Origin of the sequence: Nonomuraea sp. NPDC049486, from assembly GCF_040676925.1 — a bacterium.
GTDB lineage: Bacteria > Actinomycetota > Actinomycetes > Streptosporangiales > Streptosporangiaceae > Nonomuraea > Nonomuraea ferruginea.
In genome coordinates, this window is record NZ_JBFAPV010000002.1 from 279,418 (window position 1) to 734,904 (window position 455,487).

General features: G+C 71.9%; 419 protein-coding genes, 2 tRNA genes, 1 pseudogene and 2 riboswitches (2 of these 424 cut by a window edge). Of the genes and pseudogenes, 217 read left to right on the top strand and 205 right to left on the bottom strand.

Annotation, left to right across the window (positions count from 1 at the left end):
• Both AB0K05_RS06225 and rpe read left to right on the top strand, forming a co-directional pair.
• Positions 1–730 carry the final stretch of a transcription antitermination factor NusB gene (locus tag AB0K05_RS06225; RefSeq protein ID WP_364227119.1) on the top strand. The gene continues 731 nt to the left of window position 1, outside the view, so only the last 730 of its 1,461 coding nucleotides appear in the window; its start codon lies beyond the left edge, outside the window; it ends in the stop codon at positions 728–730.
• An 82-nt stretch (positions 731–812) separates the two neighbouring features.
• Positions 813–1,472 carry a ribulose-phosphate 3-epimerase gene (gene rpe / locus AB0K05_RS06230; protein ID WP_148032711.1) on the top strand — a complete coding sequence of 220 codons (660 nt, stop codon included), beginning with the start codon at positions 813–815 and terminating at the stop codon, positions 1,470–1,472.
• Positions 1,473–1,503: 31 nt separating this feature from the next.
• On the opposite strand, the gene AB0K05_RS06235 is transcribed toward rpe, so the two are convergent.
• Genes AB0K05_RS06235 through AB0K05_RS06255 form a run of 5 tightly spaced genes read right to left on the bottom strand, consistent with a single transcriptional unit; the run spans position 1,504 to position 7,378 of the window.
• Complete coding sequence (locus tag AB0K05_RS06235) at positions 1,504–2,538, bottom strand: oligopeptide/dipeptide ABC transporter ATP-binding protein (protein WP_219543395.1); 1,035 nt, start codon at positions 2,536–2,538, stop codon at positions 1,504–1,506.
• Positions 2,535–3,551: an ABC transporter ATP-binding protein gene (locus AB0K05_RS06240; protein WP_364227123.1), complete on the bottom strand. Its 1,017-nt coding sequence runs from the start codon at positions 3,549–3,551 to the stop codon at positions 2,535–2,537. The genes AB0K05_RS06235 and AB0K05_RS06240 overlap by 4 nt, the downstream gene beginning before the upstream one ends.
• Complete coding sequence (locus AB0K05_RS06245; RefSeq protein WP_148032708.1) at positions 3,551–4,531, bottom strand: ABC transporter permease; 981 nt, start codon at positions 4,529–4,531, stop codon at positions 3,551–3,553. The genes AB0K05_RS06240 and AB0K05_RS06245 overlap by 1 nt, the downstream gene beginning before the upstream one ends.
• Positions 4,532–4,585: 54 nt before the next feature.
• Positions 4,586–6,367 (bottom strand): ABC transporter substrate-binding protein, encoded by a 1,782-nt coding sequence (locus tag AB0K05_RS06250; protein ID WP_271275321.1) that lies wholly within the window; start codon positions 6,365–6,367, stop codon positions 4,586–4,588.
• A 9-nt stretch (positions 6,368–6,376) separates the two neighbouring features.
• Positions 6,377–7,378: an ABC transporter permease gene (locus AB0K05_RS06255; protein WP_271275320.1), complete on the bottom strand. Its 1,002-nt coding sequence runs from the start codon at positions 7,376–7,378 to the stop codon at positions 6,377–6,379.
• A 270-nt stretch (positions 7,379–7,648) separates the two neighbouring features.
• Between AB0K05_RS06255 and AB0K05_RS06260 the strand changes: the two genes are divergently transcribed.
• The 11 genes from AB0K05_RS06260 to AB0K05_RS06310 all read left to right on the top strand — a co-directional run bounded on the left by AB0K05_RS06260 (position 7,649) and on the right by AB0K05_RS06310 (position 16,953).
• Complete coding sequence (locus tag AB0K05_RS06260) at positions 7,649–8,458, top strand: oxygenase MpaB family protein (protein WP_148032705.1); 810 nt, start codon at positions 7,649–7,651, stop codon at positions 8,456–8,458.
• Between the two features lie 65 nt (positions 8,459–8,523).
• Positions 8,524–8,654, top strand: a riboswitch (FMN riboswitch).
• A gap of 103 nt (positions 8,655–8,757) precedes the next feature.
• Positions 8,758–9,852 carry a bifunctional diaminohydroxyphosphoribosylaminopyrimidine deaminase/5-amino-6-(5-phosphoribosylamino)uracil reductase RibD gene (gene ribD, locus AB0K05_RS06265; protein WP_261808672.1) on the top strand — a complete coding sequence of 365 codons (1,095 nt, stop codon included), beginning with the start codon at positions 8,758–8,760 and terminating at the stop codon, positions 9,850–9,852.
• A complete protein-coding gene (locus tag AB0K05_RS06270; protein WP_364227130.1) occupies positions 9,853–10,443 on the top strand; it encodes a riboflavin synthase in 591 nt (196 codons plus the stop codon).
• Positions 10,440–11,084 (top strand): nicotinamide riboside transporter PnuC, encoded by a 645-nt coding sequence (gene pnuC, locus AB0K05_RS06275; RefSeq protein ID WP_148032703.1) that lies wholly within the window; start codon positions 10,440–10,442, stop codon positions 11,082–11,084. Before AB0K05_RS06270 ends, pnuC begins: the two co-directional genes overlap by 4 nt.
• Complete coding sequence (locus AB0K05_RS06280; protein ID WP_364227133.1) at positions 11,081–12,322, top strand: bifunctional 3,4-dihydroxy-2-butanone-4-phosphate synthase/GTP cyclohydrolase II; 1,242 nt, start codon at positions 11,081–11,083, stop codon at positions 12,320–12,322. The genes pnuC and AB0K05_RS06280 overlap by 4 nt, the downstream gene beginning before the upstream one ends.
• Positions 12,319–12,789: a 6,7-dimethyl-8-ribityllumazine synthase gene (gene ribH, locus AB0K05_RS06285; protein WP_219543398.1), complete on the top strand. Its 471-nt coding sequence runs from the start codon at positions 12,319–12,321 to the stop codon at positions 12,787–12,789. The genes AB0K05_RS06280 and ribH overlap by 4 nt, the downstream gene beginning before the upstream one ends.
• Before the next feature lie 20 nt (positions 12,790–12,809).
• Entirely contained in the window at positions 12,810–13,262 is a 453-nt protein-coding gene (locus tag AB0K05_RS06290) for a PH domain-containing protein (RefSeq protein WP_148032700.1), read from the top strand.
• Positions 13,263–13,357: 95 nt separating this feature from the next.
• The gene (locus AB0K05_RS06295) at positions 13,358–14,224 is read left to right on the top strand and encodes a MoxR family ATPase (protein WP_219543399.1); all 867 of its coding nucleotides are present in this window, start codon (positions 13,358–13,360) and stop codon (positions 14,222–14,224) included.
• Entirely contained in the window at positions 14,217–15,287 is a 1,071-nt protein-coding gene (locus AB0K05_RS06300; RefSeq protein WP_271275316.1) for a VWA domain-containing protein, read from the top strand. Before AB0K05_RS06295 ends, AB0K05_RS06300 begins: the two co-directional genes overlap by 8 nt.
• A complete protein-coding gene (locus AB0K05_RS06305; RefSeq protein WP_271275315.1) occupies positions 15,280–16,368 on the top strand; it encodes an XdhC/CoxI family protein in 1,089 nt (362 codons plus the stop codon). Before AB0K05_RS06300 ends, AB0K05_RS06305 begins: the two co-directional genes overlap by 8 nt.
• Before the next feature lie 9 nt (positions 16,369–16,377).
• Positions 16,378–16,953, top strand: a complete 576-nt coding sequence (locus AB0K05_RS06310; RefSeq protein ID WP_219543402.1) for a nucleotidyltransferase family protein — start codon at positions 16,378–16,380, stop codon at positions 16,951–16,953.
• Between the two features lie 21 nt (positions 16,954–16,974).
• On the opposite strand, the gene AB0K05_RS06315 is transcribed toward AB0K05_RS06310, so the two are convergent.
• A complete protein-coding gene (locus tag AB0K05_RS06315; protein WP_148032696.1) occupies positions 16,975–17,862 on the bottom strand; it encodes an endonuclease/exonuclease/phosphatase family protein in 888 nt (295 codons plus the stop codon).
• A gap of 90 nt (positions 17,863–17,952) precedes the next feature.
• Here AB0K05_RS06315 and AB0K05_RS06320 point away from each other — a divergent pair, with 90 nt between their 5' ends.
• The 10 genes from AB0K05_RS06320 (at position 17,953) to AB0K05_RS06365 (ending at position 27,133) form a co-directional block, all read left to right on the top strand.
• On the top strand, positions 17,953–18,993 hold the full coding sequence (locus tag AB0K05_RS06320; protein ID WP_148032695.1) for an LLM class F420-dependent oxidoreductase: 1,041 nt from the start codon (positions 17,953–17,955) through the stop codon (positions 18,991–18,993).
• A gap of 119 nt (positions 18,994–19,112) precedes the next feature.
• Entirely contained in the window at positions 19,113–20,504 is a 1,392-nt protein-coding gene (locus tag AB0K05_RS06325; RefSeq protein ID WP_345482785.1) for a serine/threonine-protein kinase, read from the top strand.
• Positions 20,505–20,544: 40 nt separating this feature from the next.
• Positions 20,545–21,582 carry a Xaa-Pro peptidase family protein gene (locus AB0K05_RS06330; protein WP_364227142.1) on the top strand — a complete coding sequence of 346 codons (1,038 nt, stop codon included), beginning with the start codon at positions 20,545–20,547 and terminating at the stop codon, positions 21,580–21,582.
• A gap of 25 nt (positions 21,583–21,607) precedes the next feature.
• Entirely contained in the window at positions 21,608–22,168 is a 561-nt protein-coding gene (gene efp, locus AB0K05_RS06335) for an elongation factor P (RefSeq protein WP_148032692.1), read from the top strand.
• 1 nt (position 22,169) lies between these two features.
• Positions 22,170–22,580 carry a transcription antitermination factor NusB gene (gene nusB / locus AB0K05_RS06340; protein WP_271279769.1) on the top strand — a complete coding sequence of 137 codons (411 nt, stop codon included), beginning with the start codon at positions 22,170–22,172 and terminating at the stop codon, positions 22,578–22,580.
• A gap of 242 nt (positions 22,581–22,822) precedes the next feature.
• On the top strand, positions 22,823–24,031 hold the full coding sequence (locus tag AB0K05_RS06345; protein ID WP_364227147.1) for an MFS transporter: 1,209 nt from the start codon (positions 22,823–22,825) through the stop codon (positions 24,029–24,031).
• A 40-nt stretch (positions 24,032–24,071) separates the two neighbouring features.
• On the top strand, positions 24,072–24,410 hold the full coding sequence (locus tag AB0K05_RS06350) for an MmcQ/YjbR family DNA-binding protein (protein ID WP_364227150.1): 339 nt from the start codon (positions 24,072–24,074) through the stop codon (positions 24,408–24,410).
• A 130-nt stretch (positions 24,411–24,540) separates the two neighbouring features.
• Entirely contained in the window at positions 24,541–25,266 is a 726-nt protein-coding gene (locus tag AB0K05_RS06355; RefSeq protein WP_364227153.1) for a methyltransferase domain-containing protein, read from the top strand.
• A 27-nt stretch (positions 25,267–25,293) separates the two neighbouring features.
• Entirely contained in the window at positions 25,294–26,535 is a 1,242-nt protein-coding gene (gene dinB / locus AB0K05_RS06360) for a DNA polymerase IV (RefSeq protein WP_364227156.1), read from the top strand.
• Positions 26,536–26,737: 202 nt separating this feature from the next.
• Positions 26,738–27,133 carry a DUF3040 domain-containing protein gene (locus AB0K05_RS06365; protein ID WP_148032686.1) on the top strand — a complete coding sequence of 132 codons (396 nt, stop codon included), beginning with the start codon at positions 26,738–26,740 and terminating at the stop codon, positions 27,131–27,133.
• Positions 27,134–27,217: 84 nt separating this feature from the next.
• Here AB0K05_RS06365 and AB0K05_RS06370 read toward each other — a convergent pair whose 3' ends face one another.
• Genes AB0K05_RS06370 through AB0K05_RS06380 form a run of 3 tightly spaced genes read right to left on the bottom strand, consistent with a single transcriptional unit; the run spans position 27,218 to position 31,880 of the window.
• A complete protein-coding gene (locus AB0K05_RS06370) occupies positions 27,218–29,656 on the bottom strand; it encodes a DUF3488 and transglutaminase-like domain-containing protein (protein WP_271279773.1) in 2,439 nt (812 codons plus the stop codon).
• Positions 29,653–30,906 (bottom strand): DUF58 domain-containing protein, encoded by a 1,254-nt coding sequence (locus AB0K05_RS06375; protein ID WP_148032684.1) that lies wholly within the window; start codon positions 30,904–30,906, stop codon positions 29,653–29,655. The genes AB0K05_RS06370 and AB0K05_RS06375 overlap by 4 nt, the downstream gene beginning before the upstream one ends.
• Positions 30,903–31,880, bottom strand: a complete 978-nt coding sequence (locus AB0K05_RS06380) for a MoxR family ATPase (RefSeq protein ID WP_148032683.1) — start codon at positions 31,878–31,880, stop codon at positions 30,903–30,905. Before AB0K05_RS06380 ends, AB0K05_RS06375 begins: the two co-directional genes overlap by 4 nt.
• A gap of 473 nt (positions 31,881–32,353) precedes the next feature.
• On the opposite strand from AB0K05_RS06380, the gene mraZ reads away from it, so the two are divergent.
• The 18 genes from mraZ (at position 32,354) to AB0K05_RS06470 (ending at position 54,012) form a co-directional block, all read left to right on the top strand.
• Positions 32,354–32,785 carry a division/cell wall cluster transcriptional repressor MraZ gene (mraZ, locus tag AB0K05_RS06385; RefSeq protein WP_148032682.1) on the top strand — a complete coding sequence of 144 codons (432 nt, stop codon included), beginning with the start codon at positions 32,354–32,356 and terminating at the stop codon, positions 32,783–32,785.
• A gap of 217 nt (positions 32,786–33,002) precedes the next feature.
• Positions 33,003–33,986: a 16S rRNA (cytosine(1402)-N(4))-methyltransferase RsmH gene (rsmH, locus tag AB0K05_RS06390; RefSeq protein ID WP_148032681.1), complete on the top strand. Its 984-nt coding sequence runs from the start codon at positions 33,003–33,005 to the stop codon at positions 33,984–33,986.
• A complete protein-coding gene (locus tag AB0K05_RS06395; RefSeq protein WP_364227163.1) occupies positions 33,970–34,686 on the top strand; it encodes a hypothetical protein in 717 nt (238 codons plus the stop codon). The genes rsmH and AB0K05_RS06395 overlap by 17 nt, the downstream gene beginning before the upstream one ends.
• The gene (locus tag AB0K05_RS06400) at positions 34,683–37,319 is read left to right on the top strand and encodes a penicillin-binding transpeptidase domain-containing protein (RefSeq protein ID WP_364227166.1); all 2,637 of its coding nucleotides are present in this window, start codon (positions 34,683–34,685) and stop codon (positions 37,317–37,319) included. Before AB0K05_RS06395 ends, AB0K05_RS06400 begins: the two co-directional genes overlap by 4 nt.
• A gap of 37 nt (positions 37,320–37,356) precedes the next feature.
• A complete protein-coding gene (locus tag AB0K05_RS06405) occupies positions 37,357–38,889 on the top strand; it encodes a UDP-N-acetylmuramoyl-L-alanyl-D-glutamate--2,6-diaminopimelate ligase (RefSeq protein WP_364228024.1) in 1,533 nt (510 codons plus the stop codon).
• On the top strand, positions 38,886–40,304 hold the full coding sequence (murF, locus tag AB0K05_RS06410; protein ID WP_364227169.1) for a UDP-N-acetylmuramoyl-tripeptide--D-alanyl-D-alanine ligase: 1,419 nt from the start codon (positions 38,886–38,888) through the stop codon (positions 40,302–40,304). The genes AB0K05_RS06405 and murF overlap by 4 nt, the downstream gene beginning before the upstream one ends.
• The gene (mraY, locus tag AB0K05_RS06415; protein WP_148032678.1) at positions 40,301–41,356 is read left to right on the top strand and encodes a phospho-N-acetylmuramoyl-pentapeptide-transferase; all 1,056 of its coding nucleotides are present in this window, start codon (positions 40,301–40,303) and stop codon (positions 41,354–41,356) included. Before murF ends, mraY begins: the two co-directional genes overlap by 4 nt.
• Complete coding sequence (murD, locus tag AB0K05_RS06420) at positions 41,356–42,720, top strand: UDP-N-acetylmuramoyl-L-alanine--D-glutamate ligase (protein WP_364227173.1); 1,365 nt, start codon at positions 41,356–41,358, stop codon at positions 42,718–42,720. The genes mraY and murD overlap by 1 nt, the downstream gene beginning before the upstream one ends.
• The gene (gene ftsW / locus AB0K05_RS06425; protein ID WP_219543413.1) at positions 42,717–44,009 is read left to right on the top strand and encodes a putative lipid II flippase FtsW; all 1,293 of its coding nucleotides are present in this window, start codon (positions 42,717–42,719) and stop codon (positions 44,007–44,009) included. Before murD ends, ftsW begins: the two co-directional genes overlap by 4 nt.
• Positions 44,010–44,021: 12 nt before the next feature.
• Positions 44,022–45,098 carry an undecaprenyldiphospho-muramoylpentapeptide beta-N-acetylglucosaminyltransferase gene (gene murG / locus AB0K05_RS06430; protein WP_148032675.1) on the top strand — a complete coding sequence of 359 codons (1,077 nt, stop codon included), beginning with the start codon at positions 44,022–44,024 and terminating at the stop codon, positions 45,096–45,098.
• Positions 45,095–46,504, top strand: a complete 1,410-nt coding sequence (gene murC / locus AB0K05_RS06435) for a UDP-N-acetylmuramate--L-alanine ligase (protein WP_271279031.1) — start codon at positions 45,095–45,097, stop codon at positions 46,502–46,504. Before murG ends, murC begins: the two co-directional genes overlap by 4 nt.
• Before the next feature lie 12 nt (positions 46,505–46,516).
• Complete coding sequence (locus AB0K05_RS06440; protein ID WP_148032673.1) at positions 46,517–47,179, top strand: FtsQ-type POTRA domain-containing protein; 663 nt, start codon at positions 46,517–46,519, stop codon at positions 47,177–47,179.
• A gap of 367 nt (positions 47,180–47,546) precedes the next feature.
• Positions 47,547–49,073, top strand: a complete 1,527-nt coding sequence (gene ftsZ, locus AB0K05_RS06445) for a cell division protein FtsZ (RefSeq protein ID WP_364227178.1) — start codon at positions 47,547–47,549, stop codon at positions 49,071–49,073.
• Positions 49,074–49,260: 187 nt separating this feature from the next.
• Positions 49,261–49,953, top strand: coding sequence for a YggS family pyridoxal phosphate-dependent enzyme (locus AB0K05_RS06450; protein ID WP_271279029.1), 693 nt, complete (start codon positions 49,261–49,263; stop codon positions 49,951–49,953).
• Between the two features lie 138 nt (positions 49,954–50,091).
• On the top strand, positions 50,092–50,592 hold the full coding sequence (gene sepF / locus AB0K05_RS06455; protein WP_148032670.1) for a cell division protein SepF: 501 nt from the start codon (positions 50,092–50,094) through the stop codon (positions 50,590–50,592).
• An 81-nt stretch (positions 50,593–50,673) separates the two neighbouring features.
• On the top strand, positions 50,674–50,964 hold the full coding sequence (locus AB0K05_RS06460; RefSeq protein ID WP_148032669.1) for a YggT family protein: 291 nt from the start codon (positions 50,674–50,676) through the stop codon (positions 50,962–50,964).
• A gap of 104 nt (positions 50,965–51,068) precedes the next feature.
• Positions 51,069–51,944 carry a DivIVA domain-containing protein gene (locus AB0K05_RS06465; RefSeq protein WP_148032668.1) on the top strand — a complete coding sequence of 292 codons (876 nt, stop codon included), beginning with the start codon at positions 51,069–51,071 and terminating at the stop codon, positions 51,942–51,944.
• Between the two features lie 82 nt (positions 51,945–52,026).
• Entirely contained in the window at positions 52,027–54,012 is a 1,986-nt protein-coding gene (locus AB0K05_RS06470; protein WP_364227182.1) for a hypothetical protein, read from the top strand.
• Between the two features lie 323 nt (positions 54,013–54,335).
• Here the strand turns inward: AB0K05_RS06470 and AB0K05_RS06475 are convergent, their stop codons facing one another.
• The gene (locus AB0K05_RS06475; RefSeq protein WP_364227184.1) at positions 54,336–55,397 is read right to left on the bottom strand and encodes an SDR family oxidoreductase; all 1,062 of its coding nucleotides are present in this window, start codon (positions 55,395–55,397) and stop codon (positions 54,336–54,338) included.
• 199 nt (positions 55,398–55,596) lie between these two features.
• Here AB0K05_RS06475 and AB0K05_RS06480 point away from each other — a divergent pair, with 199 nt between their 5' ends.
• The gene (locus tag AB0K05_RS06480) at positions 55,597–56,493 is read left to right on the top strand and encodes a LysR family transcriptional regulator (protein ID WP_364227186.1); all 897 of its coding nucleotides are present in this window, start codon (positions 55,597–55,599) and stop codon (positions 56,491–56,493) included.
• A 38-nt stretch (positions 56,494–56,531) separates the two neighbouring features.
• Positions 56,532–57,155, top strand: coding sequence for an MBL fold metallo-hydrolase (locus AB0K05_RS06485; RefSeq protein WP_364227189.1), 624 nt, complete (start codon positions 56,532–56,534; stop codon positions 57,153–57,155).
• Between the two features lie 50 nt (positions 57,156–57,205).
• Here AB0K05_RS06485 and ileS read toward each other — a convergent pair whose 3' ends face one another.
• Positions 57,206–60,355 (bottom strand): isoleucine--tRNA ligase, encoded by a 3,150-nt coding sequence (gene ileS, locus AB0K05_RS06490; RefSeq protein WP_364227192.1) that lies wholly within the window; start codon positions 60,353–60,355, stop codon positions 57,206–57,208.
• Positions 60,356–60,822: 467 nt separating this feature from the next.
• On the opposite strand from ileS, the gene AB0K05_RS06495 reads away from it, so the two are divergent.
• From AB0K05_RS06495 to AB0K05_RS06505, 3 genes are read left to right on the top strand one after another with little or no spacing between them, the layout of a single operon-like run.
• On the top strand, positions 60,823–61,224 hold the full coding sequence (locus tag AB0K05_RS06495; RefSeq protein ID WP_148032663.1) for a TraR/DksA C4-type zinc finger protein: 402 nt from the start codon (positions 60,823–60,825) through the stop codon (positions 61,222–61,224).
• 56 nt (positions 61,225–61,280) lie between these two features.
• Positions 61,281–61,781 (top strand): signal peptidase II, encoded by a 501-nt coding sequence (locus AB0K05_RS06500; RefSeq protein ID WP_261808873.1) that lies wholly within the window; start codon positions 61,281–61,283, stop codon positions 61,779–61,781.
• Positions 61,765–62,694: an RluA family pseudouridine synthase gene (locus tag AB0K05_RS06505; RefSeq protein WP_219543423.1), complete on the top strand. Its 930-nt coding sequence runs from the start codon at positions 61,765–61,767 to the stop codon at positions 62,692–62,694. Before AB0K05_RS06500 ends, AB0K05_RS06505 begins: the two co-directional genes overlap by 17 nt.
• 4 nt (positions 62,695–62,698) lie before the next feature.
• Here AB0K05_RS06505 and AB0K05_RS06510 read toward each other — a convergent pair whose 3' ends face one another.
• From AB0K05_RS06510 to AB0K05_RS06535, 6 genes are read right to left on the bottom strand one after another with little or no spacing between them, the layout of a single operon-like run.
• Positions 62,699–64,075 (bottom strand): serine/threonine-protein kinase, encoded by a 1,377-nt coding sequence (locus AB0K05_RS06510; protein WP_364227197.1) that lies wholly within the window; start codon positions 64,073–64,075, stop codon positions 62,699–62,701.
• A 9-nt stretch (positions 64,076–64,084) separates the two neighbouring features.
• Positions 64,085–64,399 carry an AzlD domain-containing protein gene (locus AB0K05_RS06515; protein WP_271279063.1) on the bottom strand — a complete coding sequence of 105 codons (315 nt, stop codon included), beginning with the start codon at positions 64,397–64,399 and terminating at the stop codon, positions 64,085–64,087.
• A complete protein-coding gene (locus AB0K05_RS06520) occupies positions 64,396–65,058 on the bottom strand; it encodes an AzlC family ABC transporter permease (protein ID WP_148032658.1) in 663 nt (220 codons plus the stop codon). Before AB0K05_RS06520 ends, AB0K05_RS06515 begins: the two co-directional genes overlap by 4 nt.
• A 25-nt stretch (positions 65,059–65,083) precedes the next feature.
• Positions 65,084–65,923 (bottom strand): AraC family transcriptional regulator, encoded by an 840-nt coding sequence (locus tag AB0K05_RS06525; RefSeq protein WP_271279064.1) that lies wholly within the window; start codon positions 65,921–65,923, stop codon positions 65,084–65,086.
• A complete protein-coding gene (locus tag AB0K05_RS06530; RefSeq protein WP_364227202.1) occupies positions 65,920–67,929 on the bottom strand; it encodes a protein kinase in 2,010 nt (669 codons plus the stop codon). The genes AB0K05_RS06525 and AB0K05_RS06530 overlap by 4 nt, the downstream gene beginning before the upstream one ends.
• A 10-nt stretch (positions 67,930–67,939) precedes the next feature.
• Complete coding sequence (locus tag AB0K05_RS06535) at positions 67,940–69,733, bottom strand: protein kinase (RefSeq protein WP_364227205.1); 1,794 nt, start codon at positions 69,731–69,733, stop codon at positions 67,940–67,942.
• A gap of 820 nt (positions 69,734–70,553) precedes the next feature.
• Here AB0K05_RS06535 and AB0K05_RS06540 point away from each other — a divergent pair.
• On the top strand, positions 70,554–70,841 hold the full coding sequence (locus AB0K05_RS06540) for a chorismate mutase (RefSeq protein ID WP_364228028.1): 288 nt from the start codon (positions 70,554–70,556) through the stop codon (positions 70,839–70,841).
• Between the two features lie 183 nt (positions 70,842–71,024).
• Here AB0K05_RS06540 and AB0K05_RS06545 read toward each other — a convergent pair whose 3' ends face one another.
• A complete protein-coding gene (locus AB0K05_RS06545) occupies positions 71,025–72,053 on the bottom strand; it encodes an SGNH/GDSL hydrolase family protein (RefSeq protein WP_364227208.1) in 1,029 nt (342 codons plus the stop codon).
• Between the two features lie 184 nt (positions 72,054–72,237).
• Between AB0K05_RS06545 and AB0K05_RS06550 the strand changes: the two genes are divergently transcribed.
• Positions 72,238–73,170 carry an oxidoreductase gene (locus AB0K05_RS06550; protein ID WP_364227211.1) on the top strand — a complete coding sequence of 311 codons (933 nt, stop codon included), beginning with the start codon at positions 72,238–72,240 and terminating at the stop codon, positions 73,168–73,170.
• Here the strand turns inward: AB0K05_RS06550 and AB0K05_RS06555 are convergent.
• Positions 73,154–74,542: an amino acid permease gene (locus AB0K05_RS06555; protein WP_364227214.1), complete on the bottom strand. Its 1,389-nt coding sequence runs from the start codon at positions 74,540–74,542 to the stop codon at positions 73,154–73,156. The genes AB0K05_RS06550 and AB0K05_RS06555 overlap by 17 nt on opposite strands.
• A 158-nt stretch (positions 74,543–74,700) precedes the next feature.
• Between AB0K05_RS06555 and dnaE the strand changes: the two genes are divergently transcribed.
• Both dnaE and AB0K05_RS06565 read left to right on the top strand, forming a co-directional pair.
• Entirely contained in the window at positions 74,701–78,228 is a 3,528-nt protein-coding gene (gene dnaE, locus AB0K05_RS06560) for a DNA polymerase III subunit alpha (protein WP_148032653.1), read from the top strand.
• Between the two features lie 95 nt (positions 78,229–78,323).
• Positions 78,324–79,694 (top strand): amidase, encoded by a 1,371-nt coding sequence (locus AB0K05_RS06565; RefSeq protein WP_364227217.1) that lies wholly within the window; start codon positions 78,324–78,326, stop codon positions 79,692–79,694.
• 5 nt (positions 79,695–79,699) lie between these two features.
• Here AB0K05_RS06565 and AB0K05_RS06570 read toward each other — a convergent pair whose 3' ends face one another.
• Positions 79,700–80,233, bottom strand: a complete 534-nt coding sequence (locus AB0K05_RS06570) for a hypothetical protein (protein ID WP_364227220.1) — start codon at positions 80,231–80,233, stop codon at positions 79,700–79,702.
• Positions 80,234–80,316: 83 nt separating this feature from the next.
• Here AB0K05_RS06570 and murA point away from each other — a divergent pair, with 83 nt between their 5' ends.
• Entirely contained in the window at positions 80,317–81,603 is a 1,287-nt protein-coding gene (gene murA / locus AB0K05_RS06575; protein ID WP_364227223.1) for a UDP-N-acetylglucosamine 1-carboxyvinyltransferase, read from the top strand.
• A gap of 55 nt (positions 81,604–81,658) precedes the next feature.
• Positions 81,659–83,869 carry a transglycosylase domain-containing protein gene (locus AB0K05_RS06580; RefSeq protein ID WP_364227225.1) on the top strand — a complete coding sequence of 737 codons (2,211 nt, stop codon included), beginning with the start codon at positions 81,659–81,661 and terminating at the stop codon, positions 83,867–83,869.
• A gap of 4 nt (positions 83,870–83,873) precedes the next feature.
• Here the strand turns inward: AB0K05_RS06580 and ybaK are convergent, their stop codons facing one another.
• Both ybaK and AB0K05_RS06590 read right to left on the bottom strand, forming a co-directional pair.
• Positions 83,874–84,368, bottom strand: a complete 495-nt coding sequence (gene ybaK, locus AB0K05_RS06585) for a Cys-tRNA(Pro) deacylase (RefSeq protein WP_364227228.1) — start codon at positions 84,366–84,368, stop codon at positions 83,874–83,876.
• An 18-nt stretch (positions 84,369–84,386) separates the two neighbouring features.
• Positions 84,387–85,130: a helix-turn-helix transcriptional regulator gene (locus AB0K05_RS06590; protein WP_364227231.1), complete on the bottom strand. Its 744-nt coding sequence runs from the start codon at positions 85,128–85,130 to the stop codon at positions 84,387–84,389.
• A 58-nt stretch (positions 85,131–85,188) separates the two neighbouring features.
• Here AB0K05_RS06590 and AB0K05_RS06595 point away from each other — a divergent pair, with 58 nt between their 5' ends.
• Positions 85,189–86,328 carry an MFS transporter gene (locus AB0K05_RS06595; RefSeq protein ID WP_364227234.1) on the top strand — a complete coding sequence of 380 codons (1,140 nt, stop codon included), beginning with the start codon at positions 85,189–85,191 and terminating at the stop codon, positions 86,326–86,328.
• Between the two features lie 12 nt (positions 86,329–86,340).
• Here AB0K05_RS06595 and ligD read toward each other — a convergent pair whose 3' ends face one another.
• The gene (gene ligD / locus AB0K05_RS06600) at positions 86,341–87,345 is read right to left on the bottom strand and encodes a non-homologous end-joining DNA ligase (protein ID WP_364227237.1); all 1,005 of its coding nucleotides are present in this window, start codon (positions 87,343–87,345) and stop codon (positions 86,341–86,343) included.
• Between the two features lie 59 nt (positions 87,346–87,404).
• Positions 87,405–87,596, bottom strand: a complete 192-nt coding sequence (locus AB0K05_RS06605) for a hypothetical protein (protein WP_148032647.1) — start codon at positions 87,594–87,596, stop codon at positions 87,405–87,407.
• A 226-nt stretch (positions 87,597–87,822) separates the two neighbouring features.
• On the opposite strand from AB0K05_RS06605, the gene hisD reads away from it, so the two are divergent.
• The 9 genes from hisD to hisF are packed head-to-tail and all read left to right on the top strand — an operon-like array spanning position 87,823 to position 93,800.
• On the top strand, positions 87,823–89,130 hold the full coding sequence (gene hisD / locus AB0K05_RS06610; protein ID WP_364227241.1) for a histidinol dehydrogenase: 1,308 nt from the start codon (positions 87,823–87,825) through the stop codon (positions 89,128–89,130).
• On the top strand, positions 89,127–90,197 hold the full coding sequence (locus tag AB0K05_RS06615; RefSeq protein ID WP_364227244.1) for a histidinol-phosphate transaminase: 1,071 nt from the start codon (positions 89,127–89,129) through the stop codon (positions 90,195–90,197). Before hisD ends, AB0K05_RS06615 begins: the two co-directional genes overlap by 4 nt.
• Positions 90,194–90,787, top strand: a complete 594-nt coding sequence (gene hisB, locus AB0K05_RS06620; RefSeq protein WP_148032644.1) for an imidazoleglycerol-phosphate dehydratase HisB — start codon at positions 90,194–90,196, stop codon at positions 90,785–90,787. Before AB0K05_RS06615 ends, hisB begins: the two co-directional genes overlap by 4 nt.
• The gene (locus AB0K05_RS06625) at positions 90,784–90,939 is read left to right on the top strand and encodes a hypothetical protein (RefSeq protein WP_187281249.1); all 156 of its coding nucleotides are present in this window, start codon (positions 90,784–90,786) and stop codon (positions 90,937–90,939) included. Before hisB ends, AB0K05_RS06625 begins: the two co-directional genes overlap by 4 nt.
• Positions 90,936–91,571, top strand: coding sequence for an imidazole glycerol phosphate synthase subunit HisH (hisH, locus tag AB0K05_RS06630; protein WP_187281248.1), 636 nt, complete (start codon positions 90,936–90,938; stop codon positions 91,569–91,571). Before AB0K05_RS06625 ends, hisH begins: the two co-directional genes overlap by 4 nt.
• The gene (locus tag AB0K05_RS06635; protein ID WP_148032642.1) at positions 91,564–91,893 is read left to right on the top strand and encodes a hypothetical protein; all 330 of its coding nucleotides are present in this window, start codon (positions 91,564–91,566) and stop codon (positions 91,891–91,893) included. Before hisH ends, AB0K05_RS06635 begins: the two co-directional genes overlap by 8 nt.
• Positions 91,893–92,615: a bifunctional 1-(5-phosphoribosyl)-5-((5-phosphoribosylamino)methylideneamino)imidazole-4-carboxamide isomerase/phosphoribosylanthranilate isomerase PriA gene (gene priA, locus AB0K05_RS06640; RefSeq protein WP_148032641.1), complete on the top strand. Its 723-nt coding sequence runs from the start codon at positions 91,893–91,895 to the stop codon at positions 92,613–92,615. The genes AB0K05_RS06635 and priA overlap by 1 nt, the downstream gene beginning before the upstream one ends.
• 22 nt (positions 92,616–92,637) lie before the next feature.
• On the top strand, positions 92,638–93,042 hold the full coding sequence (locus AB0K05_RS06645) for a Rid family hydrolase (protein WP_364227250.1): 405 nt from the start codon (positions 92,638–92,640) through the stop codon (positions 93,040–93,042).
• Positions 93,039–93,800: an imidazole glycerol phosphate synthase subunit HisF gene (gene hisF / locus AB0K05_RS06650; RefSeq protein ID WP_364227253.1), complete on the top strand. Its 762-nt coding sequence runs from the start codon at positions 93,039–93,041 to the stop codon at positions 93,798–93,800. The genes AB0K05_RS06645 and hisF overlap by 4 nt, the downstream gene beginning before the upstream one ends.
• Here hisF and AB0K05_RS06655 read toward each other — a convergent pair.
• From AB0K05_RS06655 to AB0K05_RS06665, 3 genes are all read right to left on the bottom strand, one after another.
• Positions 93,797–95,158, bottom strand: a complete 1,362-nt coding sequence (locus AB0K05_RS06655; RefSeq protein WP_148032639.1) for a glutamine synthetase family protein — start codon at positions 95,156–95,158, stop codon at positions 93,797–93,799. The genes hisF and AB0K05_RS06655 overlap by 4 nt on opposite strands.
• Positions 95,159–95,219: 61 nt before the next feature.
• Positions 95,220–95,381 carry a hypothetical protein gene (locus AB0K05_RS06660; RefSeq protein WP_187281247.1) on the bottom strand — a complete coding sequence of 54 codons (162 nt, stop codon included), beginning with the start codon at positions 95,379–95,381 and terminating at the stop codon, positions 95,220–95,222.
• 215 nt (positions 95,382–95,596) lie between these two features.
• Entirely contained in the window at positions 95,597–96,238 is a 642-nt protein-coding gene (locus AB0K05_RS06665; RefSeq protein ID WP_364227257.1) for a TIGR03085 family metal-binding protein, read from the bottom strand.
• A 115-nt stretch (positions 96,239–96,353) separates the two neighbouring features.
• Between AB0K05_RS06665 and AB0K05_RS06670 the strand changes: the two genes are divergently transcribed.
• Positions 96,354–98,168, top strand: coding sequence for an ABC transporter ATP-binding protein (locus AB0K05_RS06670; RefSeq protein WP_364228031.1), 1,815 nt, complete (start codon positions 96,354–96,356; stop codon positions 98,166–98,168).
• Positions 98,165–99,952: an ABC transporter ATP-binding protein gene (locus AB0K05_RS06675; protein WP_148032636.1), complete on the top strand. Its 1,788-nt coding sequence runs from the start codon at positions 98,165–98,167 to the stop codon at positions 99,950–99,952. Before AB0K05_RS06670 ends, AB0K05_RS06675 begins: the two co-directional genes overlap by 4 nt.
• Positions 99,953–99,957: 5 nt before the next feature.
• Here AB0K05_RS06675 and AB0K05_RS06680 read toward each other — a convergent pair whose 3' ends face one another.
• A complete protein-coding gene (locus tag AB0K05_RS06680; RefSeq protein WP_148032635.1) occupies positions 99,958–100,341 on the bottom strand; it encodes an ATP-binding protein in 384 nt (127 codons plus the stop codon).
• Complete coding sequence (locus AB0K05_RS06685; protein WP_364227262.1) at positions 100,334–101,161, bottom strand: MEDS domain-containing protein; 828 nt, start codon at positions 101,159–101,161, stop codon at positions 100,334–100,336. Before AB0K05_RS06685 ends, AB0K05_RS06680 begins: the two co-directional genes overlap by 8 nt.
• Before the next feature lie 140 nt (positions 101,162–101,301).
• Here AB0K05_RS06685 and AB0K05_RS06690 point away from each other — a divergent pair, with 140 nt between their 5' ends.
• The 14 genes from AB0K05_RS06690 (at position 101,302) to AB0K05_RS06755 (ending at position 111,631) form a co-directional block, all read left to right on the top strand.
• Positions 101,302–101,643: an STAS domain-containing protein gene (locus AB0K05_RS06690; RefSeq protein WP_148032633.1), complete on the top strand. Its 342-nt coding sequence runs from the start codon at positions 101,302–101,304 to the stop codon at positions 101,641–101,643.
• Between the two features lie 86 nt (positions 101,644–101,729).
• The gene (gene hisI / locus AB0K05_RS06695; protein WP_219543443.1) at positions 101,730–102,101 is read left to right on the top strand and encodes a phosphoribosyl-AMP cyclohydrolase; all 372 of its coding nucleotides are present in this window, start codon (positions 101,730–101,732) and stop codon (positions 102,099–102,101) included.
• Positions 102,102–102,680, top strand: a complete 579-nt coding sequence (locus tag AB0K05_RS06700; protein WP_364227266.1) for a Trp biosynthesis-associated membrane protein — start codon at positions 102,102–102,104, stop codon at positions 102,678–102,680.
• 227 nt (positions 102,681–102,907) lie between these two features.
• Positions 102,908–103,477 (top strand): CD225/dispanin family protein, encoded by a 570-nt coding sequence (locus AB0K05_RS06705; protein ID WP_148032630.1) that lies wholly within the window; start codon positions 102,908–102,910, stop codon positions 103,475–103,477.
• A 6-nt stretch (positions 103,478–103,483) separates the two neighbouring features.
• A complete protein-coding gene (locus AB0K05_RS06710) occupies positions 103,484–103,915 on the top strand; it encodes a DUF2752 domain-containing protein (RefSeq protein WP_364227270.1) in 432 nt (143 codons plus the stop codon).
• Between the two features lie 125 nt (positions 103,916–104,040).
• A complete protein-coding gene (gene trpC / locus AB0K05_RS06715; protein WP_364227273.1) occupies positions 104,041–104,880 on the top strand; it encodes an indole-3-glycerol phosphate synthase TrpC in 840 nt (279 codons plus the stop codon).
• A gap of 20 nt (positions 104,881–104,900) precedes the next feature.
• A complete protein-coding gene (trpB, locus tag AB0K05_RS06720) occupies positions 104,901–106,124 on the top strand; it encodes a tryptophan synthase subunit beta (RefSeq protein ID WP_148034733.1) in 1,224 nt (407 codons plus the stop codon).
• A 15-nt stretch (positions 106,125–106,139) separates the two neighbouring features.
• Entirely contained in the window at positions 106,140–106,940 is an 801-nt protein-coding gene (gene trpA, locus AB0K05_RS06725) for a tryptophan synthase subunit alpha (RefSeq protein WP_148032627.1), read from the top strand.
• Between the two features lie 168 nt (positions 106,941–107,108).
• On the top strand, positions 107,109–107,669 hold the full coding sequence (locus AB0K05_RS06730) for a MauE/DoxX family redox-associated membrane protein (protein ID WP_261808664.1): 561 nt from the start codon (positions 107,109–107,111) through the stop codon (positions 107,667–107,669).
• Positions 107,635–108,387 (top strand): thioredoxin domain-containing protein, encoded by a 753-nt coding sequence (locus AB0K05_RS06735; protein ID WP_271278720.1) that lies wholly within the window; start codon positions 107,635–107,637, stop codon positions 108,385–108,387. Before AB0K05_RS06730 ends, AB0K05_RS06735 begins: the two co-directional genes overlap by 35 nt.
• 26 nt (positions 108,388–108,413) lie before the next feature.
• Complete coding sequence (gene lgt / locus AB0K05_RS06740; protein ID WP_271278719.1) at positions 108,414–109,433, top strand: prolipoprotein diacylglyceryl transferase; 1,020 nt, start codon at positions 108,414–108,416, stop codon at positions 109,431–109,433.
• A complete protein-coding gene (locus AB0K05_RS06745) occupies positions 109,430–110,134 on the top strand; it encodes a VIT1/CCC1 transporter family protein (RefSeq protein WP_219543447.1) in 705 nt (234 codons plus the stop codon). Before lgt ends, AB0K05_RS06745 begins: the two co-directional genes overlap by 4 nt.
• Positions 110,131–110,952 carry a hypothetical protein gene (locus AB0K05_RS06750; RefSeq protein WP_364227278.1) on the top strand — a complete coding sequence of 274 codons (822 nt, stop codon included), beginning with the start codon at positions 110,131–110,133 and terminating at the stop codon, positions 110,950–110,952. Before AB0K05_RS06745 ends, AB0K05_RS06750 begins: the two co-directional genes overlap by 4 nt.
• 85 nt (positions 110,953–111,037) lie before the next feature.
• A complete protein-coding gene (locus AB0K05_RS06755) occupies positions 111,038–111,631 on the top strand; it encodes a hypothetical protein (protein ID WP_148032622.1) in 594 nt (197 codons plus the stop codon).
• Between the two features lie 97 nt (positions 111,632–111,728).
• Here the strand turns inward: AB0K05_RS06755 and AB0K05_RS06760 are convergent, their stop codons facing one another.
• On the bottom strand, positions 111,729–113,357 hold the full coding sequence (locus AB0K05_RS06760) for a bis-aminopropyl spermidine synthase family protein (protein ID WP_271278718.1): 1,629 nt from the start codon (positions 113,355–113,357) through the stop codon (positions 111,729–111,731).
• A gap of 195 nt (positions 113,358–113,552) precedes the next feature.
• Between AB0K05_RS06760 and gltB the strand changes: the two genes are divergently transcribed.
• The 4 genes from gltB (at position 113,553) to pyk (ending at position 122,893) form a co-directional block, all read left to right on the top strand.
• Positions 113,553–118,085 (top strand): glutamate synthase large subunit, encoded by a 4,533-nt coding sequence (gene gltB, locus AB0K05_RS06765; protein ID WP_364227282.1) that lies wholly within the window; start codon positions 113,553–113,555, stop codon positions 118,083–118,085.
• Positions 118,086–118,097: 12 nt separating this feature from the next.
• The gene (locus AB0K05_RS06770) at positions 118,098–119,576 is read left to right on the top strand and encodes a glutamate synthase subunit beta (RefSeq protein ID WP_345483074.1); all 1,479 of its coding nucleotides are present in this window, start codon (positions 118,098–118,100) and stop codon (positions 119,574–119,576) included.
• A 144-nt stretch (positions 119,577–119,720) separates the two neighbouring features.
• Positions 119,721–121,343, top strand: a complete 1,623-nt coding sequence (locus tag AB0K05_RS06775) for a S8 family serine peptidase (protein WP_364227285.1) — start codon at positions 119,721–119,723, stop codon at positions 121,341–121,343.
• 119 nt (positions 121,344–121,462) lie between these two features.
• Positions 121,463–122,893, top strand: coding sequence for a pyruvate kinase (pyk, locus tag AB0K05_RS06780; RefSeq protein ID WP_148032618.1), 1,431 nt, complete (start codon positions 121,463–121,465; stop codon positions 122,891–122,893).
• Positions 122,894–122,941: 48 nt separating this feature from the next.
• On the opposite strand, the gene dapD is transcribed toward pyk, so the two are convergent.
• The 3 genes from dapD to AB0K05_RS06795 form a co-directional block, all read right to left on the bottom strand.
• Positions 122,942–123,883, bottom strand: coding sequence for a 2,3,4,5-tetrahydropyridine-2,6-dicarboxylate N-succinyltransferase (gene dapD / locus AB0K05_RS06785; protein ID WP_271279613.1), 942 nt, complete (start codon positions 123,881–123,883; stop codon positions 122,942–122,944).
• 49 nt (positions 123,884–123,932) lie between these two features.
• Positions 123,933–124,352, bottom strand: a complete 420-nt coding sequence (locus tag AB0K05_RS06790; RefSeq protein WP_148032616.1) for a pyridoxamine 5'-phosphate oxidase family protein — start codon at positions 124,350–124,352, stop codon at positions 123,933–123,935.
• Positions 124,353–124,567: 215 nt separating this feature from the next.
• Positions 124,568–124,650, bottom strand: a tRNA-Leu gene (locus AB0K05_RS06795).
• A gap of 106 nt (positions 124,651–124,756) precedes the next feature.
• Here AB0K05_RS06795 and AB0K05_RS06800 point away from each other — a divergent pair.
• On the top strand, positions 124,757–125,341 hold the full coding sequence (locus tag AB0K05_RS06800; RefSeq protein ID WP_261808661.1) for a response regulator: 585 nt from the start codon (positions 124,757–124,759) through the stop codon (positions 125,339–125,341).
• Positions 125,342–125,357: 16 nt separating this feature from the next.
• On the opposite strand, the gene AB0K05_RS06805 is transcribed toward AB0K05_RS06800, so the two are convergent.
• Positions 125,358–126,209 carry a hypothetical protein gene (locus tag AB0K05_RS06805; RefSeq protein WP_364227290.1) on the bottom strand — a complete coding sequence of 284 codons (852 nt, stop codon included), beginning with the start codon at positions 126,207–126,209 and terminating at the stop codon, positions 125,358–125,360.
• A gap of 187 nt (positions 126,210–126,396) precedes the next feature.
• On the opposite strand from AB0K05_RS06805, the gene AB0K05_RS06810 reads away from it, so the two are divergent.
• On the top strand, positions 126,397–127,692 hold the full coding sequence (locus AB0K05_RS06810; RefSeq protein ID WP_148032614.1) for an ABC transporter substrate-binding protein: 1,296 nt from the start codon (positions 126,397–126,399) through the stop codon (positions 127,690–127,692).
• Between the two features lie 66 nt (positions 127,693–127,758).
• Here AB0K05_RS06810 and AB0K05_RS06815 read toward each other — a convergent pair whose 3' ends face one another.
• The 6 genes from AB0K05_RS06815 to AB0K05_RS06840 all read right to left on the bottom strand — a co-directional run bounded on the left by AB0K05_RS06815 (position 127,759) and on the right by AB0K05_RS06840 (position 133,009).
• Positions 127,759–128,154, bottom strand: coding sequence for a hypothetical protein (locus tag AB0K05_RS06815; RefSeq protein WP_219543455.1), 396 nt, complete (start codon positions 128,152–128,154; stop codon positions 127,759–127,761).
• A gap of 62 nt (positions 128,155–128,216) precedes the next feature.
• Positions 128,217–129,002 (bottom strand): ABC transporter ATP-binding protein, encoded by a 786-nt coding sequence (locus tag AB0K05_RS06820; protein ID WP_148032612.1) that lies wholly within the window; start codon positions 129,000–129,002, stop codon positions 128,217–128,219.
• Positions 128,999–129,931, bottom strand: coding sequence for an ABC transporter ATP-binding protein (locus tag AB0K05_RS06825; protein ID WP_148032611.1), 933 nt, complete (start codon positions 129,929–129,931; stop codon positions 128,999–129,001). Before AB0K05_RS06825 ends, AB0K05_RS06820 begins: the two co-directional genes overlap by 4 nt.
• Positions 129,921–130,907, bottom strand: a complete 987-nt coding sequence (locus tag AB0K05_RS06830) for a branched-chain amino acid ABC transporter permease (RefSeq protein ID WP_148032610.1) — start codon at positions 130,905–130,907, stop codon at positions 129,921–129,923. Before AB0K05_RS06830 ends, AB0K05_RS06825 begins: the two co-directional genes overlap by 11 nt.
• Positions 130,908–130,917: 10 nt before the next feature.
• A complete protein-coding gene (locus tag AB0K05_RS06835; protein ID WP_271279611.1) occupies positions 130,918–132,069 on the bottom strand; it encodes a branched-chain amino acid ABC transporter permease in 1,152 nt (383 codons plus the stop codon).
• Between the two features lie 535 nt (positions 132,070–132,604).
• Positions 132,605–133,009 carry a hotdog fold thioesterase gene (locus AB0K05_RS06840; RefSeq protein ID WP_364228034.1) on the bottom strand — a complete coding sequence of 135 codons (405 nt, stop codon included), beginning with the start codon at positions 133,007–133,009 and terminating at the stop codon, positions 132,605–132,607.
• Positions 133,010–133,080: 71 nt separating this feature from the next.
• On the opposite strand from AB0K05_RS06840, the gene polA reads away from it, so the two are divergent.
• From polA to coaE, 5 genes are all read left to right on the top strand, one after another.
• Positions 133,081–135,771 (top strand): DNA polymerase I, encoded by a 2,691-nt coding sequence (gene polA / locus AB0K05_RS06845; protein WP_271279610.1) that lies wholly within the window; start codon positions 133,081–133,083, stop codon positions 135,769–135,771.
• Between the two features lie 110 nt (positions 135,772–135,881).
• Complete coding sequence (locus tag AB0K05_RS06850) at positions 135,882–136,979, top strand: polysaccharide deacetylase family protein (RefSeq protein ID WP_364227298.1); 1,098 nt, start codon at positions 135,882–135,884, stop codon at positions 136,977–136,979.
• 203 nt (positions 136,980–137,182) lie between these two features.
• Positions 137,183–138,661, top strand: coding sequence for a 30S ribosomal protein S1 (rpsA, locus tag AB0K05_RS06855; RefSeq protein WP_148032607.1), 1,479 nt, complete (start codon positions 137,183–137,185; stop codon positions 138,659–138,661).
• A gap of 190 nt (positions 138,662–138,851) precedes the next feature.
• Positions 138,852–139,298, top strand: coding sequence for a GNAT family N-acetyltransferase (locus AB0K05_RS06860; protein ID WP_261808659.1), 447 nt, complete (start codon positions 138,852–138,854; stop codon positions 139,296–139,298).
• A 20-nt stretch (positions 139,299–139,318) separates the two neighbouring features.
• A complete protein-coding gene (gene coaE, locus AB0K05_RS06865; protein WP_148032605.1) occupies positions 139,319–139,921 on the top strand; it encodes a dephospho-CoA kinase in 603 nt (200 codons plus the stop codon).
• Here coaE and AB0K05_RS06870 read toward each other — a convergent pair.
• Positions 139,918–145,503, bottom strand: coding sequence for a TIR domain-containing protein (locus AB0K05_RS06870; RefSeq protein ID WP_364227303.1), 5,586 nt, complete (start codon positions 145,501–145,503; stop codon positions 139,918–139,920). The genes coaE and AB0K05_RS06870 overlap by 4 nt on opposite strands.
• Positions 145,504–145,561: 58 nt before the next feature.
• Between AB0K05_RS06870 and AB0K05_RS06875 the strand changes: the two genes are divergently transcribed.
• Both AB0K05_RS06875 and AB0K05_RS06880 read left to right on the top strand, forming a co-directional pair.
• Positions 145,562–146,734, top strand: coding sequence for an SLC13 family permease (locus AB0K05_RS06875; RefSeq protein ID WP_261808658.1), 1,173 nt, complete (start codon positions 145,562–145,564; stop codon positions 146,732–146,734).
• Positions 146,735–146,772: 38 nt separating this feature from the next.
• On the top strand, positions 146,773–147,216 hold the full coding sequence (locus tag AB0K05_RS06880) for a hypothetical protein (RefSeq protein ID WP_271278543.1): 444 nt from the start codon (positions 146,773–146,775) through the stop codon (positions 147,214–147,216).
• Here AB0K05_RS06880 and AB0K05_RS06885 read toward each other — a convergent pair.
• The 5 genes from AB0K05_RS06885 to AB0K05_RS06905 form a co-directional block, all read right to left on the bottom strand.
• Positions 147,209–147,355: a hypothetical protein gene (locus AB0K05_RS06885; RefSeq protein ID WP_187281245.1), complete on the bottom strand. Its 147-nt coding sequence runs from the start codon at positions 147,353–147,355 to the stop codon at positions 147,209–147,211. The genes AB0K05_RS06880 and AB0K05_RS06885 overlap by 8 nt on opposite strands.
• Entirely contained in the window at positions 147,352–147,489 is a 138-nt protein-coding gene (locus tag AB0K05_RS06890; protein ID WP_187281244.1) for a hypothetical protein, read from the bottom strand. The genes AB0K05_RS06885 and AB0K05_RS06890 overlap by 4 nt, the downstream gene beginning before the upstream one ends.
• Before the next feature lie 104 nt (positions 147,490–147,593).
• Positions 147,594–148,394 (bottom strand): inositol monophosphatase family protein, encoded by an 801-nt coding sequence (locus tag AB0K05_RS06895; protein WP_271278544.1) that lies wholly within the window; start codon positions 148,392–148,394, stop codon positions 147,594–147,596.
• A gap of 10 nt (positions 148,395–148,404) precedes the next feature.
• The gene (locus AB0K05_RS06900) at positions 148,405–149,022 is read right to left on the bottom strand and encodes a hypothetical protein (RefSeq protein ID WP_148032601.1); all 618 of its coding nucleotides are present in this window, start codon (positions 149,020–149,022) and stop codon (positions 148,405–148,407) included.
• On the bottom strand, positions 149,019–150,080 hold the full coding sequence (locus AB0K05_RS06905) for a hypothetical protein (RefSeq protein ID WP_246639253.1): 1,062 nt from the start codon (positions 150,078–150,080) through the stop codon (positions 149,019–149,021). The genes AB0K05_RS06900 and AB0K05_RS06905 overlap by 4 nt, the downstream gene beginning before the upstream one ends.
• A gap of 110 nt (positions 150,081–150,190) precedes the next feature.
• On the opposite strand from AB0K05_RS06905, the gene AB0K05_RS06910 reads away from it, so the two are divergent.
• Positions 150,191–150,979, top strand: coding sequence for a class I SAM-dependent methyltransferase (locus AB0K05_RS06910; RefSeq protein ID WP_271278545.1), 789 nt, complete (start codon positions 150,191–150,193; stop codon positions 150,977–150,979).
• On the opposite strand, the gene AB0K05_RS06915 is transcribed toward AB0K05_RS06910, so the two are convergent.
• Genes AB0K05_RS06915 through AB0K05_RS06925 form a run of 3 tightly spaced genes read right to left on the bottom strand, consistent with a single transcriptional unit; the run spans position 150,976 to position 154,560 of the window.
• Positions 150,976–151,749 (bottom strand): sporulation protein, encoded by a 774-nt coding sequence (locus AB0K05_RS06915; protein WP_271278546.1) that lies wholly within the window; start codon positions 151,747–151,749, stop codon positions 150,976–150,978. The two genes, AB0K05_RS06910 and AB0K05_RS06915, sit on opposite strands and share 4 nt — an antisense overlap.
• Positions 151,750–151,759: 10 nt before the next feature.
• Positions 151,760–152,998, bottom strand: coding sequence for an SPFH domain-containing protein (locus AB0K05_RS06920; protein ID WP_148032599.1), 1,239 nt, complete (start codon positions 152,996–152,998; stop codon positions 151,760–151,762).
• Positions 152,995–154,560, bottom strand: coding sequence for an SPFH domain-containing protein (locus tag AB0K05_RS06925; RefSeq protein WP_148032598.1), 1,566 nt, complete (start codon positions 154,558–154,560; stop codon positions 152,995–152,997). The genes AB0K05_RS06920 and AB0K05_RS06925 overlap by 4 nt, the downstream gene beginning before the upstream one ends.
• A 143-nt stretch (positions 154,561–154,703) precedes the next feature.
• Here AB0K05_RS06925 and AB0K05_RS06930 point away from each other — a divergent pair, with 143 nt between their 5' ends.
• The 4 genes from AB0K05_RS06930 to uvrB are packed head-to-tail and all read left to right on the top strand — an operon-like array spanning position 154,704 to position 158,859.
• The gene (locus AB0K05_RS06930) at positions 154,704–155,618 is read left to right on the top strand and encodes an ABC transporter ATP-binding protein (RefSeq protein ID WP_187281243.1); all 915 of its coding nucleotides are present in this window, start codon (positions 154,704–154,706) and stop codon (positions 155,616–155,618) included.
• The gene (locus tag AB0K05_RS06935) at positions 155,615–156,469 is read left to right on the top strand and encodes an ABC transporter permease (protein ID WP_271278547.1); all 855 of its coding nucleotides are present in this window, start codon (positions 155,615–155,617) and stop codon (positions 156,467–156,469) included. The genes AB0K05_RS06930 and AB0K05_RS06935 overlap by 4 nt, the downstream gene beginning before the upstream one ends.
• 14 nt (positions 156,470–156,483) lie before the next feature.
• Positions 156,484–156,717: a helix-turn-helix transcriptional regulator gene (locus tag AB0K05_RS06940; protein WP_148032597.1), complete on the top strand. Its 234-nt coding sequence runs from the start codon at positions 156,484–156,486 to the stop codon at positions 156,715–156,717.
• Between the two features lie 36 nt (positions 156,718–156,753).
• Positions 156,754–158,859, top strand: coding sequence for an excinuclease ABC subunit UvrB (gene uvrB / locus AB0K05_RS06945; protein ID WP_148032596.1), 2,106 nt, complete (start codon positions 156,754–156,756; stop codon positions 158,857–158,859).
• A gap of 465 nt (positions 158,860–159,324) precedes the next feature.
• Here the strand turns inward: uvrB and AB0K05_RS06950 are convergent, their stop codons facing one another.
• Positions 159,325–159,594, bottom strand: a complete 270-nt coding sequence (locus AB0K05_RS06950) for a hypothetical protein (protein WP_271278548.1) — start codon at positions 159,592–159,594, stop codon at positions 159,325–159,327.
• Positions 159,595–159,931: 337 nt separating this feature from the next.
• On the bottom strand, positions 159,932–160,444 hold the full coding sequence (locus tag AB0K05_RS06955) for a GPP34 family phosphoprotein (protein ID WP_364227314.1): 513 nt from the start codon (positions 160,442–160,444) through the stop codon (positions 159,932–159,934).
• A gap of 315 nt (positions 160,445–160,759) precedes the next feature.
• On the opposite strand from AB0K05_RS06955, the gene AB0K05_RS06960 reads away from it, so the two are divergent.
• Positions 160,760–161,242: a hypothetical protein gene (locus AB0K05_RS06960; RefSeq protein ID WP_271278550.1), complete on the top strand. Its 483-nt coding sequence runs from the start codon at positions 160,760–160,762 to the stop codon at positions 161,240–161,242.
• 10 nt (positions 161,243–161,252) lie between these two features.
• Here the strand turns inward: AB0K05_RS06960 and AB0K05_RS06965 are convergent, their stop codons facing one another.
• The 4 genes from AB0K05_RS06965 to AB0K05_RS06980 form a co-directional block, all read right to left on the bottom strand.
• Entirely contained in the window at positions 161,253–161,831 is a 579-nt protein-coding gene (locus AB0K05_RS06965) for a Uma2 family endonuclease (protein ID WP_364227317.1), read from the bottom strand.
• Positions 161,832–161,888: 57 nt separating this feature from the next.
• Positions 161,889–162,494 carry a hypothetical protein gene (locus tag AB0K05_RS06970; protein WP_271278552.1) on the bottom strand — a complete coding sequence of 202 codons (606 nt, stop codon included), beginning with the start codon at positions 162,492–162,494 and terminating at the stop codon, positions 161,889–161,891.
• Between the two features lie 238 nt (positions 162,495–162,732).
• On the bottom strand, positions 162,733–163,320 hold the full coding sequence (locus AB0K05_RS06975) for a DUF4126 domain-containing protein (RefSeq protein ID WP_148032591.1): 588 nt from the start codon (positions 163,318–163,320) through the stop codon (positions 162,733–162,735).
• Between the two features lie 4 nt (positions 163,321–163,324).
• On the bottom strand, positions 163,325–164,227 hold the full coding sequence (locus AB0K05_RS06980; protein WP_148032590.1) for a choline/ethanolamine kinase family protein: 903 nt from the start codon (positions 164,225–164,227) through the stop codon (positions 163,325–163,327).
• Positions 164,228–164,296: 69 nt separating this feature from the next.
• On the opposite strand from AB0K05_RS06980, the gene AB0K05_RS06985 reads away from it, so the two are divergent.
• Entirely contained in the window at positions 164,297–166,681 is a 2,385-nt protein-coding gene (locus AB0K05_RS06985; protein WP_364227320.1) for an FAD-dependent oxidoreductase, read from the top strand.
• Here AB0K05_RS06985 and AB0K05_RS06990 read toward each other — a convergent pair.
• Genes AB0K05_RS06990 through AB0K05_RS07000 form a run of 3 tightly spaced genes read right to left on the bottom strand, consistent with a single transcriptional unit; the run spans position 166,638 to position 169,280 of the window.
• A complete protein-coding gene (locus AB0K05_RS06990; protein ID WP_345483078.1) occupies positions 166,638–167,417 on the bottom strand; it encodes a GntR family transcriptional regulator in 780 nt (259 codons plus the stop codon). The genes AB0K05_RS06985 and AB0K05_RS06990 overlap by 44 nt on opposite strands.
• Before the next feature lie 49 nt (positions 167,418–167,466).
• Positions 167,467–168,591: a nitronate monooxygenase family protein gene (locus AB0K05_RS06995; protein WP_271278135.1), complete on the bottom strand. Its 1,125-nt coding sequence runs from the start codon at positions 168,589–168,591 to the stop codon at positions 167,467–167,469.
• 41 nt (positions 168,592–168,632) lie between these two features.
• The gene (locus AB0K05_RS07000; RefSeq protein WP_219550934.1) at positions 168,633–169,280 is read right to left on the bottom strand and encodes an acyltransferase; all 648 of its coding nucleotides are present in this window, start codon (positions 169,278–169,280) and stop codon (positions 168,633–168,635) included.
• Positions 169,281–169,386: 106 nt separating this feature from the next.
• Here AB0K05_RS07000 and AB0K05_RS07005 point away from each other — a divergent pair, with 106 nt between their 5' ends.
• The 9 genes and pseudogenes from AB0K05_RS07005 to AB0K05_RS07045 all read left to right on the top strand — a co-directional run bounded on the left by AB0K05_RS07005 (position 169,387) and on the right by AB0K05_RS07045 (position 179,007).
• On the top strand, positions 169,387–171,048 hold the full coding sequence (locus AB0K05_RS07005; RefSeq protein ID WP_148032585.1) for a CTP synthase: 1,662 nt from the start codon (positions 169,387–169,389) through the stop codon (positions 171,046–171,048).
• 44 nt (positions 171,049–171,092) lie between these two features.
• Positions 171,093–171,701: an NUDIX hydrolase gene (locus AB0K05_RS07010; RefSeq protein ID WP_148032584.1), complete on the top strand. Its 609-nt coding sequence runs from the start codon at positions 171,093–171,095 to the stop codon at positions 171,699–171,701.
• Positions 171,698–172,624: a site-specific tyrosine recombinase XerD gene (locus AB0K05_RS07015; protein WP_148032583.1), complete on the top strand. Its 927-nt coding sequence runs from the start codon at positions 171,698–171,700 to the stop codon at positions 172,622–172,624. The genes AB0K05_RS07010 and AB0K05_RS07015 overlap by 4 nt, the downstream gene beginning before the upstream one ends.
• 206 nt (positions 172,625–172,830) lie before the next feature.
• The gene (locus AB0K05_RS07020; protein WP_246641192.1) at positions 172,831–173,682 is read left to right on the top strand and encodes a ParA family protein; all 852 of its coding nucleotides are present in this window, start codon (positions 172,831–172,833) and stop codon (positions 173,680–173,682) included.
• Positions 173,679–174,497 (top strand): segregation/condensation protein A, encoded by an 819-nt coding sequence (locus AB0K05_RS07025; protein WP_219550938.1) that lies wholly within the window; start codon positions 173,679–173,681, stop codon positions 174,495–174,497. The genes AB0K05_RS07020 and AB0K05_RS07025 overlap by 4 nt, the downstream gene beginning before the upstream one ends.
• A gap of 274 nt (positions 174,498–174,771) precedes the next feature.
• Positions 174,772–175,311, top strand: a pseudogene (gene scpB / locus AB0K05_RS07030) (SMC-Scp complex subunit ScpB); the annotation flags it as partial.
• A 1,118-nt stretch (positions 175,312–176,429) separates the two neighbouring features.
• Positions 176,430–177,443 (top strand): pseudouridine synthase, encoded by a 1,014-nt coding sequence (locus tag AB0K05_RS07035; protein ID WP_364227327.1) that lies wholly within the window; start codon positions 176,430–176,432, stop codon positions 177,441–177,443.
• Positions 177,444–177,512: 69 nt separating this feature from the next.
• Positions 177,513–177,872, top strand: coding sequence for a chorismate mutase (aroH, locus tag AB0K05_RS07040; protein ID WP_148032581.1), 360 nt, complete (start codon positions 177,513–177,515; stop codon positions 177,870–177,872).
• 52 nt (positions 177,873–177,924) lie between these two features.
• On the top strand, positions 177,925–179,007 hold the full coding sequence (locus AB0K05_RS07045; RefSeq protein WP_219550940.1) for a prephenate dehydrogenase: 1,083 nt from the start codon (positions 177,925–177,927) through the stop codon (positions 179,005–179,007).
• 45 nt (positions 179,008–179,052) lie between these two features.
• Here AB0K05_RS07045 and AB0K05_RS07050 read toward each other — a convergent pair whose 3' ends face one another.
• Both AB0K05_RS07050 and AB0K05_RS07055 read right to left on the bottom strand, forming a co-directional pair.
• Positions 179,053–179,247, bottom strand: coding sequence for a DUF2795 domain-containing protein (locus AB0K05_RS07050; protein WP_148032579.1), 195 nt, complete (start codon positions 179,245–179,247; stop codon positions 179,053–179,055).
• A gap of 20 nt (positions 179,248–179,267) precedes the next feature.
• Positions 179,268–180,116 (bottom strand): glycosyltransferase, encoded by an 849-nt coding sequence (locus AB0K05_RS07055; protein ID WP_364227332.1) that lies wholly within the window; start codon positions 180,114–180,116, stop codon positions 179,268–179,270.
• A 105-nt stretch (positions 180,117–180,221) separates the two neighbouring features.
• Here AB0K05_RS07055 and AB0K05_RS07060 point away from each other — a divergent pair, with 105 nt between their 5' ends.
• The 5 genes from AB0K05_RS07060 to aspS all read left to right on the top strand — a co-directional run bounded on the left by AB0K05_RS07060 (position 180,222) and on the right by aspS (position 185,882).
• Positions 180,222–180,848 carry a TetR/AcrR family transcriptional regulator gene (locus AB0K05_RS07060; RefSeq protein ID WP_148032578.1) on the top strand — a complete coding sequence of 209 codons (627 nt, stop codon included), beginning with the start codon at positions 180,222–180,224 and terminating at the stop codon, positions 180,846–180,848.
• Complete coding sequence (locus AB0K05_RS07065) at positions 180,845–182,206, top strand: carotenoid oxygenase family protein (protein WP_148032577.1); 1,362 nt, start codon at positions 180,845–180,847, stop codon at positions 182,204–182,206. The genes AB0K05_RS07060 and AB0K05_RS07065 overlap by 4 nt, the downstream gene beginning before the upstream one ends.
• 70 nt (positions 182,207–182,276) lie before the next feature.
• A complete protein-coding gene (cmk, locus tag AB0K05_RS07070) occupies positions 182,277–182,933 on the top strand; it encodes a (d)CMP kinase (protein WP_364227335.1) in 657 nt (218 codons plus the stop codon).
• A gap of 30 nt (positions 182,934–182,963) precedes the next feature.
• The gene (gene der / locus AB0K05_RS07075) at positions 182,964–184,358 is read left to right on the top strand and encodes a ribosome biogenesis GTPase Der (protein ID WP_148032576.1); all 1,395 of its coding nucleotides are present in this window, start codon (positions 182,964–182,966) and stop codon (positions 184,356–184,358) included.
• A gap of 261 nt (positions 184,359–184,619) precedes the next feature.
• Positions 184,620–185,882, top strand: a complete 1,263-nt coding sequence (gene aspS / locus AB0K05_RS07080; protein ID WP_364227339.1) for an aspartate--tRNA(Asn) ligase — start codon at positions 184,620–184,622, stop codon at positions 185,880–185,882.
• Between the two features lie 37 nt (positions 185,883–185,919).
• Here the strand turns inward: aspS and AB0K05_RS07085 are convergent, their stop codons facing one another.
• The 7 genes from AB0K05_RS07085 to AB0K05_RS07115 form a co-directional block, all read right to left on the bottom strand.
• On the bottom strand, positions 185,920–187,245 hold the full coding sequence (locus AB0K05_RS07085) for a teichoic acid transporter (protein WP_148032574.1): 1,326 nt from the start codon (positions 187,243–187,245) through the stop codon (positions 185,920–185,922).
• Complete coding sequence (locus tag AB0K05_RS07090) at positions 187,235–188,503, bottom strand: DegT/DnrJ/EryC1/StrS family aminotransferase (protein WP_364227342.1); 1,269 nt, start codon at positions 188,501–188,503, stop codon at positions 187,235–187,237. Before AB0K05_RS07090 ends, AB0K05_RS07085 begins: the two co-directional genes overlap by 11 nt.
• Positions 188,504–188,582: 79 nt before the next feature.
• Positions 188,583–189,671, bottom strand: coding sequence for a GNAT family N-acetyltransferase (locus AB0K05_RS07095; protein WP_271278143.1), 1,089 nt, complete (start codon positions 189,669–189,671; stop codon positions 188,583–188,585).
• A 67-nt stretch (positions 189,672–189,738) separates the two neighbouring features.
• Entirely contained in the window at positions 189,739–191,268 is a 1,530-nt protein-coding gene (locus tag AB0K05_RS07100; RefSeq protein WP_271278144.1) for an MFS transporter, read from the bottom strand.
• On the bottom strand, positions 191,265–191,915 hold the full coding sequence (locus tag AB0K05_RS07105) for an LppX_LprAFG lipoprotein (RefSeq protein WP_271278145.1): 651 nt from the start codon (positions 191,913–191,915) through the stop codon (positions 191,265–191,267). Before AB0K05_RS07105 ends, AB0K05_RS07100 begins: the two co-directional genes overlap by 4 nt.
• Positions 191,916–191,974: 59 nt before the next feature.
• Complete coding sequence (locus AB0K05_RS07110) at positions 191,975–192,433, bottom strand: MarR family transcriptional regulator (protein WP_148032570.1); 459 nt, start codon at positions 192,431–192,433, stop codon at positions 191,975–191,977.
• A 70-nt stretch (positions 192,434–192,503) separates the two neighbouring features.
• The gene (locus tag AB0K05_RS07115) at positions 192,504–193,103 is read right to left on the bottom strand and encodes a 4'-phosphopantetheinyl transferase superfamily protein (protein WP_271278146.1); all 600 of its coding nucleotides are present in this window, start codon (positions 193,101–193,103) and stop codon (positions 192,504–192,506) included.
• A gap of 110 nt (positions 193,104–193,213) precedes the next feature.
• Here AB0K05_RS07115 and AB0K05_RS07120 point away from each other — a divergent pair, with 110 nt between their 5' ends.
• Complete coding sequence (locus AB0K05_RS07120) at positions 193,214–194,617, top strand: FAD-binding oxidoreductase (protein ID WP_271278147.1); 1,404 nt, start codon at positions 193,214–193,216, stop codon at positions 194,615–194,617.
• On the opposite strand, the gene AB0K05_RS07125 is transcribed toward AB0K05_RS07120, so the two are convergent.
• Both AB0K05_RS07125 and AB0K05_RS07130 read right to left on the bottom strand, forming a co-directional pair.
• Entirely contained in the window at positions 194,598–196,127 is a 1,530-nt protein-coding gene (locus AB0K05_RS07125) for an alpha/beta fold hydrolase (RefSeq protein ID WP_271278148.1), read from the bottom strand. The genes AB0K05_RS07120 and AB0K05_RS07125 overlap by 20 nt on opposite strands.
• 93 nt (positions 196,128–196,220) lie before the next feature.
• Positions 196,221–197,615, bottom strand: coding sequence for an aminopeptidase P family protein (locus tag AB0K05_RS07130; RefSeq protein ID WP_148032567.1), 1,395 nt, complete (start codon positions 197,613–197,615; stop codon positions 196,221–196,223).
• Between the two features lie 123 nt (positions 197,616–197,738).
• On the opposite strand from AB0K05_RS07130, the gene AB0K05_RS07135 reads away from it, so the two are divergent.
• The 4 genes from AB0K05_RS07135 (at position 197,739) to AB0K05_RS07150 (ending at position 201,282) form a co-directional block, all read left to right on the top strand.
• Positions 197,739–198,167, top strand: a complete 429-nt coding sequence (locus tag AB0K05_RS07135) for a CBS domain-containing protein (RefSeq protein ID WP_148032566.1) — start codon at positions 197,739–197,741, stop codon at positions 198,165–198,167.
• A 21-nt stretch (positions 198,168–198,188) separates the two neighbouring features.
• On the top strand, positions 198,189–198,779 hold the full coding sequence (locus tag AB0K05_RS07140) for a hypothetical protein (RefSeq protein WP_271278149.1): 591 nt from the start codon (positions 198,189–198,191) through the stop codon (positions 198,777–198,779).
• 80 nt (positions 198,780–198,859) lie between these two features.
• Positions 198,860–199,642 carry a cyclase family protein gene (locus AB0K05_RS07145; RefSeq protein ID WP_271278150.1) on the top strand — a complete coding sequence of 261 codons (783 nt, stop codon included), beginning with the start codon at positions 198,860–198,862 and terminating at the stop codon, positions 199,640–199,642.
• A complete protein-coding gene (locus AB0K05_RS07150) occupies positions 199,639–201,282 on the top strand; it encodes a thiamine pyrophosphate-binding protein (protein ID WP_364227352.1) in 1,644 nt (547 codons plus the stop codon). The genes AB0K05_RS07145 and AB0K05_RS07150 overlap by 4 nt, the downstream gene beginning before the upstream one ends.
• Here the strand turns inward: AB0K05_RS07150 and AB0K05_RS07155 are convergent.
• From AB0K05_RS07155 to dhaK, 3 genes are read right to left on the bottom strand one after another with little or no spacing between them, the layout of a single operon-like run.
• Positions 201,279–201,653 carry a phosphoenolpyruvate--protein phosphotransferase gene (locus tag AB0K05_RS07155; RefSeq protein ID WP_148032562.1) on the bottom strand — a complete coding sequence of 125 codons (375 nt, stop codon included), beginning with the start codon at positions 201,651–201,653 and terminating at the stop codon, positions 201,279–201,281. The genes AB0K05_RS07150 and AB0K05_RS07155 overlap by 4 nt on opposite strands.
• A complete protein-coding gene (gene dhaL / locus AB0K05_RS07160) occupies positions 201,653–202,273 on the bottom strand; it encodes a dihydroxyacetone kinase subunit DhaL (RefSeq protein ID WP_148034715.1) in 621 nt (206 codons plus the stop codon). The genes AB0K05_RS07155 and dhaL overlap by 1 nt, the downstream gene beginning before the upstream one ends.
• Before the next feature lie 8 nt (positions 202,274–202,281).
• Positions 202,282–203,262, bottom strand: coding sequence for a dihydroxyacetone kinase subunit DhaK (gene dhaK, locus AB0K05_RS07165; protein WP_148032561.1), 981 nt, complete (start codon positions 203,260–203,262; stop codon positions 202,282–202,284).
• Between the two features lie 65 nt (positions 203,263–203,327).
• Between dhaK and AB0K05_RS07170 the strand changes: the two genes are divergently transcribed.
• Positions 203,328–204,113 (top strand): lysophospholipid acyltransferase family protein, encoded by a 786-nt coding sequence (locus AB0K05_RS07170; protein WP_148032560.1) that lies wholly within the window; start codon positions 203,328–203,330, stop codon positions 204,111–204,113.
• 6 nt (positions 204,114–204,119) lie between these two features.
• Here the strand turns inward: AB0K05_RS07170 and AB0K05_RS07175 are convergent, their stop codons facing one another.
• Complete coding sequence (locus AB0K05_RS07175) at positions 204,120–204,929, bottom strand: serine/threonine-protein kinase (RefSeq protein WP_148032559.1); 810 nt, start codon at positions 204,927–204,929, stop codon at positions 204,120–204,122.
• A gap of 56 nt (positions 204,930–204,985) precedes the next feature.
• On the bottom strand, positions 204,986–206,230 hold the full coding sequence (locus AB0K05_RS07180) for an MFS transporter (protein ID WP_364227358.1): 1,245 nt from the start codon (positions 206,228–206,230) through the stop codon (positions 204,986–204,988).
• Between the two features lie 68 nt (positions 206,231–206,298).
• Between AB0K05_RS07180 and AB0K05_RS07185 the strand changes: the two genes are divergently transcribed.
• The 5 genes from AB0K05_RS07185 (at position 206,299) to AB0K05_RS07205 (ending at position 213,375) form a co-directional block, all read left to right on the top strand.
• Entirely contained in the window at positions 206,299–206,904 is a 606-nt protein-coding gene (locus AB0K05_RS07185; protein ID WP_364227361.1) for a helix-turn-helix domain-containing protein, read from the top strand.
• Positions 206,905–206,971: 67 nt separating this feature from the next.
• On the top strand, positions 206,972–207,697 hold the full coding sequence (locus AB0K05_RS07190; protein WP_364227364.1) for a DUF4142 domain-containing protein: 726 nt from the start codon (positions 206,972–206,974) through the stop codon (positions 207,695–207,697).
• Between the two features lie 84 nt (positions 207,698–207,781).
• Complete coding sequence (locus tag AB0K05_RS07195) at positions 207,782–208,672, top strand: siderophore-interacting protein (RefSeq protein WP_364227367.1); 891 nt, start codon at positions 207,782–207,784, stop codon at positions 208,670–208,672.
• Positions 208,673–208,774: 102 nt separating this feature from the next.
• Complete coding sequence (locus AB0K05_RS07200) at positions 208,775–211,990, top strand: HAD-IA family hydrolase (protein WP_364227370.1); 3,216 nt, start codon at positions 208,775–208,777, stop codon at positions 211,988–211,990.
• A 38-nt stretch (positions 211,991–212,028) separates the two neighbouring features.
• Positions 212,029–213,375 (top strand): mannitol dehydrogenase family protein, encoded by a 1,347-nt coding sequence (locus AB0K05_RS07205; RefSeq protein ID WP_364227373.1) that lies wholly within the window; start codon positions 212,029–212,031, stop codon positions 213,373–213,375.
• A 15-nt stretch (positions 213,376–213,390) separates the two neighbouring features.
• On the opposite strand, the gene pruA is transcribed toward AB0K05_RS07205, so the two are convergent.
• Together pruA and AB0K05_RS07215 are read right to left on the bottom strand one after the other, a co-directional pair.
• The gene (pruA, locus tag AB0K05_RS07210) at positions 213,391–215,016 is read right to left on the bottom strand and encodes an L-glutamate gamma-semialdehyde dehydrogenase (protein WP_364227376.1); all 1,626 of its coding nucleotides are present in this window, start codon (positions 215,014–215,016) and stop codon (positions 213,391–213,393) included.
• Between the two features lie 2 nt (positions 215,017–215,018).
• Positions 215,019–215,936, bottom strand: coding sequence for a proline dehydrogenase family protein (locus AB0K05_RS07215; protein WP_364227379.1), 918 nt, complete (start codon positions 215,934–215,936; stop codon positions 215,019–215,021).
• Positions 215,937–216,011: 75 nt separating this feature from the next.
• Here AB0K05_RS07215 and AB0K05_RS07220 point away from each other — a divergent pair, with 75 nt between their 5' ends.
• On the top strand, positions 216,012–217,064 hold the full coding sequence (locus AB0K05_RS07220; RefSeq protein WP_364227382.1) for a helix-turn-helix domain-containing protein: 1,053 nt from the start codon (positions 216,012–216,014) through the stop codon (positions 217,062–217,064).
• Between the two features lie 30 nt (positions 217,065–217,094).
• Here the strand turns inward: AB0K05_RS07220 and AB0K05_RS07225 are convergent, their stop codons facing one another.
• The 3 genes from AB0K05_RS07225 to AB0K05_RS07235 form a co-directional block, all read right to left on the bottom strand.
• Entirely contained in the window at positions 217,095–217,688 is a 594-nt protein-coding gene (locus AB0K05_RS07225; protein ID WP_364227385.1) for an FMN-binding negative transcriptional regulator, read from the bottom strand.
• Between the two features lie 28 nt (positions 217,689–217,716).
• Positions 217,717–218,820, bottom strand: coding sequence for a glycosyltransferase (locus tag AB0K05_RS07230; RefSeq protein ID WP_148032548.1), 1,104 nt, complete (start codon positions 218,818–218,820; stop codon positions 217,717–217,719).
• A 107-nt stretch (positions 218,821–218,927) separates the two neighbouring features.
• Positions 218,928–220,754, bottom strand: a complete 1,827-nt coding sequence (locus AB0K05_RS07235) for a SpoIIE family protein phosphatase (RefSeq protein WP_364228038.1) — start codon at positions 220,752–220,754, stop codon at positions 218,928–218,930.
• Positions 220,755–220,818: 64 nt separating this feature from the next.
• Here AB0K05_RS07235 and AB0K05_RS07240 point away from each other — a divergent pair, with 64 nt between their 5' ends.
• Complete coding sequence (locus AB0K05_RS07240; RefSeq protein ID WP_148032547.1) at positions 220,819–221,538, top strand: GAF and ANTAR domain-containing protein; 720 nt, start codon at positions 220,819–220,821, stop codon at positions 221,536–221,538.
• On the opposite strand, the gene AB0K05_RS07245 is transcribed toward AB0K05_RS07240, so the two are convergent.
• On the bottom strand, positions 221,535–221,897 hold the full coding sequence (locus AB0K05_RS07245) for an STAS domain-containing protein (RefSeq protein ID WP_261808650.1): 363 nt from the start codon (positions 221,895–221,897) through the stop codon (positions 221,535–221,537). The genes AB0K05_RS07240 and AB0K05_RS07245 overlap by 4 nt on opposite strands.
• A 169-nt stretch (positions 221,898–222,066) precedes the next feature.
• On the opposite strand from AB0K05_RS07245, the gene AB0K05_RS07250 reads away from it, so the two are divergent.
• Positions 222,067–222,840, top strand: a complete 774-nt coding sequence (locus AB0K05_RS07250; RefSeq protein WP_148032546.1) for a SigB/SigF/SigG family RNA polymerase sigma factor — start codon at positions 222,067–222,069, stop codon at positions 222,838–222,840.
• A 73-nt stretch (positions 222,841–222,913) separates the two neighbouring features.
• The gene (locus AB0K05_RS07255; protein ID WP_364227390.1) at positions 222,914–223,267 is read left to right on the top strand and encodes an ATP-binding protein; all 354 of its coding nucleotides are present in this window, start codon (positions 222,914–222,916) and stop codon (positions 223,265–223,267) included.
• An 82-nt stretch (positions 223,268–223,349) separates the two neighbouring features.
• Here AB0K05_RS07255 and AB0K05_RS07260 read toward each other — a convergent pair whose 3' ends face one another.
• From AB0K05_RS07260 to AB0K05_RS07280, 5 genes are all read right to left on the bottom strand, one after another.
• A complete protein-coding gene (locus tag AB0K05_RS07260; RefSeq protein ID WP_148032544.1) occupies positions 223,350–223,544 on the bottom strand; it encodes a hypothetical protein in 195 nt (64 codons plus the stop codon).
• Positions 223,545–223,556: 12 nt separating this feature from the next.
• Complete coding sequence (locus tag AB0K05_RS07265) at positions 223,557–224,303, bottom strand: hypothetical protein (RefSeq protein ID WP_364227394.1); 747 nt, start codon at positions 224,301–224,303, stop codon at positions 223,557–223,559.
• A 5-nt stretch (positions 224,304–224,308) separates the two neighbouring features.
• Entirely contained in the window at positions 224,309–224,854 is a 546-nt protein-coding gene (locus tag AB0K05_RS07270; protein ID WP_271279266.1) for a hypothetical protein, read from the bottom strand.
• 69 nt (positions 224,855–224,923) lie between these two features.
• Positions 224,924–225,349: a hypothetical protein gene (locus AB0K05_RS07275; protein ID WP_148032541.1), complete on the bottom strand. Its 426-nt coding sequence runs from the start codon at positions 225,347–225,349 to the stop codon at positions 224,924–224,926.
• A gap of 135 nt (positions 225,350–225,484) precedes the next feature.
• A tRNA-Pro gene (locus AB0K05_RS07280) sits at positions 225,485–225,558 on the bottom strand.
• Between the two features lie 125 nt (positions 225,559–225,683).
• Here AB0K05_RS07280 and AB0K05_RS07285 point away from each other — a divergent pair.
• Positions 225,684–226,541 (top strand): NAD(+)/NADH kinase, encoded by an 858-nt coding sequence (locus tag AB0K05_RS07285; protein ID WP_271279265.1) that lies wholly within the window; start codon positions 225,684–225,686, stop codon positions 226,539–226,541.
• 10 nt (positions 226,542–226,551) lie between these two features.
• Here AB0K05_RS07285 and AB0K05_RS07290 read toward each other — a convergent pair whose 3' ends face one another.
• Complete coding sequence (locus AB0K05_RS07290; protein WP_364227398.1) at positions 226,552–227,904, bottom strand: YibE/F family protein; 1,353 nt, start codon at positions 227,902–227,904, stop codon at positions 226,552–226,554.
• Positions 227,905–227,978: 74 nt separating this feature from the next.
• On the opposite strand from AB0K05_RS07290, the gene AB0K05_RS07295 reads away from it, so the two are divergent.
• Both AB0K05_RS07295 and AB0K05_RS07300 read left to right on the top strand, forming a co-directional pair.
• Positions 227,979–228,692, top strand: coding sequence for a DUF72 domain-containing protein (locus AB0K05_RS07295; RefSeq protein ID WP_364227400.1), 714 nt, complete (start codon positions 227,979–227,981; stop codon positions 228,690–228,692).
• Positions 228,693–229,661, top strand: coding sequence for a magnesium transporter CorA family protein (locus AB0K05_RS07300; RefSeq protein WP_219544483.1), 969 nt, complete (start codon positions 228,693–228,695; stop codon positions 229,659–229,661).
• Between the two features lie 448 nt (positions 229,662–230,109).
• Here the strand turns inward: AB0K05_RS07300 and AB0K05_RS07305 are convergent, their stop codons facing one another.
• The 3 genes from AB0K05_RS07305 to thrS all read right to left on the bottom strand — a co-directional run bounded on the left by AB0K05_RS07305 (position 230,110) and on the right by thrS (position 235,037).
• Entirely contained in the window at positions 230,110–231,051 is a 942-nt protein-coding gene (locus tag AB0K05_RS07305) for a TAXI family TRAP transporter solute-binding subunit (RefSeq protein WP_271279261.1), read from the bottom strand.
• Entirely contained in the window at positions 231,048–233,594 is a 2,547-nt protein-coding gene (locus AB0K05_RS07310; RefSeq protein ID WP_364227405.1) for a TRAP transporter fused permease subunit, read from the bottom strand. Before AB0K05_RS07310 ends, AB0K05_RS07305 begins: the two co-directional genes overlap by 4 nt.
• An 81-nt stretch (positions 233,595–233,675) precedes the next feature.
• A complete protein-coding gene (gene thrS, locus AB0K05_RS07315) occupies positions 233,676–235,037 on the bottom strand; it encodes a threonine--tRNA ligase (protein ID WP_308248891.1) in 1,362 nt (453 codons plus the stop codon).
• Between the two features lie 8 nt (positions 235,038–235,045).
• Between thrS and AB0K05_RS07320 the strand changes: the two genes are divergently transcribed.
• The gene (locus AB0K05_RS07320; protein WP_364227407.1) at positions 235,046–236,017 is read left to right on the top strand and encodes a LuxR C-terminal-related transcriptional regulator; all 972 of its coding nucleotides are present in this window, start codon (positions 235,046–235,048) and stop codon (positions 236,015–236,017) included.
• 25 nt (positions 236,018–236,042) lie between these two features.
• On the opposite strand, the gene AB0K05_RS07325 is transcribed toward AB0K05_RS07320, so the two are convergent.
• Entirely contained in the window at positions 236,043–236,483 is a 441-nt protein-coding gene (locus AB0K05_RS07325) for an ATP-binding protein (protein WP_308248880.1), read from the bottom strand.
• Positions 236,484–236,640: 157 nt separating this feature from the next.
• Here AB0K05_RS07325 and AB0K05_RS07330 point away from each other — a divergent pair, with 157 nt between their 5' ends.
• The 6 genes from AB0K05_RS07330 to AB0K05_RS07355 all read left to right on the top strand — a co-directional run bounded on the left by AB0K05_RS07330 (position 236,641) and on the right by AB0K05_RS07355 (position 240,801).
• The gene (locus tag AB0K05_RS07330) at positions 236,641–237,108 is read left to right on the top strand and encodes an adenylyltransferase/cytidyltransferase family protein (protein WP_148032533.1); all 468 of its coding nucleotides are present in this window, start codon (positions 236,641–236,643) and stop codon (positions 237,106–237,108) included.
• A gap of 88 nt (positions 237,109–237,196) precedes the next feature.
• Entirely contained in the window at positions 237,197–237,784 is a 588-nt protein-coding gene (locus AB0K05_RS07335; protein ID WP_148032532.1) for a hypothetical protein, read from the top strand.
• A 28-nt stretch (positions 237,785–237,812) separates the two neighbouring features.
• Entirely contained in the window at positions 237,813–238,553 is a 741-nt protein-coding gene (locus tag AB0K05_RS07340) for a DUF427 domain-containing protein (protein WP_364227411.1), read from the top strand.
• A 54-nt stretch (positions 238,554–238,607) separates the two neighbouring features.
• The gene (locus AB0K05_RS07345) at positions 238,608–239,000 is read left to right on the top strand and encodes a GntR family transcriptional regulator (protein WP_148032530.1); all 393 of its coding nucleotides are present in this window, start codon (positions 238,608–238,610) and stop codon (positions 238,998–239,000) included.
• Positions 238,997–239,842, top strand: a complete 846-nt coding sequence (locus AB0K05_RS07350) for an ABC transporter ATP-binding protein (protein ID WP_364227415.1) — start codon at positions 238,997–238,999, stop codon at positions 239,840–239,842. Before AB0K05_RS07345 ends, AB0K05_RS07350 begins: the two co-directional genes overlap by 4 nt.
• A complete protein-coding gene (locus AB0K05_RS07355; protein ID WP_271279255.1) occupies positions 239,839–240,801 on the top strand; it encodes a hypothetical protein in 963 nt (320 codons plus the stop codon). The genes AB0K05_RS07350 and AB0K05_RS07355 overlap by 4 nt, the downstream gene beginning before the upstream one ends.
• A gap of 5 nt (positions 240,802–240,806) precedes the next feature.
• Here the strand turns inward: AB0K05_RS07355 and AB0K05_RS07360 are convergent, their stop codons facing one another.
• From AB0K05_RS07360 to AB0K05_RS07370, 3 genes are read right to left on the bottom strand one after another with little or no spacing between them, the layout of a single operon-like run.
• Positions 240,807–242,069 carry a M20/M25/M40 family metallo-hydrolase gene (locus AB0K05_RS07360; RefSeq protein WP_364227418.1) on the bottom strand — a complete coding sequence of 421 codons (1,263 nt, stop codon included), beginning with the start codon at positions 242,067–242,069 and terminating at the stop codon, positions 240,807–240,809.
• Complete coding sequence (locus AB0K05_RS07365) at positions 242,066–243,931, bottom strand: prolyl oligopeptidase family serine peptidase (protein ID WP_364227421.1); 1,866 nt, start codon at positions 243,929–243,931, stop codon at positions 242,066–242,068. Before AB0K05_RS07365 ends, AB0K05_RS07360 begins: the two co-directional genes overlap by 4 nt.
• A gap of 3 nt (positions 243,932–243,934) precedes the next feature.
• Entirely contained in the window at positions 243,935–244,984 is a 1,050-nt protein-coding gene (locus AB0K05_RS07370) for a peptidase C39 family protein (protein WP_271276492.1), read from the bottom strand.
• Positions 244,985–245,065: 81 nt separating this feature from the next.
• Here AB0K05_RS07370 and AB0K05_RS07375 point away from each other — a divergent pair, with 81 nt between their 5' ends.
• Complete coding sequence (locus tag AB0K05_RS07375; RefSeq protein WP_364227424.1) at positions 245,066–246,397, top strand: SWIM zinc finger family protein; 1,332 nt, start codon at positions 245,066–245,068, stop codon at positions 246,395–246,397.
• Between the two features lie 51 nt (positions 246,398–246,448).
• On the opposite strand, the gene AB0K05_RS07380 is transcribed toward AB0K05_RS07375, so the two are convergent.
• Both AB0K05_RS07380 and AB0K05_RS07385 read right to left on the bottom strand, forming a co-directional pair.
• On the bottom strand, positions 246,449–247,561 hold the full coding sequence (locus tag AB0K05_RS07380) for a DUF5925 domain-containing protein (RefSeq protein ID WP_148032526.1): 1,113 nt from the start codon (positions 247,559–247,561) through the stop codon (positions 246,449–246,451).
• A 41-nt stretch (positions 247,562–247,602) separates the two neighbouring features.
• Positions 247,603–249,120 (bottom strand): serine/threonine-protein kinase, encoded by a 1,518-nt coding sequence (locus AB0K05_RS07385; RefSeq protein ID WP_364227427.1) that lies wholly within the window; start codon positions 249,118–249,120, stop codon positions 247,603–247,605.
• A 119-nt stretch (positions 249,121–249,239) separates the two neighbouring features.
• Here AB0K05_RS07385 and mtnA point away from each other — a divergent pair, with 119 nt between their 5' ends.
• The 5 genes from mtnA to meaB all read left to right on the top strand — a co-directional run bounded on the left by mtnA (position 249,240) and on the right by meaB (position 256,028).
• Entirely contained in the window at positions 249,240–250,178 is a 939-nt protein-coding gene (gene mtnA, locus AB0K05_RS07390) for an S-methyl-5-thioribose-1-phosphate isomerase (protein WP_148032524.1), read from the top strand.
• Positions 250,179–250,260: 82 nt separating this feature from the next.
• On the top strand, positions 250,261–251,037 hold the full coding sequence (locus AB0K05_RS07395) for an N-acetylmuramoyl-L-alanine amidase (protein ID WP_364227430.1): 777 nt from the start codon (positions 250,261–250,263) through the stop codon (positions 251,035–251,037).
• Between the two features lie 55 nt (positions 251,038–251,092).
• Positions 251,093–252,826: a methylmalonyl-CoA mutase family protein gene (locus AB0K05_RS07400; RefSeq protein ID WP_364227433.1), complete on the top strand. Its 1,734-nt coding sequence runs from the start codon at positions 251,093–251,095 to the stop codon at positions 252,824–252,826.
• A complete protein-coding gene (scpA, locus tag AB0K05_RS07405; RefSeq protein ID WP_148032521.1) occupies positions 252,823–254,961 on the top strand; it encodes a methylmalonyl-CoA mutase in 2,139 nt (712 codons plus the stop codon). The genes AB0K05_RS07400 and scpA overlap by 4 nt, the downstream gene beginning before the upstream one ends.
• A gap of 107 nt (positions 254,962–255,068) precedes the next feature.
• Positions 255,069–256,028: a methylmalonyl Co-A mutase-associated GTPase MeaB gene (gene meaB, locus AB0K05_RS07410; RefSeq protein WP_148032520.1), complete on the top strand. Its 960-nt coding sequence runs from the start codon at positions 255,069–255,071 to the stop codon at positions 256,026–256,028.
• Between the two features lies 1 nt (position 256,029).
• Here meaB and AB0K05_RS07415 read toward each other — a convergent pair whose 3' ends face one another.
• Positions 256,030–257,802, bottom strand: a complete 1,773-nt coding sequence (locus tag AB0K05_RS07415; protein WP_148032519.1) for a long-chain fatty acid--CoA ligase — start codon at positions 257,800–257,802, stop codon at positions 256,030–256,032.
• A 34-nt stretch (positions 257,803–257,836) separates the two neighbouring features.
• The gene (locus tag AB0K05_RS07420) at positions 257,837–258,025 is read right to left on the bottom strand and encodes a hypothetical protein (protein WP_148032518.1); all 189 of its coding nucleotides are present in this window, start codon (positions 258,023–258,025) and stop codon (positions 257,837–257,839) included.
• A 25-nt stretch (positions 258,026–258,050) separates the two neighbouring features.
• Here AB0K05_RS07420 and AB0K05_RS07425 point away from each other — a divergent pair, with 25 nt between their 5' ends.
• Both AB0K05_RS07425 and AB0K05_RS07430 read left to right on the top strand, forming a co-directional pair.
• A complete protein-coding gene (locus AB0K05_RS07425) occupies positions 258,051–258,581 on the top strand; it encodes a CGNR zinc finger domain-containing protein (RefSeq protein ID WP_364227437.1) in 531 nt (176 codons plus the stop codon).
• Between the two features lie 38 nt (positions 258,582–258,619).
• Positions 258,620–259,597, top strand: a complete 978-nt coding sequence (locus AB0K05_RS07430; protein WP_364227439.1) for a hypothetical protein — start codon at positions 258,620–258,622, stop codon at positions 259,595–259,597.
• Positions 259,598–259,642: 45 nt separating this feature from the next.
• On the opposite strand, the gene AB0K05_RS07435 is transcribed toward AB0K05_RS07430, so the two are convergent.
• Positions 259,643–259,906 (bottom strand): zf-TFIIB domain-containing protein, encoded by a 264-nt coding sequence (locus AB0K05_RS07435; RefSeq protein WP_148032515.1) that lies wholly within the window; start codon positions 259,904–259,906, stop codon positions 259,643–259,645.
• Positions 259,907–259,962: 56 nt separating this feature from the next.
• Positions 259,963–260,814: a phosphotransferase gene (locus AB0K05_RS07440; RefSeq protein WP_148032514.1), complete on the bottom strand. Its 852-nt coding sequence runs from the start codon at positions 260,812–260,814 to the stop codon at positions 259,963–259,965.
• A 397-nt stretch (positions 260,815–261,211) separates the two neighbouring features.
• On the opposite strand from AB0K05_RS07440, the gene AB0K05_RS07445 reads away from it, so the two are divergent.
• The gene (locus AB0K05_RS07445) at positions 261,212–261,388 is read left to right on the top strand and encodes a hypothetical protein (protein WP_364227444.1); all 177 of its coding nucleotides are present in this window, start codon (positions 261,212–261,214) and stop codon (positions 261,386–261,388) included.
• 170 nt (positions 261,389–261,558) lie between these two features.
• Here AB0K05_RS07445 and AB0K05_RS07450 read toward each other — a convergent pair whose 3' ends face one another.
• Positions 261,559–262,122, bottom strand: a complete 564-nt coding sequence (locus tag AB0K05_RS07450; RefSeq protein WP_364227447.1) for a hypothetical protein — start codon at positions 262,120–262,122, stop codon at positions 261,559–261,561.
• Positions 262,123–262,756: 634 nt separating this feature from the next.
• Here AB0K05_RS07450 and AB0K05_RS07455 point away from each other — a divergent pair.
• A complete protein-coding gene (locus tag AB0K05_RS07455; protein WP_364227450.1) occupies positions 262,757–263,650 on the top strand; it encodes a TIGR03619 family F420-dependent LLM class oxidoreductase in 894 nt (297 codons plus the stop codon).
• A 45-nt stretch (positions 263,651–263,695) separates the two neighbouring features.
• Here the strand turns inward: AB0K05_RS07455 and AB0K05_RS07460 are convergent, their stop codons facing one another.
• The 5 genes from AB0K05_RS07460 to murQ form a co-directional block, all read right to left on the bottom strand.
• Complete coding sequence (locus tag AB0K05_RS07460; RefSeq protein ID WP_364227453.1) at positions 263,696–264,361, bottom strand: response regulator transcription factor; 666 nt, start codon at positions 264,359–264,361, stop codon at positions 263,696–263,698.
• Positions 264,358–265,506 (bottom strand): histidine kinase, encoded by a 1,149-nt coding sequence (locus AB0K05_RS07465; RefSeq protein ID WP_364227456.1) that lies wholly within the window; start codon positions 265,504–265,506, stop codon positions 264,358–264,360. Before AB0K05_RS07465 ends, AB0K05_RS07460 begins: the two co-directional genes overlap by 4 nt.
• A 181-nt stretch (positions 265,507–265,687) precedes the next feature.
• The gene (locus AB0K05_RS07470) at positions 265,688–266,098 is read right to left on the bottom strand and encodes a hypothetical protein (RefSeq protein WP_364227459.1); all 411 of its coding nucleotides are present in this window, start codon (positions 266,096–266,098) and stop codon (positions 265,688–265,690) included.
• A 547-nt stretch (positions 266,099–266,645) separates the two neighbouring features.
• Positions 266,646–267,866 carry a serine hydrolase domain-containing protein gene (locus AB0K05_RS07475; RefSeq protein WP_364227462.1) on the bottom strand — a complete coding sequence of 407 codons (1,221 nt, stop codon included), beginning with the start codon at positions 267,864–267,866 and terminating at the stop codon, positions 266,646–266,648.
• Positions 267,867–267,928: 62 nt separating this feature from the next.
• Positions 267,929–268,828 carry an N-acetylmuramic acid 6-phosphate etherase gene (gene murQ / locus AB0K05_RS07480; protein ID WP_364227465.1) on the bottom strand — a complete coding sequence of 300 codons (900 nt, stop codon included), beginning with the start codon at positions 268,826–268,828 and terminating at the stop codon, positions 267,929–267,931.
• 57 nt (positions 268,829–268,885) lie between these two features.
• Between murQ and AB0K05_RS07485 the strand changes: the two genes are divergently transcribed.
• Complete coding sequence (locus AB0K05_RS07485; RefSeq protein ID WP_364227468.1) at positions 268,886–269,998, top strand: DUF1343 domain-containing protein; 1,113 nt, start codon at positions 268,886–268,888, stop codon at positions 269,996–269,998.
• Between the two features lie 2 nt (positions 269,999–270,000).
• On the opposite strand, the gene AB0K05_RS07490 is transcribed toward AB0K05_RS07485, so the two are convergent.
• The 8 genes from AB0K05_RS07490 to AB0K05_RS07525 all read right to left on the bottom strand — a co-directional run bounded on the left by AB0K05_RS07490 (position 270,001) and on the right by AB0K05_RS07525 (position 279,002).
• The gene (locus AB0K05_RS07490) at positions 270,001–270,936 is read right to left on the bottom strand and encodes a GNAT family N-acetyltransferase (RefSeq protein ID WP_364227471.1); all 936 of its coding nucleotides are present in this window, start codon (positions 270,934–270,936) and stop codon (positions 270,001–270,003) included.
• Between the two features lies 1 nt (position 270,937).
• Positions 270,938–271,948, bottom strand: a complete 1,011-nt coding sequence (locus tag AB0K05_RS07495) for an ABC transporter ATP-binding protein (protein ID WP_219544506.1) — start codon at positions 271,946–271,948, stop codon at positions 270,938–270,940.
• Positions 271,945–272,931, bottom strand: a complete 987-nt coding sequence (locus AB0K05_RS07500) for an ABC transporter ATP-binding protein (protein ID WP_261808645.1) — start codon at positions 272,929–272,931, stop codon at positions 271,945–271,947. The genes AB0K05_RS07495 and AB0K05_RS07500 overlap by 4 nt, the downstream gene beginning before the upstream one ends.
• A gap of 2 nt (positions 272,932–272,933) precedes the next feature.
• Entirely contained in the window at positions 272,934–273,836 is a 903-nt protein-coding gene (locus AB0K05_RS07505) for an ABC transporter permease (RefSeq protein ID WP_261808644.1), read from the bottom strand.
• The gene (locus AB0K05_RS07510; protein WP_148032504.1) at positions 273,833–274,843 is read right to left on the bottom strand and encodes an ABC transporter permease; all 1,011 of its coding nucleotides are present in this window, start codon (positions 274,841–274,843) and stop codon (positions 273,833–273,835) included. The genes AB0K05_RS07505 and AB0K05_RS07510 overlap by 4 nt, the downstream gene beginning before the upstream one ends.
• 2 nt (positions 274,844–274,845) lie before the next feature.
• The gene (locus AB0K05_RS07515) at positions 274,846–276,669 is read right to left on the bottom strand and encodes an ABC transporter substrate-binding protein (protein ID WP_271276482.1); all 1,824 of its coding nucleotides are present in this window, start codon (positions 276,667–276,669) and stop codon (positions 274,846–274,848) included.
• A gap of 163 nt (positions 276,670–276,832) precedes the next feature.
• Positions 276,833–277,810: a zinc-dependent alcohol dehydrogenase family protein gene (locus tag AB0K05_RS07520; RefSeq protein WP_271276481.1), complete on the bottom strand. Its 978-nt coding sequence runs from the start codon at positions 277,808–277,810 to the stop codon at positions 276,833–276,835.
• Positions 277,791–279,002, bottom strand: coding sequence for a M20 family metallopeptidase (locus AB0K05_RS07525; protein ID WP_364227479.1), 1,212 nt, complete (start codon positions 279,000–279,002; stop codon positions 277,791–277,793). Before AB0K05_RS07525 ends, AB0K05_RS07520 begins: the two co-directional genes overlap by 20 nt.
• Before the next feature lie 61 nt (positions 279,003–279,063).
• Between AB0K05_RS07525 and AB0K05_RS07530 the strand changes: the two genes are divergently transcribed.
• Complete coding sequence (locus tag AB0K05_RS07530) at positions 279,064–279,858, top strand: HAD-IIA family hydrolase (protein WP_148032500.1); 795 nt, start codon at positions 279,064–279,066, stop codon at positions 279,856–279,858.
• 26 nt (positions 279,859–279,884) lie between these two features.
• A complete protein-coding gene (locus tag AB0K05_RS07535) occupies positions 279,885–280,508 on the top strand; it encodes a hypothetical protein (RefSeq protein WP_364227482.1) in 624 nt (207 codons plus the stop codon).
• On the opposite strand, the gene AB0K05_RS07540 is transcribed toward AB0K05_RS07535, so the two are convergent.
• Positions 280,471–280,971, bottom strand: coding sequence for an NUDIX hydrolase (locus AB0K05_RS07540; protein ID WP_148032499.1), 501 nt, complete (start codon positions 280,969–280,971; stop codon positions 280,471–280,473). The genes AB0K05_RS07535 and AB0K05_RS07540 overlap by 38 nt on opposite strands.
• A gap of 81 nt (positions 280,972–281,052) precedes the next feature.
• Here AB0K05_RS07540 and AB0K05_RS07545 point away from each other — a divergent pair, with 81 nt between their 5' ends.
• The 3 genes from AB0K05_RS07545 (at position 281,053) to AB0K05_RS07555 (ending at position 284,597) form a co-directional block, all read left to right on the top strand.
• The gene (locus AB0K05_RS07545) at positions 281,053–281,976 is read left to right on the top strand and encodes an acyl-ACP desaturase (protein ID WP_148032498.1); all 924 of its coding nucleotides are present in this window, start codon (positions 281,053–281,055) and stop codon (positions 281,974–281,976) included.
• A 24-nt stretch (positions 281,977–282,000) separates the two neighbouring features.
• Complete coding sequence (locus tag AB0K05_RS07550) at positions 282,001–283,980, top strand: AarF/UbiB family protein (protein WP_364227487.1); 1,980 nt, start codon at positions 282,001–282,003, stop codon at positions 283,978–283,980.
• 83 nt (positions 283,981–284,063) lie between these two features.
• Positions 284,064–284,597 carry an NAD(P)H-dependent oxidoreductase gene (locus tag AB0K05_RS07555; protein WP_364227490.1) on the top strand — a complete coding sequence of 178 codons (534 nt, stop codon included), beginning with the start codon at positions 284,064–284,066 and terminating at the stop codon, positions 284,595–284,597.
• Here AB0K05_RS07555 and arfB read toward each other — a convergent pair whose 3' ends face one another.
• The gene (gene arfB, locus AB0K05_RS07560) at positions 284,598–285,005 is read right to left on the bottom strand and encodes an alternative ribosome rescue aminoacyl-tRNA hydrolase ArfB (protein WP_148032495.1); all 408 of its coding nucleotides are present in this window, start codon (positions 285,003–285,005) and stop codon (positions 284,598–284,600) included. It abuts the gene before it with no gap.
• A gap of 168 nt (positions 285,006–285,173) precedes the next feature.
• Between arfB and AB0K05_RS07565 the strand changes: the two genes are divergently transcribed.
• The 3 genes from AB0K05_RS07565 to AB0K05_RS07575 all read left to right on the top strand — a co-directional run bounded on the left by AB0K05_RS07565 (position 285,174) and on the right by AB0K05_RS07575 (position 288,155).
• Positions 285,174–285,980, top strand: coding sequence for a hypothetical protein (locus AB0K05_RS07565; RefSeq protein WP_364227494.1), 807 nt, complete (start codon positions 285,174–285,176; stop codon positions 285,978–285,980).
• Positions 285,977–286,555: an HAD family phosphatase gene (locus AB0K05_RS07570; protein WP_364227497.1), complete on the top strand. Its 579-nt coding sequence runs from the start codon at positions 285,977–285,979 to the stop codon at positions 286,553–286,555. The genes AB0K05_RS07565 and AB0K05_RS07570 overlap by 4 nt, the downstream gene beginning before the upstream one ends.
• A gap of 91 nt (positions 286,556–286,646) precedes the next feature.
• Positions 286,647–288,155, top strand: a complete 1,509-nt coding sequence (locus AB0K05_RS07575) for an alkaline phosphatase D family protein (RefSeq protein WP_364227500.1) — start codon at positions 286,647–286,649, stop codon at positions 288,153–288,155.
• Between the two features lie 16 nt (positions 288,156–288,171).
• On the opposite strand, the gene AB0K05_RS07580 is transcribed toward AB0K05_RS07575, so the two are convergent.
• Positions 288,172–289,521, bottom strand: a complete 1,350-nt coding sequence (locus AB0K05_RS07580; RefSeq protein WP_364227503.1) for an FG-GAP-like repeat-containing protein — start codon at positions 289,519–289,521, stop codon at positions 288,172–288,174.
• 67 nt (positions 289,522–289,588) lie between these two features.
• Here AB0K05_RS07580 and AB0K05_RS07585 point away from each other — a divergent pair, with 67 nt between their 5' ends.
• Complete coding sequence (locus tag AB0K05_RS07585) at positions 289,589–290,818, top strand: cytochrome P450 (RefSeq protein WP_261808643.1); 1,230 nt, start codon at positions 289,589–289,591, stop codon at positions 290,816–290,818.
• Here AB0K05_RS07585 and AB0K05_RS07590 read toward each other — a convergent pair.
• Entirely contained in the window at positions 290,800–292,197 is a 1,398-nt protein-coding gene (locus tag AB0K05_RS07590) for an MFS transporter (protein ID WP_364227508.1), read from the bottom strand. The two genes, AB0K05_RS07585 and AB0K05_RS07590, sit on opposite strands and share 19 nt — an antisense overlap.
• A 236-nt stretch (positions 292,198–292,433) precedes the next feature.
• A complete protein-coding gene (locus AB0K05_RS07595; RefSeq protein ID WP_364227510.1) occupies positions 292,434–293,126 on the bottom strand; it encodes an MBL fold metallo-hydrolase in 693 nt (230 codons plus the stop codon).
• 99 nt (positions 293,127–293,225) lie between these two features.
• Here AB0K05_RS07595 and AB0K05_RS07600 point away from each other — a divergent pair, with 99 nt between their 5' ends.
• Both AB0K05_RS07600 and AB0K05_RS07605 read left to right on the top strand, forming a co-directional pair.
• Positions 293,226–293,627, top strand: coding sequence for a helix-turn-helix domain-containing protein (locus AB0K05_RS07600; RefSeq protein ID WP_364227512.1), 402 nt, complete (start codon positions 293,226–293,228; stop codon positions 293,625–293,627).
• Positions 293,628–293,990: 363 nt separating this feature from the next.
• Positions 293,991–294,380, top strand: coding sequence for a DUF4180 domain-containing protein (locus AB0K05_RS07605; protein ID WP_364227514.1), 390 nt, complete (start codon positions 293,991–293,993; stop codon positions 294,378–294,380).
• Positions 294,381–294,576: 196 nt separating this feature from the next.
• Here the strand turns inward: AB0K05_RS07605 and AB0K05_RS07610 are convergent, their stop codons facing one another.
• From AB0K05_RS07610 to AB0K05_RS07630, 5 genes are all read right to left on the bottom strand, one after another.
• Positions 294,577–295,239, bottom strand: coding sequence for a hypothetical protein (locus AB0K05_RS07610; protein WP_364227516.1), 663 nt, complete (start codon positions 295,237–295,239; stop codon positions 294,577–294,579).
• Between the two features lie 296 nt (positions 295,240–295,535).
• Positions 295,536–296,297, bottom strand: coding sequence for an alpha/beta hydrolase (locus tag AB0K05_RS07615; protein WP_364227519.1), 762 nt, complete (start codon positions 296,295–296,297; stop codon positions 295,536–295,538).
• A gap of 213 nt (positions 296,298–296,510) precedes the next feature.
• Complete coding sequence (locus tag AB0K05_RS07620) at positions 296,511–297,869, bottom strand: phenylacetate--CoA ligase family protein (protein WP_364227522.1); 1,359 nt, start codon at positions 297,867–297,869, stop codon at positions 296,511–296,513.
• A 31-nt stretch (positions 297,870–297,900) separates the two neighbouring features.
• On the bottom strand, positions 297,901–298,557 hold the full coding sequence (locus tag AB0K05_RS07625; RefSeq protein WP_364227525.1) for a response regulator transcription factor: 657 nt from the start codon (positions 298,555–298,557) through the stop codon (positions 297,901–297,903).
• Positions 298,554–299,804 (bottom strand): histidine kinase, encoded by a 1,251-nt coding sequence (locus tag AB0K05_RS07630; protein WP_364227527.1) that lies wholly within the window; start codon positions 299,802–299,804, stop codon positions 298,554–298,556. Before AB0K05_RS07630 ends, AB0K05_RS07625 begins: the two co-directional genes overlap by 4 nt.
• A gap of 174 nt (positions 299,805–299,978) precedes the next feature.
• Between AB0K05_RS07630 and lon the strand changes: the two genes are divergently transcribed.
• Positions 299,979–302,339 carry an endopeptidase La gene (gene lon / locus AB0K05_RS07635; protein ID WP_364227529.1) on the top strand — a complete coding sequence of 787 codons (2,361 nt, stop codon included), beginning with the start codon at positions 299,979–299,981 and terminating at the stop codon, positions 302,337–302,339.
• Positions 302,340–302,391: 52 nt separating this feature from the next.
• Here lon and AB0K05_RS07640 read toward each other — a convergent pair whose 3' ends face one another.
• Entirely contained in the window at positions 302,392–303,273 is an 882-nt protein-coding gene (locus tag AB0K05_RS07640; protein WP_364227532.1) for an alpha/beta fold hydrolase, read from the bottom strand.
• Positions 303,274–303,350: 77 nt separating this feature from the next.
• Here AB0K05_RS07640 and AB0K05_RS07645 point away from each other — a divergent pair, with 77 nt between their 5' ends.
• The 8 genes from AB0K05_RS07645 (at position 303,351) to AB0K05_RS07680 (ending at position 311,493) form a co-directional block, all read left to right on the top strand.
• Positions 303,351–303,941, top strand: a complete 591-nt coding sequence (locus tag AB0K05_RS07645; protein WP_364227535.1) for a helix-turn-helix domain-containing protein — start codon at positions 303,351–303,353, stop codon at positions 303,939–303,941.
• A 23-nt stretch (positions 303,942–303,964) separates the two neighbouring features.
• The gene (locus AB0K05_RS07650; protein ID WP_364227537.1) at positions 303,965–305,110 is read left to right on the top strand and encodes a Fic family protein; all 1,146 of its coding nucleotides are present in this window, start codon (positions 303,965–303,967) and stop codon (positions 305,108–305,110) included.
• Positions 305,111–305,401: 291 nt separating this feature from the next.
• Positions 305,402–306,352: an ATP-binding cassette domain-containing protein gene (locus AB0K05_RS07655; RefSeq protein ID WP_271276459.1), complete on the top strand. Its 951-nt coding sequence runs from the start codon at positions 305,402–305,404 to the stop codon at positions 306,350–306,352.
• Positions 306,349–307,005 (top strand): methionine ABC transporter permease, encoded by a 657-nt coding sequence (locus AB0K05_RS07660; protein WP_219544527.1) that lies wholly within the window; start codon positions 306,349–306,351, stop codon positions 307,003–307,005. The genes AB0K05_RS07655 and AB0K05_RS07660 overlap by 4 nt, the downstream gene beginning before the upstream one ends.
• 10 nt (positions 307,006–307,015) lie before the next feature.
• Positions 307,016–307,828, top strand: a complete 813-nt coding sequence (locus tag AB0K05_RS07665; RefSeq protein ID WP_364227542.1) for a MetQ/NlpA family ABC transporter substrate-binding protein — start codon at positions 307,016–307,018, stop codon at positions 307,826–307,828.
• Positions 307,829–307,921: 93 nt separating this feature from the next.
• Positions 307,922–308,491 (top strand): hypothetical protein, encoded by a 570-nt coding sequence (locus AB0K05_RS07670; protein WP_271276457.1) that lies wholly within the window; start codon positions 307,922–307,924, stop codon positions 308,489–308,491.
• A 95-nt stretch (positions 308,492–308,586) separates the two neighbouring features.
• On the top strand, positions 308,587–310,113 hold the full coding sequence (locus AB0K05_RS07675; RefSeq protein WP_364227546.1) for an AMP-binding protein: 1,527 nt from the start codon (positions 308,587–308,589) through the stop codon (positions 310,111–310,113).
• Positions 310,114–310,254: 141 nt separating this feature from the next.
• A complete protein-coding gene (locus AB0K05_RS07680) occupies positions 310,255–311,493 on the top strand; it encodes a trypsin-like peptidase domain-containing protein (protein ID WP_271276456.1) in 1,239 nt (412 codons plus the stop codon).
• Positions 311,494–311,581: 88 nt separating this feature from the next.
• Here the strand turns inward: AB0K05_RS07680 and AB0K05_RS07685 are convergent, their stop codons facing one another.
• From AB0K05_RS07685 to AB0K05_RS07720, 8 genes are all read right to left on the bottom strand, one after another.
• Positions 311,582–312,322 (bottom strand): ABC transporter permease, encoded by a 741-nt coding sequence (locus AB0K05_RS07685; RefSeq protein WP_148032471.1) that lies wholly within the window; start codon positions 312,320–312,322, stop codon positions 311,582–311,584.
• The gene (locus AB0K05_RS07690) at positions 312,315–313,199 is read right to left on the bottom strand and encodes an ABC transporter ATP-binding protein (protein ID WP_364227551.1); all 885 of its coding nucleotides are present in this window, start codon (positions 313,197–313,199) and stop codon (positions 312,315–312,317) included. The genes AB0K05_RS07685 and AB0K05_RS07690 overlap by 8 nt, the downstream gene beginning before the upstream one ends.
• Positions 313,196–313,519 (bottom strand): transcriptional regulator, encoded by a 324-nt coding sequence (locus tag AB0K05_RS07695; protein ID WP_148032469.1) that lies wholly within the window; start codon positions 313,517–313,519, stop codon positions 313,196–313,198. Before AB0K05_RS07695 ends, AB0K05_RS07690 begins: the two co-directional genes overlap by 4 nt.
• Positions 313,516–314,139: a hypothetical protein gene (locus AB0K05_RS07700; RefSeq protein ID WP_148032468.1), complete on the bottom strand. Its 624-nt coding sequence runs from the start codon at positions 314,137–314,139 to the stop codon at positions 313,516–313,518. The genes AB0K05_RS07695 and AB0K05_RS07700 overlap by 4 nt, the downstream gene beginning before the upstream one ends.
• 86 nt (positions 314,140–314,225) lie before the next feature.
• Positions 314,226–315,905: a thiol reductant ABC exporter subunit CydC gene (gene cydC / locus AB0K05_RS07705; protein WP_364227556.1), complete on the bottom strand. Its 1,680-nt coding sequence runs from the start codon at positions 315,903–315,905 to the stop codon at positions 314,226–314,228.
• Entirely contained in the window at positions 315,902–317,650 is a 1,749-nt protein-coding gene (gene cydD, locus AB0K05_RS07710; protein ID WP_364227559.1) for a thiol reductant ABC exporter subunit CydD, read from the bottom strand. The genes cydC and cydD overlap by 4 nt, the downstream gene beginning before the upstream one ends.
• Before the next feature lie 7 nt (positions 317,651–317,657).
• Positions 317,658–318,422 carry a cytochrome d ubiquinol oxidase subunit II gene (locus AB0K05_RS07715; protein WP_364227562.1) on the bottom strand — a complete coding sequence of 255 codons (765 nt, stop codon included), beginning with the start codon at positions 318,420–318,422 and terminating at the stop codon, positions 317,658–317,660.
• Between the two features lie 10 nt (positions 318,423–318,432).
• Positions 318,433–319,599, bottom strand: a complete 1,167-nt coding sequence (locus tag AB0K05_RS07720) for a cytochrome ubiquinol oxidase subunit I (RefSeq protein WP_364227565.1) — start codon at positions 319,597–319,599, stop codon at positions 318,433–318,435.
• Positions 319,600–319,686: 87 nt separating this feature from the next.
• On the opposite strand from AB0K05_RS07720, the gene AB0K05_RS07725 reads away from it, so the two are divergent.
• Positions 319,687–320,031 (top strand): PadR family transcriptional regulator, encoded by a 345-nt coding sequence (locus tag AB0K05_RS07725; protein ID WP_364227568.1) that lies wholly within the window; start codon positions 319,687–319,689, stop codon positions 320,029–320,031.
• Here AB0K05_RS07725 and AB0K05_RS07730 read toward each other — a convergent pair.
• Positions 320,009–320,668 carry a permease prefix domain 1-containing protein gene (locus AB0K05_RS07730; RefSeq protein ID WP_271280022.1) on the bottom strand — a complete coding sequence of 220 codons (660 nt, stop codon included), beginning with the start codon at positions 320,666–320,668 and terminating at the stop codon, positions 320,009–320,011. The genes AB0K05_RS07725 and AB0K05_RS07730 overlap by 23 nt on opposite strands.
• Positions 320,669–320,732: 64 nt before the next feature.
• A complete protein-coding gene (locus AB0K05_RS07735; RefSeq protein WP_219544538.1) occupies positions 320,733–321,782 on the bottom strand; it encodes a pentapeptide repeat-containing protein in 1,050 nt (349 codons plus the stop codon).
• A gap of 106 nt (positions 321,783–321,888) precedes the next feature.
• Between AB0K05_RS07735 and AB0K05_RS07740 the strand changes: the two genes are divergently transcribed.
• Positions 321,889–323,580 carry an ExeM/NucH family extracellular endonuclease gene (locus AB0K05_RS07740; protein ID WP_364227572.1) on the top strand — a complete coding sequence of 564 codons (1,692 nt, stop codon included), beginning with the start codon at positions 321,889–321,891 and terminating at the stop codon, positions 323,578–323,580.
• Between the two features lie 138 nt (positions 323,581–323,718).
• Positions 323,719–324,093 carry a thioredoxin gene (gene trxA / locus AB0K05_RS07745; RefSeq protein WP_148032460.1) on the top strand — a complete coding sequence of 125 codons (375 nt, stop codon included), beginning with the start codon at positions 323,719–323,721 and terminating at the stop codon, positions 324,091–324,093.
• Positions 324,094–324,138: 45 nt separating this feature from the next.
• On the opposite strand, the gene AB0K05_RS07750 is transcribed toward trxA, so the two are convergent.
• Together AB0K05_RS07750 and AB0K05_RS07755 are read right to left on the bottom strand one after the other, a co-directional pair.
• A complete protein-coding gene (locus AB0K05_RS07750; protein WP_148032459.1) occupies positions 324,139–324,906 on the bottom strand; it encodes an SAM-dependent methyltransferase in 768 nt (255 codons plus the stop codon).
• Between the two features lie 91 nt (positions 324,907–324,997).
• Positions 324,998–326,332 (bottom strand): class II 3-deoxy-7-phosphoheptulonate synthase, encoded by a 1,335-nt coding sequence (locus AB0K05_RS07755; protein WP_271280020.1) that lies wholly within the window; start codon positions 326,330–326,332, stop codon positions 324,998–325,000.
• 154 nt (positions 326,333–326,486) lie between these two features.
• Here AB0K05_RS07755 and AB0K05_RS07760 point away from each other — a divergent pair, with 154 nt between their 5' ends.
• Together AB0K05_RS07760 and AB0K05_RS07765 are read left to right on the top strand one after the other, a co-directional pair.
• Positions 326,487–327,242, top strand: coding sequence for an anti-sigma factor (locus AB0K05_RS07760; RefSeq protein WP_345483163.1), 756 nt, complete (start codon positions 326,487–326,489; stop codon positions 327,240–327,242).
• Between the two features lie 94 nt (positions 327,243–327,336).
• Positions 327,337–329,592 (top strand): M64 family metallopeptidase, encoded by a 2,256-nt coding sequence (locus AB0K05_RS07765; RefSeq protein WP_271280265.1) that lies wholly within the window; start codon positions 327,337–327,339, stop codon positions 329,590–329,592.
• Here AB0K05_RS07765 and AB0K05_RS07770 read toward each other — a convergent pair.
• The 11 genes from AB0K05_RS07770 to AB0K05_RS07820 form a co-directional block, all read right to left on the bottom strand.
• Positions 329,536–330,573 carry a phosphotransferase gene (locus tag AB0K05_RS07770; protein WP_271280264.1) on the bottom strand — a complete coding sequence of 346 codons (1,038 nt, stop codon included), beginning with the start codon at positions 330,571–330,573 and terminating at the stop codon, positions 329,536–329,538. The genes AB0K05_RS07765 and AB0K05_RS07770 overlap by 57 nt on opposite strands.
• Before the next feature lie 63 nt (positions 330,574–330,636).
• Positions 330,637–331,635, bottom strand: a complete 999-nt coding sequence (locus AB0K05_RS07775) for a LacI family DNA-binding transcriptional regulator (RefSeq protein WP_148032452.1) — start codon at positions 331,633–331,635, stop codon at positions 330,637–330,639.
• On the bottom strand, positions 331,616–333,025 hold the full coding sequence (locus AB0K05_RS07780) for a GH1 family beta-glucosidase (RefSeq protein WP_148032451.1): 1,410 nt from the start codon (positions 333,023–333,025) through the stop codon (positions 331,616–331,618). The genes AB0K05_RS07775 and AB0K05_RS07780 overlap by 20 nt, the downstream gene beginning before the upstream one ends.
• The gene (locus AB0K05_RS07785) at positions 333,022–333,873 is read right to left on the bottom strand and encodes a carbohydrate ABC transporter permease (RefSeq protein WP_148032450.1); all 852 of its coding nucleotides are present in this window, start codon (positions 333,871–333,873) and stop codon (positions 333,022–333,024) included. Before AB0K05_RS07785 ends, AB0K05_RS07780 begins: the two co-directional genes overlap by 4 nt.
• A complete protein-coding gene (locus tag AB0K05_RS07790) occupies positions 333,870–334,826 on the bottom strand; it encodes a sugar ABC transporter permease (protein WP_148032449.1) in 957 nt (318 codons plus the stop codon). Before AB0K05_RS07790 ends, AB0K05_RS07785 begins: the two co-directional genes overlap by 4 nt.
• A gap of 69 nt (positions 334,827–334,895) precedes the next feature.
• A complete protein-coding gene (locus AB0K05_RS07795) occupies positions 334,896–336,224 on the bottom strand; it encodes an ABC transporter substrate-binding protein (RefSeq protein ID WP_148032448.1) in 1,329 nt (442 codons plus the stop codon).
• 270 nt (positions 336,225–336,494) lie between these two features.
• The gene (locus AB0K05_RS07800) at positions 336,495–337,739 is read right to left on the bottom strand and encodes an RNA polymerase sigma factor (RefSeq protein WP_364227582.1); all 1,245 of its coding nucleotides are present in this window, start codon (positions 337,737–337,739) and stop codon (positions 336,495–336,497) included.
• Positions 337,740–338,126: 387 nt separating this feature from the next.
• On the bottom strand, positions 338,127–338,558 hold the full coding sequence (locus AB0K05_RS07805) for a YciI family protein (protein WP_261808869.1): 432 nt from the start codon (positions 338,556–338,558) through the stop codon (positions 338,127–338,129).
• Between the two features lie 93 nt (positions 338,559–338,651).
• Positions 338,652–339,350 carry a CHAP domain-containing protein gene (locus tag AB0K05_RS07810; protein ID WP_271280208.1) on the bottom strand — a complete coding sequence of 233 codons (699 nt, stop codon included), beginning with the start codon at positions 339,348–339,350 and terminating at the stop codon, positions 338,652–338,654.
• A gap of 13 nt (positions 339,351–339,363) precedes the next feature.
• Positions 339,364–339,501, bottom strand: a riboswitch (cyclic di-AMP (ydaO/yuaA leader).
• 114 nt (positions 339,502–339,615) lie between these two features.
• A complete protein-coding gene (locus AB0K05_RS07815; protein ID WP_271280209.1) occupies positions 339,616–340,572 on the bottom strand; it encodes a Gfo/Idh/MocA family oxidoreductase in 957 nt (318 codons plus the stop codon).
• A gap of 48 nt (positions 340,573–340,620) precedes the next feature.
• Positions 340,621–341,436 carry an aldo/keto reductase gene (locus AB0K05_RS07820; protein WP_364227587.1) on the bottom strand — a complete coding sequence of 272 codons (816 nt, stop codon included), beginning with the start codon at positions 341,434–341,436 and terminating at the stop codon, positions 340,621–340,623.
• Between the two features lie 97 nt (positions 341,437–341,533).
• On the opposite strand from AB0K05_RS07820, the gene AB0K05_RS07825 reads away from it, so the two are divergent.
• Positions 341,534–342,487: a hypothetical protein gene (locus AB0K05_RS07825; protein ID WP_364227590.1), complete on the top strand. Its 954-nt coding sequence runs from the start codon at positions 341,534–341,536 to the stop codon at positions 342,485–342,487.
• A gap of 2 nt (positions 342,488–342,489) precedes the next feature.
• Positions 342,490–343,650 carry a DUF6716 putative glycosyltransferase gene (locus AB0K05_RS07830; RefSeq protein WP_364228043.1) on the top strand — a complete coding sequence of 387 codons (1,161 nt, stop codon included), beginning with the start codon at positions 342,490–342,492 and terminating at the stop codon, positions 343,648–343,650.
• A 37-nt stretch (positions 343,651–343,687) separates the two neighbouring features.
• On the opposite strand, the gene AB0K05_RS07835 is transcribed toward AB0K05_RS07830, so the two are convergent.
• The 4 genes from AB0K05_RS07835 to AB0K05_RS07850 all read right to left on the bottom strand — a co-directional run bounded on the left by AB0K05_RS07835 (position 343,688) and on the right by AB0K05_RS07850 (position 349,432).
• Complete coding sequence (locus tag AB0K05_RS07835) at positions 343,688–344,962, bottom strand: polysialyltransferase family glycosyltransferase (protein WP_364227593.1); 1,275 nt, start codon at positions 344,960–344,962, stop codon at positions 343,688–343,690.
• Positions 344,959–345,936, bottom strand: coding sequence for a glycosyltransferase family 2 protein (locus AB0K05_RS07840; RefSeq protein WP_364227596.1), 978 nt, complete (start codon positions 345,934–345,936; stop codon positions 344,959–344,961). The genes AB0K05_RS07835 and AB0K05_RS07840 overlap by 4 nt, the downstream gene beginning before the upstream one ends.
• A 5-nt stretch (positions 345,937–345,941) precedes the next feature.
• The gene (locus AB0K05_RS07845; RefSeq protein ID WP_364227599.1) at positions 345,942–347,984 is read right to left on the bottom strand and encodes an N-acetylneuraminate synthase family protein; all 2,043 of its coding nucleotides are present in this window, start codon (positions 347,982–347,984) and stop codon (positions 345,942–345,944) included.
• A gap of 98 nt (positions 347,985–348,082) precedes the next feature.
• A complete protein-coding gene (locus tag AB0K05_RS07850; protein ID WP_271280182.1) occupies positions 348,083–349,432 on the bottom strand; it encodes an ATP-binding protein in 1,350 nt (449 codons plus the stop codon).
• 329 nt (positions 349,433–349,761) lie between these two features.
• Here AB0K05_RS07850 and AB0K05_RS07855 point away from each other — a divergent pair, with 329 nt between their 5' ends.
• Genes AB0K05_RS07855 through AB0K05_RS07875 form a run of 5 tightly spaced genes read left to right on the top strand, consistent with a single transcriptional unit; the run spans position 349,762 to position 356,535 of the window.
• Positions 349,762–351,021: a maltose ABC transporter substrate-binding protein gene (locus tag AB0K05_RS07855; RefSeq protein ID WP_271280181.1), complete on the top strand. Its 1,260-nt coding sequence runs from the start codon at positions 349,762–349,764 to the stop codon at positions 351,019–351,021.
• A gap of 6 nt (positions 351,022–351,027) precedes the next feature.
• A complete protein-coding gene (locus AB0K05_RS07860) occupies positions 351,028–352,596 on the top strand; it encodes an ABC transporter permease subunit (protein ID WP_271280180.1) in 1,569 nt (522 codons plus the stop codon).
• On the top strand, positions 352,593–353,432 hold the full coding sequence (locus tag AB0K05_RS07865) for a sugar ABC transporter permease (protein WP_222709008.1): 840 nt from the start codon (positions 352,593–352,595) through the stop codon (positions 353,430–353,432). The genes AB0K05_RS07860 and AB0K05_RS07865 overlap by 4 nt, the downstream gene beginning before the upstream one ends.
• A 3-nt stretch (positions 353,433–353,435) precedes the next feature.
• On the top strand, positions 353,436–355,226 hold the full coding sequence (locus tag AB0K05_RS07870) for a glycoside hydrolase family 13 protein (RefSeq protein ID WP_364227604.1): 1,791 nt from the start codon (positions 353,436–353,438) through the stop codon (positions 355,224–355,226).
• A 52-nt stretch (positions 355,227–355,278) separates the two neighbouring features.
• Positions 355,279–356,535 carry a right-handed parallel beta-helix repeat-containing protein gene (locus AB0K05_RS07875; protein ID WP_364227607.1) on the top strand — a complete coding sequence of 419 codons (1,257 nt, stop codon included), beginning with the start codon at positions 355,279–355,281 and terminating at the stop codon, positions 356,533–356,535.
• A gap of 2 nt (positions 356,536–356,537) precedes the next feature.
• Here AB0K05_RS07875 and AB0K05_RS07880 read toward each other — a convergent pair whose 3' ends face one another.
• Positions 356,538–357,095, bottom strand: a complete 558-nt coding sequence (locus AB0K05_RS07880; RefSeq protein WP_148032436.1) for a hypothetical protein — start codon at positions 357,093–357,095, stop codon at positions 356,538–356,540.
• 177 nt (positions 357,096–357,272) lie between these two features.
• Between AB0K05_RS07880 and AB0K05_RS07885 the strand changes: the two genes are divergently transcribed.
• The 4 genes from AB0K05_RS07885 (at position 357,273) to AB0K05_RS07900 (ending at position 361,556) form a co-directional block, all read left to right on the top strand.
• On the top strand, positions 357,273–357,653 hold the full coding sequence (locus AB0K05_RS07885) for a VOC family protein (RefSeq protein ID WP_364227610.1): 381 nt from the start codon (positions 357,273–357,275) through the stop codon (positions 357,651–357,653).
• Positions 357,654–357,817: 164 nt separating this feature from the next.
• Positions 357,818–358,420, top strand: coding sequence for an amino acid-binding protein (locus tag AB0K05_RS07890; RefSeq protein WP_187281236.1), 603 nt, complete (start codon positions 357,818–357,820; stop codon positions 358,418–358,420).
• A 246-nt stretch (positions 358,421–358,666) separates the two neighbouring features.
• Positions 358,667–359,884: an acyltransferase gene (locus tag AB0K05_RS07895; protein ID WP_364227613.1), complete on the top strand. Its 1,218-nt coding sequence runs from the start codon at positions 358,667–358,669 to the stop codon at positions 359,882–359,884.
• 487 nt (positions 359,885–360,371) lie between these two features.
• Positions 360,372–361,556: a hypothetical protein gene (locus AB0K05_RS07900; RefSeq protein ID WP_271279750.1), complete on the top strand. Its 1,185-nt coding sequence runs from the start codon at positions 360,372–360,374 to the stop codon at positions 361,554–361,556.
• Between the two features lie 96 nt (positions 361,557–361,652).
• Here the strand turns inward: AB0K05_RS07900 and AB0K05_RS07905 are convergent, their stop codons facing one another.
• Positions 361,653–362,936, bottom strand: coding sequence for an ABC transporter ATP-binding protein (locus tag AB0K05_RS07905; protein WP_271279751.1), 1,284 nt, complete (start codon positions 362,934–362,936; stop codon positions 361,653–361,655).
• A gap of 229 nt (positions 362,937–363,165) precedes the next feature.
• Here AB0K05_RS07905 and AB0K05_RS07910 point away from each other — a divergent pair, with 229 nt between their 5' ends.
• From AB0K05_RS07910 to AB0K05_RS07920, 3 genes are all read left to right on the top strand, one after another.
• Positions 363,166–364,635 (top strand): glycoside hydrolase family 13 protein, encoded by a 1,470-nt coding sequence (locus AB0K05_RS07910; protein WP_364227618.1) that lies wholly within the window; start codon positions 363,166–363,168, stop codon positions 364,633–364,635.
• Positions 364,636–364,892: 257 nt separating this feature from the next.
• Positions 364,893–365,918, top strand: a complete 1,026-nt coding sequence (locus AB0K05_RS07915; RefSeq protein WP_219544562.1) for a LacI family DNA-binding transcriptional regulator — start codon at positions 364,893–364,895, stop codon at positions 365,916–365,918.
• A gap of 361 nt (positions 365,919–366,279) precedes the next feature.
• Positions 366,280–367,158 carry a PfkB family carbohydrate kinase gene (locus AB0K05_RS07920; protein WP_364227622.1) on the top strand — a complete coding sequence of 293 codons (879 nt, stop codon included), beginning with the start codon at positions 366,280–366,282 and terminating at the stop codon, positions 367,156–367,158.
• Positions 367,159–367,205: 47 nt separating this feature from the next.
• On the opposite strand, the gene AB0K05_RS07925 is transcribed toward AB0K05_RS07920, so the two are convergent.
• The 5 genes from AB0K05_RS07925 to AB0K05_RS07945 form a co-directional block, all read right to left on the bottom strand.
• A complete protein-coding gene (locus AB0K05_RS07925; RefSeq protein WP_364227625.1) occupies positions 367,206–369,185 on the bottom strand; it encodes a protein kinase in 1,980 nt (659 codons plus the stop codon).
• A 78-nt stretch (positions 369,186–369,263) separates the two neighbouring features.
• Positions 369,264–370,040, bottom strand: a complete 777-nt coding sequence (locus tag AB0K05_RS07930) for an XdhC family protein (RefSeq protein WP_219544565.1) — start codon at positions 370,038–370,040, stop codon at positions 369,264–369,266.
• Positions 370,037–372,385 carry an aerobic carbon-monoxide dehydrogenase large subunit gene (locus AB0K05_RS07935; RefSeq protein WP_364227628.1) on the bottom strand — a complete coding sequence of 783 codons (2,349 nt, stop codon included), beginning with the start codon at positions 372,383–372,385 and terminating at the stop codon, positions 370,037–370,039. Before AB0K05_RS07935 ends, AB0K05_RS07930 begins: the two co-directional genes overlap by 4 nt.
• Positions 372,382–372,849, bottom strand: a complete 468-nt coding sequence (locus AB0K05_RS07940) for a (2Fe-2S)-binding protein (RefSeq protein ID WP_148032426.1) — start codon at positions 372,847–372,849, stop codon at positions 372,382–372,384. Before AB0K05_RS07940 ends, AB0K05_RS07935 begins: the two co-directional genes overlap by 4 nt.
• A 1-nt stretch (position 372,850) precedes the next feature.
• Positions 372,851–373,711, bottom strand: a complete 861-nt coding sequence (locus AB0K05_RS07945) for a xanthine dehydrogenase family protein subunit M (protein WP_364227630.1) — start codon at positions 373,709–373,711, stop codon at positions 372,851–372,853.
• A gap of 85 nt (positions 373,712–373,796) precedes the next feature.
• On the opposite strand from AB0K05_RS07945, the gene AB0K05_RS07950 reads away from it, so the two are divergent.
• The 4 genes from AB0K05_RS07950 to AB0K05_RS07965 all read left to right on the top strand — a co-directional run bounded on the left by AB0K05_RS07950 (position 373,797) and on the right by AB0K05_RS07965 (position 377,464).
• Entirely contained in the window at positions 373,797–374,705 is a 909-nt protein-coding gene (locus AB0K05_RS07950; RefSeq protein WP_364227633.1) for a LysR family transcriptional regulator, read from the top strand.
• A 77-nt stretch (positions 374,706–374,782) separates the two neighbouring features.
• Positions 374,783–375,316, top strand: a complete 534-nt coding sequence (locus AB0K05_RS07955) for a SigE family RNA polymerase sigma factor (RefSeq protein WP_364227636.1) — start codon at positions 374,783–374,785, stop codon at positions 375,314–375,316.
• A complete protein-coding gene (locus AB0K05_RS07960; protein WP_364227639.1) occupies positions 375,313–376,380 on the top strand; it encodes an ABC transporter substrate-binding protein in 1,068 nt (355 codons plus the stop codon). The genes AB0K05_RS07955 and AB0K05_RS07960 overlap by 4 nt, the downstream gene beginning before the upstream one ends.
• 514 nt (positions 376,381–376,894) lie before the next feature.
• The gene (locus AB0K05_RS07965; protein ID WP_364227642.1) at positions 376,895–377,464 is read left to right on the top strand and encodes a helix-turn-helix domain-containing protein; all 570 of its coding nucleotides are present in this window, start codon (positions 376,895–376,897) and stop codon (positions 377,462–377,464) included.
• Here AB0K05_RS07965 and AB0K05_RS07970 read toward each other — a convergent pair.
• The 5 genes from AB0K05_RS07970 to AB0K05_RS07990 all read right to left on the bottom strand — a co-directional run bounded on the left by AB0K05_RS07970 (position 377,461) and on the right by AB0K05_RS07990 (position 381,319).
• Entirely contained in the window at positions 377,461–377,856 is a 396-nt protein-coding gene (locus AB0K05_RS07970; RefSeq protein ID WP_364227645.1) for a RidA family protein, read from the bottom strand. The genes AB0K05_RS07965 and AB0K05_RS07970 overlap by 4 nt on opposite strands.
• Before the next feature lie 69 nt (positions 377,857–377,925).
• Positions 377,926–378,846: a LysR family transcriptional regulator gene (locus AB0K05_RS07975; protein WP_364227648.1), complete on the bottom strand. Its 921-nt coding sequence runs from the start codon at positions 378,844–378,846 to the stop codon at positions 377,926–377,928.
• A 12-nt stretch (positions 378,847–378,858) separates the two neighbouring features.
• The gene (locus AB0K05_RS07980; protein ID WP_364227651.1) at positions 378,859–379,959 is read right to left on the bottom strand and encodes an FAD-dependent oxidoreductase; all 1,101 of its coding nucleotides are present in this window, start codon (positions 379,957–379,959) and stop codon (positions 378,859–378,861) included.
• Complete coding sequence (locus AB0K05_RS07985; protein WP_219544573.1) at positions 379,956–380,144, bottom strand: ferredoxin; 189 nt, start codon at positions 380,142–380,144, stop codon at positions 379,956–379,958. Before AB0K05_RS07985 ends, AB0K05_RS07980 begins: the two co-directional genes overlap by 4 nt.
• Entirely contained in the window at positions 380,141–381,319 is a 1,179-nt protein-coding gene (locus AB0K05_RS07990; RefSeq protein ID WP_364227656.1) for a cytochrome P450, read from the bottom strand. The genes AB0K05_RS07985 and AB0K05_RS07990 overlap by 4 nt, the downstream gene beginning before the upstream one ends.
• Before the next feature lie 188 nt (positions 381,320–381,507).
• Between AB0K05_RS07990 and AB0K05_RS07995 the strand changes: the two genes are divergently transcribed.
• The gene (locus AB0K05_RS07995) at positions 381,508–382,671 is read left to right on the top strand and encodes a VLRF1 family aeRF1-type release factor (RefSeq protein WP_364227659.1); all 1,164 of its coding nucleotides are present in this window, start codon (positions 381,508–381,510) and stop codon (positions 382,669–382,671) included.
• 121 nt (positions 382,672–382,792) lie between these two features.
• Entirely contained in the window at positions 382,793–383,749 is a 957-nt protein-coding gene (locus tag AB0K05_RS08000) for a cyclase family protein (RefSeq protein ID WP_364227662.1), read from the top strand.
• 60 nt (positions 383,750–383,809) lie between these two features.
• Here AB0K05_RS08000 and AB0K05_RS08005 read toward each other — a convergent pair whose 3' ends face one another.
• From AB0K05_RS08005 to AB0K05_RS08040, 8 genes are all read right to left on the bottom strand, one after another.
• A complete protein-coding gene (locus tag AB0K05_RS08005; RefSeq protein WP_364227665.1) occupies positions 383,810–385,087 on the bottom strand; it encodes an ROK family transcriptional regulator in 1,278 nt (425 codons plus the stop codon).
• Positions 385,088–385,109: 22 nt separating this feature from the next.
• Positions 385,110–386,936 carry a glycoside hydrolase family 9 protein gene (locus AB0K05_RS08010; RefSeq protein ID WP_271280162.1) on the bottom strand — a complete coding sequence of 609 codons (1,827 nt, stop codon included), beginning with the start codon at positions 386,934–386,936 and terminating at the stop codon, positions 385,110–385,112.
• Positions 386,933–387,901: a BadF/BadG/BcrA/BcrD ATPase family protein gene (locus AB0K05_RS08015; protein WP_345482617.1), complete on the bottom strand. Its 969-nt coding sequence runs from the start codon at positions 387,899–387,901 to the stop codon at positions 386,933–386,935. The genes AB0K05_RS08010 and AB0K05_RS08015 overlap by 4 nt, the downstream gene beginning before the upstream one ends.
• A complete protein-coding gene (locus AB0K05_RS08020) occupies positions 387,898–389,160 on the bottom strand; it encodes a 6-phospho-beta-glucosidase (RefSeq protein ID WP_271277652.1) in 1,263 nt (420 codons plus the stop codon). The genes AB0K05_RS08015 and AB0K05_RS08020 overlap by 4 nt, the downstream gene beginning before the upstream one ends.
• Entirely contained in the window at positions 389,157–389,978 is an 822-nt protein-coding gene (locus AB0K05_RS08025; protein WP_271277653.1) for a carbohydrate ABC transporter permease, read from the bottom strand. Before AB0K05_RS08025 ends, AB0K05_RS08020 begins: the two co-directional genes overlap by 4 nt.
• The gene (locus tag AB0K05_RS08030; protein ID WP_271277654.1) at positions 389,975–390,940 is read right to left on the bottom strand and encodes a sugar ABC transporter permease; all 966 of its coding nucleotides are present in this window, start codon (positions 390,938–390,940) and stop codon (positions 389,975–389,977) included. The genes AB0K05_RS08025 and AB0K05_RS08030 overlap by 4 nt, the downstream gene beginning before the upstream one ends.
• The gene (locus AB0K05_RS08035) at positions 390,940–392,289 is read right to left on the bottom strand and encodes an extracellular solute-binding protein (protein ID WP_364227672.1); all 1,350 of its coding nucleotides are present in this window, start codon (positions 392,287–392,289) and stop codon (positions 390,940–390,942) included. Before AB0K05_RS08035 ends, AB0K05_RS08030 begins: the two co-directional genes overlap by 1 nt.
• 186 nt (positions 392,290–392,475) lie before the next feature.
• A complete protein-coding gene (locus AB0K05_RS08040) occupies positions 392,476–393,864 on the bottom strand; it encodes a hypothetical protein (protein WP_364227675.1) in 1,389 nt (462 codons plus the stop codon).
• A gap of 215 nt (positions 393,865–394,079) precedes the next feature.
• Here AB0K05_RS08040 and AB0K05_RS08045 point away from each other — a divergent pair, with 215 nt between their 5' ends.
• Positions 394,080–394,649 carry a hypothetical protein gene (locus tag AB0K05_RS08045; protein ID WP_364227678.1) on the top strand — a complete coding sequence of 190 codons (570 nt, stop codon included), beginning with the start codon at positions 394,080–394,082 and terminating at the stop codon, positions 394,647–394,649.
• 84 nt (positions 394,650–394,733) lie between these two features.
• Here the strand turns inward: AB0K05_RS08045 and AB0K05_RS08050 are convergent, their stop codons facing one another.
• The 4 genes from AB0K05_RS08050 to AB0K05_RS08065 all read right to left on the bottom strand — a co-directional run bounded on the left by AB0K05_RS08050 (position 394,734) and on the right by AB0K05_RS08065 (position 397,645).
• The gene (locus tag AB0K05_RS08050; protein ID WP_364227681.1) at positions 394,734–394,955 is read right to left on the bottom strand and encodes a hypothetical protein; all 222 of its coding nucleotides are present in this window, start codon (positions 394,953–394,955) and stop codon (positions 394,734–394,736) included.
• Between the two features lie 197 nt (positions 394,956–395,152).
• Positions 395,153–395,371 (bottom strand): hypothetical protein, encoded by a 219-nt coding sequence (locus AB0K05_RS08055; RefSeq protein WP_364227684.1) that lies wholly within the window; start codon positions 395,369–395,371, stop codon positions 395,153–395,155.
• 125 nt (positions 395,372–395,496) lie between these two features.
• Positions 395,497–396,492: an alpha/beta hydrolase gene (locus AB0K05_RS08060; protein ID WP_219544583.1), complete on the bottom strand. Its 996-nt coding sequence runs from the start codon at positions 396,490–396,492 to the stop codon at positions 395,497–395,499.
• Between the two features lie 94 nt (positions 396,493–396,586).
• Complete coding sequence (locus AB0K05_RS08065; protein WP_364227688.1) at positions 396,587–397,645, bottom strand: helix-turn-helix domain-containing protein; 1,059 nt, start codon at positions 397,643–397,645, stop codon at positions 396,587–396,589.
• A 134-nt stretch (positions 397,646–397,779) separates the two neighbouring features.
• On the opposite strand from AB0K05_RS08065, the gene AB0K05_RS08070 reads away from it, so the two are divergent.
• Entirely contained in the window at positions 397,780–398,361 is a 582-nt protein-coding gene (locus AB0K05_RS08070) for a hypothetical protein (RefSeq protein ID WP_219544585.1), read from the top strand.
• On the opposite strand, the gene eda is transcribed toward AB0K05_RS08070, so the two are convergent.
• The 4 genes from eda to zwf all read right to left on the bottom strand — a co-directional run bounded on the left by eda (position 398,362) and on the right by zwf (position 403,723).
• On the bottom strand, positions 398,362–398,973 hold the full coding sequence (eda, locus tag AB0K05_RS08075; protein WP_364227691.1) for a bifunctional 4-hydroxy-2-oxoglutarate aldolase/2-dehydro-3-deoxy-phosphogluconate aldolase: 612 nt from the start codon (positions 398,971–398,973) through the stop codon (positions 398,362–398,364).
• Positions 398,974–399,100: 127 nt separating this feature from the next.
• Positions 399,101–400,060, bottom strand: a complete 960-nt coding sequence (glk, locus tag AB0K05_RS08080; RefSeq protein WP_364227694.1) for a glucokinase — start codon at positions 400,058–400,060, stop codon at positions 399,101–399,103.
• A gap of 235 nt (positions 400,061–400,295) precedes the next feature.
• On the bottom strand, positions 400,296–402,233 hold the full coding sequence (gene edd, locus AB0K05_RS08085; protein ID WP_364228046.1) for a phosphogluconate dehydratase: 1,938 nt from the start codon (positions 402,231–402,233) through the stop codon (positions 400,296–400,298).
• A gap of 14 nt (positions 402,234–402,247) precedes the next feature.
• Complete coding sequence (zwf, locus tag AB0K05_RS08090; RefSeq protein ID WP_364227697.1) at positions 402,248–403,723, bottom strand: glucose-6-phosphate dehydrogenase; 1,476 nt, start codon at positions 403,721–403,723, stop codon at positions 402,248–402,250.
• 136 nt (positions 403,724–403,859) lie between these two features.
• On the opposite strand from zwf, the gene AB0K05_RS08095 reads away from it, so the two are divergent.
• Positions 403,860–405,062 carry an ROK family transcriptional regulator gene (locus tag AB0K05_RS08095; RefSeq protein WP_219544588.1) on the top strand — a complete coding sequence of 401 codons (1,203 nt, stop codon included), beginning with the start codon at positions 403,860–403,862 and terminating at the stop codon, positions 405,060–405,062.
• Between the two features lie 467 nt (positions 405,063–405,529).
• On the opposite strand, the gene AB0K05_RS08100 is transcribed toward AB0K05_RS08095, so the two are convergent.
• Complete coding sequence (locus AB0K05_RS08100) at positions 405,530–406,048, bottom strand: hypothetical protein (RefSeq protein ID WP_364227700.1); 519 nt, start codon at positions 406,046–406,048, stop codon at positions 405,530–405,532.
• Positions 406,049–406,124: 76 nt separating this feature from the next.
• Entirely contained in the window at positions 406,125–406,853 is a 729-nt protein-coding gene (locus AB0K05_RS08105; protein WP_271277666.1) for a DUF2470 domain-containing protein, read from the bottom strand.
• A gap of 66 nt (positions 406,854–406,919) precedes the next feature.
• Here AB0K05_RS08105 and rpsD point away from each other — a divergent pair, with 66 nt between their 5' ends.
• A complete protein-coding gene (gene rpsD, locus AB0K05_RS08110; protein WP_148032396.1) occupies positions 406,920–407,534 on the top strand; it encodes a 30S ribosomal protein S4 in 615 nt (204 codons plus the stop codon).
• Between the two features lie 31 nt (positions 407,535–407,565).
• Here the strand turns inward: rpsD and AB0K05_RS08115 are convergent, their stop codons facing one another.
• Positions 407,566–408,378 (bottom strand): ion transporter, encoded by an 813-nt coding sequence (locus AB0K05_RS08115; RefSeq protein WP_271277667.1) that lies wholly within the window; start codon positions 408,376–408,378, stop codon positions 407,566–407,568.
• Between the two features lie 57 nt (positions 408,379–408,435).
• Positions 408,436–408,894, bottom strand: a complete 459-nt coding sequence (locus tag AB0K05_RS08120) for a nitroreductase family deazaflavin-dependent oxidoreductase (RefSeq protein WP_271277668.1) — start codon at positions 408,892–408,894, stop codon at positions 408,436–408,438.
• 86 nt (positions 408,895–408,980) lie between these two features.
• Here AB0K05_RS08120 and AB0K05_RS08125 point away from each other — a divergent pair, with 86 nt between their 5' ends.
• The gene (locus AB0K05_RS08125) at positions 408,981–409,286 is read left to right on the top strand and encodes a DUF4190 domain-containing protein (RefSeq protein ID WP_148032393.1); all 306 of its coding nucleotides are present in this window, start codon (positions 408,981–408,983) and stop codon (positions 409,284–409,286) included.
• Here AB0K05_RS08125 and AB0K05_RS08130 read toward each other — a convergent pair.
• A complete protein-coding gene (locus AB0K05_RS08130; protein ID WP_364227706.1) occupies positions 409,283–409,918 on the bottom strand; it encodes a TetR/AcrR family transcriptional regulator in 636 nt (211 codons plus the stop codon). The genes AB0K05_RS08125 and AB0K05_RS08130 overlap by 4 nt on opposite strands.
• A 66-nt stretch (positions 409,919–409,984) precedes the next feature.
• Between AB0K05_RS08130 and AB0K05_RS08135 the strand changes: the two genes are divergently transcribed.
• Together AB0K05_RS08135 and AB0K05_RS08140 are read left to right on the top strand one after the other, a co-directional pair.
• Complete coding sequence (locus AB0K05_RS08135) at positions 409,985–410,725, top strand: ATP-binding cassette domain-containing protein (RefSeq protein WP_364227709.1); 741 nt, start codon at positions 409,985–409,987, stop codon at positions 410,723–410,725.
• Complete coding sequence (locus AB0K05_RS08140; protein WP_148032391.1) at positions 410,722–411,447, top strand: ABC transporter permease; 726 nt, start codon at positions 410,722–410,724, stop codon at positions 411,445–411,447. Before AB0K05_RS08135 ends, AB0K05_RS08140 begins: the two co-directional genes overlap by 4 nt.
• A gap of 7 nt (positions 411,448–411,454) precedes the next feature.
• On the opposite strand, the gene AB0K05_RS08145 is transcribed toward AB0K05_RS08140, so the two are convergent.
• On the bottom strand, positions 411,455–412,810 hold the full coding sequence (locus AB0K05_RS08145; protein WP_364227713.1) for a S8 family serine peptidase: 1,356 nt from the start codon (positions 412,808–412,810) through the stop codon (positions 411,455–411,457).
• 183 nt (positions 412,811–412,993) lie between these two features.
• On the opposite strand from AB0K05_RS08145, the gene AB0K05_RS08150 reads away from it, so the two are divergent.
• Both AB0K05_RS08150 and AB0K05_RS08155 read left to right on the top strand, forming a co-directional pair.
• Positions 412,994–415,030, top strand: coding sequence for a spermidine synthase (locus AB0K05_RS08150; protein ID WP_364227716.1), 2,037 nt, complete (start codon positions 412,994–412,996; stop codon positions 415,028–415,030).
• A gap of 213 nt (positions 415,031–415,243) precedes the next feature.
• Positions 415,244–415,924: a GH25 family lysozyme gene (locus AB0K05_RS08155; protein ID WP_187281232.1), complete on the top strand. Its 681-nt coding sequence runs from the start codon at positions 415,244–415,246 to the stop codon at positions 415,922–415,924.
• A gap of 64 nt (positions 415,925–415,988) precedes the next feature.
• Here the strand turns inward: AB0K05_RS08155 and AB0K05_RS08160 are convergent, their stop codons facing one another.
• The gene (locus tag AB0K05_RS08160; protein ID WP_364227721.1) at positions 415,989–417,311 is read right to left on the bottom strand and encodes an LCP family protein; all 1,323 of its coding nucleotides are present in this window, start codon (positions 417,309–417,311) and stop codon (positions 415,989–415,991) included.
• 1,587 nt (positions 417,312–418,898) lie between these two features.
• On the bottom strand, positions 418,899–419,906 hold the full coding sequence (locus AB0K05_RS08165) for a neutral zinc metallopeptidase (protein WP_364227724.1): 1,008 nt from the start codon (positions 419,904–419,906) through the stop codon (positions 418,899–418,901).
• An 801-nt stretch (positions 419,907–420,707) separates the two neighbouring features.
• Between AB0K05_RS08165 and AB0K05_RS08170 the strand changes: the two genes are divergently transcribed.
• Complete coding sequence (locus AB0K05_RS08170) at positions 420,708–421,577, top strand: LysR family transcriptional regulator (protein ID WP_148032386.1); 870 nt, start codon at positions 420,708–420,710, stop codon at positions 421,575–421,577.
• A gap of 149 nt (positions 421,578–421,726) precedes the next feature.
• Here AB0K05_RS08170 and AB0K05_RS08175 read toward each other — a convergent pair whose 3' ends face one another.
• Both AB0K05_RS08175 and AB0K05_RS08180 read right to left on the bottom strand, forming a co-directional pair.
• On the bottom strand, positions 421,727–423,085 hold the full coding sequence (locus AB0K05_RS08175) for an ATP-binding protein (RefSeq protein WP_364227728.1): 1,359 nt from the start codon (positions 423,083–423,085) through the stop codon (positions 421,727–421,729).
• Positions 423,078–423,752: a response regulator transcription factor gene (locus tag AB0K05_RS08180; RefSeq protein WP_148032384.1), complete on the bottom strand. Its 675-nt coding sequence runs from the start codon at positions 423,750–423,752 to the stop codon at positions 423,078–423,080. Before AB0K05_RS08180 ends, AB0K05_RS08175 begins: the two co-directional genes overlap by 8 nt.
• A gap of 127 nt (positions 423,753–423,879) precedes the next feature.
• Between AB0K05_RS08180 and AB0K05_RS08185 the strand changes: the two genes are divergently transcribed.
• The 3 genes from AB0K05_RS08185 to AB0K05_RS08195 are packed head-to-tail and all read left to right on the top strand — an operon-like array spanning position 423,880 to position 426,942.
• The gene (locus AB0K05_RS08185; protein ID WP_364227732.1) at positions 423,880–425,028 is read left to right on the top strand and encodes an outer membrane lipoprotein carrier protein LolA; all 1,149 of its coding nucleotides are present in this window, start codon (positions 423,880–423,882) and stop codon (positions 425,026–425,028) included.
• Complete coding sequence (locus tag AB0K05_RS08190; RefSeq protein ID WP_364227735.1) at positions 425,025–426,002, top strand: ABC transporter ATP-binding protein; 978 nt, start codon at positions 425,025–425,027, stop codon at positions 426,000–426,002. The genes AB0K05_RS08185 and AB0K05_RS08190 overlap by 4 nt, the downstream gene beginning before the upstream one ends.
• Positions 425,989–426,942: an ABC transporter permease gene (locus AB0K05_RS08195; protein ID WP_364227738.1), complete on the top strand. Its 954-nt coding sequence runs from the start codon at positions 425,989–425,991 to the stop codon at positions 426,940–426,942. The genes AB0K05_RS08190 and AB0K05_RS08195 overlap by 14 nt, the downstream gene beginning before the upstream one ends.
• Positions 426,943–427,059: 117 nt before the next feature.
• On the opposite strand, the gene AB0K05_RS08200 is transcribed toward AB0K05_RS08195, so the two are convergent.
• Positions 427,060–427,776 carry a YcnI family protein gene (locus AB0K05_RS08200; protein WP_364227741.1) on the bottom strand — a complete coding sequence of 239 codons (717 nt, stop codon included), beginning with the start codon at positions 427,774–427,776 and terminating at the stop codon, positions 427,060–427,062.
• 48 nt (positions 427,777–427,824) lie between these two features.
• Positions 427,825–428,361 carry an MFS transporter gene (locus AB0K05_RS08205; protein ID WP_364227744.1) on the bottom strand — a complete coding sequence of 179 codons (537 nt, stop codon included), beginning with the start codon at positions 428,359–428,361 and terminating at the stop codon, positions 427,825–427,827.
• Positions 428,362–428,507: 146 nt separating this feature from the next.
• On the opposite strand from AB0K05_RS08205, the gene AB0K05_RS08210 reads away from it, so the two are divergent.
• Positions 428,508–428,966 (top strand): hypothetical protein, encoded by a 459-nt coding sequence (locus AB0K05_RS08210; protein WP_271279999.1) that lies wholly within the window; start codon positions 428,508–428,510, stop codon positions 428,964–428,966.
• Here AB0K05_RS08210 and AB0K05_RS08215 read toward each other — a convergent pair.
• From AB0K05_RS08215 to AB0K05_RS08225, 3 genes are read right to left on the bottom strand one after another with little or no spacing between them, the layout of a single operon-like run.
• The gene (locus AB0K05_RS08215; protein ID WP_364227747.1) at positions 428,963–429,712 is read right to left on the bottom strand and encodes an ATP-binding cassette domain-containing protein; all 750 of its coding nucleotides are present in this window, start codon (positions 429,710–429,712) and stop codon (positions 428,963–428,965) included. The two genes, AB0K05_RS08210 and AB0K05_RS08215, sit on opposite strands and share 4 nt — an antisense overlap.
• Positions 429,713–429,714: 2 nt before the next feature.
• A complete protein-coding gene (locus tag AB0K05_RS08220; RefSeq protein WP_148032378.1) occupies positions 429,715–430,503 on the bottom strand; it encodes an ABC-2 family transporter protein in 789 nt (262 codons plus the stop codon).
• Entirely contained in the window at positions 430,496–431,191 is a 696-nt protein-coding gene (locus AB0K05_RS08225) for an ABC-2 family transporter protein (protein ID WP_271280001.1), read from the bottom strand. The genes AB0K05_RS08220 and AB0K05_RS08225 overlap by 8 nt, the downstream gene beginning before the upstream one ends.
• Before the next feature lie 349 nt (positions 431,192–431,540).
• On the opposite strand from AB0K05_RS08225, the gene AB0K05_RS08230 reads away from it, so the two are divergent.
• The gene (locus tag AB0K05_RS08230) at positions 431,541–432,521 is read left to right on the top strand and encodes an alpha/beta hydrolase (protein WP_219544604.1); all 981 of its coding nucleotides are present in this window, start codon (positions 431,541–431,543) and stop codon (positions 432,519–432,521) included.
• Positions 432,522–432,650: 129 nt separating this feature from the next.
• Positions 432,651–433,484: a siderophore-interacting protein gene (locus tag AB0K05_RS08235; protein ID WP_364227752.1), complete on the top strand. Its 834-nt coding sequence runs from the start codon at positions 432,651–432,653 to the stop codon at positions 433,482–433,484.
• On the opposite strand, the gene AB0K05_RS08240 is transcribed toward AB0K05_RS08235, so the two are convergent.
• From AB0K05_RS08240 to aceA, 3 genes are all read right to left on the bottom strand, one after another.
• Positions 433,477–434,766, bottom strand: a complete 1,290-nt coding sequence (locus tag AB0K05_RS08240; protein ID WP_364227755.1) for a hypothetical protein — start codon at positions 434,764–434,766, stop codon at positions 433,477–433,479. The two genes, AB0K05_RS08235 and AB0K05_RS08240, sit on opposite strands and share 8 nt — an antisense overlap.
• Positions 434,763–435,296 carry a SigE family RNA polymerase sigma factor gene (locus tag AB0K05_RS08245; RefSeq protein WP_364227758.1) on the bottom strand — a complete coding sequence of 178 codons (534 nt, stop codon included), beginning with the start codon at positions 435,294–435,296 and terminating at the stop codon, positions 434,763–434,765. Before AB0K05_RS08245 ends, AB0K05_RS08240 begins: the two co-directional genes overlap by 4 nt.
• A 140-nt stretch (positions 435,297–435,436) precedes the next feature.
• Entirely contained in the window at positions 435,437–436,723 is a 1,287-nt protein-coding gene (gene aceA, locus AB0K05_RS08250; protein ID WP_148032372.1) for an isocitrate lyase, read from the bottom strand.
• Between the two features lie 291 nt (positions 436,724–437,014).
• On the opposite strand from aceA, the gene AB0K05_RS08255 reads away from it, so the two are divergent.
• Positions 437,015–438,454 (top strand): helix-turn-helix transcriptional regulator, encoded by a 1,440-nt coding sequence (locus AB0K05_RS08255; protein ID WP_219544642.1) that lies wholly within the window; start codon positions 437,015–437,017, stop codon positions 438,452–438,454.
• Between the two features lie 42 nt (positions 438,455–438,496).
• Positions 438,497–439,420: a glucosyl-3-phosphoglycerate synthase gene (locus AB0K05_RS08260; RefSeq protein WP_271280003.1), complete on the top strand. Its 924-nt coding sequence runs from the start codon at positions 438,497–438,499 to the stop codon at positions 439,418–439,420.
• Positions 439,421–439,439: 19 nt separating this feature from the next.
• Here AB0K05_RS08260 and AB0K05_RS08265 read toward each other — a convergent pair whose 3' ends face one another.
• The 3 genes from AB0K05_RS08265 to AB0K05_RS08275 all read right to left on the bottom strand — a co-directional run bounded on the left by AB0K05_RS08265 (position 439,440) and on the right by AB0K05_RS08275 (position 444,749).
• Complete coding sequence (locus AB0K05_RS08265) at positions 439,440–442,688, bottom strand: discoidin domain-containing protein (RefSeq protein WP_345482609.1); 3,249 nt, start codon at positions 442,686–442,688, stop codon at positions 439,440–439,442.
• The gene (locus AB0K05_RS08270) at positions 442,685–444,073 is read right to left on the bottom strand and encodes a glycoside hydrolase family 43 protein (protein ID WP_271280350.1); all 1,389 of its coding nucleotides are present in this window, start codon (positions 444,071–444,073) and stop codon (positions 442,685–442,687) included. Before AB0K05_RS08270 ends, AB0K05_RS08265 begins: the two co-directional genes overlap by 4 nt.
• 277 nt (positions 444,074–444,350) lie before the next feature.
• A complete protein-coding gene (locus AB0K05_RS08275; RefSeq protein WP_364227762.1) occupies positions 444,351–444,749 on the bottom strand; it encodes a hypothetical protein in 399 nt (132 codons plus the stop codon).
• Between AB0K05_RS08275 and AB0K05_RS08280 the strand changes: the two genes are divergently transcribed.
• The 3 genes from AB0K05_RS08280 (at position 444,710) to AB0K05_RS08290 (ending at position 447,713) form a co-directional block, all read left to right on the top strand.
• Complete coding sequence (locus AB0K05_RS08280) at positions 444,710–445,546, top strand: carbohydrate ABC transporter permease (RefSeq protein ID WP_364227765.1); 837 nt, start codon at positions 444,710–444,712, stop codon at positions 445,544–445,546. The two genes, AB0K05_RS08275 and AB0K05_RS08280, sit on opposite strands and share 40 nt — an antisense overlap.
• Before the next feature lie 103 nt (positions 445,547–445,649).
• Complete coding sequence (locus AB0K05_RS08285; protein ID WP_219544615.1) at positions 445,650–446,858, top strand: acyl-CoA dehydrogenase family protein; 1,209 nt, start codon at positions 445,650–445,652, stop codon at positions 446,856–446,858.
• Between the two features lie 678 nt (positions 446,859–447,536).
• Positions 447,537–447,713, top strand: coding sequence for a hypothetical protein (locus AB0K05_RS08290; protein WP_364227768.1), 177 nt, complete (start codon positions 447,537–447,539; stop codon positions 447,711–447,713).
• 1,026 nt (positions 447,714–448,739) lie between these two features.
• Here the strand turns inward: AB0K05_RS08290 and AB0K05_RS08295 are convergent.
• From AB0K05_RS08295 to AB0K05_RS08315, 5 genes are all read right to left on the bottom strand, one after another.
• Positions 448,740–449,498 carry an SDR family oxidoreductase gene (locus tag AB0K05_RS08295; RefSeq protein ID WP_364227770.1) on the bottom strand — a complete coding sequence of 253 codons (759 nt, stop codon included), beginning with the start codon at positions 449,496–449,498 and terminating at the stop codon, positions 448,740–448,742.
• Positions 449,495–450,265, bottom strand: coding sequence for an aldolase/citrate lyase family protein (locus tag AB0K05_RS08300; protein ID WP_364227773.1), 771 nt, complete (start codon positions 450,263–450,265; stop codon positions 449,495–449,497). Before AB0K05_RS08300 ends, AB0K05_RS08295 begins: the two co-directional genes overlap by 4 nt.
• A gap of 3 nt (positions 450,266–450,268) precedes the next feature.
• Positions 450,269–451,162: an ABC transporter permease gene (locus AB0K05_RS08305; RefSeq protein ID WP_364227776.1), complete on the bottom strand. Its 894-nt coding sequence runs from the start codon at positions 451,160–451,162 to the stop codon at positions 450,269–450,271.
• Between the two features lie 8 nt (positions 451,163–451,170).
• Positions 451,171–451,959, bottom strand: coding sequence for an ABC transporter ATP-binding protein (locus AB0K05_RS08310; RefSeq protein ID WP_364227779.1), 789 nt, complete (start codon positions 451,957–451,959; stop codon positions 451,171–451,173).
• A 65-nt stretch (positions 451,960–452,024) separates the two neighbouring features.
• Entirely contained in the window at positions 452,025–452,804 is a 780-nt protein-coding gene (locus tag AB0K05_RS08315) for a helix-turn-helix domain-containing protein (RefSeq protein ID WP_364227782.1), read from the bottom strand.
• Between the two features lie 194 nt (positions 452,805–452,998).
• Between AB0K05_RS08315 and AB0K05_RS08320 the strand changes: the two genes are divergently transcribed.
• The 3 genes in view from AB0K05_RS08320 to AB0K05_RS08330 are tightly spaced (at most 33 nt apart) and all read left to right on the top strand, a layout consistent with a single transcriptional unit that may run on beyond the window.
• A complete protein-coding gene (locus AB0K05_RS08320; RefSeq protein ID WP_364227785.1) occupies positions 452,999–453,889 on the top strand; it encodes a DUF6282 family protein in 891 nt (296 codons plus the stop codon).
• A 33-nt stretch (positions 453,890–453,922) separates the two neighbouring features.
• Positions 453,923–454,789, top strand: coding sequence for a hypothetical protein (locus AB0K05_RS08325; RefSeq protein ID WP_364227788.1), 867 nt, complete (start codon positions 453,923–453,925; stop codon positions 454,787–454,789).
• A gap of 15 nt (positions 454,790–454,804) precedes the next feature.
• Positions 454,805–455,487, top strand: the 5' portion of a protein-coding gene (locus AB0K05_RS08330; RefSeq protein ID WP_364227791.1) for an ABC transporter substrate-binding protein. The gene runs 409 nt beyond the window's last position; the window shows 683 of its 1,092 coding nt (coding positions 1–683); its start codon is at positions 454,805–454,807; its stop codon lies off the right edge, out of view.

Below are 455,487 nucleotides of genomic sequence, written 5' to 3' on the forward strand. Positions count from 1 at the left end.
GGCCGAGACCCGGGCCGCGGTGCAGGACGAGGCCAGCCAGCTCGTGGCGCTCGCCCTCACCCGCGTCCCGCTCGACGGCCGCGACGAGCGCTGGCTCGACCTGTGCGCGGGCCCGGGCGGCAAGGCTGGCCTTCTCGACGCCATCGCGACCCACGGCGACCTCGAAGGACTCGCGGCCCCGTCGGCCCAGCGAGGCGAGGAGGGGCCGGGTGGCGGAGCGCCCCGCGCGTTCCCCGGTGGGGCGTGGGTGATGGCCAGTGACGTGCAGCATCATCGGGCGCGGCTGGTGTTGCAGACCACGGACGACGCGCTGGTGATCACCGCTGACGGCACCGCGCCGGCGTGGCGGCCGGGGGCGTTCGACCGGGTCATGCTCGACGCTCCCTGCACCGGGCTGGGGGCGCTGCGGCGCCGGCCGGAGGCGCGGTGGCGGCGCGAGCCTTCGAGCGTCGCCGAGCTGAGCCGGCTCCAGCGGGAGCTGCTCGGCACCGCGCTGGACTCGGTCAGGCCCGGCGGGGTCGTCGCCTACGTCACCTGCTCGCCGCACCTGGCCGAGACCCGGGTGGTGGTGGGCGACGTGCTGGCCCGCAGGGACGACGTGGAGCAGCTCGACGCACGCGACTACCTGCCCGGGATCGACGGGCTCGGCGAGGGGCCGCACGCGCAGTTCTGGCCGCACCGGCACGGCACCGACGCGATGTTCCTGGCCCTGCTCCGCAAGCGCCCGTGACCGGCGAGATCCTCTCGACGAGGAAGTGAGACGGCCCGCTGGGCGGGGCAGGGACACCGGCACCCAATAGACTCGGGGCATCATGGCCGTACAGATCTCTCCCAGCATCCTCTCCGCCGACTTCGCGCGGCTCGCCGACGAGGCCGCCGCGGTGCCGAACGCCGACTGGCTGCACGTGGATGTCATGGACTACCACTTCGTCCCCAACCTGACCCTCGGGCTGCCCGTGGTCGAGGCGCTGCGCAAGGCGACCTCGCTGCCGCTCGACTGCCACCTCATGATCGACGACCCCGACCGGTGGGCGCCCTCGTACGCGGAAGCGGGGGCGGGGAGCGTGACCATCCACGCGGAGGCGTCCTCGGCCCCCGTGCGCACCCTGCGGGAGATCCGGTCGCTGGGCGCCAGGGCGGGGCTCGCGCTCAACCCGGCCACCGCCGTGGAGCCGTACGAGGATCTCCTCCGCGAGATCGACATGCTGCTGCTGATGACGGTGGAGCCCGGGTTCGGCGGGCAGTCGTTCCTCGACATGGTGCTGCCGAAGATCCGGCGGGCCCGGGACCTCATCGAGCGGCACGGCGGCCAGGTGTGGCTCCAGGTCGACGGCGGCATCGCCGGCGACACCATCGAGCGGTGCGCGGTGGCGGGAGCCGACGTGTTCGTGGCGGGCAACGCCGTCTACGGCGCCGACGACCCGGCCGCGGCGATCGACTCGCTGCGCGCCCTGGCCGACGGGGCGTCCTGACCGGCCCCCGCCACGAGGCGGGGGCTTCGGGTCAGTCCTGGAGCGCGGGGTCGAGGACGATGTCCTCGCCCTCCGTCGTCGGCTCCTCGGGGAAGTGACAGGCGGTCAGGTGGCCGTCGCGGTTGCCCGACAGCCGCAGCAGCGGCGGCTCCTCGGTCGCGCACTTGTCCTGCGCCTTCCAGCAGCGGGTGCGGAAGCGGCAGCCGGACGGCGGGTCGACCGGGGAGGGCACGTCGCCCGCCAGGCGGATGCGCTCGCGGGGCGGGGCGTCCAGGTCGGCGTCGGGCACGGCCGACAGCAGGGCGTGCGTGTAGGGGTGCCGGGGCCGCTCGTACAACGACTCCCGGTCGGCGATCTCCACCACCTTGCCGAGATACATCACCGCGACCCGCTGCGAGAAGTGCCGCACCACGGCCAGGTCGTGCGCGATGAACAGGAACGCGATGCCCAGCTCCCGCTGCACCCGCTGGAGCAGGTTGATCACCTGGGCCTGGATCGACACGTCCAGCGCCGACACCGGCTCGTCCGCGATGATCAGCCTGGGGTTCACCGACAGCGCGCGGGCGACGCCGATGCGCTGGCGCTGGCCGCCGGAGAACTCGTGGGGGAAGCGGTTGTAGTGCTCCGGGTTGAGCCCGACGATCTCCAGCAGCTCACGGACCCTGGCCTCCCGGCCGCCCGGCGGGTCGATGCCGTTGACCTCCATCGGCCCCTTGATGATCGACCCGACCGTGTGGCGCGGGTTGAGCGACGAGTACGGGTCCTGGAAGATCATCTGGATCTGGGAGCGGATCGGCTTCAGGTCGCGCCGGGAGGCGTGGCTGATGTCGCGGCCCTGGTAGCTGACCGTGCCCTTGGTCGGTTCCAGCAGCCGGGCGGCCAGCCGGCCGGTGGTGGACTTGCCGCAACCCGACTCGCCGACCAGGCCGAGCGTCTCGCCGCTGTGCACGGTCAGGTCGATGCCGTCCACCGCGTGCACGGCGCCGACCTGGCGCTTGATGAACGCGCCGCCTCTGACGGGGAAGTGCTTCTCCAGGCCGGACAGCTCCAGCAGCTTCTCCGTCACGTCGTCTCCTTACCGGCCGCTCGTTCGCGGATCTCCGTCTTCTGCTTCAGCGGCAGGTAGCAGGCGTCGCCGTGGCCGCGGTGCGGCGACAGCTCCGGCCGCTCACCCGTGCACACCTCGCGCCCCAGCAGTTCCATGAAGTCGCAGCGGGGGTGGAACGGGCAGCCGCGCGGGACGTTGATCAGGCTGGGCGGCGTGCCGCGCACCGGGCGCAGCGGCTCGTCCACCGCCTGGCGCAGGCTCGGCATGGACCCGAGCAGCCCCCACGTGTACGGGTGGCGGGGCTCGCGCAGCACCTCGCGCATCGTGCCCCGTTCCACGGCACGGCCCGCGTACATGACCAGCACCTCGTGCGCCGTGCTGGCCACCACGCCCAGGTCGTGCGTAACCAGGATGATCGCGGTGCCGGTCTGCTCCTGCAGCTCGCGCAGCAGGTCGAGGATCTGCGCCTGTACGGTGACGTCCAGCGCGGTCGTCGGCTCGTCGGCGATGAGCAGGCCGGGGTCGCAGACCAGGGCCATCGCGATCATCGCCCGCTGCCGCATGCCGCCGGAGAACTGGTGGGGGTACTCGTCGACGCGGAGCTTCGGCTGCGGGATGCCGACCCGGTCGAGCATCTCGATGGCCCGGTCCCGCGCCACCGACTTGGAGACGCCCTCGTGCTTGCGGTACACCTCGGCGATCTGCGCGCCGACCGTGTGGAACGGGGACAGCGAGGTCAGCGGATCCTGGAAGATCATCGCGATCTTGTTGCCGCGCAGCCGCTCCATCGTGGACCGGGACGCCGTCAGCAGCTCCTGGCCGTCGAGCGTGATGCTGCCGGAGATCTGCGCGGTCTCCGGGTTGTGCAGGCCGAGCACGGCCAGGTTGGTCACCGACTTGCCGGAGCCGGACTCGCCCACGATGCCCAGCGTGCTGCCCCGTTCGACCTCGAAGGAGAGCCCGCCCACGGCGTGCACGACGCCGTCCTCGGTGTGGAAGTCGACGGTGAGGTCGTTGACTTCGAGATACATCAGCTCAGCCTCACGCGGGGGTCGATGACGGCGTACAGGGAGTCGACGACCACGTTCATCAGCACGATCGCGCCGGCCGCGAGCACCACCGTGGCCATCAGCGTCGGCAGGTCGGAGTAGTCGACCGCGCGCACCGCCAGCCGGCCGATGCCCTGCAGGCCGAACGTGGTCTCGGTGATGATCGCGCCGCCGATGAGCGTGCCCAGGTCGACACCGAAGATCGTGATGACCGGGGTGAGCGTTCCGCGCAGCGCGAACCGCAGCACCACGCTCCGCCCCGACATGCCCTTGGCCCTGGCCGTGCGGACGTAGTCCTCGTTGAGGTTCTCCACCATGGTGGAGCGGGTGATGCGGGTGTAGTTCGCGGTGAAGATGAGCGCCAGCACCAGCCAGGGCAGCAGCAGCCCGTTGAACCAGCCGAGCGGATCCTCGGTGATGGGCACGTACTTGGGCTGGGAGAAGACCTGTGTCTGGTAGACGAACAGGTACATGGCCAGGGTGCCGACGAAGTAGATCTGCACCGACGCGCCGATCAGCGACGCCACGCTGGCGACCTTGTCGAGCGGCTTGCCCTGACGCAGCGCGGCGACGATGCCGGTGGCCACGCCGAAGATCAGGAAGATCACCGCGGCGCCGAGCGTGAGCGCGATCGTGACCGGCATCCGGTCCATGATCGTCTCGAACACCGGGGCCTTGTTGACGAACGAGAAGCCGAGACAGGGCGCCGGGCAGTGGCCGAGGCCCTCGTAGTCACGGCCGACGAAGATCCCGGACAGCCATGACACGAACTGCACCAGGAGCGGCTGGTCGATGCCCAGGTTGCGGCGGGCCTGCTCCAGCGTCTCCGGCGGGCACACCTTGCCGCAGGCCAGCCGGGCCGGGTCCGCGGGAATCGCGTAGAACAGGAAGAAGGTCACCGCCGAGATGACCAGCAGGATGACCGCCGCTCCCAGCACGCGGCGGATGAGGAATCGAAGCACGAGATCTCCAAGAGGGTGCCCCGGGCGCCCGCACGGACGCCCGGGGCGGTGGCACTACGGCTTCACGAAGATGGTGTTCGGGGAGACGATCCACATCTGCGGGTCGATCTCCGCACCACCGACCTTGGAACCGTGCAGCCAGGTCCCGATCCGGTTCTCGGCCACGACCAGCGGCGCGTGCTTCTCCTGGATCTCCTTGTCCAGCGCCATCCAGGCGGCGTTGGCCGCGTCGATGTCCGGGTTCTCGGAGATCTCCTTCATCTTCGCGTCCAGCTCCGGGTCGCGCAGGTGCGTCATGTTCTGGCCGCCGTCGCTGACCGGGCCGAAGATGATCGGCATGACCGTCGAGCCGGACGGCCAGTCGGAGCCCCAGCCGCCCCAGTACAGGTCGAACTCGTTCTTGGTCTGGCTGATCGAGTCGTAGTACGTCTTGCGGTCCAGCGGCTTGGTCACGACCTTGATGCCGGCCTTCTCCAGGGCGTTCTTGATCACGACCGTGATCTGCTCCTGGACCGGCGTCTGGTTGTGCGCGTAGACGATGGTCGGGTTCGGGTCGCTCGACTCGGCCAGCAGTTGCTTGGCCTTCTCGATGTCGCCCTCGGGCTTGGCCGCCTTGCCGTACAGGTCGTAGGACTCGTACCCGACCGTGGTGTTCTCGTTCAGGATCGTCGTCGGCAGCGCCGCGGCGGCCGGGCCGCCCATCGTCTGCTGGATCTGCTTCGACGGCCACGCGTAGTTGATCGCCTGGCGGATCTTGATGTCCTTCACCCGGTCGAGGTTGAAGTAGTAGTAGTTGCCGTAGGGCGAGGGGCTGACCATGCGACGGTCGGCCAGGCTCTCGTCGGCGAGCACCTGCTGCAGCCGCTCAGGCGGCACCGCCGCGTAGAAGGTGAACGCCTGCTGGTCAGGGCCGTTGTCCGCGACGAGCCGGTCCGTGATCTGCAGGTTCTCCTGGCCGAACTCCAGCTTCCAGACGTCCGGGTACGCGCCGCGGACCGGGTCGGTGCTCGCGTCCCAGTGCGGGTTGCGCTCCAGCTCCATCGACTTGTCGACGGTGTGGGACTTGATGATGTACGGGCCGGAGGAGAAGGGCTCCTTGTCGTACTTCTCCTTGGTGTCCTTGGCCTTGGGCACGATGGCGTAGCCGCCCATGGCGAAGGCGTAGTTGGCGTCGGCGTGCGGCGCCTTGAAGGTGAAGACGATCGTCTTCTCGTCCGGCGTCTCGATCGCGTCGAGCCGCTTGCCGTCGTACGGACCCTCGTACGCCTTCTTGTAGTCCTCCTCGGTCAGCCACTGCTGGATGTACGCGGGACCCTGGGTGATGAACGGGGCGAACATCCGCTCGATCGTCCACTTCACGTCCTCGGACGTGATCGGCGTGCCGTCCTGCCACTTCACCCCGTCCTTGAGGGTGAAGGTCCAGGTCTTGCCGCCGTCGGACACCTGGCCGGCGTCGGTGGCCAGGTCGCCCACGAGCTTGTACTCGCCCTTGGCGACCCGCTTGTAGCCGGTCAGGCCGCGGTGGATGAGCAGCTGGAAGTTCGTCGCTGTGTTGACGTAGCTCTGCGCCGGGTCCAGGTGGGCGAAGTCGTCACGGTCGATCATGGTGACCGTGCCGCCCTTGACCACGCCCTCAGGCTCGATGGCCGGGCCCTTCGAGTCCTCGGCCGTGCCCAGGGTGATCACGGCCGGCTTGTACTCCGCCTGCGGCGGCGCCGACTCTCCGGAGCTGGGGGCGGCCGACGGCGCGCCCTGGTTGCCCGGCGCGCAGGCGCCGACCAGGGTCAGCGACGCCGCGGCGAGCACCGCGAGCACCGACCTCGTACGGTGGTTCATCTCTCTCCTCTAGCGCTTGATCTTGGGGTCGAAGGCGTCACGCACGGAATCGCCGAGCAGGTTGAAGGCGATCACGAAGATCAACAACGCGACGCCGGGGAAGATGAGGTACGTGATGTCGTTCTGGTAGACCTGGGTCGCCCGCAGGAACATGCGCCCCCAGTCGGGCACCAGCTCACCCATCCCGACGCCGAGGAACGACAGCCCCGCCTCGGCCGTCACCATGGCGGGCAGCAGCAGCGTCGACTGGATGAGGATCGGCGTCCACAGGTTGGGCAGCAGCTCCTTGAACACGATCCGGGCCGGCGAGGCGCCGGTGACCTTGGCGGCCTCGACGAACTCGCGCTCGCGCAGCGACAGCACGTAACCGCGCAGCAGCCGGGCCAGCCCCGCCCAGCCGAAGGCGCTGAGCATGATCGTGAGCGAGACGGCGCGCAGCCAGATCGGCGTCTCCTCGTCCGGCGGCACCAGCAGGCTTTCCACCACCGGGGTGAACGCGATGATGAAGATCGTCGACGGGAAGGACAGCGTCAGGTCGATGATCCGGCCGATGAAGTAGTCGGTCCTGCCGCCGAGGTAGCCGGCCACGATGCCGATCACGATGCCGAGCGCGGTGATGATCAGGGTCGCGGCCAGGGCGATGCCGAGCGACGTCCTGATGCCGTACACCAGTTGCATGAACACGTCCCGGCCGAGGCTCGGCTCCAGCCCGAACCAGTACTCGGAGCTGATGCCGCCGTTGGGCAGGATCGGGTAGCCGTAGTCGTTCAGCAGTCCTGGGATGTCCTGCCCGTACAGGGTGTACGGGTCCTTGCCGTACAGCCATGAGATCACGGGCGCGAAGATCGCCACCAGGAAGAAGAAGATGACGATCACCGCGGAGGTGACGCCGACGCGGTCGCGGCGGAAGCGCGTCCACATCAGCCGGCCGGGTGACCGGCCGGCGGTGTCCTGGGTTTCGGTCACGGACGTCGCGTCGGTGGTGATCGCGGTGGACGTCGGTGTCGTCATGTGGTCGGGGTCCCTCAGCACGTACGAAATCCGGAAATTCCGGGCCACAGGCGACGTTCTCAGGTCATCTCACTCTGTGACAATGCCTCCACGGTTTTTCGTAAGTTTGTTGTAAAAAATAGACTTTGTCGTATTCGCAAAGTCATTGACCTGCCATATCACCGGATGCAAGAATCAGAACCGTTTATACGCTCAGTAATCACGGAATCGCGGCACAACCACGACAGTCCTGTGACATAGCCCCCGGCCCTGGCGGGTAGGCCCTTACTCATGGAAGACCACGGGCTGTTCGGGCCGGAGTCCGTGACGTGGCGGGTGATGGGTGAGCCGATTCTGCTGGTCGGCGGGTTCCGCGCGCTTCTCATGCAGAGCCTTCACCCGCGCGCGATGCGCGGCGTCATACAGAACTCCGCCTTCATGAATCCCGACGAGGCGTGGTCGCGTTTCGTCCGGACCACAGAATTCGTCCGCGTGCGCACGTACGGGACACGAGCCGAAGTCGAGCAGGCCGGCCGCCGCGTACGCAAGATCCACGCCACGCTCACAGGCTGTGACCCCGACACCGGCGAGCGGTTCCGGCTCGACGAGCCCGCGTCGCTGCGCTGGGTGCACGTCGGTGAGGTCGACTCCTACCTGACGGTGGCCCGCCGGGCGGGCGTGCGGCTCAGCGACGCCGACGCCGACGCGTTCGTCGCCGAGTGGCGGCGCGCCGCCGAGGTCGTCGGCCTGGACCCGCTGAGCGTGCCCGGCTCGGTCGGCGGGCTGCGCGCCTACATCGAGGCCGCCCGCCCGGGGCTGCGGCTCGTCCCCGAGGCCGCGAACCCGCTCCTGGCGTCCCTGCACACGCCGCTGCCCGGCCTGCTCGCCACGCTGCGGCCGGTGGTGCCGGCCCTGACCGTGCTCGCCTTCGCCACGCTGCCGCGCTGGGCCAGGCGGATGTACGGGCTGCCCGCCACGCCGGTCGGCGACCTGTGGGCGACCGCCACGCTGCGGGCCCTGCACGCCGGCATCGGCCTGGTGCCCGCGAACGTCCGCTACAGCCCCGACGCCCGCCGCGCCCGCAAGCTCATGGCCGCCTGAGCCGATCACGGGGAGCCCCGGTCGCGCGCATGAATTCGGACATGGCACACTGGGATGGACAGAGCTAGCGTGCTCCGGGGTCGGTGAAAGTCCGAACCGGCGGTGACAGTCCGCGACCCGGCCGATGCCATCGGCCGGTTGACCCGGTGAAATTCCGGGACCGACGGTGAAAGTCCGGATGGGAGGCAGCACGCGGGTGCCCGGCATTGCGCCGGGTGCCCCACGGTGCGTTCGCGTACCGTGTTCGACCCCCCGGGGCCCGCCACGGCTTGGAGCTACTGGCGAGTAGGAGGCCCCCGGTGGCGGGATCCCCGCAGGACGCGGTCCACATGGCGCGCGCCGTCGAGCTGGCCGCCCGCGGTCACGGTCACACCAGCCCCAATCCCGTCGTGGGCTGCGTCGTGCTCGACGCCGCCGGCCGGGTCGCGGGGGAGGGGTTCCACGCGTACGCGGGAGGGCCGCACGCCGAGGTCGCCGCCCTGCGCGAGGCGGGGGAGCGGGCCAGGGGCGGCACCGCGTACGTCACCCTCGAACCCTGCGACCACACCGGCCGGACGGGCCCGTGCAGCGGCGCGCTGCTGGAGGCGGGCGTGGCCCGCGTCGTCCACGCGGTCGCCGACCCCAACCCGAAGGCCGCCGGCGGCGCCGGGCGGCTGCGCGCGGCCGGGGTCGCCGTGACGGCCGGGGTGCTGGCCGAGGAGGCGGAGCGGGTCAACGCCGAGTGGCTGACCTGGGCCAGGCTCGGCCGCCCGCACGTGACGTGGAAGTTCGCCGCCACCCTCGACGGCCGCTCGGCCGCCGCCGACGGCACCAGCCAGTGGATCACCTCTCCCGAGGCCAGGGCCGACGTGCACCGGCTGCGCGCCCGCAGCGACGCGATCGTGGCCGGCATCGGCACCGTGCTGGCCGACGACTCCCGGCTCACCGCCAGGCCGGCCCTGGCCGAGGGCCGCCCGCTGCGCGTGGTCGTCGACCCGGACGCCAGGACGCCGGCCACCGCGCGGGTGCTCGACGGCGCGGCCCCCACGCTCGTCGCCGTGGCCGCCGACACCGTCACGACCCTCGGCGCCGACCTGCTGCGCGTGCCCCGCGACGGCCGCGGCCTCGACCTGCATGCCCTGCTCAAGGAGCTCGCCGCCCGCGAGGTGGTCAGCGTGTTCCTGGAGGGCGGCCCCACGCTGGCCGGGGCGTTCCTGGCCCGCGGGCTGGTCGACCGGGTCGTCGCCTACGTCGCGCCCGCCCTCCTCGGCGCCGGCGCCGCCGCGCTGGGCGAGGCCGGAGTGCGCACCATCGGCGAGGCGCACCGCCTGATCTTCGACGAGGTTTCCCCCATCGGGCCGGACGTGCGCCTCGTCGCACGCCCCGCGCCCCCGCACCCCCGCAGGGAGAAGTGAATGTTCACCGGAATCATCGAGGAGAAGGGCGAGGTCGTCGCCGTCGAGGCGGCCGGCGGCGGCGCCAGGATGTCCGTACGCGGCCCCGTGGTCACCTCCGACGCCCGCCACGGCGACTCGATCGCCGTCAACGGCGTCTGCCTCACGGTCGTGGACGTGCGCGGCGACGTCTTCACCGTGGACGTGATGAAGGAGTCGCTCGACCGCAGCTCGCTCGGCGCGCTGTCGGAGGGCGGGGCGGTCAACCTGGAGCGCGCGGTCCGGGCCGACCAGCGGCTCGGCGGCCACATCGTGCAGGGCCACGTCGACGGCACCGCCGCACTGCTGTCCAGGGAGCCCGGCGACAACTGGGACGACCTGCGCTTCGGTCTGCCCGCGTCCCTGAGCAGGTACGTCGCGGAGAAGGGTTCGATCGCCGTCGACGGAATCAGCTTGACGGTGACGACTGTTGACGACGGAAGCTTCGGCGTGAGCCTCATCCCGACCACGCTCAAGCTGACCACCCTGGGCGAGCGCCGGGTGGGCGACCTGGTGAACCTCGAGGTCGACGTGATCGCGAAGTACGTGGAGAGGCTGGTGGGCGCCCGATGAGCTGGGCGGACGCATCGATCGACATCTTCGGCCTGCCCGTGAGGTGGACCGACCTGATCGGCAACATCTGCGCGCTGGCGACCGTGGTGTTCGCCATGCGCAAGTCCATCTGGACCTGGCCGGTGCAGTTCACCGGCGCCGTTCTGCTCTTCGCCGCCTCCATCAGCGCGCACGTCACCGGCAACGCGCTCAAGCAGGCCCTGTTCGGCCTGCTGGCGATCTACGGCTGGTGGAAGTGGCGCCAGGGCACCCAGCAGCACGAGCTGGCCGTGCGGCCCGCGACCGGGCGCGAGCGGCTCGTGCTGATCACCGCGGCCGTGCTCGGCACGATCGTGGTGGCGGCGCTGTTCAAGACGTTCAACCTGTCGTGGTACCCGGACGCCCCGCTGGCCGTGGTGGCCGCGGACGCCTACATCTTCGTGGGCGGCGCGGTCGCGACCTGGGCGCAGGGCCGGGCGCTGGTCGACTTCTGGATCGTCTGGGTGGCCGTCGACCTCGTGGGCGTGCCGGTCGCGTTCAACTCCGGGCTGTACGTCTCGGGCGCGGTGTACGCGATCTTCTTCGTGATGGTGCTGGTCGGGTTCGTCAAGTGGCTGCGCGAGTACCGCGCCTCCGCCCCGGCCGTGGCGGTGGCGTCATGACCGGGGGCATCCTCGACCCGGTCGAGCGGGCGATCGAGGACATCAGGGCGGGCCGGCCCGTCGTGGTCGTCGACGACGAGAACCGCGAGAACGAGGGCGACATCATCTTCGCCGCGGCCAGGGCCACGCCCGAGCTGCTCACCTTCACCATCAGGCACACCAGCGGCGTCATCTGCGTGCCGATGGAGGGCCGCGAGCTCGACCGGCTCGGCCTGCCGCTCATGGTCCACCAGAACCGCGAGCGGCTGCGCACCGCGTACACGATCAGCGTGGACGCCCGCGACGGCGTCACGACCGGCATCTCGGCCGCCGACCGGGCCAGGACGATCCGGGCGCTCGCCGACTCCGCGACCGAGCCGTACGAGCTGGTACGTCCCGGCCACGTCTTCCCGCTGCGCTACCACGAGGGCGGCGTGCTGGTCAGGCGCGGCCACACCGAGGCGGCCGTCGACCTGGCCAGGCTCGCCGGGCTCAGCCCCGCGGGCGTGCTGGCCGAGGTGGTCAACGACGACGGCACCATGGCCAGGCTGCCCGAGCTGCGCGTCTTCGCCGACGAGCACGACCTCGCGCTCATCTCCATCGAGCAGCTCGCCGACTACCGGCGGCGCACCGAGAGCATGGTCACCCGGGTCGCCGAGACCAACCTGCCCAACGCGTACGGGATGTGGCGGGCGTACGGCTACTCCAGCTCCATCGACGGCGGCGAGCACGTCGCGCTGGTCTTCGGCGACCTCGGCGACGGCGAGAACGTCCTGGTCCGCGCCCACTCCGAGTGCCTGACCGGCGACGTGTTCGGCTCGCTGCGCTGCGACTGCGGGGTGCAGCTCGACCACGCCATGGCGGCCATCGCGGCCGAGGGCCGCGGCGTGGTCGTCTACCTGCGCGGCCACGAGGGCCGCGGCATCGGGCTGCTGGCCAAGCTGCGCGCCTACAGCCTCCAGGACGCCGGGGTCGACACCGTCGACGCCAACGTCGAGCTGGGGCTGCCGATCGACGCCCGCGAGTTCTCCAACGCCGCCCAGATCCTCGCCGACCTGGGGGTCAAGGGGGTGCGGCTGCTCACCAACAACCCGGTCAAGGTCACGGGCATGGACGGCTACGGCATCAAGGTGCTCGGCCGCGAGCCGATGCCGGTCGCGGTGAACCCGTACAACGCCCGCTACCTGCAGGCCAAGCGCGACCGGCTGGGCCATTCCATCGAACACACGGACATCGACGGCACCCAGGAGGCCTCATGAGCGGCGAAGGACGTCCCGCGATCACCACGGCGCCCGACGCGTCCGGGCTGACCGTCGGGGTGGTGGCCGCCAGCTGGCACGCCGACATCACCGACCGGCTGGTGGACCGCGCGGTGCGGGCCTGTGAGGACGCCGGCGCCACCGCCACCGTGGTGCGGGTGCCCGGCTCGCTCGAACTCCCGGTGGTCGCCCAGGCGCTGGCCCGCCGCTGCGACGCGGTGGTGGCGCTGGGCGCGGTCATCCGCGGCGAGACGGCCCACTTCGATTACGTGTGCGACTCGGTCACGGCCGGGCTGACCAGGGTCTCGCTCGACGAGCGCACCCCGGTCGGCAACGGCGTGCTCACCTGCGAGAACCTCGGCCAGGCGCTGGACCGATCGGGGCTGCCGGACAGCAAGGAGGACAAAGGCTACGAGTCCGCGATCGCCGCGCTGGAGACCGCACTCCTCCTGCGGACCCTCGGCTGACCTGCGGTACATTCTCGACCGTGCCTGAGCTCGTGCCACCTCCCCCGCTGCCCGTCGTCTGGCGCCCGCGCCGGGGGAGGATCGTCGCCTACACCTTCGCCACCCTGATCGTGCTCGGCGCGGTGGTGATGGCGATCCTCATCGCCCCGCCGTTCCAGCTGGCCGACCGCATCGCGATCGTCGCGTTCGGCTGCGCGGTGGCGTTCGTGCTCCATCTGCTCGGCCGGGTGCGGGTGGAGGCCGACGACGAGGGCGTCACCCTGGTCAACGCGGCCCGCACCCACCGCTACACCTGGCCCGAGGTCCTCGACGTGACCTTCGTGCAGGGCGACCCGTGGCCCCGCGTCGACTTCTCCGACGGGCGGACGATCGGCGCGATGGGCATCCAGGGCTCGGAGAAGCCCGCGGCCCGCCGCGCCATCGCCGAGCTCACCGCCCTCATCCACGACCGCGGCGAGGCCCGCGAAGACTGACGTGAGACCTCACTTCACGTCATAGAGGGCGTCGATTATCAGGAAAACGGTGTGACCCGTAGCCTGAAAGCGTGCGTCGGCGGACAATGAGGGCGATGGACATCGAGTCGCCGGAAAAGCTCATCGAGCTGCTCGACCGGCATGCGTATCTGGCCGACGAAGGTCTGGCCACGGCCGCGTTCCTGGCGCTGCGGATGCGGCGGCCGCTGTTCCTGGAAGGGGAGGCGGGCGTCGGGAAGACCGAGCTGGCCAAGACCCTGGCCGGACTGCTCGGGGCGCCGCTGATCCGGCTGCAGTGCTACGAAGGGCTGGACGCCGCGCAGGCCCTGTACGACTGGGACTTCGCCCGGCAGCTGCTGCACCTGAAGGCGGCAGAGGTCGCCGGCGTGACCGACGTGCGGCGGCTCGAAGGGGAGATCTACGAGCGGCGCTTCCTCATCGCGCGGCCGCTGCTCAAGGCGCTGGAGACGCAGCCGAGCGTGCTGCTGGTCGACGAGATCGACCGGGCCGACGACGAGTTCGAGGCGTTCCTGCTGGAGGTGCTCTCCGACTTCACCATCTCCGTCCCGGAGCTCGGCACGATCAGGGCCGAGTCGCCGCCGGTCGTGGTGGTGACCTCCAACCGGACGCGGGAGGTGCACGACGCGCTCAAGCGGCGCTGCCTCTACCACTGGCTTGAGCATCCGAGCTTCGAGCGGGAGGTGGCGATCCTGCTGCGCCGTCTGCCCGCCTGCACCGAGACGCTGGCCCGGCAGGTCGCCGGGGCCGCCGAGCGGCTGCGCGGGGCCGACCTGGTCAAGCCGCCGGGCATCGCCGAGACCCTCGACTGGACCGAGGCGCTGCTGACGCTCGGCGCCGACGAGCTCGACCCTGGCCGGGCGGCCGCCACGCTGGGCGCCGCGCTCAAGTACCGGGAGGACGTCGAACGCGTCCTGGGCAACGGGCTGCTCCGCCATGACTGATTTGGCCGCCACGATGACCGGGTTCGCCCGTACCCTCAGGGCGGCCGGGGTCGCGGCCGACCACGAGCGCACCCAGGGCTTCCTGCGCGCGCTGGAGCAGCTGGACGTCGCCGTCCCCGGCGACGTCTACTGGGCGGGCCGCCTCACGCTCTGCGCCGGCCCCGACGACCTGCCCCGCTACGACCGCTGCTTCCACGCGTACTTCGGCGGCGCCAAGGCCACCACCGCCCCGGCCGCCGTCACCTCCGTCACCCGCTACACCGCGGCGGGCGAGAGCGCGGAGGGCGGGCGCGAGGGCGAGGCCGCGCCCGCCACCGCCAGCAGCACCGAGGTCCTGCGCCACCGGGACGTCGCCAGGCTCACCGAGGCCGAGCGCGCCGAGGTGCACCGGATGCTGACCATGCTCAGGGCCAGGCGGGCCACACGCCGCTCGCGCCGGTACGAGAGCGCCCACCGGGGCGTGCTCGACCAGCGCCGCACCATCCGCGACGCGCTCAGGAAGGGCGAGGTGGCCAGGCTGCGGCGCCGGCGGCACACCACCAGGCCGCGCCGCGTCGTGCTCTTCGTCGACGTGAGCGGCTCCATGTCGCCGTACGCCGAGACGCTGCTGCGGTTCGCGCACGCGCTGGTGCGCAGCGAGCCGCGGGCCACCCGCGTGTTCTCGGTCGGCACCCGGCTCACCGCCGTCACCGCCGAGCTGCGCCACCGCGACCCCGGCACCGCGCTCGACGCGGTGTCGCGGGCCATCCCCGACTGGAGCGGCGGCACCCGGCTGGGGGAGGAGCTGAAGCAGTTCCTGTCCCAGCACAGCGCGCGCGGCGCGACCGTGGTCATCGCCTCCGACGGCTGGGAACGGGGCGACCCCGAACTGCTGCGCGCCCAGATGGCCCGGCTGGCCCGGCAGGCGCACCGGGTGATCTGGGTCAACCCGCACAAGGGGTACGAGGACTACCAGCCGCTCACCGGCGGCATGCGGGCCGCCCTGCCCTACCTCGACGCCCTGGTGGCCGGGCACAGCCTGGCCGCCTACGAGGAACTCACCGAAAGGCTCGCCCATGCGTGACGTGCTCCCGGAGATCATGCGCTGGTGGAGGTCGGGGCTCGAGTTCGGGCTCGCGACGGTGGTCGGCACGTTCAACAGCGCGCCCAGGCCACCGGGCGCCGCCATGGCCGTGCGCGGCGACGAGGTGGTCGGCAGCGTGTCCGGCGGATGCGTCGAGGGCGCCGTGTTCGAGCTCGCCACCGAGACCCGCCGCCCGGTGCTGCAGCGGTACGGGGTCAGCGACGACGACGCGTTCGCCGTCGGGCTCACCTGCGGCGGCATCATCGACATCTTCGTCGAGCCGATCTCCCGCGACACCTTCCCCGAGCTGGGCGACGTGGCCGCCTCGATCGAGGAGCACGAGCCGGTCGCCGTCGCCACCGTCCTCTCCGGCCCCGGCGAGGTCGGCGCCCGCCGGATCATCTGGCCCGGCCGCTCCTCCGGCTCGCTCGGCCCCGGCCGCCTCGACGACGCGGTGGACGACGACGCCCGCGGCATGCTCGCCCAGGGGCTGACCGGCATCCGCCACTACGGCGGCGAGGGCGAGCGGCGGCTGGACGACCTGGCCGTGTTCGTGCACTCGTTCGCGCCGCCGCCGCGCATGCTGGTGTTCGGCGCGATCGACTTCGCCGCGGCCGTCGCCCGGGTCGGCAAGTTCCTCGGCTACCACGTCACCGTGTGCGACGCCCGGCCCGTCTTCGCCACCCCCAAGCGCTTCCCCGACGCCGACGAGGTCGTGGTCAAGTGGCCGCACGACTATCTGGCCTCCGTCTCGGTGGACGAGCGCACCGTGATCTGCGTGCTCACCCACGATCCCAAGTTCGACGTGCCGCTGCTGGAGGTGGCGCTGCGCACCCCCGCCGGGTACGTGGGCGCCATGGGTTCGCGGCGCACCCACGAGGACCGGATGGACCGGCTGCGCGAGGCCGGGCTGACCGAGGAGGAGCTGGCCCGGCTGCGCTCGCCCATCGGGCTGGACCTGGGGGCGCGCACTCCGGAGGAGACGGCCGTGTCCATCGCCGCCGAGCTGATCCAGCTCCGCTGGGGCGGGTCCGGCCGGCCGCTGTCGACCACCCGGGGCCGCATCCACCACGACGGGTAGGGGACGGCCATGAAGGGGAGCGGGGTGGCGGGGCTGCTGCTCGCGGCCGGCGAGGGCTCCCGGCTGGGCAGGCCGAAGGCGCTGCTGGAGCTGGCCGGGGAGCGGCTGGTCGACCGGGGGGTGCGGCTGCTGGAGGAGGGCGGCTGCCACCCGGTCGTGGTGGTGCTCGGGGCGGCGACCGTGCAGGTGCGGGGGGCGGTGGCCGTGCGCAACCCGGACTGGCGGTCCGGCATGGGGTCCTCCCTGCGGGCCGGGCTGGCGGCGCTGCCCGCCGAGTCGCGGGCCGTGGTGATCGCGCTGGTGGACCAGCCGCTGGTGCGGGCCGAGGCGGTGCGCGCGCTGATCGCCTCCGGCGCCGGGGTGGCCGTCGCCACGTACGGCGGCCGGCGCAGGAACCCGGTGCTGATCGAGCGCCGCCACTTCGCCGAGGTCGCCGCCCTGGCCCGCGGCGACGTGGGCGCCCGCCCCTTCCTGGCCGCCCATCCGGAGCTGGTGACCGAGGTGCCGTGCGCCGGCGACCCCGCCGACATCGACACCCCCGGCGATCTGGCCAGGCTGGAGCCTCGGCTGCTGGAACCTGAGTGAGCGGCCGCGGTCGCGTCGTCGTCAGAGACGGAACGAGGCGACGGCGGCCCGGTGGTCGCTGCCGGTGGCCGGGGCCACCTCGGCCCGCGTGGCGGTCATCCCGCGGAACAGGATGTGGTCCGGCCGCGTCACGGGGAACCCGGCCGGCCAGGTGAACCCGAACCCGTCGCCCGCGACCTCCTGCGCGTCGGTCAGCGGCGGCGTCAGCCCGCGCATGCCCCGGTCGGTGGTGGCCGTGTTGAGGTCGCCCAGCAGCAGGATCCGCTTGCTGCCGTCGCGGTCGATCAGCTTGCGCGCCTGCGCCAGCGAGGCGTCCCTGGAGGTGGTCTCGCCCGGCCGCGCCGAGGCGAGGTGCATCACGTACACGGTCACGTCGCCCTTGGGGGTCCGCACGGTCGCACGCAGGGCGCGCACCCAGCCCATGCCGACGTCCAGCGGGCGCTCGCGGCTGATCGGGTAGCGGCTCCACAGGCCGACGGTGCTCACCGCGTAACGGTGCTCGAACATCCGGTTGAGCTGCTTGGCCGCCGGGCCGCCCGGGGTGAGCTCCTGCGCCGCCAGCAGGTCGAGGTCCTCGGCGACGGCGCGTACGGCCTCGCCCGAGGCGTCGTTGCGCACGCCCACGTTCACCGTGCCGACCGCCAGGTCACTCGGCCCGCCTGGCGGGGTGCGCAGCAGCGCGGGACCGAACATGACGCCCCACACGGCCGCCGGAGCCAGCACGGCGCCGACGGCCGCGGTGGAGCGGGCCAGGGCCGCGCCCAGCAGCAGGACCGGCACGGCCAGGCCCAGCCACGGCAGCAGGCTCTCCATGACCGTCGTGAAACCGCCCAGGGCCGGCACGTAGCGGTGTCCGGCCAGGACCACGGCGAGGACGGCGGACACGACGACGACGACGCGCTTCAGCACTCTGACCAAGGTAGCCCCTCGCTGGCTCCAGCGCGGACACGCTAACCTGACGGCATCGGAACGGAACATCATTCTGTGGTGGGAGCGGGCATGCGGATCGGAATGACACTGGGCTACTCCGGGGGATTCAAGGAGACGGTGGGAGAGCTCGCCGACTACGAGAAGGCCGGGCTCGACATCGTCTTCGTCGCGGAGGCCTACAGCTTCGACGCGGTCAGCCAGATGGGATACATCGCGGCCGTCACCGAGCGGCTGCAGATCGCCTCAGGCATCCTGCCGATCTACTCGCGCACGCCCGCCCTGATGGCCATGACGGCCGCGGGCCTCGACTACATCTCCGACGGCCGCTTCACCCTCGGCCTCGGCTCCTCCGGCCCGCAGGTCATCGAGGGCTTCCACGGCGTGCCCTACACCGCCCCGATCGGCCGCACCCGCGAGGTCATCGAGATCTGCCGCAAGGTGTGGCGGCGCGAGCGCCTGCAGTACGACGGCCGCCACTACACCCTGCCGCTGCCGCCCGACCAGGGCACCGGCCTGGGCAAGCCCCTCAAGATCATCAACCACCCGGTACGTTCCCGCATCCCGATCGTGCTCGCCGCCATCGGCCCCAAGAACGTCGAGCTGGCCGCCGAGCTGGCCGAAGGCTGGGAGCCGATCTTCTACGTGCCGGAGAAGGCCGCCGACGTGTGGGGCGCCGCCCTGGCCGCCGGCAAGGCCAAACGCGACCCCGAGCTGGGCGAGCTGGACGTGGTCGCCCAGGCGTCCCTCTACATCGGCGACGACGCAGACGGCCTGCTGGACCTCGGCCGGCCGATGGCCGCCCTCTACATCGGCGGCATGGGCGCCAAGGGCAAGAACTTCTACAACAACCTCGCCAGGCGCTACGGCTACGAGAAGGAGGCCGAGCAGATCCAGGAGCTCTACCTCGACGGCAAGAAGGACGAGGCGGCGGCGCTGGTGCCGCGCGAGCTGCTGGAGAAGATGTCGCTGATCGGCGACGAGGCCTACGTCCGCGACCGGATGCGGGCGATGAAGGAGTCCGGCGTCACCACGCTGAACGTCACCCCGCTCGGCCGCACCCACGAGGAGCGCGTCCGCCTGATCGAGACCATCAAGGACATCGCCTCCTGATCACCGCCGCACCGGTACACACCCGTCGAAACGCCCGCCTTCCCCGTGCTGGAGGAGGCGGGCGTTTCCGTTGGGGCCTAAGGTTGGTCGAAAACTGAAGTTTGAGCATTGGCGGAGATATGTCCGACGCGACGCCGTCCCTGGTCGCCGGGCGGTACCGGCTTGATGAGCGCATCGGCAGCGGTTCGATGGGCGAGGTGTGGCGGGGGTACGACACCCGCGCCGACTGGACCGTGGCCGTGAAGATGCTGGGAGCCAAGGCGGTGGGGGCGGCCACCAGGGAGGTGCTGCGCCAGCACGCCCAGGCCGTGGCCCGGGTGATCCATCCCAACGTCGCCATGGTGCTGGACGTGGGGGAGCACGAAGGGTCCCCGTTCCTGGTGACGGAGTTCCTCACCGGGCCGAGCCTCGGCGAGGAGCTCGCCGGGCGCGGGCCGCTCAAGGTGGTGGAGGTGTGCGACCTGGCCGGGCAGGCCGCGGCCGGCCTGGACGCGGCGCACCGCGCGGGCCTGGTGCACGGCAAGGTCGGGCCCGACAGCTTCCGGATGGCCGGCAGCGGCGTGCTCAAGGTCGTCGGGTTCGGCCTGACGGGCCGGCCCGGCGGCGACCCCCGCTACCAGGCGCCCGAGCGGCTCGCCGGAGGCGACGGGCAGGCGTCGGCCGACCTGTACGGGCTCGGCGCGGTCTGCTACGAGCTGCTCACCGGCCAGGCGCCCGCCAGGGAGGGCGCGATCGCGCCGCCCAGTACCCTGCGCCAGGGCGTGCCCGCCGAGCTGGACCGGTTACTGCTCGCCATGCTCGACCCCGAGCCCGCCAAGCGGCCCGCCAGCGGCGAGGCGGTGCGCCGCGCGCTGGCCGCCATCGCCAGGCCACGGGCCGCCGCGCCCGCGCAGCCTGCCCCCGCCGCGACCCCGGCCGCGCGGGCCGGGGACACCGCGATCTACGACGCGTCCGAGCTGGCGCCGCCTCCGCCGTCCGGCCGCGAGAACCGCCGCCTGTTCGTCCAGGCCGGCGTGGCCCTCGCGGCCATCGTGGCGGTCACCGTAGTCATGATCTTCCTGGCGAGCGGTGACGAGGACCCGCCCGAGGCCGCCCCCACCACGCAGGTCACCGGCGAGGCGCCGCCCTCACCGACCCCCACGCCGACCCCGACCCCCACGCCCACTTTCACGGCCGAGCCGGAGCCCACCGAGCTCCGCGGCACCGACGCCCTGCCCATCCCCAAGGGCACCGTCGGCCAGTCGGTCCCGCCGGGCGGCTGGGAGACCTGGGTGAGGAGGTTCGACGAGGCGGTCACCAGCCAGATGGCCGTGAACGGGATGCACCCGAAGGTGGCCGAGAAGGCCCAGGACAAGCTCAGGAAGGCCGGGCGGAAGTTCGCCGAGGGCGACGAGCGGGCCGGCGTCAGGGAGGTCTCCCACGTCATCCGCGATCTGCGCAAGGCCAGGGACAAGGGCGAGATCGCCCCGGCCGGCCCGCTGTCCGACTGGCTCAACGACTGGCAGATCTAGCGGATAGTGGACCAACCGGAGATCCGCGTACATTAAGCGCGTGACCGTCAACTACGCACAGCGGCGAGCTCGGCTCGCGGCCCTGCTGCCCGCCCACGAGGTCGACGCCATGCTGGTCACCTCGACCGTCAACGTCCGCTATCTCACGGGGCTCGTCAGTTCCAACGCCGCCGCCCTGATCAAGGCCGACGGCTCGGCGCTGCTGGTGACGGACAACCGCTACATCGAGAAGACGCACGGCCTCGACGTGCAGGCGGTCGAGGCCGCCGACGTGGCCGGGGAGCTCGCCGCCCCCGGCGTCGGCATCGAGGCCGCCCACATGAGCGTGGCCACCTACGAGCGGCTCGGGCCCGGGCTCGTGCCGCTCGGGCCCCTCGTCGAAGGGCTGCGCGCGGTCAAGGACGACGACGAGCTGGAGCTCCTCCGTACCGCCTGCGCCATCACCGACCAGGCCTTCGCCGACGTGCTGCACACCATCCGCCCCGGCGTCACCGAGCGCGACGTGGCCCGGCTCCTCGAAGCCCGCATGATCGAGCTCGGCGCCGCCAAGCCCGCCTTCGACACCATCGTCGCCGCGGGCCCGAACGGCGCCATCCCGCACCACGCCCCCACCGACCGCGAGCTGCGCTCCGGCGAGCTGGTCACCATCGACTTCGGCGCCGCCTACCAGGGGTACCACGCCGACATGACCCGCACCGTCTGCCTGGGCCCGCCCGCCGACTGGCAGAGCGAGGTCTACGACCTGGTCGCCGAGGCCCAGCGGGCCGGCCGGCACGCCGTCACCCCCGGCGCCACCGCCAAGGAGGTCGACGCCGCCGCCCGCTCCCTCATCGCCGCCGCCGACCACGGCGACCATTTCCGGCACGGCCTCGGCCACGGCGTCGGGCTCGAGATCCATGAGGAGCCGTTCCTGGGCCCCGCACGTACCGGTAGACTTGAGGATCGAGTTCCGATCACCGTGGAGCCGGGGATCTACCTCCCGGGCCGGGGCGGTGTTCGCATCGAGGACACCCTCGTCACACGACAGGGCGAGCCGGAACTTTTCACCAAGACGACCAAGGAGCTGCTCGTCCTTTAGAGCGGCCACACGCGGGAGAGAACGAGTGGCGACAACCAACGACCTCAAGAACGGCATGGTGCTGAAGCTCGACGGTGGCGAGCTGTGGTCCGTTGTCGAGTTCCAGCACGTCAAGCCGGGCAAGGGCGGCGCGTTCGTGCGCACCAAGCTCAAGAACGTGCTCTCCGGCAAGGTCCTCGACAAGACCTTCAACGCCGGCGTCAAGGTCGAGGTGGCCAACGTCGACAAGCGCGAGATGCAATACTCCTACCGCGACGGCGACGACTTCGTGTTCATGGACACCGAGACCTACGACATGGTCAACGTGCCCTCCTCCACCGTCGGCGACGCCGCCAACTACATGCTGGAGAACACCCTGGCCACCGTGGCCTTCCACGAGGGCTCCGCGCTCTACGTCGACCTGCCCGCCGCGGTCGAGCTCACCATCGCCAGCACCGAGCCCGGCCTGCAGGGCGACCGCTCCACCGGCGGCACCAAGCCCGCCACGCTGGAGACCGACGCCGAGATCAAGGTGCCGCTCTTCATCACCACCGGCGAGCGGGTCAAGGTCGACACCCGCACCGGCGAATACCTCGGCCGGGCCTGAGGTGTCGGCACGGGGCAAAGCACGCCGGCGTGCGCTCGACATCCTCTTCGAGGCCGAACTCCGCAGTGAGGATCCGCTGAAGATCCTGGCCGAGCGGGTCGAGCGCCAGGAGCCCCCGGTCAACGAGTACACCTCCACCCTCGTCGAGGGGGTCACCCGCCATCTCGCCCGCATCGACGAGCTGATCACCACCTACTCCGAGGGCTGGACCCTCGAACGCATGCCCGCCGTCGACCGCAACCTCCTGCGCGGCGGCACCTACGAGCTGCTGTGGATGCCCGACGTCCCCGAGGGCGTGGTCATCAGCGAGTGGGTCCACCTGGCCGGCGAGCTGTCCACGGACGAGTCCCCCCAGTTCGTCAACGGGCTGCTGGCGCGTTTCAAGCAGCTCAAGCCCAGCCTGACGCTCTAGCTCCCGTACGGGCCGGTCACGGCGTCTCCCTGACCGGCTCCTCCGCACGGCGAGCCCGCCGCCACATCCACGTTTCACACCGGGCGTAACCCGCACCGCGGCGTCCGCGCCGTGTTAGCGCCGTGCTCGCGCTGGGTGTGAGCCGACCGCCGCGCCGGTCACGCGCTGGGCGTAACCCGCCCGGCCCCGCGCGGGCCCCGCCGGTGCCAGCATGGGCGGCGTGCCTCCCGTGCCAGAGCCACGTGGCTGATCGGGTGTTCCGTCCAGCCGCGCTCGGCAACCCCCGGTTCCGCCTGCTGCTGCCCGGCCAGGTGGCCGCGGTCGCGGGCGAGCAGATGTTCGCCGTCGCGATCACCGTCTCCGTCCTCCAGGCGGGTGGTGACGCGGTCGCGCTCGGCCTGGTCCTCGCCGCGCGCGGGGTCACGCTCGTGGTGTTCCTGCCGGTCGGCGGCGTGTGGGCCGACCGGCTGCCGCGGCAGCGGGTCCTGATGGCCGCCTACGGACTCCAGGCCCTCCTCGCGGCGGCTCTCGCCGTGACCGGCACGTTCCCGATCTGGGCGGCGGCCGGGGCCGTGCTGCTGTCGGGGCTGGCCGAGGCGTTCGTCCGGCCCGCCTTCAACGCTCTGCTGCAGGGCGTGCTCGGCGACCACGAGCGCGTCTCCGGCAGGTCGCTGGTCAGCGTCGCGATCCGTACCGGCGTCATGGCCGGGCCCGCCGCGGGCGCAGGGGTGATCACCCTGTCCGGCACCGGGGCCGCGTACGGGATCACCGCGATGACCTTCGCCGTCGCGGTCCTGGCCCTCTGGCGGGCCGGGGAACCCCGGCGGGAGCCCGCCCGCAGGGCCTCGTTCGTCCAGGACGTCCGCGCCGGCGTCGCCGAGGCGCGGCGGCTCCCGTGGGTGCGCGCCATTCTGATCTTCTCCGCGGTCAACCTCATGTTCGTCATCGCGCCGACGCAGGTCCTGCTGCCGGTCGTGACCACCGCCGCGTTCGGCTCGCCCGCCGTGTACGGCCTGGCGCTCACCTGCTACGGAGCCGGCGGCCTGGCAGGCGGCCTGATCACGATGGCGTGGCGGCCGCGCGCCCCCGGGGCCGTGGCGCTGACCGCGATCGCCCTCTACGCCGCGGCGCCCCTCTCGCTGGTCCTCGCTCCCTCGCCGGCCGCGATCTTCCTGGCGTTCGCGATCGCCGGGGCGGGGGTGGAGACGTACGCGATCCACTGGGAGGTCGCCCTGCAGCGCGAGATCCCCGAGCACCTGATCGGGCGGATCAGCTCGTTCGCCTGGCTGTGCGGCTTCGGCCTGATGCCGTTCGGGCAGGCGCTGACCGGGCCGCTGGCCGCCCTCGCCGGGCCGGCGGCGGTGCTCGCGTCGGCGGCGGCCGTCATCCTCCTCGTGCCGCCGGCGCTGCTCCTGGTCAGGGGCATGCCGCGATTCCGGGACCCGCCGTGACCGGTTGCCCCGGCGGGACGGGCGGGGCGAGGATCGGGACATGGCCACCGAAGACGACGTCCGCAGGCTGGCGCTCGCGCTGCCCGAGACCGGCGAGAAGACCATGTACGGCACGCCCGCGTTCTACGTCCGCGGCAAGTGGTTCGCCAGGATGCGTGAGGAACCGGACGTGCTCGCGGTGCCGGTGCCCAGCGAGGAGGAGAAGCTGGAGCTCACCGCCGCCCGGCCCGGGGCGTTCTTCACCACGCCGCACTTCGACGGGTACGCCGTTGTGCTGGTCCGGCTGCCGGAGGTGGACGAGGAGGAGCTGGGCGAACTGCTCACCGACGCGTGGCGGCTGCGCGCCCCCAAGCGGCTGGTGGCCGCCTTCGACGCCTGACGACCCGTACGGGAGCGGTCCAGATCGCAGGGGAGCGGGCGGCACCCGTACGGCGTAGGCTGGGGCGGACCCACGAGAAGAGGGAGGCGAGCCGACGTTGCGAGCTGAAGGCGTCACGAGGACCCCGGCGGTGCGGACCGCCGTCGTCTGGGACGCGCTGCGCGAGGTGCTGGCGGAGCTGGCCGGCGCCACCGGGCGCGACGCGCTCGACATCGTCGACGCGGGCGGCGGCACCGGAGGGTTCGCCGTGCCGCTCGCGGCGCTGGGCCACACCGTGACCGTGGTCGATCCCAGCCCCGACTCGCTGGCCGCGCTCGAACGCCGGGCCAAGGAGGCGGGCGTGGAGGTGCGCGGCCTCCAGGGCGACACCGCCGACCTGGGCGAGCTGCTCAGCCCCGGCTGCGCCGACCTGGTGCTCTGCCACAGCGTGCTGGAGTACGTGGAGGATCCCGTCGGCGCCCTGACCGAGATGGCCGGGCTGCTGCGTCCCCGCGGTGCGGTCAGCGTGCTGGCCGCCAACCCGGTGGCCGCCGCCATCCACCGCGCGCTGGCCGGGCAGTTCGACGAGTCCAGGGCCGCGCTGGCCGACCCGCTCGGCAGCTGGGGCGACCGCGACCCCACGCCCCGCCGCTTCACCGGCGAGACCCTCACCGGCCTGCTGTCGGCGGCCGGGCTCGGGGCCGGGCCGGTCCACGGCGTGCGGGTCTTCGCCGACCTGGTGCCCAGCCGGCTCGTCGACGGGGAGCCGGGCGCGGCGGAGGCGCTGGTGGCCCTGGAGAAGGCCGCCTCGGCCCATCCGGTGCTGCGCGACATCGCGACCCAGCTGCACGTCGTCGGCCGCAGGCCATCGGCCTAGAACGCCTGTTCGGATAGAATCGGCGGCGTGGCACGCAAGCAGATCACGGGCATCGGCCCCGCTCCGCGGACCGGGGCCGACGACACCGGCTGCCCGATCCTCCACGTCGACATGGATGCCTTCTTCGCCAGCGTCGAGCTGCTGGAGCGGCCCGAGCTGCGCGGCCGACCGGTGATCGTGGGCTCGCCCGCCGGGCGCGGCGTCGTGCTCAGCGCCACCTACGAGGCCAGGGCGTTCGGCGTCCACTCCGCCATGCCGATGAGCCGGGCCCGCCGGCTCTGCCCTCAGGCGACGGTCATCCCGCCCGGCCACGGAAAATACTCCGAGGTCTCCAGAGGCGTCATGGAGATCTTCCATTCGATCACCCCGATGGTCGAGCCCATCGCGTCCGACGAGGCGTTCCTCGACGTCGGCGGCGCGCTGCGCCGGCTGGGGCCGCCCGCCGCGATCGCCGCCGCGATCAGGGCGGAGGTGCTGGAACGCTTCGGCATCACGTGCTCGGTGGGCGTGGCCGGCAGCAAGTTCGTCGCCAAGCTCGCCTCCAAGCAGTGCAAGCCCGACGGCCTGCTGGTGGTGCCGCAGGAGGAGGTGGTGGCGTTCCTCCACCCGCTGCCCGTCTCCGCCCTGTGGGGCGTCGGCGAGCGCACCGAGCAGGCCCTCGTGCGCCTCGGCATCCGCACCGTCGGCGACCTGGCCCGGGTGCCCGTCGCCACGCTCCAGCGCGAGCTCGGCCCGTCCGCGGGCGGCCACCTGGCGGCGCTGGCGTGGGGCCGCGACGAGCGGCAGGTGAGCCCGCACGTCCCCGACAAGAGCATCGGCAACGAGGAGACGTTCGCCGCCGACGTCGACGATCCCGAGATCATCAAGCGCGAGCTGCTCCGCCTGTCCGAACGGGTCGCCGCGAGGATGCGTAAGGGCGGTCATGTGGGCAGGACTGTAAGTGTGAAGCTGCGCCGCGCTGACTTCTCCACCATCACCCGGTCCCGGACCCTTCCGGAGCCCACCGATGTCGCGCAGGAGATTTTCGCCACAGCCTGCGAGCTCTACCACGCCGCCGGGCTCGAACGGGTGCGCCTGCGCCTGGTCGGCGTCAGGATGGAGAACCTCCGGCCCGCCGATTCCGCCTCCCGTCAGCTCACTCTCGGTGAGCGCGAGACCGGCTGGCGTGAGGCCGAGCAGGCGATGGACCGGGCGATCCGGAGATTCGGTCCCGATGCCGTGCTCCCGGCTTCGCTAGTTCGGGGCAAACTTGATGAAATGGAGGCGTGAGGCGATGTCACGACTTCGGGGGAGGAGACCAAGATGGCCCAGAATGAAGCCATGACGTCACCTCCGGTTTGGTCTGCCTTGGACGTTTGCTTTCGCCTACGTCTACAGCCTCGTATTCTGGGGATAACCGACCGCGAGGTCCGGACACCCCGTGTCGTCCGTTGCCGTCTTCCCCGTCCTGGGGCCGTCCTTGGGAGGCGCCGTGCCGCTCTCTGAGCACGAGCAGCGCTTGCTCGACCAGATCGAGCAGGCCCTCTACGCCGAGGACCCGAAGTGGGCCAACACCGTAAGGATCAGTGACCCACGCAGCCATTACAAGCGGCGCCTGGTCAAAGCCACGATCGGCTTTGTCCTCGGCGTCGTCCTGTTGATGGTCGGCGTGGTGATCAACTTGATCCCGCTCGGCGTCGGCGGTTTCGTGGTCATGCTCGCTGCGTGTCTGTGGGGCCTGTCCAGCTGGAAACGAATGAATGGGTTCGGTGGTGACTCCTCGGCTCAGGGGGCTCCACCGCAGGGCAAGCAGGTCCGCCGGGGCAACCGGGGCACCTTCATGGAGCGCATGGAGGAACGCTGGCGTCGTCGTCACGACGAGCGCTGACACGCATCCCCCGATCAAGGCGTCCCCTAGACGAAGGTGCGGCCGTCCCCCTCGCGGGAGACGACCGCACCTTCGGTCAGATTCTCACGTCCCCTTCTGCGTCGCAGTCCTCCGCAGCCTGATGTTCTCCAGGCGGTCGAAGCCGTCCAGCAGCCGCTCGCCCACGAGCCGCAGCCGCCGCACCGTCGACGGCGGCAGCAGCACCGCCCGCACCCTCCTGGCACGTGACACGGTCGCCGCCAGGGCCTTGCGCACCCGGCGCAGGTCCCCGCCCATCGGCGGGATCTCGCCGGGCTCCCGCGAGTAGAGCACCCGCTCCACCGCCGAGGCGATCGCCGTGACGGCCGCCGCCGGTTCGGCCCCGAACTCGTACTGCTCGGTCAGCCGCCGCGCCAGCTGGCGCGGCGTCTCGCTGGGCTCGCGGGCCATCCCGTAGTCGTAGAGCGCGTCGTCCAGCTCCGCCCAGGCCGCCGCCACCGCCGGATGGCGGCCCGCCACGACCCTGGCCGTCATCTCGTCCGACGGCTCCGACACCTTCCAGCCCAGCGCCCGGACCCGCCTGCTCCTGGTGATCAGCCTGGCCGCGGCCGGGATCAGCAGCACCAGCAGCAGCACCGCGGCGCCGATGCCGATCTGCGCGGCGAGCGGCGTCGACTCCTCCGGCGGCAGCCCGCCGTTGGCCAGCAGCGCCTCCCGGTCCAGCTCGCGCACGTTGCCCCGGTTCTGCGGGCCCAGCTCCTCCTCCGCGCTGCCGCTGGAGGTCCGGTCCGGCGTCGGGGAGGAGGGGTCGGCCGTGGCCTCGGGCCGCGGCTGGGTGTACTCCGGCACCCGGGCGCTGCCCTGGCCCAGCGTGCCCGAGGGCGTCGGCTCGAACGGCAGCCAGCCCACGCCCTCGAAGTACAGCTCCGGCCACGAGTGGGAGTCGTTCGTGGCCACCGTCCACTGGCCGCCGAGCTGCGTGCCGCCCGTGTAGCCGATCGCCACCCGCGACGGGATGCCGACGACCCTGGCCAGGATCGCCATCGAGGCGGCGAACTGCTCGCAGTAGCCGGCCCGGCTGTGCAGCAGGAAGTCGGCCAGCGCCGAGTTGCCGTGCCCCTGGGTGCGCAGGCTGTAGGCGAAGCCGCCGGTGTCGGTGAAGAACCTCTGCAGCCGCACGGCCGCCTGGTAGGCGGTCTTGGCGTCGCCCGCCTGCTCCCGCGCGAGCTCCCTGATCTCCTCCGGCAGGTCGTCGGGGAGTTCCAGGTAGCGCTCGTCGATGCTCTGCCGGGACGACGGCGCCGACTCCAGCACCTCGGCCGTGGGTTCCGGGTCGCTGGTCGCGACCTGGTACTCCAGGCCCGCCGCCTCGTCGCGGGTGGAGAAGACCATCAGCGTGCGGACGTCAGCCCGCCAGTCGCCCTCGACGCGGATCTCCCGCGGCGGGTACGGCAGCGGCAGGAACGACAGCTTGGCGATCTCGTCGCTGATGGTGATCGTGGACGTGACGTTCTTCAGCTTCACGCCCCCGCCCAGGCCGGGCGGCGGCGGGAGCGGGCCGTTGTCCGTCCTGTTCTCCGGCGCGCCCTCCGGCTGCGTCATGCCGAACTGGTCGCCGTCGAAGGTGTCGAGGGAGTAGATGCGCAGGTACCGGGGCTGGTTGTCGGAGTTGGAGTAGGTCAGCACGGTCCGCTGCTCCGGCAGCTCCAGCTGGCCCTTCAGGTTCGCGATCGGGTTCGGGATGCTGATCGAGTTGCCCCGGCCGGGCCCGCCGCCCCCCACGCCGAAGGTGAAGAACGAGACCGGCTCCATGGCCGGCAGCATGGCCGGCACCAGCACGGCCAGCGCGATGGCGGCGAACCCGATGCGCTTGCCCGACAGGCGCAGCCCGCTCGTGTCGGCGGACGCGCCGGGGCCCCGCCTGTCCGGCCGCAGCTCCGCCGCCGTCGTCCGGGTCCGGCGCACCAGCACCGCCCGGCCCCACTGGCCGACCCGCTCGCGGCCGTCCGCGAGGAGCAGGCCGGTGAACCCGAACGCGGCCACGATGAACGCCGGCCAGCTGATCGGGTCGGACAGGATCGTGGCCGGCACCGTGGCCAGCGCCAGCAGCGGCAGCCCGGCCAGCGCCGCCTTGCGCAGCCTGGTCGCGAACAGGTCGACGACGATCGCGATCAGGCCCACGCCGCCCGTGGTCAGCAGCGTGATGGCCTCGTTGGCCGGGACCGGCGCCGCGTACCGCTGGATGTCGGCCCAGCCGGTGGCCAGCAGGCGCGCCACCTCCACCACGGAGTCCTCGGTCGGCACGAACAGCGCCCAGGCCTCCTCCGCCGCGAACGACACGGTCAGATAGACGAACAGCACGCCCACGCCGAGCAGCGGCGCCGCCCACGACGGCAGCGACAGCCGCCCGCTGACCAGGCTCGCCAGCATGACCGAGAGGACCGCGCCGAGCGAGCCCCAGAACCAGGCCCCGCCCTCGAACAGCGGATAGAGCAGGATCGCGGCCGTGAACGTCGCCACCGCGGCGGCGATCGAGAGCCTCATGAAGCCGTACCTCCGCTCACGGCGAACCGGCCGCGGCTGCCCGCGTCCTGCCACACCGACGCGATCGACACCCCGGCGGGCAGCCGGACGATCCGCCATCCGTATCCGGCCAGCACGGTCTGCACCGCCTGGTAGTCCTCGTCGGCCTCGCGGCCGTTCCACGTCTCCACGTCCAGCAGCACCGCCACGCCGGTGATGCCGCTGTGTCTCAGCCTGGCCAGGTCTCTGGCCTCCTCCGGGTCGAGCGAGCCGAGCACGGCCACGATCAGCCCGTCGCCGCCGCCCGCGCGCAGCGCGGAGACGCCCATCTCCAGCGAGCGCGCCGACGAGCCGCGCACCATCGCGAGCGTGTCCAGCAGCGACCAGCTCAGCCCGGTGTCGGTCAGGTGCTCGGGTCCCTGGTCGGTCACCAGCCGCAGGCCCAGCCCCTCACGGGCGAGGTGGACGCCGATCGAGGCCGCGGCCGAGACCGCCACCTCGAACGACGAGCGCGGGCCCTCGCCGCGGTGCGCGTACTTACGGGTGTCGAGCAGGAGGGCGCCGCGGCTCTGCCACTGCTGCTCCTCGCGCCGTACCATCAGCTCGCCGCGCCGGGCCGTCGAGCGCCAGTGCACCCGGCGCAGGTCGTCGCCCTGCCGGTACTCGCGCGGGGCCACGTCGTCGTCGCCGGCCGCCGCCACGCTCCTGGTGCGGCTGTCGCCGCCGCCCGTCCACTCGCCCGACAGCCGCACGTGCGGCAGCGCCACCACCTGCGGCGTCACCACGAGCGTGTCGGTGATCGTGAACGCACGGGTCAGCTCCACCAGCCCGAACGGGTCCGCGATGCGCACCGACAGCGGCCCGATGGGGTACCGGCCGCGCAGATCCGAGCGCACCTTGTAGTCGATCTCCCGGATGCCCCGCGCCTCCACCCGGTCCAGCACGAACCTCGGCCGCACGCCCAGCGCGTACGGGACCGTGTCCTCGATCAGCAGCAGGCCGGTGGGCAGCCTGGTCACGTTCTCCAGCCGCAGCGTCACCGTGGCCTCGCCGCCCGCCTCGGCCCTGGCCGGGTCCAGCCGCCTGGCGCAGCTCAGCCGGTAGCGGGTGCGCGCCACCACCATCGCGGCCAGCAGCGGCAGCGCCGCCACCAGCACCCCGATCCTGAACAGGTCGTTCTCGCCGAGCAGGAACGCCATCAGCAGCGCCGCGACGCCCGACGCCAGGAAGGACCGTCCCCTGGAGGTGAGCGCTCGCAGTCCCGCTCTCACGACGCCCGGGTCTCCGGCACCGGGACGCGCCTGACGAGCTCCATCACCACCTGCTCGGGCAGCCGCCGCTGCCCCTGCGCCTCCACGCTGGGCAGCAGCCGGTGCGCCAGCACGGGGACGGCGAGGTCCTGCAGGTCGTCGGGGATGACGTAGTCGCGGCCCGACAGCGCCGCGTGCGCCCGCGCCGCCCGCACCAGTTGCAGCGTGGACCGGGGAGAGGCGCCCAGACGCAGGTCGGGCGAGTGGCGGGTGGCCACCGCCAGGTCGATGGCGTACTTCTTGACCGGCTGCGACACGTACACGCCGCGCACCGCCTCGATCAGCGCGCGCACCTCCGACGTGGTGGCCACCGGCTCCAGCTTGTCCAGCGGCGAGGTGCCGCCGTGCACGTCCAGCATCTCCAGCTCGGCCGTCGGCTCCGGGTAGCCCATCGCCACCCTGGCCGTGAACCGGTCGCGCTGCGCCTCGGGCAGCGGGTAGGTGCCTTCCATCTCGATCGGGTTCTGCGTCGCGATCACCATGAACGGCGCGTCCAGCTGATAGGTGTGCCCGTCGACGGTGACCTGCCGCTCCTCCATGCACTCCAGCAACGCCGACTGGGTCTTGGGGGAGGCGCGGTTGATCTCGTCGCCCACCACGATGTTGGCGAACACCGGCCCCGGCTTGAACTCGAACTCGCGCGTCTGCTGGTTGTAGGCGCTCACTCCGGTGATGTCACTGGGCAGCAGGTCGGGGGTGAACTGCACGCGGCGCACCGGGCAGTCGATCGACCGCGCCAGCGCCTTGGCCAGCATCGTCTTGCCGACCCCTGGAACGTCCTCGATCAGCAGATGGCCCTCGGCGAGCAACACGGTCAGTGTGAGGCGGACGGCGTCGCCCTTTCCCTCGATCACCGATTCGATGGCCTCGCGGATGCGGTGAGCGGTGGTGACCAGCTCCCCGAGCTGGTGAGGGACGTCATGGGTTACTGCCACCAGGCCTCCATGCGAAGTGCGACGGCCACCTCGCGCGAGGCTGCGCATTGCGGGAGGCATGCCATTGTTTTCCATTATCTGTACGACCCTACGACTCTGTGCGTTCTTGGGCGACTTTTGTGGATATTCCAGAGAAGCCTGCTCCTGTTCGCGTTCTTGTCGCATAGCGGTGCGAATGCCGTAACACACTGGGCCGCGCGCCGCGCCACTTTCCCCCACCTCCGCCCCGCCCGTCACAGGGCCTCCTTATTGGCCCGGCTTTCGCGCGCCCCGACACGCCCGCCACCGGTCCGCGGGCGCTTCCCCGGCCCCACTCCGCACCACCCGCTATGACCTGCGACAACGCCTCCCAGTTGAGCGGCGGACAAGGTTCGAATCAGTTGACGGTGGGGAGAAGTGGAGTATGGTGGTGCGCAGTGGAGAGCGCGGTGCACCAGCGCCGAGCGCTTCACGAGGCACGGGAGGTGGCGCCGATGTTCCTCGGCACCCATCACCCGCGTCTGGACGACAAGGGACGGCTGTTCCTGCCGGCTAAGTACCGTGAGGAGCTGGCGGAGGGTCTTGTGATCACCAAAGGCCAGGAGCGATGCCTCTACGTCTTTCCTGTGGAGGAGTTCCAGCGCATCACCGAGGCTCTCAGGACCGCCCCGGTTACCGCCAAAGCGGTGCGTGACTACAGCCGCGTCTTCTTCGCCAGCGCGTCCGACGAGAAGCCAGACAAACAGGGGCGCGTCACCATTCCGCAGGGCCTGCGCCAGTACGCCGGCCTGGAGCGTGACTGCGTCGTCATCGGGGCCAACACCCGTCTGGAGATCTGGGACGCACAGGCCTGGGACACCTATCTCAACGAGCAGGAACAGGCGTTCGCCGACCTCTCCGAGGAGGTGTTGCCAGGGATCTTGTAAACAAACGGTCGAGCCGTCGGAGATGTCGTTCGGCGAGGTCTCCACCCGCAACCACTGCCGGCCAGCTGATGCACCTTCCCCGGTGTCAGATGGCAGGCGTCCACGAAGAGGGTGCGGATGGGGACCTGGCCGGGCGGCGCCGGGGTGGGGACCCAGGACAACCGACACATCGACCGGCCGCGTCATCCGCGAGCCAGGACGCGAAAGGGGGGTGGAGATGCACGACGACGCCGACACGACCGGTCACGTTCCGGTCATGCTCGAACGCGTTCTGGAGCTGCTGGAGCCCGCGATCACCGCGTCCGCCTCCGGCCCCGCCCCCGTCGTCGTCGACGCCAATCTGGGGCTCGGCGGCCACACCGAGGCCCTGCTCGCCGCACACCCCTCACTCCACGTGATCGGCATCGACCGCGACCCTTTCGCGATCGAGTACGCCACGCGCAGGCTCGCGCCGTACGCCGGGCGCACCACGCTGGTCCACGCCTCGTCCGACGAGCTGGACGCCGTGCTGGCCGGGGCGGGGCGCACCACCATCGACGGGGCGCTGTTCGACCTCGGCGTCTCCTCGCCGCAGCTCGACGAGGCGGCGCGCGGGTTCGCCTACTCCTATGACGCCCCGCTGGACATGCGGATGGACACCGAGCAGGAGCTCACGGCGGAGACGGTGGTCAACACCTACTCCGCGGCCGAGCTGATCCGGATCCTGCGCGACTACGGCGAGGAGCGGTTCGCGGCACGGGTCGCGCACCTCATCGTCAAGGAACGCGCCAAGGACCCCATCACGTCGACGAAGCGGCTCGCGGACCTCGTGAGGGACGCGATCCCCGCCGCTACCCGGCGCACCGGGGGAAACCCCGCCAAAAGGACTTTCCAGGCGCTGCGCATCGAGGTCAACGCGGAGCTCGCCGCCCTGGAGGTGGCGCTGCCCGCCGCGCTCGACGCGCTGGCACTGGGCGGGAGGGTCGTCGTGCTCTCCTACCACTCGCTGGAGGACCGGCTCACCAAGCAGGTCCTCACCGCGCGGACCAGGGACACCAGCCCGCCAGGGCTGCCCGTCCCGCTGCCGGCCCACCAGCCGCGGTTCCGCACCCTGACGAGGGGAGCCGAGCTCCCGAGCGAAGAAGAGCTGGCCCGCAACCCGCGGGCGGCTTCGGCCCGGCTCAGGGCCGCAGAGAGGATCCGTGTTGACGACCAGGACTGAGCAGGAGACCAGGCGGGGCGCGCCCGTCCGCGGCGCTGTGCCCACGACTGGGGCCAAGACCGGCCAGCGCAGGCCCGAGCCGCCGCACCCGGCCAAGCCCGTCCCGCAGCCGCGGCCCGACGCGGCCAGGCGCCGCCCGCGCGCCGACGACGAGCCGGCGCCCCGCGCGGCCCGCCCGGCGCCCTCGCGCGGCGAGACGGGCGCGCGCGCGAGCCGCGGCGCGGCCGGCGTGCGCGACCGCGCCACCCGCGTGGAGACCGACGAGCGCGCGGCCGGGACCGGCGTGCGCGGGTCGCGCACCGTCACAGAGCCGCGCAGGGCGCGTCCCGGCGTGCGCAAGCCGCGTCCCGAGGCCGCTCGGCCCGAGCAGGCGCGCCCGCGGCGCCCCGCCGCCGGGCGGCCCGCGCGGCGCCAGCGCGCCCCGTTCGTGCTGCTCGTCGTCGGGCTGCTGTGCGGTGGCCTGGTCACCCTGCTGCTCCTCAACACCGTCCTGGCGCAGGACTCGATGACCGCCTCCAACCTGGTCGACGAGATCTCCACCGCCCGCCAGCAGAACGAGGACCTCCAGCGCAAGATCGAGGAGGAGAAGCTCCCCGGCAGGGTCGCCGAGCGGGCCGAGGACCTCGACATGCGCCGTGACTGGGACTCGGTCAACAACTACGACGGCTCCGCCTCCAGTCAGGCGGGCCCGGCACGGTGAGAGACTCCGGCGGCAGGGGGCAGGGCCCCGGTCGCGGCGGGGGCGGCGCCGGCTCTCAGGGAGGGCCCGGCGCCGCTCGTCGTACGCCGGGCGGTCCCGGACGGGCGGGGCGCCCCGGCACGGGCCGTGCCGCGTCCCCGGACGATCCCTTCCACCTCCCCTTCGGCGACACTCCCCGCTCCCGGGGCGGTTCACCGGCCGACGACGACGTCCCCGACGACGACCCCGCTCCCGGCAGCCCACGCCGGCCCCGCCCCGGGCAGGGGAGACCACGCCGCGGTGATGACGACCTCCCCGCTGGAGGCCCGCACGCCGACGAACGGTCGCGCGGCCGTACCTCCCAGCGGGGCGGTTCCCGCCGGGGCGAGGACGACCTCCCAGCGGGTGGCCCGCACGCGGAGGAACGGTCGCGCGGCCGGGCCGGGCAGCGTGATGGCGAGGCGTCTCCCGGAGGCGCGCGCGGGGGGTCCGCCCGGGGAGAGCGGTTCCGCCGCGACGAGAGCGACCACCGGCGCGACGCCGGCCCCTCGCGCGGCCGGGCCGGGCAGCGCGACACGGAGGCGCGGCAGGACGACGCGTTCCGCCGCAGGCCCTCCGACACCGCCCGGCGTCCCCCGCACGACCGATCACGCGGCGACGGCGACGCGCGCGGCCGAGACGACGGCTCGGCGCGCCGCACCCAGGCCGACAACCCCGTCCGGCGTCCCCGGGACGAGGACGCCGGACGCGCGCGCCCCGGGGAAGGGCCACGCGCGGCGACACGTGCCGGCACGGACGCGGGCGGCCGTGGGGGCACCCGCGTCCGCGCCGGCGAAGGCGCGCGGCGCGACCCCCAGGACGGGGCGCGGCCGCGCGCGGGCGGCGGAGGCCGCAAGCCGCCCCCGCCGCCGAAACCGCCGCTCGTGCTCCGCCTCGGCAGCCCGAAGCGGCGCATCAGCATCGGCCTCATCGCCATGACCTTCATCCTGTCGATCTTCGCCGGCCGCCTCATCCAGATGCAGGGCCTCGACTCCAAGGTCTACGAGGCCGCGGCCACCAAGCAGCGCCTGCACGTCGAGAAGATCCCGGCCAAGCGCGGCTCCATCACCGACGTCAACGGGCACAACCTGGCGCTCACGGTCGAGGCGCGCGACATCTCCATCGACCCGTCCAAGATCCCCGCCGAGGTCAGGCAGGGCGTGGCCTCGCTGCTCGCCCGCACCCTCGGCAGGCCCGTGGAGGAGATGGCCGCCAAGCTGGCCAGGACCGACACCCGCTACCAACTGCTGGCCAGGGGCGTCGCCCCGCCCGTGGCCGACCGGCTGCTCAAGGAGCCGGTGCCGTCGCTCAACGCGACCAGCACCTTCCGCCGCGTCTACCCGGGCGGCGACCTGGCGGGCAGCCTGATCGGCTTCGTCGGCGACGACAAGGACGGCCTGACCGGCATCGAGCAGGTGAAGAACACCGCGCTGGCCGGGACCGACGGCGAGCTGCAGATCGAGACCGGCCGCGACCTGCAGCGCATCCCGATGACCGGCAGCCAGCGCACACCCCCCGTCGACGGCCGCGACGTGCGCCTGACGATCGACCGCGACATCCAGTGGGCCGCCCAGAAGGCGATCGGCGAGCAGGTCGAATCCGCCGGCGCGAGCAGCGGCACCGTCATCGTCATGGACGTGCGCACCGCCGACGTCATCGCCATGGCCAACGCCCCCGAGCTCGACCTGGCCAACTGGCGCGAGGCCCCCGAGTCTCACTACCTCAACCGCGCCGCCGCCGACGTGTTCGAGCCCGGCAGCACCAACAAGGTGATCACCGCCGCGGCCGCGCTGGAGGCCGGCGTGGTCGACTCCGACACGGTCTTCCACGTCAAGGACAACATCCAGTGCTACGACCGGGTGCTGCGTGACGCCCACGCCCACCCGCCGGAGGACATGACCTTCGCCCAGGCCATGGCGCAGTCCAGCAACGTCGCCACGGTCATGGCGGCGCGCAGGGTCGGCAGCGAGGGCCTGTACGACATGCTCAAGGCGTTCGGGTTCGGCACCAAACCCGGCGGCGACATGCCGGGCGCCGGGGCCGGTCTGCTGCCGCACCACGACAAGTGGTCGGGCAGCCAGAGCTGCACGATCGCCTACGGGCAGGGCGTGTCGGTGACCGCGCTGCAGATGGCCAGCGTCTACCAGACGATCGCCAACGGCGGCGTGAAGGTCGAGCCCAGGATCGTCGCCGGCACCACCGCCCCCGACGGCACGTTCACGCCGGCCAAGCCCGGAAAGAAGACCAGGGTCATCAGCACGGCCACCGCCAAGGAGATCACCGCCATGCTCGAGGACGCGGTCGGCGCGCAGGGCACCGGCGAGCTGGCCGCCATCCCGGGATATCGGGTGGCGGGCAAAACCGGCACCGCGAACCGCTACGATGCCGACCTCGGCCGCTACGACGGCTACACCGCCTCGTTCGCCGGTTTCACGCCCGCCGACGCGCCCCGCCTGGTGGTGCTGTCGGTGCTGCAGAACCCGAAGAACGGCCACTACGGCGGTCAGATCGCGGCCCCGGTGTTCAAGGATGTGATGACGTTCGCTCTCAAGAGCAGGAAGATCCCGCCTACAGGCTCTGCCGCGTCTCCGGCGCGCGCGGGCGCGGAGCAGTGAGAGGGGAGGGTACGCTGCCGCCGTGCGTCCCCCGTCCATGCGTCCCACCGACAGCCCGCCGCGCCCGCTGACCGCGCTGGCGACCATGCTCGATGCCGAGACCGGCACCGCGCGGTCGCCGCACGCCGCGCTCACCGGCGTCACCCACGACTCCCGCCAGGCGCGGCGCGGAGACCTCTACGTCGCGCTGCGCGGTGCGCGCGCGCACGGCGCCGACTTCTCCGCCGAGGCGATGGCGCGCGGCGCCGTGGCCGTCCTGACCGACGCCGCGGGCCGCGACGCGGCCGTCGCCACCGGCCTGCCGGTGCTCGTCGTGCCCGATCCGCGCGCCCTGCTCGGCCAGGTCGCCGCCTGGGTCTACGGTCACCCGGCCCGCGACATCACGGTCCTCGGCGTCACCGGCACCAGCGGCAAGTCCACCACCACGTTCCTGCTGGAGGCGGGGCTGCGCGCGGCGGGCCTGCGCACCGGCCTGGTGGGCGGCGTCGAGATCCACGCCGGCGACCTGTGCTTCGAGGCCGGGCTCACCACCCCGGAGGCGTCGGATCTGCACGGCCTGTTCGCGCTCATGCGCGAGCAGGGCGTCACCGCGGCCGCCATGGAGGTCTCCAGCCACGCGCTCGCGCTCAACCGCGTCGACGGCGTCTTCTACGACGTGGCGCTGTTCACCAACCTGTCGCAGGACCACCTCGACTTCCACAAGGACCTCGACGACTACTTCGCCACCAAGGCCAAGCTCTTCCAGCCCGAGCTGAGCCGGATCGGCGTGACCAACGTCGACGACCCCTACGGCCGCGAGCTGCTGCGCCTGGCCAAGGTGCCGATGACCACGTTCTCAGCCCAGGGCGACCCAGGCGCCGAGTGGCGGGCGCTCGACGCCCGCCTGGGCGCCGACGGCAGCGCCTTCAGGATCGTCGGCCCCGGCGGCGTCGAGGCCGACGCGCAGATCGCGCTGCCCGGCCCGTTCAACGTCGCCAACGCCCTCGGCGCCGTCGTCACCCTGGTCGAGGCCGGCGTGCCGCTGCAGACCGCGGTCCACGGCGTCGGCACCCTCACCGGGGTGCCCGGCCGGATGGAGCGGGTCACCGGCGCCGGCGACGAGTTCCAGGCCGTCGTCGACTACTCGCACAAACCCGGCGCCGTGGAGTCGGTGCTCCGCTCGCTCCGCGAGGTCACCGCGGGCCGGCTCACCGTCGTGCTCGGCTGCGGCGGCGACCGCGACAGGGGCAAGCGGCCGCTCATGGGCGAGGCCGCCGCGCGGCTGGCCGATGTGGCGGTTCTCACCAGCGACAACCCCCGCTCCGAGGATCCGCTGGCCATCCTGGCCGAGATGATGGAAGGGGCGCTGAGCGTGCCCCGCGAGGAGCGCGCTCATGTGATCATTGAGCCCGACCGCGCGGCCGCCATCGACCTCGCGGTGAACCGCGCCACGCGCGGTGACGTCATAGTCGTGGCAGGCAAGGGCCACGAGCAGGGCCAGTACGTTTCAGGCGAGGTGATCCCCTTCGACGACAGGGAGGTGGTCGCCGCAGCGATCGACGCACGCAAGGAAAGCAGGAAGTACGAATGATCCCGTTGCCTCTGGCCAGGATCGCCGAGATAACCTCGGGCGCGCTGTCGGGCATGGCCGACCCCCGCGCCGTGGTGCGCGGCCCCGTCGTGATCGACTCGCGGGCCGTCGAGCCGGGATCCCTCTTCGTCGCGTTCAGAGGCGCCCGCGTCGACGGGCACGACTACGCGGCGCAGGCCGTGCGGGCCGGCGCCGTCGCGGTGCTGGCCGGCCGCCCGGTCGAGGCGCCCGCCGTCATCGTGCCCGACACCACGGCCGCGCTGGCCGAGCTGGCGACCGCGCAGGCCGCGTCGCTGCCGAACGCGACCGTGATCGGGGTGACCGGCTCGGCGGGCAAGACCACCACCAAGGACCTCCTCGCGCGGCTGACCGCCAGGATCGGCCCGACGATCGCCCCGGCCGGAAACCACAACAACGAGATCGGCCACCCGCTCACCGTGCTCAAGGCCGGCCTCGACACCCGCTACCTGGTGCTGGAGCTGAGCGCCCGCCACATCGGCAACATCGCCGACCTGGCCCGCATCGCCCCGCCCACGATCGGCGTGGTCCTCAACGTCGGCACCGCCCACATCGGCGAGTTCGGCGGCAAGGAGGCCATCGCCAAGGCCAAGGGTGAGCTGGTCGAGGCGCTGCCGCGCACCGGCGTCGCGGTGCTCAACGCCGACGACCCGCTGGTCCACGCCATGGCCACGCGCACCGACGCGCGCGTCACCCTGTTCGGGCGCGGCGAGCACGCGGCCATCCGCGCCGAGGACGTCGTCGCCGACGAGCGCGGGCGCGCCTCGTTCACGCTCCGCACCCCCTCCGGCGCCGCCCCCGTCAGGCTCAGGCTGTACGGAGCACACGCGGTCGACAACGCGCTGGCCGCCGCCGCCGCGGGCTACGAGCTGGGCCTGCCCGTCGCCGCCATCGCCGAGGAGCTGTCGGCGGCCGAGCCGCGCAGCCGGTGGCGGATGGAGGTCACCGACCGCCCCGACGGCGTGACGATCGTCAACGACGCCTACAACGCCAACCCCGACTCGATGCGGGCCGCGTTCGAGACGCTCGCCGTGCTCGGGCGCGACCGGCGGCGGTTCGCGGTCATCGCCGCCCTGCGCGAGCTGGGCGAAGACAGCGAGGCGCTGAACACCGAGGTCGGCCGCCTGGCCGGCGCGGGCGGCCTGACCGGGCTCATCGTGGCGGGCCCCGACGCGGGCCCGGTGCTCCAAGGCGCCCACGCCGGCGCCGAGCAGGCGCAGCGGGGCGGGCCCCCGGGCACCCCGCTGCCCCGCATCGTGCACGTGCCCGACGCCCAGGCCGCCGCCGCCGAGCTCGGCCCGTGGCTGCGCCCCGGCGACGTCGTGCTCGTCAAGGGCCCGCGCGCCATGGGCCTGGAGCGCACCGCCGAGCTCCTGCTGGGAGGTGCAGGCCGGTGACCAACATCATCATCGCCGGCGCCGTCGGGCTCGTCCTGTCGATGCTCGGCACCCCCCTGGCCATCCGGGTGTTCTCCAGGCGCGGCTACGGCCAGGAGATCCGCGAGGAGGGTCCGTCCGGCCACCACGGCAAGCGCGGCACCCCCACCATGGGCGGCACCGTCATCGTGCTCGGCTCGCTGCTCGCCTACGGCGCCTCCCACCTGGCCACGCTGGAGCCGGTCACCGCCTCCGGCCTGCTCGTGCTGTTCCTGATGACCGGGCTCGGCGCCGTCGGCTTCCTCGACGACTTCATCAAGATCTACAAGCAGCGCAGCCTCGGCCTGCGCAGCGGCGCCAAGGCGTTCGGCCAGCTCATCGTGGGCGCGATCTTCGCCGTGCTGGTCACCCAGCAGCCGAACATCTACCAGATCACCCCCGCCGACACCCGGCTCTCCTTCCTGCGCGACTTCGGCCCGTCGATCGGCATCGTGGGGTTCACCATCTGGGTGCTCATCATGATCGTCGGGTTCTCCAACGCGGTGAACCTCACCGACGGCCTCGACGGCCTGGCCAGCGGCGCCACCGGCGTGGTGCTCGGCGCGTACGTGCTCATCGGCAACTGGCAGCTCCGCAACAACTGCATCGACCAGCTCGGCCCCAACTGCTACTGGGTGCGCGACCCGCTCGACCTGGCCGTGGTCGCCGCCTCGGTGCTCGGCGCGCTCGTCGGCTTCCTGTGGTGGAACGCCCCGCCCGCCAAGATCTTCATGGGCGACACCGGCTCGCTGGCCCTCGGCGGCGTGCTGGCCGGCCTGGCCATCGCCACCCGCACCCAACTGCTGCTCATCCTCCTCGCCGGGCTCTGCGTGGTCATCACCCTGTCGGTGATCATCCAGGTCGGCTTCTTCAAGATGACCGGCAAACGGGTGTTCCGGATGGCGCCGCTGCAGCACCACTTCGAGCTCAAGGGCTGGGCCGAGACCACGATCGTGGTCCGCTTCTGGCTGATCGCCGGCCTGTGCGCGGCGCTCGGGCTCGGGCTGTTCTACGTCGAATGGATGCCCCGCTGATGAGTCTCACCTGCGTCGCCGGGCTGGGCGTGTCCGGCACCGCCGTCGCCAGGGCCCTCGCCGGGCGGGGCGAGCGCGTGGTGGTCGTGGAGTCCGGCGGGGGAGAGCGGCAGCTGGCCGCGGCGGCGGAGCTGTCCGGCCGCGGCGTGGAGGTCCGGCTCGGCCCGCTGTCGCTGCCCGAGGGCACCACCCGGCTGGTCACCACCGGCTGGGCGCCGCACCACCCGCTGATCGCCGCCGCCCTGTCGGCGGGCGTCGAGGTGATCGGCGAGGTGGAGCTCGCCTGGCGGCTGCGGCCCGCCCAGCCCGCCCCCTGGCTGGCGCTCACCGGCACCAACGGCAAGACCACCGCCGTGCGCATGCTCACCGCCATGCTGACCGCCGCCGGTCACAAGGCCGCCGCCGTCGGCAACGTGGGCGTGCCCGTCGTCGAAGCCGTGCGCGAGCCGTACGACGTGCTCGCGGTCGAGTTGTCCAGCTTCCAGCTCCACTGGTCGGCCACGCTCGCCCCGCACGCCGCGGCCGTGCTCAACGTGGCGCCCGACCACCTCGACTGGCACGGCTCGATGGACGCCTACGCGGCCGCCAAGGGACGCGTCTTCGAACGGGCCGGCACCGTGATCTACAACGCCGACGACCCGGAGTGCGCCAGGCTGGCCGGGCCGTACCCCGGCGCGGTCGGGTTCACGCTGCGCGTCCCCAGGCCGGGCCAGGTCGGCCTGGTCGAGGACCTGCTGGTCGACCGGGCCTTCGTCGGCGACCCCGTGGAGGCGGCCGAGGAGCTCGCCACACTCGCCGACGTGCGCCCGCTCGCGCCCCACAACGTCGCCAACGCCCTGGCCGCCGCCGCGCTGGCCCGCGCGTTCGGCGTGCCGGCGGAAGCGGTGCGGCAGGGCCTGCGGGACTTCACGCCCGACCCGCACCGGCTGGCGCACGTCGCCAGGGTCGCCGAGGTCGACTACGTGGACGACTCCAAGGCCACCAACCCGCACGCCGCCGCGGCCGCGCTGGCGTCCTACCCGTCGATCGTGTGGGTGGCCGGCGGGCAGCTCAAGGGCGCCGACGTGGCCGACCTGGTCAGCCAGGCCGCGCCGCGGCTGCGCGGAGCCGTCCTGCTCGGCGCCGACCGGGCCAGGATCGCCGAAGCTCTCGCGCGACACGCGCCGAATGTCCCCGTCGTGGACATCGAAGGTCAGGACACTGGTGTGATGGACCGTGTCGTGACCGAAGCCTCCCGCCTCGCCTCCCCCGGGGACACCGTGCTGCTCGCCCCGGCGGGCGCCTCGCTGGACATGTTCCCCGGCTACCCGGCCCGAGGGGAGGCCTTCGCGCGAGCCGTACGCGCCTTGGAGGCGGACACGTGAGCACGGCCACCGGCGAACGCGCCGAGCCCGCCCGCCCGGCCGCCACGCAGCAGCCGTCCACCTGGGCCCGCGAGCGGCTCGGCACGCTCAAGGAGCTCCTCGACAAGCCGCTGGCGACCTACTACCTGATCCTCGGGTGCAGCCTGCTGCTGCTCGCGCTCGGGCTGATGATGGTGCTCTCCGCCTCCAGCATCGAGGCGATGCAGGAGACCGGCAACCCGTTCTACTGGTTCATCAAGCAGTCGCTGTCGGCGGCCGTCGGGCTGCCCATCATGTGGTTCTTCACGCAGCTGCCCTACCGGTTCTTCCGGTGGATGGGCTACCCGCTGATGGCGTTGTCGATCATCGCGCTGGTCCTGGTGCTGTTCATCGGCTCGTCCGAGCTGGGCGCGCAGCGGTGGATCTACTTCGGCCCGTTCACCGTCCAGCCGTCCGAGCCGGCCAAGCTCGGGCTGGCGCTGTGGGGGGCCGACCTGCTGGCGCGGCGGGTGCGCAAGGGCCGCATCGAGTGGCGGCAGATGCTCATCCCGCTGCTGCCCGGCACCGCCATCCTGGCCATCCTGGTCATGCTCGGCAGCGACCTCGGCACCACGCTCGTGCTGTTCCTGATCTTCCTGGCGCTGCTGTGGGTGGTGGGGGCGCCGGTCAAGCTGTTCGGCGGCATCCTCTCGCTCGCCGTGCTGGCCGCCGTCATCATGATCACCGTGGAGCCCTACCGGCTGGCCCGCGTCGGCGCCTTCCTCGACCCGTGGGCCGACGCGCAGGGCGCGGGCTACCAGGCCGTGCAGGGGCAGATCGCGATGGGCTCGGGCGGCTGGTTCGGGCTCGGGCTCGGCAGCAGCAGGCAGAAGTGGGACTGGCTGCCGCACGGCGAGAGCGACTTCATCTTCGCCATCCTCGGCGAGGAGCTCGGGCTGATGGGCACGCTGCTGGTGGTCGCGCTGTTCGGCCTGCTCGGGTACGCCGGGCTGCGGGTGGCCTCCCGGGTCAACGACGCGTTCGTCCGGCTGGTCTCCGTCGCGGTCGTGGCCTGGGTCGTCGGGCAGGCCATCGTCAACATGGGCGCGGTGCTCGGGGTCCTGCCGATCACCGGCATCCCGCTGCCGCTGGTCTCCTACGGCGGGTCCGCGCTGCTGCCCACGCTGGCGGCGCTGGGCATGCTGCTGTCGTTCGCCAAGCGGGAGCCGGGGGCGCGTGAGGCTCTGGCCGCGCGTGGCCCCGGACCGGCCGTGCGGGCCCTAAGCTGGCTTGGCCTGGGGGGCATGACCAGAGGCCGAGGAAGACGTTAGGGAGTGACCGACATGAGGGTGGTCCTCGCCGGTGGCGGGACGGCCGGGCACATCGAGCCGGCGCTCGCCCTGGCCGACGCGCTGCGCCGCCTCGACGCGAGCATCGGCGTGACCTGCGTGGGCACCGAGCGGGGGCTGGAGACCCGTCTCGTCCCGGCCAGGGGCTACGAGCTGGAGCTGGTGCCCGCCGTGCCGCTGCCCAGGGCGCTCACGCCGCAGCTGCTGACCGTCCCCGGCCGCCTCGCCGGGGCGGTCAACGCGGTCGCCGCCGTCCTCGACCGGACGCGGGCCGACATCCTGGTCGGTTTCGGCGGCTACGTCGCCACCCCCGCCTACCTCGCCGCCAAGCGGCGCGGCCTGCCGATCGTGGTCCACGAGGCCAACCCGAAGCCCGGCCTGGCCAACCGCCTCGGCGCCAAGCTCACCGACCACGTCTTCACCGGCTTCCCCGACGCCTCGATCGCCAAGGCCGAATACATCGGCACCCCGCTGCGCCGCCAGATCGTCGAGCTCGACCGGCTGTCCATGGGCGACAGGGCCCGCTCCTGGTTCGGGCTGCAGACCGACCGGCCGACGCTGCTGGTGTTCGGCGGCTCCCAGGGCGCCAGGTCGATCAACGACGCCGCGCTGGCGGCCGCGCCCGCCCTGCGCGCCGCGGGGGTGCAGGTGCTGCACGTGGTCGGCGCCAAGAACACCGTCGAGCACGAGCCGCCGCCCGGCGACCCTCAGTACGTCCTGCTGCCTTACCTCGACCGGATGGACCTCGCCTACGCGGCCGCCGACGTGGCGCTGTGCCGCAGCGGCGCGCTCACCTGCGCCGAGCTCACCGCCGTCGGCCTGCCCGCCGCGTACGTGCCGCTGCCGCACGGCAACGGCGAGCAGCGGATGAACGCCGAGCGCGTCACGGCGGGCGCGGGCGGCATGCTGGTGGACGACGCCGAACTGTCATCTGATTGGATCATTGATCACGTGCTGCCCCTTCTCCACGACCCCGAACGGGTCGCCGTCATGTCAGAGGCGGCCTCGGCGCTGGGCATGAAGGACGCGGACGTCACGCTCGCCAGGAAAGTGTTGGAGATAGTCCGATGAGTCTCGTCAAGCTGGTCGATCCCGTCGCCGCGGAAGAACTGGGCAGGGTCCACTTCATCGGCATCGGCGGTGCGGGCATGTCCGGCATCGCGCGCATCCTTCTCAAGCGCGGCGTGCGCGTGTCCGGGAGCGACGCCCGCAGCGGCGAGCTGGTCACCGAGCTGCGCGAGCTGGGCGCCACCGTGCACATCGGCCACGCCGCCTCGCACATCAAGGACGTCGACACGGTGGTCGTGTCCACCGCCATCCGCGACTCCAACCCCGAGCTGGGCGAGGCGCTCAAGCAGCGGCTGCGGGTCATCCCGCGGGCCGCCGCGCTCGCCGCCGTGATGTCCGGCCGCACCGGCGTGGCGATCGCCGGCACCCACGGCAAGACCACCACCACCTCGATGCTCACCGTCGCCCTGCAGAAGTGCGGCGCCGACCCGTCCTACTGCGTGGGCGGCCAGCTCGTCACGACCGGCCTGGGCGCCGACGAGGGCTCGGGCACGGTGTTCGTGGCCGAGGCCGACGAGAGCGACGGCTCGTTCCTCATGCTGGCCCCGGAGATCGCCGTGGTCACCAACGTGGAGGCCGACCATCTCGACAACTACGGCGACCCGCGCGCCGTGCACGACAGCTTCGCGCGGTTCGTCGACCGGGTCGGCGAGCTCCTCGTGGTCTGCGCCGACGACCCGGGCGCGGCCGAGGTGGCCGAGGTGGCCCGCCGCCGCGGCAAGCGCGTGGTGACGTACGGGACCGCCGCCGACTACCGGATCTCCGGGGTCAGGCCCGACGGGTTCGGCACCGTCTTCACCGTCGAGGGGCCGGGCGCGAGCAAGGGCGAGGTGCGGCTGGCCGTCCCCGGGGCGCACAACGCGCTCAACGCCACCGCGGTGATCGCCGTGGCCGACGAGCTGGGCCTGCCGTTCGAGGAGATCAGAGACGGGCTGGCGGCCTTCACCGGGGCCAAGCGGCGCTTCGAGGCCAAGGGCGAGGCCGGCGGAGTCGTGGTGTTCGACAGCTACGCCCATCACCCGACCGAGCTGGCCGCCGACCTCAGAGCGGCGCGCGACGTGGTCGCCTCCTACTCCGGCAACGGCCGGGTCATCGCGATCTTCCAGCCGCACCTCTACTCGCGCACCCGGTTCTTCGCCGACGAGTTCGGCACCGCGCTCGGGCTGGCCGACGAGGCGATCGTGCTGGACGTGTACGGCGCCCGCGAGGATCCCGAGCCGGGCGTGTCCGGGGCCCTGGTGGCCGGTCTGGTCCCGCTGCCCGCCGAGCGGGTGGCGTACGTGCCGGACCGGTCGGCGGTGGCCGACTTCGTCGCGGGCCGCGCCAGACCGGGCGACCTCGTGCTCACCATGGGCGCCGGAGACGTCACCGAGCTGGGGCCGCGGATCGTCGCGGCCCTGTCGCGCTGAGCCGGGGGCGCGGTGACCGCTCGCAAGGTCTTCCTGGTGCTGCTCACCGCCGGCGTGGTGGGCACGGCGGCGTGGCTGGTGTTCTTCTCGCCGGTGCTCGGAGTCCGGACGGTGGAGATCGTGGGAAATGTCACACTAGCGCCCGATGTGGTGAGGAAAGCCGCGGCGGTGCCCGATCTGCACCCGCTCGCCACCGTCGATCTGGCACAGGTCGAGGACCGGGTCCGCGGCATCCGTCAGGTCGCCTCCGCGAAGGTCGACCGCGTCTGGCCCGCCACGCTCCGCATAGAGGTGGTCGAGCGGGAGCCGGTCGCGCAGATCCCGGCCGGCGACAAGATCGCCGTCATCGACAAGACCGGGGCGGTCATCGAGTTGCGCGACGTGGCGCCGCCCATGCTGCCGGTGCTGAAGGTGGCCAGTCCGGCCGTCGGCGACCCCGCCACCATGGCGGCGCTGGACGTGGTGCGCGGCCTGCCGGCGAGCATCTCGGGGCGGGTTCGCCAGGTCAGCGCCACGACGGGGGAGGACGTCACCCTGGGCCTGTCCGACGGGCGCACCGTCGTCTGGGGCGGCACCGACCGGCCCGAGGCCAAGGCGCGCATCCTGCGGAGCCTGTTGAAGCGCAAGGCCGAGGTGTACGACGTGAGCTCTCCGGACGTGGTGACCCTCAAGTGATCCAATTCCGGATAAGACGCCGCGAAGCATCGCGCGTACCCGGGAAACACGGCGACTTCCCGCCAGGCGTGTCGCCGAGCCTGTGCCGGGCAGCAGGCGCGACGTGAGAGCCTGTAGATCGGGTAGAGCGGCAGGGAGTACCCGACCAGGCAAGACGTCAGAGCGAAACGGACAGCCCGCGACACGCCGGACGTGCTTGCGGCGCGGTTAGTTGACCCGCCCGGAGCGTAACTCCTACTGTCCGTATCAATCCTCAGGTTGACATAAATCTAAATCTCAACTTGAGGTTGAGAGTTACCCGAACTGACAAGACGCGGAGACAATCCGCACCGAAATGGCAAGTCAACGAGCGGAAAGGCCCCTCGTCGTGGCAGCACCGCAGAACTACCTCGCGGTCATCAAGGTCGTCGGCATCGGCGGCGGCGGAGTCAACGCCGTCAACCGGATGATCGAAGAGGGACTCAAGGGCGTCGAGTTCATCGCGATAAACACCGACGCCCAGGCGCTGCTGATGAGTGACGCCGACGTCAAACTGGACGTGGGCCGCGAGCTCACGCGCGGCCTCGGCGCGGGGGCCAACCCCGACGTGGGGCGCAAGGCGGCCGAAGACCACCGCGAGGAGATCGAGGAGGTCCTCAAGGGGGCCGACATGGTCTTCGTCACGGCGGGTGAGGGCGGCGGCACCGGCACGGGCGGCGCCCCCGTCGTGGCCAACATCGCGCGCTCCCTGGGCGCCCTGACCATAGGCGTGGTCACCCGGCCGTTCAGCTTCGAGGGCCGCCGCCGGGCCATGCAGGCCGAGGCCGGCATCGAGACGCTGCGCGACGAGGTCGACACCCTCATCGTGATCCCCAACGACCGGCTGCTGTCGATCTCCGACCGGCAGGTCAGCGTCCTCGACGCGTTCAAGGCCGCCGACCAGGTGCTGCTCTCCGGTGTGCAGGGCATCACCGACCTGATCACCACGCCCGGTCTGATCAACCTCGACTTCGCCGACGTGAAGTCCGTCATGTCCGGCGCCGGCTCGGCGCTCATGGGCATCGGCCACGCGCGCGGCGACGACCGCTCGGTGGCCGCCGCCGAGATGGCCGTCTCCAGCCCGCTGCTGGAGGCCAGCATCGACGGCGCCCACGGCGTGCTGCTGTCGATCGCGGGTGGCTCCGACCTCGGCCTGTTCGAGATCAACGAGGCGGCGCAGCTCGTGTCCATGGCGGCCGCGCCCGACGCCAACATCATCTTCGGCACGGTCATCGACGACGCGCTGGGCGACGAGGTGCGGGTCACCGTGATCGCCGCCGGGTTCGACGACGTGCCGCAGAACGACAAGCAGGCGCCGCGCCCGCAGACCCGCCCCGCCGCCGCGAGCGGCACCGGCGCCGCCTCCAGCGTGCCGCCGTCCGGGCTGCGCTCCAGCGCGCCGACGCCGCCCAAGCCGGAGCCCGCGCGCCCCGAGGCGCGTTCCGACTTCAGGCCGGAGCCCCGTACGGACTTCCGCCAGGAGCCGCGCTCCGACTTCCGCCAGGAGCCGCGCTCCGACTTCCGCCAGGAGCCGCGTCCCGAGCCCCGTCCCGAGCCGCGCTCCGACTTCAGGCCGGAGCCCCGCACGGACTTCCGCCAGGAGCCCCGTACGGAACCACGCCCCGAGCCGCGCCCGGAGCCCCGCCCCGAGCCGGTGCGTCCGGCGGAGAGCGTCCAGGACCCCGCCCCGGCCTCCTCCGCCGACGAGACGCCGGCTGACGGGCCTTCCGGCCCGGTGTCGATCCCGCGCCCCGCTCCGGAGCCTGCCAATCCGCCCACGCCCATCACCTCCCGCATGTCGGAGCCCGGCAAACGTCGTCCGGTGGTCTTCGAGGAGCAGGAGGAGGAACTCGACGTCCCCGACTTCCTCAAGTAACCGTTCCACCCGGCCGCCGCTCCCTCCGCCTGCGCACCCCGTGACGCGGTACGGGAGCGGCGCCGCCATGTCAGGCCCCGTTCGCGGGGCTGCCGGTGGAGGGCGGGGCGACAGGGCGTCCCGGGGGTCCTCCCCTCAGGCGGGTGCGTGGTGTGCGGGGGAGAATGGGCTGACAGGAAGGAGAGGCGTGCGGAAGGAAGAGATCGCCTCGCGCGTGGCCGAGGTGGACGAGCGGATCGCCGAGGCGTGCCGGGCGGCGGGGCGGGACCGGGACGAGGTGACGCTGATCGCCGTGACCAAGACGTACCCGGCCGACGACGTGCGGATCCTGGCCGGGCTGGGCCTGCGCGACGTGGGCGAGAACCGCGACCAGGAGGCCGCGCCGAAAGCGCGCGAGTGCGCCGACCTGACGCTGACCTGGCACTTCGTCGGTCAGTTGCAGACGAACAAGGTCCGCTCCGTGGTGGGGTACGCCGACGTGATCCACTCGGTGGACCGGCCCCGGCTGGCGAGGGCGATCAGCGGGGAGGCCGTCAAGCGGGGCAGGGAGGTCTGCTGCCTGGTGCAGGTGGCGCTCGACGACGACCCGGGGCGCGGCGGCGCCGTCCTGGCCGACGTGCCGGCGCTGGCCGACCTGATCGCCGGCGCTCCCGGTCTGCGGCTCGGCGGGGTCATGGCGGTGGCGCCGCTGGGCGAGGATCCGGCCAAGGCGTTCGCGAGGCTGCGTGATGTCGCGGTGGCCGTACAGGAGAGGCACCCACGTGCCACGATGATTTCCGCGGGGATGAGCGACGATCTGACGGAGGCCATCGCCCACGGCGCGACACACGTGCGGGTCGGTACGGCGTTGCTCGGCCGTCGGAAGCTCTTCGTCAGGTAATGTCCCCTCAAGTGGGTCTTCAGGCCCATGATCCGGTAGAGGTCGATCAGCGGTGAGCTCCAAGGGGGTACGGCTACCGCCTCGGACCCGGCGACAGGCCCGAGCGAGTGCGACCATGAGCAGGAGGACGACTTAGCGATGGCCGGCGCGATGCGCAAGATGGCGGTCTACCTCGGTCTCGTGGAGGACGACCGCTACGAGAGGTACGAGACCTACCCCGACGACTACCCGTACGAGGACGACGTCCAGCGCGCGGGCGAGGACCGGCCTGTCACGGTCCAGGACCGGGAGGAGGACACCGATCCGTCCGTCCCCGCCCCCAGGCCGGCCACCACTGTCCTTGAGCGCCGTACCACCGACCTGGCCCGGATCACCACCCTGCATCCCCGCACGTACAATGAAGCCCGAACCATCGGCGAGCACTTCCGTGACGGCACCCCCGTCATCATGAACCTGACTGAGATGGTCGACAGCGACGCAAAACGGCTCGTCGATTTCGCGGCAGGTCTGGTCTTTGGCCTACATGGAAGCATTGAACGTGTTACCAACAAGGTGTTCCTGTTGTCCCCTGCCAATGTCGAGGTGACCGCCGAGGACAAGGCTCGAATCGCGGAACGCGGGTTCTTCAACCAGAGTTAGAGTGCTCTGTATGTCAATCGGACTCAACCGGGTCTCGCCGAGACCGGGGGAGTGCATCAGAAGTGGAGGCGCGGCCGGACCGTGGGGATAGTCAGCCAGATCTTGGTCGTAGTCCTGTCTCTCTACCTGGTGCTTCTCATCGGCAGGATGATCTTCGAGACGGTGCAGGCGTTCGCCCGCTCGTGGCGGCCCACCGGGGTCGTGCTCGTGCTGGCGGAGGTCACGTACACCGCGACCGACCCGCCTCTCAAGTTCCTCCGCCGTTTCATTCCCCCACTGCGGTTGGGTACGGTGGCCTTTGACCTAAGCTTCACAGTCCTCTTCATCGTCGTGTTGATCTTGATCAACGTCGTAGGATCGTTCGGTCCGTGACGAGGTCTGCAGGGCACCCGGTCATGATCCAACTCGTGTCCGCGCTGAAGTGATTCGGGTGACCGTCCCTCCGGACAGACTCCAAGCGCGCCAAGGAGACCAAAATGCCGCTTACGCCCGCTGATGTGCGGAACAAGCAGTTCAGTACCACCCGGCTCCGACCGGGCTACGACGAGGAAGAGGTCGACGCCTTCCTCGACGAAGTCGAGGCTGAGCTTGACCGCTTGATCCAAGAGAACGAAGAGCTGCGTGCCAAGCTTTCCGAGTGCATGCGCGGCAAAGTGCCTGGTGGCATGAACATGCCCATGGCCTCCGCGCCCGTGCAGGAGCAGCCCAAGCCTGAGATGATGGCGCCGCCCCAGCCGGAGCCCATGCGCGCGCCGGAGCCGCCGCAGCATCAGCAGCCGCAGCCGGTGCCGGTGGGCATGAACATGCCGCCCGCCGAAGACAACATGGACACCGCCGCCCGCGTGCTCGCCCTCGCCCAGCAGACGGCCGACCAGGCGATCGCCGACGCCCGCCGGGAGGCGGACGAGACCGTGACCCGCGCCCGCCGCGAGGCCGACGAGATCCTCACCAAGGCCCGCCGCCAGGCCGAGCAGGTCATCGGCGACGCCCGCGCCCGCGCCGAGACGCTCGAGCGCGACGCCCAGGAGCGGCACCGTCAGGCGATGGGCTCCCTCGTCCAGACCCGCGACGAGCTCGAGCGCAAGGTCGAGGAACTGCGCAGCTTCGAGCGCGAGTACCGCAGCCGCCTCAAGCTCTACCTGGAGAACCAGCTCGCCGAGCTGAACGTCTCAGCGGAGGGCAGCGGCGGGTTCCCGGTCATGTCGGGCGGTCCCTCCGGCGCGCCGGCCATGTCGCACGCCGTGCCCCAGGGCGGTCAGCAGCCTCTGCCCGGCAACCCCAACCCGTTCGGCGGCGAGGCCCCGCAGGGCGCCTTCCCCGGCAGCGACGGTCCCCACAACGAGCGCCGGTAAGGTGTAGCGGGTCACACCAAGGACCCGTCACTCGAAAGAGCCCCTAGTGATCCTTATCAGTGCTGGTTTGGTGCTCGCGGCAGTGATTCTGCTGATCGCGGGCTTCGTACTGGCAAAGCCGTTCCTGATCATGTGGTCCATCGTGGTCAGCGTGCTGTCCGCGCTGTTCCTCGTGATCGGAGCGCTGCTGCGGCGTCACGAGCTGTTTCCCGGTGGTGGGCAGGCCGCGATGCCGGCCACCCCTCCTCCGCCGGCAGGGCTCGTGCCTCCCGGCGTCCCGCCGTACGCCCAGACCGGCCCCATGGGCGCGCCGCCGTCCCGTCCGCAGCCCTACCCGCGGACGGCGACCGTGCCGTCGCCCGCGCCCGGCGTCCCCACGCCGCACCGGCCCGCGGCCGGGGGGATCTCCCCCGACGCGATCGTGCTGGTGATCCCCGGGCGCAAGCGATACCACGTCCGAGGCTGCCGCCAGTTGGCCGGACGGGATCACGAGGAGCTCACCTACGAGGAGGCTCGCGAAGAGGGCTTCACGCCCTGCACCGCCTGCCTGCCCGACGCCGCGCTCGGCGGGCGGCAACTGCCCCCCGCCGACGACTCGGCGCCCGCGGTCCCCGCTGAGAGCCTCGCCGACCCCTCCGAGCCGACCCGCGACCTTCGGCCGCCGGTGCTTCCGCCGGAGCCCGCCACCCCCGCTCAGGAGTCCGCCGCCTCGCCCGCCGAAGCGGGCTGGTTCGGCCGCACCACCGAGGACGCGCCGCCGCCCGCGGGCAAGGGCGAGCCGTCCGCCGCCGCGCCGGAGCCTGAGGGTTCCCGTCCCGGCGCCCCCACCGCCGAGCAGACCCGCCCGGTCCAGCAGCGCGGCCGCCCGTCCGGAGATCGTCCTTCCGGTCCGTCTGCGGAGAGCCGCTCGTCCGGAGGTCGTCCTTCTGGTCCGTCCGCGGAGAGCCGCTCGTCCGAGGGTCGTCCTTCTGGTCCGTCTGCGGAGAGCCGCTCGTCCAGGCAGGACCGTCCGGAGCGCGACGACCCGGAGCCCGGGCGCGGTTCCCGGTCCCCGCACGAGCCGGGTCGTCCGGCGTCGGGATCCGGCTCATCGCCGCAAGGGCCCGGTCGTGGTGCCCAGGGCGCGGGCCGGCCGTCTCAGGAGCAGGGCAAGCGTCCGTACGCGGCTTCCGCACGGGCGGACGAGCCGGACTCCGGGCCTGACACCCGCCCGCAACCCCGCGTGACCGCCGCCGGCACGCCAGTGCCTCCCGCGCCCGCGTCGGGTACCCGTGAGGGCTCGGGTGATCGGCCCGCACAGGGGAAGCCCTCCGGTACGGGGGATCCCGCCACGGGCGGCACCCCGTCGGCGAGAGGGGACCAGGCCACACCCCGTGAGGAGAAGTCCGGGAGCGGTGGCTCTGTGAAGGGTGATCGGGCTGCGTCTCCTAAGTCAGGGAGCGGTGCCTCGTCTGTGACCGGTGCCGGCCGGGATGATCGGGCCGCGTCTCGGGAGGAGAAGCCTGGTGCCTCGGCTGTGGGTAGTTCCGCCAAGGGTGATCGGGGGGCGTCTCGGGACGACGCGGGTGAGAAGGGCGTGTCACGTGAGAAGGGCGGAGGCGACTCGTCCGTAGCGGGTTCCTCCGAGGGGGAGTCGGCTTCCGCGACGGAGAAGACTGTCAGGACGCGTTCCCTGTTCGAGCCCGCGTCCCCGGCTGGGGCGCAGCGGCCGCCGTCGTCGGCCGAGTCCGCCAAGGCCCAGGGGCCGTTGCCCAAGGGCGCCGCTTCTCGTGACACCCGTCCGTCCGAAGACAAGGCGGAGAACGGCAGGACCGCGCCAGGTGACAGTTCGGACGTCGACGATGCGCGCGACCAAGAGCCTGCCGAGGCGGCGAACGGTGACAGCGGGGCCAAGGGGTCCGGCACGGTCAAGGTCATCGTCGGCACCCGCCGCTACCACAGCACCGCCTGCCCGCTGATCAAGGGGGCGGGTGACTCGGGTGTGGAGACCATGACCCGCAACCAGGCGGAGGCCGCGGGTCTGACCCCCTGCTCCGTCTGCCAGCACGCTCACGAGACCGTCAGCTGACCGTAGGTCATCCCCGCGACAACGGTCCGGACCGCTCCGACGGGGTGCCCCAGAGTGAGTCGGGGCGTTGTCCGCGCAGTGCCCGTGTCGGGGGAGTCCGGACGGCGCGGCGCTGTGCGGGCCTTGAACTGGCAGAGCCGATCCGGCGGGACCGGCTGGCAGAGCCGATCCGGCGGGACCGGCTGGCTGGGGGTGATCCGGCGGGACCGGTCGGCCGGGGACGATCTGCGGGACAGGTTGGCTCGGGGGAGATCCTGCGCGACCCGTCGGGGGTGATCTGTGGAACCGACTGGCTCAGGGCTGATTCTGCGGGACCTGTCGGGTCAGGGGATGATCTTGCGGGTGCGGAGGTCGGTGAGGATGTCGAGGAACATCTTCTCCGTGTCGACGAACTCGTGGAAGCCGAAGCGGCGGGCCTTGGAGCCGTCGGCGATCACGTCGTAGTCCCAGGAGAAGACGGCGTCGCCGAACGCCCATGAGGACACCTCCTCGTAGGAGTGCGGTTCGAGCCCGTACTTCCCGGTCATCTCACGCCAGAGCGGCTCCTTGTCCGCCATGACCACCTGGAGTGACATGGGCAGCGGATCGGCCACCTCCAGGTCGAAGAAGCGGGCGATCTTCGGCCATATCTCGTTCCAGCGGAAGAGGTCGCCGTTGTTGATGTTGAACGCCTGGTTGGCGCAGCGCGGGTCCGTCGCCGCCCAGACGGTGGCCTTGGCCAGCAGGCCGGCGTCGGTCATCTCCAGCAGCTTGTCGTAGGCGCCCGGGCGGCCGGGGAAGCGCAGGGGCAGGCCGAGTTCCTTGGAGACGGCCGCGTAGACGGCGATCACCATGGCCAGGTTCATCGGGTTGCCCAGGGCGAATCCGCACACGACCGACGGGCGGAGCGCGCTCCACGTCCAGCCCGCCCCTCGCTGCCGCCTCTCCAGGAACGCCTGCTGGTCGACGTTGAACTCCGGCGGCATGTGGCCCGGGTCGGACTCGCGGGCCGGGGTCTTGAAGGGACCCAGGTGCGCCCCGTACACCTTGTAGCCCTGCATGAGGCTGACATGGGTCAGACCGGGCGCCACCGGCTCGATCGCGTCGACCACGTTGACCAGCATCGCCAGGTTGGGCGGCACGAGTTCGGCCCACGTCGGGCGGTCCTGGTAGGCGGCGTAGAAGACGTGGGTCACCTCGGTGATCCCGCTGAGCTTCTTGGCGGTGTCGTCCCGGTCGAGCAGGTCGACGGAGACCTGGCGGACCCGGCCGGTGGTCTCGCCACCGCGACGCGAGAGCCCGATCACCTCCCAGTCGCCGAGGGCGTCGAGGTGCTCGACCAGGTTGCGGCCGATCACCCCTTGGGCGCCGACGACGAGGGCGACCTTCCGCTGGACGCTGTTCATCTTTTCTCCTCTTCATGATGGTGTCGCCGCCCTTGGCGGCCTTTCGGAGCAGCGGCCCCAGGCCGTGCTCGCGCTGGGTGTGAGCCGGCCGCCGCGTCGGTGCCGTCATGGGCCCATTCCGCCTGTCCGGTACAAGTCTGGGGCGAGTGTCCTCTATAGGGCCAACTCATAGTTTCTATCGTCCTGATAAGTTCTGTGCATGATCAGCTTGCGGCAGCTCGAATACCTGGTCACGGTCGTGGACGAAGGGTCCTTCACCCGCGCCGCCGAACTCCTGCACGTCACGCAGCCCGCCCTGTCCCACCAGGTGCAGGCGCTGGAGCGGGCGATCGGGGCCGCGCTGCTCGAAAGGTCGCCGCGCGGCGTCACCCTCACCCCGGCCGGGCGTGCCATGCTGCCCCACGCGCGGGCCGCGCTGGCCGACGCGGCCGGTGCGGTGTCCGCGGTGCGCCGGGCCGCGGGGCTCAGCGCGGGTGAGCTGCGGCTGGCGGCCGTCTACTCGGTCAGCCTGGGCGTGCTGCCCGCCGCGCTGCGGGTCTGGAGCCGCCGCCATCCGGGCGTCGACGTGCGGCTGTTCGAGCACCGGCACGCCGACGAGCTCGCCCAGGCGATGGCCGGCGGGCAGGCCGACCTGGCCATCGGCCCCCGCCCGCACGGCTGGGCCGGGCCGGTGCACACCCTCGGCGAGGAGGAGTTCGTCATCGCCGTCTCACGGGACGACCCGCTGGCCGGCCGGCAGGCGGCCGAGGCCCGCCTGGAGGAGTTGCGGGAGCGGCGCTGGGTCCACTACGCGCCCGGCAACGGCCTCGCCGACATCCTCGACCGCGCCTGCGCCGCGGCGGGTTTCCAGCCGAAGATCGCCGTCAGGGCCGAGCAGACGGCGTCCGCGCCGATCCTGGCCGCCGCGGGGCTCGGGCCCGCGCTGATCCCCGCCGATGTGGTGCCGGCCGGCTACGACGGCCACACGCTCAAGCCGGTGCCCCGGGTTACTCGCGAGCTCACCGCCTACACCCGCGCCGCTCCCGACGCCCTCTGCGCCGCCTTCCTCGACCTGCTGCTCGACACCACGCGCGAGCGGCTGGCCCGCCCCTGGTAGCGGACGCGACCAGGGTGAAAGGGCGGCAGGATGGGTCGATGAGGATCACCAAGTACGGTCACGCCTGCGTACGGCTGGAGAAGGGCTCCCGGGCCCTGGTCATCGACCCGGGGGTGATGACGCCCGAGCCCGAGGCGCTGGAGGGCGCCGAGGCGGTGCTGATCACGCACGAGCACTTCGACCATTTCGCCCCCGAGCGGCTGCGTGAGCGTCCCGACCTGCCCGTGTACACCTGTCCGGGGGTGGCGCGGCACCTGACGGAGCTCGGGGACCGGGTGCGGGTGGTCAAGGACGGCGACGTGCTGGACGTGGCCGGGTTCCGGGTGGCGGTCCTGGGGGAGAAGCACCACGTCAGCCATCCCGACGTGCCGCCGGTCGACAACGTGGGGTTCCTGGTGGACGGGGAGGTGTTCCACCCGGGCGACGCGCTGACCGTCGTGGAGGTGCCGACGCTGCTGGTGCCGGGCCAGGCGCCGTGGATGACGGTGCCCGACCTGATCCGCTACCTGCGGGCGGTCAAGCCGCGGCGCGCGTACGCGATCCACGACGGGCTGCTCAACGAGTGGGGCCTCAAGGTCCTCGACGGCGTGCTCGCCGGCGAGGGGGAGCGGGCCGCCGCCGAGTTCCGGCGGCTGCCCGTCGGCGGCTCCGCCGAGATTTGACGCGCCCGGCGGGGAAGGACACCTTCCCCGCCGGACTGGGTCCTGCACCGTCAGGCGCGGCGGAGCTGGAAGGTGAGGCCGAGATCGGCGTCGGTGTGCTCCGGAAGGCCCGGCTCGTCGCCTTCCGTCACCGACGTGGCCAGCACCTCGTCGGCGACGACCTGGGAGCCCGCGCGCAGCGCCTCGGCCAGGTCGGGGTCGGACGAGCGCCACCAGAGGGAGATCCGGTCGGTGATCGACAGGCCCGTCGCCTTGCGGGCCTCCTGCACCAGGCGGATCACCTCGCGCAGCAGCCCGGCCCGGCGCAGCTCGTCGGTCAGCTCCAGGTCGAGCGCCACCGTCTCGCCGGTGCCGGTGTCGAACGCGCCGGTCTCCACCGCCCACCCGGAGCGCGGCTGCTCGGTGACGATCACCTCGTCCGGGCCGAGCGTCACCTCGCCCAGCTCGCCCGCCGCCAGCGTCACGGTCGCGCCGGAGCGGAGCGTGCGCGCCACCGACGCGGCGTCGGCGGCGCCGACCGCGGCGGCCACCAGCTTGGTCCGCGACCCGAACCGCTTGCCCAGCGCCCGGAAATTCGGCTTGACCGTGTAGGAGACCAGGTCGGCGCTGAAGCCCGACATGTCCTCCAGCGCCTGGACGTTCAGCTCGTCCGCGACCAGGCCGCGCAGCTCACCCGGCAGCGCCGGCCAGCCGTGCGCCCCCACCAGGGCGCGGCGCAGCGGCTGGCGGGTCTTCACGCCGGAGGAGGCGCGGGCCGAGCGGCCCAGCTCCACCAGCCGCCGCACCAGCGCCATCTGCTCCGACAGCGCCGGGTTCAGCAGTTCCTCGCGCACCGCCGGCCAGGAGGTCAGGTGGACCGAGGACGGCTGGTCCTCGGCGCGCAGGACGTCCCACAGGTAGTCGGTGACGAACGGCGTGAGCGGCGACATCAGCCGGGTCACCGTCTCCAGGCACTCGTACAGGGTGGCGAAGGCCTCCCGCGACCCCTGCCAGAACCGGCGGCGCGAGCGGCGCACGTACCAGTTGGACAGGTCGTCGAGGAAGTCGGCCAGCCTGCGCCCGGCCCGCTGCGTGTCGTACACGTCGAGCGCGGCCGTCACCTCGGCGACCGTGCGGTGCAACTCGGCCAGCGCCCACCGGTCGAGCAGCGGCCGCTCGGCCGCGGGCGGCGCCGAGGCCAGATCGGCCGGCGACCACTCCTCGGCGTTGGCGTAGAGCGTGAAGAAGGAGGCGGTGTTCCAGTAGGTCAGCAGGACCTTGCGGACGATCTCCTCCAGCGCGCCGTGCCCCACCCGGCGGGCCGACCAGGGCGAGCCCGCGCAGGCCATGAACCAGCGCAGCGCGTCGGCGCCGTGCTGGTCCATCAGCGGCATCGGCTCCAGCACGTTGCCGAGGTGCTTGCTCATCTTGCGGCCGTCCTCGGCCAGGATGAGCCCGAGGCAGAGCACGTTCTCGTACGAGGACTGCCCGAACACGAGCGTGCCCACGGCCATCAGCGAGTAGAACCAGCCGCGCGTCTGGTCGGTCGCCTCGCAGATGAACTGCGCCGGGTAGACGCCCTCGGGCTTGCCCGCCTCGCCCCACTGGGCGAACGGCATCGAGCCCGAGTCGTACCAGGCGTCGATCACGTCGGGCACCCGGCGCGCCTCGGCCGAGCAGGACGGGCAGGGGAAGGTCACGTCGTCGACGAACGGCCGGTGCGGGTCGAGCGACGAGAGGTTCCGGCCCGCCAGCTCGCCCAGCTCCGCCAGCGAGCCGACGCAGGTCACGTGGGACTCGTCGGCCGAGCAGACCCAGAGCGGCAGCGGCGTGCCCCAGTAGCGGGAGCGCGACAGCGACCAGTCGACGTTGTTGCGCAGCCACTCGCCGTAGCGGCCCCACTTGATCGTGTCGGGGAACCAGTTGGTCTTGGAGTTCTCCTCCAGCATCTGGTCCTTGACCGCGGTGGTGCGGATGTACCACGACGGCAGCGCGTAGTAGAGCAGCGGCGTGTGGCAGCGCCAGCAGTGGGGGTAGCTGTGGTCGAAGTGGCCGCCGCGGAACAGCAGCCCGCGCTCGCGCAGGTCGTCGGTGAGCCGCTCGTCGGCGTCCTTGAAGAACACCCCGCCCACCATGGGCACGTCGTCCAGGAAGCGCCCGTCGGGGCCGATCGGGTTGACCACCGGCATCGCGTACTTCTTGGTCACCGCCAGGTCGTCGGCGCCGAACGCGGGCGCCTGGTGGACCAGGCCGGTGCCGTCCTCGACGGTCACGTAGTCGCCGAGCACCACGTAGTGGGCGCCGGGGATGTCGACCAGCTCGAACGGGCGCTCGTACGGGGTGCGCTCCAGCTCGCGGCCGGTGAAGCGGGCCACCTCGGTGACGTCGTCGCCCAGCACCGCGGCCAGCAGCGGCTCGGCCACCACCAGCACCTCGCCGTCGCCGGTGCGGGCGGCGACGTAGGTCACGTCGGGGTGGACCGCCACGGCCGTGTTGGACACCAGCGTCCACGGCGTGGTCGTCCAGATGAGCAGCTTGGCGCCCAGCTCGGCCAGCGGCCCTGAGGTGACCGGCATCCGCACGAACACCGACGGGCTGGTCACGGTCTCGTAGCCGCCCGGCTGGCCCAGCTCGTGGTCGGACAGGCCGGTGCCGCAGCGCGGGCAGTAGGGGGTGATCCGGAAGTCGCGGAACAGCAGCCCCTTGTCGAAGATGACCTTGAGCGACCACCAGACGGCCTCGACGTAGTCGGGGTCCATCGTCCGGTAGGCGGTCGACAGGTCGATCCAGTAGCCCATCCGCTCGGTGAGCTGCTCGAACGCGTCGACGTGCCGCAGCACGGACTCGCGGCAGCGGGCGTTGAACTCGGCGATGCCGTAGGACTCGATGTCACGCTTGCCGGAGAGGCCGAGCTCCTTCTCCACGCCGACCTCGACCGGCAGGCCGTGGCAGTCCCAGCCGGCCTTGCGCGGCACGCTGAAGCCGCGCATCGACTTGTAGCGGGGGAAGATGTCCTTGAAGACGCGGGCCTCGACGTGGTGGACACCGGGCAGGCCGTTGGCGGTGGGCGGGCCCTCGTAGAACACCCACGCGGGGTTGCCCTCGTTCTGCTGGACGGAGCGCTCGAAGATCTTCCCATCGCGCCAGCGGTCCAGGACCTCACGCTCAAGCGCGGGCAGGTCGACCTGCGCGGGAAGGGAGCGGAACGGTGGCGAAGACATGTCGGGCGGGACCTCCACGCGTCTCTGATCTGCAGACAGGTTGCGTGAAGGGACGAGGCCGACACGGCCCCGCGGTACCACCCTTCTTGGCCTCACACTCGGTGAGACCCTCTTCTTTCTGGCTGCTGCCGGGTCTAGTGAGCTCGATCGAGCCGTTCTTCCGGCGGCTCCGGGGTGATGCCCCTCGCGAGAGGGCCCCATCAACGCCTTGCAGGTTCACACCATAACGCAGAGCGGAGACGGAAGCTTCCGGGTTTCGAGGCTGCGCACCAGGCAAGGGGGAGAAGTCCTGGAAGTGACAAATTTGTGGGAATGGAGTCGCCTGGGCAGGAGTTAGAAGGGCGAGGCGGGATAGTACGGGAGGGGTAATCCGTCCGGCGGGTCGTTTGCCGTTCCGTTATGAGGAACCTAGGCTGCCCGCACCAATCACGGCCTTGACCAGCCCGAGATCGGCATCGCCCAACAGCATGGAGGCAACCATGGCGGCAGTCACGCAGACCGCGACCCCGTCGATGTGGTCGGACGAGGAGCTGGCCGAGGTACGCGGCAGCCTGCGAACCGAGATAGACGAGCTGAACGCGGACATCCTGCGCCACGAGAGCGAGATCGCGTCCGGAGACGTCACCCAGGGCGCCGGCGACGATACGGCGGACGCCGGCGCCAAGACGTATGAGCGGGAACGCGAGATCGCCCTTACCCTGAATGCACGCGACCTGGTCGCGCAGAACGAACGTGCGATCGCCAGGATCGACGCAGGGACCTATGGAGTGTGCGAATCGTGCCACAAGCCGATCGGCAAGGAACGCCTTCAGGCGTTCCCGAGGGCGACGCTGTGCGTGACGTGCAAGCAGAGGGAGGAACGCCGGTAGCGGCGGGCGGACGGCGGGGCCGGGTCCTCGCCGTCCTCACCTCCCTCGCGGTCGTCATCTACGTGGCCGACCTCGTCACCAAGACCGTGGTGCTGGAGGCGCTGGAGGGGGAGCCGCCGCTGGTGGTGATCCCCGGCGTCCTCCAGTTCAGGGTGATCTTCAACTCCGGAGCCGCCTTCAGCATCGGCACCGGGATGACGTTCATCTTCACCCTGATCGCCGCCGGTGTGGTCGCCGCCATCATCCGCACCGCGCGCAAGCTGGTGAGCATGCCGTGGGCGATCACGCTGGGGCTGCTGCTCGGCGGGGCGCTCGGCAACCTCACCGACCGGCTGCTGCGCTACCCGTCCGGCTTCGGCCGGCCGACCCAGCTGCAGGGGCACGTGGTCGACTTCGTCGAGGTGCTGCCGGGCAACTTCCCGGTCATCGACTACTTCCCGGTGTTCAACGTGGCCGACTCGGCCATCGTGTGCGGCGGCATCCTGGCGGTGATCCTGGCCTGGCGCGGCTACCAGATCGACGGAACGAGGGAGGGCAAGAGTGGCCGAGCAGCGTAGCCTGCCCGTGCCCGACGGGCTGGAGGGAGAGCGGCTCGACGCCGCGCTCTCCCGGCTGTTCGGATTCTCGCGCACCCGCGCGGCCGAGCTGATCGCCGCCGGGGAGGTGATGGTCGACGGCAGGCAACCGGCCAAGTCCGACCGCGTGCGCGGCGGATCCTGGCTGGACGTGACGCTCCCGCCGCCGGTCGTCACGCCGATGCCGGTCGCCGAGCCGGTGCCCGGCATGCGGGTGGTCTACGAGGACGACGACATCATCGTGGTCAACAAGCCCATCGGGGTGGCCGCCCACCCGACCGTCGGCTGGACCGGCCCCACTGTGATCGGCGGGCTGCTCGGCGCCGGCCACACGATCGCCACCAGCGGCGCCGCCGAGCGGCAGGGCATCGTGCACCGGCTCGACGCCAACACCACGGGCGCGATGGCCGTCGCCAAGAGCGAGCACGCCTACTCCCACCTCAAGCGCGCCTTCAAGGAGCGCACCGTCGACAAGCGCTACCACGCGCTGGTGCAGGGCCACCCCGACCCGTTCAGGGGCACGGTCGACGCCCCCATCGACCGCCACCCGTCGGGCGACGGCAGGTTCGCGGTGGTCGCGGGCGGCAAGCCGTCCGTCACCCACTACGACACCATCGAGGCGTTCCGGGCGGCGTCGCTGCTCGACATCAACCTGGAGACCGGCCGGACCCACCAGATCCGGGTCCACATGTCCGCGCTGCGTCACCCGTGCGTGGGCGACATGCTGTACGGCGCCGACCCGACGCTCGCCGCCCGGCTGGGCGTCACCCGCCAGTGGCTGCACGCGGTCTCGCTCGCCTTCGAGCACCCGTCGACGGGGGAGTGGATGTCGTTCGGCACCGACTATCCCGAGGACCTGCAGAAGGCGCTGGACCTCGTACGCGCCGAGTCCTGACCGGCTACTCCCAGGCGTGCCAGTGCTCGGCCTGCGCGCCGCCGCCGCGCGACGGCTCCACCTCGCCGGGCCCGTCCTCGTCCGGCTCGGGTTCCGGCTCCGGCTCCGCGGATCGGGTGGGCGCGGCCGACCTGGTGGGCCTCTCCTCGGGCGTGGGGTCGGCCCGCCTCTGGGCGCGGCGGTCGGGGCCGGGGTCCCGGTCGGGGCGCGACGTCTCGTACGTGGCGGGCGGTGAATCGTCACGGCGGGCGTCGGAGCGGCCGGGCGGGTCCCCGGCCTCGCGCCCGTCGCCGTCCTTGGACCCGGTGCTGGGCGGCGGGCCGGAGACGGTCGCGGTCTGCTGCGGCGTGTGCACCACGGCCGGCGGGCCCGACGTCTCGGGCGGCCGGTGCGACCACCACGCCGCGCCGCCTGTGACCAGGGCCGTGACCAGCGCGCCGAGGCCCAGGGCGAGCAGCGGCTGCCTGCGCCTGCCGGGCAGCGTCCGCGCCGCCGGCGCGATCGCCGCCGCGTCGCCGCCGGTCACCTCCGCGATCGGCACCGGCCCGGTCGGCTCCGGCCCGATGCCCCTGATGATCGCGGTCAGCCGTTGCTCCGCCTCGTCCACCGTCATCCGGTCGGCCGGGTTCTTCCGCAACAGCCCCAGCAGCACCGGCCCCAGCACGCCCGCCCGCGACAGCGGGGCGGGCTCGGCGTGCATGACCGCGCCCAGCGTGGCCAGCGCGTTCGACCGGTGGAAAGGCGAATGGCCCTCGACCGCCACGTACAGGGTCACGCCCAGCGACCACAGGTCCGAGGCCGTCTCGGCGGGGCCGCCCGCCGCCCGCTCGGGAGCCATGAAGGCGGGGGTGCCGATCAGGATCCCGGTCCTGGTGACCGGCGCCTCGTCCTCGGTGGTGGCGATGCCGAAATCGGTCAGGACGGCCCTGCCGTCGTCCGTCAGCAGCACGTTGTCCGGCTTGACGTCCCGGTGCAGCACCCCGGCCGCGTGCGCCGCGCGCAGCGCCTCCAGCAGCTGCAGACCGACGTTCGCGGCCTCGGCCGGCCGCATCGGCCCGTTCTCGCGCACCAGCTCGCCCAGCGTCCGCGACCGGACGAGCTGCATGACGATCCACGGGTGCCCGTGCTCCTCCAGCACGTCGTACACGGCGGCCACGCACGGGTGCGCGACCCGGCCGGCCGCGCGCGCCTCCCTGAAGGTGCGCACGGTGAACAGGTCGCGTTCCGGTCCTGTCAGATCGGGGGGCGGGAGGACCTCCTTGACGGCCACGTCCCTGCCGAGCACCTCGTCGTGGGCCTGCCAGACGGTACCCATGCCGCCACGCCCGATCGTCCTGACCAGCCGGTAACGGCCCCCAACAATCCCCACAGAATCGGACATGCGGGGCGACTACCCCAGAAAGACCCGGGCAACCGCTGTCACGGCGGCGGCCGCCGCCAGAACCACCAGGAACGGAGCACGCAGCAGCAACGCGACGACCGCCGCCCCCAGACCGGCCGTGCGGGCCAGGTCGAACGCCAGCGCGCCGTCCTGCGTGAACATCTGCACCCCGATGAGCGCCGCGAGCAGCGCCACCGGCACCAGCTCGGCGAAGCGGCTCACCACCGGGTGGTCGAGCACCTGGCGCGGCGCGGCCAGCCCGGCCAGCTTGAGCGCGTAACACCCCAGGCACACCCCGGCGATCGCCCACCACAGCGCGGTCATCGCAGCATCACCACCAGCACCGCCACGGCCGCCAGCAGCACCGGCACGCCCGGCGGGAAGAACGGAGTCGCCGCCAGCGCGATGGCCATGCCGCCGGCCGCCAGCGCGCGCAGCTCGGCGCGCTCCTTCAGCCGCGGCCACAGGATCGCCAGGAACGTGGCGGGCCCCACCACGTCCAGCCCGAGCATCCCCGGGTCGCCGAGCGAGCTCGTGCCGATCGCCCCGAGCAGCGTTGTCACGTTCCAGCCCACGTAGACCGCGGCGAAGGTGGTGAAGAAGCCCGCCCTGGCCGCCTCGGGGGTCGGCTGGGCCAGGGCGACGGCGGTCGTCTCGTCGATGACCCCCTGCGCGGTGCCCAGCTTGCGTGCTCCGCGCACCCGCAGCACGTCGGCCATGCGCAGCCCGTACAGCGTGTTCCTGGCGCCGAGCAGCAGCGCGCCCGACGCGGCCGAGACCAGGTCGCCGCCCGCCCCCACCGCGCCCGCGAACGCGAACTGCGAGGCGCCCGTGAACGCCAGCAGGCTCAGCACGCACGCCTGCGGCACGGTGAGCCCGGCCGTGACCGCCGCGGCGCCGAAGGCGACCCCGGACAGCCCGACGGCCAGACCCACACCCAGACCGTCCCGGATGGCGGCGGAACGGAGTGTCGTCTGTTCCATGGGATATGAGGATATGCGCAGGTCACTACCGTTTCTTGTACGTTCCTGCGGTGCGTTGATAGGCAGCCGGTGGTACCCCTACCACGCGTTTGAAGTGACGGTTCAGGTGTGCCTGGTCGGTGAAGCCCACCTCGGCGGCCACGTCCGCGGGCCGCACGCCGGCGCGCAGCAGGTGCCGGGCCTGCCGCACCCGCAGCGAGTTCAGGTAGGCGTGCGGCGGCAGCCCGGTCGCCGCCTTGAACGCCCGCAGCAGCGGGAACGGCCGCGCGCCGACCATCCGCGCCAGGTCGTCCAGCGCCGGCGGGTCGGTCAGCCGCTCGTGCAGCACCTCCATCGCCTGCCGCACCGCCCGCCGCCCCTCGGGCGACAGCGTCACCGCCGGGCGCGGCACCGCGTACCGGGCGAGCAGCCGCCCGAACAGCGTGCGGGTCAGCGTGGACGCCGCCAGGTCGTCGCCGCGCTCGGTCGCCTGGTGCGCGCGCGCCATCAGCGCCGCCACCTCGGGGTCGCGCACCACCTGCTCGGGGAAGTACGGAGTGCCCTTCGGCAGGCCCAGCTCGGCCGCCACCTCGCCGACCGCCGCGACCGACGGATAGAGCATCCGGTACGCCCACCCGCCGTCCACACCGGCCTGGCCCGTGTGCACCGAGTCCGGGTTCACCAGGACCACCTCGCCCGCCGCGGCCCGGTGCAGGTCGCCCCGGTACTCGAACTCCTCCACGCCGTCGAGGATGATCCCGATCGCGTACCCCTCGTGCACATGGCGGGAGAAGCGGTGGGTGACGTAGCGGGCCTTGAGCAGGTCCACCTCGGGCACCGTCGGATGACGCCAGAAGCGGGCCCGCTCCTGTGGCCGGCCGCTCATCGCGCCGGCCGGAACGTGGCGGTGAACGTCTCGAAGAAGCGCCTGTCGCGCTCCCAGCGGGCGCCGGTGGTCTCCCAGTAGAGCGCGAACGGGCGGCCGCCGGCGGTGGTGAAACCGCGGTTGATCACGTGGATCGCGGTGCCGTCGCGGGAGCGGGTGAACTCCCAGTCGGCGGCGGGGCGGCCCTGGTACTCGATCGCGCGGATGGCGACGCGTTCGTAGCCGGGGAACTCGCCCTTGCGGAGGATCTCCCGCTCCAGCGCCCGCCAGTGGTCGGCCGGGGTCGCGTGGTCGCCCTCGGGGACGGTCCATTCGACGATCATCACGCCGGGGGTGCCGGGGCCGCTGAAGGTGACGCTGTCGCGCTGCGGGTTCTTGACGGCGCGCCAGCCGCGCGGCACGGCGACCGAGAACCCGCCGGCCGCGTTCCGATACGCCCGCCAACCGGCGGGGACCGGGTTCCCGGTGGGCTCGCCGGTCGCGTTCCCGGTGGGCTCTCCGGTCGCGTTCCCGGTGGGCTCTCCGGTCGTGTTCCCGGTCGGCTCGCCGCTCGCATTCCCGGTGGGCTCGCCCGTCGGCTCCCCTGTACCGCCCGCTGTCGGGTCCCCACCAGGTTCCCGGGTCGGCTGGCGCGGAGGCTCTCCGGACGGCCCGTGGGTGCTCTCCGTCGGCCCGACGGCACCGATGCCCGGTTCGCTCCCCAGCAGATTGACGAGCACCACGCCTCCGCCGCCGACCACCACGAGCGCGGCCACGGCCGCCGCCACCACGACCCACCGCTTCCCGCCCGACCGCCCACCGCCGGTCACCGTCCCATGCGGGGACCTCTGCGGGCCCGTCCCCTGCGGTGGCGTCCCGTACGAGCCAGAGCCTCCGTGAGAGTCGAGCAGGGCGGGACCCCCTCCGCCCGGACCCGAATGCCCGTGCGGGACGCCGGCGTGATGAGGCGCTGGGCCCGCGCCGTGGGGCCCCGAGGCGCCGGCGTGGTGGGGTCCCGAGCCCACGTCGTGAGGGCCCGAGGTTCCGTACGGGGTGCTGGCGTGGTGGGGCGCTGGGCCCGCGCCATGTTGGGCTGCGGGGGCGTGGGGTGCGGGGTCTGCCGGTGGGCTTGCGTATCGGTTGTCGGGGGTGAGGGGTGCCGGTTGCTGGTGGAATGCGCCGTACGGGCTGGGCGGCTGGTGTCCGTGGCCGGGGAAGGGCCGGTCCATGGACGCGGCGTTGAGGAGCTGGGCGGCCTGGCCGGCGGGCAGGCGGGTGCCCGGGTCCCGCTGGAGCCAGCCCATGATCACCGGTGTCAGCGCCCCGGCCCGGCGGGGCGGCTCGACCGCGTCGCGGAGCACCGCCGCCACCGTCGCCGCCCACGAGTCGCGCCGGAACGGCGGCCCGCCCTCCACCGCCGCGTACAGGGTCGCACCCAGCGACCACAGGTCGGACTCGGGCCTGGCGGGCTCGCCGTTCAGCCGCTCGGGAGGCATGTACGCGGGCGTGCCCACGAGGCTGCCGGTCGCCGTCAGCCCCGCCTCGGACTCCATGGTGGCGATGCCGAAGTCCGTCAGCACCACCCGCCCGTCGTCGGCCAGCAGCACGTTCTCCGGCTTGACGTCGCGGTGCAGCACCCCGGTCGCGTGCGCGGCGCGGAGCGCGTCGAGCACCCGCGCGCCGATCGCCGCAGCCCGCGCCACCGGCAGCGGCCCGTCCGCGCGGATCGCCTCCGCCAGGGAGCGGGAACGGACGAGCTGCATGACGATCCACGGCCGCCCGTCCTCCTCGACGACGTCGTGGATGACCACCACCGACGGGTGGTCCAGACGGCCCGCGGCCCTGGCCTCGCGGATGGTCCTGCGGTTGAGCTCGGCCCGCTGCCGCTCGCCGACCCCGCTGTAGCGGACCTCCTTGATCGCGACCGTACGGTCGAGCAGCTCGTCGTAGGCACGCCACACCACGCCCATGCCGCCCTCACCGAGCGGCTCGACGAGGCGGTAGCGATTGCCGACCTGCCTGTCCACGCGGGGCAGCCTACTGGTCGGGTTTGAAGGTCGCGCAGAACGTCTCGAAGAAGTGGTAGTCCTTCTTCCAGCGACTTGCGAGGTTGTGCCAGTAGATGGCGTAACCACGGCCGTTGTCGGTGATGAATCCCCGGTTGCGCACCCTCGTCTTGCCGGTGTTGGTGTTCCAGGTGAAGTCCCAGTCGGCGGCGGCCTTCTGGTAGTCGACCGCCTTGATGTCGATCAGCTGGTAGCCGCCGAACCCGTACTTGGCCGTCTTCTCCTGCTTCCGCCAGTCCTTGACCGGGTCGCTGCCGGGCTTAGAGGCCCGGTCGACCGACACGAACGCGTTGGAGCCCGCGCCGGGCCCGCGGAAGAACACCTGGGAACCCTCACGCTTGTAGACGTCCCAGCCCTTGGGCAGCCCTATGGTGAAGTCGAGCTGCTTGTCCTTGTACCACTTCCAGCCCGAGGGCAGGGTGGCGGCCTGTGCCGTCTCCTCCTCGGTGGGCGTGGGGGAGGGCGTGGCCGACGGGGACTCGCTGACCGTGGGGGAAGGGCTCGACGACGGCTCGGCCGCGTCCGTGGTCGCCGCGCCGGTCGGCTCGGAGGTGGCGGCGGTGCTGGCCGCCGTCGTAGGTCCGGGGCCGCCGGACGGGTCCTCCGGGGTGGCCCGCAGGCCGAGGTAGCCGCCGACGCCCGCGACCAGGAGCACGGCCGTCACGGCCGCGATCACCGGCAGCGCCTGGCGCCTGCCGGCCGAGTCGGCGTTCATCGTGGACTCGGCGTCGTGAGGCGGCGTCGGTGGGTGCTCGGTCGCCGGCGTGATCCGCGCGCCGGTCTCGGGCGGCGGCGCCACGGAGGGCCGGGGCGCGGGCTTGGACACCGGCTGAGGAGCGGGACGGGGCGGGGGCACCGGCATCAGGTTGGGGTCGGTCGGCATGTCGTCCTCGACCGGCGGCACCTTCGGCATCTTCGCCGTCCGCACGGCCGGTGGCTCGCTCGACGCGGCGATCGTCTGCCGCAGCAGCCGCTCCGTCTCCTCGTACATGAGCCGCTGCACCGGCTCCTTGGCCAGCAGCCCGTCGATCACCGGCGCCAGCGGCCCGGCGTGCGTGGCCGGGTCGGGCTCGTCGGTGAGCACGGCGTGCATGGTGGCCAGGGCGTTGCCGCGTTCGTGCGGCGAGCGGCCCTCGACGGCGGTGTAGAGCGTCGCGCCCAGCGCCCACAGGTCGGACTCGCGCCGCGCGGGCAGCCCTTTCAGCCGCTCGGGGGCGATGAACGCCGGCGTGCCGGCCAGGCCGGTCACCGTCAGCTGCGTCTCGGTCTCCAGCGTGGCGATGCCGAAGTCGGTCAGCACCACGCGGCCGTCGTCGGCCAGCAGGACGTTCTCCGGTTTGACGTCGCGGTGGAGCACCCCCGCCTCGTGGGCGCGGTGCAGCGCGTCGAGCACCGCCAGGCCGATCTCGGCCACCCGCTTGGGAGGGAGCGGCCCGTCGTTCTTGATCACGGCGCCGAGCGACCGTGACTGCACGAGCTGCATGACGATCCAGGGCCGGCCGTCCTCCTCGATCACGTCGTGCACGACGATCACGTTGGGATGCTCGAACCTGGCCGCGGCCCGCGCCTCACGCATCGTGCGCCGGTTCAGCAGTTGCACCTCGTCGCCCAGAGCGGCCGCGTATCTGACCTCCTTGACCGCGACGGTGCGGTCGAGCAGTTCGTCATGGGCTCGCCACACGATGCCCATGCCACCCTTGCCAATGGGTTCTTGCAGGTGGTAACGACCGGCGATGCGGCGTCCGCCCGGCTTGTGATCCGACATCAACGGCCTCAAACCCTCCCTCTAGGCCAAGAAATACTCCCATAGCCGGGGATCAACGGCGACTCGCCGCGAGGACAGTCCGCTATTCGAGAAGCCCGTCCCACTAGGTGGAGTGAGCCGTGTAAAGTGCGAACATGACTCGTCGCTACGTGTTTACCGAGCCGGCTCCGGGAGGGCCGGTCGTCAGCTAGCGACCACCTGGAGCCGGCAACAAAGGCAGAGACGCCTCGTCTCTGCCTTTTCACGTTCTTTGCCGGCTCCCGGTGAGCCGGCCGAGTGGGGAGCCGAGATGTCATCGACCTTGGAACGCCACGTGGTCCCGCTGGGCGGCCATCCCGTGGGCGAAGGGCCCGCCGTGGTGATCAGTGACCGGGTGAGCCTGCGCGAGCCTGACGCGGTGCTGCCCGCCGCCGTCACGCTCGCCGAGCCCGCGAGCGCCGCCGACCTGCCCGCCATCGCGGCCAGCGCGCAGGGCGTGGTCATCGGCGGCGCGTGGACCAGGGACATCCCGCTGGTGCGCGCGGTGGCGGGGCTGGGGCTGCCGGTGGTGGTGGAACGCCGCCGCACGGCCACCCTGGAGGAGTGGCTGGGCGTGGCCGACTACTGCGAGGCGGAGGGCGGCGTCCAGGTGATCCTGTGCGAGCACGCCGACCTGGGGCTGCTGCGCGAGGCGCGCGCCGTGTCGGGCCGCCCGGTGCTGGCGGACGTCACCGCCGACCCCGGCCTGTCGACGGCCGCCGTCGCTGCGGGCGCCGACGGCCTGATCGTGTCCGCCGACGGGCGGCACGAGGCGGAGGAGGCGGCCGCCCTCGTCGGCGCCCTGCTCCGCCCGGAGGACCCGGCCACGCTGGCCGAGTGCCGTCAGGCGATCGACCGCGTGGACGCCGCCCTGGCCACCCTCCTGGAGCGCCGCGCCGCCCTCGCGGGCCGCGTCCAGCGGCTCAAGCCGGTCGGCGGCTTCGCGGGCCGCGACCCCGGCCGCGAGCGCGCCCTGGTGGCCCGGATGGCCGAACGCGCCCCCAGCCTGGGCGAGGCCAGGCTGGCTCCCGTCATGAACGCGGTCATCGAGGCCGGCCTGCAGCTCGCGGAGGAACGCGCGACCGGATGAGCAGCCGCCCTGCCCGCTCAGACGGCCCGCGACGCTCCCGGGGGAGACCCTCGGCAGCCGAATGCCAGGAGGGGAGGACCTCCGATGGGTGATGCCGGAGGACCTCCCGTGGCGGCGACGCTGGGGGCCTCCGGGTCCGGAGGCGCTGTGAGAAGGGGGTTCCGCGGCGCGGGTGGTGCTTCCTCAGGGCGTGCTGAGGTGGAAGTTGTTCAGCGGGCGGCCGGGGCCCGTCGTGATCTGGGCGTTGATCAGTTCGGCGAAGCGGCGGTAGCCGTCGGCCGTCGGGTGGAAGCTGCGCGGATCCACGGTGAGTTGCTCCATGTCCACGATCACCCCGTTGAGGTACGGGCGCGGCCGGCCCACCTCGTGGCCGTCGAACGCCTCGTACGCGTCCACGTACTCGACGCTGCCGGGCCCGCCGAAGGCGACGATCGCCCGGTCGAACTCGTCGGCCACCTCGCGCACGACGCCGTTCAGCCGCTCGGTCATCGAGTTGAGCCAGCGCTGGTCGGCGACGCCGAGGTTGTCGATCCGCCCCGGCGGCGAGGCGGGGAACGGCCGCGGGTAGCCCAGCAGCACCACCCTCGCCTCGGGCGCGCGCGTCCTGATCTCGGCCAGCACGGCCCGCATGCTGCCGCGAAGCTCCCCGATCCGGTGCCGCACCTCGGCGTCCTGGTCGACGCAGGCCGACGACCACGGGAACTTGACGATGCACTCGGTGAGCACCGGCGCGAACCCCGCGTCGTTGCCGCCGATGCTCAGCGTCACCAGGCTCGTGCCGGCGCCGACGCGCTCGATCTGCGGCTGCTGGCCGTGCTGGCCGCGCAGCAGGTTGCCGGTGGTCGCGCCGCTGCACGCCCAGAACCCCGTCTCGCCGCCGAACGCGTGGGCGCCCGCCACGAGCGGCACGTACGAGCCGCCGGCGCGGTGGCAACGGTCGGCGCCGCCGTCCAACGGCGCCTCCCCGCGCCGGTAGACGCCCTCGCCGGACGAGTAGGAGTCGCCCAGCGCCACGTAGGCCCCGCCGAGCGCGACCTCGGCTGCGGTCAGCCTGGTCACCTGCGGGAGCCGGCCCGCCGGCTCCCCGGTCGCCGGACAGCCGGCGTCCAGCAGCGCGCACGCGAACCCCGTGTAGACACCCGCCGGCAGCCCCGCGACGGCCAGCGCCACGCCGAGCAGCACCGCCGCGACGACGCCCGCCGCCTTCCTCACCCCAGTCAGTGCGACCTCCCCCGAGACTCCGCCTTCGAGGGTAGATCAGGGGACTGCTTACGGTCACGGTCGTTTTGCGTACGTTCCGGCCCCGCGGTGATCTTCAGCCGCCCGGACTGCTAAGATTCCGGTGATCGCCTGAGCCTTCCCGGCGCGGACCACGTCCGCCGGGGAGGCTTTTTTCATGTCCGGATCCCCCTTCGACGACGTGAGGCCCCGCATGACCACGCAGACCCCCGCCGCCGGCACCTGGAAGCTCGGCGACCTGACCGTCAACCGCATCGGCTTCGGCGCGATGCGGCTCACGGGCGGCGCCGCCTTCGGCCTCGGCACGCCGAGCGACCGCGACCGCCCGATCGCCGTGCTGCGCCGCGCGATCGACCTCGGGGTCGACCACATCGACACCGCCGCGTTCTACTTCTCCTCGACGCGGTCCGCCAACGAGCTGATCAACCGGGCGCTGTCGCCTTACCCGGAGGGCCTGGTCATCGCCACCAAGGTCTGGGCGGGCAGGGACCCGTCGGGCGAGTGGATCTGGGCCACGCCAGGACAGCTGCGCGGCCAGGTGGAGGAGAACCTGCGCCAGCTCGGCCGGGACCACATGGACGTGGTGAACCTGCGCATCCCGCGGAGCCGCGCGACCGGCTCGATCGCCGAGCACTTCGGCGCGCTGGCCGAGCTCCGCGACGCCGGGCTCGTCCGCCATCTGGGCCTGTCCAACGCCACACCGGCCCAGCTGGCGGAGGCCGTGGCCATCGCGCCGGTGGTCTGCGTGCAGAACGCCTACACCGTGGGGGCGCCGGCCGCCGAGCAGGAGTTCCTGCGGGCCTGCGGCGAACAGGGCATCGCGTACGTGCCGTTCTTCGCGATCGCCGGCGCGGGGCGCGAGCGGGGAGCGGTCGCCGGGGAGCAGGAGTCCGTGCGGGCCGTCGCGCGCGCCCACGGCGCGACGCCCGCGCAGGTCCGGCTGGCCTGGACGCTGGCGCAGGGGCCGCACGTGCTGGCCATCCCCGGCACCGGGAACCCGGACCACCTCGCCGAGAACGTGGCCGCGGGGGCGCTGCGGCTGACCGGCGAGGACCTGGCACGCCTGGCCGGTGTCACTCGGCTGGACTGACCGCGGGGGAGGCCGGATCGGCCGCGGCCGCGAGGCGCTTCCTGCGGAGGCGGAGCAGGAACCACCCGGCGGCGATGCCGGCGGCGACGACCGGGAGCAGGTAGAAGGCGACCCGCTGGTCCCGGTCGGCGAACGGCATCAGGAAGACCACCAGGGCGAGGAAGGCCAGGGTGAGCCAGTTGGTGTAGGGGGTGCCGGGCATCGGGAAGGCGGAGCGGTGCCCGGTGCGCCGCAGGCGGAGCTGGCAGTAGACCAGCGTGCCCCAGGTGGTGACCACGCCCAGCGAGGCGCACGCGGTGGCGATGTTGAAGGCGCGCTCCGGCACGAAGGAGAACAGGGCGATGCCCGCCAGGAACATCGACGCGGTGAACAGCACCCCGCCGATCGGGATGCGGCGCCGGCTGAGCGCGGCGGTGAAGCCGGGCGCCTCGCCCTTGAGTCCCATCGACCGGACGATGCGGCCCGTCGCGTACAGGCCGGAGTTGCACGACGAGAGCGCGGCGGTGATCACGATGAGGTTCATGGCGTCGGCCGCCCACGGCACGCCCAGACCGGCGAACACCGTGACGAACGGGGACGTGCCGGCCTCGTAGGCGGTCCACGGCAGGACCATCGACAGCAGCAGCACCGAGCCCACGTAGAAGAGCGCGATCCGCCACACCACGCCGTTGACCGCCTTCGGCATCACCTTCTCGGGCCGGGCCGTCTCGCCCGCGGCGATGCCGACCAGCTCGATCGACGCGTACGCGAACACCACCGACTGCAGGCTCATCAGCACCAGCGGGAACCCGGTCGGGAAGAACCCGCCGTGGGCCACCGCGTTCGCCGGCGTCGCCTGGCCGACGGTGAACACCACCAGCACCAGCCCGACCACCAGGAACGTGACGATGGCCAGCACCTTCAGCAGCGCGAACCAGAACTCCAGCTCACCGAAGAGCTTCACCGACAGGAGGTTCACCACGAGCACGAAGGCCAGCGCGAGCAGCGCCGTCAGCCACTGCGGGAACGCCGGCGCCCAGTAGTGGACGTAGGTGGCGATCGCGACCAGCTCGGCGACGCCGGTGAACGCCCAGTTGAACCAGTACATCCACCCGCTGGCGAAGGCGGCCCACGGCCCGATGAACTCGTGCGCGTACACCACGAAGGAGCCCGAGGCGGGCCGGTAGAGCGCCAGCTCCCCGAGCGCCCGCATGACGAAGAACGCCGCCAGCCCCGCGGCCGCGAACGACAGCACCAGGGCCGGCCCCGCGGCGGCCAGCCGCCCGCCGGCGCCCAGGAACAGCCCCACGCCGATCGCGCCGCCGATGGCGATCATCTGCACCTGGCGGTTGCCCAGGGCGGGCCGGTATCCTTCGTCGGACTCCGTGTGCACTGAGTGTCTCCTTCGTGACTTTCCGTCACGGAGAGGGTATAGGCGCTGATCGAAGGAGAGGGGTCCGGCACGCCGTCCCCAGGCCACGCCCGGAGTGTCGGTGCGGACCACTAGAGTCGGAGCGCACACCACACGTTCAGACCGGGAGGCGCCGCTCCATGTCGTCCAGCGACTCGTTCGTCCATCTGCACGTGCACACCGAATACTCCATGCTCGACGGGGCCGCGCGGCTCAAGCAGATGTTCAAGCAGGTCGGCGAGCTGGGCATGCCGGCGATCGCGATCACCGACCACGGCAACATGCACGGCGCCTACGACTTCTACCGGCAGGCGACCGGCGCGGGCGTCAAGCCGATCATCGGCATCGAGGCCTACGTCGCCCCCGCCTCGCGCTTCAACAAGAAGCCGGTGCTGTGGGGTGAGCCGCACCAGAAGAAGGACGACGTCTCCGCGGGCGGCTACTACACCCACATGACGATCTGGGCGCGCAACAAGACCGGCCTGCACAACCTGATGCGGCTGTCCTCGCGCGCCTACACCGAGGGCTTCGTCCGCAAGTGGGCGCGGATGGACGCCGAGATCCTCGCCGAGCACGCCGACGGGCTGATGGCCACCACCGGCTGCCCCTCCGGCGAGGTGCAGACCAGGCTCAGGCTCGGCCAGTACGACGAGGCGGTCAAGGCCGCCGCCAAGTTCCAGGACATCTTCGGCAAGGACAACTTCTTCCTGGAGGTCATGGACCACGGCCTCGACATCGAGCGCCGCGTCCGCGACGGGCTGACCCGCATCAGCAAGGAGCTGGGCATCCCGCCGCTGGTCACCAACGACTCCCACTACACCTACGAGTCCGACGCCTCCTCCCACGACGCCCTGCTCTGCATCCAGACCGGCAAGCAGCTGTCCGACCCCGACCGGTTCCGGTTCGACGGCAGCGGCTACTACATCAAGACCGCCGACGAGATGCGCGCCGTCGACTCCTCCGACCTGTGGGCCGAGGGCTGCCGCAACACGCTGCTGGTGGCCGAGAAGGTCGACCCCGCCGGGTTCTTCGAGCACAAGAACCTCATGCCGACCTTCCCCGTGCCCGACGGCCTGACCGAGGAGGAGTTCTTCCGCCAGGAGGTCTGGAGAGGGCTTGAGCGCCGCTTCCCCGAGGGCGTCGACGAGGAGCACCGCGCCTGGGTCGAGAACGAGCTGCGGGTCATCGTCCAGATGGGCTTCCCGAGCTACTTCCTCGTGGTCGCCGACTTCATCATGTGGGCGAAGAACAACGGCATCCGCGTCGGCCCCGGCCGTGGCTCAGCGGCCGGCTCCCTGGTGGCGTACGCGCTCGGCATCACCGACCTCGACCCGATCCCGCACGGCCTGATCTTCGAGCGGTTCCTCAACCCCGAGCGCGTCTCCATGCCCGACGTCGACATCGACTTCGACGAGCGCAGGCGCGGCGACGTGATCCGCTACGTCACGGAGAAGTGGGGCGCCGACAAGGTCGCGATGATCGCCACGTTCGGCACCATCAAGGCCAAGGCCGCCATCAAGGACGCCGGCCGCGTCCTGGGCTACCCGTACGCCCTCGGCGACAAGGTCTCCAAGGCGTTCCCGCCCGCCGTGATGGGCAAGGACATCCCGCTGTCGGGCATCTTCGACAGCGACCACCCCCGCTACGCCGAGGCGGGCGAGCTGCGCAGGCTCTACGAGGAGGACGTCGACGTCAAGGCGACGATCGACCTCGGCAAGGGCCTGGAGGGCCTGATCAGGCAGACCGGCGTGCACGCCGCCGGCGTGATCATGTCCGCCGAGGTGCTGACCGACCACATCCCGATCATGCGCCGCGACTCCGACGGTGTGATCATCACGCAGTTCGACTACCCGACCTGCGAGACGCTCGGCCTGCTGAAGATGGACTTCCTGGGCCTGCGCAACCTCACGATCATCGACGACTGCCTGAAGATGATCGAGGCCACCACCGGCGAGCAGATCGACCTGCTGGCGCTGCCGCTCGACGACCGCAAGGCCTACGAGCTGCTGGCCCGCGGCGACACGCTGGGCATCTTCCAGCTCGACGGCGGCGGCATGCGCTCGCTGCTGCGGCTCATGCGCCCCGACAACTTCGAAGACATCTCCGCCGCCCTCGCGCTCTACCGCCCCGGCCCGATGGGCGCCAACTCCCACACCAACTACGCCCTGCGCAAGAACGGCCAGCAGGAGATCACCCCGATCCACCCTGAGCTCGAAGAGCCGCTCAAGGAGATCCTGTCCACGACCCACGGCCTGATCGTCTATCAGGAGCAGGTCATGGCCATCGCGCAGAAGGTCGCCAACTACTCGCTGGGCGGCGCCGACCTGCTGCGGCGCGCGATGGGCAAGAAGAAGAAGTCCGAGCTCGACAAGCAGTTCGTGACCTTCGAGCAGGGCATGAAGGACAACGGCTTCTCCGCCGCCGCCATCAAGGCGCTGTGGGACATCCTGCTGCCGTTCTCCGACTACGCCTTCAACAAGGCCCACACCGCCGGCTACGGCCTGGTGTCCTACTGGACGGCCTACCTCAAGGCCAACCACCCCGCCGCCTACATGGCCGCGCTGCTGTCGTCGGTCAAGGACGACAAGGACAAGTCGGCCCTCTACCTCAACGAGTGCCGCCGGATGGGCATCAAGGTGTTCCCGCCGGACGTCAACGACTCCGACTTCGACTTCACCCCGCGCGGCACCGACATCCGCTTCGGCCTGTCGGCCATCCGCAACGTGGGCGCCAACGTCGTCGACGGCATCATCAACGCGCGCAAGGAGAAGGGCCGCTTCGCCGACTTCAAGGACTTCCTGCGCAAGGTGCCGGCGCTCGTCTGCAACAAGCGCGTCATCGAGTCGCTGATCAAGGCCGGCGCGTTCGACTCGCTCGGCCATGTCCGCAAGGGCCTGGTCATGGTGCACGAACAGGCCGTCGACGCGATCATCGACATCAAGAAGAACGAGGCCATCGGCCAGGACTCGCTGTTCGGCGCGATCGAGGGCGGCGAGGACCAGACCTTCGACGTGCAGATCCCGGTGGGCGAGTGGGACAAGACCACGCTGCTGCAGTTCGAGCGGGAGATGCTCGGCCTGTACGTGTCCGACCACCCGCTGTTCGGCGTCGAGCACATCCTGGCCGCCGGGGCCGACTGCTCGATCGCGGCGCTGCAGGACGACAGCCGTCCCGACGGCCAGGTGGTCACCGTCGGCGGCATCCTGTCGGGCGTGCAGCGCAAGGTCACCAAGAAGGGCGACACGTGGGTGCTCACCCAGCTTGAGGACCTGGAGGGCGCCATCGAGGTGATGATCTTCCCGTCGGCCTACCAGCTCTGCTCGACGATCCTGGCCGAGGACGCGATCGTGTTCGTCAAGGGCCGCATCGACAAGCGTGAGGACATCGGCAAGATCATCGCGATGGAGGTGACGGCGCCCGACCTCACCCAGGAGGCCGGCGGGCCGCTGCTGGTGAGCCTGCCGCTCAACCGCTGCACCGCCCCCGTGGTGAGCAGGCTCAAGGAGATCCTGACCACCCACCCCGGCACCTCCGAGGTCCACCTCCAGGTCCACAACGGCCCCAAGACGACCGTCCTGCGGGTCGACGACCGGCTGCGGGTGGCGCCGTCACCGGCGCTGATGGGCGATCTGAAGCAGCTGCTCGGCCCGGCCTGCCTGGGGGCCTGACCCGTCCGCCGGTGGCGGAGTTCGACCAGGCCGGGGCCGCTGCCTGGGCAGACCTCGCCATCGTGGGCCGCCCCCGGGTGGGGGAGGATCACGGGGTGAGCGAACTGCACTACCTGAGCGCCACCGAGCTCAGCCATCTGATCCGTACCCGCCAGGTGAGCGCGGTCGAGGTGCTCCAGGCCCACCTCGACCGCATCGAGCAGGTCAACCCCCGGGTCAACGCCGTCGTCACCCTCGTCGCCGAACAGGCCATGGACGCCGCCAAGGCCGCCGACGCCGTCGAGCCGGTCGGCCCGCTGCACGGCGTCCCGGTCGCGCATAAGGACCTCACCGACACCGCGGGGATCCGGACCACCTACGGCTCGCCGCTGTTCGCCGGCCACGTGCCGGAGCGCGACGACCTGGTGGTGCGGCGGCTGAAGGCGGCGGGCGCGATCACCGTGGGCAAGACCAACACGCCCGAGTTCGGCACCGGCTCCCACACCGTCAACGACGTGTTCGGCCTCACCCGCAACCCGTACGACCTGACCAGGTCCGCCGGCGGCAGCAGCGGCGGCGCGGCGGCGGCGCTGGCCACCGGGATGGTGCCGCTGGCCGACGGCTCCGACATGGGCGGGTCGCTGCGCAACCCCGCGTCGTTCTGCAACGTGGCCGGGCTGCGACCCACGCCGGGGCGGGTGCCGGCGGTCTCCGAGATCGCGGCCTGGTACACGCTGTCGGTGCAGGGGCCGATGGCCAGGAACGTCGACGACCTGAGCCTGATGCTGTCGGTCATCTCCGGGTTCGACCCGCGCTCGCCGTACGCGATCAAGGAGGCGTACGCGCCCGAGCCGGAGGAGGGGGTGGCCGGGCTGCGCGTGGCGTGGAGCCCCGACCTCGGCGGGCTGCCGGTCGACGCCGCGACGGCGGCGGTCACCGCGACCGCGCCCGCGGTGTTCGAGCGGCTCGGCGCCCGCGTGGAGGAGGTCGAGCTGGACCTGGAGGACGCCGAGGTGGCCTTCCGCACCTACCGCGCGTGGTTCTACGCGCTGGCCTACGGCGAACTCGACGGGCTCGGGGCCAACACCGCGTGGAACGTCGAGCGGGGGCGCGAGGTCACCGGCGCCGACCTGGCCCGCGCCGAGCGCGCCCGCAGCCGTCTCTACCAGCGGATGGCGGACTTCTTCGACTCCTACGACGTGCTCATCGCCCCGGTCAGCCAGGTGCCGCCGTTCCCTGCGGAGGAGCCGTACGTGCGCGCGATCGACGGCGTGGAGCTGCCCGACTACCTGGCGTGGATGCGGTCCGCCTACTGGGTCAGCGTGATGCACGCCCCGGCCGCGTCCGTCCCCGCCGGGTTCACGCCGTCGGGGCTGCCGGTGGGGGTCCAGATCATCGGCCGTCCCTTCGCCGACGCCCGCGTCCTGCGGGTGGCCCGCGCCTTCGAACAGGCCACCGGCCACGCCTCGCACCACCCGCCCCTCTGACGGCCTCAGCCGGGCGGGGGAGGGCCGTCCCCGGTGGGCGGGTGGGGCTTGCGGAGGGGGGACTCGCGGTAGCCGTGCATGCCCTCCAGGAACCCGAAGAGCCCCACCGCGAGCATCGGCCACGACACCAGGACGCCCTTGGCCGTCAGATCCAGCGGGCCGGGGACGAACGTGACGCCGGGGAAGGCCGAGGCCTCGACGGTGACGACGCCCACGGTGACGGTCGTGCCGATCCACCAGGCGGCCAGGGCGCCCGCGGCCCCGCCCAGGCAGAGCCCCAGGAGGACCGGGAGCTGGACGCGGCGGCTGAGGAACCAGGCCAGCGCCCCGCACGCCAGCCCCAGCCCGCCGGTGATCGTGGCGAACCAGCCGTCCGCCGCGATGAGCGCCTGCGTGGACGGGTCCGCCAGCGTCGGCGCCTGGTCGAAGACCCGGTACGGAGGCCGCGGCGACAGGGCGGACCACAGAAGGCCGGCGGGAAGCCCGAGGGCGGCGAGTGCGAGGACAGTGATCGCGAACGCGCGTACTTCCCTCGTCACGCCACGCCCCTTCAATCGCCGGCAGGACCAGATCGATGGTATCTCCCGGTTAGGCTCACTTCGTGATTGAAGAGAAGGTCTGGGTGATAGAACCCTCTGGCCCGCTTCGCGGCGATGTCGTGGTGCGCGGGTCGAAGAACGGGGTCTCCAAGCACATGGTCGCCGCCATGCTCGGCGGCGGCGAGAGCACCATCCACAACGCCCCCGAGGTGGGCGAGGTCGGCATCACCGCCGCCATGCTGGAGGCGCTCGGCATCCACGTCGAGATCAGCAAGACGGAGATCCGCATCGGCCGGGGCCAGGAGATCAGGCCGCGGGTGCCCGACGCGTTCACCGGGCTGAACCGCATCCCGATCCTCATGCTGGGCCCGCTGCTGCACCTGGCGGGGGAGGCGTTCGTGCCGCTGGTCGGCGGTGACCCGATCGGGCGGCGGCCGATCAACTTCCACGTGGAGGCGCTGCGCGCGATGGGCGCCGAGGTGGAGGTCGGTGACACCGGCGTGTTCGCCAAGGCGGGACGGCTCCACGGCACCCGCCTGGAGCTGCCGTACCCGAGCGTGGGCGCGACCGAGACGATCCTCATGTCCGCGGTCCTGGCCGAGGGCAAGACCGTGCTGAAGAACGCGGCCACCGAGCCCGAGGTGGTGGAGCTGGCGCTGTTCCTGCAGCGGATGGGCGCCATGATCGAGCTGTCGCCGGACCGCCGGATCGTCATCGAGGGCGTGGAGCGGCTGCGCGGCGCCTCGACCTGGCTGGCCGGCGACCGCATCGAGGCGTTCTCGTACCTCGCGGCGGGGCTGATCACCGGCGGCGAGGTGCGCGTGCACGGCTGCCCGCAGGACCGGCTGGTCACCGCGATCACCACGCTGGCCAGGATGGGCGCCCGGTTCGACATCAACGACGAGTACCTGTGCGCCACCGCGCCGCCGGAAGGGCTGCGGGCGGCGGCCGTGCAGACCGACACCCATCCGGGGTTCATGACCGACTGGCAGACGCCGCTCATGGTGCTGTTCACGCAGAGCCAGGGGATGTCGGTGCTGCACGAGACGGTGTTCGAGAACCGTCTGGTGTACGTGCCGGCGCTGAAGAGCATGGGCTGCGAGATCGAGGTGTTCGACCAGTGCCTCGGCGGCCCCGCCTGCCGCTACCACGACACCAACGCGCGCCACTCGGCCGTCGTGCGCGGGGTGTCCCAGCTGCGGGGCGCCGACGTGACGCTGCCCGACATCCGGGCCGGGTTCTCCGCGGTGCTGGCAGCAGCCGTGGCCGACGGGCGCTCGACGCTGCGCGGCGTGCACCACATCGAGCGCGGCTACCACCACCCGTTCGAGCAGTTCCAGTCACTTGGTCTGAACATCAGCAGAGGTTAGTAAAGAGACAGGAATCGGGCGTTTGCCGGGGATCGGGCGGTCGCACATCAATGTCGTGACTGTCCGCACATCCATCGCCACGCTCGGCATGGTGGGCGCCCTCGGCGGGGTGCTGGTCGCGGCGTTCGCCGCGCCCGTCGTCGCCGGGGCGGGCCTGGCCGCGAAGGGCACCGCCGACACCTTCACGCACCTGCCGCCGGCGCCGCGCGAGGAGCCGCTCAGCGAGGTGACGCGGCTGGTGGACGTGAGCGGGCACACCTTCGCCCAGTTCTACCAGGCCAACCGGACCACGGTACGGCTGGACCAGGTGGCGCCGGTGATGCGGCAGGCCATCGTGGCGATCGAGGACGCCCGCTTCTACGAGCACGGCGGCATGGACGTCATCGGCACGCTCCGGGCGCTCATCGCCAACACCCGGGCGGGCTCCATCAAGCAGGGCGGTTCCTCGCTCACCCAGCAGCTGGTGAAGAACATCCTGGTGGAGAGCGCCAAGACCGAGGAGGAACGGGACCGGGCCCGCGCCCCCAGCGTCTCCCGCAAGATCCACGAGCTGCGGCTGGCGCTGGCGATGGAACGCAAGTACCGCAAGGGCGAAATCCTGGAGAAGTACCTGAACATCGCCTACTTCGGCGCCGGCGCGCACGGCGTCGAGGCGGCGGCCAGGCGCTTCTTCTCCACCTCGGCCGCCGAGCTGACCCTCACCGAGGCGGCCACCCTGGCCGGGGCAGTGCGCACCCCGTACTCGACCGACCCGTCCATCGGCCGCGCACAGCGCGCGCGCCTCAAGGAACGCCGCGACCTGGTCCTCGACCGCATGGCGGGACTCAAGCTGATCACCCGCGAACAGGCGTCCGAGGCCAAGGCGAGCCCGCTCGGGCTGAAGCTCAAGCCCGAGCCCGGCGGCTGCTCGCAGAGCGAGCACCCGTACTTCTGCATGTACGTGCACCGCGAGCTGCTGACGAACGAGGTCTTCGGCAGCACGGCGGCGGTACGGCGGGCCCGCATGGAACGCGGCGGGCTGGTGATCAGGACCAGCCTGAACCCGAAGGCGCAGAAGGCCGCGGAGCGGGCCATCAGGGAACGGGTGAACCCCGACGACACCGAGGTGGCCGCCGAGGCGATGGTGGAGCCCGGCACCGGCTGGATCCGGGCGATGGCCGCCAGCAAGAAGGTCGGGCCGGGCAAGAAGGGCGGCGCGCGCACCACCTACAACCTGGTCGCCGACGTCCGGCACGGCGGCGGGCAGGGGCTGCAGGCGGGCTCCACGTTCAAGGTGTTCACGCTGGCCACCGCGCTCAAGGAGGGCTGGCGGTTCGGCGACGGGTTCGACACCCCGGGGTCGCTGGTGCCCTCGAAGGGTTACCGGGACTGCGCGGGCAAGCCGGTCAACGACCCGTCGGCGCAGGTGTTCAACGCCGGCGGCGAGGGCAGCGACGGCGGCCCGCACAGCCTGGAGACCGGCACCTGGAAGTCGGTCAACATCTTCTACATGATGCTGGAGCGCAAGGTCGGCCTGTGCGACGTGGTCAAGACCGCCAGGGAGCTCGGCGTCGTCAGGGCCGACGGGCGGCCGCTGCGCGAGGTGCCGACGTTCACGCTGGGCGTCAACGAGATGGACCCGCTCACGGTCGCCGCCTCGTTCGCCGCGCTCGGGGCCCGCGGCCGGTACTGCCGCCCGCTGGCCATCGTGGAGATCGCCGACAGGAACGACCGGCGCACCCGCGTGCGGCCCGACTGCCACCAGGCGATCGAGCGGCCCGTCGCCGACGCGGTCAGCCACGTGCTGACCGGCGTGTTCGACAAGGGCACGATGCGCGGCCAGGACCCCGGCATGCCCGCCGCCGGCAAGACCGGCACCAACAACGGCTACACCTCGGCCTGGTTCGCCGGCTACACGCCCCGGCTCGCCGCCGCGGTCAGCGTCGGCGACATCCGCGGCTCCTACCGCCACCCGCTGAGGAACGTGGAGATCGGCGGCCAGTACTACGGCTCGGTGCAGGGCGCCTCGCTGCCGGGGCCGATCTGGGTGGACTCGATGCGGCGGGCGCTGCGGGGCGAGGAGAACCGGGGCTTCCACGGCCCCGACATGTCGCGCTTCGGCGGCGGTCACACGCCGGGCCTGGAAGAGGCGCTGGCGGAGGAGCGGGGGGAGACGCGCGAGAGGGGCGACCGCCGCGGCCGCGACCACCCGATCTCCAAGCGGCACCGCAAGATCATCGAATGGCTGCTCGGCGAGCGGCGGCACCCGCCGCGCAACCGGTGGTGAGGCGTCAGGCGGGCTTGCCGATGGGCGCCGTCACGGCCCCGGTCAGCTCGATCAGGCGGGCCGGCGCGGTCTCGATCTGCAGCCCGCGCTTGCCGGCCGAGAAGTAGACCGTCTCGAACTCCAGCGCCGAGGAGTCGACCACGGTCGGCAGCCGCTTGCGCTGCCCGAGCGGGCTGATGCCGCCCACCACGTAGCCCGTCACCCGCTCCACCTTGGCCGCGTCGGCCATCGCCGCGCGCTTGCCGCCGAGCGCCGAGGCCAGCGCCTTGAGGTCGAGCTTGCCCGCCACCGGCACCACCGCGACGGCCAGGCCGCCCTCTGTCTCGGCCACCAGGGTCTTGAAGATCCGCTCGTAGGGGACGCCGAGCGCGTCGGCGGCCTCCTCGCCATAGGCCTGCGCGGCGGGGTCGTGATCGTACGGGTGGAGCGTGAACTCCGCCTTGGCCCGCTCCAGCGCGACGGTGGCGGGGGTGCCGCCCTTGGTCTTCGACTTGCCCACAGGACGAGTGTAGCGAATCTACAATGTAAAGGCGCGGCCGGGGGTGTACCCGAGCGCCCGCCGGAACGCGTCGATGAAGGCGCTCGCCGACGACCAGCCGCACCGGTGCGCCACCTGGGTGACGGTGCCGCCCTCGGCCAGGAGCAGCAGCGCGTGGTGCAGCCTGAGCTGGGTGCGCCACTGCGGGAACGTCATGCCGAGCTCGGCCCGGCAGAGCCTGGCCAGGGTCCGGTCGCTGGTGCCCGCGTCGGCGGCGTGCCGGGCGAGCGTCCGCGGGTCCGCCGGGTCGGCGTGCAGCGCGGCGCAGACGGCCGCCAGGCGCGGGTCGCGCGGCGTGGGCAGGTGCAGCGGCTGCTCGGGGGAGCGGCGCAACCGGTCGAGCAGCACGGCGAGCAGCCGCCCGCGCTCCCCGCCGTCCGGGCCCGCCTGTGCCGCCTCGCCGGTGTAGGCGATGATCAGCTCGCGGAGCAGCGGGCCGACGGCGAGGACGGCGGGGCGGCCCAGGCCCAGCGGGTTGGCGGTGAGGCCGACCAGCCGCACCTCGGTGGCGCCGTGGGCGCGGTGCTCGTGCACGGTGCCCGCCGGGATCCAGATGGCGCGGTTGGCCGGGGCGACCCAGGTGCCGGCGCCGGTGGTGACGGAGAGGACGCCGTGGCGGGCGTAGACGATCTGGTGGGTGTCGTGGCGGTGGGCGTCGATGCCGCTGCCCGGCTCCAGGGGGCGGAGGCCGGTGGGCGCCTGCGGCAGATGGCGGATTTCCATGACAAGTTGGCACTTTATCGGAAGCGCGCCATCCCAGGCCCCGGCGATGATCGGGGGCGTGCGGGCGAACAAGGTGGGGATGCTGGCGGCCGGCCACGCCGGGGTGGACGTCTACCAGGGGGCGGTGCCCGCGCTGGTGCCGTTCCTGGTGGCCGAGCGCGGTTACGGGTACGTGGCGGTGTCGGGCGTGGTGCTGGCCGCGACGTTGCTGTCGTCGGTGGTGCAGCCGGTGTTCGGGGCGCTGGCGGACCGGTGGCGGATGCCGTGGCTGATCCCGGCCAGCATGGTGACGGCGGGGCTCGGGGTGGCGCTGAGCGGGGTGACGGACTCGTACGCGCTGACCTGGCTGGCGGTGGCGCTGTCGGGGCTGGGCGTGGCCGCGTACCACCCGGAGTCGGCGCGGCTGGCGAGGATCGCCAGCGCGGGCAGCCACGTGCGGATGAGCTGGTTCTCGCTGGGCGGGACGCTGGGGTTCGCGTCGGCGCCGGTGCTGGTGACGCCGCTGCTGGCGGTGGGCGGACTGGGCGCCTCGCCGTGGCTGGTGGTGCCGGGGGTGGTGGGCGCGCTGGTGACGCTGCCGGTGATCCGGGCGCTGTCGGGGCGCGGTGCGGCGCGCGGCGCGGCGGCGGAGGCGTCGGGGCGCGACGACTGGGCGTCGTTCGCCCGGCTGACGCTGGTGATCGTCTTCCGGTCGGTGGTGTACGTGGGGCTGAGCGCCTTCGTGGCCCTGTACGCCGGGGGCGGGGCGGCGGGGGCGGTGGCGCTGTTCGTGCTGTTCGGGGGCGGGGCCGTGGGCACGGTGCTGGGCGGCAGGCTGGCCGCGCGGTGGGGCCGGGTGCGGGCGATGCGGGCGGCGTACGCGGCGAGCGTCCCGGCGGTGGCCGGGGTGGTGCTGGCGCCGGGGCCGCTGATGTACGTGTTCGTCGCGGCGGCGGCGATCACCCTGTACGCGCCGTTCTCGCTGCACGTGACGCTGGGCCAGGACTATCTGCCGCGGCGGGTGGGCACGGCGGGCGGGGTGACGCTGGGGCTGGCGGTGAGCGCGGGCGGGCTGGCCAGCCCGCTGGTCGGCTGGGTGGCGGAGACGGCGTCGCTGCGGGTGGCGCTGGGCTGCCTGGCGCTGGTCGCGATACCGGCCTGGCTGCTGTCGCGCACGCTGGCGGAGCCGTCCAGGCCCGCCGTCACGAGCGAGACCTGACGGCCGCCGCGGTCAGCCGACGGCGGAGGCGCCGCCCGGCGAGCCGGGGCCGATCAGGCGGACCTCGCCCGGCCGCCGGTCGGGGCGCAGGCCGCGCCAGGAAGGGTGGCGCAGCCGGTGGTCGCCGGTCACCTCGGCGTACTGGACCTCGCCGACCATGACGGGCCGCACCCAGTGGGCGCCGCGGGCGTGCTCGCGCGGGACCGGTTCGGCGAAGGGCGGGTCGTCCTGCTCCAGCGGGGCCAGGCGCCGGCGCAGGTCGCCCAGCATGGCCTCGGTGAAGCCGGTGCCGACGTGCCCGATGAACAGCAGGCGCCCGGCGTCGTCGTACGAGCCGAGCAGCAGGGAGCCGATGGTGCCTGAGCGCCGCCCGGAGCCGGGCTTCCAGCCGCCGATGACGACCTCGACGGCGCTGACGTTCTTGACCTTGGTCCACTCTCCGGTCCGCCTGCCGGGCCGGTAGGGGGAGGCGAGCCGCTTGCAGACGACGCCTTCGAGGCCGAGGCGGCGGGAGGAGGCGAAGGCGTCCTCGGCGTGGTCGTGGAAGCGGACGGGCACCTGCCAGCGGTAGCCGGGGGTGAAGACGGTCTCCAGCAGCTCGCGGCGTTCGGTGTAGGGCAGCTGGATGACGGGGTCGTCGTCGAGGTGCAGCAGGTCGAAGGCCATGAAGGTCACGGGCACGGTGCGGGCGAGCTCGGCGACGCTGACCGGGTTGCGCTGGTGCATGCGCGGCTGGAGCGCGCCGAAGCTGGGGCGGCCGGCCTCGTCGAAGGCGACGATCTCGCCGTCGACGACGGCCTGGCGGCGTCCGGTGGCGCCGGCCATGAGCTGGAGCTCGGGGTAGGCGGAGGTGATGTCCTTGGCGTTGCGCGACATCAGCCGGACGGTGCCGCCGGCGATGTAGGCGATCGCGCGGACGCCGTCCCATTTCATCTCGACGGCCCATTCGTCCTGGTCGGCGGAGGGCAGCGCGCCGGCCTGGGCCAGCATCGGCGCATAGGTGGGCAGCGGCGCCATGACCGGTGCCATACCCCGGCTGGGTCGTGGACGTAACCCGAAATAACCTGACAGTTCGGTCAAGCCGGGGCGTGGCCGTCCTCGACGAGCTGGCCCAGGTCGACCCCGTGCAGGGCGAGCTCGGTCACGCTGGCGCAGTATCCCTGCAGGTAGAGGCGGCCGCCGATGTCGTGTGAGATGCGGAGGAGCGGCCGGTCGTCGAGCACGATGGCCTCCACCACGATGCCGCCCGGGGCACGCCAGATCGCCATGCCAGGATCGTACAAAGGTGTAGGTAAAGCACAAGTAATGACAAAGTAGACATAAAGTCCGATGGCCGGAGGGAAAGGCTCGTCAAAGGGCGGGTGTGTCAGTTCCCTCGGATCATGGGGAGGCGTCAGCGCCGAGTTTCACCCGGCCGTCCCTCTTGGGCTCGCCCGGAGTGTCCGCATGCTGGACGGAAGCGGATTCAGGGGTTGGACTCCGTAGACTGTGGGGGTGATTTCCCGTATCGACATGCGCGGGTCCCTTCCTGCGGACCTGCGCGACGTGCTGCCCCGCGCCGAGCTCGACGTCGAGGCCGCCCTGGAGAAGGTGCGGCCCATCTGCGAGGACGTGCGCCATCGCGGGGCGGCAGCCGTACGGGAGCTGACCGCCAGGTTCGACGGTGTCGAGATCTCCACCACCCGGGTGCCCGCCGAGGCGATCGCCGGGGCACTCGCCGGGCTCGACCCGAAGGTCAGGGCCGCGCTGGAGGAGTCCATCCGCCGCGCCAGGCTGGTCCACCGCGACCAGCGCCGCACCGAGGTCACCACCCAGGTGGTGCCCGGCGGCACCGTCACCGAGCGGTGGGTGCCGGTCGACCGCGTGGGCCTCTACGTGCCCGGCGGGCGCGCCGTCTACCCGTCGTCGGTGGTGATGAACGTCGTCCCGGCGCAGGAGGCCGGGGTGCCCTCGCTGGCGGTGACCAGTCCCGCCCAGCGGGAGTTCGGCGGCCTGCCGCACCCGTCGATCCTGGCCGCCTGCGCGCTGCTCGGCGTCGACGAGGTCTACGCCGCCGGCGGCGCCCAGGCCGTGGCCATGTTCGCCTACGGCACCGAGGAGTGCCCGCCCGCCACCATGGTCACGGGCCCCGGCAACATCTGGGTGGCCGCGGCCAAGCGGCTGCTCAAGGGCCGCATCGGCATCGACAGCGAGGCCGGCCCCACCGAGATCGCGATCCTGGCCGACGCCACCGCCGACCCGGTGCACGTCGCCGCCGACCTGATCAGCCAGGCCGAGCACGACGTCATCGCCGCCGCGGTCCTCGTCACCGACAGCGAGGAGCTGGCCGAGGGCGTGGAGAAGGAGCTGCCCGCCCAGGTGGCCGCCACCCGCCACAGCGAGCGCATCGCCGAGGCGCTGCGCGGCCGCCAGTCCGCGATCGTGCTGGTCGACGACCTCGACGCCGGTCTGAAGGTGGTCGACGCCTACGCGGCCGAGCACCTGGAGATCCAGACCGCAGACGCCGCCGCCGTGGCCGCCCGGGTACGCAACGCCGGCGCGGTCTTCGTCGGCCCGTACGCCCCGGTCTCGCTGGGCGACTACCTCGCGGGGTCCAACCACGTGCTGCCCACCGGCGGCTGCGCCTGCCACTCCGGCGGGCTGTCGGTGCAGACGTTCCTGCGCGGCATCCACGTCGTCGACTACACCCGTGAGGCCCTGGCCGAGGCGGCCGCCCACGTGTCGGTGCTGGCCGACGCCGAGGACCTGCCCGCCCACGGCGCCGCGATCCGCGCCCGCTTCGACTGGCAGGTGCCGTCATGAACCTGGACGACCTGCCCATCCGCGACGACCTGCGCGGCAAGAGCCCCTACGGGGCGCCGCAGATCGACGTCCCCGTGCGGCTCAACACCAACGAGAACCCGCATCCTCCGTCCGCCGAGCTGGTCGCCGACCTGGCCGAGGCGGTCGGCAGGGTCTCGGGCGAGCTCAACCGCTACCCCGACAGAGACGCCGTCGAGCTGCGCGCCGCGCTGGCCGACTACCTGGGCCACGGCCTGACCACCGAGCAGGTGTGGGCGGCCAACGGCTCCAACGAGATCATCCAGCAGATCCTGCAGGCGTTCGGCGGCCACGGCCGCAGCGCGCTGGGGTTCGAGCCTTCCTACTCGATGCACCCGATCATCACGACCGGCACCAGCACCGAGTGGATCCACGCCGCCCGCGAGGAGGACTTCTCGCTCGACCCGGGCAAGGTCGTGGCGGCGATCGGCGAGCACCGGCCCGACGTCGTGTTCGTGGCCTCGCCCAACAACCCGACCGGCACCGCCCAGCCGCTGGAGACGATCGAGGCGATCCTGGACGCGGCGCCCGGCATGGTCGTGGTCGACGAGGCCTACGCCGAGTTCGCCCGCGAGGGCACGCCGTCGGCGCTCACCCTGCTGCCGCGCCACCCCAGGCTGATCGTCACCCGCACCATGTCCAAGGCGTTCGCCATGGCCGGCACCCGGCTGGGCTACCTGGCCGCCCACCCCGCCGTGGTGGAGGCGCTGCTGCTGGTGCGGCTGCCGTACCATCTGTCGACGCTCACCCAGACGGCGGCGCTGGTGGCGCTGCGCCACCGCGCGGAGCTGCTGGGCACCGTCGACGCGCTGCGGCGGGAGCGTGACGCTACGGTTGACTGGCTGCGGTCCAAGGGGCTGGCGGTCGCCGACTCCGACGCCAACTTCGTGCTGTTCGGGCGCTTCCCCGACCGGCGCGCGGTGTGGGAGGGGCTGCTGGCGAGGGGCGTGCTCATCCGCGAGGTGGGCCCGCCCGAATGGCTGAGGGTGTCGATCGGCACCGGTGAGGAGATGGCGGCGTTCCGCGCCGCCATGGAGGGAGTTCTGTGAGTCGCGTAGGCCGCGTCGAGCGCACGACGAAGGAGACGTCCGTCCTGGTCGAGGTCAACCTCGACGGCACGGGCGCCGTGGACGTGTCCACCGGGGTCGGCTTCTTCGACCACATGCTGGCGCAGATCGGCAAGCACGGGCTGATCGACCTGACCGTCAAGACCGAGGGCGACCTGCACATCGACTCCCACCACACGATCGAGGACACCGCGCTCGCGCTGGGCGCCGCGCTCCGCGAGGCGCTGGGCGACAAGTCGGGCATCAGGCGGTTCGGTAGCGCGTCGTGCCCGCTCGACGAGGCGCTCGCCGAGGTCACCGTCGACCTGTCCGGCCGCCCCTACCTGGTCCACTCCGAGCCCGAGGGCATGGCCCCGATGATCGGCCCCGACTACGACACCACGATGACGCGCCACATCCTGGAGTCGATCGTCGCCCAGGCCGCCATCTGCCTGCACGTCCGCGTCCCGTACGGCCGCAACGCCCACCACATCGTGGAGGCGCAGTTCAAGGCGCTGGCCAGGGCGCTGCGCGCGGCGTCGGAGCGTGACCCGCGGTCGACCGGGGTGCCGAGCACCAAGGGCGTGCTATGACCGAAAACGCGATCGCCGTCATCATGGTGTTCCTGGGCCTGTTCCTCATCGGCGGCGTGGTCTCGCTGATCAAGCAGGGCATGAAGGTCGGGGCCGCCGTGTGCGGGCTGGGCGCGGCGATGGCACTGTTCGCGGGGGTGATGTGGTGGTGAGCAAGAACGTCGTGGTGCTCGACTACGGGTCCGGCAACCTCCGCTCGGCCGAGCGGGCGCTGGCCAGGGTCGGCGCCGATGTGACCGTCACCTCCGACTTCGACGCCGCGCTGGAGTGCGACGGCCTGGTGGTGCCGGGCGTCGGCGCGTTCGCCGCCTGCATGGCCGGTCTCAAAGGCGTGCGCGGCGACCAGATCGTCGGCAGGAGGCTGGCCGGCGGCCGGCCGGTGCTGGGCATCTGCGTCGGCATGCAGATCCTGTTCGCCCGCGGCGTCGAGCACGGCGTGCAGACCGCCGGCTGCGACGAGTGGCCCGGCACGGTCGAGCGGCTCGACGCGCCGGTGCTGCCGCACATGGGCTGGAACACCGTCAAGGCGCCGGCGGGCAGCGTGCTGTTCGCCGGGATCGACCCCGCCACCCGCTTCTACTTCGTGCACTCCTACGGGGTGCGCGAGTGGGAGCTGCGCACCGGCGACGGCTTCGCCGAGCCGGTGGTCACCTGGGCCGAGCACGGCGTGCCGTTCGTGGCCGCGGTCGAGAACGGCCCGCTGATGGCCACCCAGTTCCACCCGGAGAAGTCCGGCGACGCCGGCGCCGCGCTGCTGAGCAACTGGCTCGGCACCCTTGAGTAAGGAGCGGGCGCGCCGCCGCGCCGAGCGCGAGGCCGCGCGGGCGCGGGCCATCCGCCTCAACGAGGAGCGTCAGGCCCGCCGCGCCCGTCGCAGGGCGGCACTGGCCCGCCTGGTGCCGCGCCCGGTCCGGGTCGCGCGGCAGGGCGGGCTGCTGGCCCGCCGCCACCGCGCCCAGAACGCCGCGGTCGCGCTGGGCTTCCTCCTCGTGCAGGTGCTGGCCTGGCTGATGTGGGGCTCGCCGCTGGTGACCTTCGGCGTGTTCGTCTGCTCCCTGCTCCTGCTCCCCGTACTCGTCACACTCGCTTTCGACCGGAGGACCTGATGTCGCTCGTTTTGCTCCCCGCCGTGGACGTCGCGTACGGCGAGGCCGTACGCCTCGTCCAGGGTGAGGCCGGGACCGAGACCGGCTACGGCGAGCCGCTGGCCGCCGCGCTGGCCTGGCAGGAGGCGGGCGCGGAGTGGATCCATCTGGTCGACCTGGACGCGGCCTTCGGCCGCGGCTCCAACCGCGAGCTGATCACCGACCTGATCGGCCGGCTGGACGTGAACGTGGAGCTGTCGGGCGGCATCCGCGACGACGAGTCGCTGGCGGCGGCGCTGGCCACCGGCTGCCGCCGGGTCAACATCGGCACGGCCGCGCTGGAGAACCCCGAGTGGTGCCGCAAGATCATCGCCGAGCACGGCGACAAGATCGCGGTCGGCCTGGACGTGCGCGGCACCACGCTCGCCGCCCGCGGCTGGACCGAGGACGCCGGCGACCTGTGGGAGGTGTTCGACCGGCTGGAGGCCGACGGCTGCCCCCGCTACGTGGTCACCGACGTGACCAAGGACGGCACGCTCAAGGGCCCCAACCTCGACCTGCTGAAGCAGGTCTGCGCACGCACCGACAGGCCCGTCGTGGCCAGCGGCGGCATCTCCTCGCTCGACGACCTGTCCGCACTGGCTTCTCTCGTCCCCGACGGCGTGGAAGGTGCCATCGTGGGAAGGGCCCTGTACGCCCAGGCGTTCACGCTGGAGAGCGCACTGGCCACTGTCCGCAGTTAGATCCCTGTCGGGAGGGGGCGTGATGGGCACCATGAGTATGGACAGCATCGGCACGCGGGTGTTTTCGGGCGGCGTCTGGGAGGAGAAGTACGGATACGCGCGAGCGGTCATCGCCGGAGACCGGGTCATCGTGTCAGGCTGCACCGCCACCGTCGAGGGGGAGGTCCGCCACGTCGGCGACCCCTACCATCAGGCGCTCACCGCGATGGAGATCGCGCTGGAGGCCGTGGTGAAGGGCGGGCTGTCCCGTGAGGACGTCGTCATGGTGCGCTACTACGTGGTGGATCAGCGCCACTTCGACCAGGTGGGCAAGGCCATCGCGGAGGTGTTCGGCAAGGTCCGTCCGGCCTGCACCGGAGTGCGGGTGGCCGGCCTGGTCGACCCGAGGATGCTGGTAGAGATCGAGATAGAGGCACAACGAGCATGACCGTAGCCGTCAGAGTGATCCCCTGCCTGGACGTCGACGCCGGGCGGGTGGTCAAGGGCGTCAACTTCGAGAACCTGCGCGACGCGGGCGACCCGGTGGAGCTGGCCAGGCGCTATGACGAGGAGGGCGCCGACGAGCTGACCTTCCTCGACATCACCGCCTCGTCAGGTGAGCGCGACACCATGCTGGACGTCGTGCGCCGCACGGCCGAGCAGGTGTTCATCCCGCTCACCGTGGGCGGCGGGGTCCGGTCCGCCGACGACGTCGACCGGCTGCTGCGCGCGGGCGCCGACAAGGTGTCGCTCAACACCGCGGCGATCGCCAGGCCGGAGCTGCTCACCGAGGCGTCGCGCCGGTTCGGCGCGCAGTGCGTGGTGCTGTCGGTCGACGCCCGGCGGGCGCCGGGCACGCCGAGCGGCTTCGAGGTCACCACCCACGGCGGCCGCCGCGGCACCGGCATCGACGCGATGGAGTGGGCGGCCAGGGGCGAGGAGCTGGGCGTGGGCGAGATCCTGCTCAACTCGATGGACGGCGACGGCACCCTCGACGGCTACGACCTGGAGATGATCCGCGCGGTCCGGGCCGTCGTGCGGGTGCCGGTGATCGCCAGCGGCGGGGCCGGGCGCCTGGAGGACTTCCCGCCCGCCGTGGCGGCCGGCGCCGACGCGGTGCTGGCCGCCAGCGTGTTCCACTTCGGTACGCTGAAGATCGCCGAGGTGAAGGACACCCTCCGGGCGGCCGGCCACCCGGTCCGCTAGAACACCCGCATGTGCTGGAAGCACTCGTAGGAGGCGTCCCGTCCGGCGAACGCGGCCGCCTCCGAGCGCTTGACCGCGAGGAAGGCGTCGCGCCGCAGCGGGCCCAGCGCCTCCGTCAGCGTCTCGTCCGCCTCCAGCGCGTCGAGCGCCTCGTCCAGGGAGGTGGGCAGGCGCGGGTAGAGGCCGGGGCGGGTGTCGGGGTCGACCGTGACCGGCTCGCCCGGGTCGAGCTTGCGGCGGATGCCGTCCATCCCCGCGTGGATGACCGCGCCGAGCGACAGGTAGGGGTTGGCGGAGGAGTCGGACGGCTTCAGCTCCAGGTTGGGCTCGCCGAGCTCGCCCAGCGGCGAGCAGACGCGGACCGCCGCCTCCCTGTTGTCGGGGCCGTATACGGCGTACGCGCTCGACCACCTGCGCGGCGCCAGGCGGCGGAAGCTGTTGACGCTGCCGCAGGTGAGCGCGGTCAGCGCGGGCAGGTGGGCGAGCAGCCCGCCGATGAACCAGGCGCGCACGTCGCCGTCCTCGCCGAACACGTTCGTGCCGTCGCGCCACAGCGACAGGTGCAGATGGGCGCCGTTGCCCGCCTGGTCGGCCAGCGGTTTGGGGGCGAGTGACGCCCACATCGCCATGCGCATGGCGACCCCGCGCACGGTCTCGCGGTAGAGCACGTGGTTGTCGGCGGCGCGCAGGGCGGGCGCGTGGCGTACGGACAGCTCCTGCTGGCCGGGGCCGAGCTCGGGATGGCAGTGCTCGACCCGCAGCCCCTGGGTCTCCAGGGCGCGGATCAGCTTGATCGTGTAGTCGTGCGCGGTGTCGAAGCCGGTGCCCGCGTAGCAGAGGGAGTCGTCGATCGGCACCAGGCGGTCGGGCCCGCCGGACGGATCGGGGAGCCGGCGGCCGAGCGTGAACTCCGGCTCGAAGGCCGCCAGCAGCAGGTAGCCCTCGGCCGCGAGTGAGGCCACCGCGTCCTTGAGGAAGGAGCGCGAGCAGGCCTCCCAGGGGGAGCCGTCGGGCAGGCGCAGGTCTGACAGCATCGCGGCCGCGCCGGGCGCGTGGGGGAGGGTGACGTAGGTGGAGGGGTCGGGAACGATGCGCACCTCGCCCACCGGACCCATGTGCTCGACGTCCTGCAACTGGTCGAGCATGTTCATCGCCATCATGGCCACCGTGTGCCCGATGCCGGACGTGAGCCGCTCCGCGAGACGCGACCGGGAGGCGGCCTTGCCGCGGACGACGCCGCCGTGGTCGACGTACAGAAAGCGGATCAGCTCCACGCCTTCGAGCTCCGCTCGCTCGAGGATGCGCCTGACCCCGGGGTCGGGCTGGTGGAGCGTGTTGGCGCCTGGACGATCTGTCATCCTGCCTGCGTAACACGTCTGGGCGGCGCGGGGAAGCATCTCCCGCAGACAGGACCGACTATCAGGTCAAGACATTGGTAAAGAAGACAGCCAACTGGTTGGCTCCGTTGATGATTCCGTCAAATACTCCGTTGACCGCGGCGGCGGCTTCGGCCGGCCGGGTGAACAGGTAGAAGACCACGAACGCCACCAACACGTACGTGAGCACCTTCTTGACCTGCATGGGGGGCCTCCTGCAGTCCGTTCCCAGCCGTATATACCCGGATCTGGGCGATCACCTTGCATCTTCTGTGAAGATGTTCATGATCCTAACCGGGGGGCTTGTCTCTGGCCCATGGTACGGCCTGCCGGCGCCGCGGGAGCGCCTTCCGCGCAAGGGTTTTCAGGCGTCGCAGGTGAGGGTGTGGCGTGACCCTCGTCACCATGCCCCGCCCCTGGTCAGACGCCCAGCCGGGCGCTCCTCAGCCGCTCGATCGCGTCGGCGTCGCCGCTCAGCTCGGCCCGGGAATGCGCCTGGCGGCCGAAGCAGAAAAGCAACAGTTCGCTCGCCGTTCCGCTCACCTCGACCTTGGGACCCTGCTGGGCGCCGCCCAGGACCACGGACCTGGCCCCGCCGCCACCCCGGCGGTGGAGCACCACGCCGACGGGGGCGCGGCGCAGCATCATCTTCGCCATGGCCGACAGCCGCTTCCAGATCAGGTCCTCGAAGTCGGCGGGCAGCTCGCGCGGCTCCCAGCCCGGCTGGGCGCGCCGCACGTCCTCGTGGTGGACGAAGAACTCCATGGTGTTGACCGCCGTGTCGAGGAACGGCAGCAGCCCGTACACGCCGCCGGGCCTGCGCACCAGGGCGACCAGCGCGGGGAACGGGTGCTTGGCCTTCAGCCCGCGCTGCACCGAAGCCGTGTGGCCGGCCAGCGCGCGCACCGCGATGCCCGGCATCGCGTCGGGCCGGCGCTCGCGCAACGCCAGGTGCGCGGCCAGGTCGTAGGTGTCCCAGCCCTCGCAGAGGGTCGGCTCTCCGGGGCCGAGCTGGTCGAGCAGGTCGCAGAGTGCGGCGCGTTCGCTACGGGCGTGAGTCACATCGTCAACCCTACCTGTGGGAATAACGGGGCGATCAGACGTGATAGTGACTTACGTAGAAACGTCGGGTGTGAAAGGAATTTTCCGAGTGGCGAACAAGGTCACCTCGGCCGTCATGCGTCAAGGGCTTCGCGTCCTTGGGGTGGCCATTCGCACCGAGAAGGTGGTGTTCACCTTCGCCGTGCTGGCGAGCGCCGTCTACGGCGGGATGACCGTCGCCTCGGCCTGGGCGCTCGGCTGGGCGACCCAGAACGTCGTGCTCGCCGCGTTCGACCGGGGGGAGGTCACCACCGGCGCGCTCTGGACCGGCGTGCTGCTCATCATGGGGACCGCCCTGCTCAAGGCCCTGGGCGTGGCCGGGCGGCGCATCCTGGCCGGGCTGATGCAGTATCGCATGCAGGCCCGCTCCCGCCGCGACGTCACCAAGCAGTATCTGCGCCTGCCGTTGTCCTGGCACCACCGCCACCCGACCGGCCAGCTGCTGTCGAACGCCAGCTCCGACGCCGAGGCCGCGTGGGCGCCGCTGGCGCCGCTGCCGATGGCCGTCGGCGTGGTCGTCATGCTGTTCACCGCGGCGATCGGCATCCTGTTCACCGACCTCATGCTCGCCCTGGTCGGCTTCTTCATCTTCCCGGCCATCGCGCTGCTGAACCTCGTCTACCAGCGCCGGCTCAGCCCTCTCGTGACCCGCGCCCAGCAGCTCCGGGCCGAGGTGAGCGAGATCGCCCACGAGAGCTTCGACGGCGCGCTCGTCGTCAAGACCCTCGGCAGGGAGGAGCTGGAGACCGACCGGTTCCGCCGTCGCGCCCACGAGCTGCGCGACGCCAACATCGCCGTCGGCAAGGTGCGCGGCCTGTTCGACCCCTTGCTGGAGGCGCTGCCGACGCTCGGCGTGCTCGCCGTCCTGGCCGTCGGCGCGCTGCGGCTGTCCACCGGCTCGATCGACTCCGGGCAGCTCGTCCAGGTCGCCTACCTGTTCACGCTGCTGTCGTTCCCGATCAGGGCGCTCGGCTGGGTGCTGGCCGAGCTGCCGCGCAGCGTCGTCGGCTGGGGCCGGGTGCAGGCCGTGCTGGACGCCGAGGGCTCCATGACCTACGGCGAGACCGCGTCCCGGCCCGACGGCCCCGCGTCCCTGGAGGTCAAGGACGTCTCCTACGCCTACGGCGACACCGAGGTGCTGCACGAGGTCAGCTTCGACGTGCCCGCCGGGCGCACCGTCGCCCTGGTCGGGCCCACCGGCTCCGGCAAGTCCACGCTGGTGCAGCTCCTGGTCAGGCTCGTGGACCCCGCCTCGGGCCAGGTCCGGCTCGACGGCGTGGACCTGCGCGACCTGCCCTATGGTGGCATCGCCGAGTCGGTGGCGCTGGTGCCGCAGCAGACGTTCCTCTTCGACGACACCGTACGCGGCAACATCGCGCTCGGCCTGCCCGTCGACGACGAGCGGGTGTGGCGGGCGCTGCGCCTGGCGCAGGCCGACGGCTTCGTCGCCGGGCTCGGCGACGGCCTCGGCACCCACGTCGGCGAGCGCGGCACCACCCTGTCCGGCGGCCAGCGCCAGCGCCTCGCGCTGGCCAGGGCGGTCGTCCGCGAGCCCCGCCTGCTCATACTCGACGACGCCACGTCCAGCGTCGACCCGCAGGTCGAAGCCAGGATCCTGTACGGGCTGCGAGACCGGTCGCAGGCGTCGACCGTCGTGGTCGTCGCCTACCGGATGGCCACGATCGCGCTCGCCGACGAGGTCGTTTTCCTCGACCGGGGCCGGGTCGCCGACCGCGGCACCCACGCGGAACTGCTGGACCGCTGCCCCGGCTACCGCGACCTGGTGACCGCCTACGAGCGCGAGGAGCTGGAACGGGCCACGCTCGACACGGACACAGACACGGACACCGACCGGCGGCCCGGTCTCGAAGAGGAAGAGATCAGCGCATGACCGTCGAAAGCGGGCGCATCGGCGCCGGTGCCGAGAGATCCGCCTGGGGCGTGGTCCGGCAAGGACTGTCGCTGACCCCAGAGTTCCGCAAGGGCCTGGGGGTCACGCTGGTGCTGGCCGTGATCGCCACCAGCGGCAAGATCATCGTTCCGCTGGCCGTGCAGCAGACCATCGACACCGGGATCGCCACCGGCCATCCGGATCTGCCGTACATCACCCGGATGGTCGCGGTGTGCGCCATGGCGGTGCTGCTGACCGCGGCGGCCGCGTACCTGATGAACGTCCGCCTCTACAAGGCGACCGAGTCGTCGCTGGCCACGCTGCGGGTGCGCGGCTTCCGGCACGTGCACGACCTGTCCGTGCTCACCCAGAACACCGAGCGGCGCGGCGCCCTGGTCTCGCGCGTCACCAACGACATCGACCAGATCAGCACGTTCATGCAGTGGGGCGGGCTGATGATCATCATGGCCTTCGGGCAGCTGATCATCGCCTCCGTGCTGATGTTCGTCTACTCCTGGCAGCTCACGCTGCTGGTGTGGGCCTGCTTCGTGCCGTTGATGATCGCGTTGCCGCGCTTCCAGCGCTGGCTGTCGGCCGCCTACACCCGGGTACGCGAGCGCACCGGCGACATGCTGGCCGCGGTCAGCGAGTCCGTCGTGGGCGCCGCCGTGATCCGCGCCTACGCCACCGAGCGGCGCACCGCCGAGCGCATCGACCAGGCCGTGGACGCCAACAAGGCCGCCCAGGTCAAGGCGCAGACCATCGTCGGGTTCGTGTTCCCGCTGACGGAGATCGTGGCGGCCCTGGCCATCGCCGGGATCGTGCTGCTCGGCGTGCGGCTCGGCCTGTCGGGCGACATCACCGCCGGCCAGCTGGTCGCCTTCCTGTTCCTCATCACGCTGTTCGTGGCGCCGATGCAGACCGCCACCGAAGTGCTCAACGAGGCGCAGAACGCCATCGCGGGCTGGCGGCGGGTGCTCGGCGTCATCGACACGCCCGCCGACGTGGCCGACCCCGGCGACGACGGCACCGCGCCGCCGCGCGGCCCCATCTCCGTCGCCTTCGAGGACGTCACCTTCGCCTACCCCGGCGGCCCGCCCGTGCTGCGCGAGGTCACCGTGGACATCCCGCCCCGCTCACGCCTCGCCGTCGTCGGCGAGACCGGCTCGGGCAAGACCACCTTCGCCAAGCTGCTCACCCGCCTCATGGACCCGGTCTCGGGCCGCGTCCTCGTCGACGGGCACGACCTGCGCGGCGTCCGCTTCTCCTCGCTGCGCGAGCGCATCGTCATGGTGCCGCAGGACGGCTTCCTGTTCGACGGCACGCTCCAGGAGAACATCCTGTACGGCAAGCCGTCGGCCACCCGTGAGGAGATCACGCTCGCCCTCACCGAGCTGGGCCTGGCCGACTGGCTGGAAGGCCTGCCCGCCGGCCTCGACACCCCGGTCGGCCAGCGCGGCGAGTCGCTGTCGGCGGGCGAGCGCCAGCTCGTCGCGCTGGCCCGCGCCTACCTGGCCGACCCGGACCTGCTGCTGCTCGACGAGGCGACCTCGGCCGTCGACCCGGCCACCGAGGTGCGGCTGGCCCGGGCCCTGGAAGGCGTCACCCGCGGCCGCACCGCCGTCACCATCGCGCACCGCCTGTCCACCGCCGAGAACGCCGACGAGGTCCTCGTCTTCGACGGCGGCCGGCTCGTCCAGCGGGGCCCGCACGCGGAGCTGGTGGGCGAGCCCGGCGTGTACGCCGACCTGCACGCCTCCTGGATCTCCGCCGCCCGCTCCTGACCGGCTCACGACGCCGCGAAGGTCACCGTCGTCCCGCCGGGACCCGAGACGATCGTGAGCTGCTCGCACAGGAGCCGCGTGAGCCACAGGCCCCGCCCGCCCGCCTCGAACGCGGCGGGCGGGGGCGAGGCGGTGGACCAGCCCGGCGGCAGGCCGGGGCCGTCGTCGGCGACCTCGCACCACAGCCGCCCGTGCTGCCACCACAGGCGCAGCCGCCCGCCGCCCCCGCCGTGCAGGACCGCGTTCGTGGTCACCTCGTTGACCGCCACCACGAAGTCCTCCAGCCGCCGGCCCGCCAGCCCCTCCTGGGCGGCGCGGGCCGTGACCATCTTGCGCAGCAGCGTGATCCGGCCGCGCGCGAAAGTCTGCGAGAGTATCTGCCTACACATCACCGGCCGGGCGCACGCCGAGGGCGTCGCCCGCCTTCAGCAGGCGCAGCAGCCGCGCCAGCGGGCTGCCGCACGCCACCACCGTCCGCCCCGGCCGCCTGGCCAGGGCCATCGCCACCAGCAGCTGCGCCGAGCCCGCGTCGATGAAGTCCAGCTCCGTGGCGTCGATCACGACCTCGTCCCGCTCCGCCCGCAGCGGCGCCAGGATCGAGGCGAACGCCTGGCGGTTCGTCAGGTCGACGTCGCCCCGCAGCCGCAGCCCCGGCGGCGACGACGTGGCGGCGTACCGCAGCAGCGCTTGGTCCGGCGAGATCGGGTGCACGCCCGTCACCCTGTCGAGCGCCTCACACGGAAACAGCGCCCGGTCGTACTGGCAGACGGCCGCCAGCCCGCACTGCCCGAACAGCGCGTTCACCGCCGACTCGGACGCCACCTGCCCCGGCGGGTCGTGCACCCCCCACGAGGCGTCGACCAGCGCGTACAGCCCCCGGTAGCCCTGGGCGAGAGCCCGCTCCCCGGCGGCCTCCAGCCGGTCGAGCGCCCGGCAGGGATCCGGCCGGCCGCCGGTCAGACGCGTGCCGGCGATCTCGATCCGCCCGGCCGACTCCGCCTCGCGGAACCCCGGCACCAGCGGCGTCAGCCACGCCCGCGTGCGGTCGGGGGAGTCGGCGTGCGTGATGATCAGCACCTTGGTGCGGCGGCGCAGCCCGTTGAGCGTGAACAGCCGGGTCGCGGCCCGCCGCTCCCGGTCGCCGAGGAACGGCAGGCATACGTGATCGCCCAGGTCTGGGTCGAGGGCGGAGCCGGTGACACGGACCACGATGCGCTCCCTATCGGCGTGGTCTCGAAGATACCGGTCGGAGCGATATCACGCAGTGCGTTCTCCGTAAAACAGTCAGTGACGGACCAAGGAAAGGTGTAGCTTCGACGCGGGCCGCCTTGTCACAGGGCGTGAGGAGCATGGCGTTGGAACTGCTGCAGATGACTCGCCGGAAACACGGCGAGCGGACCGTGGTCAGCCTGGCCGGCGAGGTCGACGCGGACAACGTGTCGGAGGTGCGCACGTGCCTCGCCGAGGCGGTGCGGGCGCACGGCCCGCGCCTGGTCGTCGACCTCAGCAGGCTGACCTTCATCGACACCACGGGCCTGGGCGTGCTGGTGCGCCAGCTCGCCGCCCTGCGCGAACGCGACGGCACCATGGCGCTGGTCGCACCGGACGGCCAGGTCCTGCGCCGGCTCCGCCGCACCAACCTGGCCCCGCTCTTCCCCATCTACGACACCCTTTCCCAGGCCCTCGACTGACCTTCGCGCGCGTCCTGGAGATCACGGGGAGGGCGCACGGCACGGGGGAGTGCGGGAGCGCGCCGCGGGGCTGGTTGAATGGCGGCATGCCGCTTGATCCCGAGATCGCCGCGAGACTGAAGCGCGACGGCGACGGGCTGGTGCCCGCGATCGTCCAGCAGCACGACACCGGTGAGGTGCTCATGCTCGCCTGGATGGACGACGAGGCGCTGCATCGCACGCTCACCACCGGCAGGGCCACGTACTGGTCCCGCAGCCGCCAGGAATACTGGGTCAAGGGCGACACGTCCGGTCACGTCCAGTACGTGCGAGAGGTCGCGCTCGACTGCGACGGCGACACCTTGCTGGTCCGGGTCGACCAGGTCGGCGCGGCATGCCACACCGGCGACCGCACCTGCTTCGACGCCGACCGGCTGCAGGCCGTCCAGGGCGCCGCCGCCGCGCCCGCGGAGCGGTAGATGGGCTCCGGGCAGGGCGCGGGCCGGCGGGAGCTGTGGCTGTGGGTGGCGCTCACGGCCGCGGGCTGCCTCCTGGTGCTGCTCGCCGCGGGCCGCCCTTGGGTGGACGGCGTACGGGCGAGCGGCGAGCTGACGGTCCCCACCGGCGGCGACCTGAGCCCGGTGCTGACCCCGCTCGCCCTGGCGGGGCTGGCCGGGGTCGTCGCCGTGCTGGCCACCAAGGGCGCCGGACGGCGCGTCGTCGGCGCCCTGCTGGCGCTGTGCGGCATCGGGGCGGCGGCCGCGGCGTGGGGCGCCACCGGCCGGGCCGGGATCGAGACCTGGCTGCGCGAGCACAACGTGCTCAGCGCGGCGGGCCCGCTGGAGTGGGACGTCGTGACAGCGTGGCTCGCCGCCGCCGGGCTGGGCGCGCTGCTGATGCTCGCCGGCGGGGTCCTCGCCGTCATCCGCGGCGGCAGGTGGGCCGGCATGTCCGACCGGTACGAGCGAGCGGCCGACCGCCCCCGGCCCCAGGCCGACGGTGACAGGGCCCTGTGGGACGCGCTCGACCGCGGGGACGACCCCACCGAATCGCGCTGAGTTCGTTCACGTACGGATGTCTCTCCGGGCCTGTCCGCCCAGGCCGCCGGCGGCATGATGGTGACGCTGCCCGGTCCCGCCGCGACCGCGTCGGCCGGTTACTGAAGTTTTGCAGGCGGATTACAAGTTGTCCGCAAGCTGAACGTTATTGCATGTCGCCCATGGTTTGTCGCTAGGCTGCCGCGCGCACCTCACCACGAACTAACGATATGAGGAGTTAAAGGGACATGAGTTACGGAAACCAGGGCGACGGCGGATATGGCGCCCAGCCGCCCGGTGGCGGTTACGGTCAGCAGCCCCCGAGCGGTGGCGGCTACGGTCAGCAGCCGCCCAGCGGCGGTGGTTACGGTCAGCAGCCGCCCAGCGGTGGCGGCTACGGCCAGCAGCCCCCGAGCGGCGGTGGCTATGGTCAGCAGCCCCCGAGCGGTGGCGGTTACGGCGGTTACGGCGAGCAGCCGCCGAGCGGCGGCGGCTACGGCGGCCCGCCTCCCGGCTACGGCCAGCAGCCCGGCGGATACGGCACCCCGCCGGACAACCACCTGGTCGCCGCCATCCTGACGACCCTGTTCTGCTGCCTGCCCCTGGGCATCGTCTCGATCGTCAAGTCGACGCAGGTCAACCAGAAGTGGCAGATCGGCGACATGCAGGGTGCCATGGCCGCGTCCGAGGAGGCCAAGACCTGGTGGAAGCGGTCGCTGATCGCGGGCATCGCGATGTACGCCCTCATCATCGTGGGCTACATCGTCTTCTTCATGATCATCGCCGCGAGCGTCACGACCACCTATGGCACGTACTAAATAACCATGACCGACGCGAACCTCGATCGGCGCGGCGCTGACCGGCTCAAGGCAGTGCTCGCGCCGCTCGGTGTGGCCGCGGCCGCCGGCGCCGTCTTCGCGGTCGTCGGCACGATCGACCCCAACCAGCCGGGCAACTACCCGACCTGCCCCTTCCTGTGGGCGACGGGCCTCTACTGCCCCGGATGCGGCACGCTGCGCACCATCCACGCACTCGCCCATCTCGACCCGGTGACGGCGCTCGGCCTGAACCCGCTGGCCCTGGCGATGGTCCCCTTCCTGCTGTTCTGGTGGGGACGGTGGATGGTGAACGCGTGGCGCGGCAGACCGCGGCGCACCACGCTCGCCCACCCCGCTTACCTGTGGACGTTCCTGGCAATAGTGATTCTTTATTGGGTCGTCCGCAATCTCCCATTCGGGGTGTTCCTGGCTCCCTAGTCAACCCCCCTGTGGCGAGCCGACCTCGCCGGGGCCGATACCATCGCAGAGTACGGGGCCGGGAGCGGACGCCTTGCGAACTACCGGTCTCCACCCCCACTGCCGACCGGAGGGACCCTAAGCGCGTGAGTGAGCGGACGGAAGGACCTAGTGTCCTCGACGACATCCTCGACGGGGTGCGTGCCGATCTCGCCGCACGCCAGCAGACCGTGTCACTCGGCGAGCTCAAGCAGCGCGCCGAGCGGGCGCCGGCCCCCCGCGACGCGCTCGCCGCGCTGGGCGGCGACCGGGTCTCGGTGATCGCCGAGGTGAAGCGTTCCAGCCCGTCCAAGGGGGCGCTGGCCGCGATCGCCGACCCGGCGGCGCTGGCGGCCGACTACGAGGCGGGCGGCGCCCACGTGATCAGCGTGCTGACCGAGCGGCACAAGTTCAGCGGCAGCCTCGACGACCTGGCCGCCGTGCGCGCCCGGGTCGACATCCCCATCCTGCGCAAGGACTTCATCCTCACCTCCTACCAGCTCTGGGAGGCCCGGGCCCACGGCGCCGACCTGGCGCTGCTCATGGTCGTCTGCCTGGAGCAGGAGGCGCTGGTGTCGCTGATCGAGCGCGCCGAGTCCATCGGGCTCACCCCGCTCGTCGAGGTCCACACCGAGGAGGAGCTCGACCGGGCCGTCTCGGCCGGCGCCCGCGTCATCGGGGTCAACGCCCGCAATCTCAAAACTCTCGAAGTCGACCGCGACGTCTTCAGCAAGTTGGGGCCGAAGATCCCCGATAATGTCATCAAGATCGCAGAGTCGGGTGTGCGGGGCCCGCACGACCTGCTCGCCTACGCCAGATGGGGCGCCGACGCGGTGCTGGTGGGAGAGAGCCTGGTCACCGGCAAGGACCCGCGCAAGGCCGTGGAGGCGCTGGTGACCGCAGGCGCCCACCCGGCGACACGCCCGGATCACGGAGCAGAGGGATAGCAGTGGCAAACGAAGGCACGATCCTTACCGCCGCCGATCTCGCCGGCAACGGCGTCCACGGCGACGATCCCGATGTGCACGGCAAGTTCGGCATCTTCGGCGGCCGGTTCGTGCCCGAGGCGCTCATCCCGGCGCTCGACGAGGTCGCCCGCACCTACGCCGAGGCGCGCGCCGACGCGCGGTTCCTGCGCGAGTTCGACCACCTGCTGCGCACGTACGCGGGCCGGCCCACCACGCTCACCGACGTGCGGCGCTTCAGCGAGCAGGCCGGCGGCGCGCGGGTCATACTCAAGCGCGAGGACCTCACCCACACCGGCGCCCACAAGATCAACAACGTTCTGGGCCAGGCCCTGCTCACCAAGCGCCTCGGCAAGAAGCGCGTGATCGCCGAGACCGGAGCGGGCCAGCACGGCGTGGCCACCGCCACCGCCGCCGCGCTCCTCGGCCTCGAGTGCGTGATCTACATGGGCGCGGTCGACTGCGAGCGCCAGGCGCTCAACGTCGCCAGGATGAAGCTGCTCGGCGCCACCGTCGTCCCGGTCCACAACGGCTCCAAGACGCTCAAGGACGCCATCAACGAGGCGTTCCGCGACTGGGTCACCAACGTCGACACCACCCACTACCTGTTCGGCACCGTCGCGGGCCCGCACCCGTTCCCGGAGATCGTGCGCGACTTCGCCCGCATCATCGGCGTCGAGGCCCGCCGCCAGATGCTGGAGCTGACCGGCGCGCTGCCGACCGCGGTGTGCGCCGCCGTCGGCGGCGGCAGCAACGCCATCGGCATCTTCCACGCCTTCGTCGGCGACGAGGGCGTCCAGCTCCACGGCTACGAGGCCGCGGGCCGGGGTCTCGACAGCGGCGAGCACGCCCTGACCCTCACCGCCGGCACGGTCGGCGTGCTCCACGGCTCGCGCACCTACGTGCTGCAGGACGAGGAGGGGCAGACGATCGAGTCCCACTCGATCTCGGCCGGCCTCGACTATCCGGGCGTGGGCCCCGAGCACGCCTGGCTCAAGGACAGCGGCCGGGCCACCTACCACGGCGTCACCGACGACGCGGCCATGGCGGCGTTCTCGCTGCTGGCCAGGACCGAGGGCATCATCCCGGCCATCGAGTCCTCCCACGCCCTCGCGGGCGCGCTGGAGCTCGGCCGGGAGCTGGGCCCCGAGGCGACCATCCTGGTCAACCTCTCGGGGCGCGGCGACAAGGACATGGGCACGGCCATGAAGTACTTCAACCTCTGACGACCAGGACCACCAATGACGACTCTTCAGACGGTGTTCGCCAAGGCCAAGGCGGACAACAGGGCCGCCCTCGTCGCCTACCTGCCCGCGGGCTTCCCGACCAAGGACGGCGCCGTCGCCGCCGCCGCGGCCCTGGTCGAGGCCGGCTGCGACGTCATCGAGATCGGCCTGCCCTACTCCGACCCGCTGATGGACGGTCCGACCATCCAGGACGCGGTGCACCGCGCCCTGGTCAACGGCACCCGCATCGCCGACGTCCTGCGCACCGTCGAGGGCGTGGCGGCCACCGGCGCGGCCACGCTCGTGATGACGTACTGGAACCCGATCGACCGCTACGGCGCCGACCGGTTCGCCCGCGACCTGGCCAACGCCGGCGGCGTCGGCACCATCACGCCCGACCTGACCCCCGAGGAGTCTGGGCCGTGGCGCGAGGCGTCCGCCGACGCAGGCATCGACACCGTGTTCCTGGTCGCGCCCAGCTCGACCGACGAGCGCATCGCGGCGGTCGCCGCCTGCTGCACCGGGTTCGTCTACGCCGCCTCGCTCATGGGCGTCACGGGCGCCAGGGAGTCGGTCAACGTCGCCGCCGAGGGTCTGGTGGAGCGCACCCGCGCCCACACCGACCTGCCCGTGTGCGTCGGCCTCGGCGTCGGCACCGGCGCGCAGGCGGCCGAGGTCGCCCGCTACGCCGACGGCGTCATCGTCGGCTCCGCCTTCATCCGCCGCCTCCTGGACGCGCCCGACGAGGCCGCGGGCCGCGCCTCGATCCAGAAGCTGGCCCGTGACATGGCCGAGGGAGTCCGCGCCCGCGGCTGACCCGGCCCGCGAGCCCCCCGGGAGCTCCCGGGGGCTTCGCCTTGTCACGCGCCTTGTCCCGTGCGACCTGCGGCAATCGGCGCTTAGCCGAGTCTTATCGGCAGCGTGATCAGATAGATCCAAGGTACTGTGCGCTTTCCCGGTACACAGCGGAAGAGGAGATGGCCCGTGAACGCGTCGGAGGCGTCACGCAACGCCAGATCAGCGATACCCTGGGTGACGACCGCCGCCCGGCTGGTCCTCGGCGGGGTGCTGATCGTGGCCGGTGGGCTCAAGATAGGCAACCCGTCCGAGTCGGTCGTGGCGGTCAGAGCGTACGAGCTGCTGCCCGACGCGGTGGCCACGACGGTCGGCTACGGCCTGCCGATCGTGGAGATCGTGGTCGGCGTGTTGCTGATCATCGGGCTCATGACCAGGGTGGCCGCCGTGGTCGCCGCGCTGCTCATGCTGGCCTTCGTCTTCGGCATAGCCTGGGCGTGGGCCCACGGGCTGCGCATCGACTGCGGCTGCTTCGGCGGCGGCGGTCAGCTCGGGGCCGGGCAGGAGCCGACGTACCTCATCGACATCCTGCGCGACTTCGGCTTCGTGCTGCTGGGCGTCTGGATCGTGCGATTCCCGCCCGGGCGCGTCGCGCTCGACCGGCCGCTGGGCCTGGCGGGGCTGGAGCATCCGATCGGAGAAGAGGAGAACGGCGATGGGCAAGGGCGACCGGGCGAAGTCGGCGCGTGAGAAGATCGAGCAGCAGCGCGCAGCCGACCGCGTGCGGGAGCGGCGCAAGAAGCTCGTCACCTACGTGACGGCCGGCGTGGTCGCGCTGGCCGCCGTCGGCGCCGGGTGGTGGTACGCGGCCAGCACGTCGCAGTCCGAGCAGGCCGGCGAGGCGCTGGCGCCGATCACCGTGAACGCCGAGGGCGCCGTGGTGATGGCCAAGGAGGGCGTGACCCAGCCGGTGATCGACATCTACGAGGACTTCCAGTGTCCCGCCTGCCGCGAGCTGGAGCGGGTCAGCGGCGCCACGTTCAAGAACCTCGCCGCCGAGGGCCTGGCCAAGGTCGTCTACCACCCGATCACGATCTTCTCCCAGGAGCCGACCAAGTCCAACTCGGTGCGGGCCGGGGCCGCCTCCCGCTGCGTGCCCGACGGCCCGCAGTGGATGGCCTTCCACGACACGCTCTTCGAGCACCAGCCCAGCGAGGTCGGTGAGGGCTTCAAACTCGACGAGATGGTCGGGTGGGGCAAGGACGCCGGCATCACCGACCCCGCCTTCGAGACCTGCGTCACGTCCCAGACCTACGCCAAGGCCCAGCTCGACTACAGCAAGAAGATCGGCGACGAGCAGAAGATCCAGGGCACCCCGACGGTGAAGCTCAACGGCACCGAGCTCGACAGCAGTGTCGCGTTCTCGCCTCAGGAGCTGCGCGAAACCGTCACCGAGGCCGCCAAGTAGCGCGGCGTCCGCTACCCTCACCTGACATGCTCCTAGCCTCGATTCCCAGCCCCTCCCAGGGGGTCTGGTATCTCGGAATCATCCCGATCAGGGCCTACGCGCTCTGCATCGTGCTCGGCGTGGTCGTCGCCGTCTGGCTGGGCGAGCGCCGCTGGCGCGCTCGCGGCGGCGAGAAGGGCACGATCATCGACATCGCCGTGCCGGCGGTGATCTTCGGCCTGATCGGCGGCCGCCTCTACCACGTCATCACCGACTGGCAGACCTACTTCGGCAGCCGCGCGATCAAGGAGCCCATCCAGGCCCTGTTCATCTGGGAGGGCGGGCTCGGCATCTGGGGCGCGGTCGCGCTGGGCGCCGTCGGCGTCTGGCTGGCGTGCCGCCGGCGCGGCCTGTCGCTGAGCGCCGTCGCCGACACGGTCGCGCCCGGCATCGCCTTCGCCCAGGCGATCGGCCGCTGGGGCAACTGGTTCAACCAGGAGCTGTACGGCTCGCCGACGACGCTGCCGTGGGGCCTGGAGATCGACATGCAGCACGGCGGCGAGCCCGGCGTGCTCTACCACCCGACGTTCCTGTACGAGTCGCTGTGGAACGTCGCGCTCGGCTTCGCCCTGATCTACGCGGGCAAGCGGTTCTCGCTGCGCCACGGGCGGCTGTTCGCCCTCTACGTGGCCGGTTACACGCTGGGCAGGTTCTGGATCGAAGGGCTGCGCATCGACCCCGTCGGCGGCGTCGACCACGCCGTCGAGTTCCTCGGCCTGCGCATCAACCAGTTCACCGCCATCGCGCTGTTCGTCGGCGCCCTCGTCTACTTCTGGGTCACCAGGAACAAGACCTCCGAGGAGGTCGTCGTCGCGCGGCCGGACGCCGCTGCCGACTCCACTGCCGACTCCACTGCCGACTCCACTGCGGACGACGACGCCGATCCGGCGCACCGGCCCGATCAGGCCGACCCCGACGACGACCCCGCCACCGAGGAGGCCTCCGGCGCGGACCGGGTTCCCGGGCAGGACTCCGAAGCCGTACCCGAGGAGAAGAACAGCCGATGAGCGAGCGCGCGGAGGCTCACCACCAGCACCGCGACGTCGCCGGCGGCTGGCTGCGGCCGTCCGTGTTCGGCGCCATGGACGGCCTGGTGTCCAACTTCGCGCTCATCGCCGGGGTCGCGGGCGGCACCGGCGATCCCGGGATCATCGCGCTCGCGGGCGTCGCCGGGCTGGCGGCGGGCGCGTTCTCCATGGCGGGCGGCGAGTACGTCTCGGTCGCCAGCCAGCGGGAGCTGGCCCTGCGGGAGATCAAGGTGGAGGCGCGCGAGCTCGCCCACCACCCCGACGAGGAGCTGGAGGAGCTGGCCCGGTCCTTCACCGACCGGGGCGTCGATCCCGCGCTCGCCGCCGAGGTGGCCAGGCAGCTCTCCCGCGACCCCGAGCAGGCGCTGGAGCTCCACACCCGCAACGAGCTGGGCATGACTCCCCGTGACCTGCCCAAGCCCAAGGTGGCGGCCGTCTCGTCGTTCCTGTCGTTCGGGCTGGGAGCAGCCCTGCCGCTGCTGCCCTACCTGTTCGGCGCCGTGGAGCTGTGGGTGTCGGCGGTGGTGTCGTGCCTGGCCCTGTTCGGCGCGGGCGCGATCGTGTCCGCTGTGACGGCCCGCAGCTGGTGGTACTCCGGGTTGCGGCAGCTCGTCGTCGGCAGCGTCGCCGCCGCGCTGACGTTCGCCCTCGGCCACGCGATCGAAGGCGCGACGCTGTGACCGGCCCGCAGCGCAGCCGCAGGCGCCGCCGGACCCGGCCGCCCCGGTCCGACTGGCAGTTCCCGTTCCTCACCGACTGGGGGGTCCGGCCCGAGCGGCAGAAGCTCCTCGTCATCGTCACCTCGTCGATCGCCGTCCTCGCCGCGGCGGTCGCGCTCGTCGTCGTGGTGGCCTCACTCGGCTCCTACACGCCCGAGAGCCGGACCGGCGCCGCCATCGCGCAGACGAGCTCCGCGCTGCCGCAGACCTTCCACGGGTGGGCCTCGCCCAAGCTGTTCGAGCCGATCTCCGACCGCGCCGAGGACGCCAAGCCGCTCACCGCGAAGGAGGTCTTCGCCCAGAAGACGCTCACCGGGGAGAAGAAGCTCAGGCTCCGGCTGGTCGCCAGCAAGATCGAGGCCGACTGCTCGGCCGCCCTGTGGGGGGAGGCGCTGATCGAGCAGGTGTCCGCCGCCGAGTGCAGCCAGGCCGCCCGCGGCCTCTACACCAGCGCCGACGGCCGCTACGTCGGCCAGTACACCCTGCTCAACCTGCGCGACGGGCAGGCGGCGGCCGAGCTGGTCGAGTCGCTCAAGACCCTCTACCGGGGAGGCTGGACGCTCCCCCTGGAGAGCGCCAAGGCCGCCTTCCCCGGCAGCGGCTACACCGAGGCGGGCGGCTACGCCCTCGGCCACTACGTCGGGCTGGTGTGGATCGGCCGGGCCGACGGCGCCGAGCCCACGGCCAAGGACGACTACGTGTCGCTGGCCCTGACCCTGCGCGGCGCCGAGAAGCCCGTCTACCAGCGCGTCGTGGCGATCACCGGGCCGGGGTCCTGATGGTGTACGCTCCCACGCGCTCGTCCGGTTACCGAGGAGGCCGCTCGTCCGCAGCGGCAGGTTGTTGGCGTCACAGGGGGACTAGATGCCGGTCCGACTCGTCATCGCGCTGGTGTCGGCCGCGCTCGCCGTCGTCGCGGCGGGCGCGTGGCTGTGGCTGGGACGGGACGCGCCCCGGCCCGCCGCGCTGCGCACCCAGCCCACGTCCGCCCTGTACGCGCTCGTCGACACCCGCCAGGCCGACACCCGTCCGCTGACGGCGGCCGAGGTCTTCACCGGCGCCACGCAGACCCTCGGAGCGCTGCGGCGCGAGGCCGTCGAGGAGCTCGACGACTGCGCGGACGCGCTGTGGGGGGTCGAGGCCGACGGGTGCACGCAGGCGCTGCGTGCCACGTACCGGGGGGAGGGGATGGCGGGGCAGTTCGTCATCTTCAACCTCCCGGACGGGCGGGCCGCCGACGCGCTGGTGTCCGCCCTGCGCACGGACGGGTTCGTCCGGCAGGCGCTCCCGTTCGACCCGGCCCGCAGCCGTGCCGAGGTCCGCGCGCTGGGGCACTACGTGACGGTCAGCTGGGCGGGTGTCCTGGAGGGCGCCGCGGAGGGCGATCTCGTGCAGCCTCTGATCGCCCTCGACGGGCTGAGCGCCGTCGTCCAGTCGCGCGTCCTCGACGCCACGTGAGCGGGGTTTCTCTCGGGCTGTGCGTGACCGGCCGTAGTGCGTGAAAAGCTTCAAACCCTTTGGGGAACCCCCCGGGTGAGGCGCCGTCATGCGTGCCTTACGGCCCGCTGTTCCCACCGTAGGGATTCGAAACGCCGCTGTTCCCGTCGTCGGGGAGGGAGTGGAGGGTGGCGGCGATGGCTGAGGGGAGGGCCGTCAGGCGGTGGAGTGGGGCGTCCAGGGGGGTGAGGTCGCCGGCCCAGGGGGCCGCCTCGCGGATCAGGGCGCGGGCCTCGTTCTTGGTGAGGGTGACGTCGTGGGTGGCGGCTACCGCGATGAGGGCCTCGCGCCAGGTGTTGGCCAGTTTGGCGTGGCCGCTGTCGAGGATGCGGCGCAGGATCTGGGCCTGCGGGGCCTCGGGGCGGGGGCGGCGGGTCGCGGTGAGCATGGCGCCGGACTCGGTGAAGCTGTAGACGGGGTCCAGCGCTGAGGGGATGTCGAAGGGGCCCGCCAGGTGGACCTCGACGTGCGGGGCGCGGGTGGCCAGCAGGAGGCGGGGGAGGGCAGCCTCCAGGCCCGGGGGGACGGCTATCGCGACCCTTTCCACCGAGGCCGCGTACGGTTTGCCCAGCCAGGTCGCCAGCTTGACCCGGGGCTGGGGGAGGGTGGCGGGCCAGTCGCCGACCAGCAGGTCGGCCTCGACGGCGGACGAGAGGCGGGTGGCGGACTCGGCCATGCTCGCGGGGGTCGGGCGGGGCTCCGCTTGGCCGGGAGCGGGCGCCGGGGCGGACTCGACCGACTGGGGGCCGTGGGTGTAGATGGCGGTGGTGAGCTGGGAGAGGCGGGAGCGCACGGCGGGGGCGGTCTTGGTGGTGGGGCGCAGGATGTAGAGGTCGGCGGCGGAGCCGATCGCCTCTGCCCCAAAATATCTGTTGAAATCTGGGTAAATCGCTTCAAACGCCACGTTCAACGCCGACAGGGCGTTCTGCACCTTCAGCGCCAGCGCCGGGGTCCGCTCGCTCGCTCCGTACGCCAGCAGGACGCGCCCGTTCTCCGTCAGCCCTTCCAGCGCGCGGGCCACGAACAGGCCGACGCCCTCCGGGGTGTACGGGGGGTCGGTGACGGCCAGGTCGTGGTCGCGGGCCGACGCGGGCAGGCCCAGCCGCAGGTCGGCCCAGCGGGTGTGGATCCCCAGCCGCTGCTCGTCGATGTAGGCCAGGATGCGGTCGTCGACGTCCACCACGGTCACGTCGGTCTCCGGATGCACCAGCTTGACCGCGACCGAGGTCAGGTCGTGGTCGCCGACACACAGCAGTCGCCCGCCCGGGAGCCAGAAACGGGCCCCGAGCAGCAGCGCCCGGCGCAGGACCGTCTCGGGCGTGGCCGGCACGTGGTCGAGCGCGTGGCGGGGCCGCGGCGCCTTGGCCACCAGCTCGCGCAGCCGCTCCAGCGCGGGCTCGTAGTGCGCGACCAGGTGCTGGACCGGGTCCTCCGGAGGCGGCGCGAGCGCCAGCAGGTCCTGGAAGTCCTGCCAGTGCGCCGGCGGCAGCCGGAACCGGTCTCCCTCCCGCTCCGTCCGCAGCTCGCGTAGCAGCTCCTCGATGGTGCGCCGGGACGTCGCGGTCTCCCTGACCAGGTCGGCCAGGGACCACCAGCGGCCGTCGCAGAGCAGGGTCAGCGCGTGCCTGAGCCGCCTGCTGTCCACCCCTGCCGCGCCGAGCAGGCGCTCCACCCCGTCACGCTCCATACGGCCACCCTATCGATCCGCCGCGCCAAGATCCGAGCCGCTGACCTCGGATAAGTGCGACATGTTTCGTAAAACGGACGCGATGGGCACCATTCCGGCAGCGTGCGGTAACCTCTACACACGATATGCAGCAGGGCCAACGTCGTCCCCGCCTGTAAGCAGTTCAAGACAGACGATGACGACGGGAGGGATGCAATGCCTGCTGCCCACCTCGGGTTCCCCGAGCCCCAGGGCCTCTACCACCCCGCCAACGAGCATGACGCCTGTGGTGTCGCCATGGTCGCCGACGTCGCAGGACGCCGGGGGCACGGGATCGTGGTCAAGGCGCTGACGGCGCTGTGCAATCTGGATCATCGGGGGGCCAAGGGTAGCGAGCCGGACACCGGCGACGGAGCCGGGATCCTCACCCAGATCCCCGACGCTTTCTACCGCGCGACCACCGGCTTCCCGCTGCCCCCCGCCGGGCAGTACGCCACCGGCATCGCGTTCCTGCCCATCGACGAGCAGGCGCGGGCCATCGCCACCGGCATGATCGAGGAGATCGCCGCCGAGGAGGGCCTCACCGTCCTCGGGTGGCGCGACGTGCCGGTCGACCGCGCGCTGCCCGGGCCGAGCGCCCGCGCGGTCATGCCGTACTTCAAGCAGATCTTCGTGTCCTCGCCGGGCGGCGAGGCCGGGCTCGGCCTCGACAGGCTCGCGTTCTGCCTGCGCAAGCGGGCCGAGCACGAGGTGGACGTCTACTTCCCGTCCCTGTCGGCGCGTACGGTCGTCTACAAGGGCATGCTCACCCCCGAGCAGGTCGAGCCGTTCTTCCCCGACCTGTCCGACGAGCGTTACGAGAGCGCGATCGCGCTGGTCCACTCGCGGTTCTCCACCAACACGTTCCCGAGCTGGCCGCTCGCGCATCCGTACCGCTACATCGCGCACAACGGCGAGATCAACACCGTCAAGGGCAACCGCAACTGGATGCGCGCCCGCGAGGCCATGCTCCAGTCGGACCTGATCCCGGGCGACCTGGCACGGCTCTTCCCGATCTGCGACCCCGACGCGAGCGACACCGCCTCCTTCGACGAGGTGCTGGAGCTGCTCCACATCGGCGGCCGGAGCCTGCCGCACGCGGTGCTCATGATGATCCCTGAGGCGTGGGAGAACCACACCGAGATGGATCCCGCGCGCCGCGCCTTCTACGAGTTCCACTCCTCCCTGATGGAGGCGTGGGACGGCCCGGCGTCGATCACGTTCACCGACGGCACGCTCGCCGGCGCCGTGCTCGACCGCAACGGCCTGCGCCCCGGCCGCTTCTGGGTGACGGCCGACGGGCTCGTCGTGCTCGCCTCCGAGGCGGGGGTGCTCGACTTCGAGCCCGGGGACGTGGTCCGCAAGGGCCGCCTGCAGCCCGGCCGGATGTTCCTCATCGACACCGCCCGCGGCAAGATCATCGAGGACGACGAGATCAAGGCCGAGCTCGCCGCCGCGCTCCCGTACGAGGACTGGCTGCACGCCGGGCTGGTCAGGTTCGAGGAGCTGCCCGCGCGCGAGCGCTGGGTCGTGTCGGAGACGCGCGAGGTCGACAGCCCCAGCCACGAGGCGCTCGTCAAGCGGCAGCAGACCTTCGGCTACACCGAGGAGGAGCTGCGCGTCATCCTCACCCCGATGGCCCGCACCGGCATCGAGCCGATCGGCTCCATGGGCACCGACACCCCGGTCGCGGTGCTCAGCGAGAAGCCCAGGCTGCTGTTCGACTACTTCAGCCAGTTGTTCGCGCAGGTGACGAACCCGCCGCTGGACGCCATCCGCGAGGAGCTGGTGACCAGCCTGGCCAGCACGCTCGGTCCCGAGGGCAACCTGCTCGACCCCGGGCCGACGTCGTGCCGCCAGCTCGTGCTGCCGTACCCGGTGATCGACAACGACGAGCTCGCCAAGATCATCCACATCAACGACGAGCACGACCTGCCGGGCTTCCACCCGCACGTCGTCTCCGGCCTCTACGAGGTCGCGGGCGGCGGCGAGGCCCTGCTGCACCGCCTCGACGAGATCCGGGCCGAGGTCTCTCAGGCCATCGCCGACGGCGCCCGGATCATCGTGCTGTCCGACCGCGGCTCCGGCGAGGCGCTCGCGCCCATCCCGTCGCTGCTGCTCACCGGCGCGGTGCACCACCACCTGATCCAGGAGAAGACCCGCACCAAGATCGGCCTGGTGATCGAGACAGGCGAGGCCCGCGAGTGCCACCACATGGCGCTGCTCATCGGCTACGGCGCCGGCGCGGTCAACCCCTACCTCGCCATCGAGACCGTCGAGGACCTGGTCGACAGCGGAACGCTCAAGGTCGACAAGCGCAAGGCCGTACGCAACCTGATCAAGGCGTACGGCAAGGGCGTCATCAAGGTCATGTCCAAGATGGGCGTGTCGACCGTGGCCTCCTACACCGGCGCGCAGATCTTCGAGGCGCTCGGCCTGAGCCAGGAGGTCATCGACTCCTGCTTCACCGGCACCACCTCGCGGCTCGGCGGCGTCGGCTTCGACGTGCTGGCCAGAGAGGCCGCCGAGCGTCACGCGCACGCGTACCCGAGGGCGGCGAACGCGCACCGCCGGCTCCAGGTCGGCGGCGAGTACCAGTGGCGGCGCGAGGGCGAGCCCCACCTGTTCAACCCCGAGACCGTCTTCAAGCTGCAGCACGCCACCCGCACCCGCCGCTACGAGATCTTCAAGGAGTACACCGGCATGGTGGACTCCCAGGCGGAGCGGCTGATGACCCTGCGCGGCCTGTTCAAGCTGCGCGCGGGCACCCCGATCCCGATCGAGGAGGTCGAGCCCGTCTCGGAGATCGTCAAGCGGTTCTCCACGGGCGCGATGTCGTACGGCTCGATCTCGATGGAGGCGCACGAGACGCTCGCCATCGCGATGAACCGGCTGGGCGGCAAGTCCAACACCGGCGAGGGCGGCGAGGACCCCGAGCGGCTCTACGACCCGGCCCGCCGGTCGGCGATCAAGCAGGTGGCCTCCGGCCGGTTCGGCGTCACCTCCGAATACCTGGTGAACGCCGACGACCTGCAGATCAAGATGGCCCAGGGCGCCAAGCCCGGCGAGGGCGGCCAGCTGCCCGGCCACAAGGTCTACCCGTGGATCGCCAAGACGCGCCACTCCACACCCGGCGTCGGCCTCATCTCGCCGCCGCCGCACCACGACATCTACTCGATCGAGGACCTCGCCCAGCTCATCCACGACCTGAAGAACGCCAACCCGGCGTCCAGGGTCCACGTGAAGCTGGTGGCCGAGGTCGGCGTCGGCACGGTCGCGGCCGGGGTGTCGAAGGCGCACGCCGACGTGGTGCTGATCTCCGGCCACGACGGCGGCACCGGCGCGTCCCCGCTGACCAGCCTCAAGCACGCGGGCGCGCCGTGGGAGCTGGGCCTGGCAGAGACGCAGCAGACGCTGCTGCTCAACAACCTGCGCGACCGCATCGTGGTGCAGGTCGACGGCCAGCTCAAGACCGGCCGCGACGTGGTCATCGCCGCCCTGCTGGGCGCCGAGGAGTACGGTTTCGCCACCGCGCCCCTCGTGGTCAGCGGCTGCGTGATGATGCGGGTCTGCCACCTCGACACCTGCCCGGTGGGCGTCGCCACGCAGAACCCCGAGCTGCGCAGGCGGTTCAGCGGCAAGCCCGAGTTCGTGGTCAACTTCTTCGAGTTCATCGCCGAGGAGATCCGCGAGTACCTCGCCGAGCTGGGCTTCCGCTCGCTCGACGAGGCCATCGGGCACGTGGAGATGCTCGACACCACGGCGGCCGAGGACCACTGGAAGGCGAGCGGGCTCGACCTGTCGCCGATCCTGCACCGGCCCGACCTGCCCGCGAGCACCGCGCTGCGCCGGGTCACCGGCCAGGACCACGGCCTCGACCACGCGCTGGACAACACGCTGATCCAGCTCGCCGAGGGCGCGCTCCGCGACGGCACCCCGGTCACGCTCGACCTGCCCATCCGCAACGTGAACCGCACGGTCGGCACCATGCTGGGCTATGAGGTCACCAAGCGTCACGGCGGCGAGGGCCTGCCCGACAACACGATCGACATCTCCTTCACCGGCTCGGCGGGCAACTCGTTCGGCGCGTTCGTGCCCCGCGGCATCACGCTGCGGCTCACCGGCGACGCCAACGACTACCTCGGCAAGGGCCTGTCCGGCGGTCGCGTCACGCTGCGCCCGCACGAGGAGGCGCCGCTCGACGGTCACATCATTTCCGGAAATGTCGCCTTGTATGGTGCTACGTCCGGAGAAGTGTTCATCCGTGGCGTCGTCGGTGAGCGGTTCTGCGTGCGCAACTCCGGCGCGACCGCCGTCGTCGAAGGCGTCGGCGACCACGGCTGCGAGTACATGACCGGCGGCAGGGTGGTCGTGCTCGGCCCCACCGGGCGCAACTTCGCGGCCGGCATGTCCGGCGGCGTCGCCTACCTGCTCGACCTCAAGGCCGAGCGGGTCAACCGCGAGATGGTCGCCATCGAGGCGCTCACCGGCGAGGACGCCGAGTTCCTCAAGGAGACCGTCGAGAAGCACTTCGCCGAGACCGGCTCCCCGGCGGCCAAGCAGCTGCTGGCCGACTGGGACTCCGCGCTCACCCGGTTCGGCAAGATCATGCCGACCGACTACCGGCGGGTCCTGGAGGCCGCGGAGGCCGCCCGCATCGAAGGCAGGGACATCGACGAGGCCGTCATGGCGGCTGCGGTTCAGGGATAGGGAGGCGTACCGATGGCTGACCCCAAGGGGTTCCTCACGCACGAGCGGGAGCTGCCGGCGCGCCGCCCCGTCGACGTCCGCATCGGCGACTGGCAGGAGGTCTATCAGGACTTCCCGTCCGGCAAGCTGACCAAGCAGGCGGCCCGCTGCATGGACTGCGGCATCCCGTTCTGCCACAACGGCTGCCCGCTGGGCAACCTCATCCCGGAGTGGAACGACCTCGTCCACCGCACCGACTGGCGCGAGGCGATCGAGCGGCTGCACGCCACCAACAACTTCCCGGAGTTCACCGGCAGGCTCTGCCCGGCTCCGTGCGAGGCGGCGTGCGTGCTCGGCATCAACGCCGACCCGGTGGCGATCAAGCGGGTCGAGGTCGAGATCATCGACCGGGCGTTCGCCGAGGGCTGGGTGACCCCGCAGCCGCCGCAGCGCAAGACCGGCAAGCGGGTGGCCGTGGTCGGCTCCGGCCCGGCCGGGCTGGCCGCCGCCCAGCAGCTCACCCGCGCCGGTCACGACGTGGTGGTGTACGAGCGGGCCGACCGCGTCGGCGGGCTGCTGCGCTACGGCATCCCCGAGTTCAAGATGGAGAAGCGCCACATCGACCGCCGCCTGGCGCAGATGCGGGCCGAGGGCACCGAGTTCCGCACCGGCGTCAACGTCGGCCTCGACGTCACCGCCGCCGAGCTGCGCGAGCAGTACGACGCGGTGGTGCTGTCCGGCGGCGCGACCGCGTGGCGCGACCTGCCGGTGGCGGGCCGCGAGCTCAAGGGCGTCCATCAGGCGATGGAGTATCTGCCGCTGTCCAACAAGGTGCAGGAGGGCGACTTCGCGGTCTCCCCGATCTCCGCCGAGGGCAAGCACGTCGTGGTCATCGGCGGCGGCGACACCGGCGCCGACTGCATCGGCACCGCCATCCGGCAGGGCGCCGCGTCCGTCACGCAGCTGGAGATCATGCCGCGGCCGCCCGAGACCCGGGCCGCCGGGCAGCCGTGGCCGACCTTCCCGATCCTGTTCAAGATGGAGAGCGCCCACGAGGAGCTCGCCGAGCAGGGCGGGCAGCGGGTGTACGCGGTCTCCACCACGGAGTTCGTCGGCGACGCCGACGGCAACGTGAAGGCGCTGCGCCTGGTGGAGGTCGAGGGCCCGCAGTCGGGCTTCAAGCCGATTTCCGGCACCGAGCGGGAGATCCCGGCCGAGCTGGTCACGCTCTCCATGGGCTTCGTCGGCCCGGAGCGGGGCCCGCTGCTGCGGGACCTGGCCGAGCTGGGCGGCGACGGCTTCTACGACGCCCGCGGCAATGTCGCGCGCGACAAGACCTACATGTCCAAGGTCGACGGCGTGTTCGTGGCCGGCGACATGGGCCGCGGCCAGTCGCTCATCGTCTGGGCCATCGCCGAGGGCCGCGCCGCCGCCAGCGGCGTCGACCGGTTCCTGACCGGTGACACGGCGCTGCCCTACCCGATCCTGCCGACGGCCCGTCCGCTGGTCTGACCTGCGCTGGCACGAAACGCCCGCCCGGCCCCTTCCCGGGCGGGCGTTTCGCGTCCCGGCTCGTCCCCGTATCCGGCGGGTTGCATCAGTTGCCGCAGGTCGGGAAGATGCACATTCTGGAGAAGTACGGATGATAGGGGAGAAATGAGGCGTGTTGCCCCGGTCCTCGCGGCGCTGTCGGCGACAGCCGCGCTGACCGCCTGCTCCCCGGTCACCCCCGCGGCCGCGGCCGCCGCCGACTACCTCGTCTTCTACGCCGACGGCCGCCGGGCCGACGCGCTCACCGCCGTGCGGAAGGCCGACGGCACCGTCACCCACACCGAGACCAAGCTCGGCTACCTGATCGCCCAGGGCTCCGGCGAGCGCTTCGCCGAGACCGTCGGCGCCGACCCCGCCGTCGTCGGCGTCTCCGGCGACAGGGCCATCGGCCGCACCTCCGCGACCGCCGCCAGGGCGTTCCCCGACGGGTCGGCCTTCGGCGAGAAGGGCTCCGCCGAGAAGAGCGACCCGCTCAGCGGCCTTCAGTGGGACATGCGGATGATCGGCGCCGACCGCGCCAACGAGAAGGCGCCCGGCACGAAGAAGGTCCTCGTCGGCGTCATCGACACCGGCATCGACGGCAACCACCCCGACATCGCGCCCAACTTCAACCGCGGGCTCAGCCGCAACTTCGTCACCGACCGGCCCAAGGACGAGAACGGCGAGAACCTCGACGGCCCCTGCGAGGCCGCGGACTGCAAGGACCCCGTCGACCAGGACGACGAAGGCCACGGGACGCACGTCGCCAGCACCATCGCCGCGCCCATCAACGGCATCGGCATCGCCGGAGTGGCCCCCGGGGTGCAGCTCGTCAACATCCGGGCCGGCCAGGACTCCGGCTTCTTCTTCCTCAAGGCCAGCCTCGACGCCCTCACCTACGCCGGCGACATCGGCGTCGACGTGGTCAACATGAGCTACTACGTCGACCCGTGGCTGTTCAACTGCCGGGCGAACCCGTCCGACAGCAAGAAGGAGCAGCTCGAACAGCGCGCCATCATCACCGGCATGCAGCGCGCCCTCGACTACGCCAGGAAGAAGGGCGTCACCCTCGTCTCCGCGCTCGGCAACGGCGCCACCGACCTCGGCCGGCCGAAGGCCGACAACGACAGCCCCGGCTACCCGCGCGGCGATGAGAAGATCCGCAGGATCGACAACGGCTGCCTCAACGTCCCCGCCGAGTCGGAAGGCGTCATCTCGGTCGCCTCGGTCGGCCCGTCCGGCCGCAAGGCCATCTACAGCGACTACGGGACGGAACAGGCGGACGTCGCCGCGCCCGGCGGCGACGCGCTCGACGGCAAGGGCGCCTCCCCGACCCGCTCCATCCTCGCCGCCGCCCCCGAGAAGGCGCTGCGCGCCAAGGGCCGCATCGGCGCCGACGGCAAGCCCAAGGGCCAGGACGTCGTGCGCGACTGCGCCCGCGGCACCTGCGCGTACTACCAGTACCTCGACGGCACCTCCATGGCCGCCCCGCATGCCACCGGCGTGGCCGCCATCATCATCAGCCGCTTCGGCAAGCCGGGGCCGGGCGGCGTCACCCTCGCGCCTGACACCGTCGAGGAGTACCTGTACAAGACCGCGACGCCGGCGGCGTGCCCCGTCCCGCGCGCGTACGTCTACGACGTGTACGGGGAGAAGACCACGCACGTGTGCGAGGGCGGCCCGGACAAGAACGGCTTCTACGGCCACGGCATCGTCAACGCCCTGGAGGCGGCCACCTTCAAACCATGACGGCGACACGTGCACGTGGCGCGCTCGCCGGTCGCCGTTGCCGTGCTGTTCTCCCGCGCGCGGTACGTTCTGCGTCGTCCTTGACTGCCAAGTGGTCTGTACCAATTAAGGTAGGACTCGTGACACGTCGCGCGAAAATCGTCTGCACTCTAGGCCCAGCCACGTCCTCACCCGAACGCCTGCGCGATCTCATCGCCGCGGGCATGGACGTCGCACGGTTCAACCTCAGCCATGGCGACCATGACATGCACAGAGAGGTCTTCGATCGCGTCAGGGAGGTGGCGGCCGACCTCGGCCGCGGTGTAGGCGTTCTCGCCGACCTGCAGGGCCCCAAGATCCGCGTCGGCCGCTTCGAGGAGGGGCCGGTCCGGCTCGGCTTCGGCGACGTCTTCTCCATCACCGCCGAAGACGTCCCCGGCGACCGCGAGCAGGTCTCCACCACCTACAAGGGTCTCGCCAAGGACGTGCGCCCCGGCGACACCATCCTCGTCGACGACGGCCGGCTCGTGCTCGAGGTCACCCGCGTCGACGGCGACCGGGTCGTCACCCGCGTCGTCATCGGCGGCATGATCTCCGACAACAAGGGTCTCAACCTGCCCGGCGTCAACGTCAGCGCCCCCGCGCTCACCGACAAGGACGAGACCGACCTGCGCTGGGCGCTGCGCACCGGGTTCGACATGATCGCCCTGTCGTTCGTCCGCCGTCCCTCCGACGCCGACGTCGTACGCAACATCATGGAGCAGGAGGCCGTCCGCCTCCCCCTCCTCGCCAAGATCGAGAAGCCGCAGGCGGTCGAGCGCCTCCCCGAGATCGTCGAGGCCTTCGACGGCATCATGGTCGCCCGCGGCGACCTCGGCGTCGAGCTGCCGCTGGAGCAGGTGCCGATCGTGCAGCGGCGCATCATCGAGCTGTGCCGCGAGAAGGCCCGCCCGGTCATCGTCGCCACGCAGATGCTCGACTCGATGATGAGCGCCCCCCGCCCCACCCGCGCCGAGGCCTCCGACGTCGCCTACGCCGTCATGGACGGCGCCGACGCGGTCATGCTGTCGGGCGAGACCTCCGTCGGCAACTACCCGATCGAGTCCGTCTCCACGATGGACCGCATCGCCTGCGCCGCCGAGGCCTCCTCGCTGCACGCCACCCACACCCTGGAGCGCATGCCGGAGACCACCGGCGGCGCCATCGCCCGCGCCGCCGCCGAGGTCGGCGCCATCGTGGGGGCCAAGGCCCTGGTGGCCTTCACCATGTCCGGCGAGACGGCCCGCCGGCTGGCCCGCTACCGCTCGCCGATCCCGCTGCTGGCCTTCACCTCCGCGCCCCACGTCCGCGGCCAGCTCTCGCTCACCTGGGGGGTGGAGACGTTCCAGGTGCCGTTCGTGCACCACACCGACGACATGGTGCGGCAGGTGGAGGCGTCGCTGCTGTCTCTGGGCCGGCTGGAGAAGGGCGACAAGGTGGTCATCGTCGCCGGCTCCCCGCCCGGCACCCCCGGCTCCACCAACGCGCTGCGCGTGCACACGATCGGCTCCGCCGTCTCCCACGCCAGCTGAGGGACCGTCCGTCGGCCGGCTGCCCCCGGGAGGGAAGCCGGCCGGACGCTAGTTGGCGTGCAGCGCCTCGTTCAGCTCGATGCCGGTGCCCTGGCGGGTCACCACCTCCACGGCGCCGGTCTCGGAGTTGCGGCGGAACAACAGCCCGTCGCGCCCCGACAGCTCCCTGGCCTTCACCACGCCGCCGTCCGGCAGGCGCACCTTCGTGCCCGCCGTCACGTACAGCCCGGCCTCGACGACGCAGTCGTCGCCCAGTGAGATGCCGATGCCCGCGTTCGCGCCGATCAGGCAGCGCTTGCCGACCGAGACGACCTCCTTGCCGCCGCCCGAGAGCGTGCCCATGATGGACGCGCCGCCGCCCAGGTCGGAGCCCTCGCCGAGCACCACGCCCGCTGAGATCCGGCCCTCGACCATGGACGCGCCCAGCGTGCCGGCGTTGAAGTTGACGAACCCCTCGTGCATCACGGTCGTGCCGCTCGCCAGGTGGGCGCCCAGGCGCACCCGGTCGGCGTCGGCGATCCGCACCCCGGACGGCATCACGTAGTCGACCATGCGCGGGAACTTGTCGACCCCGTAGACCGCCACCGGCCCGCTGGCCCGCAGCCGCGCCCGCGTGATCTCGAAGCCGTCCACGGCGCACGGCCCGTGACTGGTCCACACGACGTTCGCCAGCTTGCCGAACACCCCGTCGAGGCTCAGGCCGTGCGGCCGGACCAGCCGCGCCGAGAGCAGGTGGAGCCGCAGGTAGGCGTCGTGGGCGTCGGCCGGCGGCTCGGAGAGCTTGGCGATGCCGGTGCGGACCGCCACCACCTCCACGCCGCGCGCCTGGTCGGGCCCCACCAGCCCGCCCAGCTCGCCGGCCTCCTCGGCGGAGAGCCGCTCGGTGCCCGTCACGGGCGGCTCGCCCAGCTGAGGCTCGGGGAACCAGGTGTCGAGTACGGTGCCGTCAGCGGCTATGGTCGCGAGGCCGATGCCGAAAGCGCCGGTCACGGCAGGATCGATAGCAGTCACATGCCTCAAAATACCGTGACGGTGCTCCTCAGATGGCGCCCAGGTCGGCCGACAGCCAGTGTTCGGGCCGCATCCGGAACGTCACCAGCGCGCCCAGGTCGGACCCCTCCACGTAGCCGGGAACCGCCTCGACCGGCAGGTAGCGCGAGGCGATCCTGGTGAGCTGCTCCAACGTCGTCGGCCCCGACCACACGACCGGCCCCTCGACGGACACGTACCGATAGGTCGGGCTGGTCCGCTGCACCAGCAGCGTGAACCGGCCCGTCTTCCCGATCAGCGCCGCCTTCCGGGAGTCACGCCCGGTCAGGAACTCCACGTCGCCGCCCGGTTCGTAGTCGTACCAGACCGGCACGCTCAGCGGCCCCCGGTCCGCTCCCGCGTCGACCGCCACACCGGCCACATGCGGCTCCGCCAGGAACTTGGCCCGCTCCGCCACGTTCAACCCCACGGCATCCACCTCCGAAAAGCCACCGTGATCCGTTCATTACCGATCTTCGGTCACCCTATGCCTGCTTTGGAGGCGTACCTTCGAGGCGAAAGGTCACGTGGAGCAGGGGGAGGGCGTCTCGACGGGGCGTTCGGTGCTCGACCTGGCCGCCGCAACCGGCCGATCGGAGAGCACGATCAAGGGTCACACGAGGGTGCGTGCGACGGTTTCCGGGGTGCCGGAAGCGGGATTCGAACCCGCACGCCCTTGCGGGCAGACGCTTTTGAGGCGTCAGTGTCTGCCATTCCACCATTCCGGCATATTTCCAGACGTGTCCGGAAACTTGTGGGGGTTCACCTCTTCAGGGAGACTGTCGAGGATGCCGCCGTGGATCTAATGTACCGGACATCGGTACTCTTCTGCTCGTGAGTACGCAGCGGCGAGTGGTGATCGCGGAAGACGAGGCGCTCATCCGCCTCGATCTCAAGGAGATGCTCCAGGAGGACGGCTACGTCGTCGTGGGGGAGGCCGGCGACGGGGAGCAGGCGATCCGGCTGGCCACCGATCTGCGGCCCGATCTCGTCATCCTGGACGTCAAGATGCCGGTGCTCGACGGCATCTCCGCGGCGGAGCGGATCGTGGCCGAGCGGATCGCGCCATGCCTGATCCTCACCGCGTTCTCCCAGCGTGACCTGGTGGAGCGGGCCAGGGAGGCGGGGGCGATGGCCTATCTGGTCAAGCCGTTCACCAAGGCCGACCTGGTGCCGGCGATCGAGATGGCGGTGAGCCGTCACGAGGAGATGGTGGCGCTGGCCGCCGAGGTGTCGAGCCTGACGGAGCGGCTGGAGACGCGCAAGCTGGTCGAGCGGGCCAAGGGCAGCCTGATGACGCAGCACGGCTGGAGCGAGCCGCAGGCGTTCCGCTGGATCCAGAAGGCGTCCATGGACCGCCGGCTGAGCATGCGCGAGGTCGCCCAGATCGTCATCGAGGACGCGGCCGACCGGGGCTGAGCGCCCCGGCGCGGGTTCACGACGTGGGCAGGCCGCACACGTCGAGCGCGTAGTGGATGAGACGGTCCTGGACGTCCTTCGGCGGGCTGACGATCACGACGCGCTGCTCGCCGCCGTCGACGCTGGCGCGTACGGGGAACAGGAACGCCTTCTTGGCCTCGGCGAAGGCGTGCGGGTCGCACCGCCCGGGGGTGAGCCGGATCTCGGCCGCGATGCTCGGGGCCGCGGCGTCCAGCTCGGCGATCGGGTCGCCCTCGGTGACCGGGGCGGCGATGTAGTGCGTGGTGCCGTCGATGCGGTGCACGGTGACGGCGCCTTCGCCGCGGCGGGTCAGCACGAGGGTGCCGTGCATGGCGTCGCCGACCCGCTTCCACTCGGGGCCGAAGGCGATGTCGGCCGCCAGCTTGATCAGATGCTCCGAACACTCGTCGCGCAGCAGCCGGGTCAGCAGCGGATCGGGGTGGGGGATCTCGAAGACCACCTTGCGCGGCTCCTGCTCCGCGCCGACGCGGACGTGGGCGACGACGGTGGCCGGCTGGACCCCGGGAAGACGGCCGGGCGTGCAGTTGGCTTTCCCGAAGGGGATGGGTAAGTCGGTTCTCTCCGTCTTCTTGACCGTGATTTCCACGTTTTGTGGGGCCAATGTGGTGAATGATGGCGTCACCAGTTGAACGTCGGTGAAGTGCACCGGAGTCTCGGAGGTGTTGCGCACGGCCACCTGCATCCTGTGCGCGGGCTCGTCCGAGCGCCACTGCGCGAGCGAGACCGATACGCCCGGCGGCGGTGCGGCGTCGGGCGGTGGCACGCTGTCACCGCCGCAACCTGCGAGGAGGGCCATCAGGGGGAGGAGTGCCGTTATCCGCTTCACCGAGGCAGATTAAGCACCTGCCGATCACGCGCGTAAGTTGAGGACTGATTACGACTCCGCATCCAAGTGCCGACAGTTACCCCGCTGCCCTGGCATCACCATGCAGGCATTTTGTACGTTTCCGTCATTCGATCGGGAACGCTCGGCGTGCTGACGGATCCCGGCCTGGAATGAAGGAGATTACTTCATGGTCCGCATTGCTCCCGTGGGACGGGTGCTGGCTGTCGTGGCTGCCACCAGCCTCGCCCTGACAGCTTGCGGTGGTGGCAGCGACACCGCCTCGCAATCCACACCTTCGTCGGCTGCGCCATCCTCCGCGGCCCCCGCGGCAGAGGGCGACGGCACGCTTACCCTGGGCACGCTGCTGCCGCAGACGGGGTCGCTCGCGTTCCTCGGCCCGCCCGAGTTCGCGGGCGTCGACCTGGCCGTCAAGGAGATCAACGAGGCCGGCGGCGTGCTCGGCAAGGACGTCGTCAAGATCCACACCGACTCCGGCGACACGACCACCAACATCGCCTCCCAGTCGGTCGACAACCTGCTGGCGCAGAAGGCCGACGCCATCATCGGCGCCGCCTCCTCGTCGGTCTCGGAGACGGTGATCGACAAGATCACCGGCGCGGGCGTCATCCAGTTCTCCCCGGCCAACACCTCCGACACGTTCACCACCATCGCCGACAAGGGCCTCTACTTCCGCACCTCGCCGCCGGACAAGCTGCAGGGCCGCGTCCTCGGTGACCTGATCGTCGCCGACGGCAACGCCACGGTCGCCATCATGGCGATGCAGGACTCCTACGGCACCGGCCTGGCCGACCAGGTCGTCAAGACCGTCCAGGACGGTGGCGCCGAGGTGGTCGAGCGGGTCGACTACGACCCGAAGGCCGCCGACTTCGCCGCCGACATCGCCAAGATCAAGGCGAAGAACCCCGCGGGCATCGTGCTCATCGGCTTCGAGGAGACCGCCAAGGTCATCAACGAGCTGGTCAAGCAGGGTCTGCCGGCCGACAAGCACAAGTGGTACATGGTCGACGGCAACACCTCCAACACCAACTACGTCGACATGCCCAAGGGCACCCTGAAGGGTGTCAAGGGCACGATCCCCGGCGCCGCGTCTCCTGAGGACTTCCAGAAGAAGCTCCTCGAGGTGGACGGTGACCTTGAGGACTTCAGCTACGCGCCGGAGTCGTACGACGCCGCCAACCTGATCGCGCTGGCCGCTGAGGCCGCCAAGAGCGACTCGGGCACGGCCATCGCGGCCAAGCTGGCCGAGGTCAGCAAGGGCGGCGAGAAGTGCGACAGCTTCCCGACCTGCGTCGAGCTGCTCAAGGCCGGCAAGGACATCGACTACGACGGCGTGAGCGGTCCGGTCGAGTTCAACGACGCCGGTGACCCGGCCGTCGCCACCATCGGCATCTACGAGTACGGCGACGACAACAAGTACGGCACCAAGGCCGTCGAGTACCGCACGGGCAACATCGAGGGCTGATCGCTCCTCCGGTGAGCCACCGGGCCCCGGTCCCTCCCCCCTGAGGACCGGGGCCCTTTCACGTGCTCAGGAGCAGCCCTCCTCGATCCGCCCCGCGGCGGCCCGGTACTCCTTGAGCAGTGCCACCTGCCGCGCGCGCGGCAGGCTCGCCACGGACAGGTCCTGGGTGGTGGCCTCGACCGTACGGACGGCGCCGCCGAGCGAGGCGGGCAGGCGGGGGCCGAACTGGAGGGTGATGCCGCGCACCTCGGCCAGGCGGCCGAGCACGGCGTCCTCGAAGCGCTGCGCGTCCTCCTCGCCCGCGGGCTCCAGCAGGAGGCCGGCGTAGCCGATGGCGGAGACCACGCGCGCGCACGGATCGTCGCCGGGGTCGCCGCCGGTGCTGTAGGCGCCGGCGGCGGGGGCCTGCCCGCAGGCCGCCAGGACGGGGAGCATGAGCACGAACGCCACGAAACGGTTCACATGGACATTGAAAACGGAGAAGGGGCCCCGGGTGGAGCCCCTTCTCCGTTTCGTGCCGTGATCTACGCCCTGGCGAGGGTCCCGAGGTACAGCTCGATGACCTTGGGGTCGTCGGCGAGCTGGCGTCCGGTGCCGGTGTAGGCGTTACGCCCCTGGTCGAGCACGTAGCCGCGGTGACAGATCTGCAGGCAGCGCCGGGCGTTCTGCTCCACCATGATGATGGTGACGCCGGCCTTGTTGATCTGCTGGGCCTGGAGGAACACCAGGTCCTGCAGCTTGGGCGACAGGCCCGCCGACGGCTCGTCCAGCAGCAGCACCGACGGCTCGGTCATGAGCGCCCTGGCCATGGCCACCATCTGCCGCTCACCGCCCGACAGGGAGCCGGCGCGCTGCTTGCGCCGCTCCTTGAGCGCCGGGAACAGCTCGCAGACGAATTCGAAGCGCTCCTTGAACTTGGCGGGCGCCTGGAAGGCCCCCATCTCGAGGTTCTCCTCGATGGTCAGGCTGGGGAAGACGTTGTTGGTCTGCGGGACGTAGCCGACGCCGCGCGAGACCAGCTGGTGCGCCTTCATGTTGGTGATGTCCTCACCCTTCAGCGTGACCGTGCCGCTGCGGATGTCGACCAGCCCGAACATGGCCTTGAGCAGCGTCGACTTGCCGGCCCCGTTGGGGCCGATGATGCCGATCAGCTCGCCGTCGCCCACGTACAGGTCGGAGCCGTTGAGGATGTTGACACCCGGCAGGTAGCCGGCGATCAGCTCGTCGCAGCGGAGCACGGCGTTCTCGGCGCCGCTGAGATGGTCGCTGCGGTCGGTGACGGCGGCCTTGGACTCGGGGACGGCGTTCACTTGCTCTCCTCCTGGATCTCGGCCTCGAGCGCCTCCTCGGCCTCGTGAAGCTGCTCCTCCAGCTCGCTCTCCGAGAGCGGCGCGTCATGGTGGGCGCCCAGGTAGGCGTCGATGACCCGCTGGTCGGACATGATGGTGTCCGGCGGGCCCTCGGCGATGACGGCGCCCTGTGCCATGACGATGACCCAGTCGCTGATGTCGCGCACCATGTCCATGTCGTGCTCGACGAACAGCACGCTCATGCCCTGCTCGCGCAGGTCCTTGACGTGGCCGAGCAGCGACTGGGTGAGCGCCGGGTTGACGCCCGCCATGGGCTCGTCGAGCATGACCAGCTCGGGCTCGACCATGAGGGCGCGGGCCATCTCCAGCAGCTTGCGCTGGCCGCCGGAGAGCGAGCCGGCGAAGTCCTCGCGCTTGGCGTCGAGCTTGAACCTGGCCAGCAGTTCGTCGGCCCGGGCGGTGATCTGGTCCTCCTGGCCGCGCCAGGACCCGGGGATCAGCGCGCGCCAGAAGTTCTCGCCCTTCTGACCCTGCGCGCCGAGCCTCATGTTCTCCAGCACGGTGAGCCGCGACAGCGCCTTGGTGAGCTGGAAGGTACGGACCATGCCGGCGCGCGCGACCTTGTGGGCCGGCACGCCGTTCATCTTGCGCCCGTTGAACGTCCACTCGCCCGAGTCGGCGGTGTCGAAGCCGGTGAGCTGGTTGAAGAACGTGGTCTTGCCCGCGCCGTTGGGGCCGATGAGGGCGGTGATGGAGCCGCGCTGGACCTCCACGTGCCCGACGTCGACGGCCGTCAGGCCGCCGAAGCGGCGCACGACGTTGTCGACCACGAGGATCGGGTCGGGCTTGGCCACGCCCGGCTCGTGGGGGAGGTCCTTGAACGCGGCCAGCGCGGCGGCCTTGCGGTCGGTGGCGGTCTCAGCGTGCATTGATGGCCAGCTCCCTCTTGTCGCCGAAGATGCCTTGCGGGCGGTAGACGAGCAGGAGGATCAGCCCCAGTCCGACCAGCAGGAAGCGGAACGGGCCGACCTGCGTGATGTCCATGAAGGTGATGACTCCGGACTGCACCGCGCCGCTGAGGAGACCGTTGACGAGCACCAGCAGCACCCAGAAGATCGACGCGCCGACCACCGGGCCGAACACGCGGGCGGCGCCGCCGAGGATGACGATCGTGTAGGCGAAGAACGTGGTCTCGGTGCCGAAGATGTCGGGCTGCACGGACCCGGTGGCGAGTCCGTAGACGAAGCCGCCCAGGCAGCCGAGCACGCCGCCGAGGATCAGCGACTGCATCTTGTAGGAGAACACGTTCTTGCCGAGGCTGCGCACGGCGTCCTCGTCCTCGCGGATGGCCTTGAGCACGCGTCCCCACGGGCTCTTCATCAGCAGGAAGACGATGAGGCAGGCGATGGCGATCAGGACCCAGCCGACGGTGAGCACCCACATCTCGCGCTCGTTGAAGCTCAACGGCCAGAACCCGTAGGTCCCCTCCGCGTAGGGGTTGATCTCGTAGAAGCCCTGTGAGAAGCCGCGCCGGCCGTCGGAGCCGCCGAAGACGCTCTTGAACTCCACGGAACGGAAGATGAGTCTGACGATCTCCGCCGCGGCGATGGTCACGATGGCCAGATAGTCGGCGCGCAGCCGCAGCGTGGGGATGCCCAGGAGGAAGGCCAGCAGGACCGCGGCGACCAGGCCGACGCCGATGCCGATCCAGAAGGGCAGCCCGATCACGGTGACGGTGACGGCCAGGCCGTAGCCGGCGACGGCCAGGAACGCCGACTGGCCGAAGTTGAGCAGGCCGGTGTAGCCGAAGTGGATGTTGATGCCGATGGCGGCGAGCGCGTACCACACCGTCTCGACGCCGATGGCGGCCTTGAGGGTGGTGGAGAGGATGATGTCCCAGTTCATGATTCCCCCGTCAGCCGATCCGCTCTCGGCGGCCGAGGATGCCCTGCGGCCGGAAGAGGAGCACGAGGATGAGCACGGCCAGCGCGCCGACGTTCTTGAGCTCCGGTGGTATCCACAGCGTCGAGACCTGGATGAACAAGCCGACGATGATCGAGCCGATGAGCGCGCCGAAGGCGGTGCCGAGGCCGCCGAGCGTGACGCCGGCGAAGATGAGGAGCAGGAGCTCCTGGCCCATCGTGAACTTCAGGTTCTGCGACAGGCCGAGCATGACGCCCGCGAGCGCGGCGATGGCGCCGCCGCCGGTCCAGATGATGCGGATGATCCGGTCGACGTTGATGCCCGAGGAGGCGGCCAGCGCCGGGTTGTCGGCGACCGCGCGGGCGGCCTTGCCGGTACGGGTGCGCAGCAGGGCGAACCCGACGGCGATGAGCACGATCAGCTCGATGCCCATCGAGATGAGGTTCTTCGGCGTGGCCGAGATGGGGCCGAGCTGGAGGCCGGCCTGGGCGTTGTACTGGGCGTACGCCTGGGTCTCGCCGCCGAACAGGATGAGGAACAGGTATCTCATGAACAGCGCCACGCCGATCGAGACGATCATCGCGGCGATGATGCCGGTGCCGCGCCTGCGCAGCTGGCCCCAGAAGAACCGGTCCTGCGCGTACCCGATCCCGCCGGCCAGCATGACCGCGATGACCGCGGCCGGGACGATGTGCAGGCCGAAGGGAACGTTCACAAGATAGGCGAGCAAGGCCCCCAGGGTGACCAGCTCGCCGTGGGCGAAGTTGGTCAGGCCGGTGGTGCCGTAGATGAGCGACAGGCCGAGCGCCGCCAGGGCGATGATCAGCCCCAGGTTGAAGCCTTCGAAAGTCAGCTGCGCCGCGCGCTGCCAGAACGCGCTGCCGCCGCCCTCGTCGGGCGCCGCGGCGCCGTCCGCGGCCTTGGCCTGCAGGGCGAACAAGACGGTGGTCGGGTTGCCTTCGTACACGGTCGGGGCGCGTTGGTTGTTGCCCCCCCGGATCGCCATGTTCTGCGGGAGCGTGGCGGCGTCCAGTGTGACCTTGTACTGGCCGGGTTCCTCGATCGGCACTTCCCACGTGCCCTGGGCGTTGCTGGTGACCTCCTGAACGGGTTGCCCGCTCTCGGTGGTAACCACGATCTTCACGCCGTTCACTGGCTGGCCTTGGAATGTGAGTGTTCCCCTGAGGCTCTGTTCCGGTGCGGCCGCATGGGCCGGGACGGTGAGCAGCAGGATGAGTCCACCCAGGAAGGCCGTGAACGCGATCACGGCTCTGCGCAATGGTGCTCCCTCAATTAGGTCAAGGCGGGGTTGTGCCCCTCCATCTCGACACGCGGGCATCGCAGGCACAACTGGGATGCTGTGGCGGGAGCTTATTTCGCGTACGCCCGGTTCAGTATCCTTCGTCACCATTTAGTGACATGTGTGTGTCACTCATGTGAGCAAACGAAGGTGGCAGGTCAGGGGCTAAATCGAGGGTTGCACCTGGCAGGTGACAGTCACAGATTGCTAACGATCGAGGGGGGAATGAAAGAGCCCGAGGGGCGGCCTTTGGGGCCATGCAAGGCTTTCCCCGGCCTCACCTGTTATCTACTCGGCCTCCCCGCGGGCTCTAGTGCACACAACCGTAGCGACCTGTGGGGGGCATACGCAAAGGGCGGACAAAAGTCACGCAAAGGACTCAGGCGTCACGCAGCATGCATGTGAGGCGCGAGGTGCACACCCGCCGCCCGGCTTCGTCCGAGATCTCGATCTCGTAGGTGGCGAGCGTACGCCCGGCGTGCAGGGGAGTGGCGACGGCTGTGATGAACCCCGACGTCGCCGAGCGGTGATGGGTCGCGTTGATCTCGACGCCGACCGCGATCCTGCCGGGCCCGGCGTGCAGCGCCGCGCCGGTCGAGCCCACCGTCTCGGCCAGCACCACCGAGGCGCCGCCGTGCAGCAGCCCGTACGGCTGCGTGTTGCCCTCCACCGGCATGCGGGCGACCACCCGCTCCGGCGTGGCCTCCAGGAACTCGATGCCCATGCGCTCGGCGAGCACGCCGGTCTTGTCACGGACGAAGGCGAGGCCGACCGCGGGATCGATCTGCGTCAAGGGGACGCCTCCAGTCTTTCCAGCTCGGGTTTTCTGTCGTAGTCGCAGACTAGGCTGCCTGTGTGCCGAAGAGTGAAGTGACCCCCAGCCGCCCGTGCCTGCTGCTGCTCGACGGGCATTCCCTGGCTTACCGCGCCTTTTACGCGCTCAAGGACGCCAACCTCATGACCACCGACGGTCAGCACACCGAGGCGGTCTACGGGTTCACGTCGATGTTGACCAACATCCTGCGCGACGAGCAGCCGACGCACATCGCGGTGGCCTTCGACCGCTCGGAGCCGACCTTCCGGCACGAGGAGTACGCCGCCTACAAGGCCAACAGGGCGGAGACCCCCGAAGACTTCCGCGGCCAGATGCAGCTCATCTACGAGCTGCTCGACATCCTGCGCATCCCGCGGCTGTCCAAGCCCGGCTTCGAGGCCGACGACCTCATCGCCACCCTCGCCACCCGCGCCTCCGCCGAGGGCATGAGCGTGCTCATCGTCACCGGCGACCGCGACGCGCTGCAGCTCGTCGACGACGACGTCACCGTGCTCATGACCCGGCGCGGCATCAGCGACATGACCCGCTTCACCCCCGAGGCGGTGCAGGAGAAGTACGGCCTCACCCCGCGGCAGTACCCCGACTTCGCCGCGCTGCGCGGCGACCCCAGCGACAACCTGGCCAGCATCCCCGGCGTCGGAGAGAAGACCGCCGCCAAGTGGGTGCGCGAGTACGGCTCGCTCACCGCGCTCGTCGACCGCGTCGACGAGGTCAAGGGCAAGGTCGGCGACAAGCTGCGCGAGCACGTCGCCCAGGTGCTGATGAACCGCCGGCTCACCGAGCTGCTGCGCGACGTCGTGGTCGAGGCCGAGCCCGCCGAGCTCAGGCAGGGCGCGTGGGACCGCGAGGAGCTCAACAAGCTGTTCGACACCCTCCAGATCCGCGGCGAGCTGCGCGAGCGCGTCTTCAAGACGCTCGGCACCGGCGAGCAGGAGCCTGACCAGGGCTTCGAGGTCGAGACCGTGATCCTCGGTCCCGACCGGGTGCCGGGCTGGCTGTCGTTCATGCCCGAGGGCCGCGCCGGCCTGGCCTTCAAGGGCTCCTACGGCAGCGGCACCGGCCGCGTCGACGCCATCGCCGTCGCCTCGCCCGACGGCACCGCCGCCCATCTCGACCCGGCCAAGCTCACCGAGGCCGACGAGGCGGCGCTGCGCGCCTGGCTGGCCGACGAGTCCAGGCCCAAGGCCGTCCACGACGCCAAGGGCCCGATCCTGGCCCTGTGGGCGCAGGGCCTCGACCTGCGCGGCCTCACCTGCGACACCGCGCTGGCGGCCTACCTCGCGATGCCGGGCCAGCGCACCTTCGCCCTCGAAGACCTGGCCAGGCGCTATCTCCACCGCGACCTGCGCGCCGAGGAGGAGCCCAGCGGCCAGGCCGCGCTGTTCGGCGACGACGAGGACGCCCCCGCCAAGGACCTCGCGCTGCGCGCCCACGCGGTGCGCGAGCTGGCCGACGCGCTGGAGGCATTCCTGACCGGCCGTGGCGGCACCCAGCTGCTCACCGACGTCGAGCTGCCGCTGCTGACCGTGCTGGCCGAGCTGGAGCGGGCGGGCGTGGCCGTCGACCGCGACTACTTCACCGGCCTGGAGGCCGAGTTCGGCGCCGCGGTCAAGCACGCCGTCGAGGAGGCCCACCGGGTCGTCGGCGAGCAGTTCAACCTGGGCTCGCCCAAGCAGCTGCAGGAGATCCTTTTCACCAGGCTCGGCCTGCCCAAGACGAAGAAGATCAAGACCGGCTACAGCACCGACGCCGACCAGCTCGCCTGGCTGGCCACCCAGACCGACCACGAGCTGCCGGTCATCATGCTGCGTCACCGCGACCAGACCAAGCTCCGCACCACGGTCGAGGGCCTGATCAAGGAGATCGCCGACGACGGCCGCATCCACACCACGTTCAACCAGATCATCGCCGCGACCGGCCGCCTGTCGTCCGAGAAGCCCAACCTGCAGAACATCCCGATCCGCACCGCCGAGGGCCGCCGCATCCGGCAGGGCTTCGTCGTCGGCGAGGGCTACGAGACGCTGCTGACCGCCGACTACAGCCAGATCGAGCTGCGGATCATGGCCCACCTGTCGGGCGACGAGTCGCTGATCGCCGCCTTCGAGTCGGGCCACGACTTCCACCAGGCGACCGCCGCCCGGGTGTTCGACCTGCCGCCCGAGCAGATCGACGGCGAGCTGCGGGCGCGCATCAAGGCGATGAACTACGGCCTGGCCTACGGGCTGTCCGACTTCGGCCTGTCGGGGCAGCTCAACATCCCGGTGGCCGAGGCCCGGGCGCTCAAGGAGGAATACTTCCAGGAGTTCGGCGGCGTGCGCGACTTCCTGCAGGAGATCGTCCGCCAGGCCCGCACCAACGGCTACACCGAGACCATGATGGGCCGCCGCCGCTATCTGCCCGACCTGACCAGCGACAACCGCCAGCGCCGCGAGATGGCCGAGCGGATGGCGCTCAACGCCCCCATCCAGGGCTCGGCGGCCGACATCATCAAGGTCGCCATGCTCCACGTGCGCCAGGCGCTGCGGGAGGAGGGGCTGTCCTCGCGGATGCTGCTCCAGGTCCACGACGAGCTGGTGTTCGAGGTGGCGCCCGGCGAGCTGGAGACGCTCAGGCAGCTCGTCACCGACCAGATGAACGCCGCCTACCACCTCCGGGTGCCGCTGGAGGTGTCGATCGGCGTGGGCCGCACCTGGGAGGACGCCGGCCACTGACTCCTGCCGGGTTTGCCCTCTTTTGACCGGGTAACCCGTAGGGCTCAGAGGTCCGCGGTGGTTCTGGACTACTCTGTGGGTTCGATTTCCCCGAGCGGTACGGGAGTTCTGTGCGGTCCACATCGTTCCAGGCGCGCATCATCGGCTTGGCGAACGTCGTGGTCGTGGTGACGGCGATCATCGGGCTCCTGCTGATCTCCGGAGAGCCCGCCCCGCCACCCTCGGCGTTACCCCAACGCGCCACGCCCGCGCCCACCGCGCCCACCACAGCGGCCACCGAGGCGACGCCGCCGCCGGGAATCGTCGCCACGCCCGAGCTCGCCCGCGAGGTCAAGGCCAACGAGCTCGGCAAGATCCCGGTGATCATGTACCACCGGATCGTCAAGAAGCGGCAGGCGTCCATCGACCGCACCCCCGCCCAGTTCAGGAAGGAGCTGGACAAGCTCGCCCGGCAGGGGTACGTGCCGATCAGCGCCAGGGAGTTCGCCGCCGGCGACATCCGGGTGCCGGCCGGGAAGTTCCCCGTCGTGCTCACCTTCGACGACGGGCACCCCAGCCACTTCGGGCTCGACGTCCACGGCAACGTCAAACCCGACACGGCCGTGGCGATCATCCTGGAGACGGCGGCCAGATATCCCGACTTCCGGCCCGTGGCCACGTTCTGGATCAACCACACGCCGTTCGGCCTGCGGACCGAGCAGGAGCAGGCCGCGGCCGTGCGCTGGCTGGCCGGCAACGGGTTCGAGGTGGCCAACCACACCTGGGGCCACCCCAACCTCCGGGCCGTGCCCACGCGGACCGTCCGCAAGCAGCTCGCCAAGCTGGAGCGCCTGCTCGTCCGCCTGGGCGCCGGTCCGGCCAAGACCATGGCGCTGCCGTACGGGTCCATGCCGCGCAAGAAGAAGGCCGCGCGCTCCGGCGCGTGGGAGGGCACCCGATACGCCTTCGACGGGGTCTTCCTGGCCGGGGCGGAGCCGTCGCTTTCGCCGTACGCGAAAAAATTCGATCGTGGCGCGATCCAGCGGATCCAGAGCAACGGCAAGAAGGGAGAATGCCGCAAGTGGTGCTCGCAGCACTGGCTGGAGTGGCTGGACAAGCATCCCCGTGAGCGGTACGTCTCCGACGGCGACCCCGGGCGGATCTCCGTCCCGGCCCGACTTAGGGGTAATATCGGGGCCAAGCGCGGTCTCCTGATCAACAGCTACTAGATGTGGCGAATGTCCTGGCCGGATTGACCCCGCCGCTCTGGTCTCATATGCTGATCGCTGCGCTGTGGGCTCGCGCGCGCCTCAGACGGAGCGGGCTCGCGCTCGGTCTCGTCGATGTCGTAATTCCTCGGCTTGATGCGGAAGAGGGCCTGCCGCGCGTCCGCCACATCGACATCCTGTCCGCGTTCGGAGCAATTCCACACATGACGTCCAGCACTGAGGCCACCTCGAGCACCCCGCAGGTAGCGGTCAACGACATCGGGTCCGAGGAAGCCTTCCTCGCCGCGATCGACGAGACCATCAAGTACTTCAACGACGGCGACATCGTCGAGGGCACCGTCGTCAAGGTCGATCGAGACGAGGTCCTTCTCGATATCGGCTACAAGACCGAGGGAGTCATCCCCTCGCGTGAGCTTTCGATCAAGCACGATGTCGATCCGGCTGACGTCGTGGAGGTCGGCGAACACGTCGAAGCCCTCGTTCTCCAGAAGGAGGACAAGGAGGGCCGCCTGATCCTGTCCAAGAAGCGTGCTCAGTACGAGCGCGCCTGGGGCACGATCGAGAAGATCAAGGACGAGGACGGCATCGTCACCGGCACCGTCATCGAGGTCGTCAAGGGTGGTCTCATCCTCGACATCGGCCTCCGCGGCTTCCTCCCGGCGTCCCTCGTCGAGATGCGCCGTGTCCGCGATCTGCAGCCGTACGTCGGCCGCGAACTCGAAGCCAAGATCATCGAGCTCGACAAGAACCGCAACAACGTGGTCCTGTCGCGCCGTGCCTGGCTGGAGCAGACGCAGTCCGAGGTTCGCCAGACGTTCCTCAACACCCTCCAGAAGGGCCAGGTCCGCAAGGGCGTCGTGTCCTCGATCGTCAACTTCGGCGCCTTCGTCGATCTCGGCGGCGTCGACGGTCTGGTCCACGTGTCCGAGCTGTCCTGGAAGCACATCGACCACCCGTCCGAGGTCGTCGAGGTCGGCCAGGAGGTCACGGTCGAGGTCCTGGACGTCGACATGGAGCGCGAGCGCGTCTCCCTGTCGCTCAAGGCGACCCAGGAAGACCCGTGGCAGCAGTTCGCCCGCACCCACCAGATCGGCCAGGTCGTGCCGGGCCGCGTCACCAAGCTGGTGCCGTTCGGCGCGTTCGTCCGGGTCGAGGAGGGCATCGAGGGCCTGGTCCACATCTCCGAGCTGGCCGAGCGCCACGTGGAGATCCCGGAGCAGGTCGTCCAGGTCGGCGACGAGATCTTCGTGAAGATCATCGACATCGACCTCGACCGTCGCCGCATCAGCCTGTCGCTGAAGCAGGCCAACGAGGGCGTCGGCGCCGAGGTCGAGTTCGACCCGACCCTCTACGGCATGGCGGCCACCTACGACGACCAGGGCAACTACATCTACCCCGAGGGCTTCGACCCGGAGACCGGGGAGTGGCTGGAGGGCTTCGACAAGCAGCGTGAGGAGTGGGAGCGGCAGTACGCCGAGGCCCAGACGCGCTACGAGGCCCACCGCAAGCAGATCGAGGAGGCTCGCAAGGCCGAGGCCGAGGCGGGCGAAGCGGCTCCCACGTCCTACGGCGAGCCGCAGGGTCAGCAGGGCGGCGGCCAGTCGGCCCCGGCCGGCGGCGCCCTCGCCTCCGACGAGGCGCTGGCGGCCCTCCGCGAGAAGCTCGCGGGCGGCCAGAGCTGATCTCCTGGCAGCACGTCACCGAGAAGGCCCCGCACGGCATCGTGCGGGGCCTTCTCGCGTGCGGACGCCGAGATCGCCCTGACGGCGGCGAGGAGGCTCCCCGGGCCTTCGCTCGGAGGACGTGCCGTCCGGGCGTCACGGGAGCTTTCAGGGGCGTGGGGAGGGCGGCGACGCGTGTAGGGTGCTCGGCGTGGAGATCCAGCGGGCCAGGGCGGAGGACGCCGGCGAGATCCTGACCCTCCAGCGCGCGGCCTACGTGAGCGAGGCCCAGCTCTACGGTGACCCGTACATCCCGCCGCTGGTGGAGTCCGTCCAGCAGGTCCGCAAGGCCATCGAGACCGGCCTCGCGCTCAAGGCCGTCGAGGCCGGGCGGATCGTCGGCGCGGTGCGCGGCGCCCTGTCGGGCACCACCTGCCTGGTGGGCCGGCTCGTCGTGGCGCCCGACCGGCAGGGGGAAGGGCTGGGGACGGCCCTGCTGCGGGCGCTGCACGACGAGGTCCCGGAGGCGACGGCGTTCGACCTCTACACCGGCCACCTGTCGGAGGGCAACCTGCGCCTCTACCGCCGCCTGGGCTACCGCGAGACCCGCCGCGAGCGCATGGACGATCACCTCACCCTCGTCCACCTGAGGCGCTGACCCACCGGTAGGCTGCCGCTGTGCTGAAGATTGGGCTCACCGGCGGCATCGGTTCGGGCAAGAGCGAGGTGTCCAAGAGGCTGTCCGCCAGGGGCGCCGTGGTCATCGACGCCGACAAGATCGCCCGCGAGGTGGTCGAGCCGGGCACCCCCGGCCTGGCCCGGGTGGTGGCGACGTTCGGCGAGGAGGTGCTCCGCCCCGACGGCTCGCTCGACAGGGAGAAGCTCGGCTCGATCGTCTTCGCCGACCAGGAGAAGCTGGCCGCGCTCAACGCGATCGTGCATCCCCTGGTGGGGGAGCGGGTCGCCCGGCTGCAGAGCGAGGCGCCCGACGACGCGATCGTGGTCTACGACGTGCCGCTGCTGGCCGAGAACGGCCTGGCGGGCATGTATGACGTGGTCATCGTGGTCGACGCGGCCGACGAGGTGCGCATCGCCCGCCTGGCCGACCACCGCGGCATGGCCGAGCACGACGCTAAGGCCCGCATCGCCGCCCAGGCGAGCCGCGAGGACCGGCTGGCCGTGGCCGACGTCGTGATCCCCAACGAGGGATCGCTCGACGACCTGGACGCCCGGGCCGACGAGGTCTGGGCCGAGCTGCTGGAGCGCGCCGCCCGGGGTTAGAACGGCGAGTCCAGCGGCACCTGGCGCACCCCCGGCAGGTAGGCGTCCAGCTCTCCCAGCTCGAACCTCGACATGCCGACGACGTGCCAGAACTGCCCCGCCGTCTCGCCGTGCACCTTGTAGCGCCCGTCGGGGGCGAGCGCCGCCCAGCCCTCCGGCAGCCCGAGCAGCGTCACCAGCCGCTCCGCGCCCTGCCACAGGATGACCGCCCCGTCGTCGCCCGCCGTGGCCAGCAGGTCGGAGACCGGGCTGAAGGCCACCGACCAGACCCGCCGCGCGTGCCCTTCCAACCGGTGCAGCAGCCGCCCCGACTCCGCGTCCCACACCCGCACGGTCAGGTCGTCGCCGCCGGTCGCCAGCCGCTCTCCGGACGCGTCGAAGGCGACGCTCCACAGCCGGCCCCGGCCGCCGTCGAGGGTGTGCCGCAGCAGCGGATGCCACGGCTGGCCCGGCCGCAGCTCCCACACCAGGGCCCGGCCGTCGTTGCCGGCGCTCGCCAGCAGGCGGCCCGACGACGAGAACGCCACCGCGTACACCCGGTCGGTGTGCCCGTCGAGGGTGGCCACCCGGCCGCCGGACTCCACGTGCCAGATCCGTACGCGACGGTCGTCGCACCCGGTGGCGACGTAGCGGCCGTCGGGGCTGAAGGCGATCGAGCGGACCCGGCCGCGGTGGTCGGCCAGGTTGGTGACCAGCCGGCCCGTGGAGCGCCACCAGACGCGCACGCTGTCGTCGTCGTTGGCGGTCGCCAGCATGGTGCCGTCGGGGCTGAACGCCTCGGCCCACACGTGGTCGGTCTCGGTGTTCAGCTCGCGCTCGTACTCGTGGGTCGTCACGTTCCAGAAGTGCACGCCGCCGTCGTTGCTGGAGGCGGCGAGCAGCGGGCCCGCGGGGGAGAACAGCGCGGAGATGAGCCGGTCGGAGGTGCCGGTGAACTCGGTCAGCTTCCGCCCGGTGCGCGGCTCCCAGATGCGGACCACGCCGTCGTTGCCGCTGGTGGCCAGCATCGTGCCGTCGGCGCTGAACCGTACGGAGGTGATGCGCCTGCCGTGGCCGCGCAGCACTCGCTGGCACTTGCCGGACACCGGGTCCCACAGCCGCACGGTGCCGTCGTTGCTGCTGGTGGCGAGCTGCCCGCCGTCGGGCCGCCACGCGAACGGCCACACCGAGCTGCGGTGGCCGGTCAGCTCGGTGCGGTGCGGGCCGCCCACGGTCTGCAGCCGGACCACGCCGCCGGAGTCGCCGGTGGCGAGCGTGTGCCCGTCGGGTGAGAACGCCACCTGGTAGACGGCCGCCGCGTGGGTGGTGTGCAGGCCGCGGAACTCGCCGGACGTCTCCCACAGCCGCACGTCGCCCGAGGTGTCGCCGGTGGCCACCAGCGAACCGTCGGGGGAGAACGTGACGCAGTAGATGCTGCCCCGGTGGCCGGTGAGCGCGTGCCGCCGCTCCCACGTGCGGGTGTCCCACAGCCGCAGCGTGCCCGCCTCGTCGCCGGTGGCCAGCAGCGCGCCGCCGGGGGCGTGCACGGCCCGGTAGACGCCGCCGCGGTGCCCGTCGAGCGTCGTGACGAGCTCTCCGGACGTGAGGTCCCACACCCGGACCACGCCGGCCGAGTCGCCCGTCACCAGCGCCGACCCGCCGAACGAGGCCGTGTAGACCGGGGCCTGGTGGCCGGCCAGCAGGTGGACGGACTCGCCCGTCGCGGTGTCCCACACCCGGACCACGCCGTCGCCGCCGCCCACCGCCAGCAGTTCGCCTGTCGGGCTGAGCCGCACCGGCCAGGCGCCGTCGGAGTGACCGGTCAGCGTGCGCAGCCGCTCACCGGTCAGCGCGTCCCACAGCACCACGGTGCCGTCGCTCGCGCCGCTCGCCAGCAGGCCGCCGGCGAACGAGACCGCGTACACCCGCCCGGAGTGCCCCTGCAGCGTGCGCACCGGCAGCCCGCCGACGCACAGCAGCACCCCGCCGTCGTCGTGGCCGATCGCGATCGTCGCGCCGTCGGGGCTGTAGGCGATCGGCTCGGGCAGCCGGCTGGTCTGGAAGTGATAGCCGTACGGGACCCCGATCTCGGCAGGCGCCAGCTGGGTCTCCACCGGCTGGCCGGGCACCACGGCGGCGCCCGGCAGGCGCGGGAGCGTGCCGCGCACGTCGATCAGCGCGGCCCGGTGCCAGCGGGCGCCGGACACGGCCGCGTCGCTCAGGTCGGTCCTGGCCAGCCGCGCCCCCGACAGGTCGGCGCCCGTCAGATCGGCGCCGGCGAGCACCGCGCCGTCCAGCCTGGCCCCGACCAGGCGGGCGTCGCGCAGCACCGCCCTGGACAGGTTGGTGCCGGCCAGCGTCGCCTCGGTCAGGTCGGCGCCGGTCAGATCGACCTCCCGCAGGTCTCTGGCCGACAGGTCCTCACCCTTGAGGTTCGCGCCGCGCAGGTCGGCCCTGGCGGGGGTGCGCAGCCGGGCGGCGATCTTGACGGCGTTCGCCCTGGCCACGTCGTCGGCGGGCGGGTCGGCGACCCACGCGCGCAGCGCCCGCACGTCGGCCAGGTCGCACAGGAACTCCACGGTCAGCGCCGACAGCGGCCGCCGCGACAGCACCGCCGGCGCCTCCAGCGTCGCCGCGACGTGGCGGGCGATCAGCCATTCCATCACCGAGGCGTGGATGAACCCGAACATGCCCTCCTCGGTGCGGACCATCAGGCTGCCCGACCCCATCGCGTACGCGGTGTGCGCGGGGGTGAGCTGGCCGCCCGCCAGGTCGGCCAGCGTTTCGGCGATCTCGGTCAGCTCCTCGACGCCGAGCAGCGACTCGCCGGTCTCCCACAGCCGCAGCGCCAGCGCCGTCACCGCCTGCCACAGCTCGTCCTTGGTCAGCGCCGCCGCCGAGCCGGGCATCCTGGCCCGGTGCTCCTCGAAGGCCAGCCAGGCCTCCAGGATCTGCTCGTACAGCAGCGCCGGGCTGATCGTGTGGCGGGCCTCGGCGACCGTGCGCAGCCGCTCGGCGTCCAGGTCGGCGATGAAGGTGAGCATGCGCGGGTTCCTGGCCAGCGCCAGCAGGTCCTCGATGCCCTCCATCAGCGACATGCGGGCGGCCGCCTCGTCCTCGCGGGCGAACCGGTTGTGCAGGTAGGAGCGGATCTGGTCGCGGGTGAAGTTCTCCAGCCCGAGCACCCGCCGCTGCGGCAGCACGCCCACCATCTCGCCGAGCGAGGTCAGCACCTGGCTGTGCGACTTGAAGTGTTGCGTGCGGCTGGCGACCACGATCTTCGCCTTGTCCTCCGCCGCGGCCAGCAGCGTCGCCAGGTGGTCGGCCGCCCGGTCGTAGGTGAGCCGGGTGACCAGCTCGTCGAACCCGTCGAACAGCAGCACGATCCGCCCCTGGCGCAGCAGGTAGCGGAACGCCTTCAGGTCGATGACCTCCTCGCCGTGGTTGGCCAGGTGGGCCGCCACCAGCCCGTCGACCGAGTGGGACTTGTCCAGGGCGCGCAGCTCGATGAGGATCGGCGTCAGGTGGGGCAGCTCGGCCGGGATGCGCCGGGCCAGCTCGCGCAGCGCGAACGTCTTGCCGTGGCCGAAGTCGCCGAGCAGCAGCAGGAACCGGCCGTGGTCGGCCGACAGCAGCCGCATCAGCTCGTCGGTCAGGCCCGGCCTGACCTGGCCGCCCGGCCGGTCGAGCTCGCGGTAGCGCTGCGGCACGTACAGATCGGGCGGGTAGCGGCGGTCGGTGGTCAGCCTGGCCGTCTGCTCGGCCACGTAACCGGACAGGTCGAGCAGGCCCTGGAACTCGGTGAAGCTGCGCAGCCGCACCCCGCGCCGCATCAGGTCCTCACGCAGCGCGCGTGGCGGGGGCGGCCCCTGGTAGACCAGCTCCGCCGCCAGCTCCGTGGCGTGCGCCTGCCGCACGAAGGCCGTCGCGTCCTCGGCCGTCAGGTCGCCGACGTGGGCGCCGATCATCGTCTGCCGGACGAACCCGTCCTCAGGATGGGTGACCACCAGGTGCTCGCGCAGCCGGCGGATCCTGGCCCGCTCGTGCCTGGCCTCGCACACCTCGGTGATCCGGTCGAGCAGCAGGTCGACCGGGCTCGGCTGGCGCCCGTCGGGCTGTCCGGGCCCGGCCGGCGGGGCGGGCAGCCGCGCGGGGGGCGTCTCGCCCGCGAACGTGGCGCGGGCGGCCCGCCAGGCCCTCGGGGACCGTTCCGGCTCGCCGCCGTCGGGCAGCCACATCCTGACGCCGCCGGAGGTGATCTCCACGACGTGGTGGCGGCCGGAGCGCGGCGCGGCGACCGCGAGCTCGCCGCCCTGCCCGCCGCTCTGGAAGAGCAGGTTGAGCCGGTGCGCCAGCAGCCGGTCGTACGCGGGCGCGTCGTGCAGCGCGTCGGGCGGATGGCCCAGCACGCCGAGCCGCAGCCACGCCCGCTCCTCGTAAGGGCGCAGCCGCTCGGCGAACCAGGCCGCCTGCGCCTCGCCCAGCATCGCGTACGCGTGGCGCTCGAGATGACTCATGGCCATGGTCGAGTTGAGCCCGGCCACCACCACCTTCAGATCGGGCACCTCGAACAGGGTCCACGGCTGCCCGCCGTCGAACACCCGGTCGTCCAGCCCCTGGTAGACCTCCTCGAACAGGCCGGCGAAGTGGCGCCACTTCGGCCAGTAGGGCGGCTGCGGGCGCACGTCGTCGGCCTCGCACGTCATGAAGTAGGCGCTGGCCGCGGCCTTCGTCACGTCGCGCGGCCCCGGCACGATGACCAGCCGGTGCGGCTCCAGCCCGATCAGCATCCGCAGGTCGGTGACGAACCGGGTGGCCTGCCCGAACTGGCCGAGGGTGCCCGACTCCGTCAGGTCGCCGCTGACCACCATCAGGTCGGGCCGCGGCATCCCCCGGTCGTACATGGAGGTCAGGTCGGCCCAGATGCGCGCCTGCATGTCTTCCGGCGTGAACGGCTCACCGGGGTCGGGCAGCGCCCGGCCGAAGCGCGGACCGCCGATGTGGAGCACGCTGACGGACTCGCGCGCCGGATGCGGGCCCGTGGCGGGCGGGAACTTCGGCGCCGACACCGGCGTGCGGCGCGCCCTGGACCGCTCGCCGGGCGGCGGCAGCGAGGGCGCGGGACCGGCGACCGTCCTCGTGCCGGTGGGGAACGCCGGCGCGGCCTCCGGCTTGGCCCGGCCCGCCAGCGCCTCGCGCACCCGGCCCAGCAGCAGCGCCCTGGCCTGCCCCGCGTCGGTGACGCCCAGCAGGTCGACCCAGGTGATCGTGGACAGCAGCCCTTCGAGCCGCACGTCCTCCAGCCGGATCGTGACCAGCTTGTTGGACGGGTTGTCGGGATCGGCGCGGAGCGCCGCCTGCCACTCCATCCGCCCGTAGCGCGAGCTCAGGTAGTTGCGCGAGAGCACGGCCACGACCAGTCCGGCCTCGCTGACCCCGCGGTCCATGAAGTCGATGAAGTTGGTGCCGGGCACGAAGTCCCATGCCTGGATCATCGTCCGGTAGCCGGCCGCCTCCAGCTCCCAGGCGATCCAGGTGGCCCACGCCGTGTCGGCGGGGGAGTAGCTGACGAAGATCTGGGTCGGCCTGCCGTCACGCGCCATCCGTCCAGTATCACGCGTGGGATCGGCCTTTCGCAGCCCGTGTGCGATCATCGTCCTCGTGTTGCGTCGTCTTGGCGTGCTCGACTGGATCAGGATCGGGCTGCTCGCGCTCGGCCTGCTCTTCGTGGCGACCGGCCTGCTCCCGCTGCCCGACGCCGCCGAGAGCCTGGCGGAGATCGGGCCGCTGCTGGTCTTCCTGGTCGGCATCATCGTGCTCGCCGAGCTGACCAAGGAGGCCCAGGTCTTCGACGCCATCGCGGCCAGGGTGGCGGTGCTCGGCCGCGGGAACTACGTCGCGCTTTTCCTGCTCTGCACTGCCTTCGCGTCATTTATCACGATATTTCTGAATCTCGATACGACTGCCGTCCTCCTCACCCCCGTCATGCTCGCCCTGGCGTCCCGGGCCCGCATCGCCGCCCTGCCGCTGGCCATGACGACCATCTGGTTCGCCAACACCGCGAGCCTGCTGCTGCCGGTGTCCAACCTGACCAACCTGCTCGCCATGGACGAGATCGGGCTGTCGCCGCTGGAGTTCGCCGCCCGCATGTGGGCGCCCCAGCTCGTCTCGATCGTGGTGACGATGGCGTTCCTGTGGGCGTTCTTCTGGCGCCGCGGCGAACGCCGTGAGCTGCGCTACACCCCGCCCGTGCTGCAGCCGGTCGGCGACCGCGTGCTGTTCGGCGCCGCCTCGGCCGCGTGCCTGCTGTTCATCGTGGCCCTGCTGGCCCGGGTGGAGGTCGGCGTCGCCGCGGTCGCCGCGGCGCTCGTCGTGGTGGTCGCCTTCGCCGTGCGCGACCGCGCCCGGCTCACCTGGGGGCTGGTGCCCTGGCAACTGCTCGTCTTCGTGACCGGGCTGTTCCTGGTGGTGCCCACGCTGAGCCGCTACGGGCTGGCCGACCTGATGAACTGGCTGCTCGGCACGGACCGCGACCCGTACAGGACCGCAGCCGTCGGCGCCGGTCTGTCCAACGTCATCAACAACCTGCCCGCGTACAAGGCCGTGGAGGAGGTCATCCCGCCCGGCGACCGCGGCCAGCTGTTCGCCCTGCTCGTCGGCACCAACGTGGGGCCGGTGATCACGCCGTGGGCGTCGCTGGCCACGCTGCTCTGGTTCGAGTCGTGCCGCCGCCACGGCCTGCGGGTGCCGATGCGCCGCTTCCTGCTCACCGGGGCCGGTCTGGCCGTCGTCGGGCTGGTCACCACCACGTGGGCGCTGGTGACTTTCGGATAGTCCCGAACGAGCCGTCAAGGTCCGCGACAATGGGCGCCATGCCCGAATCGCGAAAGATGACCATCGCAGCGCTCGCCATGATCATGGCGCTGGCGGGTTGCGGCGGCGCCACCGACGCCTCCGCCCCCTCGGAAGCGGTGCCCTCCACGGCGTCCGCCGACACCCTCCCGGCCACGGACGACGCCTCCGCCCTGGCGGTGCGCCAGGTCAAGCTGGAAGTGCTCGGCAAGGGCACCTCCGCCCAGCCGATCGTCTACCACCTCGACACGAACGGCACCGAGAACGACGCGGACCTGCCCTGGTCGAGGACCGCCGAGATCGAGCTGACCGCCGCCGAGCAGAAGGCCGGCCGGCTGATCACCCTCGTGTCAGGGTCCGTACGGGACGCGAACGGCCAGTTCCAGCCCGCCGCCTGCCGGATCACCGTGGACGGCGAGAAGGTCGCCTCCGGCAAGGGCACGTGCGAGCACCTGCTCAAGTAGTGCGCCGGAGCTTCACCGGCCGGGGAGGGCGGCGGCGCCTGCGGCGCTCGTCCTCCTCCGGAACCTGCTCCGACGGGCGCGGCCCCACCACGACCGCGAACCACGGATGGGCCCAGTCCTTCCCCCGCTCATTGGTCATGCCGTCACCAGCCGATTCCGGAAGGCGGCCGCACGGATCCGCTCGGGGGTAAAGGCGTCGGACGGTTGCGCAGCGGAGGCGAAGAGCACCCGCGCCGGCTCGCTTACGGTCACATCGGTCAGCATGGTCGCCATGGTGATCTCTCCTTTCCCTGCGGTGCCGCTTCCAAGCACCCTCTTCATCGACATCGACATCGACGGCAGACGGAAGTCATCGACCTTCCCACCTCGCCGGATCGTCAGCTGACAAGGGCCAGCAGGCCCGGCAGGGCCTTGGGGTGCGCGGCCACGAAACTGCGATCTCCGGCGCCGCCGTCGATGCTCTCCTCGAACGGCCCGCCGTCGAGCGCCCGGATCTCGATGCCCGCCTCCTGGGCGATCAGCGCCCCGGCCGGCAGATCGATCGCCTCCGCGCGGTAGCCGACGATGCCGTCGATGTCGCCACGGGCGAGCATCACCCACTGCAGCAACGGGGCCCACAGCTGCAGCACTCGTCTGGCGCTCAGCTCCAGGGCCGACTTCAGCAGGCACGCTCTGGCGTCTTGCCTGCTCACAGCATACCCCTGGGTCCAAGCCAGGAGCGGCCCGTGCGGAGAGGGCCGGTAGGACGCCGACAGCCGCGACCCCGACGGGGCCAGCGCGCCGCGGCCCTGGATCGCCGACCACGTCCGCGCCGTCACCGGGTCGTGCACCACGCCGAGCACCGGCCGGCCGACCCGGCACAGCGCCAGCCCGACCACGTAGGCGGGCAGGCCGATGGCCACGTTGTTGGTGCCGTCGAGCGGGTCGACCAGCCACGTCCACTCGCCGCCCGAGGCGCCCAGCAGGCCCGACTCCTCGGTGATCACCGAGTGTGACGGGAACGCCGTCAGGATCCGGCCGGCCAGGAGCTCCTCCGACGCCAGGTCGAGATCGGTGACCACGTCGCCGGCGTCGCCCTTCTGGCGCACTCCGACCTCGCCTCGGGTGCCGTCCAGGAGCAGCGCCCCCGCGGCCTCGGCGGCCTCGACGGCGACCGCGCGGGCGTGATCCAGATCCATCGGGAACCCCTCAGCTCAGGTGGGCGGCTATCAGTCGGACGGCCAGCGCCGTCTCCGCGGTGTCGAGCGCCTGCCTCGGCACGTGGTGGCCGCCCGTGCGGAGCGGGCCGAGCGACAGGTCGCGGCTGCCCGGACGGCTCCGGCCGAGCGCGATCGTGGCGGTCTCCCCGCCCTCGGGGACGACGCTGCTGTGGAAGCGTCCTGACGGCAGCGTGTAGGTGTCGCCGGGCCCGAACACCTCCACCAGGCCCGTCTCGTGACGGACGGTGCGCGGGGTGGGGGAGATGCGGTCGCCGCCCGGCCCGCTGACGACCTCGAACACCCGGTGCGTGGCGTCGTGACCGGCGTCGGTCACCACGGCGTGCACATTGCGCACCTGGCCGTAGAGGACGTGGCTGACCAGGTCCCAGCTGTGGCAGTGGATCTGCGAGGTGGTGCTGCGCGCGGGCGCCAGCGAGTCGGACCACAGATGGATACATACCCCCTCGCCGCCGTCGCGCTCCAGCGGCAGGCAGACGAATCCGAGCGGGTGGCGCACGCCGCGCAGACCGTCACCGGAGATCGCCGCCAGAGCCCAGGCCCTGGCCTCGCCGCGCGCGAGCCGCTGGAAGACGCCGCCGTAGCTCATGGGACCGCCGTCTCCCGCAGCGGCTCGCCATAGGGGTCGACCGCGCGCAGCGCCTTGCGGGCGATGTCGACGACGTCGCGGCCGTTGTAGGTCTTGGGCAACGGCACGCCGATCCGCTCGAACAGGTCCTGCACCTCCTCGATCGTGGGCTCGTCGCCGAGCTGCACGCTCCGGTACTTGTCCAGCGGGACCCGGCGCGCCTGCTCGAAGCTGAGCCGCAGCTCGGTGTCGCAGTTCTCGTAGTAGAAGGTGCCGGCCAGCGCCGTCATCGCGCGGTTCGGGTCCTCGACCGTCATGATCAGGCGGCTGCTGGACAGGTCCCAGCGGAACGTGGTCATCGTCGACGACAGGCCCACCCCGATGTCGAGCAGCCCGTAACGCTGCCGGTGCCAGAACGCCGCCAGGATGGTCGCGTACGACTCCTTCCTGACCCGGTCGGTGGTCCACCGCTCGCCGGTGCCGTCGGGCAGGTCGGACAGCGACCGCCGGTAGTGCGCGTACGTCTCGCAGACCTCGACGTCGGCCGGGTCGATCACCTCGATGCGCACGGTCAGGTGGCGCTTGTCGCGGCGGGCGGCCGCCACGCACGCGGGCAGGGTGACGGCGCGCAGGTAGGTGCCGGTGCCGCCCTTGAAGCTCCACCGCGTGGTGTCCTCGCGCGCCTCGGCGTGCGCCTGCGCGATCTCCTGCGAGCTGCCCAGCACCCGGACGAGCTGCAGCGCGTCCAGCGCCTTGCGGGTACGGTCGACCAGCGACTCGATCTGCTCCAGCCGGTCGAGCCTGGTCGGCAGCCGGCCGAGCACGTCGGAGGTGATGGCCTCCATCGGCGCCTGGCGGGCCCGGTCGCGCAGCAGCGCGGTGGCCACCAGCGCCAGGATCACCAGCGTCGCGGCGCTGACGAGCTGTGTCTGCACGGTGGCGCCGTTGTCGCCGAAGATCTCGTCGGGCATGATGCCGAGCACGCCCACCACGACGGCCAGTAGCAACGCGATGGCGACGTCGGCGTTCTGGACCGCCCACGGCGCGATCCGTTTCAACGCCCCCACGAACCGTGCCATCGCTGCCCCGTCCGACGAACAGTCAGTCCCGCCGTCATGGTAACGACGCTGCCAGGCCAGGGGCTAGCACAGGGAAAGCGCGTCCCCCGTACCGTTTAAGATCGACGGCCATGACCATCGACCCGGAGACCCTGGGCTACTACGAGCAGGGCGGCGAAGTGACCCGGCTCCGTGAGGGCGTCGGGCGGCTGGAGTTCTGGCGTACGCAGGACGTGCTGCGCCGGGTGCTGCCGCCGGCTCCCGCCAGGGTTCTCGACGTGGGGGGCGGTACGGGCGTGCACGCGGAGTGGCTGGCCGCCGACGGCTACGACGTCGAGCTGATCGACCCGGTGCCGCTGCACGTGGCGCGGGCCGAGCGGCTGCCGGGGGTCACCGCGCGGCTGGGCGACGCCCGCTCGCTGCCCGCGCCGGACGGCGGGGCCGACGCGGTGATGCTGCTGGGGCCGCTCTACCACCTGACCGAGCGCTACGACCGGGTGCGGGCGCTGGCCGAGGCGCGCCGGGCGGTGCGGCCCGGCGGGGTGGTGGTGGCGGCGTTCATCAGCCGTTTCGCCGGGTTGCACGACGGGTTCGCCCGCGGCTTCGCGCTGCGGCCGGAGCATCTGGCGGCCGAGTACCACGCCGCGGAGACCGGGCTCATGGTGTCCCCTAGGGAGGGAGGGTTCCGGGGCTTCTTCCACGACCCCGACGAGATCATCGGGGAGTTCGCCGACGCCGGGCTCGCCGAGCCCGTCCGGTACGGGCTGGAGGGCGCGTTCTGGCTGTACGGCGACATCGACGTGTGGCTGGACGACGAAGGGCGGCGCGAGCTGCTGCTCGACGCCGCCCGTCGGCTCGAATCGGTGCCGTCACTGCTGGGCGTGAGCGGCCACCTGCTGGCGGTGGCCAGGAAGGGCTAGAACCAGCCGCGCCTGCGCGCCATCGACTCCAGGCCGCGCTGGAGGGCCTGGTCGACGCCCGCAGGGTGCTCGTCGTGGCGGACGGTGAAGCGGTTGTAGGTGTCCTGGCCGGCACGCAGGAAGCCGTCGCGCTGGTCGGCCTCCAGGATGACGTCCATCTGCCGCGGGCCGGCGATGAACGTCAGCTCCAGCTCGTTGAAGTGGCGCCGCCACGAGCCGCCCGCGTAGTACTCGATCTCCTGGAAGAACGGCATCGTCGACCCGTGCAGCGTGCCCCGCTCCAGGTCGGCCTTCTTGAACCGGAAGCCGAGCCGGTCCAGCGCGGCGAGCACGTGGTCCTGGGCCGGGAGCGGGTTGACGAACAGCGGGTCCAGGTCGCCCTTGTCGAGTGCGCCGGCGAGCGCGAGCTCGGTGTGCACGCCGAGCCGCATGCCGTGCAGCGGGTGGCCGCCGATCGCGCTGATCGGCGTCTCCCACGGCACCAGGATCTCGAACGGCTGCCGGTGCTCGGCCTTGGCCGCCAGTTGCAGCGGGCCCGACACCTGCTGGCGCAGGAAACTGTAGGTCGTCTTGTACTCGCTGTCGCCGGACTCGACCTCCACCACGGCCGTCAGGTCGACGGTGATGGCCTCCACCTTGTAGTCGGAGCCGCCGCCGCGGAAGTGGACCACCCCGCGCAGCGGTTCGCCGGGGCGGACGCTGGCGTTCGACAGGACCGTGTCTACCTCGACGCCCGCGCCGAACGCGGCCATCAGCTTGCGGAACACCATGGGGGTTCTCCTATGTGGTGGGTGGTTGTGCCCCGAGGCTCCTGCCGTTGGCCGAGATCCGGGGGAGCAACTGGGCCAGCAGAAGCGTGGACAACGCGGAGTCGCCGCCGCCCTGCTGGGTGCGGACCACCAGCGGCTGCGGGGCCTTCTCCGCGAGGGTGGCGCCCACGTCGAGGCGCCTGCGGGCGAGCTCGTACTGGAGCACGGCCCGGTTGTCGCGGTAGGAGTCGGCCAGCCGGCGCAGCGCCTTGGCCTCGTTCTCGGCGGCGGTCAGCTCGGCGCGGCCGCGTGCCTCGATCTCCCAGCGCACCCGCTGCGCCTCGGTCTCCTGCTCCTCCAGCATCCGGGCCACGTCCTTGCGCGCCGTGTTGTGCGCGGCCTTGACCTCGACCACGCGGGCGTCGCGGGTCTTCTTGGCCCGCTCGATCTCCATGAGCAGGGTGTCGATGCGGCGCTTGCGGGTCAGCTCCCACTCGCGCTCGTACGCCTGCAGCTCCTTGGCCACCTTCTCGCGGGTGGACAGGTGCTGCTGGTACTGGTCGGGCAGTTGCACGTCGGGGATGTTGGCGCCGGTGACGCGCACCCCGTAGCGGCCGAGCTGGCGGTTGAGCGCGTCCTGCATGTCGCCCACGTCCGAGCCGCGCAGGTCGTAGGCCCGCTCGGTGTTCACCCTGCGGCTGCGCTGCCGGATCGCGTCCTGCACGGCGCTGGACAGCACCAGGTCGAAGTTGCCGGCGCCGATCGTGCGGACGAACGCCACCGGGTCCACGATGCGGAACTTCAGGAAGAACTCGATCGACTTCAGCGGCACGTTCTCCGCCGTCGGGCAGGCCACGATCGGCGCCGAGTACGGGATCTCGGTCGAGGTGTCGACGACCGCGTCCACCCGGTCCCAGGGCAGCCAGAGGTAATGCCGGCCGGGAGGCAGCGTGGAGACGATCGCGCCCCAGCGGCTGCGCACCCCGGTGGTGCCCTCCTCGATCTCGATGATCGCCCGCCGCCACATCGTGAGCAGCGCGACGACCAGGAAGAACAGCGCGGCCAGCGCGGCGAGGACGGTCCAGTCCGTCAGCACCGCCATGCCGGCGAAGTAGACGGCCAGGAAGATCAGGATCATCCAGCTGAAGCCGCGCCGGTCCTTGGGGATGACGACGGGCACGAGCTGGCCCTGCTCGCCGCCACGCAGCAGCTGGCGGATCTCCGACCAGGACGCCAGCGACTCCTTGATCTTCGAGAACTCGCGGCTCATCGCTCGACCTCCGTGGTGATCTCCAGGTCCGGGGCTTCCGTGACCTCGTCGGCGACCCGCTTCAGCAGCGCGTTGATCTCCGCCTCACGACCGGACACGCGGGTGCCGATCTGCTGCAGCCTGACGCGGATGGCGGCCATGTCCTCGGGCGTGAACAGCACCGCCTCCTTGCCGCCGACCAGGCTCTGGGCCAGCTGGAGGAAGTCGATGTCGCTCTGCTCGCCGACGTGCACCACCTGCGGCAGCCGGTTCGCGACCGACTCCAGCTTGTCCAGCAGGTCCTGCTGGAAGCGGTAGTCGAGGATCTCCGGCGCCTCGGCCGCGCTCAGCGCCCGGATGTCCAGCGCCTGCGCCTCCAGCAGCGCCGAGTTGGCCTTGGCCTCGGACTCGGCCTCGACCAGGCGCTGCCTGGCCTGAGCGGTGGCCTGGTGGGTGGCCCGCTCCAGCGCGGTGTCCATCCGCGCCTGGTAGCCGGCGATCTCAGCCTGGATGGCGCTCAGCGTCTCCTGCAGCCCGGCCAGCTCCTTGACCAGGTCGCCCTCGTTCTGCTCCTTGCGCAGGTTGAGCTCGTACTCGTAGGTGTAGGCCTCCTTGGCCACCCGGACCATCTCGGGGGCGGCCAGGTCCATGCGGTACTCCTGGCTGGAGGGCTCGGCGTGGGTGATGTTCACGTCCGTGAGCCGCACCGCGGGCAGGAACTGCTGGTTCAGGCTGTCGAGCATGCCGTGCGTGCTCTCGCCGACCAGGTCGTAGATCTCCTCGGCGCGCTGGGCGTAGATGAGGGAACGGGTGACCTCGCTGATGGCGTTCTGGAGCTTGGACTGGAAGCCGCTCACCGAGCCGAGCACGAAGATGAACTCGGCCGGGTTCTCGATCCTGAACTGCAGGAACAGGTCGACGCTGGCCTTGACGCCCTGCTGGGTCGGCGCCTCGCTGATGGGCGCGTTGAAGGGGTACTCGCGGGTGGTGTTGACGATGTAGCTGACCCGCTTCCACGGGTTGAACAGCGTCACCCGGCCCGGGTCGGCGATGTGCACCAGCTTGCCGAACTGGGTGATCAGCGCCTTGCAGCCCTCCGGCACCATCACCACGCTGCGCCGCCACCACAGGAACGCCGCGGCCAGGACCAGGACCACCCAGTAGTGGGGGCCGAAGAACAGGTCGGTGTTCGGGATGACGTTGCCGAGCGCGCCGATCAGGCCGAGCGCCACCAGGATGACCAGGGGGACGACGACCTTGGCGGTGCCGCTCTTGGGGATCACCACGGGCGAGATGACGTGCATGCCGTTCTCGGCGAAGCTGCGGTTGACGATCTCGCCGGCCTCGTTGAGCGAGGCGGTGCGCGCCTCGATCAGCGTGCCGACCGACACGCCGCCGTCACGGGCGGCGGCGAAGTCGTGCGGGTTGAGCGCGAACCCCTGGACCTGGTTGGTGTATTGCCCGGACTGCTGGACGACCTGGCCCATGGCCTGTCCGACAGCCTGACGTACGTTTCCTCCTTGGGCGACCGCTTGGGCTACGCCCTGGCCCGCCTGCCTCAGGGCCTCTCTGGGTCGTGACATGAAACCTTCCTCTTCCGCTACAAGCGAATTCAGACCGTATCGGGTGAGGCTTGCCATCTGCTTGCAAAGCGGTGTCGTACGTCTATTGCCATAAGTAGTAGTCGTGCTATGAATGTAGTAGTCCTACTACATCGGAGGGGGTCATGAGCACCACCAGAGAACTGGACGGTGACCTCAATGTGACGAACGAGGGCACCGCGATCGAGGTCAGTGGCCTGCGCATGGCGTACGGCGACAAGGAGGTGCTGCGGGGCGTCGACTTCGCCGTCGCGCCCGGCGAGGTGATCGCCCTGCTCGGGCCGAACGGCGCGGGCAAGACCACCACGATCGAGATACTCGAAGGCTTCCGGATCCCCTCCGGCGGCCGGGTGCGGGTGCTCGGCACCGAACCGGCGCGCGGCGGCGAGGCGTGGCGGGCCAGGATCGGCGTGGTCCTGCAGTCCTGGCGCGACCACGGCCGCTGGCGGGTGCACCAGCTCCTGCACCATCTGAGCCGCTACTACGTGCCGTACGCGAAGCCCGGGCGGCTGCCGCTCGACACGGCCGACCTGATCGAGGCGGTCGGCCTCGGCAAACACGCCGGTCAGCGCGTCAGCCGGCTCTCCGGCGGCCAGCGGCGCCGCCTCGACGTCGCCATCGGCATCGTCGGCCGCCCCGAGGTGCTCTTCCTCGACGAGCCGACCGCCGGCTTCGACCCGCAGGCCAGGCGCGACTTCCACGACCTCGTGCACCGCCTGTCGGACCTGGACGACACCACGATCCTGCTCACCACGCACGACCTCGACGAGGCCGAGAAGCTCGCCGACCGCATCCTCATCCTGGCCGGCGGCAAGATCGTCGCCGACGGCAGCCCCGACAGCCTGACCCGCCAGGTCTCCCGTGATGCCCAGGTGCGCTGGAGCCGCGACGGCGAGCACTTCGTGCACGCCACCGACGACGCCACCGCCTTCGTCCGTGGCCTGTTCGAGCAGCACGGCAGCGGGATCACCGACCTGGAGGTGCGCCGGGCCACCCTGGAGGACACCTACATGGCCATCGTCAAGAGGGAGGAAGCGTGAACCCCACGCTGCACGCCGCCCGGCTGGGGCTCACCCGCGGGTGGATGGAGTTCAAGCATCAGGTGACCAGCGCGCAGGACATGGGCTTCACCGTGGTCACCACCGCGGCCTTCGTCGTCGTGCTCTACTTCCAGCGCGACGCCACCCTGCCCGGCACCGGCCTCTCCCTGGCGGCGGCCACGCTGCCCGGCCTGCTCGGCCTGATGATCCCGATCAACGCGCTCATGGGCGCGGTGGGCACGCTCTCCGTCGAGCGTGAGGACGGCACCCTGCTCAGGGCCAAGGCGCTGCCCCAGGGCATGGTCGGCTACCTCGCCGGCAAGGTCGTCGTGCTCTCGATCTCCACCCTGGCCTCCCTGGTGGTGCTGCTCGTCGCCGGGCTGTTCCTCGTACCGGAGCTGGCCGGCACAGGGGTGGGCGGCTGGCTCACCATCGCCTGGATCACGGTGCTCGGCCTCCTGTCGGCGCTCCCGCTCGGGGCGGTCATCGGCGCCGTGGCCGGCAGCCCGCAGGCCGCCGGCGGGCTGGTGATGCTGACCGTCGGCGGGCTCACCGCGATCTCCGGGATCTTCTACCCGATCACCGCGCTGGCCGGCTGGCTGCAGGGCTTGGCCCACGTCTTCCCGCTCTACTGGCTCGGCCTCGGCATGCGCTCGGCGCTGCTGCCCGACGCGGCCGCCGCCGCGGAGATCGGCGGTTCGTGGCGCCCGGTCGAGACCACGCTCGTGCTCGTCGCCTGGGCCGTGGCCGGGCTGGTGCTGGCCCCGCCGATCCTGCGCAGGATGGCCAGGCGCGAGTCCGGCTCGCTGATGGAGCAGCGCCGTCACCGCGCCATGCAGCGGATCGGCTGAGAAGATGGGCGACGATGAGCGAGAACGTCTACAACCGCATCGCCCTGCTGCGGGCCGAGCGTGGTGTCACCCGAAGGCAGCTCGCCGACGCCCTGGGGGTGCACTACCAGACGATCGGCTACCTGGAGCGCGGCGAATACAGTCCCAGCCTCTACCTGGCGCTGCGCATCGCCGGATACTTCGAGGTGCCCGTGGAGGTCGTCTTCTCCACCACGCCGTTCCCGCGCATCGGTGAGCGATCGGCCTGACGGTTTATGTCAGTGGCTGCGCCTACAGTGGGCAGTATGCGTCCGGTCACAGATTTGCAGCGGAAGGTGGCGCCGTTCGAGGTCGTCACCGAGATGACTCCCTCGGGCGACCAGCCGACGGCCATCGCCGAGCTGGAGCGCCGCGTCAAGGCCGGGGCCAAGGACAGCGTGCTGCTCGGCGCCACCGGCACCGGCAAGACCGCCACCATCGCGTGGCTCATCGAGCGCCTGCAGCGGCCCACCCTGGTCATGCAGCCCAACAAGACGCTCGCCGCCCAGTTCGCCAACGAGCTGCGCGAGATGCTGCCCAACAACGCGGTCGAATACTTCGTCTCCTACTACGACTACTACCAGCCCGAGGCCTACGTCCCGCAGAGCGACACCTACATCGAGAAGGACTCCTCGATCAACGACGAGGTCGAGCGGCTGCGCCACTCGGCCACCAACTCGCTGCTGACCCGCCGCGACACCGTCGTGGTCGCCTCCGTGTCCTGCATCTACGGCCTCGGCACGCCGCAGGAGTACGTCGACCGCATGACCCGGCTGCGCGTCGGCATGGACATCGACCGCGACCGGCTGCTGCGCCGCCTCGTCGACATGCAGTACACCCGCAACGACCTCGCCTTCACCCGCGGCACGTTCCGGGTCCGCGGTGACACCATCGAGATCATCCCCAAGTACGAAGAGCTCGCCGTCCGCATCGAGATGTTCGGCGACGAGATCGAGAAGCTGTCCACCATGCACCCGCTCACCGGCGAGGTCATCACCGAGGACGACGAGCTCTACATCTTCCCCGCCTCCCACTACGTGGCGGGCGAGGAGCGGATGTCCGCCGCCGTCGCCGGCATCGAGGCCGAGCTGGCCGACCGGCTCGCCGAGCTGGAGCGGCAGGGCAAGCTGCTGGAGGCGCAGCGGCTGCGCATGCGCACCACCTACGACATCGAGATGATGCGCCAGATCGGCACCTGCTCCGGCATCGAGAACTACTCGCGCCACATGGACGCCCGCGAGGCCGGCAGCGCGCCCAACACGCTGCTCGACTACTTCCCCGAAGACTTCCTGCTGGTGCTCGACGAGTCCCACCAGACCGTGCCGCAGATCGGCGCCATGTACGAAGGCGACGCCTCCCGCAAGCGCACCCTCGTCGACCACGGCTTCCGGCTGCCGTCCGCGCTCGACAACCGGCCGCTGAAGTGGGAGGAGTTCCTGGAGCGCATCGGGCAGACCGTCTACCTGTCCGCCACCCCCGGGCCCTACGAGCTGGGCCGGGTCAAGGGCGACGTCGTCGAGCAGGTCATCCGGCCCACCGGGCTGGTCGACCCCGAGGTCGTGGTCAAGCCGACCAAGGGGCAGATCGACGACCTGGTGCACGAGATCCGCGAGCGGGCCGAGCGTGACGAGCGGGTGCTCGTGACCACGCTGACCAAGAAGATGGCCGAGGACCTCACGGACTACCTTCTGGAGCTCGGCATCCGGGTCCGCTATCTCCACAGCGAGGTCGACACGCTGCGCCGCATCGAGCTGCTGCGGGAGCTGCGCAGCGGCGAGTTCGACGTGCTCGTGGGCATCAACCTCCTGCGTGAGGGGCTCGACCTGCCCGAGGTGTCGCTGGTCGCCATCCTCGACGCCGACAAGGAGGGCTTCCTGCGGTCCGAGACGTCCCTCATCCAGACGATCGGGCGGGCGGCGCGTAACGTGTCCGGGCAGGTTCACATGTACGCCGACAAGGTCACGCCGTCGATGGAGCGGGCCATCGACGAGACCAACCGGCGGCGGGCCAAGCAGGTCGCCTACAACAAGGCCAACGGCATCGACCCGCAGCCGTTGCGTAAGAAGATCGCCGACATCCTCGACTCGTTGCAGCGGGAGGACGCCGACACCCGGCAGCTCATGGGGGGTGGGCGGTCCCAGTCGCGGGGCAAGGCCCCGGTGCCGGGGTTCGCCGCCAAGGCGGGGCAGCATGCCAAGGCGATCGCGGGGGAGATGCCTCGGGCGCAGATGGAGTCGTTGATCGACTCGTTGACCGAGCAGATGCATCAGGCGGCTGCCGACCTGCAGTTCGAGGTGGCGGCTCGGCTTCGTGACGAGATCAAGGAGCTCAAGCGGGAGCTTCGGGACATGCGTGAGGCTGGGGTTCGCTGACTCTCGGCCTTTGTGTCGCTGTGGTGAGCGTTTCCGCTTTTGTGTCGCTTCTGTGAGCTTTTCGGCCTATGTGTCGCCGTCGTGGGCGTTTCGGCTTTTGTGTCGCCTCTGTAGGCTTTTCGGTCCTTGTGCTGCGGGGGTGTCCTGGTCTTTGTGCCGCTGCGGTGGGCGGGCGACCCGGCCTCGCGCGATTGCCCGGGGTCTGGTGGTCTTCGCCTTCGGCGTGGGCCGGGCGCGGGGGTACCTGGCACGGTCTTAACTCGGCCGGGTCGCCCGCCCACCTCCGCTTGCCCCTCTCCGTCCGTCCGGACTCGCGCCGTAGTGGTGGTTGCCGTTTTTGCGGCTGCTTTGCCGCCGATGCTGAAGCTTTGGCTCACCTCGTGCTCGGGTGCCCGCCGTAGCTGAAGCTTCGCTTTCCGGGCCATGTGAGCGCTGGTCGTCGTAGCTTTCCGGGCTCCGGTACGGTCAGCCGCGGCGTTTTTTGCGGCGGTCGGCGCGTTGCTTCTTGGCGGTGCGGGGAGGAGCGCCTGCCGGTTCGCCGAATTTCAGGGAGTCGAGTCGGCGGCGGGCCGCCGCCCAGGCCACGCCGAGGAGCGCCAGCGGGAGGAGCCAGAGCCAGGCCGTGTGCCTGAAGGACACGATCGCCGCCACCGTCGGCTCGCGGAGGCTGGTGGCCAGGACGTCCACGGTGACGGCGCCGGCGTGGTAGGTGTCTGGGTCGCTTACGTCGATCACGCGTTGTTCGCGTCCTCCGGTGATGGCGCGGGGCTGCGAGGCCGGGGTCGTGGTCTCGACTCCCAGCCGGGGGAAGCGCAGGGTGATGGACGGGCCGGGGCGGGGGCGCAGGGTTACCGTCAGCTTGTCCGCCGGCGGCTTCGTTCCGCCGGTCAGGTGGGCTATGGCGGATTGGTCCTCGGGGAGTCCGCGGGTCGGCTCGATGAGTGGTTCCTCACCCTTGACCTCGGCGGGGATGGGGATGCGGTGGGTGACCGACGGTGGCCAGCCGCTCGGGGTCGGTTGCTGGGGCCCCGCCGTTCGCTGCGACGTGGGCCCGTTCCCGATCTCCGTCTGGTCAGGTGGCCGTGCCGCCTGTGATCCTGCCGATGCTCTCCTTGGCGGCCTGGTCGAAGGATTGCGCGACCAGGGTGCCCAGGGGGTTCTGGGCTGCCATCTCCTGGGCGCGTCGGCGTTCCGGTTTCGGCAGGTTCTTGGGGAGGAGCTTGCCCGCGTGGGCCAGGGAGACGAGTGCCGAGACGCGGGCGTCGGGCTCGGCTCCGGTCAGCACGGCTCTCAAGCGGTCGTGGAGTGCCGCTCTTGGCGCCGGGCTGGTCTCAGGGTAGACCTCCTCTTTGAAGATGCGCAGGTAGCGGCGGGTTTCTGCAGTGATCAGGCCTTGGCGTACGAGCGCGGCCAGTAATCGGGTGCGGCGCTCCGGTGTGTACATCGAGACCCACCAGTCGGTGAAGGCCGGGGGTGGGCCGCTGTGGGCTGTCAGGTGGTGGAGTGTCTCGTCCAGTTCGGGGTTGCCGGTGGGCTCGGGGTCGCGTACGTGTTGGTGGCCGTTCTCCAGGGCGAGTCTGTCCATTGACGACGAGTTCGGCGAGCACGGCGGCGCTCAGCGTGTGGTCCAGCATCTCCTGGTTGACCGAGACCACGCCGTCGGGGCGGAGGGCCAGCAGGAGGAGCTCTTCGGCGATGAGCGGCTTCATGGATCCAATCTGGCGCATCGCGAGCCGGCATGGGCACCCGAAGCCTCTGGAGGATCGCCCGGCGAGTGGCCCGGGAAACTGCGAGGAGGCGGCTGCCGAGGAACGGCTAGGGTGCGGGGATGCGGCGGTGTGCGGGGTGCGGGTTGTGGGAGCCGGCCGGGGCGCCGGGGTGTGTGAAGTGCGCTCGGGTGGTGGACGGACTCGTCGAGGAGGGGTGGCGGGAGTTTCTGCGGGGGGAGTTCGGAGGGCTCTCCGCTGAGGAGGAGAGGGGGGTCGCCGAGATGGTGATCGACGAGCTCGACCGGCATCTCTGGCGGGTGGTCGACGCCGCCTATGACCGGCTGGTCTGCGGGGAGTGCGGGGGAGCGCTCAGCCGGGGGGTCGCCGGGTGCGCCACGTGTGATCGGGCGCATGGTTACCGGTACGCGGCGGTCGAGGTGGATCGGCCGGGGGTGGTGCCGGGGAACGAGCATGCGCTGCGGGTGAACGTGTCGGTGGTGCGGCGGCCGTACGGGATCTCCGAGAAGGAGTTGCTGGCGCGGCGGCTGTCGCTGCCGATCCTGCTGGAAGGACATCTGCCGACCATCGAGCAGGCGCAGGCGGCCCGGGCCGTTCTCAACAAGGGCGGATCGGCCGAGGAGTACGCGGCCTTCATCTATCAGGAGTGGAGTTAGCGGGGCCGCCTCAGCGCCTGACCTTGTCCACGTCGAGATCGACGTCGACGGGGAAGCCGATGTCGGTGCGCAGCCGGCCGCGATGGATGCCGGTGGGCAGATAGGCCTTGACGGCGGGCTCCAGCTCGAAGGTGTAGGCGACGGGGCGGTCGTCCTCCAGCTCGACGCGCCAGAAGTGTTTGATGCCCGCGCTCGCGTATTTGCTCGGCTTGGTGGTGCGGTCTCTGTCGCGGGACTCCTCGGAGACCACCTCGACGACCAGATGAACGTCTGCCGGCTTGAAAGTGGTGAGGCCGATCTGCTGGGCGGCAGCGGTCTTCACCAGCATGATGTCCGGCTCGGGGCGCTGGCGCAGGCCCAGGGTCACGGTCATCTCCCGGATGACGACGAGGTGGTCGGGCGGGCGGAGCTCCCTTTCCAGCAGCCTGAGAACAAGCATGTGGAACATTGTCTGGGGCGACATCATGATGAGCCCACCATCGATCAGTTCGACGTGCGGGGGCGCGTCGGGGGGGAGGTGATCGAGCATGTCGGCGGTCCAGCCGCCCGGAGGGCCGGGGTAGAACCATTCCGGAAAGGCTGTGGTCATGACGACGCCTCCTCGGAGATGTGACCCTTCGGAATCATGATGCCACAGTGGGTGGTGTCAGGGCTGCTCTTTGCGGTCCTGCATGGTCCTGCGGTAGAGCTCGTCGATCTCCTGGAGGGGGTCGGGGGCTGGGCGGCGGGCCTCGATCTCCAGGTCGGTGCGGGTGCGCAGGTCCTCCAGGCCGGTGGCCGAGTGTTGCACCTGGTCGCTGAGGAGATCGGCGCGGATGCGGGCGCACATGGCCGTCAGCTTCGCCTGGTGCTCGCGCAGCGTGCCCAGCGTGGCGTGGTCGACGTAGCGCGAGACGCGGGCCTGCTGCGCGTACATGCCGAGCTGGCCGTCGTGCACGTCGGCCTGGGCCGTCAGGTCGGACAGCAGGCGGGGCAGGTCGCCCAGGCCCCAGCCCTGGCGCTGGGCCTGCTCGACCGCCTGGCGGGTCAGCGAGACCTCGCGGCGCAGGTCGAGGCGGAGGCGCTCGACCTCGGCGGCGTCGCCGGCGCCCATGGCGTTGACGTGCGTGGTCAGCCGGGTGGTGGCCTCCCGGGCCTTGACCGCGGCCTTCTTGCCGACCTTGACCAGCACGTAGACGCCGACCCCGGCGATCAGCAGCAGGAACGCCAGGATGACCAGCACGATCATGAGGAGCTCGCCGATCGGGGACACCTCCTGTGTGGGGCTCTTGGTTTCGAGGATAGTGCCCCCGCGGCGATGGGAAAGGCCCGGCAGCGGGGTGAACGCTGCCGGGCCTCTCGTCATGCGGGCGCGGGGCGGGGGCCACTGAGCGCCCGCACGGCCGGCGGGCCGCCGTGGGGCGGACGCGGAACCCGACGGTACGGAACGAAGCGGGCGCGCCACATCCGCCTGGCAGGTGTTGACGCGGTGACCGGTGCCGCGCTACCGGTCAGATCCGGTTCCGGCGGGCGCGCCGGCGGCGGACCTTCCTGATCACCCACCAGGCGATCAGCGCCAGCAGGATCAGGGCGAGGATCACCAGGACCGGCGCGAACACCGCCACCAGGCTCAGGCCCAGGGCGCCGCTGTCTTCGGCGACGCTGGCCACCGGGGCGCCGGCGCCCGCCGTGGTGGCGTTGACCACCGGCCGGGCAGCGGTCTTCAGCAGGTGCACGGCCAGCGCCATGACGATGCCCAGCACCCAGCCGAGCCAGGGGTTCTCCGCCATCCAGGCCGAGCTGTCCAGCTCGGCCGCCGCGGTGGTGGCGCTGAACACCACGCCGCCGGACGCCGGCCGGACCGCCGTCTGGATCACGTCGTTCACCGTGTCGACGGCCGGCACCTTGTCCAGCACGAACTCGGCGGCCAGCAGCACCGCGATCACCCCGAGCACGCCCCAGTTCGACAGCCAGGCGTACCCGTCGGGCAGCTTCACCGCGTCGGTGACGTTGGCGAGCACGCCCACGACCAGCAGGGGGATGTAGGCGTTCAGCCCGGCGGCGGTCGACAGGCCGAGTCCGGTCAGAGTGGCGAACATGGTTCTAGTCTGCCCGCGCCGCCTCGTCCATGAGGGACGGAAGCTCCGCGCCGGTGAACTCGGCCACCGCCCGCTCGTACTTCTCCATCCCCCACGACCAGAAGTCGAAGTCGATCGGCTGGTCCGCGCCGTCCTGGATCGACGCCCACAGGGTCCAGCCGTACTTCGCCATCAGCCCCAGCAGCCGGGCGCGCGCGATCTTGTGGCGCAGGCGGCGGCCGTAGTAGGCGGTCACCAGCTCCTCCAGCTGGCCGGGCGAGAGGTCCGACTCGCTCCACAGGTTGCCCAGCTCGAAGCAGGGGTCGTTGTTGCCCGCGTACTCGTAGTCGATCAGCCAGAGGCGCTGCCCGTCGTCGATGATGTTGCCGGCCAGCAGGTCGTTGTTACACGGAACCGTCGCTTCCCGCCGCACTTCCAGACATTTCTGGATTTGAGCGACCTGGGGCATGAACTCCAGATACCGCGCCGGCAGCCGGAACCCGCGCTCCCGCACGATCCCGAGATACCGCCGCTGCACGTCGAACATGTCGAACTCGCGGGGAAAGCGCGGCCCCGCGTGCAGCCGCCGGCACGTCTCGGCCAGCCGGGGCAGGTTCGCCGGGTCGCGCACGTCGGCCTCGGTGAACGTACGCCCGGGGATGTAGCCCACGACCAGCCCCTCACCCGGCAGATAGGCGTGCACCGGAGCGCCCACCCCCGCCTCGGCGGCGGCCAGCGTCGCCAGGTGCTCGGCGTCCCTGTCGATGAAGAGCAGCGAGCCGTCGCCGCCGAACACCCGCACCACGAACGTCCCGCCGTCGGTCGTCACCTTGAAGTTGCGGTTCGTCAGCCCGCCGGGCAGCTCCTCCACGGAGCGCGGCACGCCGGACAGGAGGGGGATGCGGTCGAGGATCTCGAGCACGGCCATGGTCGATGCTAAGCCGACGCGCGTTAAACGGTCTAGACCTTTAGAGTCACCGAAGGTTAGCCTCGCCGCATGAGCGACTCCGCGCGCATCGTGATCATCGGGGGTGGCGTCGGCGGCGCCTCCGTCGCCTACCATCTGACCCTGCTCGGCGAGCGGGACGTGATCCTGCTGGACCGGGACGAGCTCACCAGCGGCTCGACCTTCCACTCGGCGGGGCTGGTCGGCCAGCTCCGCGCCGACCCCACGCTGACCAGGATGAACCAGTACTCCGTGGAGCTCTACCGGACACTGGACGCGGGCTGGACCGAGTGCGGCGGCATCAAGCTGGCCTCCACCCCCGAGCGGATGGCCGAGATCCGCCGCCAGATCGGCTGGGCGCGCACCTTCGGCCTGCCGCTGGAGGAGATCTCCGTCGCCGAGGCGGCCGAGCTGTTCCCGCTGATGAGCACCGAGGGCGTGGTCGGCGCCGCCTACCTGCCCACCGACGGCCAGATCGACCCCTCCCGGCTGTGCTACGCGCTGGCGGCCAGGGCCAGGGAGGGCGGGGCGCGCGTCCGTACCCGCACCAGGGTGCTCGGCCTGGACGTCACGGACGGCCGCGTGACCGGGGTGCGCACCGACCAGGGCGACATCGCCTGCGAGGTCGTCGTCAACTGCGGCGGCATGTTCGCCGCCGAGATCGGCCGCATGGCCGGCGTGCGCGTGCCGATCGTGCCGATGTCGCACCAGTACGTGGTCACCGAAGGCTTCCACGAGCACCGCGACCTCCCCACGCTGCGCGACCCCAACCTGCTCGTCTACTACCGGCAGGAGGTCAGCGGGCTGGTCATGGGCGGGTACGAGCGCGAGTGCGCCCCCTGGACGGCCACGGCCGCCTCCCACGACGCGATACCCGCGGACTTCAACGGCCGGCTGCTGCCCGAGGACTGGCCGCGGCTGGAGGAGATCTTCGACAACTCCCGGCTCCGCGTGCCCGCCATGGCCGACGTCGGCATCCGCAAGCTGATCAACGGGCCGGAGGCGTTCACCCCGGACAACGAGTTCATCCTGGGCGAGACCGAGGTCGGCGGGTTCTACGTGGCGGCCGGGCTCTGCGCGCACGGCATCGCGGGGGCGGGCGGCATCGGCAAGGTGATGGCCGAGTGGATCGTCGAGGGCGAGCCGTCCATGGACCTGTGGCACATGGACGTCCGCCGGTTCGGCGCCCAGTACCGCTCGCCGTCCTACACGCTCGCCCGCGCGGTGGAGAACTACGAGACCTACTACGACATCCGCTACCCGGGCGACGAGCGGCGGGCCGGCCGGCCGCTGCGGGTCTCTCCCGCGTACTCCTGGCACCGCGGCCACGGTGCCGTGTTCGGCGAGAAGTCCGGCTGGGAGCGGGTCAACCACTACGGGAGCGACGCAGGCGCCGGCGACGGCGACGAGCGGCCGCGCGGCTGGGCGGGGCGCAACTGGTCGCCCGCCATCGGCGCCGAGCACCGCGCCACGCGCGAGGCCGCCGGCCTGTTCGACGAGAGCTCGTTCGCCAAGATCGAGGTGACCGGCCCGGACGCCGCCGCCCTGCTGGAGTGGGTCTGCGACAACCGGGTGGCCCGCGCGATCGGCGCGGTCACGTACACGCAGGCGCTCAACCGGCGCGGCGGGATCGAGTGCGACTTCACCGTCACCCGGCGCGGCGAGCGGGAGTTCCTCATCGTCACCGGCACCGCGTTCGGCTCGCACGACCTCGGCTGGCTGCGCAAGCAGGCCCGGCTGCGCGGCGCCGACGTCCGGATCGCCGACGTGACCGGCCAGTACGCCTGCTTCGCGCTGTGGGGGCCGCGCGCCCGCGACATCCTCGGCGCGCTCACCCCCGACCCGCTCGGCTTCCCGTTCATGACCTCGCGCGAGCTGACCGTGGGCGACGTGCCCGTGCTGGCGCTGCGGGTGACGTTCGTCGGCGAGCTGGGCTGGGAGCTCTACTGCTCCAGCGAGTACGGGCTCGCCCTGTGGGAGACGCTGTGGCGGGCGGGCGAGCCGCACGGCATGGTCGCCGGCGGCTACAAGGCCATCGACAGCCTGCGCCTGGAGAAGGGCTACCGGGTGTGGGGGGCCGACATCGGCCCCGAGACCACCCCGTACGAGGCCGGGCTCGGTTTCTGCGTCAAGATGGACAAGGAGTTCCTCGGCCGGGAGGCCCTCGACCCGCGGCCGAAGCGCAGACTGCGCTGCGTCACGCTCGGCGACCCCCGTGCCGTCGCGCTCGGCAACGAGCCGGTGCGCGTCGACGGCGAGGTGGCCGCCCGCGTCACCTCCGGCGGCTACGGCTACACCGTCGGGTCCTCCATCGCCTACGCCTACCTGGAGGCCGAACCGGGCACCAAGGTCGAGATCGAGGTGGAGGGCACGTGGGTGCCAGGCACCGTCGTCAAGGAGCCGCTGTGGGACCCGGCGGGGGAGCGGGTCCGCTGACCCCGGACCGCACCGAGATCCGCACCCGGTCCGGCCGGAACAGGTCGCGGGCGTGCTCGACAGGCGTGCCGTCGCCGGCGTAGGCGGTGCGCTCGATCCGCATGAGCGGCGCGCCCGGCTCGATGCCGAGCTCCGCCGCCTCCGCCGGGCCCGCGACCACCGGGTCGAGGTGCTCCAGCGCGGTGCGCGGCGCCAGGTCGTAGCGCTCGGCCAGCAGCGCGTACAGCGACCTCGTCAGGTCCTCCTCCAGGAAGCCGGGCAGCGCGGGGAAGAACGAGCGCTCCAGCGCCACCGGCGAGCGGCCCGCCGAGCGCACCCGCGCCACCTCGTGCACCGGCTCGCCCGCCGCGAGCTCCAGCGCGGCGGCCACCGGGGCCGGCGCGGGCACCGTGCGCGCCACCAGGACGCGCGCCTCGGCCCGCAGGTGAGCGCGGCGCATCTGCTCGGTGAACCCGGCCAGCCCTGTCAGGTCGCACTCGACGCGCGGCTCGGCCACGAACGCCCCGCCCGCCCGGCCGGGCACCCTGATCAGCACCCCGTCGGACTCCAGCCGCGCCAGGGCCTGCCGGAGCGTCATCCGGCTCACTCCGAGCCGCCCGGCCAGCTCCCGCTCCCCGGGCAGCCGGTCACCCGGCGCCAGCTCGCCCCGGTCTATCGAGTCGAGCAGCCACCGTTCGATCTGCACGTGCGCGGGCACGCCGGTGCCCCGCTCCAGCTCAGGCGGTGTCCCGACCACACCGCATACTGACACGCTTCGGGGGCTGAGCGCCAAAGCGGGTGAAGCGTCACTCCGCCAGCCGGTTGAGCCGATCCAGCGCCTCGCCGAACTCGCTGATCATCTCGTACACCACCTCGCGGGCCGGCTTGACCTGGTTGAGCTGCCCCACCACCTGGCCGACGAAGTAGCCGGCCAGCTCCAGCGCGCCCGGCTCGCCCCGCTCGGCCGCCGCCGTGATGCGGGCCATCGCGTGCTCGGCCACCAGCATCTGCAGCGGCATGCCCAGCGGGCCGGGGCTCTCCTGGCCGTGGTCCCACTCCTCGGTCCACGCGGTGGCGAGCTGGCGGGCCGGCTTGCCGGTACGCGAGCGGGACCGGACCGTGTCCAGCGACGAGGCCGCCAGGAACTTGCGCTTGACCGCCTGGGGCGTCTCCGCCTCCTCCGTGGTCAGCCAGACCGAGCCGCACCAGACGCCCTGCGCGCCGAGCGCCATCGCCGCCGCCATCTGACGGCCCGAGGCGATGCCGCCGGCGGCCAGCACCGGCACCGGCGCGACCGCGTCCACCACCTGCGGCGTCAGCACCAGGGTGGAGATCTCGCCGGTGTGGCCGCCCGCCTCGGTGCCCTGCGCGACGATGACGTCCGCGCCCGCGGCCACCTGCCGGCGCGCGTGCTCCACGGTGCCGACCAGCGCCGCCACCGGCACCCCCGCCGCGCGCGCCCGCGCCACCATCTCCGGCGGCGGCGGGCCCAGCGCGGAGGCGATCAGCCCGATCGGGTGCTTGAGCGCCACGTCGATCAGCCCGGTCGCGCCCGCCGCCGACACCCGCCGGGCGAACTCGTCGGCCGCCGCGCCCACCGGCTGCTGCCCGGGCCCGCCCACGCCGTACTTGGCCATCAGGTGCGTGACGAAGTCGCGGTGCCGCTCGGGGATCAGCCCGGCGACCCGCACGCCGCCGAGGGCGGCGGCGTCCACCTTGCCGGGGACGAGCACGTCCACGCCGTACGGCCTGCCGCCCACCTGCTCGTCGATCCAGGTGAGCTCCACGTCGAGCTGTTCGGGGGTGTACGCGATCGCGCCCAGCACACCGAACCCGCCCGCGTTCGTCACCGCCGCCACCACGTCACGGCAGTGGCTGAAGGCGAACAGCGGGAACTCGATGCCTAGACGCTCGCTGATGGCGGTCCGCATGCACCGACGCTAACCGCCAGAAGCATGTTCGGTCCAGATGGTCAGGAAGCGGCCAGCGGCGAGACGCCCGGCGCGTGCCAGCCTAAGTCCGCGTCGTACGCCCGCACGAGCTTGGCCGGCACCCCCGCCACCACGCTGTGGTCGGGGAACTCGCCGCGCACCACCGCGCCGCCCGCCACCACGCACTGCCGCCCCAGCCGGGTGCCGGGCAGCACGATCGCGCCCGCGCCCAGCCATGAGCCCGACCCGATCGAGACCGGGTTGTTGCGCGGCCACTGCCGGCCGATCGGCACGTCGGGGTCGTCGTAGACGTGGTTCTGGTCGGTGATGTAGACGTACGGGCCGGTGAAGACGTCGTCACCGATGTCGATCGACTGGTGCGCGACCACGTGCGTGCCGCGGCCGATCGAGCAGCTCTCGCCGATCCGCAGGATCGAGTCCGGGCCCAGGTCGGCGCCCGGCCACATGCCGCACGACAGCGACACGCGCTCGCCGATCAGCGTGTGGTCGCCGATCTCGATCCATTCCTCGCCGAAGATCGCCCCCGGGGGGAAGGCGATCTTCGCTCCCTCGCCCAGATGGCGGAACCGGTAGCCGGCGGGAGTGCGCGGGGTGATCGCGCCGGCCTCCCGGACCGCCGCGTAGGCACGGTGGATCAGCGTGCCGATCGCCCGCCGTACAAGTGACATAAAGACCAAAGTTACCGCTTGGTCATACCGTTCGGGCATGTGAGGGGCGTTGTTTGATATCCTGAGAGCCCGTGGACACTAGCCACACCTAGCCACGGGAGCCTCCTTGCGCAGCGCCACGCAAACCAAGCATCTGTTCGTCACCGGCGGCGTCGCCTCCAGTCTCGGCAAGGGGCTCACCGCCTCCAGCCTCGGCCGCCTGCTCAAGGGCCGCGGACTCCGGGTCACGATGCAGAAGCTCGACCCCTACCTCAACGTCGACCCCGGGACGATGAACCCGTTCCAGCACGGCGAGGTCTTCGTCACCGACGACGGCGCCGAGACCGACCTCGACGTCGGCCACTACGAGCGCTTCCTCGACACCGACCTGCACGGCTCGGCCAACGTGACCACCGGCCAGGTCTACTCCAACGTCATCGCCAAGGAGCGGCGCGGCGAGTACCTCGGCGACACCGTCCAGGTCATCCCGCACATCACCAACGAGATCAAGGACCGCATCCGGGGCATGGCCGGCCCCGACGTCGACGTGGTCATCACCGAGGTGGGCGGCACCGTCGGCGACATCGAGTCGCTGCCGTTCCTGGAGGCCGTGCGGCAGATCCGCCACGAGGTGGGCCGCGACAACGTGTTCTTCCTGCACGTCTCCCTGCTGCCCTACATCGGCCCGTCGGGCGAGCTCAAGACCAAGCCCACCCAGCACAGCGTGGCCGCGCTGCGCAGCATAGGCATCCAGCCCGACGCCATCGTGCTCCGCTCCGACCGGCCCGTCCAGGTCGCGATCAAGCGCAAGATCAGCCTGATGTGCGACGTGGACGAGGACGCCGTGGTCAGCTGCGTCGACGCCGCCTCCATCTACGACATCCCGCGCGTCCTGCACTCCGAGGGGCTCGACGCGTACGTGGTGCGCCGCCTCGGCCTGCCCTTCCGCGACGTCGACTGGAAGGAGTGGGACCAGCTCCTGCGCCGCGTGCACCGGCCGGCCAAGGAGGTCACGATCGCGCTGGTCGGCAAGTACATCGACCTGCCCGACGCCTACCTGTCGGTCACCGAGGCGCTGCGCGCGGGCGGGTTCGCCAACGACGCCAGGGTCAACATCCGCTGGGTCAAGAGCGACGACTGCGAGACCCCCGAAGGCGCCGAGCGCGAGCTCGACGGCGTCGACGGCGTGCTCATCCCCGGCGGCTTCGGCGTGCGCGGCATCGAAGGCAAGATCGGCGCCATCCGCCACGCCCGGGAGAACAAGATCCCGCTGCTCGGCATCTGCCTCGGCATGCAGGGCATGGTCATCGAGGCCGCCCGCGACATGGCCGGCCTGGAGGACGCGAACTCCGCCGAGTTCGACCCCGACACCAAGCACCCCGTCATCTCCACCATGGCCGACCAGGAGGACGTCGTCGCCGGCGAGCGCGACATGGGCGGCACCATGCGGCTCGGCAGCTACACCGCCAAGCTCGGCGAGGGCACCCTCGCCCGCCAGCTCTACGGCAAGGCCAAGGCCGCCGAGCGCCACCGCCACCGCTACGAGGTCAACAACGCCTACCGCGAGCGGCTGGAGAAGGTCGGCCTGGTGTTCTCCGGCGTGTCGCCCGACGGCCGCCTGGTCGAGTACACCGAGCTGCCCGCCGACGTGCACCCGTTCTTCATCGGCACCCAGGCCCACCCCGAGTTCCGCTCCCGGCCCACCCGCGCCAACCCGATGTTCAAGGGGCTCATCGGCGCCTCGCTCGCCTACGCCGACAGCAGGGTGGCGGCTAAGGTGGCCAAGTGAAGATCGGCTCGGGTGACCGGCAGGGGGCGGAAGCGGGTGCGGACATGATCCAAGACACGCCCGAGTCCTGGGAGGTCGTCGAGACCAGGAAGCGGTTCGAGGGCTACGTGATCGACGTGGTCACCGACACCGTGCGGATGCCGCGCGACGAGACCGCCGACCGCGACTACGTCCGCCACCCCGGCTCGGTCGGGGTGCTCGCGCTCGACGACGACCGGCGGGTGCTGCTCATCAGGCAGTACCGCCACCCCGCCCGGCGGCTGCTGTGGGAGCTGCCCGCCGGGATCCGCGACGTCGAGGGCGAGCCGCTGGTCGAGGGCGCCGCCCGCGAGCTGGCCGAGGAGGCCGGCTACCGCGCCGCCACCTGGCACACCCTCGTCGACATCCTCACCTCGCCCGGCTGCTCCGACGAGCGCATCCGCGTCTTCCTGGCCCGCGGCCTGGAGAAGATCCCCGACGAGGAGAACCACTTCGAGCACCGCCACGAGGAGATCGGCATGCCGGTCGAATGGGTGCCGCTCGACGACGCCGTGCGCCGCGTGCTCGCGGGGATGATCCACAATTCTGCGGCCGTGGCCGGTATTCTCGCCGCATATGCGGCCGCGGCCGACGGGTTCGCCGGCCTGCGCCCGGCGGACGCTCCGGAGGCATGAAGGAAAGGACCATTCCCGTGGAGGCGGTGCTGTCCAGCTACCTCGCCCACCTCGCGGTGGAGCGCGGCCTGGCCGCCAACACGCTCGCCTCCTACCGGCGCGACCTGCGCCGTTACGCCGAGCACCTGCGCTCACGCGGCCGGGCCGAGCTCGACCAGGTGGCCGAGTCCGACGTACGCGCCTTCCTCGCCGCGCTGCGCGAGGGCGACGGCGAGCACCCGGCGCTCGTGGCCAGCTCGGCCGCACGCGCCGTGTCCGCCGTGCGCGGCCTGCACCGCTTCGCGCTGCGCGAGGGCGTCACCGTGCACGACCCCGCCCACCAGGTGCGCCCGCCACGCCAGCTCCGCAGGCTTCCCAAGGCCGTCTCCGTCGACCAGGTCGAGCGGCTCATCGCCGCCTCGGGCCCCGACGGCGCGCCGCTCACCCTGCGCAACCGCGCCCTGCTGGAGGTCCTCTACGGCACCGGCGCCCGCATCTCCGAGGCCGTCGGCCTGGCCGTCGACGACCTGGAGGACGACCAGGTGCGGCTCTGCGGCAAGGGCGGCCGCACCCGCGTGGTCCCGCTCGGCCGCTACGCCCGCGCCGCGCTCGACGCCTACCTCGTACGGGCCAGGCCGGGTCTGCTGGCCCACGGCCGCGGCACTCCCGCCGTGTTCCTCAACGCCCGGGGCGGGCGGCTCACCCGCCAGGGCGCGTGGGAGGTCCTGCAGGCCGCCGCCGAACGGGCCGGACTGGCCGGGATATCTCCCCATGTTCTCCGCCATTCGTTCGCAACACACCTCCTCGACGGCGGCGCCGACGTTAGGGTGGTGCAGGAGTTGCTCGGCCACGCCTCCGTGACGACCACCCAGGTCTACACGCTGGTCACGGTCGACAAACTCAGAGAGGTGTACGCGGCGGCGCATCCCCGCGCCCGTCAGTGATCTATAGTCTTTTGGGTCGTGCGGCACTCCGGCGTGCCGCCTTGCCGCGTTAAGTGGTGACGCCATAGTGTCCGTCCGGACGGTCCGGTTCGGGATCGTCAGGGAGGTTCGAGCTGGTGACTGTGAAGACCAACGGTTCGACCCCGGGGACCCCCGACAACCCCTGGGGTGACACCAAGACCAACGCGCCTTCCAAGGGCGTCAACCTGGGCCCCACGCAGCGGCCCCGCCCGGTGTTCCCGGAGCCGGTGCCGCGCGACGTCCACGGCCCGGCCCGCGTGGTCGCCATGGTCAACCAGAAGGGCGGGGTCGGCAAGACCACCACCACCATCAACCTCGGCGCCGCCCTCGTCGAATGCGGTCTCAAAGTGCTGCTCGTCGACTTCGACCCGCAGGGCGCGCTCTCCGTCGGCCTCGGCATCAACCCGCTGCAGCTCGACCTCACGGTCTACAACCTGCTGATGGAGCGCAACGTCAGCGCCGAGGACGTGCTGCTGGAGACCGGCGTCGAGGGCCTCGACCTGCTGCCCAGCAACATCGACCTGTCCGCCGCCGAGGTCCAGCTCGTCACCGAGGTGGCCCGCGAGCAGGTGCTCGGCCGCGTCATCAAGCCGCTGCTGCCGCACTACGACGTCTGCCTCATCGACTGCCAGCCGTCGCTGGGCCTGCTCACCATCAACGCCCTCACCTGCGCGCACGGCGTCATGGTGCCGCTGGAGTGCGAGTTCTTCGCGCTGCGCGGCGTCGCCCTGCTCATGGACACCATCACCAAGGTGCAGGAGCGGCTCAACGAGGACCTCGAGATCGAGGGCCTGCTCGCCACCATGTACGACGCGCGCACGCTCCACGGCCGCGAGGTGCTCGCCCGCGTCGTGGAGGCCTTCGGCGACAAGGTGTTCCACACCGTGATCAACCGTACGGTGCGCTTCCCCGACGCCACGGTGGCCGGCGAGCCGATCACCACCTTCGACCCGTCCTCGCTCGGCGCCAACGCCTACCGCGAGCTGGCCCGGGAAGTGCTCTCGCGCTGGCCGCAGCCTGCCACAATGGCGAGGTGACAGAGCAGCAGGCCGAGCCCCAGGGCTTCCAGGTCCACCTGGACGTCTTCGAAGGGCCCTTCGACCTGCTGCTCGGGTTGATCTCCAAGCACAAGCTCGACATCACCGAGGTCTCCCTCTCGCAGGTGACCGACGAGTTCATCTCCTACATCCGCTCCCGCGGCCCCGAGTGGGACCTCGACCAGACCAGCCACTTCCTGCTGGTCGCGGCCACCCTGCTCGACCTCAAGGCGGCCCGGCTGCTGCCGTCCGGCGAGGTCGAGGACGAGGAGGACCTCGCCCTGCTGGAGGCCCGCGACCTGCTGTTCGCCCGCCTCCTGCAGTACAAGGCCTACAAGGAGGTCGCCAAGATCTTCGCCGGGCGGATGGCCGACGAGGCGCTCCGCTTCCCGCGCAGCGTCCCCATGGAGCCGCAGTTCGCCGGCCTGCTGCCGGAGCTGGTGCTCGGCATCGGCCCCGAGGAGCTGGCCCGCATCGCCGCCCGCGCCTTCACCCCCAAGCTCCCGCCGACCGTCGGCGTCGGCCACATCTACCAACCGCTCGCCAATGTGCGCGAGCAGGCCGCTATTCTGGTGGAGCGCCTGCGCCGCATGCGCAGAGCCACTTTCAGGGCCCTGGTCGCCGACTGCGAGGGCACCTACGAGGTCATCGCCCGCTTCCTGGCCGTCCTGGAGCTGTTCCGGGAGTCCGCGGTCAGCTTCGAGCAGGTCGAGCCACTCGGCGACCTGCACGTCACGTGGACGGGCACCGACGACGGCGACGTCTCGGTGGGAGACGACTACGAGGAGAGCCCGGAGAAACCCGCAGATGGCTGACGACTCCCGCCCGCGCAAGGACCTGCCCGCCTGGATGACCCTCCCCGGCTCCCTGATCCCGTCCTCTCCCGAGGACCTCCAGGACGCCGCGGAGGCCCCCGAACGTGTCGATCCACAGGAAGAGCCTGAGGACGCCCGTTTCGAGGAGCCCGTCACTGAGACACCTCCGCACGAGGCGCCGGGTCCCGAGCTCAAGCCGGCTCCGCAGGAAGAGCCTGAGGACGCCCGTTTCGAGGAGCCCGTCACTGAGACACCTCCGCACGAGGCGCCGGGTCCCGAGCTCAAGCCGGCGCTGGAGGCCATCCTCATGGTCGTCGACGAGCCCGTACGAGAGGTCACCCTGGCCCAGGTGCTGGAGCGGCCCACCCACGAGGTGGCGGCGGCGCTGCGTGAGCTCTCAGCGGAATACGAAGCCTCCGCGCGGGGTTTCGATCTGAGGCAGGTCGCGGGAGGGTGGCGATACTATTCGCGCCCCGCGTACGCGCCGCTCGTGGAGCGGTTCGTCCGTGACGGCCAGCAGGCGAGGCTGACCCAGGCCGCGCTTGAGACGCTCGCGGTCGTGGCCTACCGGCAGCCGGTGAGCCGGGCGCGGGTGGCCGCCGTGCGCGGCGTCAGCAGCGACGGCGTCATGCGGACGCTGGTCGCGAGGGGGCTGGTCGAGGAGGCCGGCACCGACCCGGAGAGCCAAGCCGTGCTCTACCGGACAAGCTCATACTTCCTTGAGCGTCTGGGACTGAACGACGTCAGTGAGCTTCCCGAGCTCGCGCCGTTCCTCCCCGACGACGTGGAGAACATCGAGGAGACGACGAAGTGATCAACAGGCGAAGCACCCCGTCCGGTGATGGACGCGGTCGAGGACGCGCCGGCGGCTCCGGCCGCGGCGGGCGTCCCGCCTTCCGCTCGGACGATTCGCGCGGCCGTACGCGCCGCGACGACTCCCGTGACGGTTCCCAGCGAGACGAGCGCCGGGGTTCCGGCAGAGACGACTTCAGCGGCGGCTCCCGCCGCGACGACGCGCGCGGTTCCTCGGGCGGGTCCTACCGTGGGGACGACGCGCGCGGGGGTTCCCGCGGTGGCGGTTTCCGCGGGGACGACCGCCGGGGTTCCGGCGGGGGTATCCGCAGCGACCGTCGGGGTTCGCGGGACGACCGCGGCGGATTCCGCCGTGACGACGCGCGTGGGTCTTCGGGCGGTTCGTTCCGTCGCGATGACGCGCGTGGGTCTTCGGGCGGGTCCTTCCGCCGTGATGACGCGCGCGGGTCTTCGAGTGGTTCGTTCCGTCGTGATGACGCGGGCGGTTCCTTCCGGCGTGATGACGCGCGCGGGGGTTCCCGCGGTGGCGGTTTCCGCGGCGACGACCGTCGGAGTTCCGGCGGGGAGTTCCGTGGTGACCGTCGGGGTTCGCGGGATGACCGTGGCGGATTCCGGCGTGATGACGCGCGCGGGTCTTCCGGCGGGTCCTTCCGTCGCGATGACGCGCGTGAGGGTTCCCGTCGTGAGGGGTTCCGTGGCGATGACCGCCGGGGTTCCGGCGGGGAGTTCCGTGGTGACCGTCGGGGTTCGCGGGATGACCGTGGTGGGTTCCGGCGTGATGACGCGCGTGGGTCTTCAGGCGGTTCGTTCCGGAGTGATGACGCGCGTGGGTCTTCAGGCGGTTCGTTCCGGCGTGATGACGCGCGTGGGTCCTCCGGCGGGTCCTTCCGTCGTGATGACGCGCGCGGAAGCTCGCGTGGGGAGGACCGGTACGGCCGGGACCGGGGCGACGGACGTGACTCGCCGCGCGCCGGCAGGGACGGCGGTACGCGGGCCAGGTACGGGCATGACGGCGGCCGTTCCGAGCGGCCCGCGCGGGACGACCTCGGCTTCTCCGGCGACGACATCGAGTACGAGTCCTCCGGCGGCGGGCGCGCGGAGGAGCGCGGCGGGTTCCGGGTGGACCGGAGCGGGCGCAGGGAAGGCCCCCAGGGTTCGTCGCGGGCCCGTTACGGCAGGCGCGACGAAGGAGACCGCGGCGGCTCGGGCCGCACGCCCCGGCGGGACGAAGGCGCCCGCAGCGGGCGGGTAACCAAGCGCGACGGCGTCCACACGCTGGGCGACTCGCGGCGCGGCGCCGGCGAGCGGACCACGCCCAAGGACCGGTTCAAGACCGCACGCCAGCCCGTCCGCGACCGCGACTTCTACCCCGAGGGCTACACCGACGAGCGTGACACCACCGAGGTCCCGGGCGGGGTGCGCCTGCAGAAGGTGCTCGCCCAGGCCGGGGTCGCCAGCCGCAGGGCCTGCGAGGAGATGATCGGCGACGGCCGCGTCACCGTGGACGGCCAGGTGGTGCGCAGGTTCGGTGCCAAGGTCGACCCGGCCAAGCAGGTCATCCACGTCGACGGCAGGCGTATCCCGACCGCGCCCGACCTGGTCTACTACGCGCTGAACAAGCCGATCGGCGTGGTGTCGACCATGGAGGACCCGCAGGGCCGGCCGTGCCTGGCCGACTTCGTGGAGGAACTGGCTCCGCGGCTGTTTCACGTCGGCAGGCTCGACACCGAGACCGAGGGCCTGCTGCTGCTCACCAACGACGGCGAGCTGGCCAACCGGCTCACCCACCCGAGCTACGGGGTGCCGAAGAAGTACTGGGCCAAGGTGCCCGGCCCGATCCCGCGCGACCTGGGCCGCCGGCTCAAGCAGGGCATCGAGCTGGAGGACGGCATCGCCAAGGCCGACGACTTCCAGATCGTGCAGGAGCACGGCCAGCAGGCGCTGGTCGAGGTGGTGCTGCACGAGGGACGCAAGCACGTCGTACGACGCATGCTGGAGGAGTCCGGCCACCGGGTCATCGACCTGGCCCGCATCGAGTTCGGCCCGGTGAAGCTGGGCCGCACCAAGCCCGGCACGCTCAGGGCGCTGACGCTGCGTGAGGTCGGCGAATTGTACGCCGCGGTGAAGCTGTAACCTGGCCACGACGCTGGAGCCCGTGCGAATCTCCGCACGGGCTCTCCCGCTATAGAAGGAGCGAAGCGCATGGTGCGGGCGATCCGCGGCGCGATCCAGGTGGACGCCGACGACCGTAACTCGATCATCGAGGGGACGACCGAGCTGGTCGCCCAGGTCATGGAGCGCAACGAGCTCACCACGGACGACGTGATCAGTGTGCTGTTCACCGCCACTCCCGACCTGACGGCAGAGTTCCCGGCGCTGGCGGCGCGCAAGCTGGGGTTCCACGAGGTGCCGCTGATCTGCTGCACCGAGATCGGCGTGCCGGGTGCGCTGCCCAGGGTGGTGCGGCTCATGGCGCACGTCGAGACCGACCGGCCCCGCTCGGCGATCCAGCATGTGTATCTGCGCGGCGCCGTCGCGCTCCGTCAGGACATCGCCCAATAAATCGCCCAATAATCTGCCCGTACGACTCCCGTACCGAAATCAGGACAACGACATGGCCTCCGAACTCCGCACCGTGCTGGTTGTGGGCACCGGTCTCATCGGCACCTCGCTGGCGCTCGCGCTGCGCAAGCACGAGGTGCGCGTGCTGCTCGCCGACCGAGACCAGGGGGCCGTGCGGCTCGCGCGCGAGCTCGGCGCCGGTGAGGAGTGGCGGCCCGGCGAGAGCGCCGACCTGGCGGTGATCGCGGTGCCGCCCGGTTACGTCGCCACCGAGCTGCGGCGGCTGCAGGAGGGCGGCGCGGCGCGGTTCTTCACCGACGTGGCCAGCGTCAAGGCGGAGCCGATCGACCGGGCGCGCGAGCTGGGGTGCGACCTGTCCGCGTACGTGGCCTCGCACCCGCTGGCGGGCCGTGAGCGGTCCGGGCCGGGCGCGGCCAGGGCCGACCTGTTCCTGGGGCGGCCGTGGGCGTTCTGTCCCACGCCCGAGGCGTCCGCGGAGGCGACGGCGGCGGTGCTGCGGCTGATCGAGCTGTGCGGCGCGAACGCGGTCGAGGTCGACGCGGCCGAGCACGACCGGGCGGTCGCGGTGGTCTCGCACGCCCCGCACGTCGCGGCCTCGGCGGTGGCGGCTCGCTTGGCCGACGCCTCCGATGTGGCGCTCGGCCTGGCCGGTCAGGGGGTGCGCGACGTGACCAGGATCGCCGGCGGTGATCCCGGCCTGTGGCTGGGCATCCTGTCCGGCAACTCGGCCCCGGTCGCCGAGGTGCTGGAGGCGGTCTCCCGCGACCTGGCGGAGGCGGCGTCGGCGCTGCGGGCGCTGTCCGGGGGCGACGGCACCGCGTCCGGCGAGCTGACCCAGTTGCTCAAGCGCGGGGTCGTGGGCCACGGGCGGATCCCGGGCAAGCACGGCGGCCCGGCTTCGGCGTACGCGGTCGTCCAGGTCGTCATCGGTGACAGTCCGGGCCAGCTGGCGCGCCTGTTCCAGGTGTGCGACGAGGTCGGGGTCAACGTCGAGGACGTCCGCCTGGAGCACGCCCCCGGCCTGCCCCTGGGCGTGGCCGAGCTGTCGGTGCAGCCCGACGCGGCCGGCTCGCTGAGCCAGGCCCTGCGCGAGCGCGGCTGGCAGGTGCCGTAGCGGCATGGTGAAGGGTCCCGGCGTGGTGCCGGGACCCTTGGTGGTTCAGCGCCGGGTGATCGCTTGGCTGACGGCGTTGGGGCCGTCGTACTCGCGGTCGGGCATGGCTTCCAGGGCGCGCATCGTGTCCTGGTCGGCGCCGTGTTTGCGGGCGGCCTCCAGCAGGTCGGCCTTGGAGGCCGGGTAGTCGACACCCTTGAGGTGCTTCTGCAGCTGGATCGGGTTCGGTGCTGTAGTCATAACCCATTGCTACCCAAAAGTCACAGATTGTAACGATCAAGCGCTTTTCGTGCTCGTTCGACCTCCGGCGGCAGTGCCTCGCGCCGGGCCAGGGCGCGGCGCAGCCGGGGGAGGGCGTCGAGCAGGCCGCGCCGGCCCGCCCTGCCTTGACGCAGGGCGTCCAGCGACCGCCGGGCCACCACCGGCCACGGACGGCGCAGCAAGGCTGTCAGCAGCGCGTTGCGCGCCGCCAGGGCCTGCCGGGCCGCAGGGTCGCGAGGAGGCGTCGGGTGGTGGTGCGCCACCACGTCGTCGGCGTAGGCGAGACCCCAGCCGTGCGCGGCCAGGTCCAGCGCCAGCCGCTCCTCCTCGCCGAAGAAGAACACCACGTCGTCGAAGCCGCCGGCCTCCAGGAAGGCGTCCCTGCGCACCATCGCGCCGCACGCCAGGAAACCGAGCACGCTCGGGCCGGGCAGGTCGGCGGCGACCCCCAGCGGCGAGCGGCGCATCTCCTCGCTGACCGGGTCGAGCCGCTCCTCGGGCCCCACCAGCACGCGCGCGCCGAGCACGGCCAGGCGCGGGTGGGCGTCGAAGAGCCCGGCCGCGCGCTCCAGCGCCCCGGGCGCCCACCACGAGTCGTCGTCGGCGAAGGCCACGTACGGGGTCCGCGCCAGCCGCACGCCCACGTTGCGGGCGGGCGCGCCGAGGTTGCGGCCGTTCTCCACGACCTGGACGTGCGGGTGGTGACGGCGGACGAACCCGGCGGTGCCGTCGGTGGAACCGTTGTCCACCAGGATCACCGGGCCGCGGTGGCGGGGGAGCGAGCGCTGCAGCGTGCGCAGGCGGTCGCGGGTCACCACCACCACCGTCACCTTGCTGTCAGCTCTCACGCACGGCTTCTCTCCCGAGGGAGTCCGCTCATGCCTTGACGGGCCGGGGAAGCCGGGATAGAAAGACGGTAACAGCGTTACCGAGAAGAAACGGCGTTACCGAACATGAGCGTGACCGCGTACCAGCAGGCCCAGCAGGAGGGGCAGGGCGTCGTGCGGGCAGTGATCCTCGACGCCGCCAAGAGCCTGCTGATCGGCGAGGGGCCCGCGGCGCTGACCGTGCGGCGCATCGCCGGCGAGGCCGGCTGCTCCACCAAGGTCATCTACACGCTGTTCGGCGGCAAGGACGGGCTCTGCCGGGCGCTCTGGCTGGAGGGTTTCGCCCGGTTCGAGCGGCGGCTGCTGGAGGTGCCCCACGACGACGACCCGCTGGAGCGGCTGCGGGCCGGCGTCGCCGCCTACCGGGAGTACGCGCTGGAGGAGCCGGAGTACTACCGGCTGATGTTTCAGGGCGCCCTGTCCGGCTACATCCCCGACGAGGCGGCCAGGGATGCCGCCCGGCGGACGTTCCGCCTGCTCGTGGGCGGCGTGCGGCGCTGCCTCGACGAGGGGCGGCTGCGCGGCGGCGGCGCCGCGGAGATCGCCGACGTGCTCTGGATGGCCATGCACGGCGCGGTGAGCCTGGAGCTCTCCGGCTTCTTCGACCGGGCCGAGGCCGGGCACCGCTACCGGCTGCTGTGGACCTCGGTGCTGCATCCCTTCCTCGTTCCAGACGAGAGGACCACCCCATGACGTCCCACCCGTACCGCGACGGCTTCGCCCCCGTCACCGAGGAGATCACCGCCTACGACCTGGAGGTGACCGGCCGGATCCCGGCCGAGCTGAACGGCCGCTACCTGCGCAACGGCCCCAACCCGCTGAGCCTGGACGACCCGTCCGCCTCCCACCTGTTCCTCGGCGAAGGCATGATCCACGGCGTGCGGCTGCGCGACGGCCGCGCCGAGTGGTACCGCAACCGGTGGGTGCGCAACGCCGCCGTGGCCCGGCGGCTCGGCGAGGAGCCGCGCTCCACGCTCACCCACGAGGGCATGGACTTCGCCCCCAACACCCACGTGCTCGGCATCGCCGGGCGCACCCTGGCCACCGTCGAGGCCGGGGCGCTCCCGTACGAGATGAGCTACGAACTCGACACCATCGGCCCGTGCGACTTCGACGGCGGCCTGCCCGGCGGGTTCGCCGCGCACACCCACCTCGACCCCGCCACCGGCGAGCTGCACGCCATGGCGTACTTCTTCGGCTGGGACCACCACCAGCACATCGTGCTCGACGACAAGGGCACGGTCGTGCGGACCAGGGACATCCCGATCGCCGACGCGCCCATGCTGCACGACTTCGCGCTCACCGAGAAGTACGTGGTCATCTACGACCTGCCGGTCACCTTCAGCATGGCCCACGCCGAGCAGGGCGCCTCGCTGCCGTACGCGTGGAACCCCGGCCACGCCTCCAGGGTCGGCCTGCTGTCACGGGCGACCGGCGAGGTGAGCTGGGTGGAGGTGCCGCCGTGCTGGGTCTTCCACACGCTCAACGCCTACGACGACGGCGACCAGGTGGTGGTCGACCTGGTGCGTTACCCGCAGCGGTTCGTCGACGCCCGGCTCGACCTGGGCGGCACGCCGACGCTCGACCGCTGGCGTGTCGACCCGGTCGCCGGCACCTTCACCGAGACGCGGCTGGACGACAGGGCGCAGGAGTTCCCGCGCATGGACGAGCGGCTGACCGGCAGGCCCTACCGCTACGGCTACACCGCGGCGGCCCGCGACCTGATCGACGTGGTCTATCCCGACGACACCGAGCTGGAGGACCTGCCCGACGAGGCGTTCGACAACACGCTGATCAAGCACGACCTGGCGGCGGGCACGCAGCAGGCCCGCCAGTTCGGGCGCGGCGCGTACGTGGGCGAGCCGGTGTTCGTGCCGTCGGGCGACGCGGAGGACGACGGGTACGTGCTCACCTTCGTCAACAACCCGGACAGAGGCGCGGCCGACCTGGTGATCCTGCCGGCGCAGGATTTCACCGGCGACCCGGTGGCCACCGTCCACCTGCCGGTCAGGGTTCCGCTGGGCTTCCACGGGAGCTGGGTCGCCGACTGACCGGCTCGTCGCGGTGGCGCGAGACGGTAACCTCGTGAGGTTGGGTCAGCACACGTGAAGAGGGAGAGCCGTGGCCGATTTGGTCGTCGCCATGGACGGCCCTTCGGGGTCGGGCAAGTCGAGCGCGTCGCGCGGGGTGGCCCGCGCGCTGGGTCTGCGCTACCTGGACACCGGAGCGCAATACCGGGCGATGACCTGGTGGATCCTCCGGCAGGGCGTCGACCTCGCCGACTCCGCCACGATCGCGGCCCGCTGCGGCGAGCCTGAGATCGTCTCCGGCACCGACCCCGACAGCCCCGCCATCCACGTCGGCGCCGTCGACGTGGCGGGGCCGATCCGGGAGGACGAGGTCACCTCGGCGGTCTCCGCCGTGGCGGCGGTGCCCGAGGTGCGGGCCAGGCTCGTCGCCCTCCAGCGGGAGATCATCGGCGCCGGCGACATCGTGGTCGAGGGCCGCGACATCGGCACCGTCGTCGCCCCCGACGCCCCCGTCAAGATCTACCTGACGGCCAGCCCCGAGGCCCGCGCCCAGCGCCGGTCGGCGGAGCTGACCGGCACCACGGCGGAGGCGCAGCAGGCGGCCCTGGCCAGGCGCGACACCCTCGACTCGACACGCAAGACGGATCCACTCTCGATGGCGGATGGCGCCGTCGAGCTCGACACCACCGCGCTCAACCTCGACGAGGTGATCGCGGAGGTGTTGAGACTGGTCAAGGAGCGCACCTGAGCGGTGCGGGACTCTTAAGGATGAGACACCATGTCTACGGGGGATTGGGTCGAGGCTGAGCTCGACGATCTCGAGGTTTCCGGCGACGTCGGCGATAGCACGCCGCTGCCGGTCGTGGCCATCGTCGGGCGGCCGAACGTCGGCAAGTCCACGCTGGTCAACCGCATCATCGGCCGCCGGGAGGCGGTCGTGGAGGACGTGCCGGGGGTGACCCGCGACCGGGTGACCTACGAGGCCAACTGGCGCGGCCGCCGCTTCACCGTGGTCGACACCGGCGGGTGGGACCCTGACGCCACCGGCATGGGCCTGCGCATCGCCGAGCAGGCGCAGGTCGCGACCGAGCTGGCCGACGTGATCGTGTTCGTGGTCGACGCGACCGTGGGCGCCACCGACGCCGACGAGATCGTCGGCTCCGTGCTGCGCCAGTCGGGCAAGCCGGTGATCCTGGCCGCCAACAAGGTCGACAACCAGCAGGTCGAGCTGGAGGCCGCCGCGCTGTGGTCGCTCGGCCTCGGCGAGCCCTACCCCGTCTCCGCGCTGCACGGCCGCGCCAGCGGCGACCTGCTCGACGTGGTGCTCGACGCGCTGCCCGAGACCCCCCGCGAGCGCTTCGCCGACGAGCGCGGCCCCTACCGGGTGGCGCTGCTCGGCAAGCCCAACGTCGGCAAGTCCTCCCTGCTCAACAAGCTGGCGGGGGAGGAGCGGGTGCTGGTCGACCCGATGGCCGGCACCACCCGCGACCCCGTCGACGAGCTGATCGAGCTGGGCGGCCGCACCTGGCGGTTCGTCGACACGGCCGGCATCCGGCGGCGCGACCGCGAGCTGCAGGGCGCCGACTTCTACGCCGCCATGCGCACCCGCTCCGCGCTGGAGCGCTCGGAGGTGGCGGTCGTGCTCATCGACGCCAGCGAGCCCCTCACCGAGCAGGACCTGCGCATCATCGGCCTGGTGATCGAGTCCGGCCGGGCCATGGTGGTCGCGTTCAACAAGTGGGACCTCGTCGACGAGGACCGCCGCTACTACCTGGAGAAGGAGATCGACCGGCAGCTCGTCCGCACCCCGTGGGCGCTGCGGGTCAACATCTCCGCCAAGACCGGCCGCCACGTCGACCGGCTGGTGCCGGCCCTGGAGCGGGCGCTGGAGTCCTGGGCGACCCGGGTGCCGACGTCCCGGCTGAACGCGTTCCTGACCGAGCTGGTGCAGCAGACGCCGCCCCCGGTGCGCGGCGGCAAGCAGCCGAAGATCCTGTTCGCCACCCAGGCGTCGATCGAGCCGCCCAAGTTCGTGCTGTTCACCTCCGGCTGGCTGGAAGACACCTACCGGCGCTTCATCGAGCGGCGGCTGCGCGAGGAGTTCGGCTTCGCCGGCTCGCCGATCGAGGTCACGATGAAGATCAGGGAGAAGCGCCAGAAAAGGGATCGCTGATACCATCGTCGGCAACGCGTCGACGGAGACGAGTAGCCGGGGTCCACGCGGGCCGAGAGAGCCGCCGGTGCTGTGAAGGCGGTCCCGCGCCCCCGGTGAAGACACTCCTGAGTGCGGGGAGGAAATGCCCCGCCGGCCTGACCCCCGTCACAGGGTCCGAGAGGCCGCCCGTTCCCGGGCGGCGAAAGTGCGGTGGCACCGGGAGCTCCCTTCTCCCCCGCACTCCCAAGGGGTCATACACCTTCTTCACCAGGAGCTGTCATGATCTCTCGTGTCCTGTCCGCCGAGCTCGCCGAGCACGCCGGGCAACGAGTGACGATCGCCGGTTGGGTCCATCGCCGCCGGCTGCTGAAATCCGTGTCCTTCCTCGTCGTCAGGGACCGCTCAGGGCTGGCCCAGGCGGTCACCGCGGGCGACCTGCCCGCCGAGGAGAGCGTCGTCCAGGTCACCGGCAGGGTGACCGTCAACCCGCAGGCGCCGGGCGGCGCCGAGCTGACCGAGCCGGAGATCGAGCTGCTGTCATGGCCGGTCGAGCCTCCGCCGTTCGACCTGTTCAGGCCCGTGGTGGCGGCGACGCTGCCGACGGTGCTCGACCACGCGCCCGCCGCCCTGCGCCATCCGGCGCTGCGGGCGCCGCTGGAGATCTCGGCCGCGAGCGTGGCGGGGTTCCGCGCCGCGCTGGACCGGCTCGGGTTCACCGAGGTGCACACCCCGAAGATCGTCGCGTCGGCCACCGAGTCCGGCGCGAACGTCTTCGGCATCGACTACTTCGGCCGGCCCGCCTACCTCGCCCAGTCGCCGCAGTTCTACAAGCAGGCGATGGTGGGCGTGTTCGAGCGGGTGTACGAGGTGGGGCCGGTCTTCCGGGCCGAGCCGCACGACACCGTACGCCACCTGGCCCAGTACACCAGCCTCGACGCCGAGCTGGGCTTCGTCCGCGACCACCGGGACGTGATGGCGGTGCTGCGCGAGGCCGTGGCGGGCATGCTGGAGTCGGTACGCGAGCGCGCCGCCCCGGCCGTGGACCTGCTCGGCGCCGAGCTGCCGGGGGTGCCCGACGAGATCCCGGCGATCCACTTCACCGAGGCGCAGCGGATGACGGGCGAGGACGAGCCCGACCTCTCACCCGCCCAGGAGCGGTGGCTGTCGGAGTGGGCGCTGAAGGAGCACGGCTCGGAGTTCCTGTTTGTCACCGGCTACCCGATGGCCAAACGGCCCTTCTACACCCATCCCGACCCCGGCAGGCCCGGCTACTCCAACGGCTTCGACCTGCTCTTCCGCGGGCTGGAGCTGGTGACCGGCGGGCAGCGGCTGCACCGCCATCAGGACTACCTGGACGCGCTGGCCGCCCGCGGTGAGAGCGCGGAGCCGTACGAGGGATATCTGCGGACGTTCGCGTACGGGATGCCCCCGCACGGCGGGTTCGCCATCGGGCTGGAGCGGTGGACGGCGCGCCTGACGGGCGCGGCGAACATCCGCCAGGTCACCGCGTTCCCGCGCGACCTGCACCGCCTCACGCCGTAGCAGCCCGGCCCGCCGTCCGGGCTCCCCGGACGGCGGGTCAGCCGGTACGGGGGAGCGCCAGCACCTTGCGCAGGCCGGGCAGCACGCACAGCCCGGTCACCGTCTGGCTGATCAGCAGGGCGTAGCCGACGCCGGTGACGCCCGCCACCGGGAACAGCGCGATCACGGTGGCGAACACCAGCAGCGTCATGCCGATCTGCACGGTGGCCAGCTTCCTGGCCTCGCTGCGGGCCCGCAGCGTGCCGAGCCGGATCTCCACCAGCGCCATCGGCAGCACCCCGACGGCCATCAGCCGCAGCAGCGGCGTGCCGGCCTCGGCCAGCTCGGGCCCGAACACCCGCAGGATCAGCGGCGCCCCGGCCACCACGACGGCCACCACCGGCCCGACGATCAGGAAGGTGCGGCGCAGCGCGTCGCGGGTGCTCCGCGCCAGCCGCCCGGCGTCGAGAGAGCCCTCGACGGTCAGCGAGACCGCCATGTTGGCCGCCAGCAGCCCCATCATGCAGCCGAGCGTGTGGGCGATGGAGAAGTAGCCGAACAGCTCGGCGTCGTTGAGCCAGGCGCCCACCATGACCGGCACCAGGTAGAGCACGAGCAGCGTGGACAGGGTGCCGGAGAAGTCGCCGGCCACGAACCGGCCGATCTCCCGCAGCCGCGGCGGGGTGGCGTTCGCGCCCGTGCGGGCCACGTGCCGGGGCACCGCCACCTTGAAGATCAGCAAGGTGACAGGGATGAGGGCGAGCGCCGTGGGCACCATCCACGAGACGAAGATCCCGCCGTACAGCCCGCCCACCGGCAGGGCCCCGGCCAGCACGACCAGCAGCACCATCTTGGCCAGCCCGAACACCGTGCTGTTGACCGGCACCCAGACGGCCTGCCGAAGCCCGGCGAGCACCACGTCCTGCAAGGTGAAGATCGTCCACACCAGCACCGACGCCAGGAACACCACCGCGGGCACGAACCCGGCCAGCTCCCCGTAGGCGGGCCCCCACAACGGCAGCGTCAGCAGGAACCCGAGCGCCGCCAGCACCGCCGTGATGCCGGCCACCCCGTAGCCGCGCAGCACCAGCCCGCCCGTGCCGCGCCCCGACACCGGGATGAACCGGGCCATCACCCCCACGAACGCCAGCCCGACGAGCGAGGAGAACAGCCGCATCGCTGTGATCATGAGCTGGCCCTGGCCGAACGCGGCCGGGTCGTACAGCCGCACGGCCAGGAACCAGTAGCCCAGCCCGAGCAGCGCCGTGACCGCGGTGTTGACCATGAGGGCGTAGCCCTGAAGGAAGAGCGGGTCGCGCAGGTCGGTGCGGAGCCGGGCGACCAGCCCGGTCCGGCGCGGGACCGCCCCTGTGTCACTCGTCATCAGGAGGCGGTCCTTCCAGCGGCGGCTGGACACCCAGCCGCTCCAGCAACGGGATCAGGCGACCGGCGTCGAGCGGGTCGGCGGGCAGCACGTGCCCCGTCCACCAGCGCGCGACACCGGGCGTGGGACCGGTGGGGAACAGCCGGTCGGCATCGAGCCGGTCGGCGGTGGGGATCGGGCGGTCGCCGTCGAGCGGGCCGGCGGGGGGAATCGAGGGGTGGGCATCGAGCGGGTCGGCGGGCAGGATCGTGGTCAGGTAGTCGTCGAGGGGCGGGTCGTACACGAAGCCCGGCACCACGCCGTGCGACTCCAGCGCGGCCACCACCCGGTCGCGGTCGGCCACGAGCAGCGGGACCCGCAGCAGCGGCCGCACCGGCGCGTCCGTCACCCCCGGCGCGGCCCACGGGGTGGCGCGCAGCGCCGCGACCCCGGCCAGCCTGCGCTCCCGCTCGCGCCCGATGGCGCGGATCCGGGAACGGTGCAGGCGCAGCAGGGCGCGGCCGGGGCGCATCCGCCAGTCGTCCAGGTCGATGCGGAGCCACGGGTCCATCGCGTCCAGGTCGCCCGCCGCCTTGGCCACCTCGCCGGCGGTGGTCGGGTAGCGATGGCCGGTCCACGTCATGAGGCCGAGCCGCTTGAGCGTGTGCCACACCGGCCGCACCAGCCCGGTCCGGTAGACCGCCTCCCGCAGCAGCGGCCGCAGCACGGCCGACACCTGGGCCCGCGCCGGGCCGGGCAGCAGCAGCTCCTCGCGGGCCGCGGCCAGCTCCCGCAGCGCGGCCGGATCGGCGGCCGTCAGGAAACCGCCGGACATCGCCCGCCCGTGCTTGGCCAGGCTGAACACCCCGGCCTCGCCCCACAGCCCGGCCGGCCGGCCGTCGGCCTCCGTCTGGAAGGCGTGCGCGGCGTCGTCCACCAGCACCAGCCCGTGCCGGTCGCACGCGGCGCGCAGCCGGGCCACCCGGTCCGGCACCCCGTAAAGATGCGTGGTGAGCACGCCCGCCAGCCCGGACCAGTCGACCCGGTCGACGTCGATGTTGCCGTCACGGGCCGAGACCGGCGCCATCACCGGCGTCAGCCCCGCGGCCAGCGCGACGAAGAGCACGGTCTCGCAGTTCGTCGGCGCGATCAGCACCCGGTCGCCGGGCCGGAACCAGTGGCGCAGCGCCAGCAGCAGCCCGAACCGGGCCGACGGCACGTGCAGGCAGCCCTGCCCGAGCCGCTCGCCCATCCGGGCCTCCAGCTCGGTCGTCCTCATGACGCCGTCCGGCGCGGGTCGCGGGTCCGGCCGGCCTCCACGACGCGACCCCGCGCTCGCCGGAGCCGGCCGGGGGACCTCACGAGGTCACCCGGCGCTTGCCGTAGCTCTTCAGCACCCGGTCGGCCAGCCGGTACAGCGCGGGCGTGCCGAGGACGGCCCGGCGGGCCAGCCGCACCGGCTCGGTGCGCGCCCAGTGGAGGCCCGCCCGCGCCGTCCGCCGCCGCACCACGCCCTCGGCCACCGGAACGGTCCTGCTGGCGAGCGCGTCCTTGTACTCGTAGCCGGCGCCCACGCTCAGGTCGATCGCGTCCAGCCCGGCCTCCGCCGCCGCCTCGGCCATCCGCAGATGCTGGATCAGCCCGGGGGAGTATTTGGCGAACTCCGGATCGTACGCGGGGAACCAGCCGACCAGCGTCGAGCGGCTGCGCAGCCCGAAGTGGCCGGCGACCGGCGTGCCGTCCGCGTACAGCATCGACAGCACGCCGCCGAAGTCCTTGGAGTCGATGGCGTGCAGCCGCTCCACCAGCTCCACCACCCACGGCCGGGCGAACCGGTCGGCGCGGCCGCTGCGCGCGTACTGCCCCGACTTCCACGTGCGCAGCAGCCGGAACTGCTCGACCTCGCCGGGGCTCACCGCGAACGTGGACGTCACCTCGCCCGCGTCGCGGCCGAGCTTGCGCTCCTTGTACTGGGTCGTCTTGAGGAACTTCGGCGACCGTTCGCGCAGCCCTTTCAAATAGGCCTGGTAGCCCTCGGTCAGATCGAGCACGACCGCGTCCTGCGTCAGAGTCACGTACGGGGCGAACCACGGCTGGTCCCGCACCAGGCAGCCGAACTCCCACACGTGCAGCCCGCACGCCCGCAGCAGCCTGCCCGCCTCGAACACGGCGCCAGGCCGGTGCACCACCCCCTGGCACAGCGACACCCACGCGCCGACGGCAGCCCCGACGCCGGAACGTTCCTCGTACGGGAGGAATCCGGCGATGCCGTCACCGTCGCGGATCACCGCGACCCGGACCCGGTCGCTGACCTCGCCCATCACCAGGGCGAAATCAGGGCTCAGGAACGGGTTGTCCAGATGCGGCTGCTCCCGTTGCATCTCCCGCCAGGCGTCGATCTCCGACGTCCCCAGTTCGCGCGGACGCAGAACACCGATCTCATACACGCTCGCCCCCTGCTTCTCGATGTGAGGAGGAACAGCGTAGTCCCGGTCGATGCTCCAGGAGTGGGAGTTATACGAGCGTTGAGCGTGTTGTGGAGCGACGCGGCATGAACCACGCCAGCGCCGCGCCGAGCAGGCAGATGAACGCCGTCACGAGGAACATCTCGGTGTACTCGACGTGCAGCGCGCCCCGCACCTGGGCCGTGTACTCGGCGAGCCGCCGGGCGTACTCGGCGGGTTCGACGCCGAACGGCACCGGCGTGTCGAGGTGCGCGGTCAGCGACTGGAAGCGGTAGAAACCCCAGGCCGAGACGGCGGCGATGCCGATCAGCATGCCCATCATCCTGGCCACCACGACCGCCGCCGACGCCACGCCGTGCTGCGCCGGCCGGGTCACCCGCAGCGCCGCCGCCGACACCGGCGCGATCACCAGGCCCACGCCCAGGCCCGCCACCACCAGCGTGGCGTCCATCATCAGCCGGGCGTCCGCCAGCTCCAGCGGCCATCGGCTCATCAGCCCGTAGCCGGCGGCGGCCACCAGCAGGCCCGCCGCGGTGACCACGCGGCCGCCGGACCGCCGCGTCAGCAGCCCGCCCAGCAGCGCCCCCACCGGCAGCGCGATCAGGAACCGGCCCAGCACCAGCGCCGCCTCCAGCGCCTCCAGGCCGAGCAGCGTCTGGGCGGTGAACTGCACGAACACCATCGTCACCAGCAGCGCCGCCCCGGTCAGGAAGCTCACGCCCAGGGTGGACAGCAGCGGGCCCTTGGGCACGCCCGTGAGATCGAGCAACCGTACGGGCGAGCGGATCTCCCACCAGACGAACGCCGCCCCCACCAGCGTGCCCGCCCCGATCAACGGCGGGCCCCAGGCGGGCAGCACGGCCGCGGCCGGGTCCGGGTTGTACAACCCCACCACCAGCAGCCCCAGCGCCAGCGCGAGTAACCCGCCCCCGACCCAGTCCACCCGCACCTTCACGGGAGCCTCCGGCGGCACGCCCGCGCCGCTCCCGGCGGGGATGCCCCACTGGACGGCGAGGGCGGCGGCGAGCGCCAGGGGGAGGTTGATCCAGAAGATGGCGTGCCAGTCGCCCAGCTCCACCCCGAGCACCGCGAAGCTCGGGATCAGCGCCAGCACCCCGCCGTACACGGGCCCGAGCGCGCTGCCGAGCTCCTGGGCCGCGCCGACCGCTCCCAGCGCCACCGGCCGCTCGCGCTCGCCCCACAGGTCGCCGATGAGCGCCATGGTGATGGGCAGCAGCGCCCCTCCGGCGATCCCCTGGACGGTCCGGCCCGACACCACCATGATCTCGGACGACGCCAGCGCCGTCAGCACCGAGCCGGCCGCGAACGCCGCCAGGCAGGCGTGGATCAGCGGCCGTCTGCCGTAGCGGTCGGACAGCTGCCCGAGCAGCGGCATCGCCGCCACGTAGCCGAGCAGGAAGCCCGTCACCACGGGTGTGGCCCGCTCCAGCCGGTTCAGCGGGATGCCGAGGTCGGTGGCGATGTCGATGAGGACGGTCACCACGACGTACGCGTCGAGCGCGGCCAGCAGCACCACCGCGCCGCCGACGCCGAGCGCGACCCGGCGCGCGCGCCTCATCCGGCCGACGGGGGCGGCGTGATCGTCACCGGCGCGTCGTAGTCGGCCAGCGTCACGCTCACGCTGCCGCCCTGCAGCGGCAGCTCGACCTTGGTGAGCCTGCTGGTGGCCTTGTCGACCCAGACCGTGCCGTTGACGGGCTGGGTGACCCCCGGCACGAGCGTGCCGAGCGTCTGCTCGGAGAACCCGGTCGCCACCCGGTAGGCGCCGCCCTCCTCCGCCTGGACCAGCGGGTCGGAGGCGGATTCGAGCAGCTGGGCGATGCCCTTGGCGGGGTCGAGGATCAGCGAGGGATCGTACAGCTGGGCCAGCTCCCGCCGGGTGAGCTTCTGGAAGCCGCCGGTCGGGCCCTTGAAGTGGACGGTGTCGCCGATCAGCGCGAACGTGATCTCCTGGAGGCTGCCGAACACCTCCAGGGTGATGGTGCCGTCGGCGTCGCCCTGCGCCGTCAGCCGGCCGTCGGCCTTCTTGACCGGGACGTTCGGCTTGCCGTCCGTGGCGATCGAGAACGCCGCCGACTTCACCGACCGCATGGCCGCCGCGGCCTTCTTCATCAGGTCGGGCCCCGCGGGCAGCTCCTCGCCACCGCCGGACGAGCAGGCCGTGAGGCCCGCGACGAGGAGGACGAGGAGCAGCTTTCTCAGCATGAAGCGGATCGTAGCGAGCGGTGGCGCGCGCCGCGCGCGCCGCCGGTATCGGTTGGGTGTCAGCGCAGCTTCTTCAGATGCTCCACGATCGGCGCGAAGGCCCCCTCCAGCTCGCCGAGCTGGTCGTCGGTCAGCCGGTCGACGAAGTGTTCGCGGACGCCGGAGACGTGGACGGGCGCCACCCGCTGGATGGTGTCCCAGCCCTCGTCGGTCAGCACCGCGAAGGTGCCGCGCCGGTCGTCGCGGCAGTCCTCGCGGACGACCAGCCCCTTGGCCTCCATCCGGGAGATCTGGTGGGAGAGGCGGCTGCGGGACTGGATCGTCGCGTCGGCCAGATCGCTCATGCGCATCCGCCGGCCAGGGCTCTCCGAGAGGTTGACCAGGATCTCGTAGTCGTTCAGCGACAGCGCGTGTTCCTGCAGCTCCCGGTCCAGGCGGTGCATGAGGAGCTTGTGCAGCGCCAGGTGGGTTCGCCAGGCACGCTGCTCAGCGGGGGAAAGCCAGCGAGGCGCGCTCATGATCTCCTATCCGGGACACGTCCGGCGGCCGGCCACGACGGTGGCGCCGCCTGTGGGACTCGTATCAAGGTTAACCGGGGATGGCGGCTCTCCTGGCAGGGGTGTCGGTGATGGCGGCCACCAGGATGTCCGGCTCCGCCCGCCACTCCAGCAGATGCCGGCCCGCCCAGTCGCCGTCGCGGGCGGACAGCTCGTCGAGGGTCAGCTCGCCCCGCTTGATCAGCGCTTCCTTGCGCGCCCACACCCGGATCAGGTCCTCGTTGCCGCCGGCATCCTTCCGCTCGCGGGGCGTGAGCGCCATCCCGGCGAGCATGCGGTCGAGCGGGCCGGGCGGCACCCGCTCGGCGTCGACGCCGACGCGGCCGTGACCGGCGGCCGCGCACACGTAACCGCGCGTGTGGCTCAGGCTGACGCCCACCGCCGGGGCCTCCTCCAGGTACGGCCTGCCGTGGCCAGGGCCGTGCACGTGGCAGACCTGGGCCAGCGTGAGCCGGTGCGGGGCGACGCCGAGGAGCTCGGCCGCGCAGAGGCGGACCAGCAGGTGGGCGGCGACGAAGGCGTGGCGGTCGGCCTCGTGCCGGAACCGCGCGGCCCGCTCCCGTTCGGCGGAGGTCAGCAACGTCACCGGGGCGTCCACCTCGTCAGGCCGACCGCCCATCACCAGCGCCATGTCCGCAACGTACACCGTGACCCGGATTTGCCCATCCGCCAACCAACCACAAATCCGGCGAAACCTACGATTAATTGAGGTTCGCCTATAGCGCGCCCTGGGAGTGCGACATGGTTCAGCTCATCAGAAGCGGGCTCGAAGGACTGCGCGAGAGATGCGCCGGGCGTGTGGTCTCCCCGAAGGACGACGGCTACGAGAGCATGCGGAAGATCTGGAACGGCGCCGTCGACCGCCACCCCGGCGTGATCGTCCGGTGCGGCGGGCCCGACGACGCTGAGGCGGCTATCGCCTACGCCCGGCAGGAGGACCTGGAGATCTCCGTGCGCGGCGGCGGCCACGGCTTCGGCGGCCTGGCCGTGACCGACGGCGGAGTCATGCTCGACCTCAGCGCGCTGCGGCAGATCGAGGTCGACGCCGCCAGCCGGTGGGCGTCCTGCGGCGGCGGCGCGACCTGGGCCGATCTCGACGCGGCCACCCACGTGTACGGGCTGGCCACGCCCGGCGGCACGATCAGCCACACCGGCGTCGGCGGGCTGACGCTCGGCGGCGGCTTCGGCTGGCTGAGCCACGACCACGGACTGACCGTGGACAACCTGGAGTCGGCCGACGTCGTGCTCGCCGACGGGCAGCAGGTGCACGCCTCCGCCCGCGAGCACCCCGACCTGTTCTGGGCGCTGCGAGGCGGCGGCGGCAACTTCGGCGTCGTCACCTCCTTCGCCTTCCGGCTGCACCCGGTCGGGCCCGAGGTGCAGGTGGGGATCCTGTTCTGGGAGGCGGAGCGGGGCCCCGAGGCGATCGAGACGATCGACCAGGCCGTGCGGAGCCTGCCGGAACACGTCGGCGTGCTGATCGCCTTCGGGATGAGCGCGCCGCCCGCCCCGTTCGTCCCCGAGGAGCACCGCCTGCGGCAGGGGCACGCGCTCATCGTGGCCGGGTTCGGCTCGCCCCGGCATCATGCCTCGGTGCTGGAGCCGATCACGCGGGCGCTGCCGCCGCTGTTCTCGTTCGCCGCGCCGATGTCGTACCCGCAGCTCCAGTCGCTGCTGGACGACACCGTGCCCTGGGGAACGCCCGCCTACGAGAAGGCGCTCGACCTGCCGTCGCTCGGGACGGGCGCGATCGCCACGCTCTGCGAGCAGGCGGCGCTCAAGGGGTCGCCGATGTCGTTCGTACCGGCGTTCCGCCTCGACGGCGCCTTCAGCGCGATCCCGGACGACGCCACCGCCTTCGGCGGCAGCCGCGAGCCGCACTACACGCTGTCCGTCATGGCGCTCACACCCACGGCGGACGCCTTGGAACAGGAGAGGACGTGGGCCCGCGACGCCTGGTCGGCGCTGCTCCCGTACTCCCGGGGCACCGGCGCGTACGTGAACTTCCTCACCGACCAGGACGAGGACCGCGTGCGGGCTTCCTACGGCGAGGAGAAGTACGCCCGGCTGGCCGCGATCAAGGCCGAGTACGACCCCGACAACGTCTTCCGACTCAACCAGAACATCAGGCCCGCCACCGGCTGAGGAGATAGCCCGGGGTGCCGGGGAACGGAGTGTCCGGCGGCGCGTCGCGCAGGGTGGCCGTGCCCTCCGACGGCGGCACCGCCGGGCAGCGGGCGCCCTCGGCCGGGATCTCCAGATCGACCAGGTAGCGGTCGAAGACCGCCGTCGCGCAGTCGCCCATGCCGTACACGCCGTGCCCCCAGCCCTCGTAGGTGAGCAGCCGGGCCTCGCGCCCGATCTGCCGCGCGGCGGCGGTGGCCCACGCGTAGGCGGTGGCCGGGTCGTGCAGGGCGTTGGCGAGCAGCAGCGGCGGCGTGCCGTCGACGCGCAGCCGGTGCTGCGGGTTCGGGATCGGCGCCCGCGTGCCGGCGCAGGCCGCCAGCATGCCGTACGCGAGCGGGCTGACCAGCATGTCCGGCGCGATCTCCGCCGACCGGCGCAGGTGGGCGGTGTACTCGCGATGGTCGCGCACCGGCAGCAGATAGTCGAGACAGAAGACCCGCGACGCGTCGTTGACCGTCTCCTCCTGCGGGGCCGCGGCCAGGAGCCGCTCGGCGGGCCCGCCGGTCTCCAGCGCCACCAGGAACCGGGCCAGCCCGGAGTAGTCCGGCCCGTAGAACGCGCCGAACGCCTGCCTGATCAGCGTCGTCCTGGAGAGCGGCACGCCCGGCTCGCCGGGGAAGGTCAGCTCGCCCCGCCCGGCGCGCTCCAGCAGCTCCGCCCAGACGGCCCGCACGTCCCTGCCGTGCAGCGCGCAGGACTCCGTCCGGCCGCACCAGGAGACGAACTCGTCGAAGGAGTCCTGCGCCGCCCGCGACTCGGTGTCGAGGAAGGCGCGGGTGCGCAGGCTGTGGTCCATGTTGCTGTCCAGCGCCAGCGCCCGCACCCGGCGCGGGTAGCGCTCGGCGTAGAGCTGGGTGATCAGCGTCCCGTACGAGAGGCCGTAGGCGGTGAGCTTCCGGTCGCCGAGCGCGGCGCGCAGCGCGTCGAGGTCCCGCACGACGCTGCCGGTGTCGACGTGGTCGAAGAGCGGCCCGGTGCGGGCCCGGCAGTCCTGCCGGTAGCGCTCGTTGTGGGCCAGGAGCGCCTCGAAGCCCGCCCGGCTGCCGGCGGTGAGCGGGTCGGGCGCCCGCAGGGCCAGTTCCAGCGAGCACCGGACGGGGTGGCTGCGGCGCACCCCGCGCGGGTCGTAGCTGACCACGTCGAACCTGCTGGTCAGCTCGGCGGTGAAGGCGATCCGGTTCGTGATCACGGCGTCCACCCCTGAGCCGCCGGGACCGCCCGGGTTGATCACCAGCGAGCCGATGCGGGCACCCGGATCGCTGGCCTTGCGGCGGGCCAGCGCCAGGTCCAGCGTCGGCCCGCCGGGGTCGTCCCAGTCGACGGGCACGGCGAGCGTGCCGCACTCGACCTCCGGCGCTTCGGGACAGGGGGTCCACGCGATCCCGCCCGAGGCGCCGGCCGGTAAGACGGGCACGAGGGGGAGGACCGCGGCGATGACGAGGCTGAGGATCAGGACAGATCTTCGCATGACGCGTCCAATCGTCGGTGGGACCCGATCGTCGGACGGGCCCGCCGGCGGCGCCATCGATCCTGAGTACGGTCTTCGCGTCGTCCTCAGGTATCAGCCGAGCAGGACCGACATCCAGCTCTCCACCTCGTCAGGGTGGCGGGGGAGCGCCGCCGACATCAGCCGCGCCCCGTCGGCCGTGATGACCAGGTCGTCCTCGATGCGGACGCCCAGCCCGCGGAACTCCTCCGGCAGGGTGAGGTCGTCCGGCTGGAGGTAGAGGCCGGGCTCCACGGTCAGCACCTGGCCCTCCTCCAGCACGCCGTCCAGATACGTCTCCGCCCGCGCCCTGGCGCAGTCGTGCACGTCCAGGCCCAGCATGTGGCCGCTGCTGCAGAGCGTGTAACGGCGGTAGAGCCCGGTCTCCATGAGCGCGTCGGGGGAGTCCTTCAGCAGGCCCCACTCGTGCAGGCCCTCGCAGATGACGCGCATGGCCGTCAGGTGGAACTCGCGGAACCGGACGCCCGGCCGCAGCGCCGCGATCGCGGCCGACTGCGCCTCGTAGACCAGCTCGTACACCTGCCGCTGCACCGGCCCGAACCGGCCCGAGAGCGGCAGCGTGCGGGTGACGTCGGCGGTGTAGAGGGTGTCGGTCTCCACGCCGGCGTCCAGCAGCAGCATGTCGCCCGGGTCGAGACGGCCGTCGTTGCGGATCCAGTGGAGCACGCACGCGTGCGCGCCGGAGGCCACGATGCTCTCGTAGCCGACCGCGTTGCCCTCCAGCCGCGAGCGCAGCCCGAACACGCCCTCCAGGTAGCGTTCGCCGCGCGGGTGGCCGAGCGCCTGCGGGAGTGCCCGCACCACGTCCTCGAAGCCGCGCACGGTCGCGTCCACCGCGGCCTGCAGCTCGCCGATCTCCCACTCGTCCTTGACCAGCCGCGCCTCCGCCAGGAAGCTCTCCAGCTCGGCGTCGCCGCCGCCGGGCTCCACCGCCTCGTCCACCGCCGGGTCCACGCCGCGCAGCACCCGCGCGGGTCCCTTCAGATCCAGCTCGCGAGGGTGCGCGCAGTCGATCTGATAGAGCTCCGCCGCCTCCGCCAGGTCGGGCCTGCGGCCCACCCAGAACTCGCCGTAACGGCGGTCCCGGTAGAACTCCTGGCCCTCCTCGCGAGGGGAGCGCGGCCGGGTGTAGAGGGTCGCCTCACCGGACGGCTCGATCACGAGCACGTCACCGGGCTCGCCCGCGCCCGTCAGGTACGAGAAGGCGCTGTGCGGGCGGAACCGGTAGTCGCTGTCGTTGCTGCGCACCTTGAGCGTGCCCGACGGCACGACCAGCCGTTCCCCGGGGAACCGGCTCGCCAGGGCCGCCCGCCGCTTGGCCGCCCACGGGGCGACGGGCAGCGCGCGCACGCCGGTCCGCCGCGTGTCCGCCCAGCCCGTCCGCATGAACGCGGCCAGCTCCTCGGAGATCGGCAGGTCGTGGCTCCCGGTGTTGAGAGGCTCGGTCACAGCGGCTCCAACAGTGGTATTTCATATGGCAAGTACGGTCAGCTTACGGGAGTCCTTGACGGCCTCCCACCCCCTTGCTTGCCTGTAACCACGACGGGGTAACTCCTAGCCGAGGTGGTACGGATGCTGATCAGCACGATCTTGCACGGCAAGGGAAGCGACGTGACGACGGTGGCGCCCGACGCGACCGTCCGTGAGTTGCTGGCCCGGCTGGCCGAGCACAACATCGGCGCCGTCGTCGTGTCCGCCGACGGCGTCACCATCGACGGGATCGTCTCCGAGCGCGACGTGGTGCGCCGGCTGCACGATCGCGGCGCGGGCATCCTCGGCGAGCCGGTCTCGTCGATCATGACCGCCGAGGTGCGCACCGTCGCCCCGGGCGACCGGGTCGACGAGCTGCGCAAGACCATGACCACCCACCGGGTGCGGCACATGCCGGTGGTCGAGGACGGCCGCCTGGCCGGCATCGTCAGCATCGGCGACGTGGTCAAGAACACCATCGAGGAGCTGGAGACGGAGAAGGCCTCACTGGTGGACTACCTCCACCGCTGACGCGGGTGGGACGCTGTCCAGGTGATGTACCGCCCCCCGCCTGACTACCCGCGCGCGTCGAGCAGCCCGACGATCATCCTGCTCGTCGCCGGGCTGACCGGGGTGCTGGGCTTCCTGATCGGCTTCCTCACCGGGCTCGGGTCAGGAGAGCTGGCGGCAGCCCCCGCTCCCCGGGTCACCGTGACGGTCGAGGGAGAGCTCGACCCCGACACGCAGCCCACCGACCCAGTCCCGTCCGACGCCGCCCCGTCCGATCCTGCCGCGTCCGATCCTGCCGCGTCGCCTCCGGCCGCCGACCCGTCCGCGTCGGCACCCGTCACCCCGGACCCGTCCGCCGGCGCCCCGGACGACCCCGTCGCGTCGAACCCCGGCGATCCGCTCGCGTCGATGCGCACCCTCGTCGTCGGCGTCGACATCCAGCCCGGCACCTACCGCACCACCGGCCCCGCGGGCGGCACGGGCCCGTGCTACTGGGCCCGCATGAACAGCACCACCGGCGACATCGGGGACGTCATCGACGCCGGCATGCCCTCAGGCCCGGCCACCGTCACCATCGCCGCCACCGACAAGAGCTTCCAGACGGCCGGCTGCGCCGAATGGACCAGGGCCTGACGGACCGCCGCAGCGGTGCCTGTTTGCGGAGGTGACACCCGCGTAGGAGGATGCGCTCAGCCCCACGCGAGGAGGAAGCCATGTCGGTGTTGCGGAGCTTCGTAGACAGTGTGCGCAACGGCGCGATCGAGGTCATCGACCTCACCGCGCCCCTGTCGGAGGAGACGCCGATCCTCCAGTTGCCCGAGCCGTTCGGCAACACCATCCGGTTCCGGCTGGAGGAGATCAGCCGCTACGACGACCGCGGCCCGGGGTGGTACTGGAACGACATCCACACCGGCGAGCACACCGGCACGCACTTCGACGCGCCCATCCACTGGGCGACCGGCCGTGACGGCCAGGACGTCTCCCAGGTGCCGGTGGCCAGCCTGATCGCGCCGGCCGTGGTGCTCGACTTCACCGCCGAGGCGGGCAAGGACCCCGACTTCCTCCTCCAGATCGACCACGTCAAGGAGTGGGAGCGCGCCAACGGCCCGCTGCCCGAAGGCGGCTGGCTGCTCTACCGCACCGGCTGGGACTCCCGCTCCGGTGACCAGGACACGTTCCTCAACGCCGACGAGACCGGCTCGCACACCCCCGGCGTCTCCGCCGAATGCGCCAGGTGGCTCGCCGAGCAGACGCCGATCATCGGGCTGGGCGTCGAGACCGTCGGCACCGACGCGGGCGCCGCCCACTCCTTCGACCCCGCCTTCCCCTGCCACGCCTTCTTCCTCGGCGCCGGCAAGTACGGCCTCACCCAGCTGCGCAACCTCGACCGGCTCCCGGTCACCGGCGCGGTCGTGGTGGCGCCGCCGCTGCCCATCCTCGGCGGCTCGGGCAGCCCGGTGCGGGTGCTCGCGCTGGTGGAGCGGGGCGAAGGGTGATCGTCGCCGAGGCCGTCGGCGGGCTGCTCGCCGCGGCGGGCGTACGAGCCGCGTTCGGGGTCGTCGGCAGCGGCAACTTCCACCTCACCAACGCCCTCGTGAGCCACGGCGTGCGCTTCGTCGCGGCCCGTCACGAGGGCGGTGCGGCCACCATGGCCGACGCCTACGCCCGGATGACGGGCGAGGTGGCGGTCGTCTCCGTGCACCAGGGGCCCGGCCTCACCAACGCGATCACCGGCCTCGCCGAGGCCGCGAAGAGCCGCACCCCGCTCGTCGTGCTGGCGGGCGAGGCCACCGACGCCCGCTCCAACTTCCACATCGACCAGGACGCCGCCGTGCGCGCGGTGGGCGCCGTCCCGATGCGGGTCAGCGACCCCGCCGAGGCGGCCCGGCACACCCTGGAGGCGTTCCGCGTCGCCCGCGACGAACGCCGCACGGTCGTACTCAACCTGCCCCTCGACGTGCAGGCCGCCGAGACGGAACTCGGCGGGGAGCGACCGGACCGGGCCGCGGCGGCTGTTCGTGAGAGCCGTCCCGGCGCGCCCGCCGCCTCCGCCGAGCAGCTCGACGGGTTGCGCCGGTTGCTCGACGGGGCGGAACGGCCGGTGTTCGTCGCCGGGCGCGGAGCACGGCACGCGCGGGCCGAGCTGGTGGAGCTGGCCGAGCGGACCGGCGCCCTGCTGGCCACCTCGGCCGTGGCCAAGGGCCTGTTCCGCGGCAGCCCGTGGGACCTCGACGTGAGCGGCGGTTTCGCCACGCCGCTCACGGCCGAGCTGGTCCGGGGCGCGGACCTGGTGGTCGGCTGGGGGTGCGCGCTCAACATGTGGACCACCCGCCACGGCTCGCTGATCGGCCCCGGCGCCAAGGTCGCGCAGGTCGATCTCGACCTGGCCGCCGTCGGCCTGCACGTGCCCGCCGACCACGGCGTGGTGGGCGACGTGGCCGAGGTCGCCCGCGCCCTCACGGCCGGCGGCGAGCGGGCCGGCTACCGCTCGCCCGAGCTGGCCCGGCGCATCCGCGAGGAGGGCCGCTGGCGCGCGGTCCCGTACCACGACGAGAGCGGCGGCGGCCGCGTCGACCCGAGGACTCTCACCATCGGCCTGGACGACCTGCTGCCCGCCGAGCGGATCGTGGCGACCGACTCGGGCAACTTCATGGGCTACCCGGCGATGTTCCTGGACGTGCCCGACGAGCGAGGGTTCTGCTTCACGCAGGCGTTCCAGGCGGTCGGGCTCGGGCTCGCCACCGCCATCGGCGCCGCCGTGGCCCGCCCCGACCGGCTGCCGGTGGCGGCGCTCGGCGACGGCGGCGCGTTCATGGGCATCGCCGAGCTGGAGACCGTCGTCCGGCTCGGGCTGCCCATGGTGGTCGTGGTCTACGACGACGAGGCCTACGGCGCCGAGGTGCACCACTTCGGCCCGCACGGCCACCCGCTCGGCACCGTCCGGTTCCCGCCCGCCGACCTGGCCGCGATCGCGCGCGGGTACGGGTTCGCGGCCGTGACCGTCACCGGGCCGGCCGACCTGGCGGGCGTGGCCGAGTGGCTCAAGGGCCCGCGCGAGCGGCCCCTGCTGGTGCACGCCAAGGTCACCGGCGACCGCCCCTCCTGGTGGCTGGAGGAGGCGTTCAAGGGCCACTAGAGCTTGCGGTGGGTGCGGGCCTCCTCGGCGGCGGCCAGCACCACCGCCAGCGCCGCCCCGCCGCCGGCCGCGACCGCCGCGGCGATCGCGCCCTCCACGAACGGCACGTCCGCTAGCACCACCCGGCCGGGCTCCTCCAGCAGGCGGGCGGTGAGCACCGAGCTGCCCAGGTCGGGGATGAGCAGCACGCCGTCGCCCCGGTCGACCTCGCGCACCGCCGCCTCGATGCGGTCGATGCTGACCCCGAGCCCGCCGTCGCCGGTGCCGCCGGCCGCCGCCACGGGCGCCTCCCGGCCCGCGATGCCGCGCGCCAGCTCCGCCGTCTCCGCGGCCAGCCCGGCGCTGTGGGCGACGAGGACCACGCCCACCATCAGGCCGCCGCCTCGGCCAGCGCCGCCATGATCAGCGCAGCCGACGCCGCGCCCGGATCCTCGTGGCCGATGCTGCGCTCACCCAGGTAGCTGGCGCGGCCCTTGCGGGCGCGCAGCGGGATCGTCGCCTTCGCCCCCTCCTCGGCCGCGCGCGCCGCCCGCTCGAACGCCTTGTGCTCGTCGGCGCCCTCCTGTACGGCCTGCGTCAGGGCACGGGCGGCCGGAGCGAGCGCGTCGATCATGGTCTTGTCACCCTGGGCGGCCTTGCCCAGGCGCTCCACCGCCTGGACACCGGACTCGAACGCCGCCGCGAACCCGGCGAGCGTCACCGGCGTGTCCAGCGACTTGCCGAGCTGCCGGAACAGCGACCCGTACAGCGGGCCCGAGGCGCCGCCCACCCGGCGGATCAGTGTCGTGCCCGCGGACACCAGCACCTGCGCGGGGGAGGTCGGCGGCCACTCGGTCAGCGCCTTGCCCACCTCGGTGAAGCCGCGGTCGAGGTTGGTGCCGTGGTCGGCGTCGCCGATCGCGGCGTCCAGGCCGGTGAGCCGGTCGCGGTGCAGCCTGACCGCCCTGGCCGCGCCCTCGGTCCAGGCGAGGAAGAGATCGGTGTCGAGCATCCCGGCCATCATCGCCCCCACCGCAGGCCGGGCGTCTCCACCGGGGCGTCCCACAGCCGGGTCAGCTCGCCGTTGAGGCGGCAGACCGTGATCGAGAAGCCCTGCATGTCGAGGCTCGTCACGTAGTTGCCGACCAGCGAGCGCACCACCCGCGCGCCCTTGCCCCGGACGAACGCCTCCACCTCGGCGAACACCACGTACAGCTCGATCAAGGGGGTGCCGCCCATGCCGTTGACCATGACGAGCAGGTCGTCGCGGAGCGGGAGGTCGCCGTGGATCGCCTCCATGGCGAGCGCGGCCAGCTCGCGGGCGGGGGCCATCGGCGCGCGCGACCTGCCAGGCTCGCCGTGGATGCCGATGCCCAGCTCCACCTGGTCCTCGGGCAGGTCGAAGGTGGGCTTGCCGGCCGCGGGCGTCACGCACGAGGTGAGCGCCACGCCGAACGAGCGGCTGTGGTCGTCCACCTCGCGGGCCACCCGCGCCACCTCCTCCAGCGGCGCGCCCTCCTCGGCCAGGGCCCCGGCGATCTTCTCCACGAACAGCGTCGCGCCGGTGCCGCGCCGGCCCGCCGTGTAGAGGGAGTCCTGCACGGCCACGTCGTCGTCGACCAGCACGCTCGCCACCGGGACGTCGTCGCACAGCTCGGCGGCCATCTCGAAGTTCAGCACGTCGCCCGTGTAGTTCTTGACGATGTGGAGCACGCCCGCGCCGCCGTCGGCCGCCCTGGTGGCGTCGATGATCTGGTCGGGCACCGGGGAGGTGAAGATCTCACCAGGGCAGGCGGCGTCGAGCATGCCGTGGCCCACGAAGGCGGCGTGCAGCGGCTCGTGCCCCGACCCGCCGCCGGAGACCAGGCCCACCTTGCCGGGGCGCGGACCCTCCGCCCGGTAGACCACCCGGTCGCGTACCCGCAGCGAGGGGTGCGCCGCGGCGAGGCCGTTGAGGGCGTCCTCGACCACGGATTCGGCCGTGTTGATGAGCTTCTTCATGGTCTGAACATCTGCCCGTTTTCCGCTGGAGGCAAGCACCGGGCGGAGTAGGCTACCGTCTGCACATGGCCGAGATCGTGTACCCGCCGGTGATCGCAGCCGCGCGGACCTTGTTTCGCGTGCTTGACTACCGCTTCCACCTGGAGGGCACCGAGCACGTGCCGTCGACGGGCGGCGCCGTCCTGGTGAGCAACCACATCAGCTACCTCGACTTCATCTTCGCCGGCTACGCCGCGCTGCCGGCCAGGCGGCTGGTGCGGTTCATGGCCAAGCAGGACGTGTTCGACCACAAGATCTCCGGCCCGCTCATGCGCGGCATGAAGCACATCCCGGTCGACCGCGGCGCGGGCGCCGGCTCGTACGCGACCGCGCTGCGCATGCTGAAGGCGGGCGAGATGGTCGGGGTGTTCGCCGAGGCCACCATCAGCCGTTCGTTCACCGTCAAGGAGATCAAGAACGGCGCGATCCGGATGGCGCAGGCCACCAAGGTGCCGGTCATCCCGGTGGCGCTCTGGGGCACGCAGCGGCTGTGGACCAAGGGCAGGGAGCGGCGCATCTTCCAGCGCCACGTGCCGATCACGATCCTGGTGGGCGAGCCCATCCACCCCAAGCGCGGCGAGGACGTCGCCGAGCACACCACGGCCCTCCACGCGCGGCTCTCGGAGCTGGTCGACCGGGCGCAGCGCACCTACCCGGAGATCCCGCAGGGCGTGTGGTGGCAGCCGGCCCACCTGGGCGGCACCGCGCCCACCCCCGAGGAGGCGGCGGCGCTGGACGCCGCGGAGGCCGAGGCCCGCGCCGCGAAGAAGGCGGCGGGCGGCGGCGCCCACGAGGAGCCGGCCGGAACCTAGACGGCCTTAGATGGCCGTCTGGTAGGCGCTCGCCCGCATGCCCGCCAGCAGGGTCTCCGTCTGCGACAGCGAGTAGCGGTGGCGCGGGTCGTGGTGGAGCAGCCCCTCGATGAGCGGGCGCATCACCCCGGCCCGGCGCGGCGGCGGGAACGGCCCGCTGCGCGCCATGCCGAGCACGGTCGCGGCGTCCTGGCCCGGGTAGGGCGGCTGGCCCTCGATGGCGCTGTAGAGCGTGGCGCCGAACGACCACATGTCGGCCTCCTTGCTGGCCGGGCCGCCGTAGAGCCGCTCGGGGGCCATGAACGCGGGCGTGCCGCGCAGCCGCCTGGAGGTCGTGGTCTTGCGGATGTCGCCCTCCGCGGTGGCGATGCCGAAGTCGGTCAGCACCACCCGGTCGCCGGTCAGCATCACGTTGGCCGGCTTCACGTCACGGTGGAGCACCCCTGCCTGGTGGGCGGTGCGCAGCGCGGCCAGCAGATGACGGCCGATCGCCGCCACCGACTGGGCGGGCAGCGTGCCCACCTGGGAGAGCAACTGGTGCATGGAGAGCCCGTCGAGATACTCCATCACGATCCAGAGCTTGCCGCCTTCTTCGATGAGGTCGTGGACCGTGACGATGTTCGGGTGCGACAGCCTGGCCGCCATCCGGGCCTCGCGCAGCACGCGCCGACGCACCATCTCGGCCTCGCCGGTGAGCGTCAGCTCCTTGAGCGCCACCTCCCGGTGGAGAAGCCGATCGAACGCGCGCCATACGACGCCCATGCCCCCACGACCGGCCTCCTCGTTAAGGAGGTACCGTCCGCCGATCTCCCGCATACCATCCCCTCATTGACAGGGGTAATCATGTCATCTCAGCGCACTGTTGTGGGTGCCTAACGTGATCCGGTTATGTCGGGAATGGTAACGCCGCTGGTCACCCGCTTGGAAGTCGGAAAGAATACCACCCGTCCGATCCAGCAGACCGCGAGCAACTGGACCACCGTCGCCCCGGCGAAGACCGCCGGCAGCCCGGCCATCTCTCCCGCGAGCCCGCCCAGCGCCGCGCCGAGGGGCATGCCGCCCATCCCGAGCAGCCGGTAGGCGGCGTTCACCCGGCCGAGCAGCTCGCCGGGGATGATCCGCTGCCGGGTGCTGATCACGAGCACGTTCGCCGCGGCCCCGGACACCCCCCACACGACCGCCGTCGCGTACAGCAGCCAGGGGACCGGCAGCAGGACCGGCACCAGGTGCGCCAGGGCGCAGACCGCCCAGAGCATGACGAAGGCGGGCGCGTCCCCGGCCAGGCGACCGGCCCGGCCGGCCACCAGCGATCCGGCCAGGGCCCCGACGGCGAACACGGTGAGCATGAGGCCGTAGCCGCTCGGCGCCAGGCCCATCGGCGAGCCGTCGCCCACCACCCAGAGCACGAGCACCCCGAAGTACGCGGCGCCGGCCGTGTTGATCAGCCCGGCCGACAGGGCCAGCGTGCGCAGGAACCGGTGCGACCACAGGTAGCGGAGCGACTCGGTGATCTCCCCGGCGACCGGCCGCGGCGCCGCGCGCGGGGCCAGGAACCGGCCGCGCATGCCCAGCAGGAGCAGCCCCGCGACCCCGTACAGGAGTCCCGGCGCGCCCAGCACGGCGGCGGGCAGGACCGTGACGAGCAGGCCCGCCAGCGGCGCCCCGGCGAAGTCGTTGCCCAGGATCTGGACGCCGACGACGCGCCCGTTGGCCCGGGTCAGCTCGGTCTCCGGCACGGCCATGGGCAGCGCCGCCTGGGCGGAGGTGTCGGCGAACACCTCCGACACGCACGCGAGGAACACGGCGGCCAGCAGCACCCACAGGTTCATCAGCCCGAGCGCGGCCAGCGCCGTCGCCACGGCCAGCACCGCGGCGCGCGCGGCGTTCGCCGCCACCATGATCCGCCGGCGGTCCAGCCGGTCGACGAGCGCGCCCGCGGGCAGCGCGAGCAGCAGCCACGGCAGCGTCGCCGCCGCCCCCGCCAGCGCCACCAGGGCGGGGGAGCGGGTGAACGAGACCGCCATCAGTGGCGCGCCGACCTTCAGCACGCCGTCGGCCAGGTTGGACAGCGCGGTGGACGACAGCAGGAAGCCGAAGGATCGGCCGAGGCGTGTCAAGACGGGGCTCCGTTAGTGTGTAAGGAGAACTGTGCATGGATTTCTTTGCAAAGATAGGTTTGCACACTGTGGAGCGCAAGAGCTATTCCGCCAGGACCCTCGACACGGGCGCGCTCAAGTCGTTCGCCCACCCCCTGCGCCTGCGCCTGTACGAGCTGCTGGAGGAGCGCGGCCCCGCCACCGCCACCCAGCTCGCCGGCCAGGTTGGGGAGAACACCGGCGCCACCAGCTACCACCTGCGCGAGCTGGCCAGGCACGAGATGATCGAGATCGTGCCGGGGATGGGGCGCGGCAAGGAGAAGTACTGGCGGGTGACGCCGGGCGGCTACTCCTACGGGGAGACCCCGCCGGAGCCGGAGGCGGCCGAGGCGCTGGAGTTCCTCATGGACGACCTGATCCGGCAGCGCGGCGCGGAGCTGGCCCGCTGGCGCGAGGAGGAGCGGGACGCGCCGGAGGAGTGGGTCCAGGCCAGCGGCTTCGGCCGCCGCGCGCTGCGCCTGACGCCCGCCGAGACGGCCGCGATGCGGGACGCGATCTTCGCGGTGCTGGAGCGCTACCGGGCCCTGTCGGACGCGCGCATCGAGGAGCCGGCGGCGGACCCGGCGCTCGGCCGCGTCGTCGTCCACTTCGACGTCTTCCCGGTGGGCGCGCGCCGGGATCCCGAGACGGAGTGAACACCTGCGGGGTCCGCCGCGTACCTCAAGGTGACCAGTCCGAGGATCCGGAAGGGGATGACGGCACGTGCGATCTCGACAGGGACACCGCCGTCTCGCTCTCGCCGCGGCCTGCCTCGTCACCGTCGCCGCCGGCACGGCCTGCACCGCCCCGGCCGTGCCGCAGGCGCCCGACACGGCGCAGGTGGCCGACGCGGTGCCGACGGAGATTCCGGAAGAGCTGATGGCGCCGCCCGCGACGAGCCTGACCCAGGAAGGGGAAGCCGAGCCCACCGCGCAGGCTGCGGAGAGCGGCGACGACAGCGAGACCCGGCCGACGAAGTGGGGGCCGTTGTCCGCGGCCGACCGGGATCTGATCAAGAAGGTTCGTCTCGCCACGCTGTGGGAGATGACGATCGCTCAGGAGGCGATACAGCGGGGAAACAGCTCACGCGTACGGGAGATCAGCCGGGAGATCTCCGAACAGCACCACGCCCTCGACAACGAGGCCCGCGACCTGGCGCAGAAGCTGGACGTGCGGTTGCCCGTGCGGCCGACCGAGGACCAGCAGAAGTGGATGGCCGACATCTCCGGCAGGTCGGGCCGCGACTACGACGTCACCTACGTGAAGTGGCTGCGGCTGGCGCACGGGCAGATCTTCGCCTTCATCGGGCAGGTGCGCGGCAGCACCCAGAACACGCTGGTGCGCACGTTCGCGGAGTCCTGCAACAAGGCCGTGCTGAACCACCAGCGGCTGCTGGAGAGCACCGGCCTGGCCGGGCCGGAGGCGTTCCCGGATCCGCCGGAGGTGTGATCCGACGAGGGTCGGGGTTTCCGAATCGGGATATGTCAGGTTAGGTTTGCCTAACCTGACATATTTTGAGGAGAGAGACCCGCCATGACCGAGCCCTTCCGCATGTTCGGCGTCCGCGTCGGCAGGCTGGACCGCCTGAGCCCGACGTTCCTGCGCGTCACGTTCACCGGCGACGACCTGCGGCATTTCGCCGACAACGGCTATGACCAGCGGATCAAGCTCATCCTGCCGGTGCCCTCCCACGGACTGAGCCGGTTGCCCGAGGGCTCCGACTGGTACGGGCAGTGGCGCGCCATGTCCGACGAGGACCGCAACCCGATGCGCACCTACACCGTCCGCCGGGCCCGCCCCGAGGCCTGTGAGCTGGACGTGGACATCGTGCTGCACGGCGACACCGGCCCGATGTCCCGCTGGGCGACGGCGGCCGAGGTGGGGGACGAGCTCGTCGTGCTCGGGCCCGACGGCCGCTACCAGGGGCCGCCCTCCGGCCTGGAGTTCCGCCCCCCGGAGGGCACCGGCGCGGTGCTGATCGCCGGTGACGAGACAGCCGCGCCCGCCATCTGCTCCATCCTGGAACGCCTGCCCGCCGGCGTCGAGGGCGAGGCGCTCCTGGAGGTCGCCACCCGGGGAGACTTCCTGCCCGTGGAGACCGGCAGCGCGGTCAAGGTCACCTGGCTGGCCAGGGACGGCGCGCCGCACGGCGCCCACCTCGTCCCGGCGGTGCGCGAGGCGGCCCACCGGCTGCTGCCCGCGCTGCCGGCGTCCGAGGACTTCCAGGACGTGGACGTCGACGCGGGCGAGCTCTGGGAGGTGCCCGAGGCGCCTTCCGGCCCGCTGTACGCGTGGCTGGCCGGCGAGGCCGCGATGATCAGGACCCTGCGGCGGCACCTGGTCGCCGAACGCGGCATGGACCGCCGCGCGGTGGCCTTCATGGGCTACTGGCGGCTGGGCCGCTCGGAGGACTGGGCGGCCTGACCGCCGCCCGCGCCGGATCTCCCCTGGTCATGCCGCCGCCGTGAGGGTTTCCTGCCCGGTGGCAGGGTAGCCGGACCGGGACAGGCTGTCGCGGGGGGCACCATGGACGGCTTCGTACTCACGTACGACCACTACGATCCCGAGGCGGAGAAGCTGCGCGAGGCGATCACCTCGACCGGGAACGGCTACTTCTGCACCAGGGGCACGGCCGAGTGGGAGGACATCGGCGAGTTCCACTACCCGGGCACCTACACCCACGGCGGTTACAACCGGGAGACCTCGATCTTCGACGGTCACCCGGTGCTCAACGAGGACCTGGTCAACCTGCCGAACTGGCTGCCGCTGAAGCTGCGCGTCGAAGGCGAGGGGGCGGTCCGGTTCGGCGACGTGGAGGTGCTCGGCTACCGGCACACCTACGACATCAGGCTCGCCCTGGTCCAGCGGGACCTGCGCTTCCGCGACGCCGCCGGCCGCGTGACGAGCCTGCGCAGCCGCCGGTTCGTCAGCATGGCGCACAGCCACCAGGCCGCGATCGAGTGGACGCTGACGCCGGAGAACTGGTCGGGCCGGGTCGAGGTGGTCTCCGCGCTGGACGGCCGCATGAGCAACCACATCGTGGTCCGCTACCGCGACCTGGAGGGCCGCCACCTGGATCCGGTGTCGCCGCGCACGTTCGGCCCCGACGTGATCGCGCTGGAGGTGAAGACCCGCCAGTCCAACCTCTACATCGCCCAGGCCGCCCGCACCCGTGCCTTCCACGGCGACCGGCCCGCCGCGACCGAGCGGCGGCTGCACCAGATGGCCGACTACATCCAGGAGGTGCTCAGCTTCGACGTCGAGGAGGGCCGGCCCAGCCGGGTGGAGAAGCTCGTCTCCATGTTCACCTCGCACGACAACGCCATCACCGAGCCGCTGGCCGCCGCCGGCCGGCACGTGCTGCGCTACCCCGACTTCGCCGGGGCGCTGGACAAGCACGAGTCGGCCTGGACCGAGCTGTGGGAGAGCTGCGACGTGCGCCTGCCCGCCGAGCCGCGCGCCCAGCTGCTGCTGCGCCTGCACATCGCGCACGTCCTGCAGGTCTGCTCCCGGCACACCGCCCGGCACGACGCCGGCGTGCCCGCCCGCGGCCTCAACGGCGAGGCGTACCGGGGACACGTCTTCTGGGACGAGATGTACGTCTACCCGTACCTCAACCTGCGCCTGCCCGAGATCACCCGGGCCCTGCTGCTGTACCGGCACCGGCGGCTGACCGAGGCGCGCGCCGCCGCGGCCGAGGCCGGTTACCGGGGTGCCATGTTCCCCTGGCAGAGCGGCAGCGACGGCACCGAGGAGACCCAGCAGCTGCACCTCAACCCGATGTCCGGCGAGTGGGACCCGGACCTCAGCCACCACCAGCGGCACGTCAACGCGGCGATCTTCTACAACGTGTGGCGCTACTTCCAGGCCACCGACGACCTGGAGTTCCTGCGCGACTACGGGGCCGAGCTGATGCTGGAGATCGCCCGCTTCTGGGCGTCGATCGCGCACTTCGACCCCGCCAGGCAGCGGTACGAGATCCACGGCGTGATGGGGCCCGACGAGTTCCACGAACGCTACCCCGACACCGAGGAGCCGGGGCTGCGCGACAACGCCTACACCAACGCCATGGCGGCCTGGATCGCCGCCACCGCCCCCAAGGTGCTCGACCTGCTGCCCAGCAGCCGCTCGGCGAGCATCCGGCGCAGCCTCCAGGTCACCGACGAGGAGCTGGCGACCTGGGAGGACATGAGCCGGCGCATGTACATCCCGTTCCACGACGGCGTCATCAGCCAGTTCGAGGGCTACGGCGACCTGGAGGAGCTCGACTGGGACCACTACCGCGCCCGCTACCACAACGTCCAGCGCATGGACCGGATCCTCAGGGCCGAGGGCAAGGACCCCAACCGCTACAAGCTGTCCAAGCAGGCCGACACGGTCATGCTGTTCTTCCTCTTCGACGAGCAGGAACAGCGCGAGCTGTTCGGGCGGCTCGGCTACGACTACGACGCCGACCTGGTCAAGCGCACGATCGAGTACTACGACGCGCGCACCACGCACGGCTCGACGCTCAGCTTCGTCACCTACGCGGGGGTGCTGGCCGCCATCGACCCGGAGAGCTCGTGGGAACGCTACCTGGCGGCTCTGGAGAGCGACGTCAACGACGTGCAGGGCGGCACCACCCAGGAGGGCATCCACATGGGCGTCATGTCCGGGACCCTCGACCTGCTCCAGCGCTGCTACGTCGGCACCAGCATCACCGGTGACGTGCTCAGGCTGTCGCCCCGCCTGGTCGACCGGCTCGACGGCGTCTCGTTCTCCATGCGTTTCCGCGGCACCACGCTCAGGCTGAGCATCGAGGGCGACCAGCTCATCCTGTTCACCCAGGCGGAGGGGTTCCGGGGCCCGCTGCACGCGGGCGTGGGCGACGACGTCCGCGAGCTCGTCCCCGGAGGGACCTGCGTCTTCACCATCCCGGGAGGGGCACCCGCCCGAGAGAGGGGCCGCACCATGCCCGCCGCCGGATTCCAGGGCGCGATCTTCGACGTCGACGGCGTGCTCGTCGACTCGCCGCACCAGCGCGCGTGGAAGGACGCGCTGCGCGAGCTGATGGAGGGGGAGTGGGCGGACGTCCGCGACCGGACCACCTGGTCGGACGACCGGTTCACGCCGGAGGTCTACCAGCGGGTCATCTCCGGCAAGCCGCGGATGAGCGGCGCGCTGGCCGCCCTGCAGTACTTCGAGGTCCCGGACGCCGAGCGGCGGGTCGAGCAGTACGCCGCGCACAAGCAGCGGATCGTGGTGCGGCTCATCGACGCGGGGGAGTTCACCGCCTATCCGGACGCCCTCCGCTTCGCGCTGGCCGTCCGCGCGGCCGGCATCCCGTCGGCGGTGGCGTCCTCGTCCAAGAACGCCGACCTGTTCCTGCGGAGGATCCGGCTCGACACGTTCGCGGCCGAGCAGGGACTGTCCTACGACTTCATCCGGCGGGGCCAGACCCTCGCCGACTTCTTCGACGCCGACCTGTCGGGCCGTGACTTCGAGCACGGCAAGCCCGACCCGGAGATCTTCGTCACCGCGGCCGCCGAGCTGCACGTGCCTCCGGAGGACTGCTTCGTGGTCGAGGACGCCGTCAGCGGCGTCCAGGCCGCCAAGGCCGGCGGCATGGCGGGGCTCGGGGTGGCCCGCGCGGACGACGCGCGGATACTCGCCGGCGCGCACGCCGACCTCGTCGTCACCAGCCTCGACGAGGTGGACCTGGGCGCCCTGGCCGCGCACCGGCTCGACCGGAGGCCCGCCTGACACATCACCACGTACCACCGGCCGAGAAAGGTCTGATCATGAGCAGCGAACTGTCCCGCCGCGCCGGCGCGGCCCGCCCCGCGGCGCCCGTCCGGCTGATCCACCTCGGGCTCGGTGACTTCTTCCGCGCCCATCAGGCCTGGTACACCGAGCACGCGCCCGACGGCGAGGAGTGGGGTTTCGCCGCCTTCGGCGGGCACGAGGCGTCGGACCTGCTCGCCGCCCAGCAGGGCCTCTACACGCTCATCACCAGGAGCGCCCACGGCGACCGGTTCGAGGTGATCGCGACCGTGTCCGAGGCGTGGCCCGCGACCGACCACGACGCCCTGCTGCGCCTGTTCCGCGCGCCCGAGGTGGCCGCCGTCACCGTCACCGAGCTCGGCGCCCGCGACCACCCGGACGTCCGGGAGGACGTGGCCGCCCTGCGCGCCGACCCGGCCGCGCCGGTGCGCACGACCCGCGGCCGGCTGCTCGCCGGCCTCGCCGCCCGCCGACGCGCCGACGCGGGCCCGGTCACGCTGGTGGCGTGCGACCACACGGCCGGCAACGGCGCCATCCTGTCCCGCCTGCTGTACGAGATGGCCGACGAGGTCAACCAGGAGCTGACCGGCTGGCTGGACGAGAACGTGTCCGTCGTCGCCACCGTCGCCGACCGGGTCACCCCGCACACCGGCCCGTCCGGGCTGCGCGCCGTCGCCGAGGCCACCGGCCGCGACGACCGCGTCCCGGTCACCGCCGAGCCGTACGCCGAGTGGGTGCTGGCAGGCCGGTTCCCGGCCGGCCGCCCGCGCTGGGAGGACGCCGGCGCCCTGCTGACCACCGACGTCACCCCGTACGAGCATCGCAAGCAGTGGCTGGTCAACGGCTCCTGCTCGCTGCTCGCCTACGCCGGCTCGATCCGCGAGCACGCCACGCTGGCGGAGGCGATCGGCGACGACGCCTGCCGCGGCTGGCTGGAACGGTGGTGGTCGGAGGCCGGCCGGCATCTCGGCCGGGCCGCCGCCGGCCTGGACGCGTACCGCCAGGCGCTGCTGGAACGGATCGCCAACCCGCGCATCCGCCACAGCCTCGCCAGGATCGCCGCGGACGGCTCCCGCAAGCTGCCGGAACGCGTCCTGCCCGTGCTGCGCGCCGAACGCGCCGCCGGTCGCGTGCCGGAAGGGGCGGCCCTCATCCTGGCCGCCTGGATCAGCCATCTGCGCGGCCACGGCGCCCCGGTCAGCGACCCGCGCGCGGCCGAGCTGACCGTGCTCGCCGCCGGCCCGCTGGCCGAGGGCGCCCACCGCGTCCTGGACGCGCTCGACCCGGAGCTCGGCGCCGACGACACGCTGGTGGCGGCGGTCCGCGACGCCGCCACCCGCTTCGACCGCGTCAGAGTGTCCTGACCGGGATCACCGCTCTCAGCCCATGTGCGGGTAGCGGTGGTCGGTCGGCGGGGTGAACAGCTCCTTGACCGCGCGGGCGCTGACCCACCTGACCAGGTTGTACATCGAGCCCGCCTTGTCGTTGGTGCCCGACGCGCGGGCGCCGCCGAACGGCTGCTGGCCCACGACCGCCCCGGTCGGCTTGTCGTTGACGTAGAAGTTGCCCGCCGCGAAGCGGAGCTTCTCCGACGCCGCCGCGATGGCGTAGCGGTCCTGGGCGATGAACGCGCCGGTCAGCGCGTACGGCGAGACGCTCTCCATCTGGGTGAGCACCGCGTCGAAGTCGGCGTCGTCGTAGACGTGCACGCCCAGGATCGGCCCGAAGTACTCCTTGACGAAGATCTCGTCGGTCGGGTCCGCCGACTCCAGGATGGTCGGCTTCACGAAATAGCCGGTCGAGTCGTCGTACGAGCCCGTCAGCACGTCGATGTGCGAGGCCGAACGCGCCCGGTCGATGGCGGCCTTGTGCTTGGCGAAGGCCCGCTCGTCGATCACCGCGCCCATGAACGCCGACAGGTCCGACGCCACGTCGCCCACGGTCAGCGACTCGGCCACGGCCACGAAGTCGTCGCGCATCCGGTCCCACACCGAGCGCGGCACGTACGCCCGCGAGGCCGCCGAGCACTTCTGGCCCTGGTACTCGAAGGCGCCCCTGATCAGCGCCGTCGACAGCACCGCCGGGTCGGCCGACGGGTGGGCCAGCACGAAGTCCTTGCCGCCCGTCTCGCCGACCAGGCGCGGGTAGCCGCGGTAGGAGGCGATGTTCTCGCCCACCGTGCGCCACAGGTGCTGGAAGGTGGCGGTCGAGCCGGTGAAGTGGATGCCGGCCAGGTCGGGGTGGGTGAGCGCCACCTCGGAGACCGCCTCGCCGTAGCCGGTCACCAGGTTGATGACGCCCGGCGGCAGCCCGGCCTCCTCCAGCAGCCGCATCGTGAAGTGCGCGGCGAATTGCTGCGTCGGCGACGGCTTCCACACCACCACGTTGCCCATCAGCGCGGCCGAGGTCGGCAGGTTGCCGGCGATGGCGGTGAAGTTGAACGGCGTGATCGCCAGCACGAAGCCTTCGAGCGGGCGGTACTCCATCCGGTTCCACACGCCGGGCGAGGAGATCGGCTGGTCGGCGTAGATCTGCCGGGCGTAGGCCACGTTGAAGCGCAGGAAGTCGATCAGCTCGCAGGCCGCGTCGATCTCCGCCTGCTGGACGGACTTCGACTGGCCGAGCACCGTGGCCGCGTTGAGCGTGGCCCGCCACGGCCCGGACAGCAGGTCGGCGGCCTTCAGGAAGATCGCCGCCCGCTCGTCGAACGGCAGCGCGCGCCAGGCCGGGGCGGCGGCCAGCGCCGAGTCGATCGCGGCCCGCACGTCCTGCGCGCCCGCCTCGCGGGTGCGGCCGAGCACCGCGGCCTTGTTGTGCGGCTGCACCACGTCGATGGGCGTGCCGCCGCCGAGCCGCTGCTCACCGCCGATGGTCATGGTCAGGTCGAGCGAGGCGCCGGACAGCTCCTTGATCCGGGACTCCAGGGCCGCGCGCTCCGCGCTGCCGGGCGCGTACCCGAGAACCCGCTCGTTGGCCGGGGCCGGCACGTTGCTGATGGCATCCATAATCACTTGCCTCCAAGGGCACGAAGGAAGAAGGCGACGTTCGCGGGGCGCTCGGCCAGCCGGCGCATGAAGTAGCCGTACCAGTCGGCGCCGTAGGGCACGTAGACGCGGACCGTGTGACCGGCTCCGGCCAGGGCCTCCTGCCGGTCCGTGCGGATCCCGTACAGCATCTGATACTCGTAGTCGCCACGGGAGCGGCCGTGGCGGTCGGCGAGCAGTTCGGTGATGGAGATCAGCCGGTCGTCGTGCGTCGCCACCATGGGATACCCCTTCCCCGCCATGAGGATCCGCAGGCATCGCACGTACGCCTTGTCCACGTCCGCCTTGCTCTGGTAGGCGACCGTGGCGGGCTCCCGGTAGGCGCCCTTGACCAGCCGCACGCGCGACCCCTCGTGGGCGAGGGCGTGGCAGTCGTCCTCGCTGCGGTGCAGGTAGGCCTGGACGGCCACGCCCGTCGAGGGGTGCTCGCGGCGCAGCTCGCGCAGGATCCGCAGCGTGGAGTCGACCGTGGTGTGGTCCTCCATGTCGAGCGTGACGGTGGAGCCGCCCGCCGCGGCGGCGGCGCAGACGGCCCGCGCGTGCTCCAGCGCCAGGTCCTCGTCGAGCGCCTGCCCGACGGCCGACAGCTTCACCGACACCTCGGCGGCGCGGCCCAGCTCCAGCGGGCGCAGCTCCTCCAGCAGCGTGAGGTACGCCTTGGCGATGGCGGCGGCGTCACCCGCGTCGCGGGTCTCCTCGCCGAGATGGTCGACGGTCACGGACAGGCCGGTCCCGAGCAGCCGGAGGATCGCCTCACGGGCCTCCGGCACGCTCTCACCGGCGACGAAGCGGTCGACGACCCTGCGCGTGAGCGGGAAGCCCGACACGGACCGGCGCACCAACCGGCTCCCCGAAGCGGCGAGCAGCACTTGTCCCAACATGCGTCCAGGCTAAAACCGCAGGTCAGAGAGGTCTATGGACGCGAGTAACGCCAGGTGTGGCAGGCTGTCATACACATGCACAACACCGCTGATCTGCAGGAGATCGTCGACGAGATCGCGGGCCTGCTCGGCGCTTCCGCGACGCTGGAGGACCGCTCGTTCCGCCTGCTCGCGTACGGGGCGCAGCACGGCGACATCGACACCGTCCGCCAGGAGTCGATCCTGCGCCGGCGCGCCTCGCAGGAGGTGCGCGACTACTTCGAACGCTACGGCATCGCCCGGGCCGACGGCCCCGTCCGGATCCCGGCCGACGACCGGCTCAAGGTGCTGGCCAGGATCTGCTGGCCGTTGCGCCACGGCGACGTCACCTACGGCTACCTGTGGCTGCTCGACTCCGGCAGCCTCGCCGACGCCCGGCTGCACCGCGTCGCCCCGCTGGTGACCAGGGCCGCCGCCGCGCTCGCCCACGAGGCCAGGAGCCGCCAGGACCTGGGCCGCCGGCTCGACGCGCTGCTGTCGCCCGACCCCCAGGAACGGGCCGCCGCCTTCCCGGAGATGTCCGGCCCGGTGGCCGCCGTCGCGGTGCGCGAGTCCGAGGAGCGCGCCGCCGCGCTGTGGACGCTCCCGCGCGGGGTGCTCGCCCGCGCCGGCTCCCCGGTCGCGCTGCTCGCCCCCGCGCACCTCGCCGCCGAGGTCGCGCGGACGGTCCAGGGCGCGTACGGGACGGCCGCGGGCATCGGCGCGGCCCGGGCCGACCCGGCGGACGCCTGGCTGAGCTGGCGGGAGGCGCGGCAGGCGCTGCGCGTGGCGGAGAACTTCCCCCGGCACGCGCCGGTCGCCCGCTGGGAGGAGCTGGGCGCGTACCGGCTGCTGGCCCGGCTCGGCGTGGGCGACCTGCGCGAGCTGGCCGAGGCGGTGGCGCCGTTCGACCCGGAGCTGGCCCGCACCGTCGAGGTCTACCTCGACCTCGGCGGCCACGCCCAGAAGGCCGCCGCCGAGCTCGGCATCCACCGGCAGACGCTCTACTACCGGCTGGGCAAGGCCGAACGGCTCACCGGCCGCGACCTGTCCGACGGCGACGACCGGCTCACCGTCCACCTGGGACTCAAAGCGTCCCACCTGCGCTGACCGCCCTGCTCAGGCGGCTGTGGCAGGGGGTCAGGTCAGGTGGCGCAGTGCGGCCTCGTCGCCGGGGCCGCCGCGGGCGGCCAGTTCGGCGGCCACCCGCTCGCGCAGTCCGGCGTCCTTGTGCCCGTCGTACTTGAACTTGCCGCGGATCTCCTCCACCGCCAGCCGCAGCCCCAGCAGCCCCGCGAGCAGCCGCGGCATCCGCGCGGGGTCGCCGTGCCCCGGCTCCTGGTCGGCGAGCTGGGCGCGCAGGATCTCCAGCTTGCCCTCGGGGTCGGTGACGATCTCGGCGTGGCAGACGAGCTGGACCGAGGAGTAGTACGTGGTGGGCACGCCGAGCGACGGGTCGATGCCGCTCTCGGCACGCCACTTGCCGGGGACGTACGTCCAAGGGCCCGCCACCGACAGGAGGACCTTGGGGTTCTCCTCGATGGCGGGCCAGATGGGGTTGGGCCGCGCGAGATGCAGCCAGATCGTCCGCTCGTCCCGCAGCAGGAACTGGGTGGGCACCACCACCGGCAGGTCCCTGCCCCTGCCGGCGGCGATCAGGTGCCCGAACTGGTTGTCCTTCAGGTAAGCGATGGACCGCTCGTCGTCGCCCGCGTCCCAGGGGTGGATCAGCATGGCACGACGATAGGCGACGGGTGACGGGTCAGGCGCAGGCGGCCTCGTACACCCGGACCAGCTCCTGGCTGACGCGCTCCCACGAGTAGCGGGAGCGGGCGCGGTCGGCGCCGGCGTAGCCGAGCGCGGTGCGCAGCGTGGGGTCGGTGAGCAGCTCGCGGGCCAGCCTGGCGGTGCGCGACGGGCGGTCCGGCGGCACCAGCAGCCCGGTGACGCCGTCGATGACGGAGTCGAGGTGGGCGCCGACGGACGAGGCGATCACCGGCACGCCGCAGGCCATCGCCTCCAGCGCCACGATGCCGGTCGGCGCCTCGCGCGGCACCGTCACGACCGCGTCGGCGCTGCGCATGAGCTTGGGCACCGCCGCCCGCTTGACCTGGCCGAGCAGGGTCACCTGGGACGCCACGCCGAGCTGCTCGGCCAGCGCGCGCAGCCGGCGCACGTCCGCGTCCTCGTCGAGCAGTTCGGGCGCGGGCCCGCCGGCCAGCACGAGCTCGACGTCGGGAAGGCCCTGCAGGGCCCGCACGATGGTCTGCGCGCCGCGGTCGCTGGTGAGCGGGCCCACGTGCAGGAGCCGCTTGCTGGTGCCGCGCGAGGCGGTGACGCCCCGGCGGTGGAAGCGCTCGGTGTCGACGCCGTACGGCACCACGGCGATGTGGTTGCGCGGCACGCCGATGCGGATCAACGCCGACTCCTCGTCCCCCGAGCCGGCGATGACGGCCCTGGCGCGGCGGCCGAGTGCCCGTTCCAGGGGCAGACGCGCGGGATCCACGGTGTGGAAGGTGTGCGTCACCGGAACGTCCAGGTCCTTGGAGCCTGTGACGGCGGCCAGGCCGCTGGTCCAGGAGTGCGCGTGGATCACGTCGGGGCGGTCCTGCCGCCACCGCTTGCTCAGATACTCGCCGACGTCGTTCAGATAGGGCACCACATCGGCCGGGCTGAGGTCACGAGCCGGGCCCACGTCGATGTGTTCCACCGTGACACCCGGGGCCACCCGCGTCTTGGGCTTGCCCTCATCACTGTTACGGCGGGAATAGATGGTGACGTGGTGATCGCGCCCGAGCTCGCGGGCTACGGAGAGAATGTGGTGGCGCTTGTTGCCGGAACCAGAAGCGACGATCGCGATATTCATGGCACACCTCAGCGTGAAAAAAGCTTTCAAGGTGTGCCTGCGTCTTAGGCACGTCTGTGTCTAAGCCGACAATACCCGTATTCCCGGTGTTCGCAAACCCATGCCAATCAGACGCCTCGAAGAGCGAGGACCACGATCTCGTCCCACACCTGCCCGCCGGAGAACGTGTTGCGGTCGGCCTCGATGGCCTTGACCACGGCCGACGGCGCCTGACCTGCGCATCTGCTCAGCACGTCGGCCAGCCGCTCCTCGCCGTACGGCTCGCCCTTGTCGTTCCTGGACGAGATGAGCCCCTCGGAGTAGAGCACCATCGTCTCGCCCACGCCGAGCGTGATCTCCTCGGTGCAGGTCTCCGCCTCGGCCGCGATGCCCAGCGGCACCCCGCCGCCCGCCGTGAAGCGCACGTAGCCGTCGGGCTGCACCAGCGCGGCCGGATGATGGCCGGCCGACGACATGCGGATCCTCCGGCCCTTCACGAACCCGGCCACCGCCATCACGAACAGGCCGGTGCTCTGCTCCACCAGCGCCTCGTTCACCTTGCGCACCACCGGGTCCGGGTCCTGCTCCCAGACGCTCAGCACCCGCAGCCCGCCGCGCACCATCGCGCTGACCGAGGCGGCCTCTTCGCCCTTGCCGGCCGCGCCGCCCAGGGCGAACCCCCAGCCGCCGGGGAGCGGGAACACGTCGTAGAACTCCGCGCCCACCGACGAGCCGGGGTGGTAGACGGCCGCCGCCTCGTAGCCGGGCACGTTGGGCAGGCTGCGCGGGACCACGCTGGCCGTCAGCGCGTCGGCCGCCCGCGAGCGGCTCTGGAAGCTGTTCTGGGCGCGTACCGCCATGCCGAGCTGCAGCCCCACCTCCTGCATGACGCTCAGGTCGGCCAGGGTGAACGGCTGGCGGTCGTGCGTGCGCACCAGCGTCAGCACCCCGTCGCCGCCGCCGATCGGCACGCACAGCAGCGAGCCCGCGCCCATCGCCGTCAGCACCGGCCCGTCGGCGCAGAAGCCGAGCAGCGACTCGTCGTCGACCATCTCGAACACCACGCCGGAGCCGCGCTCCAGCACCTGGGCGACCACCTGGGCACCGGCCGGGTCGCTCGACTCCACCTGCCGGATCACCTCGTTCACCGGCAGGTTCTTCGGCCCCATCACGATCGAGCGCCGCGGCAGCCCGTCGCGCACGACGTCGGCCACCACCCAGTCGGCCCACTCGGTCGCCAGCAGCCGGGTGGCGCGCGGCAGCGCCACCGGCCGGCGCAGCGCCTCCTCGTCCAGGAGCAGGGCGGCCATCCTGGACAGCAGATCCTGCCGCCTGGCCGCCGCCAGCAGCGCCGTGCCGTCGGCCTCCTCCGGCCGCCTGTCGCCCGGCTCGGGCAGCTGCACCTCGATCGGCAGCGCCACCACCGCCACCATCTGCTGCGGCTCGCCCGGCATGGTGAGCCGCGCCATGGCCAGTTGCACGAGATGCGTGCGCCCCTGGTGGGCGAGCCTGGTCTCGAACGCGGCCGGCTGGCCGGTGCTCAGCACCGCCGTCAGATGGGACCGGAACGCCGCCCGCCTCGACACGTCCACCAGCAGCGGGAAGGACCGGCCCACGAGATAGCCGTCAGGGCTGCCCAGCAGCCGCGAGGTCTCGGGATTGATCCGCCGGACCGTGCCGCCGCCGTCGAGCACGATGACCGGCACGGGGAAGGCCCGGAACACCTGCCGCAGCAGCTTCAGCTCCCGCTGGGAGCCGTCCTTCTTGCCGGACTGCCTCCTGGGCCCCCTGCTGAGCTGCTCGCGCGCCTCGGCCAGCAGCTCCACGGCGGTGTCGAGCTCCGCCAGGGCGGCGTCCAGAGTGGGCGCGAGGTCCGAGGGGTAGGCCGCCCTCGCCTCACGCAACGACGAGACCCGCCCGGTCAGTGCGTCCAAGGCGTGTTCGAGGTCCGGCATGCTCACCCTCCGACGCTACGCCACCCGGGATAATGGTAGCCATAAGGGGTAGATGCTTGCTGCTATGGAATCCACCGCGATGATCACTCCCGGGCTGGCCCGCGACCTGGCGACGCTGGGCAGACTGGGAGAGGACACCTCCACCGAGACCGTGCTGCGCGGCCTGACCACCGCGCTCGCGGCGGGTGTCCCCGGATGCTCGGGCGGGTCGGCCGAACACTGGCGCGACCGGCGCGTCCTGACCTCCGGCTCGCACAGCGAACTGATCACCCTCGTCGAGGGCGAGCGTGAGATCGGCGAGGGCCCCTCCACCGAGGCCCGCCAGACCGGCGCCCGGGTGGCCGTCGCCGACGTGCTCACCGACACCCGCTGGCCGCGCTACGCCGCCCTGGCCACCCGCTGCGGGGTCCGCTCGGTGCTCGCCGTGCCCATCAAGGTGCCGCCCGCGCTGCTGGTCGTCGGCCTCTACTCGGTGCGGCGCGACGCGTTCTCGCCGCAGGGGGCGCAGTCGCTGGCGGAGATGCTGACCGAGCAGGTCGGCGTCGCCATGGCCAACATGTCGGACTTCGACGAGGTCCGTACGGACGCCGCCCAGCTCCAGGAGGCACTGGCCGGGCGCGCCCTCATCGACCAGGCCAAGGGCATCATCATGCAGACCAGCGGATGCACCGCCGAGGCCGCCTTCGACGAACTGCGCAGGATCTCCCAGCACCACCAGGTCAAGGTGGCCGACCTGGCCAGGCTCCTGGTCGAGGAGCATCAGCGCAAGAACCGCCGCCGCTAGCCGATCGCCGCCAGGGCGTCGTCGAGGGTGTCGTAGATCGGCAGCCGCTGTGCCAGGCCGGTGATCCACATCACCTTGGACTTGGCGTACTCGACGCCGATGAGCGCGAACTTCGCGCCCGAGCTGAGGCTGGTCTGCCAGTGATGGACGATCAGCCCCAGCGCTCGCGAGTCCATGAACGTCACCCCGGCCAGGTCGAGTATCAGGTCCGGCCCCGCCAGGGAGAGATAGTCCGCGAACTGCTCGCGCGTCGTGGCGTCGAGCACACCGTCGACCCTGATCACGGCAATCTCGTCAACGGTGGACGACGTCAGGCTCAGGGCGGCCGTGGACCCCTCGCCATTCTCGGGCACTGTCACGGGGCAACCTTACTGTCACTGAAGTAGAGAGGAATACTCCTTCGGGAGTAGGGCATACTGGTGTCCGAAGTCCAGCAGAGGGCTTTCGTCTCGAACGTTGAGCGAGGCGTGCCTCTGTATGGGCTTTTCCTGTTACAGAGGCCGCCTGCCACCCCATAGAGGAGCAGCGATGGCTGTGCAGGAACTCGTCCTCGAAGAGATGACCGCCGAAGAGCTCCTGGCCGAGATGGTCGGGGAAGGAACCCCCGACAGTCTCAGAGAACGGCTTCGCGAGCGCATCGTGGAGATGCACCGGCCGCTGGCGATGGAGATCGCCCGGCGCTACCGCTACCGCGGCGAGCCGCTGGAGGACCTCCTCCAGGCGGCGTACGTCGGGCTCATGAAGGCCATCAACGGCTTCGACCCCTCGCTCGGCCACGCCTTCAGGGGCTACGCCGTCGTCACCATGACCGGGGAGGTCAAGCGTCACTTCCGTGACCGCACCTGGGCGATCCGGGTGCCCCGCCTCTACCAGGAACGCCGCTCCGAGCTGAACCGGCTCGTCGCCGACCTCAGCCAGGACCTCGGCCGCTCGCCGACCGTCGCCGAGCTGGCCGCGAAGATGAAGATCTCCGAGGAGGACGTCCTGCTCACGCTCGACGCCTCCGCCGCCTACAGCACGCTCTCGCTGGACGCGCCGCTCGGCACCGATGACGACGCCGCCTCCCTCGGCGACGTCATCCCCGAGGACGACGACACGCTCAGCACCATGGTCGACCGCGAAGCCGTCAAGCCGCTCATCGACGCGCTCCCCTCGCGCGAGAAGCACATCCTGCTGCTGCGGTTCTTCGGCAACATGACCCAGGCAGAGATCGCCGCGGAGTTCGGCATCTCGCAGATGCACGTCTCCAGGATTCTCCGCAAGGTCCTCGACCAGCTGCGCGCAGAGCTGACCGTCGGTTAAGGGGGAACGCCGGGTGATGACAGAGGACATCCATCCTCAGGCGGGCTCACCGGGCCCGCCACCCGGCGCGCGCGTGCGCAGGCTTCATTTCCGGCTCCCGGACCTGCCGCAGGTCCGGGAGTTCGCCGCGTCCGGGGCACGAGAGCTCGGCATGCACCATGAGGCCGTCGACGACTTCGTCATCGCCGTCAACGAGGTGGCCACCAACGCGGTCACCCACGGGGACGACGCGGCGCGGGTGCGCCTCTGGTCCGACTCCGGGGACATCGTGATCGAGGTGCACGACGACGGCACCTGGAAGCCGGGCCCGCTGCCCGGCTCGGTGGGCGGCATGGGGCTGTGGGTGGCCCGGTTGCTGTCGTCCGACCTGACCCTTCACATCGGCGGCGGAAGCACAGTGACCATGAGGTTCCCGGGCAAGAGCTGATATCAGCCGCCGACTGGCCCACGTGCAAAGAGCCGCGCCCGGCGTATCGAGTACGCCGGGCGCGGCCGCTTGTCCTGATCGGCTAGCGCCGGCTACGGCCGCGCCAGCCTCCGTAGCTCTTCACGCTCGCCGTGCCGATGCCGGCCTGGTGCAGCGCCAGCAGCGTCAGGCCCAGCAGCATGAACGTGGTGCCGGAGATGCTTCCGGCGATCTGCGTGTCCAGCAGGTCCAGGAGGAAACCTAAACCGAAGACGATCGCGGCGACTATCGCGAGCATGTGATCCTCCTCCTACACCGTGGTCTTGCTGGACGACGCCGGGTTGTCCCGGCCTGAGATGGCGAGCAGTCCCTCCAGTACGCCCCGGTACTCGCGGAGTGCCTGCCGGAGCCGCTCGGTGTCGTCGCCGCCGTCGGCCTTCCAGCGCTCGCGCAGCTCTCCCGTACGGGACCGCAACGCGTTCGTCAGCGAGTCGACGACCTCGCCCACGAGCCCGTCGGCGCGGTGGACCGCTTCCGCCGGGTCGTCGACGAAGGAGGCCTGCACGTCGCGCCAGCGTGACTGCACCTCGTCGGGGTCCTGCTCGAACAGGGGGAACGCCTGGGGAGCGGCGTGCGAGGGGGGATCCTCGGCGGGCTGGGCGGGCCCGGGGCCGGCCGCGGTCACCTGCTCGGTCGCCGTCACCGTGTCGTGCGGTCCGTCATACGGGGAGTCGGGGTCGGGATCCCGGGCCGCGTCATGAAGGGGGTCGGCGTCCGCCGTGCCGTCATGGAGGGGATCGGCGTGCGCCGTGCCGTCATGGAGCGGGTCGGCGTGCGCCGTGCTGTCCTGGAGCGGGTCCGGGTCACCGGGGGCCGGGTGGGGGCCGGTGTCATTGGTGGTGTGCCTGTCCGACACGACCAGCACGTCCTCGTCATTCCTGCCGTACGGCTCCCGGTGGGTGCCGCCGGTCTTGTCGTCCGTGGTGTACTCGTCGTCGCGGTCGTTCCGTACCTGCTGGTCGGAGCGCTGCGACGGCACGTTCAGCTCGTCGTTCATACCCGTCACCGTCCTCGGGTCGTCTCGTGCAGTAATTCCTCGAAGAGCGCGCGATAGTGGACCATCGCCTGGCGCAGGTCCTCGGTCGAGGCCTCCTTGCGGGTCGCGCGCTCGCTGATGTCGTGCGCCTTCCGGTAGTGGGTCAGCGTCTCGGCGTGCCCCACCGACAGGTCGGCGATCCGCTGGCGGAAGTCCTCCGTCGGGTAGCCGCGCTCGGCCATGACCGCCGTCACCAGCTGATCGGCCTCCGCCACGGCGGATTCGGGGGCGTCCACGAAGCGCTCCTGCACCTCGGCCCACCGGTGGGCGTAGTCGTCACGTGACTGTTCGGGAAGCGGCTTGATGTCCAGCTCGGCGTGGCGCTGCTCGCGGGCGATCAGCTCCTGCTCGGCCTCGCGCTTGGTGTCGTGCTCGGCCATCGTGCGCTCGTACTCGGGGCCGAAACGGTCGCGCAACCGGCTGCGGCGCTGTTGCTGCACGACCACGTAGGCCACCGCGGCGACCGCCGCGATCGCGACCACGACGAGGGCCACCCAGATCAAGGTGTCCATATTGTTCGCCTCCGGTCTCTTCTGTTGAGACCGCGAACTGCCCAGGGAAGCGCCGGTGAAACGCCGCCTTCAGCCCTCTTCCAGGGCCTTTCTGGCGGCTTCCAGCACGGCTGCGACGTGGGAGCCGTCAGGGGCCGCAGGGATCTCGACGAAGCCGGTCGCCGGGTCGTAGCCGACGTCGAGCCCGGCGTCGACCAGCCGCTTGGCCCACCGCAGCGCGGTGTTGAGCCGCTCGGGCGCGGGCGGCCTGCCCTGCGCCGCCGCCGACAGGTTGCGCAGGTTGGTGGCGGGGCCGGACTGGGAGTGGGCGCGCTCCAGCTTCCACGGCAGCGCCCGGCTGTGGTCGAGCATCGGCTTGGCCAGCCCCGCGGCCCGCTTGGCCTGCAGCACCCCGGACTCGCTCACCCCGAAATGGGCGGCCAGCTCCTGCACGCTCAGCCCGCGGGCGACCAGCCTGGCCAGCTCGTCGCGGTCGATCGTCGGCCTGCGCCCCATGGGCCACCTCCGGGCATGACGTGCGGACGCGCAACAGGATCACAGGCGCCGGCGGGTGCGGACGGTCTCGCCGACGTCGTGGCGCCAGAGACGACGAAGCCCTGATGAGAATCGCTCCCCATCAGGGCTTTAACGTCGGGATGACAGGATTTGAACCTGCGACCCCTTGACCCCCAGTCAAGTGCGCTACCAAGCTGCGCTACATCCCGTGGTGCTGTCGCGTGGCCGAGCTTCTCGCTCTGCTCCGCGGGGAAAACATTACCATGCGCCACGGACCTCTCGGCGCCACCTTTCCGCCGGTCCGCCTGTTGCGGGCGGACCCTAGAGTGTCCCCATGGGCATGGTCGGGACGGTCGGGCTGGTGCTGCATCCTCAGCGCGACTCCAAGGAGGCGATCGACATCATCCTCGGCTGGGCCGCCGGTCGTGACGTCACGGTGCTCGGGCTGCCCGAGGAGGTGGGGCGGATCGACTGCAGCGCGGTGGCGGTGGACGGCGAGACGCTGGTGGAGCGGGCCGACCTGGTGGTGAGCCTGGGCGGCGACGGCACGATGCTGCGCACGATGCGGCTGATCGCCGGTCGCGGCACTCCGGTGCTCGGCGTCAACCTGGGGCGGCTGGGCTTCCTCGCCGAGATCGACGTGGCCGAGCTGTCGGAGACGCTCTCGGCGATCGACCACAACCGCCACACCGTGGAGCCGCGGATGGCGGTCCGCACCAGGCTCGGAAATCAGGAGCTGATGGCGTTCAACGACATCGCCCTGGTGCGCTTCCCCGGCGACGGGCTGGCGGCGGTGACCGTCACCGCGGCCGGCAACCCGTTCGTCAACTACGCAGCCGACGCGGTGATCGTGGCCACCTCCACCGGGTCCACCGCCTACAGCTTCTCCGCGGGCGGGCCGGTGGTGTCGCCGCGGGTGGAGGCGGTGCTGGTGGTGCCCGCGGCGGCGCACTCGGCGTTCAACCGGGCGCTGGTGCTGCCGGCGGACGAGGAGGTCAGGCTGGAGCTCCTGCCGTCCAGCGGGCAGCTCGCCGTCGAGCTGGACGGCAGGGTGGTGGGCCGTCTCGGGCCCGGCGACCGGATCACGGTGACGGCCTGCCCGGGAGCCGCCAAGGTGGTGCGCCTGGGCACCACCTTCTACGAGCGCGCCCGCCGCAAGCTCCGGGTCGACGGCAGCGCCGAGATCGCCTGAGCCCGCCCTTCTACGGCGGGGAGCCGGCGCGGCGGTGCCGGGCGCGGCGGGGGAGCGGCCGGTCGCCGTACGGGCCGTCCGGCCCGGGAAGGGGAGCCCGCGGGGTGTCGTCGGCGAAGAAGGACTCTCCGGAGGGCCGGGGCGCGGGCTCCGGTTCGCCGGAGGCGGCGCCGGACGGGTTCGCGTGGCGGGAGGTGACGAGGGCGGCCAGCGCGGTGGTGATCGGCACGGCGGAGATGAGCCCCAGCGTGCCCACCACGCTGCGGGCCACCTCCTGGGCGATGACCGGCGTCGTCAGCACCTCGCCCAGCGGCTGCTCGCCGATGCTGAACAGCAGCAGCAGCGGCAGCGATGCCCCCGCGTACGCCAGGATGATCGTGTTGATGACCGACGCGATGTGTGCCCGGCCGATCCGGCTGCCCGCCCGGTAGAGGCGGCGGAACCCGTAGGACGGGTTGGCCGCGGCCAGTTCGGAGACGGTCACCGACTGGGTGACCGTCACGTCGTCCAAGACCCCCAGCGCGCCGATCATGATACTCGCCAGCAGCAGCCCCTGCGTGTCGATGGACATGCTCATGTCGAGGGTGAACGAGCTGTCGTCGGTGATGCCGCTCAGCTTGGCGACCCCGATCACCGCGTACGAGAGCACGCCGGTCACGGCGAGGCTGGCCAGCGTGCCGAGCACCGCCATCGAGGTCGCCAGCGTGAACCCGTGCGTCAGGAACAGCACCGACAGCATGATCGCCGAGGCGCCCACGATCGCGACCAGCATCGGCGGCTCGCCGCCCAGGATGCCGGGGATCACGAACGTGAGCAGCAGCACGAACGTGATCGCCAGGCCCAGCAGCGCCGTCAGCCCCCGCCAGCGCCCGAACGCGATCACCGCCAGCGCGAACGCCGCCCCGAGCAGCAGCAGCGGCGCCGACCGGTCGTGGTCGGACAGCTGGTAGGCCGGCATGCCCTCCTCGGCCTGCGGGTTGTGCAGCAGCACCACGTCGTCGCCCGCGGTGAAGCGCTGGGAGCCGGGCCCGCTGGGCAGCGACAGGGTGACCTGGCGGCCCTCGTCGCGCCCCTCGCCGACGGTGACGGTCGCCTTGCCGCAGGTCGCCGGGTGCGGCTCGGGCGCGCCGGGCTGTGTCTCACCGCACGGCTCCAGCGCCACCGCGGTGATCGTGCCGGCCACCCGCTGGAACCCGGTCTGCTCCTGGGCCGCCTCCGGACGCCCGTCCGGCCACAGCAGCACCAGCGCCGCCAGCGTGACGGCCGCCAGCGGCACAAGAACGGCCAGCGTGGCCACGACGGCCCGCCGTGAGGCGGGCACCGGGGTGCCGTGCGCATGGTCGTGCGCGTGGTTGGCGCCCATCCCTGATCAGACCTCCTCGTCCGGTCGGCGAGTGCGACAGTACTGCACGTGGACGGGGTGGGTAGGCCATCGGAATGGCGACGCTCGTGGGCACCTCGGGGTGGCAGTACGCGGACTGGCGCGGCGTCCTCTATCCCGAGGGGGTGCCGCAGCGGCTCTGGCTGGAGACGTACGCGGAGACCTTCCCCACGGTCGAGAACAACAACGCGTTCTACCGGCTGCCGAAGACGGAGACGTTCGCCGGCTGGCGCGAGCGCACCCCCGACGGCTTCGTCATGGCGGTCAAGGCCAGCCGCTACCTCACCCACATCAAGCGGCTGGACGAGCCGGAGGAGCCCGTCGCCAGGCTGATGGCGGCCGCGTCGGGGCTCGGCGGCACGCTCGGCCCGATCCTGCTGCAGCTCCCGCCCACGCTGCGGGCCGACCCCGGCCGGCTGGAACGCTGCCTGAGCTGCTTCCCCGGGCACGTCAGGCTGGCCGTGGAGTTCCGGCACGAGTCGTGGTGGACCGGCGAGACCCGGGCGATCCTGGAGTCCCGCCAGGCCGCCCTGTGCTGGGCCGACCGGCTCAACCAGCCGCAGAACCCGTTCTGGCGGACCGCGCCGTGGGGGTACGTGCGGCTTCATCAGGGCCGCTCCGCCGACGGGTTCTCGTACGGGGACGCGGCGTTGAAGACCTGGGCCGGGCGGGTCCGCGAGGCGGGCTGGCGCGACGCGTACGTGTACTTCAACAACGACCCCGGCGGCGCGGCGGTGCGGAACGCCGCGCGCTTTGCCAGACTGCTTTAGGTGCGTACCCGCCTGTATCGGGACGGCCGGCTGGAGAAGGAGAACTTCCCCCTGGCCGAGGTCTCCGACCACGTGTCCGACCACCGCAACGCGATCTGGATCGACCTGTGCCGGCCGACGCCTGAGGAGCTGACCGCGCTCGGCGACGAGCTGGGCCTGCACGAGCTGGCCGTCGAGGACGTGCTCGCCGACCACCAGCGCCCCAAGGCCGACGTCTACGCCAACCACCTGTTCATCACCGTGTACGCGATGCGCTTCGACGGCGACCGGTTCGCCCCGGCCGAGATCGACGTCTTCGTCACCGAGACCGCCCTCGTCACGGTCAGGCTGGACCCGGCGGTCGACCTGGACGAGGTGGTCCGGCGCTGGGACGCCGCGCCCGCGCTGGCCGGGAACGGGGTGCTGTTCCTGCTGCACGGCCTGCTCGACTGGGTGGTCGACGGGCAGCTGGAGCTGGTGCTCGACCTGGACGGACGGGCCGAGGACCTGGAGGAGGAGCTGTTCGAGGAGCGGCCCGCCGACGCCAGGGAGGTGCAGCGGAAGATGTACGAGCTGCGCAAGACCTCCGCGCATTTCCGCAAGGTCGTGATGCCGATGCGGGAGCTCTTCGGCACCCTGCTCCACCGCGACCAGGGCGTCCTGCGCGGCTCCCAGATGATGCCCTACTACCAGGACGTCTACGACCACGTGCAGCGCACGGCCGAGCTGCTGGAGTCGCTGCGCGACCTGCTGGCCAACATGCGCGAGACGCGCCTGGCCCAGCAGGGCTTCCGGCTCAACCAGATCATGAAACGGCTCACCGGCTGGGCGGCCATCATCGCGGTGCCCACCGCCATCACCGGCTTCTACGGCCAGAACGTGCCGTTCCCCGGTTCCGGCCAGGCGGTGGGCTTCTGGATGTCGCTGGCGCTGGTGTCCGTCGTGTCGGTGGCGCTGTACGTGGTGTTCAAGAAGAACGACTGGTTGTAGGGCGGCGGGCAGGGCACGCCCCGGTCCTCCAGCGTCAGGCCGACCCGCACCGTCACCTCGCGCGCGCCGCCGGCCGGGTGCAGCGGCAGGCAGCGCCCGCCGGCGACGAGCGTCCTGCGCCCGATCGGGGTGGCGAGCAGCGACAGCTCGCCGTACGCGGCCGGCGCCGCCAGCCGCAGCAGCCACGCCCCCTCGGGCGTACGCGACCGGGTCCCGTCGAGCGCGTAGTAGTCGAGCACGCCGCCGCCGGTGGACACCACGGCGCGCATCGTGAAGCCGCGGCCCTCGGCGGTGAACAGCTCCGCCGAGGGCGCACGGTAGACCGAATGGACGTACGCGAGAGCGAACGCCCCGGAGGGCGGCAGCACCAGCCCGTTGACGGCCGGACGGCCCGGCCCGCCGCCGGAGCCGAGGGCCAGCACCGCGGCGAGCGAGAGGGCCAGCCGGATCAGCCCTTCTCCTTGAAGTAGCGGGCCGCGCCGGGGTGCAGGGCGACCGGCCGCACCTGCTGGGCCAGCGCCGGGTCGAGCTTGTCGGCCTCCGGGTGGACCGCGACCAGCTCCTGCTTCTTCTCGAACAGCGTCCGGGTGATGTCGTAGGCCAGCTGCTCGTCCATGGTGTCGGGCACCAGCAGCACGTTGGCGATGCCGACCGTCTCCACGGAGCCTTCGAGCTTGTAGACGTCCAGGCCGATGTCGAGCCCGACGTACTGCTCGCCGTACTCGCGCTGCATCTCCGCCAGCACGTCGGCGGTGTCGATGATCTTGATGTCGGGCTTGCTGGTGGCCAGGTCCACCACGCCGGCCGTGGGCAGGCCGCCGACCCAGAAGAACGCGTCGACGGTGCCGTCCTTGACGGCCTGCACCGACTCGTTGATCGACAGCTGCTGCTTGCTGATGTCGGTGTCGGGGTCGAGCCCGGCCGCCTCCAGCATCCGCCTGGCCACGACCTGCGTGCCGGAGTTCGGCGGGCCGAGCGAGACCGTCTTGCCCTTCAGGTCGGCCACCTTCCCGGCCTGCACGCCCGGGGCGACCACCACGTGCGCGTAGTTGTCGTAGATCCGCGCCAGCGCCTTGATCGGCTGCTTCTCGGTGAACGAGCCGGTGCCGTTGACCGCGTCGGCGGCCGTGTCGGCCTGGGAGAAGCCGATGTCGGCCTTGCCGGTGGCCAGCAGCTTGATGTTCTCGACGGAGGCGGAGGTGACCGAGGCGGTGGCCTGGGTGTCGGCGATGTTGGCCGACAGCTGCTTGGCCAGGCCGCCGCCGTAGACGTAGTAGACGCCGGTGGTGCCGCCGGTGGCGATCGACAGCCGGTTGCCCGAGCCTCCGCCGGCGCCTCCGCAGCCCGCGATCAGGCCGGCCACGGCGAGCACCGCAAATATCCGCTTCACGCTGGGACGCTCCTTCTTCTGATGAGGTGGACGGCTGCCGCGACGGCCAGCACGGCCAGGCCCGCGACGATCGGGACGGGTTCGAGGAACAGCAGCAGCACGGCGGCCACCGCGGCCAGCAGCCGCTCGGGCGCGCCGGCCAGGCCGCCGGTGGCCATCGCCAGGGCCGCCACCGCGACGGCCGACACCGCCGTCATGGCCAGCACGGTGCCGAACGGCCCCTGGCCGAGCAGCGCCTGGCCGTGCGGGGTGAGCACGAACGCGAACGGCACGAGGAAGGCCGGCAGCGTGTAGCGCCAGGTCATCATCATGGTCCGGTACGTGTTGCCGCCGGTGATGGCGGAGGCCGCGACCGCCGACAGCGCGGTCGGCGGGCTCACCTCGGACAGCACCGCGTAGTAGAAGATGAACATGTACGCCTCGGCCTGCCCCACGCCGAGAGCCGTCAGCGCGGGGGCGATGATCACCGCGGCGATGATGAAGCTGGCCGTCACCGGCACCGCCAGGCCGAGCAGCATGACCGCCACGGCCGCCATCACCGTGGTCAAGATCAGGTTGCCCGCGGCGAAGTCCACGATGATCGAGCTCAGGTTCAGGCCGAGCCCGGTCTGGGTGATGACGCCGACGATGATGCCCGCCGCCGCGCACACCGCGGTCACCGGGAGCACCTCCAGCGTGCCCTTGGCCAGCGCCCGGCCGATCCGCCTCGGGCCCATCCGGTGGGCGGGGTCCAGGAACGACAGGGCGAACGCGACCGCGGTGGCGATCACCACCGACTGGAACGCCGACCGGTCCATCGCCATCAGGACCACGATCAGGATCAGCGAGCTGAAGTGGTAGCCGAAGCGCAGCAGCAGCCTGCCGACGCCGGGCGTGTCCACCCGCACGGCGTGCGTGCCGAACCGGCGGGAGTCGATCTCGATCGCCAGCAGGATGCCCAGGTAGTAGAGGATCGTCGGGATCGTCGCGTAGATCAGCACCTGCAGGTAGCTGACCCGCATGACCTCCGCGATGATGAACGCCGCCGCGCCGAGCGTCGGCGGCGACAGGATGGCGCCTATGCCGGCGGCCGCGAGGATGCCGCCGGCGGGCTCTCTCGGGTAGCCGGCCCGCCGCAGCACCGGCCAGGCCACGCTGCCCAGGCTCACGGTGGTCGCCACGCCCGAGCCGGACACCGTGCCGAGCAGGAATCCGGCGGTGGTCACGGTGCGGCCGGGGGCGGCGCGTGACCTGCGGAAGGCGGAGAAGCTCAGGTCGATGAAGAACCTGCTGGCGCCGGAGTAGTCGAGGACCGCGCCGTAGACGGTGAAAAGGATGATGTAACTCGCCGCCACCTGGAGAGGGACGCCGAAAAAGCCTTCCGTGCCCGTATAGAGCTGCGACACGATCTGGTCGAGGTCGAGACCTCGGTGGCCGATCGTCCAATCGACGGGCAGCATCGCGCCGTAATAGGCATATGCCAGAAAAATGGCGCAAATGATGGAGAGAACCGCGCCGACCGTGCGGCGCACCGCCTCCAGCAGGAGCAGGGTCAGCCCTATCCCGGCGATCACGTCCAGCTCCGACAGCGCCGCGCCCGACCCTCGATCGCGGAACGACTCGATGTCCGCCAGCGGGTACACGAGCACCGCCAGCGAGGCCAGCGCCAGCAGCCAGTCACCGACGGTCGGCCACTCGCCTTTCCGGCGCACCGGACCCTCCGCCCCGACCTCCACCGGAAGCGTGTCCGCGACCGGCGCCGGCCCGGGCTCGTCCGCCGCCCCGGTCGTCCGGTCGAGGACCAGCGTGTCGTCAGGTGTGTCCGGGCGGGCGGTGTCCAGAAGACCGGTGCCCGGGCGGGAGAGAGTGTCCGGGGGGTCGGTGTCCGGACGGGTGGCGGTGTCCGGGGGGTCGGTGTCCGGACGGGTGGCGGTGTCCGGGGGGTCGGTGTCCGGACGGGTGGCGGTGTCCGGGGGGTCGGTGTCCGGACGGGGGTCAGTGTCCGGGCGGGGGTCAGTGTCCGGGCGGGAGGGGGTGTCCGGCGCGACGCCGATGACCACCGTGTCCGCCGACGGGCTCGCGCCCTTCGGCGGGTCGGCGGCCGGGACGTCGCGCAGCGTCGGCGCGTCCGGGAGGACCCCCGTAGCGCGGACCTCCGGCAGCGTCGGGGCCTCGCCCAACGTGAGCGCCCTGGCGTCCGGGTGCGTCGCCGCCCCGGCGGGCGGCCCGGACCGGGAGAAGCGGGCGCGCAGGCGGCGCGCGAACGGCCCGTCCAGCCGCCGGCCGAGGCGTCGCAACTCGCCGGGGAGGCGACGGAGGCGGCTCAGCGACTGCGCCGCCCCCGACCGGTAGCAGAGGAACACCAGCGGCAGCGCCGCCGCCAGGAACGTCATCCGGTGCTGCAACGCCTCGACCGGCCAGAACACGACCGCGATCGAGTAGGCCGAGAGCAGCCCGCCGACGACCCATACGCCGAGCCGTAAGGGGCCTGCGAGCTGCCGGGCCGGGCGTTCCTGTTCGCGGGCCTGTACGGGCCCGGCCTGTCGGTCGCTCGACTCGGTCAAAACAACTCCCTCTGACACGGCGTTGGGGGCAATGTATGAGCCCTTTACCGGCTGTGGGAAGAGTCGTGACGTTTATTTGATCTATTGCCCGGGTTGGAAGCGCGGCGCGCACATCGCCGCCAATTCGGCGACCGGCACCACCCCTGCCTGGCTGCCGTCGCGCAGCCGCACCGCCGCCCCGCCACCGGCGGCCTCGCGCGGTCCCACGACGAGCTGGAAGGGAACCAGCCGGTTGGCCCTGATCCGGGCGCCGAGGGTGCCCCGGCCCGGCTCGACGAGCTCGGCCCGCATCCCCGCCGCCACGCAGCGCCGTACCACGTCGCCCGCGGCGGGCAGCTCGGCGTCGGACAGCGGCAGCACGACCGCCTGCACCGGCGCCATCCAGGCGGGGAACGCGCCGCCGTGCACCTCGATCAGATGGGCCACCAGCCGCTCCAGCCCGCCCACCACGCTGCGGTGCACCATCACCGGCCGGTCGCCGCCCGCGTACTCCAGGTCGAAGCGCTCCGGCTGGAAGGAGTCGACCTGCACGGTCGACAGGGTCGACTCGCGCCCCGCCGGGTCCGCGATCTGGATGTCGATCTTGGGGCCGTAGAAGGCGCCCTCGCCGCGCTCCTCGTCGAAGGCGCGCCCGCGCCGGTGGAGCACCTCGCGCAGGATCGACTCCGAGCGGTCCCACATCTCCGGGTCGTCGACGAACTTGGCGCCCTCGCCGCGCAGCGACAGCCGGTAGCGGGCGGCCTCGATGCCGAGCTGGGCGTGCGCGGCCTCGATCAGGTCGAGCGCGGCCGACACCTCGCCGGCCGCCTGCTCGGGCCGGCAGAACACGTGCCCGTCGTTGAGCTGGATGGCCCGTACCCTGGTCAGCCCGCCGAGCACGCCGGACAGCTCCGAGCGGTACATGCCGCCCAGCTCGGCGATCCGCAGCGGCAGGTCGCGGTGGGTGCGCGGGCGGGAGCGGTAGACGAGCGCGTGGTGCGGGCAGAGGCTGGGCCGCAGCACGAACTCCTCCCCGCCCACCCGCATCGGCGGGAACATGTCCTCGGCGTAGTGCGCCCAGTGCCCGGATCGCTCGTACAGCTCGCGCTTGCCCAGCACGGGCGAGTTGACGTGCTGGTAGCCGTTGCGGCGCTCCAGCTCGTACACGTAGTCCTCGACGGCCTTGCGGACGGCGGCGCCCGCGGGCAGCCAGAAGGGGAGCCCGGAGCCGATCAGCGGGTCGGTGTCGAAGAGGCCGAGCTCGCGGCCGAGTCTGCGGTGGTCGTTCATGATCGTCCTTCGCGTGGAAAGGGCGAACGACCGACTCTCCCGGGCATTCGCCCGGGAGCAGGAATCAGCGCGCCGGGACGGGGTCCGGCGTCGTCGTGACGAGAGCGCGCTGCATGGGTCCGACGATAGCAGCCTGACTCTCGCGTCCGCCCCCGGAAAATTCGGCAGTGGTATAAAGAACCGTGGCCGAGATCACCCTGAACGTCCGCCAGCTGCAGGCGTTCGCCGAGGTCGGCTACCAGGTGGCCGCGGGAGCCGGGGCCCACGGCGCGATGACCGCGCTGCGCGAGGTGGTGCCGGTCGACGCCTACGAGTTCGTCGCCTTCGACCCCGCCACCGGCCGCCACCAGAGCGTCGTGTCCGACGGGCACCGGCGCGTCGACGGCGACGCCGCCGAGGAGTACACCGGGCTGGAGGCCTACCGCACGGCGATGGCCACCCGCCGGCCGGTCGTCATGCCGGAGCCGGGCACCGAGCTCTACTTCCGCCGCCATCTGGCGCCCTACGGGTGGCGGGCGGGGCTGACGGCGCCGCTGTTCCTGGCCGAGGGCCGCTACACGGGCCTGCTCCACCTGGCCACCCGCGACGCGTTCCCCGCGCTGACCGGCCCGCTGGTGACGGCCGTGAGCCCGATGCTGGCGCACGTCACCGACCTCACCCGGTGCGTGATCGACCCGGTGGGGCTGCCGCAGGGGTTCCGCGCGGTCGCCTTCGACCGGGCCGGCATCCTGCGCGAGGTCCCCGGGCGGCCGGTCTCCGAGGCGCTGCGCGACGATCCGGCGATGCCCGCCTACGCGCGCGCGTTCATCGACTCGCGCGAGCTCGGCCGGCACGGCCTCTGGCTCGACCGGCTCGGGCAGTGGCACGAGACCCGGCTGCTGCGCGCCGGCGTCGGCTACCAGGGCTCGCTGCAGGGCGCGGTGGTGGCCGAGCGGCCCTGCTCCCTGCCGTACGACCTGACGGGGCGCGAGGTGGACGTGCTCACCCGGGTCGCGGCCGGCGACTCCAACCCGCAGATCGCCGCCGCGCTCGTGCTCAGCGTCCGCACCGTCACCACCCATCTCGAACACATCTTCGCCAAACTGGCCTGCGACAGCCGCACCCGGCTGACCACGAAAGCGCTGGCCGAGGGCCTGTGCCGGCTCGACGTCTAGACCGGCTCGTCTAGAACCGGCTCTGTTAGACCGGCTCGGCCGCCCAGCCGGCCGGCACCGTCACCAGCAGCAGCTCGAACCAGACCGTCGTCGTCCCGTCGCCCCGGGTATAGCCCCAGCGGTGGCTGAGCGCCTCCAGCATCGGCAGCCCGCGCCCGCTCGTCGCCCGCGGGTCGGCGCCGCACACGCACGGCGGGCCGTCCGAGCCCGCGTCCTCGACGCACACCAGCACCGTCGCTCCCGTCGCGCGCAGCCGCACCGTGAACGAGCCGCCCCCGCCCGAGCGGGTGTGCAGCACCGCGTTCGTGGCCAGTTCGCTGATCAGCAGCGCGCAGTCGTCGTGCAGCGGGTGGTCGCGGCCGAGGGTGCCGGTGACCAGCCCCCTCGCCCTGGCGACCGCCGCCGGGTCCCCGGGGAAGCGCATCTCGAGGTCGTGCTCGGGCTGATGGACGTCCGGTCGTGTCACGCTGACCCCCCGTTTCGGCGACGTTGTTCGACGCGCGAACCCACCCCCGCGGATTATCGCGAAAAGGTAGGAATCGCCTTTCCGGCGATCGGCTGTCGGGGTGCCGCGCCGGACCTTGTACGCTGCGATCGACGAGTCGACTAGGAGGGGTGCCTGGGTGAGCAGCCTGGAGGCCGTCTGGGTGCAGCGGTACGACCACCCGGGGGCGGCGGTCGTGACCGGAGTTTTCGACATCCTGCACGTTGGCCACGTGCGCTATCTCGGAGAGGTGGCCGCCCGGGGGCTGCCCCTGGTCGTCGGCGTCGAGGACGATCCTCGCGTACGGGCGTGGAAGGGCCCCTCGCGGCCGTTCAACCCGGCGGTGGAGCGGGCCGAGGTGCTCGCCGCGCTGCGCGCGGTGACCGGCGTGTTCATCGTCACCGGACCGCCGGAGGCGCACGCGCCGGAGCACTACATCGATCTGCTGGCGCCGATGCGGCCGGGCGCGCTCGCCCACACCGCCGGCGACCCGCACGCCGGGGGCCGCCGCGCCGCCGCGGCGCTGCTGGGGGCCGAGTGCTGGGAGATGGAGGCCATCCCCGACCGCTCCACCACCCGCATCGTCAACGCCGCGGGCAAGGGGTAGCCCGGCCTCTCCCGTACGGCGGCCGGGATGGGAAGACACCTGGCCCGGGGTCACCGGGGTGCGGAGCATGATCGCGTACCCTCCTGACATGATGTCCGATCGGCTCGCGCGCGGGGTCACCGACCTGCTCGCCCCGCAGGTCCTGGTGATCTCCATGCCGCCGGCCATCGGCCTGGTCGCCCAGGGCTGGACGGGGGCCGCGTGGGGGCTGGTGGCGTCGGTGCTGTGCGGGGGAGTGCCCGCTGCGGTGATCGCCGCCGGGGTGCGGTCGGGCCGTCTCGACTCCCACCACATCGTGGATCGGGCGAGCCGCCCGGGGCCGCTGCTGGCCGCCGTCGCGGGCGTGCTGGGCGCGCTGGTGCTGCTGGCCTGGCTGGGCGCGCCACGGCTGCTGCTGGCCGCCGTGACCGCGATGCTCGCCGCGCTGGCCGTGACGATCCCGGTCACGTTCCGCTGGAAGATCTCCTTCCACGCCGCCGTGTGCGCGGGCACGGTCGTGGTGCTCGCGTACGTGCTGCCCGCCGTGCCGGTCCTGCTGGCCGGGGCGGCGGTGGTGGCGCTGGTCTGCTGGGCCAGGGTCCGGCTGGCGCACCACACCCCCGCCCAGGTGGCCGCGGGCACGGCCGTGGGCGCGCTCGTCACGTGGGCGACGCTGGCGGCGTTCGGGGTGGAATAGCCCCGCGGGAGCCGGGGTTTGCGTGGGTATGGATGCCGTGAGCCGTGGCCGGGTCCGCGTCGAGCCCTCGGCCAAGCGTGTCAGGATCTTTCTCGGTGGACGCCCGGTCGCCGACACCACCCGTGCCCTGCTGGTGTGGGAGGTGCCCTACTACCCGGCCTACTACGTCCCGCTGGACGACGTCCAGGCCGAGCTCAAGCCGACCGGAGCGGTCGAGCGCTCGCCGAGCCGGGGCGACGGGGTCGTCCACACGGTGACGGCGGGCGGGAAGGAGGCGGCCGACGCCGCCGTCACGTACCCGGACTCGCCGCTGGAGGCGATCAGGGGCCATGTCCGCTTCACCTGGGACGCCATGGACGCCTGGTTCGAGGAGGACGAACAGGTGTACGTGCACGCCCGCAGCCCCTACACCCGCGTCGACATCCTCCCCAGCTCCCGCCACGTCCGCGTCGAGGTCGGAGGCGTGACGGTGGCCGACTCGCGGCACGCCCGCATCCTGTTCGAGACGGGCCTGCCGCCCCGCTACTACCTGCCGAAGACGGACGTGCGGCTGGACCTCCTGGAACACACCGGCACCGTGACGCACTGCCCCTACAAGGGCACCGCCGAATACTGGTCGGTCAACGGCGAGAAGGACCTGGCGTGGTCGTACCCGACCCCGCTGCCGGAGAGCGAGCGCGTCGCCGGCCTGATCGCCTTCTATGACGAGAAGGTCGACGTCTACGTCGACGGCGAGCTTCAGGAACGCCCCAAGACCGTCTTCGGTTGACAGGTCGGGGCCGAGTCCATCACCCTTTCACTACTTCATTAGTGAAAGGGTGTTATGATCGAGTTCCAGCTCGACCGCGGGTCGGGCGTCGCCACGTACCTCCAGCTCGTCCACCAGGTCAAGCACGCGCTGCGGCTCGGCACGCTGCGCCCCGGTGACCAGTTGCCCACCGCGCGGGAGGTCGTCGAGAAGCTGGCGATCAACCCCAACACCGTGCTCAAGGCCTACCGGGAGCTGGAGCGTGAAGGGCTCGTGACGGGCCGGCCGGGGCTCGGCACGTTCGTGGAGCGCGGCTTCGGCGGGGCCGGGCTGGCCGAGCACACGCGGCTGCGGCGGGGGCTGGCCGCGTGGGTGCGGGAGGCCAGGGACGCCGGGCTGGACGAGGAGGACCTGCGGGCGCTGTTCGCCGCCGTCCTCTCCGACGCCTCCCGGGAGGGCGTGGCGTGAGCGCGCCGATCCTGGAGGTGACAGGGCTGGGCGTGCGGCGCCGGCGCGCGTGGGCGCTGCGCGACTGCTCGCTGTCCGTGCCCGCCGGGCGGGTCGCCGCGCTGGTCGGCCCCAACGGGGCCGGGAAGACCACGCTCATGCTCGCCGCCGTCGGCCTGCTCGCGCCCGACCGGGGACACGTCTCGGTACGGGGGACCGCCGCGTTCGTGGCCCAGGACAAGCCGCTGTACGAGTCGTTCACCGTCGGCGAGCTGCTGGAGTTCGGGCGGCGGACGAACACCCGCTGGGACGGCGAGGGCGCGCGGGCCCGGCTGGACGCGCTGGGCGTCCCCCTCGGCCGCAGGGCGGGCCGGCTGTCCGGCGGGCAGCAGGCGCAGGTCGCGATCACGCTCGCCCTGGCCAGGACGCCCGACCTCCTGGTCCTGGACGAGCCGCTGGCCAACCTCGACCCGCTGGCCCGGCACGACGTGATGCGCACCCTCATGGGTGAGGTGGCCGGGCGCGGCCTCACCGTGCTGCTGTCCTCGCACGTGATCGCCGACCTGGAGGACACCTGCGACTGGCTGGTCGTGCTCAACGGCGGCCGGCTCCAGGTCAGCGGCGACATCGACGACCTGCTCGCCGGCCATCTGCTGCTGTCCGGCCCGGCGGAGGCGGCCGAAGGGCTGGAGGCCGTCTCCGCGACCGGCACCGGCAGGCACGCCACCCTGCTGGTCCGCGGCGACCGCGCGCTCGACCCGCGCTGGAGCACCCGCCGCCCCAACCTGGACGAGCTGGTCATGGGCTACCTGCGCAGCCCTCAGGCGGCGGCGCTGCCGGGTCCTGCGGGGGTGGCGCGATGATCTGGGTCACCTGGCGCCAGCACCGGGCGCAGCTCCTGACCACCGCCGGCTTCCTGGTCGTGCTCGGGCTGCTGCTGCTCGGCTCCGCGACCGAGGCCCGGAGCTATGTGTCCGGCTACTTCCCTGACGGCTGCCCCGCCGGTTTCGCCCACTGCGGGTCGGTCGAGGTGGCGGTGGGCCTGGGGGAGCGGTACGACGCCGTCTACACACTGTTCGGCTGGATGCCGCTGGTGCTGCCCGCGCTGATCGGCGCGTTCTGGGGGGCGCCGCTGCTCGGCAGGGAGTACGAGCGCGGCACCCACCGGCTGGCCTGGACCCAGTCGGTGCCGGTGCGGCGGTGGCTGGCGGTCAAGCTCGGCGTGCTGGGCGGCGCGGTGGTGGCCGGCGGGCTGCTGCTGTCGCTCATGGTCAGCCTGTGGCGTCCGGTCTTCAGGGAGGGGATCGACTCCGGGTTCGGCAACATCGGGGTGTTCAACATGACGGGGGTGGCGCCGGCCGCGTGGTGGCTGTACGCGTTCGCGGCCGGAGTGTTCGCCGGGACGCTGTTCAGGCGCACGCTCCCGGCGATGGCGCTGGTCGTGGCCGGGGTCGCGGCCACCATGTTCACGCTGTTCGCGCTCAGCGACCACTACGCCCCGCCGGACCGGGCCGTGCTGTCGGGCACGGTCGTGCTCGACGACCCCGACGCCCGGCTGGTCGGCGCCACCTGGGTGGACCCGTCGGGGCGGGCGGTGGATGACCCCGCCGCCTGCGAGCGGGGCCTCGACACCGGGCGGAGCAGCGCGAAAGCCGAGGCGTGGCAGGACTGCCTGTTCGCCGAGGGCTACGCCTACGCCGTCACCTACCACCCGCCGGAGCGGTTCTGGCGCTTCCAGTGGACGGAGGCGGGCATCCTGGTGGCCGCCTCCGCCCTGCTGTGCGCCCTCACCGCGCGCCGCGTGCTGCGCCGCCGGGGGTGAGACCGTCAGGTGAGCAGTCTGGCCAGCACCCTCGTGCCGAACTCCAGCCCCGCCACCGGCACCCGCTCGTCCTTGCCGTGGAACATGCCGAAGTAGTCGAGATCCGGCCGCAGCATGAGCGGCGCGAACCCGTACCCCTGGATCCCGAGCCCGGCGAACGACTTGGCGTCCGTGCCGCCGCTCATCACGTACGGCACGGGCCTGGCCAGCGGGTCCTCGGCCACCAGAGAGCCGGCCAGCTCGTCGAAGAACGACGACGGGTACGGCGCCGCCGGGGCGTCCTCCAGGTTGACGAACTCGCGGGTGATCTTCGGGCCGAGCAGCTCGTCGAGCGTCTCCAGGAACTCCTCCCGCAGCCCCGGCAGGTAGCGGCCGTCGACGTGCGCCTCGGCCGAGGAGGGCACCACGTTCACCTTGTAGCCGGCGGCCAGCATCGTCGGGTTGGCGGAGTTGCGGATCTGGGCCTTGAACAGCTCGCCCAGCGGGCCGAGCCGGGCCGCCTCGGCGTCCAGCCGGTCCAGGTCCACCGGCTGTCCGGTGATCGCCGACAGCTCGCGGATCAGCGCCGCGACCGGCGGCGTGAGCCGTACCGGCCACTGGTGTGCGGCCAGGCGCGACAGCGCGTGCGCCAGCGTGGCCACCGGGTTGTCGACCGGGGGCTTGGAGCCGTGACCGGCCACGCCGTGCGCGGTCAGCTTCATCCAGGCGGTGCCGCGCTCGCCCACCGCCACCGGGTAGACCCGGTGGCCGCCGGACGTGACGCTGAACCCGCCCGACTCGCTGATCGCCTCCGTCACCCCGTCGAACAGCTCACGGTGCTCGGTCACCGCGTGGCGGGAGCCGTAGTCGCCGGTCGCCTCCTCGTCCGCCAGGAACGCCAGCACCAGGTCGCGCTTCGGCCGCTGCCCGCGCGCCCGCATGCCGAGCACGGTGGACAGGGTCATCGCGCACGAGCCCTTCATGTCGACCGCGCCCCTGCCGTACACGCAGCCGTCGACGATCTCGCCGGAGAACGGGTGCATCCGCCACTCGGCCGGGTCGGCGGGCACCACGTCCAGGTGGCCGTGGATCAGGAGCGCGTCGGAGGATTCGCCGGCCATCCTGGCCACCACGGTCGTGCGCCGGGGCGCGGACTCGAACACCTCAGGCTCCAGCCCGGCGTCGGCCAGCAGCGTGGCGACGTACTCGGCCGCCGGGCGCTCGCCGGAGCCCGGGTTGGTGGTGTCGAACCTGATCAGGTCCGAGCAGATCTCGGCGACGCTCTTCACTTCCCGCCCTCCAGCTTCAGCGGCGCGACCTCGGGCGTCTCGAACCCGAACAGCTGACCGTAGAAGGCCAGCTCGGCCTCCAGCGCCGCGACGATGGTCTCCTCCCTGCGCCAGCCGTGCTGCTCGCCGGGGAAGGTGAGCAGCGCCCACCGCTTGCCGTGCCGGTCCAGCTCGGCGACGAACCGCTCGGCCTGGCTCACGTCCACGATCGCGTCCTCCAGCCCGTGCAGCATCAGGCACGGGCCGGACGCCCGGTGCGCGTGCAGCAGCGGCGAACGGTCGGTGTAGCGCTGCCGCGTCTCCGGCAGCGGCCCGATCAGCCCGTCCAGGTAGCGCGACTCGAAGTCGTGCGTCTCGGCCGCCCAGCTCTCCGGGTCGGTGATCGCGTACTGCGCGACGCCGCCCGCGAACACGTCGCTGTGCACCAGCGCCGCCACCGTCGTCCAGCCGCCGGCGCTGCCGCCCCTGATCGCGATCCTGGCCGCGTCGGCGCGGCCCAGCTCCACCAGCCCGCGCGCCACCTTCGCGCAGTCCTGCACGTCGACCACGCCCCACTGGTGGCGCAGCCGCTCCCGGTAGGCCCGCCCGTATCCGGCGGAGCCGCCGTAGTTGACCTCGGCCACGCCCAGCCCGCGGCTGGTGAAGTAGGCGATCTCCAGGTCGAGCATGACGGGGCTGCTGCCGGTCGGCCCGCCGTGCACGAAGATCACGTACGGGGCCGGACCCTGGACGCCGAGCGGCGGGTACACGTGCGCGTGCACCCCCTCGATCGTCATCGATTCCGGCTCGGGCAGCAGCGCGCGGTCCGGCAGCGGCCGGGGGGCCGACACGGTCTCCAGCCCGCCGCCGTCGAGGTCGGCCAGCACCACCTCCAGGGGCGAGAACGGGGTCGCGGGCACCGCCGCGGCCTTACCGCCCGCCGCCGAGACGGTCGAGGCCCAGTGGGTGGCCTCGCCGCCGATCTCCCGCAGCTCGCCGGTGGCCGGGTCGAGCACGCCCAGCCGCCGCCGGTCGGCCGTGCCGTACACCAGCACCAGGCGGTCGCCGGCGAGCGCCAGCCAGGTCATGCCCGGCTTCCACGGCGCGTTGCCGAACTCCAGCTCCATCGGCGTGAGGTTGCGCCCGCGGACGCCGTCGCGGCCGATCTCGTGCACGTTCCACCAGCCGGTCGGGTCGGTGACCGCGTACAGCGTGTCGTCGTCGCGCCACTCGGCCTGCACGACCGACTCCTCCCGGCCGCCCGCCACCACCGTGTACGGGCCCGCGACGCCGTCGTCGCCGAGCGGGGCCACGCACAGCTCGGTGCCGTCCCACGGCATGTCCGGGTGGTCCCAGCCGATCCAGGCGACGTGGCCGCCGCCGGGGGAGAGACGCGGGTTCATCAGGAAGTGCTGCGCCTTCGCGACCACCCGCACCTCGCCGCCGGAAAGGGGGCCGGAAAGAGGGATCGCCACCAGGTCGCGCACGTCGTCGGTCTCCCGCACCGCCCACACCTCGGCCCGGCCCGGCGGCAGGTAGAGGTCCCCGTAGCGGGCCGGGCCCTCCGGCGTCAGCGGCACCGGGTCGCCGCCGTCGACGCGGTAGACCCGCTGGTCGGCCCAGTTCGTGAACACCAGGCCGCCGCCGGGCAACGGCCGCCACGAGCGGCCCCCGTACTCGACCAGCCGGTTGCGCGCGTTCCAGCCGCCGGGCAGCGCGTCCGCGCGCCCGCCGCCGGGCAGCCCGCGCACCACGCACCGCCGGCCGCCCTCGTGCGGGCGCGGCTCGTCCCACCACACCTCCACGCCCGCGGGCGTGGCGACGGCCTCGACCCACTGGGGGCCGCCGTCGGTGCGGGCCACATCAATCGCTTCAATACTCATGTCTCACCAATTGCCATCGGACTCGGGCAGGGACATCTCGGGTGGGTGCAGGACGTACGTGATGCCGCCGCTGCCGGAACTCCTGAGCCACACGCGCTCGAACGCCGCCCGCGGATACACCCGCCGCACCCGGCCGTCGGGCACGGCCGGGTCGTTGACCCGCACGTCGCCGCCGGCCGTGAAGCCGGTCACCACCATGAGGTTGCCGCTCGTGGAGTAGCCGGACCCGGGCAGCTCGCGCTCCTTGAAGGACAGCGACACCACCACCGGGATCCCGGCGCGGGCGAACCGCTCCAGCTCGGCCGCCGACCTCAGCCGGGTCACGAACCCGCGCAGCCCGTACGAGCCCGCGTACGCCACGTTGAACGGCCAGTTGCCGGTGCCCAGGTAGCTGCGGTCGTAGGTGCCGCGCGCGGCGTGGTCGACGGCCGGGTGGGGGCAGCCGCCGCCCACCCATCCCAGGTCGTCCGGCCCGCGGCCCCAGTAGGCCAGCACCATGGACGTCGCGGCGGGGCCGCACCAGTTGGCGCCGCCGCCGTCGTACTCCGGGTGGTGGCCCGCGTGCGCGTGCTGCCAAAACGCCGGCACGTCCAGCTCCACCGGCTCGCGGCCGGACGGCGGCGAGCCGGACGGGTGCGGCGGCAGCGCCGACGCCATCACCGCGAGCCCGTCGACCCGCGCGCCCGCCCCGCACGCCCGCACCCGGACCCGGTAGGCGGTGACGGGCCGCCGGGCCACGAACGTGTCGACCGCCACGTCGCCGTCGTCGTCGCCCTGGCCGGCCACCGACGTGCGCGGCTCGCCGTGCTCGGACCAGCGGCCCATCACGTACCACTTGGTGCGGCGGCCCTCGGCGGTGACCGCCTGCAGCTCGACCTCGATCCAGGAGCCCGGCGGGGTGCGCGCGGTCCACGACGGCACCAGCTGCGTCGCGGGGAAGCCGATCCGCTGGTCGTCACCGGTCCAGCCGTCCCCGGTGTCCGGGAGCACGGGGGGCACGGCGAAGCGGGTGAGGGCGACGCGGGGCCGGTCGACAGTGAGCACCAGCCCCATTGTGGGGTCGCGCCGCAGGTCACGCATCGGATGTTTTACGTACTGGCCTGATTGTCAGTCGTGATCACTATCGTCCGGGCCATGACTCAAGCAGTGCAGGCGTACTCCTACGCCGGGGCCTCCACGCTCGCCGACGGCAGGCTCGGCCTGTCGACCTCCGGCGGCACGGCGCTGTCCGGGCCCCACACGCACCCGAGGTTCTTCAGCGGCCTGCTCACCCAGGCCGCCCCGGCCGCGGCCGGGCTGCTGGCGGTGGCCGACGTGGCGCTGGCCCGCTACCACCAGCCGCGCCCCGGCTGGACCCGCGACCCGGTGGTGACCTGCGACGGCGACCGGCTCAGGTTCGAGTCGTTCTCCGCCTGCGGCGGCGTCTACGCCCGGCTCGACGTGACCGCCCTCGACGGCGAGGTGCTCGACCGCGGCACCACCAACGTCGACGTCAACGGCCCGCTGCGCGAGTCGCTGCGCCGGGTCGGCGGCCGTGACCCGCTCCACCTGGGCGTCGGCCCCGACGAGCTGACCGTCACCACGCTCGACGGCGCCGTGGTGGAGAAGAAGGTGCCGCTGCCCACCCGGTGGCTGCGCGGCTTCGCCGAGGTGCAGGTGATCGCGGCCGGGTTCGACCTGCGGGCCGAGCTGAACGGGCCGCAGGCGGTGCGCTTCCTGCGCTCGCTGCCGCGCCGCGCGCGCGGCGCCGTCTGGGCCGCGCCCGCCGGACGCGACCTGCGCCTGGCCGCCGGCCCCGGCCGCGGCGCCGTCTGCCTGTCGGGCACCGGGCGGATCGTCACGCTCATGCCGCTGCTCAGATTCGCCAAGGCGCTGCGCGTGTACGGCCCCGCGGGCGACGCCGAGCACCAGGCGAGCGCCTGGGAGCTGGAGCTGCCCGGGATGCGCTACACGCTGGCGGTCTCACCGCAGCCGTGGCGCGGTTTCTCCGGCGAGGGCCAGGTGCTGGAGGACCTGGCCACCGACGAGGCCGCCGGCGACGCCGACCTGATCGGCATGCTGCTCAACTTCGAGCCCGCCGTGGAGATCGGGCTGCTCGCCGACCGCTCCGGCCTCCCGCCCGCGCGGGTGCGCGCCGCGCTCACCCAGCTCGGCACCGCCGGCCGCGTCGGGTACGACCTGCATGACGCGTCCCACTTCCACCGCGAGCTCCCGTACGACCGCGACCAGGTCGCGGAGCTCAACCCGCGGCTCACCGCGGCCCGCGCCCTGGTGGAGTCGGGCGCGGTGCGGCTGGAGGGCGACCACGCGGAGGTCACCACGCCGGGCGGCGTCCGCCGGGTCGCGGTCGGGCCGGGTTCGTGCACCTGCGAGTGGTGGTTCGACCACCGTGGCTCCCGCGGCCCGTGCAAGCACGTGCTCGCCGCCAGGATCGCCGCCCGCGCCACCGTGGAGACCCCCGTCTGACACGGCCCCGGGTTCAGGCGTCCGTGTCGCCGTGTCGTAGGGCCGGCCGGGCTACAGGTAGAGGCCGGTGTTGTCGTCGGACGCGGCCGGGGTGAAGGTGCGGCCGGTGCGGAGCGCGTACAGCTCGGCGAGGGTCGCGCCCGACGGGCCGATGCCGTCGGAGGAGCCTAGCCAGGCGACCGCCTCCTCGCGCGACAGCGGGCCGACCTCCAGCTGCGCCAGGCAGCGGCCGGGACGCACGACGGCGGGATGCAGGCGGGTCAGGTCCTCGTTCGTGGTGATCGCCACCAGCACGTCGCGGCCCTGGCCGAGCAGGCCGTCGGTCAGGTTGAGCAGCCGCGACAGGCCCTGGCCCGCCTGCGACTTGGCCGACGCGCTGATCAGCTCGTCACAGTCTTCGAGCACGAGCAGCCGCCAGCGCTGCTTCTCGTCCTCGTCGTTGTCGTAGCCGACGGCCACCTCCATCAGGTAGCCGGGGTCGTCGAACAGCCGCTCGGGGTCGAGCACGCAGTCGACCTGACACCAGTCGTGCCACTGCTTGGCCAGCGTGCGCAGCAGCGTCGTCTTGCCGGTGCCCGGCGGGCCGTGCAGCAGGAGGAGGCGGCCGTTCACGTCGCCGGGGGTGATCGTCATCAGGTCGGCCAGGCCGCCGCGCACCCGCTCGGCGTAGTTGCCGCTGATCTGGTCCCACGGCTGGGCGGTGATCGGCTTCTCCGACCGGTTGCCGCCGTGGGAGCCGCGCCACCAGAAGCCCATCTCCACGTGGTCGGTCTCCGGTGCGGCCTCCTCGGCGCCGGCGACGCTCTCCTTGAGCACGGTGCGGGCCAGGTCCTCGCTGATCGCGCTCACGCTCAGGGTGGCCGAGCGGTTGCGGTGCCTGATCACCCGCAGGGTCCAGCCCTCGCCGCAGATCAGCCGCGACTCCATGCCGTCCTCGACCATGGCGGTGCGCACCACGCGGCCCTCGGCGGGGCGCAGCGGCGCGTCGGCGCGGACCCGCTCCAGGCTGGCGACCCGCGACCACGGCTGCAGGCCCGTCGCGAACGGCGACAGGGCCAGCGCGTCGATCACGTCGACGGCCGAGTCGGAGTCGTCGAGCCAGATGTTCATGGGAAGCTCGGCGTCTTCCGGGCTGGGGAACGGCACCTCCCTGATGACAGACATGGGGTCTATGATCACATCCTCGGGTGTGCGTGTCGAAAACTTTAACCTGCTCGCTTCAGCTCACCGTCACTTTTTCCGCCCATCGGCATGGTCAGCCGGTAATCCGCCTCGTTGTCGTCGGTGCGCTCCAGCGTCACCCGCATGCCGCCGGCGCTGTCGTACACCGCGCACAGACCGCCCAGCCCGCCGAGCCGGAACGACAGCGTCTTCTCCGACACCTCCGTCACCTGGAGTGTGCCGGTCTCGCAGCCCGCGTCCTCGCCGGGGGCGTGCCAGGTGCCGGTGCTCTCGCCCTCCTTGAGGGTGATGGCGACGGGTTCGTCCTCGAACTTCCTGTCCAGCATCTCGCTGTCGGCGGTGCCCTCCCACGTGCCGGCGAACGCGGCCGGGATCCGCAGGTCGCCCCGGCCGCTCTGAGCCGGTGAGCGGGTGGGCACCTGGCGCACGGGCTCCTCGGCCTGGGGGGACTCCCCGGCTCGGGTCGGCTCCCCGGCCGGGGTCGGCTCCCCGCTCGGGGACGGCGGGACCGTCGTGGAGACGGTGTTCTGTGTGGGAAGGGCGGCGGAGTCCCTCGCGCCGGGGTACGTCCACAGCAGCGCCGCGCCGCCGGCCGCCAGCGCCACCACCACTGCCAGCGCGCCGACCAGCACCGCCCTGGAGCGCCCGCGCCCCGGCCCGGTGCTGAGAGCGGAGGCCCCCGGCCCCGTCCGATCCACCCTCCGCCCTTCACCCGTGCCCGTCCCGGTGGGGCCGTCGACCGGGCCGGGGGAGCCGGGGTTGACCAGTTGGACCATCAGGGAGGGGGCGGTGGGGCGCAGGGACGGGTCCTTGGCGAGGGCCGAGGCGATGGGGCCGCGCAGACGCGGGGGGAGCGGTCGCAGGTCCGGTTCGGTGTGCAGGACGCGGTGGAGCACGGCGGGGACCGTGTCGGCGCCGAACGGGCTCACCCCGGTCGCCGCGAACAGCACGGTCGCCGCCCACGCGAACACGTCGGAGGCCGGGGACGCCGGGGCGCCGCCGATCTGCTCGGGCGACAGGTAGGCGGGGGTGCCGATCAGCCCCGACGTCATGGTCGCCGCCCCCTCGGCCCTGGCGATGCCGAAGTCGACCACCCGCGGCCCGTCCGGCCCCAGCAGCACGTTGGCCGGTTTGAGGTCGCGGTGCACGATGCCGGCCGCGTGGATCGCCGCCAGGGCCGTGGCCGTGCCGATCGCCACCCGCTCCAGGTCTCCGCCCGCCAGCGGCCCCCGGTCGCGCACCCGCTCGAACAGCGAGGGGCCGTCGATGAACTCGCTGATCACGTACGGGCGTGGCCCGTCGGTCGAGGCGGCCAGCACCCGCGCCGTGCAGAACGAGGCGATGCCCTCCAGGGCCGCCAGCTCGCGCGCCAGCCGCGCCCGCGTCTCGCGGTCGCCCGTGCTCAGCAGCTTGATCGCGACCGGCTCGCCGGCCTCGGAATGCGCCAGGTAGACGACGCCCTGCCCGCCCTCGCCGAGCCGCCCGGCCAGCCGGTAGCCGCCGAGCTCGGCCGGATCGCCGGGCGTCAGGGGAGTCGCCATGGTTCGTTACGTTACAGGTCGCCCCGGTTCGCCGGTATGGTGATCGATCTCTCCGCCGGGGCATCGGGGTGATCGCCGGGCGCTGATCCGTACCTGGAAGCTGCGCTAGCGTTCGGCGGGTGAGGACCATCGACTGGGTGGACGGCGCCGTCGAGCTCGTCGACCAGACCCGGCTGCCCGACGAGTGCGTGACCCTGCGCGTCGAGACCGTGGACGAGCTGGTCGGCGCCATCCGCAGGCTCTCCGTGCGGGGCGCGCCCGCGCTCGGCGTGGCGGGGGCGCTCGGCGTGGTGCTGGCCCGCGGCGACCAGGACGCCGTCGCCCGGCTGCGCGCGGCCCGGCCCACCGCCGTCAACCTCGCCTGGGGCGTCGACCGGGCCGCCGCCCGCATCCCGGAGGGGCCCGAGGCGGTGCTGGAGACGGCGCTGCGCATCAGGGACGACGACATCGCGGCCTGCCACGCCATGGGCGAGCGGGGCGCCGAGCTGCTCGAAGGCGACCGGCTGCGCATCATGACCGTGTGCAACACCGGCGGCCTGGCCTGCGTCGAGCGGGGCACCGCGCTCGGCGTCGCGCAGACCCTGCACGAGCGCGGCAGGCTCGCCGAGGTCCTCGCCCTGGAGACCCGCCCCCTGCTGCAGGGCGCCCGGCTCACCGCCTGGGAGCTGGCCAGGATGGGCGCGCCGCACCGCCTCGTCACCGACGGCGCCGGACCGTACCTGCTGGCCAGGGGAGGCGTCGACGCGGTGCTGATCGGCGCCGACCGGATCGCCGCCAACGGCGACACCGCCAACAAGATCGGTTCGTACGCGCTCGCGCTCGGCGCGGAGCGGGCCGGGGTGCCGTTCATCGTCGTCGCCCCCGAGAGCACGATCGACCCGGCCACGCCGTCGGGCGAGCACATCGAGATCGAGGACCGCGGAGCTGACGAGATCGTGGCCTTCCGCGGCACGCGCGTGGCTCCCGAAGGCACGGACGCGCTCAATCCCGCCTTCGATGTGACACCACATGACCTGATCACGGCGATCGTGACGGAAGAGCGGGTCATCCGGCCATAGGTAAAATAAACCGAATATCCTCACCTGAATGAGGGAGGACGTTACGCTGAGTGTTCAAGGTGACGTCTTCCGGGAGTAAGTCATGGCCATTGACTTGATCAGCAGGAAAGCGTGGGGTGCCCGATCGCCGCGCGGGAGCCATACCCGGCTCGACTCGACCAAGGGCGTGAAGGTCCACTACACCGGCGGGCGGGTCGACCCTCGCATCGTCGACGAGCACGACCGTTGCACGGCGCTGGTCCGCTCGATCCAGAACTCGCACATGGACGGCAACGGGTGGATCGACATCGGCTACTCGTTCGTGGCATGTCCGCACAAGAAGGTCTTCGAAGGACGGGGGCTCAACCGGTTGCCCGCCGCCAACGGATCGGGGCTCAACCGGGGCCACTACGCGGTGCTCGGCCTGGTGGGCAACGCGGGGCTGTTGGAACCGCCTGACGGGATGTTGCACGCGATTCTGGACGCCATTGACCATACCCGGCAGAACGGGCGGGCTGGCGATGAGATCAAGGGGCACCGCGACGGGTACGCCACCGACTGCCCGGGCGGGCCGCTGTACGCGTGGGTCCGCCGGGGCGCGCCCCGGCCCGACGGCGGGGGCAACGGCGCCCCTGAGCCGCCGGGCGCGCCGCCGTTCCCCGGCCGGCTGCTCAAGTACCCGCCGGTGACGCGCGGCGACGACGTGCGCACGTGGCAGGCCAAGATGGCCGAGCGCGAGTGGGAGATCGACGTGGACGGCGCGTACGGGCCCCAGTCGCGCGACGTGTGCCGCCGCTTCCAGCGCCAGCAGGAGATCGACGACGACGGTGTAGTGGGCCCCGTCACATGGCGGCGCACGTGGGAGGCACCTCAGGGGTAGGACTGGGGCCGACCCCCGGTTACCTCGTAAATCAGCCTATGCGTACTATCCGACCATGGATCTGGCTGCGGGGTTTCCTTCCACCTCGCGCGACGACTGGCGGGCGTTGGCCATAGCGGTGCTGCGCAAGTCCGGCGTCGACGCGGAGACGCCCGAAGAGGCGCTGTCCCACTCCACCTATGACGGGCTGGCTGTCGCACCGCTGTACGACGCCGCCGACCTGCCCGCGTCCGCGCCGTTCGAGCGCGGCTCGCGACCTGCCGGCGGCTGGGACGTCAGGCAGCGGCACGCGCTGCCCGACCCCGAGGCGGTGATGGCCGACCTGGAGAACGGGGTGACCTCGCTCTGGCTCGTCGTCGGCGACGGCGCGATCCCGGTGGCCGAGCTGCCCCGGGTGCTGAAGGGCGTCTTCCTCGACCTCGCGCCGGTCGTCCTGGAAGCGGGCGAGCTGACGGCCGAGGCCGCCGAGGCCCTGCTCACCCTGGCCGGTGACACCCCGCTCCAGGGCAACCTGGGCGCCTCGCCGCTGAGCCCCGAGGCCGCGGAGCTGGCGGCCCGGTGCGCCGCCGGGCATCCCGGGCTGCGGGCCGTCACGGTCGACGCCACCCCCTACCACGACGCGGGCGGCGGCGACGCCGAGGAGCTCGGCTGCTCGCTCGCGCTCGCCGTGGCCGGCCTGCGCGCGCTCACCGCCGCCGGGCTCACCGTCCAGCAGGCATGCGACCAGCTCGAGTTCCGGTACGCCGCCACCGACGATCAGTTCGCCACCATCGCCAAGCTGCGGGCGGCCAGGCGGCTGTGGGACCGGGTCACCGAGGTGACCGGCGCCTCCGGGTCGCAGCGCCAGCACGCGGTGACCAGCTCGGCCATGATGACCGGCCGCGACCCCTGGGTGAACATGCTGCGCGCCACCGTCGCCTGCTTCGCGGCCGGGGTCGGCGGCGCCGACGCGGTGACCGTGCAGCCGTTCGACGCGGTGGTCCGGCCGCCGGACGCGTTCTCCCGCCGGATCGCCCGCAACACGCAGTCGCTGCTGCTGGAGGAGGCCGGCGTCGGGCGCGTGGTCGACCCGTCGGGCGGCTCCTGGTACGTCGAGCGCCGCACCGAGGAGCTCGCCGGGCAGGCCTGGGCCTGGTTCCAGGAGATCGAGGCGGCCGGCGGCATCGAGGCCGCCGCCGAGCTGGTCGCCGGCCGCGTCGCCGCCACCCGGGAGCGCCGCGCCGCCGACCTCGCGCACCGCCGCCTCCCGCTCACCGGCGTCAGCGAGTTCCCCGATCTGGAGGAGAAGCCTCTCAACGGAGCCTCCTCCTCTGGACCGTTCCTGGCGTCCCACTCGCCCGCCGCCCTCGCCACCGGGCTGCCGAAGATCCGGTACGCGCAGGAGTTCGAGGAGCTGCGTGACCTGGCCGACGCGCAGGCCGAGCGGCCCAAGGTGTTCCTGGCCACGATCGGGCCGGTCGCCGTGCACACGCCGCGGGCCGCGTTCGCCGCCAACCTCTTCCGGGCCGGCGGGCTCGACACCGAGACCGCGGGCCCCGGCGCCGACCCCGAGCAGATCGCCACCGCCTTCGCCGTCAGCGGGGCCACCGTGGCCTGCCTGTGCTCCAGCGACAAGCTCTACGGCCAGCACGCCGAGGCGGTCGCCGCCGCGTTGAGACGGGCCGGCGCGCGCACGGTCTGGCTGGCGGGGAAGGGTGACTATGACGGCGTCGACGGCTATGTCCACGCCGGCTGCGACGCGCTCGGCGTCCTGCGCACGACCTTCCGCGACCTGGAGGTGACCCGATGATCCCCGACTTCTCGACCGTCCCGCTCACGGCCCGCTCGTCCGGGGGCGACGGCCCGGGGCCTGACGCCCCCGCCTGGGAGACGCCGGAAGGGATCGCGGTCAAGCCGCTCTACACCGGCCGTGACCTCGACGGGCTCGACTTCCTGGGCACCTACCCGGGTGCCGCGCCCTACCTGCGCGGGCCGTACCCGACCATGTACGTCAACCAGCCGTGGACCATCCGCCAGTACGCGGGCTTCTCCACGGCCGCCGACTCCAACGCCTTCTACCGCCGCAACCTGGCCGCCGGGCAGAAGGGCCTGTCGGTGGCCTTCGACCTGGCCACCCACCGGGGCTACGACTCCGACCACCCGCGCGTGGCCGGCGACGTCGGCATGGCGGGGGTGGCGATCGACTCGATCTACGACATGCGCCAGCTCTTCGACGGCATCCCGCTGGACCGCATGTCGGTGTCCATGACCATGAACGGGGCCGTGCTGCCCATCCTGGCGCTCTACATCGTGGCGGCCGAGGAACAGGGGGTGACGCCGGAGCAGCTGGCCGGCACCATCCAGAACGACATCCTCAAGGAGTTCATGGTACGGAACACGTACATCTATCCGCCTGCGCCGTCGATGCGGATAATTTCGGATATTTTCGCGTACACCAGCGAAAAGATGCCGAAATTCAACTCCATCAGCATTTCCGGCTACCACATCCAGGAAGCCGGGGCCACCTGCGACCTGGAGCTCGCCTACACCCTGGCCGACGGGGTCGAGTACCTGCGGGCCGGGATCGCCGCCGGGATGGACGTCGACCGGTTCGCGCCGCGCCTGTCGTTCTTCTGGTGCATCGGCATGAACTTCTTCATGGAGGTCGCCAAGCTGCGGGCCGCCCGGCTGCTCTGGGCCAAGCTGGTCGACGGGTTCGGCGCGAAGAACCCCAAGTCGCTGAGCCTGCGCACGCACTCGCAGACGTCGGGCTGGTCGCTGACCGCGCAGGACGTGTTCAACAACGTCGCGCGCACCTGCGTCGAGGCCATGGCCGCCACCCAGGGCCACACCCAGTCGCTGCACACCAACGCGCTGGACGAGGCGCTCGCGCTGCCCACCGACTTCTCCGCCAGGATCGCCCGCAACACCCAGATCCTGCTCCAGCAGGAGTCGGGCACCACGCAGGTGATCGACCCGTGGGGCGGCTCCTACTATGTCGAGCGGCTCACCCACGACCTGGCCGAGCGCGCCTGGGAGCACATCCAGGAGGTGGAGGCGGCGGGCGGCATGGCCAAGGCCATCGAGGCGGGGCTGCCCAAGCTCCGCATCGAGGAGGCCGCGGCCCGCACCCAGGCCCGCATCGACTCCGGCCGCCAGCCCGTCATCGGTGTCAACAAGTACCGTCCGGACGCCGACGAGCCCATCGAGGTGCTCAAGGTCGACAACAGCGCGGTCCGCGCCCAGCAGCTGGAGAAGCTGCGCGCGCTGCGGGCCGAGCGGGACGAGGCCGCGGTCGGCCGGGCGCTCGACGCGCTCACCCACGCCGCCGCCAACCCCGGCCCCGACGCCAACCTGCTCAAGCTGTCGGTGGACGCCGCCCGCGCGAAGGCCACCGTGGGCGAGATCTCCTCCGCGCTGGAGAAGGTGTTCGGCCGGCATGCCGAGCAGGTCCGTACCATCTCAGGTGTGTACCGCGACGAGGCGGGCCCGGCCGCCGACATCGAGCGCGCCCGCGAGGCGTGCGCCGAGTTCGAGCGCGCCGAGGGCCGCAGGCCGCGCATCCTGGTCGCCAAGATGGGCCAGGACGGCCACGACCGGGGCCAGAAGGTGATCGCCACCGCCTTCGCCGACCTGGGCTTCGACGTCGACGTCGGCCCGCTGTTCCAGACGCCGGAGGAGGTGGCCAGGCAGGCGGTCGAGGCCGACGTGCACGTCGTCGGCGTCTCCACGCTCGCCGCCGGGCACCTCACCCTGGTGCCCGCGCTGAAGAAGGCGCTCGCCGACCTCGGCGCCGAGGACGTCATGATCGTGGCGGGCGGGGTCATCCCGCCGGGCGACTTCGACGAGCTGCGCGCCGCCGGGGCCGCCGCGATCTTCCCGCCGGGCACCGTGATCGCCACCGCCGCACTGGAACTGCTGGAGGATCTGCGCGGGCGGGCGTAGCGCTTTCCGCGTGACACCGCCCCGGCATCCGAAGTGCCGGGGCGGTGTCATTGCGGCGTGGGCGAAGATGTCAGGCTGTAGCCGGATCTGCGAGGAAGGGGCGTGGCGTGCGCTCGCTGGAGGACTACGTTCGGGGCGTCAAGGCGGGGGCGCGGGCCTGGGTCGCCCGTGCCATCACGCTCGTGGAGTCCACCAGGCCCGACCACCGGGCGATGGCCCAGGAGCTGCTGGTCGAGCTGACCCCGCTCACCGGTAAGGCGCGGCGGGTGGGCATCTCGGGAGTGCCCGGGGTGGGCAAGTCGACGTTCATCGACGGGTTCGGCACCATGCTCACCGGGGAGGGCCACCAGGTCGCGGTGCTGGCCGTCGACCCGTCCTCCACCAGGACCGGCGGCAGCATCCTCGGCGACAAGACCCGGATGTCGAGGCTGGCCGTCGACCCGGCCGCGTTCATCAGGCCCTCGCCCACGTCCGGCACCCTCGGCGGCGTGGCCAAGGCCACCAGGGAGGCGATCGTCGTGGTGGAGGCGGCCGGGTTCGACGTGGTGCTGGTCGAGACCGTCGGCGTCGGCCAGTCGGAGACCGCGGTCGCGGACATGGTCGACACGTTCCTGCTGCTCACGCTCGCCCGTACCGGAGACCAGCTGCAGGGCATCAAGAAGGGCGTGCTGGAGCTGGCGGACGTGATCGCGGTGAACAAGGCCGACGGCGAGCACGCGCTCGCGGCGCGCAAGGCCGCGCGCGAGCTGGCCGGGGCGCTGCGCATGCTGCGCTCCGACAGCGCGCCGCCGCCCGTGCTCACCTGCAGCGGCCTGACCGGCGACGGGCTGGAGGAGCTGTGGCGCCAGGTCCTGGCCCATCAGGAGGGCCTGGACCTGGCGGACAAGCGCCGCCGCCAGCAGGTGCGGTGGACCTGGACGATGGTGCACGACCGGCTGCTGGCCGAGCTGCGCGACGACCCGCGGGTGTCGGAGATCCGCGACGGGATCGAGCGCGAGGTGCTCGCCGGCACCCTGACCCCGTCGCTCGCCGCCGACCGCCTGCTGGCCGCCTTCAAGCGCTCCTGAGCTACGCCTGGCCGTCGTAGAAGGAGTCGAGGGTCTCGCCGTAGCGCTCCTCGACCGCCTTGCGCTTGACCTTCAGGCTGGGCGTCAGCTCGCCGGTCTCGACCGCGAAGTCCTGCGAGAGGATCGAGAACTTCTTGATCGTCGCGTAGCTGGCCTGGTCGGCGTTCACCTGGTCGACCGCCTTCTGGACCTCCTCGCGCATCCGGGGGTGCGCGCGCAGCTCCTCCGGGTCGGTCGGCAGGCCCTGGGCCTCGGCCCACGGCCTGGTCACGTCCATGTCGAGGGTCATCAGCGCGGTGCAGAAGTTGCGGCGGTCGCCGTGCACGAACACATGCGAAAGGTACGGGCACGCGGCCTTGATGCGGCCTTCCAGGTGGGTCGGGGCGACGTACTTGCCGCCGGAGGTCTTGATCAGCTCCTTCTTGCGGTCGGTGATGGTCAGCCGGCCCTGGTCGTCGAGCTCGCCGATGTCGCCGGTGTGGAGCCAGCCGTCCTCGAGCGCCTCGGCGGTCTCCTCCGGCAGGCCGTGGTAGCCGCGCATGATGCCGCGACCGCCGATGAGGATCTCCCCGTCGTCGGCGATGCGCACCTCCGTGCCGGGCAAGGGCTGGCCCACCGAGCCGAACTTCACGTTCGCCGGGCGGTTGAGGAAGCTGCCCGCCGAGGACTCGGTCAGCCCGTAGCCTTCGAGGATCGTCAGCCCGGCCGCGTCGAAGAACTCGGCGATGTCCTGCGAGAGCGGCGCCGCCCCGGAGATGAAGTAGCGGATCCGGCCGCCGAATCGGGCGCGCAGCTTGCTGAACACCAGCCGGTCGGCGATCGCGTACTCGATCTTGGTCGTCAGCGGGATCGGGGCGCCGTGCTGGCGCGCCCGGACCACCCGGACGCCGGTCTTGCGCGCCCAGTTGAAGATCTTCAGCTTGGCGCCGCCCTCGCGCTGCTGGGTGGCCGCCACCGTGTTGTGGATCTTCTCGAAGATGCGCGGGGCGGCGGCCATGAACGACGGCTGCAGCGCGCCCAGGTTGTCGGCGATGCGGTCGAGCCGCCCGTCGATCGCGGTCGGCGTGCCGATGTCGATCATCACGACCTCCAGCAGCTTGCCGAACGAGTGGGACAGCGGCAGCCACAGGAAGTGGAGGTCGTCGGAGGTGATCAGGTTGAGCTCGCGGACCGCGCTCGCCGCGTACAGCCAGTTGTCGTGGGTGAGCTCCACGCCCTTGGGGCGGCCCGTGGTGCCGGAGGTGTAGATGAGCGTGGCCAGGTCGGCCTCGCCGATGGCGTCGACCATGGCGTCGTAGTCGGCCTCGGCCGCGGCCTTGCCCGGCACGTCGTCGAGCTTGATCACCCAGCCGTCGTCGCTCGCGGTGCCGTCGATCACGATCACCTGCGTGACGTCAGGCAGCTCCTTCTGCACCGAGCGCAGCTTGGCCACCTGGTCGTCGTTCTCCGCGATGACGATCGAGGTGCCGGAGTCGTTGACGACGAAGGCGCACTCGGCCGCGGTGTTGGACGGGTAGATCGTGGTCGTCGCCGCGCCGGTCGACAGCACCGCCAGGTCGCACAGGATCCACTCCAGGCGGGTGGAGCACAGGATGGAGACCCGGCGGTCGGGGCCCGCGCCGAGGGCGGCCAGGCCGAGCGCCAGCTCCCGGACCCGCTCCCCGGTGGCGCGCCAGGACAACGACGTCCATCCGTCGCCCGACGGCGTCCGGTACGCCTCGGCTTCGGGGGTGGCCGCGATCCGGTCGCGGAGAAGAGAGGGGATGCTGGACATAGCCTGACCTCCTGTGGGGGTGTTGCAGCAGACTCTAGGACGAGTGCGCGCCTCCAGTCGACGGGCTGCGCCCCCGGCCCCCCGAGGTCCTGCCCACGAGGCACGACGTGCGTACCTCCCAGGCGCCGCAGGCGCACCGCAGATACGACACCACGCCGTCGGAGGTGGCGTGGGTGGAGACGAGGGTCAGGGCGAGCGGGTCATGGAGGTGTCTGGAGTCCATGTCCCCAAGGTGATGTAATGGTCTTGTGCATTTCAACACTTACGGGGGCAACGGGGCCGCGCTCTCGGCGGCCCTGGTCAACGCCACCGACTTCCGCCCGGGGCCGCTCGCCGGTCTGCTGACCGAGCACGAGATGCTGCGCACCGCGATGACGCCCGCCCAGGCGGGGGAGATGGAGGCCTGGGCTCTCCGCCTCGACCCGGTCTTCGGCGAGCCCGAGGTCGCCAAGCAGATCACCCTGGTCAACGACCTGCTGGAGATCACCGCGGCCAGGCCGTTCGTGAGCACCCACGACGGGCTGACGCCCCACCTGCACTTCTCCTCGACCGAAGGAGACATCGTGGCCAGGGCCAAGGACACCACCGCCGGCGGCCTGGCGATGGCCATCTGCTTCTCCGACGGGCGCAGGCTCGGCCGCTGCGACCGTGAGGGGTGCCGCACCGTGTACGTGGACACCTCGCGCAACGGGCGCAGGCGCTTCTGCTCGCTCTCCTGCGCCAACCGGGTCAACGTGGCGGCGCACCGTACCCGGCAGAAGGGACTCACGGGAACGTGAATTGACGTCGGGGGATGAAGCGGGCGATAGTGTGGCAGGTGACTGCCCCTCGGATCTTCACCTGCACGCTCGCCCTGGCGGCTCTCACAATCGGAGCGTGCAGCGCCGCGCCCACCGTCACCGGTGGCGAGACCAGCGCGAGCGGCGTGGCGGGCGGAAACGGCGCGGCGGTAGCGGGAGACCCGTCGACCTCGGCGACCCCCGTGCCCACAGCGCTGACCGCCGACGCCTACAAAGGCGAGCTCGACGGCCGGCGCGACGACATGAGCAAGGCCATCAAGTCCCTGGCCGGCGCCCGCTCGCTGAAGTCGCTCGACCAGCGCGTCGTCAAGGCCCAGGAGACCCTCCAGAGCGCCGCCGACGAACTGGCCCGGCTCAGCCCGCCGCCCGAGGTCCAGGCCCAGCACACGGCGTACGTCGAGAGCCTGCGCGAGGTCGCGCTCCAGCTCGGCACGTCGGCGACCAAGGTGGGCAGCAGGGACCTGTGCACCCCGTCCGCCGTCTTCACCGACCTGGACGACCCGCTGACCGCGCTCGGCCGGGCCGGCAAGGCGCTGGAGGACGCCGGCGACTACGAGGCCGACATCGTGTCGGTGAAGGCCGCGGGCAAGAAGAACAGGCGGCTCGGCAACGGCCACTTCCTGCGCAAGGGCGGCTCCGGCGGCCGCAGCTCACTGCAGATCCACAACGGCGGCACCCGCGACGCGGTGATCAGCCTGGTGCGCGGCAAGTCCAAGGTCTACAGCGTGTACGTGCGCAAGAAGGCCAAGTTCAAGATCAACAATGTGGGTGACGGGAACTACCGCATCTACTTCACCCACGGCGTCGACTGGGACGGCAAGAGCCGTTCGTTCACCCGGGAGTGCAGCTTCGAGCGCTTCCAGAAGTCGGTGCGGTTCAAGACCACCTACACCGCCACGCAGATCCGCTGGCACGACTGGCGGATCACGCTGCACGCGATCTCCGGCGGCAACGCCCGCACCGCGAAGGTCGACCCGGACGACTTCCCGGCCTGATCGCGCGAACGGGGCCTCGCGGTCGCGCGGCCCCGTTCTGACGGATCAGCTGGAGAAGAGCATGCCCACCCAGCTGCGCTGGCGGTGATGCTTGCTGTGGCCGTAGTGGCCGCCGGGCCGGGGCGCGCCCCAGGCCGGGCCGCCCGGCGCGGGCGGCGGAGGAGCGGCGTGGTAGGCCGCCTCCATCTGCGTCAGCGTCTCGAGCTCGCCGTAGTCCAGGAAGATCCCACGGCAGTTGTCGCACTGCTCGATGTGGATACCGTTGCGCTCATACGTCCGCATGTTGCCGCGGCACTTCGGGCACTGCATCTACACGCACTCCTTGGCCTCGATGTCCTGGGTGAAACCTATCGCGCGCGTCGCCGTCACGCTCTGACGATTCTGCTGCACGATTCGACCAACGAATGCTCGACCTCGTCCAGTTCCCTGCCTTCCCGGTGGGCATGGCACACGGCCACGGCCGCGAGTTGCGCCGTCACCGCCCTGGCGGGCAGGTCGAGGCGGCGCCACGGGTCGTCGCCGCCCAGCGCCGGGCCGCCCGCCGCCAGGTAGGCCCCCAGGAAGCGGTCCCAGACCTCCGGCTCCAGCAGGCCTGCCGCGTACCACGCGGCCGGCCTGGCCAGGTCCCACGCCGGGTCGCCCACGCCGAGGTCGTCGGCGTCGATCAGCAGCCACCGGTCGCGGAACACGAGCTGGCCCAGGTGCCAGTCGCCGTGCGCGAGCAGCCCCGGCCCCGGCTCCGGCTCGGGCAGCTCCGCGAACGCGCGCCGGATCAGCCGCTCCACCGGCCCGTCGCCCTCCATCCGCCGCACCGCCCTGGCCGCCCTGCCAGGGCCGCCGGCCGCGGGCAGCCGCGGCAGCAGCGTGAGAGGCACCGCGTGCAGCCGGGCCAGGAGCCTGGCGCCCTCCTCCCAGGGGGCGTCATCCGCCTCCTCCCGCCTGATCGGGCGGCCCGCCGGCCACACCGTCACCGCTCGCCCCGACACCGTGAGCACGTCGGGCACCAGCGGCGCCAGCATCACCCCGGCCAGCGCGGCGGACGCGCAGGCGCGTAATCGCGCGCGCAGGCCGGGCACGTCCTCGCGGACGGCGTGCGCCTTCACCACCACCTCGCCGCGCCGCACCACCACCGAGTCCGAGCGCGTCTGGTGACGCACCGGATCGCCGCTGCCCCCGTACGTGCCGGCGACCCCGGCCAGCTCCCCCTCAAGACCCACGCGTACAGAGTATTCGCCGGTGCGGGGGCGAGTGCGTTCGGACGCCACCGCCGGATGGGGCCAAACCCCCGGCAGGACCTGCGGTTGGGGCGGCCCGCCCACGTTCGGTGTGTGCCAGTCGAAGCCTGCGGATGCCGCTGGTTGCGGAAGGTGCGTGGAATGACCTTGCGGCTCGTGGCCACGGCTTCCCTGGCGATTGCACCATGACGCGAGCCGCCCACGACAGCACCAACACGGCGCGCCACCATGCGCCGTGCCTGCGGGAGCGCACCTCACGCTGTCCGTCCGGCAGGCACCCGCCGATCAACCAGCCCCGCAGCCGCACCGTGGATCATCCGGCGGCGAGTCACGGGCGTGTCGGAGCTGGTCGACCTCGCAGGCGCGCCATCGTGTGCGCTTGACGCCGCCGCGGTGCCGCCTGGCAGGCGCCGTGCCTCCCACCAGCAGACGGCCCTGCGTGCTCTGCGCGAAGACCCCGATGTACTGGAACTCCGCGCTGGTGGATCACCTGGACGCGGTGCTCGCCGCGGCAGCGGCCGGCCCCGGGGAGCTGGTGAAGGGGGCGCTCGGGTAGGAGGACGGTGGAGGACGAGCCGCCGAGCTTGACGCTGGCGCGGTGCGCGTGCGGTGATCGGAATCTGTGGGGACGCGAAGGCGGGGTTCTTCGTGTGCGGGTCGTGTGGGAATCACGTGAGCGGGGTCGAGGGGTGGGCCTGGTCGCGGAGGAGGTGGGGTGACGTGCTGTCAGGTGCAGGGCAGGATGTCTTTCCGGACGTTCGTCGGGTCCCCAAGTATGAGTGGCAGCTCGCCTCCGGCCCATTGAGAAAGGCTGATCGGCTTGTTCCCATCACTCAGATCCCAGACGCCCACCGAGCTCTTCAGATCCCGGACGTCCACCGAGCGCCCTTCCGCCACGGCCAATCTGACCTTTTGTCTGGGGTCGTACGAGTTGCTTCTTGAAGGGCCGGGGCTGAAGGGAATAGGGACGGTGACTGATGCCTCGCTGCAAGCATCGATCATGACCGAGTAGATGTACGTCCCCTCAGCCAGGTCTGATGATGTGGCCCTAACCCACAGCTGGGCTCGGCGAGGGTTGGCGTTGCGGATGTTGTAGTGAGCTCCCCCGACAGATGGGCCGCCCGAAACATCGAAGTTTCGGATGAACGCCGTTCTCGCGTTGGCTTCTTCCTCGGCCTTGGCTCTCTCCTTCTCGCGCTTGTCCTCAGCGCGTTGCGCGAGTGCGTCGGTCCGCTGTTGTTCGCTGATCTCTAAGGCGTTCATGGAGATGAGGAGCGCGGGGATGGACATGAGGCCAGCTAGGACGGTGGCGACGGCGGCCCATGCTTGGACGTTCCAGCGGACGTCTCGGACACGCCGCCGCGGACGCGGCCGGGGGCGAGCGGCGAGTCGTGTGGTGGTTCGCGCGAAGGGGCGTGGTGCGGTGCGCAGGATTGATGTTCGCCGTGGCGGCTTCCGTCCCATACCCCATTGTGTTGCTGGGGGCATCTGATCGCGTGGCGTAGCGGGAGGAGGTGGTGATCAGTGATGAAGGTCAGCGGCTGGTGCACATGTCGCCTGGCCCGTCCGCGCTGCGCCGCGTGGTGGAACGCTGACCCGCTTGATCGCGATTACGTGACATGGGGACGGAAGCGTTCTTGCCACGGCCGCGCAGATTCTGCCGACGATCCTGATCGCGTTGCTGCTGGAGTCTTGGTTCGTCATGCAGTTCATGCGTGGCCTCGTGGCGGAGGCCCGGAACGAGGGTGACGTCCAAGGGACTAGCCTGCGGCTTTCACGGCGAAGGTCACGTCCGTGGACGTGACCCAGGACGCCGCTACGGAGTATGCGCGCAATGGCCGCACCGGTGGACCGTGAGTGTCGATCCTCCTCCCAGGTCATGAGCCCCTCTGGGGGAGGAGTTCGGGTCGGTCAGACTAGGGGCATGAGAATCGGATTCGCCGTGCCCCAGTCAGGGGCGTGGGCCACGCCGCAGGCCATGCGCACGATCGCCACCCGGGCGGAGCGGCTCGGATACCACGAGCTGTGGACCTTCCAGCGGATGCTCTATCCGGTGGGGCACGAGATGGGGCCCACCTATCGCAGCGTGCACGACCCGCTGATCACGCTGTCCTACCTGGCCGGCGTGACCGAGCGGATCCGGCTCGGGGTGGCGGTGGTGAACGCGTTCGTGCAGCCGGTGCCGCTGGCCAAGCAACTCGCCACCCTGCAGACCCTCTCGGGCGGCAGGCTGACGGCCGGGCTGGGGCTCGGGTGGGTGGAGGAGGAGTTCGAGGCGGCCGGGGTCGGCTTCGCGCGGCGCGGGCGCAGGGGCGAGGAGTTCGTCGAGGTGCTGCGCAAGATGTGGGGCGACGAGGTGGTGGAGCACCAGGGCGAGTTCTACCGGATCTCGCCGTCGTACGCCGACCCTAAGCCGTCCCCGGCGCCGCCGATCCTGCTGGGCGGCACGGCCGAGGTGGCGCTGCGCAGAGCCGGACGGCTGGCCGACGGGTGGGTGAGCTCCAGCCGCGAGGACCTGTCGGGCATCGCCGGGCGCATCGCGCTGGTGAAGGCGGCGGCCTCGGAGGCCGGGCGGGACGCCGGGGCCCTGCGGTTCGTCTGCCGGGGCGTCACCCGGGTGCGGCCCGAGCCGGGGGAGCGGCGGCGGCTGACGGGCACCGTGGAGGAGATCAGGGGCGATGTCGCCTGGCTGGCGGAGCAGGGCGTGACCGACCTCTTCCACGACCTCAACTTCGACCCGCACGTCGTCACCGCCTCCCCTGACGAGGCACTGCGCCACGCCGAGGACCTCCTGGAGGCCCTCGCCCCGTCCGCCTAGCCTTCCCGAACATGCCCACTTCGTATTCTGTGTCGCACGGCGATGTCAGGCGCCGGGCCGTATCAGGCCGCTCTCGTAGGCCAGGATGACCAACTGGACCCTGTCGCGCACGTTCAGCTTGGCGATGGCCCTGGTGATGTGAGTCTTGGCAGTGAGCGGACTGATGACGAGGCGCTCGGCGATCTCTTTGTTGGAGAGTCCGAGCGCCACGAGCTTGACCGTCTCCAGTTCCCGGGAGGTGAGGGCGGCCAGCCGCTGCCCCGCACCGGGCATGAGGTCCTGCCGGTGGGCGAACTGCTCGATGACGCGCCGCGTCACGCCTGGAGACAGGAGCGCGTCTCCGCCGGCGACGGCGGCGACCGCCCGGCGAAGTTCGGCGGGTTCGACCTCTTTGGTGAGGAAGCCGCTGGCTCCGGCGCGTAGGGCGGCGAAGACGTGTTCGTCGGTGTCGAACGTGGTGAGGATGATGACGCGACAGCCCAGAGTGGCCGGGTCGGTGACGATGCGGCGGGTGGCGGTGATCCCATCGGTGCCCGGCATGCGGATGTCCATGAGGATCACGTCGGGGTGGGTGCTCGCGGCCAGCCGTACGGCTTCGTCGCCGTCCAGGGCTTCGCCGACGACCGTGATGTCCCGGGAGCGGGCCAGCAGGCTGCGGAAGCCGGCCCGTACGAGTGCCTGGTCGTCGGCGATGAGCACCTTGATCGTCATGCCGTCGAGCCTGCCACAGGGATGTCGGCCCGCACGGCGAAGCCGCCGCCGGGGACAGGTCCTGCGGTGAGTGCGCCCCCGAGTGCGCTCACCCGCTCGCGCATGCCGGCCAGGCCATGGCCTTCAATGACATCGGTGCCGCCCGGGACGCTGCGGCCGTTGTCGGCGATCTCGACGATGATCGAGCGAGGCTGGTAGCCGATCGTCACCTTGGCTTCGCTCGCCCCGGCGTGCTTGAGCGTGTTGGCGAGGGACTCCTGTACGACACGGTGAACGGCGATGGCGGTAATGGCGGGGACGGCCGCGCGGTCGCCGTGCTCGTCGAGGGTCACCTCGAGTCCGGCGGTGCGGGCGTCGGCGATGAGGGTGTCCAAGGAGGCCAGATCCGCCTGGGGCGCGGTGTCGCCGGGATTGTCACGCAAGATCGTGATGAGGGAGCGGAGGTCGGTCATCGCCCGGTTCCTGACATCCTTTGCCAGGCGTAGCGCGGCGGCGGCCGCTGCCGGGTCCTCCTCCAGCGCGTCGGCGGCGACATTGAGCTGCACGCCGACGACGGCCAGCGTGTGGGCGATGACGTCGTGAACCTCGTGCGAGACGCGCAGCCGTTCCTCGGCGGCGTGCGCACGGCTGTCGGTTTCGCGCAGCCGTTCGCGCCAGCGCATCGCGGCGGCGTAGGTGAGGCCCGCGGCGATGAGGATCGCCAGGAGCAGTCCTTCCCCCGCGACGTGGAGCACGTAGTGGGTCGGGTTGCGGTCCAGGACCGAGCGGAATTCGACCGCGGAGTAGACCAGTTGGGCCAGGCCGATGGCGGCCACCCAGCGCACGCGCGGTGTGGTGGCGGCGGTGAAGTAGGCGACCGCGGCCGGCCAGATCCAACCGGCGGGAGACCAATGTCCGGTGAGGTGATAGACGAAGATCCCGCTGATCGACAGCAGCAGCACGGTCATCGGCCAGCGGTGTCTGACCAGCAGGAGTGCTCCGAGAAGCAGCCCGAGGGGGATCGGGCCCTGCCAGGGGTTGTGCACCCCGGTGGCGAGGGCTACGGCGACGAAGAAGACCAAGGTGAGGGCAGCGAGCGTGATGTCGGTGATCCGGGCAAGGTGCCGGACAGGAGCGGGTTCGCGCCGTGGGGGCGGCTCGGCCATGCGGAGGCTCTTTCTCGAGGGGCGACAGGTGTAACACGAGGCTGGGGCGTACCGGACGGCGTCGCCCAGGTGGTGACATGGGCGACGCCGTCGTGGTGTTCGGCTTCCGTAGTCGCGTGGACCGGCGGGCTCAAGGACTGGGGAAGTTCTGGATCCCCAGCCTGGGTCGGGCAGGTTCGGATCAGACGTGGGTGACCAAGAGGGTCACGCCTGCCTCGCCGCCACAGTCGACGAACACGGGGCCGACGCCGTTACCGATCTTGGGGTTGAGGGTCGCCTTGGCCACGAATCCCTTCGGGTCATCCTTGACGACGCGGATGTTCTGCAACACCGGGTGCTTCCTGTCGAGCCCGGCGAGCACGGCCTTGAGCCCCTTGCCGCCGCCGCAGTGGCCGGTGATCGTCACCTCCTGGCTGCGCTTGGTGGTGGGGTTGGGGCTGACCTGAACCACCGCCCTGGCGCCCTTCGGCGGCTTCGGCGCGGCCATCGCGGCGGTGGCAGCCTCGCCGGCCGTGCCGGCCTGGGCACCAGCCGGCGCGCCGGCCAGTCCCAGCAAACCGGCTGTCAAGCTCAGCCCGGCGATCGCAGTCATCACTCTCTTGCTCATGGCGATTCCTCCAGCTCTCATCCGGCTATCTCGAGGAGAAACGCTAGGCCGGGCCGCAGCGGGAGCGCGTCGTCCGTTGATCGTCACTTGACCTTGCACCGTTCGCTGTACGCGTTACCCCGAAGGGAGTAGGCATCAGGCCTCGACCGACCGCACGAGGCCGAGACTGTCAGGGCTTCTGGATCGTGGCTCTGAGCGGCCAGGCCGACTTGGAGATGGCGCCCTGCTGGGCGCAGCGCGTGCAGGCTCTCGCCCTTGTTCAGCCGGCGGGCGATCTTGCGGGCGGTAGGCCGGGTCCGACAGTACCTTCGCCGCGTGCGGCGCACGGCGCGGCATGCCCCGGCGACCTGCCCATGCGCAGCAGGTCGGGCCGGCACCCGAAGGCGACCGCTGTCATAGTCGCGGTCGCGACCGTCGTGCACGGTTCGCGGGGGGCGTGGTGTTGGTGTGGGGGCGGTTGTCCGCATGGGCGCGACACTCGTACGTGGCTTGCGGGTGGCTGCGTAGCGCGTGTGGGCTTGGTGAGTGGGGTCTAGGAGGACAGGCGCAGGGCTTCGGTCGCGACTGCGGTGCGTAGGTCGCGGATGCCCGGGCGGCCGCGTAGCGGGTGTACGGCGTTCGTCAGGAGGACCGCCGTCAGGCGGTGGGACGGGGAGACGATCAGGGAGGTGCCCGTGAAGCCGGAGTGGCCGAACGCGTCGTCCAGCGGGCCGACGATGCCCGGGTCGCCGATGCGGACGCCGAGCCCGTGCCGGAACGGCGCGCCGGTCACGCCCTGGTCGCGCAGCATCTCGGCCACGGTGTCCGGGCGCAGTGCCGCCCCGCCGCCCAGCCTGAGCGCCTCGCCGAGCGCCAGCACGTCGTCCGCGGTGCCGAAGACGCCGGCGTGTCCCGCCACCCCGCCGAGCGCGTACGAGGTCTCGTCGTGCACCTCACCCCGCACGCAGCCCGGCCCCGGTCGCTCGGGCTTCCACTCGGTGGCGGCGACCCGTGAAAGGTCGGCGGCCCCCTGAGACGGCCCGCCCGTGGGCGCAGGCGGGGTGGGGGAGCCGATCTCGTGGAGCGGCCCACCGCGAGTGCGGGAGCCTTTCTCGTACGGTGGCTCGCCGTGAGTGGGGGAGCCGATCTCGTACGGGGGCCCGCTGTCGGTCGTGGGCTGGGTGGGAGTGCTGGAGACCGGGCGGTAACCCGTGGCCGTCAGGTTCAGGGGGCCGGTCACGCGGGCGCGGACCAGCTGGTCGAGGGGGGTGCCGGAGGCCAGTTCCGCCACCCGGCCCGCCATCACCAGGCCCACGTCCGAGTACAGGTACGGCCCGCCCACCGGAGAGGTCACCGGTGTCGAGACCATGGCCGCCATGCGCGCGGCCGGAGAGGCGTCCGGGAGCTCCAGGTCGATGCGGCGGGTGGGCTGGAACCCCGCCGTGTGCGTCAGCAGGCGGCGCAGGGTGATCCGCGGGTCGCGGCCCGGCAGCCAGGCCGCCACCGGCTCGTCCAGGCCCAGCACGCCCTCCTCGGCCAGCGACAAGACGGCGGCCGTGGTGAACAGCTTGCTGATCGAGGCCAGGTCGAAGACGGCCTCGCGGCTCGCGGGCGGCCTGTACTCGGCGAGCGTGAACGCGGCGTCCCGGTAGCGCACCAGCTCGCCGGCGGCCGAGGCCGCCACGACCGCGCCGTCCACGGCGATCAGCGCGACAGCCGCCGGGCACACCCCCGGCACGGCCTCCGCCAAGATCGCGTCCAGCCGATCGGACATCCTCTAGCCCCCCGTACGTCGAATGAACCCAAACCCAGGACCCCCGAGTCGACAGATCCCCGTCAGCCGCTCAGCGCGTCGCTGAGCCGCTCCCCGTGGGAACGCAGCAGCGCGCGGGCGCCCTCCGCGTCCAGCTTGTGCCTGATCATCAGCACCGCCACCTTGGCCTGCCCGCCCGCCTCGGCCAGCGCCCGGCCGGCCGCCTCGTGGCCCGCCCCGGTGATGTCGCTGACCATGCGCACCGCGCGCGAGGCCAGCTTGCTGTTCATCGCCGACATCTCGATCATCTGGTTGCCGTACGTGCGGCCGAGCCGGACCATCGAGATCGTCGAGATCATGTTGAGCACCAGCTTCTGGGCCGTACCCGCCTTGAGCCGGGTGGAGCCCGTCACCACCTCGGGGCCCACCACGACCTCGATCGGGTGCTCGGCGGCGGCCGACAGCGGCGCGCCCTCGTTGCACGACAGGCTGACGGTGAGCGCCTCCCGGCGGCCCGCCTCCGCCAGCGCCCCCAGCACGAAAGGGGCGCGCCCGCTGGCCGAGACGCCCACCACCGAGTCGAGGGGGCCCACTTCCAGCTCCGCCAGGGCGGCGGCGCCCGCGTCCGCGTCGTCCTCGGCGCCCTCGACCGAGCGGGTGAGCGCTTCATGACCGCCCGCGATGACGCCCTGGACCAGCTCCGGGTCGGTGCCGAAGGTCGGCGGGCACTCGGACGCGTCCAGCACGGCCAGCCGGCCCGACGTGCCCGCGCCGACGTACAGCAGCCTGCCGCCCTTGCTCATCCGCTCGGAGATCGCGTCGATCGCGTCGGAGATGGCCGGGATGGCGAGGGCCACGGCCGCCGGCACCGCGGCGTCGGCCTCGTTCATCAGTCGGGCGATCTGCAGCGTCGGCAGCCGGTCGATCTGGCTGTAACGGGGATCGCTCTGCTCGGTGGACGGCTCTGGTAGCGGATCAATCATGACGCTAATTTCCACCCTCTACTTCTCTCTTGTAAATATCTTTCAGACAATGGGTTCATGTCATACGTACGCACCGGAGCCGAACGGCTGGCCGCGGATCCGTCGCTGGCCGGCGGGACGCGCCTCGGCCTCATCACCAACCCCACCGGGGTCCTGCCCGATCTGACCCCGACCGCGGACGCGCTGCTGGCGGCCGGAGTGCCGCTGACGGCGCTGTTCGGTCCCGAGCACGGCGTCCGCGGCACCGCGCAGGCCGGCTTCAGCGAGGGCGACGCGGTGGACGCCAGGACCGGGCTGCCGGTATACGACACGCACAAGACCGAGGGCGAGGCGCTGGACGAGCTGGTGGAGCGCTCCGGCGTGGACACGCTGGTGTTCGACATCGCGGACGTGGGCGCCCGCTTCTACACCTACGTCTGGACGATGTACGACCTGCTCGCCTCGGCCGCCCGGCTGGGCCTGCGGTTCGTCGTGCTGGACCGGCCGAACCCGCTCGGCGGGACCGTCACCGAGGGCCCGCCGCTCGACCCGGCGTTCGCCAGCTTCGTGGGCCGCTTCCCGCTGCCGCTGCGCCACGGCAGGACCGCGGGGGAGCTGGCCACGCTGTTCGGCTTCGACGCCGACCTGCGCGTGGTCACCATGGAGGGCTGGTGGCGCGACATGACGTTCGCGGCCACCGGCCTGCCCTGGGTGATGCCGTCGGTCAACATGCCCACCCCCGACACCGCGCTCGTCTACCCGGGGACCGGGCTGTTCGAGGGCACGAACTTCTCCGAGGGCCGCGGCACCACCCGGCCCTTCGAGCTCGTCGGCGCCCCCTACGCCGACGAGCGGTTCGCCCCCGCGCTGGCCGCGCTCGGCCTGCCCGGCGTGCGGTTCAGGGAGACGTGGTTCACGCCCACCTTCCACAAGCACGCCGGCCTCCCGGTACGGGGAGTTCAGCTGCACGTGCACGACCCGGAGGCGTTCCGGCCGGTGCTGACCGGGGTGAGCATGCTGCACGTGGCGCGCACGCTCTACCCGGGGCACCTGGAGTGGCGGGGGCCGGAGCAGTTCATGTACCACCTGTGGGGGTCCGGCAGCCTGACCAGGTGCCTGGACGCCGGGGAGGATCCGCGCGGCCTGTGCGCCGAGCCCGCTCCCCCTGACGGACCTCTCCTCTACGGCTGACTTCACGCCAGTTCGCGCCCGTACAGCCAGAAGACGCGCTCGGCGCGGGCGCCGACGGCGCGCGCGTAGAACCGCAGCGGGCCGACCCAGCCGATCTGGGCGGTCCGCTGCCCGGCCGCGCGCATGTCGGCCAGGCAGAGCCGGAGCAGCACCCGGCCCAGGCCGGTGCCGCGGGCCTCGGGCGCGGTGCCCATCGGCCCGAACCAGGACGGGCGGGTGCCCCAGGCGGCGAAGGCCAGCACGCGGCCGTCGCGCTCGGCGTAGTGCAGGCCGGAGGCGTTGACGGCCTCCCAGGCCCAGGCGTCGTTCCAGTGCTCACGGGCGAACTCCGCCACCCGCTCCCGGTCGCCGCCGGCCGCGCGGACCTCGATGCCGATCTTGGCCAGGCGCTCCACGTCGGCCCGCACGTCAAGGTCGGTGTCCAGGTCGGTGTCCAGGTCTGTGTCCAAGTCCGCGGTCATGTTCCAGGCCGTGCGGTCGAGCTCGTAGCCGAGGCTCTCGGCCAGGCAGGCGGCGGGCGTGTAGCGCACGTCGATGCCGGGCCAGGCGTAGCAGGGCGGGTTCCCGGCCAGGCGGACCCGGCGGGCGCCCTGGCCGCGCAGCCACTCCTCGGCCGCGCGCAGCAGCGCCCGGCCGCCGCCCAGGCCCTGGTGATCGGGGTGTACGGCGAGGAGGTCGACGTGGCCGACGGCCGGGTCCGCGGTGGACATCGACGCCATGGCGAGCCCGCCGCCGGTCACCAGCGCGGCCCAGCGGCGGTTGGCCGGCGGCGCGGCCAGCCTCTCCACCAGCGCCCCGGCCTCTTCCGCGTCATGGACGAGCGCCGCCCGCGCCACCTCGGCGGCCCGCGCCAGATCGGCGCCGCGCAGCTTGCGCAGCACCCGGACCTCCCCCGTCTCTCCGGGCGGGGGCGTGGGGACGGTGGGGTGGGAGGTCACCTCACACCTCGCTCATCGGGCGGGCCACGACACTGCGCCGCTCCGGGTAGAAGCAGGCGTGCTCCTGCGGGATGCCCTCCGTCACCTGCAGCAGGGGGCGCTCGTCCGCGCAGCGCTCGCCGCGGAACGGGCAGCGCGGCGCGAACAGGCAGCCCGACTCGTCCTGCCCGGCCTCCATCGACTCCACCGGCGTCACCGGCTGCTCGCCGGGCCGCTCCAGGCCGTGCAGCACCGGGATCGCCGACAGCAGCGACTGCGTGTACGGATGCACCGGGTCGGCGATCACCGTGTCCACCGGCCCCCGCTCCACGACCTGACCCCGGTAGATCACGTACAGCTCGCCGTCGTCGCCGATGTAGCGCGAGGTGGCCACGTCGTGGGTGATGAACAGCACCGCCACCCCGAGCCGCTCGCGCAGGTCCTTCAGCAGCGCCAGGATGCCCAGCCGGAGCGAGACGTCGATCATCGACACGGCCTCGTCGGCGACCAGCATCTCCGGGTCCACGGTCAGCGCCCGCGCGATGACCACGCGCTGCCGCATGCCGCCCGAGAGCTGGTGCGGGTAGCGGGCCAGCACGCTGCCCGGGTCGAGCCCGACCATCGACAGCACCTCGGCGGCCCGCTCCTCGATCCACGCCTTGGACCGCCCGGTCTGCTTGGCGCGCAGGGTCAGCGGGGCGTTCAGCGTCTGGTGGATGGTGCGGGTCGGGTTCAGCGCCGAGTACGGGTCCTGGTGGATCAGCTGGATCTTGCGGAAGTGCGGCTGGCGCTGCTTGGGCTTCAGCGACGACATGGGCACGCCGTCGAGCGTCAGCTCGCCCTCGTCGTAGGTCTCCAGGCCGGCGATGATCCGGCCCAGCGTCGTCTTGCCGCACCCGGACTCGCCGATGAACGAGGCCGCGCCGCCCTTGGGGATGGCGAAGTCCACCCCGCGCAGCGCCCGCACCTCGCGTGCGCCGAGCACGTTGCCGCGCTGCTTGAAGGTCTTGACGATGCCTTCTCCGGTGATCACGCGTGCTCCCTCACCTTCACCGCGTGGCAGGCCACGATCCGGTCCCCGTGCGCGACGGCCGCGGGGTCGTCGGTGTCGCAGACGTCCATCCGCAGCTCGCACCGGTCCCTGAACACGCAGCCCCGCTCGGGCACGGTCGTCAGCGTCGGCGGCCGGCCGGGCAGTGCCCGCGCCTCGGCGATGTCGCCGGTCAGCCGGGGGATGGCCCTGATCAGGCCCTTGGTGTAGGGGTGGCGGGGGTCGCCGAGCACCTGCCTGGTCGGCCCCTGCTCGACCAGCCTGCCGCCGTACATGACCGCGAGCCGGTCGGCGACCTCGGCCACCACCCCGATGTCGTGGGTGATCACCAGCGTGGTGAGGCCGCGCTCGGCGTGCACCTCGCGGACGATCTTCAGGATGTTCGCCTGAGTGATCATGTCGAGCGCGGTGGTCGGCTCGTCCAGCACCACCAGGTGGGCGTTGAGCACCAGCGCCAGCATGATGCCGACCCGCTGGCGCATGCCGCCCGACAGCTCGTGCTGGTGCGAGTCGAGCACCCGCGCCCCGTCCAGGCCCATCCGGCCGAGCAGCTCCCTGGCGTCGCGGACCAGGCCGCGCAGGTCCTCCACGCCGTGCGAGCGGCCCAGGTCGAGCACCTGCTTGCCGACCGTCTTGAGCGGGTTGAGGGAGTTCTGGGCGGCCTGGAAGACGTACCCGACGTGCTTGCCGCGCGCCTTGCGCAGCTCCTCGCCGCGCAGCCCGACCACGTCGCCGAGCCCGTCGATGTCCACGCTGCCCGCCGCGATGCGGCCGGGCGGCTGCACCGCGTTCAGCAGCGACAGCGCCAGCGTCGACTTGCCCGAGCCGGACTCCCCGACGATGCCGGTGATCGTACCGGGCTCCAGCGTCAGCGCCACGTCCCGTACGGCGGGCAGTTCGCCCGCGGGTGTCTTGTAGACGACCGTCAGGCCGTCGATGCGCACTCCCGGCGCTTGTCCTGGCACTCCTACTCCTCACGCAGCCGGGGGTTGAAGATCTCGTCCATGGCGTCGACCACGAGCACGATGCCGAGCGTGAGCAGCAGGATCGCCAGCAGCGGCGCCAGCATGTACGGCAGCGCGGCGGTCGTGGTCAGCGCCCCGCCGCCGAACACGGACAGGTTGAGCATGACGCCCCAGTTGTCCGCCTCGTACGGGAGCACGCCCAGGAAGAACAGGCCCACCTGCGCGTACACGGCGCCGGTGACCGCGATGAGCATGTTCATCGCGATGTACGGGGCCATGCTCGGCAGCAGCTCCTTGCCCACGATGTGGGTGGTGGACAGGCCGAGCCCGCGTGCCGCCTCGATGAAGCCGCGCTCGCGCAGCGACAGCGTCTGCGAGCGCACCGCCCGCGCCACGCCGCCCCAGCCGAGCAGCCCCAGCAGCAGCCCCATCTCCAGCGCGCTGCCGAACGACCACACGGTGGAGAGCACGAGCAGCAGCGGCAGCCCGGGGATGGTCAGCTTCATGTCGGTCAGCCGCATGAGCACGGTGTCCCAGCGGCCCCGCTTGAAGCCGGAGAACAGCCCGATCGCGGTGCCGAGCACGACCGTGATCACCGCGGTGACCAGCGCGCTCAGCAGCACGTACCGGGAGCCGGTGATGACCTGGGCGAGCACGTCGCGGCCCTGCCCGTCGGTGCCGAACCAGTGCTCGGCGCTCATCGGCGCGTACAGCTGGCTCGTGTCGCGCGGCAGCACCTCGGGGTAGAACATCGGCCCGAACACGCCCATGAACGTGAAGCCGAGCACGATGACGGCGCCGACCAGGCGGCTGGGCTTGCGCTTCATCACCCGCCAGACGCCGCGCCAGAAGTTGCGGCGCATGGTCGCCGCCGTGCTGGTGGTCTCCAGGATCGCGCTGCTCACGCCGACGCCTCCTCACCGGAGCGGACCCGCGGGTCGATGACCGTGTAGAACAGGTCGGCCAGGATGTTGGCCACGATGATCGCCGCCGTGATCAGCAGGAACGCGCCGCCCATCAGTGCGTAGTCGCGGTTGACGACGCTGTCGATGAGCAGGAACCCGAGCCCCGGGTAGTTGAAGATCTTCTCGATGAAGATCGCGCCACCGAACAGCAGGCCGAGCGAGAGCGCCAGGATCGTGAACAGCGGCAGGATCGCGTTGCGCGCCACGTACCTGAAGATGATCGACCGCCGCATCCCGCGCAGCTCGGCCGCCAGGATGAAGTCGTCGCCCAGCACGGTGACCACGCTCGACTTCATGGCCAGGATCCAGCCTCCGTAGCTGGCCAGCGCGTACGTCACGACAGGCAGCGTGGCGTGCTCGATCAGCGAGCCGATGTAGCCGGCGTTGAACCCGGGCTCGAACAGGATGTCGGCGGTGCCGCCCTGCGGCAGGATCGGGATCAGCGTCGTGAAGATGGCGCCCATCAGCAGCGCCAGCACGTACTGCGGCACACCGTGCAGCAGCGAGCCGGAGATGGCCAGGAAGTCGCCGAGCTTGCCGGAGCGCTTGATGGCCGCGTACACGCCCATGATCACGCCCACCAGGAAGCTCAGCAGCGTGCCGGCCAGCACCGGTAGAACGGTCCACTTGGCGGCCTCGCCGAGCACCGAGGTCACGGGAGAGCCGGGGTGGGTGACGGACACGCCGAGGTCGAACCTGAACAGGCCCGCCATGTAGTCCGTGTACTGCTGCCACAGCGTGCCCTCGGGCAGGAACCCGTACATCACGGCCGTGGCGCGCTCGGCCGCCTCCGGCGACATGCCCTGCTCCAGCAGCTTCTGGTAGCGCGCCGCAACCGGGTCGCCGGGGATGTTGCGGACGATGAAGAAGCTGATCGTGGCGACGACGAGAATCATGACGATCCCGCGGGCCAGGTGGCCCGCGAGACGTCGTGCGATGACCGTCATGCCTACTGAGTCTTCTTGACCATGCCGAGCTGGATCCAGACTCCGGCGGGCAGGCGGAGCAGGTCGCTCTCCTGCTCGGGGAAGCCGGTGAACCGGCTCGTGTTGGTGAACTGGGTGTTCACGTAGTCCCACAGCTGGATGACCGGCAGGTCCTGGTTGGCGGCCTTGGCCAGCTGGAGCATGATCGGCTTGGCCTCCTCGGCGCTGACCGAGTTCAGCTTGCCGGTGAGCTCACCCGGGTTGATCTCGGTGCCGTCGACCTCGACCTTCTCCGCGCCGCCCATCCAGTTGCCGCTCTTGCCCGGCTCGGCGTGCTTGATCTTGCCGGCCACGTTGGTCCAGCCGTTGGAGGCGCCGTAGAGACGCTGGTAGATGTCGTACGGCGCGGGGCCGAGCGCGATCAGCCAGAAGCCGACGTCGTACTTGCCGGCCGCGATCTCCTCCAGGTACAGCGGGTAGTCGGCGACGGTGACGACCTCGGCGTCCACGCCCGCCTCGACGAGCTGGCCCTTGATGTTCTCCTGCGCGGAGATCCAGTCGGAGAAGCCGGACGGGGCGGTCATGGTGACCTTCCAGGGGCTGCCGTCGGCCAGCGCCCACTTGCCGTCCTTCTTCTGCAGCCCGGCGGCCTTGAACTCCTCCTCGGCCTTGGCCGGGTCGACGTTGTACGGCTCCAGGCTGTTCAGCTCGGCGCCCAGCCACTCCTGGGCCGGCTTCTGGTGGATGCCGGAGGTGGTCACCGCGGCGTTGCCGCCCTCGGGCGAGGCGACCTTGGTGACCTCGGCGCGGTCGATCAGGTAGGCCAGGCCGCGGCGCACGTGCACGTTGTCGTACGGCTTCTTGGTCTGGTTGAACGCCATGCCGACGGCCACCGGCGAGAAGCCCTTGATGATGTTGGTGCCGGGCGCCTGCTTGATCCGGTTCATCACGTCGGCCGGGGCGGCGGTGAAGCCCGCGTGGTCCAGCTTGCCGGAGATCAGGTAGTTCCAGATCTGCTCGTTACCGGTGTAGTTGAGGAACTTCACCTGGTCCGGGGCGACGTTGGCGGCGTTGTAGAACTCCTTGTTCTTCACCAGCAGCGCCTCGCCGGGGTTGACCCGCTCCAGGATGAAGGGGCCGGCGGAGACGTCCTTCTCGGGGGCGAAGGTGATGATCTTCTCGCCCAGGGCGGTGATCTCCTCGCGGGCCTTCTCGGCGTCCGCGCCCTCACCGCGCGAGGCCTTGAGCTTGTCCCAGAAGTCGGCCGGCAGCACGCTGCCCCAGATGTGCGCGGGGGCCACGAAGGTGTCGAGCACGCCGCGGGCGAACTTGCTGCTGGGGTTGGTCATGTCCTGCGTGACCTTGACCGTCTTGTCGTCGACGACCTCGACGTCGGCCGCCGCGCCCGCCGCGCCGGGGGTGATCGCGAAGGCGGTGCTGCCCTGCGTGTAGGCGATGCCGATGGACAGCCTGACGTCCTCGGCGGTCACCGGCTTGCCGTCGGACCACTTGTTGTTCGGCTGCAGCTTGATGGTGATCGCGGAGTTGTCCGGGGCGATCTCCCAGCTCTCGGCGATGCCCGGGTAGAACTGGTTCGGGTCGGTCAGGTGGTTCTTGACCCATGCGAGCTTCATCGCGTTGTACCCGAGGAAGGAGTTGCCCTTCGGGTTGTACGGGTTCGCGGGGCCGCTCGCGTCGATGCCCGGCCTGTTCACGTCGATCGTGGTGAAGAGCCCGCCGCCACCGCCGCCCGAAGAGGACTGATTGGTGGGGGTGCCGCTGCCACTGCACGCTGCTGTGACGGCGGTAAGGCCCAGCAACGCCACTACAGCTGCTAGTCGCTTCATGTACCGCTCCGGGGAAGTTCGGACCTGATGAGGATCTGTGGGATTGACCGGACCCTACGGTCAGGCGGTGAGTGCGTCAATAATCTCCAGTGGTTGTGAGGCTAATGTAACTTTCCTTCATGGGTGCTCGTGACGGCGTTTGTCTCCACAGGCCTCGGGCTCGTCAGCCCACGAGAATGACGGCGGCGCCCTTGACCCGGTCGCGCGCGATGTCCGAGAGCGCCCTGCCGGCCTCTTCGAACGTGTATGCCACGCTACTGACCTGCGGCGGGTGCTCGCGCACGAGCTCCAGGTACGCGCGCCCGTCCGCCCGGGTGTTGGCCGTGACGCTGCGCAGCGTCCGCTCCCGGAAGAGATGGCGGTCGTAGTCAAGCGGCGGGATGTCGCTCAGGTGGATCCCGGCGACGGCGAGCGTGCCGCCCCGGTCCAGCGCCTCCATCGCGGGCGGCACCAGGTCGCCGACCGGCGCGAACAGGATGGCCGAGTCGAGCGGCTCGGGCGGCCGGTCCCCGGCCGAGGCCGCGCCCAGTTCGAGCGCCAGCTCCCGGTGACGGGCGGCGCGGGTGACCACGTGCACGACCGCGCCCATGGCGATGGCCGCCTGCGCGGTCAAGTGGGCCGACGCGCCGAACCCGTAGATGCCCAGCCGCCCGCCCTCGGGCAGGTCGCTGCGGAGCAGCGCGCGGTAGCCGATGATGCCCGCGCACAGCAGCGGCGCCAGCCGCTCGGCCGGCACGTCGTCAGGCAGCGGGTAGACGTAGTCGCGCGGCGCCGTCAGGTAGTCGGCGAAGCCGCCGTCGGCGTCCCAGCCCGTGTACGTGGACTCCGGGCACAGGTTCTCCACGCCGCGCCGGCAGTAGCGGCACCTCCCGCAGGTCGAGCGCAGCCAGGCCACCCCGACCCGCTCCCCGTCGCTCCCGTCGGGCCGCACCACCCGCCCGACCACCTGGTGGCCGGGCGTGGTCAGCGGCCGGTGGGGCGGCAGGTCGCCCTCGGCCAGGTGGAGGTCGGTGCGGCAGGCGCCGCACACCTCCACCCGCACCAGCACCTCGCCCGGGCCCGGCTCGGGCATCGGGCGCTCCACCATGACCAGCGGCCGGGACGCGATCGGCCCCGGCCGGTCAACCGCCCAGGCCCGCATCGGCCGCCGCCAGGCGCCTGTGGGCCAGCGAGGCGTACAGGGCCGCCCCGTCGGGCAGCACGGAGTCGTCGAACAGCGCCTCGGGGGAGTGGTTGTAGGGCGCGGTCGCCGGGTCGCGGCCGGGCGGGCAGGCGCCCAGGAACACGAACGTCCCCGGCACCTCCTGCAGCACGTACGAGAAGTCCTCCGACCCCATGGCCGGATTCGGCGCGACGACGTAGCGGCCGGGACCGAACAGCTCGTCCACCGCCGCGCCCGCGAACGCCGCCTCGGCGGCGTCGTTGACCGTCACCGGATAGCCCATGCGGATCGACGCCTCCACCTTCAGGTCGTGCGCCGCCGCGATGGACTCCACCACCTCGACCAGGCGCCGCTTGGCCAGGGCCCGGTTGCCCGCGCTGAACGTCCGGACCGTCGCCTCGAATCTTGCCTCGTCCGGGATGACGTTGTCGGCCGACCCGCCGTGGAAGCTGCCGACGGTCACCACCACCGGGTCGAACGCGTCGAACGTCCGGGTGACCATGGTCTGCATCGCCGTCACCATCTCGCACCCGGCCTGGATCGGGTCGCGCGCCAGGTGCGGGGTGGAACCGTGCCCGCCGCGCCCCTTCACCGTGGCCTCGAACACGTCGGCCGCCGACATGATCGGCCCCGGCCGCGAGGCGAACACGCCCGCCGGCAGGATCGAGGAGACGACATGCATCCCGTACGCGGCCACCGCCCGGTCACCGGCGGCGTCCAGCACCCCCTCCTCGATCATGTGCCTGGCGCCGTGCTGCCCCTCCTCGCCCGGCTGGAACATGAAGATCACATCTCCGGCCAGCTCCTCGCGGCGCGCGCTCAGCAGGTGCGCCGCGCCCGCCAGCATGGTCGTGTGCAGGTCGTGCCCGCACGCGTGCATCCGTCCCTCGATCTGGGAGATGTACGGCAGGTCGTTGCGCTCGGCGACGGGCAGCGCGTCCATGTCGCCGCGCAGCAGCACGGCCGGTCCCGGCCGGCCGCCCCGCAGGACGGCGGTCACCGAGCTGAGCGCCTTGCCCAGGGTGATCTCCAGGGGCAGCCCGTCGAGGGCCGCCAGCACCTTCTCCTGGGTACGGGGCAGCGTCAGGCCGATCTCCGGCGTGGTGTGCAGCGAGTGGCGCAGCCGGACGAGCTCGTCCCGCATGTCCTGTGCGGCTTCGGTGAACGACATGAGTCACATTCTTCATGCACCGGTTGAGAAGTCGATATGCCGCACTCGCTAGGATGATCCGGTGACCGAGCGTAAGCGGATCGACTTCTGGCTGTCCGACATGGACGGGGTCCTGGTGCACGAAGGGCGGCCGGTGCCCGGCGCCGACACCTTCATCAAGCGGCTCAGCGACTCCTCCAAGCGGTTCCGGGTGCTGACCAACAACTCCATCTACACCCGGCGCGACCTGTCGGTGCGGCTGGCCGCGGCCGGGCTCGACGTGCCCGCCGAGTCCATCTACACCTCCGCGCTGGCCACCGCCCAGTTCCTGGACGACCAGCGGCCCGGCGGCTCCGCCTACGTCATCGGCGAGGCCGGGCTGACCACCGCCCTGCACGGAGCCGGTTACGTGCTCACCGACCTCGACCCCGACTACGTCGTGCTGGGCGAGACCCGTACCTACAGCTTCACCCAGATCACCCGCGCGATCAGGCTCATCGAGGGCGGCGCCCGGTTCATCGCCACCAACCCGGACCCGATCGGCCCGTCCACCGAGGGGTCGCTGCCCGCCTGCGGCGCCGTCGCGGCCATGATCACCCGCGCCACCGGGGTCCAGCCGTACTTCGTCGGCAAGCCCAACCCGCGGATGATGCGCAGCGCGCTCAACGAGATCGGCGGCCACAGCGAGACCACCGCGATGATCGGCGACCGGATGGACACCGACATCGTGTGCGGCATGGAGGCCGGGCTGTTCACCATCCTCGTGCTGACCGGCGTCACCCAGCGTCACGAGGTCGACCGCTTCCCCTTCCGCCCGTCGCTCATCGTCGACTCGGTCGCCGACCTCGTCGATCTGGTGGAACCTGCCGGAGACTGACAGGTATGGGTGGCAGGCTTGCCGCCATGACCCGGATCTACCTGGAAGAAGGGCCGAAGAAGGTCTTCGCCTGCTCGTTCGCCTGGCCCGGCTGGTGCCGTGTGGCCAAGGACGGGGAGGCCGCGATCGACCGGCTGATGGAGTACGCCCCGCGCTACCGCGTGATCGCCGAGCGGGCCGGCCTGGCCTTCGACCCCGGCGAGCCCGAGGTCGTCGCCCGGGTGCGCGGCGGCACGACGACCGACTTCGGCGCTCCCGAGACCGTCCCGGAGCAGGACCTGGAGCCGGTCGGCGAGGAGACCGCCCGGCGCGAGGTGGCGCTGCTGCGGGCCGCCTGGGAGCTCTTCGACGAGGTGGCGGGGGAGTCGCCGGAAGAGCTGCGCAAGGGGCCGCGCGGCGGCGGGCGCGACCTGACCAAGATGGTGAACCACCTGCAGGACTCCGAGCGCGCCTACGCCCGGCAGGTCGGGGTGCGGCACAAGCCCTACCGGTCACGCGCCGACGTGGACGCGCTCCGCGCCGAGCTGGCCGAGGTGCTCTCGCGCCCGTGGCGGCCGCCGGTGGAGACCGCCTGGCCGCCCGCCTACGCCCGGCGCCGCCTCGCCTGGCACGTCATCGACCATCTGTGGGAGATCGAGGACCGTCGCTGACGGCCGCGCCGGCGGGGGGACGATCCTCGATGAGCCGGGGCAGCGCCTCGATGTGGCCGGACAGATAGGCGGCCACCGCCTCGGGGACCACGTGGCGGGAGGTGATCTCCTCGCGCTCCAGCGGCAGCCGCTCCACCTCGTAGACGCCCCGGCCCGGGTCGTCGAGCTCGGGCCCGTGGCGCAGCGCGGGGTCCATCGCCACCAGGCGGCACCCGTACACGTGCTGGGTCTTCACCCCGCCCTCCCACGGATAGCTGACCGTGGTCAGCGGCGTCACGGCCGAGACCGTCGCGCCCAGCTCCTCCAGCAGCTCGCGGCGGAGGGTGTGTTCGAGCGTGGCGTCGCCGGGCTCGACGTGACCGCCGGGCACCGACCAGTAGACGGCGCGGCCCGGCACCGTGCGGCGGAAGATCACCAGGTGCTCGTCGTCGTCGAGGAGCAGGCCCCGGACGCTGGGTCGCATGAGGACACCATATTTCACCTGGGCGTCCCTGGGGTACCCTAACCTACGGTGCCGTAACCTTGAGGAGGAGAGGATCCCTTCATGCCGATGACGCAGACGCAACTGCTCCACGAGCTCGAGCCGATCGTGGCAGGTGAGCTCGACCGCCACGAGAAGATGGCCAAGGAGTGGTTCCCCCACGAGTACGTTCCGTGGAGCGAGGGGCGCGACTTCGACGGTCCCTACGGCGGTGAGGCCTGGCAGGAGGGCGATTCCAAGCTGCCCGAGCCGGCCCGCGTGTCGCTCATCGTCAACCTCCTGACCGAGGACAACCTGCCCAGCTACCACCACGAGATCGCCACCACCTTCGGCCGCGACGGCGCCTGGGGCACGTGGGTGCACCGCTGGACGGCCGAGGAGGATCGCCACGGCACCGCGATCCGCGACTACCTGACCGTGACCCGCGCCGTCGACCCGGTCAAGCTGGAGCGCGCCCGCATGGCCCACATGCAGAGCGGCTTCATGACCGACTACGGCACGATGCTGCAGCAGCTCGCCTACGTCTCCTTCCAGGAGCTGGCGACCCGCATCGCGCACCGCAACACCGGCACGGCCTCCGGCGACGAGGGCTGCGAGCGCCTGCTCGCCCGCATCGCCGCCGACGAGAACCTCCACATGCTCTTCTACCGCAACCTGCTCAAGGCGGCCTTCGAGCTCGACCCCGACCAGACCATGCGGGCCGTCACCGACGTGGTGACCACCTTCCAGATGCCCGGCTCCAACATCGCCGGCTTCACCCGCATGGCGATGACCATCGCCCACGAGGGCATCTACGACCTGCGCCTCCACCTCGACGACGTGCTCATGCCGGTGCTGCGGCAGTGGTCCGTGTTCGACAAGACCGGCCTCGGCCCCGAGGGCGAGCGGGCCCGCGAGGAGCTGTCGGAGTTCCTGCAGAGGACCGACGAGACGGCCGCCCGGTTCGTCGCCCGCCGCGAGGAGCGCAGGGCCCGAGCCAGGGGCTGATCCAGCATGGGATGATTCGTCCCCATGGATCTCCCCGTCACGCTCGTCGTCGCGGTCGTCACGATCGTCATGGTGATCGCGCTGGCCGCGGCCGCCCAGCGTCTGCTCGGCGTCCGGTTCGGCGCGGTGCGCACCTTCCTGGCGGCCCTCCTGGCGTTCTCGCTGGCCGGGCCGCTGACCACGCCGATCCTGAGCCCTTTTCCGCAGATGGACGGCACGCGGGACGTGGGCCTGGGCCCGCTGTGGGTGCTGATCCTGGTCGTGATGTGCATCGTGCTCATCCCGATGGTCATCCTGGTCGTCGCCGAGGCGCTGGTGCCCACGGGGTCGATCCCCGGGCCGCTGGAGCTGGTCAGGTCGCTGCGCGGCCGGTTGTCGCGGGCCAGGCGCTACTCCGAGATCACCCGGATCGCCGTCAGACACGGGCTCGGCCCGTACCTGCGCGGGCGCGGCGACCGGCCGGAGGACCACACCGGCGCCGTGCGGCTGGCCCGCTCGCTGCGGCTCGCGCTCGACGACGGCGGCGTCACCTTCGTCAAGCTGGGGCAGGTGCTGTCGACCCGGCGCGACCTGCTGCCGCCCGAGTTCATCGAGGAGCTGGGCCGGCTGCAGGACCAGGTGGCGGCCGAGCCGTGGGAGCTCGTCGAGCCGGTGCTCCACGCCGAGCTGGGCGGGCCCGTCGAGGAGGTGTTCGCCGCCTTCGACCGCACCCCGCTCGCCGCCGCCTCGATCGCGCAGGCCTACACCGCCCGGCTGCGCACCGGCGAGGACGTCGTGGTCAAGGTGCGGCGGCCGGGCATCGGCCGCACCGTGGCCAGGGATCTCGACATCGTCCGCCGCCTGGCCGTCACCCTGGAGTCACGCACCCGGTGGGGTCGCGGGCTCGGCGTGCGCGACCTGGCCGAGGGGTTCGCGGTGGCGATCAGGGAAGAGCTGGACTTCCGCGTCGAGGCCGCCAACATGGCCGCCGTCGCCGCCTCGGACGGCGGCGGCGTCACCTATCCCACCCCGGTCGGCGCGCTCTGTACCGAGCGGGTCCTGGTCATGCAGCGCCTGGTCGGCAAGCCCGTCACCGCCGCCACCCCCGAGCAGGGTCCTCGCCTGGCCCGCGACCTGCTCGACTGCCTGCTGCGGCAGATCCTCGTCGAGGGCGTCTTCCACGCCGATCCGCATCCGGGCAACCTCATGCTGCTCGACGACGGCACGCTGGGCCTGCTCGACTTCGGCTCCGTCGGCCGCCTCGACGCCTCCGCCCGCGCCGCGCTGCAGCGCTTCCTGCTCGCCATGAACCGGCAGGACCCGCTCGCGGTGACCGACGCCCTGCTGGAGGTGGTGCCCAGGCCGGAGGACATCGACGAGCCGGCGCTGGAGCGGGCGCTCGGCCAGTTCATGGCCAAGCACCTGGGGCCGGGCCTCGACAGCGTGCGGATGTTCACCGACCTGTTCAAGATCGTCTCTTCGTACGGGCTCTCGATCCCGCCCGAGGTGGCCGCCGTCTTCAGGGCGCTGGCGACGCTGGAGGGCACGCTGGTGCGGCTCTCACCCGGCTTCGACCTGATGAGCGAGGCCCGCGCCTTCGCCGGCCGCTACCTGTCCGAGCAGTTCGACGGCGGCAACCTCAAGGAGGCGGCCGCGCAGGAGCTGGCCGCCCTGCTGCCGATGCTGCGCCGCCTGCCGCGGCGCGTGGAGCGCATCGCCAGCGCCGCCGAGCACGGCAGGCTCGGCCTCAACGTCCGGCTGCTGGCCGACGAGCGCGACCGTGGCTTCCTGACCGGGCTGCTGCACCAGGTGCTGCTCACCGTGCTCGGCGCGACCGCCGGGTTGATGGCCGTCATCCTGCTCGGCGTCGACGGCGGGCCGGTGGCCAGCGAGGAGCTCGGCATGACGCTGTTCCAGCTCATCGGCTACAACCTGCTGGTGATCAGCGCCGTGCTCGTGCTGCGCGTGCTGATTCTGATCTTCCGCCGCCCCCGGGACACTCCGGCGAAACGTACATCCTCTTGACTTAGGGATGGTCTTGGACAACCACGGCATCGGGCAGGTTTCTGACCCATCAGCCGTACACAAGACCCCTTGGGGAGCAGTAGGTGAAAATCATCGGGATCGCCGCCAGCCTCCACGCGGGTTCGTACGTCAACCGGCTCCTCGACGCCATCCGCTGCGAACTGCCGCCGGGCGCCGATCTCGAGGCGTGGCCCCGCCTGCGCGAGGTGCCCCCGCACGAGCCGGGACCGGCCCCCTCGGTGGTCCGCGAGCTGCTCGCGCTGGTGGGGGAGTCGGACGCGCTGGTGCTCACCGCGCCCGAGCACAGCCTGCTGCCGGTCGAGCTGGAGTACGCGCTCGGCTGGATGGCGCGGGCCGGCGTGCTGGACGGCAAGCACGTCGCCGTCATGTGCGCCAGCGCCCGCGCGTGCGGCGCCATGTGGGCGCAGGCCGAGCTCTACAAGGAGCTGCTGGGCGCGGGGGCGGTGGCCGTCGGGTCCGAGCTGGTGATCTCGCCCGTGTGCCCGCACTTCGACGACGACGGCCGGCTCTGGGCCCGCGACCTGCGCGCCCAGGTGTGCGAGACGGTCGGGCAGCTGTGCCAGGCGCACCTGCGCGAACCGGTGCTGTCGGTCTGATCAGAGATCGCGGCGCAGCCGCTTCACCTCGGAGCGCTGCTTCTTGCCCGCCAGGCGGCGCTCGACCGAGCCGCGGGTCGGCTTGGTGGGGCGCCTGCGCTTGGGCGGCGGCGCGATGGCCTCACGGATCCGCTGGGCCAGCCGCTGCTGCGCGGCCTCCCTGTTGCGGAGCTGGGAACGGTGTTCGGAGGCGGCGATCGTGATCGTCGGCGAGCCGAGCCGCTCCAGGGCGCGGGCCTTCAGCGCGGGCGGCAGGGCCGTGCTGGACGCCACGTCGAAGGTCAGCTCCACCCGGCTGTCGGTGGTGTTGACCCCCTGCCCGCCCGGGCCCGAGGACCGGGAGAAACGCCAGACGAGCTCGGCGTCGGGGATGACGACCGAGTCGTTGACGACCAGCGTGGCGGGCATGACGATCCTTCCTCTGTGCACGGTCAACGTATAGACGGGCGGGAGTGCCGGGCAACGACATTTCCTGTCATACCCCCAACATCCCCGGTATGTGCGTGATTCCGCGGGGTTGACGGCGCCCCGCAAGCGGCGTATGCCACTATCGCGCATCCATCACCTGGGGGAGTCATGACGGCAAGCATCGTCGGCGTGCACGGCATCGGCAAGTACGACTACTACCTCAGGGCGGGCGGGTCCGCCGCCGGGGCGGCCACGGCCATGCGCGAGAAGTGGGACCGCTACCTGCACGCCTCGCTCGGCGGCCCGGCCAGGACGTACTTCAGCGAGGTCGCGTACTTCTCCCACCTGCTCCGCGACCCCGCCGCAACGCGCGCGGCCCCGCTGCGGGCCGCCCGCGGCGAGGCGGCGGGCTGGGCCGCGAACCTCGGCTTCGGCGAGTACGTCACCGGTACGCTGAGGTCGTTCACCGCCTGGGTGCTGTCCCGGCTGGAGGGCCGGTCGGCCGCGTTCGCCGAGCTGTTCGCCCCCGAGGTCGCCGCGTACCTCACCGACCAGGGCAGGCGCGAGCGGGTCAGGGGGGCGGTCGCCGACACCATCCGCCGCAACCGGCCCAGGGTGGTCATCGCCCACTCTCTCGGCAGCGTCGTCACGTACGAGACCTTCTGGGCCTATCCCGACCTGGAGACGGACCTGCTCATCACGCTGGGCAGCCCGCTCGGCATGCGTGAGGTGATCTTCGAGCGGCTGCTGCCCGCCCCGGTCAACGGCCGCGGCGAGCGGCCCAAGGGCGTGCGGCGCTGGGTGAACATCGCCGACAAGGACGACATCGCGGCCATCCCGCCCGCGCTGGCCGGCTGCTTCACCGGCGTCGACGCCGAGGAGCTGGTCAACCTCGACTGGATCGACTTCCACACCGCCGAGAAGTACCTCGGCTGCCCGGCGCTCGGGCCGCATCTGCGACCATTCCTCGGATGAGATGGATCCTCTTCGACTACGGCAACGTCCTTTCCCTCGCCCAGCCGGTCGCCGAGGCGGAGGCCATGGCCCGTGCCGCCGGCGCCGACCCCGCCGAGTTCCTGCGTGAATACTGGGCCCACCGGCTGGAGTTCGACCGGGGCGCCCTCGGCCCGGCCGAGTACTGGGCGAAGGCCGCGGGCCGGCCCCTGTCCGCGGCCGAGCTCGACCGGCTGATCGCCATGGACGCGGCCAGCTGGTCGCACCCCGACGAGGGCTCCCTGGCGATCCTGCGCGAGCTGCTGGAGCGGGGCCGCGACGTCGCCCTGCTGTCGAACGCGCCCGCCTGCGTCGCCGACGCCCTGGACGAGCTGCCCTGGATCGCCGCCATCCCGCACCGCTTCTACAGCGCCCGGCTCGGCTTGGTCAAACCCGACCGGCGGATCTACGAGCACGTCGCCGCCGAGCTCGCGGCCGACCCCGCCGACGTGCTCTTCGTCGACGACCGCGAGGACAACGTCGAGGGCGCCCGCGCGGCCGGCATGCGGGCGGTCCGCTACACCGGTGCCCCGGCCCTCCGCGCCCACCTGGAGTGAGCCGGGGGCCGGAGGAGGGCGACGGGTGTTGTTCATCCCCCTTTGACGCCGCTTTCACGGCCTGGTCAGCGGGTGCGGACATACCTGGAGCGTGGACCGCAGATCCTTCCTCACCGCGGCCGCCGCGGGCCTCCTCGCCCCGCGGGCCGGCACGTCGCGCAGAACGCTCAGAGCCGACCCGTTCACCCTCGGCGTCGCCTCCGGAGACCCGTCCCCCGGCGGGGTCGTGCTCTGGACCCGCCTGGCCACCGACCCGCTCGGCGGCGCCGGCCTCGGCGGCATGCCCTCCCGCGACGTCGACGTCGGCTGGCAGCTCGCCGCCGACGAGCGCTTCTCCGAGATCGTCACCTCCGGTACGGTCACCGCCCGCGCCCGCGACGCCCACAGCGTGCACGTCGAGGTCGAGGGCCTGGACCCGGGCAGGGAGTACTTCTACCGCTTCCGCGCCGAAGGCCGGCTCTCACCCGAGGGCCGCACCAGGACCACGCCCGACGCCGGCGTGGAGACGCCGCTGGCCTTCGCCGTCGCCGCCTGCGCCCATTTCGAGCACGGCTTCTACACCGCCTACCGGCGCCTGGCCGAGCAGGAGCCCGACCTGGTGGTGTTCCTCGGCGACTACCTGTACGAGTACGCGCCGAGCGGCTACACCGCGCTGTCCGGGAAGCGGGTCCGTACCCACACCCCCGGCAAGTGCGCCACCCTGGCCGACTACCGGCTGCGGCACGCCCAGTACAAGAGCGACCACGACCTCCAGGCCGCGCACGCCGCCGCGCCCTGGCTCGTGGCGTTCGACGACCACGAGGTGGAGAACAACTGGGCCGGCCCCGTCTCCAGCACCGGCGCCCCCGCCTTCGACCGGCGCAGGGCCGCCGCCTTCCGCGCCTACTACGAGAACATGCCGCTGCGCCGCGGCAGCCTGCGCGGCGCCGCCATCCAGGTGAACCGGCGCGTCTCCTGGGGCTCGCTCGCCCGCTTCCACCTGCTCGACACCCGGCAGTTCCGCGACGACCAGGCCTGCGGCGACGGCGTGCGCTCCGGCTGCGACGAGCGCCTGTCCACCGGGCGCACCCTGCTCGGCGACGGCCAGTGGCGCTGGCTGGAGGACGGCCTCCAGGGCTCCGGCACCCGCTGGAACCTGCTCGGCCAGCAGATCATGATGACCCACCGCGACTTCCGCTCCGGCCCGGGACGGGACGTCAACCTCGACTCCTGGGACGGCTACGCCCCCGAGCGCACCCGCGTGCTGAACGCCCTGTCCGGCACCGCCAACCCCGTCGTCCTCACCGGCGACGCCCACATGCACCACCTGGCCGACCTCAAGACCGACTTCGACGACCCGGACGCGCCCGTGGTGGCCCGCGAACTGATCGCCACCTCGATCGCCAGCGACGGCGACGGCTACCGCGACCACACCTGGATCGCCGAGTCCCTGGCGGAGAACCCGCACATCTCGTACATGGACCAGCGGCGCGGGTACCTCATGGCCCGGCTGACGGGCGACGAGCTGTCGGTCGACTTCCGCACCCTCGACTACGTCTCCCGCCGCGGCGCCCCCGCCCGCACCTCCCACCGCACCACCATCCCGGCCGAGTCGGCCTGAACGCCGCGGCCGCCGGTCACCGGGCGCCCAGCGCGTATCCGTACAACCCTTCGCCGGAGCCCATCTCGCGCGCCCTGCCGAACCGCGGCGCCGCCCCCTCGCCGCGCCTCCCCGGCAGGGACGTCACGACGCCCCTGCCCGGCGCGGCCACCACCAGCGTGGCGGGCCCCCCGCCCGGCGCGGGCAGCACCGACACCGTGCTGCCCTTCTCCTTGATCCGTACGTCCCCGTACCGGGACAGGCCGCCCCGCGGCGAGCCCGGCATCACCTGCACCGAGTCCTCGCCGGGCACCCCCACCGCCAGCTCGTCGTCCCCGTCGCCGTCGAGGTCGCCCGCCGCCAGCGACGCCCCGAACCGGTCGTAGTAGCGCGGCTCGCCCTTCAGCAGCCGCTGCGTCCACATCTCCGACCGGGCGCCGCGCAGCCCGTTCCGGGTCCCGTACACCACGTGCAGGGCGCCGTCGCCGTAGTCCATCGCCCGCTGCCCGGCGGTGAGCCCCTCGCCAGGGACGCCGATGGCCAGGTCGTCGCGCCCGTCGCCGTCGAAGTCGCCGGTCGCCAGCGCCGCGCCGAACGCGTCCCACTTCTCCGCCGAGCCGGCGACCCCCGGCGAGCTCTGGGTCAGCCGCAGCGCCCGCCGCCGGCGGGGGTCCAGCACGGTGACCGAGCCCTGGCCGTCCTTGGTGACCGTGTCGGCGGGCGCGCCCACCACCAGCTCGTCGCGCCCGTCACCGTCGAAGTCGCCCGCGGCGAGCGTCTCGCCCCACCCGTCGGTGGCCCGCGCCGCCTGCCGTACCCAGCCGGTGCGCTGGGTGATCGGGTACGGGTCGCGCCCCTTCATCCAGTACACCGTCACCCCGCCGCCCCGGCCGCGCCCGGGAGCGCCCACGGCCAGCTCGTCCCGGCCGTCGCCGTCGAAGTCGCCGGCGGCCAGCGACGCCCCGAACCGGTCGCTCGACGGTTCGTGCAGCGACAGCTCCTCGCCGGGCCGCAGCCCGCCGGGGGAGCCGTGGTAGAGCCGCACCACCCCGTTCCCGTCCGCGCCGGGCACCCGGTCGCCGAGGAACTCGTCCGGCACCCCCACCGCCAGGTCGGCGCACCGGTCGCCGTCGAAGTGGCCCACGGCCAGCGACGCGCCGAACGCGTCACCAGGCTCGGGCTCGTCCTGGGCCAGCCGCTGTTCGCGTCCCGACCCGTACAGGATGGTCACCGAACCGGACCGCCGGTCGTCGTACGGGGCGGCCACGGCCAGGTCCGGACGGCCGTCGCCGTCGAAGTCGGAGGGGGCGCCGGAACACGCCGGGAGCGCCGCGCCCGTACCGGTGACGAGGGGAAGAATCAGGCACGCGGAGAGCAGAACATTCACACCTCAAGTCATGTCGCGCCCAGCCGAACCCGGATTGAACGCCCCGGGAACGTGCCAGGATAGGCACGTGGACATCGACCTCGCTGATCTTGACTTCTGGCGCAGGCCGCTCAAGGAGCGGCACGAGGCGTTCGCCCGGCTCCGGCAGCTGGACCATCCGGTGTTCTTCCCGGAGAAGAAGGTGCCGTTCCTGCGCTCCGGCGCCGGCTTCTACGCCCTGGTGCGCCACGCCGACGTGGTCGAGGCCAGCCGCAACGCCAAGGTCTTCTCCAGCGAGCCGGCCGTCACCAACCCCGAGCCGCCCGGCTGGGTCAAGCAGGTGTTCGGCGAGTCGATGGTCAACATGGACGACCCGCGACACGCCCGGCTGCGCCGCATCGTGACCCGCTCGTTCAGCCCCAAGATGCTCGCGGGGCTGCAGTCCGACATCGAGTCGGCCTGCGGGCGCATCGTCGACGACGCCGTCGCGCAGGGGCCGCGCGACTTCGTCCAGCAGGTCGCCGCCCGGCTGCCCATCCACGTCATCTGCGACATGCTCGACATCCCGCAGGAGTGGCGCGAACGGGTCCACAAGCACGTCGACATCTCCACCGCCTACACCGGCATCCGGCCCAGCCTGGCCCGCACCGTCCAGATGGCCGGGCAGAACATGCTGGCCCTGCTCGCCCTCCAGCGCATGGTGATCAAGCTGGGCCACGAACGCGCCGCCGACCCCAAGGGCGACCTGGTCTCCCTCCTGGTCACCGCCAACCCCGACGGCGAGAAGCTCACCTACCGCGAGCTCGGCTCGTTCTTCGCGCTGCTGCTGGTCGCCGGCAACGAGACCGCGCGCAACACCATGGCCCACGGCATCAAGCTGCTCACCGACAACCCGGCGCAGCGCGAGCTGCTCATGAGCGACTTCGACGCGCACATCGGCAACACCATCGAGGAGATGGTGCGCCACGTCTCGCCGATCATGCAGTTCCGGCGCACGCTCACGCAGGACTACTCGCTGCGCGGGCTGGAGCTGAAGAAGGGCGACAAGGTCGTGCTCTTCTACGGCTCGGCCAACCGCGACGAGTCCGTCTTCCCCGACCCCGACCGGTTCGACATCACCCGCGACACCAAGCCGCACGTCGGCTTCGGCGGCCCCGGCCCCCACTTCTGCCTCGGCGCCAACCTGGCCAGGCAGGAGCTGCGCACCATGTTCAGGACGCTGCTGACGAGGCTGCCCGGCATCCGCACCGTCGGGGAGCCGGAGCTGCTGGAGTCCAACTTCGACAACAGCGTCCGCAGTCAGGCCTTCACCTTCTGAGGGTCGAGCACGTTCTCCCTGACGGCGACGGCCGTCACGAGCGCCGCCACGCCCATCATCACCGCGCTGACCAGCATCGCCCGGCGGAACCCCGCGTCGAACACCGCCGGGTTCCTGAAGGCGTCCCCGACCAGCCCCACCAGGGGCGGCACCGCGGCCACCGCGAGCAGCCCGCCGGTGCGCGCCACCGCGTTGTTGATCCCGCTCGCGGTGCCCGCGTGACGGTCGTCGGCGGTGGCCAGCACGGTCGCGGTCAGCGGCGCGACCGCCGCCGACAGCCCCAGCCCGAACACGGTGACCGCCGGAAGCACGACCAGCGCGTACGACACGTCGGCGCCGATCGTGCTCATGAGCACGAACCCCACGCCAGCCAGCAGGATCCCGCCCGTCATCGGCCAGCGCGGCCCGTGCCGCTTGGCCAGCTCGCCGGCGCGCGGCGACAGCAGCAGCATCAGCACGGTCACCGGCAGCAGCGCCGACGCCGCCGCCAGCGGCGAGAACCCCGACACCACCTGCAACTGCACGGCCAGCAGGAAGAACACCACGCCCATCGCCCCGTACATGACGAGCGTGACCGCGTTCACCGCCGAGAACACTCGGTCGGCGAACAGGCCGACCGGCACCAGCGCGTCCGGCGACCGGCGCCACTCCAGCACCACGAACGCCGCTCCCAGCACCACGCCCGCGACCAGCGGCACCGGCGCGTCCAGCTCGATCAGCCCGTACGTGATCCCGGCCAGCGACAGCGCGGCCAGCACCGACCCCAGCACGTCGAAACGGCCCGCCGCCTGCTCGTCCCTGCTCTCCGGCACGTGCCGGGCCGCCACCAGCAGCGCCGGCGCCGCGAGCGGCAGGTTGATCAGGAACGCCCACCGCCAGCCGGCCGTCTGCACCATCGCCCCGCCCAGCAACGGCCCCACCGCGCTCGCCACCCCGCCCAGCCCCGACCAGACGCCGATCGCCCGCGGCCGGTCCGCCTTGGAGAACGACGCCTGGATGATCGCCAGCGAGCCCGGCGTGAGCAGCGCCCCACCCACCCCCTGCAGGGCGCGGGCCGCGATGAGGAACTCGATCGTCGGCGCCGCCGCGCACAACGCCGACGCCAGCGCGAACCAGGCCATCCCGATCAGGAACACCCGGCGCCTGCCGAACCGGTCGCCCAGTGAGCCGCCCAGCAGGATCAGACCGGCGAGCGTGAGCGTGTAGGCGTTCACCGTCCACTGCAGGCCCGCCATGCCGGCCCCCAGCTCGGCGCCGAGGAAGGGCAGCGCCACGTTGACCACCGTGCTGTCGAGCATCGCCAGCCCCGACCCCAGCACGGTCGCCGCCAGCACCCACCGGCCACGCGCCGATCGGAGCTCGATGTGCCCGTCGTCCATTGCGAACCTCCCCAGGCAGCAGCACAGCCGGCGGCCTCAGGCATTCCCCGCAGCTCAACCCCGGGCACCAGGATCACGGGCGGCGTCCCTCGCGCATACGTCTCAGAGCCGGGCCGCCACTTTCGCGCAGGCGCGGCGGTATGCGGCTGAGAGCTGGGCCGCGACCTCGCGCAGGGGGGGCGAAGGCGGCATGCGGCTCAAAGCCGGGCCGCCGCCTCGCGGAGGCGGCTAGCGGCTCAGAGCTGGGCCGCGACCTCGCGCAGGCGCGCGGAGGCGTCGCCGGAAATCGGGTCGCCGTGCCCGACGCAGACCAGGCCCAGGTCCAGGTCGGCCAGCCGACGGAAGGACGCGGCCGTCCTGGCCCGATCGGCGTTGAACACGCCCAGGATGACCTGCCCGTTCACGTCCGCGACGGTGTCGCCGGCGAACAGCAGCCGGTGCGCCGGCAGGTGCAGCGCGATGCTGCCGTCGGTGTGTCCCGGAATGGGGATCACCTCGGCGCCGCCCCCGAAGTCGATCACCTCGCAGCCCTCCAGCTCCCGGTCCACCCGGGCCGCGGGCACGGGAGGCATCGGAGGCAGGCTGTCGTAGATCTCCCGCTCCCACTCGGGCATGTCCGCCCGCTCAGGCGTCTGCTGCGCGGCCTCTCCCCGCACCACCGGCGCGTCGGCCCGGTGGACCATGACGGTGGCATCGGCCGCGATCTCCGCCAGCGCGCCGTGGTGGTCGTCGTGCCCGTGCGTCACGATCACGTGCCGCAGGTCGGCGAGGGTGAAGCCGAGGGAGCGGATCGCGCCCTCGACGTCCTTGCCCGACCCCGCCACGCCGGTGTCGATCAGGGTCAGCGCGTCGCGCTCGTGCCACAGGTAGGCGTTGCCGACGGGGAAGCGGAGGAGACGCAACTGAGGGGTCAGCTCGATCAGTTCCATGCGGGCAACGTACGTCCGCCTCTCCGGTCCCGAGAGCTTCTTCACTAACGGCGATACATTCCCTATCACTCCCTGGAATAGGGTAGGTTGAGGAAGTATATGGAACGATATACCGTCGAGCAGGTGGCCAACCTGCTCGACCTGCACGTCAAGACCGTCCGCGCGTACGTCCGTGACGGCCGGTTGAAGGCCGTCAAGATCGGCAAGCAGTATCGGATCGCCCGCGAAGACCTTGAGGCGTTCACCGGCCTGCCGATCGCCCCACCCCCTGCCGGTCGGCACGCCGAGGCGTCGGCCATCGTCAACATCGACGGCATCGACCGTGCCGAGATGGACCGGGTCAGCACCATGCTCCTGGCCTCGCTCGGCGGCCGGCCCACCGGCGTCCACGCCGAATGCGTGTACGACGAGGAACGCGGCCGGCTGAAAGTCGTCGTCCTGGGCGACCTCGAGGCGACCGCCCAGGTCCTCCGGCTGATCGACGCCCTGGTCAAGCAGTAGCCCCGACCGACCGGCGTCACGACCGGCCCAGCCCACCAGGCGCATCCGCCCAGGTGTTCCGGCTGGTCGACGCCCTTGGTCAAACGGTAGACCGGACCGACCGGCGTCATGACTGGCCGAGCCCGCCAGGCGCATTCGCCCAGGTGCTCCGTCTTGTTCACGCCCTGGTCAAGCGGTAGCCCTCGACCCGTCGGCGCCATGACCGGCCCAGCCCACCAGACGTACTTCTGACCGCCCGCCAGGCCACCGACCCGCCCGTTAGTCGCAATAAAGCCCCGTCCGTTAGCCGCATCACCGACCCGCCCGTTGGGCGCATGACCTGCCCGGCCCGTGACCGGCCGGACCTACTCCTGGAGATCTCGCATGCCTGACCAGCCCGCTCCCGCCACCCCGATGCCCGGTGTCCTGCTGTGCGAGGCGGACGGCCCGCCGGTGCGGACGGAGCGTGACGCCCTCGACCTGATCGGCGACGCCTGGTATCACCGCGCTCACCTCGTGGCCATCCCCGCAGGCAGGCTGCACGAGGACTTCTGGCGCCTCAGCACCCGCGTCGCCGGCGAGATCATCCAGAAGTTCGCCAACTACCGCATCAAGGTCGCCGTCATCGGCGACATCTCCGAATACGTGGCCTCCAGCGGTGCCCTCAGGGACTGGGTACGCGAAGCCAACCGAGGCGACGAGCTCTGGTTCCTCCCCGACCTGGAAGCCCTTCGCGCCCGGCTTCCCGACGAGCCCGCGGCTACGAACCTGTAGGGACGCCCTGGTGCGTACCGGCGGCAGCGGGGCGGCTGCGGACGCCGGGTCTGGCCTTACTGGGCTCACCGGCCTTACTGGGCTCAGCAGGCTCAGCGGGCTCACCGGGCTCGTCAGGCCCACCGCCGACCCTCAGGGGTTCTCCGCAACTGGCCCGGCGAAGACGTCCTGTAGGCGTACTCAACGGCGTTTAACACTACGGCAGGCGGGTCGCCGCGGCGGCGGACAGGACATAGGTGACGCCGGTCAGCCGTTCGGACAGCCGCCAGAGGTGAGCGGCCGTGGCGGTGTCGTGGATGGCGCGCTCGCGAGTACGGGGAGCCGGCTCGCCGCGCAGTTGCAGCGGCCCGTCCGGAACGATGTAGCTGCCGCCGGGCAGATCGGGCACGGTCGCCGCGTACAGGGAGGTCTTCGCGCCCTCCAGAGTGGGCAAGAAGGCGACGCGGACCAGCAGGCGCGTACGAGTCGCATGCAGCCGTTCTCTGCTGCCGTCGGCGCCTCCGGTGAGCACGTTGGTGCGGGTCAGCCCGGGCGCCACGGCCATGCTGCGCAGCTTCAGCCGGGCGGCGTCGGCCCGGCGCTGCAGTTCGACGGCGAAGTAGAGGTTGGCCCGCTTGGACTGCACATAGGCGAACGCCGTGCGGTAGCGGCGTTCGGCGTTGAGGTTGTCCAGGTCGAAGCGGGCGAAGCGTTGCCCCGCACTGCTGACGGTGACCACCCGTGGATCGGGTGCGGCGAGCAGGTGCGGCAGAAGCACGCCGCTCCAGTCGGCCAGCAGGATGTCGACCCCCGATCTCGCCGAGCGAACCGTCATGATGCGGACGTCGAGGACGGCATCGGTCATGGTGTGGGCCGACATACTCCAACTCATCGCCGTGCTCACTCGGATCGAGGCCGCGAGCACAGCAAGCATGGCCGGTCGAAGTACAGTAAGGACTGCACCCTCCAGTGGTGGCCTGCCGGGAACGGTGCCGCGTGTGCCGGAGGCAAGCGGTGGCCTGCCGGAACAGCGCCGCATGCAAGCGATGGCCGTCCGGGGGACGGCGCTCCATGTGCCCGGAGGCAAGCGCTGGCCTGCCGGAACAGCGCTGCATGTAAGCGGTGGCCGTCCGGGGGACGGTGCCGCATGCGCCCGGAGAGGCGGCGATCGCGCGGTCATGGCCCAGTGGTCGTCTTCCCTGGCGGGGGACGGCCGACCTCCTCAATGTGGCCGAGAGCTATCCGGGTGAGGTTGCGGAGGGACGTGGAGCCAGGGCGGAAGTAGTCGCTGTGGCCGGCCTCGCCCGCGTCGAACAGCCGGGCGCCGTAGGCGGGGTCCGTCGGGTCCTGGCCGAAACCCAGGGGGCCCAGCTTGGTCTTCGGGACGAACCTCATCCAGTCGTCCGAGCCCAGGCCGGCCCAGACCCGCGCGGGGCTGAACGTGGCGGCGGGGAACTCCACGCCGGGGCTGGCGACGAGGGCCAGATCCGCGATCGGGAGGCCGGAGGCGGCGGCTTCGGCGCAGACCACCGAGCCGTAGCTGTGGCACAGGAGCGCGATCGGGGCCGCGGTCCGGCGGCGGAGGTCGGTGACCATGCCGCGGAGCGCCTGCGCGCCCTCACCGGCCGCGGAGTCGGTCATGACCTTCAGGCTCCAGGTCGGTGGGGAGTCGTATCCCAGCCAGGCGACGACCGCCAGGCGCGTGCCCGGCGACTGGTCGGCCGCCTCGGCCAGGAGGGTGCGGGCCGAGCCGCCCGGCCGGTGGCTGTCGGTGTCGAAGGTCTCCGCCGTGATGTCGGCGCCCGGCACGATGACCGCCACCCGGTCGGCCGTGGCCACATCGCCGTAGACCCGGACCAGCCGTCCGCTGGTCTGGGCGGGTGGGGCCAGCAGCGCGCCGAGCGCCAGCATGCCGAGGATCCCGTGCCTGAATCGCATGGCGTCGAAGGTACGGATCCGGACCCGGATTCCGCGTCACCGCACGGGCTGATCTTGCGGGTAGTACCGGAGTCGGATTACGACGCCGGAAGGATGACCGGCCGGCCCCCGCGTCAGGGGTGTGGCCCGCCACCTTCGGGACGCCAGCGGGTGTGGCGGTGCTTGGCCTCCGGGGGAGTCAGCGGGTGTGGCGGTGCTTGGCCTCCGGGGGAATCAGCGGGTGTAGCGGTGCTTGGCCCCCGGGGGGAAGTAGTCAGGGTCGCCGGTCTCCCGCAGCCGGATCACCGGCGTCTGGCGCGCCTCCGGCACGTAGTGGGCGAACTCGCTGTTGAGCCGCCGCAGCTGGGACAGGATCGACGCGCCCACGGCCTCGGCCGTGCCGTCCGACGGCTTCTCGCCGGGGGCCAGCTCCACCGTCACCGTCAGGTGCCGGTCGCGCCGCTCGTCCTCCGCCACCTCCATCACGAACTTGCCCGTCACCAGCCCGGCCACCTCCGGCTGCTCCAGCCCCACGGAGATGTTCTCGGGGTACACGTTCGCCCCGTAGTACGACACGGTGAAGCGGCTGCGTCCGAAGACGTACGCGAAGGGCCGTTCGGGGCCGGGCGCCGACGGCTCCAGCCCGTGGTCGCGGACGAAGGCCAGCATCCGCTCGTACGGGATCAGGCCGCCGTCGTCGGCGATGTGGTAGCGGATCAGCGGGATGCCGTTGTCGCCGGAGAACAGCAGGGTCCCCTCGTGCTCCTCGAAGAAACGCGCCCCCGGGTCGTACTGGACCAGCGTGGGCAGCCGCGACTCGCCGAACAGCTCACGCGCGACCGTCGGCCGCTCCGCCAGGAAGCGGCGGATCTCCACCGACAGCGGCGTCTCGTTGCCGAGCACGCCCGCGTCGGCCGTCCCGTACAGGGAGGCGATCCCGCGCACCGGATCGGCGATGCCGGCGCGGGAGGCCACCAGCGTGCGCCACTCCTCGCTGAAGACCTCGCCGGCGGTGACCAGCTTGACCTGCCAGCGCGACCAGGGCAGCCCGGCGTCGATCACGTCCTTGAGGAAGGGCGGGTAGCCGAGCAGCACCACCTGGTCGAAGTGCGGCGCCAGCTCGGGCACCACCCGCAGGATCTCCCGCTTGTCGCCGCCCGGCGCCACCACCGTCACCGGGTAGCCGAGCTCGGCCAGCCGGCGGCAGCAGGCGAGCGTGAACAGCCCGCCCACCCAGGTGCCGAGCGCGAAGCAGACCACCGCCAGCGTGCGCCGCTCGTGGGCGGCGAAGGAGTCGCGGAACACCTCCTCGAAGCGGGCCGCGACGGCGTGCTCGTCGGCGGCGGTGCGCGGCCAGAACGCGGGCTCACCCGTCGACCCGGACGACACCGCGACGATGCCACCGATCACCCCATGACGGCACAGGTCAGGGAGCGGGTGGCGTCGCGTGTACGTGTCCTTGCTCGTCATCGGCAAGCCCACAAAATCCTGAAATGTCCGGATCTGGGCGGGGTCGATGTCGTGCTCCGCCAGGAACGCCCGGTACGCGGGCACCGTCTCCACCACGTCATGGAACAGCTTGACCAGGTCCACCAGCCGACTGTACGACCGGAACCCCGGCCCGTCACTCGCCCGGCCGCACCAGCCCGGTCTCGTAGGCGTACACGATCGCCTGAGCGCGGTCGCGCAGCCCCAGCTTCATCAGCACCCGCCCGACGTGCGTCTTGACCGTCTGCTCGGCCAGCACCAGCTTCCGCGCGATCTCCTGGTTGGACAGCGCCTGGGCGACCAGCGTGAGCACCTCGCTCTCGCGCTCGGTCAGCTGGCTCAGCCGGACGGCCGAGGGCGCGGGCCGCGGCCCCAGCCGGGCGAACTCGTGGATGAGCCGCCTGGTCACGCCCGGTGAGATGAGCGCGTCGCCGGCCGCCACCACCCGGACGGCCTCGGCGAGCTGGGCGGCCGAGGCGTCCTTCAGCAGGAACCCGCTGGCGCCGGCCCGCAAAGCCTCGTAGACGTAGTCGTCGAGGTCGAACGTGGTCAGGATGAGCACCTTGGACCGCGAGCCGGGCGAGCACAGCCGCCGGGTGGCCTCCAGCCCGTCCATCACCGGCATCCGCACGTCCATCAGCACCACGTCGGGCGCCAGCTCGGCGGCCCGCTCGATCGCCTCCCGCCCGTCGCCCGCCTCGCCCACGACCACGATGTCGGGCTGGGAGCTCAGGAACACGGTGAAGCCCGTGCGCACCATGCCCTGGTCGTCGGCGATCAGAACCCGTATCACCCTGAACCCCGTCCGGTCGGCAGCACCGCGGTCACCTGGAAGCCTCCCACCGGGACCGGCCCCGCCTCCAGTGTGCCGCCGAGCAGCGCCGCCCGCTCACGCATGCCGACGAGCCCGTGACCGGCGCCCGGCGAGTGGGCGGGGGAGGAGCCGGGGCCGTTGGTGATGTGCAGGCGCACGCCGTGGTCGTCGCGGCCGATGTCGAGCACGACGGTCGCGCCGGGGGCGTGGCGCATCGCGTTGCTCAGCGACTCCTGCACGATCCGGTAGGCGGACATGCCCACCGCCTGGGGCACCCCCTCCAGCGACTCGGGCCGCCTGACCAGCACGGACAGCCCGGCCGCCCGCGCGTTGGCCACCAGGTCGTCCACCTGCTCCAGGCCGGGCTGCGGGGCGGTGTCGGTGCGGCCCTCCTCGTCGCGCAGCACGCCGAGCACCTGCCGGAGCTGGGCGATCGCCTCCAGCGACAGCGCGCGGATGCCGGCCAGCCCCGCCTCCAGCTGGGCCGGGTCGCCCGCCGCCTTGAGCGGCACCGCCTCGGCCTGGATCGCGATCACCGACATGTGGTGGGCCACCACGTCGTGCAGCTCGCGGGCGATGCGGGCGCGCTCCTCCAGCACGGCCTGCGCGCCCATGGCCTCCTGGCTGCGCCGCTCCTCCAGGGCGAGCCGTTCGGTGGCGCTGCGCCGCACCCGGACGTTGTAGCCGAGGAGCATGACGGCGCCCACGATGACCGACCCGAGCGGCATGCCGTTGGGGAAGGCGATCCACATCACCAGCACGCTGATCACCCAGGCGGCGCCGGTGATCCGCCGATCGCAGCGCACCGCCACCGAGTAGGCCACGAGCAGGTAGGAGAGCACCATCTCCGGGGTGTAGGGGTTGTCCTCGTAGTCGATGCCCAGCTCGAAGGAGACCCAGAGCCCGGCGGGCAGCAGGGCCAGCGAGGCGCGCCAGGCCGCCAGCGGCCTCCGGTCGCGCAGCACGAGCGGCGCCGCGACTCCCAGCGCGGCCAGATAGGCGACGGCCAGGCGCTCGTCGTGCTGGAGGACCCGGTCGTAGGTGGTCAGGAACAGGATGAGGGCCAGCAGCGCGTCGGCCGTCCGCACCAGGTCGAGCGTGCGGAACGGCAGCAGCCCGAGCCAGCGCGGCACCGGCATGGCCAGCCGGCGGGACCGGGGCGTGGGCGGGTCGGCCTCGCCCTTGTAGAGCACGAGAGGGATGGGGCGCAGCACGGCCGAGAACACGGTTGAAGACTACGAGCCGGGTGCGCGCCGCGCGTCGCACCCAGGTCTGATCCGCTCTCACCCTTAGGTATCACTTACATGATTACGCTCGCTCTGAGCGAACATCAGCAAGCAAGGGAACATTACGAGGCTCCGATGAATTGAGTCGGTATAACTCAACCCTTTGGAGTTCGCATGAGTGAGAGCTTGATCCTGCCGGTTCTGCCGCTGGACGACGCCGTCGTGCTGCCGGGCATGGTGGTTCCCCTGGACCTGTCCGACTCCGAGGTGCGCGCCGCGATCGACGCGGCCCAGGCATCCGGTGGCAACAAGCCCCAGGTGCTCCTCGTTCCCCGCATCGACGGCCGCTACGGCGCCGTCGGCGTGCGCGCCGTCGTCGAGCAGGTCGGGCGGCTGCCCGGCGGCGAGCCCGCCGCCGTGGTCCGCGGCGTCGACCGGGTGCGCATGGGCGCCGGCACGACCGGCCCCGGCGCGGCGCTGTGGGTGGAGGCCGTGACCGTGGACGCGGTCCCCGCCGGTGAGCGCGCCCACGAGCTGGCCAAGGAGTACAAGGCCCTGGCCACCACCATCCTGCAGAAGCGCGGCGCCTGGCAGGTGGTCGACCAGGTCAACCAGATCGACGACCCCTCGGTGCTGGCCGACAGCTCGGGCTACACCCCGTGGCTGTCCACCGCCCAGAAGGTGGAGCTGCTGGAGGCCGGCGACCCCGCCGACCGGCTGGCCAGGCTGATCGAATGGTCCCGCGAGCACCTGGCCGAGCTGGACGTGGCCGAGACGATCCGCAAGGACGTCCAGGAGGGCATGGAGAAGCAGCAGCGCGAGTTCCTGCTGCGCCAGCAGCTCGCCGCCGTCCGCAAGGAGCTGAAGGAGCTCAACGGCGACTCGGCCGAGACCGAGGAGGAGGACTACCGCGCCCGCGTCGAGGCGGCCGACCTGCCCGGGAAGGTGCGCGAGGCCGCACTCAAGGAGGTCGACAAGCTGGAGCGGACCTCCGAGCAGTCCCCGGAGACCGGCTGGATCCGCACCTGGCTCGACACGGTCCTCGACCTGCCGTGGAACGTGCGTACCGAGGACAACTACGACATCGTCGGCGCCCGCGAGGTGCTGGACGCCGACCACACGGGCCTGTCCGACGTGAAGGACCGCATCATCGAGCACCTGGCCGTGCGCAAGCGCCGCCAGGAGAAGGGGCTCGGCGTGGTGGGCGGCCGGCGCAGCGGCGCCGTGCTCGCCCTGGCCGGCCCTCCCGGCGTCGGCAAGACCTCGCTCGGCGAGTCGGTCGCCCGCGCCATGGGCCGCAAGTTCGTCCGCGTCGCGCTCGGCGGCGTCCGCGACGAGGCGGAGATCCGCGGCCACCGGCGCACCTACGTGGGCGCGCTGCCCGGCCGCATCGTCCGCGCCGTCCGCGAGGCCGGCTCGATGAACCCGGTCGTGCTGCTCGACGAGGTCGACAAGGTCGGCGCCGACTACCGGGGCGACCCGACGGCCGCGCTGCTGGAGGTGCTCGACCCGGCGCAGAACCACACGTTCCGCGACCACTACCTGGAGGTCGAGCTCGACCTGAGCGACGTGCTCTTCCTGGCCACGGCCAACGTCCTGGAGGCGATCCCCGGCCCGCTGCTCGACCGGATGGAGGTCGTCACGCTCGACGGCTACACCGAGGACGAGAAGGTCGCCATCGCCCGCGACCACCTGGTGCCCCGCCAGCTCGGGCTGGCCGGTCTGACGGCCGAGGAGGTCACCGTCGAGGACGAGGCGCTGCGCAGGCTGGCCACCGAGTACACCCGCGAGGCCGGCGTCCGCTCCCTGGAGCGGTCGGTCGCCCGCATCCTGCGCAAGGTCGCGGCCGGAGACGAGCTCCCGGTCACGGTCGGCGCCGACGGCCTGACCGCCTATCTGGGCAGGCCCAGGTTCGTGCCGGAGTCGTCGCTGCCGGAGAACGCCCAGCGCACCTCGGTGCCGGGCGTGGCCACCGGCCTGGCGGTCACCGGCGCGGGCGGCGACGTGCTCTACGTGGAGGCGTCGCTGGCCGACCCGGAGACCGGCGAGACCGGCCTGACCCTGACCGGCCAACTCGGCGACGTGATGAAGGAGTCGGCCAGGATCGCGATGTCCTACCTGCGCTCCCACGGCGCGGAGCTGGAGCTGCCGGTCACCGCGCTGAAGGACCGCTCGGTGCACGTCCACTTCCCGGCGGGCGCCGTGCCCAAGGACGGCCCGTCGGCGGGCGTGACGCTGACGACCGCGCTGGCCTCGCTGCTGTCGGGCCGGCAGGTCCGCGGGGACGTGGCGATGACCGGCGAGATCTCGCTCACCGGCCGGGTGCTGCCGATCGGCGGCGTCAAGCAGAAGCTGCTGGCGGCGCACCGGGCGGGCATCTCCACGGTGCTCATCCCGGCGCGCAACGAGCCGGACCTGGACGACGTGCCCCAGGAGGTCCGCGACGAGCTGACCATCCACGCGGTCAGCGACGTGCGCGAGGTCCTGGACATCGCGCTCGTCCCGGCTCAGGTGGCCGGCAGCGTCGCCGCCTGATCCCGTACGAGGACGCCCCGCTCCGGCGGGGCGTCTCCCGTACGGGGAGGTCTCAAGGGAGGGAGGCGGTGAACTCCAGCACGCTCTCGTTCACCTCGGCCGCGAAGTGGCCGGAGATCGAGTGCGTCGCCTCCGGCCACAGCTCGGCGCGCACGCCGGGGATGAGGTCGCGCGCCCGCCGGACCGCCAGGGCCGGGTCGTGGATGACGCTGCGCCCGGCCACCAGCACCAGCGCGGGCACCGTGATGGAGCGCAGCTGCTCGTCGGTGAAGCGCGCTGGAGGCGGGAGCGCGGGCCGGTAGTGCGCCATCGTGGCGGAGATGAGCCGGGCCACGGGGTCGTCCGGCGCGATCTCGCCGCCGGTGCCGTCGATCCACCTGAGAAAGCGCGGCCGCGCCCAGCGCGAGACGAACGGCAGCATGACCGGGATCGTCCGCAGGATCAGCCCGGCCGGTATCGGGGCCAGCGTGCCGGCCGGGTCGATCAGGCTGATCGAGGCCACGCGGCGCGGATCCCGCACGGCCTGGTTGCACGCCAGCCAGCCGCCGATCGACATGCCGACCAGGTGGGCGGCGCCGATCCCGAGCCCGTCGAGCGCGGCCGAAAGCCAGGCGGCCTGGTCGCGGGCGTCCTTGATCGGCGCGGTCTGCTCGCTGCGGCCGCCCTCGCCGAGCAGGTCGAGCACGAACACGGGGCGGGCCGCGGCCAGCCCGGGGAGGTTCGGCAGCCACATGACGCCGGTCGCCGACTTGCCGTGCAGCAGCACCAGCGGCGTGCCGCCGCCCTCGCCGAACCGGTACGCGCGCACCCGCCCGAACGGCGTCGCCACGTCATGCGTCCCGGCCGGGGACGGCAGCGCGGCCAGCGTCTCGTCATAGACCTTCTCGTACGCCGCCCGCGCGGCGGGCGTGGCGAAGCGGCCGATCTTCGGCATCTCACCCTCCTTTGCCATACGATCATATTGCGTCCTTTGTCGTACGATCATATGGCGAAAATCGGGAAGGCGGGCGGATGCCGAAGAAGGTCGACCACGAGCAGCGGCGCGAGCAGATCACCGAGGCGCTGTGGGGCATCGCCGCCTCGCGCGGCCTGGAGGCGGTCAGCATGCGCGAGGTGGCGGCGGCGGCGGGCATGTCCATCGGGCTGGTCCAGCACTACTTCGCGAGCAAGGACGAGATGCTCCTGTACGCGACCGCCCGCCTGCGCGATCAGCTGAGGGAGCGCCTCGGGCGCAGCCTTACGGGGATGGAGTCCGCCACGCCCCGCGACCTGGTGCGCGCCCTGCTCCTGGCGCTGCTGCCGCTGGACGCCGAGGCCCGGACGGCGACGCTGGTGGGGGTGGCGGTCTTCTTCCGCGCGCTCAACGACGACACCATGGCCGCCCGCTACCGGGAGGGCCGCGCCCTGCTGTCCGCGGCGGTGGCCGAGCGCCTGGAAGGGCTCACCGCCGATCCCGCGACGGCCGCGGACGCCCTCCTGGCGCTGACCGACGGGCTGGCCTCCGACCTGTTGCTCGGTCACCTCACGGCGGATCGCGCGATACGCATCCTCGATCGGCAGATCTCCCAAATGACCGAATCATCCGCTCGTTTGACCGAATGATTCGGCCATGCTTCCATGGTTCCATGCTGTACGGGACGCCCGAGCTGGAGCCGGCCGACAAGGCCGTGCTGGTGGAGATCGAGGACATGCGCCGCGATCTCAAATACCGGCTGGCCGAGACCCACCGCTGGGACGGCCAGTTGCGCCGCCAGCTGCGGGCGCGGGCGATCCAGGGCTCCAACTCGATCGAGGGCTACCACGCCAGCGTCGAGGACATCGAGTCGATCATGGAGGGGGAGGAGCCGCTGGAGGCGTCCGACCGGGTGACCCGGGAGATCGCCGGCTACCAGCAGGCGCTCACCTATGTCCGGCTCCTGGCCGAGGCCCCGGCGTTCCGCTATGACCAGGGTCTGCTCAACGCGCTCAACTTCATGATGATCGGCCACCACAGGCAGAAGGGGCCGGGCGTCGTCCGGCCTGGCGGCATCTACATCCGCGACTCGGAGACGGGCGGGGTCGTCTACGAGGGTCCCGACGCCGAGCTGGTGCCCGGCCTCCTCGACGAGCTGATCGCCTGGCTCAACCACGGTGACCTCGGCGCGCCCAGTTACGTGCGTGCCGCCATGGCGCATCTCAACCTCGTCAAGATCCATCCCTGGCGCGACGGCAACGGCCGGATGTCCAGGGCGCTGCAGACCCTGGTCCTCGGGCGCGACCGGATCACGACGCCCGAGTTCTGCTCGATCGAGGAGTGGCTCGGCCAGCAGCGCACCACCCTCCACTACTACGAGATGCTCGGCCGGGTCGGCGGGCGGCAGTGGGGGCCGCACGGCGACACGCTGCCCTGGGTCAGGTTCTGCCTGCGCTGCCACCACATGCAGGCCCAGCGCGTCCGTCAGCGGCTCACCCAGGCAGGGGAGATCTGGATGCTGCTCGAAGAGCGGGTCGACGCCGACGGGCTCAACACCCGCTCCGTGTCCGCGCTTTACGAGGTGTTCGTCAACCGCAGGCTGCGCCGGAGCCGCTACCAGGCCGACGAGGGGCTCAGCCAGGGGCAGGCCGCCCGCGACCTGCGGGAGCTGGCCGCGAAGGGCTGGCTCCAGCCGTACGGGGAGACCAAGGGACGCTTCTACGAGCCGGGCCCGCGCATGCGCGCGATCAAGGCCGACTTCGCCCGGCGGGCCGAGCCGCTCCGCGACCCCTACCGAGTGAGCGACGTCACCCCGTGAGTCAGGAATAGCCGCGCCGCGGGGCGTCGTTGGCATGAGCATGACCGAGGGACACGCGCATCGCCGATCCGGCCGGTGTCGTCGCCTGCGCATGGGGCGGATGACCGCCCGCCAGGCCCGATAACCGCCCGCCCTCCCTCGAAGGTCTTCCCGTGATCATGCCCTGTTACGTGCTGCGCCGGCTGAGCCATCTGCCGTTCCATCCGGGTTCGCGATAGAGCGACCGGCTCTCGTACGGGATCGTTTCCAGCTCCGCGGCCATGGGCCGCCTTTCAGCCATGGGGAAGTGTCGTGATCGAGGTTTCCGGCCTGCGCAAGGCGTACGGCCGCACCGTCGCGCTGGACGGCGTGGACCTGAGCGTGCGCGAAGGCGAGGTCTACGGCGTGGTGGGGCGCAGCGGCGCCGGCAAGAGCACGCTGCTGCGCTGCGTCAACCTGCTGGAACGGCCCGACTCCGGCACGGTCAGGGTGGCCGGCCAGGAGCTCACCGGGCTCGGCGGCCGTGACCTCAACCGCGCCCGCCGCCGCATCGGCATGATCCACCAGCATTTCGCGCTGCTCTCCTCGCGGACCGTGGCGGGCAACGTGGCCTTCCCGCTGGAGGTCATGGGCGTGCCCAGGGCGGAGCGCCACCGCCGCGTCGCCGAGCTGCTGGAGCTGGTGGGGCTGGACGGGCGCGAGCGCGACCACCCGCACCAGCTCTCCGGCGGGCAGAAGCAGCGCGTCGGCATCGCCAGGGCGCTCGCCGGCAAGCCGGCCGTGCTGCTGTCGGACGAGGCCACCTCCGCGCTCGACCCTGCCACCACCCAGTCGATCCTGGACCTGCTGAAGCGGCTCAACACGGAGCTGGGCCTGACGATCCTGCTCATCACGCACGAGATGGACGTCATCAAGAGCGTCTGCGACTCGGCCGCCATCATGTCCGGCGGGCGCGTCGAGGAGTCGGGCGCCGTCGCCGACCTCATCAGGACCCCCGGCTCGCGCCTCACCCGGGAGATCTTCCCGCTGCCCGGTCCCGCGCCCGCGGGCTCGGTGACGCTCACCTTCACCGGCGACCCGCAGCGGCCGCTGGTGTCGGAGGTGGTGCGCAAGTTCGACGTGGACGTGAGCATCCTGGGCGGCGCGATCGAGGAGATCGCCGGCGGCTCGGCCGGCCGGCTGCGGGTCGCGCTCACCGGTGACGAGGCTCCGGCCGCGCTCGACTATCTCCGCGAGAGCGGGCTGCTGGTGGAGGTGTCATGACCTGGGAAGAGATGGCGCCCCTGCTGGTGGAGGCCACCGTCGAGACCGCGATCATGGTCGGCTGGTCGGCGCTGCTGACCGTGCTGCTCGGGCTGCCGCTGGGCGTGGCGCTGGTGGTGTTCGACCGCGGCGGGCTGCGGCCGCTGCCCGCTCTTAAGTCCGTGCTCGGGATGGTCGTGAACGTGGGCCGGTCGCTGCCGTTCATCGTGCTGATGATCGCCATCATCCCGTTCACCCGGCTGGTCGTCGGCACCACCATCGGGACCGCCGCCGTGGTGGTGCCGCTCACCGTCGGCGCCGTGCCGTTCTTCGCCCGGCTGGTGGAGACCTCGCTGCGCGAGGTGGACCGGGACGTGATCCAGGCCGCGCAGGCGATGGGGGCGGGCCGCGCCACCGTCGTGGCCAAGGTGCTGCTGCCCGAGGCGCTGCCCGGGATCGTCGCCGGGATCACGGTGACGGTGGTCGCGCTCATCGGCTACACGGCCATGGCCGGGACCATCGGCGGAGGCGGGCTGGGCGACCTGGCCATCCGGTACGGCTACCAGCGGTTCGAGACCGGCGTGATGGTGGCGACCGTCGTGCTGCTGGTCGTGATCGTGCAACTCATGCAGAGCCTGGGCGACTACGCCGCCCGGCGTCTATCGCACAAGTAAAGGAAAGATCATGAAATTTGGTCGAATAGTGGGTGCTGCTGCGCTGGCTCTGTCGCTCGCCGCATGCGGTGCGTCGCAGTCCGCGACCAGCGAGCCGGACGGCGCGCTCAAGATCGGCGCCAGCCCGGTGCCGCACGGCGAGATCCTCGCCTACATCGACGAGAACCTCGCCGAGGCCGCCGGCCTGGACCTGGAGATCGTCGAGTTCACCGACTACGTGCAGCCGAACGTCCAGCTCAGCGAGGGCAAGCTGGACGCCAACTTCTTCCAGCACAAGCCGTACCTGGACGACTTCAACGCCTCCAAGGGCACCGACCTGGCCTTCGTCACGCCGGTCCACCTGGAGCCGCTCGGCCTGTACTCCAAGAAGGTGACCGAGCTCGGCGGCCTGGCCGACGGCGCCACCGTGGCCGTGCCGAACGACGCCACCAACCTGGGCCGCGCGCTCAAGCTGCTCGCCGACAACGGCGTGGTGACGCTCAAGGAGGGCGCGGGCACCGCCGCCACCGAGCGCGACGTCACCGGCAACCCGAAGAACCTGAAGTTCGAGCCGCTGGAGGCCGCGCAGTTGCCGCGCTCCCTGGACGACGTGGACGCGGCCGTGATCAACGGCAACTACGCCATGGAGGCCGGACTCAAGCCCGCGTCCGACGCCCTGACCCTGGAGAAGGGCGAGGACAACCCGTACGTGAACGGCCTGGTCGTCGCCGCCGGGCAGGAGCAGGACCCGGACATCGTCACGCTGGGCAAACTGCTCCAGGACCAGAAGGTGAAGGACTTCATCGCGCAGAAGTACGCGGGTTCGGTGACCGCCGCCGGATAAGGCGACGTTAAAGCGGCTTGCAAGCCGGGGGCAATCGGTTCCGCTTATCAATGACCCGACAGCAGAACCGACCTCTTCCCGAGGAGCCCTCAAGTGCGATTCGCAACTCGAATCCTGATCGGCGTCGCGGCCGCCTCCATGGTGGCCGTCGCCGCCCCCGCCGCGGCGAGCGCGACGACGACGACCAGTGCCTCCGCCTCCTACGACAGCTGGGGCCCGTACCACTCCAGTGACCACAACGCCAAGGCCGAGGGTCATGTGAAGGTGGAGAAGAAGACCTACAAGCACTGGTACTGGAAGACCGTCTGGACCCCCAAGAAGGTCTGCAAGTGGCACGACGGGGAAAAGAAGTGCTGGTGGGTGAAGAAGAAGGACAAGAAGCGCGTGTGGGTGTGGAAGCACGTCGACACCTTCGACGTCCACAGCAAGCTCCACAACGACAAGTGGTGGGGCAAGAACAAGTGCGCGTGGGAGACCTTCAAGGTCGTCACCAACGACGGCGACACCTCCTTCGAGCGGTTCAAGAACTGCCACAAGCACCCGAAGCACTTCTCCTTCTCCGGTAAGGACGTCGCTCACATCTACGTGAACGTGAGCCGCGGCGACCACTGGGGCCCGAAGGGCTGGCACTCCGGCTGGCAGGACGTCTACCACGCCGTCTGATCCATGACGGCGAGCCGCGGCCTCGAAGGCGAGGTCGCGGCTTCGCCCTGTGCGGAGGCTGGCGTTTCCCGGCGTGAACAGAATACTGTTCGGTCATGTACCCGGGAGCCATCGCAGCCGTCACCCCCGACAAGCCCGCTGTGATCATGGCGGGCTCCGGTCAGGTCATCACCTATCGCCAGCTCGACGAGGAGTCGAACCGGCTGGCCCACCTGTTCCGCGCCGCGGGCCTGCGGCCGGGCGACCACATCGCCTTCATGTTGCCCAACCATCCGCTCTTCCTGGCCATCGCCTGGGCCGCGCACCGGTCCGGCCTCTACTACACGGCGATCAGCTCGCGGCTGCAACGCGACGAGCTGGCCTACATCGTCGACAACTGCGGCGCCCGGGTGTTCGTCTCCAGCGCCGCCCTCGCCGAGGTCGCCACCTCCATCACCGCCGACACGCCGGGCGTGGAGCTGCGGCTGATGCTCGACGGCACCGCCGAGGGCTTCCAGTCGTACGAGGAAGCCGTCGCGGCCCATCCGGTCACCCCGATCGACGACGAGGTGCAGGGCACCGACATGCTCTACTCCTCCGGCACCACCGGCAGGCCCAAGGGCGTCAAGCCCGCCCTGGCGCTGGAGCCGCTGACCGAGCCTGGCGCCCTGTTCGGCCTCATCCAGTTCCTGTTCGCGCCGTCGGCCGACAGCGTCTACCTGTCGCCCGCCCCGCTCTACCACGCGGCCCCGCTGCGTTACTGCATGACGTTCCAGCGCATCGGCGCCACCCTCGTGGTCATGGAGCGCTTCGACCCCGAGGAGTACCTGCGGCTGGTCGAGAAGTACCGGGTGACGCACTCGCAGCTGGTGCCGACCATGTTCATCAAGATGCTCAAGCTGCCGGAGGAGACCCGGGCGAGATACGACCTGTCGTCGCTGGAGGCCGCCATCCACGCGGCCGCGCCCTGCCCGATCCCGGTCAAGGAGAAGATGATCGAGTGGTGGGGCCCGATCATCCACGAGTACTACGCGGGCACCGAGGGCAACGGCTTCCTGTACGTCGGATCGAAGGACTGGCTGGAGCACAAGGGCACGGTCGGCCGTTCCCTGCTGGGCCCGGTGCACATCTGCGACGAGGAGGGCGAGGAACTGCCGCCGGGCGAGCACGGCACGATCTACTTCGAGAGCGCCGCCGCCTTCGAGTATCACGGCGACCCGGACAAGACCCGCTCGGTGCAGGACCCCCGGGGCCGCGGCTGGACCACCCTCGGCGACATCGGCTACCTGGACGAGGAGGGCTTCCTCTATCTCACCGACCGCCGCTCGTACATGATCATCTCCGGCGGGGTGAACATCTACCCGCAGGAGGCGGAGAACGTCCTGTGCGTGCACCCCAAGGTCGCCGACGTGGCCGTGCTGGGCGTCCCGGACGAGGAGATGGGCGAGCAGGTCAAGGCCGTGGTGCAGCCGGTGTCGATGGACGAGGCGGGGCCGGAGCTGGAGAAGGAGCTGATCGAGTACTGTCGTTCGCAGCTGGCTCACTACAAGTGTCCCAAGTCGGTCGACTTCAGGGCGGAGCTGCCCCGGCATCCCACGGGCAAGCTCTACAAGCGGCTGCTCAAGGACGAGTACTGGAAGTGATTTTTCCGCGCCGGGCAACGGGCTTCGAGCAGGGAGGATAAAGTCGTCGTTTACGAGTTCAGCCGCCGTCGATCATCGGCTTAACCAGGACTTACGCCTGCTGCGGCACCCTTGGGTAAGAGGAACTCGAGGGAGATGACGATGAACGCGAACGAGCCTCGCGAGCAGGGCGCCGGCGGCTGGAGCCAGTTCGGCGACACGCCGCCCTCCGCCGGGGGCTTCCCCCGGCGGGACACCATGATCATGGGTCAGCCGGTGCCACCGCCTCCGCCTCCGCCGAAGAAGCCCGGCTTCACGGCCGGGCGGAAGGCGATCGCCGGGCTGGCCCTGGCGGCCGTGGCCGTCGGCGGCGGCGTAGTGGGCGCCACCGTCGCCACCGCGTTCCAGGATCCCGTCGTGACGACCGTCAGCGCCCCGAGCCCCACGTTCAGCCAGGCGTCCAACTCGCTCAGCGTGGCGCAGGTCGCGGAGAAGGTGCAGCCCTCGGTCGTGATGATCCAGGGCTCCACGGGCGAGGGCTCCGGAGTGGTCCTCACCGCCGACGGGCTGATCCTCACCAACAACCACGTGGTGGAGGGCGCCGGCCAGGGCGGCGGCCGGATGAGCGTGAAGTTCAGCGACGGCAGGACCGCCGCCGCCACCGTCGTCGGCACCGACCCGGCCACCGACCTGGCCGTGATCAGGGCCGAGGACGTGTCGGGCCTGTCCCCGGCCACCCTCGGCGACAGCGGCAAGCTCAAGGTGGGCGACTCCGTGCTCGCCCTCGGCAGCCCGCTCGGCCTCGACGGGTCGGTCACCCTCGGCATCGTCAGCGCGCTCGACCGCACGCTCACCGTCGGCGGCGAGCAGGAGCAGGCCCCGCCCGGCTGGCCGCAACAGCAGCGCGGAGGCGGCGGCGCGGTCTCCACGATCGGCGGCGCCATCCAGACCGACGCCGCGATCAACCCGGGCAACTCGGGCGGCGCGCTGGTCAACGCCGCGGGGGAGGTCGTGGGCATCAACACGGCGATCGCCACCGCGGGCAGCAACGGCAGCATCGGCCTCGGCTTCGCGATCCCGATCAACACCGCCAAGCACGTGTCCGACCAGCTGATCAGCACCGGCAAGGTGACCCACGCGTTCCTGGGCGTGAGCGTCACCGACGCCACCGGCGACGTGCCCGGCGCGCTGGTCCGGCAGATCACCGCGGGAAGCCCCGCGGAGAAGGCCGGACTGCAGTCGGCCGACCTCATCACCAAGATCGACGGCAAGGCCGTCGACGGCGGAGATGACGTCGTCGGGCAGATCAGAGGTTTCAAACCGGGCCAACAGGTTCAGATCACATATATGAGGGACGGCGCGGAGAAGACCGTCACCGCCACCCTCGCTGAAATGCAATAACAGGACCCCCACACGGACGGGTGTGCCGTCGAGATCGCTGCGGACTCGGCGGCACACCCCCTTCCGTTCACCGGGAAATCCCGGCCGATCAGGTGAACCGGCGGCCCTCGTCACGCCGGTAGGCCCACGCGGCGGCGGCCCCGGCCACCACGGTCCACCCGGCCAGCACCACCAGCGCGAGAGTGTCCGGGGCGGCTCCGGTGCCGGCCCACCAGACCAGCTCGCCGCCGCCCCGGCTCGGCACGTACGGGGAGATCGCGGTCAGGAACTCGGGCATGACCTGCGGCGGCAGCATCAGCCCGCCCACGATCGCGAACGGGAAGAACAGGATCTGCGACACCGCGATCGCCGCCTTCGACGGCAGCACCAGCCCGAGGAACAGCCCGATGAGCATGAACGGCAGCGACCCGGCCAGCGCCGCGCCCACGATCGCGGCCAGCCGCGCCGGGGCGAGGTCGGCCTCGGTGAACAGCCCCGCCACCAGGATGACGGGGAGCGTCGAGACCACCATGAGCGCCGTCGTGGTGAGGATCCGCCCGGCGAAGTGCGGGAACGGCCCCGCGGGGAGCGTGCGCAGGTAGGGATTGAACGGCTGCTCGCGGTCCATCGCCACCGAGATCGACAGCCCCATCAGCGCCGCCGACATGGCGCCCACCAGCATCATCGAGCCCATCGACAGGGTCGAGGCCACCGGGTCGTCGCCGACGAACGGCACCGCGAACGCCAGCATCGCGATGGCCGGGAACAGCCCGCTGGCCAGCAGTCCGATCGGCACCCGGATCTGCTCGATGACCTGATAGCGGGTGTGGGCCAGGACGAGGCTAGGCATGGGCGTGCTCCTTCGCGGCGGTGATGGTCAGGAAGGCCTCCTCCAGGGAGGTGGGCCTGATCTCCAGGCCCGAGAACGGCGTGCCGCTGCGGACCAGCTCGACCACGAGCCGGTCGGGGTCGGGGGTCACCAGGTGGACCCGGCCGCCCTCGCGCTGGACGCCTGCCACGCCGGGCAGCTCCGGCAGCTCGCCCGCGTCGAACGAGACCCGCCGCGCGCCGACCACGTCACGCACGGCCGCCACGGTGTCGTCGGCGAGCACGCGGCCGTGGCCGACGACCACCACCCGCTCCGCCAGCGCCTCGATCTCCTCCAGGTAGTGGCTGGTCAGCAGGATGGTGCCGCCGCCCTCGTGGAAGGCCCTGATGCCGTCCCAGAGCGTACGCCTGGCCTCGACGTCCAGCCCGGTGGTCGGCTCGTCCAGGAACACCAGCCTCGGGTCGCCGGCGAACGCCAGCGCCACGGCCAGCCGCCGCTTCTGGCCGCCGGACAGGCCGCCGATCTGCCGCTTGACCAGCTCGCCCAGGCCGAACCTTTCCAGCAGCTCGGCCTTGGCCACCGGCTTCGCGAAGTGGGAGGAGACGAAGTCCACGACCTCGCCCACCCGCAGCACCTCGGGCAGCCCGGTCTCCTGCGGGGTGACGCCGATGCCGCGCCGCACAGCCGGGTCGGACGGCGAGCCGCCGAGCAGCTCGACCGTGCCGGAACTGGGCCGGCGCAGCCCCGCGAACAGGTTCATCAGCGTGGACTTGCCCGCGCCGTTGGGGCCCAGCAGGCCCACCAGCTCGCCGGCCCGGATCTCGACGGAGACCCGGTCGAGCGCGACCACGTCGCCGTAGCGCCGGGTGGCCTCGACCGTTCTGGCGAGGACTGTCATGGATTTCCTCCTGCGGAGTCCAGTAGGGAACGGATGGCCTTGGTGTAGTCCTCGAGCGCGAGCCGCCCCCGCGTGGTCATCGAGACGTAGGTGACGGGGGTGCGGCCCCTGTGGGTCTTGGTGATGCGCACGTAGCCCGCTTCTTCGAGCTTGGTCAGATGGACGGACAGGTTGCCCGCGGTCATGCCGAGCAGGTCCTTGAGTGAGGGGAAGGCGATCTCGTCGCCCTCGCCGAGGGCGCTGAGCGTGACCATCACGCGCAGCCGGGCCTGGGCGTGGATGACCGGGTCGAGCTCGGGCGCGGCGTCGCCGGAGGTCATGCGCGCCGCCGCAGCAGGATCCCGGTGACGATCTGGCCGCCGCCGAGGAGGACCGCGGTGAGCAGCGCGTGCCAGCCCGGCCCCAGGATGACGCCCAGGCCGTTGACGGCGGCGACCCACACCCCCATGAAGAACATCGGCCACTGCGTGTAGAGAGCGCCGCAGGCCATGTAGAGCACGGCCACCACGAGCAGCGACACGCCCGACCACATCAGGCCCCTCTCCTCAGGGGGCAGCATGGAGCTGAACCGGATGTTGATCACGGTCATCAGCACCATGCCGACGAACCAGGCGTAGCCATACATCATGCCCTTGGCCGAGCTCTCACCGCGGATGGCGGAGCTCAACCTGACGAGCCCGGTCGCCATGAACGCGCCCGCCACCAGCTGCGCGGCGAGCAGGATGCCCAGCGCGAGCTGCCAGGTGATGGGCGCGTAGGGCACGCCGTGCAGCCCGTAGTGCAGGAAGAACGCCCCGAAACCGAGCAGCCAGGCGACGCCCCACGGCGTGTAGAGCAGCAGCGGGTCGCCGTTCAGCGCCTTCACCGCGGCGGCGCGCTGCCGCTCGATCAGCCGGAGCGTCTCCTCGGGGGAGGAGGCCCGCTCGCCGTCGTCTGTCATCGCAAACTCCTCGGAACACCAAACTGGTTTGTACTGTAAACCAGTTTGCCATGCCCGTACAACGGGCGGCGGGCCCGCGGAGTTCCCTAACGCCGGGTGAGCACCTCCGACTCCCACAGATCCCGGTAGTAGCCGGGCCGGGAGACCAGGTCGTCGTGGGCGCCGCGCTGGATCACGCGGCCGTCCTCCAGCACCACGATCTCGTCCACCCGCTCCAGCCCTTTCAGGCGGTGGGTGACGAGCAGCGTGGTCCGGTCGTGCGTGACGTCGAGCAGGTCGGCCATCAGCTCGTCGGCCGTCTCCTCGTCCAGCGCCTCGGCCGGCTCGTCCAGCAGCAGCACCGGCGGGTCGTACAGCAGCGCCCTGGCCAGCGCCAGCCGCTGGAGCTGGCCGCCGGACACGGTGCTGCCGTCCTCGCCCAGCTCGGCGTCCCAGCCGGTGCGCTCCACCCAGTGCTCCAGCCGCGCGTCCCGCACGGCCCGCGCGAGCCGCTCGTCGCCGGCCTCCGGGCCCGCCAGGCGCAGGTTGTCGCGGAGCGAGGTACGGAAGAGGTACGGGTCCTGCGTGAGGCCGGTCATCATGGCCCGCACGTCGTCGGAGTCCAGGTCGGCGATGTCCACACCGTTGATCCTGATATTTCCGGACTCGGGCTCGACGAGCCGCATGAGCGCCGCCAGGATCGTGCTCTTCCCCGCGCCGCTCGGCCCCACCAGCGCCACCCGCCTGCCCGGGGCCAGCGTGAGCGACACCCCGTCCACGGCCGGCCTGCCGCCGGGCGTGTGCCGTACCACGAGATCCTCGACCTCGACCGTCAGCGGTGGCGACGGGGGAGCGGCGGGCGTGGCCGGTTCCGTGACGGCCGGGGAGGCGGAGCGGACCTCGCGCAGGCGGCGCAGCGCCGCCGCGATGCCCGCGTACCGCTCGCCGGCGGCGGCCAGCGGCAGCACCGGCTCGAACGCCACCAGCGCCGTCAGCGCGAGCACGGCCGTGCCGACCGTCCCCACGCCGCCCGCCTGCGCGACCAGCACGATCGCGACCACGGTCAGCACCTGCACCAGCGTGCCGCCCGCCAGGGCGGTGGCGTGCACCCGGGCCTGGCGGCGCTCCAGCCGGCCCAGCGCGTCGCCCGCCTCCCCGGCGTCCCGCAACGCCCGGTCACCGGCCCCGTACGCGGACAGGTCGGCCGCGCCGTGCACCAGGTCGGCGACCCGGCCGGCCAGCTCGGCCCGCGCCGGCGCCATCCGCGCCGACCAGCGGCGCGCCGCGGTCGCGGTGGCCGCCGGCAGCAGCGCCCCGGCCAGCAGCAGCCCGGCCAGCAGGACGAGCGCCGTGACGGGCAGGATCGTCAGGCCGATCACCACCGCGGTGAGGCCCGCGATGGCGGCCGCCGCGGCGGGCAGCAGGCAGCGCACGAGCAGGTCCTGCACCGCGTCGGTGTCGTCGACCATGCGGCTGAGCAGGTCGGCGCCGCCCACCCTGGGCCGCTGCGGCGGGATCAGCGACTCGTACAGCCGCTCCCGCGTGCCGGCCTGCGCCCGCAGCGCCACGTCGTGGCCGGTCAGCCGCTCGGCGTAGCGGAACACGCCGCGCCCGGTGGCGAACGCCCGGGTGGCCACGATCGCCACGCTGAGCGCGGCCAGCGGCGGCTGCTCCGCCGCCCGCGTGATCAGCCACGCGGCCGCGGCGATCAGCCCGAGGCCCGCGAGATCGGCCGCGGCCCCGGCCAGCACCGCGTACACCAGCCGCGCCCGCATCTGCCCCTTCATCGCTCCACCCGCCCGCTCGTCGGAATCTCGTCGCCGGTCTTCTCCTGCTGAGGCGAGGCCGCGCCGGGACCCGGGGGAGCGAGGGCGGGTTCCGCGCGGGTGGTGTCCGCGACGACGCGGCCCTCGTGGACGCGGATGACCCGGTCGGCCAGCTCGATCATGGCCGGGCGGTGGGCCACGATGACGGCGGTGCGGCCCTTGCTCAGCTCGGCGGTCGCCGCCACCACGGCGGCCTCGCTGCGGCCGTCCAGCCGGGCCGTCGGCTCGTCCAGCAGCAGGACCGAGGTCGACGGGCGGCAGAAGGCGCGGGCCAGGGCGATGCGCTGGCGCTGGCCGGCCGACAGGTTGGCGCCCCGCTCGCCGACCCGGGTCTCGTAGCCGTCGGGCAGCTCCCCGACGAACTCGTCGGCGTAGGCGGCGCGGGCGGCCCGCCGCACCTCGTCCATGGAGGCGGCGGGCGCGCCGAGCCGGATGTTGTCCGCCACCGAGGTGGTGAACAGGTGCGCGCGCTGCGGCACGAACGCCAGCCGGGCCCGCCACGTCTCCAGGTCCAGCGTCCGCAGGTCGGCCCCGTCGACCAGCACCCGGCCCTCCGACGGCGGCACGAAGCCGAGCAGCAGGTTGAGCAGCGTGCTCTTGCCGCTGCCGCTCTCACCCACCAGCGCCACCCGCTCACCGGGCTCGATGGTGAGCGTGACACCGTCCAGCGCCGGGTCGGCACGGCCGGGATAGCGCACGGTGACGTTCTCCAGCTCGATCCGCGGCCGCCCGGACACGGCCGCGGTACGTCCCGGGGCCGGCGCGGCGGGGTCGTCCGAGCGGTCCAGGACGGAGAAGGCGGCGTCGGCGGCGGCCACCCCCTCCATCGAGGCGTGGAAGCGCGTGCCCATCGCGCGCAGCGGCAGATAGGCCTCCGGCGCCAGCAGCAGCACCAGCAGCGCCGTGGACAGGTCCAGCGTGCCGCCGAGCAGCCGCAGCCCGATCGGCACCGCCACCAGCGCCAGCGACAGCGACGCGCACAGCTCCAGCACCAGCGACGACAGGAAGGCGACCCGGAGCGTGCGCATGGTGGCCGAGCGGTGCGCGCCGGCCACCTCCCGGATCACCGTCGCCTGGTAGCGGGCCCGGCCGAAGGCGCGCAGCGTGGGCAGGCCGCGCACCACGTCCAGGAAGTGGCCGCCGAGCCGGGTCAGCGCCCGGTACTGCCGCTCGGTCACGGCCTTGGTGGTCATGCCCACCAGCGCCCCGAAGATCGGGATCAGCGGCAGCGTGACCAGCACGATGACGGCGCTGGCCAGGTCGGCGGCGAACAACCGGACCAGCACCGCCAGCGGCACCACCGCGGCCACCGCGATCGACGGCAGGTAGCCGGTCAGGTAGTCGTCCAGCCCGTCCAGGCCGCGCCCGGTGAGCGTGACCAGCTCCCCGGAGCGGTGACCGGCCAGCCGGACGGGGCCGAGCTCGCGGAACCTGGCCAGCAGGCGGTGCCGCAACGCCGACTTGACGCCGGTGGCGGTGCGCCCGGCGAAGACGCCCTGCGTCCAGGCCAGCAGCGCCCGCAGCGCCACCACGCCGGCCACGGCCGCCAGCGCGACCGCGGTGAACCTGCCGGACAGCACCCCGGCCAGCAGCTCCGCCTGCATGAGGACGAGCAGCCCGGCCGCCATCGCGGCCGCGAACGTGACGGCCAGATGACGCAGGACCGGCTGCTCTCCCCGGATCAGGCGGAGTAGATCCTTGTGCACGGGCGCCTCAGAAGAAGGATGGGTTCAGGTCGGCGCCCTTGCCGGGACGGAAAGTGCGCCATATCCATACTTGCGCGCCCACCATGATGGGTGCGAACGGCAGGACCATGAGACTGAGCACATTCAGCGTGGCCGCCGGCGCGCTGTGCTCCAGCATGTAGGACATCCCCCCGCCGAGCAGGGCGAGCGCCGGCGTCGCGGCCAGCGCCCCCGACGCCAGCAGGGCCCGGCCGGTACGCGCCGGTCCGGTGAACCCGGGCAGCCGCCAGCCCAGGAACACGCGGCCGTGCCAGGCGAACAGCAGGGTCACCGCCGCGCCGAGCAGCAGCCCCAGCGGGTGCATGAGCGGCCCGTCGAAGCCGGTGGCCGCCGCGTAGATCACCAGCCCCCAGCCGAACGACAGCCAGAGCGAGCCCAGCACGATCATCAGGTCCCAGAACGCCCGCCACCGGGCACCCCCGATCCTGCGCCGGAACCACAGCCCGGCGTCCCGCACGATCCACGCCAGCAGCATGGCCACCACCAGCGGGTAGATCGCGGGCAGCAGCTCGCCCTCCAGCAGCGGGTAGACGCCGAACAGCGTCCCGGCGACGGCGACCAGCCACACCTCGTTCGCGAGCACGTACGGCCCGATCGCGGCGACCATGCGGTCCCGGTCGTCGCGGTTCCTGCCGAGGACCGGCAGCAGCAGCCCGACCCCGAGGTCGAAGCCCTCCAGCGCGAAGTAGCCGGCCAGCAGCAGGGCGAAGACGGCGAACCAGATCAGCTCCATCGGGGCACTCCTAGTGGCTCAGCGCGGGCGAGCGCTGTTCGGTGGCGGTGGCGCCGAGGGCGAGGTCGCGCGGTCCGCGCCTGACCACCCGGGCGATGAGCACGTAGTCGACGACGGCCAGCAGCCCCAGCACGGCCACGAACCCGGTGAGGGAGGCGGTGACCATGCCGGTCGTGAGCCCCGGCGTCACGGCGTCGGCCACGGTCAGCTTCTCCCAGATCATCCACGGCTGCCGCCCCAGCTCCCTGGCCAGCCAGCCGAGGATGGCCATCACGAACGGCACCGGCGTCAGCGCCATCAGCAGGGGATGCGCCCACCGCCAGCGCGGCAGCTTCCTGATCAGCGGCAGCATGAAGAGCAGCACCACCATGGACAGCAGGTTGCCGCCCTCCATCATCAGCCCCAGCGGCACCGCGGCGGCCGGGTTGTCGTCGAACTTGCCGTCCTGGATCCCGCCGAACTGGGCGTAGCCGTACGCCACGGTCAGCGTGATGCCGACGGCCGCGGTCACGATCCCCGTCTTCATCGACCTGGTGAAGAACTCCTGCTCGTGGGTGCGCCGCCGCAACTGGTAGGCGCTGGCCCCGACGAGCACCATCGCCCCGGTGAACAGCCCGGCGCCCAGGACGTGCGGCAGCGCGAACACCAGCGTCTTGTTGGTGAACAGCGCGCCGGCGTCCACCAGGGCCAGCCGGTCGCCCGCGTCCACCGCTCCGGCCGGGTTCTGCAGGAACGAGTTGGCCACCATGATGAAGAACGCGCTGGCGTACGCGGTCGCGGTGACCGCCCAGATGCAGGCCACGTGCGCCCACTTCGGCAGCCGCCCCCAGCCGAAGATCCACAGCCCCAGGAACGTCGACTCCAGGAAGAACGCCACCAGCGTCTCCATGGCCAGCGGCGCCCCGAACACGTCGCCCGCGTAGTGGGACAGACCGCTCCAGGACAGGCCGAACTGGAACTCCATCACCAGGCCGGTGACGATGCCCAGGGCGTAGTTGATGACGTAGATCTGCCCCCAGAAGCGGGTCATCCGCTCGAACAGCGGCCTGCCGGTGCGCGCCCACCGGGTGTTCATGATCGCCACCAGCGGCGCCAGCCCGAGCGTGAGCACGACGAACAGGAAGTGCAGGCTCCCCGTCAGGGCGAACTGTAAGCGGGCCAGATCGAGTGCGTCCATCTCTCCACTCCGTCGTTGTGCCTGTCTACATATAGACAGCCTACATGTAGACTGCCTACATGCGAGACGGTGCTTAGGATCGTTGCCATGAACCCCGACGCGCTGCGCGGCCACATGGACGCTCTGCTGCTCTCCGTGCTGGAGCGGGAGCCGCTGCACGGCTACGCCATCATCGAGGCCCTGCAGGAGCGGAGCGGGGGAGCGCTCAACGTGCCGACCGGCACCGTCTACCCGGCGCTGCGCAGGCTGGAGCGCACCGGCCACCTGGCGAGCGAGTGGGCGACGGTGGGCGGGCGCAGGCGGCGCACCTACCGGCTCACCGACTCCGGCAGGAAACAGCTGGAGGGGGAGCGGTCGGCCTGGCAGGCGTTCACCAGCGCCATCGGGAGCGTGCTGGGGCCCGGGGAGGTCAGGCCCTCCGGGTCAGCCTGACGCACCGGGTCGCGCAGTAGAGCTGCAGCCCGGCGCAGGCGTAGGTCATCAGGTTGGCGAGGACGACGGGAAGGGAGAGCCCCATGCTCGCCGACACGTACGAGCCCTGCGAGAGCACCAGGCCGAGCAGCGAGGTCAGCGGCAGCATCAGCCAGACCGCCAGGCCGAGCGAGCGCGTCACCAGCCGCGCCTTCGGGATCCAGCGGGCGCCCCGGCCCAGCGCCAGCAGCGCGAGCCCGCCGTACAGGCCGGTGGCGAGCTGGATGACGTCGAGCAGCCGGGAAGCGGGCATGAACCAGCTCGGCCGGCTCTCCCACACGACCGGATCGGCGGGCGCGAAGTTCCAGACCAGGCCCCACGCCAGCACGGTCGCCGGCACGCTGACGAACAGCAACAGCCCCAGCCTGCGCCCCGCCGAAGCGGTCAGCTCCTCCTGGTAGCCCGGCGCCACCTCCTGGACCGGCCCGAACTCCTCGACCGCCCGCCGCTCCGCGTCGGCCCGGCGCAGCCCTTCGGCCTCGTAGGCCTCGGCGCAGTCGACCAGACTGTCGCGCGCCTCGACGACCAGGTCATGTTTCGGCCCGTACGGACCCGACAGGGACCGGCGCAGCTCGGTCACGTAGTCGTCGATGAGCATGGACTCAAGTCTACGAAGCGGCACCCCGGGCCCCCATCGGGGATCTCCCTGATATGCGGTCACGCTAGCCGTGCTGCGCCGGCGCGCGGCGGCGGGAGAACCAGCGCAGCATGGGCAGGCGCATGCTCACCCGCATGCCGCGCGGGGTGAGCGCGAACGTGCACTCCTTCAGCCGCACCCCCGCCGGGTGCGCCAGCCCGGTGAAGAGGCAGGCCGACAGGTCGAGCCCCGTCAAGGCCAGGCTGGCCGCGTCCACCTCGCGCAGCGACGTCAGCGTGGACGTGCCGCCGCCGGTGACCGTCGCGGGGCCGCGCAGGACCGCGCCCTCCAGGTCGGCCTGCGAGTCGGTCAGCCGCACCGTCGTGGCCCCCGCCACCACCAGCCGCCGCAGGTCGACCCCGCACCCGCGGACGGCCAGGTCCAGGGTGCCACCCGCCTGCGCCCGCGTGGCCGAGAACCTGCCGGTGGCCGACAGGTAGGCGTCGGCGGCGAAGCGCACCGAGTCGAACCCGGCGCTGCCGCTCACCTTGCGGAACGAGAGCGTGCGGCCGAACCGGGCGCCGCGGAAGTGCGCCGCCTCGCCCATCCGGGCCCCGTCGAACGTCGCGTACCCCTCGAACCTGGCGGCCTCGCAGGACAGCCCGTGCTCGAACACCGCCTGGCTGAACAGCGCGTCCCTGGTCATCACCGCCCCGTCGAGCGAGGCGTGCCCGCGCACCGTCACCCCGTGGAACGACAGCTCCCTGGCGAACCTGGCGCTCGCCAGCGACACGTTGCCCTCGAAGCGGGCGCCGAAGAACGACGCGAGCCGCTCGAACCGGGCGCCGTCGAGCGACACGTCGCCCGTGAACGTCACCCCCGCCAGCCGCACGTCGCCGGTGAAGCGGGCGCGGTCGAGCCGGGCGCGACCGGGCCGGCCGAGGGTGGCCTCCACGACCCTGCCCAGCAGGTCGCCGCTGAGCGTCGTGCCGCGCAGGTCGAGCAGCCGGCCCGGAGCCATGCCCGCCAGCACGGCGGAGACCTGGTCGGGGGAGAGGTGGGCGAGGCAGAGGCCGTACGGCCGGCGGGCGATCCCTGTGCAGGCCGCCGATTGCGCGCAGGTGACCCAGTCCATGCCCTGCTCATACCCGGTGGGCCGCACTGTCAAGGTTCGGCGATGGAAGCTTGAGGTCACATCTCTGTAGACACCTGTCACGGACCCTGGCTCTAGAGTGCGGCTTATGCATGCTTTACCCCGGGCTTCCTGGGCCGCGATCACCGCGGCCGCACTCACCGCCGGCCTCCTGTCGGCCCCCGCCGCCGCGACGCCCGCCGGCCCCTGCGACACCCCGCCCGACCGGGAGATCGCCGAGGTCCAGGGCAGCGGCGCCGCCACCCCGCTCGCCGGGCAGACCGTCCGCGTCGAGGGCGTGGTCACCGCCGACTTCCAGCGCACCGACCAGCTCAGCGGCTTCTTCCTGCAGGACCCGACGCCGGACGCCGATCCGGCCACCTCCGACGCGCTGTTCGCCTTCGCCCGCGAGTCCTTCAAGGACGTCAAGGTCGGCGACCGCGTGCTCGTCACCGGCCGGGCGATCGAGTTCAACGGCTGGACCGAGCTGTCGCCCGTCACCGCCGTCGACGTGTGCGGCACCGGCTCCATCGCGCCACAGCGCCACCGGCTGCCCAGCGCCGACCTGGAGCCGGTGGAGAACATGCTGCTCACCTTCCCCCAGCGGCTGACCGTCAACGACAACTACAACCTGGGCCGCTTCGGCGAGGTCACGCTGTCCTCCGGCGGCAGGCTCTACCAGCCGACCGACCGGCCGGGCGTGACCGCCGACGACAACGCCCGCCGCTCCCTGCTCGTCGACGACGGCTCCAACCAGCAGAACCCGGCCACGCTGCCGCCCGTCGTGCGCGCCGGGGACAGCGCCACCGGCATCACCGGCGTGCTCGGCTACGGCTTCGACCGCTACCGGCTGCAGCCCACCGAGCCGATCCGCTACCAGAGCACCAACCCGCGCCTGCCCCGGCCGTTCCCGGTGATCGGCAACGTCACGGTGGCCTCCTTCAACACGCTCAACTGGTTCACCACGATCGGCTCGCGCGGCGCGAGCACCGCCGAGGAGCAGCAGCGCCAGCTCGCCAAGCTCGTCTCCGCGCTCAAGGGACTCAACGCCGACGCCGTCGGCCTCATGGAGGTCGAGAACAACGGCCAGACCGCCCTGCAGGCCCTGGTCGACGCGGTCAACGCCGAGATGGGCGCGGGCACGTACGCGGCGCTCACCCACCCCTACCCGGGCACCGACGCGATCCAGGTCGGGCTCATCTACAAGCCGGGCAAGCTGACCCCGGTGGGTCAGGCCCGCTCATCAGAGGACCCGGTGTTCAGCCGCCCGCCGCTCGTCCAGAGCTTCCGTCGCAAGCACGGCGGCCAGCCGTTCACGATGGTGGTCAACCACCTCAAGTCCAAGGGCTCCTGCCCTGACAGCGGGCCCGACGCCGACCAGGGCGACGGCCAGGGCTGCTGGAACCCCACCCGGGTGGCGCAGGCACAGGCGCTGCTCGGCCTCATCGAGGACCTGCCGGCCCCGCTGGTGCTCGGCGACCTCAACGCCTACGGCGAGGAGGACCCGATCGAGGCCCTCGAAGCGGGCGGCCTCACCAGCCTCACCAAGCGGTACGTGCCCGCCCCGCTGCGCTACAGCTACCTCTTCGACGGGCTGGCCGGCGAGCTCGACCACATGATGGCGAGCAAGCAGCTGCTCAGGCGCGTCACCAGCGCGGCCATCTGGCACGTCAACGCGGACGAGCCGCGCATCCGCGACTACAACACCGAGTTCAACCCGCCGCACCTCTACCGGCCGGACGCCTACCGGTCCTCCGACCACGACCCCCTGGTCGTCGGCCTCACCCTGCCCGGCCGCTGAGCCGCGCCCGTCCCCGTGCCCGTCCCCTGGCCGGGCCGCGTGCGCGCGGCCCGGCCCGGAGCATGGAATGCTGGTGAGGGGTACGTGGTTGTCACGGAGACAATCACCGGAAGCGGACCGACGTCAGAGGAGCCACTTGTGGCGACCATCGAAGTAACCGAGACCAACTTCAACGACATCGCCGACAAGGGGATCGTCCTGCTCGACTTCTGGGCGGAGTGGTGCGGTCCTTGCAAGATGTTCGGCCCGATCTTTGAGAAGGCCTCCGAGAAGCACGAGGACATCACGTTCGGCAAGATCGACACCGACCAGGAGCAGGCGCTCGCGCAGGGCTTCGAGATCAGGTCGATCCCGACCCTGATGGCCATCCGCGACGGCATCGTGGTCTTCGCGCAGCCCGGCGCCATTCCCGCGCCGGCCCTCGACGACCTGATCCGTCAGGTGCGCGCGCTCGACATGGACGAGATCAGGGCGGAGCTCGACAAGGAGCTCAAGAACGCCCAGAAGAACTGACCCACTCCGGCACGGCCCCGCCCTCGGGCGGGGCCGCCGTGCTTTTTAGGCCTTGCGGCCGACGCCCGCGTATCCCGGGCTGCGCCGTCCCGAGGCGGCCAGCTCGTCGTCCGGGCGCCAGTCCTTCGGGTCCACCAGGCCGGGCTCCAGCAGCTCGTAGCCCTCGAAGAAGCGCAGGATCTCCTCGTGCGTGCGCAGGTTGAGCGCCGCCGTGGACTGCTTGTAGACCTCGAGCGCCTGCGGCGTGAGATCGGTGTTGTCGTCGATCGCGTGGCTGATCACCAGGTGGCTGCCGGGCACGCTGACCTCGCGCAGCCGGGCGATGAGCCCGAACGCCTCCTCGTCCGACAGGAAGTGGAGGATCGTCAGCATCATGAACGCGACCGGCCGGTCGAAATCGATCAAGGGCTTGAGCTGCTCCAGCAGCTCATCCGGCTTGCGCGCGTCACCCTGGAGGAAGTCGACGTCGTCGCCGCGCGCCAGCAGCGCCCGGCCGTGCGTGCACACCACCGGGTCGTTGTCGACGTACACCACCCGCGAGCCCACCGCGATCTCGTGCGTGTTGCCCTGGGTCGGCAACCCCGCCCCCAGGTCCACGATCTGGTCGACACCGTTCTCGGTCACCAGGCGTACGGCCCTGCGCAGGAAACCGCGGTTGACCGCGGCCGAGGTCTTGGTGTTGGGGAACAGCTTCAGGATGCGCTCGGCCGCCTCCCGATCCGCCGCGAAGTTGTCCTTGCCGTCGAGGTAGTAGTCGTACATCCTCGCGACGTTGGGCACGTTCGGATCGACGCCATCTGGAGCTCTGTCCACCACATCTCCCAATATTCCCGGCCTTTAGCCGCTGATCATAGAAGATGTTCCGGGCCACCGCTCGGCGATGGCCCGGAAAGGTGAGAGTTACTCAGCCGCGGTACAGCTCGGCCACCCGGAAGGCCAGATCGAGCGACTGGCTCCGGTTGAGCCGCGGGTCGCAGGCCGTCTCGTAGCGGGTCGCCAGGTCGCCCTCGGCGATCTCGTGGCCGCCGCCGACGCACTCGGTCACGTCGTCGCCGGTGAACTCGATGTGGATGCCGCCAGGATGAGTGCCGAGCGCGCGGTGCACCTCGAAGAACCCGGCCACCTCGTCGAGCACGTTGTCGAAGCGCCGGGTCTTGTGGCCGCTCGGGGCCTCGAAGGTGTTGCCGTGCATCGGGTCGCACACCCAGGCCACCTGCGCGCCCGCGGCCGTGACCTCCTTGACCAGCGGCGGCAGATGCTCGCGGATCTTGGACGCGCCCATCCGCGTGACGAACGTGAGCCGCCCCGGCACGTTGTCCGGGTTGAGCTTCTCCACCAGCGCCAGCGCGTCGTCAGGGGAGGTGGACGGGCCCAGCTTGACGCCGATCGGGTTGCGGATCCTGGAGAAGAACTCCACGTGCGCGCCGTCGAGCTGGCGGGTGCGCTCGCCGATCCAGACCATGTGCGCCGACACGTCGTAGGGCAGGCCCGTGCGCGAGTCGATGCGGGTGAGCGCCTGGTCGTAGTCGAGGATCAGCGCCTCGTGGGAGGAGTAGAACTCCACCGACTGGAACTCCTCCGGCTCGGCCCCGCAGGCCCGCATGAAGGCCAGCGCCTGGTCGATCTCGCGGGCCAGCCGCTCGTAGCGCTGACCGGCCGGCGACCCGGCCACGAAGTCCTGGTTCCAGGCGTGCACCTGGCGCAGGTCGGCGTAGCCGCCCTTGGTGAACGCCCGGGCGAGGTTGAGCGTCACCGCCGAGGAGTGGTAGGCCTTGAGCAGCCGCCACGGGTCGGGCCTGCGCGACTCGGGGGTGAAGTCGAACCCGTTGACCATGTCGCCCCGGTAGGCGGGCAGCTCCACGCCGTCGCGCACTTCGGTGCCCTTGGACCGCGGCTTGGCGAACTGGCCGGCGAGCCGGCCGATCTTGACCACCGGCACCTTGCCCGCGTAGGTGAGCACGATCGCCATCTGCAGCAGCGTCTTGAGCTTGTTGCGCACGTTGTCGGCCGTGGCGCCGGCGAACGTCTCGGCGCAGTCGCCGCCCTGCAGGACGAACGCCTCGCCCCGGGTGACGGCCGCCAGCTCCTCCTTGAGCTGGTCACACTCTCCCGCGAAGACCAGCGGGGGCAGGCCGCCGAGCTCGGCGACGACCTTCTCGAGCTCGTCGCGCTCAGGCCAGTCAGGCTGCTGGGCCGCGGACAGGGCTCGCCAGGAATCGAGATTCAGCGAATTGCTCAATGCGCTCACGAGATACGAGGGTATTCCACCGGATCCCTCTGGCCGACCTCCATGTCCACGTTGTGAGAAGGCGGTCAAAGCTTGACGGCATCCATGAGCGCCGAGCGCCCGAATCACCGGGTGTGAGCCGCCTCTCACCACCTCGGGAGTGGACATGGACGACGAACTCCACGCCCTGTCCGGCGCCTACGCCGCGCACGCGTTGCCGCCGGCCGACGTGGCGTCGTTCGAGGAGCACCTGTCGAGCTGCCGCACCTGCCCGTCCGAGGTGAGCCGCCTCCGGGAGACGGCCGCCCGCCTGGCCCTCGCCGTCGCCACCCCGCCGCCCGCCTCCCTGCGCCCCCGCGTCCTGACCGCCGCCCACCGGCGGCACGACACGGTCCGCCCGGCGGCGGACCGGACTCCGCGTGCCGACGTCCTTTCCTCGCGGCGCGGGTGGCGGGCCAAGGCGGTGGCGGGGCTCGCCGCCGTGTCCGCGGCCGCCGCCGTCGCGCTCGGCGTGGTCGCCTTCGACGCCCGCCGCGACCTGGGCGACCTGCGGGCCGGGCACGGCGCGCTGGTCACGGAGGTGGCCGCCGTCCTGGCCGCCCCGGACGCCCGTACGGTACGGCACCGCATCGCCTCGGGCGGCACCGGCGTCGCCGTCGTCTCCCGCGAGCGGGGACGGATACTGTTCACTTCATCGGGAATGCCGGAGTTGCCGCCGTCCAAGGTCTACGCTCTGTGGCTGATGAACCCGGACGGCGTCCGCCCGGCCGGGCTGCTCGACCGGGGGGAGGACGGCCTCACCGCGCCCGTCGTCGCCGACCTCCGCGACGACGTCCGCCTCGGCCTCACCGTCGAGCCCGCGGGCGGCTCCGACCGGCCGACCACCCGCCCCATCCTGTTCGCCGAGCTTCCCGCGGCCTGAGCCGGACCGTCGCCCAGGCCGCGGGGAACCCCAGCCCGAGTTGTGACCATGAAAGGTGAAGACGAGACGCGTTTTCTGGCGGATAGTGCGGTGCATGCGGATCTTAGCGGTGCTGGTGATGATGCTCGCCGCCGCCGTCCTGGGCGTGTCCCCGGCCGGAGGAGTGCTCGCCGACGCGGCGGAGCCGGGCGCGGCGACCGTGGTGCCCGTCCAGGTGACGGGCGCGCCGGAGAAGCGGTTCAACCTGATCGTCATGGGAGACGGCTACACCGGGGCGGAACAGGAGAAGTTCCGCCAGGACGTGGACCGCCACCTCAACGTGATGTGGTCCATCGAGCCGTTCAAGTCCTACCGGAACTACCTGAACGTCTACCGGATCGACATCGTCTCCGGCGAGTCCGGCATCAGCTGCGACCCCGGCCTGTCCTCGCCGCGCAGGACCACCCCGCTCAGCATGGGATTCTGGGGCCGCTGCAACCCCGGCAGCGTCCAGCGCCTCATCACCATGGACAACACCGCCGCCACCCGCTACGCGAACCTGGTCACCGGCACCTCCTCCGCCAACCGCCAGATCCTCGCCCTGGGCAACAGCGGCACGTACGGGGGAGCGGGCGGCGCGTACGCGACCGCCTCCGGCAGCAACGCCATGTCCGCCCTGATCAGCCCGCACGAGCTGGGCCACTCGCTGGGCGGGCTGCAGGACGAGTACGACTACTACCAGCGCGGTGTCCCCGGCGGCCCATACACCGGCCGGGAGCCGGACTCGGCCCATCACACGTTGCTGACCGAGCGGGAGATGCTCGACCGGCGCGCGAAGTGGTGGCGCTGGCTGGGCGAGCCCAGCGAGTCGGGCGGCCCGATCGCCCGCTACGAGGGCGGCCTGTACGCGGGCACCGGCGTGTGGCGGCCCAGCGCCCACTCGATCATGAAGAGCCTCGGCTATTACTTCGACCAGGTCGGCCGCGAGGTCATGACCGAGCGGATCACCGCCAAGACCATGGTCATCCAGGACGCCACGCCCACCGGCGCCCCGGTCGGCGCCGACCGGGTGCTCTGGGCCGAGCCGATGCGCCCCGTCAGCCACGGCCTGGTCACCACCTGGACGGTCGACGGCGAGGAACTGGACGGCGACCGCGACGCCCTCGACCTGCGCACCCTCGGCCTGGCCCCCGGCACGCACACCGTCACCGCCACGGTCACCGACCCGACGGACTTCGTCCGCGACCCCGCCGTCCGCGACTCCATGACGCGCACCCGTACCTGGACCGTGGACACCTCGCTCACCACCCCGCCGGACGGCGTCGAGCCGGGGTTCGTCTCCTCCACCCCGGTGCACCGGCCGGTCGGCAGGGACGAGGTCGTGTACGTGGAGACCACCCACCCGGTCGCGACCGTGCCCGAGGTCACCTGGCGGCTCGACGGCGAGCGCGTCGGCGGCTCCGGCACCGACCTCGACCTGGGCGCGCTCGCCCTGAGCGCCGGCGCCCACGAGCTGACCGCCTCGCTCGGCGGCGACACCCTCACCTGGACGGTCGACGCCACCCCGCCCACCACCGCCTACGAGCTGTCGGAGCCGCTGGCCCGGGCGGGCGACACCTACGTCTACAACGGCCCGTTCACCATGCGGCTCACCGGCGCCGACGACCGCGACGGCCACGTGGTGCCGGAGTCACGGGTGGACGGAGACGGCTGGTTCAACTACTTCGGTTGGCCCACCTCATCCGAGCTGCCGTGGACGTTCAGCGAGGACGGCACCGTCATCGACCACCTCGTCTTCGGCAAGCTGCCGCGCGGCCGGCACACGGTCGAGTACCGCTCGATCGACGCGGCCGGCAACCACGGCGCGCCGGGGGAGTTCACCGTCACCACGATCGCGCCGCCGCCCGCCTGCACCCGCACGATCACCGGCGAGCACCGCGGGCCGCTGGCCGTCACCGGCGGCGTCACCTGCCTGGACGGCGCCCGCGTGACCGGCCCGGTCGTCGTGGGGCGCGGCGCGTCCCTCGTGGTCACCGGCGGGCGCGTCACCGGCACGCTCACCGCGTCGGAGGCCGCCGCCGTGCACCTGCTCGGCGCCCGTCTGGACGGCGCGTTCAGCGCCGACCGCACCGGCTCGCTGCACATCGTCTCCGCCGACGTGCGCGGCGCCGTCCTGCTCACCGGGAACGACGCGCCGGTCCTGTCGGGCAGCACCGTCAGGGGCGCGCTCGCCTGCACCGGCAACACGCCCGCGCCCGCCGACCTGGGCGTGCCCAACGCGCTGCGCGGAGCGGGCGCCGGGCAGTGCCGCGAGCTACGCGACGGTGCCGGGGGCGAGAGGTACGAGGCGGTCCAGCACCTCGGCGAGTGAGGCCGTGGCCTGGTCGCGCACGCGGGCGTACTCGGCCTCCGGATACTGCCGGGGGCCGTTCTCCACCAGCAGGATCAGGTAGAGGTACGCCCGGTACAGGTCGAGCCGTACGCGCGCGGCCGGGGTGAGCTCGAACGGGGTCACCTCACGGTAGCCCGCCACCAGCGGGTCGTCCTCACGCAGCTCGGCGAAGATCGTCGGGGTGATGAACTCGGCCAGCGGGTCGCCCCAGAACGCCCGCTCGTGGTCGATGATCGCCTGGATGCGGGGCGGCCCCGACAGGTCCAGGAACACGTTGCCCGGCCAGATGTCGAAGTGGACCAGGTGGGGCGTGGTCACCTCGTCGAGCGCGGGCGCGGCCGCCGCCAGCAGCGCGCGGATGCGCGGCACCGGCGCGGGCAGCGCCGTCGGGTAGCGGACGGTGTCGCCGAGCAGCGCGTCGACCATGGCGAGGTACGCCTCGCGCCAGGTCGAGCCGGTGATCCCGGCGTGCGGGTAGCCGAACACGGGGCCGGTGACCGCGTTCAGCCGGGCCAGGAGGCGGCCCAGCTCGCGGCGGAGCCTCGCCTCGTCCTCGGGCGTGACCTTCGGAGAGCCCTCGCCCAGGGCGCCGTCGTGCCGTGAGACGTGGTTCCAGGAGACGCCGTCGAGCGCCGCCAGCATGAGGTAGTCGCCGCCCAGCACCGGGTCGTCGAACCCGGCCCGCAGCAGCGCCGCCACCGGCACGCCCGCCGCCGCGGCCAGCTCGCAGGCCGCCGCCTCCGTCCGCAGCAGATCGCGCTCGTAGCTCAGCTGGTCGAGCTCCGGCGGCGGCGACAGCTTGCAGACCACGTCGCGGCCGTCGTCCAGGCGCAGCCGCCACACCGCGTTCGCGAAGCCGTCGGTCAGCTCGGCGTGATCGAGCACGCCCGCGCCGAGCGCCCTGCGGGCCAGCGCGTCGAGCTCCTGCCGCGATAAGCGGCGCTTGGTCCTGCTGTCCACCCGCGCCCTCCTCAGACCGGCTCCCGCCGTACCAAGCCCATCCGCGCTTTTCCGGGCCGCGCCTCAGGCCGACTCGCGCCGCACCAGGTGGGTGTCGAGGATCACGACCGGCTGGCGCAGCTCCTCGCCGTTGATGCGGGCCACCAGCAGCAGCGCCATCTGGCGGCCCATCGCCTCCGTCGGCTGGTGGACGGTCGTCAGCGGCGGGTCGGCGTGCAGGGCGGCCTTCGAGTCGTCGAACCCGATCACCGCCACGTCGCCGGGGATCGCCCGGCCCGCCGCCTTCAGCACCCGGACCGCGCCCAGCGCCATCGGGTCGGAGGCGGCGAACACCGCGTCGAGGTCGGGATGGGCGGCCAGCAGCTCGGCCATCGCCGCCTCCCCGCTCTCCTCGGAGAAGTCGCCGTACGCGACCAGCTCGGGAAAGCCGGAAGGCAGCAGCGCGTCGCGGTAGCCCGCCAGCCGGTCGACGCCCACGCCCATGTCCTGCGAGCCGGCGATGGCGGCGATGCGGGTGCGGCCGAGGCCCAGCAGGTGTTTGACCGCCTGCCGGGCCCCTGCCCTGTTGTCCATGTCGACGTAGCTGTAGGGGGACAGGCCGACGGGGCGGCCGCCCAGCACGGTCGGCACGCCCATCGCCTCCAGCCTGCCCGGCAGCGGGTCGGCGCCGTGCAGTGACAGGAGCAGCACGCCGTCGACGTGCTGCCCCGTCAGGTAGTGCTGCAGCCTGGCGTGCTCCTGGGGGGTGCGCGCCATGGCCAGCAGGAGTTGCAGGCCGGTCTCCGACAGCGCCGAGCCGATGCCCCGGATCGTGCCGGCGAAGTAGGGCTCGTCGAAGAGCCGGCCTTCGGACTCGGAGACGACCAGCGCGACGGTGTCGGTGCGGCGGGTCACCAGGGTGCGGGCCGCCCGGTTGGGGACGTAGCCCAGCTCCTGGATCGCCGCCTGCACCGCGTCGCGCGCTCGCTGGCTCACATTGGGGGAGCCGTTGATGACTCTCGACACCGTGCCTCGGCCGACCCCGGCCCGGGCGGCGACTGCCTCAAGAGTCGGTCGGTTCATGGTTCCTATTCTGCCGGATGATCTCGGCATACCATGTCGCGCTGTCCTTGGGCAGCCGCTCCTGCGTCTCGTAGTCGACCCGGACGATGCCGAAGCGCTTGCCGTAGCCCCAGGCCCACTCGAAGTTGTCCATGAGCGACCAGGCGAAATAGCCCTCCAGCGGCACTCCGGCGTCGATCGCCTCGCGGCAGGCGCCCAGGTGGGCCTCGAAGTAGGCCCGCCGCTCCTCGTCGCGCACCCGGCCGTCGGCCAGGACGTCCTCGAACGCGGCGCCGTTCTCCGAGACGACCAGCGGGATCCGCGGGTAGTCGCGCGCCACCCTGGCGAGCACCTCCACCAGGCCGTCCTCGTCGATCTCCCAGCCCATCGCGGTGACCGGGCGGCCGCCGTTCACGAACGAGACGTGCTCGCTGCCCACCCAGGGCGAGGCCGAGTCGGTCGGCGCCGCCGCCGCCGAGGCCCTGCCGCCCGGCGCCCCGGACACCGTGAACCGGCTGTAGTAGTTGACCAGCAGCACGTCGATCGGCGCGTTGATGGTCTTCAGGTCGCCGTCCTCGATGAAGGCCAGGTCCATCCGCAGGTCGTCGAGGACGTCCTGCGGATAGCGGCCGGTCAGCAGCGCGTCGAGGAAGAACCGGTTCTGCAGCCCGTCGATGCGACGTGCCGCGTCCTGGTCCGCCTCGCTGGCCGTGGCCGGGGTGATCGCGTAAAGGTTCACGCAACCTCCCACCCGGCGCGCGCCCATGGCCTGGACCCCTAGTCCATGGGCGAGGTTCAAGTGGTGCGCGGCCCGGATGGCGTTCTCGGGCTCGCGGCGTCCCGGAGCATGCTCACCCGAGGCGTATCCGAGGAAGGCCGCGCACCACGGCTCATTGACGGTGCTCCACGTGTGCACCCTGTCGTGCAGCGCTTCGTGCACGATCGCCGCGTAGTCGGCGAAGCGCAGCGCCGTGTCCCTGGCCGGCCAGCCGCCTCTGTCCTCCAGGGCCTGCGGCAGGTCCCAGTGGTAGAGCGTCAGCCACGGGTCGATCCCGTGCGACAGCAGCTCGTCGACCAGGCGCTTGTAGAAGTCCAGCCCTTTCTGGTTGACGGCCCCGGATCCGTCCGGCTGCACGCGCGGCCAGGACACCGAGAAGCGGTAGGCGCTCAGACCCAGATCCGCCATGATCCGTACGTCGTCGCGGTAGCGGTTGTAGTGGTCGATGGCGACGTCCGCGTGTTCGCCGCCCACCACCCTGCCCGGCGTCTTGGTGAACGTGTCCCAGATCGACGTGCCGCGGCCGTCCGCCGTCACCGCGCCCTCGATCTGATAGGCCGAGGTTGCCGCGCCCCACGCGAACCCGGTAGGGAATCGCAGCTCGGAGCGGGTCTGTTCCTCCTGAGTCGTCACGCCTTGACCGCACCTTCCATCAGGCCGCCCACGATCTGACGGCCGAACAGTACGAAAACTACGAAGAGAGGGAGTACCGAGGCGGCGGTGCCGGTGAACAGCATCACGTAGTCGGTGCCGTGGGCCTGGTTCAGCGCCGCGATCGAGGTCTGCACCACCGGGTTCTCCGGCAGCAGCACGATGAGCGGCCACATGAACTCGTTCCACGTCTGCATGAACACCAGCAGCGCGAGCACCGCCATGCCCGGCCGGAGCGCGGGCAGGATGACCTTGCGATAGATGCCCAGTGTTGACGCCCCGTCGACCCTGGCCGCCTCGACCAGCTCGTCCGGCACCGCCTGGGAGGCGTACTGGGTCATCATGAACACGCCGAACCCGTTGACCAGGAACGGCAGGATCACCGCCTGGAGCTGGCCGGTCCAGCCGAGCGTCACCATGAGCTCGTACAACGGCACGATGCCCATCTGCTGCAGCGGCACCATCATGGTGACCAGGATCAGCCCGAGCAGGATCTTCGAGCCGCGGAAGCGCAGCTTGGAGAAGGCGAAGCCGGCCAGGGTGGAGATGAACACCACCGACACGGTCACCGTCGTCGCCACGATCGCCGAGTTGATGAGGCCGGTGAGGAAGTAGGCGTCCTCGGTGGCGAGCAGCCGCTCGACGTTTTCGCCCAGATGGCCGCCCGGCAACATCGGCGGCGGGGTGTCGAGCGCGTCGTCGTTGGTCCGCGTCGCCATGATGAACATGTAGTAGACGGGATAGGCCGACAGCAGCAGCGCCAGGGCGAGCACGACCTTAGTGAGAGCCCCCGCGTCCCACAGCCGGTTGACCGGTTGCCTGGTGGTCATCGTGCACCCCCGATGCGGCGCGTGAACCAGTAGTTGATCATGGTGCCGAAGAGGATCAGCACGAACAGCAGCCAGGCGGCGGCCGAGGCGTAGCCGATCTCGAACCCGCCGCGGAAGGCGGCCTCGACGATGAACATCGCCACGGTCTGGTACTGGCCGGTGGTGCCGCCGGTCATCATCTGCTCGCCCTCGAACATCACCGGCTCGGTGAACAGCGTCAGGCCGCCGATGGTGGAGATGAAGACGACGAACACGATGGTCGGCCGCAGCATCGGCAGCGTGATCTGCCAGAACTGCCGGCGCGCCGAGGCGCCGTCGATGGCCGCGGCCTCGTACAGGTCCTTGGGGATCGTCTGCATGGCGGCGAGCAGGATGATCGCGTTGTAGCCGGTCCACCGCCAGTCGACCATGGTGGCGATGGCGATCCAGGCGGACCACTTCTCGTTCTGCCAGGCGATCGGCTCGATGCCGGCGAACCCGAGTATCCAGTTGAACAGGCCGTAGTCACGGCTGTAGAGCTGGCTGAAGACGACCGCCACCGCGACCACCGAGGTGACCATCGGCAGCAGCACGCCCAGGCGCAGCAGCAGCCTGCCGCGCAGGCGCTTGTTCAGCGCGTTGGCCAGCACCAGGGCCATGATGATCTGCGGCACGGTGGCCAGCACGAACATGCCGACCGTGTTGAACACCGCGTTCCAGAACTCCGCGTCGGCGATCAGTTCGGCGTAGTTCGCGAGGCCGGCGAACTCCCGCTTGCCGGCCAGCTCGGCGTCGTGCAGCGACAGCCAGAGGGTGTAGAGAAGAGGGAAGACGCCGAAGACGGCGAACAGCAGGAAGTAGGGCGAGACCAGGAGGTAGGGCATGCCCCTGAGGTCGAAGCGCCCGGCCCGCCTGCTCGGCCTCGCCCGCCTGGGCGACGCGTGCCGGGGCGGCGGCGCGAGTTGGAGAGTCATGGAAGCCTTTCGAGCCAGATCGGGAGTGGCGCCCGCCCGGAGCGGGCGCCACCCGGTCCAGTGGGAGCGTCAGCCCGCTGCCTTGACGCCCGCCTCGACGAACTTCGTCCAGGCCTCGTCGTAACCCACCGCGCCCTGGTCCATGCCCTCCAGCACCTTCTCCACCGAGGTCTTCACCTGGGCGTGCTTCTCACCCAGGAAGACCGGCTGCAGGTCCTTGACCGAGGCCGAGAAGATCTCGCCGGTCGGCACGTCGTTGAAGTACTCGTTCTTGAGGCCCGCGACCTCGGGGTCCTGCTGGGCGGGGATGGAGCTCGGGAAGGCGCCCGCCTCCTTGAAGGCCGCGATGTGGCCGTCCTTGCCCGTCAGGTAGTTGAGCACCTCGGCGGCTTCCTTCGGGTGCTTGGTCTGCTTGGGGACGGCCAGCCACGAGCCGCCCCAGTTGCCCGTGCCGCCCGGCACCGCGGCGACGTCCCAGTTGCCCTTGTTCTCCTCGCCGGCCGCGCCGGAGATCACGCCGAGCATCCACGACGGGCAGCCCATGGTGGCGAAGTCGCCGCCCTTGATGGCCTTGTTCCACGGCGGGGTGAACGCCTGGAGCTTGGCCGTCAGGCCCTGCTGGCTGAACTTCTGCACCCAGTCGAAGGAGGTCTTGACGGCCGGGTTCGTCTCCAGGACGAGGTTGTTCTCCTTGTCGAAGTACGAGATGTTGCCGTTCTTCGGCGCCTCCTGCGACAGGATCACGTTGTAGATGGTGTTCGGGCCGTCCATCCACTTCGCGCCGGTGTCGGCGGCCGAGAACTTCTTGCCGGCCTCGAGGTAGGCGTCCCAGGTCGGCCAGAGCTTGGCGACCTCCTCACGGTCGGTCGGCAGCCCGGCCTTCTCGAACAGGTCCTTGCGGTAGCACATGGTCATGCCGCCGATGTCGGTGCCCAGCGCGAACAGCTTGCCCTCGGCGTTGACGCCCGTCTCCCACTTGGCCGCGGGGAAGTCGGCCTTGCGGTCCTGCAGGCCGTACTCGCCCAGGTCGGTGAAGAACTGCGGGCGGGCGGCCATCAGGCCCATCGCGCCCTCGTCGATGCCGACGATGTCACCGGCGCCGCTGCCGGCCTGCAGGCGCTGGAGCAGCTGCGGCAGATAGACGTCTTCGAACCTGTCGGTCAGGTTCGAGTACTTGACCTGGATGTTCGGGTGCTCGGCGTTCCACTTCTTCACGGCCTCGTCGTAGCCGAAGTTCTCGCCGCCGCCGAAGGTGTGCACGTTGATGGTGACGGGCTCCGCCGGCGTGCTCGCATCGGCTGAGGGGGCCGGAGCCTCACCGCCACCACAGGCGGCGGTCATCGCGGCCAGGGCCGTGACCAGGACTCCGGTTACTGCAAAGCGCTTGTGGTTCGTCATACCGTACCCCTCTTGGGTGTGGATCTTGGGAGGTGCATCGCGACAGTCCCGCGATTGGAGTGTCTTTGGGAGCGCTCCCACAAAGAGTGCCCGTAGCGCGTCCAGGCGTCAACGTCCCGAAACTCAACCGTTACCTCTGGGGTATTTTGTGACCCTAGAAGTAGCCGTACGGGGATATATCGCCCAAAGCGCTACTTGGGAGCGCTCCCATCCCACGGGCACCGTTTCTCCCGCACACCGGCACAAAAGCGCACCAGAACCAGAGGCGTCTCACCGGCAGGCCGCGGCCCGCGCCTCCATGAGAACGCGTTCGCGCTCGTTGCGGGTCAGCGCGGCCGCGCGCTCGAACTCGGCGCGGGCCTCGCCGAGCCGGCCCAGTCTGAACAGCAGGTCGCCGCGTACGCCCGGCAGCAGGTGGTAGTCCCGCATGGCCGGCTCGCCGGCGATCTGGTCGACCAGCTCCAGGCCCACCTCGGGGCCGTACGCCATGGCCAGGGCCACCGCGCGGTTGAGCTCGACCACCGGCGAGCCGGACAGGGCCGCGAGCCGCGCGTACAGGTCGGCGATGCGGACCCAGTCGGTCTCGCCGGGCGTGAACGCGCGGGCGTGGCAGGCCGCGATGGCGGCCTGGAGCGTGTACGGGCCCATGGTGCCGGTCAGCTCCTCGGCCCGCTCCAGCGCGGCCAGGCCGCGGCGGATGAGCAGCCGGTCCCACCGGGCGCGGTTCTGCTCCAGCAGCAGGATCGGCTCGCCGGACGGGCCCAGCCTGGCGGCCGAGCGGGACGCCTGGATCTCCATGAGCGCCACCAGGCCGAACACCTCGGGCTCCTTCGGCATCAGCCCGGCCAGCACCCGCCCCAGGCGCAGCGCGTCCTCGCAGAGCCCGGGCCGCATCCAGTCGTCGCCGGCGGTGGCCGAGTAGCCCTCGTTGAAGATCAGGTAGATGACCTCCAGCACGGACGACAGCCGTCCGGCCAGCTCCTCGCCCGCGGGGACCTCGAACGGCACCTTCCGCGTGGCCAGGGTCCGCTTCGCGCGGACGATCCGCTGCGCCACCGTCGGCTCGGACGTCAGGAACGCGCGCGCGATCTCGTCGGTGGACAGGCCGCCCAGCACCCGCAGCGTCAGCGCCACCCGGGCCTCGGTGGACAGCACCGGATGGCACGCGGTGAACACCAGCCGCAGCAGGTCGTCCTCGATCTCCTCGGGGCCGGGCGGCTCCTGTCCGGGGTCGTCCTCCAGGGCGCGGCCGATCTCGGCGAGCTTGCGCTCGTAGCGTTCCCTGCGGCGGATCAGGTCGACGCCCCGGCGTTTGGCCACGGTCATCAGCCAGGCGCCCGGATTGCGTGGCACGCCCTCGCGGGGCCACTGCTCCAGCGCCGCGACCAGCGCGTCCTGTGCCAGCTCCTCGGCCAGGCCGACGTCGCGCACCAGCCGGGCCAGCCCGGCGATCAGCCGCGCCGCCTCGATCCGCCACACGGCCTCGATGGCCCCATGCGTCTCCGAAGCTGTCACGGGCCCATCGTATGGTCACCCCGTCCGGGACATGCCCGGCACTCACCTCAGCGCGGGAAGCGAGAAACGCTTTCAGGGAGCGCCGCCCCCGGCATGTGTGCCCGGCTACCGGCTGGAGCGGCGGATGGCCGTCTTCGGGGTGTGTGCCGGGCCAACGGCTGGAGCGGCCGACGGCCGTCCGAGGCGTGCGTGCCGCCCCGGCTGGAGCGGCGAACGGCCGTCTCCCGCGTGTGTTTCGGCTCCCGTTCAAGCGGCGGACGGCCGTCCCCGGCGCGTGTGCCGCCCTGGTTGAGGGCGGCACACGCGCCTGGGCGTGGGCGGCACCCATGCCTGGGTGTGGGTGGCGCGTTCTTGGCAGGCGTCTGGGGGGTCGCCCTGGGGCTGCCGTCAGGCGTTCGGGGGGTTGGTCTCCAGGGACTCGCGGAGGGCTTTGTCGCGCTCGGCGGTCTCCGGGGTGAGGGAGGTCTCCGGCATGTCGGCCGCGTCGAAGACCTCCCAGAGCTCCAGGCCGACCCCCTCGCCGCCCTCGGGGACGGGGACGCGCAGGGCCCATTCGACGGCCTCTTCGCGGGACTTGACCTGGATCAGCCAGAAGCCGGCGATGATCTCCTTGGTCTCCGCGAAGGGCCCGTCGATGACCTTGGGCTTGCCGGGGCCGTAGGCGATGCGGGCGGCGCGGGAGCTGGGGGCCAGCCCTTCCGCCGCCAGCAGGACGCCGGCCTTGGCCAGCGACTCGTTGTAGGCCATCATGTCGTCGACGAGCTGCCGGCTCGGCATGACGCCCGCCTCGGTCTCGGCGCTGCCCTTTCCGATGATCATGAACTTCACGGTGCTTCTCCTTCGAATCCCGGTCTCGCCGACGCGTCGAACGAGCGGCGTCCGCATCGACACCTCAGGGATTCTTCCGGACAATCAGGCGGCGTACTCGGGGTAGCCGTAGCCGACGACCTGAGACTTGGGACGGATGCGCTCCTCGACGAGCCCGTTGCCGGTGTTGCCCTCGATCGTGGAGATCGTCCCGTCGCGGTTGTCCTTGACCACGAAGCCCACGTGCTGGATGGAGCCGAGGCTCTTGCTGCCGTTCCAGGCGAAGAAGACCACGGCGCCCGGCTTGGCCAGGGTGCCCCAGCGGCCGTTGTTCTGGAACCACCGCGCGTGCGTCACCGTGTAGGCGTCCCAGCCCACCTGCGCGCGGGCGCCGGTCTGCTCGCCGACCCAGGAGACGAACATCGCGCACCAGGGGGCGTTCAGGTAGGCGGCGGGGTGGCCGCCGTCACGGGCGATGGTCTCCTGGGCGCGCTGCGAGTTCGCGTACCACTCCTGGAACTTCGTGCCGCCGCCCCGCGCGTTCTCCCTGATGCCGATCTGCTCCCTGGCCAGGGCGAGCACCTGGGCTGCGGTGACGTCGATCTTGTCCTTCTCGGCGGGCTTCGCCTCCTGGGAGGCGGTCTGGCCGGCCTCCGCCTGGGCCGTCAGCGAGAGATCGTCTCCGTTGACCGGGTCGGCGTGGGCGGGGAGGGCGGAGCCCATGAAGCAGGCGACGAAGGTGGCGCCGAGGGCGGCGCGGACGTAATGCGGTTGGGTGGCACGGGGGAGGCGATGCATGACCATCGAGGGGATGTACTCCTTGCTTCCATGCCGCTTACCGGGTTAGCTGACGGGTTCGGGCGTGGAAGCTGCCCTACGGCGCGCGAGGCGCCGATTCACCCCGGAAGAAGTGGGTCCCCGGTTCCGCGCAAGGCGGATTCAGCGGTCGCAGGACGATCCTGCGATACGACGGTGTTCTCGGACACGACCGGGCAAACCGGACGTATGCCGTGAATGCGGAGTAAAGTAACGCATCTGGCAAGAAACTGGCAAGTCTTCAAAGCCGCGGCTAGCGGATCTGCGCCCGCGCCTCCGCCAGAACCCGCATGATGGCAAGGCTCTCGTCAAGCGGCATGATCTCGCTCTCGGTACGACCCCGCGCCAGGCAGTCGCGGACCTCGCGCAGCTCGCCCGCGTACCCGTTGTCCGCCGGATCGTCGAGCGCGTGCTCCTCCGGCTCCATCCCCGGCCCGCTGAGCACGACCCGCCGCGGAGCCCAGAACGGGGCGTCGATGTCGGCCCGCATCCCGGTGCCGACGACGGTGGCGTCGTTGGAGTAGGCGCCGAGCAGCGAGCACTCCACCAGCGCCCGCCTGCCGCCCGGATAGCTCATCAGCCCGCCCGCCTCGGCGTCCACGCCGCCCGGGGACAGCGAGCCGGTGATGCGCGTGCTCTCCGGCGTTCCGAGGAACAACTGGGCCAGCCCCATGGGGTAGATGCCCAGGTCGAGCAGGGCGCCGCCGCCCAGCTCCGGCGCCCAGAGCCGATGCGCGGGATCGTACGGGTGCGCGAAGCCGAACGAGGCGCGCACCGAGCGGATCTCGCCGAAACGCCCGTCGCCGGCGAGCATGCGGATCAGCGGGTTGAACCGCATCCACATCGCTTCCATCAGGAAGACCCCGGCCTCGCGGGCCAGCCGGACCATCCGTTCGGCGTCGGCCGTGGTGGCGGCGAGCGGCTTCTCGCACAGCACGGCCTTGCCCGCCGCGATGGCCGCCTCGGCCACCTCCAGGTGCTGGGCGTGCGGGGTGGCGACGTAGACGGCGTCCACGGCCGGATCGGCGCACAGCTCGGCGTAGGAGCCGTGGGCGGACTCGGCGCCCAGTGTCGCGGCCAGCGCCTTGGCCCGGCCCAGGTCGCGGGAGCCGACCGCGGCCACCCTCATCCCCGGCTCGGCGGCGATGACGGCGCCCACTGTCCTGGCGATGCCGCCGGTCGCCGCGATGCCCCACGATAAGTCACGCACGCGGAAGATCGTACAGATTCATCCGCGAAAGCGATATGTGAGGCGAATTCACCCGCTGGTCTCGGGGTCGAGCCCGAGGCGGCGGCCGGCGTTCATCGCCCCGATCGCGGCCATGTCCTCGCGGTCCAGGATGAAGTCGAACACGTCGATGTTCTCCTTGATCCGCGACGGGGTGACCGACTTCGGGATCACCACGTTGCCGATCTGGATGTGCCAGCGCAGCACGATCTGCGCGGGCGTGCGGTTGTGCTTGTCCGACAGCACCGCCAGCGCCGGGTCCTCCAGCAGGCCCCGGCCGGAGCCGAGCGGGCTCCACGCCTCGGTGAGGATCCCGTTCTTGTCGTGGAACTCGCGCATCTCGTGCTGCTGGAAGTACGGGTGCAGCTCGATCTGGTTGATGCAGGGGACGATGTCGGTCTCGTCCATGAGCCGGGTGAGCGTGCCGACCGTGAAGTTGGACACGCCGATAGCCCTGGCCCGGCCGTCCCGGTAGATCTTCTCCAGGCCGCGCCAGGCCTGGACGTACTTGTTCTGCTTCGGCGCCGGCCAGTGGATCAGGTAGAGGTCGACGTGGTCGAGGCCGAGCCTGGCCAGGCTCTCGTCGAAGGCCCGCTCCACCCGGTCGTGATCGGAGTTCCACAGCTTGGTGGTGACGAAGAGCTTCTCGCGCGGGACGCCGGAGGCGCGCACGGCCCGGCCGACGCCCTCCTCGTTGCGGTAGAGCGTGGCCGTGTCGATGTGGCGGTAGCCGGCCTCGAGCGCGGTCAGCACGGCCCGCTCCGCCTCGTCGTCGGTCACCTTCCAGACGCCGAGGCCGAGTTGCGGGATCTCGACACCGTCTCTGTAAAGCCGTAGCGAGTTCATACTTCCCATTGTTCACGTCTCGTTCCGCACGGCTTAAGCCGCCCGGGCTAGCTTGAAGCGGTCGTGAACGGGCCATCACCTGGCTGGGAGAGCAAACGTGGTCAAACAGGCGTCGGCCTGGGTGGAATCCCCGCTCCAGATGCTGTGCGCCGTCGAGGCCCATCACGCGGGGCTGCTCGGCCCGGCCACCACTGTGGTGCCGCGGGCGCGGCTGCGCGCCCTCAAGGCGACCGGGCGCGAGCTGCGCGGCCTCGACCTGCCCGCCGGGCTGGAGCTGGCCGAGCCGAGCGAGCGCATGCCGCGCCGGCCGGCCGTCGTCGGCGACGCCTTCTCCGGCCGGGTGCAGCTGCGCTGGCTGGCCGCCTTCCCCGGCAGGGTCGTCGTGGTGGACGACGGCATGGCCACGATCCGGCTGCTGGAACTGCTCGCCGCGAAACCGTACCGGCCGCTGCTGCGAGCCCGCGCCCAGCCGGGCGCGCTGCGCGCGGCGCTCGGGCTGGCCGCCGCGATCAGGCTGCGCGCGGGCGGGGTCACGGTCTTCACCGCGCTGCCCGTCCCGCCTCACCTGGCGGAGGCGGTCCGCCGGGCGGGCGTCGACCTGGTACGGCACGAGTTCGCGTGGCTGCGCGGCCAGCCGCCCAGCGAGCCGGGGCCCGCCGAGCGGACGGTCGTGCTCGGCACCTCGCTGGTGCGCAACGGGCTGGTGCACCGTGAGCGCTACCTGCGCTGGCTGACCGACCTGGCGGCCGAGGAGCCGCTCGCGTACTACCCGCACCGGCGGGAGGACCCGGTCGACGTCGCGGTCATCCGCGAGCGGCCCGGCATCACCGTGCACGACGGCGGCGCGCCCGCCGAGCTGACGCTGCGCGGCCTCGACCCGGGCCAGCGGGTGGTCAGCCTGCCGTCGACCGCGATCTCCTCGCTGCGGGTGCTGCTCGGTCCGCGCGGAGTGGCGGTGGAGCCGGTGGACGTGCCCGACGACTGGTGGACGAGCAGGGCGGCCCCCGCGCTGCGCTCGCATCTGACAGGAGTGACAGGAGTGACCGGTTGAGAGTGCTGGCGGTGGCCGACTCCGACTCGTACCTGAAGTGGGCGGCCTGCCTGCTCCAGGACCTGCCGGACGGCTGTGACACCGAACTGGTGGTGGTGCGCACCCCGATCGCGCCGTCGGCCGAGCAGATCGCCGCCGCCGTGGGGGACCGGCCCGCGCCGCCGGTGCTGAGCGCCCGCGCGCTGCGCCGCCTGGCGGAACGGTCCAGGCCCGACGTGATCCTGGTGTCCTGCACGGGTCCGGTCGTGGACGTGCTGGTGTCCGGCGTGCTGGACGGGCTGCGCCCGCGGCCGGTGTTCGCCACCGGGCTGCCCGGCATCTCGGTGCCCGCGACGGAGAAGGCGTGGCTGTTCCGCAGCGGCTGCGACCTGTTCGTGGTGCACAGCGAGCGCGAGGTGGCCGAGTTCGCGGCCATCGCGGCCCGGCTCGGCGGGGGAGGGGCTGTCGGCCTGGCCAGGCTGCCGTTCCTGCGGCCCCGGCAGGAGCGGTCCGGCGGCGACCGGGTGGTCTTCGCCACCCAGGCCAAGGTGCCGAAGGCGCGCGAGGACCGCGAGCGGATCCTGCTCGCGCTGGCCGAGCTGGCCGTCCGCGAGCCCGGCCTGGACGTCGTGGTCAAGCTGCGCGCGCTCGAAGGCGAGCGGCAGACCCACCGCGAGCGTCACCACTACCAGAAGCTCTGGCGGGAGCTGGGCGAGCCTGGCCGGCTGCGGTTCGCCGCGGGGTCGATGCAGGACCAGCTCTCCCGGGCGGCCGGGTTCGTCACCGTCAGCTCCACGGCGGCGCTGGAGGCCATCGCCATGGGCGTGCCGTCGCTGGTGCTGAGCGACTTCGGGGTGAACGCGGAGACGATCAACCTGGTGTTCGAGGACAGCGGCCTGCTCGGCACGCTCGACGACCTGACCGAAGGCGGCTTCCGGCAGGCCGACCCGCGATGGTGTGCGGCCAACTACTTCCACCCGGACGAGCGCGGCGACTGGACCGGGCTGCTGACCGGGCTGGTGCTCTCCCGCTCCCGGGTGCCTGCCGTCTCCCTGCTGGACGGCCCCGAGCACGCCGCCGCCCGCCGCCGCGCCCGGCTGCGGGTCGAGGTGCCGCCGAACATGCTGCGCGCCGGCTACCGCGCCAAGCGACGCGTCCGCCGCTACCTCAAAGTCCTGACCTGACGCGGACGGCGCGGAGGTCGCCGCAGGTGGAGCGGGGTCAGCGGGTGGTTCGGAGTTTTCTGCGCAGGCGGTCCAGCGGGCCCGGCGGGGGCTGCTCGGGCCTGCCGGGCTTGTCGAGGAGGCCCAGGGCCTCCAGGCGCCTGCGCTTGAAGTAGCGGGCGTCGAAGGAGAAGCCGTCGGGCCGCAGGTCCGGGTACGCCTCGGCCTGCATGCAGTAGCCCACCGCGCGGACCAGCTCCGGCAGGTCGGCCGCGGGCGGCTCGTCGACGAAGCCGTCCTCCGACAGCCGGGGGAGCAGCGCGTCCACGATGGTGGCCGGGATCCGGTTGCTGTTCTCGTACGGGGTCAGCCGCTCCAGCACCAGGCCGGTGCCGTGGGAGACGGCGCGCAGCCCGTAGTGGCGGCGCGCCGTCACCAGGGCGGTGGAGAAGCAGCCCACCACCAGCTCCGGCCGGAGCGTGGCGAAGCAGACCTCGGCGGGCACGCTCTCCCCGGCCACCGTCACCTGGACGCCGAGCGGCCCGGCGGCGGCGCGCAGCAGCCGGGCGTGCTCGCGCCCCGCCGAGGGATGCGGCTTGAACAGCACGCCCGTGTAGCCGCGGGCGGCCAGGCCGCGCAGCATCGCCTCGTGCAGCCCGGCCTCCTCCTCGGGGGTGACGACGCCGAGCGCCGACAGGTACTGCCCGAGGATCATCGCCTGGCCGCCCGCCATGGCCGGCGCGGTCGCGGCCACCTCGCGGACGACCGACAGGAACGGCTCCTCCGGCAGCCTCACGGCCGGCACCCCGTACTCGGTCAGCAGCAGCGGCGCCAGCCCCGGCACCAGGTCGAGGTGGAGCAGGCGGGTGACGCGGTGGGAGATCTCGGCGGGCAGCGGGTCACGGGTCGGTCCGTAGCTCATCAGCCCGTCGGAGTAGACGGTGATCGGGCAGTCGCGGACCAGCCCGGCGATCGTGCGGGCGGGCGCGACCGCGATCGACTCGACCACCAGCTCGTCGACCACGTCCAGCCGCAGGTGGGAGCGGACCAGCCGCTCCAGCATCGGCGCCTCGACGATCCTGGGTCGCCACTCCGCCGGATGCAGCGGCGCGATCAGCTCGTTCCACGAGCGCACCTCGTCGAACCGGGAGGCGAGCGCGGCGAAGCCGGGGGTCGCGTCCAGCGGCGTGGAGACCTCGGGGACCGGCGTGTTGGACGACACCAGCAGCACCCTGCGGCCGTCCCCGAACAGGCCGGCGTCGATGCCCGCCGCCAGCGACATCGCGCCGAACAGCGTCGAGGCGTAGAAGACCGTCGTCGGGTGGCTGGTCATGAATCCTCCCCATCGGGGCGCGGCCCGCGGGCCGGGACGGGCAGACCGGGCAGCAGCTCGCGCAGCACGGCCGAACGCTCGGCGGGCATCGCCGCCGCGGCCTCCGCCACCAGCTCGCGCGGCAGCGCCTGCGCCATCCGCGCGCCGCGCTCGGTGAACCGGGCCCGCAGCTCCGGCGGGAACCGGTCCGCGAGCTCCAGGTGGTGGGCGAGCAGACCGCAGAAGTTGCGCACCGCCTTCGGCAGGTACTTCTCCTCCAGGTCCGCGAAGACCAGCTCGAACGCGTCGAAGAAGTGCAGCTGCCGCTCGTCGCCCACCTGGGTGAGCGAGCCGGCCACCTGCCGCCGGTAGAACACGCCCGCCATCGACACCGCGGCGAACGTCACCGCCTCCCGGTGCAGCCGCCAGATCCACGGCCGGTCCTCGGCGGTGTGCAGCCCGGACGGGAAGCGCAGCAGGTCACCCAGCGACCGCCGGTAGACGCCCGCCCAGGCGTACGGGTAGTCCACCATCGTGCGCGCGCCCGCCGGCAGGATCGCCCCGCGCGGGTCGAGCACCGCGCCCCGCCGCGCCGCGGGAGCCCGGTGCACGACCCGCTTGCGGCCCTCGACCTGTACGTGGTCGGCGCGTACGAAGTCGCAGCCGAGCCCGTCGATGACCGCGACCAGCCGCGCCAGGTAGCCGGGAGCCAGCCAGTCGTCGCCGTCCAGGAACGTGACGTACCGGCCTGAGACGGCCGAAAGCCCGGCGTTGCGCGCGTCCGCCAGCCCGAGCGGCTCGGGGTTGCGGATCACGGCGAGTCCGGGCAGGTCGGCGCGGAAGTCCTCGACGACGGCGGCGGTGCCGTCCACCGACCCGTCGTCGACCACGACGAACTCGAAGCCGGGCCGGAAGTTGCGGGCCAGCGAGACGAGCGCGTCGGAGATGAAGCGCTCGCCGTCGCGGACCGGCACGATGACCGAGAGGGTGATCACCGAGGTCAGACGGTGATCCGGCGCAGCCGCGCCTTCGGGGCCTCCTCGCCGGGGAAGACCCGCTTGACGCCGTCGCCCATGGCCTGCTCGATGATCCGGATGTCGCGCACCAGGTGCTCCAGGCCCGACGGCTCCAGCGAGGCGGCGTGGTCGGAGCCCCACATGGTGCGGTCGAGGGTGATGTGCCGCTCCACGCAGACCGCGCCGAGCGTCACCGCGGCCAGCGAGATCTGCAGCCCTCGCTCGTGCCCCGAGTAGCCGACCGGCACCCCGTACCGCTCCTTGAGGGTGGTGATCGTGCGCAGGTTGGCCTCCTCGGGAGGCAGCGGGTACGTGGACGTCGCGTGCATCATGATCAGCTTCTCGGTGCCGAGGATCTCCACGGCCTCGTCGATCTCCCGCAGCGTGGACATCCCGGTCGACAGGATGATCGGCTTGCCGGTGGCGGCCAGCGCGCGCAGCAGCTGGTGGTCGGCGACGCCGGCCGAGGCCACCTTGTGCGTCAGGACGTCCATGTCCTCCAGGAACTCCACCGACGGCACGTCCCACGGGGAGGCGAACCAGTGCAGGCCGCGCTCGTCGCAGTACTCGGCGATCTGCCGGTACTCGTCGGCGCCGAACTCGGTGCGCTCCTTGTACTCCAGGTACGTCATCTCGCCCCACGGCGTCTGCCGGATCTGCCCCTTCTGCGCCTCGGGCACGCAGATGGCCGGGGTGCGCTTCTGGAACTTCACCGCCTGGCAGCCGGCGTCGGCCGCCACGTCGATGAGCCGGCGGGCGATGTCGAGGTCGCCGTTGTGGTTGATGCCGATCTCGCCGATCACGTACACCGGCTCGCCGTCGCCGACCGGCACGTCCCCGATGGACACCGGGCGGAACCTGAGCCGCGGCGGCGCGGCCGGAGCCGGCTCCTCCAGGACCGGCCGGGCCGCGACCACCCGGTCGCACAGCTCGCGCACCGCGCCGTCGCCGCCCGCCCTGGTCAGCACCACCCGGGCCGCGGCGCGCACCCGCGGGTGCGCGTCCGGCACCGCGACCGGCCAGCCCACCTCGGCCATCGGGCCCAGGTCGTTGACGTCGTTGCCGACGTACGCCACGCGGGCCGGGTCGAGGTTCTCGATGGCGAGCCAGTCGCGCAGCACCGTCCGCTTGTCGGCCAGGCCCTGCAGCACCGGCACGCCGAGCTTGCGCGCCCTGGCCGCCACCACCGGGTTGTGCTCGGTCGACATGACCAGCACCTTCACCCCGGCGCGGCGCAGCAGCGACACGCCCATCCCGTCCGAGCGGCTGACCAGCACCATCTCGCGGCCCTCGGAGTCGACGTAGGCGCGGTCGTCGGTGTGCACGCCGTCGAAGTCGGTGATGACCGCGTCCACGTCGATCGGCTCGGGCGCGTCCACGAACGGGGCCAGCGCCCGCACGATCTCCAGGTCCTCTGGTGTGTCCACCTCGACCGCGTGCCGGGCGGGCACCGCCTGCACGGCCACGTCACCGAAGAAGCGGTGGCCGCGCTCGCGGAACCCCGCCGCGCGCATCACGTAGAAGGCGCCGGTTTCGCGGAACTGCGGCTCCATGTCCTGCCTGCGCGGCCGGGACGCCGGGTCGTGGTTGACGCCCGCGCCGGCCGGGGTCCACAGGAACTCGTGCGTCGGCGTACCGGAGAAGACCGCGTCGGCCTCGCCGTCGAGCACCCGGCGCACGGCCGCCGACAGGTCGGCGGGATCGATGAACACGCTCGTGCACTGCACGAGCACGACGACCTCGGGGTCCTCGCCCAGGGCGTCGAGGGCGTGCAGCACGGCCGACTCGCTGGAGGCCGTGGCGCCGCTCAGCTCGGCCGGCCGCTCCACCACCCGCGCGCCCGCCCGCTCGGCGGCCTCGGCGATGCCCGGGTGATCGGTGCTCACCACCACCTCGTCCACCAGCTCGGCCTGCAGGCACGCGCGGACCGCGCGAGCCACGAGCGGGGTGCCCCCGACGGGGGCGAGGTTCTTCAGTGGTACGCCCGCCGAACCTCCACGGGCGGGAACTACGGCCAGGACTCGCAACGTATCTCCTCTATCCTCCGGGTTGCATCCAGAAGCTAGAGGCGCTGGTTGAACTGGCAGCGTCCCCGTTCTTAACTTTCCGGGGGCATCGGGTTGCGTCACCCGGGCCAGGTGGCCGGCAGGCGCAGCACGAACCTGGCGCCGTGCGGGCTGTCCTCCACCCGGATCTGCCCGCCGTGCGCGAGCGCCACGTCGCGGGCGATCGCCAGGCCCAGCCCGGTGCCGCCCGCGTCCCGGCTGCGGGCGGCGTCCAGCCGGGTGAACCGCTCGAAGATGCGCTTGCGGTCGCCGACGGCGATCGGCGCGCCGTCGTTCTCCACGCAGAGCACGGCCTGGCCGTCCTGCCGCCGCACCTCGACGGACACCTGCTTCTCGGCGTGCCGCTGGGCGTTGTCCAGCAGGTTCGTCAGCACCCTGGCCAGCTGGAGCCGGACGCCGTGCACGGTGACGCCCTCGGCGAGCTCGGTCCTCACCGGGACCCTGTCCGTGCGCCTGGTGAGCTCCTGGCGGACCAGCTCGGCCAGGTCCACCTGCTCCCTGGCGGCGGCGTCCTCGCCGGAGCCGATCCTGGCCAGCAGCAGCAGGTCGGTGATGATGGCCTCCAGCCGGTCGGTGTCGCGCAGCGCGGACTTCACCAGCGTCCGCACGTCGGCCTCGTCCGGGTAGAGCTGGGCGCTCTCCAGCTGGGCGCGCAGCCCGGCGATCGGGGTGCGCAGCTCGTGCGAGGCGTCGGCGGCGAACTGGCGCTGCTGCAGCCCGGCGCGTTCCAGGCGGGCCAGGGTGCCGTTGACGGAGCGGGCGAGCTGCGCCACCTCGTCGTCACCCGGCGGCTCCGTCACCCGGCGGCTCAGGTCGCGGGCGGTGATGTGGTCCAGCTCCCGCCGCATCCGCGCCACCGGGCGCAGGGCCGAGCCGGTGACCACCCAGGTCGCCCAGGCGGTGAGCGCGAGGATCGCGGCGAGCTGGACGGCCGCGCTGATCTCCATGCTCCGGGTGGAGAGCAGGGGCGGGGTGCGCCGCGCAGCGTAGACGATCGGCGCCTCGGCGGACAGGCCGGCCCGCATCACGGTGATGTGCATACACATGGCGGGCAGGCAAGCGGTGACGTCGACGTCCCGGCCGCCCGGCCGCGGCCGCACGCCGCTCAGCATCGGCAGTTTCCTGGCCGCGTCGCTCGCCGCGAGGATCCGGCCGTCGTGCGCGACCAGCTGGATCAGGTCGACGTCGCTGTCGAGCACCGGCAGCCCGTGGCCGGCCCCCAGCTCGCCGCCGCGCACCCGGGCGGCGATGCGGGCGGCGGTGTCTCCCGTGGAGTCCCAGGTCGCCTGCGCGATCAGATGGCGGGTGATGAGGACGCCCGCGATCGCCACGGGGGTGAGCACGAGCGCGGCGACGACCGTGGCGATGATGGTGACGCGTCCCCGCAGGGATCGGGCCCACAGGCGCACCTCACCGACGCTACCGACCGTATTCTTCGCGGACTGCCGCGCCGAGGGAAAGAAAGGTCAAATGCTCCCGATCCTCATCAGAGGCGGGCCCGCACCGGCCGGCGCGGGAGAATCGGGTGGGACCCCGCCGGCTTCCGCCGGGTGGGGATGCAAGCTTGCCGAAACTTGCATACCGGTCGGACGCTGGAGGTTGAGCCTCTCCGGAATGCCTCTGGATGAGGATCGGGTAACGCCCTCTTGCAAAATCTTCCAAAAATTGCAAAATCCAGCTAACGTCCCGGAAACAAGAGCCGCGAAAGCGGTCGATCACTGATCTTTCGGGAGGTCTCATGAGCAAGCGAGCCCTGGGCGTGGCCGCTCTCGCGACGCTGGCCTTAACCGCCTGTGGCGGCTCCGACCCCGCTGCCCCCTCCGCGGCGCCGAGCGAGTCCGCCTCGGCCGCCCCCGCGTCGGGCAACCTCGTCATCTGGGCCGACCCCAACCGGGTCAAGGCCCTCACCCCCTTCGCCGATCAGTTCGGCACCGAGAACGGCGTGACCGTCGAGGTGAAGGAGATCAGCAAGGACAACCAGCAGACCTTCCTGACCGCCTCCCAGCAGGGCAGCGGCCCCGACGTCATGGTCGGCGCGCACGACTGGATCGGCAACCTGGTGCAGAACGGCGCCATCGAGCCGGTCAACCTGACCGAGGAGCAGAAGGCGGCGTTCTCCGACATCGCGATCAAGGCGGTCACCTTCGACGGCCAGATCTACGGCGCCCCGTACGCCGTCGAGAACATCGCCCTGATCCGCAACACCGACCTGGCCCCCGACGCGCCCGCCACGATCGAGGACATGGTGGCGACCGGCAAGAAGCTCAAGGACGACGGCAAGGTCCAGGAGATCCTCTGCCTGCCCGTGGCCCAGAAGGGCGACGCCTTCCACGTCTACCCGCTGTTCGCCGCCGGCGGCGGCAAGCTGTTCGGCTCCACCCCGGCCGGCGACCCCGACCCCAAGCAGGTGCTGGTCGGCTCCGAGGGCTCGGTCAAGGCCTTCGGGAAGCTGCGCGAGCTGGGGGAGAAGGGCGACGGCGCGCTCAAGACGTCGATCACCAACGAGAACTACATCCCCAGCTTCGCCGGCAAGAAGTGCGCCTTCCTGATCTCCGGCCCGTGGGCCATGACCGACGTCAAGAAGGGCGGCTTCGGCTACGACATCACGCCCGTCCCTTCGTTCGAGGGCGGCGAGCCCGCCACCCCGTTCGTCGGCGTCCAGTCGTTCTTCGTCGCGGCCAAGGGCCGGAACAAGACGCTCGCCCAGGAGTTCGTCACCAACTACGTGACCAACAAGGACGTCGCCAAGGCGCTGTACGACGCCGACCCCCGGCCTCCGGCGCTGACCGCCGCCCTGGAGGAGGTCAAGGCGGCCGACGCCGACGCCGGCAAGTTCATGGACGCCGGCAAGGACGGCATGCCGATGCCCGCCATCCCGGAGATGCAGGCCGTGTGGGAGCCGTTCGGCATCGCCGAGGCGGGCGTGGTCAAGGGCGGCGACCCGGCCAAGGCGGCCGCCGCCGCGCAGAAGACCATCGACGGCTCGCTCAAGAACTGACGCCCCATGTCGCCCGACGTGCGCGAGACCGCGGAGGCGTCACAGGCTCCGCGGCCCCGCCGCAACATCACCACCGCCTTCGTGGTGAGCAGGATCGCGGTGCTCGCCGTCGCCGCCGCGATCCTGCTCTACGCCGCGCCGCCGCTGGTCGCCACCGGGTCGTGGATCGGGCTGGCCGTGCTGCTCGGGGCCACCGCCGTCATCGGCTACCTCTACCTGACCCGGCGGTACGTCCCGGCCAAGTATCTCGTCCCCGGCACCGTCTTCCTCATCGCCTTCCAGGTGTTCCCGGTGCTCTACACGGTGACCACCGCCTTCACCAACTTCGGCGACGGCCACCGCGGTGACAAGGCGGCGGCGATCACCGCCATCGAGCGCGGCTCCGTACGGCAGGCGCCCGGCTCGCCCGAGTACCAGCTCACCACCGCGCTGCGCGGCGGCGAACTGGTGTTCCTGCTCGTCGACCCCGCCACCAAGCAGGTCCGGCTCGGCGACGCGGGCGGGCTGTCGCCGCTGCCCGGCGCCGAGGTCGGCGTCACCGGCAAGGTGTTGCGCGCGCCCGGCGTCACCGTGCTGACCGCGCCGCAGGCCGCCGCCCGCGGCGAGGAGATCGCCGCGCTGACCGTGCCCACCGACGGCGGGGCCATCAAGGCCAACGGGCTCAGCCGCGCCGTCGAGGGCAGGGCGGCGCTCGTCTACGACGCGGGCTGCGACTGCATGCGGGGCGAGGGCGGCCCGTGGCGCGCCGACGGGTCGCAGGGCTACTTCGTCAACGCCGCCGGCGAGCACCTGGCCCAGGGCTGGCAGGTCAACGTCGGCCTGGCCAACTTCGCCAGGGTGCTGACCAACCCCACGATCTCCGGCTACTTCCTCGGCGTGTTCGGCTGGAACGCGGTCTTCGCGCTGGCCTCCGTAGCCGGCACGTTCGGGCTCGGCATGGCCGTCGCGCTGGCCCTGCACCACCCGCGCATGCGCGGCACCAAGGCCTACCGGATCGCGCTCATCCTGCCGTACGCCATGCCGTCGTTCGCGATGCTGCTGGTCTGGCGTGACATGTTCAACCGCGACTTCGGGCTGGTCAACCAGATGCTCGGGCTGAACGTGGACTGGCTCGGCGAGGTGACCACCGCCCGGCTCGCCGTCGTCCTGGTCAACCTGTGGCTGGGCTTCCCGTACATGTTCCTGGTGACGACCGGGGCCCTGCAGGCGATCCCGCGGGAGCTGACCGAGGCCGCCGCCATCGACGGGGCCACCCCGTGGAAGGCGTTCCGGCGGGTGACGCTGCCGCTGCTGCTGGTGGCGCTGACGCCGCTGCTCATCTCGTCGTTCGCGTACAACTTCAACAACTTCAACGCCATCCAGCTCACCACCGAGGGCGGGCCGTTCCCGCCGGAGAACCCGCAGGTGGGGGGCACCGACCTGCTCATCACCTACACGTTCAGGCTGGCCTTCGGCACCGGCGGCGCGCAGTTCGGCTTCGCGGCCGCGATCTCGGTGTTCATCTTCGCCATCGTGGCGATCGTCTCTGCCGTGGCGTTCCGCCGTACCCGCAAGCAGGAGGAGGTGTACGCGTGAAGCTGGCGCTCAGGCACGCGTTCGTGCTCGCCGTGTGCGCGTTCGCGATCTTCCCCATCCTGTTCGTCGTCTCGGCGGCGATCAACCCGCTGGGCACCCTCGCCTCGACCGAGCTGCTGCCGACCGGAGCCGGCCTGGACAACTTCGGCGAGCTGATGACCTCGGACGTCTACCCGTTCGGCCGGTGGTTCTTCAACTCGGTGTTCATCGCGCTGCTGTCGTCGTTCGCCAGCCTGCTGCTGTCGATGTTCGCCGCCTACGCCTTCAGCCGGATGCGCTTCGCCGGGCGCCGGGTCGGGCTGCTGGCGCTGCTGCTCATCCAGATGTTCCCGCAGTTCCTGGCCATCGTGACGATCTTCATGATCTTCACCAGGGTGACCGAGCTGTACCCGGCGTTCGGCTTCGACACCGTGTGGGGGCTCATGCTGCTCTACCTGGGCGGCGCGCTCGGCGTGAACACCTGGCTGATGAAGGGCTTCCTGGACACCGTGCCGAAGGAGCTCGACGAGGCCGCCACCGTGGACGGCGCCACGCACGCGCAGGTCTTCTGGAAGGTCATCATGCCGCTGGTCACGCCGATCCTCGCGGTCACCGCGCTGCTGGCGTTCATCACCACCATGAGCGAGTTCCTCATGGCGAACGTCTTCCTGCGCGACCCGGAGAGCAAGACGCTCGCCGTGGGCATGTACGGGATGATCGCCGGCGACCGGCGCAACGAGAACTTCGGCATGTTCGCCGCCGCCACGCTGCTCACCGCGATCCCGACCGTCAGCGTCTTCCTCTGGCTGCAGAAGTACATCGTCTCCGGACTCACCTCCGGCGCCGTCAAGGGGTGACTCATGCGCTTCCTGGATCTGCCGCACCACGACGGCTCCCCGCTGTACGTCTCCACGCAGGCGCCCGAGCCCGGCGCCCCGGTGACGCTCTGGCTGCGCGCCCCGCGCGCCGCCGGGATCACCGCCGCGCACGTGCGCGCCGTCCACGACGGCGAGCCCCGCTACGCCCGCGCCGCGCCCGACCCCGCCAGGACCGGCCGCCCCGTCGGCGGGTACGGGGCCGGCGACGACTGGTGGCGGGCCGAGGTCACCCCGGTCAACCCGGTCACCCGCTACCGCTTCCTGCTGGAGACCACCGGCGGCCAGGCGTGGCTGACCGCCGCCGGGCTGTTCGCGCACGACGTGCCCGACTCCGGGGACTTCCGCCTGGTCTGCCACGAGCCGCCCCCGGCGTGGATGGCCGGCTCGATCGTCTACCAGATCTTCCCCGACCGGTTCGCCCGCTCGGGCCCCATGCCGGACCCGGCCCCGGCATGGGCGCTGCCCCGCGACTGGGACCGCGACCCGGTCATCCCCAGCGGCCCCGGCACCGCCGAGCAGTTCTACGGCGGCGACCTCGACGGCGTCGTCCGCCACCTCGGCCACATCGAGAGCCTCGGCGCCGACACCGTCTACCTGACCCCGATCTTCCCGGCCCGCTCCAACCACCGCTACGACGCCGCCGACTTCGACCGCGTCGACCCGCTGCTCGGCGGCGACGCCGCGCTGCGCCGGCTGGCGGACGCGCTGCACGGCCGCGGCATGCGGCTGCTCGGCGACATCACCGCCAACCACACCGGCGACGCCCACGCCTGGTTCACCGCCGCCGTCTCCGACGTGCGCGCCCCCGAACGGGACATGTACTACTTCGACCCCGACACCGGCGACTACGAGTCCTGGTGGGGCTTCAAGTCGCTGCCCAAGCTCAACTGGGGCAGCCCGCTCGTCCGCGACCGGATGCGCCAAGTGCTCACCCGCTGGACCGGGCCGTTCGACGGCTGGCGGGTGGACGTGGCCAACATGACCGGCCGGTTCGGCGCCGACGACCACAACCACGAGGCCGCGGCCCTGCTGCGCCGCGCCCTGCCGCCCGGCGCCGCGTTCGTCGCCGAGCACAACCACGACGCCTCGTCCGACCTGGACCGCGACGGCTGGCACGGCACGATGAACTACGGCGGCTTCACCCGCCCCGTCTGGTCCTGGCTGCGCGCCGGCACGCTCGGCCTGGAGCACTTCCTCGGCGTGCCCGGCGGCGTGCCCCGCCGCGACGGCCTCGCCGCCCTGGCCACGCTGCGGTCCTTCGCCTCGCACATGTCGTGGCGCTCGCTCGTGCACTCCTGGCAGCTGCTCGACTCGCACGACACGCCGCGGATCCGCACCGTCACCGGCTCGCGCGAGCGCCACCTCGTCGCGCTCGGCCTGCAGGCCACGCTGCCCGGCACGCCCATGGTGTTCGCCGGCAGCGAGTTCGGCCTCACCGGCGTCAACGGCGAGCACTCCCGCACCCCCATGCCCTGGAACCGCCCCGCCGACCGGGACCCGGCCACCCTCGCCGCCTACCGCGACCTGCTCGGGCTGCGCCGCCGCGAGCCCGCGCTGCGCCACGGCGGGCTGCGCTGGCTGCACGCCGACGCCGACTGCCTGGTGTTCGCGCGCGAGACGTACGAGGAGACGCTGCTCGTGTGCGCCCGGCGCGCACCGGGGGCTCCGCTGGCCCTGCCCGCCCGCGCCGACCTCGTCCATAACGGCGGCGACACGAATGACGGAACAGGTGATGGACCGTCGCTGTCCGTGTGGCGGGTCATCAGCCGATGACGCTACGGTTGGGGCCGCCCCGTCAGAGTTGATCGAGTTATAGGTGTGCCCGATGAGGTTGCTGTCCGTGGCCGTCCTGGCTTCGCTCCTGCCCGCCCTGCCGCTGCCGGCCCAGGCGGCCGCACACGCCGGCACCACCTACTACGTGGACTCCAAGGCGGGTGACGACGCCGCCGACGGCACCGCCGCCGACCGGGCGTGGCGGTCGCTCGACGCGGTCAACGCCGCCGACCTCAAGCCCGGCGACACCGTCGCCGTCAAGCGCGGCAGCAGCTTCACCGGCTCGCTCGTACTCGCCGCGAAGGGCACCGCCCGCTCGCCCATCACCGTCAAGGCCTACGGCAAGGGCGCGCTGCCCAGGATCGGCGGCCGGGACGCCAACTGCGTGGTCGTCTCCGGCGACCACTGGCGCATCAGCGGCCTGCGCGCCACCGACTGCGCCTGGGCGGGATTCGAGATCAAGGGCGACCACAACGTGCTGTCCAAGGTGCAGGCCGACCGCAACGTGACCGGCGCGACCGTCACCCCCAGCGGGTCCCGCAACACGATCAAGGACAGCACCTTCACCAGGAACAACCGGATGAGCGTCAACGACAAGGGCGGCGACAACGACTCCGGCGCCTTCGGCATCCTGCTCAACGGCGACGACAACCTCGTCACCGGCAACACGATCACCGGCAGCCACGCCAAGAGCTACGACTACGGCGTCGACGGCGCCGCCATCGAGATCTTCGGCGGCAACCGCAACCGGATCACCCACAACCGCACCCACGACAACAACACCTTCAGCGAGCTCGGCGCCAAGAAGGGCGACACCGCCACGGGCAACGTGTTCGCCTTCAACGTCGTCACCTCCTCGCTGAAGACCGGCTCCTTCCTCGTCACCCGCGGCGCCCGCCACGTCGTCGGCCCGGTCAAGGGCACCACGGCCGTGCACAACTCCGTCTACATGCCGGCCCGCGACACCATCGGCTGGTCCTGCCACGACGGCTGCTCCCCGTCGATCCTGAAGCTGCGCAACAACGTCATCGTGGTGGGCGGCACGGCCGGCTACGAGGACGCCAAGGGCGCCGACGAGGCGAGCAGCGTCTACAAGGCGCGCAAGGCCGAGTTCAAGCTCGGCTCCGGCTCCGTCATGGCCGACCCGCGCTTCGTCTCGCGGACCAACCTGCGCCTGGCGCCCTCGTCGCCGGCCCGTGGCCGCGCGGTCCGCCTCGGCCCGTCGTGGTTCGGCGGCGCCGCGCTGGCCAAGGACATCACCGGCAAGCCGCTGCCCTCCTCCACCCGCCACGCGGGCGCCTACCAGTAACCTCAGCCGATGCCGTAACGGCTGGACATCCAGTCGTAGACCTGGCGGGCGGCGGGCTCGTCGCCGCCCAGCAGGGTGATCAGCCTGCCGGTGCGGCGGGTCAGCACGCACGCGAAGCTCTCCGCGAACAGCTCCGACACGTCCTGCCGGTACGGCGACTCCAGCCGCGGCCGGCGCAGCGCGTGCAGGAAGGTCCACCAGCGGTCGGCCGAGGGCCGGCCGTCGGAGTGGTCGATGGCGTGGCCCAGTTCGTGACCGCACACGTTGACCGACGGCGAGGGCACGCTGCCGACCGCGATGCGGCGCAGGACCGGGTCGTAGACGCCGGCGCTCCGCTCCCACGTGCCCTCCTGCTGCGGCAGCGGGATGGCGCGCAGCTTCTCGAAGGCCGGCAGGTCAGGAACGGAGCCGGGGCCCACCACCAGGCCGCCGTCGAGGTGGTCGGCCAGGCGGGCGCCCAGGGCGCGCGGCACCGCCGCGAGCGTCATGACGGCCACGAGTGACTCCGGCGGCGGCAGCGTCCCCGGCTCCCACATCCGCGTCAGCCTGTGCTCCAGCACGCCGACATGCAGCCATCCAGGCCATCCTCTGCGCCTCACCGTACCGCGCTCTCTGCAACCGTTCTCAGGCCACCCTCGTGACCGAGATCAATGATTACCTATCCGCGACCCTGTGGTGGTGTCGAAACGGGCGCGATCCGCACGACGCTTCCTGTGAAAGCGACGAGAGGGAGACCCATGGGCTGGAAGATCGAAGTCGTCCCCATCCCCGTCGCCGACGTGGAGAAGGCCAAGGGGTTCTCCAGCGAGCGGCTGGGGTTCACCGTGGACCACGACTCGCGGGTGAACGAGGAGACGCGGGTGGTCCGGCTGACGCCGCCCGGCTCGGGCCGCTCCATCGTGATCGGCGCCCCGCCAGGGTCGGTGCGGGGGGTGCGGATCGTGGTGGACGACGTCGACGCCGCGCGGGAGCTGCTGCTGGAGCGCGGTGTCGAGGTGGGCGCGGTCAAGCACTACGAGCGGGACGGCACGTTCGCCGAAGGGGCGGGGCGGCCGCTGGAACTCGTGTTCTTCGACGACCTCGACGGCGACGGCCGGGTGCTGCAGGAGCGCGCCTGACGGCGGCTTGGCGCAATACGCGGTCAGTCTTGCCCGGTTCTTGGCGGCGTGAACCGGTATGGAAGCTGCATGCTGGGATTAAGCGCAGCAAGCGTGACATATCCGTGGAACATGCCGGAAACCTCTCCGCGGCACTGTGAAAGCCTCGGAAAAGGGGAGGGGCAATGCTGCTGCGACTGAGGGTGTCGCTAGCCGACCGGCCGGGAGGGCTCGGCCAGGTCGCCAAGGTGCTGGGCACGCTGGGCGCCGACATCCTCCAGGTCACCGTGCTCGAACGTGAGATGGGCAGGGCGGTGGACGACTTCGTGGTGTCCTGGCCGGGCCCGGCGGGCGCGGACGAGGTGCGGGAGCGGTTCTCCGCCGTGCCCGGCGTGCGGGTGGAGGGCGTGTGGCCGACCCGCGAGGTCCCCGGCTCCGCGCCCGACTACGACCTGCTCATGCACGTGGCCGCCGAGCCGTCGCGCGGCCTCGCCACGCTGGTGGACGCGCTGCCCGGCCTGTGCGGCGCGGAATGGTCGGTGGCCTACGCCGGCGGCTCGGTGGTGCACAGCTCCATCGCCGCGCCCGAACTCGTCGACCTGCCCGAGCCGCCGCCGCGCGCCGCCACGCTGGACGGCGAGAAGGTGCGGCTCATGCTGCTGCCCATGACCGCGTACCAGCTGCACCTGCTCGTGGCCCGGGCCGACGGGCCCGGGTTCCACCGCGCCGAGCTGGAACGGGCCGTGCGCATCGTGGACGTCGTCTCCGCCCTGGCCGCCCGCGTCTGACCGCCCGTGCGCCCGCGGCCCCGTCCCGCTCCGGACGGACCTCCGGCACCGACCACCCACCGCTGACGCGGATCCGGAAGTCGGACGGTCCTCCGCCACCGACCACCCCGCCTTTTCGTCCACCCACCGCTGAGGCGGACCCGGTAGTTCGTCCGGGATGGGAGGACTGTGGCTTTCGGGAGAAGATTTCGGGGTTGTTGTTGATCGCCGAGCATTTCTCCTATGGGTACGGGTAGGTTTGGGCGGGTGTCAGAAGCCTCCGCTCCGGCCCAGCCACGCCTGGCGTGGCTGGACGCGCTGCGTGGCATCGGCGCGCTGGCCGTGGTCGCCGAGCACATGACCCCGTGGTTCCTGCCTTCCGTGCGCCCGCAGTGGTTCCATCTCGGCGTGTACGGGATCTTCGTGTTCTTCCTGGTCAGCGGCTACATCATCCCGGCGTCGCTGGAGCGGCACGGCGACGTGCGCACGTTCTGGCTCAGCCGCGTGTTCCGCCTCTACCCGCTCTTCCTGGCCGTCGGCCTGCTGGTGGTCGCGTTCCACTGGTGGGTGCCGGTCCGCGAGGCGGTCGAGCGCGACTGGGCGTCGGTCGCCGGCCACGCCACCATGCTGCTCGACGTCGTGGACGTGGCCGGGGTCGCCGACACCATGTGGACGCTCTCGTACGAGATGGTGTTCTACCTGATGGTCACGGCGCTGTTCATGGTCCGGCTGCACCACCGCAGCGGGCTGCTGGCGATGCTGTTCGCGGCCGGGGCGGTGGCGACCGGGGTGCTGATGACGCGGGGGGTGCTGACCGGCGGCTGGGTCGCGTACGTGTCGTGCGCGGTGTTCGTGACCGGCCTCGTCTGCCTGATCACCGGGCGGTTCCGCCGGACGGCCGCGGCCGTGCTGGGCGTGATGGCGCTGACGCTGCTGGTGCTGGGCAGCCGGGTGCCGTGGGTGGGGGTGGCGGTGCTGGCGCTGATGTTCGCCGGCACCGCGATCTACCGCTGGGAGCGGGGCGAGGGCCGGTTGTGGCCGGTGGCGGTCACGCTCGTGGCGGTCGCCTGCGTGCCGTTCTTGGCGATCATGGCCGGGTGGTGGTGGGTCCAGCCCAACATCTGGATCACCACGATCGTGCTCGTGGCCGCCACGTTCGCGGCGGGCATGGCGCTGCGCGGGCGGCGGGTGCCCCGGGTGCTCGTCTGGCTGGGGCTCGTCAGCTACTCGCTCTACCTGGTGCACCACCCGCTGCTGAGGTACTTCACCTGGGTGTCCGGCGACCTCCGGGCGGAGCCGCTGCCCTACCAGCTCGCCATGACGGCGCTGGCGCTGACGATGGTGGTGCTGGTGAGCGCGTTCACGTACCGCTTCGTGGAGCGGCCCATGCAGGAGCTGGGCCGGCGGATCGCGCGGTCGAGGTCGTCCACCGTTCCAGCGCGGGGGCCAGCAGAGGATGCCTCAGCAACGTCCGCCGCACGATAGGGTCCTCCGTCATCAGGAACGCCAGGTGGCGGACCGCGTGCGCGGCCACGTGAGCCACCTCCACCCGCTCCGGCGAGGGCCTGGCGGGAGCCGCGCCCATGGCGAGCTCCAGCCGGGGCAGCGCGACGGCGGGCAGCCACGGCGCGGGGTCGGGGCACACCGCGTAGGTGAGCACGATCTCGCCGCCCGGCAGGTGGCGCCAGCTCGTGGAGTGGACGACGGTGAGCGGGTCGCCGGCGGAGATCCCGCAGACGCGGCGCGCGGCCTCGTCGGGGCTCTCGCCGGGCTCCGGACGCGTCTCGGCGCGCCGGTAAGCCCACGAACTGTCGGCGTCCGCCCTTAGCATGAGCGTCTCGACCCAGACCACGTGTCTTCCCGTCACCGTCCGCAGCTTACTGCCAATCATACGCAATAACGTAAATCCCGCATGTGTGTCGCCTCTCTTGCGGTAGTGGTCGGGAGGCGGACGACGGAAGGGGGAGGGCCCATGCCCGGCTTGCTCGTGCTGATGGGATCGGGAGAGACGAGCCCGACCATGGTGGAGGTGCACCGCGCCGCCGCGCGCCGGCTGCGGCCGGGGGCGCGGGCCGTGCTGCTCGACACGCCGTACGCGTTCCAGGAGAACGCGGCCGACATCTCCGCGCGCGCCCGCCGCTACTTCGCCCGCAGCGTCGGCCTGGACGTCGAGGTGGCGCCCGGCGTCGCCGGCGCCGACTGGGTGTTCTCCGGGCCGGGCAGCCCCACCTACGCGCTCGACCGCTGGACCCACTCCGGCGTGGCCGGCGACCTGCGGGCCAGGGTGCGGGCGCGGTCCGGGGTGACCGTGCTCGCCTCCGCCGCCGCCTGCACGGCCGGCCTGGCGACGGTGCCGGTGTACGAGATCTACAAGGTCGGCGCCGAGCCCTGCTGGCGCGAGGGCATCGACCTGCTGGAGCCGCTCGGGCTGCACGCCGTGCTGATCCCCCATTTCGACAACGCCGAGGGCGGCACCCACGACACCCGCTACTGCTACCTGGGGGAGCGGCGGCTGTCGCGGATGGAGCGCGAGCTGCCGCCGGGCACCGCCGTGCTCGGCGTCGACGAGCACACCGCGCTCGTCATCGACCTGGAGACGGAGGCCGTCGAGGTGGCGGGCCGCGGCGGCGTCACGGTCCGGCTGCCCGGCTCGGTCACCGTGCTGCCCGCGGGCACCCGCACCGGGCTCGCCGAGCTGCGCCGCCTCGCCGAGGGCGGCGCCGGCACGCCCGTCCCGGCCCCGCCGCCGGCGGTCCAGCAGGCCGGGGTGACGCTGGAGGAGACCATGAGTGCCGCCGAGCGCGCCTTCGCCGCGGCGGTGGCCGCGCCCGACCTGGCGGCGGCCGCCCGCGCGGTGCTGGAGCTGGAGGCCGAGATCGTCTCCTGGGCGGCCGACACCGAGGAAGACGCGGGCGGCGTCGACCAGGCCAGAGAGCTGATGCGGCTGCTGATCGCCCGGCTCGGCGAGCAGGCGGCCACGGCGGGCGTCCACACCGTCATGGGGCCGCTCCTGGCGCTCCGCGGAGAGCTGCGCGCCCAGGGCCGCTACGAGGTGGCCGACGCGCTGCGCGAGGCCCTGCTGGAGGGCGGCGTGCTGGTGGAAGACACGCCCGACGGCCCGCGCTGGACGGTCGTGCCCCCGCCGCGCCCTCGGTGAGCCATCGCGGGATCGAACCCCGGGGCGCGCGGGCGCGTACCTGTCTGCGAGGGCTCCGGCGAGGGAGGCGGCGAGGGAGGCGGCGACGTGCGGTGGCTAGCGGCGCGGCTTGTCGATGCGGGCGCCGTCGGGGGTGAAGATCATCAACCGGCTCATGTCCACGCCCACCTTGGCCGCGTCGCCCGTACGCCACACCGGGCGGTTGCCCAGCCGGACCGTCAGGTCGGCGCGGCGGTGCACGCCGTTGCCGACGTTCTGGCCGACCTGCTCCTGTTCCTGCGGCTCCTCCTCGCGCTGCGGGAACATGCGCCGCATCAGCGCGCCGATCCCGCCCGAGGCGGCGTGATGGCCGTTGCGCCCCTCGCGCGGGTCCGGCGGCTCGGGCACCGGCACGGCCGGCACCCCGCACTCGATGTAGGCCATCCACTCGTGGCCGTGATACTCCAGCGTGCGCACCCGCCCGTAGAAGGCCGGTCCGTCGTACGACTCCGGCACCGGCGCCAGCCCGTCCGGCCGCATGCCGACCAGCACCTGCCCGCCGGTGTGCTGCGAGATCGCGTACGCGCGCGGGTCGCTCCACGGGATGGACAGCCGGTGCGGGCCGAAGTCCAGCAGGACGAACTGGTTCTGCGGCGTGTGCACATTGGCCGAGAGCAGGTTGAGCTGCTGGGAGTTGAGGAACGCGGCGACGAAGGCGGTCGCTGGATCGTTGTAAATCTGGGCCGGAGTGCCGACGTCCTGCAGCACGCCGCGGTTCAGGATCGCGATGCGGTCGGCCAGCGTCAGGGCCTCCACCTGGTCGTGCGTCACGTAGATGGTGGTGATGCCGAGCGACCTGACCAGCGCGGAGATCTCCATGCGCAGCTCGGTCCGCATCCCCGCGTCCAGGTTCGACAGCGGCTCGTCCATCAGGAACAGCTTGGGCTGCCTGACGATCGCGCGGCCCATGGCCACCCGCTGGCGCTGGCCGCCGGAGAGCGTTCCCGGCCGCCGCTCCAGGGTCTCGTCGATGTGCAGGGCCTTGGACAACTCGGTGACGCGGTCGCGCACCATCTGCGGGTCCGCCTTGGCGATCTCCAAGGGGAAGGCGATGTTGCCGCGCACGGTCCGGTGCGGGTAGAGGGCGCCGCTCTGGAACACCATGGCCACGTCGCGGTCGCGGGGGGCCACGTGGTTGGCGAGCTGGCCGTCGAGCCAGAGCTCGCCCTCGGTGATGTCCTCAAGGCCGGCGATCATGCGCAGCAGTGTGGACTTGCCGCAACCGGACGGGCCGAGGAGGACGAGGAACTCGCCGTCCTCGGCCCTAAGGCTCAGCTTGTCGACCGCCAGGTAATCACCTGGATACACCTTGGTCACGTTGTCGAGAACGACTGAGCTCATGGGCCCACACCTTGCGCGCGTGTCACCTGTGACGGGGACGGATTGAAGAGGTAGTACATCGCGCATTAACACTGCATGTCCACCCTTGACATAAAAGTTCTGCTGATACCTGGTTTCGGTCGAGAGTTTTGGGGTGCCTTACGCCGTTATTTCCGAAATGTGTTACTTGGAAGGGCTTGCGAAAACTTGCGGTAAGGTCTTTCAATGGTCGGGACTCAGGGGGTGGCTTATGGCGACGTGGTGGCGGGACGCCGCGATCTACCAGGTGTACGTGCGTAGTTTCGCCGACGGCGACGGCGACGGGGTCGGCGACCTGATAGGCGTCCGTGATCGCCTGCCCTACCTCGCCGCGCTCGGCGTGGACGCGATCTGGCTGACGCCCTTCTACCCCTCGCCGATGGCCGACTTCGGCTACGACGTCGCCGACTACCGCGACGTAGACCCGCTCTTCGGCACGCTCGGCGACGCCAAGGCGCTGATCGACGAGTCGCACGGGCTCGGCCTGCGGGTGATCGTCGACATCGTGCCCAACCACACCTCCGACCAGCACCCCTGGTTCCAGGAGGCGCTGCGCGGGGCCAACCGCGACCGCTACGTCTTCCGCGACCGGCCCAACGACTGGGAGTCCATCTTCGGCGGCCCGGCCTGGACCCAGGTCGCCGACGGCCAGTGGTACCTCCACCTGTTCGACCCCTCCCAGCCCGACCTCAACTGGGAGCATCCCGAGGTGCGGGCCGAGTTCGAGTCGATCCTGCGCTTCTGGCTCGACCTGGGCGTCGACGGCTTCCGGATCGACGTGGCGCACGGCATGGTCAAACCGGCCGGCCTGCCCGACATCGGTCACTCCGGGCAGACCCGGCTCATCGGCAACGACGTGGTGCCGTACTTCGACAACGACGGCGTGCACGAGATCCACCGGTCGTGGCGGCGCATCCTCGACTCGTACCCGGGGGAGCGGATCGGCGTGGCCGAGGCCTGGGCGCCCACCCCCGAGCGCCTGGCCCTCTACGTGCGGCCGGACGAGCTGCACCAGGCGTTCAACTTCCACTACCTGTTCGCCCCCTGGGAGGCTCGGGCGCTGCGCGAGGTGATCGACAGCTCGCTCGCCACCGCCGCCTCGGTCGGCGCGCCGACCACCTGGGTGCTGTCCAACCACGACGTCAAGCGCCACGTCACCCGCTACGGCAGCCTGGCCAGGGCCCGCGCCGCCGCCCTGCTCACGCTCGCCCTGCCCGGCTCCGCCTACATCTACCAGGGCGACGAGCTGGGCCTGCCGGAGGTGCTCGACCTGCCGGAGGAGGTCCTGCGCGACCCGCAGCGGCTGCGCGACCCCGACAGCGGCCGCGACGGCTGCCGGGTGCCGCTGCCCTGGACACGCGACCTCGGCTGGCGTGAGCCGTGGCTGCCCATCCCCGCCGCATGGGCCGGGCTCAGCGTGGAGGCCCAGCAGGGCATGCCCGGCTCCACCCTGGAGCTCTACCGGGAGGCCCTCCGGCTGCGCCGCTCCTTCGACGGCGACCTGACCTGGCACGACTCTCCCGAGGGGACCCTCGTGCTGTCGCGGGGCGACCTGCTGTGCACCGTCAACCTGACCGGGTCACCGGTCGGCTTCGCCGTCGACGGCGACCTCCTGCTGGCCTCGGACGAGCCAGGCGCGCCCGATTCGGCGGCCTGGTGGAGAATGAGGCATCCGGCCTGACGGGTTCCCGCTTCACGGCCCGTCGCCCGCGCGAGAGGATTCTCGTTGAGGTCCCACACCGGCTCCACAGGCCTTCCGGCGCTCCGCCGACCCCACGGCGAGCGCCTCGGGCCGTCTGCCGGACGATCGAGGCCGGTTCGCACTGCTGTTCGATATGAGACGATGTGCCGGACCGTGAATCGCCTGCCTCTTGTGATGCTCCGCAAGGGTCCGATTCCTCCCCCGCCTGAAGGCGGGGGCTTACTCGGAGGTTTCTGATGAACGGACCCGCCCGCCTTGCCGACATCGCCGCCCAGGCCGGGGTGAGCGAGGCCACGGTCAGCCGCGTGCTCAACGGCAAGCCGGGCGTCTCGGCGACGACCCGCCAGGCGGTCATGACCGCGCTCGACCTCATGGGCTACGAGCGGCCGCCCCGGCTGCGCCAGCGCAGCAACGGCCTCATCGGGCTGGTCACCCCCGAGCTCGACAACCCGATCTTCCCGGCGTTCGCGCAGGCCATCGAGAAGGCGCTGACCCAGCACGGCTACACGCCCGTGCTCTGCACGCAGCTGCCCGGCGGCGCCCCCGAGGACGAGTTCACCGAACTGCTGGTCGACCGCGGGGTGAGCGGCATCGTGTTCGTGTCAGGGTTACACGCCGACACCACCGCCCGCATGGACCGCTACACCCGGCTCACCGACCGCGGCCTGCCGATCGTGCTGGTCGACGGCTACAACGAGCACATCGACGCCCCGTTCATCTCGGCCGACGACCGCATGGCCGCCCGCCTCGCCGTCCGTCACCTGGCCGACCTCGGCCACGAGCGCATCGGGCTGGCGCTCGGGCCGCGCCGGTTCGTCCCCGTCATCCGCAAGATCGAAGGCTTCCGCGAGGCCATGAGGGTGCTCCTCGGCGCCGACGACGTGGACGACCTCATCACCCACTCGCTGTTCTCCGTCGAGGGCGGCCAGGCCGCCGCCACGCAGCTCCTCGACCGCGGCTGCACCGGCATCGTGTGCGCCAGCGACCTGATGGCGCTGGGCGCGATCCGCGCCTGCCGCCAGCGCGGGCTCGCCGTGCCGGGCGAGGTGTCGGTGGTCGGCTTCGACGACTCGCCGCTCATCGCCTTCACCGACCCGCCGCTGACCACCGTGCGCAAACCGATCGGCCCGATGGCCACGGCCGCCGTGCAGACCCTCCTCGAAGAGGTCGGCGGCGCGTCCGCCAAGCACGTCGAGCTCATCTTCCAGCCCGAGCTGGTGGTCCGCGGCTCCACCGGCTCCGGCCCGCTGGTCAACAGGTGATGGTTCTGGCAACCCCTGGCCAGGTCCGCTCCTCGTGTCCGTAGGCTCGCTGTCGGTTTCGGGTGATGCTTCCGGAGGGTGCCGCTCCTTGTGTCCAGGAGCTCGCCGTCAGGGGAGTTGAGGGTTTTGCGGGTGATGGTTATTGGCAATCTCCGGCCGGGGGACAGCCGCCGGGGCAGTTGAGGGTCTTTTCGGGTGATTCTTCTGGGAACTTCCGGCTGGGTGCCGCTTCGGGTGGCCGCGGACCGTCGTCGGGGCAGGCAAGGGCTTTTGGGAAACCCCTCGGGCCGGGCGCCGTCATGCGTGCCTTACGGCCCGCTGTGCCCGCCGTAAGTGCTCGTGCGAGGAGGAGGGCGGGACTGTGACGTGTGACGTGCTCGTGCTGGGCGGGGCGGGGGTCGACACCACCGTTTACGTGCCGGAGCTGCCGCTGGCCTACCGCGACACCTACCCGGTGCCGCCCGTGGTCGATCGGATCGGGAATACCGGGTCAGGGGTGAGCCTCGGGTGCGCGGCCCTCGGGATGGACGTCGCCTTCGCCGACCTGATCGGCGACGATCCGCAGGGCGCGCTCGTCCGTGACGCGCTGCGCCACGTCGCCTGCGCGTGGGGCACCGCCGCCGGGGGCACCCGGCGCAGCGTCCTGCTGGTCGCCCCCGACGGCCGCCGCACGTCGTTCTTCGACGCCAAGGCCACCCCCGGCGAGCGCCTGCCCCGCGCGCTCTACGCAGGCGTCCGGGCCCGCCACGTGCACGTGTCGCTCTCCGACATCTGCCGCGACGTCTTCGACGACCTCGGCGGTGTGCCCGTCTCCACCGACCTGCACGACTGGGACGGGGCCGACGACTTCCACCGGGACTTCGCGTACCGCTCCGACCTGGTGTTCCTGTCAGCCACAGCGCTGGAGGACCCGGTGGCGGCGATGCGCGGCATCCTGGCCCGCGGGCGTGCCCGCACCGTCGTCTGCACCCGCGGCGCCGGCGGCTGCCTCGTCCTGACGCGCGGCGGCGAGGTGCGCGCCTTCCCCGCCGCCCCGCTGCCGGCACCGGTCGCCGACAGCAACGGCGCGGGGGACGCGTTCGTCTCCGGCTTCCTGTACGGGACGCTCAACGGGCTGCCGCTGGAGCGGTGCGTCACGCTGGGGGCGGTCGCCGGGGCGCACGCCTGCACGGTGCCGGGCACCCACGAGTCCCCGATCACGGAGCCCGTCCTCCTGGCCCGCGCCTCAGCAGACACCTGAGCCTCGGTCGAGCCCTGAGCCTCGGTCGAGACCTCAGCGTCCGCCGATCACCTGACTCGGTCGAGTGCTACGCGGCAGGCGGGCGGCATCCCGGACGAGGGCGGCTCGGCGCACTCGGTGTCGCTGACGGTTAAGGTCAGCTTGCCGTCCTGTACCGGGTTGCCCGCCTCGCCCGCGGATGGGCCGCGGGACATCCACACCAGCACGGCGACCAGCAGCGCGAGCAGGACCAGCATGATCACCACGGCGGCCAGGCAGCCGGTGAACAGGTTCCGGCCCGGCTTGGCGGGCCGGGCGCCCGGCGGCAGCGGGCCACGGCGGGGCAGCGGGCCCTGCCCGGTCTGATGCGGAGGCATCTGCGGGGCCTGACGCCCCGGCCGCGGGAACCGCCCGGACGTCTCGGCGGGCGTCATGGGCGCCGCCTGCCGCGGCCCCTGGAAGGTCCCCGACGTCTCGCCGGGCGGCCCCTGACGCGGCCCACGCCCCCCGGACCTCGGCACGTTCCCCGACGTCTCGGCAGGCGGAACGGTGGGGCGCGGCCCCTGATGCGGCCCGCCCGGCCCAGGCCGCGGCACGTTCCCGGACGTCTCCGCAGGCGGCGCCTGGTACGGCCCCCCGGGCCCGGAACGCCGGAAGTTCCCCGACGTCTCGGCAGGCGGCACAGCGGAGCGCGGCCCTTGATGCGGCCCGCCCGGCCCCGGCCGCGGTACGTTCCCGGACGTCTCCGCGGGCGGCGCCTGGTGCGCGCCCTGCCCGGAGCCTGGGAAGTGTCCGGGTGTCTCGGCCGGTGGCGCCTTGTGCGCGCCCGGGAAGTTTCCGGGGGTTTCTGCTGGGGGTGGGGCTTCGGTGGTTCTCGGGGCGGGGCCTGCGGGAGCCGGTTGACGGGACGCGTCGGGAGCCGGCATGGGGAAGCGGCCGGAGGTGTCGGCGGGCGGGGGGCCGCTGGGGGCGCCCGGCGGGGGCTGGTGGGGCGCGCCCGGCTCCGGGCGGGCGAAACGGCCGGAGGTCTCGGGGTGCGGCTCCGCCCTGCCGCCCTGGTGCGGGGCACGTGGGCCCGGGTGAGGGTGCGCGCCGGGACGGTGGGCCAGCGGGGGGAACTCCGCGGGGTTCCAGGAGTCCGTGAGATGGCGGGAGGCCGCGAGCTGGGCCGCCGGCTCGTCGGTGGCGCTCACCAGCTCCAGCAGCAGCTGCTTGGCCGTCGGCCGCCGCGCCGGGTCGGGATGGATGGCCGCGGCCACCAGCCGGTCGAGCGGCGCGGGCAGCCCGCGCAGGTCGGGCGGGGCGGTGCGGGCCCTGGCCGCCATCACGTAGGCGTCGCCCTCGCCGAACGGATGCCCGCCCAGCCCCGCGTACGCGATCAGCGACCCCCACGCGAACACGTCGCCCGCCGGGCTGGTGCGGCCCTCGAAGACCTGCTCGGGAGCGATCCACCCCGGCGTGCCCATCACCATGCCGGCGTTCGTGTGACGCGAGCTGACGTGCGTGGACCTGGCCAGCCCGAAGTCGATCACTCGCGGCCCGGCCAGCGTCAGCATCACGTTGGCCGGCTTGAGGTCGCGGTGGACCAGCCCGGCCGCGTGGATGGCGGTCAGCGCCGCGGCCACCCCGACGGCCGCGGAGTGGAGCATCGACGGCGACAGCCGGCCGTGCTCGATGAGGTGGTCCTCCAGCGAGACGCCGTCGATGAACTCGGTGACGAGGTAGAGCACCCCGTCGTGCTCACCGTGGTCGAGCACCCGGGCCGTGCAGAACGACGCGACCTTGCGCGCGTTCGACACCTCCTCGTGGAAGCGCGCCCGGTAGACGGGGTCGGCGGTGAAGTCACGCCGGATCGCCTTGAGCGCCACCGTCGCGCCGTCCGGCCCCTTCGCCAGATAGACGGTGCCCATGCCACCGGACCCGAGCCGGCCGGCCAGCTCGTACGGCCCGATCGCGGGCGGGTCCTCTGGCGTCAGCGGAGTGCCAGCGGAGCGGCCCTGCTGCCCCAACGTCGCTGTCCTCTCGCCGTCGTCATCCCGTCGACTCAACCGACCGTTTCCTCCGCCCGGCATGCCTTTGTGCACCCCAGACTCTAACGGAGTAAGGGCCTGCCCGCTGGCCGGGAGCTAGGACCGGACGCCGAGCTGGATGATCTCCGCGTGGACCGACACCGCCACCTCTCCCGGCGTCCGCGCGCCGATGTCCAGCCCGGCCGGCACGCGCACCCGGTCGCCGCCGTCCACCCCTGCCAGCACGCCTGCTCCCCGCCTGCGGCTGGCGATGAGACCCACGTACGGGACGCCGGCCGCCAGCGCGGCCCGCAGCACCGGTTCCTCGGACACGCCGTGCGAGGCCACCAGCACCGCGGTGGTGTCGGCGGCGATCGCGGCCCACGGGTCGGCCGACGCCTCCACCTGGTAGCCGAGCGCCCGCCCGACCTCGGCGAACGCCCGCGCGATCGGACCGTCACCGTACACGTGCACGAGCACCGGCGGCAGCACGGCCTCCAGGAAGATCTCCAGCGTGCCGCCGGACAGGCACGGCTGGCCGACGGCGACCAGCCCCTCCTCCTCGCGCGGCTCGCCCTCCTCGGGCGTGATGCGCAGCAGCGTCGAGTGCCCGGTGCGCCTCGGCTCCAGCAGCCGCAGCCCCTGGGCCCGTACCGTGTCGAGCGCGCAGTGCCCGCCGACGAACCCCTCCACGGTCCCGTCGGCCAGCACCAGCGCCCGGTCGCCGGCCTTCGCGCTGGTCGGCCGCTGCGCGCGCACGACCGTGGCCAGCACGTACGGCTCCCGCCCCGACCGCAGCTCGGCGGCCCGCTCCCGCACGTCGCGCGGCGGGGCCGGCGCCCCGCCCGTCCGATCACGGCGGCGGGGTGCCGGCATGCCGATGAACTCGCTCATGAGATGGCCAGGTCCGTCCTGAACGGCCGCCCGTCGATGGTCCGCCACACGTTCGCCGGGGTGAGCGGCATGTCCGCGTGCCGGATCCCGTACGGCGCGAGCGCGTCCACCACGGCGTTGACCACGGCGGCGGGGGAGCCGACGGTGGCCGACTCGCCGACGCCCTTGGCCCCGATCGGGTGGAACGGTGACGGGCTGACCGTCTCGCCCAGCTCCCACGACGGGCACTCCATGGACGTGGGCAGCAGGTAGTCCATGAAGGAGGCGCCCAGGTGGTTGCCGTCCTCGTCGAACGCCATCACCTGCATGAGCGCCATGCCCACCCCGTCGGCCAGGCCGCCGTGCACCTGCCCTTCGACGATCATGGGGTTGATGCGCACCCCGCAGTCGTCCACCGCCACGAACCGGCGCACCTTCACCTGCCCGGTGCCCGGGTCGACGTCGACCACGCAGATGTAGGCGCCGAACGGGTAGGTGAGGTTCGGCGGGTTGTAGACGGTCACCGCGTCCAGGTGCCCTTCGACGCCCTCGGGCAGCTCCAGGTTCGAGTGCGCGGCCAGCGCGATCTCCGCGAGCGACTTGGCGGTCGACGGGTCGCCGACCACCGACCACTTGCCGTCCTGCCACTCCAGGTCGTCCGGGCTGGCCTCCAGCATGGCCGCGGCCACCAGCTTGGCCCGGTCGCGCACCTTCCTGGCCACCACCGCGGTCGCCGCGCCCGACACCGGGGTCGAGCGCGACCCGTACGTGCCGAGACCGAACGGCGTCTGGTCGGTGTCGCCGTGCACCACCTCCACGTCGTCGGCCGGAATGCCCAGCTCGTTCCCGACGATCTGGGCGAACGTGGTCTCGTGCCCCTGGCCCTGCGACTGGCACGACACCCGCAGCACCGCCTTGCCCGTCGGGTGCACGCGCAGCTCGGCGCCGTCGGCCATGCCGAGGCCGAGGATGTCCATGTGCTTGCGCGGCCCGGCGCCGACCGCCTCGGTGAAGAAGCTGATGCCGATGCCCATCAGCTCGCCCCTGGCCCGCTTGGCGGCCTGCTCGGCGCGGAGCTCGTCGTAGCCGGCCATGTCCAGCGCCAGCCTCAGCGTCTTGGGGTAGTCGCCCGAGTCGTACTCCCAGCCGGTGGGTGAGGTGTAGGGGAACTGGTCGGGCTTGAGCAGGTTGCGCATGCGCAGCTCGGCCGGGTCCACGCCCAGCTCGGCCGCCAGCACGTCCATCAGGCGTTCCACCAGGTAGACGGCCTCGGTGATGCGGAACGAGCACGCGTACGCGACGCCTCCGGGCGCCTTGTTCGTGTAGACGCCGGTGACCTCGCAGTGGGCGGCTTCGAGGTCGTACGAGCCGGTGAAGACGTGGAAGAACCCGGCGGGGAACTTCGTCGGCTGGGCCGTGCCGTTGAAGGCGCCGTGGTCGGCCAGCACCTTCACCCGGATCGCCTTGATCCGGCCGTCCCGGTCGGCGGCGATCTCGCCGTGCATGTGGTAGTCGCGGGCGAAGGAGGTGCTCATCAGGTTCTCCGAGCGGTCCTCCATCCACTTGACCGGGCGGCCGGTGACGATCGAGCCGACGATCGCGCACACGTACCCGGGGTAGATCCCGACCTTGTTGCCGAACCCGCCCCCGATGTCCGGCGAGATCACCCTGATCTTGTGCTCGGGCAGGCCCGCCACCATCGCGTACAGCGTCCGGTGCGCGTGCGGCGCCTGCGTCGGGCACCACACGGTCAGCTTGCCGGTCACCTTGTCGAAGTCGGCGAGCGCGCCGCACGTCTCCAGCGGCGCCGGGTGCACGCGCGGGTAGAGCATGTCCTGCGCGACCGTCACCTCGGCCCGCTCGAACAGCTCGTCCGTCCTGGCCCTGTCGCCCGCCTGCCAGTCGAAGATGTGGTTGTCGGCCTTGCCCTCCAGGTCGTCCCTGATCACCGGGGCTCCGGCGTCGAGCGCGGTCCTGGCGTCGATGACCGCATCCAGGGGCTCGTACTCGACCTCGATCAGCTCCAGCGCGTCGCGCGCCGCGTAGCGGTCCTCGGCCACCACGAACGCGACCTCCTGCCCCTGGAAGCGCACCTTGTCCGTGGCGAGCACCGCCTGCACGTCGTTGGACAGGGTGGGCATCCAGGCCAGGTTCAGCCCGGCCAGGGTGGCGCCGGTGACGACGGCCCTGACCTTGGGGTGCGCCTCGGCCGCCGAGGTGTCGATCGACACGATCCGCGCGTGCGCGTAAGGGCTGCGCAGGATCGCGCCGTGCAGCATGCCGGGCAGCTTGACGTCGTCGACGTAATTGCCGCGGCCCCGGATGAAGCGGGCGTCCTCCTTGCGGTGCATGCGTCCGAAGCTCATGACTTGGCCTCCGCCTCTGCCGCCCAGCGGATGGACCGGACGATGTTCTCGTAACCGGTGCACCGGCAGAGCTGGCCGGAGATCGCCTCGCGGATCTCGCCCTCGTCCGGGTCGGGCTTGTTGTCGAGCAGCCACCGCGCCGTCAGCAGCATCCCCGGCGTGCAGAAGCCGCACTGCAGGCCGTGGCACTCCACGAACCCCTTCTGCACCGCGTCCAGCTCGCCGTCCTTCTCCAGCCCCTCGACGGTCGTCACCTCGTGGCCGTCGGCCATCACCGCCAGCACCGTGCACGACTTGACCGGCACCCCGTCGAGCTGGACGGTGCAGACCCCGCAGTTGGAGGTGTCGCAGCCCCAGTGGGTGCCCGTCAGGTCCAGCTCGTCGCGCAGGAAGTGGGTCAGCAGCAGCCGCGGCTCCACGTCGCGCTCGTACGGCTGCCCGTTCACCGTCACCGTGATCCGCATGTCAGATCCTCTCCACAGCCCTGGCCAGTGCCCGCCGGGTCAGCTCGGCGGCCAGGTGGCGCTTGTAGTCGGCGGGTCCCCGCTGGTCGGAGTGGGGTTCGCAGTGCTCGGCGGCGATCCGGCCCGCCTCCGCGAACACCTCCGCGCCCGGCGGCTTCCCGATCAGGTGCGCCTCCGCCTCGGGCGCGCAGAAGTGCTCGGCGCCCACCGCCGTGAGCCCGATCCCGGCTCGCGCGATCACCCCGCCGTCCAGCTGGAGCACCGCCCCGGCCGCCGCCACCGGCCAGTCGCCGACGCGCCGCTCCACCTTCTCGTACGCGCTTCCCGCCCCGTCCAGGATCGGCACCCGGAGCGCGAGCAGCAGCTCCCCGTCGCCGACCGCGGTCTCGTACGGCCCCTGGTGGAACTCCCTGACCGGGACCTTCCGGACACCCCCCGGGCCCTGGATGACCGCGGTGGCGCGGAGCGCCGCGAACACCGCCGCCAGGTCCTCCGACGGGTCGCCCTGGCAGAGCGAGCCGCCCACCGTGCCCCGGTTGCGGACGATCGGGTCGGCGATCACCCGTTCGGCGTCCTCGAAGATCGGGTACGGGCCGGTGGCGACCGCGCCGGCCAGGAGCTCGGCGTGGCGCACCATCGAGCCGATGACCAGCTCGCCGTCCTCCACCGAGAGCTGGGCCAGCTCGGACAGTCCGTTGATGTCGATCAGCGCCTCGGGCTGGGCCAGACGCAGTTTCATCATCGGGATCAGGCTGTGGCCGCCGGCCACGACCCGGGCGTCGGGGCCGTACCTGTCCAGCAGCTCTAACGCGTGCGGGACGCTGCCCGCTCTTTCGTACGCGAACGTCGCGGGAACTTGCATGCCTGCACAGTGCTGTCACCCTTTCGGCTGGACAATCCAGAAATAAGGGATTCCTTAATCCGCGTTGGGAATCTATGAAGAAAGGGTGACTCTGAGCCAGCTCGGCGCCTTCGTCTTCGTGGCCCGCCTCGGTTCCGTCAAGGCCGCCGCCCGCGCGCTCGGCATCAGCGAGCCCGCCGTGTCGCAATCGCTGGCGCAGCTCCGCCGCCACCTCGGCGACCCCCTGCTCACCCGCTCCGCCGGCGGCATGGTGCTCACCGAGGGCGGCCGCCGCCTGCTCGGCATCGCCTCCCAGATCGTCGCACTCGGCGCCGAGGCCGTCGCCGCCGTCCAGCCCGGCGGCCCGGCCCGGCTGCACGTGGTCATGGACGGCGTCCTCGCCGAGCACGTCGCAGGGCCGCTGGTCTGCCTGTTCAACCAGCGCAAGTCCATGGACGCCAGCACCGGCGTCGCCGCCACCGCGGAGATGCCGCTGCTGCTCACCAGCCGCCTCGCCGACGTCGCCGTCGGACCGCAGCTGGCCGGCCCCGGACTGGTCAGCCGGCCGGTCCTGCGCTGCCGCCTCGTCGCCGTCGCCGCCCCGCACGGCCACCGCGACCACTGGCTCGTCGGCCCCTCCGGCACCGACCCGGCCGGCGACAGCGGCCGGCTGCTGCGGCTGCTGCGCATACCGGAGTCGCACGTACGCGTCTTCGCCAACCAGACGGCGGCGTGGAAGGCGGCGGCGGAGGGCGCAGGCGTCGCCCCCGCCGTCGCGCACCTGGTGGCGTCCCAGGTCCGGCGCGGGGAACTGGTGGTCGTGGAGACGGCGGCCACCCCCATGCCGGTCTCCTGGTACGCGACCGTCCTGGAACCCGGCACCCGATCGGCCTCGGCGGACGCCTTCCTGGACTTCCTCACGACCCCGGCGGCCACCCAGGTGATGCGCTCCCCGGACGAGGGCATCCCCCGAGCCCGCTTCCGCCCCCCGGTGCACGTGTCGATCTGGAGCTGACCGTCACTCCCTCCTCAGAAGTGCCAACCTTCCACGGCGGCCACGGCGTCTGGGGGGTATCGACCTGAGGAGAGACGTTGGATCGCGATGCCGGTTTCCGGGCGTTCGTGGATGCTCACCAACGCCCGTTGATGCGCCTGGCCTACCTGCTCACCGGAGAGGTCCACCTCGCGGAGGACCTCTGGCAGAGCGTGCTGGTCCGCATGATCGGGCGGTGGCCGAAGTTACGCCACATCGACAACCTCGACGCCTACGCGCGCAGGATCATGGTGAACCAGTACATCTCGTGGCGACGGCGGCGCGGTTCCGGCGAGGTGCCGAGCGCCGAGCCGCCCGAACGCGCCTACTCCTGCGAGGACTCCGCCGTCCTGCGGATCGTCCTGCGCCAGGCGCTCATGCGGCTGACGCCCAAGCAGCGCGCGGTGCTCGTCCTGCGCTTCTACGAGGACCGTACCGAACGTGACGTCGCCGACCTGCTGGGATGCTCCGTCGGCACCGTGAAGAGCCAGGCGCACCACGCCCTGGCGCGCCTGCGCGCGCTCGCGCCGGAACTGGCGCCCAGACTGCCCGTTCTGGAGGACCCGGCCCGAAGTGAGGGGGCACGCCGATGACCTGGCTCGGAGAACAGCTCGGCCGCATCGCGGACGACATGCCGGAGCGCGACCTGGCCGCCCGGGCGATCGCCGTGCATCAGCGCAGGCGGCGCAACGTCATGGCGTTCGCCGCCGCCGCGGTGGTCGTCGTCACCATGATCGCGGTCACCGTCGCGGTGCGGGCGCTGCCCGGTGAGCCGCGCGCCGCCGCCCGCCCGTCCGCCCCGCCGGAGCTGCCGGTCATCAAGGTCGGGACGGTGCCGACCGTGGAGTCGGCGCCCGTGTTCGTGGCCCAGTCCGAGGGCTACTTCCAGGAGGAGGGCCTCACGGTGCAGCCGGTGGTCGTCACCGGTGCGGGGGCCGCGACGCCGCAGGTCGAAGTCGGCGCGCTGGACCTGGCGTACACCGACTACGCCACCCTCTTCCGGGCGAACGATAAGGGCAAGGACTTCAGGATCGTCGCCGGCCTGTACCGGTCCTCGCCGGGAGACCTCGCGATCGTCGTGAGCGCCAAGTCGAGGATCAGGACAGTGCGCGACCTGAAGCGCAAGCGGATCGCGATCCCGAACCTCGGGGGCCTCGGGCAGCTGACGGTGACGGCCGCGCTGAAGCGGGCCGGGCTGAAGCCGCGGGACGTCGTGATGGTCGAGAAGCCCTATCCCGAGATGCTCTACGCGCTGAACAGCGGGCAGTTCGACGCCGCCCTGCTGGCAGAGCCGTTCGTCACCGTGGGCCGCGAGCGCTCGCGGATCCTGGCGGACGCGATCCCCCGGGAGTTCGCGGACCTGCACACCGCGGGCCTGGCGGCCACCGCCGAGTGGGTCCGGCAGCACCCGCGCACGCTGGCGGCTTTCCAGCGCGCGCTGGCCAAGGCGCGGCACCTGATCGCGAGCGATCCCCGTCAGGTGCGTGAGGTGGTGCCCACCTACACGAAGACCTCCCCCGAGGAGGCGGCCGCCTTGACGTTCGGCTCCTATCCGGCCCGACTCGACATGACCGAGCTCAAGCGGGTCGCCGACCTGACCCACGCCCACGGGTTCACGGAACGCCCGGTGGATCTCGGTGGTGCCGTCGGCGGGTGATCCGGCACGCCCGAGACCCAGGCCGTGCCGCGTCATACAGGATGCGAAGAGAGCCCCGTCGGCAGGCGCCCGGTGCGGCTAGCCTCGGGCGCATGCCGCGCCTGGTGTTCTCCGACTCGGACCTCGGCCGCGTCCGCTTCGCCGTCCTGCCCTTCCAGGAGACGCTGAAGGCGGCGCGCGGCCTCGGGCTGCCGGCGCCGCCGCCCGGCCTGGCCGCCTGGCGGCACACCGGCCGGGCGGCGCTGCCCGCGGCGGCGCGGCCGGTGGTGGCCCTGTGCTCGGCGCACCCCAGGCATCTGCCCGACTTCCTGACGCCGCAGCCCGCCGCCGGCCCGATGACGTTCGAGGACGAGCTCCACGCGGCACTCGACGACCCGGCCGCGCCGGTGCTGCAGGACACCGCCGCGTTCGCCGGGGTGCTGGAGACCGTCCCGCCGGTCGTCGGCACGCTGCTGCGCCATCCCACCGGGCCCGGCGAGCGCTGCGGGACGCGTTCGCGGCGTTCCACCGGGCGGTGCTGGCCGCCGACTGGCCGCGGCTGCGCGCCCAGCTCGCGGCGGACGTGGCCTATCGCGCCCGGCTCGCGGCGCGGCACGGGGTGGAGGCCATGCTCGCCACGCTCTGCCCTCCCCACGTGCGCTGGGAACATCCGTACCTGGAGTTCGCCGGGCCGGTCGCGCCCGACTACGCCCTCGGCGGCCGAGGGCTGGTCCTGGTGCCGAGCATGTTCCTGACCGACGGGGTGCACCGGCAGCTCAACGACCGGCAGCAGCCGATGCTCTTCTACCCGGCGCGCACCGCCGGGGCGTTCTGGCGCGACAGCGGGGGACGCGACTGGCCGGACGGACGCCTGGCGGGCGCGGTCGGCGAGCGCCGGGCGGCCGTCCTGCGGGCTCTCGCCCGCGGTTCCGGCCGCGGCACCGCCGACCTCGCCGCGGCGCTGGGCGTCACGCCGGCGACCGCCTCGGCGCACGTGGCCAACCTGCGGCGCGCCGGGCTGGTCGTCACCACCCGGGTGGCGCGCACGGCCCGGCACGAGCTGACCCCGCTGGGCTGGGACCTGCTGGACCTGAACGCCGGCTAGCCTTCGACGGCGATCGCCTCGATCTCCAGCAGCCATTCCTCGGCGTAGATGCCGGTGATGACGATGGTGAGGGCGGGCCGGTGGTCGCCGAGCACCTCCTGGCGGATGCGGCTGTTGGCCTCGCGATACCGGCGGTCGGAGAGGTACGTCGTGACCTTGGCGAGGTTGCGCACCCCCATGCCGGCCTCGGCCAGCACGGCGAGCACGTTGCGCCACGTCAGCCGGCACTGGGAGTCGAAGTCCTCCGGCAGCGGGCCCGGCCCGCCCCAGGGGACCTGGCCGCTGACGAACAGGGTGCGCCGGGCACCGGTCACCACGGTGCCGTGCGTGTAGTCGCCCGTCGCCGCCGGCAACGACGCGGGATCGAGGGGCCGTACCAGAAGATCGTCCATGGTGGCGACCCTAGGAACCCGCCCGCGCGGGCCGCAAACCCTTCGCCGATCCGTCTAATCGAGACCCGGTCAGGGCCGGGCGGCGTCGAACAGGAGCTGACGCAGCCAGGCCATGAAGGGGTGGTCACCGAGATGCGGGTTCCAGACCATGTCGATGCCCAGCCCGGGGATCGGGAACGGGAACTCCTCGATCCGCAGGCCGACGAGCGCCCGCATCTCCGCGGCGACCCGGTGGCGCAGCAGGGCGACCCCGCCCGCCCGTCCGACCAGGTACGGGACGAGCAGGAAGTCGGAGACCCGCAGCCCGACCCGGTAGGGGACGCCCTGCTCGTCGAGCACCGGATACGGGAAGACCCGCCGCTCCGCGTCCACGACGACGTGCGGCTGCGTGGTCAGCAGGTCGAGCGCGCTCGCCTCCGGCGGCGTGTCCGCCGAGGCCACCACCACGATGCGGTCGTCGTACAGGCGCTCGCGCGGGTGCGGCGACGCGAACGCCTCGGAGATCAGCACGACGTGCACGCCGTGCTCGGTGAAGGTCGACTCGGCCGGCACGGTGATCGTGCGCAGGCGCAGCGTCGCGTGCGGCGCCCGCTCCGCCACCAGCCGCCCCAGCCGCGCGCCGAGGACGAAGGCCGTGCTGGTGGTCATCGCGACGGTGATGACCCGGCGATCGGTCGCCGGGTCGAAGACGGGCAGGCTGACCAGGTCCGCGGCCTGCTGGAGCGTCGCCCGCAACGGGGCGATCAACTGCACGGCGCGCGGGGTCAGCGTGACGGCGTTGCCCTGCCGGACGAGGAGGTCGTCGCCGAGCAGGCGTCGCATGCGGCCCAGGGCGTGGCTCATCGCCGACTGGGAGAGCCCGACGCGCTCGGCGGCCCTGGTCACCGAGCGCTCCTCCAGCATCGCCAGGAGCGGCACCAGCAGGTTGAGGTTGACCGACGCCAGCCGATCCAGCCCCGAACCCGTGGTGTCCGCACCCTCGCCGCTCATCGTGAGGAAACTCTACGCGGCGGCCCGGCGCAGCCGCGGGATCGGGATCCGGTGGTTCAGCGCCACGGCCACACCGGCGCGGGACCAGCGCATCAGGCCCGGCTCCAGGTGCTCCGGCTCCCCGTCCACCGGGAGATAGCCCACCGCCTTGAGGCTGAGCCCGAACTGCTCGGTCCAGAAGTACGGCTGGAACCGCAGCGGCGGCGCCCCGTCCCCGCGCACGAGGGCGGCCGCGGCCACCTTCGCCTGCTCGATCGCGCTGTTCCACAGCGGGACGCGGCGCGGCCCGTACGGTGTCGGGAACGCCGCCAGGTCGCCGGCCGCCGCGACGCCGGGGCGGGCCAGCCCGCGCGCGTCGACCCGGACGACCCCGCCCGCGGCGAGGCCCGTGCCCGCGAGCCACTCCGTGTTGGGGACGTCACCGGCGGCCGACACCAGCAGCTCGGCCTCGACGACCGCGCCGTCGTCCAGGACGACGCGCACGCCGCCCGCGTCCCGCTCGACCCGCGCGGCGCCGGTCTCCACGACGGTGAGCCCACGCTCCCGCGCGGCCTCGCCGAAGACCCCGGCCAGGTACGGTCCCAGGTGCCCGATCAGCGGCACCCCCTGGGAGACGAGCGTGACCTCGCACCCCGCGGCCAGGCACGCCGAGGCGATCTCCATGCCGAGCGGGCCGCCGCCGGCCACGACCACGGACGGGCTCGCGGCCAGCCGGTCGCGCAGGGCCAGCGCGTCGTCCAGGCCACGCAGCGTGTGCTCCTCGGGCAGGCCGGACAGCCGCCGCGCGCGGGCCCCGGTGGCGATCACGAGCCGGTCGTACGGCAGTTCGGTGCCGTCGCCGAGGGTGACGAGCCGGCGCTCCAGGTCGAGCCCGCGAGCCCGGACCCCGAGGAGCTCGGTCGCCCCGTGCGTGGCCGGCGGGAGCTCGTGGGCCGTTCCGCCGCCGTCGAGCAGGAGCGCCTTCGACAGCGCGGGACGGCTGTAGGCGGCGTGCGGCTCGTCGCCGACGACGGTCAGCTCCCCGTCGAACCCGCTCGCCCGCAGCGAGTCGGCCGCGGTGAGCCCGGCGACGCCGTTGCCGACGACGACGACCCGCCTGATCCGCGTACTCACGCGAGCCGCAGGGCCGCCACCGGGCAGACCCGGACGGCGGCGCTGGCCAGCGGGACCTCGGCGTCGCCGATCTCCTCGCGGTCGAGCACGAGCTCGCCGTCGTCGTCGAGGTGCATCAGCTCCGGCGCGGCCTCCTCGCACAGGCCGTGCCCTTCACAGCGGGGACGGTCGAGGACGATCTTCATACCGGGACCACCTCCAGGACGGGGAGCTCCTCGATGCTCCGGGTGACGTTGCTCGGCACCCGTACCTCGGGGCCGACGACGAGCCGCCGCACGCGGCGCGCCAGGGCCTCGATGACCGCGTGCGCCTCCAGCCGGGCCAGCCCCTGGCCGGCGCAGCCGTGCGGGCCGTAGCCGAACGACAGGTGGTCGACCGGGTTCCGCTCGACCAGGAACGCGTCGGGGTTCTCGTAGTGGCGCGGGTCCCGGTTGCCCGCCCCGAACAGGATCGCCACCTGCGCCCCCGCCGGGACCATGACGCCGTCGATCTCCACGTCCCGGGTCGTACGACGCCCCCAGGCGTGCAGCGGGGCCCAGTAGCGGAGCACCTCGTTCAGCGCGGCCGGCACCAGCGACGGGTTCTCCCGCACCAGCGCGAGCTGGCCGGGGTGCGCGGCGAAGAGCGCGACGACGTTCCCGATGGCGGCGATCGTCGTGTCGACGCCGGCGCCGAGATACTGGTGGATGATGTGGCCGGCCGTGTCCGGCGGGATGTCGCCGCGCGCCTCGGCCTCGAAGATCCCCCGCCCCACCGAGCCGGGCGCCAGATCCTCGGCGGTCACGCCCGAGCACCAGCCGTACAGCTCGCCCGCGATGGGGAAGCTCTCCGCGGTGCGCCGGTTCATCGGCCCGATCACCTGCATCGCCGCCTGTCCCCAGCGCAGCATGTTGTCGCGGACGTGACCGGTGAACCCGATGAGATCCGCGACGACCTCCAGCGGGAACGCGCGGGCCAGCGCGTCGATGGCCTCGAACGAGCCCCGGTCGACCAGCTCCCCGACCAGCGCGTCGGCCTTGGCGTCGATGCCGGACTTGAGCCCGCGCAGCGCCCGCGGCGACAGGTTGGCGGTCAAGGTCGCCCGCAACTGGGTGTGCACCGGCGGGTCCGAGGAGAGGGACGTGCCGGTCAGCGCCTCGTTGACCATCGGGTTGAAGCCGATGGCCCCGGCGGAGGAGAAGCTCTCCCAGTCGCCCAGGGCGTTGCGGATCACGTCGTACCTCGTGAGCGCGTACACGTCGTTCGCCGGAAGGCGGACGACGCCTCCCAGGTCGCGCAGCGCCGCATAGGACGGGTAGGGGTCGACGAGCACCGTGTCGTCGAACAGGTCGAGATCGGAGACGGGGGCGGAGTCGGTCATCGTTCACCTCGGGTCGGTCATCGCGTAACCCAGTGAAGCGACCGGCGTCACATCAGGCAAACGCATGTTTCGTATGGACGGACATGAATGCGATGCATGGCGAATGCGCCAAACACCTTAAAACGGTGCGAAGCGGACACGTTCGGGTAGGGAGCAGCTCACAGCCACCGGGGGAAAGGATGAGAGTCTTGGCGGCCATCGAGGAACTGGATGACAAGGCCCTGCTGGAGCTGTCGGGGCGCACCGACGCGGCCGGGGTGCTGTCGGTGTACGTGAACGCCGATCCGGGAGGGGACCGGAACGCCGCGGCGATCGACCTGAAGAACCGGTACCGGGAGCTGCGGCGCCGGGTGGCCGAGGAGGGACCGGCGGAGCGCCGTCGCGAGGTGGTCGCCGCGCTGGACCGGTTCGGCCCCGAGGTGGAAGAGCTCGCCGCACCCATCGAGTCCGGCCGCGGCCGGATCGCCTTCGCCGCGCTCGGCGACGACTGGGTGGTACGCCTGGACAGCCAGATGCCGGTGCCGAATCGGGTCGTGCTCGACGACGGCCCGTTCGTCCACCCGTTGCTGGAGTTGCTGGACGAGGGCCGGCCTGCCGGGGTCGTGCTCGTCTCCAGCGACGACGCCCGGCTGCTGGAATGGCGGCTCGGCCGCCTGCGGGAGGTGAGCCGGCTGGAACAGGAGGACCTGGAGGCGCCGCACGAGCGGGCCGGCCAGATCGGCGGTGGACCGGCGGGCCAGTACAACACGCCGATGCGGGAGCAGCGCAAGGCCCGCGAGCGGGCCTGGGCGCAGCGGTTCCTGGACCGGGTGGCGGAGACCGTCACGAACCTGACCGAGGAACGGCGGTGGGAGCGGATCCTGGTCAGCGGCGGCGATCAGTGGGCCGAGATCCTCGCCGGCAGGCTCCCGGAGCCCTTGCGGGACCGGGTGATCCGGGATACTCGCGTGCTCGCCGGGCTCGACGACCCGGGGCTGCTGGCCGCGGTGACCGAACGGCTCCACGCCGAGCACACCGCGAGCGAGCGCCGGCTGCTCGAACAGGTCCTGGACGCCGGGCTGAGCAAGAAGGGCGCGCTGGGCCTGTCCCAGGTGGCCGGGGCGCTGAACGAGGGTCGGGTCGCCCACCTGGTCTACGACCCGGAGGTACGTTACGTCGGCTCGGTGGACGCCGACGGCACCCTGTACGCCGACACCGAGACCGGCGTCCGGCGGCACACGCCCGAGCCCCGGCTGAACGAGCGGCTGGTGGAGCGGGCCCTCGCCACCGGAGCCAGGGTCAGCCCGATCGAGGGGGCCGGCGCCGGAGTCCTCGGCGACGCCGGAGGCATCGGCGCCCTGCTGCGATGGTGAGGCATGCGGCGGGCCCCGGGATCGTCCGCCGTCACGATTGACTCGCTGGTTCCTGAGGGAGCGAGCGGGATACCCTGCCTGCGGTGTCTCCAACCACGCGACCGGAGGAGTCGATGCCGGGATGACGGCAGGGCGACCGGTGCCCACGCAGGACGACGTGCTCGGATACTTCGACACGCTGTCGAACTGGGGACGGTGGGGCGACGACGACGAGCTCGGCACGCTGAACCACATCACCGACGACGTCCGGCTGGCGGCGGCGCGGGCCGTGCGCCACGGCAGGAGCGTGTCGTGCGCATGGGAGGTCGCCGTACCGGAGGACATGGAGCGGTCGACGACGGCGTGCCCGTGCGCCGCCGACATGCCGGGTGCGGAGAACATGCCGGCGCCCGGATTCCGTCATGACCGGCACTGGGGCTTCTCGTCCGAGCGGGTCGGCGTCACCTTCCACGGCAACACCATCACCCACGTCGACTCGCCGTGCCACATCTTCTGGGACGGCGCGATGTACAACGGGCGGTCGCACGCGCTGGTCGACGCCGCGACGGGCTCGGCGTGGGCGGCCGTCACGGCGGCGGCGAACGGGATCGTCACGCGGGGTGTCCTGCTGGATGTCGCGAGCGCGCGGGATGTGCCGTGGCTGGAACCGGGGCAGGGGGTGTTCCCCGACGATCTGGATGAGGCTGAGCGTCGTCAGGGTGTGCGGGTGCGATCCGGCGATGCGGTGCTCCTGCGGACCGGCTACGGCCGCGTCCGGCACGAGACCGGTCCGGTCAGCGGTTTCACCCAGGCCGGGTGGCACGCGTCCTGCCTGCCGTGGCTGCACGAACGGGAGGTCGCGCTGATCGGCGCCGACACCCCGCAGGACGTTCTGCCATCGGGTTACGAAGGCGTGCTGATGCCGGTCCACGCCGTGAGCCTCGTCGCGATGGGTCTGTGGATGCTCGACAACTGCGACCTTGAGGCGTGCGCGACGACGGCTGCCGAGCTCGGCCAGTGGGACTTCCACCTCACGGTCGCGCCCGTCCGCTTCGCCGGCACGTCCGGCAGCCCGGTCAACCCGATCGCCACATTCTGACCGCGTTTCTACGACGAGGACGCCCGAGGACCAGGCCCAGGCCGCCGTACGCGACAGCGGTCAGCGGCCCGCCTCGGCAGGGGCGCCGTCGCGGGCGTGGCCGAAGACCTCGTCCCTGACCCGGGCCAGTGCCAGGTCCAGCCCGCCCACCAGCACCGGGTTGCTGTCGACGGCGGAGAGCCGGACCTGCGGCCGGTCGACGTCGAGCACCCGCAGCTCGCGCTCGACGAGGTCGCGCAGCGGCTCGCCCCCGGCGGACATCAGGCCCCCGGCCAGCACCACGAGCCCCGGGTCGACGACCGCGGCGATGGTCGCCAGGCCGAGCGCGACCCGGGAGGCCACCGTACGCAGGCCCGCCGCCGCTTCCTGGGCGGCTCTCCCGGTGCCCTGGGCCAGGCGCGCCGCGGTCGCCACCGACTCGCGGAAGTCGGCCCCGCGCACCCCGTACGAGCGCAGCAGGTCCTGCAGCGCAGGCCCACCGGCCAGCGCCTGGTAGCCGTGGTGGCCGAACCGGCCGCCGTCGCGGGCCGTGGCCGCGCCGGGGATCGGCATGTAGCCGACCTCGCCGGCGCCGCCGAAGAAGCCGCGGTGCAGCCGCCCGCCGATCACGAGGGCGGCGCCCAGCCCTTCGCCGGCCCAGAGCAGCACGAAGTCCGGGCAGCCGGCCGCAGCCCCGTGCGCCTGCTCGGCGAGGGCGGCGAGGTTGACGTCGTTCTCCACGTCGACGGTGACGCCGAGCCCGGCGGTGAGCGTGGGCACCAGATCGGGGATCTGCCAGCCGGGCATGTCCTCGGCGGCGGCGTGGTCGAGCCTGCCGGTCGTGGGGTCGACGGCGCCCTGCACGCCGATCACGACGCGGCGCAGTGGGCCCGGTGGCCGTGCCGCCTCCACCGCCGCCCGCAGCCGCTCGACGAGACCGCCCCCCTCAGACAACTGTACGGGGGAAGACGCGGGAAAGGGTGCCGGTGAAGACGCGGGTGAAGGTTCGGGGAAAGGCGCGGGGTAGTCGGCCTCGCCGACGACGGCGCCGGTGATGTCGGCCACCCGGACGCCGATCCTCCCCGGGGTGACGTCCAGCGCGGCCACGTACGCGGCGGCGCCGTTGACCCGGTAGACCTCGGCCGTGCGCCCGGCCTGGCCCGTGCGGACGCCGTCGTTGACGACCAGGCCCGCCTCCTGCAGGCGGGCCAGGAGCTGGAACGCCGTCGGCTTGGACAGGCCGGTGAGCCTGCTCAGCTCGGGGCGGGTCAGCGGGCCCTTCTCCAGCAGGATGCGGAGCGCGGCGCGGTCGTTGATCGCGCGCATCAGCCGCGGCGTCCCGTGGACAGGGGGCTTCACGTCACCTCCGGGGTGAGCAGCGTCACGTCAACGTGAGAGCGTACAGGGCGATCGCCGCGAAATCGTCGGCCGGTTCGGAGGCCTGCCAGGAGCGCACGTCGTCGACGAAGCGGCTGCCGTGGCCGGTGAACCGCTCGTAGCGGTCGGTGCCGTCCGCCGGGCAGGGCGGCATCTCCTCGAAGTGCCCGCCGAGGCCGTCCTCGAACAGCCCGGCGTCGTTGGGCCCGTTGACGACCGCGCCGGTGGCGGGCCTGCCGGTGATGTTGGCGATCTGGTGGTGCGGGCAGGCGATCGCGTTCTCGCCCACTCCGGCGACGAAGGACACGCCCCACGGGTTCGCGCCGAGCGCCCAGTTGCGCTGCGCCGTGCCGAAGGCGTCGTAGGAGCGGTCGCCGGTCACCGACCGGTACAGGTGCGCGGTGGCGGCCAGGCCGAAAGCATGCGGTACGGAGTCGAACGTGTCATAGAGAGCCCCCGCCCGGAACGGGTCGGCGGCGGCGCGGCGGGCGCCGAGGTCGAGCTGGGCCCGCAGCCCGGCGACCAGGTCGGCCTCGGTGACGGCGAGTCCCTCGGCCCGGGAAGCGCGGATGGCCCTGATCAGGTCGGCGTGGGCCAGAGCGCTCACGTCGTAAAGGTTGAGCGTGTCGCCCTGCTCCTCGTCGAGGTAACCGCGCGCCCAGCGGGCCGAGTCCGCCAGCCACCGTCCGGCGCGCGGGTCGCGCAGGCGCTGCGCGGCCAGGGCCAGCTCGGCGGCGCCGAGCTGCATGTCGTCGCGCCACACGCTCTCCGGGTAGAAGGCGTGCGGCAGGGAGGTCACCAGCCGGTCCACGCCGGTGGTCCGGGCCATCGCGTAGACGGACGCGGCCTGGTCGAGCAGGCGGGCGGCGCGCGCCCTGGACGGTTCGAGCTGGGCGGCCAGCGCGAAGGCGGCGGCAGTGCGCCCGGCCAGGTTCGGGCTGATCGGCTCGCCGGGATCGGCGGCGCGGAAGACCGGGCGGTCGCGGATGAACTGGTGACCTTCGGCGTCGTCGCCGTCGTCGGCCTCGGGCAGCCGCCAGATGTCGTGGTCGCCGACGAACGTGCCCTCGGCGTCGCCGGCGCCGATGCCGACCTGGATGTAGAGCGTCTTCGACTCCTCATCCCACATCTTGTCCAGATATTTCAGGCCATGAGCTGCTTCCTTCCTCAAGGCCGGGCTGCTCGCGCCGTCCCGCTGGGCCGCCCACAACAGCGTGTCCACGTACGCCAGGATGTGGGTGAACTTGAGGTAGTCGCCCGCGTCGAACCAGCCGCCCTCGACGTCGACCGGGCCGCCGATCCGCGTCAGACCGCCCTTGATCTGGTCGGTGTCCGGGCCGGTGAACTCGGGCCACGCGTAGACGGAGGCGGCCCGGTCGTTGAGATGGCTCGGCCGGCGCACCGCGTCGGCGCCGTCGCGCTGCAGGCCGAGGAAACCCAGCACCTTGGCCGCCGGGTTCCGCGACGGCGCGATCTCGAACTCGGCCGACGTCGCCCCTCCCGCCTTGATCCGGTAGCGGCCGGGCGTGCGCAGCCGGGTCAGGTCGAGGTCGTGGACGTGCGGGTAGCGGCTGTTCCAGGCGCCCCGGTCAGGGCCGGCCCGCCCGGTGAGCACCGTCCGCCCGCGCCCGTCGACCACGGTGAAGCGCCCGGCGGGGCCGCTCGTCATCAGGTACGCGTGCTTGCTCTCGCCCGGCAGGTAACCGACCTGATCCACCCGGATCAGCCCGGTCGCGTCGGCCTGGCGGGCGGGCTGGTCGGTGGCCGCGGCGGGACCGTTCACGGTGGCCAGCAGCGCCAGCGCGAGCGCGGCGGGGATCAGCTTCCTCACGTGCTCCTCCTGAAGTGTTCGCGAACTCGGGTGTGCGCGGCCTCGGCCGCGCCGAGCAGGTCCAGCCCGGCCAGGGCGGCGCCCGCGACCGGGGGAAGGGCGGTGACGAGGACGCGCGCGTGCGGCGCGCTCGCGCCGAGCGAGGTCTCGATCAGTCCGTGCAGGTACGGGTCGCGCGCGGTCAGCACGCTGCCGCCGAGCACGACCTCGGCGGGCGTGTCCAGCAGGCCGAGCCGGTCCAGGCACACCCTGGCCATCACCGCGACCTCGTCGGCCTGCCGCGCGACCAGGCCCCTGGCCACGGCATCGCCGCCTGCCGCGACGGCGAACAGGCCCGGCACCAGTTCGTGGAGCCGGGCCGGGTCCAGCTCGCCGAAGTGCAGGGCGAGCACCACCTCCGTGACGCTCGCCGTGCCGAACCGCGTGCGGACCAGCTCGGCCAGCGCCGTGTCCGGGCCGCGCCCGTCCTCCGCGCGGGCGGCATGCCAGAGCACGTGCTCGGCCAGGTCCTCGCCGCCGCCCCAGTCGCCGCTGCGCCTGCCGAGCGCGGGGAAGCGGGCCACCTCGCCGGTGGGGGAGACGCCGGCGGCGTTCATGCCGGCCCCGCACACCACGACGACGCCCCACGGCCGGGACGCGCCCGCGCGCAGCACCGCGAAGGTGTCGTTGGCCACCGACACCTCGCCCGCGCACCCGCGCGCCAGGAACTCCGCGCGCAGCGCCTCCTCCTCGCGCGGGAAGTCGGCGCCGGCCAGGAAGGCCGCAAGGACGTCGGCGTACGGCGCGGCCATGCCGTCGCGCAGCGCCAGGGCGGCGCGCTCCACCACGTCGGCGGCGGCGCTCACTCCGGCGCTCTGCGGCACGAACGGCCCGGCCCGGCCGGTGGCGAGCACGGTGCCGTCCTCGGCCACCAGCGCGAGGTCGGTCTTGCTGTTGCCGCCGTCGACCGCCAGGATCGTCCTCAACGGGTCCCCGCCCAGGGCAGATGCGCGCGGTTGGCCTCCAGCAGCAGCCCGGTCAGCTCGCGCGCCAGATGCTCCTGGCCGACGAGCGGGTGGGCGAGCAGCGCGTCGGCGACCCGTTCGCGCCCGCCGCGCAGGGCGGCTTCGAGGGCGAGCGTCTCGTACGCCGAGACGTGCGCGACGAGCCCGGCGTACAGCGGCTCAAGAGGGGCGACCGGCAGCGGCTCCGCGCCCGAGGCGGTGATCCTGGCGGGCACCTCGACGACCGCCTCGTCCGGCAGGAACGGCAGCACGCCGCCGTTGCGCGCGTTGACGACCTGGACGTCGCCGCGGTCGCCGAGCAGCGAGGCGATGAGCGCCACCGCGGCCTCGGAGTAGAACGCGCCGCCCCGCTGCCCCAGCAGCTCCGGCTTGGCCGTCACCGCCGGGTCGGCGTACAGGGCCAGCAGCTCCCGCTCGATCTCCGCCACCCGCGCCGCGCGCGACGGCTCGGTCCGCTGCTCGGCCACCACCAGGTCGTGAGCGTAGAAGTAACGCAGGTAGTACGACGGCACCGCGCCCAGCCTGGTGATCAGCTCGACCGGCAGCCCGACGTCGGCCGCGATCTCCCGGCCGTGCTCCCGGATCAGGCCGGGGAGCACGTCCTCGCCGTCCAGGAGGACCGACCGCACCCAGGTGAGGTGGTTGAGCCCGGCGTGCCCGAGCGACACCCGCGACGGGTCGGCGCCCAGCGTGGCCGCGAAGCGGCGCTGGAAGCCGATCGCCACGTTGCACAGCCCGATCGCGCGGTGCCCGGCGTCCAGCAGCGCCCTGGTGACGATGCCGACCGGGTTGGTGAAGTCGACGATCCACGCACCGGGGGCGTGCCGGGCGACCGTCTCGGCGATGTCCAGCACCACCGGCACCGTCCGCAGCGCCTTGGCCAGCCCGCCCGCGCCCGTCGTCTCCTGGCCGACGCAGCCGCAGCGTGGCGGCAGCGTCTCGTCCACCTCGCGCGCCGCCTGCCCGCCCACCCGGAGCTGCAGCAGCACGACCGCCGCCCCCTCGACCCCCGCCCGCACGTCGCCGGTCGCGGTCACGGCGGCCGGGTGCCCGGCCGCCCGCAGCATCCGGCGGGCCATGCCCGCCACCGGTTCCAGCCGCTCCGCGGCCGGATCGACCAGGGCGAGCTCGGTCAGCGGCAGATCCTCCCTCAGCCGGGCGAACCCGTCGACCAGCTCCGGCGTGTACGTCGAGCCGCCCCCGACCACGGCGAGCTTCAACCCTTCACCCCCGTCAATGTCACGCCCTCGATGAAGACCCGCTGGGCGAAGAGGAAAACGATGATCACCGGGGCGGTCACCAGCAGGGTGGCGGCCATGGTGAGGTTCCACTGCACGCTGTGGAAGGCCTTGAAGGTGGCCAGCCCGAGGGACAGGGTCCACCCCTCCTGGTCGACCCCGGCGTACAGCAGCGGCCCGTAGTAGTCGTTCCAGCAGTAGAAGAACGAGAACAGCGCCACCGCCGCGATCGCGGGGCGGGCCATCGGCAGGATGACGCGGAACAGGATCCGCACGTCCGAGCAGCCGTCCACCTTGGCCGCGTCGGTGTAGTCGCGCGGGATCGTGATGAGGAACTGGCGCAGCAGGAAGATCGAGAACGCGTCGCCGAAGAGCATCGGCAGGATCAGCGGCCACAGCGAGTCCGTCAGGTCCAGCCGCGCCCACACCAGGTAGATCGGCACCGCCACGACCTGCGGCGGCAGCATCATCGCGCTGATCACCACGAGGAACGCCGCCTTGCGGCCGCGGAAGCGGAAGCGGGACAGGGCGTAGGCCGCCGGGATGGACGACACCAGCATGAACACCGTCGCCAGCGACGCGTACAGGAACGTGTTGAGCGTCCAGGTGAGCAGCTCCGAGCGGGCGAAGACGTCGGCGAAGTTGGCCCAGTTCCACTGTTCGGGCCAGAGCCGGCTGGTGAGAGCCTGCTCGTCCGTCATGAGCGCGGTCAGGGTCACGAACGCGACCGGCCCGAGGAACATCAGCGCCAGCGCGATGGCCAGCGAGTGCTGGGCGACCCACATCAGGCGGCGCCTCACGACGTCACCTCCGCCTTGCCGAACTGACGCAGCAGGATCAGCGTGAACAGCATCGCGACCGCGAACAGCAGCAGCGCGTGCACGCACGCCAGCCCCATCGACCAGTCGCGGAACCCGGTGTGGAACAGGTGCTGGGGCAGGGTGAGCAGCGAGCCGTCCGGATAGCCGGGGGTGAACGTGGTGCCGGCCGAGTCGGTCGCGCCGGACGCCACCCGGGAGGCGATCACCGCCTGGGTGAAGTACTGCACGGCGTAGATCACGCCGGTGACGGCGGAGAACATCAGCACGGGGGAGATCGTCGGCAGCGTGATGCTGCGGAACTGCCGCCAGGCGCCCGCTCCGTCGATCGCGGCGGCCTCGTACAGATGCCTGGGCACGTCCAGCAGCGCCGCCAGGAAGATCATGATGGTGTTGCCGGCGCCCCACAGGGCGAGCAGGGTGAGGCTGGGCTTGGCCCAGGCGGCGCTGCCGAACCAGTCGGGGCCGGCGATCCCGAACCAGGCCAGCAGCTGGTTGACCGGGCCCGTCGCCGGGTTGAGCAGGTAGACGAAGGCGACCGTGCCCGCCACCATCGGCACCAGCGACGGCAGGTAGAAGATCGTCCGCAGGATCCCGCCGCCGCTCTTCAGCTTGGCCAGCAGCTGCGCCACGCCCAGCGCGAACACCACCTGGGCCGGGACCATGAACACCACGAGCCAGAGGGTGTTCAGCGCCGACTGCAGCACGCGCGGGTCGGAGAAGGCGTAGCGGTAGTTGTCCAGGCCGATGAACTCCAGCGTGAACAGGTCGTACCGGTGGAAGGAGAAGTAGACCGTGGACAGGAGCGGGTAGACGAAGAAGACCGCCACGCCGGCGATCCACGGCGACAGCCACAGCAGGGCGCGCAGGCCCTCGCCGGGCCGCCGGCGCGACGGCCGGGCGAGGGCGTGCCCGCGCCGCGCGACGTGGGTGGAGGCCATCATCAGCCCCCGGACAGCTTCAGCTTGTCGTCGATCCGCTTGTCCACCCCGGCCAGCCCGGCGTCGAGGTCCTTGACCGCGCCCTTCTCCCACTGGATGAGGAAGGTGGAGAAGGCGTCCTGGTTGAAGACGCTGTTGACGCTGGCCGGCATCGACGTCGTCTTCGGGTGGTTGAAGATGTCGAGGAACGTCGCGAAGTTCGCGTCCTTGGCCAGGTCCGGGTGCTCCATGGCGGCCTTGGTGGTCGGTACGTTACGCAGCGCGTTCGACAGCGTCACCAGCGACTCGGTGTCCGTGGTGAGGTGCTTGACCAGCTCCCAGGCGTGCTGCGGGTGCGCGGCGCCCCTCGGCACGCCGATCACCGTGCCGGCGGTGAAGCCGCTGCCGTACAGCTCGGGCTTGTCGTCGGCGACGGGCAGCGGGGCGGTGCCGTAGTCCAGGTCCTTGGCTTCGGGGTCGTTGGCGATCATGGCGTTGCGCCACTCGCCGTCGAGGATCATGGCGACCTTGCCCTCGAAGAACGGGTGCTCGGCGCCCCACTCGTCGCCCAGGCCCTTGCGGAACTTCTCCAGCTTGTCGTAGCCGTACCAGTCGACCAGCTCCTTCTGCCACCGCAGCAGCTGTTTCCACGCCGGGTCGGAGCCGATGGCCGAGGTGCCGTCGTCCTCGTACCACTTCGCGCCGACCATCGGGCCGAGGTGGCTGGGGGAGTTCTCGTAGTACTGGAAGCTCGGGATGAACCCGGCGACCTCGATGTTCCCGTCAGCGTCGCGGACCGTGAGCTTCTTGGTCAGCTCGGTCAGCTCCGACAGGGTCTTCGGCGGCTGCTCGCCCTTCATCAGCGCCTTGTTGTAGTAGAGCCCGTACGCGTCCGCGAGCAGCGGCATCGTGCACCGCCTGCCCTCGAACTCGGTGTAGGCGCGGGCCGCGGCCGGGAGCAAGCCCAGATCGATGCCGTCCTGCTCGATGACCGCGGTGAGGTCCTGGAACGCGCCGCTCCTGCACCACTGGGCGACGTTGTCGGTGGTGAACGAGGCCGCCACGTCGGGCGCCTTGCCGCCGCGGATCGCCTGGGTGATCTGGGCGTCCTGGATGCCCTTCTTCGTGGTGACCTTGATCTGCGGGAACTTCGCCGTGAAGCCCGCGACCGCCTCCTCGAAGGCCTTCGTCTCGACGTCGGTGGAGAAGCCGTGCCACAGCTCCAGCGTGGCGGGGGGCAGCGCGGCGGCGGCGGGACCGGTGCCGCTCGCGGCGGGCTGGGCGCCGAGCGACGGCGGTGCCTCCTTGCCCGCGGTGCATGCGGTGAGCGACAGGGCCAGCAGCCCGGCCGCCACGAGAGGGACGAAGCGCACGAGGGTCTCCTATGAGCTGGTGTGGGGGGTTACGTCGTCCACCAAGAGATAGTAAAGCTTCCTAACTCAACGGTGACGGTAAGCGGGCAGCCCGAAGCGGTCAAGGCCCGAAACCAACGCGTGACGCCACCCAAGGCGAGCGGTACGGAGCGTCAAGGGTAAGAATGTTGACTATCGAGAGGCCGGTCAGCCGATGACGAGGAAGTCGGACCCATCAGCGGACCGGCGCAGCCGGCCGACGGCGCGGAAGAAGCGACTCCCGTGCGGATAGCGGGTCTGCAACCAGCCGTCGGACCGGGTGATGCCCGCTTCCTTGAGGTCATGCCGGATGCGGTCCGCGAGCATCGCGGCGACGGCCGGGCCGTGGCTCGTGCGGGTGATCTGGAACTCGGTGAACCCGCACGAGTCGGGCGCCGGCTGCTGGAACTGGACCTCCACCGCGCCGAGCACGTCGCCGGCGGTCACCTCGCCGAGCGGTCGCCTGCTGTGGTGCCAATGGTAGAACTTCCAGAACCGCTCGTCGTCCATCGGCCCCGCCTCGCGCACCCGTACCCGGCCGTCCTCGTCCATCACGGCGATGTAGAGCACGCGGTTGTCAGAGCACGGCTTGTCTCTGAAGTGGTGGCGCGAGCAGAGAGGATCCCAGTGGTAGGCGAACCACATCAGCGACGCGGCGAGATCGGGATGGCCGCCGGCCCACCGGTCGTCGAAGAAGAACCACTGCTCACGTGTCTCGCCCCATTCCGCGATGAGCATCTGGACCACATGCTCGTCCACGTGGATGACCGTGCCTTCGCGGACGCGGGCGGTCCGGATCAGCTCCAGCGCCGCCGCGTGGGAGCTGAGGTCGGCGAGGTAGTCGTCCGGCGGCTCGGCATAGCCGGGCCATCGGTTGCAGCGCTCCAGCGCCGCCGCGATGCCGTCCTCGTCCGGCGCGATCAGCGACCGTAACACCATCAGTTCCAGCGGCCATTCGCCGGTGGTGCCGAGCGAGCGCAGCGCGGCGGCGAACTCCGGGAGCCGGACGCCCCGGAAGGCGTAGGTGTCGTCCCGTCCGATGCTGAAGTGCCTCGCCCTGCAGGTGAGCAGGACCGCGTAGACGGTGCCCGTCCCGGACGATCCGGCCAGGTCGACGGTCTTCCACGGTGGTGTGAACCCGCCGGCGGGGGTGTTCACGGTCGCGGGCAGCGGCCCGTCGTGCACGGCGTAGGACCAGAGGCCGGGGCTGGCCGCCACGGCGGAGTCGTCGACGAGGTAGTACGCCACCTCATACCAGAGGGAGTCGGCGAGCACGCGCACGCTCCGGGCGTCGACGTTGCACTGCTGGAGTTCCGACACCCGGGTCCGGGCCAGGGTGCGCAGTTCCTCCATGCTCCGCGGCGGTGCGCCGCCTTCGAAGAGGGCCGCTAGATACCAGACGTTCGTGCCCAGTTCGCGCTCGAACCACTCGTACGGGTCCCCGGCGGTGGCGTCCTCCCATACGTCATGGACCCACTCCAGCACCGTCGGCTGGGGCATCCGCCACACGCGCTTGCCGAGAACGCCCTGGTCCCATGAGCGGTAGATCAGGTACACGGTGGCCTGCCCTGGAGATCGCCGGAAAGGCGATCTTAACCGTGCGGGTAGTCGCCGGCCGCTTCCTGGAACGCCGGGGGATCTCCACGCGGGCGTATCAAGATCGGCAGGAGGCGTTTCTGGACCCGGCCCGGCGGCTCGGCGAGGATGAGGTCATGGCGGAGAAGCGATCAGCGCGGCCGAAAGGTGGCCCGGACTGGACGGCCGTGAGCGCTATGGCGACCGCGGCTGCCGCCGTGGTCGCCCTGGTCGCGTACCTGATGCCGCAGCCCCCGCAGCCCGGTCCGGAACCCACCCCCTCGGCCGCCCAGTCCTCACCGGATCCCGCGCCCACCTCGCCCGCACCGCAGACCTCGAGCCCTCCGCCCGAGCCCAGCACCCCCGAATCCGGCACCCCCGAATCCGGCACCCCCGAATCCAGCACTCCCGAATCCAGCACTCCCGAATTGCCGGTGCCGAGCTCCACCCCGGTGGCCGAGGAGCCCCCCGCAACGCTGTCAGCGGTCCGGCCCGCCGGCTGCGACGAAACGGAGACGGCGCTGGCCACATACCGCCGGGACGCCGGGACCACCCGCGCAGGCCAGGCAGCCGCGGCCCGCCAGGCATACCAGGACCTGATGGGCGCGGGCCTCGACGCGCAAGGAGCGGTGGGAGCGACCATCCGCCGGCTGGCGAACGAGTTCCAGGAGCTGAACTTCCGCCTGACCGGTATGACGGGTGGCGATCCCAACCAGGTGATCGCGGACATCAACGCGGACTTCGCCGACCTCAGGAGACTGTGCTGACCTGACGGCAGGTCGCAGCCCGCACTGGCCGTACGCGGAGAACGCCTCCGGCATCACTACCGGAAGCACTCTCCCTTCTGAGGGCTATGGCTGAGGACGTTGGATGCCGTGGTGATCGAGCAGCAGGCCCACGCCGTATTCGAGACGGACCAGCCGCTCGTCCATGCCGGTCAGTCGTTCGTCCATGGCCGCGAGCCGATTCGTGTGTTCCCCCTGAACCGCTTTGACCTCGGAGAGGTCCCGGCCGGTTTGGAAAGCCCAAGACTCCAAGGCGCTCACACGCTCCTCCGTGCTCTTGGTGCTCAAGTCGATCTCCCTTACCGTGGGGGGCAGGGACCTGGCTGATGACCGCAGTCAGGTCCCGGCTGTCGTCAAGGTTAGTCGGTGCCTGGCTGGTCGCCGAGAGACCACGAGGCGGCAGTCCGGTGCGGTCGCTCGGCAACCGTCGCCGGACACCTGAGGTAATGAACACTTTACCCAACGTGACGACAAGCTCGGGCGCGTCACCGCCTGCTGCGCCGCTTGGCGGCATACGGCAGGACGAACAGGTACAGGCCGGTGGGCAGGAGCAGGGCAAGGGGGAGGAGCGGCAGGTAGTAGATCCACTCGGCCGGCCCCTCCTGCCCCGCGACGGCGATGGCGACGACGGTGACGACGACGGTCACCGTGAAGGTCATGGACAGCCAGCGGTGCGCCCGCCGGACCCACGTGTTCCCGTTCATGGCTCTCCTTGCGAGACGAGCGACCCCGCTCCGGTGAGCGGGGACATCCATGACGATCACGCTAGGCGCGGCGCGGTGGCCGCCGCTTCTCCGTTCCTGACCGTTCAGCTGGGCGCGCGGGCGGCTCAGGGGGCGAGGATACGGCGGAGCCAGCGCATCCGGGGCACACCGGCGTCCTGGGAGATCGCGGCGTGCGGGACGATGCCTTCGAAGCCGTGGAACCCGCCCGGCCAGACGTGCAGCTCGGCCTGGCCGCCGGCCTGCCAGATGCGGGTGGCGTAGGCGACGTCCTCGTCGCGGAAGGTCTCGGCCGAGCCGACGTCGATGAAGGCCGGGGGCAGCCCCGACAGGTCGGTGGCCCGGGCCGGGGCGGCGTAGGGGGAGACGTCGGGGCCGCCGCGCCGGTCGCCGAGCAGGGCGGTCCAGCCGATCTCGTTGGCCGCGTGGTCCCAGATGCCGAGACCGGCCATCTGCAGGGACGAGGGGGTGTCGTTGCGGTCGTCCAGCATCGGGCACATCAGCATCTGCCCCACCAGGGCCGGGCCCTCGCGGTCGCGGGCCAGCAGGGCCACGGCCGCCGCGAGCCCGCCGCCCGCGCTGCCTCCGGCCACGAGGATGCGGGCCGGGTCGATGCCCAGCTCGGCGGCGTGCTCGGCGGTCCACACCAGACCCGCGTAGCAGTCTTCCACCGGGGCCGGGTGCGGGTGCTCGGGCGCGAGCCGGTACTCGACCGACACGAGCACCAGACGCAGCTCCTGCGCCACGTCCAGCAGCGAGTCCAGGCCGACGAGCCGGTTCCCGCCGATCATGCCGCCGCCGTGGATGTTGTAGATGGCCGCCAGCGGAGTGGTGGCGCCGGTGGGGCGGCAGATGAGCAGGGTGACGTCGGGCGCTCCGGCCGGGCCGGGCACCTCGCGCTCCTCCACGTCGAACGCCCCGTCGCGACTGAGCTGCTCGGCGGTGGGCACCGGCATCAGGGCCGAGTTCGCGCGCAGCGCGGGGATCTCGTCCAGCGACGTGAGCGGGGGCATGTGCTGCTGGATCAGGGTCAGGGCCGCGCCGAGTTCGGGGTCGAACGGCACCGGCGCGGCCGGCCGGGCGGGGGACTCGTCGATGCTCATCGGAGAACCTTTCGGTCGGACGTCGCGGCCGACTTGCCGCTGGGACCATGGTGGCCACGGCCGGGCCGGTGGATCGACCGCCAGATGGCGGGCCTTACCCGCCACTCGGCGGGTTTACCCGGGGACCCCGCCGATCGGCGGGCCTGCCCGGCTCGGGGTGGCGGGCCAGCCGCCGGAGTGCGAACGCGAGCTGCAGGCGCAGGCGGCCCTGCGGAGTGCGTACGTCCCAGCCCAGCAGGTGCTCGGCGTGGGTCATCCGTTCCTGCAGGGTGGAGTGGTGGATGGTCAGCTCCGTGGCGGCCGCGCGCAGGCTCTGGGCGTAGGCGACGGCGTGGAGGGTGACGAGAGTCCAGGGCGCCGCCGACCCGGCCCGCTCCAGGGCGAGGACGTCGGGGACCGCCTCGCCGTCCGGGCGGGCCGCGGCGGCGAGCACCATCAGCCCGCCCAGCTCGTCCGCGAACACCACGCGCGGGCCGGGATCCTGGGCGGATCCCTCGGCCGCCAGGCGCAGCGCGACGCGGGCCAGCCGCCACGACTCGGGAAGCTCCGGCACGGGCACGGCGGGGCCGACCCCCTGGCGCTTCTCGCCGGGCCGGTCAGTGATGATCACCGGGTCACGCTCGATCCGGGCCCGCCCGCCCTCCTCCGCGACCGCGCGGACCCGTACGTCGCCTGCCAGGTTGAGCCGCCGGGCGGCGATCAGGCGGGCCTGCGGCGGCGCGGCCGCGTCGAGGAGCAGCTCGACCAGGGCGGGATCCTCACCCGGCCGGGCGGGCGCGCGGCCCCAGGTGCGGTCGAGCACGTCGCGCGCCGCGGCGGCGGCCCGTTCGAGCACGATGGCGTCGACGGGCCCCGCTCGTCCGGGACGCTCCAGCCGGAGCGCCGCCGCTCCGCTGCCCACGTGGTGGGCGGGCCAGCCCGGGTCGGGCGCGGTCCGGTGGTCCTCGCGCTCGCCGTCGGCCCGTACGCGGATCCGCAGGTGGCGGTCGGGGTCGGAGAGGCAGGCGGGGCAACCGGCCAGCATGGCGGCGCCGCGCACGATCGCCTCCAGACCGGCATGGGCCTGGACGAGACGGTCGAAGTAGGCGATGACCCGCACCGCGGCCCCGGCCTCGGTGTCGAGCGCCGACACCCGGCCCACCAGCTCTCTCATCCCCTCAGCCTAGGTGAGCCGGACCACAGCGGTAGCGATCCGTGACGACCCGCTCTCACCCGGTCCCACACAGACCGGGCCACAGCTTGCCGGGAACGAGCCGGATCGTCCCGAGATTGCGCTAGTGTGCGGCGATGATCGCCAAGCCGCCCGGATGGCCCTTCGTGATCGTGTGGTCCACCTTGGCCCTAGTGATCATGTACTGGGCGAGCGTGCCCTTCTGGTACGGGGTCGAGATGCTCTTGGCGGTCGTCCTCGTCGGTCTTCCTCTGATGGTCTACTGGGCGCTGCGGTTCGCCCTGGCGGCTGACAGAGGCGGGGTCACCGGCCGGGCTGGACGCTGCCTGGCGCCCTGGTTGATCACCTGGGCGACCGTGGTCGCGCTGGCCTACAACGCCCCTTTCGCGCTGCGGTTCTCGCTGTCGGCGCCGGCCCTGGGCGCCTACGCGGAGAGGATCATGGAACGAGGGCCGATCCACTACGAGTCCTGCGAGTGGGCGGGGCTGTACCGGGTGTGCGGTGGAGGAGCCGAGCACGGAAGCCTGGACGGCGTGCCGGTCCCTGGCAGCGCCGGCTTCACGACGACGGAATGGGCCATCTACAGCAACACCGGCTTCGCCTGGCATCCAGGAGCCGTCCCGCAGGAAACCGCCGACGACATCTACGTGCGCATCGTGGGCGACTGGTACGGCTCCCGCGGCTGGGACGGGTGGTGATCACCTCAGGGCGGCGGCCTCCGAGGCGAGCTTCTCGACGCGGGACCAGTCGCCGGCGGACAGGGCGTCGGCCGGGGTGAGCCAGGTGCCGCCGACGCAGCCGACGTTCGGCAGGGCGAGGTAGTCGGGGGCGGTCGCCGGGCGGATGCCGCCCGTCGGGCAGAAGCGGACGTCCGGCAGCGGGCCCTGCAGGGACTTCAGGTACGCGACGCCGCCCGCCGCCTCGGCCGGGAAGAACTTCAGCTCCTTGATGCCCCGCTCCGCCAGCGCCATCGCCTCCGAGGCGGTGGCGGCGCCCGGCAGGTAGGGCAGGCCGCTGGACTCCATCGCCTCCACGAGCGACAGCGTCGTGCCGGGGGACACGAGGAAGCCCGCGCCGGCCTCCAGGGCGGCCGCGATGTCCCGCGAGTGGCGGATCGTGCCCGCGCCCACCTTGGCCTCGGGGACCTCGGCGGAGATCCGGGCGATGGTCTCCAGCGCGGGGGCCGTACGGAGCGTCACCTCGATCACGGGCAGGCCGCCGGCCACCAGCGCCCGCGCCATCGGCACGGCGGTCTCCACGTCGTCGATCACCACGACGGGGATCACGGGGGCGAGGTCGAGCAGGCTCATCGGGAACTCCTCAGGTACGGAAAACGCCCGGGACGCGGCGAGGCGCCCGGCGCACGGTGGTCGATCGGGACGGGCCACGCCGGCCGCCAGGCCCGCCACCGCGTGGGCCGGTGGGTGGCGTGGGCGGTCATCGGGTCGCCGGCGCGTGCTGGGTGAGCCAGGCGGCGGCGCCCGTCAGGGCGGGCTGCGGCGCGACGATGAGCGAGGTGCCGATCTCCGCCAGGTATGCGGACATGTCGGGATTAGTGGCGAACCTGGCACGGAAGTTGCTGGCGCACACGCGTTCCACGATACGGGGAAGGACGCCTCCGCCCAGGTAGACACCGCCCCGCGCGCCGAGAGTCAGCGCGACGTTCCCGGCGAAGCTCCCCAGCATCCCGCAGAACACCTCCACCGTCTCCGCGCACAGCGGGTCGCCGAGCCGCGCCACGATCTCCGAAGCGGCCAGGGACGGCGCCGCGACGCCGTTGACCCGGGCCAGCGCCCGGTGCAGGCGGGCCAGGCCGGGCCCCGACAGCACGTGCTCGGCCACCACCTGGTCCAGGCCCTCCGCACGGAGCGCCCGGACGATCTCCAGCTCCCTGTCGTCGGCCGCGGGCACCGTGACGTGACCGCCCTCGCCGGGGATCGGCACCCAGCCGTGATCGGTCGGCACCAGCCCGCCCACGCCGAGCCCGGTCCCGGGGCCGAGCACCGCCTTCACCCCGTACGAGGGCTCGGGGCCGCCCAGCGGCACCAGCTCGTCCGCGCGCAGGTGCGGCAGCGACACGGCCAGCGCCTCGAAGTCGTTGAGCAGTTTCACGTACGGGACGTCCAGGTCTCGCGTGGACCCGGCCCACGGTGAGTTCGTCAGCCGGTAGCGGTCCCCGTCGATCGGCCCGGCCACGGCCAGGCACGCCGCCCCCGGCCGCACCCCTCCCGCATGCTCGGAGAGATAGGCGGCCACGGCGTCGGGCAGCGTCGGGTAGACGGCCCCGGACAGCACCGCCACGTGTGACGGCGCGGCTCCTGGCGCCGTGACGAGACCGAACCGGGCGTTCGTCCCCCCGATGTCGGCGACCAGCCACGGCAGCTCCGGCGCCCTCATCGCGACCGTCCGGCGCGTGCCGAACAGCCGCAGGGCCGGGAGAAGCGCATGCCCCGCGAGAGCATGAGGCTCCCGCCGCTGAACGCCCGGAGGACGGGCCCGGCCAGGCGGTCGCCGCCGCCGTGGATGCATTCCGAGGGGTGGTGGCCGGGCGCGGCCGGGAGTTTCCCGCCGCTGGAGATGCCCTCCGAGGGCCGAAGGGCGGGCGTGCCCTCGGAGGGAGACCAGGAAGGAGTCACCGGGAGGCTCCCGAGGGAGCGGGCAGCGGGATGCCCGTCTCCAGGTGGGAGGCGCCCGACTCGGCCGGGAACGCCAGCCCGGGGCCGTGGTGCGGCGACTCGGCGCCGCTGACGCCGAAGATGCCGGCCCCCTGCTCAGCGTGCCCCGCCATGCGGCGGAAGGTGGCGAACAGCTCGCGGCCGGTGCCGACCCACTCGGCGTCGCTGAGCGCGCGGCCCGCGGGAGTACGGCGGGCCAGCTCCTCGGCCGGCACGAGCAGGTCCAGGGTGCCCCCGGCCGAGTCGAGGCGGACCACGTCGCCGTCGCGGACCAGCGCGATCGGCCCGCCGTCCGCCGCCTCGGGCGACAGGTGGATGGCGGCGGGCACCTTGCCGGAGGCGCCCGACATGCGGCCGTCGGTGACGATCGCCACCCGCTGCCCCCGGTCCAGCAGCACCGCCAGCGGCGGCGTGAGCTTGTGCAGCTCCGGCATGCCGTTGGCGCTCGGCCCCTGGTAGCGGATGACCGCGACGAAGTCCTGCCCGTCCAGCTCGCCCGCCTCGAAGGCGCGCAGCAGGTCGAGCTGGTCGTCGAAGACCTTCGCCGGCGCCTCGATCACCAGGTGCTCCGGCTTGACCGCCGACACCTTGCTCACGGCCGTGCCCAGGTTGCCGGAGAGCACGTGGATGCCGCCGTCGGCCGCGAACGGGTCCGACACCGGGCGCAGCACGTCCAGGTCGGAGCTGCCGATGACCGGCTCCCACGCCAGCTCGCCGTCACGCAGCTCCGGCGCCGACCGGTAGCGGTCCAGGCCGGGCCCGGCGACGGTCATCACGTCGGCGTGCAGCAGGCCCGCGTCCAGCAGCTCGCCGATCAGCACCTGCATGCCGCCCGCCTCGCGGAAGTGGTTCACGTCCGCCTGGCCGTTCGGGTAGATCCTGGTGAGCGACGGCACCACCTTGGACAGGCACGACAGGTCATCCCAGGTCAGCACGATCCCGGCGGCGGCCGCCATGGCCACCAGGTGCAGCGTGTGGTTGGTGGAGCCGCCCGTGGCCAGCAGTGCCACGCACGCGTTCACGATCGCCTTCTCGTCGACCAGCTCGCCGATCGGCGTGTACTCGGCGCCGTGAGCGGTGATCTCGACCGCGCGGCGGCCCGCCGCCGCCGTCAGCGCGTGCCGCAGCTCGGTGTGCGGGTTGACGAACGTCGAGCCCGGCAGGTGCAGGCCCATGACCTCCATCAGCGCCTGGTTGGAGTTGGCGGTGCCGTAGAAGGTGCACGTGCCGGGGGAGTGGTAGGACTTCGCCTCGGCGTCCAGCAGCTCGCCCCTGCCGAGCTTGCCCTCGGCGAAGAGCTGGCGAGTGCGGGCCTTGACCTTGTTCGGCAGGCCCGACGTCATCGGCCCGGCCGGCACGAAGATCGTGGGCAGGTGGCCGAAGTGCAGCGCGCCGATCAGCAGGCCCGGCACGATCTTGTCGCAGACGCCCAGCAGCAGGCTCGCGTCGAACATGTCGTGCGACAGCGCGATGGCCGTCGACATCGCGATCACGTCGCGGCTGTAGAGGGACAGCTCCATGCCGGCCCTGCCCTGCGTGATGCCGTCGCACATCGCGGGCACGCCGCCCGCCACCTGGGCCACGCCCCCGGCCGCGCGCACCGCCGCCTTCAGCTCCGGCGGGTACGTCTCGTACGGCTGATGGGCGGAGAGCATGTCGTTGTAGCTGGTGACGATCGCCACGCCCGGCTTGGCCGTGCCGCGCAGGGCGGGCTTGTCGGAGTCGGGCGCGGCGGCGAAGCCGTGCGCGAGGTTCGCGCAGCCCAGGTGCGCGCGGGCCGGGCCCTTCGCGCGGGCGTTCTCGCCGTCGCGGCGGATCCTGGCCAGGTACGCGGCCCGGCTGGTCGCGCTGCGGCCGGCGATGCGGTCGGTGATCTGCTGGATGACGGGGTGCATGGAAGTCACAGAAGTCACGCCTCCTCCTCGTGCCAGGCGCGGCCACTGCGGCCGAGGAGCTCGTGCGCGCCTGCGGGGCCGGTCGTCCCGGCGGGATACGGTTCGGGCAGTTCGGGGGAGGAGCGCCAGGCGTCCAGGATCGGGTCGATCCACCGCCACGCGGCCTCCACCTCGTCACGGCGCATGAAGAGCGTCGGGTTGCCGGCCAGCACGTCGCTCAGCAGCCGCTCGTACGCCTCGGGAACGCGGGCCGGGAACGTCTCGCCGAAGTTCAGGCTGAGCGGCACCGGCTTGAGCGACACCTCGCCCGCGCCCGGCTCCTTGGCCATGATGTGCAGCTCGATGCCCTCCTCCGGCTGCAGCCGCAGCACCAGGCGGTTCGGCGAGCCGCCGGGGAAGATGGAGTGCGGCACGTCCTTGAACTGCACCACGATCTCCGAGCGCCGGTTCGGCAGCCGCTTGCCGGTGCGCAGGTAGAACGGCACCCCGGCCCAGCGCCAGTTGCGGATCTCGGCGCGGATCGCGGTGAACGTCTCCACCCGCTCCGACGACTCGGTCGGCGGCGTCGAGCCGGGCTCCTCCAGGTAGCCGGCCATGCCGTCGGCGGCGGTGTACTGGCCGCGCACGGTGAAGCGGCCGACCTCGCCGCCGGTGATCGGGCGCAGCGCCTGCAGCACCTTCACCTTCTCGTCGCGGATCGCCTCGCGGTCGTTGCGCGCGGGCGGCTCCATCGCGGTCAGCGTCAGCAGCTGCAGCAGGTGGTTCTGCACCATGTCGCGGAGCGCGCCGGCGTGGTCGTAGTAGCCGCGCCTGCCGGGCGTGCCGACGGTCTCGGCGGCGGTGATCTGTACGTGGTCGATCCAGAGCGAGTTCCAGATCGGCTCCAGGAACGCGTTGGCGAAGCGGAGCACGAGCAGGTTCTGCACCGTCTCCTTGCCCAGGTAGTGGTCGATGCGGAAGATCTGGTGCTCGTCGAAGATGGCGCCGACCTCGTCGTTGATCCGCTGGGCGCTCGGCAGGTCGTGGCCGAGCGGCTTCTCCAGCACCACCCGGGAGCGCGGGGTCACCAGTCCCGCCCGGTCCACCTCCCGGCAGAACGGGCCGAACGTCCTGGGCGGGCTCGCCAGGTAGAACACGCGGTCGCGGTCCTCGGCCAGCGTCGCGCGCAGCGCGTCCCAGCCGGTGCGGTCCTGCCCGCCCACGTCCACCGTCAGATGGTGAAGGCGGCCCAGGAAGCGCTGCCACATGGCGTGGTCGTCGACCGGCACCTGGTCGCGTACCTGGGCGTCCACCTTGCCGCGGAAGTCCGCGTCCGTCAGCCCGCCCCTGGACAGGGCGATGACGCGCGTCTCCGGCGAGAGCCGGCCGTCCCTGTCGCTGTGGTACAGCGCGGGGAGCAGCTTGCGCATGGACAGGTCACCCGTACCGCCGAAGACCACCAGGTCGGCGGTGTGGGCGGCCGGGGAGGGCGAGAGCGGGGACACGAACACGACTCCGATGATCTACCAATGCGGGGACAGAACGGACACTAGCTAGGGTTACGGTCCTACACAAGCATAGTTTTGCTATTTGAGATGAAAAAGTAGCGACTTTTCATGACACAACTAGGTGTGGTTCACTTAGCCGATGTCTCGACGTACCGCAGCCACCCTCGCCACCAGCGGTGACGTACTGCAGCTGATCCGCACCGGTACGGCCGTGACGCGGACCGACATCGGCCGGGTCACCGGCCTGTCCCGCCCCGCGGTGCAGCTCCGCGTCGACGAGCTGCTGGAACGCGGCCTGGTCGTCGAGCGCGCGGACGCTCCCTCGACCGGCGGGCGCCCGCCGGTGCGGCTGGAGTTCAACGCGTCCGGCGGCGTCGTCCTGGTCGCGGCGCTGGGCGCGAGCCGCACCCGCGTGTCCATCTGCGACCTGAGCGCCCGCGAGCTGGCCGGGCAGGACTTCGCGATCGACGTCGAGCAGGGCCCCGACGTGGTGCTGCCCCTCGTCATGGACACCTGGGACGAACTGCTCGGCGACCGGCCCCGCTCCATGGTCAAAGGCGTCGGGATGGGCATGCCCGCCACCGTCGAGTTCGCCGAGGGCCGCACCGAGAGCGCCAGGGTGATGGCGTCCTGGACGGGCGTGGTGATCCCGCCGCTGGTCCGGGCCCGCTTCCCGGTGCCCGTGCTGGTCGACAACGACGTGAACGTGCTGGCCATCGGCGAGCACCGGGGCGCCTACCCCGACCTGGACGACCTGATGTTCATCAAGGTGTCCACCCGGATCGGCGCCGGCATCATCGCCGGGGGCGGCATCCTGCGCGGCGCGCTCGGCGCGGCCGGCGAGATCGGCCACATCCCGGTACGCGACGGCGGCGGCGTGCTGTGCCGGTGCGGCAACGTCGACTGCGTCGACTCCGTCGCCAGCGGCACCGCGCTCCTGCGTGACCTGCGCGCCGCCGGCAAGGACGTCAAGAACATCGCCGACGTGACCCGCCTCGTGCGGGCCGGTGACGCCGAGACGATGGCGACCGTGCGCGAGGCCGGGCGCCGGATCGGCGAGGTCGTGGCCGGGGCGGTCAACATACTCAACCCGTCGGTCGTGGTGCTCGGCGGCGACATGGCGGAGGCGTTCGGGCCGCTGGTGTCCAGCATCCGCGAGGTCGTCTACCGCCGCTCCACCGCGCTGGCCACCAGACGGCTGCGCATCGAGCCGAGCCGGCTGGGCCCGGCCGCCGGCATCAGCGGCTGCGCCGTCATGGTCCTCGACCACGTCCTCTCACCCGAGGCCGTCGACGAATCCCTCGCCACCCGCCGCCCCCTGCACCCCACGAAACCCCTCTGACGACCCCCGATCCACCTGGGCGTCGCACGCGTCAGGGAGAGAAATCTCTTCGGGGACTCTCGGGCTGTGCGTCGCACGTGCCGGGGAGGGAACCTCCGTGGGAACCCCCTCGGGCCGGGCGCCGCAGGCTGGATCTTTCTCCCGTCGGGAGAGACCCCTCAGGAAGTCCCTCAGGCTGGGCGTGGCACGTGTCGGGGAGGGAAACCTTCGTGGGAACCCCCTCAGGCTGGGCGCCGCACGCGTCGCAGAGAGAAACCTCTGTGGGGACTCCGGGCTGGGCGCCGCAGGCGTCGGGGAGGGAACCTTCGGGGGAACCCCCCTCCGGCTGGGCGCCGCAGGCTCGATCTCTCTGGCGTCGGGGGAGAAAACCTTTTTGGGAACCCCTCGGGCTGGGCGCCGTCGTGCGTGCCTTTGGCCCGCTCAGCTCGCCGTAGTGCCGGGTTGGGGAGGGGTGCTCTCCCGGGTGCTCAGCGGTGGCCGGGGATGCGGTTGGGGCGCGTGAGGCGCTTCTTCGTCTTGGTCTTGGTGGCCGTCGGGGTGGGGCGGGTGCCCGGGGCGGGGTGGGCCGTGGTGAGGGCCGGGCCGGCGGGGGCGAGGGCGCCCGCACGGCTTTCCCTGTCCGTACGGGAGGACGGGGTGGCAAGGGAGGTCTCGCCTGGGGACGGCGGCACCGAGGACGGTGCGGACGACGGTGAGGGGCGGGGGGAGCTCCGGGCGGTGGGCCGGTCAGGGGTGCTTGTGGGGGACGGGCGCGCGTCACGGCGGGGCATCGACAGGTGACGCGGGTCGGCCCGGCCGGACGCCGACTCGATCGCCCCCCGCGGCTCGGCGAGACCCGGCACGCCCGGCTGGGGCATGCTGGCGGTGGAGAGCGACGTGCCCGGCGACCCGGCGGCGGCCAGGACGCCGGCGAGGACGAGCATGAGGGTGCCGGTCAGCGTGCCGGCGATCTGCAGGATCCGCCCGCGCCGTTCGGTCTCTCTCACAGAGGCAGATGATAGTCAGCCCTGGCGGTGCTCGAACGGCGAAGCGGAGAATCGTGATCAAGAAGGGCGTCCCGGTTCAGGCCGCCGGGTGGTGGCCGCAGGTGCAGAGCAGGCCGTTCAGCGCCGCCTCCAGGTCGCTCCCGCTGCTCGTGGGCGCCGGGAAGAGGAAGCGGACGAGCGAGCCGTCCGCCCGAACCGTGACCCCCCGGCTGTCCAGCTCCCACAGCCACACCTCCCCGGCGGGCCTGCCGAGATGGCGGGACACCCCGTTGGCCAGCTGCTCGCGGTGCGCGGCGTTGACGTGCGCCAGCACCCGCTCGGCCGGTTCGGCGAGCGGGTCGGGCTCGGCGTCCAGGTAGTCGTCGGCGTCCAGCACCCCGGACTCCTGCCCGGTCAGGTACACGACCTGGGCCACGTCCACCCGCAGCAGCCGGGGCGCGTCCGGCCGCCCGTAGCGCTCCAGGGCGTCGAACAGCGCCTCGTCGGCCGTGTTCGCCGCCACCGCGACCGCCGCCGCCCGCGCCTCGCCCGCCGGCACCGGCTGGGCCCAGCCCTGCACCTCCATCAGCCCGCGCGGGTGCTCGTCGTCGCCGAGCCTGCGCATCGCCGCCAGGTTGACCGCCACCACGGCGTCCTCGTGCAGCCGGTGCAGCCCGTGCAGCGGCTCGCCGGGCAGCGCCAGCAGCACCGGCCTGCCCCGCTCGTCGACCCCGCCCCTGGCGCGGGCAGGGACGCCGTCGACGGTCAGCTTGACCACCGAGGCGGTCGCGGCGAGAGTGCGGATCCGCTGCGGGATGGGCAGCATGGCGCCTCCTTGGCGTGTAGGTTAGCCTTACCTAAGTAAGCATTACCTAAGCACAATGAGGTGAACGTGCGCTACACCGGTCCCAAGGTGCGCCTGTCGCGCCGCGCGGGAGTGCCGCTGACCAGGAAAGCCGTCCGCTACTTCGAGCAGCGCCCGTACCCGCCGGGCGAGCACGGCCGCAAGACCAACCGCCGCAACACCGGCGACTACGGGGTCCGCCTGCTGGAGAAGCAGAAGCTGCGCTGGTACTACGACGTGTCGGAGCGGCAGCTACGCCGCTACTGGGACCTGGCCGAGCGCCGGCCGGGCGCGTCCGGCGCCGAACTGGTCTCCATCCTGGAGTCCCGGCTGGCCTCGCTGGTGATGCGCTCCGGGCTGGCGCCGTCGATCTACGCCGCCCGCCAGTACGTGGCGCACGGGCACATCGCGGTGGACGGCCGCAAGGTGGACATCCCCAGCTACCTGGTCAAGCCCGGCCAGGTCGTGTCGGTGCGGGAGCGGTCGCGCCGGATGCAGCCGTTCGTGGCCGCCGCCGAGGGGATCCACGCGGACGAGCGCACCGCCCCGTACCTGAGCGTGGACCTGCCCGCGCTGACCTTCACCCTGCTGGCCGTCCCGATGCGGGAGCAGGTGCCCGTGCCCGTGGACGAGCTGCTCGTGGTCGAGTTCTACTCCCGCTGACCCTCGCGGCGCGCGCGTGCCCGGCGGGCCGTCAGGCGCTGGTGCGCTTCTTGGCCCGCGGGGTGACGCGGCGCAGCGCCGCCACCTCCTTGCGCAGCTCCGCCAGCTCGTCCAGGATGCGCTGGGTCGAGGCCGCCGACAGGTCCTCCATCTCGGCCCGCTCCTCCTTCGCCTCCTCGTCCATGGCGCTCACCACCACCGCCATGAACAGGTTGAGCACCACGAACGTGCAGAGCAGTATGAAGATCGTGAAGAAGATCCAGGCCGACGGGTGGACCTCCATCACCTCACGCGCGATGTTGCCCCAGTCGTCGCCCGTCATCGTCTGGAACAGCGTGAACAACGACGTCGGGAGGCTGCCGAAGCGCTCCGGCGCCGTCTGCCCGTACAGCTTGGTCGCCAGCACCGCGGCCACGTAGAGCACCAGCGACAGCAGCACCACGATCGAGCTCATCCCCGGCATCGCGCGCAGCAGGGCCGAGACCACCTTGCGCAGGCTCGGCACCGCCGACAGCAGGCGCAGCGCGCGCAGGATGCGCAGCGAGCGCAGCACCGACAGACTGCTCGCCGTGGCGGGCGCCACCGCGATCAAGACGATCACCGTGTCGAAGATGTTCCACGGGTCGCGGTGGAACCGTGAACGCTCCACGTAGATCTTGGCCGCCAGCTCGACCACGAAGATCGCCAGCGCCAGCTGGTCCAGCAGAGCCAGCAGGTCGCCGTAGCGGGACGCCACGGAGGGAACGGTCTCCAGACCGAGGACCGCGGCGTTGACCAGGATCACGGCGACGATGAACCGCTGGAAGTGCCGGTGCGCCAGGACGGCGCCGAGGCGTTCACGCACGGGGGAGGGCTCCTCCTCGAAAGGGATGGATTGCCCGACTATTTTGGCGTAAAAGGATCACTGCTCCGGTATCAGCCGGAAGACCCGCAGTTCCCGCCCGGACCTGGCCGTGTAGCGCTCGTAGAACGGCGAGCCCGCCACCAGCCCCGGCCACACCGCGGCCCGCTCGTCACCGGTCAGCAGGCGCGCGCTCACCGGGATCTCGCGCCCCTGGAAGGACACGGCCGCCTCCGGGCGGGCCAGCAGGTTGGCCGTCCACGCGGGGTGGCGCTCGGCGCCGAAGTTGCTGCCCACGACCAGCAGCGAGCCGTCGGGCTCGCGGACGCACGCCAGCCGGGTGCGGCGCGGCTCCCCGGACCGGGCGCCGGTGGTCATCAGGACCAGGGAGCGGTCGCCGCCGACCGGCTTGCCGCCGGACATCTTGTCGATCAGCCGCTCGACCTTCGGCACCATCCTCGGACCGGCTCGCATGAACCACTCGGTACCGGCCAGCCACTGGAACGCGCCCTTGATCATTCAAGCAGTGTACAAGCGGCTGGCAATGAGGCTGCTGTGGTATAAAACCCACCTGATTGCCTGACAACCGAGGGGTCAAGTCACCCATGTCCTATCCCCACTACGGCCCCGGCTACTACGGCCCGCCACCGCAGACGCACCCCAACGGGACGACCATCCTGGTGATGGGCATCCTCAGCCTGGTCATCTGCCAGATCCTCGGGCCGTTCGCCTGGAACATGGGCACCAAGGCGCTGCGGGAGATCGACGCCAGCGGTTACGTGTACGAGAACCGCGGCATGGTGCAGGCCGGCCGGATCTGCGGCATCGTCAGCACCTGCATCATGGGCGGGATCATCCTCATCTACGGGGTGTTCATCGTGTTCGCCATCGTCATGGCGTCGGTCAGCTAGCGCCGCACGCAGTAGTCGCCGATGCCCGACTCCAGCAGGCCGAAAGCCGCCTCGGCCTGCGCCCGGAGGTCGGGCGCTATCGTCTCCCACGGCTCACCGGCCAGCGAACGCCGCACGGCGTAGTCCGACAGCAGCCGGGTCGTGGTGAGGATCTGGGCGGCCACCAGCCGCGGGGCCAGCTCGTCGGCGTCCGCGTCGAGCTCGTCGGCCAGCGCCTCCGCGAGCGCCTCTTCGCGCTGCTGATGGATCTCCCGCATCCGGGCCAGCAGTGACGGGCTCTCGCCCACCATCCTGGCGAACACGTCGGCCCCGTCCTGCAGGCCGTACTGCCACCCCCGGGTCTCGACCGCCGCCACGAAGTCGCGGCGGAACGCCCGCACCGCGCTCTCGCCCTTCTCCCGCGCGCGCAGCACCTCCACCGGCAGGCTCTCGACGAACTCCTGCCGGTCGGCGAACAGGTCCTCTTTCGTGCGGAAGTAGTTGAACACCGTGTTCACCGACACGTCGGCGGCCCGAGCCACCTCGGCCACGGTCACGTTGTCGAACCCGCGCGTCATGAACAGCCCCATCGCCATGTCCGCGATGCGCTCCCGGGTCTCGCGCTTCTTCCGCTCCCGTAGCCCCTCTTCCATGCCTTCATCGTACCAATATTGCAGTGACACCAAAATTGTGTCTACTCTAAATTTGGAGGCGATGAAGTGATCGAGACATCAGGTCTGAGCAAGACCTTCACCGGCGGCGTCGAAGCCGTCAGGAACGTGACCATGTCCGTGCGGAGCGGCGAGATCGTCGGCTTCCTCGGCCCGAACGGCGCGGGCAAGACCACGACCATGCGCATGCTGACCACCCTGCTGCCGCCCACCGGGGGCACCGCGACCGTGGCCGGTCAGGACCTGCTGGCCGGCCCGAGAGAGGTGCGGCGCCGCATCGGCTACGTGTCCCAGTCCGGCTGGACGGACCCGACCGTCCCGATCGGCGACGAACTGGAGCTGCAGGGCATGCTGTACGGGCTCTCCCGTGTCGAGGCGCGGGCCCGGGCCGCCGAGGTGCTGGCCATGCTCGGCCTCGACGGCGTGCGGGACAGGCCGGGCGGCGCGCTCTCCGGCGGGCAGCGGCGCCGCGCCGACATCGCGTTCGCGCTGCCGCACCGGCCGGCGCTGCTGTTCCTGGACGAGCCCACCACCGGGCTCGACCCGCAGACCCGGGCCCACCTGTGGGACCACATCCGCGCGCTGCGCGACCACCACGGAGTGACGATCTTCTTGACCACCCACTACCTGGACGAGGCCGACGCCCTCTGCGACCGGCTGCTGATCATCGACCACGGCGAGATCGCCGCCTCGGGCACCCCGGCCCAGCTCAAGGCCGGGCGCACCCTCGACGCGGCGTTCCTGGACATCACCGGCAGAAGCCTGCGTGAGGAGGCCGGCGTCCGATGATCCGCGACACCTGGGTGCTCTTCCGGCACAACCTGCGGATCACGCTCCGCCAGAAGGTCGGGATGATCTTCGGAGCCATCCAGCCGCTCTTCTTCCTCGTGCTGTTCGGCCCCATCTTCGCCACGTTCGGCACCTGGGAGGTGCTGGTGCCCGGGCTGATCATCCAGCTCAGCCTGCTGAGCACGGGCATGGCCGGGTTCGGCGTGGTCTTCGAGAGACGGACCGGCGTGCTGGAGCGGATGCGGGTCACCCCGGCCTCCCGCCTGGCGCTGCTGCTCGGCCGCGTGCTCACCAACGTGGTCACGCTGGTGGTCCAGGTCGTGCTGCTGGTCGCGGTCGGCTACGCCTTCGGCCTGCGCGCCCCCGCCGCGGGGCTGCTGGCCGGGCTCGCGCTGATCGTGGTGCTCGGCACCAGCATGGCCGCGCTCTCGTACGCGATCGCGCTCACCATGGACGAGCAACTGTTCGCGCCCGTGATGAGCACCGCGGTGATCCCGCTGGCGCTGCTGTCGGGGTCGTTCCTGCCGATGTCGATGGCCCCCGGCTGGCTCGACGCGCTCTCGTACGTCAGCCCGTTCCGATATGCGGTGGAGGCGCTGCGCGAGCTGTTCGCCGGCCACTACCTGACGGGCACGGTGCTGGCCGGAGTGGTGGTGACGGCGCTGTTCGCCGTGGCCGGCCTGGCGGTCGGCACCCGCGTGTTCAACCGCCAGGCCGCATAGCGACGGCTCAGGCCGCGCTCCTGGCCCGCCGCCCCAGCGCGGCCAGGATCGCGGCCGGGTCCACGATGCCGTAGCCGTAGTCGTAGTCGAAGCCCACCGTGCTGCGGTCCTCGGCGGTGCGGCGCAGCAGGGCGCGCAGCTGGGCCGGCGACAGCCGCGAGGCGGGCCAGCGCGTCCGCACCGCCGCCACCAGCCCGGCCGCGACCGGGGCCGCCGCCGACGTGCCGGAGTCGGGTTCGTCGCCGTACGCGCCGGAGCCGGCGAAGTGCGTGTACGCGCACACGTCCGGCTTGCGCTCGGCCAGCCGTCCCGGGCCCTGCGAGGAGTAGCCGACGCGCTCGCCGCGCACGTTCACCCCGCCGATCGAGAGCACCCGCGGATGGGAGTTGGCGCCGGTGATCGGCCGCTCGGGGAAGGCGCAGCGCCCGTCGGGGCAGTCGCGCCCGCAGTTGCCCGCCGCGAACAGGATGTCCGCGCCCGCCTGGTCGAGGCTCGCCACCATCAGGTTGAACGGGTGCGCCCCGTTGTCGGAGTAGTTGCCCGGATGCCCCACGGGGAAGTCCCACTCCGGGGAGAACGACCCCCACGAGTTGTTGACCACCAGTGCCCGCGACTCCTCGGGCTGGGCGTCGAGCACGCCGCGCAGGTGCGCGAACGCGGCCACCGCGTCGGACAGCAGCCCGTCCATGACCGAGCCGCCCGGCCGGGTGGAGCGCAGCAGCGGCAGGTCGAGCAGGGTCGCCGCCGGGGCGCCGATGAGCGCGTCGAAGGCGCACATCGTGCCGTGGTCGACAGGGAACTCCCCGGGCGTGCCCGGCACGGTCGGCGGCAGCCAGCTCCGCCCGGCGTCGAGGCGCACGTCGCGCCCCAGCTTGCCGCTCAGGTGGTCCAGGTTGACGCCGGTGTCGACCACGGCCACGTGCACGTCGGACCCGTCGAGGCCCTCGGCGCGCATCCTGGGCCCGTCCAGCAGCCGCTCCACGTCACGCCAGGTGCCGGCCGGCGGGTCGCCGCCACACGTCGGGCAGGTCTCGATGACCGGGTCGGAGAACACCCCCACCACGTCGGGACGCAGCCCGGGCAGCAGCGAGACCCTGGTGGCCACCTCGTCGTCGGAGATCGTGCCGCGGACCAGCACGGAGGCGTCCGCGGCGGCCATCGAGAACCGCAGCGGCTGGTTGAGCGAGAGCGGATCACCGCCCGTGGCGGGCACCGGGCGCGGCAGCGCCACGGGCGCGAACCCGGTGTCGAGCTCGACACCGGGCAGGCCGTCCGCGACGTCGGCCGTGGTCACGGCGCGGCCGGGGTCGGCCACGGCCGCGACGAGGTCAGGGGAGGGGCGGAGTTGGATGAGGACCCGCATGATCACCACCGAGCGTGTATGGATGGAGCGACTCCCTTACCGTGCGTCATCGAGCTGTCGCCGTCCAGGGTTTTGCCAAGCCTGTGACCTGCGGAAACGCCGCAAAATGCGACGAATGGGACGACATCCTGGCGTAATCGTGAGGCTTCCGTGCGGGCGATCTGTTGACTAGGTTGAGTCACCATGACGCTCCAGGCGCGCAAGCCGGTCGAAAGCGGTGGCACGGGCGGACACTGGCTGGCGGTGCGGCCCCGGCTGATCCTCGCCAGCGCGTTCATGCTCTTCCTGGAGCTGGCGCTGATCCGCTGGACCGGCTCCAACATCGTGCACCTGAGCTACTTCACCAACTTCGTGCTGCTCGGCTCGTTCCTGGGCATCGGGCTCGGGTTCCTGCGCGTCGGCCGCACCACCGCCCAGCCCTACTACTCGCCGGTCGTGCTGTTCGGGCTGGTCATGGTGGTGCTGGCGTTCCCGGTGACGGTCGACCGCGACACCGACGGGGTGCTCTACTGGACGAGCCTGTCCACGGTCGGGCCGCCCGCCTGGATCAGCCTGCCCATCGTCTTCTGCGCCGCCGCGCTCGTCCTCATGGGCCCCGCCGAGCTGGTCGGGCGCTGCTTCCCCGAGCTGCCCCGGCTGGAGGCCTACCGCTACGACCTCATCGGCAGCCTGACCGGCATCGCGGTGTTCACCGGGCTGTCGTTCCTCAGCGCGCCGCCCGTCTTCTGGGGCATCCTCGCCGCCGCCGCGTACGCCGTGCTGCTGGTGCCCCGGCCCCGCGCCGCCTACATCGGGCTGGTGGCCGTCCCCTCGCTCGCCGTGGTCGGCCTGCTGCTGGCCGAGACGCTCACCGCCGGGGCGCTCTGGTCGCCGTACTACAAGGTGACCCACCGCCAGTTCGAGCAGCTCGGCGTGCCGGTGACCGACATCTCCGTCAACGGCATCCCCCACCAGCAGGCCGTGCCCGCCCACGCCCGGCTCCAGTGGGAGGCCCAGTACGGGCTGCCCTACGAGCGGGCCGCCGCCAGGCCCGACGACGTGCTCATCATCGGTGCGGGCAGCGGCACCGACGTCTCCATCGCGCTGTCCAAGGGCGCCCGCCACGTCGACGCCGTCGAGATCGACCCCAAGCTGCGCGAGCTCGGCGGCTCCACCCACCCGGACAAGCCGTACGACGATTCCCGCGTGACCACGCACGTCACCGACGGCCGCGCCTTCCTGGAACAGACCGATCGCTCGTACGACCTGATCCTGTTCGCGCTGCCCGACTCGCTCACACTCGTGTCGGGGGCCAGCTCGCTGCGGCTGGAGAGCTACCTGTTCACCGAGGAGGCCATGCGGGCCGCCCGTGAGCGCCTCAAGCCCGGCGGCGCGTTCTCCATGTACAACTACTACCGCGAGAGCTGGCTGGTGGACCGGCTCGCCGCCACCGCCCAGCGCGCCTTCGGCCACGCGCCCTGCGTGGACGTGGTCAGCACCACCGGCCAGCAGGCCGTCATCACCGCCGGGGCGACCCCCGAGGCGCAGCGCTGCGGCGCCCCCTGGGCGGGCGCGGCCGCCGGCACCCCGCCGCCCGCCGACGACGACCGGCCCTTCCTCTACCTGAAGGACCGCACGATCCCGTCGCTCTACCTCGTCACGCTCGGCCTGATCCTCGCGGTCAGCCTGCTCGCCGTCCGCGTCGTGGCCGGCCCGTACCGCAGGATGCGCCCGTACGCCGACCTGTTCCTGCTCGGGGTGGCGTTCCTGCTGCTGGAGACCAAGAGCGTGACCGGGTTCGCGCTGCTGTTCGGCACCACCTGGGTGGTCAACGCCATCGTGTTCGCCGGGGTGCTCGTCGCCGTGCTCGCCGCCGTCGAGGTGACCCGCCGCTTCCGCACCCCGCCGCTGCCCGTCATGTACGGGGTGCTCTTCGCCGGACTGCTGCTGGCCTGGCTGGTGCCGAACGCGTGGCTGCTGTCGCTGCCCGTGCCGGTGCGCGCGGTGGCCGCCGTCATCGTCGCCTTCCTGCCGATCTTCGCCGCGAACGTGGTGTTCGCCAAGCGGTTCGCCGACACCGCCGACGCCACCACCTCCTTCGGCGCCAACCTGCTCGGCGCCATGGTCGGCGGCTGCCTGGAGTACCTGGCGCTGGTCATCGGCTATCAAGGGCTGCTCGTCGTCGCCGGCGTGCTTTACCTCGGCGCGTTCCTGCTGTTGCCCCGGCGGGCACTCGCGTAAGCCCCTGTTTGCCCGGCCACGTGAGGCTTTACCTGCGGTTTTGGAATGCCTGGGAAAGCCGCGCCGTTGTAACCAACATCTGAGCGCCCATCAATCTGACAGCGGCCGCTCCACTCCCAGCGCACCTCGCTCCGCAGCGTGTCCCGCAGAGGTGCTCACGTAGCTCTATGCGTACGAATGATCACTAATTGTGCGCGACTCTGGAGGAACACCATGACGATCACCCGTACCCTGCGCAAGTTCGGCGCCACCGCGGCCCTGGCCGTCGCCACCACCGTGGCGGCTCCCGCCTTCACCGCCCCCGCCCAGGCCGCCGAGCTCCCGTACGGCCAGGACGTCTCCAACTACCAGCCCACCCACGACTGGGGTGCCAGCGGCGCCGACTTCGGCATCGTCAAGGCCACCGAGGGCCTGGACTTCAAGGACAAGACCTTCGCCCGCCACTGGAAGGAACTCGACAAGCACGAGGTCGTGCGCGGCGCCTACCACTTCGGGCACCCGAAGAACGACCCCGTCGCCGAGGCCGACTTCTTCCTGTCCGTGGTGAACAGCCAGCCCGCCGAGAAGGGCGACCTGCTCGCCCTCGACCTGGAGACCAGCGACGGCAAGTCGGTCGAGCACGTGAACAAGTGGGCCAAGACGTTCCTGGAGCGGGTCAAGGCCAAGACCGGCGTCACCCCGCTGTTCTACAGCGGCTACGCCTTCGCCGACCAGTACGGCAAGGGCCTGGGCGAGTACCCGCTGTGGGTCGCCCACTACGACAAGGCCAAGGGCACGGTCGCCACGCCGGCCGACTGGAAGTCCTGGACCATCCACCAGTACTCCGACGCGCCCGTCGACCAGAACGTCTCCGCGCTGAGCATCGACCAGCTGCGCGCCCTCGGCCGCAGCTGACCCCCGTATCTCGCCCCGCCTCCTGCCGACCGGCAGGAGGCGGGGCGAGGTCGTGGTCAGGGCGTCAGCCGCACAGCTCGTCGAGCGACTCGGCGCTGTCGTTCGCCTTCTGCGAGTTGCGGGTCGGCGTCTCGGTCGGCTGGGCCGCACGCACCTGCGTACGCGAGACCGACGGGGAAGCCGACGCCGTCGGCGCGGCCTGCGTGGCGGCCTTGGCGCGACGCGGCTTGAGCGAGTCCTGGACCGCCTTGGCCGACGCCCGCCGGATCTTGACCCAGTCGGGGCTGCCCGGCCAGTACTTCGGCGGCACGAACTGCAGGCTGCTCATCTTCGCGTCCTTGACCTTGAGCGCCAGGTCCAGCAGCGGTTCCAGGAGTTCCTCGGGGATGTTCGTCTCGGCCAGCCGTTTGGTCGCCGTGGCGATGCTGTTGAAGTTCGCCAGGATCTTCTGCGGCGTCGCCTGCTGCGCGAACGCGCCGATGACGCAGCGCTGGCGGCTCATCCGGGAGAAGTCGTCGCTGCCCACCCGGGACCGGCCGTACCAGAGGGCCTCCTCGCCCGACAGCCGCCGGGTGCCCGCCCTGATCGTGCCCGCGGTCCCGTACAGGCCGCCCCACTTGACGTCCTGCTCCACGTGGATGGTCAGCCCGCCGATGGCGTCCACCAGGTCGGCGAACCCGTACATGTTCATCAGCACGTAGTAGTCGATGTCGAGGTTGAGCGTGTAGCTGATCGCGTCCATCAGCGCGCGCGGGCCCCGGTTCTTGCCGCCCGCCTGCTCCGGGTGGTCGTTGGCGTACTGCCACACCTCGTTCAGCAGGCCGCCGTTGGGCAGCTCCGCCATGAAGCCGTTCGGGAAGTGCCTGCGCAGCGGCGACGACGGCGGGAAGCGCACGTGCTGCAGGTTGCGGGGCAGGCTGAACAGCACCGTGGCGCCCGTCGGGATGTGCACGCTGGCCACGTTCATGCTGTCGGTGCGCACGCCGGTGCGGTTGCCCGCGGCGTCACCGCCGACCAGCAGGAAGTTGACCCGGTCCTTGCCGTTCCACGGGTCCTCCTCCTTGATCGGCGCGACGTCCGGGTTGTCCTCCGCGCTCTTGAAGACGTGCTTCTTCGCGTCCCACACCGTGTAGACCGACGTGGCCGACAGCGCGAACGGGGCCATCACCACCACGCACAGCAGGCCCACCGCGACGCCGGAGATGATCTGGCCCTGCTGGGTGAGCCGGTTCGGGCCGAGTGCGACGTACGAGGAGACCGCTAGCGCGAACCAGCTCAGCGCGCCCACGGAGGCCAGGACCACGACGGTCATCATCACGCTGTCGCGCGTGACGATCCCCGCGTTGTCCAGGTTGGCCAGCACGAACGCCAGCAGGCCGAGCAGCACGGTGACGAAGACGCCGACGAGGACCAGACCGGTGCGGCGGTGCCCGGCCCGCAGGTGCGCGGCGCCCGGAACGAAGATCGACAGCAGGGTCCAGCCCAGGATGGACGCCGGCGTGAGCGGCTTCGCGAACCGCGGCGCCGCGCTCCCGCCACCGACCCCGGCAAGCCTCCCCGCGATCCCCCCACCCCGGTTGCCGCCCGAACGTGCCCGCCCGTCATCGCCACGACCTGGCCCCGAGCCACCCCCGGCGCCAGAGCCACCGCTCCTGCCGGAACCGCCTCCAGCCCCTGAGCCTCTGCCAGAGCCCCTTCCCGCACCTGAGCCCCTGCCAGAGCCCCTTCCCGCACCTGAGCCCCTGCCAGAGCCGCCGCCGGCACCTGGGTCCCTTCCGGAGCCGCCGGCGGTACCTGGGCCGCTGCCGGAACCACCTCCGGCGCTAGGGCCTCTGCCGCCACCGGCACCGGTGCCCCTGCCAGAGCCGCTCCCGGCACCGGAGCCGCCGCTCCTGCTGGAGCCGCCTCCGGCGCCAGAGCCTCTGCCGCTACTGGCACCGGCGCTCCTGCCGGAGCCGCCTCCAGTACCGGAGTCGCCGCCGGCACCGGCTCCGGCACCCATGCCGGGGCCTGCACCTGAGCCTCTGCTGGAGCCGCCGCTGGGGCCCCTGCCGGAACCGTCTCCGGCACCAGAGCCGCCGCTGTCGGCACCGGCGCTCCTGCCGGAGCCTCTGCCTGTGCCGGCGCCGGAAGCGGCGCCGCCGCTGAAGCCGGAGCCGCCCTCGCCAGAGACTCTGGCTGAGTCGGCGCTGGGGTGGACGCCCCTGCCGACGCTGCCATGGCCAGAGCCGCCTGTGACGGGGCCTTCGCCCGCGCTTCTGCCGCTCAGGCCCGGGGCGGAGCCCGCGCCTCTCCCGGCCGCCTCTTCGCGGGGGCGGCCGGTTCCGCCGGAGCTTCCTCTCCCGGCGGAGCCGTGGTCGCTGGTGGTTCCCCCTGCCGGGTGGTCGCCTCTGCCGGAGGTTCCCCCTGCCGGGTGGTCGCCTCTGCCGGAGGTTCCCCCTGCCGGGTGGTCGCCTCTGCCGGAAGCTCCCCGTGCCAGATGGTCGCCTCCGCCGGAGGTTTCGCCCCGGGCGGAGGTTTCACCCCGGGTGGGGGTGCCGGGGTGTGGGGTTTCGCGGGCGTCCGGGTTTTGGCCCGGCGCGTCCGCGGGGTCCCTGCGGGGGCGTGGGGTGCCTGACGCCGGGTCGCCGGAGCGCCGGGTCCTGCGGGTCCGCCCGCTCCGCGGCTCGCCGGCTCGCGGTTCGGCGGCCCTGGGGTCGACGGCGCCGGACGGGTCCGGATGGGGGGCGGCCGGGTCGGGCGAGGGGTCGGCGGGATTGCCCGGCGCGGGCCGGGGTCGGCGAGGGGGGCGCCGTTTCCGGCCTCCGGGCACGGCGTCCACCCCATCGCGTTTGCTCACACCGGCTCCTTCGCACGCCTACCAGGCATAACCCGCTGGGTTTGCCCCCCGATGGCACAAGATTGCCAGGATTCTAGTCGCCATATATGGACATCAAAGACATGTGCCCAACATGAGATGAACCTCAAGTAACCATCAGGAGGTGGTCGAAGACGGCGCGGCCCACGTGTTGCACTGGTAGGCCTTGTTCTTCTCCCAGCCCTGCCGGAACCACCGGTGGTTGTTCGCCGTCGACCCGTGGTCACGCGGATATCCCGGATGGTCGCCCACCTGGCCGTAGAACCAGAACAACCGCTGCCGGCTGCTCGTGCTCACCGGGTACGAGGCCGCGACCGACCGCATCCACATCCCGCCGAAGCAGGTTGCCTGGAGCTCCAGCCGTCGGCTCAGCGCCAGTTTGCCGTTCTGGTTCGAGGTCTCCAGCGTCTGACCCCACCAGGAGTCCAGCAGCCCGGTCAGGTTCTGCACGTGGTGCCCGTACTCGTGGGCCATCATGCTGATGATGCCGCCGTGCCAGCTGATGATCTGGCCGTAGCCGCGCGAGTTGCCGTTCCCCCTGGCCATGGCCGAGGTGGAGGCGTAGATCGTGTTGTTGCGCGGGCAGTAGTACGGCACGATGCTCCCCCGCTGGGGGTAGTCGCCGCAGGCGCCCCTGCCGCTCCTGGCCGCGATGGCGTACCTCGGCGGGCTGAACGGGATGCCCTGCTTCTGCAGGATCGGGCCCCATGCCTGGTCCATGCACTTGCCGGTCTTGAGGATCAGCGACTTGAGCTGGCTGTGGCTGAAGATGCTCACGTTGCCCGCCCGGCAGGTGAGCCTGGGCAGCACGCCGGCCCGGTAGACGGTGTTGTTCTTCAGGCTGCGGTCGAGCGTCACCTGCCTCGGCGGGTCGTCGTCCGGCTCGTCGTCCTGCGTGGGCCGCTGGGTCGGACGCTCGGTGGGCACGTCGTCCTGGGTGGGGCTGCTCGTCGGCTCACCCCTCGACCGCGTCGGCTCGTCGTACGGGGAGTACGTCGGCTGCGCGATCGGCGTCGTCGTGTCCGAACCCGACGACGAGCCCAGGAACGCCGCCCCGACGATCACCAGCACGAACAGTCCCGCGATCGTCCCGCACACCAGCCCGAGCACGCCGACCACGCCCATGCCGGACTTGCGGCGCGGCCGGTGGTGCCACTGCCCGTGCGGCGGGAAGGACGGCTGCCCGCCCGGCCAGGGCCCCTGCGGGGGCGGAGGACCGCCCGGGTACCCGCCGCCCGGCGGATAGCCGCCCCCCTGCCCGGGGTACGCCCCCTGCCCGTGCGGCGGGCCCTGGCCCGGGTACGGCCCTTGGCCGGGTGGAGTGCCCTGGCCCGGATAGGGCCCCTGGCCGGGATAGGGCCCCGCGCCCGGGGGTGCGCCCTGTCCGGGATACGGCCCCTGTCCGGGATACGGCCCCTGTCCGGGATACGGCCCCTGTCCGGGATACGGCCCCTGGTCTGGATAAGGTCCCTGGCCCGGGTACGGCCCCTGGCCGGGTGGTGGCTGGCCCGGGTAGGGGCCTTGCCCCGGCGGCGGTGCGCCCCCTCCGGGGTACGGTCCCTGACCCGGATGGGGTCCGCCAGGATTGGGAACGCCTTGACCGGGGTATTGGTTGCCCTGCGGCTGTGGCTGGCGGTGGCCAGGCGGCGGCCATGGTAGCGAGGGCGGCCTCTGGGGCTGTCCTGGCCCCTGTGGCACGGGAGGATATTGCCCGTTCCCTGTCACCGTGTCGCCCCTTTACTCGGTTGTCCGAGATGCGCGACCTCTCCTGTCACACATCGTGCCTTTGCCGAATATGGGGCAGAAGCATACTGATTTCCCACCCGTCACGGATGTAGCGGTACTCGGTTACGGTCCGAAATCATTCGAGGTGATCTCAGTCATGTTCCGGACCACGGACCTGCCGTTGTCCTAGCGTTCTTTGCCATGAACCTCCAGCAGCTCCGCTATGTGGTCGCGACTGCGGAGCACCGCACCATGACTGACGCGGCAAGGTCGCTCTATATCGCACAACCTGCGCTTTCGCGTGCGATCCGCGATCTGGAACGAGAGCTCGGAATGACGCTCTTCGCGCGTTCGGGGCGGGGGGTAGTGGTGACCTCGCAAGGTCGCCGCGTGGTGAAGCTGGCTCGGGAGGCGCTCGACGCCGTCCGCGAGATCGAAGGCCTCGCCAACCACGGCGGCGCCGGCGAAGCGGAGCTCCGCATCGCCTCCACCCCCAGCCTGGAGCCCGGTCTGGCGGGGCGGCTGTTGCCCGCCTACGCCTCCGAGCACCCCGGCGTCCGCGTGCACATCGTCCGCTGCGAGGGCCGCGAGGCCGTCGTCAGCGCCATCCGGGACCAGCGGGCCGACCTCGGCCTGACCGATCTGCCCGTCCCCGGCGACCTGATCACCCACCCGCTCGAGCGCCAGGAGATCGTGCTGATCTCCCCGCCCGGGCTCGAACTCCCCAACCCCGTTCCCATGGGCAGACTCCACGGCATGCGCCTGGCCCTGCCCGCGCGCGGCAGCGTCCGCCGCAGGGAGCTCGACGCGATGTTCGGCAAGTTCTCGGTGAGCCCCGTCGTGGTGCTCGAAACCGACGAACGCAACGGCTGGCTGAACGCGGTGCGCGCCGGGAAGGCGTCGCTGCTGTGGTACCGCGGGATGGCCGAACAGGCCGCCAGGGCGGGCCTCGTGGTCCGCTCGCTGGAGCCCGCCGTCAGACGCGTGATCGCCGTCGTGCACACGCGCCGCCGCCTCCCGCTGATCGCCCAGGACTTCCTGGCGACCGCCGAGAGGGGCACGACCGCCTAGCGCGGTCGGATTCTCAGCACCTCGCCGGTCGCCGGCCCGTGTGCCCCCGTGGACACGTGGCAGGCGCCGTCAGGCTCCACCGTCACACCGGTCGGCGTGCAGTCGTGCCGGCGCGCTCCTGGTGAACGCCCCCGTGACGGACGCCCCGTTCAGAGGGACGGGGGGAGGGAGACGACGGCGCGGAGGCCGGGGGAGGCGTCCTCCAGGTGGACGGTGCCGCCATGCGCGCGCACCGTCTCCCGGACGATGGCCAGCCCCAGCCCCGCACCGCCCTCGTCACGGCTGCGCCCGGTGTCGAGCCGGGTGAACCGGTTGAACACCCGCTCCCTGTCCTCCTCCGGGATGCCCGGCCCGTCGTCGGTGACGGTGAGGATCCCGTCGGCGGTCAGCGCGACCTCGACCTTCGACGCGGTGTGCCGCACCGCGTTGTCGATCAGGTTGGTCAGCACCCGGCTGAGGTCCATGGCGTCGCCGCGCACCTCCACCGGGTCGCAGGCGGCCAGCCTCACCTCGGCGTACCGCTCGGCCGTCTGCCGCACGACCTCGTCCAGGTCGACGGGCTCGCGCCGGGCCGGGACGCCACCGCGCTCGTCCAGCCTGGCCAGCGCCAGCAGGTCCTCGGCCAGCCGCGACAGCCGCAGGGTGTCCTCCAGCACGCCCTCGGCCGTCTCCGGCCAGTCCTGCCCCTGCGGGTGCCCGAGCGCCACCTCCAGCTGCAGCCGGATGCTGGCGAGCGGGCTGCGCAGCTCGTGCGCAGCGTCGGAGACCAGCGCCCGCTGCCGCTTCTCGGCCTCCTCCAGCCGCGCCAGCATGTCGTTGAGCGTGGTGGCCAGCGAGTGCACCTCGTCGCGCGACTCCGGCACCGGCAGCCGCCGCGACCGGGCGGTGTGCGTGATCTCGGCCGCGCCCCTGCGCAGCGCCGTGATGGGCCGCAGCGTACGCCCGACGATCATCCAGCTGGCGCCCGCGAGCAGCACCACCAGCAGCGGCGTGCCCACCAGCAGCACCCGCCCGGCCGTGCGGACGCTCGTCTGGATCTCCGACACCGACCGGGCCGCGATCACCGTCTGCCCGCGGTCGGCGCTCAGCACCACCACCCGCAGCTGCGCCGGGATCGCGTACGGATGACCGTCGACGAACGTGGCCCGTCCCTCCTCCAGCGCCCGCGCCCGGCCCCGCGCGTCCAGCAGCGGCACCAGCCGGTCGGCGCCGTAGGTGACGTGCGTGATCCGCCCGTCCGCGCCGATGACCTGCACGATCGTGCCGTCGTGGGTGGTGATCGGGGTGGTCAGCGTGCCGGCGTCGGCCTGCACCCGCACGGTGTGCGCCTGCCGGCTGACCGACTCGTCCACGGTGGCCAGGAGTGTCCGGTCCAGCACCGAGAGCAGCACCGACGCCGACACCGCCAGCGCCACCGCCAGCACGGCGACGGCCACCACCGTCAGCCGGAACCGCAACCCCTGCCGCCGCCACCAGGCCGACGGGCGCGCGGCCGGGAACTCAGCCACCGTCGCCGGCCAGCCGGTAGCCCGCGCCGCGCACGGTCTGCAGCGCGTTCCTGCCGAACGGGGCGTCGATCTTGCGCCGCAGGTAGCCCACGTACACCTCGACCACGTTCGGATCGGTGTCGAAGGTGTCCCAGACGTGCTCCAGGATCTCCGACTTGGACACCACCTCGTCACGCCTGCGCAGCAGGTACTCCAGCAGCGCGAACTCGCGCGGCGTCAGCTCGACGTCGCGCTCGCCGCGCCGCACCCGCCGCCGCGCCGGGTCCAGCGACAGGTCGCCGGCGGCCAGCACGGCCGGCCGCCGCCCGGAGTCGCGCCGCAGCAGCGCCCGCAGCCTGGCCACCAGCACCACGTACGAGAACGGCTTGGTCAGGTAGTCGTCGGCGCCCAGGTCGAGGCCGTCGGCCATGTCGTACTCGCCGTCCTTGGCCGACAGCATGAGGATCGGCACCCAGTTCTCCTCCGCGCGCAACTGCTTGCACACGTTGTAGCCGGACAGCCTGGGCAGCATGATGTCGAGCACGACCACGTCGTAGTCGCCGTGTCTCGCCTCGTGGAGCCCCTGCTCGCCGTCGTGGGCGAGGTCGACGGCGAACCCCTCCGCCTGCAGCCCGCGCTGGAGCGCGGCCGCCATCCGGCGTTCGTCCTCGACGACCAGTACCCGCATGTGCCGATTCTCCCGTCCGTGCGCTGAGAGCCCGCTGAGAACGCTGAGAGGGATCTCAGCCCGTCTCAGGTTCGCCTAAGGATGCATCACGCAGGCTGCGTGTATCGACATACCGTTGAGGAGTGACATGCGTAGAGGCACGTACGTGAGGTGGGGAGTGCCGATCGCGGCGGCGGCCGTGATCGGCGCGGCGATAGGCGCCGGGCCGGTGATCGCCGCGGTGAGCGGCGACCCCGTGCTTCCCGAACGATCGGCCCAGCAGCTGCTGGCCGACGCCGCCGCGGCCGCGGAGAAGAGCGAGGGCATGCCCCCCATGTCCGGCACCGTCCAGCAGACGGCCTCGCTCGGCCTGCCGGCGCTGCCCGACACGGGCGACGGCTCGCCGCTGTCGCTGCTGTCCGGCTCCCACGAGGTGAAGCTCTGGTACGGCGACGAGGACAAGATGCGGCTGGCGCTGCCCACCCAGTTCAACGAGACCAACGTGATCGTCAACGGCGACCAGGTGTGGTACTGGGACAGCGACAGCAACACCGCCACCAGGGTCAAGCTGCAGGGCGAGCACCCCCGGGAGGGCCTGCCCACGGCTGCCCCGACCGTCATGACGCCCGACCAGGCGGCGCAGCGGCTCCTGGAGCAGGTGGACGAGTCGACCGCGATCTCGGTGAGCAACACCGCCGAGGTCGCGGGCCGCCCGGCCTACCAGCTCACGCTCACCCCGAAGGACCCCGCGTCCCTGGTCCAGGAGGTGCGCCTGGCCATCGACGGCGAGCACTACGTGCCGCTGCGGGTCCAGGTGTTCGCCAAGGGCTCGGCCGAGCCGGCCTTCCAGGTCGGGTTCACCCAGCTGACCTTCACCCCGCCCGCCGAGGAGAACTTCGCCTTCACCCCGCCGGCCGGGGCCAAGGTGGAGGAGAAGACGTTCGGGCCGTCCGACGCGCGACAGGAGCACGCCGAGGAGGCCAGGCGCACCGCCGGGGACCTGAAGGTGCGCGGCGAGGGCTGGACCGCGGTCGCGGTGCTGCCCGCCGACGCCGCGATGCCGCAGGGCGACATGGACGGCGCTCCCGGCGCTCCCGGCGCTCCCGGCGGCGAGGGCGCCGACGCGCGGGCGCTCTTCGACAACGTGCTGAAGACGGCCACCCCGGTGAGCGGCACCTGGGGCTCCGGCAAGATGATCAGGACGAAGCTCGTCACCGTGCTGCTGACCGACGACGGCCGCCTGCTGGTCGGCGCGGTCACCCCGGAGGAGATCATGAAGGCGGCGGGCGTCAGGTGACGACCGTCGCGCAGGAAGCGGGGGCGCCCACCGGGGCGGCCCCGCCCTCCGACCCCGGCGCCGCCATCGTGACGTCCGGGCTGACCAAGCGCTTCCGCGGCGGCCAGACGGCCGTCGACGCGCTCGACCTGACCGTGCCGCGCGGCTCCGTCTACGGCTTCCTGGGGCCGAACGGCTCGGGCAAGACCACCACGATCCGGATGCTGCTCGGCCTGATCACGCCCACCGGCGGCAGCTGCTCCCTGCTCGGCCTGCCGCTCGCGCTGGCCCTGCCCCGGGTGGGCGCGCTGGTCGAGGGACCGGCCTTCTACCCCTACCTGACGGGCGAGGCCAACCTGCGCCGGTTCGACGCCGCCGACCCCACCGCCTCCGGGGCGACCGTACGGCGGCGCGTCGGCGAGGCGCTGGAACGCGTCGGCCTCACCGCCGCGGCGGGCAAGCGCTACCGCAACTACTCGCTCGGCATGCGCCAGCGGCTCGCCATCGCGGCCGCCCTGCTCGGGCCGCGCGAGCTGCTCATCCTGGACGAGCCCACCAACGGGCTCGACCCGCAGGGCACCCGCGAGGTGCGGGCGCTGGTCAAGGAGATCGCCGCCGGCGGCACCACCGTGTTCGTCTCCTCCCACCTGCTGGCCGAGGTCGAGCAGATGTGCACGCACGCCGCCATCATGCGCACCGGCCGCCTCGTCGCGGACGGCACGATCGCCTCGCTGAGCGGCGGCCTGGCCACCCGCGTCAGCGTCGAGACGCCCGACGCGGCCGACGCGGCGCGCGTGCTCGCGGCGCTCGGGCTGGCCGACGTGCGCTCCGCCGCCGGCGCCGTGACCGCCGAGCTGGGGGGTCACGCTCCCGAGCGGGTCAACGCCGCCCTCGTCGGCGAGGGCGTGGCCGTACGGGGGCTCGCCGTCGTGCGGCCGAGCCTGGAGGACGTGTTCGTCGGACTGACAGGAGAGGGATTCGATGTCGACGGCTGACACGGGCACCCGCACCCGTCGCACCCCCGGGCTGGTGCCCGTGACCGAGACCCTGAGCACCGTCGAACGCCGCCCGGAGGAGCCCTCCGACCGGCCCGCGCCGCTGGCGCCGCAGGCCGGGCGCCGCGCGGGCGCGTTCTGGCGGCTGCTCGTCTCCGAGCTGAGCCTCACCTTCCACCGGCCGCGCAACCTGGCCATGCTGGCCGCGCTCGCGACGGTGCCCGTGATCATGGGCGTGTCCCTGCGGCTGTTCGCCGGGGACGACCAGGTCGGCGGCATGATCGCCGCCGTGGCCGGCAACAGCCTCATGCTGACGTTCCTCGCGCTCTCGGCCCTGGTGCTGCTGATGATGCCGATCGCGGTCAGCGTGGTGGCCGGCGACGCGCTCGCCGGCGAGGCCGGCGGCGGCACGCTGCGCTACCTGCTCGCCGCGCCCGCCGGGCGCACCCGGCTGCTGGCCGTCAAGTACCTGAACGCGGTCGTGTACGCGTACGCGGTCACCGCGGTCGTGGCGCTGTCGGCGCTGGTGACCGGGCTCGTGCTGTTCCCCGCCGGTGACGTGGTCCTGCTGTCGGGCACCACCGTCACCATGACCGACGGGCTGCTGCGCATCGCGCTCACCGTCGGCTACGTCGGCTTCGCCCTGTCGGCGGTCGCGGCGGTGGCGCTGGCCATCTCGGCGTTCACCGAGGTGCCCATCGGGGCGATCGCGGGCACCGTCGTGCTGATCATCGCCTGCCAGGTGCTGCGGGCCATCCCCGCGCTCGAATCGATCGCGCCCTACCTGCTGCCGACCAGGTTCACCGGCTTCGACGCGGTCCTGCGCAGCCCGATCGACACCGGGGCGCTGACGGAGGGCCTGCTGACGTTCGGCGCCTACATCGTGATGTCCCTCTCGATCGCCTGGGCCCACTTCACCGGCAAGGACGTCACGTCCTGACCCACACAGGGCCGGCGCGGGAGGCGAGGACGTCACGTCCTGGCCCGAGCTGGGTCGGGGCGGCGCGGGGGTAAGGGCTTCGCCCCGTACGGGTCGCGTACGGGGCGAAGGGGGTGATCAGGAGGGGCGGCGGCGGAGGGCCAGGGCGGCGATCACCACGCCGGCGACGCCGACGGCGAGGCCGGCGCCGCCCAGCAGGCGGGCCGTCCCGTCCGAGGAGGCGGGGGCCGCGCCGGACGCGGCCGGCGCCGCGACGGGGCCGGCGGAGGCGGACGGGGAGGCGGACGCGGCGGGGGAGGCGTCGGCGGCCGGGGTCAGTTTGAGCACGGGCGCCGGGTGCTCGGGCTCGGACCCGTCGGCCGCCGGGGCGTCGGCCCAGGAGACGACCTCGCCGCTGGAGTACGTCTGCTTGGTCGGGAACACCAGCTGGTCGACCCCGGTCGGCAGCCGTCCCATCGACACCTCGAACTCCTGGAACTCGCCCTGGCCGATCTCACCTCCCGACCAGGCGATCGTGGTGACGGCCTCGGTGAGCTCACCGTGCTCGGTGGTGACGGGCTTGGGCAGCTTGCCCTCGGTGACCTTGACGGTCCAGCCGGGCACCGGCCTGACGGAGACGAACGCCAGCGGGTGATCGGTGGGGAAGGTCACCTCGATCTTGGTCGTCCTGGCGTCGTCGCGCTCGTTCGGCACCCGGAAGGCGACCTTGGTGAACCCGCCCGCCACGGCGGTGCCGGGGTTGATCGTGACGTGCGCCAGCGCGGGCAGGGCGAGCGCGGCGGTGAGAGCGGTGGTGGCGGCGAGCACGGTCGCCGCACGTCTGAAGAAGGACATGGCGATAACTCCACTTGGTGGGCATAGGGGATGAGAGGTGTCAGCAGGTCAGGCGGGAAGTGGAGGACCTCGCCTGGTGACGCTGTGGCGGACCGCCGGGTCCGGCGGCACGTCGCGCACCCGTACGACGGGCACGGGCGGCCGGGCGGCGGGACGCGCGGGGACGGGCCGGGGGAGCAGGAGGCGGCGGGCCAGGCGGCGCAGCAGCGCCCAGAGCGCGGCCTCGCCGCGTGACAGCCACCAGCCGGTGAGGAGCGTGGCCGTCAGGTGGGCCACCAGCATGCCGAGCGCCTCGCCCAGCCCCTGCCCGTGGATGTGGGCGGCGACGTAGCCCGTGCCGTCGCCGCCGAACAGCTCGTGCAGCCCGAGCTGGGCCGCGACCAGCAGCCAGCCGACCTGGGCCGGTGAGCGCTCCCTGCCGCCCAGCGCGGCGGCGAGCCCGAACACCGCGCCGCCCCCGGCCAGCAGGGTCCACGGCGGGGGCCGCGATCCGCCGCTCAGCCAGTGGGCCAGGGCCGCGAGGAGCACACAGACGGCGGCGAAGGCCGCCGTCCGGATGAGCCGGAAAGGCAGGTGCGCTCGCATGAGTGTGCTCATGGTGCCACGGGCAGAAGACGTGCGAAAGCTCAAGCGGGAAGCCGCGTGATGACCGGGTGATTCGCGGCGTTTGTTCGCTAGGGTCGTGCCGACCACGTCGACATGAGGTGAGAACGTTGCGGCACTTAGGTGGTTTGCTCCTCGGGCTTGTGGTGACCGCGGCCGTGCTGGGAGGTGGCGGCTGGGCGGTGCGGCAGACGATGGCGGACGTCCAGGCCGCACCGCCGGTCGGCCCGTCGCTCTGGATCGCGCTGGGCTCCATGGCCGCCGTCGGCCTCGTCGTGGGGCTCGTGGTGGCGGGCCGGGTGTCACCGGTCGCCACCTTCATCCCGTCGATGGTCCTGCTGGCCTGGACCGTGGTGTACGCGCTGGACGCGAACCGGGCGCTGACCCTGCTGCCCGACGGCCCGGCGGTGAACGGCATCGTCAGGGAGATCGTCTCCGGCGCTCACATCCTGCTCCGCGGCGGCGTGCTGGCGCTCCTGGGCGTCGCGCTGTTCATCCCCGTGCTGATGCCCTCGCGCTGGGCGCGCCGCTACGACGAGGACGACGACGACTACGAGGAGCAGACCCGGGAGGGCAGCTACTACTAGCGCCCGGCGGTGTAGAGGTGGGTGACCACCTCCTCGATGGAGGAGAGGCCGGGAGCGCTCGCCATCAGGTCGTCCAGCGTCCCTTCGAAGGCCAGCCGGCCGTGGTCGATCAGCATCACGCGGCGGCACAGCCGCTCGATGTCGCCCAGGTCGTGGGTGGTCAGCAGCACGGTCGTGCCGCGCTCGGCGTTGATCCTGGCCAGGAACTCGCGGATGCCGGCCTTGCTCACCACGTCGAGCCCGATCGTGGGCTCGTCGAGCACGAGCACCTCCGGCGCGTGCAGCAGCGCCGCGGCCAGGTCGCCGCGCATCCGCTGGCCGAGGCTGAGCTGGCGCACCGGCGTGCTCATGAACGGGCCGAGGTCCAGCGTCGCCGTCAGCTCCGCCAGCCGTTCCGCGAACATTTTTCGATCTACTTTGTAAAGGAGCCGGATCAGCTCGAAGCTGTCCTTGAGCGGCAGGTCCCACCAGAGCGTGGTGCGCTGGCCGAAGACCACGCCGATGTGCCGGGCCAGCGTGGTGCGCCGGCGCGACGGGTCGAGCCCCGCCACCCGCACGGTGCCGGAGCTGGGCGTCAGGATGCCGCACAGCATCTTGATCGTGGTGGACTTGCCGGCGCCGTTCGGGCCGAGGTAGCCGACGAACTCCCCGGGCGCGACGGTGAAGGTCAGATCGCGTACGGCATGCACGGTCCGCCGCTTCACCTTGAAGGTGCGGCCCGCCTGGTTCAGCTCGATCATGGTCATGGTCAACTCCCTGTCGATCGGTAACGGCGCAGCCCCTGGCGCCAGGCGAGCGCGGCCAGCAGGGCGAGGACGAGGGCCGCGACGGGCCCGAGGAAGCGCATGAAGCCGGGCGTGCCGAACGGGTCGTCGCGGCCCAGCGCGTACAGGCCCGGCTGCCAGTTGATGAAGGCCAGCGGGAGCACGTACGTGACGCCGCGGACGAGTTCGCGGCCGTAGACGCTGAACGGGTACTGGGCGAGCTGCGCGCTGCCGTAGGTGAAGGCGCTGCTCACCTCCGGCGCGTCGACCAGCGCGAACTGGAGAGCTGCGGCCAGCGTCCAGAGCGAGGTGAAGATCACCACGCCGGAGAGGATCATGACGGGCACCATCCAGAGCCGCCGCGGGTCCAGGTCGAGCGCGGCGAGGGCGTAGCCGAGGGCGGCGGCGGCCTGCAGGACGCGGCCGATCCTGGCGGGCACGAACCGGTCGGTGGCGATCTGGATCCAGGCGTTCACGGGCCGGATCAGGAACGTGTCGAGCGTGCCGTCCCTGATGTGCGCGCTGACCCGGTCGAGGTTGCTGAACAGCAGGTCGGTGAGGGTGAAGGCGATCCCGGCGGTCCCGTACAGGAAGAGGACCTCCTCGCGGGTGAACCCGCCGAGCGAGGTGGTGTTGGCGAAGACGATCAGGATGGCGGCGAGGTCGAGCGCGGCGGTGGCGCAGCCGAGCACCAGGAGCAGCGCGAAGGAGGCGGGGTAGGCGGCGGCGGCGCGGGTCCAGGTCCAGGCGAGGAGCAGGTAGGTCCTAACCACCCTGGATCACCACCTTGTGGCGGATGGCGCGGGTGCCGAGCGCGCCCAGGGCTAGCAGCGCGGCGGCCCAGAACGCCTGGAAGGCGAGGGTGTCGAGGACGGGGGCGGTGCCGAGGTAGAGGTCGGCGGGGGCCTGCGCCATGGCGGCCCAGGGCAGCACCCTGGCGACGTCGCCGAGCCAGCCGGGGAAGATCGTCAGGGGCAGGACCAGGCCGCTGAGGAAGGTGGTGAGCACGGTGGAGGCGATGTTGACGCCCCGGTCGTCGGCGAGCCAGCAGGCCGACAGCGCCACCAGGTAGCGCCAGCCGAAGCTGGTGACGACGCCGAGGAGCAGGCCGGCGAGCAGCCCCGCCCAGCGGCCCGGTCCGTCGGGCACGACGATGCCGAACAGGGCGGCGCCGACGAGCATCGGCGGGATGCCCCGGACGAGCAGGAGGTAGCCGGCGCGGCCGAGGTCCTCGGCCAGTGTCCAGAGCTGGAGCGGGGCGGGGCGGACCAGGTCGAGCGCGATGTCGCCGCTGCGGATGCGCTGGGGGATGGCGAGGCCGCCGCCGAACAGCTGCATCGGCCCGATGAAGGCCTGGGTGACGAAGCAGAAGGTGACGGCCTGGGCGACGTCGTAGCCGGCCAGGCCGGGCCTGGCCTGCCAGAGGGCGATGAGGATGTAGGCGCGCAGGATGCCGAACACGGTGTTGGTGAAGGCGCCGGCGAGCGCGGCCCAGACGTAGGTGGCGTGCTTGCGGAAGCCGTACCGGGCGAGCCGCAGGTAGAGGGGTATGGTTTGGCACCTCCGGAGGGTGAGGGCACGGTGACGGCGCGTGCCCGGGGCCGTGCGCGCGCACGGGCCGGTCGGATGGAAGGCCTGGAATTATCCAACCGGCGGTCAGCGGTTGGCAACGGGATAGATGGCGCCCCGGCGTCGGCGGGCATAACCCTCTAGCAGGCAGCATTGCCGAAATGTCCGGGAAAAGCGATGAGATACTTACCGACGGGTAGAGCGATGTTCTGGCGGGGAATCAACATGCCGGAGGCCCGAAATGCACCTGGACAGGGATGTCGCTCCCGAGTATCCGCTGAGCTGGCAGGCCCGCGCTCTCACCGGCCTCATGCGTCACACCCTCAAGCCGGCCTCCCACCTGTTCCTGCGCCACGCCCTGGCGCTGACCGCCGCGTCCCAGCTGGGAGAGCTGGTCAGGCTGCTCCCCGCGGCGACGCCCGACCACGTCTCGCTGGTTCCCGCCGCGTTCTCCGCGTGCGGCGGCGAGTGGGTACGCGGGCGTGACACGCTGGACGAGCACAAGGTGGTGCTGTACCTGCACGGCGGCGGCTACTTCTCGTGCTCACCCCGCACGCACCGGCCGATCACCTGGCGCCTGTCGGCGGTGGCGGGCCGCCCGGTGCTGGCGCTGGACTACCGCCAGGGCCCGGTGCACAAGCTGGCCGACTCGCTGAGCGACTCCCTCGAAGCCTACGACTGCCTGCTGGGGCGGGGGTACGAGCCGGAAGACATGATCATCGCGGGCGACTCCGCGGGCGGGCACCTGACCCTGGCGACGCTGCTGGCGCTGCGTGACCGCGGCCTGCCGCTGCCGTCGGCGGCCCTGTGCCTGTCGCCCTGGGCCGACCTGACCGACTTCCCCCGGCGCGCGAACCGCTGGCAGGACCCGATGCTGCCGGCCGGGCGGGTGCGCTGGCTGGCCCGCCGCTGGACCGACGGGCTGGACCCGCGCGACCCGCTGGTCTCCCCGGTGCTCGGCGACTTCACCGGGCTGCCGCCGCTGATGATCGTCACCGGGTCGACCGAGGTGCTCAGGGACGAGGCCCGCCGCGTCGCCGAGCGGGCCAGGGACGGCGGCGTGCCGGTGACGTACGAGGAGTGGCCGCGCATGCCGCACGTGTTCCCGATCCTGGCGGACGTGCTGCCGGAGGCGCGGCTGGCGTTCCGGCACATGGCGATGTTCCTGGCGGCCGTGGCCGGTCTGGAGGAGCTGGCGGCGGAGGACGAGGCCGCCGCCTGAAGGTCGCGCGCGGGGTGAATCGGCTGCCGGGACAGGGGCAGAGGGGCGAGAGTGACATTTCGCATCGCGCTGACGCCGCGCGGGGAGCAGAGTGTAGGTTAGGCACCCCTAAGCAAGGAGCTGTTCCGCATGACCGGTAAGCCGAGGGATCACCACCGAGGCGTCGTGCTGCGTACCGAGCGCATCGCGCCGCACATGATCCGGGTCATCGTCGGAGGTGACGGACTCCGCGACTTCGAGACGTCCGGCCACACCGACACTTACGTGAAGATCGTGTTCCCGCACGAGGGGGTCGACTACCCCCAGCCGTTCAGCGTCAAGCAGGTACGGGAGACCATGCCGCGCGAGTTCTGGCCGCGGCTGCGCACCTACACCGTGCGCGCCTGGGACCCCGACACCCGCGAGCTGACGCTCGACTTCGTCTACCACGGCGACGAGGGCCTGGCCGGCCCGTGGGCGGCCAACGCCGGACCGGGTGACGAGCTGCTCATGATCGGACCCGGCGGCGGCTACGCGCCCGGCCCGGAGGCCGACTGGCACCTGTTCGCCGGTGACGAGAGCGCGCTGCCCGCCATCGCCGCGTCCCTGGAGGCGCTGCCCGAGGGGGCGCGGGCGTTCGCGTTCATCGAGGTGGCGGGGCCGGAGGAGGAGATCAAGCTGAGCACCCCCGGCGACGTCGAGGTGGTCTGGCTGTACCGGGGCGACCGCCCGGTCGGGCAGGCCCTGGTGGAGGCGGTGTGCTCCTTCGGCTTCCCGGCCGGGCGCGTCCAGGCGTTCGTGCACGGCGAGGCCGGGTTCGTCAAGCAGCTCCGCCGCCACCTGCGGGTCGGCCTGGGCATCCCGATGGCGCACCTGTCGATCTCCGGTTACTGGCGGGCCGGAGCGGACGACGAGTCGTGGCGCGCGGTCAAGAAGGACTGGAACAGGCAGGTCGAGGCCGAGGAAGCCGCCATCCTCACTTGATCTTCGTGACGTCGATCACGCGCAGGGTGTCCCCGACCGGGTAGGCGAGCAGCCTGCCGTCGTCGTCGAAACCGGGCCTCATGAGGCTGAATCCGCCCGCCGTACGCTTCGACGGGATGCCGAGGTCGGCGGAAGCCCCGGTGCGCAGGTCGAAGAGCACGACGCCGGCCGCTTGCCGGCCGTAGCGGACCGAGGCGACGTGGAAGCGATCCAGGGCGGGCGGCGTCCTGGCCATGCCGCCGGGCAGCTCCTGCTGCTGGGAGCCGTCGCGCATCCGGTGGAAGGCGGTCGCCCCGGAGCTGCCTACGCAGAGCGTCATGCCGCAGGCATGCACCCGTTCGCCGTCCCGTACCAGGGCCCGGTCGGTCTCGCCGGTCCGCAGGTTGCGGATCAGGCCGTAGTGCTCGCCTTCGTGCCCGCTGTACGGGCCGGGAGTGCCGATCCACGGCCAGGACAGCAGGTGCATGCCCGCCCCGTTCGCGACCGGCTCCACCTCACCGCCGCCGAGCGGGACCGTGAACACGCCCCCGGAGCGGGCGGAGAACGCGACCCGGTCACCGACGATCTCGACCTTGTCCACGCCGCGCTCGTCCAGCTCGCGGCTCCCGATGACCCGAGCCTCGCCGCCCGACAGGGGAGCCGCCCAGATCTGGGCGGTGCCGTCCTTGAGCTGCGTCCACCAGGCGACGTGCCCGCCTGCGGCGTCGAAGCCCGATGCGAACAGCACGGTCCCCTTGGGGGTCACCACGTGGGTGATCTCGCGCAGGGCGAGCGTGTCCAGGTCGTAGGCGTACAGGGCGTCGGTCTTCTCGAACGAGGCCCAGGTGGAGACGAGCAGGGTCCGGTCGTCGAGGAGGAGGATCGGCTGGATCTTCTTGCCGTCGGGCGTCCTGGCGGGAACCTCGCGCAGCGCCTCCGGCCACACCGATCCGATCGGCTCCGGCTTGACGTCGTAGGACGGGGCGTGGGACCGAGTCGGCGACACGGTCGGTGACGCGGGCGGCGACACTGCCGCCGTCGCCGTCGCGTCCGGGGTCACGGTGGCGGTGGGGTCTGCGGCCCTGTCGGCGGCTCTGTCGGCGGCGCGCAGGCCGCCCGCGACCCCGCCCGCGATCACCACGACTGCCGCGCCGGCGAGCAGCGCCTGCCTGCGCTGTCTGCGCCGCCGGTAGCGGGTCTCCACCTGGGAGGCGGCCGCCTCGGCGGGGAGTCCGGGCGCCTGGCCGGCGGCCTGCCGCAGCGTCCTGCGCAGGGTGTCCTCCACGTCGGGCGTCCGGTTCATCGCGCTCCCTCCCCGACCGCGCTCCACTCGGCGGGGACGGCGGCGCGCAGCTTGTCCAGCGCCCGCGACGCCTGGCTGCGCACGGTGCCGCGGGAGACGCCGAGCACCTTGGCGATCTCGGCGTCGTCGAGCTGCTCGTAGTAGCGCAGCACCAGGACGGCGCGCTGCTTGCGGGGCAGGCCGGCCAGCGCCAGCCACATGGCGCGCTCGTCGCCGCTGGGCAGCGCGTCGCGGTGCTCCCTGTCAGGTGGCTCCCAGGTGAGCTGTTCGCGTCTGCGGCGCCGCCAGGCCGCGATGTGCAGCCGTGCCATCGTGGTGCGCGCGTAGCTCTCGGGGTTGTCCTTCGAGCGCAGCCGCGGCCAGGCGGCCCGCACCTTGAGCAGCGCCTCCTGCACCAGGTCGGCGGCGTCGTGCGGGTTGCCCGCGAGCACGTAGCCGTAGCGCATCAGCGCCTCACCCCGCTCGGCGACGAACTCCGCGAATCGGGCGTCTCCATCCACCTGCTCCAGCCTTCCGTCGATTCCTTCCACCTCTCAGAGAAGGAACGCGGCCGATCCGTTGCACGGGCTGGCGGACATGGGTCGGCCGCGCCAGGCCGGGGAAGGTCTGGCGCGGCCGTTCGCCGGGGGGAACCACCCATGCCCTGGAGGTAACCGGCGAGCTCATGCGGTCAGTGGGCGAACTGCTCCTCCTCGGTCGACCCCTTGAGCGCGGTGGTCGAGGAGTCGGGCGAGATGGCCGTGCTGACCAGGTCGAAGTAGCCGGTGCCGACCTCGCGCTGGTGGCGGGTGGCGGTGTATCCGTGCGCCTCCGCGGCGAACTCCGCCTCCTGCAGGTCCACGTACGCGGTCATGCCGTCGGTCGCGTACCCCTGGGCGAGGTGGAACATCGAGTAGTTCAGCGAGTGGAACCCGGCGAGGGTGATGAACTGGAACTTGTACCCCATGTGCCCCAGCTCGCGCTGGAACTTGGCGATGGTGGAGTCGTCCAGGTGCTGCTTCCAGTTGAAGGAAGGCGAGCAGTTGTAGGCCAGCATCTGGTCCGGATACCGGGCCTTGATCGCCTCGGCGAACTCGCGGGCCACGTCCAGGTCGGGCGTGCCGGTCTCCATCCAGAGCAGGTCGGAGTGCGGGGCGTAGGCGAGGCCGCGGGCGATGCACGCCTCGATGCCGTTGCGCACCCGGTAGAAGCCTTCGGCGGTGCGCTCGCCGGTGCAGAACTCCTGGTCGCGCGGGTCCACGTCGCTGGTCAGGAGCGTCGCGGCCTGGGCGTCGGTCCGCGCGATGACCAGTGAGGGGACTCCCGCGACGTCCGCGGCGAGGCGGGCGGCGTTGAGGGTCTTGATGTGCTGGCCGGTCGGGATGAGCACCTTCCCGCCGAGGTGGCCGCACTTCTTCTCGGAGGCGAGCTGGTCCTCCCAGTGCACGCCCGCGGCGCCGGCGGCGATCATGCCCTTCATCAGCTCGAAGGCGTTGAGCACGCCGCCGAACCCCGCCTCGGCGTCGGCCACGATGGGCGCCAGCCAGTGCGGCGCGTCCTCCCGGCCCTCCGACCAGGTGATCTGGTCGGCGCGCAGCAGCGCGTTGTTGATGCGGCGCACCACGGCCGGCACGGAGTTGGCCGGGTAGAGGCTCTGGTCGGGGTAGGTCTGCGCCCCCAGGTTGGCGTCGGCGGCGACCTGCCAGCCGGACAGGTAGATGGCCTTCAGCCCGGCCTTCACCTGCTGCACGGCCTGGTTGCCGGTCAGCGCGCCGAGCGAGTGCACGTACTCCTCGGTGTGCAACAGGCTCCACAGCCGTTCGGCGCCGAGCCGGGCGAGCGTGTGCTCCTCCTGGACGCTGCCACGCAACCGGATCACGTCCTCGGCGCTGTAGGTGCGCTCGATGCCGGCCCAGCGCGGGTCGTTCTCCCACTCGTCCCGCAGCTGCTCGGCGGCTCCCTTGAGGCGATCGTTCATCGTTCACTCCTTTGTCGTCCCCTGGGGCGTATGCCGAGTCTGTGCCCCCGTGACCCCCGGCAACAGCCAGAACGGGAGAGAAAAACCTGCGAATTTCCGCCACACGCAACTACTGGCCGGTCTTCAGGGGAGAAAAAATCGAGAGTTTTCTCTATGGACTAGACCACTGGTCAGAGGTGGTGTGCCCGGCCTCACAGGGCTTGCGGGCGCCTCCCGTACGTCTAGAAGATGAGCGGAATTTCCGACTAAGATGCGTGCATGGCGTCCTTGCTGGGTGAAGAACCGCTGACTTTGACGCATGAGCTCGATCTCATCGCGTTCGGGCAACGCCTGCGCCACCTCCGCAAGCAGCGCGGGCTCACCCTCTCCGACCTGGGCGAACGGGTCAGCAGGGCGCCCAGTCAGCTCTCCCTGCTGGAGAACGGCAAGCGCGAGCCCAAGCTCTCCCTGCTCAAGTCGCTCGCCTCGGCGCTGAACGTGCCGGTCGAGGAGCTGCTGCGCCGCCAGCCGCCCAACCGCCGCGCCCAGCTGGAGATCGCCCTCGAAGAGGCCCAGCGCGACCCCATCTACGCCGACCTCGGGCTGCCGCGTCTCAAGGTCTCCGCCCGCGTGCCCAACGACGTGCTGGAACACATCCTCGGCCTCTACGGCGAGCTGCGCTCCCGCGAGGCGCGCGGCACCGCCACCCCCGAGGAGGCCAGGGCCGCCAACGCCGAGCTGCGCCGCCGCCAGCGCGAGCTGGGCAACTACTTCCCCGAGATCGAGCAGGCCGCCGCCGAGGCGCTCGGCGCCGTCGGCTACCGTGCCGGCGCCCTGTCGCAGAGCATGATCCAGAGCCTGGTGACGCACTTCGGCTACACCGTGCACACCGCCCAGGACCTGCCCCGGTCGGTGCGTTCCATCACCGACATGCGCAACCGCCGCATCTACGTCAAGCACGAGCAGCTCGGCATGCACACCCCGCGCACCATCCTGCTCCAGACGCTCGGCCACCTCGCGCTCGGCCACAACAAGCCCCGCGACTTCGCCGACTTCCTGCGCCAGCGCACCGAGGCCAACTACTTCGCCGCCGCCGTGCTCGTGCCGGAGAAGGCCGCCGCCGTCTACCTGCAGGAGGCCAAGGCCGACCGGGCGCTGTCGGTGGAGGACCTGCGCGACGTGTTCGCGGTCTCGTACGAGATGGCCGCCCACCGCTTCACCAACCTCGCCACCCACCACCTCGACCTGGTCTGCCACTTCGTCCGCAACGACGCCGGCGGCATCATCTACAAGGCGTACGAGAACGACGGCATCGTCTTCCCGGCCGACGAGCAGGGCGCCATCGAGGGGCAGCGGATGTGCCTGCAGTGGTCGGGCCGCCAGGTGTTCGCCTCGCCCGACCGCTTCTCCGTCTACTACCAGTACTCCGACTCGCCGACGGGCACCTACTTCTGCGTCGCGCACGTCGACCCGTCACGGGAGCGCGACTTCGCCATCACGCTCGGGGTGCCGTTCAAGGAGTCGCGCTGGTTCCGCGGCCGCGAGACCACCAACCGCACCAAGTCCACCTGCCCCAACGGCGACTGCTGCCGCCGCCCGCCCACCGCGCTGGCCGAGCGCTGGGAGGGCTACGCCTGGCCGTCGGCCCGCGCCAACTCGCACGTGCTCGCCGCCCTGCCGCCCGGCTCCTTCCCCGGCGTCGACGAGGCGGATGTTTACACATTCTTGGAGCGCCACGCCGTCACGGGTTGACCCTCGGAGGGCAGAACTCAGGGGATGAACGGGGGTGGTCGCATGCTGCCTGAAGTTCGGACCTGGTTGCGGCGCCGCACCACACGCACGACCGACTGGCCGGTGCGCGAGCTGGCCGAGGCGAAGGGCCGCACGTCTGTCAGCGTGGTTCTACCCGCGCGTGACGAACGCGACACCGTGGGTCACATCGTCGGCGTCATCCTCGACGAGCTGGGCGGCCTCGTGGACGAGGTCGTGGTCATCGACTCCTGCTCCACCGACGACACCGCCGCCGTCGCCGCCCGCGCCGGCGCCGAGGTGCACGCCCAGGACGCCATCCTGCCCGAGCTGGGCCCGCTCGACGGCAAGGGCGAGGCGCTGTGGAAGTCCCTCGCCGTCACCAGCGGCGACATCGTGGCGTTCGTCGACGCCGACATCCGCGGCTTCCAGTCGTCCCTGGTGAGCGGACTGCTCGGCCCGCTGCTCACCGACCGCAGCGTCGCCTACGCCAAGGGCTGCTACGACCGGCCGCTCGACGGCGCACCCAACGGCGGCGGACGCGTCACCGAACTGGTCGCCCGCCCGCTCATCAACCTCCACTGGCCCCAGCTCGCCGGGTTCGTCCAGCCGCTCGCCGGCGAGTACGCCGGCCGCCGCTCCGCGCTGGAGCGGGTGCCGTTCCTCACCCGGTACGGGGTCGAGCTCGGGCTGCTCGTCGACCTGCTCGACCTGGCGGGGCTGGACGCGTTCGCCCAGGTCGACCTGGGCTCCCGCGAGCACGCGCCGCAGTCGACCGAGGCCCTGGGCAACATGGCGGCCCAGATCATGCTGGCCGCCTACTCGCGGCTGCTCCGCCAGGGCAAGCTCGGCCGCTGCCACGACCTGTCGTCCTGCCTCGACCAGTTCCGCCGCTGCGCGGGCGGCCACCGGGTGGTCAGCAGCGACGTCTCCATCGCCGAACGACCCCCGATGCTGACACTGCGGTGAGGCAGGACGACGCCGGGTCCTACGTTCCGAAGGCCTTCACCTCCAGCAGGCCCACGGAGGACGAGCCGTTGCCGGTGAGCAGCACCCGCAGGCGGGTGGTGTTCACCGAGGAGAAGGTGACGGTGTTGTACTGGTTCTTGGCCAGCCCGTAGGCGCTCGCGCCCGGGACGTCCGCGTACGCGCTGCCGTTCCAGTACTGCAGCTTCCACGACGCCGGCATGTCGATGCCCTGCTCGTCGTCGAAGAAGTACACGTCGGCACGGTTGAGCGCCTGCGCCGACGACCAGGTGAGCTCCGCCCAGTGCTGGCCCGTCTCGGGCCAGGTGCCCCAGCGGGTGCCCTGGTTGGGGCCGGGGATGTTGGAGCTGGCCGGCTCGCCGCCGTCGTTGACGGCGGCGCAGCTCTCCCACGCCGAGGTGTAGGAGCAGGACGCGGTGGCCGACAGCGCCCGGTTGGCCGGAGGCTGGACGCCGCCCCGGTTGACCACCTTGAACTCGGTCAGGCCCACCTTGGACCCGGAGGCGTTCGCGGCCAGCATCCGCACCCGCTGGGCCGTGACCGGGGTGAACGTGACCTTGTTGAGGTTCGCCCGCGGGCTGCCGGGCGACTTGACCTGGCTGCTCACGGTCACCCAGGAGCTGCCGTTCCAGTACTGGATGTCGTAGGACGCGGGCGCCCGGTAGGTGCCACTGGCCGGCCGGCTGTCACGGAAGTGGAGCCAGACCTCGTTGAAGGTCTGCGGCGACCCGAAGTCGACCTCGTACCAGTCCTGGCTGTTGGGCGAGCCGCCCGCGCCCCAGAACGGCTCGTTGGTCGGCAGGCCGTCGCGCGCCCCGGCCACGCTGGTGCCGGACCCGGTGTGGGAGGCGGTGGCCGAGCCCATGGCGGCCAGGTTGGTGAGGCCGGCCGTCAGGTCGACGCCCGCCTTGGCGAGCATGTCCACCATGCGGGCGCCGGTGTGCGAGACCTGCGCGGGCGCCTGCATGCCGGACGCGGCGCTGCTGTAGAGGACGTTCGCCGAGGTGGTGACCGCGCCGGTGGCCGGGTTGTAGGTCAGCGGCGCCAGCCGGTCGATCGTCGCCCGGCGGACCCCGTTGACGTAGATGGAGTAGCCCTGGGGGATCCCGGCGTAGCGCACCACGCCGTCGGCCGGATCGTCCCAGACGATGGTCAGGTCGCTGTTGCGGTAGCGCAGGTTGTTGACGGTGAAGTGGGACCAGCCGATGTCGATCGGGCTCAGCTCCACCTGCGCGTCCGAACGCGGGCGCAGGCCCGCGACGTCCTCGATCACGGTCCAGTTGCTGCTGCCCAGGATGTTGTGGTGGATCCAGGAGCGGTACTGGATGCTGCTGCCGTTCCAGTCGGCCCAGAACTCGTTGGCGTCGGGCCACTGGGTGTTGCCGCCGACGTACTGCGCCCAGGCGTTCCAGTAGAGCAGCTTCTTGTACCAGGTGGCGTCGATCCACTCGTTGGGGTAGTTGCGCAGCACCGAGGAGAGCAGCCGGAACTGCACGGTCGAGTTGATCGTGGAGAAGTTGTTGCTGCCCGTGCCCGAGGCCGCCTTGTCACGCTGGTTGGCGGTGTAGAACGGGAAGATCGGATACTCGGCCGGGTCGTCGAACAGGCGCAGCGCCTGCCGGTAGGTGGCGGTGTTGGGCACGGCGCCCACCGCGAACGGGTAGTAGTTGTTGATCTCCTTCCACGGCACCCACTCGTTGGAGGAGACGTGCCGGTGCTCGAACAGCTGCCGGTTCGGGTTCCACAGCACGTTGACCAGCGCGTTGCCGATGTCGGTGGCCAGGGTGTTCATCTCGTTGGCCTTGGCGGTGTTGCCCAGCAGCGCGTACGCCTGCGCCGCGGCCTTCGCCCCGCTGTACTGGTAGGCGCCCTCGGCCCGGTCCAGCCAGCCGGAACGCCAGTGGAAGGAGACGGCGTCGGCGTCGTTGCCGGTCAGCGCGCCCCAGTCGTACTCGATGACCTTGTCGTTGTCGTGGTCGTAGAAGGACAGCTGCCCCTTGACGTCCTGCTCGGCGTAGCGGGCCAGGTTGCCCACGATGCCCGGCTGGCCGCCGTGGATCTGGTAGCTCTTCCACGCCGCCTCGGCGACGTACTGGGTGTAGCTGTTGGACCAGTTCTCCGGGTCGCCGGGGTTGTCGACGAACCGGCCGCTCTTCGAGGTCTGCCCGATCGACAGCCACGGCCCGTACGACCACACCGGGTCGCGCAGGTACTTCAGGTCGTCGATGTGCATCGGCTGGGTGAGCACGATCGCGTTGTTGTAGCCCAGCACCCCCTCCATGGACGTGGGGAACTGGAAGGTCTGCCCGGGGATGTCGGCGTCGAGGTGGTTGTAGCGCATCAGCCACCAGCGGTAGTAGACGTTCTTCTTGATCGCCGGCTCGGGCACGTCGATGTAGGGCACGTTGTCGGCCCACCACCGGTTGTACTCCCGCACGTGGGTGGCGAACGCGGTGGCGGGGGAGTGGCCGCGGTAGGCGTTGTACTCGGTGAGCGACCCCGGCAGCTCGTTGGTGACGAACCCCATCTGCACCTTGACCGTCACCGTCTGCCCGGCGGCCACGGTGACCGACCGGTTCAGCCCGCCGGAGCTGACGGTGAACCCGTCCCCGGACAGCCGCGGGTGGATCGTGGTCAGGTTGTTGTAGGCGTTGACCTGCCCGGTCAGCTCGCTGCCGCTGCCGGAGGTGGCGTAGGGCGAGGTGGCGCGCAGGTTCAGCGTCGCCGACGAGCCGCCGTTGTTGGTGACGGCCACGTTGGTGACCGCGACGTTCTCGTTGGTGATGAACTTGGTGACGTTGGCGACCAGCGAGCCGCTGGTGTGCACGCTCTTCCAGTGGCTGGGCGCCTGCCAGCGCTGGCCGGGCTGCTCGGTCCAGCTGCCGGAGCCCAGCGCGATGCTGTAGGCGCTCTGGTTGCTGATGCTCTCCCAGTACGCGACCTGCCCGCCGAACCCGATGACCGACGGGGTGTGCGTCTTCATGAACAGGGCGCGGCCCCGCGTCATCAGCCAGGTGCCCGCCGGGTCGTTGCCGGGCCTGGCCAGCAGCCGGTCCATCCAGAAGTCGGTGCCGGAGCTCTCGGCGTCGTAGATGGCCCGCATCATGTCGCCCGCGGTGTACGCGGCCGGCACGGCGGGGATCGCCGGGCCGCCGAAGGTCGGATAGCCGATGGTCTGGTCGGCCTGCGCCGGTGCGCCGGCCACGAGCGTCGCCGCGACCAGCAGCAGGGCGGTGAGGATCCGTCTCATGACAGCGCCCTCCATTCCAGGACACCGGTCGAGTAGCCGCTCTTCGAGGTGATGTTCAGCCGCAGCCGGGTGGTGGTGACCGCGTTGAATGTGGTGACGTTGAAGGTGTGCGGGGCGACGCCGCACGCCGACTGGCCGGGCACGTTCACGTACGCGCTGCCGTTCCAGTACTGCACCTGGCAGGAGGCGGGCAGGTCGATGCCCAGGTCGTCGTCGAACCAGTACGTCTCCACCCTGCTGACGCTCTGGGCGGTCGGCCACTGGTACTCGACCCACTGGGTGCCCTGCTGCGGCCAGTTGCCGTAGGCGCCGTGGCTGTGGTCGGCCGAACCGGTGGGCGCGTACCCGTCCTTGACGGCGCCGAGCGTCTCCCACGGGGAGACGTAAGAGGTGGACGGCGTCGCCGACAGGGCCAGGTTCTGCGAGCCTCCCGGCCCGGTCGTCTGGACGACCTTCTGCATGGTGCCGTCGGCGTTCCAGTAGAGCTTGTCGAGGGTGACGGAGCGGCGGAAGTTCCCGCCGCCGGGCGCGCCGGCGTTGTGGTACACCATGTACCACTGGCCCTTGAACTCGATGATCGCCGGGTGGTTCGTCGTCGAGCTGACCTGGTCGAGCACGACCCCGCGGTGCGTCCACGGCCCGAGCGGGTTGCTCGCGGTGGCGTACCGGATGCACGCGTAGTTCGGCGCCGAGCACCCGGAGTCGTTGGCGGCGTAGGCGAGGTAGTAGGTCCCGTTGCGCTTGAACATCCAGGGCGCCTCCCAGAAGTTCGACACGCCCTGCGGGGTGACGACGGGGCCGTCCAGGGTGACCATGTCCGGCCTGAGCTTGGCCGCGCGCAGCCCGTAGTACGAGCCCCAGTACATGTAGACCTGGCCGTCGTCGTCGGTGAACACGGTCGGGTCGATGTTCAGCGGGGACGAGTTCGGGGTGCTGTCGCTGATCAGCGGCCCGCCCTTGGCATCGGTGAACGGGCCGAGAGGGCTGTCGCCGACGGCCACGCCGATGTTCATCCAGCCGGGTCCGTTGCCGTTGACGGAGACGTACCAGTAGTAGCGGCCGTCGGCGCCGCGCTCGACCTCGCTGGCCCAGGCGTCCGCGCCGGCCCAGGGGAAGCTGGAGACCGAGAGGCGGGCGCCGTGGCCGGTGAAGGACGTGCCGTCGGTGGAGCTGAAGACGTGCCAGTCGCGCATGACGAAGTTGGTGCCGCCGGCCTGGGCCTCGTCACGCCCGGTGTAGAGGTACAGGGTGTCGCCCGCGACGAGGGCGGCCGGGTCGGCGGTGTAGATCGAGGTGGTGATCGGGGCCGCCGCGGAGGCGGGCGCGGCGAGGGCGGGGAGCAGGGCGACCGCGAACAGCGCGGCCAGGGCTCTTAATCGGGACATGGACGGGTCCTCCTACCTGGGGGGTTCTTGAGACGATCGTGTTAGCGCTAACATCACGGTTCGCCTCGTGGAGGGCAGGTGCGTTCTTGGTTCACCCGAGTGTTCGCGGCACCGCAGAAACCGTCAAGGCCCAAGTTTCGAGAAGTCATGTTCGAGCAGGTCAGAGGCTAGTGAAAGGTTTTCGAAGCTGCCTTCTTTCCAGGGCTGGCCCCTCTGCCGGAGGAAGCAATCAAGGGGGCTCAACAGCGGCTGGTGGACCGAAAACCTTTCACCGCGTTCAGGAGAAGGCCTTCACTTCCAGCAGCCCGACCGACGCCGGGCCGCTCTGCAGCGCGACCCTGAGCCTGGTCGTGCTGACAGGGTCGAACGTGACCCGGTTGTAGGCGTTCGGCGCCACCGGGTAGGTGCCGGGGATGTCGGCGTACCCGCTGCCCGTCCAGCGCTGGAGCTTCCAGGAGGTCGGCAGCCGCACGCCCCCGCCGTCGTCGAAGAAGTAGACCTCGGCGGAGCGGATCGTCTGGCTGCCTGGCCAGGTCAGCTCGGCCCACTGGGCGCCGGTCTGCGGCCAGGTGCCCCAGCGTTCCTCCTGTTCAGGAACGCGCGCCGCTGGGTCTACTACGAGATGGCAGGCGCCCGGTGACTCGCGGGCCGCGCCGGCTCCTGCTCTACCTGGCACTCCTGGCCGGCGCCGTACCGACGCTGCTCCCGTTCGTGTGGCTGGTGCGCAGCGCGCTCATGCGGGACGCCCAGATGTTCGTCGCCCCGCCGGAGTGGATCCCCTCGCCGTTCCAGTGGCCGAACTTCAGCGAGGCGCTCACCACCCAGCCCTTCGGCCGCTACTTCGTCAACACGCTGGTCATCGCCGTCGTCAGCGTGCTCGGCACGGTGCTGACCTGCTCGGTGGCCGCCTTCAGCTTCTCCCGGCTGCGCTGGCGTGGCCGCGACGTGGTCTTCGCGCTGCTGCTGACCGGCGTCATGCTGCCGTACGCGGTCACGCTCATCCCGACGTTCGTGATGTGGCAGCAACTCGGCGCGCTGGACACGATCGCGCCGCTCACCGTCCCGAGCTGGTTCGCCGGGGCGGGCGGGGGCGTGTTCAACGTCTTCCTGCTGCGGCAGTTCTTCCTGACGATCCCGTTCGAACTCGACGAGGCCGCCTACATCGACGGCGCCTCGCCCTGGCGGGTGTTCTGGACCGTCGTCATGCCGCTGTCCAGGCCCGCCATCATCGTGGTCACCATCTTCGCGTTCATCGGCACCTGGAACGACTTCCTCGGGCCGCTGCTCTACCTGCAGAGCGAGGAGAACTACACGCTGTCCCTGGGCCTGGCGTCGTTCCAGAGCATCTACCTGACGCAGTGGGGCTATCTCATGGCCGCCTCGGCGGCGGTGATCGCGCCGATCATCGCGCTGTTCTTCCTCCTGCAGCGGTACTTCATCGAGGGGGTCACGCTGACCGGGATCAAGAACTGAAGACGGTCGCGCGCCGCGGCCCGTCACGCCGGCCTGCGACTACTGGCCGGTAGCATACTGGCGTCGGGCCAGGCCTCACCGGAAGATCTCAGGGAGCGACCACATGAGCGGCTTCAGTCTGGACCTCAACCAGGACGTGATCGAGGTCCGGGACTGGGTGCACACCTTCGCCCGCGACGTGGTCCGCCCCGCCGGCGCCGAATGGGACGAGCGCGAGGAGACCCCCTGGCCGGTCATCCAGGAGGCGGCCAAGATCGGCCTCTACTCGCTCGACTTCTTCGCCACCCAGTGGTTCGAGGAAAGCGGCCTCGCGCTGCCCGTGGTGTTCGAGGAGCTGTTCTGGGGCGACGCCGGCATCGGCCTGTCGATCGTCGGCAGCTGCCTCGCCGCCGCGGCGCTGTCCGGCAGCGGCACGCCCGAGCAGGCGGGCCAGTGGCTGCCGGAGATGTTCGGCACGGAGAACGACGTCAAGCTGGGCGCCTTCTGCGCCTCCGAGCCCGACGCCGGCTCCGACGTCGGCGCCATCCGCACCAGAGCCGTGTACGACAACGGCGACTGGGTCATCGACGGCGTCAAGACCTGGGCCACCAACGGCGGCATCGCCGACGTGCACATCGTCGTCGCCTCCGTGGACCCCGGCCTCGGCACCCGCGGCCAGGCCTCCTTCATCATCCCGCCCGGCACCCCGGGCCTGTCCATGGGCCAGAAGTTCAGGAAACACGGCATCCGCGCCTCCCACACGGCCGAGGTCGTCCTCGACGGCGTCCGCGTACCCGGCTCGTGCCTGCTCGGCGGCAAGGAGAAACTGGACGCCCGCCTGGCCCGCGTCCGCAACGGCGAGCGCGCCGGCGAGCAGGCGGCGATGGGCACCTTCGAGACCACCCGCCCCACCGTCGCCGCCATGGCCGTCGGCATCGCCCGGGCCGCCTACGAGTACGCCCGCGACTACGCCCGCGAACGCGAGCAGTTCGGCCGCAAGATCGGCGAGAACCAGGCCATCGCCTTCCTGCTGGCGGACATGGCCACCCGGGTCGACATCGCCCGCCTGATGACCTGGCGCGCGGCCTGGATGGCCCGGCAGGGCAAGCGCTTCGAACAGGCCGAGGGCTCGATGTCGAAGCTGGTCGCGGGGGAGACGGCGGTGTGGGTGACCGAGCAGGCCATCCAGATCCTGGGCGGCGCGGGGTACACCCGCGAGCACCCGGTGGAGCGCTTCCACCGCGATGCCAAGATCTACACCATCTTCGAGGGGACGTCGGAGATCCAGCGGCTGATCATCGGGCGCGCGGTGACGGGCCTGCAGGTTCGCTGAACCCACCCGCTATTGGACGCCTCTCCTGGAGATCGGCTGAGGGCTCTGTTCCGTCGGAGGTTCGCGCCGGTATCGCGCGAAGATCGATTACGTCGACGTCCATGGCTACGGAGGGTGATCCCACGGCGTCTGCAGTCTTCACACCGAAGAGGTCACTGGTTCGATCCCAGTATCGCCCACCACATCGCAGCAGGTCAGAGGCCGGTTCTCCAATGGGTGACCGGCCTTCTCGCTGTCTGGACCGTCGTTGGACCGTGGCCCGGGTGGACCGTCACGGGATGGCAGGTCCCGGCACCCTCGCCGCGGTCCAGACGGTCCGCGATGTTCAACTGCCGGTCTTCGCTCGGGGCCTCTAGCCGTGAGCGTGGGTATCGGCGAGTGACCCTACACATAGGGATCTACAACGTAAAGTGGTCGCGGCCACTGACGACGCTTGGCCGATGTCGCTGAGGCACTCGCTGCCGCCCGAGGCCGGAGCCGTGTTCGGTGCGATGCCCGACACTACGCGGCGGCCTGGGCGAGCTGTTCGTCCCTCCCTCTGCACGGCTCCTCAATGGCTTCGACCTGCATCTCGGGGCGCCCACCACGAACGCGGGCAGCACCTGCAGTGATCCACAACTGATCCTCAAGATCGGCCGGCGAGCATGGCTCGTGTACGACGATCAAGGAGAGGGTCACATGAACAAAAAGCGCACGGCTGTAATGATCATGGCTGCGTTCTTCACCATCGGGGCAGCACAGGTCATCGGCGCCGGGTCTGCCGCAGCCGCGCCCCTGAACGGCGCAGGAGTGTCGTCGATCTACCCCGACCAAGACCCCATCGACTGCGATACCCATCCGCACCACTGCCGCTGATCCGGCGCTCGTCGGGCTCGACTAGGCACTGTCTCAAATTCGAGCACCGACGTGTCGGTGCCGTAGGCCCGGCCGGGAGTTCTACCGGCGGATTCCGACCCACCTGAGCGAGCCCCGCTCCGCTTCCGCGAGCCGGAAACGGGGCAGGGCTCTCGGCTGTCGGCGGCAGGGGAAGCCGACTGCATGATCGTGCAGGACCACCGGCACCCGGCATGGGAGCAGCAAGCGTAGCGGGCCCTCCGCCGCTCGATCGTGCGGGCGGTAACGTCCAGCTCCACTGCCTTGGCCTGCTGCCGCTCGGCCGAGCTCCGCCGTGACGGATCGAACTCCTTCCGTGGGACCGTATCGGTCGGAGCGTCCGGTGGCAGGCCGGTCTCCACCTCGACGATGGTCCGCCGCCAGCGTTCCGCCTCAGCCAGGACCTCGGCCCCGGCGCCGATGACCGCGAAGTCCGCCGCGGCCATCAAATGCCCCGCCAGCACCACCTGCTCGCCCGCCTCCGACGGCAGCCGGACCGACGTGTCGGCCAGCCCGACGACCTGATGCTCACTGCCGTCGAAGGAGACCCAGTTGCCCGGCCATCAGCCCCGTCGGCTCGCAGAACGGCTCGCGCAGCGCGCCGGCAATGCCCGGCAGTAGGTGGCGATGCCGACCACCTGCGGGTCGTAGTCCAACAACATCAGGTGATCGCGTTCTAGCCAGGACTCGTAACCGACGTGCCGGCCCATCGTCGCTGACCACCACCGGCCCGAAAGTGCTTCTGCCCCTTGTAGGAAGGGAAGCGCCGGACCGGCCGGCCGTCCTCGAAAATGCCAGACCGGCCGGTAGGGAGGCCGGACCCCGCCAGTACCGGCTGGTCCAGCAGCGTGGCCAACCGCAGCACCGAGAACCCGCCGTCCGGCCGCCGAGCCGGTTGAAGGTCGGCAAGTCCCCCAACCGCTTCGAGGATTCCGGCCGGCTCAAAGGTGTCGCGCATGCCATCGACGCCGCGCAGCGCCCCGGTTGGCCCTCAGGGGCGGGTACGGATCACGCGTCGTCGTTGCGAGGCGCGTCGAGGTGGGTGACGAGGTTGATGCCGCCGTCGACGTGGATCACCTCACCGGTGACGAAGGGGACCTTGGTGAGCGCCAGGACCATCGCTGCGACGTCGGATGGTTGCCCGAGCCGGCCCAGCGGTGTCATGGCCACGGTGCGCGCCGCCCGCGTGGTGAGGCTGTCCGAGGTCAGTCGGGTCTGGAGCGGCCCCGGGGCGATCGCGTTCACCCGGACGTCTGGACCCACGGCCTTGGCCAGCAGCCTCGTCAGGTGGTCGAGCGCGGCCTTGCTGACGGAGTACGGGATCGAGCTGCCGAGGGGGCGCGAGCCGCCCACCGAGGTGATGTTGATGATCTGGCTGCCGGGCTCCATGACCTTCACGGCGGCGACGGAGACCTGCCACGTCCCGACGACGTTGACGCCGAGGATCTGGTGCCAGTCGTCAGCGGTGATCGCATCCAGGTCGGCGTGGGGGACGGGTCGCGACACTCCGGCGTTGTTCACCAGCAGGTCGAGCCGGCCGTGCCGCTCCACGGTCGTCTCCACCAAGCGCACGGCGTCGGAGGGATCGGCGATGTCGGCCTGGACGTAGCTCGCCCCCGGGAGCCGGGCCGCGAGCCGCTCACCGGCGTCGACCGAGGTGGCCGAGTTCACCACGACGGTGAAGCCGTCTGCCGCGAGCGCATGGGCGATCCCTTCTCCGATCCCGGAGCTCGAGCCCGTCACGATGGCGACCCGTGGCGCGCTCACCGGGCGACTCGCTCGGCGACGGGCGCTTTCAGCGCGTTCACGATCGCCCGGCTTCCGCTGGCGAGGATCGAGGTGTCGTTGCTGACCACCACGTAGTCGTAGCCGCGGGCCAGCGCGGTCCGGGCCTCCTCACTCGTGGCGGAGGCGGTGCCGATGGGAACACCTGCCGCGGCGGCGGCCTCCAGCGCGGACGTGGCGAGCCGGTCCACCTCGTCGCGTCCCGCCGCGACGCCCATCGACATCGAGAGGTCGGCCGTCCCGACGAGCGCGGCACCGATGCCGTCGAGGGCCAGGATCTCCCTCGCGTTCCTGATCGCCGCCTCGCTCTCCAGCTGGACGACGCACAAAACCCGCTCGTTGCCGTACTCGAGGTAGTCCGCCCGTGGCAGCAGCCCCCAGCGACCCGCTCGGCTGGTGCCGCCGGACCCGCGGTCGCCGCGCGGCGGGAAGCGGGTGGCCCGTACGACCGCCCGGGCCTGCTGAGCCGTGTCGACGTGCGGCACGATCACACCGGCCGCGCCGGCGTCCAGGACCCGCTGGATCACGCTGAGGCCGTGGTCAGGCACCCTGACGAGCGGGTCCACGCCGAGGGCGCGGGCCGTCGCGATGTGGGTCGAGGCGGCGCCCAGGTCCAGTGTCGTGTGCTCGAGGTCGATGACCACGAAGTCGAAGCCCGCGTAGGCCATGATCTCGACGCTCTCGGGGCTGGCGAGCTTGATCCAGGTCCCGAGCGTGCCGTCGTTGATCCCGTTGCGTACTCGTGTCATGGCTCAGATCCCGCTGGTGGTGTCGGTGGGGGCGGCGGTCCAGAAGACCAGCCACTTGCCGAGCTGCACGACGACCGCGTGCAGTGCGATGCCGACGGCCGACAGCACGACGATCACCGCGAAGGTCCTGGCCACGTCCAGGGTGAAGTTGCTCGCCTGGATCAGGTAGCCCAGACCTGCGGAGCTGCCCACGAACTCCGCGACCACGGCGCCGGTCACGGACAGGATGACGGCGACCTCCAGTCCCGCGAAGATGTGCGGAAGCGCCGACGGGATCTGCAGGTGCCGCATGACCTGCATGCGGGACGCGCCGAAGGACCTGAGCATCTCGACCTGCTCGTAGGCGGCGGACCGGAATCCCAAGATGGCGTTGATGAGGAGGGGGAAGAACGCGATCAGGGCCACGGTCAGCACCTTCGAGCTGATCCCGATGCCGAACCAGACGATCAGCAGAGGCGCCATGGCGACCTTCGGGATGGTCTGGGTCAGGATGAGCAGCGGGAAGAGCACGCGCTCCACCGTCCGGAACTGGGTGATGAGCACCGCGGAGACCAGTGCCGAGCCGACCGCGATGCCGAACCCGATCAGGATCTCCTTCAGGGTGACGATCGAGTGGGTCATCAGGCTGCCGTCCTGGAAGCCGTCGACCAGGGAGCCGGCGACGGCCGTGGGCGCGGGGACGAGGATGTCGGAGACGTCGAGAATCTCCACGACGGCCTGCCAGACCACCAACAGCCCGATGAACACCAGCACGCTGTAGGTGATCTCCGGTACTCGGCGGCGTCGGGATCGGACCGGGGTGGCCGAGCTCGTGGGCGCCTCCACCGGCGCGGTCCCGCCGTCCGGGGCGGCGAGTGCCTCGCCGCCGGCTGCGTGGCGCTTGGTGTTGGTGGACATCAGGACTCCTAGTGGGCGCTGTGCTCGGAGTCGAGCAGCTTGCGGATCTTCAGGACGATCTCCCCGAACTCGGGCGTGTTGATGTTCTCGAGCCGCCGCGGTCGAGGGAGCGCGACCTCGACGACGTCCGCCAACCGGCCGGGTCGCGGTGTCATGACCACGACGCGGTCGGCGAGGAGCACCGCCTCGGGGATGCTGTGCGTCACGAACAGCACGGTCTTGCGGTCCTGGTCCCAGATCTTCAGCAGGTCCAGTCCCATCTGGTCGCGGGTCATCGCGTCGAGGGCGCCGAACGGCTCGTCCATGAGCAGGATGCGCGGGTCGTGCATCAGGGCGCGGCCGATCCCGACCCGCTGCTGCATCCCGCCGGACAGCTCGTTGGGGTACCGATCGCCGAACTCCTCCAGGCCGAGCATCACCAGCAGTTCGTCGGCCTTCGCGTGGGTCGCGGCGTCCCGGGCGCCGTGAAGGTCCGGAGACGTCAGCAGGTTCTTCCGCACGGTGCGCCATGGCAGCAGCAGCGGCTGCTGGAAGACCATCCCGAGCTGGTTGCGGTGGGTGTCCTCCGACGGCCCGAAGGCGACCTGTCCGGAGGTCTGGCGGGACAGGCCCATGATGATCCGCAGCAGCGTGCTCTTGCCGCAGCCGCTGGGGCCGACGATGGAGATGAACTCACCGGCTCGGACGCTGAGGGAGACGTCGTCGAGAGCCTGGACGGTCCCGCCGGACTTCGTCGGGTAGAGCATGGACAGCGAGTCCAGGCGGATCACGCAGTCGGTGTCGGTGCTGGTCGGCATGTCTGTCATTCCTCACCTGGTTCGAGCGCAGGCTGCCCGCGCCTTGGTCGTCGTGCGGGCAGCGATCAGTCGGCCGCCTCGGGCCACGTGCCGCCCATCTCCTTGGTCAGTCGCTTGCAGGCGGCCTTCAACGCCGTGGCCTCTCGGGAGTCCAGCGCCTCCGGCAGCATCCGCTCGGTGCCGACGGCCGCGATCGTGGCGCAGATCCCGGTCGCCGCGAACACCGGCGCCGCGACGACGCAGATGCCGCGGTGGTTGACGTGGCTGCTCATGCCGGCCTGCTGGATCGCCTCGATACGACGGCGAGTCTCGGTGCGCTGGGGCTCGGGGAGGCTGCCGGTGAGCCGGTCGGCGTGGAACTGGTCGGGGAGGAAGGCCAGGAAGACCTTGGCCTGCGAGGAGTCCAGGGCGAGCTGCGAGCCCACGCGCACTGTCACCAGGGTGGGATGCTCGGCCTCCTCCACCAGCGAGACCACCGGGCCGGAGGTGCCCCACAGCGACAGCACGGTGCTGACCTTGATCTCGAGCACGAGCTCGCGCATGTAGGCCGGCGCCTTCTGCATGATGCGCTGCTGTCCCAGCATGAAGCTGCCGAGCTGCAGGATCGACCGTCCGGGACGAACGAGTGCGGAGTCCTCCACACGCTCGAGCAGGCCGGAGCCGATCATCGAGCTGAAGTAGCGATGCACCGTGGTCCGGTTCAGACCGAGCCGGCGGGTGGCCTCCGCGACGGAGAGCTCCGGAGTCTCCGGACCGAACAGTCCGAGGATCTGCGCGGTCCGGCTCACCGCCTGGATGTCCTGCTCGCGAGCAGTCACTGGCTTGTCGAACTGGCGCTTCGTCATCGGCCCCCGCCTCGTTGAGTGTCCATAAAGAGTGCCCGTAGTTCGCAGTACGGACAGAGAGTAAGCGTGACCCACGTCTCGCTGCAAGATTTTCCTGCGAATTCGCGGAAGCCTTCCTCGAACGCACCCTATTGACAGACCGGATAGCGAACTCTCAGTCTGTGATGCGAACACCGCCGACGCCTGGAGACTTCGTGACTGCCACACCCGCCATCATCAAGCTGCTGAACGGCTGCGTTGACCTGCACTGCCATTCCGGCCCGAACCCGTTCCCCCGACGCATCGACCATGCCGAGGCCGGCAAGGACGGCGAGCGGCTCGGCATGCGGGGCGTGCTGGTGAAGTCCCACCACCACAACACGGTCATGGACCTGCTCGCGATGAGCGACCGGCTGGCCAAGATCAAGACCCCGGTCTTCGGCGGCATCACCCTGAACAGCATGATCGGCGGCATCAACCCCCAGGCGGTGGCCATGTGCCTGCGCATGGGGGGCAAGGCGGTGTGGTTCCCGACGTTCTCGGCCGGCCGGCACATCGAGTGCCATCCGGAGGGCGTCGGCTTCCCCACGGCGAGCGTCGAGGTGCCGTCGTCCAGGGTCGACATCCACCAGGAGAACGGCGAGCTGATCCCCGAGGTCCACGAGGTGCTCGACCTGGTCAAGGAGACCGGCGCGATGGTGACCGGCGGGCACATGGAGACCGAGTCGATCACCCAGTTGTTCGCCGCGGCCAAGGACAAGGGTGTCACCCGGATGCTGGTCAACCATCCCGACTACGTCATCGGCGCGGACGAGGCGAAGTGCCGTGAGCTCGTCGGCTACGGAGCGTTCGTCGAGCACGAGACCGGCTTCTACGACCCCGAGGGGACCAAGAAGTGGGACCCGAAGATCCTCATGGACTGGATCGAGAGGATCGGCCCGGAGCACACCGTGATCGCCTCCGACCTCGGTCAGAAGGACCGGCCGCTGCCGGTGGACTCCTACATCCGCGTCGCGACGGCGCTGCTGGACCTCGGCCTGGACGAGAGGTCGCTGCGGCAGATCTTCTGCGACAACCCGGCCTTCCTGCTCGGCCTGGACGACTGAACGACCACCCCCCACGACAGATGAGGACAGACGATGACCACCTTGGCCACCCCGCCCGACGTGGAGTTCTCCGACCTCGGTACGGGCGATCCCGACGAGACGACCCCTGGTGGATCGTCGACGTGGTACTTCCGCGGACACAACTTCGTGCTCGCCTACACGACGCTGGTCGCCGGCGACGTGCTGGAGCGGGATGACCAGCCTGACGAGTACGTCGCGATCCTCCCGTACGAGGAGTGCGGCGTCGTCATCCGTGCGTCGCGGGAGTCCGAGTCGGTCTCGGGCAAGGCCGTGGTGATGGTCCCGCCGGGCAGCAGCGCGATCGCCGGCGTCGACGACTGCACCGTCGTACGGCTGTTCAGCTCCCGGTCCGCCGACCTGCTGGACAAGGCGCGCAACCGGGACTCGTACGCCGATCCGCACCCGAACACCAAGCCGTTCGAGCCGTGGCCCGACCCGCCCAGGGGTTACCGCATCAAGGCTTACCGGCTGGCCGACCTGCAGGTGACGCAGGACGCCGTCCGCCCGGGCCAGATCGTGCGGTGCAGCACCTTCATGATCAACTTCCTGGCGCCCAGGATCGGCCCGCGCGATCCTGACACCCTCTCGCCGCACGACCACGACGACTTCGAGCAGTGCTCGCTCGCCGTGGAGGGTGAGTACGTCCACCACCTGCGGACCCCGTGGTCCAGGCGGCGCAGCGAGTGGCGCGAGGACCGGCACCTGAAGTGCGGCAGTCCTTCCGTGGCCGTGATCCCGCCGCCCATGATCCACACCAGCGAGGCCGTCGGTTCGGGGACCAACCAGCTGATCGACATCTTCTGCCCGCCGCGTCTGGACTTCTCCCTGACGCCGGGCCGAGTGCTCAACGAAGACACCTACCCCCTCCCCAACCAGTAAGAGGCAGGTTCCATCGTGAAGACCGGACGAGCGGTGAAAGTCGTCAGTGGTGCGGTCGCGGTCTTGTGCGCGGTCGTGACGCTGAGCGCGTGCGGTTCCGGCAGCGGATCCGACGCCTCGGCCAAGTCCGGCGGGCTGACGCCGGTGACGTTCGCGATGGCGTCCCCGAGCTGGAACGCCGGCTACGCGGTCATGGCCGTCGTGGAGGCCGAGGGCTTCTACGAGCAGGAGGGTCTGAAGGTCACGACCAACCTGTTCCCATCGGCCACCCAGGCAGCGCAGCAGGTCGCCGGCGGCGGGGCCGACCTCGGCCTCATGACGGTCGAGCCCGTGGCCATCGGGCACGACAAGGACCTGGACCTGGCCTACTTCAGCTCCTACTGGGCGAAGTGGATCTACAGCCTGCAGTTGCCGGACGGTTCGGACGTGAAGAGCATCGCCGACCTGAACGGCAAGAAGATCGGCGTCTCCGCGGTCGCGAGCTCCGGCGCGACGTTCGCCCGGACCGCGATGGAGCTCAACGGGCTGGGCCAGAACGGAGCCACGCTGGTGCCGATCGGCGCCGGTGCCCAGCAGATCAACGCCATCAAGAGCGGCCAGGTCGATGCGCTGGCGCTCTGGGACATCCAGTACCAGATCGTCAAGAACGCCGGCGTCACCCTGACGCCGCTTCCCGTCAAGGAGACGGCGGACGCGTG

Excerpts from the sequence above, each read along its gene's own strand:
- rpe (WP_148032711.1), top strand. The coding sequence starts at position 813 with ATGGCCGTACAGATCTCTCCCAGCATCCTCTCCGCCGACTTCGCGCGG.
- AB0K05_RS06240 (WP_364227123.1), bottom strand. The coding sequence starts at position 3,551 with ATGTATCTCGAAGTCAACGACCTCACCGTCGACTTCCACACCGAGGAC.
- AB0K05_RS06250 (WP_271275321.1), bottom strand. The coding sequence starts at position 6,367 with ATGAACCACCGTACGAGGTCGGTGCTCGCGGTGCTCGCCGCGGCGTCG.
- AB0K05_RS06255 (WP_271275320.1), bottom strand. The coding sequence starts at position 7,378 with ATGACGACACCGACGTCCACCGCGATCACCACCGACGCGACGTCCGTG.
- AB0K05_RS06260 (WP_148032705.1), top strand. The coding sequence starts at position 7,649 with ATGGAAGACCACGGGCTGTTCGGGCCGGAGTCCGTGACGTGGCGGGTG.
- AB0K05_RS06270 (WP_364227130.1), top strand. The coding sequence starts at position 9,853 with ATGTTCACCGGAATCATCGAGGAGAAGGGCGAGGTCGTCGCCGTCGAG.
- pnuC (WP_148032703.1), top strand. The coding sequence starts at position 10,440 with ATGAGCTGGGCGGACGCATCGATCGACATCTTCGGCCTGCCCGTGAGG.
- AB0K05_RS06280 (WP_364227133.1), top strand. The coding sequence starts at position 11,081 with ATGACCGGGGGCATCCTCGACCCGGTCGAGCGGGCGATCGAGGACATC.
- ribH (WP_219543398.1), top strand. The coding sequence starts at position 12,319 with ATGAGCGGCGAAGGACGTCCCGCGATCACCACGGCGCCCGACGCGTCC.
- AB0K05_RS06295 (WP_219543399.1), top strand. The coding sequence starts at position 13,358 with ATGGACATCGAGTCGCCGGAAAAGCTCATCGAGCTGCTCGACCGGCAT.
- AB0K05_RS06300 (WP_271275316.1), top strand. The coding sequence starts at position 14,217 with ATGACTGATTTGGCCGCCACGATGACCGGGTTCGCCCGTACCCTCAGG.
- AB0K05_RS06305 (WP_271275315.1), top strand. The coding sequence starts at position 15,280 with ATGCGTGACGTGCTCCCGGAGATCATGCGCTGGTGGAGGTCGGGGCTC.
- AB0K05_RS06310 (WP_219543402.1), top strand. The coding sequence starts at position 16,378 with ATGAAGGGGAGCGGGGTGGCGGGGCTGCTGCTCGCGGCCGGCGAGGGC.
- AB0K05_RS06320 (WP_148032695.1), top strand. The coding sequence starts at position 17,953 with ATGCGGATCGGAATGACACTGGGCTACTCCGGGGGATTCAAGGAGACG.
- AB0K05_RS06325 (WP_345482785.1), top strand. The coding sequence starts at position 19,113 with ATGTCCGACGCGACGCCGTCCCTGGTCGCCGGGCGGTACCGGCTTGAT.
- AB0K05_RS06350 (WP_364227150.1), top strand. The coding sequence starts at position 24,072 with ATGGCCACCGAAGACGACGTCCGCAGGCTGGCGCTCGCGCTGCCCGAG.
- AB0K05_RS06370 (WP_271279773.1), bottom strand. The coding sequence starts at position 29,656 with ATGAGGCTCTCGATCGCCGCCGCGGTGGCGACGTTCACGGCCGCGATC.
- mraZ (WP_148032682.1), top strand. The coding sequence starts at position 32,354 with ATGTTCCTCGGCACCCATCACCCGCGTCTGGACGACAAGGGACGGCTG.
- rsmH (WP_148032681.1), top strand. The coding sequence starts at position 33,003 with ATGCACGACGACGCCGACACGACCGGTCACGTTCCGGTCATGCTCGAA.
- AB0K05_RS06405 (WP_364228024.1), top strand. The coding sequence starts at position 37,357 with ATGCGTCCCACCGACAGCCCGCCGCGCCCGCTGACCGCGCTGGCGACC.
- murF (WP_364227169.1), top strand. The coding sequence starts at position 38,886 with ATGATCCCGTTGCCTCTGGCCAGGATCGCCGAGATAACCTCGGGCGCG.
- murD (WP_364227173.1), top strand. The coding sequence starts at position 41,356 with ATGAGTCTCACCTGCGTCGCCGGGCTGGGCGTGTCCGGCACCGCCGTC.
- murG (WP_148032675.1), top strand. The coding sequence starts at position 44,022 with ATGAGGGTGGTCCTCGCCGGTGGCGGGACGGCCGGGCACATCGAGCCG.
- murC (WP_271279031.1), top strand. The coding sequence starts at position 45,095 with ATGAGTCTCGTCAAGCTGGTCGATCCCGTCGCCGCGGAAGAACTGGGC.
- sepF (WP_148032670.1), top strand. The coding sequence starts at position 50,092 with ATGGCCGGCGCGATGCGCAAGATGGCGGTCTACCTCGGTCTCGTGGAG.
- AB0K05_RS06465 (WP_148032668.1), top strand. The coding sequence starts at position 51,069 with ATGCCGCTTACGCCCGCTGATGTGCGGAACAAGCAGTTCAGTACCACC.
- AB0K05_RS06475 (WP_364227184.1), bottom strand. The coding sequence starts at position 55,397 with ATGAACAGCGTCCAGCGGAAGGTCGCCCTCGTCGTCGGCGCCCAAGGG.
- AB0K05_RS06480 (WP_364227186.1), top strand. The coding sequence starts at position 55,597 with ATGATCAGCTTGCGGCAGCTCGAATACCTGGTCACGGTCGTGGACGAA.
- AB0K05_RS06485 (WP_364227189.1), top strand. The coding sequence starts at position 56,532 with ATGAGGATCACCAAGTACGGTCACGCCTGCGTACGGCTGGAGAAGGGC.
- ileS (WP_364227192.1), bottom strand. The coding sequence starts at position 60,355 with ATGTCTTCGCCACCGTTCCGCTCCCTTCCCGCGCAGGTCGACCTGCCC.
- AB0K05_RS06495 (WP_148032663.1), top strand. The coding sequence starts at position 60,823 with ATGGAGGCAACCATGGCGGCAGTCACGCAGACCGCGACCCCGTCGATG.
- AB0K05_RS06510 (WP_364227197.1), bottom strand. The coding sequence starts at position 64,075 with ATGTCCGATTCTGTGGGGATTGTTGGGGGCCGTTACCGGCTGGTCAGG.
- AB0K05_RS06515 (WP_271279063.1), bottom strand. The coding sequence starts at position 64,399 with ATGACCGCGCTGTGGTGGGCGATCGCCGGGGTGTGCCTGGGGTGTTAC.
- AB0K05_RS06520 (WP_148032658.1), bottom strand. The coding sequence starts at position 65,058 with ATGGAACAGACGACACTCCGTTCCGCCGCCATCCGGGACGGTCTGGGT.
- AB0K05_RS06525 (WP_271279064.1), bottom strand. The coding sequence starts at position 65,923 with ATGAGCGGCCGGCCACAGGAGCGGGCCCGCTTCTGGCGTCATCCGACG.
- AB0K05_RS06535 (WP_364227205.1), bottom strand. The coding sequence starts at position 69,733 with ATGTCGGATCACAAGCCGGGCGGACGCCGCATCGCCGGTCGTTACCAC.
- AB0K05_RS06550 (WP_364227211.1), top strand. The coding sequence starts at position 72,238 with ATGTCCGGATCCCCCTTCGACGACGTGAGGCCCCGCATGACCACGCAG.
- dnaE (WP_148032653.1), top strand. The coding sequence starts at position 74,701 with ATGTCGTCCAGCGACTCGTTCGTCCATCTGCACGTGCACACCGAATAC.
- AB0K05_RS06590 (WP_364227231.1), bottom strand. The coding sequence starts at position 85,130 with ATGGAAATCCGCCATCTGCCGCAGGCGCCCACCGGCCTCCGCCCCCTG.
- ligD (WP_364227237.1), bottom strand. The coding sequence starts at position 87,345 with ATGGCGCCGCTGCCCACCTATGCGCCGATGCTGGCCCAGGCCGGCGCG.
- AB0K05_RS06605 (WP_148032647.1), bottom strand. The coding sequence starts at position 87,596 with ATGGCGATCTGGCGTGCCCCGGGCGGCATCGTGGTGGAGGCCATCGTG.
- AB0K05_RS06615 (WP_364227244.1), top strand. The coding sequence starts at position 89,127 with ATGAACCTGGACGACCTGCCCATCCGCGACGACCTGCGCGGCAAGAGC.
- AB0K05_RS06625 (WP_187281249.1), top strand. The coding sequence starts at position 90,784 with ATGACCGAAAACGCGATCGCCGTCATCATGGTGTTCCTGGGCCTGTTC.
- priA (WP_148032641.1), top strand. The coding sequence starts at position 91,893 with ATGTCGCTCGTTTTGCTCCCCGCCGTGGACGTCGCGTACGGCGAGGCC.
- AB0K05_RS06645 (WP_364227250.1), top strand. The coding sequence starts at position 92,638 with ATGGGCACCATGAGTATGGACAGCATCGGCACGCGGGTGTTTTCGGGC.
- hisF (WP_364227253.1), top strand. The coding sequence starts at position 93,039 with ATGACCGTAGCCGTCAGAGTGATCCCCTGCCTGGACGTCGACGCCGGG.
- AB0K05_RS06655 (WP_148032639.1), bottom strand. The coding sequence starts at position 95,158 with ATGACAGATCGTCCAGGCGCCAACACGCTCCACCAGCCCGACCCCGGG.
- AB0K05_RS06660 (WP_187281247.1), bottom strand. The coding sequence starts at position 95,381 with ATGCAGGTCAAGAAGGTGCTCACGTACGTGTTGGTGGCGTTCGTGGTC.
- AB0K05_RS06670 (WP_364228031.1), top strand. The coding sequence starts at position 96,354 with ATGCGTCAAGGGCTTCGCGTCCTTGGGGTGGCCATTCGCACCGAGAAG.
- AB0K05_RS06675 (WP_148032636.1), top strand. The coding sequence starts at position 98,165 with ATGACCGTCGAAAGCGGGCGCATCGGCGCCGGTGCCGAGAGATCCGCC.
- AB0K05_RS06680 (WP_148032635.1), bottom strand. The coding sequence starts at position 100,341 with ATGTGTAGGCAGATACTCTCGCAGACTTTCGCGCGCGGCCGGATCACG.
- AB0K05_RS06690 (WP_148032633.1), top strand. The coding sequence starts at position 101,302 with ATGGCGTTGGAACTGCTGCAGATGACTCGCCGGAAACACGGCGAGCGG.
- hisI (WP_219543443.1), top strand. The coding sequence starts at position 101,730 with ATGCCGCTTGATCCCGAGATCGCCGCGAGACTGAAGCGCGACGGCGAC.
- AB0K05_RS06700 (WP_364227266.1), top strand. The coding sequence starts at position 102,102 with ATGGGCTCCGGGCAGGGCGCGGGCCGGCGGGAGCTGTGGCTGTGGGTG.
- AB0K05_RS06705 (WP_148032630.1), top strand. The coding sequence starts at position 102,908 with ATGAGTTACGGAAACCAGGGCGACGGCGGATATGGCGCCCAGCCGCCC.
- AB0K05_RS06710 (WP_364227270.1), top strand. The coding sequence starts at position 103,484 with ATGACCGACGCGAACCTCGATCGGCGCGGCGCTGACCGGCTCAAGGCA.
- trpA (WP_148032627.1), top strand. The coding sequence starts at position 106,140 with ATGACGACTCTTCAGACGGTGTTCGCCAAGGCCAAGGCGGACAACAGG.
- AB0K05_RS06735 (WP_271278720.1), top strand. The coding sequence starts at position 107,635 with ATGGGCAAGGGCGACCGGGCGAAGTCGGCGCGTGAGAAGATCGAGCAG.
- lgt (WP_271278719.1), top strand. The coding sequence starts at position 108,414 with ATGCTCCTAGCCTCGATTCCCAGCCCCTCCCAGGGGGTCTGGTATCTC.
- AB0K05_RS06745 (WP_219543447.1), top strand. The coding sequence starts at position 109,430 with ATGAGCGAGCGCGCGGAGGCTCACCACCAGCACCGCGACGTCGCCGGC.
- AB0K05_RS06755 (WP_148032622.1), top strand. The coding sequence starts at position 111,038 with ATGCCGGTCCGACTCGTCATCGCGCTGGTGTCGGCCGCGCTCGCCGTC.
- AB0K05_RS06760 (WP_271278718.1), bottom strand. The coding sequence starts at position 113,357 with ATGGAGCGTGACGGGGTGGAGCGCCTGCTCGGCGCGGCAGGGGTGGAC.
- gltB (WP_364227282.1), top strand. The coding sequence starts at position 113,553 with ATGCCTGCTGCCCACCTCGGGTTCCCCGAGCCCCAGGGCCTCTACCAC.
- AB0K05_RS06770 (WP_345483074.1), top strand. The coding sequence starts at position 118,098 with ATGGCTGACCCCAAGGGGTTCCTCACGCACGAGCGGGAGCTGCCGGCG.
- AB0K05_RS06775 (WP_364227285.1), top strand. The coding sequence starts at position 119,721 with ATGAGGCGTGTTGCCCCGGTCCTCGCGGCGCTGTCGGCGACAGCCGCG.
- AB0K05_RS06810 (WP_148032614.1), top strand. The coding sequence starts at position 126,397 with ATGGTCCGCATTGCTCCCGTGGGACGGGTGCTGGCTGTCGTGGCTGCC.
- AB0K05_RS06825 (WP_148032611.1), bottom strand. The coding sequence starts at position 129,931 with ATGCACGCTGAGACCGCCACCGACCGCAAGGCCGCCGCGCTGGCCGCG.
- AB0K05_RS06830 (WP_148032610.1), bottom strand. The coding sequence starts at position 130,907 with ATGAACTGGGACATCATCCTCTCCACCACCCTCAAGGCCGCCATCGGC.
- rpsA (WP_148032607.1), top strand. The coding sequence starts at position 137,183 with ATGACGTCCAGCACTGAGGCCACCTCGAGCACCCCGCAGGTAGCGGTC.
- AB0K05_RS06870 (WP_364227303.1), bottom strand. The coding sequence starts at position 145,503 with ATGGCGCGTGACGGCAGGCCGACCCAGATCTTCGTCAGCTACTCCCCC.
- AB0K05_RS06880 (WP_271278543.1), top strand. The coding sequence starts at position 146,773 with ATGCCCGAATCGCGAAAGATGACCATCGCAGCGCTCGCCATGATCATG.
- AB0K05_RS06885 (WP_187281245.1), bottom strand. The coding sequence starts at position 147,355 with ATGACCAATGAGCGGGGGAAGGACTGGGCCCATCCGTGGTTCGCGGTC.
- AB0K05_RS06890 (WP_187281244.1), bottom strand. The coding sequence starts at position 147,489 with ATGGCGACCATGCTGACCGATGTGACCGTAAGCGAGCCGGCGCGGGTG.
- AB0K05_RS06895 (WP_271278544.1), bottom strand. The coding sequence starts at position 148,394 with ATGGATCTGGATCACGCCCGCGCGGTCGCCGTCGAGGCCGCCGAGGCC.
- AB0K05_RS06900 (WP_148032601.1), bottom strand. The coding sequence starts at position 149,022 with ATGAGCTACGGCGGCGTCTTCCAGCGGCTCGCGCGCGGCGAGGCCAGG.
- AB0K05_RS06905 (WP_246639253.1), bottom strand. The coding sequence starts at position 150,080 with ATGGCACGGTTCGTGGGGGCGTTGAAACGGATCGCGCCGTGGGCGGTC.
- AB0K05_RS06910 (WP_271278545.1), top strand. The coding sequence starts at position 150,191 with ATGACCATCGACCCGGAGACCCTGGGCTACTACGAGCAGGGCGGCGAA.
- AB0K05_RS06915 (WP_271278546.1), bottom strand. The coding sequence starts at position 151,749 with ATGGTGTTCCGCAAGCTGATGGCCGCGTTCGGCGCGGGCGTCGAGGTA.
- AB0K05_RS06920 (WP_148032599.1), bottom strand. The coding sequence starts at position 152,998 with ATGAGCCGCGAGTTCTCGAAGATCAAGGAGTCGCTGGCGTCCTGGTCG.
- AB0K05_RS06925 (WP_148032598.1), bottom strand. The coding sequence starts at position 154,560 with ATGTCACGACCCAGAGAGGCCCTGAGGCAGGCGGGCCAGGGCGTAGCC.
- AB0K05_RS06930 (WP_187281243.1), top strand. The coding sequence starts at position 154,704 with ATGAGCACCACCAGAGAACTGGACGGTGACCTCAATGTGACGAACGAG.
- AB0K05_RS06940 (WP_148032597.1), top strand. The coding sequence starts at position 156,484 with ATGAGCGAGAACGTCTACAACCGCATCGCCCTGCTGCGGGCCGAGCGT.
- uvrB (WP_148032596.1), top strand. The coding sequence starts at position 156,754 with ATGCGTCCGGTCACAGATTTGCAGCGGAAGGTGGCGCCGTTCGAGGTC.
- AB0K05_RS06955 (WP_364227314.1), bottom strand. The coding sequence starts at position 160,444 with ATGGACAGACTCGCCCTGGAGAACGGCCACCAACACGTACGCGACCCC.
- AB0K05_RS06965 (WP_364227317.1), bottom strand. The coding sequence starts at position 161,831 with ATGACCACAGCCTTTCCGGAATGGTTCTACCCCGGCCCTCCGGGCGGC.
- AB0K05_RS06975 (WP_148032591.1), bottom strand. The coding sequence starts at position 163,320 with ATGTTCGCCACTCTGACCGGACTCGGCCTGTCGACCGCCGCCGGGCTG.
- AB0K05_RS06980 (WP_148032590.1), bottom strand. The coding sequence starts at position 164,227 with ATGGCCGTGCTCGAGATCCTCGACCGCATCCCCCTCCTGTCCGGCGTG.
- AB0K05_RS06985 (WP_364227320.1), top strand. The coding sequence starts at position 164,297 with ATGAGCGACTCCGCGCGCATCGTGATCATCGGGGGTGGCGTCGGCGGC.
- AB0K05_RS06995 (WP_271278135.1), bottom strand. The coding sequence starts at position 168,591 with ATGCGGACCGCCATCAGCGAGCGTCTAGGCATCGAGTTCCCGCTGTTC.
- AB0K05_RS07000 (WP_219550934.1), bottom strand. The coding sequence starts at position 169,280 with ATGTCACTTGTACGGCGGGCGATCGGCACGCTGATCCACCGTGCCTAC.
- AB0K05_RS07010 (WP_148032584.1), top strand. The coding sequence starts at position 171,093 with ATGATCCAAGACACGCCCGAGTCCTGGGAGGTCGTCGAGACCAGGAAG.
- AB0K05_RS07015 (WP_148032583.1), top strand. The coding sequence starts at position 171,698 with ATGAAGGAAAGGACCATTCCCGTGGAGGCGGTGCTGTCCAGCTACCTC.
- aroH (WP_148032581.1), top strand. The coding sequence starts at position 177,513 with ATGGTGCGGGCGATCCGCGGCGCGATCCAGGTGGACGCCGACGACCGT.
- AB0K05_RS07045 (WP_219550940.1), top strand. The coding sequence starts at position 177,925 with ATGGCCTCCGAACTCCGCACCGTGCTGGTTGTGGGCACCGGTCTCATC.
- AB0K05_RS07050 (WP_148032579.1), bottom strand. The coding sequence starts at position 179,247 with ATGACTACAGCACCGAACCCGATCCAGCTGCAGAAGCACCTCAAGGGT.
- AB0K05_RS07060 (WP_148032578.1), top strand. The coding sequence starts at position 180,222 with ATGAGCGTGACCGCGTACCAGCAGGCCCAGCAGGAGGGGCAGGGCGTC.
- AB0K05_RS07065 (WP_148032577.1), top strand. The coding sequence starts at position 180,845 with ATGACGTCCCACCCGTACCGCGACGGCTTCGCCCCCGTCACCGAGGAG.
- der (WP_148032576.1), top strand. The coding sequence starts at position 182,964 with ATGTCTACGGGGGATTGGGTCGAGGCTGAGCTCGACGATCTCGAGGTT.
- aspS (WP_364227339.1), top strand. The coding sequence starts at position 184,620 with ATGATCTCTCGTGTCCTGTCCGCCGAGCTCGCCGAGCACGCCGGGCAA.
- AB0K05_RS07085 (WP_148032574.1), bottom strand. The coding sequence starts at position 187,245 with ATGACGAGTGACACAGGGGCGGTCCCGCGCCGGACCGGGCTGGTCGCC.
- AB0K05_RS07090 (WP_364227342.1), bottom strand. The coding sequence starts at position 188,503 with ATGAGGACGACCGAGCTGGAGGCCCGGATGGGCGAGCGGCTCGGGCAG.
- AB0K05_RS07100 (WP_271278144.1), bottom strand. The coding sequence starts at position 191,268 with ATGAGGCGCGCGCGCCGGGTCGCGCTCGGCGTCGGCGGCGCGGTGGTG.
- AB0K05_RS07105 (WP_271278145.1), bottom strand. The coding sequence starts at position 191,915 with ATGCTGAGAAAGCTGCTCCTCGTCCTCCTCGTCGCGGGCCTCACGGCC.
- AB0K05_RS07110 (WP_148032570.1), bottom strand. The coding sequence starts at position 192,433 with ATGAGCGCGCCTCGCTGGCTTTCCCCCGCTGAGCAGCGTGCCTGGCGA.
- AB0K05_RS07115 (WP_271278146.1), bottom strand. The coding sequence starts at position 193,103 with ATGGCGCTGGTGATGGGCGGTCGGCCTGACGAGGTGGACGCCCCGGTG.
- AB0K05_RS07120 (WP_271278147.1), top strand. The coding sequence starts at position 193,214 with ATGGTTCAGCTCATCAGAAGCGGGCTCGAAGGACTGCGCGAGAGATGC.
- AB0K05_RS07125 (WP_271278148.1), bottom strand. The coding sequence starts at position 196,127 with ATGCGAAGATCTGTCCTGATCCTCAGCCTCGTCATCGCCGCGGTCCTC.
- AB0K05_RS07135 (WP_148032566.1), top strand. The coding sequence starts at position 197,739 with ATGCTGATCAGCACGATCTTGCACGGCAAGGGAAGCGACGTGACGACG.
- AB0K05_RS07145 (WP_271278150.1), top strand. The coding sequence starts at position 198,860 with ATGTCGGTGTTGCGGAGCTTCGTAGACAGTGTGCGCAACGGCGCGATC.
- AB0K05_RS07155 (WP_148032562.1), bottom strand. The coding sequence starts at position 201,653 with ATGGTGGGCGTGGTCCTCGTCGCCCACAGCGCCGGGCTGGCCGCGGAG.
- dhaL (WP_148034715.1), bottom strand. The coding sequence starts at position 202,273 with ATGCTCGACACCGATCTCTTCCTCGCCTGGACCGAGGGCGCGGCCAGG.
- dhaK (WP_148032561.1), bottom strand. The coding sequence starts at position 203,262 with ATGAAGAAGCTCATCAACACGGCCGAATCCGTGGTCGAGGACGCCCTC.
- AB0K05_RS07170 (WP_148032560.1), top strand. The coding sequence starts at position 203,328 with ATGGCCGAGATCGTGTACCCGCCGGTGATCGCAGCCGCGCGGACCTTG.
- AB0K05_RS07175 (WP_148032559.1), bottom strand. The coding sequence starts at position 204,929 with ATGCGGGAGATCGGCGGACGGTACCTCCTTAACGAGGAGGCCGGTCGT.
- AB0K05_RS07195 (WP_364227367.1), top strand. The coding sequence starts at position 207,782 with ATGACCGAGCCCTTCCGCATGTTCGGCGTCCGCGTCGGCAGGCTGGAC.
- AB0K05_RS07200 (WP_364227370.1), top strand. The coding sequence starts at position 208,775 with ATGGACGGCTTCGTACTCACGTACGACCACTACGATCCCGAGGCGGAG.
- AB0K05_RS07205 (WP_364227373.1), top strand. The coding sequence starts at position 212,029 with ATGAGCAGCGAACTGTCCCGCCGCGCCGGCGCGGCCCGCCCCGCGGCG.
- pruA (WP_364227376.1), bottom strand. The coding sequence starts at position 215,016 with ATGGATGCCATCAGCAACGTGCCGGCCCCGGCCAACGAGCGGGTTCTC.
- AB0K05_RS07215 (WP_364227379.1), bottom strand. The coding sequence starts at position 215,936 with ATGTTGGGACAAGTGCTGCTCGCCGCTTCGGGGAGCCGGTTGGTGCGC.
- AB0K05_RS07220 (WP_364227382.1), top strand. The coding sequence starts at position 216,012 with ATGCACAACACCGCTGATCTGCAGGAGATCGTCGACGAGATCGCGGGC.
- AB0K05_RS07225 (WP_364227385.1), bottom strand. The coding sequence starts at position 217,688 with ATGCTGATCCACCCCTGGGACGCGGGCGACGACGAGCGGTCCATCGCT.
- AB0K05_RS07230 (WP_148032548.1), bottom strand. The coding sequence starts at position 218,820 with ATGAATATCGCGATCGTCGCTTCTGGTTCCGGCAACAAGCGCCACCAC.
- AB0K05_RS07235 (WP_364228038.1), bottom strand. The coding sequence starts at position 220,754 with ATGCCGGACCTCGAACACGCCTTGGACGCACTGACCGGGCGGGTCTCG.
- AB0K05_RS07240 (WP_148032547.1), top strand. The coding sequence starts at position 220,819 with ATGGAATCCACCGCGATGATCACTCCCGGGCTGGCCCGCGACCTGGCG.
- AB0K05_RS07250 (WP_148032546.1), top strand. The coding sequence starts at position 222,067 with ATGGCTGTGCAGGAACTCGTCCTCGAAGAGATGACCGCCGAAGAGCTC.
- AB0K05_RS07260 (WP_148032544.1), bottom strand. The coding sequence starts at position 223,544 with ATGCTCGCGATAGTCGCCGCGATCGTCTTCGGTTTAGGTTTCCTCCTG.
- AB0K05_RS07265 (WP_364227394.1), bottom strand. The coding sequence starts at position 224,303 with ATGAACGACGAGCTGAACGTGCCGTCGCAGCGCTCCGACCAGCAGGTA.
- AB0K05_RS07270 (WP_271279266.1), bottom strand. The coding sequence starts at position 224,854 with ATGGACACCTTGATCTGGGTGGCCCTCGTCGTGGTCGCGATCGCGGCG.
- AB0K05_RS07275 (WP_148032541.1), bottom strand. The coding sequence starts at position 225,349 with ATGGGGCGCAGGCCGACGATCGACCGCGACGAGCTGGCCAGGCTGGTC.
- AB0K05_RS07285 (WP_271279265.1), top strand. The coding sequence starts at position 225,684 with ATGGGCATGGTCGGGACGGTCGGGCTGGTGCTGCATCCTCAGCGCGAC.
- AB0K05_RS07290 (WP_364227398.1), bottom strand. The coding sequence starts at position 227,904 with ATGGGCGCCAACCACGCGCACGACCATGCGCACGGCACCCCGGTGCCC.
- AB0K05_RS07295 (WP_364227400.1), top strand. The coding sequence starts at position 227,979 with ATGGCGACGCTCGTGGGCACCTCGGGGTGGCAGTACGCGGACTGGCGC.
- AB0K05_RS07335 (WP_148032532.1), top strand. The coding sequence starts at position 237,197 with ATGATGTCCGATCGGCTCGCGCGCGGGGTCACCGACCTGCTCGCCCCG.
- AB0K05_RS07340 (WP_364227411.1), top strand. The coding sequence starts at position 237,813 with ATGGATGCCGTGAGCCGTGGCCGGGTCCGCGTCGAGCCCTCGGCCAAG.
- AB0K05_RS07345 (WP_148032530.1), top strand. The coding sequence starts at position 238,608 with ATGATCGAGTTCCAGCTCGACCGCGGGTCGGGCGTCGCCACGTACCTC.
- AB0K05_RS07355 (WP_271279255.1), top strand. The coding sequence starts at position 239,839 with ATGATCTGGGTCACCTGGCGCCAGCACCGGGCGCAGCTCCTGACCACC.
- AB0K05_RS07365 (WP_364227421.1), bottom strand. The coding sequence starts at position 243,931 with ATGAGTATTGAAGCGATTGATGTGGCCCGCACCGACGGCGGCCCCCAG.
- AB0K05_RS07370 (WP_271276492.1), bottom strand. The coding sequence starts at position 244,984 with ATGGGGCTGGTGCTCACTGTCGACCGGCCCCGCGTCGCCCTCACCCGC.
- AB0K05_RS07375 (WP_364227424.1), top strand. The coding sequence starts at position 245,066 with ATGACTCAAGCAGTGCAGGCGTACTCCTACGCCGGGGCCTCCACGCTC.
- AB0K05_RS07380 (WP_148032526.1), bottom strand. The coding sequence starts at position 247,561 with ATGTCTGTCATCAGGGAGGTGCCGTTCCCCAGCCCGGAAGACGCCGAG.
- AB0K05_RS07385 (WP_364227427.1), bottom strand. The coding sequence starts at position 249,120 with ATGGCGACTCCCCTGACGCCCGGCGATCCGGCCGAGCTCGGCGGCTAC.
- AB0K05_RS07395 (WP_364227430.1), top strand. The coding sequence starts at position 250,261 with ATGGCCATTGACTTGATCAGCAGGAAAGCGTGGGGTGCCCGATCGCCG.
- AB0K05_RS07400 (WP_364227433.1), top strand. The coding sequence starts at position 251,093 with ATGGATCTGGCTGCGGGGTTTCCTTCCACCTCGCGCGACGACTGGCGG.
- scpA (WP_148032521.1), top strand. The coding sequence starts at position 252,823 with ATGATCCCCGACTTCTCGACCGTCCCGCTCACGGCCCGCTCGTCCGGG.
- AB0K05_RS07415 (WP_148032519.1), bottom strand. The coding sequence starts at position 257,802 with ATGTCCAGCATCCCCTCTCTTCTCCGCGACCGGATCGCGGCCACCCCC.
- AB0K05_RS07420 (WP_148032518.1), bottom strand. The coding sequence starts at position 258,025 with ATGGACTCCAGACACCTCCATGACCCGCTCGCCCTGACCCTCGTCTCC.
- AB0K05_RS07435 (WP_148032515.1), bottom strand. The coding sequence starts at position 259,906 with ATGCAGTGCCCGAAGTGCCGCGGCAACATGCGGACGTATGAGCGCAAC.
- AB0K05_RS07450 (WP_364227447.1), bottom strand. The coding sequence starts at position 262,122 with ATGTCCATCCCCGCGCTCCTCATCTCCATGAACGCCTTAGAGATCAGC.
- AB0K05_RS07455 (WP_364227450.1), top strand. The coding sequence starts at position 262,757 with ATGAGAATCGGATTCGCCGTGCCCCAGTCAGGGGCGTGGGCCACGCCG.
- AB0K05_RS07460 (WP_364227453.1), bottom strand. The coding sequence starts at position 264,361 with ATGACGATCAAGGTGCTCATCGCCGACGACCAGGCACTCGTACGGGCC.
- AB0K05_RS07465 (WP_364227456.1), bottom strand. The coding sequence starts at position 265,506 with ATGGCCGAGCCGCCCCCACGGCGCGAACCCGCTCCTGTCCGGCACCTT.
- AB0K05_RS07470 (WP_364227459.1), bottom strand. The coding sequence starts at position 266,098 with ATGACTGCGATCGCCGGGCTGAGCTTGACAGCCGGTTTGCTGGGACTG.
- AB0K05_RS07475 (WP_364227462.1), bottom strand. The coding sequence starts at position 267,866 with ATGTCCGATCGGCTGGACGCGATCTTGGCGGAGGCCGTGCCGGGGGTG.
- murQ (WP_364227465.1), bottom strand. The coding sequence starts at position 268,828 with ATGATTGATCCGCTACCAGAGCCGTCCACCGAGCAGAGCGATCCCCGT.
- AB0K05_RS07485 (WP_364227468.1), top strand. The coding sequence starts at position 268,886 with ATGTCATACGTACGCACCGGAGCCGAACGGCTGGCCGCGGATCCGTCG.
- AB0K05_RS07510 (WP_148032504.1), bottom strand. The coding sequence starts at position 274,843 with ATGACGGTCATCGCACGACGTCTCGCGGGCCACCTGGCCCGCGGGATC.
- AB0K05_RS07515 (WP_271276482.1), bottom strand. The coding sequence starts at position 276,669 with ATGAAGCGACTAGCAGCTGTAGTGGCGTTGCTGGGCCTTACCGCCGTC.
- AB0K05_RS07520 (WP_271276481.1), bottom strand. The coding sequence starts at position 277,810 with ATGCGGGCCTGGGCGGTTGACCGGCCGGGGCCGATCGCGTCCCGGCCG.
- AB0K05_RS07525 (WP_364227479.1), bottom strand. The coding sequence starts at position 279,002 with ATGTCGTTCACCGAAGCCGCACAGGACATGCGGGACGAGCTCGTCCGG.
- AB0K05_RS07535 (WP_364227482.1), top strand. The coding sequence starts at position 279,885 with ATGACCCGGATCTACCTGGAAGAAGGGCCGAAGAAGGTCTTCGCCTGC.
- AB0K05_RS07540 (WP_148032499.1), bottom strand. The coding sequence starts at position 280,971 with ATGCGACCCAGCGTCCGGGGCCTGCTCCTCGACGACGACGAGCACCTG.
- AB0K05_RS07545 (WP_148032498.1), top strand. The coding sequence starts at position 281,053 with ATGCCGATGACGCAGACGCAACTGCTCCACGAGCTCGAGCCGATCGTG.
- AB0K05_RS07550 (WP_364227487.1), top strand. The coding sequence starts at position 282,001 with ATGGATCTCCCCGTCACGCTCGTCGTCGCGGTCGTCACGATCGTCATG.
- arfB (WP_148032495.1), bottom strand. The coding sequence starts at position 285,005 with ATGCCCGCCACGCTGGTCGTCAACGACTCGGTCGTCATCCCCGACGCC.
- AB0K05_RS07565 (WP_364227494.1), top strand. The coding sequence starts at position 285,174 with ATGACGGCAAGCATCGTCGGCGTGCACGGCATCGGCAAGTACGACTAC.
- AB0K05_RS07570 (WP_364227497.1), top strand. The coding sequence starts at position 285,977 with ATGAGATGGATCCTCTTCGACTACGGCAACGTCCTTTCCCTCGCCCAG.
- AB0K05_RS07590 (WP_364227508.1), bottom strand. The coding sequence starts at position 292,197 with ATGGACGACGGGCACATCGAGCTCCGATCGGCGCGTGGCCGGTGGGTG.
- AB0K05_RS07595 (WP_364227510.1), bottom strand. The coding sequence starts at position 293,126 with ATGGAACTGATCGAGCTGACCCCTCAGTTGCGTCTCCTCCGCTTCCCC.
- AB0K05_RS07600 (WP_364227512.1), top strand. The coding sequence starts at position 293,226 with ATGGAACGATATACCGTCGAGCAGGTGGCCAACCTGCTCGACCTGCAC.
- AB0K05_RS07605 (WP_364227514.1), top strand. The coding sequence starts at position 293,991 with ATGCCTGACCAGCCCGCTCCCGCCACCCCGATGCCCGGTGTCCTGCTG.
- AB0K05_RS07610 (WP_364227516.1), bottom strand. The coding sequence starts at position 295,239 with ATGTCGGCCCACACCATGACCGATGCCGTCCTCGACGTCCGCATCATG.
- AB0K05_RS07615 (WP_364227519.1), bottom strand. The coding sequence starts at position 296,297 with ATGCGATTCAGGCACGGGATCCTCGGCATGCTGGCGCTCGGCGCGCTG.
- lon (WP_364227529.1), top strand. The coding sequence starts at position 299,979 with ATGAGTGAGAGCTTGATCCTGCCGGTTCTGCCGCTGGACGACGCCGTC.
- AB0K05_RS07640 (WP_364227532.1), bottom strand. The coding sequence starts at position 303,273 with ATGCCGAAGATCGGCCGCTTCGCCACGCCCGCCGCGCGGGCGGCGTAC.
- AB0K05_RS07645 (WP_364227535.1), top strand. The coding sequence starts at position 303,351 with ATGCCGAAGAAGGTCGACCACGAGCAGCGGCGCGAGCAGATCACCGAG.
- AB0K05_RS07650 (WP_364227537.1), top strand. The coding sequence starts at position 303,965 with ATGCTGTACGGGACGCCCGAGCTGGAGCCGGCCGACAAGGCCGTGCTG.
- AB0K05_RS07660 (WP_219544527.1), top strand. The coding sequence starts at position 306,349 with ATGACCTGGGAAGAGATGGCGCCCCTGCTGGTGGAGGCCACCGTCGAG.
- AB0K05_RS07665 (WP_364227542.1), top strand. The coding sequence starts at position 307,016 with ATGAAATTTGGTCGAATAGTGGGTGCTGCTGCGCTGGCTCTGTCGCTC.
- AB0K05_RS07675 (WP_364227546.1), top strand. The coding sequence starts at position 308,587 with ATGTACCCGGGAGCCATCGCAGCCGTCACCCCCGACAAGCCCGCTGTG.
- AB0K05_RS07680 (WP_271276456.1), top strand. The coding sequence starts at position 310,255 with ATGAACGCGAACGAGCCTCGCGAGCAGGGCGCCGGCGGCTGGAGCCAG.
- AB0K05_RS07685 (WP_148032471.1), bottom strand. The coding sequence starts at position 312,322 with ATGCCTAGCCTCGTCCTGGCCCACACCCGCTATCAGGTCATCGAGCAG.
- AB0K05_RS07690 (WP_364227551.1), bottom strand. The coding sequence starts at position 313,199 with ATGACAGTCCTCGCCAGAACGGTCGAGGCCACCCGGCGCTACGGCGAC.
- AB0K05_RS07695 (WP_148032469.1), bottom strand. The coding sequence starts at position 313,519 with ATGACCTCCGGCGACGCCGCGCCCGAGCTCGACCCGGTCATCCACGCC.
- AB0K05_RS07700 (WP_148032468.1), bottom strand. The coding sequence starts at position 314,139 with ATGACAGACGACGGCGAGCGGGCCTCCTCCCCCGAGGAGACGCTCCGG.
- cydC (WP_364227556.1), bottom strand. The coding sequence starts at position 315,905 with ATGAAGGGGCAGATGCGGGCGCGGCTGGTGTACGCGGTGCTGGCCGGG.
- AB0K05_RS07715 (WP_364227562.1), bottom strand. The coding sequence starts at position 318,422 with ATGGAGCTGATCTGGTTCGCCGTCTTCGCCCTGCTGCTGGCCGGCTAC.
- AB0K05_RS07720 (WP_364227565.1), bottom strand. The coding sequence starts at position 319,599 with ATGGACGCACTCGATCTGGCCCGCTTACAGTTCGCCCTGACGGGGAGC.
- AB0K05_RS07725 (WP_364227568.1), top strand. The coding sequence starts at position 319,687 with ATGAACCCCGACGCGCTGCGCGGCCACATGGACGCTCTGCTGCTCTCC.
- AB0K05_RS07730 (WP_271280022.1), bottom strand. The coding sequence starts at position 320,668 with ATGCTCATCGACGACTACGTGACCGAGCTGCGCCGGTCCCTGTCGGGT.
- AB0K05_RS07735 (WP_219544538.1), bottom strand. The coding sequence starts at position 321,782 with ATGGACTGGGTCACCTGCGCGCAATCGGCGGCCTGCACAGGGATCGCC.
- AB0K05_RS07740 (WP_364227572.1), top strand. The coding sequence starts at position 321,889 with ATGCATGCTTTACCCCGGGCTTCCTGGGCCGCGATCACCGCGGCCGCA.
- AB0K05_RS07760 (WP_345483163.1), top strand. The coding sequence starts at position 326,487 with ATGGACGACGAACTCCACGCCCTGTCCGGCGCCTACGCCGCGCACGCG.
- AB0K05_RS07765 (WP_271280265.1), top strand. The coding sequence starts at position 327,337 with ATGCGGATCTTAGCGGTGCTGGTGATGATGCTCGCCGCCGCCGTCCTG.
- AB0K05_RS07775 (WP_148032452.1), bottom strand. The coding sequence starts at position 331,635 with ATGAACCGACCGACTCTTGAGGCAGTCGCCGCCCGGGCCGGGGTCGGC.
- AB0K05_RS07785 (WP_148032450.1), bottom strand. The coding sequence starts at position 333,873 with ATGACCACCAGGCAACCGGTCAACCGGCTGTGGGACGCGGGGGCTCTC.
- AB0K05_RS07790 (WP_148032449.1), bottom strand. The coding sequence starts at position 334,826 with ATGACTCTCCAACTCGCGCCGCCGCCCCGGCACGCGTCGCCCAGGCGG.
- AB0K05_RS07795 (WP_148032448.1), bottom strand. The coding sequence starts at position 336,224 with ATGACGAACCACAAGCGCTTTGCAGTAACCGGAGTCCTGGTCACGGCC.
- AB0K05_RS07805 (WP_261808869.1), bottom strand. The coding sequence starts at position 338,558 with ATGATCATCGGAAAGGGCAGCGCCGAGACCGAGGCGGGCGTCATGCCG.
- AB0K05_RS07810 (WP_271280208.1), bottom strand. The coding sequence starts at position 339,350 with ATGGTCATGCATCGCCTCCCCCGTGCCACCCAACCGCATTACGTCCGC.
- AB0K05_RS07820 (WP_364227587.1), bottom strand. The coding sequence starts at position 341,436 with ATGAACTCGCTACGGCTTTACAGAGACGGTGTCGAGATCCCGCAACTC.
- AB0K05_RS07835 (WP_364227593.1), bottom strand. The coding sequence starts at position 344,962 with ATGACCAGCCACCCGACGACGGTCTTCTACGCCTCGACGCTGTTCGGC.
- AB0K05_RS07855 (WP_271280181.1), top strand. The coding sequence starts at position 349,762 with ATGAGCAAGCGAGCCCTGGGCGTGGCCGCTCTCGCGACGCTGGCCTTA.
- AB0K05_RS07860 (WP_271280180.1), top strand. The coding sequence starts at position 351,028 with ATGTCGCCCGACGTGCGCGAGACCGCGGAGGCGTCACAGGCTCCGCGG.
- AB0K05_RS07870 (WP_364227604.1), top strand. The coding sequence starts at position 353,436 with ATGCGCTTCCTGGATCTGCCGCACCACGACGGCTCCCCGCTGTACGTC.
- AB0K05_RS07875 (WP_364227607.1), top strand. The coding sequence starts at position 355,279 with ATGAGGTTGCTGTCCGTGGCCGTCCTGGCTTCGCTCCTGCCCGCCCTG.
- AB0K05_RS07885 (WP_364227610.1), top strand. The coding sequence starts at position 357,273 with ATGGGCTGGAAGATCGAAGTCGTCCCCATCCCCGTCGCCGACGTGGAG.
- AB0K05_RS07890 (WP_187281236.1), top strand. The coding sequence starts at position 357,818 with ATGCTGCTGCGACTGAGGGTGTCGCTAGCCGACCGGCCGGGAGGGCTC.
- AB0K05_RS07900 (WP_271279750.1), top strand. The coding sequence starts at position 360,372 with ATGCCCGGCTTGCTCGTGCTGATGGGATCGGGAGAGACGAGCCCGACC.
- AB0K05_RS07905 (WP_271279751.1), bottom strand. The coding sequence starts at position 362,936 with ATGAGCTCAGTCGTTCTCGACAACGTGACCAAGGTGTATCCAGGTGAT.
- AB0K05_RS07910 (WP_364227618.1), top strand. The coding sequence starts at position 363,166 with ATGGCGACGTGGTGGCGGGACGCCGCGATCTACCAGGTGTACGTGCGT.
- AB0K05_RS07915 (WP_219544562.1), top strand. The coding sequence starts at position 364,893 with ATGAACGGACCCGCCCGCCTTGCCGACATCGCCGCCCAGGCCGGGGTG.
- AB0K05_RS07930 (WP_219544565.1), bottom strand. The coding sequence starts at position 370,040 with ATGAGCGAGTTCATCGGCATGCCGGCACCCCGCCGCCGTGATCGGACG.
- AB0K05_RS07935 (WP_364227628.1), bottom strand. The coding sequence starts at position 372,385 with ATGAGCTTCGGACGCATGCACCGCAAGGAGGACGCCCGCTTCATCCGG.
- AB0K05_RS07940 (WP_148032426.1), bottom strand. The coding sequence starts at position 372,849 with ATGCGGATCACGGTGACGGTGAACGGGCAGCCGTACGAGCGCGACGTG.
- AB0K05_RS07945 (WP_364227630.1), bottom strand. The coding sequence starts at position 373,711 with ATGCAAGTTCCCGCGACGTTCGCGTACGAAAGAGCGGGCAGCGTCCCG.
- AB0K05_RS07960 (WP_364227639.1), top strand. The coding sequence starts at position 375,313 with ATGACCTGGCTCGGAGAACAGCTCGGCCGCATCGCGGACGACATGCCG.
- AB0K05_RS07970 (WP_364227645.1), bottom strand. The coding sequence starts at position 377,856 with ATGGACGATCTTCTGGTACGGCCCCTCGATCCCGCGTCGTTGCCGGCG.
- AB0K05_RS07975 (WP_364227648.1), bottom strand. The coding sequence starts at position 378,846 with ATGAGCGGCGAGGGTGCGGACACCACGGGTTCGGGGCTGGATCGGCTG.
- AB0K05_RS07985 (WP_219544573.1), bottom strand. The coding sequence starts at position 380,144 with ATGAAGATCGTCCTCGACCGTCCCCGCTGTGAAGGGCACGGCCTGTGC.
- AB0K05_RS07990 (WP_364227656.1), bottom strand. The coding sequence starts at position 381,319 with ATGACCGACTCCGCCCCCGTCTCCGATCTCGACCTGTTCGACGACACG.
- AB0K05_RS08000 (WP_364227662.1), top strand. The coding sequence starts at position 382,793 with ATGACGGCAGGGCGACCGGTGCCCACGCAGGACGACGTGCTCGGATAC.
- AB0K05_RS08030 (WP_271277654.1), bottom strand. The coding sequence starts at position 390,940 with ATGATGGCCTCCACCCACGTCGCGCGGCGCGGGCACGCCCTCGCCCGG.
- AB0K05_RS08045 (WP_364227678.1), top strand. The coding sequence starts at position 394,080 with ATGGCGACCGCGGCTGCCGCCGTGGTCGCCCTGGTCGCGTACCTGATG.
- AB0K05_RS08055 (WP_364227684.1), bottom strand. The coding sequence starts at position 395,371 with ATGAACGGGAACACGTGGGTCCGGCGGGCGCACCGCTGGCTGTCCATG.
- AB0K05_RS08060 (WP_219544583.1), bottom strand. The coding sequence starts at position 396,492 with ATGAGCATCGACGAGTCCCCCGCCCGGCCGGCCGCGCCGGTGCCGTTC.
- AB0K05_RS08065 (WP_364227688.1), bottom strand. The coding sequence starts at position 397,645 with ATGAGAGAGCTGGTGGGCCGGGTGTCGGCGCTCGACACCGAGGCCGGG.
- AB0K05_RS08070 (WP_219544585.1), top strand. The coding sequence starts at position 397,780 with ATGATCGCCAAGCCGCCCGGATGGCCCTTCGTGATCGTGTGGTCCACC.
- eda (WP_364227691.1), bottom strand. The coding sequence starts at position 398,973 with ATGAGCCTGCTCGACCTCGCCCCCGTGATCCCCGTCGTGGTGATCGAC.
- glk (WP_364227694.1), bottom strand. The coding sequence starts at position 400,060 with ATGAGGGCGCCGGAGCTGCCGTGGCTGGTCGCCGACATCGGGGGGACG.
- edd (WP_364228046.1), bottom strand. The coding sequence starts at position 402,233 with ATGCACCCCGTCATCCAGCAGATCACCGACCGCATCGCCGGCCGCAGC.
- AB0K05_RS08095 (WP_219544588.1), top strand. The coding sequence starts at position 403,860 with ATGTCTCGACGTACCGCAGCCACCCTCGCCACCAGCGGTGACGTACTG.
- AB0K05_RS08105 (WP_271277666.1), bottom strand. The coding sequence starts at position 406,853 with ATGCTGCCCATCCCGCAGCGGATCCGCACTCTCGCCGCGACCGCCTCG.
- AB0K05_RS08120 (WP_271277668.1), bottom strand. The coding sequence starts at position 408,894 with ATGATCAAGGGCGCGTTCCAGTGGCTGGCCGGTACCGAGTGGTTCATG.
- AB0K05_RS08125 (WP_148032393.1), top strand. The coding sequence starts at position 408,981 with ATGTCCTATCCCCACTACGGCCCCGGCTACTACGGCCCGCCACCGCAG.
- AB0K05_RS08130 (WP_364227706.1), bottom strand. The coding sequence starts at position 409,918 with ATGGAAGAGGGGCTACGGGAGCGGAAGAAGCGCGAGACCCGGGAGCGC.
- AB0K05_RS08140 (WP_148032391.1), top strand. The coding sequence starts at position 410,722 with ATGATCCGCGACACCTGGGTGCTCTTCCGGCACAACCTGCGGATCACG.
- AB0K05_RS08145 (WP_364227713.1), bottom strand. The coding sequence starts at position 412,810 with ATGCGGGTCCTCATCCAACTCCGCCCCTCCCCTGACCTCGTCGCGGCC.
- AB0K05_RS08150 (WP_364227716.1), top strand. The coding sequence starts at position 412,994 with ATGACGCTCCAGGCGCGCAAGCCGGTCGAAAGCGGTGGCACGGGCGGA.
- AB0K05_RS08155 (WP_187281232.1), top strand. The coding sequence starts at position 415,244 with ATGACGATCACCCGTACCCTGCGCAAGTTCGGCGCCACCGCGGCCCTG.
- AB0K05_RS08165 (WP_364227724.1), bottom strand. The coding sequence starts at position 419,906 with ATGGGCGTGGTCGGCGTGCTCGGGCTGGTGTGCGGGACGATCGCGGGA.
- AB0K05_RS08170 (WP_148032386.1), top strand. The coding sequence starts at position 420,708 with ATGAACCTCCAGCAGCTCCGCTATGTGGTCGCGACTGCGGAGCACCGC.
- AB0K05_RS08180 (WP_148032384.1), bottom strand. The coding sequence starts at position 423,752 with ATGCGGGTACTGGTCGTCGAGGACGAACGCCGGATGGCGGCCGCGCTC.
- AB0K05_RS08185 (WP_364227732.1), top strand. The coding sequence starts at position 423,880 with ATGCGTAGAGGCACGTACGTGAGGTGGGGAGTGCCGATCGCGGCGGCG.
- AB0K05_RS08195 (WP_364227738.1), top strand. The coding sequence starts at position 425,989 with ATGTCGACGGCTGACACGGGCACCCGCACCCGTCGCACCCCCGGGCTG.
- AB0K05_RS08200 (WP_364227741.1), bottom strand. The coding sequence starts at position 427,776 with ATGTCCTTCTTCAGACGTGCGGCGACCGTGCTCGCCGCCACCACCGCT.
- AB0K05_RS08205 (WP_364227744.1), bottom strand. The coding sequence starts at position 428,361 with ATGCGAGCGCACCTGCCTTTCCGGCTCATCCGGACGGCGGCCTTCGCC.
- AB0K05_RS08215 (WP_364227747.1), bottom strand. The coding sequence starts at position 429,712 with ATGACCATGATCGAGCTGAACCAGGCGGGCCGCACCTTCAAGGTGAAG.
- AB0K05_RS08230 (WP_219544604.1), top strand. The coding sequence starts at position 431,541 with ATGCACCTGGACAGGGATGTCGCTCCCGAGTATCCGCTGAGCTGGCAG.
- AB0K05_RS08235 (WP_364227752.1), top strand. The coding sequence starts at position 432,651 with ATGACCGGTAAGCCGAGGGATCACCACCGAGGCGTCGTGCTGCGTACC.
- AB0K05_RS08240 (WP_364227755.1), bottom strand. The coding sequence starts at position 434,766 with ATGAACCGGACGCCCGACGTGGAGGACACCCTGCGCAGGACGCTGCGG.
- aceA (WP_148032372.1), bottom strand. The coding sequence starts at position 436,723 with ATGAACGATCGCCTCAAGGGAGCCGCCGAGCAGCTGCGGGACGAGTGG.
- AB0K05_RS08260 (WP_271280003.1), top strand. The coding sequence starts at position 438,497 with ATGCTGCCTGAAGTTCGGACCTGGTTGCGGCGCCGCACCACACGCACG.
- AB0K05_RS08265 (WP_345482609.1), bottom strand. The coding sequence starts at position 442,688 with ATGAGACGGATCCTCACCGCCCTGCTGCTGGTCGCGGCGACGCTCGTG.
- AB0K05_RS08270 (WP_271280350.1), bottom strand. The coding sequence starts at position 444,073 with ATGTCCCGATTAAGAGCCCTGGCCGCGCTGTTCGCGGTCGCCCTGCTC.
- AB0K05_RS08285 (WP_219544615.1), top strand. The coding sequence starts at position 445,650 with ATGAGCGGCTTCAGTCTGGACCTCAACCAGGACGTGATCGAGGTCCGG.
- AB0K05_RS08290 (WP_364227768.1), top strand. The coding sequence starts at position 447,537 with ATGAACAAAAAGCGCACGGCTGTAATGATCATGGCTGCGTTCTTCACC.
- AB0K05_RS08300 (WP_364227773.1), bottom strand. The coding sequence starts at position 450,265 with ATGACACGAGTACGCAACGGGATCAACGACGGCACGCTCGGGACCTGG.
- AB0K05_RS08305 (WP_364227776.1), bottom strand. The coding sequence starts at position 451,162 with ATGTCCACCAACACCAAGCGCCACGCAGCCGGCGGCGAGGCACTCGCC.
- AB0K05_RS08310 (WP_364227779.1), bottom strand. The coding sequence starts at position 451,959 with ATGCCGACCAGCACCGACACCGACTGCGTGATCCGCCTGGACTCGCTG.
- AB0K05_RS08315 (WP_364227782.1), bottom strand. The coding sequence starts at position 452,804 with ATGACGAAGCGCCAGTTCGACAAGCCAGTGACTGCTCGCGAGCAGGAC.
- AB0K05_RS08325 (WP_364227788.1), top strand. The coding sequence starts at position 453,923 with ATGACCACCTTGGCCACCCCGCCCGACGTGGAGTTCTCCGACCTCGGT.